Source organism: Methylococcus capsulatus (assembly GCF_036864975.1).
GTDB lineage: Bacteria > Pseudomonadota > Gammaproteobacteria > Methylococcales > Methylococcaceae > Methylococcus.
Genome location: NZ_CP104311.1, coordinates 1,621,637 through 2,069,397, shown reverse-complemented (window position 1 = coordinate 2,069,397; position 447,761 = coordinate 1,621,637). Strand labels below are relative to the sequence as shown.

The window sequence follows — 447,761 nt, the reverse complement described above, 5'->3', positions numbered from 1 at the left end:
TGAACTTGCACGGCAGCGCAATGCCATGGTCCTGCCTGTTCCATCGCAGCAGAGCTTCGGCGCCGACGATGGTCTTGGAAACCATGTCGAACTGCGGCTGGAAATGCAGTTCCAGTTCGTTGCGCCCCAGCGCATGCCGCAAGGCCGATTCGATCCGCATGCGTTCCGCCGCCCGAGCCGTGAGGTCGGCCGAATAGAACTGAAAGTTGTTCCTTCCTTGCCGCTTGGCGTGATACATGGCGGCGTCGGCATAACGGAACAAGGTATCGATGCCGGTGCAGTCCTGGGGGTAAAGCGCGATACCGATACTGACCGAAGCGAACAGCTCCCGGCCCTCGATCAGGAAAGGCTGAGCAAAGGCGCCGAGTATCCGGCCAGCCAGCGCCGTGAGTTCTTGGGAAGCGGTCGGGGCCGGCACCAGAACGGCGAATTCATCGCCGCCCAGCCGCGCCACCGTATCGCCTTTCCCGACTGCTCCCAGCAAACGGCAGGCGGCTTTTGATAGCAGCAGATCGCCGATGCCGTGACCCAGGGTGTCGTTGATTTCCTTGAAACGGTCGAGGTCCAGCATCATCAGGGCGAACTGCCGGCGGGGACCGGAAGCGCCCTCCATGGCCTCCCGGATATGTTTGTTGAACATCTCGCGATTCGGCAATCCGGTCAGGGAATCGAAAAATGCCAGGTGATGGATGCACCGGCGATAAGCATCGATTTCCGTGATATCCCGTCCGACCGCCAGCGTATGCATCACTTCGTCGTCGAAACCGAATTCCGGTATCAGCCGGATATGGGAGACCAGCTCACGCTCCTGCGCCGTTTTCCAGCTCAGCTCGTACTCTGCCGGCTCACCGGTTTCGAAAACCTGCTGAATCTTCGCCTGGTAAGCCCGAGCGCTTTCGCCGCCGGGGAACTCGAGCGGCGTTTTCCCCAGCAGCTCGGCAAGAGGCATGCCGGCTTCCTTCACCAGCCGGGGATTGGCGTAAATGCAGCGGCAGTCCCGATCATAGCGGGCTACGGTGTCGGGCGAATGCTCGACCAGGGATCGGAACTCTCGTTCACGCGCCTTGAGCTGCCGGTCGGACCGGTCACGTTCGAGAGCCGCCGCGACCCGCGTCGCGACGAGCTGTAACAGGGCGATCACGGAGTCCATATCCGCCATGGGCTTGCCATCCATCACCGCGATCAAGCCGATCGCAGTTCCGGCCGAATCCCACAACGGCACGCCAGCATAACTTTCCACCTCCAAGTCCTGCAAGATGAGGTCATCGGGAAACAGCCGGCGTACCTGGCGGGGGAAACAGCACAGACTGCGGCCCACGACGTTTTCGCAAGGGGTTCCGGCGAGTCTGTAGCAGATAGTGGGCAGATCCTCCCCCCGTGCGTACATCGCGACGGTCTCGACGAGGTTGACATCCCTCATCAGCCGGTCGATGACGACGTAATCGACGCCGAGGGTTTTGCCGAGGTAATGCGCAATAGTGGAAAAGAATGCATCGCCGTCCCTCGCCCAGCTACGCTGGGCGATGAACTGCAAGGTCTCTTCCATCCGCTTCCGCTCGGTGATGTCGATCAGAAAGCCATGCCATAGGGTGACGCCGTCTTTATGCCGCTCCGGCACGGAGCGGGCCTCCAGCCATCGCTCGCCCTTGACCGGATGAAGGATGCGGTATTCCTCTGCGAAGGGCAGCGGTTCACGACCAGTGCTCTCTTGGCAGAGCATGACCCGATCCCGGTCTTCGGGAACGATGCGCGAATACAGATGGCCGATGTCGTCCAGGACTGCTTCCACACTCAGCCCGAGAATGTCCTCCACGCCGGAACTGGCGTAAGTCATGGCAAGGTGCCCATCGGCACGCACCTCCATGGTATACATGAACCCCGGCGCGCACTGGGCAAAGCGAGCGAGACGTTCCAGGCTTTCCCGCTTGGCCTTCAGCCTATCGAGTTCCTTCAGGCGCGCCTCGGCTTCACGGCGCGGACGAAGATCGCGGCTGATACACACCGCCAGCGTCTTTCCGTCCTGCTCGAAGAGGTTCGTCGTCACTTCGACGGGGATCTCTGTCCCGCCCGCCACTCTGTGGAGCGTCTCGAACGTCGCCCCCCCTGTCTGCCGGTACCGCTCCAGGAGGTGAGGCAGAGATTCCTCGTCGTATGTAGGGTCGAAATCCAACGGACACCAGGTCAGCAGGGTTTCGAGACCGACGCCGAAGTGGTGACAGGCCGCTTCGTTCGCATAGATGATGCGGGCGCTGTCTTCCATGTCATGAACCGTCACCACCTGATCCCGGAGACACTCGATCATCGCCCGGAACATGACGTTGTCCCATGCCGCGGTTTCCCCGCTCTCCATCTTTAGCCTCCCTCATCGGGCTTGCCGTGTGAATGTCCCGGGCCGGAACCCCTCAGTCCTTGCCCGCCAGAAGCAGATCGAACCGCTCCTGCGGTACCGGTCTGCCGAACAGATGCCCTTGCGCCAACCGGCAACCCTGGGCGTGAAGATATTCCGCCTGATGAGACGTTTCCACTCCTTCCGCGATCACTTCGAGCCGCAAGGCGAGCGCAATCGAAATGATGGCCCTGACCAACTCCACCTTTTCCCTATCGGCTGGAAAGCCTTGGATGAAAGAGCGATCGATTTTTATCTGGTCCAGCGGAAAACGGTTGAGATAGCTCAGCGCCGAATAGCCGGTACCGAAGTCGTCGATGGAAATGGCGAAGCCCATGTCGTGCAGTTCCTCCAGGGCCGCGCCGACCGCGGCATCGTTCCCGAGCAGCAGGTTCTCCGTGATCTCGAGTTCCAGCCATTCCGGGCGGCAGCCGGTATCCTGGACGATGCGCTGCAATTCGCCGGGCAGATCATTGCGGGTGAATTGCCGGGCGGACAGGTTCACCGCAACCTTGAAGGGGGAGCCGAAGGTCCGGTGCCAGTGGGCGGCACGGCGGCAGGCCGTCGCCAGGACCCAGTAACCCAGATCACGGATGAACCCCGTTTCTTCCGCAATGGGGATGAACCGGTCTGGCGTCACGAGACCCTCCTGCGGATGCCGCCACCGCAACAAGGCCTCTGCGCCGACGATGCGCCCGGCCGGCAAGGCCACCTGCGGCTGATAGTACAGCTCCAGTTCGCCGTTCCCGAGCGCTTTGCGCAGCGCCTCTTCCATGGCCGCACGGTCCGACACCCGTACGGCGAGCTCCTCTGCATAGAACTGGAAGTTGTTCCGACCCAGCCTCTTGGCATGGTACATGGCCAGATCCGCCTGCTTGTACAGCCGGTCCGCGTCACACTGGCCTTCCGCATGCAGGACGATGCCGATACTGACCGAAACGAACAGCTCCTTCCCTTCGATGGTGAAGGCTTCGCCGAAAGCCTCGAGGATCCTGCCGGCGATGGTGCAGAGATCGCCCCGGTCGCGTACCACCGGCAACAGGATCGAAAACTCATCCCCTCCCAAGCGCGCCACGGTATCGTAGCCGCGGACGCAGGCGTTCAGGCGCCGGGCCGCCTCACACAGCAACCGGTCGCCGGCGCTGTGCCCCAATGTGTCGTTCACTTCCTTGAAACGGTCCAGGTCGAGCAGCATCAGCCCGAACTGGCTGCCTCGCCTGGCGGCGTCGCTCAGACACTGGCGCATCCGATCGTTGAGCAATGCCCGATTGGGCAGGTCGGTGAGCGGATCGAAGAATGCCAGGCGCTGGATGCGCCGCCGGTATTCATCCACCTCTGTGATGTCCCTCCCGACCGCCAGCACGCCGGTACATTCGCCATCGGGGTCGCGTTCTGCCACCAGACGGATGTGCAGCAGGCGAGGACCTTTGTGCGTGTCCTGCAGCAGGAGTTCGATTTCGTCGGCTTGGCCGGTGGCGATGACCCCTCTGAGCTTCCCCTCGTAGGCTTCGAACCGCTGGTCAGCAGGATGCAGCTCGGTCGGTGTCCGGCCTATCATGTCACTGGCGGCAAACAGCAGGGTGTTCTCCAGACTGGGATTGAGGTAGACGATGCGGCAATCCCTGTCGTAGCGCATGATGCTGTCGGGCGAGTTCTCGGCGAGTGAGCGGAATTCGCGTTCGCGCCGGACCAATGCCGTGTCCGTCCGCTTGAGGCGGCGGGCTTCGCGCACCACTGCCAGAATGTAGCCGCTGCCTTCGTGCTCGAGATAGCGGGAATCGACTACGACCGGCAGCCGACGTCCGTCTTTCGTACGGTGGAGGGTTTGCCACTGGAGGGAGGTCTTTTCCCGGAGTTCCCGGAAATGACCGGCCCAGGACCGTCCTGCCAGATCGGGCAGGACGTCGGCGGCCGACAGGTTCAGCAGCTCCTCGCGGGAATAGCCCAAGGCCTTTCGCCAGGCTTCATTGGCGTAGACGAACCGCCCGTCGCCATCGCAGATCGAGACCCTTTCGGCGAGACGATCCAGGGCCTTGTCGATGAGCCCAATCTGGCCCTCGGCCTGCTTGCGTTTGGTCATGTCCGCAAGGAAACCCTGCCACCGCGTCACACCATTCGACAGGTACTCGGGCACGGCGAAAAACTCGAACCAGCACGGCCCTCTCGCGGGGTGGTCGATCCAGAACTCCCTCTTGATCGGCATCGGACCACGCTGGGCCGGTTCCTGCCGTAGTCCTGCCCGTGCCCGGTCCTCCGGCCTGACCGAGGCTTCGATGCCGGCGGCTTGCAGCAGGCAGCCTGGTTCCGTTCCTAACAGGTTCTCCACCTCAGGATCGGCGTGAACGATCGCGACACGGCCATCCGGATGCTGCTCCAGGATACAGACACCGACCGCCGCTCTTTCCGCCGCAGAAAGAAGGTCGGACACCCGCCCCGACTCCATCTTCCGCTGCCCGTCGATCGTCGCCATATCCCCTGCCTGCCTTCTCAGGTCAGAAGGACAGCGACCAGGCCCGTCATAAAAATGCCGTCGAAGGTCCCCGCGCCGCCAATGGAAGCCACCGGCGCGCCGAGGTGACGGATATCGGGGATGCGCAGCAGATCAGCCCCGATCAGCACGCCCAAGGTTCCGGCGATATAGGCGACCGGCGCCCGATGTTCACCACCCAGTGCCAGGGCAACCGCCGCTGCGGCGAGAGGAGCGATCAGGATCGGCATGCCGATACCGAAGCCGGGAATCGGCCGGCTGAAGCGGTAGGCCACCGCGGCCACGATAGCCGTCGCCAGCACCAGCTGAGGGAGCGGGATGCCGTCATTGGCGAGCAGGTACAGCGAAAAGGCCACCGGGACCAGTCCGCCCCCCACATTGACCACGATTTTAGTCCGCCCGGTGAACGGAATTTCCGGCAGGCGCAGCAACCCGCGGAAAGGCGGCGGCGGAGCGACCGGCGGCGAGTCCGCCTCGATGGTGGCCACCGGCAGGTTGATAGCACTGCCCAAAAGCGAAGTCAGGAGCAGACTGAGGGCGGACGCCGGGTCGAGGCCGAGCTTTTCGAAAGTCAGCGCAATGATCTGGAAATTGATGCTGAGGATGAGCCACAGCAGCAGGCCGGCAAAAAACAGAAAATACAGAGGGGAAAAAGGTCCGCGCATGGCATGCTCCGGCCTTATCGTGGATATCGCATGGCGAATACCGTTCTCGTCTTGATCAGTTTTCGAACGCGGGCCGGAAGCGGCGTGCTCCGCTCCGGCCCGGCTCCCCTCAGTCGATCTTGATGGTCTGACGTTTGCTGCCCGCCGCCTTGGGAATCACCACCTCCAGTATCCCATCCTTGAAGGTGGCCTTGGCCTTGTCCGCGTCCACGGCACAAGGCAGGCGCAGACTCCGGCTGAATTCACCGCGGCTCATTTCGCGGTAAAAATACTGGCCCTTCTCTTCTTTGCTTTCGGCCTGTGAGGAAGCCTGTAACGTGAACACGTCCTCGCTCAGGGTGACTTCCACATTATCTTTGGTGACGCCCGGCAGTTCCGCCTTGACCACCACTTCGTCCGGCCGGTCGATCACATCGACCTTCGGCACGCGGGCGCCTGAGAGGGCGGTCCGGAACAAGGAGGGCCAGGGCCTGCGCATCAGCGTCCAAGGCTCGTGTTCCAGCCATCCCGCCGGGAACACCTGCTCCATCCACCGCTCCATTTCATCCCAGGGACTGGGGTAGGCTCTCGTCGCCGCGGGTTCGGCAACCTTCACTTCCTTTCCCGTGGATTCGTTCCCATGCTCTTCCTTCTTGCTCATGACGCGGACCTCCAAAACAGTTGAAAAATCGTCGAGCCGGGCGCCTCGCCCGGATATGTCGGCATCTCTCGCCGACGGCCTAAGTATAGCGGCAACGGTGCCAAAGTACCCTTGCGGTCGGGGCTTTACCACCTTGGCGGGACATCCTCCCCGGAGGATTTCCCAAGGCCCGCGCTAAAATCCGTAACATCGGGCGGTTGGAATATATCGTATCATTGGGCGTGAATATTGCTTCAATTGCTGGCCGGAGCGAGGGGGCGGGTCCGGCAGCGCCTTCGAAATCCCCCGGCCAAATCTCCTGGAGTCTGACGACATGACATTTCATTGCCCCTGGCAATGGCTCCGCCCCTGCGCGCTGGCGCTCGCGCTCGCCGCCTGCCACGGCGCTGATGACGATGAGCGGACTGAATTTTCCAGCAGTCCACAGGACATCCTCCAGCTTCCGGCGGACTCCCCCAAGTTCCGCTACATCCGGGAGGCGGAAGCCGTTCCCGAACAGCGCCCGCTGCTGGAACCGCTCACAGGCAAGATCACTTACGACGAAACCCGCACGGCACGCGTGTCCTCGCCCATCGCCGGCCGCGTCATCGCGATTCCGGCACAGCCCGGCACCGTCGTTCATGTCGGTACGCCATTGCTCGAGCTGGACAGCCCCGAACTCGGGCAGGCCCAGGCGGAATATGCCAAGGCCACCGCCGACCTCAAGCTGGCTGAGCACGATTTCGATCGCCTGAAAAAACTGTACGAAAACGGGATCGCGCCGCACAAAGAATTCCATCAGGCCGAGGATGCGCTGGAACGGGCCCGCAGCGAAGCCGAACGCAGCCGCCTCCGCCTAGCCAATCTCGGCGTGCAGGAAAAACGCCCCGACAACCATTTCATCCTCAAGGCACCGATCGCCGGCGTCGTCACCGAGCGCAACGTCAATCCCGGCATGGAGGTCCGTCCGGACCTTCCGACCCCGCTCTTCGTGGTGTCGGATCTGGACCGGCTCTGGGTGCTCCTCGATGTCTTCGAAAAGGACCTGGCCGTGATCCATCCGGGACAGGACGTCAAACTCACGGTACCGGCCTACCCGGACCAATGGTTCCCGGCGAAGATCGACTACATCGGCAAGGTGGTGGACGAAACCACCCGGACGGTGAAAGTGCGCTGCCTGCTTCCCAATCCGGAAGGCAAACTGCTGCCATCGATGTATGCCTCGGTGGAAGTGGAAAGCCCGCCCGACGACAAAGCGATCGTCGTCCCGCTCACGGCCCTGTTCACCGAAGGGGAATCGGATTGGCTGTTCGTATCCCTCGGTGAAGGCCGGTACCAGAAACGCCAGGTGCGGGTCGGACTGCGGCTGAAGAAGGAGGCCGTGCTGCTGGAGGGCGTCCAGCCCGGCGAGCGGATCGTGACCGACGGTGCCCTCTTGCTGCGGTCCGAACTCGATACGGCTGCGGACGATGGCAAGCAAAAACCATGATTCGCCCTGTCATCGTATTCTGTCTGCACCAGCGTCTGCTGGTCATCGGTCTCGCCGTGCTGCTGACGGCAGGCGGCATCCTGTCGTTCGAGAAGCTGCCGGTGCAGGCTTTCCCCGACGTGCAGAACGTCTTCGTGCAGGTCGTCACCCAATTTCCCGGTCAGGCGCCGGAGGAAGTGGAAAAACTGGTCACCCTGCCGATCGAGCGCGAAATGAACGGTCTGCCCCATCTCATCAATCTGCGCTCGGTGTCGATCTTCGGACTGTCCGTCGTCACTCTGACCTTCGATGACGACGCCGAAGACTACTTCTCCCGGCAGCAGGTGCTGGAGCGGCTGCGCGCGGTGAGCCTCCCTGCCTCGGCCAGTACCAGCCTGGGGCCACTCAGTACCGGAATCGGCGAAATCTACCGCTACCGGATCGAAGCCCCTGGACTGTCCCTGATCGAACAGCGTGCGCTGCAGGACTGGGTCATCGAGCGGCGTCTGCGCACCGTACAGGGTGTGGCGGACGTGGTGTCGTTCGGCGGCGGGGTCAAGCAGTACCAGGTCCAGATCGATCCCAACCGCCTGAAGGACTACCGCCTGACCGTGCAGGACGTCTACCAGGCGGTGGCGAACAACAACGGCAATACCGGCGGCGGCTATATCGAGCACGGCTACGAAGCGCTGGTGGTGAGGGGCGTCGGACTGCTCAAATCGATGGACGAACTCAAGTCCATCGTCGTGGCCACCCGCGACGGCGTGCCGGTCCATGTCCAGAACGTCGCCACCGTCAGCATCGGTCCCCAGCCGCGCACCGGTATCGTCGGCTTCAACCAGCTCGACGAAGTGGTGGAAGGCGTGGTGCTGCTGATCAAGGGCCGTGATGCCATCGAGGTCCTGACGGGGGTGAAAGCCGAAATCGATGGGTTGAACCGGCACGGCCTCCCGCCTGGCGTGAAAATCGTCCCGTTTTACGACCGCACAGAGCTGGTGCACCACACCATCCACACGGTCGAACACAACATGCTGGAAGGGGCCTTGTTGATCCTCGCCGTACTGCTGCTGTTCCTGCGCCGGCTGGCAGCCGCCCTGGTGGTCATCGTGGTCATCCCGCTTTCCCTGCTGTTCGCATTCATCCTCATCGATGCCCTGCACATCTCCGCCAACCTGATTTCGCTGGGCGCAATCGATTTCGGCATCATCGTCGACACGGCGGTGGTACTGGTGGAGGCGGTCATCGTGCGCATATCGTTCGATTTGGACCGCAAGGCGGATCTCCCACAAATGCGGCGGACTCTGCTCGACACCAGCATCGAGATGGGACGGCCGGTGCTGTTTTCGAAAGCCATCATCATCACCGCTTTCCTGCCGATCTTCACCTTCCAGCGGGTGGAAGCCAAGATCTTCTCGCCAATGGCCTATACGCTGAGCTTCGCCCTCCTCGGTTCGCTGGTCGTCAGCCTGACCCTCATTCCGGTCTTGCTGACCTATCTGCTGGGACCGCGGCTGTCGGAGGCGCACAACCCTCTGGTGACTTTCATGGAACACCGCTATCGACGCCTCTTGGCCGGCATTCTGCGGCGGCCGACCCGACTGTACGTCACCAGCGGACTCCTGCTGACGCTGGCCGGCGGCTCGGTCCATTTCATCGGCACCGAGTTCATGCCCAAACTCGACGAGGGCAACATCTGGCTCACCATTACCCTGCCGACGCCGATTTCGCTGGCCAAGGGCAAAGAGCTGGAGCGCGACATCCGTGCACGGCTGCTGGAGTTTCCCGAAGTCCGCTCGATCACGACTCAGCTCGGGCGTCCGGAAGATGGCACCGACCCGAAGGGTTTCAACAATCTCGAGATCCTCGTCGATTTGCACGACAAGGACAGTTGGCGCTTTGCGGACAAGGAGCGGCTGGTCGAGGCCATGCAGCAGAAGCTCGACGTCTTTCCCGGGCTGCAGTTCAACTTTTCGCAAGTGATCCAAGACAACGTGGAAGAAGCGATTTCCGGTGTCAAAGGCGAAATCGCGGTGAAGATTTTCGGCGACGACCTGAAAGTCCTGCAAGAAAAAGCCGATCAGGTCACCCGTATCCTGCGCTCGATCCGCGGCGCCACCGACGTCGCCGCCGAGCAGCAGTCCGGTCTGGCCCAGGCCGTGATCGAGGTCGACCGCGCCGCCATCGCCCGCTATGGGGTCAGTGTCAATGACGTGGAGGAGACCATCGGGATCGCCGTCGGCGGCCGAAGCGCCACCCGTTTTCTCGAAGGCGAACGCCGCTTCGACGTCGTGGTCCGGATGAAGGAGGAGGCGCGCGATTCGATCGGCGCCATCGCCGATCTCACGGTCACGACCCCGCAAGGCAGCCGCGTGCCGCTGGCCGAACTGGCCGATATCAAGGTCGACCAGGGCGCATCCCGCATCAGTCGCGAGGACAACCGGCGGCGCATCGCCGTAAAATGCAACCTGATCGACCGCGATCAGGGGGGCTTCGTGGCCGAAGCCCAGGCGCGCGTCGCCCGGGAGGTCCGGCTGCCCCCAGGCTATCGGCTGTTGTGGAGTGGCCAGTTCGAAAACCAACAGCGGGCCATGAAGCGCCTCGCCGTCATCGTGCCCATCAGCCTGATCCTGATCTTTCTTCTGCTATTCTGGACATTCAAGTCGATGCGCCACGCTGGACTGATTGTGATGAACGTGCCGTTCTCGCTCATCGGCGGACTCGGCGCCCTGCTGGCAACCGGCATCCACCTGAGCGTCTCGGCCGCCGTGGGCTTCATTGCCCTGTTCGGTATCGCGGTGCAGAACGGGGTCATCCTGCTGTCCCGGATCAATCAGCTGCGGCGGGAAGGACGTGGCATGACGGATGCGATCGTCGATGGCTCGGTGAGCCGGTTGCGACCGGTGGTCATGACCGCATTGATGGCGATGCTGGGCCTGTTTCCGGCGGCTCTGTCGCACTCGGTCGGCTCGGAAACGGCGCGGCCGTTCGCCGTGGTCATCATCGGCGGCCTGGTCAGCGCCACCGGGCTGACCCTGACTTTGCTCCCGGTACTCTACCGGCGTTTTGGAGGAACCGCCTCGTGAAAGAGATACGCGCCTACATCCAGCCGTTCATGCTGTCCAAACTGACCATGGCGCTGCTCGATATCCCCGGATTCCCCGGCATGAGCGTGTCGGACTGCGAAGGCTTCGGCCGCAGCAAAACCAGCGCCGCCCAGGAGTTCAGCCCCTTCATGGCGAAGAAACGGATCGAGATCTTCGCGCCCGACGAGCTGGCCGATCGCATCACGGCCGTCATCCTGGAAACCGCCAACACCCATCAACCCGGTGCCGGTACAGTGTATGTACTGGATGTCGGCAAGGGCGCCCGGATCAGCCAAGGCCAGTGGGAAAGTTGATTCCTTCTGGGATAATCTTCGCGCCGAGGCGTCCCCCAACGCTGCTTCCTTCCGACCCGGAGCTCGTGATACGTCCATGGACCGAACCAAATCGAAATCTTCCGGATTCCTGACCCTGTCCGCCGGCGCCCTGGGCGTGGTCTACGGCGACATCGGCACCAGCCCCCTGTACACCGTGCGGGAAATCTTCGGCGGCGCTTATGCCGTCCCGCTGACGCCGGAGAACATCCTCGGCGCGCTATCCCTGATCTTCTGGGCCCTGCTGATCATCGTGGCCGTGAAATACGTGGTGTTCGTCATGCATGCGGACAATCACGGCGAAGGCGGCATCATGGCCCTGACCGCCCTCGCCCTTCGACAGCGGCACCGGCGCAAGCACCGGGCCTGGATCATCGCCCTGGGTCTCTTCGGCACGGCGCTTTTCTATGGCGATGGGATGATCACGCCCGCCATTTCGGTACTTAGCGCGATGGAGGGCTTGAGGATAGCCACGGCGGCGCTGTCGCACTACGTGGTTCCGGGTTCGATCGTGATCCTGCTGGCACTGTTCTTGATCCAGCGGCGGGGAACGGAGCGCGTGGGCAGACTGTTCGGCCCTATCATGCTGGCATGGTTCCTGGCCATTGGCGCGTTGGGTTTCGTCAGCCTGCGCCAGACGCCGGAAGTGCTCGCCGCCTTCAATCCGCTCCATGGACTCCGGTTTCTCACCGCCCACCAGGGTCTGGGCTTTGCCGCGCTGGGCGCGGTGGTATTGGCGGTCACAGGGGCCGAAGCGCTGTACGCCGACATGGGCCATTTCGGCAAGGCCCCGATCCGCGTCACCTGGTTCGTCGTGGTGTTTCCGGGCCTGATCCTGAACTATCTCGGCCAGGGCGCCCTGCTGATCCGCAACCCGGAAGCGGTGCAGAATCCGTTTTATCTCCTGGTGCCGGAATGGGCGATCTATCCGATGATCGCGCTGGCCACGGTCGCCACCGTGATCGCCTCACAGGCGGTCATCTCCGGTGCGTTCTCGCTCACGCATCAGGCCATCCAGCTCGATTACCTGCCGCGCCAACGCATGATCCACACCTCGGAATCCGAACGGGGCCAGATCTATGCGCCGGCGGTCAACCGCCTGCTGCTGATCGCCGTACTGACCCTGGTGCTGATGTTCGGTTCGTCTTCCAGCCTGGCCTCTGCCTACGGTCTGTCCGTCGTCGGCACCATGGTGGTCACCACTTTGCTCGCCCTGGTCGTCGCCCACGACACCTGGCGCTGGCCAGCCCTGGCGCTGCTCGTCACCGGAGCGGTCCTGCTGTCGGTCGATCTGTCTTTCCTGACGGCCAATCTCGCCAAGCTCGGGGATGGCGGCTGGATTCCCCTGAGTCTGGGACTGATTCTGGCCACCGTCATGTCGACCTGGAAAAAAGGCCGCGACGTCCTTTTCGCCCGCCTGCAGCAGGAGTCCGAATCCCTGAGCCGGTTCCTGCAGCGGCTGACCGACGAGCCGCCGCCGTTCCGGCCGGCCGGCACCGCAATCTTCCTGACCGCCCGCAACCTCAGCCTGCCCTTCGCCCTGCTGCGCAACTACGAGCACAACCAGGTGATCCACCAGCGGGTGATCCTGCTCACCATGAGTACGCTCGACAAGCCCTACGCCGCGGAAAAGGAAAAAATCACCATCGAGGCGCTGGAGCACAATTTTTTCCGTATCACGACCCGCTTCGGCTTCATGGAACGCCCCAACGTGCTGCGCATGCTGAACCTGTGCCGTCACGCCGGGTTGCACATCGATCTGGAAAAGACCACGTTCTTCCTGGGCCGGGAAACACTGATCCGCTCCGCCGAGCGGAGTCTGAACCGCTGGGAGGAAGTGCTGTTCATCTCCATGTTCCGCAACGCCTACAATCCGACCGGCTACTTCAAGCTGCCGGTGGACCGGGTGGTGGAGCTCGGCACCGTCATCGCGATATGACGGAAGCCGTCCGGGGTGTTTCCGGATGCCTGCCCTCGGTCCAATGGTTGACCATCACGATCAGGGCGATGCCAGCCGCGATCATGACGAGCTGCTGGAGGGCGGCGGAGAGGTGCGTCCGGCGGTGCAGAGAGGGAATCAGATCGGCGACGGCGACATAGATGAAGCTGGAGGCGGCCAACGCCAGCACATAAGGCAGCACGCCGTTCATCCGTTCCAGCGCGAAATAGGCGGCCACCCCACCCACCACCGTCCCCAGGCTGGACATCAGGTTGTACCAAAGCGCACGGGTCCGGCCATAGCCGCTTTGCAGCAGAATGGCGAAGTCCCCCACCTCCTGGGGAATTTCGTGGGCGGCGACGGCCAGGGCGGTGACGATGCCGAGCCGGATGTCGGTCAGGAAAGCCGCTGCGATCAGCACGCCGTCGACCAGATTGTGGATCACGTCACCGATGACGATGAGCGTACCGGCAGGCTGATGGAAATGGCCCTCGCCGTGTGTCTCGCAGTCGCCGGCGTGGCAATGGCGCCACAGCAGCAGCTTCTCCAGGATGAAGAAGCCGAGGATACCCGCCAGCACCGTGGCGAACAGCATCTCGGTGTTGCCGACGCCGACGCCTTGGGCAGCCTCCGGAATGAGGTGCAGGAACGCCACGCTGAGCAGGGAGCCCAGGGCGAAACTGACGCCATGCGGCAGAAGGTGCGGGTGATGGTCTTCCGGAATGAGCAGAAACAGCGAAGCGGCGATGACGCTGAGCACACCGCCCAGCAAGGAAAACAACAGAATCCAGAGTAATACGCTCATCGGCGAAAAACGTTTGAAGGTGTTTAGCGGTCGCGCCAGACGAGCGTGGCCATCCGGCCCGTCACTCCGTCGCGCCGGTAGGAGAAAAAGCGGCTTTCATCGCCATAGGTGCACCAGCCTCCGCCATGGACGTCCCGGATGCCGAGGCGCCGAAGGCGCAGCCGGGCCAGCCGATAAATGTCGGCCAGCCAGCGGCCATTATCGCCGGGCCGGAAGGCCGCGTCACTTTCGGCGTCTTGCGCCAGAAAAGCGGCACGCACTTCGTCGCCGACTTCGAAGGCTTCCGGCCCGATCGCCGGACCGAGCCAGGCCAGCAGATCGGACGCCCCCAAGGCCGCAACCGCCTGCTCGATCACACCACCCGCCAGCCCCCGCCAGCCGGCATGCACGGCGGCCACACCCGCCCCGTCGCGGGTGCACAGCAAGACCGGCAGGCAGTCGGCGGTCATCACCGCACAGACCACCCCAACGTTCCAGGTGTAGCTGGCATCCGCCTCGGGTTCGGCCTCCCGGCCGGCCTCGACCGCAGCGTTCCCATGTACCTGGCGCAGCCAGGCGGGCTCCGCTGGCAGCCCCAAATTACGGCGCAGCAATGCGCGGTTCGTGGCAACCGCGGCCGGATCGTCGCCGACATGGAGCCCGAGATTCAGACCGGCGTATACGCCCGCGCTCACTCCGCCCAGGCGCAGGGTCGATGCCGCCCGCACTCCCGGCGGCGCAGGCCAGTCGGGCTCGAGCCAAAGCGTCACCCCAGGCTCCGCAGGAGACGAAGCAAGGCATCGAAATCCGCTGGCAGCGGCGATTCCCAAGCCATCTCCCCGCCCTTCTCCGGATGGATCAGGCCCAGCCGTGCCGCATGCAGGGCCTGCCGGCGAAACCCGCGTAAGGACTCGATCAGCGCCGGATCGGCGCCGGCCGGGATGCGAGCGCGTCCGCCATAAACCGGATCGCCGACCAAGGGGAGATGCCGATGGGCCATATGGACCCGGATCTGATGGGTCCGCCCGGTTTCCAACCGGACCCGCAGCAGGGTATGGTGCGGGAAACGCTCCTCCACCCGGTAATGGGTCACCGACTCCTTGCCGTCAGGACGCACGGCGAAGCGTTTGCGGTCCGTAGGGTGCCGCCCGATCGGCTCGTCCACTGTCCCCCCGGCGGTGACCGTCCCGTGGACCAGAGCCAGGTATTCGCGGTTCACGCTATGGTCTTTGAGCTGATCCACCAGGGATTTGTGCGCCTCCAGCGTACGGGCGACCACCAGCAGGCCGCTGGTGTCCTTGTCCAGCCGGTGCACGATGCCGCAGCGAGGGATGGCCGCGAGCGTAGGGTCAAGGTTCAGGAGGGCGTTCTGCAGCGTTCCGGCCGGATGCCCTGCTGCTGGATGCACTACCAGGCCGGCGGGCTTGTCGATGACGAAAATCGACTCGTCGGCATGCACGACGGCCAGAGGGATCGCTTCGGCCTCGCACTCGACGGCCGCCTCGGCCTCCGCCCGCAGCTCGACGCGCTCACCGCCGAGCAGCTTCTGGCGGGGGGCCACTTGAACGCCATCCAACAGTGCATGGCCGTCCTTGATCCAGGTTTGCAGGCGGGCGCGGGAAAAGTCTGGAAACAGCACGGCCATCGCCTGGTCCAGCCGCAGGCCGGCCAGATCGTGCGGAATTTCGGTGGTCAGGATTCGGCTTCGCGTCACGGTAAGGGAAAGAGGCAAAGGTCTGTGAATACGGTTATACTGCGGGGCCTTTCGCATGGCTGACGCGCCCGTCAATCGCACACACGAGGTAGTTTCCCGCCCATGGGTTTCCCCCGCCGCATCGTACTGATCGCCGCCCTGCTGGGAAGCGCGGCATCCGGACTCACCGCCTGTTCCAGCTTCCCCTTCTGGTCAGCTGGCAAAGAAGAAGCCGAAGACGTCAAGGATGAGCATGCCGATTGGGGCCCGGCCCAGTTCTATGCCGAAGCCAAACACGCGATGATGGACGGCTCCTACGAGAAAGCCATCAAATTATACGAGAAACTGGAAGCCCGTTACCCGTTCGGCGACTATGCCACCCAGGCCCAGATCGACGTGGCCTTCTGCTATTACAAGAACAACGAACCCGAATCGGCCATTGCGGCGGTCGACCGCTTCATCAAACTCAATCCGACCGAACCCCATGTCGATTACGCCTATTACCTCCGGGGCCTCATCAACTACAACCGCGGTATCGGCTTCATCGACCGTTGGCTGCCCACCGATTCCTCGCAGCGCGACCCGGGCTCCGCGCGCGATGCCTACAACGATTTCGAAACCTTGCTCAACAAGTTCCCGAACAGTATCTACCGCGAAGACGCCAAGCAGCGCGCGATCGCCCTGCGCAACAACCTGGCGATGTACGACATCCACGTGGCCGACTACTACATGCGGCGCCGGGCCTATGTGGCAGCGATCCGGCGCTCGGCGGAAGTGGTCCAGAAGTACCAGCGCACCCAGGCCATCCCGCAAGCGCTCAAGATCATGGAGGATGCCTACCGCCAGCTCGACATGCCGCAGATCGCGGATGACATCGCCCGCGTCTATACCCTGAATTATGCCGAAGGCCGGCTCAGCAAGGACGCGGATTACGAACGCACAGTCATGGAGGAAGTCTGGGATTTCATTGGCTTCGACAAGTAGCCATGCCGCCCCTCGACGTCCTTTGCATCGGCCACGCCTCCTTCGATCTCGTCTTCGCCGTCCCGCACCATCCGGCCGCGGACGAGAAGATCTTCGCCAACACTCTCCTGGCCTGCGGCGGCGGCCCCGCCGCCAACGCCGCTGTCACCGTGGCCCGGCTGGGACTGAAAGCCGGCTTCGCCGGTTACCTCGGCACGGACCTCTACGGCGAACGCCATCTGGAGGAGCTGCGCGAGGCCGGTATCGATACGCAAGCGGTGGTCCGCGGCTCTTCCCCGACGCCGCTTTCCGCCGTGCTGGTCAAACCGGACGGCAGGCGCGCCCTGGTCAACTACAAGGGTGACACCCGGCCGCTCCCGCCGCAGGACTTCTCCGCCCCGCCGACACCGGCCCGCTGCGTTCTGTTCGACGGTCACGAGCCCGGCCTCTCGGAACCGGCCCTGAGCTGGGCCCGGGCGCACGATGCCGCCACCGTCCTGGACGCGGGCTCTCTGCATACCGGCAGTGAATGGCTCATGTTCCGCGTCGGCCATCTCGTCGCCTCGGAAAAATTCGCCGCGCAATGGCTGGGGAAAGACACTCCGGAACAAGCGCTGGCCGCGCTGGCGGAACGCTCGCCTTGCGTCGTCGTCACGCTTGGCGAACGCGGCCTGATCTGGCGCCGCGGCGCGGAATCCGGTCGGCTGCCGGCTTTTCCGGTCGCGGCGGTGGACACCACCGGCGCCGGAGACGTCTTCCACGGCGCCTATGCGGCGGGACTGGCCGCCGGCATGGACTGGCTGGATCTGCTGCGCTATGCCAGTGCCGCTGGCGCGCTCTGCTGTACCAGACTGGGCGCGCGACCGGGCATTCCGTCTCGCCACGAGGTGGAGCGGCTGCTCGGCGAATGCCGATCTACCGCTCGAAACCGCAGGTAATGGGATAACGCCGTTCGCGGCCGAAGGCGCGGCGGGTGATCTTGATACCGGGTGGTGCCTGGCGGCGCTTGTACTCGTTGCGGTCCACCAGCCGGACCACCCGCCGCACCACATCTTCCGGGTAACCTGCGGCCACGATCTCCGCGATCGAACGGTCCTGCTCGACATACAGGGCCAGGATCGGATCGAGCACGGCATAAGGCGGCAGCGAATCCTCATCCTTCTGGTCCGGCCGCAATTCGGCAGAGGGTGCCCGCTCGATCACCCGCGGCGGAATGACCGGCGAAATCGCATTGCGGTACTCGGCCAGCCGGTAGACCAGCAGCTTGGACACGTCCTTGAGCGGCGCGAAGCCACCCGCCATGTCGCCATACAGGGTCGCGTAACCCACGCTCATCTCGCTCTTGTTGCCGGTGGTCAGGAGGATCCGACCCTGCTTGTTGGACAGGGCCATCAAGATGACACCGCGGCAGCGTGCCTGAATGTTTTCTTCCGTGACGTCCGCCGGCGCGCCGGCGAAGGGTCCGGCCAGCAGTTCCAGAAAGCTTCTGAACACAGGCTCGATAGGAATCAGATGCCAAGCCACACCCAGAGTCTCGGCCTCACGGCGCGCGTCCTCGACACTGATGGCCGCGGTGTAGCGCGAGGGCATCAGCACTGCTACGACCGCGTCCGCCCCCAGCGCGTCCACCGCCAGCGCCAGGGTCAGCGCCGAATCGATGCCGCCGGACAACCCCAGCACGGCGCCGCGGAATCCGTTCTTCCCGACGTAATCGCGGATCCCTGTCACCAGCGCGGCGTAAACACTCTCGACCTCCTCCATGGGCCCGACCATTCTGGCCGGCAAGGGGCACACTCCGCCTTCATCGACAGCGAATCCGACCACGTCCAGCGTTTCGCCGAACTGCGGCGCCCGATAGGTCACTCCGCCTGCGGCATCCATCACGAACGAGCCGCCATCGAACACCAGCTCGTCCTGTCCGCCCACCAGATTGGCGTATACCAGCGGCACCCTCGCCGTGGCGATGCGCTCGCGCACCACGTGCTCGCGTTCCACCGTCTTGCCGACGTGGAAAGGCGAGGCGTTCAGGTTCAGCACCAGCCTGGCGCCAGCCGTCGCGGCCTGTTCGACCGGCCCGGGAAACCAGACGTCTTCGCAGATGGTCAGCCCCACCTGCACACCCCGGAGGTCGAACACACAAGGCGCGTTGCCCGGCAAAAAATGCCGTTTCTCGTCGAATACGCCATAGTTGGGCAGGATCTGTTTGCGGTAAACCTTGTGGATGCGGCCGTCGCGCAGCACGGCCGCGCTATTGAAAGGCAGGCCATCGTGGCGCTCGGGAAAGCCGACGATCACATCGATCCCGTGTATCCGGCCGGCCAGGGCGGTCAGCGCCGTGTCCACGGCGGCCAGGAAATCGGGGCGCAGGATGAGATCATCGGGCGGATAACCGGCCAGGGCGAGCTCCGGGAACACCACGGCGTGGGCTCCCAGCCCGTCACGTGCACGGACCGCGGCGGCGAACACCCGCTCGGCATTCCCGCCGACGTCACCGACGAGGAAGTCGAGCTGGGCGATGGCGATAGACAGGTTCACGGCTTCCCCGCCGTGCCGGCTCGGTGAAGTCCTGCTCTCATGACCGGACCTTAGACGGAGAAACCAGGCCGAGATCGGCTGCCCAGCCCAAAGCTCCGGATTGCTCCCACAACGACCGGCAGTTCTGGCGGTAATACCAGGCGGCGTCTTTGCCGCCCAAGCTTACATAGCCTTCGTGGAGCTTGGGCTTGCGTGGTTTTTCCGCCACCAGCATTCTCAGCAGTTCCGGGTAGGACGCATGCAGCGACTTGAGCTCCGCCTCCGCATCGCCGATCCGCCCGCTTTGATACAAGGCGAGGATACGATTCAGTTGCAGGGCTGGAAAATCGTTGGGGTAGCGGTCCGAAAGCGCCACGGCTTTTTCGGGCCTGCCCGTGTCGAGGTAGGCGCGCACCAGGTTCTCACGGAAACCGTGGTTGTCATGTGGATTGAGCGTGCCGACCATCCACTCCATCAACGCCACGGCCGCTTCGGACCGGCCGTCGGCGAGATGTTCATGGATGCAGGTCGCCAGCAGGCGCATCGCCGGACGGTTTTGCTGAAATCCCCACTCCAGCTTGGAACCTTCCGCCCGATTCTTCGCCAGTACCAGACGCAATAACTCGACGGAGCGATTCAGCAAGCGCTCCCGCAGGCGGATGCGCATCTCCTCATGCATGAACTCCAGTCCGCCCAGGGCCATGACCAGATCATCGAGCACATTGAAGTCCTGCCAGGCCAAGGGATTACGTTCCAGCCAAGTGAGCCAGGACAGATCCTCCCATACCTCGGCGACGTCCGGCTCTGCCAGAGCCGACATCGGTTTCGCTGCAGGGAAGAACCGTCCCCACTGCTGTCCGATTTTCCGAAGGCTGGCGTCTTCGACCAGCAGGCCGGCCGAGTCACCATCCAGTTCCACTCGGTAATGGCATTCGGGCGGAGGCAGCTCCGCCACCAGTCTGAACAAAGTCCCCAGCCAAGGCGCACCTGCCGCGAAAGCCTCCTGGGTGGATCTCTCGACATCGCCGACCACGCCGCGCAGCCAGTTGGTCAAACCGCTGTGATCCCGTCCCCGATCGCGCTCCATGCGGGCCAACCAGAAACGTGCACGCGCCCTGGCTTGCTCCAGATCGCCGCTGAACATCAGCAGTGTGATCTCGAGCTGCGCCAGCGCCGGATTATCGGGATCGAAGCGCTGCGCCTCCTGGAACAAATGCCACGCACCGGCCTGATCCCCCCGGTCGAACAGGCCGACGATGCGCCGATGGAGGGCCGCACTACGCAAGGCACGGTTCGACGAAGTGAGCACCTTGTCGATCAGCCGTTCCTTCCTGCGGGGATTGCCCAATTCGAGGTAGCAGTCGTTGAGCAGATCGAATGCCCTCTCCGCACGTTCATCCAGCGCCTCGATTTCGTCGAACAGCGATTCAAGGAGCCGCGCGGCCCGCTTGTGACGCCCCTCTTCGATCCAATCCTGCGCGACGAAGGCCAGCTCCTCCTTGCACATGTAGTCAAACGGCAGATTCGGGAACGCCTTCTCCGGAAGCGTATCCAGGACGTAGCGCAGCAAACTGAGATGTTCGAATTGCGCCTCCAGGGCCGGAGCGATCAGTCCGCAACACTGCTTGTACTTGCGGCCCGAGCCGCAGATGCAGGGCTGGTTACGCTCGGGCTTGGGCAGGGGACGGGGCCGGAAATGGTTATCCAGCCTGGGCGTGCGGTTCCAGATGATACGACCCAGTACCGCCGCCATCGACCGCGTCGCCTCGACCGCTCCCATCCGCTCCGAGAATTTCGGAAAGAAGTCGCCCCGCGTCAAAAACCGCGCGAACCAGTCCAGAAATCCGTCGGGATCATCCGTCGCGATAGCGTTGCGTACGGCCAGTCCAATCATGAACTCAAATTGCTCGGCGTCGTCCACGCCCGCTGGGCCCGAGTTGTCGCTCGCCACGTGTCAACGTTCCGTTTTCAGGATGTCCAGCATGCGCCGTCCCATATCGGACAGCGAATCGACCATCTCGACGCCCGCCCGGCGCATCGCCTCCACCTTGCTTGCGCCGGTCCCCGTGCCGCCGGTGATGATGGCGCCGGCATGGCCCATGCGTTTCCCGGGCGGCGCGGTCAGACCGGCGATGTAGCCGACCACCGGCTTGCTGACATGGGCGTGGATGAACTCGGCCGCTTCTTCCTCGGCGCTGCCGCCAATCTCACCCACCACGATGATGCCGGCGGTGTCCGGGTCCTCCTCGAACATGCCGAGCACCTCGATGAAATCCAGTCCCTTGATCGGATCGCCGCCGATGCCGACGCAGGTGCTCTGGCCCAAACCGACCTGGGTGGTCTGGTACACCGCCTCATAGGTCAGGGTGCCGGAGCGTGAAACGATGCCGATGCTGCCCTTTCGATGGATGAAACCGGGCATGATGCCGATCTTGCATTCGTCGGGCGTGATGATGCCCGGACAGTTCGGCCCGATCAGCACCGCACCGTAGGAAGCCAGCGCCGCCTTGACTCTGAGCATGTGCAGGACGGGGATGCCCTCGGTAATGCAAACGATCACCGAAATCCCCGCCTCGGCGGCCTCCAGGATGGCATCCGCCGCGAATGGCGGGGGCACGTAGATCATGCTGGCGTTCGCGCCGGTGGCAGCGGCCGCTTCGCGCACAGTGTTGAACACCGGCAGGCCCAAATGGCGGCTGCCACCCTTGCCGGGGGTCACACCGCCCACCAGTTGCGTACCGTAGTCCAGGCACTGGCGGGAATGGAAAGTCGCCTGCCGGCCGGTGAAACCCTGGCAGATGACGCGGGTGTTCTTGTCGATCAGGATGCTCATGCCGCGGCCTCCACGGCCTTGCGCGCCGCTTCGTCCAGTTCGTTGGCGGCAATGATGGCAAGGCCCGATCGCTCCAGCAGCGCCCTCCCCTCACCGGCGTTGGTGCCTTCCAGCCGGACCACCACCGGCACGCCGACCTGCACCTCGCGCACCGCGGCGATCAACCCTTCCGCGATCAGATCGCACCGGACGATGCCGCCGAAGATGTTGACCAGCACGGCCCGGACCCCCGAATCGGACAGGATCAGCTTGAAGGCTTCGGCCACTTTTTCCGCGGTGGCGCCGCCGCCGACATCGAGGAAATTGGCCGGCTCCCCCCCGTGCAGCTTGACCATGTCCATGGTCGCCATCGCCAGGCCGGCGCCGTTGACCATGCAGCCGATGTTGCCGCCCAGGGTGACATAGCTCAGCCCATGCTCACGCGCGGCGCTTTCGCGTGCATCCTCCTGGCTCGCATCGCGCAGGCCGGCCAGATCGGGATGAGCGAACAGGGCATTGTCATCGACGCCGATCTTGGCATCCACCGCCAGCAGTTCGCCGTCCGCCGTGACGATCAGGGGATTGATCTCGATCTGGCTTAAATCCTTCGCCACGAACAAACGGTACATGGCCGCCATCAACCGGGTCAGCGTGCCGACCTGGGCCGCATCCAGCCCCAGGGCATAACCGATCTCCCTCGCCTGGTACGGCTGGAAACCGGCGGCCGGATGGACACGGCAGGAAAGTATCTTCTCCGGCGATGCAGCCGCCACGGTCTCGATGTCCATGCCACCTTCACCGGAGGCCAGGAATAGGATCCTCGCGCTGGAGCGATCAACCAGGAGGCTCAGATAGATCTCCCGCGCAATGCTGTACGTTTCTTCGACCAGCACGGCATGAACGGGCAGCCCCTTGGCGCCGCTCTGGTAGGTCACGAGTTCCGAACCCAGCAATGCGTGCGCCGCTGCGGCCACTTCGTCTTCGCTGCTGCACAGCTTCACGCCGCCGGCCTTGCCGCGCCCGCCCGAATGCACCTGGGCCTTCACGACCCAGGACTCACCGCCGATTTCGAGGGCACAGGAACGCGCCTCATCGGGAGAAAAAGCAACGCCGCCCCGCGGCACGGGAACGCCATAGTCGGCAAGCAGCCGCTTCGATTGATACTCGTGGAGATTCATGTATCGACCTGAAAAAACGGAAGGGCGGGATGGGGAAGCAAGCGCCCGTCCCGCCATGGGAACCCGGTAGCGTTATCTGCACCACCGGCTGCGAGAAATGGAAAAAGCTCAGACCGTCGGAACCTTCGATTCAACCCTGATACTTGGCCAATCCCTTGAAACGCTCGAGCGCTTCCTTGACCTTGCGCGCCGTCTCACCTTCCAACTCGGCGTTTTTGTAGACCCGGTCCAGCAGACCTTCCGTTACCATAGCTTGCTTGATCCATTTCTTGGCGAACCGGTAATTGGTGGGAACCGCGGCAATTTCACCCGTGACCGGGTCGCGCAGTGAAGCGGCCTTTTCCTCTCCTCCGGTCGCCGCTTCCTCGACGGCCGGCGCCTTGGCCTCGGCGGCGGCCGCCGCGGCGGGTTCTTCGGCTGCCGGCTCGGGGAAGGTTTCGGCCGGCTTCACAACCGCCTCCGGTGCGCAGGTCCAGTGCGTTTCGGCGGTCGACGCCGGCCGGGACACGGTCTTGAACACCTCGTACAGTACATAACCGACAAAAACCACGGTGAAGACAAACAGAAGGACAAACAGAAGGTCGGTCATCACGCCTCTCCTCGATATGCTTGGCGGGGTGGGCCCCCGTTCTTGTCACACGCCGGTCAGCCCGGCCCTGTTAACGACTGACAGCGTGCACCGCCACCGCTTCCGGCACGCTCGAATAGCCGAATTGCATTGCATAGAGATCGGCATAACCGCCACGCGCCGCCATGAGCTGGGCGTGGGTGCCGCACTCGATGATGCGCCCGCCGCGCATCACGCAAATCTGGTCCGCATTCTGGATGGTGGAAAGCCGGTGCGCGATCACCAGCGTCGTCCGGTTCCGCATCAGGACTTCTAGCGCCTGTTGCACGTAGCGCTCGGATTCGGCGTCCAGCGCCGAGGTCGCCTCGTCCAGAATCAGAATAGGGGCATTTTTAAGCAAGGCCCGCGCAATGGCAATACGCTGACGCTGGCCGCCCGACAGAACGATGCCTTGCTGGCCGACGAGGGTGTCGAATCCGCGCGGCAGCGCCTCGATGAAATCCAGCGCATTCGCAGCCCGTGCGGCCTCGCGCACGGCGTCGAGACCCACGCTGTCCAGACAGCCGTAAGCGATGTTGTTGGCAACGGTATCGTTGAACAGCGTCACTTCCTGGCCGACATACGCGATCTGCCGGCGCAGGCTTTCCAGTGTCAGTTCGCGGATGTCATACCCGTCGATCAGGATCTCCCCGGCCGTCGCCTCGTAGAGACGCGGCAGGAGGCGCACCAGCGACGTCTTCCCGCTGCCCGACTGGCCCACCAAGGCCACGGTCTTGCCCGCCGGGATGACGAGCGAGACGTCGTCGACCGCGGCACCATGGCGGTCGTCATACACCAGACTGACGTGCCGGTACTCGATCGAACCGCGGGCGTGCTTCAGGCTGATCCGGCCCTGGTCGCGCTCCCTCGGCAGGTCGAGCATGGCGAAGATGCTGTCGCCGGCGGCGATGCCGCGCTGCATGACCGAGACCACCTGGCTGAGCCGACGGATGGGGCTCAACATCATCGCCATCGCGGCAATGAACGCCATGAGACTGCCGGGCGTGATCGTCTGCCGTACGGAATCGAGCGACACCACATAGAGGATGCCCGCCACACCGGCGACGCTGATGAGATGGATCACGCCGCCCCCCAGGGCATCGGTGGCGATCAGCTTCATCTGCCGCTTTTGGTTGCGATCGTTCTCTCTGGCAAATTTGGCGGCCTCGTAGGCTTTGCCGTTGAACACTTTGACGATGCGCTGGGCATCGATGACCTCCTGGGTCACATGACTCACCTTGCCCATGGATTCCTGGATGCGCATGCTCAAGCGACGGAACCGCTTGCTCACGAAGCGGACGCTCAGCCCCAGCACCGGCCCCAGCACCAGGAACACCAGGGACAGCACCAGGTTCTGGTAAACCATCAGTGCCATCAGACCGACGACGGTGAAGCCTTCGCGGATGCAGGTGATGATACCCTGTTGGAGCGAGGCCGAGACCTGCTCGGTGTTATAGAGCAGTTTGGACAGGAGCTGGCCGCCCGAGGCATTGTCGTAGAAACCGCAAGGCAGATTCAGCAGCTGGTCGAAGATGTCCCGGCGCAGATCGGCGATCACGCGCCGTCCGACCGAGCCGGAGCAGTAATCGCTCAGGAAGCCGGCGATGCCGCGCAGGACCGAGAGACCGATCAGCATCAGGGACACATGGCGCAGTACCGTCGGATCGTTGTCGATGAAGCTGCCGTCGATCAGCGGCTGGATCAGCTTGGCGAAAAAGGGCGTGATGGCGGCGTAGGCGATCATCGCTAGTACGGCGACGAAAAACGACTTCCAGTACGGATATCCGTAGCGGAGCAGGCGGCGGTAGATGGCCAGTCCGCTCGACAGCGGTTTGGATTCCGTAGCTGAATGTTTCATGGGGGAAAAGTGGGGAAATCTCGAAATGCCTGGCGGCCATCGTTACAATGATGCCCAACCCACGGTGAAGTTACAACGCCGACAAGCACATACGTCGTCTCGGCCGCCGTCGCCGCCCCTGGCAAAGCGCAGCCATTACCCTGCCGCCGGCATGCCCGCACCGGGCTCATGCCGGACGCGTCGACCGGAGCGCCGTTGAACCGGACATGCATACCCACAGACATCTCGCCTATCGCCCCGACATCGACGGTTTGCGCGCGATCGCCATCCTGGCCGTCATCGTCTTTCACGCCTATCCGCGTTCGCTGCCGGGCGGCTTCGTCGGCGTCGACGTTTTCTTTGTCATTTCCGGCTACCTGATCGGTGGCATCATCTTCAGGAACCTCGATGCCGGCAGTTTCAGCCTGACCGACTTCTATGCACGCCGGGCCCGACGCATCTTCCCCGCGCTGATCACGGTCCTGCTGGGCGGCCTGGCCTTCGGCTGGTTCGCGCTGCTGGCCGACGAATACCAGGCCCTGGGAAAACATGTCGCCGCCGGCGCCGGTTTTGTTTCCAACCTGGTGCTATGGCGCGAATCGGGCTATTTCGACACGGCGGCCGAATTCAAGCCCCTGCTGCACCTGTGGTCTCTGGGCATTGAAGAGCAGTTCTACCTGGTCTACCCGCTGCTCATGGCGTTGCTGTGGCGTCTCCGGGCCAATCCGGCCTATACCTTGCTCACGCTCGCGGTCGTTTCTTTCGGCGGCAATCTGTACTTGGTCCACAGCGACGCCGCCTCTGCTTTCTTCCTGCCCTTCACCCGCTTTTGGGAACTGTTGGGCGGAAGCACCCTGGCCTACGTCCATTTCCGGCGAGCCACCGCCAAGCCTTTGACCAGCACGCGCCACCAATTGCAGGCCGTAGCCGGGATGCTGCTGCTCGCCGCGGCAGTCTTCGTTTTGGACAAAGACAAGGATTTTCCCGGTGCCTGGGCGCTCTTGCCCACGTTGGGCGCCCTGTTGCTGATCGGCGCCGGCCAGGGCACCTGGGTCAACCGGCGGCTGCTCGCCAGCCGTCCGATGGTCTTCATCGGGGTCATCAGCTACCCCCTCTATCTCTGGCACTGGCTCCTGCTGTCGTTCGGGCTGATCCTGCGCTCGGGCGAACCACTGCATCACCGTGCCGCGGTCCTCGTCGCCGCCGCTTTGCTACTGGCCTGGCTGACCTTTCGCTACGTCGAACGCCCACTGCGTTTCGGCGCTCCTGAGTTGCAACGAGTCAAACTGCTGGCGCTGTGGAGCCTACTCGCCTGCGCCGGCCTGCTGGGCCTGACCGTGTACCGTGCCGACGGCCTGCCGGAGCGCCCCGCACTCGCCGACGTCCGCCTGAAGATCGACCGCGACCCGCCCCGCCTGGCCGCGGACGGCTACCGCAGCAACGGCATCGCCAAGGAGCTGTTCCAGGGGAAATTCAGACCGGGCGAGGACTTCTTCCAGCTCGGCGACTTGCCCAAGGACCAGCCGCTGACCGCGGTGATCGGCGACTCCCACGGCAACATGCTCTACCAGGGCTTGGCGACTGCAACGGCCCGGCCGGAAACTGTGATCAACCTCGGACGCGGCAGCTGCCTACCCTTTGTCGGAGTGGACACGATCAGGAAAAATGGCAGGAGCGCCAGCTGCCAACCCTTCGTGGGCAATGCGATCGACTTCATCGCACGGACGCCGGAAATCACCACGGTGATCATCGCGGCATACTACAAGCAGTATCTGGACGGCGGCATGACGCTGCGGCGTACTCAAACCGGCGAGTCCCCAGGCGCGGCCGGCCTGTTCCGCATCGGCCTTTCGGACACCTTAGAGCGCCTGCTGCGGGCGAACAAGTTTGTCATCCTCAGCCTGGACAACCCGGACATGGACCGGACCGTCATGACCGCCTGTTATTCGCTGCTGCGTCCCTTGCTTCCGCGGAGCCCGGACAGCGGCTGCCAGATCCCGCGGTCCGTCCATGAACGGGACCAGGCCCTCGCACGCGGCCTGATCGAAGAAGCCGCGGCCCGCTTTCCGGACAAGGTCCGGCTGTTCGACCCGGCAACGGTCTTGTGCGATGCGCAGTATTGCTACGCCTATCACAAAGCCGACCTGATCTACCGATTCGACGGCAACCACCTCACGGTGAAGGGTGCCGTACGGGTGGCGGAACGGCTCCTCGCTCACCCCGACGGCATCCGGACTTTCGCCCGCGCGCCCTGATGCCGGACATGCCCACTCTCCTTCATCCCTTTCCTCCCGGCGAAGCCGGCGCGCGGCTTGCCGCGGCCGCCCTCATGGCCGGGTTCTTCGTCATTTCGATGACGGTGGGCGATGTCATCAACAAGGACGGTGTACTGTACCTGGATGCCGCTGCGGCCTTTCTCGACCAGGGGCTGAAGGCAGCGGTGACGATCTACGGATGGCCCGGCTATTCCATAATGATCGCCGCAGCCTCCCGCCTCACCGGCTGGCCGCTGGAGACATCCGCCCACCTGCTCGACGCTTTCTGTTTCCTGGTGATCGCGGATTGCTTCGTCCGGCTGCATTTCGCCCTGCGCGATGGCAGCGAAACACCTTCCGGCTGGGCGCCGGTGGCGCTCATCCTGGCTTTCCCGGCACTGGGCGACCGGCTGAACATCGTCCGGGACTGGGGCTTCCTGGCGGCCAGCCTTTGGGGACTGTTGCATCTGGTCAAGTTCCGTTTCGAGGCTCGGGGCCTATGGGCTCACGCCGTGCTCTGGCAAGCCGGCGTCGCCGTCGCATTCGTGTTCCGGATCGAGGCCCTGGTGCTGATCCTCACCGTCCCCCTCTATTTCCTTGTGGAGCCGTTGCCCTGGCCCACCAGGGCGCGCAATTTCTTTTTACCGATCAGCGGGATCATACCCATGCTGGCCTTCGGGGGGGTGCTGCTCGCCACGGGCAGGCTGGCACCCGGCAAGCTGTGGGAAATCACCGCCTATGGCTATCACGACCCGACGCTGATCTGGAAGTTCTTCTCTCTGCACGCCGATCGGCTGGCCGCGGCGCTGCCCAACGACTACGGCGCGGAGTACGCAAAACTGATCCTGGGCACGGGACTCGTCGCCACCCTGGTATGGCTGATCGGCGCCAATCTCGGTCCGGTTCTGCTGGGGATTTTCGGTTACGCCGGATACCGGTTCGGAGGGCGGCTGCCGCCCCGGTTCGGGCTGATCCTCTGGACAGCCGCCATGGCCAGCGGCACGCTCCTGATATTCCTGGCCGTCCAGTTCGTCCCGGACCAACGCTACGCACTGCTGCCTTCCGCGCTACTGCTGCTCGCTGGCGGGGTCTACCTGGAGCGCATCGCCGCCGGAACGGGATCGCCCAGGGCCAAGCGGCTGGCGCTGGGGCTGGTCGCGGCGCTTTGCATCAAGAGCGCTATCGTGACCCCCGACTACCGCCTGTACCTGCGCGACGCCGGCCGTTGGGTGCGGGAAAACCTCCCGGCCGGCGCAAGCCTTGCGACCAACGACCCGAGGCTCGACTACTACGCCGGACGCCGCATGAATCAAGAACAGACTCGCCAGCTGATGGCGGTCGATCGGCTCGCGGACTGGCTGAACCGCCCCAGCCTACCGGGCTACCTGGCTCTGCGACTGACCTCGCCGCGCGACCTCAAGAAGGCGGAAAAGGCGCTGAACCGCGAACCCCTCAAAACGTTCTCTCCCAGCCCGCGTGAACATGTGCTGATATACAGGCTGAACGACGGCGGCTCACGCTCCCGTTGAGAAAAAGCACCGCAATAGACGAATCATGTAGGTATGATCCCGTACCCCGGCGCTTTCGCGTACGCTGTGCATCGCCCACATGGGGTTGCCGATATCGGCGGCAGGGATACCCAAACGCGCGGCGGTCATGGGACCGATGGTGCTGCCACAGCCCAGATCGGTGCGGTGCACGTACTGCTGGTATGGCAGACCGGCTTCCTCGCACAGGCGGATGATGCGCGCCGCCGCCTCGACGTCGGTCGCGTAACGGCCGCAGGCATTGGTCTTAACGACCGGTCCCGCGTTCACGAAAACCTTGTGCAGCGGTTCGTAAGACTGTGGGAAATTGGGCTGGTATGCATGCGCCATGTCGGCACTGACGAGAAAGCTGCGTGCCAGCGCCCGCTTGTAGCCGGTACGGTCCAGACCCGAGGCCAGTGCGATACGCTCCAGCACGTCCGGCAAGAACGCCCCGTTCGCGCCCTTGTGACTTTCGCTGCCGATTTCCTCGTGATCGAAGAACGCCGCCACCGCCACCGCCTCAGGCGCCGCCTGCAGCAAGGCGCTCAGCCCGGCATGGCAAGACGCCAGGTTGTCCAACTGGCTGTCCGCAATGAACTCCCCCTGCGGGCCCCAGACAGCTCCCGGCTGAACGTCGAATACGCTCAGCTCCCAGCTCAAGACGTCCTTCGGTTCGCAGCCTGCCCGCTCCGCCAACAAGGCGCGCAGCCGCTCCTCCGGCGGCGTGTCGTCCGCCACCGCCAGCAGCAGTGGCAGTTCGGTCTGCTTGTTGAATTTCAACCCCTCCTTGTTGACTTCGCGGTTCATGTGGATGGCCAGGTTCGGCAGGCGCACCAACGCATGCGGAAAGTCGACCAGGCGGACATCGACGCCCGCCTCCGTCCGCACCCCCACCCGCCCTGCCAGACTCAGATCCCGGTCGGCGAAGGTAGCGAGGATCGGCCCGCCATAAACCTCCACCCCCAGCCGCAACATGGAGCCTTCCGCATGCGCTCCCCGCGGCTTGACCCGCAAGCCCGGCGAGTCGGTATGCGCGCCGACGACGCGGAAGCCGGTTTCGGCCAGCACCGCCTCGCCCACCGTGAAAGCGACCACCGAGGAGTCGCCCCGCACCACGAAAGCGCGATCGCCCGGCTCCAGTCGCCACACCTCACCCTCCTCCAGGCGCCGGAAACCGGCCGCCAGCAGCCGGACCGCTATCGAACGCCCGGCATGCCAGGGACTGGGACTCTGGTCGATGAAATCGAGAAGCTGCTGGGCGTCGGTCGAGAATTCAGCCGTCATGTCGTCGTTCATGGTGATCGGGATAAGGAATCGAGTGTGAAAGACGGTAACTTATCATGCAGACCATTACTTGCCTCCCCCCGCTTCTGGCACAATCCCAGCCCCGTGGCCGACAACCCGACCGGAATACGATGCCCCACACGCTCCTCATCAGCCATTTGCACCATGTCTCCCTCCTGGTAGCCGATCTGGAGGCCAGCCGCCGCTTCTACGAAGGTGTGCTGGAGCTGGCACCCAGTGACACCCGTCCGAATTTCGATTTCGATGGAATCTGGTACGACCTCGGCCCTCAGCAAATCCATCTCATGGTGCTCCCCAATCCCGACCGGGGCACGGAACGGCCTCGGCACGGCGGGCGGGACCGCCACGTGGCGCTGGCGGTGGCGGACTGGGATGCGCTGCTCGCCCGCCTGGAACAGGTCGGCATACCCTACACCACCAGCCGCTCCGGACGGCGCGCCGTCTTCTGCCGCGACCCGGACGGCAACGCCGTGGAACTCATCGGTCCGGGCGTATGAAGTACGAACTCGTCATCTTCGACTGCGACGGCGTGCTGGTGGACAGCGAGCGGCTGGTGAACCGCATTACCGCCGCGTTCTTCAACGAACGAGGACTGCCAATCGAGGCCGATGCCTTGCGTACCATGTTCAAAGGCAAAACCATGGCGGATGTGGCCCGCTGGGCTGAAACCGCGGCCCGGCCGCCTTTGAATGCCGACTGGTTCTATGAACTCGGCATCGCCACGGCCCAGGGCTTCCAGCGCGACTTGCAGCCGGTGGAAGGCGTTCGTCCGGTGCTCGATCTGCTGACGGCGCGCGGCGGCAGGCTGTGCGTCGCCTCCCAGTCGCCACCGGCCCGGCTGGCGTTGTCGCTCACAGTGACAGGGCTCGGCAAATACTTCGGCGAGCATGCCTATTCCGCTGCCCAGGTTGCGCATCCCAAACCGGCGCCCGACCTCTTCCTGCACGCGGCCCGGCAGATGGACGCCAGTCCCGAGCGCTGCGCGGTCGTCGAAGATTCGCGCAGCGGCGTGCTGGCGGCGCGGGCGGCCGGGATGACGGTGTACGGCTATGCCGGCGACGAGGAACCGGACACCCTCGCCGAGGCGGGTGCCATCGTGTTCGGGTCGATGGCACAATTGCCGCATCTTTTGTGCGGCGACTGAAAAGCCTGTGGGAAGATGCCTCATGAAAAAACCTATCGTCATCATCGGGATGGGAGAAATGGGCGATTTGTTCGCCCGTGGTTTCTTGAAATGCGGCCACCCTGTCTACCCCATCCTGCGGGGGAGCCGTCCGGAAAGCGTGGCGCAGGCGATTCCCGAACCCGAGCTGGTGCTCGTCGCGGTCGGTGAAACGGAGCTGCATCCGGTTCTGGACTCGCTGCCGCCAACATGGCGCGAACGGCTGGGCCTATTGCAGAACGAACTACTGCCGCGCGACTGGCAACGCCACCGCATCGCCGATCCCACCGTGATCGTGGTGTGGTTCGACAAGAAGAAGGGCCGACCCTTCGTACCGGTGCTGCCCACGCCGGTCGCCGGCCCCCGCGCCGGCCTGATCGTTGAGGCCCTGGATGCGATCGAGGTATCCTGCCATGCCATTCCCGACGAGGATCTGCTATACGAGCTGGTCCGGAAAAACCTCTACATCCTCACCATCAACATCGCCGGCCTCCGCACCGGCGGCACGGTCAGCGAGCTGTGGGAACGGCACCGCGAACTGGCGGAAAAAACGGCCCAGGAGATCCTCGACATCCAGGAATGGCTCACCCAAACCCGACTGCCGCGGGAACGGCTGCTGGCGGGGATGCTCGAAGGCTTTGCCGGCGACCCCAACCACATCTGCACCGGGCGTACCGCGCCGGTACGACTGCGGCGGGCGATGGACCATGCCAGGGCTGCCGGCATCGCCACCCCGACCTTGGCCAGCATCGCCGAAGACCTGGCCGCTGCCGCGCCGGCATCCTGAAATGGAAGCGATCCAGAACATCAATACCGCTTCCTTGCTGGACACGCTCGTCAGCCTGGCCGCAGCCTTCCTGCTGGGCACCGCAATCGGACTCGAGCGGCAATTCCGCCAGCGCACGGCGGGCCTCCGTACCAACGTCCTCGTGGCTCTGGGTGCCGCCATCTTCGTTGACATGGCGAACCGCCTGCACGGCCCTGACGGCGCCGTGCGCGTGGTCGCCTACGTCGTATCCGGCGTCGGCTTCCTGGGGGCCGGTGTCATCATGCGCGAACAAGGCAATGTCCGTGGCCTGAACACCGCTGCCACCCTGTGGGGATCGGCGGCGGTCGGCGCCTGCGCCGGCGCAGACCTGATCCTCGAAGCCCTGGTCGCCACCGTTTTCGTGCTGGCCGCCAATACCTTGCTGCGTCCCCTGGTGGAGCGCATCAACCGCCAGCCGATCGACACGCCGGCGGTGGAAGTCACCCACACCGTCTACGTCATCGCCCCGCGCCGGTGGCGGAAGGATGCGCTGGCGCTGGTGGAACAGGTGCTGCAGGAGGCCGGCTATCCACTCAGCGATCTGGCGGTGCACGCCTTCGGCGACGAGGAGATCGAAATCGAAGCCACGCTCGCCGCCGCCTCAGTCGATGGAAGCCACCTGGAGCACATACTGAAGCAGCTCAAGGAGCATCCCGTCGTCGGCCAAGCGTTCTGGAGTCCGAGCACCCTGGAGTGACACCGGGCGAGCCGACATGCCGGCGGACATCTGCGCTTCGAACGACGGTTTTTTTATTGACGGCATTTGGTTTTGTTTCGATACTTTATGCCGATGACAACCAGGACGGAATTGCCGAAGGAGCACACCGCGATGATCAGAACAACGACGACATGGCTGCTGGCCGCATTGCTCATTTTCGCGCACGCGGCAGCATTCGCCGCGGCCAGCGGGACGGATTTTTCCCAGATCAAAGACAAGTACGAGAAGGACCATCCCGGCAAGGGTAAGTTCTCGCAGTACTGGGAACCGATCCCGATCCAGAAATACTGGAACCCCAAAAATTTCTACCAACCACCCACTGCGGTCTCGGGCGAGGTGACCCGTGACCAATGCGTGGCCTGCCATCAGAGTGTGACACCCGGCGCGTTCCATGCCTGGGAAAACAGCACCCATGCGAAGCTGGAGGCAATCCGTAATCTCAGCAACGGCCAGGACGCGCGTTTCTACAAGAAGGAGAAACTGGCCGAGATCGAGCGGAATCTGGTCGAACAAGGTCTCTTGAAGGCAGGCGAATCGCTCAAGGAAGTCGGCTGTATCGACTGCCACGGCAAGGTGGGCGCCCAATCCATCCGGCATGACAAGGATCTGGTCATGCCGGACCGCAGCCAGTGCGGGAGCTGCCACGTGCAGGAGTTCGCCGAGGCCGAATCCGAGAAGGACCAGCAGTGGCCGCAGGGCCAGTGGGGCAAAGGCCATCCATCTCATGCGGTGGACTGGGAAGCCAACGTCGAAACCGCCATCTGGGCCGGTATGGCCGAGCGCGAAATCGCCCAGGGCTGCGATATGTGCCATTACCAGCAGAACAAGTGCGACGGCTGCCATACCCGCCACACCTTCTCCGCCGCCGAGGCCCGCCAGCCCGAAGCTTGCGCGACCTGCCACAACGGGGTGGATCACAATGAGTGGGAGAACTACACGCTGTCCAAACACGGCACGGTTTACCAGACCCACAAGTCGACCTGGAACTTCGAGGTCCCGCTCAAGGACGCCCTGTCCAAAGGCGGCTATACCGCGCCGACCTGCCAGTACTGCCATTTCGAGTTCAACGGCGAGTTCTCGCACAACCTGGTGCGCAAAGTCCGCTGGGGCTTCAACCCCACGCCGGCCATCGCCGACAACCTGAAACATCCGTGGTTCGAAGGCCGCAAGGAAAACTGGAACGCCACCTGTGCCAACTGTCACAGCCCGAGCTTCGCCAGAAGCTACCTGGACGCGGCCGATAAGGGCACACTCGCAGGACTCAAGGTGGAACAGGAAGCCAGGCAGGTCGTCGAAGGGCTGTTCAAGGACGGTCTGCTGCCGGGCCAGAAGACCAACCGCCCAGTTCCCCCGGTACCGGAGAAGGATGCCCCCGGCGGGTTCTTCCAGCTGTTCTGGGCCAAGGGCAACAATCCCAGCCATGTGGAACGGGTCCATGCCGACATGTGGGAGCACGACCTGATCAAGCTCTACAAGGGCCTCGTCCACGGCAACCCTGGCGGATTCACTTACACCGAGGGCTGGTCCGAGCTGATGCGGGACTACGCAGTCATCATGGACGAAAACACCCGCTTGCGCGAGAAGGCCGGCAATACCGCCGGCGCCGGGGTCAAGCCGGCCGCCGGGAACGAAGGCTCGAACCTCCGCAATGTCCTGGGAGGACTGGCGCTGCTGGCAGGCATCGCCGTGCTGCTCTACCGGCGCAAACATTGATGGCGGACACCACGGGCCGGCCGATGCGGTTTCGGCTGGCCCGCCTCGCGGGTTTCGTTCTGGTGCTCACGGGCGGTGCGATTCTGCTGTACGATCGGTTCCGGCCGGCATTCAGTTATGAAGAATTACCGATTGCCGAGGCGGAACGTACTGCGCTGGAACCCGGCGGGGCTTTCCCCATCACGGCGCTGACTCGGTATAACCTGCGCCGGGGCGAAGCCTCGGTCCCGCTGACCGTGGCCGATTATCGCGACGGCCAGAACCAAAGTCATCGGGTGATCCTGTTTCCCGCGGACCGGCTGCGGCACGATTCATGGCGGGCCGCGGGCGATGCCATCGTCCGCCACACGAACGGGAACGCCCTGTTCCTGGCATGGTGGGACGACGCCCAGCGTATCCATTTTCTCAGCGGCCGCGACACCTGGCTCGACCGGCCGACCGCTGCCGCTTTCCCGGACGATGGAGAGCGGAGTTTATGGGGAAAGGTAGCGGGCGGATTTGCCACGGTCCCGGCATCGTCTCGGCGGCTGGCGCGCTGGCTGACCATGGAGGCGGACGCCGCCTTGGAGGAGATGAAGACCCAGCTGCCGGCAGAGCGTCCGGTTTACCTGCTCGTCTGCCTGGACGATCTGGCCCGCCTCGGCGAAATCGAGACGCTGGCCGGCATCCGTCTCCCATTCGAGGCGGCCCGCTTTCCTGGGGGAGAGCTGCACAGCCAGATCGCGGCGGTACAGCAGTGGGCCCGGCGGGACGTCGATCAGGCCAGCTATCTGGTCCAGCAGACGCCCGGAGCCGGCGTGCAGGCCTGGCGCATCACTACACCGCAAGGCCGGGATACGCTCCTGGCGCGACTGTTGCCTTTCACGACCTCTCTGACCAGACCGCTGACACAGGCACAGCCGGTCTACCAATCCGGCTGGGGTTCTCATATCACCATCTATGCACTGAACTTCGGCGAAGGTAAGATGTGACCCGCCCGGCAAGCCGCGCACTTCTCTAATCCTTGACCACCCAAGCCTTTGTCAGACGCCCCTCTTCGCGCCGAGGGCCTCGAGTGCATTCGGGGCGACCGGCTATTGTTTTCCGGCCTCAACCTGACCCTTTCACCCGGCCAACTGCTGCAGGTCGAAGGCGCCAACGGCGCCGGCAAGACCAGCCTGCTCCGCGTGCTGGCGGGACTGAGCCGTCCTGCCGATGGCGAGGTACGCTGGCGCGGCCTGGACATCCAGCGCAACCGCACGACCTATTTCGCCGCGATGGTTTACATGGGTCACGCTCCCGGACTCAAAGCGGAGCTGTCGCCGGTGGAAAATCTCAAGGTTTCCGCGGCACTCCGCGATCGGATGGTCGATGATGCGCGCATCGAAGACGCACTGGCCCGCGTCGGGCTGCGCGGCTTCGAGGACGTACCGGCGCGGGGGCTTTCCGCGGGCCAAAAGCAGCGCACGGCGCTTTGCCGCCTGCTGATCAACCCCGTGCCCCTGTGGATTCTCGATGAACCTTTCACCGCCCTGGACGTTCGGGGCATCGCCCTGGTACGTGAACTGCTGGAAATCCATCTGGCGAACGGCGGGATGGCGTTGATGACTTCGCACCACGCACTGGAAGTCCGGGGCGACTGCCGGAGCCTGCACCTGACATGAACGGGCTCGCCTCCGCCTTCCTCGCCATACTGCGGCGCGACCTGATGCTGGCTTTTCGCCATCGCGGCGAACTGGCCAATCCGCTACTGTTTTTTCTGATCGTCGTCACGCTCTACCCCCTGGGGGTCAGCCCTGAGCCCGAACTGCTGAGGAAGATCGCGCCTGGCGTGATCTGGATCGCGGCCCTCCTGGCTGCCCTGTTCTCGCTGGAAAACCTGTTCCGCAGCGATTTCGACGACGGCTCGCTGGAACAGATGCTGCTCAGTCCCCGACCTCTGTCGGTGCTGGTGATCGCCAAGGTGTTGGCGCACTGGCTGGTCAGCGGCCTGCCCATGCTGCTCCTGGCACCGCTCCTGGCGCTGCTGCTGGACATGCCCTCCAAAGCAGCGTGGGCGCTGGAAGCGACGCTCGCCATCGGCACACCGCTGCTGAGCCTGATCGGCGCAATCGGGGTGGCGCTCACGGTGGGCCTCAAGCGCGGCGGCATCCTGCTCACCCTGCTGATCCTTCCTCTCTACATCCCGGTGCTGATCTTCGCCACCAATGCCGTCGCCGCCGCCGGCGCCGGCATGCCGATCGAAGGACAGCTGTACTTCCTGGCGGCGCTGCTGGTGCTGGCACTGACACTCGCTCCGGTCGCTATCGCCGCCGCCCTGCGCATTAGCATGAGTTGAAGCCATGTGGACCTTCTTCCATAAACTCGCATCCCCCAAGTATTTCTACCGCATCAGCGGCAAGCTGATTCCCTGGCTGGGCACGATCACCGCCGTACTTTTCGTCTCCGGCCTGTACTTCGGCCTGTTCAAGGCGCCACCGGACTACCAGCAGGGCGAGAGTTACCGGATCATGTTCGTCCACGTGCCGGCGGCCTGGATGTCCCTGTTCATCTATACCTTCATGGCGGTGTTGTATGCCATCCATTTGATCTGGAACATCAAACTGGCCGACGTCATGGCCTCCAGCTCGGCGGCGATGGGCGCATCATTCACCTTCCTGGCCCTGGCGACCGGCTCGCTCTGGGGCAAACCCATGTGGGGGACGTGGTGGGTATGGGATGCGCGGCTGACTTCGGAGCTGATCCTGCTGTTCCTGTACCTGGGCTATATCGCCCTGGTCTCCGCCATCGAAGACAAGCGCACCGCCGCCCGCGCCGGGGGTCTCCTGATCCTGGTGGGGGTGGTCAACATCCCCATCATCCATTACTCGGTGGAATGGTGGAACACCCTGCATCAGGGGCCCACCGTCACCAAGCTGGACAAGCCCTCGATCCACCCCAGCATGTTGCTCCCGCTGCTGCTGATGGCGCTGGCGTTCCAGTGCTACTACTTCACCCTCGTGCTGGTCCGCGCCCGCACCGAATTGCTGGAGCGCGAACGCCGCAGCGCCTGGATAAAGGAGCTGTTCGGCTGAGTCAGAAGGCGATGGCCAGCCCCATCGTACCCAGATAGCTGGGCACATAGGCTCCCAAAGCGCCGGTGTAGCTCCCGAAGACCGCGATGCGGTCGTTCACCGTCCACTGGAAACCAGCGCCGATCGCATGCTCCTGCAGGTTCTTGACCGGCCCGACCGCTCCGGCATGCAGCGTACGCGGCAGGGCTGCGGCGTTCACATAACCCTGGATGAAGAGCGCGAAGTCGTCGACGATATCGCGCTGGAAGGCCCACTGAAGCGAAGGCAGGATGACCTCGGCGCCCCTGAAATCTTTCAGGCTCGCGAAACCGAAATTCCAGTTCAAGGCGATGTCCCATGGCAGGACATGATCCGCATTGAGCATCAGGGACCCCTGGGTGCCGTTGCTGAAGACGGGACTCCCCCAGGTGGTCTGCACGTAGGACTCCAGCCCCACCGAGTAGTTGAAATACCCGAGATCCCCCTGGTCGAGATGCACCTTGGTATCGAAGGTGATCGGCGAAAAGCCGGTGGCCGACTGGGGTGGCCCTTGCACGGTCAGCCCCTGGGTGAACAGGCGCAGTTCCACGTCGTCGGTCAGGCCGTAACGGAACAGGAATTCCCAGTTGTACTGTTTCACCGAATCCGAACTTGCCCCCTGCATCGTGAAAGGGCTCATTTCCAGATAGATACCGCCTTCGGGCAGCGTGTAAGACGAGTTGGGAAGATTGGCGAGATCGGGGCCTGGCTCCCGGACCGTCACCGCCCGAGGCGCCGGAGCCTTCCCTGCGGGCGCGGGCGCAGCCGTGGAGCTCGGCCTCGGCGGCCGGTCCGGTTCCGTACTGTGGACGTGTTCGCGATACCTTGCGGTGTGCCCGGTGGAACGGCCGAGAGCCGATGCGGACGAGGGAGACTGCACGCACGGCTCGACACCCTGCACCGCTGTGGCGGCCGGCAACATGAGCAGCCAGGCGAAAGCGACTCCCCGGCCCCGGCACACTCGCTTCGAGGCGCATCTGACGGATCCCATCCCTGCCCCTCCTCCCTTCAGGCTATGCTGGAGCCGGCAGGCCCGCCGGGGCTGGGCTCCGGCTAGTCATCGAGTGCGGCCGCGACTCCCAGGGCGGCGGCCAACAAGAACGCATCGTTCCCTTCCGCGGCCAGCAGGGAAAGACCGACGGGCGCCCCTTCCACATCGACCGCCGGGAGTGAAATCTGCGGCAGCCGGCCGATCCCGGCGATCGCCATGCGGGCCAGCACCCGCGGAAAATAATCGCCCTGAGTGCGGTCCAGCCCGAGGCTCCCCTTCAAAGGCGCCGGTGTATGCACCGTGGGAAAACAGATCAGGTCTTCCGGCCCGAGGAATCTTGCAAGCGCCGCCCGATAGCGCTCCCTCTGCGCCAGCGCAGCCACCAGCAGACGGCGGTCCAAGCCTTTGGCCAGCTCGAAGTTACGGCGGGTGCGCTCGCCCAAGGCCGGGCGGGCTGATTCGATCCATGAACCCAGGGTGCTCCAGATTTCTGCCCACTGAATGGGCTGAAAGACCTGGCGCCAGTTGTCCATGCCGGAAATCCCGCCCTCCCCGTCGATACCTCGCAAGGAAATTTCACGGCACGGGAAACTGCCGGCCAGCCGCTTCATGACCGGTTCGAATGCCCCACGGACGGCAGGCTCCACCGCGTCGAAGCCCTCCTGCAACAGCCACAGCCTGCCGGAAACGGTGGGGAGCGGATCGACGTTCAGCAACAGGCTCATGACCCGCTGCAGCGTTTCGCCATCGCGGGCGAAAGCGCCAACCGTATCGAAACCGGGTGCCAGCGGATTGACGCCGGCCACGGAAATCCTACCATGGCTGGGCCGCATCCCCCAGACGCCGCAGTTGCTGGCGGGCAGCCGGATGGAACCAGCCGTGTCGGTGCCCAGGGCGAAGTCCGCCTCCCCCGCTGCCACTGCTGTCGCCGAGCCGCTGGACGAACCACCGGGTACCCGGTCGGGCGCAGCCGGATTCAGTGGGGTGCCGTAGAACGCATTCTCTCCGGTGAGGCCGAAAGCCAGCTCATCCGCCAGGGTCTTGCCCAGGCAGACGGCGCCGGCCTGCAGGCATTGCTCGACGCACACGGCATGAGCAACCGCGGGCGGATGGCTCCTGGCCCAGTCAGGATTGGCGCAGCCTGTCACATGGCCGGCGATATCGATCAAATCCTTGACGGCAAAGGACAGGTCCACCAGCGGCCCAGTGGCGACCACGCGAAACTCCATCTGCGCAAGAAACGAACGGGACAATAGGGGCATCCGAAAGGTCTGGGAACCGGGGTGGTGAGGGAACGGCGGGACCAAGCTGTCGTATTTGCGCCATTTTAATCGGTTCGCCACTCGCCGAAAAAGACGACTTCCGAACTCTCCCCAAGAAAAAAGCCCGAGGATCGAAGATCCCCGGGCCGTTGCGGAACGACAGAGACTGTAACAGCCTTACAGCGAAAACGGCTTCAGTTTCTTCGCATCTTCTGCCATTTCCTTCCGCTCGTCGGCCGGCAGCGGAACCAATCCGCGTTCGGACAGATAGCCATCTTCACCCCAGGCTTTCTCGCTGGTGAATTCCGCGATGTACTCCGCGATACCCGGAATCATCCCGACATGGGACTTCTTGACGTAGAAGTACAGCGGGCGGGAAATCGAGTAGCTCCCATCGGCGATCGATTCGAACGAAGGGTCCACGCCTTCGATCCTCGCTGCAGCAACCTTATCGGCGTTTTCTTCCAGGAAGCTGTAACCGAAGATGCCGACCGCATTCGGGTTGGCAACCAGTTTCTGCACGATCAGATTGTCGTTTTCGCCGGCTTCCACATAAGCGCCGTCTTCACGGATGGTGTAGCAGATCTTCTTGAATTCCGGCTCGTTGTCCTTCTTCAGAGCAGCGATCCACTTGAACTCCTTGCAGCCACCCTCCATGGCGAGTTCGGCGAAGGCATCCCGGGTTCCCGAAGTCGGCGGCGGCCCCAACACTTCGATCTTGATGGCAGGCAGCGCGGGATTGACGTCCTTCCAAGTCTTGTAAGGATTGTCCACCAGATTGTCGCAGCCGCCGCAGTCGGGATCCGGAATCCGCTTCGCCAGCGCCAGGTAGATATCCTTGCGGCTCAGTTCCATCGGCTTGGACTTCTTGGACTGCGCCAGCACGATGCCGTCGAACCCGATCTTGACCTCGACGATTTCCTTGACGCCGTTCTTCTTGCACTGCTGGAACTCGGTGTCCTTCATACGACGCGAAGCGTTGGCGATATCGGGATGATCGACGCCTTCGCCGGCGCAGAACAGCTTGATGCCGCCGCCGGTGCCGGTGGACTCCACCTTAGGCGTCTTGAATTTCCCGCCTTTGCCGAAGTGTTCCGCCACCACGGTGGCGAAGGGATACACCGTGGAAGAACCCACGATGCTGATGGTATCACGCCCACCGGCGGCCCATGCGCCGGCGCCGAAGACGGTGGCCGACACGGCCAGACCTATGCTGACGATCTTTTTCACGTGAATTTCTCCACTGTCGAGTTTATTGCATTGTTTCAAAAGCAGCAGCAACGCATGACCGGGAATCCGGCGTCTCGGGGCTGCCGTTTCTTACCAAGCGCCGCCGCGGTTGCCGGGCTGCGTCACCATGTAGTAAATCGCATCGGCGACGTTCTTCTCGGAATATCCTGGACCGACGATGGTTTTCGGATTTTCCAGATATTTCCGATCGACGTGCTTGTTCAGAATCTTCCGCCACAACGCGGAGGGTTCGCCCCAGATGACGGTGGCCGAAGGGGTAAGTGCCCCATTGGTGCCGTTGTCATGGCAGGCCGAGCAGTAAGTTGCGTAAGCGTTGCGCCCGTTCTGATAATCGAAACGGGCGTTCGCCAGTTCAGGCGTGTTCGCATCGATCGGAGTGTGCAGCGCACAACCCGCCGCCAGGAGGATCAGCGTGGCCGCTATCGATAGTTTGGTCTTCATATCCGCGTTCCTTGAATTGTGGTCGACGATACGCTTGAGGCCCGCCGGGCTCAGTAATTGGCCTGAAGCTGCAGGCGCAGCACGTTGCCGTCGGCCTGACCGTAACCGGCAAACAGCGACTTTGAGTTCCAGCCGTCGGTGGTGCCCGCCGTGACGGTACGGAAGTTGGTCGTATTGATCAGGTCGTAGGCCGCGGTGACTTCGACTTCCGGCCACGGCTGGTATTCCACGCCGAACTCCCACAAGCGTTCTGAAATGTTGGGCGAGTTGTTGTCGAACTTACTGCCGCCATTATAGGTTTCAAAGCGCGCATAGGGCATCCAGCCGCCGTAGAAATGGTCGATCTTGTAATGGGCCTGGACGTAGCCACCCCACACGTTCTTGGATTCGATCCAGGCGACTTGCTTGGCGTTGTTGACTTGCAGCGTCGGGGCGATACCCCAGGTCCATTCCGTCTGCAGACCGAACGGCTTCGGATAGAGCACGGCGTGAATGGCGCCGCGCAAATCCTGCTGGCCCTGGCCGTCGTTGATACCGGCCACGCTGGTGCCGGTGATCGTCCCTTTCTGAGTCAGATTCCGGCCGCCGGCCGCCGTGTTGTAGAAGTTCTTTCCGACGATGTATTGGGTCACCTTGCCGGTGATCGGATCGGCCGGGCCGTTGAAGTTGGCCATCTGAACGACGTACTTGCCGTTATAGCCGGAAGCGCCGACTTCAAGGATCTGGTCGCCCGGCAGTTCGAACGGATAGGTGACGCGGCCGTTGATGTGGAGATTGTCGTTCAGCTCGAAGCGGTTGGCGCCCTGGCCGTTGTAGACGCCGAAAGCCACCACGCCGTAGTCGCCGGAACCGCGCAAGCCGCTTTTCTGCAGGTACTTGAAGCGTTCCTGGGCGACGTCGGGCGACCACATTGCGAAGACACCGAGATCGCGTTCGTCGCGGATGGCGTTGGCGTCGGTCGCCAGGTTGCGTTCGAAAGCGATGCGGTTCTGGGACGACTGCAAGTTTTCCCAGCCGAACGGTACTTTCGACTGACCGACACGGAAGCGGTATTCGCGTTCGGAATCGACGAATACATCGGAGTAAGCGTCGCGAATCTGTGCAAACTGGTACTGACTGGTCGAACTGTTCTGATCCACCGCCGGCGTGTTCGCTGCAAAATCCGTCTGCAGATAGAACAACAGGTGGTCCGACACGTCCGCCGTCAGGGCCAAGCGGGTGCGCCGCAGCAGGAAATCCTTGTTCTGACCGATGGAGTTGTCGTTCGGCATCGCCAGATTGTTGCGTGTGTTCTCGTCACCGTTCAGCAACTGGCTGTAGCGGACCTGGTTATAGCCTTTGATGCTGAGCTTGTCGAACCACTTCTTCTCGCCGGAGGGTGCCGGCGCACTCGCCACCTTCTTCTCGGATTCCTTGATAGCAGCCGCCTTCTTGTCCAGGCGCTTCTCCAGCGCTTCAAGCTCGACCTTTTTCTCGTCCAGCTTCTGCTCGAGAGCAGACGCACTTTTCTCCTCCACCTGCTCGAAGGTTCCCAGGCGAACCCGGCCAGGGCCGGGCTCGGCGTAGATTTGCTTGGTCTTCTTGTCCATGTACAGCTCGAGCGCGGCGTGGGCCGGCAGCGCCAGCAAGCCGCCCATCAGAGCCGTCACGCTCATACGCAACAGATCGGATTTCATGTCATTCCTCATTTCGTGAAGTGGTATTTGTCATGCCCAAAGCAACAGGCAGTGGCAAATCGGCGTCACAACGATAATGGGCAAATATGACATTTATGTTACAAATCGATGTAAGCGGCGAGAACAAGACTTTGGCCGGACCATACAGCGCGCCGGTGACGGCAACGAATTTCCGTGGAGTTCCCACAAAGGACCTTGTTAAAGTTGATGAACAAACCTCCCTTTGGGAGGTTAGGCATGATCCGACTTGGTCTGCTCGATTTCCTGGTTCATCCACCCCGGCTGCACCCGCAAAGGCGGATCGGAGCTCCGGCCGTCCTGCCCCAGGCGGCGCTGTTCAGCCGCGCGAAGATTTCCGTCCCAGGCTATCAGACTCAGGCGTGGCTCAAGTCGCGCGGGGCGGGATTCCGGGCACGCGGCCGCTTATCCCCAACCTCACGCATGACTGTATACTCTCTCCGGCTCTTCCCGGGCCAAACGAGGTGCAATCCCGGCATGGACAAGGACAGATCGAAACCGGAGTCGGCGCAGGCGATCCACCAACTGCTGGAAAGGGCAGCCACCCGCGGCGTCGCGGACTATATCGAAAGCCGGAAAGCGAAAATCCCGGGCTTCGTGGAGCGCTATTTTTCCTTCCGCGGGGCCTGGGAAATGCACAAGAAAACGCTGGGGCGGGATTATTACCGCATCCCTGTCAATCTGCTTTGGAGTCTCCCGGCGTTTCTCGCCCATTCCGCCGCCGCCGTTTCCGGAAAGCTCGGGGCAAAAGACCTCGCCCGCCGGCTCGGCAAAGTCCCTTCCGGCCTGCCCACGGCGTTCCAGAAAGAGCTGAACTGGTTGATCCACGTCGAACTGCTGGAGCTGCCCTATTCCGACGGCTCCCGCGAATCCACCCATGATGCGCTCCTGGAAGCCATCCTGAGCGATCCCGAACTGTCGACCCGGCTCGGGGAATATCTCGGAGCGATACAGTCCCACGCCGGATCCGTGGAATTTCGCACATCGCTGGCGGCCAGGCTGCAGGAGTACGGCAAGACCCGCCAGGCGGCGACCGAACTGGCGGCCAGCATCGCCACCCTGGCCGGTGGCTACGCGGCGTTCGGCCAGATGACACCGGGCGCGGTTTCCGCCGGCAGCGCCGCGGCGGCGGCCATCGCCCAGCAGATCGCGATAGCCAATTTCTGGCTCGGCCCCACCTTGGGCACGTGGTATTACACGGTGTTTCCGGCGAGCGCGTCATTCGGCCTGATCGCGGCGAGCACGGGGACGGTGATGGCGGCCCTCGGCATTCTCGGCGCGCTGTCCGCCGTCGTGGTCGATCCGCTGCTGGCCAAGACCGGGTTTCACCAGAAGCGGCTGGAACGCTTCGTCGATGCCCTGGAGCCCGTGTTGGCCGGCCGGGAGGATGACGGTTACCATGTGCACGACCATTACCTTGCCCGCCTATTCGACCTCGTCGACCTGCTGCGGCTGGCGGCACGGGCATGACGGACGGGAACGGCACGCTGCCCTGGTGGCAAACCGGTATCATCTACCAGATCTATCCCCTGTCTTTCCAGGACAGCGACGGCGACGGCCTCGGTGATCTTCCCGGCATCCTCCGCCGGATCGACTACCTGGCCGGCCTGAACGTCGCCGCTATCTGGCTCTCGCCCGTCTTCCCCTCGCCGATGCGGGATTTCGGCTATGACGTGGCCGATTACACGTCCATCCACCCGCGGTTCGGAACACTGAGCGACTTCGACCGGCTGCTGGCAGGGTTGCACGGCCGGGGCATGAAGCTGATCCTGGACCTGGTGCCGAACCATACCTCCGACCAGCATCCCTGGTTCCTGGAAAGCCGAAGTTCGCGCGACAATCCCAGGCGCAACTGGTACCTCTGGCGCGATCCGGCGCCGGGTGGCGGGCCGCCCAACAATTGGCTCAGCTTTTTCGGCGGCCCCGCCTGGACTTTCGACGAGACCACCGGCCAGTACTATCTGCACCAATTCACGCCGGAACAGCCGGAGCTGAACCTGCGCCACCCGGCCGTGTTGGAGGCGCTGCTGGATGCAATGCGGTTCTGGCTGGATCGAGGCGTGGATGGCTTCCGGGTCGATGTGCCCTGGCTGCTGATCAAGGACGCTGAGTTCCGTGATGAGCCGGAGAACCCGGCCTGGGACGGCATCGCTCCGCACGGCCGACTGCTCCACGTCCACACCGCGAACCAACCCGAATTGCACGCCATCATCCGGGCCATGCGGGCGGTCGTCGACGACTACCCCGGCGAGCGGGTCTTGATCGGAGAGACCAACGTGCCGGAGGAAGAACTCGTCAAGTACTATGGCGCGGCGCGGGACGAATTCCACCTCCCTTTCAATTTTCGGCTGATCTATGCCTCCTGGAACGCCGGGGAAATCCAGCGGCTGGTCGAAACTTACGAAGCGATCCTTCCGCAAGGCGCCTGGCCCGCCTGGGTGCTCGGCAACCATGACCAGCCCCGTATCGCCAGCCGCATCGGCCCCGATGCGGCCCGTGTCGCCGTCATGCTGCTGCTGACCCTGCGCGGCACGCCGACCTGCTATTACGGCGATGAGTTGGGGATGAAGAACGGGGTGATCCCAAGGAACCGCATCCGTGATCCGCAAGCATTGAACCAGCCCGGGATTTCCGGCGTATTCAATCGCGACGCGGCACGGACCCCCCTGCCTTGGGACACTTCGCCCAACGCCGGCTTCGCGCCCGAGGGCACGCAACCCTGGCTGCCGCTGGGCCAGGACTGGCCAATGAGGAACGTTGCCTGCCAGTCGGACGATCCCTGCTCCATGCTGGCGTTTTTCAGGACGCTGACCGCGCTCCGCCAACGCCACCCGGCCTTGAACCAAGGCGACTACAAGGGCGTGGAAACGGTAGCCGACGGCGTCTTCGCCTATACTCGGACAGCCGGCGCCGAGCGCCTCCTGATCGTGCTCGATTTCGCCGGCTGCGAATATCTACTGGACCTGGGCGCACTCGCCGATGGCGCGGAGATTCTGCTGAGCACCGGCATGCGGCGCGCTGGGCGGGTCGAACTGAGGCGACTCCGCCTGCTCGCCAACGAAGGGCTCGTGCTGAAAATATCTTGAGGGAGCCACCCATGATCGAAATCCGAGACAAAGCCATCCTGATAGACGACCGGCCCCGTCTGGTGCTGAGTGGCGAAGTGCATTATTTCCGGCTCCGGCGCGAGGACTGGCAGGACCGTTTGGACAAGCTCAAAGCCGCCGGCTGCAACACCGTCGCCTCCTATATTCCCTGGCTCTGCCATGAGACCGTCGAAGGCCGGATCGACCTCGACGGGCGCACCCGCCCGGAACTGGACCTCGGCGGCTTCATCGATCTATGCCGGGCCAACGGCCTCTGGTTCATCGCTCGTCCCGGCCCCTTCGTGATGGCTGAGCTGAAGAACGAAGGGCTGCCTTACTGGATTTACGAAAAGCATCCCGAAATCGTACCGGTGGGCTGGGACGGCAAGCCGGCAACCACCCATACCGTCGATTATCTGGCACACTCCTTCCTGGAAGAGGCGCAGCGCTGGTACGCCGCGGTGATGACCGTGATCGCGCCGCGCCTGCAGCCGGGCGGCGGCAACGTGATCGCGCTGCAGCTCGACAACGAGATCGGCATGCTGTCCTGGCTCAGCAACTGCCCTGACCTCACGGAGAATGTGTTAGCGGATTTCGCCGCATGGCTGAAAACCCTGCACGGTCCTGAAGCCTTGCGCCGACGCTATCCCTTCGACATAGACGCGGCAGAGGCGCGCCGCGACGGCATCCGCTCGCCTGCCGAGAGTTACGCCCCGGCCCTCATGCGTGACCTCGGTCACTACATGCGCGACCGTTTCGCCCGTTATGTAGCAACCCTGCGCACATGGGCGGAAAGCGCCGGCGTTTGCGGCATCCCGTTCGTGGTCAACATCCACGGCACCGGCGGCGGCCGCGGCCTGGACTTCCCGACCGGCATCAGCCAGCTCTATCCATGCTACACCCAGGACACCGGCTACCTGGCGGGATCGGATCTCTATTTCGGAAATCTGACGTTCGACAATTTCCAGGATCTGTACCTCTGCAATGCCTTCATGGACGCCGTGCACCGACCGGAACAGCCACCGGCTTCGATGGAGTTCGAATGTGGCGACGGCAACTACGGCAACACCTATGGCAATCGGCTGGACCCTTCTGCCGCCGACTTCAAGGCGCGCATCTGCCTGGCCCAGGGCGCCCGGCTCCTCAACTACTACCTCTTCGCCGGCGGCCGCAACTACAAGCTCGATCCGCCGCCACACGACGGCGACGATCGCATCGCTTTCACCGGCGAACGCCACGGCTTCGCCGCGCCGGTCGATCCCGAAGGCCGGTTGAATTACAGCTATCCGCGGCTGGCAAGCCTGACCCGCACCGTGACCGCCGTCGCCGACAAGCTCGCCGCCATGCAGGAGGAGCACGACCGGGTGGCGTTCGGCTTCATCCCCGACTATTTCATGACCGAATACCACTATCCCGCCAGCGCCGCGATGACCGAAATCGTCCGCAATCTGAAAACCAACCGCGGGCCCGGCGCCTGGGAAACCATGGCCCGGGCGATGCTGCTCGGCGGCTACCGCTTCGGTGCGGTAGATATCCAGAATCGGCCGCTCCACCTTGAGACCACACCAGTGCTGGCGCTGGGCTCGGCCCGGTACATGGACACTGCGGTCCAGCACAAGCTGGTCGATTGGCTGTCCGCGGGCGGGGGGCTGCTGCTGTACGGGGAGGTCCCGCGCTACGGGATGGAAGGCGAACCCTGTATGGTGCTGGCTGAGGCATTGGGTACCGAAATTTCGGGGTTTCGCCAAGCCAGCGATCGCTATTTCCTCTCGCTCGCCGCGGACGGCTGGGCCGCGCCGCGGCCGGAAGTACGCACCCATTTCGCCCAGACTTTCGCCGTCTCCTCCGCCGAAGCGCTGCTACGGGTCTGCGACACCGGCGAGATCTGCGGCTTTGAAACGGCGGTCGGAAAGGGACGTGCTATCGTCATCGGCGCTGCCTACCCTTGCGACATCGCCCTGTTCCGCACGGCTCTGGAACGATTGGGCGCGGTTGCCGCGTTGCGGCACGACTGCCACGACCACGGCATCTTCATGACTTCGACCGCCAACGCCGCGGGTGAACGCTTCATCCACCTGCTGAATCTGGACGGCTTCGACAAGCGCTTTCACCTTTACGAGCACGGCCGGCCGCTGTTCGGCGGACGCGAAATCGAGCTTCAGGCCCGCGACGGGGTGATGCTGCCGCTGGCCATGCGCTTCGGGGAAGTGAAGATCGACTACGCTACCGCGGAAATCACTGCCGTGCGGCCGGACTGCATCGAATTCCGCCCGACCCAGCGGGTGGACGTGATCGCCGTGGAAACTGCCCGCGAGATACAGATCTCCTCGCATTACGAACTGCAGCAGGACAGCCCGACGACTTACGTGGTATCGCTGTGCCCGGCCCCCCTTCACGACCGGATCACCCTGCGCCATGAACGCGCCGGCGGCTGAAACCCGCCGGCGCTTGGGGCAATAGCGATGAGGCTTTACCTCGGTGATGCGCCCGGCGACCGAACACACCTCATCGCCGACGCAGCCAGCACCCTCTTCAAGGTTTCCGAAGCGTAGCGATGTAGGCCGCGATGTTGTCGATGTCCGTATCGCTCAGCTCGGAAGCGATCTCCCGCATCGAATCGCTGTCCTTGGACCGGTGCTCCCAGCCGAAGGGCTGGATGCGCTCTTCCGAACCGCCGCAAGGAGGGAGCCAGTCGTCCGGCCGGCATCGCTTGTAGGTGTTCAGCACCCTCCTGATGTAGTTCGCGTCTTTTCCGGCCAGGCTGGGGACATTGGGGGCCGCGTCCCCCTCCCCCCGACCGTGGCAGTCGACGCAACTTTCATATTTCGCCTTACCGGCCGCGACGTCGCCGGCATGCACCGTGCCTGCTGCTAGCGCCAGCACGACCCCGCATCCCAAATCTAACGACCTTCTCACGATCATTCTCTCCGTAGGGTTGACTCTTGAACTCCAAACAATGCGTCGAAGCGGCTTGGCCGCACGCCAGGCCGCCCTTCACTTGTTCAGGATACAGCACAAATCCTGAAACTTTTGACGTTACCACACCCCTTTGAAATGTACGCCTGTACCGGCCACGGGGGGAATGGACATCGATGTGCCCCTCCCCGATGCGATTGCACGCGAATACCCGAAAAGGTCGGAACAGACGGTCGATGCGGCGGCATCCGCCACTTCGATGAGGGACATCACTGCTGCAATGCCCCTGATACGATAGCCGGGGCAGACCCGGGAATCCGGTCGTTCACTCAGGAGGACGGGCCATGTACATGCCATCAGTATGGTAGGTGAAGCGGGAATCCGATCCGGACAACCATCCCGCAAGCTTGTCCCGGTTCAGCAGGACGAACATTACGATAGCGAGGTATCGCAGGAGCTTGCCCATGACGGTCCCTCACTTGGAACCGCGATCAGGGCAACATGTCCAAAGCCTTCTTCGTTGCTTCCTCCCGAACTTTGTCCTTGGCTGCCTTCGCCGCCTCGCCCGCAGATTTCGGCGCCGCTTTGACCTGTTGTTTGATGGATTTGGCGGTGCTTTCCATGGATTTCATCCCTTCCTTGGCTTGTTCTGGCACCGCTTTCTCGACCTGCCGCTTGGCGGACTCGGCGGCCGTCTTTTGCAGCTGATCCTTGACGGCGGCCGGCGCGGATTTCGCCGTTTCCTTCAGCTTGTTTGCCTGTCCTGCCGCTTCCTCCACGGCCTGGACGCCTTCGACCGCTTCACGCGGCGCCGCCTTGGTAGCAGCATCCTTCAGCAACTGCTTGCTGACATCGTCCAGGGCATAACGTTCGCCGGGCTCCGCCAGAAGCGGTCCGGCCGCCATCAGCGCGGCAGCGACTGCTAAAGCTGGGGTATGCATGATTTTGTTCATCCATTCGCTCAATGTGCGGCAGCTTTTGCAACTGCCATCGGACCGATCGTACCCGCCTGAGAACAGACATGTACAGCGCTTTTTTACGGGATGGGCAGGAGCCGCTCCGACATTTATAGAACGCCCGATCCTTCGGCCGCACTCTTCGTCAGCGCTCCGCCCCCGGATCGAAAACGCCCGCATTTCAAGGCGAACGGGCCGCTGCGCGGGGCAGCACGACCCTCACCAGCAACCCGCCGCCCGGCCTGTCTTCCAACGCCAGGCCACCGCCGTGCCGGTGCACCACCGCACTGGCCACGGTGAGTCCGAGCCCCATGCCGCCGGTTTCCCGGCAACGCGAGGACTCCAGCCGGAAAAACGGCGCAAAAACCCGGCTACGCATGGCTTCCGGAATTCCAGGACCGCGATCGCCGACCGTGATTTCGGCGGCTTTGCCGTGTTCTGCCAACGTCACCGCAGCCTCCTGCCCATATTTCAGGGCATTGTCGATGAGATTGGCGAAGGCCCGGCGCAGCGACATCGGCCGCCCTTCGAAGTTCAGGTGCAGCGGCCCTTCGTAGGAAACGGTCTTCCCCGCATCCTGGAGATCATCGCAAAGACTTTGCAGGAGCATCGCCAGATCGATCACGGCCAATGGTTCCACAGCCGTGTCATCGCGGGCGAACGATAAGGTCGACTGCAGCATGGCCTGCATTTCGTCCAGATCGGCGCCCGCTTTTCTCCGCTGATCGGGATCGGGGATCAACTCGGTTCGAAACCGCAGCCGGGCCAGGACGGTTCGGAGATCGTGGGACAAAGCGGCCAGCATCAGCGTACGGTCTTCGATCAGGCGGGAAATGCGGCGTTGCATGCTGTTGAAGGCCTCGGCGGCCCGGCGGATTTCGCTGGGGCCCTCTTCGGCCATGGGCGGCGCATCCACGTCGGCACCCAAGCGTTGGGCGGCGAGGGCGAAGCGGTCCAGTGGAGCCGTCACCTTGCGCGCAGCCCATACGCCCAGAACCACGATTCCCGCGAGGAAAAGCCCGGCGGCGACTGTCAGGCGCAATGTCCACAGTCCGCCGATCGCTTCGTTCGCGATGGCGAAGCGAAGCCAGGTGCCGTCCGAAAGCGCGACCCAGACCTCCGCCGGTCCCGGCGGCGGCATCAGCCATCCCCCGCTTGCCGGACCAACAGAGGGATAGCCCGCCGCGACACGTTGCATGCCGTGCACTTCGGCGAGGACGCGAATGTCCCGCGCCAAATGCCGGGTCATGCCATCCTGGCGTAGCGGCGGCGGGCTGGCATGAGGCTCCCACATCACCCCAACGCTGCCCTCATTCAAAGCGGGGAGCAGTTCGGGACGCAAATCGCGCGGCACCCGATCCATGATGGAAGCGATGACGGCGACGCGATCCAGGTTCCGGAAAGTCTCGTCCCAGCCCTTGCCATGGAAAAAATCCAGCTGGAATACGGAGAGGCTGACCGTCACCGTGAATACCAGACCCACGAACAGCAGCCCGACGGTTCTGCCCGCGATGCTGTCGGGCCAGAATCTCATAGCGGTCAGCGCTCGCGCTCGACGCGCGGCGTGAACAGATAACCGCCGCCGCGGACGGTCTTGATCAACATCGGATCGGCGGGATCTGACTCGATTTTACGCCGCAGCCGGCTCAGTTGGACATCCACGCTGCGGTCGTAGGCAGAGGCTGAGCGTCCCCGGGTCAAGTCCAGCAATTGATCGCGATTCAGGACACGCTGGGGATGTTGCGCAAAAGCGGCCAGCAAATCGAATTCGCCGCCGGTCAGCGGCATCAAGACGCCTTCGGGAGAATACAGTTGGCGCCTGGGGAGATCGAGCCGCCAGCCGTCGAACACCAGAGTCGCCCCGTGATCCTGGCGGCTGGCCGGGACGCTGCCACTGCGGCGCAACACCGCCTTGATGCGGGCCAAGAGTTCGCGGGGATTGAACGGCTTGACCACATAATCATCGGCGCCCATTTCCAGACCGACGATGCGGTCGGTCTCATCGGCCAGCGCCGTCAGCATGATGACGGGAAGATTCGAAGCCGCCCGCAGGCTCCTGCACAGCGCGAGGCCGTCTTCGCCGGGCAGCATCACATCGAGAACGACGAGATCGAAACGTCCCGTTTCCAGCCATTTGGCCATGCCTTTGCCATCTGCGACCGCATCCACCCGAAAGCCGTGCCGGATCGAGAACCCGGTCAAGAGCTGCCGGAGTTCGCGGTCGTCATCGACGATGAGAAGGTGAGGAGATCGCGTCATGATGCCATTATGCCGAATCATCCGCCCTGCTTGAGGATGAGTTTGTAACGGAAGATTGCAAAGCGCCATGGGGAAACCGTGCGTTACCAAAGCCGGTTCGCAGTGAAATCTTTGCGTTACCCGCGAAGGCGAGCATACGCCGCATCGTCAACGCAAAAAGTGAGAAAAACCATGACCCCGATGTCCCCATCCAAACCTTCGGACGATCACGCAGGCCGGCTGGCACCGGCAGGCTGGCTGTTTCTATCTGGCCATCGGCCTGGAAATCCTGTTCATGATCAGCCCGACTGCCGGCTATTTCTATGCACTGTACGGACCCGCCCTGAATTTGCTCGACCGTTGGGCGGTCACGGCCTGGCTCACCCAATTCTTCCTGCCGCATATCTCGATCACCCGGAGCGCCGTTCTCAATGCGCTGCCTCGTGTCGCGGAACTTTGCGTACTGGGCGGCGCGGCATGGTTTCTCATTGCGGCGACTCAGCTTTACTGGAGCACATTCCGCCGGCTTGGCCCCGTCACGACCGGTTTGTATCGCCTCTGTCGCCATCCGCAATACACCGGCCTGGCACTGTTCGGTCTGGGTGCCCTGCTGCTGTGGCCTCGATTCGTGGCGCTCATCGCGTATGTATTGATGTTATCGCTGTATCGATTCCTCGCCATCGCAGAAGAGCGGCGGTGCGAGCAGCGTTACGGCGAATCCTATGTCGCTTACCGGGCCCATACCCCAATGCTCTGGCCGCTCGGAACAGAACCGGCCGCGGTACCCTTTCATCCCTGGCCGATCCGATCGCAGGCTGGACTGACCATGACCGCAGTCATCGTTGCCGTGCTGATTGCCCTCGGTCTGAGGGAGTACACGCTGTCGCGCCTCAGCGCGCATTACGAAGCACATGCGGCCGTGCTCTCACCCGCACCGCTCGCCGGCGAGCTGTTGGCTGCCTACCGCGTCGCGGTCGAGGACGGGCGCGTCCCGCAGCGTCTGTCGGGCGCCGGCGCAAGCCCTCTGCTGGTCCATGTGGTGCCGGAGGACTGGCATTTGGCCGACCTGCCGATGGAAACGGAGGCCGGGCACGCCGGACATGATACGCCGGCGAACTTCGACCGGCGGAAGTACAAGCTGCTCTTTAGCCAGGCGCTGACTCACCGACCCGAACCGCTCGGGAAAGCCATCGTTCGTTCAGCTCATGGTCTTGCTCCGTTAATCCTGGTGCGAGTCGACATCGAAGCCGCGCGCGTCAATGCGATCGAAAAACCTCCGGCTCATGTGCACTGGGGCGATATTCCCACCCCCCTGTTTTAACACGAAGGAATTTGGAGAGGCGCCGTGAGATTCCCCGCCCGTGCAAGTTTATCGACCCATCCTATTTCCACTGTACACCCTTGGCAAATCGGCGGACGAGCTGCGCTATCTTCGACCGGCAAAGTTTCCCTCCACATCATCGTAACGACGGCGCTGACGCTCGTATTTTCGGCATGTGCCGGTCCGTTCTTCGTCGCCGGTTCCCTTGGACCCGACGGCGTCGAAGCGGTCAAGATATCCGGAATCGGACAAAACGTCTGCGTGTCACATCCCGGCCGGTTCGATTTGGAAGTGTCAGGAGAGGGTCAGACCGTTCGGGTTCCCAAAGGCAATGCCGTCAGGATGCTGCGGATCAGCGGCGTCCGCCATGAAATTGCCGTTTCCGGAGGGACTTCGGTGCAATCCGTTTGGCTCTCCGGGATTGGATCGACCGTACACTTGCCGAAGAATGTACGTCCGACCGTAAGCATTAGCGGAGTGAACGGGCGCGTGCTCAACGATGTCGACACCGCTCATTCACAAGGGGCCGCGCCCCGAACATCTGGGGAGTTTACATGCGAATCGCGCTGAACAGCCTGTTCCTGGACGAACAGCACAAAGTACTCCGGTTCCATACGGATGTTTTGGGCCTCGTGAACAAGCAGAGCATCCCTTTGAAGGAGCTCCGAGGGCTGACCGTCGTCTCACCCGAGGGGCCGGATGATCTCGAACTGGTACTCGAACAGAATGCGAAGCGGCGGCCAGAAGGTAACCGGAGGCACTTTCCCAACAGGGGAATACCGGTCACCGCATTCGCCGTCGATGACACAAACCAGGAATACGAACGGCTGGCATCGTGCGGGGTGAAATTCACTACGGAACCCACGGGACTGGACTCGGTGACCATCGCCATTGTTGCCGGTACTGGCGGCAATCTCGTGCAAATCTGCCAAGGTTGACGCATTGCTGTCCATGATGACCACATATCTCGGCTCAATCGTGCCGACCCTCGTAGCTCTCATTGCCACCGGCCTGTTCGGGCTGGCGTATGCCGGTTTTCGACGCGATCTCGACCGTGCGCGGGAGCGTATTTCGACAGGCAGCCAGATCGCGCAGACGCGCTGCGGGCTGATAGAGTACGCGGTGGCGGGCCGGGGACCGCCGGTGCTGGTGGTGCATGGCGGCGAAGGCGGCTTCGATCAGGGCTTGGCGTTCGCTGAACCGCTGGTTCGCAGCGGTTTTCGAGTGATCGCCATGTCGCGCTTCGGATATTTGCGCACCCCGCTTCCGGTCGACGCTTCGCCGGAAGCGCAGGCCAATGCCCATGCCTGTTTGCTTGATGCGCTCCACATCGATCGCGCTGCTCTGATCACAGCGTCCGCGGGCGCCCCGTCATCCCTGCAATTCGCACTGCGGCACCCCGAACGCCTGAGCACCCTGGTGCTGCTGGTTCCTGTCGCATATTCGCCAAGACCCGAGGGGACGCCTCAAGTGCGGATGCCGCTGCTTGCGCGGACGCTTGCCGAAACGACGCTTCGGTCCGATTTCCTTTTCTGGCTGGTGAGCCGAGTCGCACGCCGAACGATGATCCGCACGTTTCTCGGTATTCCGACGGCGGTCATGGAAGGCGCAACCGCCGATGAAAAGATGCGCGTGCGGCGGATCTTCGAACGCATAGCGCCGGTCAGGGCGCGCCTTCGGGGGCTCCTCAACGACGCCGCCATCAACGCATCTCTGCCGCGTTACGCTCTGGAAAAGATCACTGCTCCTACCTTGGTGATCGGCACACGGGACGACTTGTTCGGAACTTTCGACAGCGCCCGCTATACTGCGGCGCATATCCCCCATGCCCGCTTCATCGGCTACCCGGACGGCGGCCATCTGTGGGTCGGGCACCAGGACGAAGTCGTGTCCGAGGTGGTGGGCTTCCTGAGAACGGCAGGCGGACCCAGATTCGGACGCTAACGAAACTGAAGTGAGGGTCCTACAAAAACTCGGTCACTGGTCTGATTTTCCGTAATCGGCCACTCGGGATCAAAAGCTCCCGCTCTCGATAAGAATACGGTTCGGTATAATCCGCGCCTGTTACGGGCGGCAAGATCACTCATGACCGAACCCCATCGGTAGATTCGCGGCAGAAACGTTTTTGCCCTTCTTCGTGTTCACGACGCGACTTACTCGGAGCGATGATGTGACGAGACTTGGTTCTCCAAAGGGGTATCGCCATTACAGTCAATGGCATCCACGCTGCCATTTCCTGCGTAATCACCGTTGACTCAACCTTCATGAACGGAACGGCAGGCGCCGACGGAGAAGAAGTGCTGACCTCGGCGGTTGAACTTACCGAGCGAACGGAAACGGACGGGGCGTCGGATCAGATTGCTGCCGGCGATAGCATTTTTCCGCCAAGCCAAAACGGTCAGAGCGCTCCCGACGAATCCCAGTTGGTGGATTGGATTGCCCGCGTGGTGGACCACGATCCGAATGCACTGGCCGCGCTCTACGACGCCCTGGTCGGACGGGTCTATGGCTTGGCCTTACGAATCACACAAAGTGTCTCGCTCGCCGAAGAGGTGGCTCAGGATACGTTCTGGCAAGTCTGGCGTCAGGCGCCCCGGTTCGACCCTGAAAGAGGTACAGCCCTGGCCTGGATCATGACCATCGCCCGCAGCCGGGCGTTGGATGCCTTTCGCCGTATCCAGACGAACGAATGCGAGCTCGGGCCGCAGATTCTGGACCGGCTGGAGTGTCCCGGCGAAGAGACGCCACCGGACTTGCTGGCGGCGGTCCAGGAACGGCATGTCCTGCACGCCGCTTTGGCAAGCCTGGATCCGGTGCCGCGACAATTGGTGTCCTTGGCGTTCTTCCGCGGGCTCAGCCACGACGAGATTGCCGGCTATGCCGGGCTGCCTCTGGGCACGGTCAAATCACATATCCGGCGAGCATTGATCGCGTTGCGGCAAAGGTTGCCTCCCGATGCCCATTCAAAGCGTTGAAACTATGAACAGCCGACCGGAATTCCCGAATCTTCCCGCAGAATCGGAACAAACAGAGCTGAACGACCTTCTGGTGGAAAGTTTGGCTCCGATTGAGCTTTCTTCCGGAATACGGGAAGTCCTAAGGACCAGACTGATGGATCGAATCGCCCGTAGTGTCGCCGACCAAGCGGGATTGTTGACTGTGCGGCTCAAGGACGGCGCGTGGCAAACCCTCAGGAGAGGCGTCCGTTTCAAGCCGCTGTGGACCGGGCCGGCGGGGAGTTCGGTATTGATCGAATTCGCCCCCGGTGCGTTGCTGCCGGCGCATCGGCACAGCTGGACGGAGGAAGGTATCGTATTGCGGGGCGGTCTGCAGATGGGTTCCTTGGACCTGGGACCGCTCGACTATCACTTGTCCCCCGCCGGCAGTCGCCACGCATCCATTCGTTCCCGCCAAGGTGCGCTGGCATATCTGCGCGGAACCTCCCTCGGACGAAAGTCATCGGTCCTGCGCGAACTGATCGGCGGATTGCTGCCTGTCACCGGACCCGCGCCCACGACGGTTTTCGCCGACAACAAAGAAGGCTGGGTAGAAGTGGCCGAGGGGGTGATGAAAAAGGATCTATGCAGCGACGGGATTTTGGCATCCCGTTTCTACCGACTGGCACCGGGGGCCAAGGTTCCCGCACACTCTCACCTGCAAGACGAAGAGTGCATGATGCTGGAGGGTGAAGTGTTTTTGGGAGATATCCTGTTGCGCGCGGGGGAGTACCAGCTGGCTCCGGTCGGCACTCGGCACGGTGAAGTTTTTAGCGATGTCGGCGCCACCCTGTTCGTACGCGGGGCGCGGGATGACTGAAGCCGAATCAGCTGTGGGTTCCACACACCCGCACTTAGTGGACCGAAGTGGATCGGGTGGCGTTCCTGCTTGCAGCCGGCTTCCCGGGTATCTGGGGCATGGTGCGGCCACTCGTACTGTCCCCGACTCCCCGCGTCAACCGTCGGCCAAACGTACGACGAGCCAACCCAGACCCGCCGCCATGACGCCGAGGGAAGCCGTCATTTCCGCCCGGTGCGCCCAGGCGAAACGTTCGGAGAAGCGCAACAGGGGAAAAGCAAGGCTCACCAAGAGCAATTGCAAGGTCTCGATGCCCAAATTGAAACTGGCGATATTCAGCAGCCAGTGGCCGCCGCTATCGGAACGGGAGGCGAGACTTTCAGCAAGGGCACTAGCAAAGCCGAACCCATGCACCAGACCGAAACTGAAGGCCAGCCACACGCCATGGCCGGGGTGTCGGCGCCGGGCACCGAGCGCTCCGACGTAGACGATGGTCAAGGCGATCGCCGGTTCGATCACCTCGCCCGGCGCTCTCACCCAGCCGTTGGCGGCCAAACCCAGCGTGACGCTGTGGGCCAGAGTGAAGGCGGTGACCACCTTAACAACGTCCCCGAGGCGAGAGGATAAGAGCAGCAGGCCGAACAAGAAGGCCAGATGGTCGAACCCTACGGCGATGTGATGCATGCCCAGCCTGAAGAACGCCCAGGCTTCCCTCCAGCTACCGCTCCGAATGGTGTGGAAAGTTCCGTCTGATGCTGCAGGAAATCCAGCGGAATTCTCCCTGGCAAGCGGATCTCGCTCCGGGCGCACGGTTTCAGCCGGAATGATCAGTTCGGCTGAGGCGGACAGTTCCTGCGGCGCACTGGCGCCGAAGGGAAGCCTGAAGTCGGTGAGGCTCCGGCTACGGTCGCTGTCCGGTACGTTGGAAGCGGTGACAACCACTCCCTCCAGCCCTGAGAGGCAGATTTCTTTCCACCCCGGTCGGGCAGTTTCGTAGCGATCCTGATACCTGAGACTGACCCGCATTGGCGACACAGCCGGGGAAGCTGCATAGCGCATGCGCATGCGCAGGACGGGCAGCCCCGCCTCGCCGGGCGCAAGACGCCACTCCAGCCCCTCCACTCGCAGAGCCAATGCCTGATCGCCGAGCTTCAGATCGAGCCGTCGCATAATATCCTCTGCCCTGCGCCGGGCCCAGCCGCCCCATTCGGCATCGGAAGTCTGGCCGTTGCGATCGGCGTCCGCAGCGATGCCCTCGGCCAGGGTGGGAATCTCGGCCAGATCCAAATGGTAAGTAACTCTCGTTTCGTCCGGAGAAATGGCAATCACCGCTTGGCGATTGACGGTGTTGTTGCCGAGGGGATGGGCGACGGCCGCGTCGACGACCGCAAGCAGGCCGAGAAAAAGTCGGAACCGACTCATGGTGCCCCCTCGGGTTTGAACGGTGCAATCCCCTCGCCGGCGGCGCGGGACCCATTCGGCGTCACGGTGCCCGGCCTTGGTGCCAGGGGGGGCCGGACCCACCATTCGAGGCGCCTGTCCCGCGTACCGAGCCTGAGCGCGGCTTGGCGGTGCCGGTTGGCCTCTCGATACTTTCCCGCCTGCCTCAGCACGAAGGCGAGCAGCGCATGGCTGTAGATGTCCGGCCGCCTCAGGCACTCCTCGCGGGCGAGACGCTCTGCCTCACCGTACTGGTTGCCTCGAAGTGCGTAGTATTCGGCAAAGGCACGGCGAAACACCTTGTCTCCGGCCTCGTCCAGCCTTGCCATGCCGTCCAGCAGCAGCGCCAACCGGCGCATAGCCTCGTGATCGCCCAGGGAACGCGCCAGGCGCCAAGCCGTGACGGCATAGTCGGGGCTGGGGTATCGATCTACTGTTTCCTGAAGCAGCGCCAGCGCTTCCCCCGGCTTACCCTGTGCTTCCCGCACGCGGGCCCGGAGGACCGCATAGTCCGGCCGGCCGGGAAAAAGGGTTTCTGCTCTGGCCAGTGCGTTTTCTGCACGCTCGATTTGCCCACCATTCAGGTGAAGTTCCGCCAGTTGCACGAATGCCCAGGCGTGAGCCTCGGAACCCGGCGGCGCCATGGCAAGACTCTCGTTGAGAAGACCGACAGCGCCCTCTATATCACCGTGGAGAAAACGCAGATGAGCGGCGCGGGAATAGGCAGGAAGGCCGGGAAAGACATCCAGCAGCTTTTGTGTCACCGCCAACGCATCGTCGTAACGGCCCAGTTCCACCAGAGCGTCCGACTCCAGCCCTAGCGTCAGGGCTGAAGGAACACCAAGACCATGGGCCTGACGGACGGAAACCAGGGCTTCCCGAAACTGGTGCCGATTCATCTCGTCCCAGGCCTTGAGCGCCCAAGCGCGGAAGTCGCGTGGCGCCAGAGTCAGCGCCCGCTGAATCAATGCCTCCGCACGGGCGGCGTCCCTGGCATCGCGGCTGGTACGCAGAGCTTGCAGCAAGGCTTGTGCAAGGTCCAGCAGGGGACGCGGATCGTCCGAGCGAGTGAGGAGAGCTTTTTCAAAGCTCTGGAGCATTTCGTCGGGCCTCTTGGATTCTCCCGCGCAAATTCCCGTAGCTACCGTAAGAATCCATGCAGCCGCCAAAAGACCTTCTGCTACGCGTCCCGAGCCAAACATGCCGTAGTCCCTAGCTGCGGCCTGGATATGGCGTGGGCAGGAAAGGAAACTCGCTCGCAATGCCGGTCGCGGTGGTGCCCTGCTGATTTCCCGGTCCTTGCGGCAAGCCCGCGCCCGGCGCCCCATCGAGGAAGTTCACCCCGTCCCCCGCCTTGATGGCGATATATTCGGCCCCGCCCACCACCCGGATGGCGATGTCCGTCACATCGTCGTTAGGCCGACGGCCGTTGGGGAAACCGGCCGGATCGCCGCCCAGAGCGGCACCGAGCCGACGTTGCCCGACCGGAGGAGTGGGTGGCACAGACAGATCGAGGCGCAGCAGTTCGGAGCAGGGGCTGCCGCACTCGTTGCCGGCGACGGCCTGGCCTGGATATTTCAGAAACACTTGCATCAGGTCCACGCGTGGTGTGGCAGGCGTCTTGACGCCGAAGCTACCGAATACCAGGTCGAAAGCGGCCGCCACGACGGGCGCTTTGTAGAACTCCTGGAACTGGGCCTCCTTTTCCGGCTCCTGGGCGTTCCAGAAGTCCTTGGCCGGCGTGTTGATGATCAACTCATTGACCAGCGGATTGGCGAGCCTGGCCACTTGCACCTGATCGCCGAAGTAGCGGGGGCCTCCCCGGCTGCGCAAAACGCGCGTTTTTTGCCGGCTGGTGCTTGCGTAAAGTCCCAGGTATTTGTTGGCATCACTCGCGGGCTGGCCGTCGCTGGTAATACGGCTGATCGGCACTTCCAGGGCGATGGTGCTGATATTGGCACCGGCGAAGCGATTGATCCCGAAGGGGTTGACGTTGTCACCGTCATCGGTCCCTGGCAGCACGGGCGGAGAACGGCGCAAATTCAAAGTGTCGAAGGTGGCGCCAAGATCGATATAGAAAGTTTCCGCCCTCTGGCCGGCGAATACCCGAATGCCCTTCCCGGCATCCGTATAAATCCCTTGAGCGACCAAGCGCTCATAGTCAGGCATGGTCGCTGGGCCCACATTGGACGGCACGACAAAAGCACCCCGAAACAGAACGGTTTTCCTCCCCTTGCGATTCTCCGTGAGCGTGTAGGTCTGACGCCGGGTCAGTCCTTCCGAGCCGGGGCCATCAAGAGCCGTGATGCCTTGCAAAGGCAGTGCGGCAGGTATCGCCGGATTGCCCAGATAGGGAACAGGGGACGTCAGCCCTCCCCTCCCCCCGACAGGTCTATCCTCGGTCCTGAAGCGGAACTCATAAACGATGTCCACCGCCTTGCCGTCCCGATCGTTGTCGAGGTTGAAGCGATAAGCCACGTCGTCGGCAAAGTTGAAATAGTTGGGCCCATCGGCCGGATTCTGGCCGGGATTGACGTTCATGATGAAAGTCACGCGCCGATCCTGGGGCGCGCGACTCATATTGGCCGGATCGTAACTGACGAAGGCATAGACATCGGTCAGGTCGGCAGCAGGATCCGCGGCGATTAGCGGAGCCTCTCTGTGGCTGGCTGCATCGGCGCCGGAACCGATCCCTCCCAGAAGGCAGGCCGCAAAGGCAAATCTAAATCGGATGGTCATAGGTCGTTCCTCATAACGCTGAATGGGTGCATCGAAACCGTCACGCATTGGCTCGGCCGCATTCGAATCCTGCGCCGGAAGCCGTGCTCGACCTGTATTACGCAGCAGCGCGGTAAACGGATTCAGCGATATGGAATTGGCTCGCCGGATACGGCGAAGCATTGCCGTAGGCGAGGAGGTGCGCAAAAGTATGCTGCGCCATCCGGTGGTGGAGGGAAGTCCTGCGGGATCGCGTCGAGTTTTGAAAGGGGGCAAGGTGTGTCAGACCCGGCCCTTAGCTTCGGTTTATCCGATCCTGTATTTCAACACTCTACTCGTCAAATAGCGCGATATGGGCCCAGTCGAGAACGAGGCAGTGTATCGGGTTTTATTGATTGAAGGATAAAGACGCCACCAGGGTAGACCTGTAATAAGGCGGCCGCGCGCAGAGGCGGGTTCCCGGGAAACAACGGATTCAAGAACGTTGTGGCGCTGGAAGGAGGAATGACAGCATGGAGAGAATGCCCGAGCTGCCGGTCTGGTAACGAACGGCTTGAAGTCGGCGCACGCGCCCCCCGTCCTGTAAAAATGCAGTACCAGCGATGGGGCCAACCTGCAGCTTGCAGTGTCACTTGAACTTTTTCATCAAGGTCAGGTACTTCCTGCCGTCGTGGGTAAAGGTATTTGTCACCTCAAAACCAATCTTTTCGTGCGCCTTCATTGACGCAATGTTGGTTTCATCTATGAATACCGCCACCTCTTTGTACCTCGTACCACGCAATTGCCGGTACAGGCAGTCGTAGAGGCGACCCATCAACCCTTTGCCGCGCTGTCTCCCATCGATACATACGGGCCCGCCGAGGCAGGTGGAATCCGGAGACATGGCGCCATGGTCAGCAGAAATCATCGAATGAACGAGCGGGTTGTTTCTCATGGCATCCATGCCCGAGCCACAGAGGAAACCGACTACAGTTCGGTCATCGACCGCCACCACGACGCACACGTCATCATCGATTGCCTCGAACTGCTGCTGTGAAAATCGATTCGACAGAAAGCCGCCCCCGCGGTCGTTTGGGTCGACTCGGCTCCATAGATTGCGATCCTGTAAATCAACAACGCCTGCAAAGTCGGCGGCGACAGCACGGCGGACTTCCATTTTAAGTCTCGCGCCTCTTCGTGACGAACAACCACGACCGTGCAGTATACGCAAATGGCGCTGCCTGCGTGGCTACAAAGCGATATCGGCTTACCAGACTGAACGCTAGTTCAAATCAGCTTGCGTTTCTCCATTCGGCGTTTTTCGTGCTGCTCATCGCAAGACCATGAACAGGCTCTACCAAGGCATGCCTGTCCTTTAACGACCATCGGATTCATGCCGCTGCCTGGGTTCCAAGACCGCAGTTCGCTCCGCGCTTTCCGCCCCGACATCCGGTTTTCCTCACGCCGCTGCGCTTCCCTGGTTCGCGGTGATCATCGTACCGGCCGTCTTGCGCCTCCAAGGTCGCGCCCGTGCCGGCTGCATACGAAAAAGGCCCCCATCTCTGGAGGCCTTGATTGGATTGGCTGGGGGACTAGGATTCGAACCTAGGTTGGCGGAGTCAGAGTCCGCTGTCCTACCGCTAGACGATCCCCCAGCGGAACTCGGTCAGCGCTTGGAGTACTGCGGGCGGCGACGTGCCTTGTGCAGGCCGACTTTCTTACGTTCGACCTCGCGCGCATCGCGGGTCACATAGCCGGCCTTGCGCAGCACGGGACGCATGGTCTCATCCAATTCGATGAGCGCGCGAGCCAAGCCATGGCGAATGGCACCCGCCTGACCGGAAGGTCCGCCGCCAATGACTTTGACGTTGACATCGAGCTTGTCGGCCATTTCGACCGCTTCCAGCGCCTGCATGACGATCATGCGATCCGTCTTACGGCCGAAATACTCTTCCAGCGATTTGTCATTGATGCGGATCTGGCCGGTGCCGGTCCGGGTGTAGACGCGGGCGATCGCGCTTTTGCGGCGGCCCGTGCCGTAGTACTGGGTCTGTGCCATGTGCCTGAGTTGTTCGTTAGATTGCGAGAGGTTTCGGTTGCTGCGCCTGGTGCTGGTGGCTCGGCCCGGCGTAGACCTTGAGTTTGCGGAACATCGCCCGGCCCAGGGGGTTCTTCGGCAGCATGCCCTTCACCGCGGTTTCGATGATGAGCTCGGGACGGCGGTCACGCAACTTACCCAGACTGATCGACTTCATGTTGCCGATGTAACCGGTGTGTTTGTAATAAATTTTATCCTGTTCCTTGTTGCCGGTCACGCGCACTTTCTCGGCATTGACGACCACGATATAGTCGCCGGTATCGACATGCGGCGTGTACTCGGGCTTGTGCTTGCCACGCAGACGGCGTGCGATTTCCGTGCTCAGACGACCCAGCGTCTTGCCTTCGGCATCGACGACATACCAGTCGCGTTTAACCTCAGCCGGCTTTGCGCTAAAGGTTTTCATTCTTGTACGCTCCGTTCTGGCGTCCCAATTAAAGGGCTAAATTTTATCTAAGCGGCCAATGGAATACAAGCGCATTTTCAGCTTCCGATCCCTGCGTCACGGTATTCCGGCACCAGATGGCACAGTTCCCGAAAAACCCCGTCCTGATCGAAACTGCGGCAGGCAGCCTCCATCGCGGCGATCCGGGCCGCCACCACAGAACGGTTGCAAGGAGGCGCCTGGGCCAGCATCAGCTTGGCGTGGCTGGTCGGCTGGAGCTTCTCGGAGCCGAGGAAAAGTTCCTCATGCATTTTTTCGCCGGGCCGCAGGCCGACATACTCGATCGCGATGTCCGCCCCGGGGCGCTTGCCACTGAGACGGATCATCTGTTCGGCCAGGTAGCCGATACGGACGGGTTCTCCCATGTCCAGCACGAACACTTCCCCGCCCTGCCCGGTCGCGGCAGCCTTCATGATGAGCTGACAGGCTTCGGGAATGGTCATGAAAAACCGCGTGACCTCCGGGTGTGTCACGGTGACCGGCCCACCGTTGCGAATCTGCTCGCGGAACAGCGGCACCACGCTGCCCGCCGAGCCGAGCACATTGCCGAAACGCACGGTGATGAACCGTGTCGCCGTGTGGCCGTTGTAACTCTGAACCACCAGTTCGGCGGCGCGCTTGGTAGCGCCCATCACGTTGGTGGGATTGACCGCCTTATCCGTGGATATCAGCACGAATTCCCCGACCCCGTACTCGACCGCGGTCTCGGCCACCGTGCGAGTGCCGATCACGTTGTTGAAGACGGCTTCCCGGACCTGTTGCTGAAGCAAGGGCACATGCTTGTAAGCCGCAGCATGGAAGATGATGGCCGGTTTGTGGACGTCGATCGCCCGCCTTACCGAAGCGGCATCGGTGACGTCTCCCAGCACGGCATGTATCGCCATGTCGGGAAAGGCTTGTCGCAGCTCGAGTTCGACGCGATACAGATTGAATTCGCAGTGTTCGAAGACGACCAGCCGTCCCGGTGAGAATCGCGCGATCTGCTTGCACAGCTCTGAGCCGATGGACCCCCCGCCCCCCGTCACCATGATGCACTTGCCGTCGAGGTAACCGGCCAGTTCGGCGGAGTCCAGCCGCACCGGAGCACGCCCCAACAGGTCTTCGATGGACACGTCCCGCAAGGCATCGGACACCCGCCCTCCCCACATGTCCTGAACCGACGGCAGCGTCAGAAACGGCAGGCCGGTCGTTTCGCAGATCTCCACGATGCGGCGCATGTCCCGATCGCCGGCCGATGGCATTGCGATCAGGATGGCCTCGATGTCCAGTTTTTCGACCAGCGCAGGGATACGGTCGCAGGAACCGCGCACCCGCACACCATGGATTTCCCAGCCACGCTTGTGCGGGTCGTCGTCGACGAAAGCCACCGGTGCGAAGGCCGATTCGCCGCTGCGCAGGAGGTCCCTCACCAGGGTTTCGCCGGCCTTCCCGGCTCCCACGATCAGGGCGCGGCGTCCATTCATCAGGTGTACCGAGCGGTCCTTCCACATACGGTACACGGCCCGCGGAGTCGACAGGAATAGAACCAGGAGCAGCGTGTAAAGCGGAATGACCGAACGCGGCACCGCGTCCAGCCGCTCCAGGAAGAACAGGGCGGCGACGATCAGGACGATGCCGCTGGCCGAAGCCTTGGCGATCCGGAGGAGATCGGGCATGGAAGCGAAGCGCCAGATGCCTCGGTACAGGCCGAACAGGCGGAACACCACGCTCTGGATCACAACCACGAGGGGCAGCCATTTGATAGCGGCGCTCAGGTGCGGCTCCGGCACTTCGGACAGATTGAAACGCAGCCAATAGGCGCCGAACCACGCCAGCGGCACCATCAGCAGGTCGTGCAGGAAAATGACAGTGCGCGAACGCAGCTTGTCGAGGTGGGGTCGAATCACGGACTAAAGCTCGGGTTGGCCGGCTCGCAGGCGGATCGCCAGATAGAGCAGCGGCAGATAAGCCAGTATCAGCAAGGGTAGTTCCCAGGCCGGATTCCAGACCGCGAGTCCGGCCAGCGGCAGCAGCCATACCAGGTTGATCACCAGGACGCGATGATCGACCGCTGCGTGACTACCAAACAGCCGCGCGGCGTTTTGATACGCATGGGAGCGATGCGCCTCGTACCAGCGCTGGCCACCAGCCATGCGGCGGACCAGCGTGAAGCTGGCATCCACCACGAACACCCCGGCCAGAATCAGCCACACCGCGAGGCTTAGCGTCCCGGCCTTGGCGTTCGCGATCGCCTCACAGCCCAGCCAATAGCCCGCGAAACCACTGCCGACGTCCCCCATGAAAATCTTCGCCGGCGGCCAGTTCCATAGCAGAAAACCCAGGGTAGCGGCGGCCAGCAGGCCAGGCGCGACTGGCAGCGCAGCGCCTGGTGGCAATGATAACAAAAGCAGGAGGGAGGCACCGGCCCCCACGCTGACCACTTCCAGCCCCGCCAGACCGTCAATGCCGTCCATGAAATTGAAAAGGTTCAGCATCCATGCGATGACCAGCACGCCGATAATATCGGCGAAGGCTCCAGCACCGAACGAAATGGGACCCAGCCGTAGAGACCCGTGGTCCGGCAGGCTCGCCACCGCCAAGGCTGCCGCCGTCAGATGGGCAAAGAGGCGCCAGCGGGCGGACAAATGGCCATGGTCGTCCCAGAATCCCACTGCCGCGACCAGCACCCCACCTGCCAGGATCGCGATGCTGCCGGCGAATTCGCCGACGACCAAGCGCCAGTAGACCTCCCCCCCCATCAGCGCCAACACGATGGCCAAACCGCCTCCTCGCGGCGTCGGTACCCGATGGGAGCTGCGGGCGTTGGGAACATCCAGCAGGCGCCGTCGCGCATATCGCCGAACAGCGCCGGTAAGAGCAAAAGACAAGGCGAATACGCCCAGGAAACCGGCGATCGAAGACGGGACAAGCATTGGAGGACGAATCAAGCAAGAGTCGGAAGAACAGCGGTCATAAAATTTATTGATATATATCTATTTCTTTTTATTCTTTATTGTCATACACAGGCATGCGTACACTTGTAGGCGTTCAAGCAACGAGCGTTTGCGCCTACAAAGCAACGGGGGATTCACCATGACGCAGCATTCGCCGAAAACGCCGCCATCCGAATCGGCTTCCGCAACGCCGGAGACCCCGGCCGCCCTGATCATCCAGGCGCTGACCGGCCTACGCTTCGGTTCCGTGGAAATCACCGTGCATGAAGGGCGCGTGGTACAGATCGAAAGGCGGGAGAAATTCCGTCCCCAGGCCGCAACCTGAATGAACCGCCGGCGATCGGCCGATCGCCATGCCAACCGGCCCTCCGGAGGCGTACCAGTATAACTAAAACATGAATTCACGACGGAACTGACCGGAACACCGGAAGTTCTCCGAACCGATGAACGGAGAAACTTCCCGATGTACAGGAAAAAAACCCTGACGCTTGCGGTGACGGCATTCACCGGCCTCAACGCTCCGAATCTGAACGCCAAAACCCACCCCGACCGTGTGGACGTTCTGGAGGCACGCGTATATGAGCTCGAAGCCAAACTCGAGAAGGCATTGGACGCCCTGGCAACCGCTACTTCGAAACAGGCCGCCGCAACTCCAGCCCCGGCTCAGGAAATCAAGAAGATCGACCAGAAAGTAAAGCTCATCGAACGCAAGCTGGAAGTGGACAAAGAGGTGTCCGACGGCAAATGGGCCAAACTGCCCAAAGTCGAAGTAGGCGGCCAAGGTTTGAAAGTGGAAAGCCAGGACGGGGATTTCAGCCTGTCGGTACGCGGCACCGTCCAACAGGACAGCGACTTCTTCATCGACGACAACAACGGCAATCCGGCCAACACCAATGGCGACGATCTCAACAACAATTTCTATATGCGCCGGGTCCGTCCCACTTTCACCGGCACGGTCTGGAAATACGTGGACTGGCGCATCATGCCCGACTTCGCCATGGGCACCACCCGCTTGTTCGATGCCTACGCGGATCTGCGCTATTTCCGCGCGGCGAGCCTGGCGGCCGGAAAGTTCAAAGCCCCGGTCAGCCTCGAACGCCTGCAGAGCGCATCGGCCTTGACGTTCACCGAGCGTGGCTTTCCGACCCAGCTCGCGCCGAACCACGACATCGGCTTCATGCTGCACGGTGAATTCGACCGTCCAGGCGGCCCTGAAACCCCGCGCAGCTACAACCTGTACCAGTTCCCCGAATTCTTCGCTTACCAAGTGGGCATATTCGACGGCACGGTCAACAACGGCAACATCGACAGCGCGAACAACGACTCCAAACAGTTGGAGGCCCGCATCTTCGCGCATCCGTTCCAAAGCAGCGGATTTGAGGCAGTCGAAGGCCTGGGGTTCGGCATCGCCGGCTCCTGGGGTCATCCCAATGACGCTTCGACGCCAACCTATGCTACGCCTGGCCAGCAGACCATGTTCAGATACGCATCCGCCGCCCGCATCGACGGCACTCAGTATCGAGTCTATCCACAAATGTATTGGAACTGGGGTCCGTTCGGGCTGATCGGTGAATACGCGGTTTCCCAGCAAAGGGTGGCCAACCAGACGGTGACGAACGGGCAGGTGGGACCAAGGACCAAGAACACCAGCCAGATCATTGAAAACGACTATGCCTGGAACATCACGGCTTCCTACGTACTGACCGGGGAGGACAATGTGTTCCAGGGACAGGGAATCCGGCCCAGGCACGCCTTCAATCCGTTCGAGGGAAACTGGGGGGCGTTCCAGATCGCAGCACGCTGGAGCGATATCAGCTTCAGCGACAACGTGTTCACAAACGTCGCCAAAGCCGGCTCGAAGACCCCGGTCTATGCTTATGCCGACCCGCGTCAGGCCGTGCAGAACGCGACGAACTGGTCCCTGGGCGTTAACTGGTGGCTGAATCAGAACGTGAAGCTCATGGCCGATTACTCGCAGACCTCCTTCCAGGGCGGGGCTGGCGTCTATAACGCCAAAGGTCAGCTCACCAACGAAGTGGCCGATCGCGAAACCGAGAAAGCCTTCATCTCGCGGGTACAGGTTTCCTTCTGATGCGGTAACACCCGTCAGACGACGGCAACCAGGACTTTTTTTACCGATCCGACGAACGGAGTAAATCATGAAACTATCGACCTGGAGTCAGGAAATCGCGACCCTGATCATTTTCACGGCTCTCCTCGGCATCCGCACCACCCTCGCCGCGGATATCACCCTGCTCAACGTGTCATACGATCCGACCCGCGAGTTCTACCAGGAATACAACACCGCCTTCGCCAAGCACTGGAAGGAAAAAACCGGCCAGACGCTCGAGATCCGCCAGTCCCACGGCGGCTCGGGCAAACAGGCCCGCGCGGTGATCGACGGCCTGGACGCCGACGTCGTCACCCTGGCCCTGGCCTACGACGTGCATCAGCTCCACGAGAAGCGCAAGCTGATCTCGTCGGACTGGCAGTCCAAACTGCCCCACAACAGCGCCCCCTACACCTCCACCATGGTGTTCCTGGTGCGCAAGGGCAACCCGCTGGGCATCAAGGACTGGGACGATCTGGGCAAGACCGGCGTGTCGGTAGTGACGCCCAACCCGAAGACATCGGGCGGCGCGCGCTGGAACTATCTGGCGGCCTGGGGCTACGCCCTGAAGAAATACGGCAACGAGCAGGCGGCACGGGACCTGGTCGGGAAGATCTACAAGAATGCCGCCGTGCTCGACACCGGCGCCCGCGGCTCGACCATCACCTTCGCCGAGCGCGAAATCGGCGACGTGCTGATCACCTGGGAAAACGAGGCTTACCTGATCCTGAAGGAATACGGTGCGGACAACTTCGAGATCGTCACGCCATCCATCAGCATCCTGGCCGAACCCACGGTCACCGTCGTCGACGACATCGTCCGTCAGCGCGGCACCGGCGACGTCGCCAAAGCCTACCTGGAATACCTGTACAGCCCGGAGGGCCAGGAACTGGCGGCCAAGCACCACTACCGCCCGCGCGATCCGGCAGTGCTGGCCAGGCATGCCAAGGACTTCGCCCCGATCCAGTTGTTCACCATCGACGAAGTCTTCGGCGGCTGGGACAAGGCGCAGAAGACCCACTTCGCCGATGGCGGCGTCTTCGACCAGATTTACACCAACCAGTGACAGCGGGGCCAACGGGCGCTCCGGTGTTCGCCTCCGTCATCGAGCGCCTTTTTTTCCGCTGCCCGTTCACCCCAACGAGAGCCGACGCGATGACGCCCAAGAACCGATGTCAGCTCCAGATGAAGCCCGCGTTCGCGCAACGAATGCGGTTTCCCATATCACAACGACACGAACCGCCGGATACCGGCCAGATACAATCTACCGAGGACACCGACCATGCCCCTCTCCGAACTCGTCAATTGCTTCAATCAAAAGCTTAAAGAAGAGCAGCGGCTCTCCGAAAACCCTCTGGAACTCCGCGGCAACCGCGTCGAAGGACGCTTCGGCGACGCCCGGCTGAACACGGAACTGCATCCAGTGCGGTTGGCCCATGCGCCATCCATGATCGTGGGTCATGATGCATCGCTCAAGTCCACCAGGACCGCCACATCCGGCGAGGGCCCTGAACAGGTTTATGCCCTCGCCGAAGACGGCCCGCCGGTCGTCAACCTCGACCGCCTTTGCCGCACCATCCACATGCTGAATTTCCTGCCTATCGCCCATGACGACGGTAGCCTGTTCCTGCACGTCCACCCGCGCCACATACTGGGCGTGAAACGTAACCACGGCGCCTATTTCGAAGACGTGATCTTCCGCTGCGGGCTATCGCCGCGCCGGGTGGTCATCACCGTACAGGTGACGCCGGTCTACGACCGCCAGTTCGTCCGCCTGCTGGAAGGACTGAAGAGCTACCGCGCCCACGGATACGGCACAGCCATCAAGTTTGACGAGAACTCGGACCACGCCTTCCTCGAGCGCTACTGCATCGAATTCCTGTATCGCTTCGCGCCGGATTTCGTGCGGCTCGACACCGCCTTCTTGGCGCGCTTGAATACCCGGCCGGAATGGGCGAAAAGGAGCCAACGCCTGCCCGCCGTCATGCGTGGACTGGATACCCAGTTTTTGCTGGAAGGCGTCGAAACGAAAGCTGACGCTGCGCTGGCCCGAATCGTAGGCGCCGACCTGGTCAAAGGCGGCTATTACGAAGGGACGGACGCCAGAAAACACCAACCCCATCGAGCCATTGCTTGATCCCCGCCTGCGACCTGAGGTATACGTCACACATGGCCTACAATGCCCGACTCCGTTCAACGGCTTTCCGCGAATACGCCGTTCCCGGAAATCCCTCTACGCCGTCCCTCCTTCGGCCACCGCGCGAGTACCGGCTCACCCACCTGAAGCACCTGGAATCCGAGAGCATCCACATATTTCGGGAAGTGGTGAGCGAATTCGAGCGGCCGGTGATGCTGTACTCGATCGGGAAGGACTCGGCGGTGATGCTGCATCTGGCGATGAAGGCGTTTTACCCGGGCAAGCCGCCGTTTCCGTTGCTGCACGTCGATACCACCTGGAAGTTCCGCGACATGATCGCCTTCCGCGACCGGCGGGCGCGGGAGCTGGGGCTGGACCTCATCATCCACGTCAACGAAGAGGGGGTGCGCGAGGGCATCAACCCTTTCGTGCACGGCAGCAAGAAGCACACCGACATCATGAAGACCGAAGCGCTCAAGCAGGCGCTGGCCCGGTACCGCTTCGACGCCGCCTTCGGCGGAGCGCGCCGGGACGAGGAGAAATCCCGCGCCAAGGAACGGGTGTACTCGTTCCGCGACCGGCATCACCGCTGGGACCCCAAGAACCAGCGCCCTGAGCTGTGGAATCTGTACAACGGCAAGATCAACCCGGGTGAGAGCATCCGCGTGTTCCCCCTGTCCAACTGGACCGAACTCGACGTGTGGCAGTACATCTACCTGGAAAACATCCCCATTGTCCCGCTGTACTTCGCCGCCGAGCGGCCGGTGGTCGAGCGCGACGGCATGCTGATCATGGTGGATGACGAGCGCATGCCGTTGTTGCCGGGCGAAGTGCCGCTGCGGAAGAAGGTGCGGTTCCGCACCCTGGGCTGTTATCCCTTGACCGGCGCCATCGAATCCGAGGCCGCCACCTTGCCCGAGATCATCCAGGAAATGTTGCTGACCAAGACCTCCGAGCGCCAGGGCCGGCTCATCGACCACGACCAGGCCGGGTCCATGGAAGAAAAGAAGCTGGAGCGTCGCCATTTTTCGCGAAACCCGACGGGACTTCCAAGTCACCCTCGGAAGCGAAAAATTGGCGACGTCTTTGCCTTCGGCGGCCCGCGCCGTCCTGCGTCCGCCTCGGCTCCGTCCGTCTCTCCGCGACGCACTCCGCCAAGGCTCCCACAATGACTCGACGCCGTGTCGGTTCCCTTATGTTTTGTCTCCACCTGCGATGAAGCCGCAGACTCCGACAAAACATCCGGGCCTACGGCTTCGCGGGGGTCGTCGCACTCGCTCGCTTCGCTCGACTTCCTTGTGCTCCTTCAAGGAAGGGTATTTCTGACCGTTATGGCCCAAGGCTGTCGCAGCTGCCCCGATGGATGGCCATGACGACTTCCCTCACCCCGCCCCGATGGTTCCGGCCCGTCCTGCCCGGAACCCTGGGGACGAACCGCGTTCGCCCCCCTCCGCTCGCGGCGGGGGGCAGGGAGGGGAATGATGAATTTATTTCGCGATGTTTGATCGATCACGCCTATGTCACACCAATCCGACCTCATCGGCACCGACATCCATGCTTATCTGGCCCAGCACGAGCAGAAGGAGCTCTTGCGGCTCCTCACCTGCGGCAGCGTCGACGACGGCAAGAGCACCCTGATCGGGCGGCTGCTGCACGATTCCCAGATGATCTACGAGGATCAGCTCAGCGCGGTGCGGCGCGACAGCGTGAAATCCGGCACCACCGGCGGCGAACTCGATCTGGCCCTGCTGGTCGATGGCCTGCAGGCCGAGCGCGAGCAGGGCATCACCATCGATGTGGCCTACCGCTATTTTTCCACGGCCCAGCGCAAGTTCATCATCGCCGACACCCCCGGCCACGAGCAGTACACCCGCAACATGGCCACCGGCGCTTCCACCTGCGACCTGGCCATCATCCTGATCGACGCCCGCCGCGGCGTGCAGGTGCAGACCCGCCGCCACAGCTACATCGTCTCGCTCCTGGGGATCCGGCACGTCCTGGTCGCCATCAACAAGATGGACCTGATGGACCACAGCGAAGCCGTGTTCGACCGCATCCGCGCCGATTACCTCGCCTTCGCCGACAAGCTCGAGCTGCATGACGTGCGCTTCATCCCGATCTCCGCCCTGCACGGTGACAACGTGGTGCACAAGAGCGCGGCCATGCCCTGGTACGGCGGGCCGCCTCTGCTCGAGCTGCTCAACACCCTCGAGATCGCCCAGGACCGCAACTTCGATGACCCGCGCTTCCCGGTGCAGTACGTCAACCGCCCCCACCTCGACTTCCGCGGCTACAGCGGCACCGTCGCCGCCGGGGTGTTCCAGCCGGGCGATCCGGTCTTGGTGCTGCCGGCCAAGACCCGCAGCCGGATCCAGTCCATCGTCACCTACGACGGCGAGCTGGAGGCCGCCTTCCCGCCCCAGGCCGTCACCCTCACCCTGGAAGATGAAATCGACCTCAGCCGCGGCGATCTCCTGGTGCATCCGGACCGCCTGCCGCACCTCGACAGCCGCTTCCAGGCCCACCTCGTGTGGATGACCGAAGCCCCGCTGATTCCGGGGAAGCAATACCTCCTCAAGCACGCCACCCGGACCCTCACCGGCTCGGTGGCCGCCATCCGCCACCGGATCGATGTCAACACCCTGGAACGGCACCCCGCCGGCCAGCTCCACCTCAACGAGATCGGTCTGTGCGAGCTGGCCTTGAGCGCGCCGCTGGCGTTCGACGCCTACGCCCGCTGCAAGGGCACCGGCGCTTTCATTCTCATCGACCGGCTGACCAACGCCACCGTCGGCGCCGGCATGATCTTAGGGCCGGTGCAGGGCGAGACCGGCTTCCGCAAGGTCACCGCCGAGGAGCGCGCCGCCCGCTTCGGCCAGAAGGCCGTCACCGTCTGGCTCACCGGCCCTCAGCGGCACGACATGGCTTATCGGCTCGAGCGGGCGCTGTTCGAACGCGGCTTCGTTTGTGCTGTGGTCGAAGCCGATCGGCTCGGCGCTCAGGCCGCCCTGGTGGCAGAGAACATCGTGCGGGCCGGCATCGTCTGCCTCTGCGCGTCCGAAACCGCTCCGGAAGCGGACGAACACAATCGTGTCATTACGGAAGGCTTCTTCGACCTCGAAGAACTGCTCGCTCTGTTAGTTCCGGCGGCCAGCGCGCCGGACTTCGTGATCTGAGCCAACGCCTGGGCGTTAGCTGTAAGGCCGGCACGGTGGGAGAGCCCTCAATCGGCCACGTGGAAATACCAAAAAGCTTTAGGGTACCTCGAAAAACCCTGCACCTCGCCAACTTGACCACGGTAAGTCGCTGATTTTTAGACGGAGAATTTTCTGAAGCCGTGGTTTTTCGAGGTGCGCTTTATTCTTGCGCGGTTCGATAGTGCCGCGCCTGAGAATGGAACATACCCGCATAAATGCCATTGAGCCTGAGCAAATCTGCATGCGTCCCGGACTGTCGCATCCCGGACGATCATATAGACGAAAGGCGTTATCCGTTATTCTATGCGCGAGAGCTGTTGAAGGCGCATTTCGCGCCATTGCATGATATGGCGGTCTCCAGAATGAAGTGCAACACCGAAGCTGAGATGAGGTGTTGCCATGAAAATCCGCTACCAACAGCTGAGTGCGTCCGAGCGCGACGCGAGCCACCGGGGGCGCTGGCCGGGCCAAAGCCCGGCCGCCATTGCCGACAACCTGGGCCGTTCGCGGTCTACCGTCTCTTGCGAGCTGGCGCGCAACGGCGGCGTGGCGAGCTACGCCGCCCCTGCCGCCCAACGGCGCTACCAGCCAGGACGGCGGCGCGGGTGCCGCAAGCGGGGGCCGGGGACGCCCCTGTGGCAGCCGGTGGTTGATGGACCTGCTGCGCGGCCACTCGCCGCAGCAGATCCCGGCAGGCGCAACGCCATGCATCCTGACGAGTCTGCCCTGCGGCTCAGCCATGAGTCAGTCTACCTGGCGCTGTACGCGCTGCCGCGCGGGCAACCGCGCAAGGAGCGGCTGGCGGGCCTGCGCCAGGGCCGCCCAGCTCGCCGCCCGCGCGGGAGAGGCCAGGACCGGCGCGGACGCGGCGCTGGAGGACTTCACGCGCAAGCTTCGGGCCGTCCCGGCCTGCCTCAGGAAGACCTTGACCTACGACCAGGGCAAGGAGATGGCCCGGCCCCTTGAACTGACCGGACGCACCGGGGTCTAGGTCTACTTCGCCGATCCACACAGCCCCTGGCAAAGGCCCAGCCACGAGAACGCCAACGGCCTGATCCGCCCGTACCTGCCCCAGGGCATGGATTGCTCGGGGGGGCTCGCAGGCCGAGCTGAACGCCATCCCCCGGCTGCTGATCAACCGGCCACGGAATGTGCCGGGCCTCAAGACACCGGCTGAAGTGTACCAAGAGGAAATCCTCAAACTAACCGAAACTGGTGCACTTCAAACTTGAGACTGCCAACCGACTTCGCCATTGCGCCGAGGCGAAGGCTCTCAGTTTGCACCAAAATCACGAAAAATGGCTTATGGACAGTCTGAGTTCAAATTGGTCCCTGCAAATTTATACACGCTTCACGTGGAGCTAGGGCCGGGCCGACACCTCGGGACAGCGCCGCTCGAAACACTCCCTGCCGCCGGTCACGGCCTTAAATGGGAGTCACGCTATAAAGCAGGTCATTCTGCGATCCTGCTCCGACATTTGGCACATGCCAAAAAAAACGCTGCCGAAGCAGCGTTTTTTTCCGGACTGGCTCGTGTCAGAGCCAGTACACGAAGATGAACAGTCCGAGCCAGACAACGTCGACGAAGTGCCAGTACCACGCTGCGGCTTCGAAAGCGAAATGGTGTTCCGCACTGAAGTGGCCGCGAATGCTGCGGAACAGCACGACCGTCAGGATGATCGCGCCGATCGTGACGTGCAGGCCGTGGAAACCGGTCAGCATGAAGAACGTCGAGCCGTAAATCCCGGAACCGAGTGTCAAGCCCATTTCGGTGTAGGCTTCGTGATATTCGAAAGCCTGCAGGATGACGAAGAGGAAACCCAGGGCCACGGTGGCGATCAGCCCCTTGATGAGCTGGCCGCGGTTGTCGGCCAGCAAGCCCCAGTGCGCCCAGGTGACGGTGCCGCCGCTGGAGAGAAGGATCAGGGTGTTGAGTGCGGGAATACCCCAGGCTTCCATCGGTTCGAATTCGCCGCCAACCTTGGCCGGACCGTTGCTCGGCCAAACAGCGTCGAATCCCTTCCAAAGGATTTCGTTGGTCACGCCCAGTTCGCCCTCACCGCCAAGCCAGGGCAACGCGTAGACCCGGGCGTAATACAGCGCGCCGAAGAAAGCGGAGAAAAAGAACACTTCCGAGGTGATGAACCAGATCATCCCCCAGCGAAACGAATGGTCGACCTGGTCGCTATAGATTCCGGCAACGCTTTCATGGATCACCGTACCAAACCAACCCACCAGCATGGTCACGAGAATGCCGGCACCGAGAATCATCATGGTCGGCCCGATGGAGAGGCCATTCAGGTAATTGGCAAAACCCGCCAGAAGGCTGGTCAAGCCGATGGAACCGACGATAGGCCAGGTCGCCTTGTGCGGAATGTAATAGGAAGCTGCGCTAGTCGCCATGTAAGTCCCCTGATGAAATGCGAAGAAGGTACAACTTTAATCTTTCTGAATATCGGAAATATCGAAAAAGGTGTACGAAAGCGCCATTTCCTTGATGTCTTTGGGCAGACCCGGATCGATCACGAAACGGACCGGCATCTCCCGGCGCTGGTGCGGTTCAAACTTTTGTTCCGAAAAGCAGAAACACTCGGTCTTTTTCAGATAGGCCGTCGCGGTCCCCGGCGTGATGCTCGGTATGGCACGCCCCACCATGGGTCTGTCCGTCAGGTTCTCGCCGTAAAACTTGACGGTGTAATACTGCCCTGGATGGATCTTCATCTTGGGCCTTTCCACGCTGAAAGCCAACGGCATACGTTCGTTCAGCTCGGTGATGAATTCGATCGTAATCTCACGTGAAGCATCGACGTCGTAGGCAACCTCTTCGACCGCTTCGGTGCGCACCTTTCCATTCAACCCGGTGATTTCACAGAACAGGCTGTAAAAAGGAGCCAGGGCAAATCCGAAACCAAACATCGCCAGTGCGACGAGGACGATGCCCCAAACGAGGCGCCCGTGTTTCCTGTTCTCGGTTTCCTGGTGGCTCACGACGGCGAAGACGATGAAATCACTTTATAGATGGAGAAAAGATACAGCCCGATCACGATGACGACGATGAATCCCGTCAGGATCAGGTTTTTCTTGCGTAAGTCCATGGGCCTGGCCATAGCGGGCCCGCCAAAAGGCGGGCCCGAGTCACGTGCCGGTTATTTGATGTCCGGCGCGGTGGTCCAGGTGTGGTACGGCGGCGGCGAAGGCAGGGTCCACTCCAGACCATGCTCGCTCGCGCCTTCCCAGACCTCGTCCGTGGCTTTCTCACCGCCGCGGATCGCCTTGATGACGACCCAGACGAAGATCAACTGGGAGAAGCCGAAGATGAAGGCGCCGATGCTCGACATCGCGTTGAACTCGGCGAACTGTACGGCGTAGTCCGGGATACGGCGCGGCATGCCGGCCAGTCCCAGGAAATGCTGCGGGAAGAACAGGACGTTGACCGAGACGGTCGACAGCCAGAAATGCAGCTTGCCGAGCTTTTCGTCATACATGTGGCCGGTCCACTTCGGCAGCCAGTAGTAGGTTCCCGCGAACAGCGCGAACACCGCGCCCGGCACCAGCACGTAGTGGAAATGCGCCACAATGAAATAGGTGTCGTGATACTGCAGGTCGGCCGGCGAAATCGACATCATCAGGCCGGTGAAACCGCCCATGGTGAACAGAACCACGAATGCGATGGCGAACAGCATCGGCGTTTCGAAGGTCATCGCGCCCTTCCACATCGTGGCGACCCAGTTGAACACCTTCACGCCGGTCGGCACGGCGATCAGCATGGTGGCATAGGTGAAGTAGAGCTCGCCCGCCAGTGGCATGCCGACGGTGTACTGGTGATGCGCCCATACGATGAAGGACAGGAAGCCGATCGACGCGGTTGCATACACCATCGAGGAATAGCCGAACAGCGGCTTGCGCGCGAAGGTCGGGATGATGGTCGAGATCACGCCGAAGGACGGCAGGATCATGATGTAGACTTCCGGATGGCCGAAGAACCAGAACAGGTGCTGATACAGGACCGGATCACCGCCACCGGCCGCATTGAAGAAGCTGGTGCCGAAGAACTTGTCGGTGAGCAGCATGGTCACGGCGCCCGCGAAAACCGGCATGACGGCAATCAGCAAGAAGGCGGTGATGACCCAGGTCCACACGAACAGCGGCAGCTTCATCAGAGTCATGCCGGGAGCGCGCATGTTGAACACAGTCACGATGATGTTGATCGCGCCCATGATCGACGACATGCCCAGCAGGTGCACCGAGAAGATGGCGAACGGCAGGTGCGCGCCGCCCTGGAGTACCAGCGGCGGATACAGCGTCCATCCGGCCGCCGGTGCGCCACCCTCCATGAACAGCGTGCTGGCCAGCAGCGTAAACGCGAACGGCAGGATCCAGAAGCTCCAGTTGTTCATGCGCGGCAGGGCCATATCCGGTGCGCCGATCATCATCGGGATCATCCAGTTGGCGAAGCCGACGAATGCCGGCATCACGGCGCCGAACACCATGATCAGGGCATGCAGCGTGGTCATCTGGTTGAAGAACGCGGGATCGACGTACTGCATACCCGGCTCGAACAGCTCGGCCCGGATCACCAGCGCCATGGCGCCACCGACCATGAACATGATCAGCGCGGTCACCAGGTAAAGGGTGCCGATATCCTTGTGGTTGGTCGTAAACACCCAGCGCATGAAACCTTTGGCCGGACCATGATGATCGTGCTCATCGTGATGGCCGTGGGCGAAGTGCTCGTCATGGCTGGCGTATTCTTCGTGAGTTGCCTCTGTCATGGCTCTATGACCTCATCGAAAGCGTTGAAAAATCAGTTCCGTGCGGAAACATCCGACGGCTGAACCAGATCGCCCTTGTCGTTGCCGAAGCCGTTGCGCTGGTAGGTCACGACGGCGGCGATGTCCACAGGGCTCAGGGAGTCGCCGAAGGCGGGCATCATCTGCCCCTTGCCCTTTATGACCACATCGAGATGGGTATTCAAATCGCCCGTGGCTACCGCACTGCCTTTGATGGCGGGGAACATACCCTGCATGCCTTCACCGTTGGCCATGTGACAACCCGCGCAGTTCGCGTTGTACACCTCTTCGCCCTTGGCCATCAGCTCCGCCATCGAGTAGGTCTTGGCGGCATCGGCGGCGGCCTTTTGCGCTTGGCTCTTCTGAGCTTCCACCCATTTGTTGTAGTCGGCTTCGGTCTTGACTTCGACGACGATCGGCATGAATCCGTGGTCGCGGCCGCACAGTTCGGCGCACTGGCCACGATAGATCCCCGGCTGCTCGACCTTGGTCCAGGCGTCGGTCACATAGCCGGGGATGGCATCCTTCTTCCAGCCGAACTGCGGAACCCACCAGGAGTGGATCACGTCAGCGGCCGTGAACAGGAAGCGGACCTTCTTGCCGGCCGGAATCACCAGCGGTTTATCCACTTCCAACAGATAGTTCGGCACCGCTTCGGGGTTGGACCGGACGCCCAATTGACGCGCTTCATTGCTCTTCGCATCGAGCGTGCTGAAGAAGTCGATGCCGTTGTCGAGGTAGGTATAGCGCCACTTCCATTGGTAACCGGTCACCTTGACGGTCATGTCGGAGGCGCTCGTGTCGTAAGCCTCGATCATCACCTTGGTGGCGGGAATCGCCATGGCCAGCAGAATGATGAAGGGAATGATGGTCCAGACGACTTCCAGTTTGGTGTTCTCGTGGAAATGCGCCGGCACCACGCCCTTGGACTTGCGATGGTGCATGATGGAATAAACCATCATCCCGTACACACCCACACCGATCGCCACGCAGATCCACAGGATATACATATGCAGGTCATAGATATCCCGGCTCAACTGGGTGACGCCCGGCGAGAGATTCAGCGCATAGTCGGCATTCGCCTCCCCGAACGTTGCGATCCCCAGCCCGGTGATCAGTAGCTTAAGTTTTTTCACGGAGCCATCTCCTCGGTATCTCAGGTCAATATCTTGCGGATCGAACCACTAGCCATTCGTCAGTTCTTTTTTCAATTCCCGGTACAGCGCCTCGCGCTCCGATTCCACCAGGAAACGACCGATCTCTATCTTCCTGCCGTGGCGCTTCAAGCACAGCCTGCTGGGATGTCCCGCCGCCGCCGGCCCGTCCAGGCTGATACCGAGCCAGGCGCGGCGGAACCGGTAAGTCTCATCCGGACCGCGGATTCCGCGCTCCAGCATGACGTCCGCGTCCGTTACCGTGATCACTTCGCGTACCGCCGACTGCCGGACAGCCAGGTTGAAACAATAAGCCAGTACCAACCACTCGGCGCCGGCAAACGGCAGGACGAACCAACAGCCGATGAATGCGAACGCCGATCCGATGGAAGCCAGCACCAGGGCAAATCCGCCGAGCAGCAGACACACCTGCCCGCGCGTCAGCGATGCATTGGGCTTCAGGACGATTCGCTTGCCGCCTGTCTGCGGATCCCGTTCGGACTCAATCATGCAACCGGCCCGTTCCGTACCTCAAACGCCCGCAGGAAACCCCGTCTCAAGATCCCGCTCAGACACCATTCAGCCATTACCCCCAGTTTTCTGTGGGAATTCACTCACGGCATAAAATCTGAGGAACTTTAACGTAACCGTCTAGGCAACGCAAGGAAGGCGCGCGCCCGACATCGCCCCGATGTTTGACGCAGCGCCTTGAATTTGTGAATAGTAACTTTTATTCAGGAGCAAGCCTATGACCAAGATCAAACCGGAGGAAATTTATGTCAGCGTGGACATAGAAGCGGATGGCCCGATACCAGGCCCCCACTCGATGCTCAGCATCGGCGCCGTGGCCTATGGCGCCCAAGGCGATCCTCTCGGTGAATTCACCGTCAACCTGGAGACGCTCCCCGACGCGACCCCTCATCCGGCCATGGCGGAATGGTGGCAGCAGTTCCCGGAGGCTTGGAACGCCCACCGCCGGAACACGCGGCCGCCGGCGGAAGCCATGAACGCCTTTGCCGACTGGCTGGAAGGTCTGCCGGGCAAGCCGATATTTCTCGCCTGGCCGGCGACCTGGGATTTCATGTGGATTTACTGGTATCTGATCCGTTTCACCGGACGCCGGCCTTTTTCGGAACATGGTATCGATGTCAGGTCCTATGCCATGGGGATGCGCCGCCAGACCTTCGGAAGATCGGGCAAGAATTATCTGCCCAAGCGCTGGTGCTCATCCCATCCGCACACGCATGTCGCCCTCGACGATGCCCGCGAGCAGGGCGATCTCTTCATCGCCATGTTGCGGGAGAACCTGGGCATCAAAAGCGAGTGAACCATTGCGAAAAATGATTCATTCGTCCCCTGTGCACGCGATGTCGACGGTGACTGTCCGGAATTCCACCGGCAGGGCGCTACGCCGAATCTTCGCCCAGACGTACGGCCGGGTCAGAACCTGAGCGGTCATGCAACCGGCTCCCGGCCGCTCGAGTATAAGCTTCACATGAATAAGCCGGTCTTTTTCTTCGATACTGGCAATGCCGAGACGGTAACCCCCGCTGTTCCTGGTTCCGGCGAATGCGGCGATCACCATCTCGCCGGCGAAATCCACTTCCGGCGCTGGTGGGGCGGGGTCGGTGCCCGCCCCATGCAAGGCCCACAGCGACCGGAATGTTGCTTCATCGAGAAGCACCACGCTCTGCTCGTCCCCGACGCCGCTTTGAGACCCCTGCGCCAGCACCGTGAAAGGAATGGGACCCGCACCGGAACTGAGAGACGCGGCCATAGCCGCCGCCAATACGATTCCCTGCCACACAAACGAACGTTTCATCGGCAGCCTCATGCGGGGAAGGGCCCGACAGCGCCCTCCCCGATTCAAGAAGAAATGCTATTGCGTCACCGCCAGCGCTACGTCGTCGACGAAGAAGCTGGTGGCCCGGGACGAATTCTCGACGCCCCGGAACTGGAGGCGGATGGTTTGTCCCTTGTATTCGGAAAGATCGAAGCGCTTTTGAACATATCCCGACGAGCGGTCCCTGTTCGAATAGGTTGCCAGGGTCTTCAACACGGTGCCGGCAGTATTGCGCACCGTCACCGTCAGCGTGTCGCGCGCCGGCGCGCCGGTGACTTCGCTGGTGGCGATCCGCAGCCAGAAGCTGAAGTTCGCGGCGCAGACATCGACCGGCACCGTGACCTGCTGATACAGGTCATCGGTATGGGTCGTGCCATAGCCGCTCAGCCATGCCTTCCAGTTTCCACTGCGTGCCGGTACCGAACCGGTGTTGTCTATGACACCCGCGGACGCGATCCATCCCGTCGTACCGCTTTCGAATCCGGGATTCGCCAGCAGTTGGGTGGTCGCGGAACAGGCGGGGGCAGGCTGGCCGCCGTTGACCGTGTCGGCGCTGACCGAATTGGACAGAGCCGAATTCCCGGCGTTGTCGGTGGCGATCGCGTCGAAGACGTGCGAACCGTCCTCAACGGACGCGGAATCCCAAACCACGCCATACGGTGATGCTGTATCGGTCCCCACCACCTTGCCATCGACGCGGAATTCGATCTTGGTGACACCGCTTCCGCCGCTTTCGTCTGCGGCATTGGCAGCGAGATTCACTGCGCCGCTCAAGGTGGCCGACGCCGTCGGCGCGGTGAGCGTCACCTGCGGCGGCGTGGTATCGACGGCGGGCGCCGCGATGAAACCCGTATACAGTAGGCGATTGGGCGACCCCGTCCCCGCCCCGCTGACTTTGTCGAGAGTCGCGTTGGCGGTCAAGGCCGACGCGACCTGTTCCGGCGTCGCGCCAGGGAAGGCGGAGAGATACAAGGCCGCGGCTCCGGTGACATGTGGCGTCGCCATCGACGTGCCGCTCATGATCTGGGTGGCGTTGTCGCCGGTGTTGCTCGCGGAAGTGATGCTGCTGCCCGGCGCAAAAATATCCAGGCAGGTTCCATAGTTGGAATAACTCGCCCGGGCATCGGAAGAGGTGGTGGCGCCCACGGTCAAAGCGGCAGCGGTGCGGCCGGGCGACTCGTTGCAGGCATTCCTGTTGGAATTGCCGGCGGCGATCACATAGGTCACGCCCGCATTGATCGAATTCTGCACCGCGGTGTCGAGCGCCTGCGAGGCACCTCCGCCCAGGCTCATGTTGGCGACGGCGGGAAGCTGCCGGTTGGCGGTCACCCAGTTCACTCCGGCAATCACGCCGGACGTGGTTCCCGAACCGTTGCAATCCAGGACCCGGACCGAAACCAGTTTGACGTCCTTGGCGACGCCATAAGTCGAGCCGCCGATGGTTCCGGCGACATGCGTGCCGTGACCATCGCAGTCGCGAGCGCCCCACCCGTCATTGATCGCCGTGTAACCCTCGCTGGCCCGGCCACCGAACTGCGAATGGCTGGTCCGGATGCCGGTGTCGATCACGTAAGCGGTGACGCCCTGGCCCGTGGCGTTGTACGCGTAAGCGCTATTGAGCGGCAGACCAGCCTGGTCGATCCGGTCCAGCCCCCAAGTTGCGCCGGACTGAGTGGCGTGGATCGAGATGATGCCATCCTCCTCCACCACGGCGACAGAAGGATCGTCGGCCAATGCCGCGGCTTCGATCGGCGACATCCTGCCCACAAACCCTTTGACGGCATGGCGCCAGACCTGCGCCGGCGCCGCATTGTACAGCCGGCCCACCCGACTCAGCAGCCCATCAAAACCTGCAGCGCTCTCGGCTTCGCTCCGGAAAATCACGATGTATTGCCCGGGAATGGGCCGGGCGGCGCGCCGGAACGTCCCCGCCTCGACCTCCCCGAGCGATGCAGCCGCCAGTCCGGCGACTGCAATCAAAGGCATTGCGAAAAAACGATTGACGACCGGCTCCGGTCCGTTTCTCATTGCCCCCCCTGCTCGCTGTTTAGCCTGTGTCGAAACTCATGTCTCGGCAGTCCGCCGCTCGGTGTCCGTGGGCATCCTCTGAAATGCGCGCCCTTCGACCATTTAAGGATCCCGGGGACTTCCGGCATGCTACGCTACCACCCGCCCAGGCCGATCCTTTCCGGAACCTCGCCCGCCGCCGGAGCGATACGGTGGAACGCGTCCCAGCGTCTCGCCGGCCCTTGATCGGCTGCCTGGTCATACCAGCGGAAAGCTTCTTCGAAATGGCGCGTCACGCCGCGCCCCAGCTCGTACATCAGACCCAGGTGGAACTGCGCATCCGCATGGCCTCGCTCGGCCGCAAGCCGGAACCAGTCCACCGCTTCGGCATCGTTGCGCGCCACACCCCGTCCTTCCATGGTAAGCCGACCGAGTTCGAACTGGGCCAGCGGATTACCCAGCCCAGCGGCTCGTCGGTACCAGCGTGCTGCCTCCACATAGTCCTTTGGCACGCCATGGCCGGCCTCATGCATGGCCGCGAGCGCCGTCGCAGCCGCGGGGTCGTTCTGCTCCGCCCACCGCCGCCAGGTTTCCACTGCTTTGCCGTACCAGCGTAGCGAGCCTTCTGCATCGCGCATCATGCCCAAACCCAATTCGGCCATCAGGCCCAGACTGAAGCAAGCGCGGGCATGGCCCTGGCTTGCAGCGGCCTGATAGCAACGGACCGCTTCGGTATAATCGCGGGCGACGCCCAGGCCATCCTCGAACAGACGCCCCATCGCCCACAGAGCATGGGCACAGCCTCGTTCCGCCGAACGGCCGTACCATTTCAGAGCCTCCCGGTAGGCGGCGGAGACACCCGCTCCCACCTCATGGCAAAGGCCAAGGACGAGCTGCGCCGGGGCATCATCGCTTTCCGCACGACTCCGCCACAGCTCCAGCGCCACACGGTACCATTTATCCGCCTCGCCGCGGTCGGGGGAGACGGCGAGGCCCGATTCGAGAATGAGCCCCAGTTCGAGCGCCGCCACCGGTTCGTTTTGAGCCGCGGAGCATCGGTACCACGCCATCGCCCGGTGGATGTCCCTATCCGTGCCGAAGCCGTCGCGGAAGCAAAGAGCAAGCCGCCGCTGCGCCGCAGCATCCCCAGCCTCGGCTTCCGTTGCCCACAGCGCGAAGGCAGCCGCGGGATCGCCGCTTTCGATCCCGGCTGCAGGCGGACTGGCTGCCGAAGGAGAAGGACTCGTTACGCTGCTTCCCGAAACCCGTTTTCCATCCCACTCCATTCGAAACTCCACGCTGCGCATCGACGCCGATCTTGCCCCACCGCGCCGGGCCGCACAAGTGCGCCATGCTGTGCGACCGCGGCGCCCTCAGTGGCGCCGCACGGAACCCTGGGCCTGCGGTTCCGCAAGCTTGAATTCGAGCAGCCGCACCAGATGCTCCAGCCGTTCCCCGACGGAAACCGCCTCCACCAGCGACTGCCGCTCGGCCGTTTCGAAAGGCAACTGCCCGATCATGAGGTTGACCAGGGACGTCACCGGCATTTTCTCCAACGGTAGATCGTCGACTTCCATCGACTTGCGGATGAAGTAGGCCCTGAGTAGCGAGTAAAGCCGGTGACATTCTTCGTGCCTGGCACCGTCGGTTTCATAATCGACGGCGAAGCGCTCCCAACGGGCCATCACCCGGCGGTAGCCACGGGTGACTGCCAGCTCCTCACCGAGATCGAAACGGCATACGCCGGTAAGCACGATGACCAGGCGGCCGTCCTGAGTCTCGCTGAAGGAAGTGATGCGTCCGGCGGTACCCGTCCGGCACACCGGCGTCATGTCCTCGTCCGTCACGGAAGGGTCGGGCTGCACCATGCCGATCATCCGGTCGGCTCCCAGGACATCGAATACCATGTTGAGATAGCGGGGTTCGAAGATGTTCAGAGGTAGCTGGCAGCCCGGCATCACGACTGCCCCGGGCAACGGAAAGATCGGCAGGATCTTGGGAAGGCTGGAGAACGGCGTAGTGAAGGAATGGCTCATGCGTTTCACGTTTCGGCACCACCGCGGCCAGCCGGGTGGAAAAAGCCTGAAGTCCGGTCGAGGGCTTATTATGACAATAGCCGGCCCCGAATGCGCGCATCTCGACAACCCAGGTTCCGCAGTATCCCCGAAAGTCGGACAATAGCGGCCATGACGAGACCCGCCATCGCCAGTTTCCGCGCCGTTTCCAAGCGTTATGGCAGTCATTGCGCCCTCCGCGACTTCGATCTCGATCTGCGGGAAGGCGAGCTGCTCACCCTGCTCGGCCCCTCGGGCTGCGGCAAAACCACCGTGCTGCGCCTGCTGGCGGGCTTCGAAACTCCCGATTCGGGCGAAATTTTCCTGGACGGGCGAAAGCTCGCCGGCGTACCGCCGGAAGCGCGTAACGTCAACACGGTCTTTCAGAGCTACGCCCTGTTCCCGCACCTGAGCGTGTTCGAGAATGTCGCCTTCGGCCTTAAGATGCGGAAGCTCCGGGGAGCCGAAATCCGGGCAAGGACCGAAGCCGCATTGCGCATGGTGCGCATGGAAGGGCTGGGCGGACGCCGACCCATGCAACTGTCCGGCGGACAGCAGCAGCGCGTGGCACTGGCCCGCGCCCTGGTCAACCATCCGCGGGTCCTGCTGCTGGACGAATGCTTGAGCGCCCTGGATTATCAGCTGCGGCGTGAAATGCAACTGGAACTGAAGAGGCTGCAGCGGCAGACCGGGATTACCTTCGTGTTCGTCACCCATGACCGGGAAGAAGCTTTGTCCATGTCGGACCGTATCGCCGTGATGCGGGCGGGACGGATCGAACAACTGGGGCCACCCCGTGACATCTACGAGCGGCCGGCGAACCTGTTCGTGGCCCAATTCGCGGGCGAGAGCAACGTTCTGGAAACGACCGTCACGGCGATTACCGGTCCGCACACCCTGACCGTCGAACTGGCGGGTACTCCGCTCCTCGTGCGGACCGACCGGAAGTTCGACATCGGTGCCGGGCTCACCCTGGTACTGCGGCCGGAGGATGTGCGCGTACATGAGGAAGCCGCTGCCGAAGGCGGTCTCACCGGACACGTATTGGAGCGAACCTACCGCGGCGTAACCCTGGACACCCTCATCGCCCTGGACGCCGGACCGCGGATCAAAGCCAGCGAATTCTTCCGCGAAGACGCGCCGGCGCTGGATCATCAGCCGGGCCAACGGGTGTGGGTGAACTGGACGCCCGGCTGGGAAATCGTGCTCCCTCATGACGCTAAAACCTGAGGTCTTCAAAACCGTGGCGGTCGGCCTCCTGTCCGGCTGGCTGCTGCTGTTCGTGCTGGCACCCAACCTGCTGGTGGCGGGGTTGAGTGTCCTCAGCCGGAATGCATCGGGCTTCGCCGGCTGGCCTGCGACGCTCGCCAACTACCGGCGGCTGGCCGACCCGATCTACCTGCACGTCTTCGCCGAATCCTTCGTCACAGCATCCATCGCCACCCTGCTCTGCCTGCTGCTGGGCTATCCCTTCGCCCACGGTCTGACCCGTGCCCGGCGGCGGGCGCGCCCGCTGCTGCTGACCCTGGTGATCGTCCCGTTCTGGACCAACTCGCTGCTGCGCATCTATGCCATCCGCAGCCTGCTCGCGGCCAAGGGAGCGCTGAACAACGTGCTGCTGGCCGCAGGATTGATCGATCAGCCGATGCGGATGCTATACACACAGGCCGCCGAGATCGTCGGCCTGGTCTACGTGCTGTTACCGTTCATGATCCTGCCGCTTTACGGGAGCCTGGAAAAGCTCGATCCCCTTACGCTGGAAGCCGCCCAGGACCTCGGCGCCGGCCCATTCCGGAGGTTCTGGCACGTAGTTCTGCCACTGACCCTGCCCGGCATCGTCGCCGGCTGCCTGCTGGTGTTCCTGCCGGCCTTGGGCCTGTTCTACGTGGGTGACGTGCTGGGCGGTTCGCGCCATCTGCTGGTCGGCAACCTGCTCAAGGACCAGTTCCTGGAAGCCCAGGACTGGCCCTTCGGCGCCGCCGCCAGCCTGGTGCTGATCGCCCTACTGTTGGTCTTCCTGGCAATCTATGCACAGGCGACGAAACGCATCGCTCAGAACGACGGTTAACCCTGTGACAGATGCGCCAACGCGGTGGCACCCGCCTCCCAATTGCGACCATCGAAGAGCTCGACCGTCAGCCGGCCGATGTTGGCAGGGTCCAGGCAACGCACGTTGACGCTGTAGCCGTCCGGATTGGAGCGGGGGACATAGAACGACTTGATGCCGCAGCGCCCGCAGAACAAATGCCGGGCCACGCCGGTGTTGAAGCTGTAGGACACCAGCCGGTCGTCGCCACTCAGGAGCTTGAATCGGGAGGCCGGAACGATCAGGTGCAAAAATCCCGTCATGCTGGAAATGGAGCAGTTGCATTCCTGCACGACGAGATCACGCCCCGCGCTGACTTCGAAGGTGACGGCCCGGCAATGGCAGCCGCCGCGATGTATCACGTATTCGGTCATATAGCGAACCACGAGTGTTGAGAATGGAAAGTTCCGCCCGGCTCAAGCCGGTGCAAGGTAGGGTGGTGACGACTCGGCTCGGCCGGCTGCACGTCCTGTTGATCTACGCCTTCCTCTATCTGCCGCTGGCCCTGCTGATCCTGGATTCGTTCAACGCCTCGAAATACGGTATCGGCTGGCAGGGCTTTACCTTGGGATGGTACCAAAGCCTAGCGAATGATAATGAAATCCTGACAGCCGCCGGCAATTCCCTGGCAGTGGCATCGCTGGCGGCCACCCTCGCGACCATCATCGGCACCCTGGGCGCGGTGGGCCTGCACCGCTACCGGTTCCGCGGCAGGACATTCCTGAGGGGTCTGCTGTTCGTCACCCTGATGTCGCCGGACATCGTCATCGCGGTGTCGCTGCTGGTCCTGTTCCTCGGCTTGCACCTGGAACTGGGGCTGTTCACCCTGTGGCTGGCGCACACCAGCTTCTGCTTGCCTTTCGTCGCTCTCACCGTGCACGCGCGATTACAGGGATTCGACAACGCTCTCGTCGAAGCGGCACGCGATCTAGGCGCCGGGGAGTGGACCGCCATCCGCCGCATCGAGCTGCCGCTGGCAGCGCCAGCCATCGCCGCAGGCTGGTTGATGAGCTTCACGCTGTCGTTGGATGATGCGGTGGTGAGCTTTTTCGTCACCGGCCCCGATTTCGAAGTGCTGCCGCTGCGCATCTATTCCATGGTCCGACTCGGGGTAAAACCGGAAGTGAATGCCCTCGCCTCGCTGCTATTCGCCGTCTCGCTGAGCTTTGTGGTACTTGCCCAATGGCTGCTGCTCAAAGACCGGACCTGATCCGTCTGACCGTGTTCGCGCTCGGGGCACTCCTCTGCCCGGTCGCTGCCGGGCAACGGGAGCTGCGCTTCTTCAACTGGTCGGATTATCTACCCCCGGCGGTGCTGGAAAATTTCACCCGCGAAACCGGCATCGAGGTGCACTACGCCACCTACGACAGCAACGAGGCGATGTATGCCAAGGTCAAGCTGCTCAAAGGCGGCGGCTATGACCTGGTTGTGCCTTCCACCTACATGATCGACCGGATGCGCAAACAGGGCTTGCTGCGACCGCTGGATCGCTCGCAGCTGCCTCATTTCGGTAATCTCGATCCACATCACCTCGACCTGCCTGAAGGGGAGTGAGATAAATGAACGGGAATGTGTGAGATAAACGGGAAGAACAGGGATGAAGAAGGAAGAAACGGAACGTCAAAACGAAAAAACGTTTCACACGACGCAACAACACAAATCAGCCGATCGCGGCCTGAATGTGCTCCTCAAGAATCGCGGCGATCTCTTCCCGGTCGGCATCGGACAAGCCGACAAACGGCCTCGCTGGGATATCGCCCCAGGGAATCGGATGTCCTTTCTTTGAGCCGGCATGGCGCCTGAAGTCGTTCTTGTCGTACTTCAAACGCGACAGCTGGTAGTACCTTCCGAACTCGCCCATCGCCGCACCGAACTGATGAACAGCCCCGTAGATCCTGTCGGTGCCGAACAGCAGGCCATCGTCCTCGATCTGGTAGTGAAGGGAATTGCGCAGATGCCCTTCGAGCACCAGCACCTTGTCCTGGTGTTGTGGCTTGATAGCGCGGTAGGACTCTGACAGCGGCGCCCACTTCGAGCCATCCGGCGCTTCCCCCGCGGCGAAGCGTTCATCGTGGGACCGCTCAAGATAAGCGCCGATGTCACGGAGCGCGGCTTCCGGATTGCCGATCAGGCGCGCCAATTCCGCCAGGGCCGTCCTCGCGTTTTCGTCATCGACCCGAATGAACGTGCCGGCCATCGCGACTCAGTAGGTCACAGTGACATCAGGAAAACCATCGAGACCATGGGGTTCAGAATCCTCGATCACCGGGTACGCTGCAGCCAAATCAGGCGGCAGCTTCCATGTGTAACCCAAAAGCGCAGCGAACTCGGTACGGTTCCGTAGCGGATCGGTCGCTCTAATCGAGCTCGGGATGGGGTGGCAGCCGATGTAGCCCTGCTTCATTACATAATCCGCCATCTCTTGCACGATGGCTGCATCAGGTCCGCGAACTTCGCCCGTCTCTTCATCCCAAGAAAATTCGATAGGGTCGAAAGCTCTTGGAGTCATCGGTTCAAGACGAAAATCACGGAACATAATGGAAGAGCACCCCTATCACCAAGTTGAACAACTCTCGATCACGAACCAATAATCTAGTAAAGCTAACCGCGTCGCGCGGCGCCAGCACGGTTTCAAACGCCATGGTCAAAACTTCTAGAGCGCCACGGCCATCGTATTCCTTCCCGAAATAGGGATCAATATAGTGATCCTCTCGGGCACGTTCGTCTCTTCCGTAGGCAAGATCGGGTTTGAGGTCCTTCAGCCGTCGGAGCGGGTCGCCGTTGGTGCGCCGACGATGGAGCGCTTGAAACAGACCGTCCAGTTCCGGCATGGCCGACTGTAGACGGTGGGCCAGTTCATGAACCGCGCTGAATGGGTCATGACATCGGATATATCCAGCGTTGACGTCTCCCGGCATCACACCGAACCCCTGTCTTTTCAGGTCGAGCATCTGGCCTCGGTAATCCCCTATCAGCGTCATGTGGAGGGCACGGGCCTCGGAATAGCGCCCATACAGCTTACCGAACGCATCGGCCTTACGCGTCCAACTATCCGGAAACTGGCGCGATGCCTCTTCCAGCAGGCGTTTCGCTTTGCTCCCGTTCGACCCATAGGGTGTCACGGCCGCAGCTGTCTGGGTTCCGACCTCCGTCTGCAGCACTTCTCGGAGCGCGGCGCGGAAATCCTCGGATGCCGTACCCGCCTTGCCTATCAACGCATCGGTCTTCAGGTTTCCGAGGCGGATCAATTCGTCCAGATCCTTCGATGTGATCCTGGGCGATAGCACCTCTTCCTTCAACTGTCGCCCAATCCCCGCCGGCAGCTTCGCCACCTTCCGCTCGATCTCCTTGCGCATCAGATCCGTGCGCGAGGCGCCCGGCGCGTAATCCCAGCCGGGATCGATGCCGTTCGGCACCCGGTGCACCTCGCCGGTCACCTTGTCCGTCCAGTCGTAGCTGCCATCGTCCGGCGGCGTATCCGGGCCGGTCTTGCCCATCCGTCGCAGATCCCGCTCGGCCAACGCGAACATCCGGCACTTGCAGCCCCAGCCGTTCGGCGGCCAATGGGTTTGCACCCAGGGGTCGTCGACGGCCATGACCAGTCCGTCCCAGCTCACATGCAGCGGACGCGGATGGGCGGATAGATCGGAGTGCTTGTACTCGAGGTACGGCCGCCATTGCTTGCCCGCCTGCACCTGCGCCCAGCGTCCGGCCTGGTAGGCGGTGCGCAGGTTGGTGTCGTAGATCAGCCGGGTGCGCCACGCGCGTCCGGCCGCTGTCGCTTCACCCTTCCAGCCCGTCCAGCCATGGCGGGCCACGATCGCATCGAAATCCTTCCGGAATTCCGCCAGCGTCGTACCCTTGGACACCCCCTTGAGCACAGCTCCATGCAGGTCGGCCAGCAGATCGGCCTTGGCGGCGCCGGCCACCATGAAGCCGACGTCGTGCTCTTCCTTCCAGACATCCGCCCAGCGGTCGGTCGGGACCAGGTCTTTCCCGCGGAAGAACCGGATCGCCTCGTCGAATGGGAGAGAACCGTATTGCCCGGACATCAGCCGATAACAGCCGGCAGCTCGATCGAATCGGCGTCCACCCCGGAGAACTCAACCCAGGGGCCGGCACCGCGTCGCACGTCGAAACGCGCCTTCGGATTGCGCGGGATCTCCAGCGTTGCAATACCGTTGGCATCGCTCAATGCTTTCATGACTTGCGCGGAATACGCACCTTTTGATCCAACGGCATCGCGCATCCGAATCACGACTTCGACCCCCGCCACCGCTGCACCATGAACATCGTAGCAATACGCCAAGGCGACTGTTTTGGTGGGACCGGAGGGAGCCGGGATGGATATCACTGGGCCAGACGGTACGTTGTACACAATTCGATCGTTGATCGCCTGTACCTCGGAGGCGATCCCTGAGATCGTAGGGTCGGATGCGAGGTCTGCCGCTGTGATATACCCGGTTCCGACGGTGTCGTCAGTTGGAACTCCAACAGATACTCGGGCCGGAGGCGGGACAGCCAGTGAACCGGTGTAGGCGGCGTCGCCGTAAACTGTGCCGGAACGGACGTTGGCCTGCGCTGGGACAACTAAGGCTGTTGGGCGGCATACCTCTATCGTGCCGTCCTCAAGCACCACTTCAAATTTTCGGTGGGGCACATTAAGCATTCGACACCCACCGCTTGTGTTTACACCCACAGAGTAGTACGGCGCTGGCCCCGATAGGGCCTCTTCGTAGTAGGCGATAGTTGTAATAGCGACAGCGCCGATCCCAGTCGCTGCAAACCCAGCTCCGGAAATGGCGCGTTTCACCCATGCCTTCCCCGTGCCGTAAACATAGAGCCCCACGGATGACTGACCAGAACCTCCGTAAACGTCGCCGATGATGTGCAGGTCACCCGCTACGCGATGGGTAATGCCCATGATGTTTGTCCCCGTCCCTCCGTGCGAGTCTCCGACGATATAGGAAGTCTCTCCGGCAACGCCGGTATATTGCACGCACCCGTATTCGATCAGGAATTCCGATCCAGCGTAAATGTTCGCCGTTAGTGTCCGGTTGCCGGGTAGCTGGAATCGCCCGCCCTGTACCGCTCCGCCTGTCGCATCGTTCCGGACCTCCGCCAGCGTCCAATCGACGTCGATAACGATGGATTTGCCGTTCGCAACCGCGACGTCCCCCGGCCCAGGCACGACCCCACCAGCCCACGTTGCGGGGGCGCTGGCATTACCGTTCTGTGCCGCGAGGATGATGGCCACGGCTTAATACCCTCGGGCGGTGATAAACGCTTGGATGGCTGGGAGGATCGCTGCCATAGCAGCAGCCAGCACAGGATCGGTCTCGGCCTGTGCGTAGCAGGCACCAACGCCCTCCTGCCGAATGCCGGCAGGGTTGGTGTCTAGCGTGCCATCCGGGAGGTAGCGGTACGGAGTCAAGCGGAGCGACATCGCCCCCTCGATGTTGTTGGCGATGACGACAGGGGCGAGGGTAAGCTCAACCAAGTACTTGTCGTAGGGAATCTCCGGATGTACGACCGTTGACGGTGAGGTTGCTAGGATAGGCATGGGGTACTCCATTCAAAATTGCAATTAAGGTCGACGGCGATTTCATTCCCCCTGGCGGACTTCGAATTGCCCCGCCATTCGGGCCGCGAACATCCCCTGCGCCATGAATTCCGCGAAGTCGCGGGCGTCCATCGCGGCGAATAGAGACGGTAGCGACTCGCCGAATTCCGCCAGCGTCTGGCCGTCGGCAATCGCCTGGTAGAGCGCCGTGCGGATCGGATCGAGCAGCCCTTTTTCGATCAGCGGCTCGGCCTCTCGTCCGAGGCGCTCGACGTATTGGTCGACCACGTCGGGTGCCGGGTCGGCTTCGGCCAGATCAGCGCTGTTATTTCGCGGCGGAGCCGCTCCCACAGAGGCTGCCAACCCTCCCAGCCCCCCCTTATCAGGGGGGGGTGTTGTGGGAGCGGCTCCGCCGCGATCAAGGATTGGCAAGCTGCCGTTGTCCGGCGGCGGCGCAGGCTTCACTTCCTCCCACTCCCCGCCGTAGGTCTCCTTGACCTCTTTCAGGGTCGGCTTGTAGCCGATGTCGAACACGTTCTTGTCGCGTTCGGAGCGAGCCTTCAGGTCTTCCGGTTCTTCGACGTCGCGCCAGACCTTCGGGTAGGCCGCGCCGGGGTAGTTCCAGTCGACCAGCCAGCGAATGAAGGACCGGTTGGCCGACTCGCAGATCAGATCCGCATCGGCTTTGACCAGGTCGCGGCGGACGTCGGCGGCATTGCTCTCACCGCCCAGCCGGCCGGGCGTGGCGTCGGTGCTGCCGGTGTGGCCCAGCACCACCTTGCTGATCGCGGCGTTCATGCGGTCGTACAGCGCGGTGTAATCGGCGGTGCCGGAGCGGGCGGCTTCGATCAGCTCGATCTGCATGCCCTCGGGAATGATGACCCCGGAGTCGCGCTGGATCGCCCGTACCGCGGACAGCAGCCTGCGTTTTTCCGCATCGGTGGCGCCGGGCTGATAGGTTCCCTTGCCGGTGGGCATACCGAACTTCTCCAGGAAGATCAGCCAGAACTTGATGTCGTTCTTTTTGAAGAAGGTTGGCCAATACAGCCAGTGTCCCAGTCCCAGGCCGTAGGGTTCGTCGTCGTGGTCGGCGCCGGTGGCGAACACCCAGAACTTGCGCTCGGGCATCAGCTCGCCCTGGGCGTTGCTGCCGGTCAGCAACCGCAGGCGAAAATCCCCGTCGAAGGCAAACCGGCGCCGGTCGCGCACCTTCACCGCATCCAGCACGATCTGGGCGCCGTCGCGCGCCCACAGGCACTCGGCCACCGCCCAGCCGTAGAACACCCCGTACAGCATCTTGTCGGTGCGCTGGTCCCAGCCGATGTGCTCGAGCTGGGCCTTGATGAAATCCGCAGCCTGCTTGTCGATCCGCTTGGTGCCGCCGGGTTCCACGTCCCATTCGGCGGAGGTCACGGCGCTGCGGCGCTGGCCGAACGAGGTTTGCACCTGGTCGTCGCGCAGCACCTCTGCGTAGACCTTCAGGTCCCCGCCCTTGGCCTGCAGGATTTCGTCCGAGGACGGCAGGATCATGTCCGGGTGGATGTAGCCGCGGGTGACGTCGCGACCGTCGTGGGTGGTCGCTATCTCGTCGAATTCCGGGCCGGCGGTCTCCGCCAGCTCGGCGAAGGGTGGCAAGGGCCTGCCGTGAGCGGAGTCGAATGGTGCGGCAGCTCGAGCGATGTAATCCCAGAATCCCATCTCAATACCCCTCGAAGTCGTTCAGCCCGGACACGGTGCCGAAGCCGCGGTCGGTGAGGGCCAGCTCGTTTTCACCGGCGTCGATCACGGCACGACGGCCGCCGATGGATTGGAAGTCGATCGGTGCGACGGGCGAACTGGCGGCATTGAGTGCCAGGAAACAAGCCCAGGCGCGATCGGCGTGGCCGGCGCTGTCCGAGTCGGCGACGAATCGCGGGGCGCCGGTGGCGGAGGTCTCCTTCTTCAGCTTGTGCAGATCGTTGCGGAGCTCCTGGTTCCCTTCCGGGATCCGGACCCGGCGGTCTTCGAATGCCTCCTTCCCCGTGGTTGCCAGCGCCAGTTTGTTGGGGCCGGTGAATAGAACGCCCTCAACGCGGCTGGTGCCGAAGCGGCGCTGTGCATCTTCGACAGGCTTCTCGCCCATCCCCGTCTGGTCCATGCAGCAGCGTATGACCCGGTAGCGATTGAACGCATCAGCCAGCAGCGCGTCCTGCTCAGCAAATGAAATACGTCGCCTGGCTAGAATCTCACGTGTCCAATACACATCGCCTACGGCCTCCAATACCCAAATCACGAACAGGTCGTTGCGCGCCGCGATGTCGACGCCGAGAAAACAAGGGCCGCCGGCATAGTGCTCGGGGATGCCGGCGTGGTCGTGCTCGACCGAATTGATCAGTTCGAATGACAGCCAGGCGGACGCTTCGTCCAGCCATTGCAGCTCGAATTCCTGCGCCCAGGCGTCCTCGTCGTTCAGCGCCGCCCGCATCTCCTCAATGTCGCGGGGCAGGCCATCCGCGACGGCCTGGTAGATGTCGACCACGTGGCGCGACCAGGCCGAGTCCTCGGCGGTCGACAGGTCGTAGAACTTGTTGCCTTTGCCGTTCGGCGTGCTGGTCACGCGCAGCTTGAATCCGGCGGAGATAACCGGAAACAGCGCCGTCCATATCTTGCGGGAATCCTGGTGAAAGGCGAACTCGTCGAGAAAGACGTTGGCCGAGAAGCCGCGTGCGGTGTCCGGGTTGGCTGGCAGCGCGGTGATCTTGTTGACGATCTTCCCGCGATCGGTGAACACGACTTGCAGCGCTTTGCGTTTGATGCCCGAGTCGGCGTCGTACCACTCGACTTCTTCTTTGCCGACGCTCTTCGGATTAAGGAGAGCATTGGCAGACGTCATGTAGGATTCGAGGTGACGGAATACGCCTTCCTCCATCGCCTCGCGCGCTTGGCGTTCGCCGCGGGACAATATGACCCACGGCGAACGTTTGCCGGCTGCGGTCGCCTCTAACACATCATCGACCACTTCTAACGTGGTAGTGAAGGTCTTGCCGGTTTGCCTGGCGAAGCGGCCCAGCTTGAACCGGGAACGATCTTTCAGCCAGCGCTGCTGGTAGGGGTAGAGGGTGACTGATGTCATACCAGCCCGTAGACCTCCTGCCGGATGATCCGCAGGGTCTCGGCATCGAGCTTTCGAGCGCCCGGCACAGTGCCGGCCGCCTCCGCTTCAAGTCCAGCGATTTTCGACTCCAGCTCCTTTCTTAGAGACGACCGCCACTTCTTCATGGCAATGGTTGAGCGTGCCTGATCCGCATTGGCCCTATTTATCAGCGACAAGAGCTTGCCGTAGTCCTCCGGCGCCATGTCATCTCTCAGCTTTCGCAATCGATAAAGGAACCGGAGATTTTCTGCGGCGACAGCATCGTTCGTGGCGTCTTGAATCGACCCGTCGTCGTCGGCCGCCACGGATTTTGCGGCTTTGATCGTATCCAGGATGACTCGTCGCTCGGCCATCTCGTTCTCGTATTCCTCCTTGAAATCGGCGCCGTGCCGGTGCAGTGCGGATGTACCGATGCTGTAGCCTTGCGACGCCAACCACTCTGACAGCCCGGCGTAGCCACCGAAACCGGACTCCACCAGTCGTGCGTTGAGCTCCTCACGGATTTCACGTGGCAGCTTATTGACCGCTTTGACGCGCGGCATCAGCCCGTCTCGCCCGGCAACGGCCGCCGAATGCCGGGAATCGCCCGTGTACCTTCCAGCGCTTCCAGGCCCTCCATCGTCAACGTGGCGATATGTACGCCCTGGCACGCGGTATCGAGTACAGCATCGGCATTGGCACTCAGCCAGGCCAGCTCGATCTTGAGCTGGTCGCGGTTCATGGCATGGCCAGCGTTACGCAAGGCGGCGAGTAGCACCTCTTGATTGGTGGTGTAGTTGGGCTGCTCCCGTAGAATCTTCAGGATATGGAAACGCACGTCCTCGCGATTCATAACTTGCTCCCTTGGTGCATCATCAATCCTGTGAGCCGGTCCAAATTGGTCAGCACTTGAGTGACCTGGCCAGCCATTTGCCCAACCTGACCCTCCATGCGACTGAGCTGCGTCATCAGGCCATCCACGCGCCGGTGTACTGCTGCCAGGTCGTCATGTTTGATAGCGTTCTCGGCCGCCATTTCCAGCGCAGAAATGCGCTCGGAGTGCTGCCCCAACCGGTGCATGGCTTTTTCCTCCAGCGTTTTGGTTTCGCTGGACGCACTCTTTTGCACCGCCTTGAGCTCGTCGGTAGCCGCCTTGCTGCGATTGCTGACCTGAACCCAGGCCACGACGCCGAAGTTCATCATGAACATCAAGACGGTCCAGAAGTTGAAGTCGAACGAAACTGTCATCGCCGCGCCTCCGCTGCCAAATAGCGCTCGTGCTCAACCTGGCAGTCCATACAGCGAATCGCCGTCGGATAGGCATCGAGCCGACCCTGTGGAATCGGCGCCTCGCAGTCATAGCAAATGATCGTCGGCGCACCGTCTTCGCCGGCAACCACGACCTGCGGCATGTCCGGCTTCATCATGTCCAGCGCAGCGCGCCGGTTCAGCTCGAGCTCTTGCTCGATACGATCTTCCGCAATGTCAGCGGCGTCCATCCTGATCTCCGATTTCACACGACAGGCCGGCCCCGAATTCCGTCGGCTGTTCGCCAGGAACAAATCCCGATGCGCCAGGGAACGTCATGTAGCCGGTCGGCGAACAAGCCAAGCAGCCGCATCCGGGCAATGCGAGTTCCGCCAGCAAGGTAGCTCCGATTAGCGCAGCGTAATCGGAGGAAATCCGCTGCGTGCGATTACGCTGCGCTAATCGCACCTACCGGCCCTCCCGACACACCCGGATCGCCTCGCGGGCGCGGGCATAGCCGAATAGCAGCACCTTGCCGCCCGCATCGGCCTGGGGCGGCCGGCCGGGGGCGATGGCGATGAAGACGGTCGAGGCCAGCGGCGGCAGCTCTGGCAGAGCACAGGTATTTCGCGGCGCAGCCGCTCCCGCCGGGGAAAGAGCTACCGGTTCTGTGGGAGCGGCTCCGCCGCGCTCCGGAAACAGTGCCTTCGGCCCGACCTGTACACATCCCGCCAGCGTTAGCGACAGCGCCAGAATCGCCGCGGGCGGGAATCCGTTAACGCACCCCAGGCACACGGTCCACCCCCGCTTCCACATCCTCATGCTTGAGCCAGCGCTCGCACGCCATCGCGCCGTTCTCGTGGGTACAGACGGCCCAGATCAGCAGGGTGAGCGTCTTCCGGTCGAACAGGTTGATCGTGTGATCCGCGTCCACGTCGAGCGCTTGCGCGACCCGTCGGACATAGGTGGCGGTGTCGTTCTCATTGGGCGGCGCCCAACGGGTGATGATCTGGCTGACGGTGTGGAGCTTGTGCTTCCTCTGGTAGTTGAGCAGCGTCACCCCCAGCGCCCGCACCCCGTTCTCCATTTGCTCGAACCGGACAAACCGTTCGTCGTGGCCGATCTGGCCCTCCCAAGCATTGCGCGGGTTGTAGACGAGATTGCCGGGATTGTTGTTGCGCAGGCCCCGCGGCTTAACCATGCTGCTGCCTCCGCACGAACGCCGCGAATTCCTCGTCGGTCATGTCATCCCCTCGCCCTTGGGGAAAGGAAGCCGGGGCGATGCCGGCTTTTTCGATCTTGTGGCCGACGCCCGCGATGCCGATGCCTTGCACGATGAACTGCATGGCAATGTCCGCGCCGTGCAGGCCGAGCAGCCAGCCCAGCAGGCCATAGATGACCGAGACGATCGCGGCGGTTTTGGTCTTCCAGCCGGTCACGGCGCAGTCTCCACAGCCGGCTTCTCGGGCAGCACCCCGACCGCCATTTCGATGGCGCGGTTCATCATCCGGGCCGGAATCTGCTCCGCCCAGGCGATTTCCCGCGCCTTCAGCTCGCTGACAATCAGCGCAATGGCCGCCTGCTTTTTGGCTTCACCGGACTTCGGCGCCCAGCTCAGCGAATCTTCGACGGCCTTGACCATCCGCTCCGTGATCGGCAGCAGAATTTCCCATTGCTGGCGAACGCCATCGGCCAGCATCGGCGCGAAATAGCGCCACAGAATCGGCCACGCTTTGGCGGCCAGATTGAGAATCCACGTCCACATTGGTTGGAGTACTCCGGGTTGTCGACTTCAACCGCAGAGTAAAGGGACGCAGGCAATCGGATCAGGCGGAAACGTTTCCGCCGCAGGATTCGAACAGATCGATGTTGGGGGAGAATTCCTCGGCCTCACCGAGGATGTTGCGGATTTGGCGCTCGCTGAGATGATGCCGCAGCGCCAGGGCGGCCTGGCTGTAACCCTGTGCGCGTTCGGTGCGGATCAGCACGTTACGGCAAAGCGTCATGTACCGGTCGGCCTTCGCGATTTCGGGCCGGTCGCCGCCCAAATACTCGGCGATGGCGCGCGCCGCGTCAATGCCGACCACCTCCACCAGCGGGTGATCGGGCTCCAGCTTATCGGCCACCGGCACATACAGCCGCGTCCCGCCCCAGCGCTTCGCAATCGCCAACGCCGCCGGGAAACCAGCGATTCTGGCGATGTCGGAGAGGACGCCGGGGAGGTCGATGGGTAGAGTCATTGAGCGCGTGGACCTTCCGAGTCCGCCCGATCCTCCGCCTGCCGGGCGGCCCGGAATCCCCATTTTTTGAGCTGCTCGATCACCCGCGAGGCTTGGTGCTCGTCCAGCCATTGCAGCGCCTCCACGCCGGTCATGCGCTTCACGTAGGCGGCCAGGGCGGATTCGTTCGGGTCGCGCACGATCCCGGCCTGGTGCAGCCCCAGCCACAGCGCCCGGATTTTGCGCGACTGAGCCTCTTGGTCGACCGTCCGGCTTGTTGCCCCTCTCCCTTTGGGAGAGGGGTTGGGGTGAGGGCGCGTCTTATGCCGAACTTTGAACCCTTTGGCCTTAAGCGCCTCCAGGGCTTTTTCCAGCTCCGGCACGGTCATATCCGTCGTCGAGGTTTTGCCGGTGGCCGACTTCAGCAATAGACGGTAAACGTCGTCGCCGAGCCGCAGATCGCGCTTGGCGACGTGGATCAACTTGATCAGTTTCTGGCGCGGGTCCATTAGAATGCCCTCGCAAACATGTCCGTCTGGGATTCCTTCCTGATCCGCCGCAGGCAGGCTTGCATGGCCCGGCCTTCCGCCCGGCCCTTCTTGTATTCAGCGTCCGTCAGCAGCTTGTATTGCCGCATCTGCCGCAGGGCGCGAGAGACCGTGCTGGGATGTAGCCCCAGCTCGGCGGCGATTTTCGTAATCGTCGTGCCCGTCATGAACTTGAAGTGGATACGCTCCCAGGCCGGGTGCTTCTAGCACAGCGCTTTGACCACATCCCGGTAGGCGGCGTACCAGCCGGTTTCTTCGTGGCGGTGCTCGATCAGGTCCAGCGCCCATGCGCGGAACCGTCGGCCAACCTCCGTCTTGGCCAGCATGCCCAGCAGATAACAGCCGCGCAGACTGAATACGCGCACCTTAATTTTTCGGGTGTGGCGCTTCAGTTTTGCCCGACTACCACCCTCAGATTGAGGGTGGTAGTCATCGGCCCCGGCCTCGATATCCATCTCGATCACGGCGGTTTCTTTCTGCGTGAATTCGTCATCGTTTCGACCATACAGGGTGAGAACAGCATCGCCTGGGTCGGCAAATTCGAGCGCCTCGCCCACCGTTTTGGCGGTAAACCAAGGCTTCCCGTTCCGGTCGATCACCTTCAGGCTCTGGCCGTGAAAGTCGAGGTACAGCGGGCAGTAATCGCGATAGCGTAAGGTGAGCAAAGACATGCGGCCTCCTAGTGCGTGACACGGTCGAGTTTCATGGCATGGATCAGTTCCTGGACCGAAACATACCTATGGAATTCATCCAGCAGTCCTTGGTGCTTGGCACGCTTGAAGCGATGCTTTTTGAAAAGGCCAAGCAGAGTTTCCGCGTGGCTGAAGCCGCGTGCAGTCGCCATACCGAACAGACCGACGACGATATTGAGAGCACGCTCTTTCAGCTCGTCGTCGGCCTCCTCGTCATAGGCCGCGAAACAAAAGAGCTTGAATGTGGCGCTTAAAGAAAAAACAGTCTCAGACATGACGATTCTCCGGAGAGTGGGGAAGCGAAGATAAAAGCCGGTCCCGCTCGTCTAGGACGTGCTCGAACTGCAGCGAGAGGATTTTGAAGCAGTGCCGCAGCATGTTTTCCATGTCGGCGTAGGCGTCGCGCTCCTCCTCTGCGAGGTCGGCAGGCGGAGCTTGACGTGCGGCCTTGGCGGCGCGGTAAGCGGCGAGGGAAATAACGGGCGCGCGCGGACGCGCAGGGGGTTTCTTGGCCATGAGGGCCTCCTTTGGTAGCGGTTGAAATCCGCCACACCCCCGACCAAGAGGGTGGACGGACCGGACAGGGTTGGTCGACCGGCCCAAAGGAAACCGGCACCCCCGAAGGGGTCCCCGCCCGGCCCGCCCATAGAGGGACGCGCCAAGGCGCTGCGCACAAAAAAGCCGCTTAGGGCGCGGCTGTGCGCCTTTGGTTTCCGGGCGACCAAGCCCGATCCCGGCATGAGGCCGGGACGGCAACAGGAAACCGCAACGCACGCGCCTTGTCAACATGGCGATCAAACCCCCGCCAAATCCATCGAAATCAGCCGCCACTCGTCGGCCTCGCCGAGGCGCTCGTAGACCATGATGTAGCTGGCCGTGCCGACCGACACGGTGGCATCGCCGATCGCCCGCATCGCCTCCATCCAGCGCGGGTCCTTAATGTCGAGCCGACGCAGGGACAGCACCCGGCCTGTGTTTATGCGTCCGGTCTTGTCGACCTGGAACGCGTCGTTCACCAGCGCCCGCAGCTCATCGCGAGCACCATCGCACCAATCGTGCAGACACTCGTCGATCAGCGCCTTCGCGGCCTGCAGCCGCTCGTCGAAGCGCAGCAGGTCCGCGTATTTGCGCTGCACCTTGTAGCGCCCGTCGTAGCTGTAGAGCGTCAGGTTGCCCTTGCCGCCCTCCCGTGTGCCGCGGAACGTGACGCCGTATTGCTCCGCCGACAAATCGACGAATGCGGCGATGTCGCCGAACGCATCCGCCTTGAAATCGCGCAGCAGTCCGCTGAGACCCATCGCCTTGCCGACGATCTCCCGCACCAATTGGTCACGCGCTTTGTCGATCGGCTTTACCAGCGTTTCCGGTACCAGCCGGCCCTCGGCGTCGCGCCAGTGCACGACGCCGTTGATGTCCTGAAACGACGACGCCGGCGCCGCTTGTGTGTGTGCCATGGTTAACCTCCTGCTCCTAAATACCCAGGTTGATGTCATCGGTGGCCGGGTGCCTCGCCTGTGCTTTGCGCTCGGCCCGGCCAACCAGGTTGATGTCCAGCACCGCACCGAGAAACAGCCCGGTACCGAGTCCAAACAGGAAGATCATCGCCATGCCGGCGAGAACGATGGTTTTCATTTCAATGCTCCTTTCAGATTGCTCAAGTGCCCGGCCACGTCCGCCATGCCCTGGCGTTTCGCGGCGGAGCCGCTCCCACCGTTGCGCCGCCGCTCTTCCGTCAGTGCTTCCGATCGGGCTTCCGCTTTACTCGCCTTGCCGACCAGGATTTCCAGCAGATAGCCGTGCGATTTCAGCGGGCGGGTAAACGGCTTGGCGCGGTCCCGGTCGAGGATTTCCTGCAGCGCGGCCGGCCAGACCTCCGCCGGTACCGCCCAGACCCGTCCGTCCCGGGTAATCTGCCCGGACTGGATCAGCGGCAGCAGCTCGCCGAGCAGGCTGGCCAGCCGATCCAGCGTGAGCTGGCGCTTTTCCGGACGGAACAGGGTGATGTACTGGATCAGCAGCTTTCCCATCGGCGCCGGGAGCTGCAGCGCGATCTGCACCGCCTCCCGCGCGCCGTCGTGCGCCACGATCACATCCAGGCTCATCAATGCGCCACAGCTGGGGCAGGCCAACTTCATGCCGCACCTCCCGTGGGAGCGGCTGCGCCGCGAAACGAAGATCGCGGCGGAGCCGCTCCTACTCTCTTGCGATGGGTCAAGCGCGCCCCCAGGCCAGCCGGCGCGCCTGGCGTTGCTTGGCTTGGGCAGCGGCCACGGTATTGACCGGCCGCTTTGCCTCGCGCATTTCCTTCTCCGCGGTTTCCGCGAGCTGCTCGGCACGGAACCAGGTGCCTACGATGAGGATTTCCCTAACCTGGTCGCCGACCTTGATGACGGACTTCCAGCCATACTGGCCCAGGCGTGGATAGTGATAGATGCGGATCATGGTCATACCTCCTTCACCAGTTCGGCGCCGACCTTCGGCGCGCCCAGTTCGGCGGCCAAGTTCAGACACCCGTTGACGAGATTCCCGACCGCCAGGGGATACAGCAGGGAAACGGTGTCCCGCGGTTGCCCGCGTCCGGGTGCCGAGGCAGACCGGCTGTAGGTCAGCTTCGCGCGGATCGCATCCAGCCCGGCCGGATCGAGCATGGCGCTCATATCTGCGCCTACACGCTTGAACTTGAAGGCCAGGTATTCTTCGAGGCGCGAGTCCAGTGGCGGCAGCTCTACGACCTCGCAGCGCTGGACGACCTCCCGCACCTCCGGATTGCGCTCGGAGAGCTTGGCACGCAATTCGGGTTGGCCGATGAGGATGATGGAGAGCAGCTTCTTGAAGCCGTCCTCCAGTTCGAAAAACCGCTTGAGGTGCTTGATGGTCGGTACCGGCAATCCATGCGCCTCCTCGATAATCAGACAGTGCGAATACCCTGCCTTGCGGCTTTCCTTCAGCAGGCGGTGCAATTGCCGGCTCTTCGCCTCCATCGAACGCCGCGGGTTTTCCAGCGGCGCCACCGCTGAAATGATGGCGTCGGCAATGCTGGCGGCCTTCATGGTCTTGCCCTTGGCGTCGTTGTCCTCCATGCCCAGCACGTAGGGTTCGATCACGACGACGGGCTGATCCTCCCGGTTGATCCGGTCGATCAGATCCCGCCGCAGCGTGGTCTTGCCCGCTCCGGATTCGCCGACCACGGCGAGGAATCCGCCGTGCTTGGCGGTTGCGAACATCGCCTCTCGGACGTAGCGGATGTCGTTCGATACGAACACGTCGTCCTGGTCGCTCACGTCCTCGCTGAACGGATCGCGGAACAACCCGAAATGCCGGCGGGCCGCTGGTGACAGCCCCTGTTTACGTAGTAACATCTCAGTCTCCTGTGTGGGCTCCAGCCCATTGCTACCCGGCTGGTGGGTGTTGGCGCACTCATCAGCCACCTTGAAAATATCCTCCCCCACGCTCAAACCGTGCCCCTGGCAGACCAGCAGGATGGCCTCCCTCAGCGCGGGTCCGGCTTTGGGCCACTGGTTATGGTTCACGATCTGGGCGATCGTGGCAGGGCTGACCCCGCAATCCCGCGCCAGTGCGGCCTGAGCGATGCCGGCTTCAATGAGTACGCGCTTGAGCTTCAGCACCGCGCTCACCCATGTACTGCACCAGCTTCACATCGCCATCGCTGACGATTTCCATATAGGTCACTCCGCCGACCCGCCATACCGAAACGGCGCACCGTTCCGGCATGTAACGGGCGAGCGTAAACAGCGCCGCCTTCATCTCGTCTTTGATTTCGCCTTCCTTAAAGGCCATCTTTGTATCTCCTCTCAAACCGCCCGCAAACCGGGCTTGACCGATTCCGCCGCCGCTGTGAGCTGCGCCAGAATCCCCTCGATCGCATCCTCCTGGGCGCCGTCCGGAAAACGGCGTTCCAGCCAGGCATAGGATTGCGACGTCCACGCAATCCCCCGCGCTTCCAGCTCCGGCTTGAGCCGCTTGACGAGCTGCGGAATCGACAGGGGGGTGAATTCGAACTTCGGCACCGCCGTTTCATGCTCGGTACCGCGCTTGGGTAGGTAATCGGGCGTGGGCTCGGTTTTCGCCCGCAGGTAGGGATCGACTTCGTTGCCGAACGGCACGTAGTCCCGACGCTCGCGCGCCTTGTCGGCGTCGGCCTGGTGGTCTCGTCCCGAGGCGATCCGGGCAATCTCCTTGCGATGGGTATCCGCCAGCGTGTCGGGGCGGCTCTTGCGCTCCTCGCCGATCAGGGCCGCATCGGCCTGGAACCCCCATTCGTTGTTGTAGGGATCGACGTTGCCGGTCACGTCCGGCAACTGGTAATGCACCTCCCGGCCCTGTTCATCCTCGACCACCGCCATCGCGGTGTTGGCGACGAACGGATGCCAATGCACATGCACCGTGCCGCCGACCAGTACACCAGGCACGTCGCCCACGTACCAGGTGCGCCGTTGGAAACTCACCGTGAGGTTGCCAGTGACTTTGCGTGCCAGCGGTTCGTCCGTGGCCAGGGCCAGCAGGGTACTTTCGGCACCGACCCTGACCAGGTGTTCGGCCCGGATGTGCATCCAGGCGGCCATGCGCGTCATGCCGTGGCGGCCGAGAACGGCATGATTGTTCCAGTGGATCTGATACATCTCGGCCAGGGTGTTCAGGTCGGCGAAATCGGCGACCTGTCTTCGGGCAAACCGGAGCCCGCTCTCGAATGCCAACTCGACGATGTCATTGCCTTTTTCGACGCTGCCCTTGGCTCGCGGGCGGCGGCGCTCGTTGACGATCAACTCGATCCCCATCCGCCGGCAAAACCGCTTAACCAAGCCGCCGGAGGTGGCGCCGGGATCGACCATGAGGATGCGCGGCCGGCCTTCGAACGGGTCTTTGCGCGGGTCCGGCTTGCCGGCCATGGCCCAGGCCAGAAATCGCACCGTGTGTTCGCCGGTTTCCGCATGCGGGTAGTAGCGGAACCGGGTGAGCCCAGTGCAATGGTCGGTGAGCACATAGCGGATCACCCGGAACCGCTCGATGGCCTTCAGGTTTTCCGGCTTGTTCTTGTAGTGGGCCGCCTGGTCCGTCTCGACCAGTTCCGCCCCACCGCCCGGCAGATAGAACAGCACGCACACCGAGCCGTCGACTTGCCATACATGGTTGGGATGTGCCGACTTGAGCTTGACGTGCGGTGACGGCTGCTTGAGCTGTTCCGGGTGCAGGGTATAGGCCCGGAGTGCGCGGGAGATGGCCGATATCGAGAGGGGGATGATTTCTCCCGTGGTCTCGTCGCCGCGCCCGGCGACGATCTTGCCGTTCGCACGTAGCACATCGACCGCCTGGGCAATGGTCACGGTCTTCTTGGCGTTCTTCCGGTACCCCTCCATGATGTAGGCTGAAATCGCGGCAGCTTCGGCACGCGGCAGCTCGACCTCTCCGGCGTCGGCGCGCCGTTTGCGATTGCTCACGGTCACCTCCTCGAGCGCACGGTAGAACGTGGCCCGGTGCATGCCGAGGGTGGCGCAGGCCGTCTCCACGATGCGCCCCTTCTCGCCCTTGCGCGCGGCGGCGAGCTGCTCGGCAAACTGGGAAACGGCGATCAGGCGCTGGGCTGACATGGATCAGGCCTCGATCTCGGTGCCGTTCACCGCTTCGTCCTGGGCGTTGATCACGTCCCAGATTGCCTTCTCCGGATCGTCTATCGACTGATGCACCGTTTCAGCGGGAGTCAGCCCCAACTCATCGCATGCCGTGCGGGCCGCGACGATGACCAGGCCGAACGCCTGAGCGGCGGCGACGCGCGCCAAATCAGGTACCGGGCCGTCGCCGTAGTGATTGAACAGTTGCACCACCCGGCTGCGCAGGGATGCGGCGACCATCGATACCACGTCCCCTGCTTCATCCCGCAACGCCTCTAGCAAGGCCTCCCCGGCGAGTTCAGGTCTCGGTTCGTCAGATTCGGGCGGAGATTCTTGCCTCTTGCTCAGCTTCAGTGCCAGCTCGTTGATCTTGCTGTCCTTGTCAGCAAGGAAGCGTCCTTGGGCCTTCATATCTTCTTTGAGATCGGCGATCGCCGCGTCTCTCTTTCTGAGAGCCTCCCGAAGCTCCCGCGTGCTCATGCGGGAAATTTCGTCGAGATTGAGATTTCTGGCGAACCCGCCCGCCTCGAGTTCGGCGATCTCCTCGTCATCCAGTACGAGTAGTTCGAGAATCTTTGACTTGTTTCCTGCTGCCGCTACCAAATGCGGTGACGTCGCCGCATTTCCCAACTTGACGGCGGCTTGCATCATGCGTTGTGCAAGTCGCGCCTCCAGGCCAATATTTTCAAGGCAGGACAGGAAGTCTCCGTGTAACTCATGGGCTTTCATTACTAAGAGTGCCCGACCGCTTTCCAGCGCTTCTTCGGCGCTGCGCTGCATGTGATATCGGCACTTGCCGATATAGCGCGCCCGGTCATAGGGTTGCCCGTCCCCGTACCTCTCCAGCACGGCCAACTGGCTTGAATGCTGTTCGTTGGCTTGGCGTACCAGCTCGGGAAGGTTGGGAATTTCTACGGAGTGATCCGGAATCGCAGTTTCTTGTGGTTTTCTAGACATCTCATTCCACCGTTTCAAAGTTTTCGATCTTGATCAGCCAGCCTTCGTCAAGCAGCTCGTAGAGCGCTGCGGTCAGGCCGAATCCCTGGCAGATCAGGTACTCGAACCGGTCAATCAGTTGCACCAACACCCGCGCCTTGAGTTCGTTGCCGCCAATGGCGCGGATGGCGTCTGCCGCATGCCCGGTCATGCGGAACGTACGAACGACATCGCCGCGCACGACATAAGAGAGGATCTGGTTGGTGGCGTGCATCCGGATTTCTCCGACCTGTTGAGCAATCTCCGCATGCTCCGGCGACGTGATCCGTTGCGGATCGATGGTTAATTTGGTTGGCCGTCTCATTGCGCTCCCCTCAATATCCGCATCTTGGATTCCTCCAGTTTTCTAATGGCCTCATCGAGGCTCAATTGAATTTGCACGGCGAACTGCGCATGACGATGGCTGGCTCGTATTCGTCCGGTTTCCGGGATTCGCTCGGCAAAGCCCTTGGCTTCCAGGGTCTGCAGGTAGCGGCAGATGGTGGTTGCGCTTAATCCGCAGAGATCTGACAGCTCCTTGTTGGTGTAGCCGTGCGCGAAATTGCGCATCAGCACATTGAGCACATCGAGTGCCTTTTCCACCGACTTGATGTTGTTGTCGTTCATACCCGCCGCTCCGCGTAGTCGAGGTATTCCATGACCGCCTTCTGATGCGCCCTGTGCTTGCGTGCGAACTCCCGCTGAGCCTCGCTCAGCTTCTGCCGCGCCAGGCACATCTCATCCTCGGCGGCCCGCTTGCGCGCCTGCAGGCGCATCAATGTCGTCATGCCGTTAGTGCTCATCGTCGCCTCCGAAATCGAATTCGGGTTGTTGGGATTTCTCGACCTGTCCCCGGTGCAGGGCCAGGGCCTCCATGCCGGACTGGATGGCCGTCAAGGTTTCGCCGGCATCGCCGTTGCCGCGCCAGAACTTGATGAGCTGCCCGGTCGCGGCGTTCAGCAGTTCCTGTAATTCAGCGATGTCGCCGACCCGTGCCTTCTTGCCAGTTGGCACATCGATTACCAGCTTGCCGGCGCTGGTAGCCAGGTAGCGCGACACGAAGTCGATACCGCACTGGTCTTCGAACGGCCGGATCATCCGCGCCGGCAGGCTGCCGCTTTCCATCCATTTATAGAGCGTCCACTTGTTCGCCATGCCCATCCCCTCGGCTACCCGGTCGACCGAGCGGTTGTGGCGTTCCCTGGCGTACTCCAAGCACAGCTCCATGGCGTGGTTGAGCCCGGTGGGTTGGATGCGCTTCCAATTCCGTTTCGGCATTGGCAGTCCGTCAGATCGCCGTTTCCAAACAAAAAACCCGTTTGCTACTATGCAAACCGGTTGCGCCTGCTGAAAATTGCCGCCACTTCAACGCAGACAGGGGCTCGATCATGAACACCGCCGAATTCACAGAACTGGCCGGCCGTATTGAAGGACTGGGTGCTGCTTTCCTTTGCCTGGTTGCGGAGCTGGAAAATCGCAGAGTCATGGACGGTTCCCGCTTCACTTCGGGCCTGCATCGGATCGCGGGGGAATTGTGTTTCGAGCAGCCCCACCTGGAGGAGACGAAACGGACGGTGCGCGAACTTGCGACCGAGCTGGATGCGATGCGCGAGCGTCGTATTCGCGGCCGATAATTGCGGCGTCAGGGATGAAACCCCAGGGGTTGATGGTCATGATTGCTCCAAGTGTCGTTAAGCAAGGAAATCAGCGTTTAGTCAGCTTGAGTGCCATCAGTGCTAGGCGCCTGACTGTTTGTTTCAGCCGTCTGTGCGTAAATGCGTTTATCAGGATTTACAGGCGCATCGTCGTCGCCTTCCTCGGTCACAGAATCGTTGTCCGGCTCGGCCATGTGTTGATAGGGCCGTACCGGCCAGAGCGTGCAGGCCGGGATGCGGCATTGGCCGATGGCTCTTTGGGGGTTGGGGTCTGCGCCGCAGCCGACGCAGTCCCAGCACTTGCCATTGATGGCCAGGCGCAGGGAGGTCGGGTTACGGCGCGCCTTCTCGATGGGGTTGAGACGTTCGAGTTCGCCGGCCGCACGCTTTTCGGCCATGGCCACGCGGGCTTTTTCGAGACGAGACAGGTGGGTCATGACGGGCTCCGATTTTCAAAAATGGGCGAATAGCAATGAGTGAACAGCAGCCGAATTCAAAAAATATTCCGGTCAAGCCGATTGCCGATCTGATCGATGCGGCCTATTACAAGGGTCAACATGACATGCTTAACCTTTGGGCCTCGCAGGCCATCACACTGTCTCTGATCGTTGCTCGCCTGAATCAGGCGGGATTGCTTCCGCTGGAAGGGCTGCTGGCTGATTTGGACAAGCAGGCGGCCGCGGCGGAAAAAGGCTCTCCAGAGCAGGTGTCATTTCGCGAACTAATCGTTCACATCCATGCCTGCGTAGCTCGGCTAGCCGGGAATCCAATGCCCTATGAATCCGGGCCCGAGCCAGACGGACATTGATCGGCTCGGCGGCGTCGGGGGCAAATCCCCAGAAATTGGTGGTCATGGTGGGCTCCGGTGAATTGGAAAATCAGGCGGCGTGCTGGCCGGATGACTTCAGACCGAGCCTGAGTGCCTTGCTGAATTTGAACTTGCCGTTCTTGATGAGCGACACCGTTGCCGTGGAGACGCCGAGCTGGCGGGCGATATCGGCGCCGGGCAGTCCCATCGCGGTCAATTCGGCAATGGCGTCGACGTCGTCTGCCGTAACGGGCCGGATCGCGCGCCGCGGCCTCCTCTGATGGGTTTCCAGCAGGGCGGTGTAGCGCTGGGTCACATCCAGGGCCTGCGCCAGGGCGGCCATGGACGCCTGAGTGCTGGTGGCCAGCGTGGCGAGCTGGGCCTGCATGGCGCGCAGCATTTCCAGCAGTTCCGGCGTGGCCGCAGCCGGTTCGGCCGAGTGGAGCCCGCTCCAGTGCCGCCACAGCACTTCGTCGCATTCGTTCTGGTAGCGGATCAGCTTGTCGCGGAGATCGGGGCGGACGCGGGAGGGTTCGAAGCTGAAGAGCAGCGCAGGCAATTTACGCAGTGGCATGCAGAGGGTTTCTTGGATGCCGCCGGGCGAAGGTATTGCCATCACGGCAATACCCCAGCGTTGAAAGTTGCGATTGAGCTTGCGAAATTGGGCGGACCAATCGAGCCCAAGCGCGTCGGTAATGGGCTTGACCGGCGTATACGGCAGCCCATCGTGGTCGGTCAGGAACAGGGTGTCGTCGTAGAAGGAAACGGGGGTTAAGGAATTCATGGTTCGCTCCGGTAGGGTTGAGGGGTGGCTCAGGCGGCGGGCTGGCTAACTTCGCCGTCCTTCAGTCCCATGATGACGGCGTGGTCGTGGGCTCTGCCTCGCGTGCCGCGAATGCGGCCGACGAGCAGGTCGCGCACCAGCTTGGGATCGAGGGATCTGGCTTTGGCGTAGGCGCTGATCGTCATGCCTTTGGAGTCCAGCTCCTTGCGGAGTTGTTCGGGGGTGTAAAGGGCCATGGGTTTGCTCCTGTGGAAGTCGTTAATGACCATCGCGCGTTAGAGAAATTAAAAGCGCGTTGGTTGGTGTGTAGATTAAATCTACTTTTGTAGAGTTGCAAGAGGCTTTTATGTCTGATTTCGAAAAAATATTGCTCAGACTTAAAGAGCAGCTTGGAGCATCGGACGATAAGGATGTCGCCGAGTTGCTTGGCCTGACGGATAAGGCGCTCAGCGCCAGGAAACGCCGCAATGCCTTCCCCGAAGACAAGCTCCGCGCACTGGCGCAGCAGCGCCCCGAGCTGGGGATCGACGTGGCTTATGTGCTGACGGGACGATGGACAGAGCGCGACTTTCAGGAAAGGCGGCAGACCTTGCATCGCCGCCTGCGGGAGGCACGGGGAGAACAGGACTTAGGGGAATTTGCCGCATCCTTGGGGATGGCCCCGGAGGACTGGACGGCCTATGAAACAGGTGCGCGACCGGCTACATCCGGCCTGATTAAGTTGATCATTGAGCGGCGGCCGGAAATCGATCCGATGGCCTTGTTGCTGGATGCGCCGCAGCGGCTCGAAGGCGAGTTTTCACATCTGGAGGTCGTGCTAATCCAGAACTACCGGGCCAGCAGCCCGGAGGGCCAGGAGATGTTGCGGCGCTTGGCGGTGCATTGCGCCGAGTATCATAGAAAGGGGAATCAGTGATGGCCTTTAAATGTGGTGACGTCGCCGCATTTGGGGAATGGCGCGTCGACGCACCATTTGATTGAATCCAAAAATGGATTCAATGGCACGAAGCGGGAGGACTGCGCAATTTTGCGTAGTCCTCCCGCTCTATGACCGGGCAAATACGAAAACGTTTTCGCATTGGGTTTTGAGCCGCCGAGCCACAAGGAGTACATTGAATGAGCAAAGACAAGAAGCCCGAGCCACCTGTTGAGCGCGATATCCGTCGCCGGCTGGATGAAGACACGGCGGATTTTAGTGAGGGCAAGCCCGGCCGCTCGTGGGACCGCACTGTCTCACCGAGCAAACCGCATCCGGCTGAGCCGCCGGGCAATGACCGGAACAGGAACAAGAAATGAACGACGAACTCACCCCGTACCAGATCATGCTGCGCTGCCGGCTCTCGTCACGCTATCACCAGCAGCGGCGGCGCGTGTTGATGCGGCGGTCCCGGATCGCGGGTTATCTGGGCGTGGCGATGAGTATGGGGATGGTGGCCTCGCTGATTCAGGACGGTCCGAAGTTCATTCAGCTTGCACTGCCTTTTCTGGTCGCGTTGGCGACTCTGGCGGATACGCTGTTCGGCTTTACCGCTCAGGCCTTCGAGCACCTGGCTTTGTACCGACGCTATATGGAGCTGGAGCAGTGGCTGTTGAAAAACGAGGCGACGCCAGCGGAAGCGCTGGCGCGGATCACGGCCATCGAGGCCGACGAGCCGCCGGTCAATCAGACCGCTGTGGACGTTTGCGACAACGAGCTGCTCATGGCGCACGGGCATGAGGCGGAGCACCGGGTTCACCCTTGGGCGCGGATGTGGGCGTCGATCTGAGCGCTTGCTTACAGGCGCGTTCAGCGCCTCATTAAGCCGAGACCGCGCCCTATGCCTACCGAACCGCTCCTCTCGGCCCCTAAAGGCTTTAGAGGATTTGGAGCGCGGTGTTTGGGATGGCTCTCGCCCCGCCGTATACTCTGGGCGTTCGAAACCAGCGTTTGAGGATATAAACATGGCGGGCGCGTTCATCAAGATCGAAGTCGACGACCGGGAGGTCCGGGAGAGGCTGGAGGACCTCCGGCGGCTGATGGGTGACCTGGAGCCGGTGTTGCACGATATCGGTACGCATCTGGAGCGGTCCCATCGCCAGCGCTTCGAGCGGAGCGAGGCACCAGATGGCAGCAAGTGGGCGCCCAACAGCGCGGTGACGTTTGATCAACTTGCCAGCGGCGGCTTGCTCACCAAACGGGGCAAGCTCAATAAGGAAGGGGTTGGCCGGCTGGCGGCAAGAAGCCGCTGATCGATACCGGCCATCTTATGGATTCACTGACTCACGCGTTGGATGGTCACGACGACGCGCTGCTGTTCGGAACGAATGTGATCTATGGCGCCGTTCACCAGTTCGGCGCGGAACAAGCGAAATTCGCCGATCCCCTGGGGTGACATCCCGGCCCGTCCCTTCATCGGCCTGTCCGATGACGATAAGAATTACATCGTCGAGACGATCGAAGAGCACATCAAGGCCGCCTGGGGTTAACCGCCGCTGCACTTGGGAGGGGAGTAACATGTCATGAGCCTGCTCAAAGGTCTTCTGCTTTTCAGCGTTGCTTACGGAATCGGTTGGGCCGCCGCATCTTCTCCTAGAGACGCCCGGCCCATCTGCACCAGCATCAATGGGGACCAAAACATCTCCATCACCTATGCCGCCAAGACGTTAACCATCGCGCCGCAGAACACTCCCGCAAGATAACTCGGGCGGAAACGTTTCCGCCTGATATCTCCCGGCCCCGGTCCGTAACCTACGGACCATGAGCCAAACCACACCCCAACCCATCGAATCCCTCAAGCCCGGCCGGTTTACGGCCATGGGCGGCCAGGTCGTTGAGTTTTCCGAGACCGATCTGGCCGCGATGGCGGCGGCCTACGATCCAGCCGTTTACCGCGCGCCGATCGTCGCCGGGCACCCGAAACATGACGATCCGGCCTACGGCTGGGTCGATGCCCTGCGCTATTCGCCGGAAACCCAGCGCCTGCTGTCCGTGCCGGGCGACGTCGATCCGGCGTTCGCCGAACTGGTGCGCGGGAAAAAATTCCGCTCTGTCAGCCTGTCCGTCTATCTCCCCGACTCTCCCGTCAATCCGAAACCGGGCGTGTTCTATCCGCGCCATCTCGGTTTCCTGGGCGCCATGCCGCCGGCGGTGAAGGGCCTGCGAGAAGCCTCCCTGTCCGATTCCGAAGAAGGCGTCATAGAGCTGAGCGAATGGGACGACGTGACCCATGCCGGCTTATGGCGCCGTCTGCGTGAATGGCTGATCGGCCAGTTTGGCCAGGACACCGCCGATCGGGTGATCCCCGGTTACGACGTGCAGTCCCTGGAGCAAGCCGCTCAACAGGAAGTGGCCGAAGCCGCCGCCGAGGATGCCGGCGCCCAGCCCGCCTTTTCAGAATCTCAACCCGAGGTAACGCCCACGATGACTGCTCAAACCACCGATCTGGCCCAACGCGAGGCGGAGATCGCCCGCCGCGAGGCCGAACTGCAACGCCGCGAGGCGGCGGCGACGCGGCAGATGCATGCCGATTTCGCCGAAAGCCTGGTGCAGGCCGGCAAGTTGCCGCCGGCGGACAAGGCGGGCCTGGTCGAGTTCATGGCCAGCCTGGACGGCGAGGCGACGCTGGAATTCAGCGAGGGCGATGAAACGGTCACGACGCCATCCAGCGCCTGGCTCAAGTCGTTCCTGAGCCGCCGACTGCCGAAAATCGTCGAATTCAGCGAGCTCAGTGGCGGTGCCGGCACGGGCGATGAGATCAGCCTGTCGGAAGCTGAGCGGAAGACCTGTGAGGCGCTGAACCTCACGGCGGAGGAATACCTGGCGACAAAGAAGGGGGCGTGACATGACCGCATTGGCAGCAGAGCGCAACACCAAAGAACGGATCGGCGACGTCTTCGACCTTCCGGTCAAAGCCAATACCAAGTGTTTTCTCGGTGGCCTGGCAGTCATCGACGCCGGCTACGCGGCGCCCGGACGTACCGCAACCACCCTGGTCGCGGCCGGCCGGTTCGAAGAGAGCGCCGACAACACCGGCGGTGCGGCCGGCGACAAGAAAGCGCGAGTCAAGCGCGGCATCTACAAGTTCGCCAACAGCGCCGCGGGCGATCTGATCGCGCAGGCCGACGTCGGCGCCGACTGCTACATCGTCGACGACCAGACCGTCGCCAAGACCAACGGCACCAACACCCGCTCCCGCGCGGGCCAAATCGTAGCCGTCGACAGCGACGGCGTCTGGGTCCAGATCGGTCTGGGCTGGTAATCGGAGAAAAGCATGCAGATCACGCCCCAAACCCTGAAAGCCCTGCAGAACGGTTTCAATGCCGCCTTCCTCAAGGGCTTCAACTCCGCCGAGGCCCAGTGGCCTCTGATCGCGATGGAGGTTTCCTCCCAGTCGGCCCTGGAAAACTACGGCTGGATGAAGGAACTGCCCGGCATGCGGGAATGGATCGGCCAGCGCGTCATCCACAACCTCGAGATGATCGGCTACCAGATCATCAACAAACACTGGGAGCACACGGTCGGCGTCGACCGCAACGACATAGAGGACGACAAGCTGGGGTTGTACTCCACCCGCTTCTCGATGCAGGGCGAGGTCGCCAAGCGCCACCCGGACGAGCTGATGTGGCAGGTACTGTTGAGCGGATTCAATTCGCTCGCGATGGACGGCCAGTATTTCTTCGACACCGACCATTTAGGGTTCGACGCCGCCGGCAACGAGACCTCCTGGAGCAACTACCAGGCCGGCGCCAGTTCGCCCTGGTTCCTGATGGACCTCTCGCGCAGCTTCATGAAGCCGCTGGTGTTCCAGAACCGCTCGGCGGTGAAGTTCGTCAACCAGTCCAACGAGACCGACGACAACGTCTTCATGAACCGGCAGTTCCGGTTCGGTGTGGACGGCCGCTACAACGGCGGCTTCGGTTTCTATCAGCTCGCCTACGCCTCCAAGGCCGCGCTCGATGCCACCAACTACCAGGCGGCCCGGCTGGCGCTGGGTACCCAGCGGCGCCCGGACGGCACGGTGTTGCCGATCCATCCAACTCACCTCATCGTCGGTCCGACCAACGAAGCCGCCGCGCTCGCGCTGCTCAACAAGGAGCTGGTCTCCGGCGGTGAAACCAACATCTGGTACAAGACCGCGCAGCTCGTGGTCGTGCCGCAGCTGGGGTAAGCACATGATCATCCGAATCACTGCACGACGCGCCGGATTCCGCCGCTGTGGCATCGCCCACCCGGCGGAACCCACCGATTATCCCTTCGATCGGTTCAGCGAAAGCGAGCTGAAGACGCTCCAGGCCGAAAACATGCTCATCGTCGAAGTACTGGACGATGGGGCATCGGGCTCCGCGGCCGCCGACCCGGCGCCGCTCAAGGCGCATCGCGGCAAAGCCGCTCCCACCGCGGGATCGGCCTCCGTAGGAGCGGCTCCGCCGCGATCTAGGGCGGATGCCGCGGGCGATCCGCCGGAGGGCGTGGCGTGAGCTATTGCACCCAAGCCGACCTGGAAAAGGTCTCGGCCGTCGAGTTCCTGCAGCTCGCCGATCGCGACCGCGACAGCGTGGCGGATGCGGACGTCGTCGCCGAGGCCATCGCCAAGGTGGACGGGATCATCGACAGCTACGTGCGGCACCGCTACGCCGTGCCGCTGGCGCCCGATCCGGCCATCCGGGACTGCGCGGTGAAACTGGTCTGGTTCACCCTGCAGGAAACCAATCCGACGGAAGCGGCCCGGAAGAACCGCGACGACGCGGTGAAGTTCCTGCGCGACCTGTCGGACGGAACGAGCCACCTGGGATCGGACCAGCTCGCACCGGGCGCGACCGTCAGCGTCGATGTCCCGCAGGCCGACGCGCCGGACCGGGTGTTCAGCGACGACACGCTGGCCGGGTACTAGAGCGCGTCGATGCAAATCTCACCCGTCGTCGCCCAGCTCCAGACCGTGCCGGAACTGACCGGCCGGGTCGAGATCGCCGGCAGCGTCCGTCAGATCCTGACCGAGCTGAACAGCGGGAAAGGCCCGCGATGGGCCTGGGTGATTTCGCCGGGTGACGACGCCGAGAAAAACACCCTGTCGGCCGGCGGTATCCGGCAACGGGTGACCGACCGCTACGGCGTCGTCCTCGGCTGCTACGACGTCAGCGACCGTCGCGGCGAAGCCGCTCTGCTCAAGGTGGAAGCGCTGGGCGAGGCCGTGGAGCCGAAGCTCTTGGGCTTCATCCCGGCGCCGGGCTACACGGAGCTCACCTACCGATCCGGCCAGATGGTCGGCGGCACCGACGGCTGGGTGCTGTGGCTGCACCTCTGGCAATCGAACCACTACATCACCAAGTGAGGACGCGATGCACACGAACGAACATTTCGGCAAAGGCGGTAGCTACGTGCTGAATCCGGAGACGGATCAGATCGAGCTGACCGAACGCACCCAGACACACGTCGAGAGCGAGCCGGGTCCCGATGAGGAATCTGGCAGTCACTCCGGCGCCGGAACTCCGGCGCCGGCCGTGAACGCAGCCGAAGGGCAGGTTGAGCTCGAGACGGCGATCGAACCGGCCGGGGCAGTTGAGGCGGCCGACGCCGCACTGGACAGGCCGGCCCGACGCAGCAAGAAGACTGACGGAGAACAGGCATGAGCGGACTGCTATTGCGCAACAACCGAGTCCTGCTCGGCAAGCTGGAGTCGACCTACGGCACCGACGCCGCCCCCACCGGCGCACTGAACGCTTTGCGGGTGACGGACCTGAGCATCAAGCCGATCCAGGGCAATACCAAAGAGTTGAAGTACATCACCAACTCCCTGGGCACCGGCAAGAAAATCCGCACGGAGTTGTACCGGTCGATCACGTTCAAGTGCGATCTGGTCTCGGCGCTCACCCCCGGCACGCCGCCCCCTTACGGATTCGCGCTGCGCGCCTGCGGTATGGCAGAGCTCCTCTCGGCCGCAGCGGTCACCGGTACCGCGCAAGCGGGTTCCACTACCACTACGCTCAAGCTGGCCGCGGCGGCCTCCAGCGTCGACGACGTCTATCTCGGCGCCAAGGTACGAATCACGGGCGGCATCGGTAACGGTCAGTCCGCCACGATCATCGATTACGTCGGCAGCACCAAAGTGGCGACGGTCGACCGGCCGTGGACCGTCACGCCGGACGCTACCTCGCTCTACTCGATCGATCCGTTCGCCCGCTATAACCCGGTGTCGGACATCCTGACCATGGATGCCGCAACCTTCTATTACAACGAAGGCAACCAGGTGCGTCACAAGCTGGTGGGCTGCCGCGGCAACGTCAAGGGCGATGCCTCGGCCAAAGACACCGGCATGTACGATTTCGAGATGATCGGCTTGTACGCCGGCGTGGCCGATGCCTCGGAAACCGGCGTGATCGTGTCCAACTGGGTCGATCCGTTCGAAGTGGGGTTTGGCCGCACCTACGGCCAGGCGTTCGGCAAACAGTTCACGGGCGGGGCCAGTGGGTTGCAGATGGGCAAGTTCTCCTTCGACCTTGGCCAGAAACCCGCTTACCGCTCCGTGGTCGGCTACCAGGGCATCAACATCACCGACCGCGCCGCCTCCGGCTCCCTCACCCTGGATGCCGCGCTCGTCGCACAGTTCGATCCCTGGACGCTGCTTGCCAACAACGGCTCCGGCGCCATCGGCATCGAGCAGCCGGACAGCAATGGCGGTTCCGTCCGCATCGACATCCCCAAAGCCGCCCCGACCGAAATCGACTACGGCGAAGACCAGGGCATATCCACCAACACGCTTTCGTTCGATTGCCAGCGCGTGCTCGGCAACGACGAAATCTATATCACCTGCCGGTAGGGCGGATAAGCGCCAGCGCATCCGCCATCCGGCTACGAACGAAAACCCATACCAAAGGCAATCAGATGGCATTCAAGCTCGGTACCCAGGAAGCGTTAAGCAAACCCATCCAACGCAAAGTGATGCTGCCGGTCTGCAACGAGGCCGGCACGCCCATCAATCACCAGATCACCATGCTGTACCACCGCATGACCGTGGAGGAGATCGGCGCCGCCTACGCTGCCCTGGGGGAAGACGCCAAGCTGCTGGAAGAACTCAGCGGGCCGGCGCTGACCGCCGCGGTGCTGGACATGCACGCCAACCACGTCCTGCGCCTGGCGGCCGGGTGGAAGGAGGTTCAGGCGGACGACGGTACCGACGCGGCATTCACCTTCGATAACGTCCGCGCCCTGCTGAATGCCGTGCCGAAAGCCTACGACAAGATCACGGAGGAATTCCAGAAGGCCAACCGGGGCGGGGCCGCGCTGGGAAACTGATCGAGGCCGCCGAGTACTGGGCGCGGAGCGGCGAACAACCCGATCACGCGCTCCAGGCCGACCTGGAGGCGTTCGGTCTGACACAAGCGGATGACGATACAACGCCGGCGGATGCCGACTTCTATGTCATGGAGGACAACTGGGACACGGTCATGGCGTTCCTTGCCTGCAGGACATTATGGCGCCGGCACTATCCACCGATGGGAGGCCCAGTGATCTGGGAAGGGCTATTCCCCTCGGAGGTAAACGTCGTGATCCGCTGCCGTGGCCATCGAGGCGCAAGGGCGGATGAAATCTTCGCCGGCATCCAGGTCATGGAAGCGGCGGCCTTGGCCGTGTTCCATCCGCCGGTGGCGGAGTCAGCGGCTGAGGAATAACCGCCCGGCGGAGGTCAGGCAAGCCAGGACGAAAACGGCGATACCGGCCCACACCATGGCGGCGCCGTATTTGAGGAATCCCAGCGCGAACACTAGAAAGCCCAGCACCATCAGACTGATTAAGGACATATGGCCGGCCCTATCGTAGTTGGCATCAAACTCAATCTCGACGAGAAAGGAGCGCTGGTCGGGGTTGAGAAGGTCGAAAGCGGATTCAAGCGCATCGGCGCCGCCGCCAGCGAATCCGCCAGCCGTATCGATGCATCATACAAGAAAGTCGAAACCGGCATCGCCGAAGTCGAGAACGGCTTCAAGCGCGTTGGCTCTGCCGCCAGCGAATCCGCTGGCCGGATCGACGCGGCTTACGGCAAGACCCGCCAGGGCCTGGATTCCATCAGCACGCAGCTGGCGACGGCCAAGCGCCAGTTTCTCGAATTCGTCACCGCCCAGGCGGCGTTCGGCGCTGGTCGGGAACTGGCCGATGTGGCCGACCGCTACGCCAACCTATCCGCCCGGCTCCGGCTCGCCACCCAAAGCGAACTGGAGTATGCCAAGGCGCAGGCGCAGGTGTTTGCCATCTCGCAGCGCCACAGCACCGCCCTCGACGACAACGCCAGGCTGTACTCCCGCATCGCCCCCGCGGCGCGCGATGCAGGCAAGAGCCAGTCCGACCTCGTCAAGGTCGTCGAAGCGGTCAGCGCCAGCCTGAAGACCTCCGGCGCCACCGCGGCCGAACAATCCTCCACCATTACCCAGCTCTCCCAGTCCCTAGCCTCATCCACGGTGCAGTGGGAGGACTTCGGCCAGCTCGCCGACACCAATATGCGTCTGGTCGATGCCGTCGCCAAGCAATTGGGCGGCAGCATGGGCGACCTCAAGCAAAAGATGTCGGACGGGCTGATCAGCAACACGCAGCTGTTCGACGCCATCATCGCTGCCTCCGAACGGCTCAAGGCCGAAGCCGCGACGATGCCCAACACCATCGGCGGTGCGGTGCAGCAGATCGAAAACGCCTGGGAGCGCTACATCGGCAAAGCCGACCAGGCGGCCGGCGCCAGCCGGGACGTGGCCAATGCCATCAGTGGAGTGGCCACCCACTTCGACCAGATCGCCGACGGCGCAGTCCGGGCCGGTGAAGTGGTGGCGGTCGCCATCGGTGTCAAGGCAGTGACCGCGATGACCGCCTATGTGGCGGAGGCCGCGGCGGCCGCCAATGGCACGCTGCTGTTCAGCCGGGCGGTCGGTGCGCTCGGCGGGCCGATCGGCGCCGCCACCTTTGCTGTCCTCGCCGGCGCGGAAGCCCTGTCGGCTTGGCGCGCCAACATGATCGCGGCCAACGACGAGGCGCTGCGGATCCGCAGTCAGGGCAATGCCGGCGCGCTGAATACCACCGACCCCACCAAAATCATCGGCGTCGATCTCAAGGCCAAGGCCGACCAAGCCAAGCAGGCGATAGGTGACCTCTCGGTCACTGTCACCAAGGCTGGCGCAGCGATGGATCAGTCCAGCCAGCAAACCAAAAAGTTTGCCGGCTCCATGGACGACCTTGACCAGCGCCAGGCGAAAGCCAAACAGGATTGGGGGAAGTGGGCGGAATCGCGGGCCAAGCAGCTCGGGTTCAATGCCCAGGAAACCGAGGCGTATAAGAAAAAAGTCCTCGAAACGATCGCTGTGGAGAAATCGGCCGAGGAGACCAAGAAGGCCCATACAAAGGCCATCTCCGAGGAAGCCAGCGCGGTCAAGAAGGCGGCGACTGAGCACCAGAACGCGATCGAAGCCAGCGACAAGTTCATCCAATCACTGAAAGACCAGCTCCAGAACATACAGGACACCACCGGCGCAAGCGAAGCCGAACAAGCCGCGCGCAAGGCCTCGATCGGCTTGATCGGCAAAGAGTCCGACGAGCGCGCCAAGCTGGCCAAGCAGCTGGTCGAAGAACGCCAGGCCTACGAAGGCGCCGAGCGGATCAAGCAGCTCGAGATCAAAACCCAGAACGACATCGCCGAGGCGATCCGGCGGAAAGCAGAGACGAACGCCCAGGCCCTGCAAAGTGCCCAGGACGAAGAACAGAAACAGCTCGCGATCCTGGCCCAGCTCCAAGCTGCACACGAAGCCGGTTACGGGCCGGAAGCGCTGGCCCGGATGAGGTCCTACCTGAGCGCGGTCTATGACGTGACCCAGGGCATGGGCGAGGAAGAGGCCGCAGCCACGGCGGCCGCCATGGCCCACACCGAAGCCGCCAATCACATGATGGGCGAGATGACCCAGACCGGTCAGTCCATGCTGTCCGATTTGGGCGGCATCGCTCAGAACATGATGGGCATCTTCACCTCGATGTTTTTCGACCCGTTCGGGTCCGCCACGGCGAATATGGGGCAGCAGTTCAGCCGGATGCTGCAGCAGATGGCGTCGCAGCTGATGCAGAGCGCCGTGACGCAGTTTTTCACCGGAGGCTCGTCGGGGGCCGGCTCCATTGGCGGGCTGATAGGCTCCGTCGGCAGCTGGTTCGGTGGCTCGGGAGCCACAGCCGCGCCCTCGGTGGGTGGGATCGTCAATACCGGGGCGGCCGTTGCGAACTGGGCCAACGTCGGCGATATGTTCGTTTCGACCGGTGGCGGCAAGGCCATGCCGGTGGCCATCGTGGATGCCGCCGGCGCCGGGACACGGGCGGCAGGTACGGCGGGCAGTTGGCTGGGCGGCCCCGGCTGGGCCAGCACCGCGCTCGGCTATGCCGGTGCGGGCATAGGCGGTCTCGGCACCGGATACATGATCGGCAACGCGATTGGCGGGAAATATACCTACGGCCGCGAGGGCGGCATGGTGGGTGGCGCCGTGGGCGGGGTGGCAGGCTATGCCGCCGCCACCGGCGGGATGCTCGGCGCCACGGTCGCCGAAAGCACGCTGCTGACGGCCTTGTCGTCCACCGGCATCGGGGTCGTCGTCGCCGCCGTCGTCGCCGCAGTCATGTCCTCAATCAAAAAGGGGCAGCCAGACGCCACGGCCCAGTATTCCTGGCAGAACGATAGCTGGACCTTGAACAAACAGGCCGAGCGCAATGGCGGCAATCTGGCCTTTCTGGGGAATTTCGCCACCAAGCTGTTCCAGCCTTTGACGGATCTCGAAAAGACGCTGGCCGTCCAGCTGCCCGCCTTCAATCTCAACATGCGCCAGCATGAAGGCTATTTCGGCATGCAGATTCCTGGGCTCTATTCCGCCCGGATGAAGGCAGATTCCGAGGCCAACAAATACATGGCCCAGGCGGTCAGCATCGGCGTCATGCGACTGTTTCAGCAACCGGCCGTCACGAGCCAGATGGCCGACCCGCTGACGAAAGCGGTGGTGATGCTGTCCGGCGACCTCCAAGCGTTCGGCGACAACATCAAGGCCGCGGAGGAGGTGCGCAAATATGCGGCCGGCGCTTCCTCCTTCAAAGTGATCGGCAAATCCCTGGACCTGTCCGGCGGCAGCGCCGAGACCTTCTTCGGCAATATGAAGGAGGCCGGCGCGCTGCGCACCTTCCTCGGCGAGCTGACGCCAAACACGGATGCGTTCGCCAAGCTGGTGCAGTCGTTCCAGCAGATGGAGGACATCGCCAAGAAATTCGGGGTGTCGGTCGACGACGTGCACAAGAAGGTCGACCAATTCCTGAAGGCGGCGGAATACAACACGCAGGACCGCGTCAATCAGCTGCTCGGCAAGCCGCAATCGATCGGCTCGAAAGTCTTCAACGACATGCAGAGCTTCGACCAGATCGCCCAGGACCAGCGCAACAACGTCGCCGAACTCGCAAAGCAGAACAAAGCAGAGGCTCAGCGGGGCAAAAACCTGCTGAATTACGGCGATTTCGTGTCGCTCACCGGCGCCGACAAGAAAGAAGCCAAAGGGCTGCTCAAGCAACTAGACAACCCTGATCTTGCCGGCAATCCGGAGATGTTGAAGCAGTGGCAGACGGGTTGGGACGCCTATTGGCAGAAGCAGATCGACGAAGCCAAGGCATCAATCAAGAATCCCAAGAAGCTGGCCAAGGAAATCAAGCGACTGGAGAACGGGCGCGATTCGCTCGACGCCTTGGGTATCGGTCAGGTGGATATCGATGCGGCAAAGCAGCAGCGCAAGGAGCAGCAGAAACAGGAGGTGCTCGATCAAGCCCAGGCCTATGCTGGGCAGGGCGCGTCCCAATTCGCGGCGAAGCTGAAAGAGATCACCGACTATTTCAGCTGGGCGCGCGACGGCGCGAACGAGTTGGGCATCAGCGTCGACGAGCTGAACCAATACCAGAAGGCTGCCACCGATGCCCTCAATGGCCAGTTCGACGATGCGCTGAAACAGTTCGCGGGCGAGAGTGTGTCCGGCGCTGCCGCAGCGCTCAAGGCGATCGACGACCAAGCCAAAGCGTTTCGCGAGGACGCGATTGCCCTGGGTAAGTCGGTGGAGGACGTCGACCGGGCGACGGAGAAGGCAAAGCAGAAACTCAAGGACCAGTTCGACGACACGCTGAAACAGTTCGCGGGCGAGAGCGTGTCCGGCGCTGCCGCAGCGCTCAAGGCCATCGATGACCAGGCCAAGACCTTACGCGAGGACGCCATTGCCCTGGGCAAATCCGTCGAAGATGTGGACAAGGCCACGGAGTCGGCGAAAAAGAAACTCAAGGACGACTTCGTCCACGGCCTGGAGCAAATGGCCGGCGTGCTCGATACCAACACGATCGCGTTCAATGGGCTGCGCGATCAGTTCAAGGGTCTGTACGAGGACGCCAAGACCCTCGGCGTCGGCATGGACCAGGTCGGCGCCGCGCTCGCCCAGTCGATGAAAAACCTCTGGGAGCAGATGACGTCCGGCATCGAGCAGGCTCGTCAGTCTATCGCCCAGCAGATCGCCGAGCTCCGCGGGCCCCAGGCCGTCGCCGACCTGGCGGGGCAGAACGTCGACAAGGCCAAGCAGAAGCTCGCCGATTACCGTGCCGGCGGCGGTACCGACATCAGCAGGGAAATCGCGCTGATTCAAGGCGTGCAGGCTGCCGTGATGGCCCGGTACCAGGCCGAGCTGGCACTGATCCAACAAGCGGTCCAGGCGGAGGTGCAGGCGATCCAGACCCGCATGCAAGCCGAGATCGACGCGGTCAACACCACGCTCAACGCGGCCATCCAAGCCGAAAACGATCGACTGGCGGCGATCACCGAGGCGGAAAGCAAAAGGCTCGAAGCCCAGACGTCCGCGATCCAAGAGGCCGCGGACGTTGCTGCTGAGATCCGACAGGAGGCCCAACAGGCCGCGCTGGATGCATTGAACGAGCAGCTCCAGGTAGCGAACCAGCTCAAGAGCGCGATCAAGGGAATCGCCGACTACGCCAAGAGCTTGATGACGTCGGCGGATTCACCGCTGTCCCCGAAGGCCCGGCTGGAAGCGGCCAAGGCGCAGTACGAAGCGACGGCGGCGAAAGCGCCAACGGATGCCGAAGCGGCGGCCCGGTATCAGCAAGATGCCGAGGCTTACCGCCAGGCAGCCAAGGACTACTATGGCTCCGGCCCCGGCTACGCTGAGGCCTATAACCGAATCCAGTCCGACGCGACTCGGATTGGCAATACGAACGTCACCAGCCCAGACAGCGTCGAGTCCCAGCTCAAAGAGCTGCGCAAGCAGCAAGCCCAAGAAAACAAAGAAGCTCAGCGACTGGTTCAAGAGCAGATCAAGGCGGCTCAGCAGGCATCCCAAGACTATCTCGCCAGTCAGCGCACGGCCTCCGAGGACATCGTATCTGGACTCAGGGCGACCGCCGAATCCCAGATACAAGCAATCCGCACGAAAGCCGACGAACAGATCAAAGCCGCGCAGGATCTGGATTCAAGGCCGGACGTGCAAGCACTTAAGGCCGAAACCGTCAAAGAGCTACAAACGCTTGATCAGAATCTGGCGAAAGCCTATGAGACGGCTCAGCGGCAATACCAGACGTTCCTCGACTCGCTCGCGGGTGTCGTCGGCGCCAACACGGCCGCCATCGGGTCACTGGTCGAATGGCTGCGCAGCCAGGGCGTCAACGTCACCGCGCCCCCTGATCCTGACCCCGGCGTGTACGAGCCGACGGCCCCGACTGCGGGCGGCTCGGGCGATCCCCTCCCGCATCATGCCGCCGGCGGCCATTATCGCGGCGGGCTCGCTCTCGTCGGCGAACTCGGCCCTGAGCTCATCAATTTCAACCGCCCCGGCTACGTCCACACCGCAGACGAAACCGCGCGCATCCTCGCCGCCGTCAGCGGGGGCGACTCTGCAATCCGTGGGAGCGGCTCTGCCGCGAAGACCATCGACCAGATCCAGCAGCTGCTCGGCGGCCTGCCGTTCGATCCACGTCAGCTGCTGTCGATGTTCTCGGCGGCGAACGACGCCCACGGCGCCTACGCCAACATCCTCGACCTACCGCCGACCTGGTCGAACGCCGCCTCGGCCGTCCAGAGCCTGATGCTCAAGCCGGCGGCCAGTTCGCCCGCGATCGACATGCCCTTCGTCGGCCACCAGCCGCCGACCAGGTCCACCCCATCCCGCCAAACCGCCCAGATCGAAGAGCGCCTCAGCCGCATCGAAGCCAACCAATCCGGCACCGAACTCAAGGGATTGAAAGAAGCACTGGAATCGATCCGGCGCGAATCGAAAGCTGGGGTCAACGTGCAGAGCGCGGGATTCTCGCAGTTGCTCATAGTGATGAACCAAATGCTGGCGCACCTGGACGAGATGGAGCGCCGGTCCCGTTATGCCTCGTAATCCTAGCTAGGAGACAACCATGACCGCTTTATCCAACTACCTCGAAAACAAATTGCTCGACGACCTGTTCCGGGCCACAGCGTATGCCCCGCCGGCAACGCTCTACATCGCACTGTTAACCGCCGCGCCCAGCGATACCGGTGGAGGCACAGAGGTGGCCGGCGGTTCGTATGCTCGGGTTGCCGTCACCTCCGGGCTGACGGCCTGGAACGGCACCCACGGCAATACCACCGGCGCCAGCTCCGGCACCGGCGGCACGATCAGCAACGCGGCTACGATCGCGTTTCCCGCGCCGACCGCAAACTGGGGTTCGATCACCCACTTCGGTATTTTCGATGCGGCCGCTGCCGGCAATCTACTGGTCTGGGGTGCGCTCAGCGCGGCCAAGACCGTCAACAACGGCGATCCCGCCCCGACGTTTGCGGCGGGCGCTCTGACGGTCCAGATCGACAACTAAGCGCCGGCCGCATCAGGGATAGGAACCGCAGTGGCAACGGCAGGCCCTAATTACGCGTCCACCGCGGTCAGCGATAGCGCGCTGGCGGGTAATGTCTGGAGCAATCCGGGCAACGCCGGCGCGGGCGACGACTCGTACTCAACAGCCTATTCGAACGGGACCCAGTATCTAAAAGCCACGGGGTTCGGATTTTCGATCCCCACCGGGGCAGTCATCGAAGGCATCGTTGTTGAGTGGGAGAGGAAAGCCTCCGGGTCAACCGTCAAAGACAAAGCGGTCCGCATCGTCAAAGCGGGCACCGTCGGCGCGACGGACAAATCCGTTACGACGGATTGGCCGACGACGGACGCGTTCGCCAGTTACGGCGGTTCGTCCGATCTGTGGGGCGAGACCTGGACGGCAGCCGACATCAATGCAGCCAGTTTCGGCGCTGCCATCGCGACGAATAGCACATTTGTCCGGACCGCGTCGGTTGATGCTGTACGGATCACGGTCTACTACACACCACAGATCAATTTAGCGTCCGATGCCGCCGCGGTCGCGACGGCCGCTGCCGATCTGACCACTACGATTGCTCTCAGTGGCGATTTGGCGGCCAGCGCCACACTGGCGGGCGACCTGACCACGGGCATCGCATTGCAGGGCGCCGCCACCGCCGCGGCCGCAGCCGCAGCCTATTTCTCCGTCGTGCTGGACGGGGCGATCCAGGCCCAGGCCAGTGCATCGGCGGATTTAAGCACGGGGATTGCCCTCTCTGGCAATGCGGCCGGGATCGCCACATTGTCCGGCAACCTGACCACGCAGATCCCGCTGGCGGGAGATTCCGCCAGCGTGGCAACGGCTGCTGCTGGCCTGTCCACGCAGATCGCGCCGGCCGGTGCGATGTCCTCGGTGGCCTCGGCCTCGGCGAGCCTCACGACGTCGATCCGGCTGGCTGGCAGCCTGGCCGCCAGCGCCGCCGCATCGGCCGACCTCAGTGTCGGCCGAGTCTTCATCCCGCCCGCGTCCCAGCGCATCTACCTCGCCGAGATCACCTGCTACGACCCAACATTGCCGGGTATCCGCACCTTGCGCTACAGCTCGGGGGCGGATGGCTACGACAACGGCGGAATCTTGTACGAGCCCCTGATCCAGCAACCGGCCACGCTGCGCCGGGAGATCCCCACCGACGTGGTGGGCGGCCATGTGTCGGCCAGCTACGGGGCGTTGACCCTGGTCAATGCCAGCGGGCAGCTCAAGGCCTTGCGCGATTACTACTTCGGCGGTTACGAATTGACGCTAAAGGTCGGAGAAGCCGGGGCGCCCTACGCCAGCTTCACGACCCGGCTCAAGGCCACCGTCGAAACCGCCAGCTTCGAACCCAACCGGGTGGCGATCCGCCTGCGCGGCCGTGAGGAAACCCTGAAGACGCCGCTGCAGACCCTCTCCTACGGCGGCACCAACGTCCTGCCCGACGGACTGGACGGCACCCCGGACGATCAAAAGGGCAAGCAGCGTCCGCTCGGCTTCGGCCGGCTGGCGGCGATCACGCCGCCGTGCGTGAACACGTCGCTGCAGATCTACGAAATCAGCACCTCTGCCTTCGACGACATCGTCAACGTCTTCGACGGTGGGACTTTCCTCACCCGCGGCACGGAATACACCAGCCTGTCGGCCTTCAAATCATCCACGGTCGGTGCCGGGGGCTACAACATCTATAAGGCGGGACCGACTTACATCAAGCTGGAGCGCGAGCCGTTCCGGACCCTGGCGGTCTGCGCGGCGGAGAAGTGGGATTACACCCAGATCTCCGCGGCCGGGATCCTCAAGCGGATACTGCAGTCACTGGGCTACACCGCCGCCGACTGGGTCGAGCAGGATTTCCTCGACCTCGATGCGGCGAATGCCGGCTCACTCGGCATCCTGGTGGGGGACGGCGAAACCATCGCCGGCGTGCTGGACCGGATCTGCATTTCGGTCGGCGCCTGGTGGGGATTCGACAACCTGAACCGGTTCCGGGTCCGCCGCTTCGACGGCCCGGCAGGGAATCCGGTGGCGACCATCACCGACGAGCACATCCAGGAATTCGGACCGGTCGGGCCGGTCCAGCGGCCGCTGTGGGAGGTCACGGTGCAGGGCGACTGGAACTACGCGGTGCAGCCCAACGCCAATCTGACCGGACAGGCCCAGGAGCAACCCGCCCGGGCGCAGTGGTGGGACAAGGCCAGCCGGGACCAGGTGATCTCGGTACCGTCCGTCAAAGCGAACCGTCCCTTGGCCGAGAAGACCACCCTCACCAGCTACCAGAACGGCATCAGCCAGTGTCTGGCCGAAGGTACGCGCCGGCGAGCCCGGTTCGACGACTGCCATGATCCGATTGCGGTGACGCTGGGAGCGCCTGACGCGTGGATGGACCTGATCGACCTCGGCTCGGAGGTCGTCCTGGTATCCGATCAATGCGGCTATCCGGCGGGGCGCGCCAAGGTAGTGGTGATGACCCAGCCGGATTTCCAACGCAACCGCCTCGACCTGATCCTGTGGGGATGACATGCAGCCTATCGTGATCGGCTACGCCAACCTGATCGACATCGCTACCCTGGGCGGGACCGGCTGGAATGCGAGCTATCCGCTGACGAACCTCCAGAACCGTTACGCCGGCAGCAAGGCGCGCGCGACCGGTCTGACCGGGCAGATTTACATCGATCTCGGTGTGCCGGATGCCGCCATCCGGGCATTCGGCATCAAGGACCACAATGCGTCCACGGTGCGGCTGGAGGGCTCGGCGGTCAGCAACTTTTCGAGCATCGCCTACGACACGACCACGCTGCCGACCTATGCCGATACCAGCTATCTGCGAGCGCTGCCCGCGGCCGTGGTCGCCCGCTATTGGCGGCTGACGCTGACGGGGGCTTCGAATCCGGAGATGGGCCGCATATTCATCGGCGCCGGCTGGCAACCGAGCCCGGAGAACAACATCGAATGGGGCGCCTCACTCCGGATCGAGAGCAAAACGGAGGTGGCCGAGTCCCTGAGCGGCTACGAGGATTTCAACGTCAAGCCGCTGCGGCGGGTGTTCCGGGCCCGCTTCGACTTTCTGCCCGATGCCGATGCCTGGGGTGTGCTGCTGCCGATGATGCGGTCGCAGGGCGACCACCGTGAGTATCTCCTGATCGCCGATCCGGACGACACGACCTATCAGGCCCAGCGCAACATGTTCTGCAGGATGCGCGAACTCAGTGAGATCGAAGATCCGTACCTCAACGCCCATACCGTCGGCCTGGAATTTTCGGAGCTGCTGTAGATGGCGCTCGCACTCTACCGGGAAAATGCAACCGGGTTCCTGGTGCGACGCGATACGCCCGGCGCGGGCTATACCGCCATCGCCGCCATGCCGACCGGCAGCATCGCGGCTCGCGCGAGCTGGTACCGCGATCTGGACACCTATGGCCAGTCCAGCGCCTGGCACCCGTCTCAAAGCGCACCGGGGCCGGAAAGCGCCGCGCCGACCGTCCCCTACGACAATGTCACCGGGACCAAACCACCGGCGGATGCAACCCGCAACAAGATATTCATCCAGTCGGGGACGCCGGCTTCGCCCACGGCGGGGGATCTCTGGTTCGACACCGCGAATAAGACCTGGGCGACCTGGACCGGCACGCTGTGGCAGGTGGTGTCGGACGTGACGGCTTACAAGACGGCCGCTGCCATCGTCGGCCAGGGTGCCTATGCGACGCTGGATCTTCTGACCTCGGGCAACGTCGACAGTTTTATGTCGGACTCGACCCTGGGCACGCTGAAGCTGGCGCTAAATGCGCTATCGGTGCTGCAGGGGGCGTCGGGCCTGGTATCCACGGCGTACAACACCTGGGTGCAGACCAGCAGCTGGAACATCCCTGCCGTGGCCAATGCCTCGCTGCGCGGGAAGTTCTTGCTGCTGGCGTGGCAACAGTGGATGGATCTGGGCACCGACTATACCGGCGCCAGTGCCATCAAACGGGACGGCTCGACCATCGTGGATGTGTCCGACCGGATCATCACCAACGTCAGTTCAATCGGCAAGTCCCAGACCATCGCCTGGATCGACTCGTCGCCCCCAGCCACCGCCGCCTTCAATTACACGGTGCATGTCTTCCAGAACTACAACGGCAGCCCACCGAACATCAATTCTAGCTTGGCGATCGTGGAGCTGAAGCGGTCATGAGCGCGATCTATTGGACTGTGTACCAGCCTTCGACCGGCCGGATCCTGGAGCTGCCGAAATCGATCCCGGATGCCTATGCCCAGCTCTACCTCGGACCGGACCGGCACGTTATCGAGGGTGCCTGGTATCCGGACCGCCATTACATCGGGCCGGTGGGCGGATTGGAGCGGCCGCCGCAGGCAACGCTGCTCGATGTGGCGACCATCCTGGCCAATGGCGAGGACGTCGCCACGCTAAGCCAACTGCCCGATCCATGCACGATCGAGCTGTACGGGCCGGTGCGGGATACGTTTGCCGTCGAGGGCGGCACGCTAGAGTTCGTCGCCGACGTGCCGGGGCGGTATGAGTTGGTCGTCCTGGCGTTTCCCTGCCTGGACCACGCGGTGGCGATCCATGCGCTATAGGGCCACCCTCCCGATGCCGGAGCTGCGGCGGCTAAAGCAGGATCAGGTCAACGCGAGACGCGCTGAGCTGCTGGCCGAAGGTTATGAATTTGAGGGCGCGACCTTCGCCACCGATCCGCAGTCGATCGCCAACATGACCGCAGTGCTGGCCGCCATCGGCGCCGGCGTGCCGCTGCCGGAAGGATTCGCCTGGCGTGACTACGCCAACGTCAATGTGCCGATGGATGTGGAGACATTCAAACGGTTCGCCGGCGGATTGATCGGCCAGGTGAACCGGATCTATACCCAGTCCTGGAGCAAGAAGGATGAGATTGAAACCAGCGGAACACCGGCGTCGATCGATGTGGATTTGAAGATATGAAAGACAGCGGCCGGCCGAGTGTTGGAGCACCCGGCCAGCCAGCTGACCCGCAGCGTATACCTGCAAGCCAACCCAAGGCTGCCACCGAATGGCCACTCGGTGTGGCAAGCCTAGTGGATTTCTAACGTTTCTGAAATAGTATTGCGTCCTATGCAATATGCGAAACCTATCTTCCCCTGGATCGGCGGTAAGCGCCGGCTCGCGCGGCATATCCTTCCTTTGTTCCCTGCGCACGACTGCTACGTCGAACCGTTCTGTGGCGCGGCGGCGCTGTTCTTCCTAAAAGAACCGGCCAAGTGCGAGGTCATCAACGACATCAACGGCGAACTGGTCAACCTGTACCGGGTGGTGCAGCATCACCTCGAAGAGTTCGTCCGCCAGTTCAAGTGGGCGCTGACTTCCCGGCAGATCTATGAATGGATGAACGCCACGCCCGAGGAAACACTAACCGACATCCAGCGGGCGGCCCGGTTCTTCTATCTGCAGAAGCTGGCGTTCGGCGGCAAGGTGGAGTCCAGGACCTTCGGCACGTCGACCACATCCGGTCCCCGGCTTAACTTCATGCGCCTCGAGGAGGAGCTGTTGGCGGCACACTTGCGGCTGTCACGAACCACCATCGAACATCTGCCGTGGGAGGAATGCATCTGCCGCTACGACCGGCCGCACACACTGTTCTATCTCGACCCGCCCTATTGGGGCACGGAAGGTTACGGGGTGGAGAATTACGTCCGTATGGCGGAGCTGGCTCGGACGATCGAGGGACGGATGGTTATCTCGGTGAACGATATCCCAGAGATGCGGGCGGCATTCGAAGGGCTGCCGACGAAACACGCCGAGCTCTGTTACTCAGTCGGTGGCGGTAAGCGATCCCGCGGATCGAGCGGTGAACTGATCATTCGGAGCTGGACGTGATCTACGCGGCACATGCGTTGCTCATGAGGTTATTATGTTTCCCCACGCGCAAAATCGTCATGGACGATTTATCTCACAATTTCGTGTTCGTTTATCGCGCGCGGCTTCACCTGCCGTTCGATCCCGGCAACCGCTATAGCGTGCCCTATCTGTGGGGAATGACCGGAATCGGGGTCAATGCGGAGCGGATCAACCCTGCCAGTCTGCATGCCTGGGCCGATCTCTGGCAGCCGCGGTTCCACCGCGCTCTGCTGCTGCCCAATGATATGCGGGAGGTGTTCCATATGGCCATGCTGGTGCTGGGGCTGCCGGTCAATTCGACCGATCCCGCCCACATCGAAGCGGCTTATCTCAAATTGCGCGAACTGATGCCCAACGTGCGCCTGTTCAGCTCCGACGCACCGCAGGTTCTATTCATCACTGGCGAAGTGGACGCGGGGATGATCTGGAACGGCGTGGCCTATCTGGCCGGGCGGGAAGCCCCGGCGATTCGCTTCGTTCAGCCCGCGGAAGGGCCGCTGTTGTGGATGGACAACCTGGCGGTCCTCAAGAATGCCGCACACCCGGATGAAGCGCACACGCTCATCGACTACTTGCTGCGGCCGGAAGTGGCCCGGTTGATAAGCGAGACCGTCGGCTATGCCACCCCGAATGCCGCCGCCGTTGCCATCCTGCCGCCCGAGATCAGGAACGATCCCGTGATCTACCCGCCGGCGGACGTCCTGGAACGCGGGGAGTACCAGGTGGACCTCGGCGAAGCGATCGGCCAGTACACGGATTATTGGGAGAGACTGAAAGCAGGACAGTGACGGCGAGCACGCTGCACAATCAACCTTCGGCGGTTTCCATCGAAGGCGAGGACGCGGCTACGATCCGCCGTATCGCCGCCTCGTCTGCTTCGATGCATTCCACCAGCTTGAACTGCACCCGCGCCCGGTGGAGATTCTGGCCGCGGCTTTCCGTGCGGAAGTACACGTCACCGGCCAGATGGTCGGCCAGGAAACGGATGCCGAGCTCGAGCGGAATCAGCCGGATGGCGTCGTAGAAATGTTCGCGGTCTTCCGCCGTCAACATGTCTCCTGCCGCCTGGAGGTAGCCCTTAAGGATGGCCTCGCACAGCGCCAGATCGAAGCGCGTCGCCCCGGGGAGCTGGGGAGACTCACCGGAGCGGTTGCAGCATGAGCGCAGGCAGTCGCCAATGTCGTAATGCACCAGCCCCGGCTTGACAGTGTCGAGATCGATGAGGGCAAGGGCGCGCTCGCCTTGCCGGTCGAACAGGATGTTGGCCAGCTTCGGGTCGCCATGGATGACGCGCGGACGCAAACGGCCCGCCGCCTTGGCCCGTTCCAGCACCGGTACGAAATCCCGCCGCGCATCGACGAAATCCAGAAACTGGCGCACCGCAGGATTGCCCGGCTCGGCCGATCTCCGGACAGCATCCAGCTGGGCGAGATACGCCGGTGCGATGTGGAAATCCGGTAATGTATCTTCCAACTCCGTGTAATCGATCTCGCCCAGCGCGGCGTGGAACGCCCCCAGTACCCGGCCGACCTCCAGGGCCTGGCGTTCCGTCGCAAGCCGCTCCAGCACCCGGCTGCCTTCGATGTAGCGCAGCGCCCGCCAGTGGCCGCCTTCGGCATCGACGAACGCATCGCCGCCTTCCCGTGGCGCGATCAGATCCGGCCAATGCTCGGCGAGCCCGGTATGGCCTTGCCGAACCCTCTGCTGAATGCGGCGAAGATTGGCGGCGATACGGCCAGGATGCGCAAACACCCGGGCATTGAGGCGCTGCAACACGAAGCGGGGCGATGCGGCCGGCGACACCAGCCAAGTTTGGTTGATGAGCCCTTCGCCCAAAGGCTCGAGCCGACACCCCTCGTTTGCTGGCAGAAAGCGCGCCGCGACGGATTCCGGTGCTGCGCTCATTTTGGCTTGACCGAGGTCAGACCCAACTTCTGGCGAGTGATCTGCTTCTGCCTTTCACTCTTCCGCAACATGACGTACACGGCGCCGGTGCCGCCGTGCCAGCGCTGGGCGCTGTGGAAGGCGAGCACTTCGTCGAGTTGGGGAAGCCAGCGGGCCACGTAACTCTTGAGGTAGGTCGGCTTACCGGCCTCCCGCCCGCCCTTGCCATGATTGATCAGCACCGTGCGCATATCGTGCTTCATGCAATCACGGATGAACTCGAACACCGCCCTCCTCGCCTCCTCAACACTCAGGAGATGCAGGTCGAGCGCCGCCTCGATCCCGTAGGCACCCTGCTCCAGCTTGCGGAACACCGCATGCTGAATCCCCTGGCGACGAAAACTCAACACCGCCTCGCGAGCGACGAATTCGACGAAATCAGTGGTCAGGAAATTGGCATCGCGCCCCACCGCCCGCTGCGCCGCCGAACGTCGGTAGAGCTGGCCCGGCGTCGGCGGCTCTTTGGGGCGCAGGAATGTATGATCCGAAACCCTGAGCGGTATCACGTCTTCCATCTCACGCCGGAACAATTCTTTGTCATCGGGATTCATCGAGACAACCTTTCCAGTTCATTGCGCTACGAGAGAACGACCCAGCATCCATCCGGAGTTCCATCAGCCCAGGCCATGGCGCATCTGACGCCGGCTGCCTGCATTTTCGACCCTCCGCGGTGTTTCGGCCGTCCGCCCATCGAGCAGGCAACGCGGGGTGCGCTTGGTGCCGCTGGCACGGAAATCCGCCGCCACGGCCTGCCGGACCCGGGCGTTGTCTTCACTACAGGCTTCGATCAGGAATTCGAAGACGAAATCATACAAACGGTCAAGCGCGATCTCGTGGGTCTTGCTCGTCCGGCCGTACAGCCAATCGGAAAATGCCATGAACCGCGCGAAAGGCGCACTCCCCAGCAGGATCGCCCGGACACCCTTGAAGCGTCCGGAATTCCCGACCAGGTCCCAATAACGGGCGAAGCGGTTCAGGCGCTGCAGAGCCATGAAATCCATGACGTCGGTCCGCACCACGTTGTAAGGGGGATAAGGGTTGTAGCGCATACCGCAGGATCGGCTGTGGCGGTCGATCGGCGCACCGCGCAGACGCTTCAGAATACCGACTTGGATTTCATGGGGGTCGAGAGCGATCAGGCGGTCGAAGCCACGGCCAAAGCCCTCCAGCGTCTCGCCCGGCAGACCAGCGATCAGATCGACGTGCAGATGGGCGTGGGTATGCCGCCTCAGCCAGCGCAGATTGGCCTCGGTCGCGGCATTGTCCTGCCGGCGGCTGATGCGCGCCTGCACCTCCGGGTCGAAACTCTGCACACCGATTTCCAGTTGCAGGGCTCCCGGTGGAAAGCGTGCCAGCGCCTCCTTCAAACGATCCGGCAGATGATCCGGAATCACCTCGAAATGCAGGAACAAGGACGGGTCGGCTTTGTCCAGGAAGAATTCGAGGATGCGCAGACTCGTACCGATATTGAGATTGAAGGTCCGGTCGACGAACTTGAAATGCCGCGCGCCCCGTCGGTACAACCCTTCCATAGCGGCCAGGAAACGGCCGGTCTCGAACGGCCGGGCAGTCCGGTCCAGTGCCGACAGGCAGAACTCACACTTGAATGGACAGCCTCGCGAGGCCTCGACGTAAATCAGGCGGTGGGCGATGTCGTGCTCGTCGTAACAGGCATAGGGCAGTTCCAAAGCGTCGAGGTCCGGCAGCTCGGCGCGGAGGAAGCGCCCGGCCGGTGGCGTCCCGCTCAGGATGTCCCGGCACAGGCGGGGAAACACCAGCTCGCCGGGTCCCCCGACGATATAATCCGCCAGCCGGGCGATCGGCTGCTCTTCCCATTCATGGCTGACCTCCGGCCCGCCGAGCACAACGACCAGCTCCGGCCTGACGGCCTTGAGCAGCGCGACCAGCCGGGTGGTCTCTTCGACGTTCCAGATGTAAATGCCCAGCCCCAGAATGCGCGGATGCAAGGCCAGCAGTTTTTCTGCGACTTCCGCCGGCCGGTCGGTGATGACGAATTCGGCCAGCACGGCATCGGGCCGCAACTCACCCAGGTTGGCAAGCAGACAGCGAAGGCCGAGCGATGCATGGATGAAACGCGCGTTGAGGGTGGACAATACGATGGCCGGCACGGCTTTGAGATTTCTGACTTTCGGAGCCGGCATTTTAATACAGGCGGAAGCGGCGCCTCCGCACCGATGACACAGCGATAGGACAAACCTTGCCGATCTTCAAATTCTTCAAGAACCTGCGCCGACAGCGGATTTTCGACGAATTTCCGATCGACCCGGCGGCATTCCGCTCCGCCACCGGCAACGTCCCACTGCTTGAGCGCTTGCCCGAAGCGGAGCGTGAGGAGCTCCGACGCCTGGCGACCCTGTTCCTTCACGAAAAAATCTTCGAATCCTCGGGCAATCTGCCTTTGACCGAAGCCATGAAGATCCGCATCGCCGCACTGGCCTGCCTCCCTGTACTCCATCTCGATCTCGATTGGTACGCCGGCTGGCGCACAGTGTTGGTGTTTCCCGCCGAATTCGTGCGGCCACGGGAATCCATAGACGACATTGGCGTCATGCACGAATGGGAGGAAACCCTTGGCGGCGAAGCCTGGGAATTGGGTCCGGTCATCCTTTCCTGGGCCGACGTGGAAGCTTCGGGGCGGGGCGATGGCTACAACGTCGTCATCCACGAAATGGCACACAAGCTGGACATGCTGAACGGCCCGTGTGACGGTTTCCCCCCGTTGCACAGGGGCATGAAGGCCTCGGCGTGGGCGCATGATTTCACCTGCGCGTTCAACGATTTCAACGCCCGGCTGGATCGGGGGGAACACACCCTCATCGACCCTTATGCTGGTGAATCGCCCTCGGAATTCTTCGCTGTGCTGAGCGAATATTTCTTCGAACGGCCCGCCGTGGTGGACGCTGAATACCCCACCGTCTACGCCCAGATGTGCCAGTTTTACCGGACCGACCCGCTGCAGCACACCCCCGCCCTGGGTTAGGATTCATGCCGGGCAGCCTTCGGGACTCCTCTGAGCGTGCTAAACGCCTGACCCGACACTTGGCGCCCCCCTATTTCGAGCTTACGAGAAGACCTCAATGCAAGACGAACTCGACGACCTGGATGACGCAGTGGAGGAGGAAAGCTCCGGCCGCCGCCGTAACCACGCGAAAATGAAGCGCGAGAGCGCAGAGCTGTTGGAACTCGGCCGGGAACTGCTGCTGCTGCCACAGGAAGGACTGGACCGACTGGCGCTGCCCGAGCCGGTCGCAGAGGCCGTGCGGCTGGGGAGGCGCATCGACGCACATGGGGCGCTGAAACGGCAGATCAAATACATCGGCAAACTGCTGCGCCAGATCGACGCTGGACCGATCCGCGACGTCCTCGACGCCATGAAGAGTGACAGCACCGCGGCTGCCAGGCGGCAACACCTGATCGAACGATGGCGCGACCGGCTCATCGCCGAAGGCGACCAAGCCGTCGACGCGCTGATGGGGGAGTTCCCCGGTGCGGACCGCCAGTTGTTCCGGAAACTGGTCCGCGGCGCCCGCGAGGAGCGGATGCGGGCCAAGCCGCCGCGCCACGCCCGTCAACTGTTCCAGGAAATCCGCCGGCTGCTCGCAGAGGCCGAGGAATGTTCCGAGTGAGTCAGCGGCCCCGGTGGTCCGGACGATCCGCCCGTTCGCCGAAGGGGAACGGCATGGCCTCGGTCTCGTAGGTCAGGAACAACATGATGCGATAGATGTATTCGGCCAGCCGGGCGCCGCTCTGGACGGCGTTGGGATTCACGCCACCGGTGAAAAGATGACTCAGGAACTGGAAAGCGACGATGGCCCAGAACACGAATCGGACCGCCCCCAGCACCACCACAAAAAACACCATGAAGACCAGCCGGCGACCGATGCCGGTGATCGCAGGACGTTCGAAAGTCTCGTCAGACATGAGCCCCCCTTTTCGGCCCCCGGATCAGCCTTGTTGGAGCAAGTTGCGCAGATCGATCGTCGCCGCGTTGGCGCGGGCGATGTAATTGGCGAGGGTCAGTGAATAATTGGCGAAAATACCGAAGCCGTCGCCGTTCAGGATGATCGGGCTCAGGAATGGTGCCTGGCCGTCCTCCAGTTCGTGGATGATGGACTGCAGCGAGACCAGCGCGGTCTTGTTGCCGAGGATGTCGCGGAAGTCGAATTCGATGGCCTTGAGGATATGGATCGCCGCCCAACTGTAGCCCCGAGCTTCGAAGAAGATGTCGTCGACGTTCCACCAGGAGGTCTTGGTGACCGTCCCTCTTTTCTCGTCCGTGTTCATCTGGCTCATGTCGCCGGCACTCGCACTCAAGCGGTTGGACAGACTGCCCAGACGCTTTTCGAGGATTTCCAGGTACTGCCGCAGATTGTCGGCACGGGAGAAGAAACTGGCCTCGCGCTTCATCAGCCGGGCACGGTAACGCATCATCGCCTCGATGCCTTTCTGGTATTCCGATTCGGACGACGGCAACTGCCAGGAGGTATGGTCGAAATAGAAGAAAGGCTCGGCTTGGGCAAGATCTGGGTCTTCCTTGGATTGCGACTGGGCTCGGGCGATGTGGTTGCGTAGGGCCGAGGTGGCATCGCGCAACGCAGTTAGCGCCCCGTACTCCCACATCGGCATGTTGTCCTCGAAGACGCCTGGTGGGAACATATCATTGGCCAGGAATCCGCCCGGCTTGTAAAGGAGGGTTTCGCCGATGTCGATCAGCGTCGTCGCATAGGTATAACCCAGCGGCAACTCGCGTGAATTCTTGACGCCGGCATCCTGAATGGCGGAAGCGAGCACGTCGAATTCTTCCGGTTCTTCGCCCCAGTACTCAGCGATCGCCAGGAAAATTCCCAGCACCAGAACGGTCAGCATCGTCACGGTCCAGAGCAGGCCCTTCTCGCGCATGGTGCGCGGATGGTACGCGCGGAGGATGGCGCCGAAGAAAGACTTCAGCAGACCTGGACGTTTGGGTGACGCAGCCATGAGGAATCCTGTAGGGGTTGCCCGTCGTGGGAAGGCGGGATTATATCCAAAAAACCGGGGGGAGACTCAGGCTTTCCGGTGGCGGTCGCGCCGCGCACGCGGGTGGCTCTGATCATAGACGGCGGCGAGCCTCTGGAAATCGACGTGCGTGTAGATCTGCGTCGTGGCCAGCGTAGCATGGCCGAGCAGCTCTTGCACGGCCCGCAGGTCGCTGCTGGCTTCCAGCATGTGGCTGGCGAAGGAATGCCGCAACATGTGGGGATGGACTCGTTCGACCAGATTCAACTTGGCGCGCCAGCGCTCCAGCCGCATTTCCACTGTGCGCGGGGCGATGCGCCGCCCCTGCCGGCTGACAAACAGCGCCGGCCGCACCGCGCCGGTCAGAGCGCTACGTACCTCCAGCCAGGCGCCGATGGCCTCGAGTGCCCTGGCACCGACTGGCACGTAGCGCGCCTTGCCACCCTTGCCGTTACGGACGAACACGCTGCCGGCGGCGAAATCGACGTCGCCGACATCCAGCCCCACCAGTTCGCTCAGGCGCAGGCCAGAGGAATAAAACAACTCCCACATCGCCCGGTCACGGATTTCCAGCCGATCGCCGGCGGGCGCGTCGAGCAGCCCGGCGACCGCATCCACATCGAGCAGACGCGGCAGCCGACGCCTGCTCTTGGGCGGACGCACGCCGCGCGCCGGGTTGCCTTGCAACAACCGTTTTTTCAGCAGATCGTCGAAAAAACTGCGAATGGCGGAAAGACAGCGCTGAAGACTGCGGGCCGACAGCTTCCCCTGATGATGCCGGGCGCCGATGTAGGCCCTGATCCTGGCGGCGTCCACGTCCGCCCAGCCAGCGACATTCACCGACTCACAGTACTTCTGGAAAGCGCAAAGGTCCCGCCGGTAGGCTGCATGTGTGTGTCTGGACGCCCGCCGCGCCAGCCGGTCCAGATAATCGTCGAGCTGCTCGCGGGCGGCCGGCGCCATGGGGTTTTCAGCGCTCACGGTCGATCAGCGCAACGAGGCGGGCGGCGACGATCTCGCCCATCTGCACCAGAAACAGATTGCCCATTTCCGGACTGAACCGCCTGGCGTCGAGGCTGCCTATCGCCAAGAGCCCCTTGATCCCGGCATGACAGAGAGGCACCAGGGCGCACGATGCCACCTCGGGGGCATTGGCGCCGAAAAGGAACTCCAGCACGGGCTCGGGCGGAGAACCACACACCGGCTCGCAGGAGGCCAGAAGGGGTTCGAGCAGTATGCTCACGGCCGGTTCCGGCATCACGTGCAGATCACCGACCGCAGGATGGGCGACGGTGCGGAAAACCCTGACGGAGACGAAGTCGACCTGGAACCCTTCGTGCAGGCTCCATTTCAGTCCCGCCAGCATGTCATCCACCGAAGCGGCATCCAGCAGACTCAGCGTGAGCCGATGGAAACGGATGAACAGGGCGTCGTTCTCCCGGGCGATCCTGAGCAGGTCGTTCAACTGCCCCTGCTGCTTCCTGTTCTTCCCGCGCAGCAGCTCGATCTGACGCGCCACCAGGGAAACTGCTTCACCGCAGGGGTGGGGCACATGCATGGACTCCAGCAGATCGAGCTGGTCGTGGAAAAAGTCCGGATGCTTCCACAGGTAATCCGCCACCTGGGAAGCCGAAAGTTCCTCGCGCTCCGCGCGCCTGGCCTTACCGAAGTTCATGTTTCTATTCTCCCCTCGAACACGGTGACCGCCGGACCGGTCAGGTAAACCGGCGCCCCCCTTCCCTGCCAGCCAATCTGCAAGGTGCCGCCCGGCAGATCGACGCGTACGGGATCTTCCAGCGTCCCCTGCACAATGCCCACCACCGCAGCGGCGCAAGCGCCACTGCCGCAGGCGAGGGTTTCTCCCGCCCCCCTCTCGTAGACCCGCAGGCGTGCATGATGCGGACCCAGGACCTGCATGAAACCGATGTTGGCGCGTTCGGGAAAGATCCCGTGCCGCTCCAGCGCAGCTCCAATTCGCGTCACCGGCGCCTCGTCCACATCGGCTACCGTGATCACCGCGTGGGGGTTGCCCACGGAGACGGCGCCGAACAGCCAGTCCACGCCCTCGATGCTCACCTTGTAGGCCGACCGCTCTTGATCCGCCAGCAGCGGGACCTCGGCAGGCGCGTGGCGCGGCACCCCCATTTCGACCTTGACTTCACCGCTTGCCTCAATCCACAGAACCATGCGGCCGGCTGCGGTCTCCACCCGGATTTCGTCGCGGTCGATGAGCCCCTTCTCACGCACGAAGCGGGCAAAGCAGCGCGCGCCGTTGCCGCATTGCGCGACCTCACCGCCGTCGGCATTGAAAATCCGATAGCGGAAATCCACCTCCTCCGATATCGGCGGCTCCACCAGCAGAATCTGGTCGCAGCCTACACCGTAATGCCGGTCGGCCAGCCGGCGCAATCCCGCCGGATCCGGATTCACCGTCTGATGAATGGCATCGATCACGACGAAGTCGTTGCCCAGCCCCTGCATTTTGGTGAAACGTAGCATGGCCATCCCTACGGCAGCAGCCGCTCAGCAGCGAAGAGTTGAGCCACGCTCTCCCGCTCCCGGATCAGGTGCATGGCGCTGCCATCCACCAGGATTTCGGCCGGCCGTGGCCTGGAGTTGTAATTCGAACTCATGCTGAAGCCGTAGGCACCGGCGGAGCGCACCGCCAGCAGGTCGCCTGGGACCAGTGCCAACTCGCGCGACTTGCCCAGGAAATCGCCGGTTTCGCAGACCGGTCCGACGATGTCGTAGCTGTACGATTCCACATCGTTACGTGGCGCGACCGCGACGATCTCCTGCCAGGCACCATACAGCGCCGGGCGCAGCAGGTCGTTCATTGCCGCATCGACGATCGCGAAACGCTTGGTCTGATTGGCTTTGAGATATTCCACCCGGGTCAGCAAGATGCCGGCGTTACCGGCGACCGCACGGCCCGGCTCGATCAGGATTTCAAAATCGTGGCGACCGAGCCGGGAGAACAAATGTTCGGCGTATTCCGTCGGATGCGGCGGATCCTCGTCGCGGTAACGGATACCCAGGCCGCCGCCGAGGTCCAGGTGACGGATCGCGATGCCTTCGCTGCGCAACTGAGCGACCAGCGCCAGCACCCGGTCCAGCGCGTCGATGAACGGCATGGAACTGGTAAGCTGCGAACCGATGTGGCAGTCGATGCCGACGACTTCCAGGTTGGGCATCCGCGCTGCACGGCGGTACTGCGCAAGCGCCTCTTCCACTTCGATGCCGAACTTGTTCTCGCGCAGACCGGTCGAGATGTAGGGGTGAGTGCCGGCATCGACGTCCGGATTCACTCGCAGAGACACCGGCGCCTTGACGCCGCGCTCGCCGGCCAGCCGGTCGAGCCGGTCGAGCTCTTCGGCCACCTCGACATTGAAGCAGCGGATACCGGTATCCAAGGCACGCGCCAACTCGTCCTCACGCTTGCCGACACCGGAGAAAACCACCCTGGAAGGATCGCCACCCGCCGCCAGCACCCGCTCCAGCTCGCCCGCCGAGACAATGTCGAAGCCCGACCCCAGCCGCGCCAGGAGATTCAGGACGGCAATATTGGAGTTGGCCTTGACGGCATAGCAGACCAGATGCGGGCAGCTGCCCAGTGCATCATCGAAGGCATGCCAGTGCCGCTCCAAGGTGGCGCGGGAGTAGACGTAGCAGGGCGTGCCATGACGTTCGGCAATGGCGGACAGCGGCACCTCCTCGGCATGGAGGACGCCGTCGCGATAATTGAAATGATCCATGGAACCTTCAGGACTTCTGCTTTTCGGCCCGCGCCGGCTCGCGGTCGGGGAGATACAGCGGACCTTTCTGCCCACAGGCGCCCAATAGCAAAGTCAGCGCCACGGTCAGCCAGAGGGCGGGATGATTCTTGCTCATACCGGGTGGTCCTGCGGAAATTGGGGAAACGGGCTTGAAAGACTTCATTTAAGGCCGGCATTCTAATGCAAACACTGCTCCCTGTAACGATTCGTGTCCCTTCTACTGCTCTCCGCCTTCCAGCAGGCCGTGCTCGACTGGTTCGATCTGCACGGCCGCCACGATCTGCCCTGGCAGCGGCCCCGCACGCCCTATCGGGTATGGATATCCGAGGTCATGCTGCAACAGACCCAGGTCGCCACAGCCATCGGCTATTTCGAGCGGTTCATGCAGCGGTTCCCCCGTCTTGCGGTTCTGGCCGCAGCAGACGTCGAGGAGGTCCTGGCGCTATGGTCCGGTCTGGGCTACTACGGTCGCGCCCGCAATCTCCACCGCACCGCCCGGATCGTCGCCGAGCATCATGCCGGCGAACTGCCAGCCGATCTCGCGGGGCTGACGGTGCTGCCAGGTATCGGCCGTTCTACGGCCGGCGCGATCCTGAGCCTGGGATTCGATCGCCGGGCGGCGATCCTCGACGGGAACGTCCGCCGGGTGCTGGCACGCCACCATGGCGTCGGAGGCTGGCCGGGCACAGCGAAAGTGGAAAAAGAATTGTGGCGGCTGAGTGAAGAACTGACACCTTCAACGCGGTGCGCGGACTACAACCAGGCGATGATGGACCTGGGCGCGACGGTGTGCACGCGGCGCGCACCGGATTGCACAGCCTGCCCGCTGGCCGGAGCCTGCATCGCCCGGCGGGAAGGCCGGCAGACCGAACTGCCGGTGCCCCGCCGGGCCGGCCCGACGCCGGTGCGCTCGACCTATATGCTGCTGATGGTCGATCCCGATAGGGGGGTGATGCTGCAAAAACGCCCGCCCGCCGGGATCTGGGCGGGCCTGTGGGCTTTTCCGGAGTTCGCCGACCTGGACGAAATGAGCACCTGGTGTGCGCTACACAGCATTCACCCCGGCCGGATTGAGCCCCTGCCGCGGCGCCGTCATACTTTCAGTCATTTTCATCTGGACTATACGCCGGTCGTCGTTCACTGCGGTGCGCGCCGCACCGGCGTCGAAGAAGGGGCGCAAGGTCTTTGGCACCCCGTAGGCGCCGAGATCGGATTCGGCGTCCCGGCTCCGGTTCGCCAACTGCTGCACGAACTCGAACGACTCATCTGAACACTGGAGAACACCATGGCAAGACGAATCATTTGCGCGAAACTCGGCATCGAAGCCGAAGGGTTGGATGCCCCGCCGTTTCCCGGACCCCAGGGTCAGCGCATCTTCGAGCACGTGTCCAAAGAAGCCTGGCAGGACTGGCTCAAGCTGCAAACCATGCTGATCAACGAACACCGACTGACGCCATTCGAAGCCAGCGCCCGGAAGTTTCTGGAACAGGAGAGGGAGAAATTCCTGTTCGGTGGAGGCACTGCCACACCCGAAGGCTATGTGCCGCCCAGGTCCTGACGCTTTTTCGATACGACAGGCATGAAAAGGGCCGTCGGAAGACGGCCCTTAATAGCCGCTGAACGAAACCGTTCAGAAAAGGCTTTCGGTCGACGGACGTTCCTCGGCGCCGTAAGAGCTGGCGGGACCGCCCACGGCTGGTGCTTCGATCGGGGTTTCGTAGCGCGGCGCCGCCGGCTCCTGCCCGATCTGGCCGCTTTCCGGTGCCGCTTCGCCGGGCGGTAAATAAGGCGCTGCGGCCTCGAGCGGCGCGGCTGCCGACAGGCTTATCACGGTGGGAATGCCGGTGGGCTCCTCGACGGCCTTCTTCAACGCTGCCTCGTCGATGGTGACGGAATGGGTCGCAGCTTCCTTCTGAATCAGGTTCACCGCTTTGGCCATGAGGTCGGCTGAGCTCAGGCGGTCCTCGTCCAGCGATTCACTCACTTCGATGTAGAGTGTATCACCCTGCCAGCCCAGCTTGACCGGCTGGTTCACGAGGTTGACCGGCGTTCCGACGGCAACCTCGGGAAACAGCCGGGCGACGTCTTCGGGGTACATGCGGATACAGCCGTGGGTCACCCGCATGCCAATGCCGTAGGACTTGTCCTGGTCGGTCCCGTGGATGAGATACCCGGGCACGCCCAGGCGCATGGCGAACTGGCCGAGGGGGTTGTTGGGGCCGGCCGGGACGACGTCGGGCAGGATTTCGCCGTTCTTGGCATGTTCGGCCTTGATCGAGGCGGGCGGACGCCACACGGGGTCCTTGACCTTGGCCACCACTTTGGTCATGCCCAGCGGGGAGCGCCAGTCCATCCGGCCGATGCTGATGGGATAGGTCACGACTTTGGTCGGCTTGGCGCCCTTGCCCGCGCTGGGATAGAAATACAAGCGCATTTCGGGGATGTTGACGACGATGCCGTTACGCGGCGCATTGGGCAGAATGAACTGCCGCGGCACCGTGACCTGGGTGCCCGCGCCCGGCAGCCAGCGGTCGACCTTGGGATTGGCCATCACGATCTCGTCCTGGCCCACGCTGTATTCCCGCGCGATGTCGATCAAGGTGTCCTCCTGCCTGGCCGCCACGTATTTGATCTGGCCAACCAAGTCCGAGCCGTCGGCCGGCAGCGGTAACACCTCCGCGCACACCGTGGAAAACAACAGTCCTCCCAGGACAATCGCAGCACAACGCTGCGCCGACAGGGTCATCCGATTCGCACTCATGCGCACTCTCAGCTTTTGTTGTTGTCCGCCATCACAGAACGTTGGACGGCTTCGCCACCGAAGAGTTCGACGAGGCGCGCCAGAAATTGTGACAGCTCCAGCGTCATGATGGCAAAGTCCGCATCGAAACGCTCGATTTCGTCCGCAGTGTCGATTTCCGCGGCCTGCTCCTGGATCACATCCAGGAAACGCAGCTTCTTGACTCCCAGCACATCGTCCAGGGTGCAGTTCAGGCGGTCGTTCCAGCTCACCGCCAGGCGCACGACTTCCTTGCCCGCATCGATGTGGTTGCGGATTTCCGGCGCCGACAGGTCCTGGCGGCGGCAGCGGACGATAGCGCCCTCCTCGTCCGGCGAGCGCAGCTCGCATTCGTCCTCTATGACCACATCCGGCGGCGGGTCCTGTTCCAGCAACCAGGCGGTCATCACCGCTGGCGGACGGCTTTGAGTCGCGAGCGGCGCCACCGGCAGGGAGCCGAGGGTCTGCCGCAGCAGGCTGACCAGTTCCTCCGCCTTCTTGGCGCTGGCGCTGTCCACCACCAGCCATCCGCCGCGCGGATCGACATAAGCGTAGGTCCGGCGCGTATGGCTGAACGCACGGGGCAGCAGGCTGTTGAACACCTCGTCGCGCAGGTCGCGGCGCTCCTTACGCCCGACCGGCGTCCCGCGCCGCGCTTCGATCTCCTCGGCCCGCTCCTCCAGCGCTTCGTTCACCACCGAGGCCGGAAGGATTTTTTCTTCTTTGAGCAAAGAGATCATCAGGTAGCCATTGGCGGCATGCACCAAGGGCAGATCGTCACGGCGCAGTGGCGGATGCCAGCCGGCGGCGGCCAGCTCCATGCTGCCGCAGGGTGCGAAGCGGCGAGCCCCGAGGGCTTCTTCGAGTTGTTCCGCCGTAAGAGTGAAGGCTTCGGTGAATCGGTAGAGGACGAGGTTTTTGAACCACATGGCCAATCGTTCAAAAAGTACTGGATTATCGGCGCAATCGGACCGGCTGTCACGGACGAGGCACCCGATTGCAGCCGCATCTGGTTTAGCGGATCATGAGCCCTCCTGCAGTTCGTCGACGACAAGGAATCATGAACGGCCATCTCGCTGCGCTCCCCCCCGACCGTCTCCATACTCCCTGCGATCCCACCCGCTTCTGGTTCGAAACCACCGCCGAACTGGCGGATACCGATATCATCATCGGCCAGCCCCGTGCCCTGGAAGCCATCCAACTGGGCCTCAAAGTCGCTCAGAAAGGGTTCAACGTGTTCGTGCTGGGACCGCCCGGCAGCGGCAAACTGACCGCGGCGCGCGAACTCGCAGAACGCATCGCCGCCAGTCAGCCGCCGCCGAGCGACTGGTGCTATGTCAACAATTTCGCCAATCCCGCCCAGCCCAAGGCGCTTCGCCTGCCGGCCGGCTGGGGTCGGCACCTGGCGCACGACATGGAAGTGGTGGTCGAGGATCTGGTTTCCGCCCTTCCCGCGGCCTTCGAGGGCGAGGAATACCGCAGCCGTGCCGAAAAGATCGAGCAGCAGGCGCGCGAGCGCGAGGCCGAGGCGATCAACCGACTACGGGCGGAAGCCTTGCGGAGCCGCATCGCGCTGATTGAGACCCCGACCGGTTTCGCCTTCGCCCCGATGCAGCGGGACCAGGACGAGATCATCAGCCCGGAACAGTTCCAGAACCTGTCGGATCAGGAACGCCAGGCCATCGAAGCCACCGTCGCTGACCTGCAGCAGCAACTGCAGAAAATCCTCCGCCAGTTTCCGGCCTGGCGCAAAGAGGCACGCAATAGGCTCAAAGCGCTCAACCGGGAGATTGCCGAATTCACCGTCTCCCATCAGTTCGCCGACCTCAAGGCGCGCTATGCCAGCCTGCCAGGCGTGATCGACTATCTGAACCTGGCCCAGGCCGATATCATCGAACACACTGAGTCGTTTCTCCCCAAGGCCGAAGGCGTCATCAGCCTGTTTGAAGGACCACAGAAAGCACCGGCGCAGCGCTACCGGATCAACCTGGTGGTCGATCACAGCGAACTCACCGCCGCACCCGTCGTCCAGGAGGATCTGCCCACCCATGGCAACCTGATCGGCCGGATCGAGCACCAGGCCCACATGGGGGCGCTGGTAACCGATTTCACCATGATCCGGCCGGGCGCCCTGCACAAAGCCAATGGTGGCTATCTCCTACTCGATGCGCGCAAGCTGCTGAGCCAGCCGTTCGCTTGGGAGACGCTCAAGCGCGCCCTGCACGCCGGCGAGATCCGCATCGAATCCCTGGAACGCAGCCTCAGTCTCATCAGTACGACCAGCCTGGAACCGGAGCCGATCCCGCTGGATCTCAAGGTCATCCTGTTCGGGGAGCGCCTGCTGTATTTCCTGCTGGACATCTACGATCCGGAATTCCGCGAGTTTTTCAAGATCGCCGCCGACTTCGAGGACGACCTGCCGCGCGACGCGGACGCGATCGACCTGTATGCGCGGATGGTCGCCACCCTCGCCCGCCGCGAGAAACTGCGGCCGCTGCACCGGGAGGCCGTGGCGCGCATCGTCGAGCATGCTTCGCGGCGGACCGGCGACAGCGAAAAGCTGAGCGCGCATCTGCGCAGTCTGGCCGACCTGATGAAAGAGGCCGATTTCTATGCAGGCAGCGAAGGACGCAGCCTCATCACGGCGGCCGACATCGAACACGCCATCGACCGCCAGATCTATCGCTCCGACCGCCTCCGCAGCCGGGTCCAGGAAGCGATACGGCGAGGACTGATATTCGTCGACACCGAAGGCGCCGTAGCCGGCCAGATCAACGGCCTCTCCGTGATCCAGCTCGACGATTTCTCCTTTGGCCAACCCTCACGGATCACCGCCACCACCCGCCCCGGCACTGGCCGCATCCTCGACATCGAGAAAGAAACCGAGCTCGGCGGCGCCCTGCACAGCAAGGGTGTACTGATCCTCGGCAATTTCCTGGCCTCGCGCTATTCTGGCGCCCAGGGCTTCTCGGTTGCAGCCAGCCTGGTGTTCGAGCAGTCCTACGGCGGCGTGGACGGCGACAGCGCATCGCTGGCCGAGCTGTGCGCCGTACTGTCGTCGATCGCCGAAGTGCCCATCCGGCAGAATCTGGCCGTGACCGGCTCGGTTGACCAGCACGGCCGGGTGCAGCCCATCGGCGGCGTGAACGAGAAGATCGAAGGCTTCTTCGACATTTGCGCAGCGCGCAGCCTGACTGGCAACCACGGCGTGATCATCCCGGCCGCCAACGTGGTGCACCTGATGCTGCGGCAGGACGTGGTGCAGGCCGCCGCCGAAGGGAAATTCCACGTCTATGCCGTGTCCGAGGTCGACGAGGCGCTGGAGCTCCTCACTGGCGTCCCGATCGGCCGGCGTGACGAGGCCGGCGTGTTTCCGGAAGGCTCGCTGAACCGGAAGGTGGAAGAACGGCTCAAGGCATTCGCCGCGGTGCAGCGCAGCCTGCAGAAAAATGCCGAAGAACCGGGTGGGGAGAAACACTGACCGGAACGGTCGGACGACATCCGGCCGTGGGCGTATCGAATCACCCCCACACCTCACATCCCATGAAAAGCCAGCCGTCCGCCACCAGCGGCACCGAAATCCCCACCGTCCGCCTCCCTACCACCGACAGGCCGTTCGACCATCGTGCGGCCCGCTTCCGCCTGTTGGCACGGGTATCTTCCCCGCTGGCTGGCTATCTCGACCTCATGGCCGAGCTGGCCGACATCCAGGCCGGCGTCTGGGACAACGTGGCCGCAGCGCTGCCGATGACTATATCCCGGCTGCCGGAAAGTCCTGGCTGGCGGACAACGCTGAGGTCGATCGCCGACCGGCTGAGCCCGGGAAAAGCCGAGCTCGCATCATTGCTGGACCGCCTCCGGCGAGCAGCGGACGACGAACTGGCAGCATGGGGCGGCCGGGTTCTGGCAGGCGATTTCGACCACACCGATACCGGGATCGTCCCACTCGTGGCCGCTGCCCTGCAGGTCCACATGACTTCGCTCGCAGCACGTCTGCCAAGAGAAGATATCGGCCTGCCCCAGACAGGCTCTGTATGCCCGGTCTGCGGCACGCTGCCGGTCGCGTCTCTCCTGCAAACGGGCGGGGCGGTCCACGGTCTGCGCTACTTGGTGTGCGGCCTCTGTGGCTGCGAATGGCACCGGCCGCGCATTCTCTGCGTCCATTGTGGCTCGGGCCGGGACGTGGCGTATTTCACAATCGAGGCCGGGAACGCTGCAGTGAAGGCGGAAGGCTGCAGCGCCTGCTGGACCTACCTGAAGATCATGGATCGCAACAAGGACCCCGGTGTCGATCCCTTCGCCGACGACATCGCCAGCCTGGCCCTGGATCTCCTCATGGCCGAAGGGGGTTATCGGCGGCTGGGAATCAATCCGCTGCTGGTGCCGCGCGGCTGATTAAGCAGGAACCCATCTGGAAACGACTGCGGAGGAAAAAACCATGGCAAGGAAGGCCATTCCATGCAGCAATCCGGCCCCACAAGCACTAGAATCTCCCCAGCGGAACCCACTGTCCCACACCTCATGCAGCCTTAACCGGAGACACCCATGGTCAAACACTCCCAGCATTCCGCCCCGCCCCGCAAGCTGTTCGACACCTTGAGCGATCTCTGGCAGCGGGCGAAAAGCGAAGCCGGCCTCTCGGGCGAAGGGCCCGATGGCACCCGCCGCCGCAACAACCTGATCCTGTATCTACTGCTGGTACTGTCGACTCTGTACTTGCTGAATGGGTACCAGACCCTCCGTAACGAGGAAATTCCTTACAGCGAGTTCCTGAAGGCGGTGTCCGAAGGCAGGGTGGAACAGGCCGTGGTCACCGAGCAGGCCATTTCGGGCACCCTCAAGCCCGAAGCCGAAGGCGAATCAGCCAGACCCTTCATCACTGTGCCACTGTGGAACCACGAACTCGCCGCGGAACTGGAAAAAAACGGCGTGAAATACACGGTCCGCTATGGCAGCAACTGGTTCAGCAGCTTGATCTTCAACTGGGTGATCCCCATCGCCCTGCTGACCCTGTTCTGGACCTGGATGGCGCGGCGCATGACCGGGGGGCGTGGGTTCCTGAGCATCGGCAAGAAAACCAGAATCCAGGCCGACACCGCTGCCAAAGTCACATTCGATGATGTGGCCGGGGCCGAAGAAGCCAAGCAAGAGCTGCGGGAAACCATCGAGTTCCTGCAGAACCCCACCCGGATCCAGAGCCTCGGGGGGCGCATGCCTAAGGGCGTGCTGCTGGTCGGGCCGCCCGGCACCGGCAAGACGCTGCTGGCCCGCGCCGTCGCCGGCGAAGCCGGGGTCCCGTTCTTCAACATCAGCGGTTCAGAGTTCATCGAGCTTTTCGTGGGGGTTGGCGCCGCACGGGTTCGCGACCTGTTCGAACAGGCCCGCCAGAACGCCCCTTGCATCATCTTCATCGACGAGCTGGACGCCATCGGCAGATCCCGTGGCGGTCCGGTGGTGATGGGCGGTCATGACGAACGCGAGCAAACCCTCAATCAGCTGCTGACTGAAATGGACGGCTTCGATCCCTCGGTCGGCGTCGCCGTGATGGCCGCCACCAACCGCCCGGAAATCCTGGACAAGGCCCTGCTCCGCTCCGGCCGTTTCGACCGCCAGATCGTGGTGGACAAACCTGGACTGGAGGATCGGGTCGCCATTCTCAAACTCCATACCCGCAACATGAAACTGGCGGCGGACGTCGATCTGCGGGTGGTCGCCCAGCGCACACCCGGCTTTGTCGGCGCCGATCTGGCGAACGCCGCCAATGAAGCCGCCATCATCGCTGTGCGCGCAAACAAGTCCGCCATCGGCATGGCGGACTTCGAGGCCGCCATCGACCGTATCCTGGCGGGCCCGGAGAAGAAAAGCCGGCTGCTCAGCGATGCCGAGAAGCACCGCGTGGCCGTGCACGAATCCGGCCATGCCCTGGTCGCCGAGATCGTGCCGACTGGCGAACCCGTGCACAAGGTGTCGATCATTCCCCGCGGGGCGGCGGCCTTGGGCTTCACCCTGCAGTTGCCGGTCGAAGAGAAATTCCTGTCGACTGAACAGGAACTGAAGGACCAGATCGCCATCCTGCTGGGCGGCCGCACCGCCGAGGAGCTGGTGTTCGGCGAATCCTCCAGCGGCGCCCAGAACGACCTGGAAAAGGCCTCCGAGATTGCCCGTACCATGGTCTGCAGGCTCGGGATGAGCAAATCACTCGGCCCCCTTACCTACGGCCGCCGCCAACAGCTCGCCTACCTCAACGTCGAGGGTACAGAAGAACGCAACTTCAGTGAGGAAACGGCACGACTGATCGACAACGAGGTACGGGAACTGGTCGAAGAAGGTTTAGAGCGCGTGCGCGAAATCCTCACCCAGCGCCGCGCCACGCTGGACAAGCTCGCCACCCTGCTCCGGGAAAAGGAAGTCGTGAGCGGCGAGGAGGTCAAAGCGGTGATCCGCGAAGCGGCATCCTAGCTCGTGAGAACAAGGCCGCCGGGTGGCTGCGCCGGAATTGCTGACTCCATGGGCGGACTTCCTGCTCTGCGTCGCGGGAAGCCGGCTCTCCCGCGACGGCGATGTGATCGCAGAGAGGCCGGCCTCTCAGGCAGCTGGATCGGCCTCATCCTGGTGGGGAGGGCGACTTCGTTGCCGGAACTGAATCACCGGTATCAGCGCCGTAACCGCTGCCAGGACGCCGCACGTCGCAGCGGGCGACGTGCTGGGGAGCTGCCGTATTCAACCTTGCCATCCTCGCCGCCCTGGATTTCCTGTATCGGCACGAATCGGTCTACCGCCGCACCAGCCAGGGCCATCTGCTCTCGTCGGGCTTTAGCATCATCCTGCTCGGCCTGCTGTACCTGTTCTCGATGCGGGCCGTGTTCCTTTATGAGCGGGAGCAAACGGCGGCCTTCACCGAAGGCATGACCGAACGATATCCTGACATCCGCCTGTACCGGGTGGTGACATGGTATCTCGGGGCCGCCGCCGTAGTCGTCGCGCGGGTGTCTGGCTGCCTTCCATCGGCATGACGCTGGCCGAAACCATGGGCTGGAACGAGAGCTTCGTCGGCACCCTCTTCGTCGCGACCGCCACTTCGATGCCGGAGGCAAAGACGTCGCCACAATTTGCTCCCAAGGGTGACGGGGATGTCCCGTCGGGTTTCGCAAAAAATGACGACGCTCCAGCTTTACCATGCCCGGTCTCCAGCGCGTGGTGGGCGGGATCGACGTGTACGACCCGAAATTCAACATCGTTTCACCGGGTGCCGACAGCGACAGGCACCTGACACACCTGCACCCAGAAATCGAAGCGCTGTGCGCTGCCCCCAAACCGGTCAATCTCCGGACAGCGGGAAAAGCTTCCAGCGGATTGGAGCTCGAGCCGTTCGAAGACTTGGAAGGGACGGGGTGCTGACTCACGCGGGGTCGGCGAACGACCGGCGGTATTGAAATCCTGATCGGACGCCTCCATTTCGGTGAGCGCAAAAACTCCTATCCCTATTTCCGCAAAAGGAAGCACATCGCCATGACCGAAGCCGAAAACCGCGTAACTTTGGGCTTCGAAGCAGAAGTCAAACAACTGCTTCACCTCATGATCCACTCCCTGTACGGCAACAAGGAAATTTTTCTGCGCGAGTTGATTTCCAACGCCTCCGACGCCGCCGACAAGCTGCGCTTCAGTGCGCTGGGCAACGATGCGCTGTACGAAGGCGACAGCCGTCTGCGGGTGCGGATCGAGTTCGATAAAGCCGCCCGCACGGTAAGCATCAGCGATAACGGTATCGGTATGACGCGCGAGGAAGTGCAGCACAACATCGGCACCATCGCCCGTTCCGGCACCCGGCATTTCTTCGAATCGCTGACCGGCGATGAAGCCAAGGACAGCCAGCTGATCGGCCAGTTCGGCGTGGGCTTCTATTCCGCATTCATCGTGGCCGACAGAGTAGTACTGGAAACCCGCAAGGCCGGCGTCCCGGCCGAGGAAGGCGTGCGTTGGGAATCGTCCGGCGAAGGCAGTTACACCCTGGAGACCCTGACGCGACCTGAACGCGGCACCCGCGTGACCCTGCACCTGCGCGAAGGCGAGGACGAGTTCCTCGACGGTTGGAAACTCCGTGCCATCGTCCGCAAGTTCTCCGACCACATCTCTCTGCCCATCGAGATGAAACGGGAAAACGGCGAGCCGAAGGAAGGCGAGGAAGCGCCGGCCGAGGTCTGGGAAACGGTCAACAGCGCCTCCGCCCTATGGGCCAAGAACCGCGACGAAATCACCGACGAAGCCTACAACGAGTTCTACAAGCACGTCTCGCATGACTTCCAAGAGCCGCTGGCCCGCGTCCACAGCCGGGTCGAGGGCACCAACGAGTATACCCTGCTGCTCTACATCCCCAAGCACGCGCCGTTCGACCTGTGGGACCGCGATTCCAAACGCGGGGTCAAGCTGTACATCCGTAAAGTCTTCATCATGGAAGATTCGGACAAGCTGATGCCGCGTTACCTGCGCTTCGTCCGCGGCGTGATCGATTCCGACAGCCTGCCGCTCAACGTTTCGCGTGAAATCCTCCAGGAAAACAAGCAACTGGAGAAAATCCGCGGCGGTGCGGTAAAAAAGGTGCTGGGGCTCCTGGAAGACTTGGCGAACAACGAGCCTGAAAAGTACCAAGCGTTCTGGAAGGAATTCGGTCAGGTGCTGAAGGAGGGCCTGATCGAAGACTTCGCCAACAAAGACCGCCTCGCCAAGTTGCTGCGCTTCAGTTCCACCCACACGGACAGTGAGGAGCAGACCGTCACCCTGGACGAATACATCTCCCGCATGAAGGAAGGCCAGGACAAGATTTATTTCGTCTCGGCCGAGAGCTTCGGCGCCGCCAAGAATAGCCCGCACCTGGAAATCTTCCGAAAAAAGGGCATCGAGGTGCTACTGCTGAGCGACCGCATCGACGAATGGCTGGTCAGCTACCTCACCGAGTATGAAGGCAAACCGCTGCAATCGGTGGCGCGGGGCGACCTGGATCTCGGCAAGCTGGAAGGCGAGGAAGAAAAAGCCGAAGCCGCCGCCGAGAAGGAAGCATTCGCGCCGCTGGCCGAACGGCTGAAAAAGGCATTGGACACCAAGGTGAGCGACGTCCGCCTCAGCCATCGCCTCACCGATTCACCGGCCTGTCTGATTTCCGAATCCTACGGTATGAGCCGGACCATGGAGCGGATCATGAAATCCGCGGGCCAGAACATTCCTGGCAGCAAGCCAATCCTGGAGATCAATCCCCATCACGGCCTGATCGCGCGCCTGAACACGGAAGCCGACGAAACGCGTTTCCAGGACCTCGCCTCGCTGCTGTTCGACCAGGCCGTGCTGGCCGAGGGTGGCCAGCTCGACGACCCGGCAGCATTCGTGCACAAGCTGAACGGTCTGTTGCAAAGCCTGCTCTGAAATCCTGTCCTGCCCCGCCCCAGCGGCGAATGCCAAAGGAGCGGGGCTCCTTTTCAGCGCTGGGCGATGGGCACGTAGGAACGTTGTCTTTCGCCGATATAGATCTGACGCGGACGGGCGATCCGCATACCCGGATCCTCCAACATCTCCTTCCAGTGCGCGATCCATCCCGGCAGCCGGCCGAGCGCGAACATTACCGTGAACATGTTGGTCGGGATTTTCAACGCCCGGTAGATGATGCCGGAATAGAAATCGACGTTCGGATAGAGCTTACGCTCGATGAAATAGGGATCGGTCAACGCCACATCCTCCAGCCCCTTGGCGATTTCCAGGATCGGATCGTCTATGCCCAAATAATTGAGCACTTCGTCGCAATATTTCTTGAGTATCTGGGCACGGGGATCGTAGCTCTTGTAAACCCGATGGCCGAAGCCCATCAGCCGGTAGGGGTCGTTCTTGTCCTTGGCCCGTTCGATGAACTTCTTGTAGCAGCCGCCGGCCCGGTGGATTTCCTCCAGCATTTCGATGACAGCCTGGTTGGCTCCCCCATGGAGCGGCCCCCACAGCGCGCAGATGCCGGCGGAAATCGCCGCGAACAGGTTGGCCTTGGATGACCCCACCATGCGTACCGTGGAGGTCGAACAGTTCTGTTCATGATCGGCATGGAGGATGAACAGCACGTCCAGCACCTTGCGGATCAGCTCGTCCGGTACATAACCCCGCATCGGCCGGGTGAACATCATATGCAGGAAGTTGGAGATGTAGTCCAGCTCGGGTCGGGTATAGACGAATGCCTCGCCCACCGAACGCTTGTAAGCAAAGGCGGCCAGCACCCGGACCTTGGACAGGAGCCTCGAAATGGTTTCGTCACGCTCGTCGATGGTCTGGTCCGGTTTCAGCAACTCGGGGTGATAGACCGAGAGCGAGCAGACCATGGAGGAGAGGATCGCCATGGGGTGGGCATGACCGGGATACGAGGTGAAGAAGCTTTTCATGTCCTCGTGGATCAGCGAGTGATGGTGAATCTTCTCCTTGAACCTCGCATACTGCTCCACCGTCGGCAACTGGCCGTAAATCAAGAGGTAGCTTACCTCGACGAAAGTCGACTTTTCGCACAGCTCGGCGATGTCGATGCCGCGGTAGCGCAAGATGCCTTTCTCACCATCGATGTAGGTGATGGCCGACAGGCAAGAGCCGGTATTGCCGTAGCCGGGATCGAGCGTGATATAGCCAGTCTGGGCCCGCAGCTTGGTGATGTCGATGGCCTTCTCACCCTCGGTGCCCTCGATCACCGGGATTTCCACGACCCCTTCGTTCAGTTCAAGTTTGGCAAAATTCGACATAAAGAATCCATGTTAGGGGACAGCAAATCAAACTCTGTTGTCGGCAACCGGCTCCCGAAAACCACCTTTGGCTGCTTCGCAGACCGGTGCCGCACACCATGCAATGAATGCATCTTGTCCTGAAACCGAACACACTTGGCATGATCTTAACATTCCTTTTGCATGCGCTGGACATCATCGGTTAGGGTTACAGAACCGTGGTTTGTCCTCAAGGGCTGACCCAAGCCGGCCCCGTGCGCTTGCTGGAACACGTGGAACGATGAAGGAGAACCGAGGATGGAAAGCTTTAGAACCGACCTTTTGCTCATTGCACTCATGGCGATGCTCGCGCCCATGCTGGCGGAATTGCCGAAGAGCTTTCGGATACCCATCGTCGTCGCAGAGATCATTCTGGGCATCCTCGTCGGGCCGAAGGCACTGCACCTGGTGGAACCTTCCCTGGTGATCGACGCTCTGGCACACCTCGGGTTGACCTTCCTGATTTTCCTGGTCGGCATGGAAATCGATCTCGGCAAAATCGGCAGACGGCCGCTGACGACCGGGGCGCTCGGCTGGACATTGTCTTTCGCCGTCGCTATCACATGCGTATTAGTTTTCCAGGCATTGGGGCTGATCCGCCTGCCGCTGCTCCTGGCAGCCGGGGCGTTGACCACCACCGCGTTGGGTATACTCGTACCCATCCTGCGCGACTCCGGAGAAATCGATACCGATTTTGGAAAGTATGTCCTCGCTTCGGGTACCATCGGCGAACTCGGCCCGATGTTTCTGCTATCGTTCATGGCGATTCCGGGCCATGACAATTTCCTTCACACTCTGTTCGTCCTTTCTTTCCTGACGATCACTCTGATCGCAGCATACCTGGCCATCCGGGTCCGCTCGTCGCCATTGCTCGACCGCCTTGCCCGCTCCATGCAGAGTAGTGGCCAGCTTCCGGTACGTATCTGCATCGCTTTCCAGGCGCTGCTGATTCTGCTCGCCGGCAAATTCGGGCTGGACGTCGTCATGGGCGCACTTGCCTCGGGCATGGTCGTGGGTCTCGCCAGCAAAGGGCCAGGAGGTGATGTGCTGAGGTCCAAGCTCGAAGCCATCGGGTATGGCTTTCTGGTTCCCATCTTCTTCGTCACGGCCGGCATTCATTTCGATCTCGACGCCTTGTGGGCCAGTCCACTCGTACCGCTCCAAATCATGATTCTGCTGGCTTTGCTCATCCTGGTGCGCAGCATTCCTTTGTTCATTTATCGCCGCAGTCTGTCGCCCGCCGATATCGTCCCCTTCATCCTCTATTCGGCGACGGGGCTGCCACTCATCGTCGTGATCACCGAGATCGCCCTGCCGTTGGGCCTCATGTCGCCGGAACGTGCGGCCGTCTTGGTCAGCGCAGGGATGATCTCTGTGCTGGCCTTCCCCATTTTGGCCGATAGGCTACGAATGAGACTGGGCCTGTCGGCATGAGGAGTCTGAGCTGACCTGCCCCCATCTGCCATGAGGAGCGCGCGTTCATGAAAACCCCTCTCCGTTTCGCCTGCCTGGCCCTTGCCATCCTACCGTTGCAGCCGTCCTTCCCCGCTTTCGGCGCCGCTGTCCCTGAGGAATCACCGTCGATCGAGAACATCGGAGAGAAAATGAAGGAAACCGCCCGGGCGATCGGCAACTACTCTTCCCAGAAAGGGAACCAAGCCGCCGACTCCCTGAAATACGGATTCAGCGAACTGAAATCCAGGACCGGCGAACAATGGCAGCGGGTCGAGGAGGCGGCACGGAACACGTCGAAGGAAGCGCTCGATCAAACCGCGACGCAGGCGAAGCGCCTCAAGAGCGGCTCGCAGGATGCCTGGAACCATATACAGAAAGGGTTTTCCGACGCATTTTCCTCATTCCGGCGGGCTTGGGACAAAGACCGGCAGGAAGACGGCTCGAACCAATGAATAGGCCCATCGCAGCCGTGGTGGAACATGCAGTACCATCCGATCACCACTCGCCCCTGGAGCCGGGAGCCTGCCATGCGTAAAACCAGCTCATCGAGAATCCTTCCTTCCGAAATCACACCGCGGGACATGTACTACGACCGCCGCCGCTTCATGCAGGCGGCCGCCGGCGCTGCGGTCGCCGCCGCCCTCTGGCCCCATTGGCTCAGTGCGGGCGAAAAGCTGCCAGGGATCCGGAAAACTGATTATGTCCTGCCGGATGCACTAACCCCCTTCGAAGACGTCACTCATTACAACAACTTCTATGAGTTCGGAACGGACAAGGAAACGCCGTCCCGGACCGCGGCCAGCCTCAAAACCCGCCCCTGGACGGTATCCGTGGAGGGCGAAGTGCAAAAACCCAAGCTGTTCGACGTCGACGAACTCCTGAAGCTTGCCCCTCTGGAAGAACGCATCTACCGACTGCGCTGCGTCGAGGGCTGGTCCATGGTGGTGCCCTGGGTAGGGTTTCCGTTGGCCGAACTCATCAAGCGCGTCGAGCCCACAGGGAATGCCAGATTCGTCGAGTTCATCACGCTGCACGATCCGGCCCAAATGCCCGGCCAGAAGTCGTCGGTGCTGGATTGGCCCTACCGGGAGGCGCTGCGCCTGGACGAGGCCATGCACCCCTTGACGCTCCTGGTCTTCGGTCTTTACGGCGAAGTGCTGCCGAAGCAGAACGGCGCCCCGGTCCGGGTGGTGGTTCCCTGGAAATACGGGTTCAAAAGCGCCAAATCCATCGTCCGTATCCGCTTCGCCGAACAGCAGCCGGTTTCGACCTGGACCCAGGCCGTGCCCAGCGAATATGGCTTCTATGCCAACGTCAATCCGGCAGTGGACCATCCGCGCTGGAGCCAGGCGAAAGAGCGCCGGCTCGGGGAATTCTTCAAGCGGCCCACGCTGATGTTCAACGGTTACGCCGACCAGGTCGCCCACCTCTATGCCGGCATGGACCTCAAAAAATTCTTCTAGGGGAAGGAAGCGGATACGGCCCGAGGAAAATGCACTGCGGGCTGCGAAGGCCGTCGTATTTGTCGTGGCCCTCATTCCGCTGGCAAGACTTGCCGCCGGCGCCGCGCTCGGCACCCTGGGCGCCAATCCCATCGAAAAGATCATCCGGACAACCGGCTACTGGACCCTGAGTTTTCTGCTCATCACCCTCGCCGTCACACCTCTGCGCATCGTGCTGAAGCAACCCCGGCTGGTACGCCTACGCCGGATGCTGGGCTTGTTCGCGTTCTTCTATGGCACACTGCATTTCGCCGGCTATCTGGTGTTGGACCAGTTCTTCGACTGGCCGGCGATACTGAAGGACATTGCGAAACGCCCGTTCATCACGGTGGGCTTCCCTTCTTTCGTGCTGCTGATTCCCCTGGCGGTCACGTCGACCGATGCGATGATGCGCCGGCTCGGCGGCCAGTGCTGGCAGCGCCTGCACCGGCTGGTCTACGTCTCGGCCGGCGGCGGAGTGATCCACTACCTGTGGCTGGTGAAGAAGGACATCTCCGATCCTCTCAGGTTCGCCATCCTGCTCGCCGTGCTACTGGGATTTCGGGCGATCGTCCTGCTGCGCCGCCGCGTGCGGGGCTCGAATTCAGCGATGCTGTCCGATCACCGCAAAGCCGGCTAAACTTCAAGAGCCGCGACAAACCGGTCCGGCCGCCGTCGCGCCACTTCCAAAACGCCATAATGATCAGACTGACCCGTAAAGTCTTCGTCGACCTGTCGATCTGGATGATCGGCTTCGGCCTGTTGATCGGTCTGGTCTTTCCGTTTTTCACGTTGTGCCTGGGGATTCCTTCCTCGTATGTGCTGACACCCGTGTTCTTCACCGCCTGCATCGCCGCGGGATTCGCCGTGGGAGCGATGAACATCGCCCTGGCGCGTTCTGTCGTCGGCGAGCGGGCGCGCCTGTTGGCGGAACGGATGGGCTTGGTCGCGAGCCGCCTGCAAGACATGGCGCAAGGCAACACGCCCGAAAAATGCACCCCCGAACATTGCGCCATCGAGGTCGATTCCGACGACGAAATCGGCGACGGCGCCCGGGCCTTCAACCAGCTGATCCAGTCCCTGGCGCTCTCGATCGAAACCGAAACGGCGGTGCGTACGTTCACCGAGATGCTGGTCAGCGAACTCGATGTACATCAGCTCACGGAGCAGGCCTTGGCGCTCCTGCTGCAACACACCGGCGCGGACGGCGGGGCGATCCTGGTCGAAGTGGAAGGCGGCATCCGGGTCGCGGCCTCGCATGGCATCGGCAGCCCCCACACCCTGGCGAACAACGACCGCGTTCGCCACGCCCTGCGCACTGAACGCCGCCACAGGGTGAAACTGCCCGAGGATCTGCTGGTAGACGGCATGCTGGCGCAGTTCCGACCGCGGGAAGTCCTCATCGATCCCGTGCAGCACAAGGAAGTGGTATTGGGAGCGGTCGTACTGGCCAGCGGCCAAGGCTTCAGCGTCGAAGACCGGAATCGCCTGGACGTCTTCGAACGAGGACTCGCGCTGGCATTGCACAACGCGATCCTGTACGACAGGCTGCAGACTCTGGCGGCGCTTGATCCCCTCACCGGCACCTACAACCGCCGGTTCGGAGTGGCCCGGCTGCGAGAGGAGTTCCAGCGCGCGGTCCGGCTGAACCTGCCGCTTGGCCTCCTGATGTTCGACATCGATTATTTCAAGCGGATCAACGACACCTATGGCCATCTGGCCGGCGACCGAGTGCTCGCCCGCGTCGCCAAGACCGCGCGCTCCGTCCTACGGGAGGGCGACGTCCTGATCCGCTACGGCGGGGAGGAATTCATCGCGGTCCTGCCGGCCGCCTCCCGACCCGACCTCGAATACGTGGGCGAGCGGCTGCGCCACATGGTGGACGACCTCGTCGTGGTGGATGGCGACCAGTCGATACGCGTGACCGTAAGCATCGGGGCGACCGCCTACCCCGACACCGAGGTGGAAGACGAAACCGCCCTGGTCGATCGAGCCGACAAGGCGCTCTATGCCGCGAAAACGGGCGGGCGCAACCGTCTGGTCATCAGCTGATACCGCTTTCCCCTCCTCTTGCGACAGGATTCAAACACATGAACATCTACGACTTCGAAGTCTGCACCCTGGAGGGCGAAGCCGTTCGCCTGGACAGCTACCGCGGGAAGGTTCTTCTGATCGTCAACGTCGCCAGCCGCTGCGGCTTCACCCCCCAGTACGCCGGCCTCGAGGCACTGTACCGGCGCCACCGCGACGACGGCTTGGTGGTGCTGGCCTTCCCCTGCAACCAGTTCGGCGGCCAGGAGCCGGGCAGCGAGGCGGAAATCCGCCAGTTCTGTTCGAGCCGGTACCAAGTGAGCTTCCCGCTGTTCGCAAAGATCGAGGTGAACGGCGAGCACACCCACCCGCTTTATGCCTATCTCAAGTCGGCGCAACCGGGACTGCTCGGCAGCGAAGCCATCAAATGGAATTTCACTAAATTCCTGGTCGGACGCAACGGCGAAGTGCTCAGGCGCTACGCCCCCAACACTTCGCCGGAGAGTATCGAACCCGACCTTTTGCCGCTGCTGGCCGAGCGGAGCGGAGGCTAAGGCCGATAATCATGGGCATCCAGAATGCGGCCGTAGGTGCCGTCGTTCTTCATCGCCTTGAGTGCCCGGTTGAAGTCGCCGACGATCCGGGCGTGATTGGGATTGGCACGGCTGACGGCGATGTGGAGCTGCTCCAGCCCGACCGGCCGCGGCAGGAATTCCAGGCGGTTCTCGCTTTCGGGCAGGTATTTCTTCGCCGTATATTCCAGCACGTGCTTGTCGTCGATCACCAGGTCGCATTGACCCTCCACCAGTTCGGTCAGCGCCTCGACGAGGGTGTCGTTGGCGATCTTCAACAAGCCGCCCGCACGGAGAAATCCGGAAGGATAGCCGTAATCCTTCACCATGCCGATTCGCAGTCCCCGGATATCGCCGTAATCCTCGAACTCGATATCGGTCCATTTACGCTTGACGAAGCGGACATCGTTGACGAGGTAAGGATCGCTGTAGTCGAGATACCGGGCACGTTCATCGGTGTACCAGATGTTCGCGACCACGTCGTAGACGCCGATGCTGGCCCCTTCCAGGTCGCGCGACCAGTCGTCCACCGTGAGTTGCGTGGTGTAGCCGGCGCGGGAAAACACGGCGGACACCAAATCGATGGCCAGACCGCCCCCCGCGGCGGTTGGATCGACATACGGCGGCCACTCGTCCGCCACCATGCGCAATTGCTCGGCCCTGGCCGCCAGGGCCAAGAACAACAGTATCGCGGCCAGGCTCGCCTTCGGCAGTTTCGACATCTCAGGACTCCGCTCCTCGATGAAATTCGTGGGTGGCACGATGCCGGCGGCGGAAGGGAAACGCCCCCTGTAACCGGCCCGTTCGGTCCGGAAGTGTAGAGAGAGTCGGCGCCGAAATCGAGCCATTCGAATCCCCCATACTCATTAACCCCACATTCGCACATTGAGGGTTATCTCCGAGAGCCTGCAGGATAATACGGTCACACACCGGATGAGCCTGCGGCAGCTTCCGAACCGTAATGATTTCACGCCGGATCTTAATACAGTGTCGGGTCAGACACTGAGCGCGGCGCGGGGAATCGAAGGGAAGCCGGAGCCTTTGTATCAGTCGAATTTCAGTTCCAATACCGAAACGTCGTCTTCGAACTCGGCGCCGTCCTGGATGGCCCGCATCGCCGCCAGCAGCTCCCGTGGACCACCGCCGAGCGAAACCACCGACGCGAGCCGGTCCACGAACTCGCCGAACGTAAACTCCTCCCCGCCGGGACGCGTGACTTCGTAAATCCCGTCGCTGAACAGATAGACCGTGGCAGCCTGCGGCAAGCGGAACTCCCCAGTGGGAAACGAAACATCGGCCATGACGCCAATGGGCATGGCTTGCTGCCGCAGCTCGACGGGCTCGCTGCCGGGTGCAAAGACGATCGCTGGGGGATGTCCGGCGCTGGCATAGCGCATCGTGCGGGTGGCCCGTTCGAACACCCCGTACCAGAGCGTGAAATACAGCAGATTGTGCTTTTCCATGGCAAAGGCTTCGTTGAGCGCGGCCAGCACGGCAGCCGGGTCCAGGAAATCCACCTCCGGCAGCGTACGCCGGCTGATGGCCGCCATGGCCGACACCGAAAGCAGGGCCGGCCCTACGCCATGGCCACAGACATCGAGGAGAAAAAACGCGAAATGGCCGGGATCGACGTCGAAGTAGCCGAAGGAGTCCCCTCCCAGCGTGGTGGAGGGCACGAACTCCCAGGCGCTGCGGATGGGCCCCGATGCGATCGGCACCGGCAGTTGCGAGCGCACATAGCTCGCCGCTTCGTGCAGCTCCGCCGCCAGCGCGCCATAGGCTTCGTCGCGCTGCAGCTGGGCGATGTAGGCATTGGAGTGGTAACGCAGGCGGGCGATCAACTCGATGCGGTCGGGCAGCTTGACCAGGTAGTCGTTCGCGCCGCGCGCAAAAGCTTCGGCCTTCACCGCCGGCTCCTCCTTGCTCGACAGCATGATCAGCGGGATGTTGCGGGAAGCCGGATGCGCCCGGAACCGCACCACCAGATCGAGGCCGTCCACGTCCGGCATCACCAGGTCCTGGAGAATGATGGTGGGCCGTACCCGCTCGGCTTCCGCCAGCGCCCGGGTCGGATCGCTCAGGAAATGGAACTCAATGTCCGTCTCGTCCTTCAGCAGACGGCGGACGGCTTCGCCGATGATCTTCTGGTCGTCGATCAGTAGCACGACGACGGGGTGGGCGACCGCGAGCGCCGCGGCCCCCCCTTTGTCTTCACTCATCAGAAGCTCCCTGGGAAATTCGTCCCGATTGCATCAACGAACGTATGTGCCGCACCACGGCGGGCGCGATCCGATCCAGAGGCAGCACGGCACTGGCCGCTTGCTGCCGGACCGCGGCTCCCGGCATACCCCAGATGACGCTGGTGTTCTCGTCCTGGGCGATCGTCATCATGCCCGCACGCCGCAAAGCCAGCAGACCCGCTGCGCCGTCCCTGCCCATCCCCGTCAGCAGCACCCCGCAACCGGCCAGGCCGGGGAGAACGGCGAGGCTTTCGAACAGCCGGTCCACCGACGGGCAATGATGGGTCTCGTCCCCGGCTTCGAGGTAATGGAGCCACAGCCGAGCGTCCAGCACCATGTGCGCCTCACGAGCGGCAAGGAACACCGTGGCCGGCCTGATCCGCTCCGGCCGTGCCAGCAGCCGGACTTCCAGCGGCGTCTGGCGCGACAGCCAGTGCGCCAGGTTGCCGGCGAAGCGCGCGTCCAGATGCTGCACCACCAGCACGGCAGCGGGAAAATCGGCTGGAAGTCCGGCAAGAACCACGCCGAGCGCGTGGGGTCCGCCGGTCGAGGAGCCGATCGCTACCACCGGCAGACTCGCGCCGCCCGAGGGCTGCCAAAACGCCGGCTTTCCCGCGGATGCCCCATAGGACCGCGCGGCCATCAAAGCCCCCACGGTCGCGATCTTGCGTAACAGCTCGCCGGTGCCGGTGACTTCCTCGCCATGCTTCATCCTTCGCGGCGTCTCGACCGCATCCAGCGCGCCCGCCGCAATGGCCTCGTATACGAGGGTGAAGGCACCGGCGATCGTCGCCGTCACCACCAGGATGGGACACGGCGTCGTGGCCATGATGCAGCGCGTGGCTTCGACACCGTCCATGGCCGGCAGATGCATTGCCATCAGAATCAGATCCGGCCTATCGGCGGCGCAGCGGGCCACGGCGTCGTTCCCATCGAGGGCAGTCCAGCAGACCTCCAGACCGGCCTCCCGCTCGATCACGCCGCGCAGGATCTCGATCGCGTGGCGATCGGCGTTGACGATGGCGATCCTCAAACCACGGCCTCGCCAATCAGTTCCCGCACTGCCCGGATCAGCGTGTCGTCACGGAATCCGCTCTTGGTGAGGTAATAGTCCGCGCCCGCTTCCAGTCCTGCCATCCGGTCTTCCTCCCTGTCCTTGTATGAAACGATCATCACGGGCAGCCGCTCGAAACGGGCATCGGAGCGTATCCGCCGCACCAGCTCGATGCCGTTCATCCGCGGCATATCGATGTCGCTCACGATCAGATCGTAGCGACCCAACCCCAGCGCATTCCATCCCTCCATGCCGTCGACCGCCACATCCACCTCGTAGCCCTGATTTTCGAGCAGCCGCCGCTCGAGTTCGCGTACGGTGATGGAATCGTCCACCACCAGGATCCTGCGGACACGCTGGCGTTCCGGCACCGCCCCCTTCCGCCGCCCAACCGCCAGGCCGCCCGACAGCATCGAGGCGATGGACCGAAACAGGTCGTCCACGTCGAGAATCAGTACCGGCATACCGTCTTCCGCGACCGCAACGGCACTGACGTGCGGAATCTTGCCGAATCGCGTATCCAGGGGCCTGACCACCAGCTCGGATTCCCCGAGAAAGCCATCGACTTCGATGGCATAGGATTCCCCTTGGTCCATCAGGACCACCGCGTGGATGCGGTCCGCCGTCGTATCCGGAATAGCCATTCCCAGCAGTTCGCGGGCAGCGACGAGCGCCAGGTTCGCGCCGTTGGCGACGAAATAGCTTCGACCCTCGATGGTCTTGAGTTCGGCGGGTTCAAGTGCCGCCAGGTAACCGATGCGCGCCAGGGGAAAGGCATAAGGTTCGCCACCGAGCCGCACGAGCAGGGCGCGGAGCACCGAACGGGTCACCGGAAGCTGGAGCCGGAACACCGTACCGCGGCCGGCCTCCGACTCGACCGATACCGACCCGCCTTCGGCGTGCACCATGGACTGCACCACGTCCAGGCCCACGCCGCGGCCCGATACTCGGCTGGTCATGTCACGCGTCGACAATCCCGGCAGAAACAGGAAATCGAACAGCTCCGCGTCGGTCATCTGGATCGCCAGTGCCGCCGTGGTCAGGTTGCGTTCGACGATCTTCCGCCGGAGCCGCTCGCGGTCCACGCCGCGACCGTCGTCACTCACCGTAATGAGCAGCAAACCGGCGTGATGACGTGCCTCCAGCCGCAGATTGCCGGCGGCCGGCTTCCCCCCCGCCCGTCGTTCCTCAGGCGGCTCCAGGCCATGATCCAGCGCGTTCCGGAGCAGATGGCCGAGCGGCGCCTCCAGCTTGGCCAGAATATCGCGGTCGACCCGAGTAGTGCCGCCCCTGATTTCAAAATGCACCTGTTTGCCGAGTTCCCGGGCCAGATCGCGAACGAGGCGCGGAAACGAACGCGTCCCCTCCTCGAAAGGACGCATCCGGCCGGCCACCAACTCCCTGAACTGGGACTCGGCGGCCGACGCCGCGCGCCGTGCATGGGCATCCAGCGCCTCGAGGGTCCGACCCAGTCCGGCGCACACCTCGTCCAGCAGGCGGAGTGCGTTCCCGCCCGGATCCTCTTTCTGCAGCAAGGCCGCCAGCCGACCGAGGCCATGGCGGGTGGTTTCCAGGCCGGCGAGCGTGTCCTCCATGCGGTGCGCTTCCACCAGTGATTCGGAGGCCAGACTGATGAGGCGGTTGAGCACCTCGGCGCTGATCTTGATGGAGCGGTCCGGCGTCCCGGCGGCCGAAGGTTCTGCTCCCGGCGCGGGCACCGCCAAGGCTTCCGTTTCGGCAGAGGGCGCCGCGATTTCAGCTCCACTGCTCTTTGAATCGGCCATCGGCTCCAGATCCGACGCCGCAGCTTCCACCCTGGAAGTACCAGCGGCCATGGCCGCTGGCACCTGATCGAGATGCCGCAGGCGGCGCTCCAGATCGTCCGCCGAATCCGCCTGCGCCACCAGCCAGGCTGGCAGATCCGGCTCGTCCACCTGCGCCAGGGCGACGATCCAGTCTACGCCCTCGAGCAGCACATCGACCCGCGCCGGAGTCAACGCCAGCCTGCCTTCTTTGGCCGCCAGCAGTCCGTCTTCCATCGCGTGGGCGATGCCGACCGCCGCATCCAGCCCCAAAACTCGTGCCGCTCCTTTGAGCGAATGGGCGGCGCGCATGAGGGGTTCGATCTCCCCGGTGCCGGCCGGCCCTGCTTCCAACGCGATCAGGCCCGCGGTCAGGACGCCCGCATGGGTATCGACCTCCTCCCGGAACAAATCCAGCAGGGCGAAATCGCTCATCGCAGCCTGGCCTCCAGTGCGGCGGACAGACGTTCGGCGTCCAGCACCGCTATGCTGCCCACTGCATGCCTTACCAACCACCGGGTGTAAGCGTCGACGGCCTTGCCGACCGTCACGGGCGGCCTGCCCGCCTCGTCCAGGACCAGACGCCGCAGCCCCAGGATGGCGCCGACCGGAAACACCAGCCGACGCCCCTCCCCGCCGCAGACCAAGACCCGTTCGGTTGCGGAATCGACTCCGCTGCCGATCCCCAGGACGGCAGCGAGGGAAAAATACGGAATCAGCTCGCCGCGCACGCTCATAATGCCCAGGAACTCCTTCCCGCTGCGATGCGGAACGCTCCGCCAGGGTCCCGGCGCGATGCCCTCCCGCACCCACTCCGCAGGCAACGCGAACCATTCCGCCCCCAGCCGGAAGACCACCAACGACGTCCGTTCCGCGGTATCCTCGTCCGGCACGGCCGAAAGCTGTTCAGTCCAGCGGTCGATGCTGTCCTCGGTAGGCGGGCGGTCGAACAACGCCCGGCCCGCGGTCTGATAAACGCCGCAACTGCGGCAGTGGATCACCTCGGCGAGGCGGGAGCATTCCCGGCTGCCGTAGATGCCGATCCGGTTCCAGCAGTTTCCCTCTGGGGTTCCGGTCTCCATCATGACCCACCCTCGGCGGCGGAACGGTTGCGGAAGTGGCGGGCACGCTCTCCATCGCCGCGCCGCTCGTAAAGAGCGGCCAGATGCAGCAGGCTTTCACTGTGGGAGGGGGCCAGATAAAGCGCCTGGCGGAAATATTTCAGCGCGTCGTCCTCCCGGTTGGCGGCGGACATAACGATCCCGAGCAGGGCATGGACCTCCGGATCATCCGGGTGGGATGCCAGATAGCCGAGACAGAGGCGCTCCGCAGCCGTGTAGTCCCCCCCGTCCGCCAGGGCGCGCGCAGTGCTCAGTCTCCCGCCGTCGGCCAAAGGCACGGCGCATGCGATTTCCTCGGCGCCGAGGGAGAGAACCGGCCCCGCAGGCCGGCTCCCGCCACCGGCGCCACACTTGGCGGCCTCGACGGGCACCAACCTGGAGGGAGATGTGGGAAGGATCTTCGCTCCGGTCACGTCCTGCCGTATCCAGGAGAACGCTCCGGCCGCGCCGTGGCGCCGGAAACCCCACTCGAATCCACCGATGCCGTCGGCATGCCCCAGCACCAGCAACCCGCCCGGATCGAGCACCTCATGGCAGCGCGCAATGACCCGCGCCCTGAGATCGGCCTTCAAATAGATGAGCACGTTGCGGCAAAACACCGCCTGGCAGCGCCGGCCGCCGTCGCCCCAGCCCGCCTCGCCCAGGTGGACGACCCGGAACTCGACATCGCCGCGCAGCGCGTCCTTCACACGGTAGCGGCCGTCACCGAGTTCATCGAAATAGCGGCTGCGCCAGGCGCCGTCCCCCGGCCTCCGGAACGAGCGCCCGCCGTAGATTCCCGCCCTGGCCGCCTCGATGGCCCTGGCGCTGATGTCCAGCGCTTCGACCCGGAAGTCCCCGTTCTCCATCCCGGCCTCCCGCAGCGCGATGACGATGGACCAGGGTTCCTCCCCCGTCGAACAGCCCAGGCTAAGGACCCGGAACGGCCCGGTCCGCCGTTCCAGACGGTGCTGGGCGGCGGCTGCGACCAGCGCATCGAAACCCGGCGCCTCCCGGAAAAACCAGGTTTCCGGTACCAGGACCGCCTCCAGCAGACGCGCCCGTTCATCTGCATCCGCCGCCAACCTCGCCGGGTAGGTTGCGGCGGTACAGCCGGCGGCAGCGAGCCGCCGTTTCAAGGCGGATACGACGGCGGCCTCACCCAAGGCGCACGGCTCGAATCCGGCCGCCGCCAGCCAGTGCCACAACCCACCGATCTCGCCATTCAGCCGCACCGGTCCACCTCGGCACACAACTGGGCCAGTTCCTCCGTCACCAGCGGCTGCCAGCGGACGAGCTGCAGCAGAACCCGCTCCAACCCGACCACCTCGCCCAGCCACTCGGCGCCAGGTATGCTGACCCCAGTCTCGCGGAGCGTGTACCGATCGACGGCCTCCGTATCCGTCACCCGCTCGGCCAGCAGCCCCAGGACGGGTCTGGACTCCGAGTCCTGGGCATTCCCGACCAGGAGCAGACGCGTGCTGAGGACGCGGCGGGCGGGCTGCCCCGCGATCAGCAGGCTCAGATCGACGGCCGGCAAAACGCTACCGCGATAACGAAAGACACCCGCCACCCAGGCCGGCGCCTGCGGCAGCGGACGCAGCCTCGGTACTTGCGCCACCGTGAAGACATCGACGGCGGGCAGTGCATAATGCTCACCGCCGATCTGGAAGGGTACGAGCAACATAGACTGAAGATCATACCGGCCCACGCCTTTTTCTGCATGCCGCGATCTTCGGCCACACCGGCGCCCTCCCCCCAGGCCGGCTTCACGACTCCCTGGAATCAGCAAGCCCATGAACCAAAGTCCGTTTTTCGCCCACCTCGGCCGCCTGCGCTGGATCAAGCGCTGGGGCCTCATGCGCAACGCCTACGAAGAAAACGTCATGGAGCATGGCTGGGAAGTGGCCGTCATCGCCCATGCCTTGGCAGTGATCCGCGGCGAAATCTTCCGCCGGCCGGTGGATGCCGACCGGGTCGCGGCCGCCGCGCTTTACCACGACGTTAGCGAAGCCATCACCGGAGACCTCCCCACGCCGATCAAATACCATTCCCCCGCCATCCGCGACGCCTATAAGGACCTGGAGCAAAAAGCCTCCCGGGAACTACTCGCCCTGCTGCCGGAAGCATTGCAATCAGCCTACGCCAGGATGCTGCTGCCCGACGAAATCCCCGAGGAAGTCCAGGTCCTGATCAAAGCGGCCGACCGCATCGCCGCCTACCTGAAATGCTGTGCCGAACGGCGCGCCGGCAACACCGAATTCGTCAATGCGGAAGAGGAAATCCGCGAAAAAATCCGGCAACTGGGGTTGCCGGAAGTCGACTATTTCATGGCCGTATTCGTGCCCGGCTATGAACTGACGCTGGACCGGCTGGTGCTCTGAGTATTTGTCATTACGCGCCGCGTAGATCCCTTTCCATGCCATCGATACCGTCGCTGATGGCGCTGCGTCCAAGCTCCGCCACCGATGCGGCACCTTGCGGCGGCGATTCGAAATCGATGGTCCAAACCACGATCCCTAAGCCATCGTAAGACTGGACGTGCCGGTCTCGATCCGGCGGATGAGCTTGTATGTGTTGTCGACGCTGATCGAGAGCTTGTAGCCGAACGTGGTTCTTGGTCCAGGTGGCAGCCGAGTCCTTCCGGCGGCGCTTGGCCGGCTTTCCGTTGGCGGGCATCGTAACTTGCTCGCTCAATGCCCTTTCGGCTCGGCCGTTGTGCGGCTTGGGGGGCCGGCACCAAGGCCGTCGAGAAGCTGACCGCCGGGCGCGATGAAACCCTTCTTGAGCAACTGCGCCAAGACGCCATCGAACAGAGCCTTCGCCCCGGCCTCACCGATCCAGTTTTCGAGGGTCCGCACATAATGCGGTCCGGAACGGCGATGGCATTGGCCGGGCCACAGAAGCGCTGGCAGCTCATGCGGTCGAGCAGCGGGTACTCCGGCTGTTCGACCGTGGTTGCCAACGCCGCAAAGTTAACGGCCGATCGCTGTCGACCCGTGGGTCACCCAACAAGTTGCGCTTGTTGCGATGATGCGCACTGGCGAACAGGTCGGTCTTGATGGCGCGACGTGGTTTCCTCGGGGCAAGCTGAAGCAGGGTTCAGAACGGCGTGATTTTGCCAAGAACGGGTGTACGGAGGTTTTTCGAGGTGCCCTTACGACATTGGACAGGTTTCACGCGTCGCACCCTCCAATGGCTGGACGATTTTGAATGGATATGTATTCAATCGTGGGAGGCGTGTGACTTTGATTCGATTTAGCGACAAATTGTTGGACGTTACTTTGCCAGACAAAGGAACTTGCAAATATTTCACCACTGCCTCGGTGATATCGAGAAAAGTACGGTTGTCTGGAATTGGCTGACCAGGAACCAAATCGACTACATGAAGGTCATGTGTGACCATTTGGATCAACCGACCTTTACATGACTTACAGTTATTGATGGTGGTTGGGTCGTCCGCATACCAATATCCGGCAACTTTGTATCCTGGGCTCCCGCTTTTACATTGCCCACTTTTTTCATCGTAGGCATCCAACGCATTCACAGGGACGCCATTGACTTTGATATTGGTAGCGCGCTCTACCGGCATCCCGGGAATGCCGAAACCTCCGCAGGCGTCGAGATCATAAGTTACACCACTGTAAGCAAACATCCAGCCACCCTGCCAACGCCTGGAATCCGGATGGAATACTCCAGCGGTTGAATTCTCTATTTGCGTCTTCAGATCCGCCCCGCAGGCTTTTTGGGATCTACCGAGTTTTGCCGCTATAGGAACATAGTGATAGATATCTTCCATTGTTATGGGTTGACCAGCAGGAATGTGCGTTCCATAGCGAAATCCTCGGAGAGTCGCCACATCGGCACCGGCAGCCCAACGCATTGCATCCGCGATCAAGTCGTGGGAGGAGCCTTCGACGACCGCCGGCATATCTTCGTCCACAAAGTTGGAGCGATGCAAATTGACCTGACTGTACGCAATAACTTCGTCAACCGGGTGTAACAGCGTGCTGGTATTGCCTCCCACAGTCACGCTTTGACCCGCCACAAAGCTCGCCTTGAGGAACGGCCTGCGAACCTCGGCCACTTTGGCAGCTATGCCCTTATCTTCCATGATAGCCGCGCTAACGATGTGCGGAGTCCAGTGCCAATCGGCAACCTTTCCGTTCTTCACATTGAGCTGAAGTTCGCCGATCATGGTGCCATCCTGCCCTTCCTCAAACAGAAGCGTACTCGGTGCACGGACGTGGCGGACGATGATGGGGCGAGTTGTCTTTTCGTGCATGTCGGAATTCAGGACCACATCGACGCCTGGGTTCATTTCAACGAGCTTGATATCCCTGGACAGTTCCAGCTCGGATATCATGACCAACAGGTCCACTTTTTCCCGCTTCCGCAGGACGTCAACGTAGCAGGGCAACTCGATTTCGGCATCACTGAATTGGTAACCTGCGGTGACTTTCGGACCTATGGCAGCGACGGCGCGTGCGGTCGTAAACCCTAGCAATCCCACCTTGACCTCCCCGACCCGCTTGATGGCATAAGGGGGGAGCACGCGCTTGAGCTTGCGGACGGTGCCTTGAGCATCTTCGCCTGTAATGCCGCACTCGGTCGCGTCGTCAAATTGATTCGTGTAGTAGAGATTGGATGCCAGGGCGTTCCAGGGCGCCAGAGGCGCTTGTTCGCCCCTCCCTTTGAAAACCTCTTCAAACCGCGCGGTGCCATAGAGAAAATCCCAGTTCCCGGGCGCATGTGCGTCTATTTTGAAAAGGTTCAACACATCGATCATCGCTTGGCCGCGTGTAAACAGGGCCTCGCCTGAACCCTGCAATGTATCGCCTGTGTTGATAAGCAAAGACCTGTTCACCTTCCCTTGCCTCGCCTTAGAGCGGATCTGCTGAATAAGCGTGTACATGCGTGCCAAGCCGCCTTCTGTACCGCCAACAGCATCGCTGCGGACATTCGGACGGGGCACGAGGTGTCCATGGATATCACCGGTATGGATCAAGAAAACCTGACCGCTCCCTGCCAACGTAAGCGGCGCGAATATCGAAACCACCATGCCGAGCGTGAACGCAATCATCTCTTTTGCAACCGGGAGGTTTGACACTTCGATTCTCCTTAACGTGGATTTAACGTGAAACGACGCGAAGCGTTTCATGGGCCCCCGCTCCCGCAAGCAGGAGAAGGCGAGCTGACGGAAGCGATCCCGCCAAAGCCACTGCGCTCATGCGCTACCCCAGAATCGCATCCTCCGGGAGCAAAATGTGCAACTCAGCGTTCCTGTCGATTTTTCATCTTCCGGGGCGGCGGCTCACGATGATCGTTACTTTTGGATGATGCCTCTGCGCCACCGCACCGTTCGCCCCAACTATGCGGCTTCTGAGACGGAACGAGCGAGTTTATTAGAATATTACCTAATTCTAACCATCATATGTCAAGAAAGTGGGCGAATCTCGCTAAACCGATTGATATAAAAGGCTTCGTATGAGGCCTAAACGAGACCGCCCAATGTGTGACTCTATCGCGACCCAGCTCCGTTTTCCCACCGTCGCCGGCTTCACCGTCCGTGCCGGCTTCGAAGTCGGCGCGGTGTCCAGCGATTTCGGCGCCGTCCTCCTGCAGGGCATGGCTCGGCGGACCGGGTTGATAGCCCGCTTGGCCTGGGCCATTCAGGATCGCCGGCACCCTTCCTACATCGCCCACAGCTTGGCTGGCCTCCTGCGTGAGCGTGTTTACCACACCGCCTGCGGCTACGCCGACGGCAACCACGCCACACAGCCTGCGCCTGTTCTATGCCTGTGCCGCCTACAGCTTGAGCCACAGCACACAGGACAACCCCCTGTGCCGACACGGAACCGGCCAAGGCAGCAGCCCATGACCCTCATCCTGAAGCTGTTCAAGCTGGCGGTACGGGTGGTGCAGTACAAGGACCGGATCAAGTTGCACTTGCCGAGCACCTTTCCGGTGAAGAAGCTGTTGCACCGGCTCACTGACCCGCAGGGCAGCAAAGTTGAATTACTCTGCCTCGTCCGACCACCGGCCAGGGTCTGAAGCGCGCCGTCACCCTCAACCGAGGAGGATCCGGCAGGACTCGGCGGGTGGATTGCGTCTAATGTGTGGAATTCCGGCCCGCGGTGAAATGAGGCAGGTCGATTGGCTGCCCATGCCTCTGGGGGCGTTGGGTCAGTTCGGTGGATTGAAAGAATAGGCGGTTGACCAGTCTATCGGGCGCAGGGGGTGTTTTATGAAATATCCGGCTTAGTCCGACGGGCTGCTGGGCGGCAGCCACGTCAATCCCGAGAACGGCGCCGGCATGCCCACCGGCCGGTCCTATGGGTATTCCCCAAAAGCCGTTCTGCCCCCCTTGGCGGGTGGATGCCGCTAATTTCGAGCGCAAGGCCCGTGAGTTGCTTGCGAACATCGGTGGATGGGAAGCCAAAGAGGCTTGCATGCCGTAGCTGCCCCTGAACAACAAAAAACCCGCTAAGCTACATCGCTCACGGGTTTCCTGGACTTCATTGGGAGTTCAATTGGCGGAAGCGGTGAGATTCGAACTCACGAACGGTTTCCCGTTGCCGGTTTTCAAGACCGGTGCCTTCAACCACTCGGCCACGCTTCCATTAAAGGCAAGAATCGGAATTTGCGGTTTACCAGTAGCCGCTCCGATCAGGCGGAGTAGGATACCCGATGCCGTAGCCGCGCGCTAGCGGGACCACAAGCAGGCGCCGGAGCTCGCTTTGGCGATGGCGTCCAGGCGGGCGGCGTGGGCTTCGGCCTCTTCGGGCGTGCTGCGGATGACCCGCAGCCGCGGGCGGGCGGTGTCGACCGACCTAGGCGCGGCTTGCTCCCGGTCGACGGAATTTGCCCTGAGCGGCCCGGGTTGAGCATGGTCGAAGCCAGTAGAGGAGTTCACGGCAAGCCGTTCGAACCGCCCATCGGACCCACGAGTGCCCCCGGACTCAGCGTCGGCCTCTAGCAGCATGGCGATCTGTCCGCCGGTCATCGCCAGATAAACGTCGGCGAGGATTTCGGCGTCGAGCAAGGCGCCGTGCAGTTCCCGGCGGCTGTTGTCGACGTTGTAGCGCTTGCACAGAGCATCCAGGCTGTTGCGCTGGCCGGGATGGTTCTTGCGTGCCATCGCCAGGGTATCGCAGATGCCGCAGTAGTCAGCGATCCGGCCCCGGCTTTCACTCAGGAGCGAGAGTTCATGGTCGAGGAAGCCGACGTCGAAGGCGGCGTTGTGGATGATGAGTTCGGCCCCGCTGATGAAGTTCAGGAAATCGTCCGCGATGTTCCTGAATACCGGCATACTGGCCAGGAACTCATTGGTCAGGCCGTGTACTTCGATCGCGCCGGCGTCGATTTCCCGTTCGGGGTTGATATAGACGTGGAAGCGGTTCTGCGTGATCCGCCGGTCGAGCAGCTCCACGCAGCCGATTTCAATGATGCGGTGGCCGGCCTTGGGATCGAGGCCGGTGGTTTCGGTATCCAGGACGATTTGGCGCATTGTCAGTCTTTCAGGCCGGCGTGCCGTCGGAGAGTGTCAGTTCGTCGATGCCACGATTGGCGAGGCGATCCGCCGCTTCGTTTTCGGGATGGCCGGAATGGCCTTTGATCCAACCCCAGCTCACCTGGTGGCGCTGCTCCGCCTGGATCAGGCGCTGCCATAAATCGATGTTCTTGACCGGGGTGCGTCCTGCGGTTTTCCAGCCACGCTTCTCCCACTGGGCGACCCATTCGGTGATGCCTTTCTTCACATACTGCGAGTCGGTGACGATTTTCACCTTGCAGGGCCGGCTGAGGGCCTCCAGCGCCTGGATGGCGGCCATCAGTTCCATACGATTGTTGGTGGTCTCGCGCTCGCCGCCGTAGAGCTCGCGGGTCTTGTTGCCATAGCGCAGCAATACGCCCCAGCCGCCGGGTCCGGGATTGCCGCGGCAGGCGCCATCGGTATAGGCGTATACGGTCCGGTCGGTTTCGCTCATTCCTTTCGGCTCCACTTACGATAAGCCTCGGCCTTGCCATTGGAGCGCCAGTAAAGATAGAAAGGGATGCCCGCCAACAGGAAAACCAGGCCGATGCCGGTTTCTGAGGGATTCTGGAAGATCATACTGAGGCAGAACAAACCGGCGACCGCGCCGAAAATCAGCGGGACCCAAGGATAACCTGCCACGTGGTAAGGCCGCACCACCTCCGGCGAGGTGCGCCGCAGTACGATGACGGCGAGCACGGTGATACCATAAAATGCCCAGAGCCCGAACACTGCATAGTTGAACAACCGGTCGAAACCAGCCCGATCCTGCCCGAATAGCAGAATCAGGAGGCTCGCGAACAGAGCCTGGACGATCAGGGCATTGACGGGCGTCCGGTGGACGGGATCGAGCCGTGCCAGCGGGCTGAAGAAAAGCCCATCCCGCGCCATCGCGTAAGACACCCGGGCGCCCGACAGGATCGAGCCATTGAGCGCCGCCAGGGTCGATACCACGGCGGCGGCAGTGATCGCAGCGCCACCGAAATCTCCGAACACGAGCTGTGCCACATCCTGTGCCACCTGCTCCGAGTGTTTCACGGCATCCAGCGGCAGAGCATAGAAATAGGCAAAATTGGCCAGCAGATAAACCCCCATCACTGCCAGCAACCCCAGCAGGAACACTTTCGGGATGGTGTGCTCCGGATCACGGATTTCCGAGCCTACCAATGTCAGGTTGTTCCAACCGTCGTAAGCCCAAAGCACCGCGGCCAGCGCTGCGGCGAAAGCACCCCATCCAGTCCCGGCCGTGTGTTCCGGGGCATCCTGGAAATGGTCCCAGGAGCCCTTACCGGCGCCGAGCACCAGGCCGGCCAAAGTCACGATGGCCGCGACCTTCAGGACAGTCAGGAAGCTCTGCACCGCGCCGCCGCGCCCAACACCGAAACAGTTGATCAGAGAGAACGATGCAACCGCCGTCATCGCGACGAATTGAAGGCCCGTCACGCCCCAGCCGCTCTCTCCCCAGGACAGATGCAGCCATTCTTGCTGCAAGCCGTCGACGAAAAACCCGAGGAATATGGCGAAGCCGGTAGCGATGGTGGCAATGGAGCCGGTTTTGCCGATGACGACCTGCTGCCAGCCGAAGAGGAAACCCCACAAAGGGCCATAGGCGCGGCGGAGAAAGGCGTATTCGCCCCCCGCTTCGGGGAAGGCCGCGCCCAATTCGGCATAACTGAGCGCCCCGGCCAGCGACAACAGGCCTCCGAACATCCAGACGAAAAAGGACCAGCCCACCGAGTCGAGTTCGCGGGCGATGGTCGAGGGCACCAGGAAAATTGCAGTGCCGATCACGGAACCCGCCATGATCGCGCCCGCACTGGCCCACCCCAGGGCACGCTTCAGCTCCGGCGCCCTCATATCCGGCGACTGCATGGCTTTTAATTCCCTTGAATCATTGAGCGAAAAAAAAAGAATCCGTGGCGCGGTGCCGGACGGTCACAACCGGTTTTCCAGCACCAGAAACCACGGACGCTGTCGGGTGGGGACGAGCATGCCGTCCTTGTTAAGCGCGACCGTGCTGCGCGAAACCGAGTTGCGGACGTTGCCTCCGATCGCTTCCACGCTTCCATCATTGCGTTGCACCACGATGTCGCAGTGCAGCTTAGTATCTTCCAGCATGTAGGTTTCCAGCGGCCGGGTCACACTGGGTAGGCCATAGCGCTCCCGGCTGGCGCAGATGAGGTCGCCTGGCCGGGGACTGTATTCCTTGATGGAGTGAGGAATGAAAGAGGAATTTGGGCCGTCGGACTTGCGGATGATCTGGCTTAGATAAACCCAATGGGCGCTGGCCGGGGGAAACTGGCTTTCCGGCACACCGGCCATTCCCATCACCCAGCTCACAAAGGCGGCCGACCAGGGCTGGGAACAGTTGAGACCGGACAGCCCCGGCTTGTTCACCGCCTGCCAGTAGCGGCTGACACGCTGGATACGGGATTCGTCCTCATCCTCCCAGTAGCCCACATGCGGAATGCTTTCCTCCCCACCATCGTAGATGACCCGCTGGGAGCCGAAGAATTCCCACTCAGTGTTGGCAAGTGCCAGTATCCGGCGCTTGATCACTGACAGTGCCGGTTCCCTCGCGGCAGGCTTTTCGGTCAACGCCACCGGCCCGACAGCGGGCTGAGTCGGTGCCTTCTTCGCACCGCTGCAGCCGGAAAGAGCGATGCACAACGCCAAAGCGCCGAGGCCCCGCCCGGCATGCCACCGACGATTTCCCCGATTCAAACGATTCATCCCGATGTTCCGACAAGGTTTCCCGATGGACCTGCTTTTTCCAGTCCGGCCCCGAAGCCACCGCTTCGCGTCGTTTCACCTTAACGCGGCGGGCGCCGGGCCTCCCGGAACCAGACCCGGTACTGCTCCATGCGCGCCGCCTGATCCGCAGGCGCATGCCGGGTGCAGGTGGAGTACTCTTCGGTTCCGCGCCCGGCGCCCCAACGCACCTCCACACAATCGTTCGGATTATACGCAACTTCCAGGGCTTTCCGGCGGGCAAACACCTCGGCGAGCGAAAGCCGCCAGGGACTGCCGTCGCTGCGGCGGTAGACGATATACGCCTCGCTGAGACGTTCAGCGTCCAAGCGCTCCAGTTGTGCCTTGACCTCCATCGGCGACTGGCCGTGCAGGGCGAAAAGTTCCGGATAGCGCACCACCTGGTCGGGAAGCTGCGACATGACGTTGAGTGCGATGATCAACCGCATATCACGCGACGGCGTGGAATAGTCCTCCCACGGACCGACAGTCTCGAAAACCGCACTGCCGGAGGGCATGGGGATGACGGCACCGGGATGCTTCCGGACATACGCTTCGCCGTTTTCCACCGAAGCCACCCGCGTCTCCAGTTGCTCCATCAAGGCCTCGAACATGGCCTCGTAAGCCTGCCTGGGGTCCAGTCGCTGCGGGTTGATCAGCCGCCCCATGTCGGCATAAAAGTCCTCGGGTGACAGCTCGCCCTGTTCGTCCGAATACGGTGCGATCAAGGCCGAGTGGCTCAGTTCCGCGTTGCCGGGGACACGGACGGCAGCACTGGCGGACAGGAGCGGCCGGAACGCTTTGAAGCCAGGTCCTGCACCCCTCACGTCGTCGGCGAAGAGAAACGTCCCCTCCCAGAACCGCTTGCGGCTGATGGAGTTGTCAGGCTGTGCATCCACGGCGAGCAGCATGCCGTTCCGGTCCGCCGACTGCGGGACCCATTGGGCGATCATGAGCACGTGGCCGTAGGGGTCGGCGTAGACCGTCCCCGGCCACAGATACTCCCGCTTGAGCGGCACCGGGTAGAAATCCGTGGCACTGTCGCGGAGGCCGGTGCGGGCGCTGCCCGAATGCACCGTATCCATCACCTTGCGAACGACTGCCGTAAACATGCCCGCCGGCACAGGGCCCCGCGTGAAGCCTTCAGCGACGTTCGCCGCACCACAGCGCGGCGGCTGGCTGGCCGCACCCCGGCTGCAGGCGCGGTAGGCCATGGGCAAGCCGATTTTCCAAGCGAAATAGGCGCGCAGGTAATACGGCAGATCCGCGCAATCGGGATCAGTCGGAATACGCCGGTCCTCGCCCGCCCCGAAGTAGTCGTACAGAAAATTGCGGGACGGGTCCGTCAGCACCGGCTTGAGCGAAGGGAAATTGACGCTTTCCGCAAGCGGAAAATCGAACAGCATTTCGATCCAGGCGGAAAAGAAGGCCTCGGTAGCCCGGTCCCATCGCCCCGGCCGGCTGGCCACCGTGCCGCCATCCACACTCAGGTCCAGGCAGGCGACGGTTCCCTCCGCGCCGCGCGCCTCCACCCGATACTCCCCCCGCGCCGCCCGGCCAGTCTCCACCGCCAGGCTCCAAGGCGGACCGCCCCGGCGCTCCGGCTCAAGCGGCAGACTGGTTCCATCGGGAGCACGCACCGACAGGTTCCGGATTGGGACGTCGGCCGAAACCGCCATTATCCTCAGTGATTCGCCCGGCACGGGAATGCGCGGCGAGATCCGGATCGAAGCGCCGGATGCCGTGGGCCCGCACGGCGGCAAACTGGAAACTTCAGCGGCGGCCTCCCCCAGTATTCCGGCGAGACTCAGCACGGTAATCCCTCGACACCACAACGCTCTGAACATCGATCACCCGTCAATTCAAGGCACGGCGTCACTGGCCGCGGTATCCCGCCCCGATCATAGCAGAGAACGGGCGGCACAAGCCGCCGAGACGGGAGGGACCGACTTGCAGCCAAACCGTTAAAGTTTTGATCCCGATCAAAATTTCATTGCTCCAGAATCCGTATAGTCCAACTCCGGGCTTCGCGCCCCAATCTGGCGCACGAGGCCGCGTCCAGAATCACACACTAAAACGAGGAGGAAAAAATCCATGGCATTAATGACGTGGACCGCAGCAGAATTCGGCACCAACGTGGGCTTTGCCGACGACCAGCACAAAACCATTTTCGATATGGTCAACAAGCTGCACGATACCGCTGCCACGGGCAATCGCGCCGAAATCGGTAAGCAACTGGACGCGCTGATCGATTACGTCGTCATGCACTTCAAATCCGAAGAAACCGAGATGCAGAAGAAAGACTACGCCGACTTCGCCGCGCACAAGGCCGAGCACGATAAGCTCGTCGGCGTTTGCGCCGACCTGCAGAAGAAGTTCCATGCCGGTGAGGCCGAAGTGAACCAGGACACCACTCGCTTCGTCCGTGACTGGCTGGTCAACCACATCCCCAAAGTCGACAAACTTTACGGCCCTTGCCTGAGCGCATAAAGATCGCGTTCTCCCTGGCCCCGCTCCGGCGGGGCTGTCCGTCTCCCGGAGGCACGGATGCCTCCACTTCTGGACTTTTCGCCGCTCCCCTCTATATCGCGAGGGCGCTTGATGGCATGATTGCGCGGCCTTGCCCCCGTCCTTCGCCCCCATCGACCGGAGCGCCCGCCATGACCATCCTCAGCATCATTTTGATCACCTTCGTCTCCGGGTTGACGAGCATGGGCATCCATGGCCTCATCCAGCGGCGGGTGGACCACCGCAAACAGCGTAATCTCAACGACGTGGCGGCGGCCGTATACACCAATTTCGGTGTACTGTTCAGCCTCATCCTGGGCATCCTGGTCGGCCAGGGGGAAGAGCGGCGGGGGGATATTTCCTCCGCCGCCGTGCATGAAGCCGCCATCCTCATGGACCTGGTCAATGTGGCGGAAGCCTATGACGCATCGGTCGGACATGCCGTGCACGCCGCTGCAATCGGCTACGCGAGCGCCGTCATCGAGCAGGAATGGCCTCTGCTGGTCGAACATCAGGGCGGGCGGATCAAACGCGCGCCGTTGGAGCAGTTGTGGCGGATCAGCAAGTCGATCGACCCGGCCGAGCCGCGCGGCCAGGCGCTCTACGACACGACGGTCTCGATGCTGGAAAACCTGGCCGAAGCCCGCTACGAGCGGATCTCCGTGGCGAACGACGATCTGAGCGAACTGCTCCGGTTCGTGCTATGGGTGGGGGCTGCTTTCACCATCGCTTTCCTTTGGTTCTTCGGTGCCGAAAACCAGAAAGTCCAGCTTCTGCTGACCGGCATCGTGACCAGCATGCTGTCATTGGTACTGATTCTGGTGTTGTCCATGAACAACCCCCTAGCGGGCGATCTGGGCATACGACCGGAACCGTTTGTCAAGCTGTTGCAGGACTTGTCCTCGCCGTCCTGAAGGACCTCAGTCTTCGCGCAGCACCGCAAACTCGGCAAACTCGCCGGTGACTGCCGTTTCCCGGACGTCGAGCCCGGCCACTCGCGCCAGCGGCGGACCATGCCGGCACCAGACCAACAAGGCGTCTACGCTTTCCGCATCGCCCTCGGCGACCAGCTCCACCCGCCCGTCCGGAAGGTTGCGCACCCAACCAGTCAGCCCCAGCTCCGAAGCCTTCCGGGCCGCCGACGCCCGATACCAAACCCCTTGCACCCGTCCTGCGACAAGGACATGAACCCGCTTCATTTTTCCCACTCGCTCCTGATCTTTCACCGCTGACGGCTCGGCGCGAGAATACGCCAGCATGCATGGATTTTGGGGTTACGCTCGAAATCCTTCGGCAAGGTGAGGCGGCTGATGTCCTCCATCGCGCAGCCTGCCAGCTCCGTTTCATCCAGTTTGAACCGGCGGCAATTGGTGGAAAAAATCAGCATACCGCCGGGTTCGAGCAGAGATATAACCTTTTTCAGCAGCGACCCCTGGTCGCGCTGAATGTCGAAGCTGCCCGCCATCCGCTTGGAATTCGAGAACGTCGGCGGATCGAGGAAAATCAGGCCGTAGCGGCGCCCGCGGTTGACCGCCTGATCCAGCCAATCCAGACAATTGGCCTGGATGCGCAGGTGATGGCGCTCCCCGAAGCCGTTCAGGGCCAGGTTGCGACCTGCCCAGTCGAGATAGGTGCGCGACATGTCGACCGTGGTAGTCGAGGCCGCGCCGCCGCCGGCTGCGTATACCGTCGCCGTGCCGGTATAGGCGAACAGGTTGAGGAAATGGCGATCGCGCGCCGCCTGCTGGATCAGGCCGCGGGTGATACGGTGGTCGAGGAACAAGCCGGTGTCCAGGTAGTCCTCGAAGTTGACCCAGAAGCGCCAGCCGCCCTCCTCCACCATATGGAAATGCGCGGTCTGGTCCTGTTTGAAATACTGCGCATCGCCCTTTTGACGCCGCCGCACCTTGAGGAAAATCTGCTCACGCGGCACTTGCAGCACCTCTGGAATCATGGCGACCGCGCCGGCCAAGCGGCTTTGCGCCTTCGCGGGATCGACGCTGGCAGGCGCTTCGTATTCCTGCACATGAACCCAGAGCTTCTCGCCCTGGTAGATATCCACTGCCACAGCGAATTCAGGGAGGTCGGCGTCGTACAGCCGGTAGCAGCTCACCCCGCTCTTGCGTGCCCAGGTTCCCAGATTGCGCAGATTCTTGCGCAGGCGGTTGGCGAACATTTCGGCTTGTTCTGCGGGGACGGCGCCGCGCCCGGCTTGTTGCATGATCTGCCGCAGCTTCTTCTGGCCTTCGGTCTCCGGCGCCCCGGAGCGCGGAATGAAGAAGCGTTCGGGCGCGATGTCGAACAGGAACAGCCGACACTCCAGCGCGCCGTTGTAGAGCGTGTAGTAATGCCCCGCCCGTATCCCGATCTGGAAAGCCAGTTCGAAATTCCCGGTCAGCAGGGCGGCTTTCCAACCCTGGAAATGCTGCTTCAAGGCTTCGCCGAATTCGTGGTAGACCGGGATCAGACTTTCGATATCGCCCAGCCGTTCGCCGTAAGGCGGATTGACTACGACTAGCCCCACCGCCCCCTTCGGGCGTGCATCGGCGGCAGCCTTGCGTTCGACGTGGATCCTGCCGCGCAGGCCCGCCCTGTCGATATTGTTGAGTGCCAGATGGATGGCGCTGCGGTCCCTGTCGTAGCCGAGGATGGGTGGCAACCGCGCGAGCCCGGCAGCGCCCCGCTCGCGGGCTTCGATCAACAGCTTCCGCCAGAGTTCCAGGTCGTGACCCTTCCAGGCGAGAAAGCCGAAATACTCGCGCAACGAGCCGGGAGCGATGTCTGCCGCGAGCAACGCACCTTCGATCAGCAGTGTGCCGGAACCGCACATGGGATCGATCAGACTGCCGCCCCGGGCCGCCATGTCCGGCCAGCCGGCACGGATCAGGACCGCCGCCGCCAGGTTCTCCTTGAGCGGCGCCGGCCCAGCCTCGGTGCGATAGCCGCGCCGGTGCAGGCTGTCCCCCGAAAGATCCAGACTGATGACTGCCTGATCGGCATCCAGGTGCACCTTGACGCGAATGTCGGGCCGTTCGAGCCGCACCGAGGGCCGCCGTCCGCAGTGTTCGAGAAACTGATCGGCGATCGCGTCCTTGACCTTCTGGGCACCGAACAAGGTATGGGTGATAGCCGAACGGCGCGAGGAAAAATCTACGGCGAGCGTGGCATCGGGCCCGAAATGCCGGCTCCAGTCGGTGCGCTGCACACCGTCGTAGAGCACCTCGGGCGTCGCCGCGGCGAAGCGGTCCAGGGGCATCAATATCCGGTTGGCCAGCCGCGACCACAGACAGGCGCGATATGCCGTTTCCAGCGTGCCGCGGAATTCGACCCCGGCGCGGGCTTCCTTGACGGATTCGGCACCCAACCCGTCCAGTTCACGGACGAGCAAAGGTTCCAGGCCCTTGGGGGTCGTAGCGAAAAAATCTCGAGTCATGGGCATGATGAATCGATCGAACTATCAGGTAGAGGCCGAGGCGACCCAGTCGCGCAGGCTCACGCCGGCCAGGGCGGCGGACAACGAGGTCTCGGCGGCGGCCAGCCCCACCGCGACCGGCTCCGGAATCGGCAGACCGTCTGCCTTTCCGCGCAAGGCTTCGAACACCTCGAGCACAGCGATCGTCGCCGGATCACGGGCGGGCAGGAAACCCGGACGGCCGTGGTCAATGGCAACGATGAAGCCAGCCTGCTGCAGCAGTGCCAGCAGTTCCCCCACCAGGACTTCCGGCAGGTTGAGCGATTCGGCCAAATCGGGGAGACCAGGCGGAGATTGTCCGGCCATGAAACGCCGGACGATCAGGTACATGAGCGCTATCCCCCCGTGTTCCCACAACCGGTTGTCCGCCCTCGTGCTGCCCGTCGACTGGCCGATGCATTGGGGATTCTGGAAGAAAAAACTGCACTGCGCACCCAGCAGAACGATCAGCCAGCTCACGTACAGCCATACCATGAACAGCACCAGGATGGCGAAGCTGGAATACACCGCGTGGTATTGCGACGACCCAGCGACGAACTCCCCGAACACCCAGCCGGCCACTTCCCACATCGCACCCGCGACCACACCGCCGAACAGGGCCGAACGCAGCTTGACCCGGGCGCTGGGAATGACCCAGTAGAACAAGGTGAAGGCGAGGATGATCGCCACATAGGGCAGCATGTGTTCCGCAAGACTCCAAGCCCAGCCGGCCGTACCTCGACCGGAGTGGCGACCCAGGAGTCCGGTCATGCTGCCGAAGGCCGACAACAGCAGCAGTGGGCCGACTAGGGTGAAGCTCAGGTAATCTCCGAGCCGGCGCCAGAGGTTGCGCGATGTGCGGGTACGCCAGACATGGTTGAAGGACTCCTCGATCTTGTCCAGCATGGTGATACTGACGTAGAAAAGGAACAGGAAGCCCAGAAAACCGAGCACCCCGACCTTCATCCGCTTGACCGAGTCGATGATAGCGTCCTTCACCTGCTCCGCGTTGGCCCCCAGCGGATCAAGCAGTTCCGACAACAAGGGCTCGAGCTCGGTGTGTGCACCGAAAGCCTTGAGCACGGAAAACGCCACGGCGAGCAAAGGAATCAGTGCCAGCAGACTGGTGTACACCAGACTCATGGCACGGTAATCCAACCCGCCGGCGCGGATTTCGCCAGCCAGCGCAACCGCCCAGCGCAGAACGACGGTCAAGCCGCGGCGCACCGGTTCATACGCTTTGCGGACCGGTAGCCGGTAGGAAAGGTTCATTGCAAAAAAATCGAATGTCTCAATCCGCCGCCGCCTCCAGATCGGGTCGGCAGTGGTACAGTTGCCGTTCGTACATTTGGGCGGTGGCCGCTACTTTCCTGGCAATGGTCATCAGCCAGGGCTTGGACACATAGCTGCGGCGCTGCCACCCGCCCCAACCTTCATGATAGGCGAGATACAGGTTGTAGACGTCGCGCTTGGGAATGCCCAGCCGGTTCAGCGACTGATGCGCATACCAGCCGATGAAGTCCGCGACGTCCGCCAGATCATCCCGCTCGCCGCCAGCGTTGCCGCTTTTCTCGGTGTAAAGGTCCCAGGTTCCATCCAGTACCTGGCCGTAGCCATAAGCTGATGTCGGATACCCAAGCGGTATCCCCAGAAACCGGACCGTCGGCGGCCGCGCATCTTCCACGAAATCCGACTCGTGCCTGATGATCGCCATTTGCACCGGAATGGGCAGCCCCCATTTCAGCTCCGCCAGGCGGGTCCCTTCGTACCAGTCATCCTTATCGGTAAAGATGGCGCAAATGTCGGAAGGGTTTTGGGGCGGAAGAGTGGCGCAACCCGACAGGACCAGCAAACTCAGCACGAGTATCTTTTTCATGAACTCTGGGCCGACACCCCCGTCAGCGGTGTTTCTTCGCTGGCCCGGCTTCGGTCTTCCGGCCCTTCGAACCCTGCCTGACGGAAGCCTTGGGGGCGGAGGAGGTGCCCTTCCCCTTCTGTGAGCCGGCCGTTCCGGTCTTGGGCTTGAGGGCCGGCCCGGATTTGGCCGCCGGCTTGGTCCGGGCCGCCACCCTGCGGCTCTCGGCCGGCGACTGGGCCGTTTGCGGCCGGGCGGAAGGCGCGGGCTCAGCGAACTCCATCAGCGGCTGAACCGCCACCAGCTCGCCGAACTGCCGGAAATGCATGGCCTCCAGCACCATGGCATTAGTGTTGGCGCTCATCGCCCGGTTGGGACGGTCCTTGGCTTCATACCAGCCTCCATACCACCCCCGTTCCGGATCGAACAGGCCCGCGGCCTTTTCCGCCAGTTGCCGGCCATAGTCCGCATCGTACAGGACATGCCAGCCGACAGCATCACCAGCGCTCAGGAAGCGGAGGTCCGAAACCTCCCTGCCATCCGTCGTCAGCGTCTGCCACGGCCGGGCCCCGGCATAGACAGTGTTGTAGACGAAATACGGCGCCTCGTCGACGGGGCCGGAACTGGCCGCCGTCAACATGCCGGTCGCCTTGAACCGGTTTTCCTGGGCACGGAACACACGCCAGGCTTCCTCCCGTCCTCCCCGGTCCCAACCGAATTCTAGCCCTTCGAGCACATAGGGCTCTCCGACGGTATAGTTGCGGGGGGAAGATTGTTCCGGCGGCCGTGGATCGACCGGAACCAGCACACCCTGGACCTTGGCGTAGCCGTAGGACACGCCGGCCGCCGGCGCGGCTCTCCCCATCAGCGCGAGGGCCTTCACCGCGTAAGTTTCGTAAGCTCCCCGTCCTTCCTGCGAATACTCAACCTGCCCCTGGGCATCGACGACGGCGCCGGTCAGCACGCCTTCCCGCACCAGCCGGTCGAGCCGCCAGCGCCGCACCACGGCGCTCGCCTCGGCGGCATGGGCCGGATAATTCCAGACGATGACATTGAGCGGTACCAGCACCCGGGCGATATCGACTGCCGACCAGCCGACGCCCTGATCCGAAGGCAACCCCTCCGCATCCGCCATCCCGAGCGTTTCGGTGAGGTAGAACCGGTTGGGAAGTTCGCCCTGGAACAAAGGTATCCTTGCGAGAGTGTTCAGAGCACGGCCCAGGCGCTGGTCGAACTCGCTGCGGTCGATGACGCCGAGGCGATAGGCGGCGATCGTGGCGAGCAGATGGGAACCCGTGTCCCACAAGGTGGTGACGGAACGGCCGTCGGCCGCGTTGACCAACCCCGTCTCCTCCTGGTAATTGCGCTGGAAATAGCGCCAGGCGGCCCGAGCCCAACGGCTCTCTTCCTCGGACAAGGCACCGTGATGGGAACCGGATATCTCCCCGGCGGGTAGCGGCGGCGGCAAGGGACGGGAAGGCGCTTCCAACCACGACACCATTGCGGCCGCACTCAAAAGCCCCAGAATCACCACCAGATGCTGACGGGCAGCGAGTAACGCCTTCGGAAAGCTCATGCCTGGACCTCTTGCGCAACAGGGGGTTCGACGGGAACGTTCCGCGCCGAGAGACTTACGGAGCCGGACAGCAGAACGACGTTGTAAAGCCCCCACAGACCGTTGACGATTAGACCGGCCGGGTCCGCATGGCTACCAAAGGCGAAGCGCACCAGGGCAAAGAACATCCCGCCCAGGGTCAAGGCCGTGGCTGCGATGCGGAATTCGCCCAGCCGAGACGGATCGTGCGCCCGGTTGTTTCGCGATACCGTGGGAAACCGCCGTCCCTGCACCACCGCCCACAGGGCATGCAAGTCCACCGGCAACAGGGCCAGCGAAGCGGCCCGTTGCCGGAAACAGGACACACCCCAGGTGCCCGTCATCATCGCCAGCTCCGCAGCCAGAAGAAACGGGAGGAGGTGGCTGAAAAACGGCGGGGAATAAGCGGCGACCGGAGCGATACCGGTATACAGAAACACGATCGGCGCCACCAGGAAAACCGAGTGCCACAGGCAGCCGAAGCAGGACCAGAGCGTCTGGGCATACAGGAGTCGCTGAGGCAGGCGCAGGCCGCGGGAAAAAACCGGGTTGTCGCGCAGGGCGATTTCCATGAGACCCAGGGTACGGCGGAAGCGTCGAACGACCGCGTCCCGCGGAGTCTGCGGCGAGAGCATCTTGGACTGGATACGGGGGTGCAGCACGGACCGCCAGCGCCGCTTACGGCAACCGTGGAGCGCCATGGACGCGTAGAAATGTTCGGATTCGCGCAGATGATACGGCGCCACGCCGGCGTCAGCCGCCGCTTGGCGCGTCACCGATTCCACGAAATCGGCGCGGCATTCCTGGTCGCGGATCCCTTTTGCGAACCGGCCCACCGCTTTGCCGACCCGCCTGACTCGTACCAGATCCACTGCCTCCGCGAGAGCGTCACTGCGGTACACCGCGCCCGCTCCGCAGGAGTAGGCTGCATTGGCGCGGTCGCGCCGTCGTTGGATCACATCGAAAAACAGGGCGGGATCGCTGCCGAATGGGTCTTTGCCGATCCATACCGGCCCTGCCACGGCTTCGCACCCGTTTACCACGGCCCTGCCCATGGGTCCGAAACGCTGGCCCAGGACATCGGCCAACCTCACACCCTGAGGAATGTCGTCATACCACTGCGGGGTCTGCACCCAGGCCACGTCCGGGTCGCGGAAATATCCCAGGGTCTGCTCCAGAAAGGAAGGAAACAAGCGGGTATCGGCGTCGCAGAATACGATGAAATCCCCTTGCGTCTCCTCGACGATCCGGCGCAAATTGTGCGTCCCCAGGCCGTCCTGCTCCTCCGGCACCAGGTAGACCACTTCCAGCGACTCCGCAAGCTGCTTCATGGCCGGGCGGCGGCCCGCATCGTAGAGATGCAGCCTCAGGTCGATATGACAGGGATAAGTCAGCTTTTTCGCATATTCCAGGCTTAGCCGGACCAGCGCCGCCTCCTCATCGCAGGTCACGACACACACGTCCACGGCCAGCGGCCGGTGCGGCGCGGCGAGATCGGAAACGCACTCCGAGATCCAGAAAGGCGCAGGCCGCGAAGGCCGGGCAGCGGTCCGCCACAGATTGTAGGCGAACAACGCCCAGGCGATATAGGCACAGCTTTCGGCAATAGCCACAGGCACCGAGAACCACCACGCGTGCTCGTTCAGCGACGCCGTCCAGCGCCAACCCAGATACCAGGCGCCCAGGACCAGGGCGAGGGTCGCCATGTACTGGTAGAGCGATTCACGCCAAAGCGATAGAGGCAGCGGCTCAGGCACCCCACCCTCCCCGAACCTTTCCAAATCGTGACTCATCCTCTTGCCCCGCAGTTAAGAATCGGCCCGACAACGCCTCCCGCCGTGATAGTAAGGCAGAACCGCCGGGGCCGGAAGCTCGCATCGACCACCCCACAAAAAGGAAAAGGCCCCACCCGTCCGGGTGGGGCCTTTACCATGGGCCTTGGAAAAATGGTAATGCGGCTTGGCCTTACATCATGTCGCCCATGCCGCCCATGCCGCCCATGCCGCCCGGCATCGGCGCTTCTTCTTTCGGCTCCTCTGCGACCATGGCCTCGGTGGTAATCATCAGCGAGGCGACGGAGGCCGCGTTCTGCAGCGCGGAACGGGTGACCTTGGCCGGGTCGAGAATGCCCATGGCCACCAGGTCACCATACTCTCCGGTCGCGGCGTTGTAGCCGAAGTTGCCGGAACCTTCCGCGACCTTGTTCAATACAACCGAAGGCTCATCGCCCGCATTGGCGACGATCTGACGCAGCGGCTCTTCCATGGCGCGGCGGGCGATGCTGATACCGACATCCTGATCGTGGTTGGCGCCCTTGAGGTCACGCAGCTTGGCCAGCGCCCGGATCAGGGCTACACCGCCACCCGGAACGATGCCCTCTTCGACCGCGGCGCGGGTGGCGTGCAGCGCATCTTCCACGCGTGCCTTCTTTTCCTTCATTTCGACTTCGGTGGCCGCACCGACCTTGATGACCGCGACGCCGCCGGCCAGCTTGGCCAAACGTTCCTGCAGCTTCTCACGGTCGTAGTCGGAAGTGGTGTCCTCGATCTGCTTGCGGATCTGCGCCACGCGGCCCTGAATGGCCTCGGTGGCTCCGGCGCCGTCGATGATGGTGGTGTTTTCCTTGGTGATCTGGACCTTTTTCGCGGTACCCAGGTCCGCCAGGGTCGCTTTTTCCAGGCTCAGGCCGATGTCTTCGGAGATGACAGTGCCGCCGGTCAGCACGGCGATGTCTTCCAACATGGCCTTACGGCGGTCGCCGAAGCCCGGCGCCTTCACTGCCGCGACCTTCAGAATGCCGCGCATGTTATTGACCACCAGGGTGGCCAGGGCCTCGCCCTCGACGTCCTCGGCGATGATCAACAGCGGACGCCCTGCCTTCGCTACGCCTTCCAGTACCGGCAACAGTTCGCGGATGTTGGAGATCTTCTTCTCGTTAATGAGAATGAACGGGTTCTCCAGCTCGGCGCTCATGCTTTGCTGATTGTTGATGAAATAAGGGGACAGATAGCCGCGGTCGAACTGCATGCCTTCGACGATGTCGAGTTGGTTTTCCAGCCCCGAACCGTCCTCGACCGTGATGACGCCTTCCTTACCCACCTTGTCCATCGCCTCGGCAATGATCTTGCCGATGGATTCGTCGGCATTGGCAGAAATGGTGCCGACCTGGGCGATCGCGTTGCTGTCGGTGCAGGGCACGGACATGGCGTGAATTTCGTCGACCGCCGCAGCGACGGCCTTGTCGATGCCGCGTTTGAGGTCCATCGGATTCATACCGGCGGCGACGGCCTTCAGACCTTCAGTCAGGATCGACTGAGCCAGGACGGTGGCCGTGGTGGTGCCGTCGCCGGCCACATCGGAAGTCTGCGAAGCGACCTCTTTCACCATCTGGGCGCCCATGTTCTCGAACTTGTCGGACAGCTCGATTTCCTTCGCCACGGACACGCCGTCCTTGGTCACGGTGGGCGCACCGAAGCTCTTTTCCAGCACCACGTTACGGCCCTTCGGCCCCAAGGTCACTTTCACCGCGTGCGCCAGGATGTTGACACCGCGCATCATGCGGGCGCGTGCGTCGTCGCCGAACTTGACTTCTTTAGCTGCCATTTGGATTTACCTACGATATTGATGATTGATGAAGGCTTTGGAAATCTGCGAGCGAAGCTTTGGGATCAGCTCTCGAGAACGGCGAGGATGTCGTCCTCGCGCATCACCAGCACATCTTCGCCGTCGACCTTGACTTCGGTGCCGGCGTACTTGCCGAACAGGACCTTGTCACCCACCTTGACCTGCAGGGCCCGCACCTCGCCGTTGTCGAGCACTTTGCCGTTGCCGACGGCCAGAACCTCGCCGCGCATGGGCTTCTCCGCGGCGCTGTCGGGAATCACGATTCCGCCGGCGCTGGTGCGTTCCTCTTCCAGACGTTTGATGATGACTCGGTCGTGCAAAGGACGAATTTTCACGGTAATCTCCTGAATTCCTGATGAAATCGGCTGAAATTCCAAGGGCGCTCCCGACATGATTGTTAGCACTCCCTTGAAGTGAGTGCCAAATGATAGCGGCGGATGGAAGGGTGTCAAGCGGCAGGGGCCCCAGACCTTGAGGTGATCTGACCTGGTCTGCATATCGCTTGGGTATAATGTGGCCTCCTCCGAGCCCGAGACCCATAAGGCATGGTCGCCGAATCGAAGACGCCAGAACGCTTTCAGGTCGCTCACCAAACCCGCTCCCGCCTGCGGATCGTCATTCCCGCGCTGCGTAAGCACACCGAACGGATCCGGATTTTCGGCATGCTGCTGCGGAAACACCCGGCGGTAAGAAAGGTGCGGGTGGTGCCGGCGCTGGGTTCGGTAACGGTACATTTCAATCCTTCGACGATAACGGCGGCCGATCTCCAGGTATTCTTCGGCAGGCTGCTGGACAACCTGGGACCGGCGCCGACGCTTCCCCCCACCGTCAGACACGAGACGAATCCCGAGCTGCCGCTGCACGAGTTCCATATCGCGATCGAAGGGATGACCTGCGTTTCCTGCGCGCTATTGATCGAGATGCTGCTGCGGCGCGATCCGCGGGTGACTGCAGCCAATGTGAATTTCGCGACGGAAACCGCCCAGGTGCTGACGTCGATGGACCGGGACGAGTTGTACGGGACCTTGCGGCGGCTGGGCTATCAGCCTCAGCCGATGGACAGCGTGGCCCAGCGCCGGGCTTTGCTGGCACGGGAGAAAGCCCGCATCGCCAAAGCCTGGCAGCACTGTTTCTGGTCGCTGGTGTTCAGCGTGCCGACTTTCCTGATCGGCCTGTTTGCGCCGCGTTCCCGGCTGATGGGCTGGGTGCAGCTCGCGGTGTCAGCGCCGCTGTTGCTCGGCGGCGGAAGCGAGTTCTTCGACCGGGCCTGGCGACTGGCCAGGCGCCGCTCCGCCAGCGCCGATACGCTGATCGCCGCCGGCGTCGGGGCGGCCTACGCCCACGGCTTTTTCGCTCTCGCGACTGGGCGCGGCGGCTATTACTTCGAGGCGGCGGCGGGCGTGATGTCCTTCGTGCTCATGGGCCGCTATCTGGAAGAGAAGGCCCGCGGCCAGGCGCACCAAGCGATCCGCCAACTGGTCGAACTGCAACCCCAGACGGCGACGGTGTTGCGGACCGAACGGCCGGTGAGCCTCCCCATCGAGGAGGTCCGGGTCGGTGATCTGTTGCTGGTGCGACCCGGCGAGCGCATCCCTGCCGACGGCAAAGTCGTCCGCGGACAGTCAGCGGTGGATGAGTCGATGGTGACGGGCGAGAGCCTACCGGTAGTGAAAGGGATCGGCCATCGTGTCACCGGCGGCAGCATCAACGGCGACGGGGCCTTGCAGGTCCGGGTCGGCGCGGTGGGCACGGACACCGTCCTGGCCGGCCTACTGCGCACCCTGGAGGAGGCGCAGACCAGCCGGTTGCCCGTTCAGCTCACGGTCAACCGGCTGTCGGCCTTCTTCGTGCCCGCGGTGATGGCGATGTCTGGCGCCACTTTTTTCGGCTGGCTGACGGCAGGTGCGGGATTCGGCGCCGCGATCACCCACGCCGTCACCGTCCTGCTGGTGGCTTGCCCTTGCGCGCTGGGGCTGGCGACACCGGCCGCCGTGATGGTCGGTACCGGTCAGGCCGCCCGGCGCGGCATTTTCATCCGCAACGCCGAGAGCCTGGAAACCGCCTCCGCTCTGACCGTCATCATGTTCGACAAGACCGGCACCCTCACCGAAGGCAGACCGCAGATCACCGATTTCATCAACGTCTCCGGTCTGAACGATGCGGCGCTGCTGCGGCTCGCCGCCGGCGCGGAATCACACTCCGAGCATTTCATCGGCAAAGCCATTCTTGCCCACGCCGCGACCTTGGACTTGGGATGGCCCGAACCGGCTGGGTTCCGCGTCGAACCCGGGCTGGGCATCGCCGCCAGGGTGGAGGAACACGAGGTGCTGGTCGGCAACCGGCGCTGGTTGGACAAACACGGGATCGACACTGGCATGAAGCTGGATGAGGCTGCGCAAAAGTTGGGATCGCAGGGCAAAACGCCGGTGTTCATCGCGCTGGACGGACATGCCGCGGCCGCGTTCGGCGTCGCCGACCGCCCCCGCCCCGATGCCGTGGAGGCCGTGGCCCGCCTGCACCGGCGGGGCGTGCGTACGCTCATGGTGACGGGTGACGTCGCGCCCGCCGCCGAGCACATCGCCGCCCTGGTCGGCATCGACCAGGCCGAAGCCGGCGCCCGCCCGGGCCGCAAGCTGGAAATCGTCCGCCATCTGCAGAACCGCGGGGAACGGGTCGGCATGATCGGCGATGGCATCAACGACGCCCCGGCCCTGGCCGCAGCCGACATCGGCCTGGCGGTCGGTCACGGCACCGACATCGCCAAGCAGAGCGCCGATCTGACCCTGCTCACCGGCGACATTTCCAAGGCGGCGGAGGCCATGGAGCTGAGCGCCCGCACGCTGCGGGTGATCCGCCAGAACCTGTTTTGGGCTTTCGGCTACAACCTCGTCGCGATTCCGCTGGCCGCATTCGGCAAATTGCAGCCGATGGCCGCATCCGCGGCGATGGCGGCGAGTTCAGTCGGCGTGGTTTTGAACGCCCTGCGGCTGCAGCGGGACTGAGACGCCGCCATCATGCGGCTGTGGACCTTGCATCCCCGCTACCTGGACGCCAAAGGACTGGTCGCGCTCTGGCGCGAAGCGCTGCTCGCGCAAGCCGTGCTGAAGGGGCTGACGCGCGGCTATACCCGCCACCCCCAATTGATTCGGTTCCGGCAAACGCCCGCCCCCGAAGCGGCGATCGCGCACTATCTGCGAGCCGTGCACGCCGAGGCCGGGCGCCGGGGTTACCGCTTCGACGCAGGCAAAATCGCCCCCGCCCCGCAGCCCGCCCTCATGGCGGCCACGGACGGCCAGATCGCCTACGAATGGGCTCATCTCAAAGCGAAGCTGAAGGCACGCGCCCCGGCTTGGCTCGAAATCCTGGAGACGGTGTCGATACCCGAACCGCACCCCTCGTTCCGCCTCGTTCCAGGGCCGGTGGCGGATTGGGAATCACTGCCCGGAACGCTGGCGCGTTAGCGGCCACGATCGACCAGCCACCAGGCGATGGCCAGTGCCGCCAGGGACACGGCCGCAGCGCCGGCATACACCGTTTCGGCGCCGAAATCGGCCCAGGCATAGCCGCTGACAAAACTCCCCAGCGCGCCGCCCGCACCGTAGCTCAGGCTGGTGAAAAGCGCCTGGCCGCGATTGCGGTTGCGCCCCTGGAAGTAGCGGTGGACCAGGGCAATCGAGACGGCGTGAAACGCCCCGAAGCTGGCGGCGTGCAAGGTCTGGGCAAAAACCAATACGCCCGGCCATTCGGCGTAACGGCCGATCAGCAGCCAACGCAGCACCGTCAAGGCGATGCTCCCGAGCAGGATGGCGCGTAGCGAAACGCGGGCCTGGATCGCCGGCAGGACCAGGAACAGGACAATCTCCGACACCACCCCCAAGGCCCAGAGCTGGCCGGTGCGGGAACGGTCGAAGCCATGGTTCTCCAGATGCACCGAATAGAAGCTGTAATACGGACCGTGGGCCATCTGGATCAGCAGACAGGTGAGCAGCAGGCCGATCACCTCGGGCCGCTTGACGACCCGCCACAAAGTATCTTGGGTGGGCGCGTGAACCACCCTGGCGCCGGCCGGAATGGCGAGGCTGGACAGCGACATCATTGCGAACAGAAAAGCCAGCACCTGCGGTAGGCAGCTGATCACAAGCCGCGCTTCGAGCGCCGCGCCCACGGCGAGCACGCCCAGGATGAAACCGACCGACCCCCATAGCCGGATCCGGCTGTAGCCCCTGGTATCGCCCTTGAGCAAGGCCAGGTTCAGCGACTCCAGTGTGGGCAGGAAGGCGTTCCAGAAGAAACCGGACAGCCCCACCGCCGCGAGCAGTCCGCCATACCCCGGCAGTACGAAAACCAGGCCGAATCCGAGAAAGGTCAGCAGACAGGCTAGGCGGATGAGAAACAGGTCACGGCCGGTATGGTCGGCCAGCCAGCCCCAGCCGTTGGGCGCCACGATGCGGGTGGCCGCCACGACGGCCATGACGATGCCGATTTCCTTCGGGCCGAACCCCCGCGCCTGCAGATAAAGCGGCCAATACGGTAGAAAGGTGCCCAGTGCCGCGAAATACCACAAGTACAGGCCGGAAAGCCGCCAGTACGGCACGGTGCCGGGCATGGGCGGACCCGCCCGACTAAAACGCGCTGGGCGGGATGGGATCGAGCGTGCGCACGACGTCCTGGTTCTGCCCCCTGTGGCGCAGATAATGATCCATCAGCACGATGGCCATCATCGCCTCGGCGATCGGCGTGGCTCGGATGCCGACACAAGGGTCGTGGCGACCGGTGGTCACAACTTCCACCGATTCGCCGCGAATGTTCACCGTCCGGGCGGGGATGCGCAGGCTGGAGGTGGGCTTCAAAGCGATGCTGGCGACGATGTCCTGGCCGCTGGATATTCCGCCCAAGATCCCGCCGGCCGAATTGCCCAGGAAACCTTCCGGCGTCATCTCGTCACGGAACACCGAACCCTTGGCTTCGACACAGCCGAAGCCGGCGCCGATCTCCACACCCTTGACAGCGTTGATGCTCATCAGCGCATACGCCAGCTCAGCGTCGAGCCGGTCGAAGATCGGCTCACCCAGGCCCGGCGGTACGCCCGTGGCGACTACGTTGACCCGGGCGCCTATGGAATCGCCTTCCTTGCGCAGAGCATCCATGTAGGCTTCCAGCTCGGGTACCCTGGCGGGATCCGGGCAGAAGAAAGGGTTGTCGTCGATGGCATTCCAGTCGACCGGATCGAGCCGGATCGGCCCGAGCTGGGCCAGATAGCCGCGGATCTCCACCCCCAACCGCTCACGCAGGTATTTCTTGGCGATGCCTCCTGCGGCCACCCGCACCGCGGTTTCGCGCGCCGAGGAGCGGCCGCCTCCACGGTAGTCGCGGAACCCGTATTTCATATGGTAGGTGTAATCGGCGTGGCCGGGACGGAAGCGGTCCGCGATGCTGGCATAATCCTTGGACCGCTGGTCCTCGTTCTCGATCAAGAGGCCGATCGGCGTCCCGGTGGTGAGCCCTTCGAACACCCCGGACAGTATCCTCACCTTGTCCGGCTCGCGCCGCTGGGTGGTATGGCGCGACTGACCCGGCCGGCGGCGGTCCAGATCGTGCTGCAGATCGGCTTCGGCCAGCGCAAGTCCCGGTGGGCAGCCGTCGACGATGCCGCCGAGCGCAGGACCATGGCTTTCGCCGAAGGTCGTGACGGTGAACAGTTTGCCAATGGTGTTTCCGGACATGGTTTCTCGCTCGGTTTATTGGAGGCTGTGGCCGACCGCTTGGGTTTCCGGGCCGAGCGAACGCTCGAACAGCTTCCTGTGCCTTTCCACCTGGGCCGCGGTCAACAGGAACACCCCCTCGCCACCGTGCTCGAAATCCAACCAGAGGAAATCGACCTCCGGAAACAGCGCCGCCAGCGCTTCGGCACTGGAACCGACTTCGACCACCAGGACACCGTCGGGCTTGAGCCGGTCCGCTGCGCCGGCGAGGATACGGCGCACGCAGTCCAGGCCATCTTCCCCCGATTCCAGCCCGAGCCGGGGTTCGGCATGGTATTCCGGAGGCAGTTCGCGCCATTCCTGCAGATTCACGTAAGGCGGATTGCTCACGATCAGATCATAGCGGGTCCCGTCGAGCTGCTGATACAAATCCGAATGCACCAGCCGGACGGTATCTTCGAGCCCATGGGCGCGGACGTTCATCCGCGCCACTTCCAGCGCGCCGCCGGAAAGGTCCACCGCGTCCACCCGCGACTGGGGAAAAGCCTGGGCGCAGGCGATGGCGATGCAGCCGCTACCGGTGCACAGGTCGAGCACGTCGCCGACCGCATCGGGTACCAGCCAGGGCTGGAACTGGTTTTCGATCAGTTCGGCGATGGGAGAGCGCGGCACCAGCACCCGCTCGTCCACGTAGAATTTGAGACCGGCGAACCAGGCTTCGTGGGTCAGATAGGCCAATGGCACGCGCTCATCGATCCGGCGCCCGACCAGGTGCAGGATGCGCTCGCGTTCCTCGAACGTCAGCACCGCGGAGAAATACCCCGAGGGCATGTCGTGCGGCTGGCGGATCACGTGCATGACCAGGGCGGCGGCTTCATCCAGCGCCGTCCCGGTGCCATGGCCGAAAAATATGCCGGCTTCGGCGAAGCGCGTCGCTCCCCAACGGATATAGTCGCGCACCGTGGTCAAGGTTTCGAGAACGGACGGATGGTTCGTTTTCATGGATACAGGCCGATGGCTTGCAGACCCGTGGTTTCCTCGAAACCGAACCTGAGGTTCATGTTCTGCACCGCCTGTCCCGCGGCGCCTTTGACCAGGTTGTCGATCACCGCCAGCACCACGATCTGGCCGCTCCCCCGGAGTTCGAACACCGCGATCTGGCAGCGGTTGGAGCCGCGCACGTTGCGCGTGTCGGGGTGACTGCCGGGCGGCAGCACGTCGACGAACGGCTCGTCGCGGTAGCGCTCCTCGTAGAGCCGCTGGATGTCGCCCGGCTCGTCGATCGGCACGGCATAGAGGGTCGCATGAATGCCACGGATCATCGGCAGGAGATGCGGCACGAAGGTCAGCCCGACCGGCTCCCCCGCCATTTCCACCAGACCCTGCACGATTTCCGGCCAATGCCGGTGGCCCGCCACCGCATAGGCCTTGAAGCTTTCGCCGGTTTCGCTCATCAGCAGTGGAACCTCAGCCTTACGGCCGGCGCCGCTGACGCCCGATTTCACGTCGGCGATGAGCCGGTCCGCCGCCACCAGCCGGTTTTCCAGCAAAGGCAGCAAGCCGAGCTGGACGGCGGTGGGATAACAGCCCGGATTGGCGATCAGCCGTGCCGAGCGGATCGCATCGCGACGGACTTCCGGCAGGCCGTAGACGGCCTCGCTCAGCAGCTCGGGACAGGCATGCGCTTGCCCATACCAATGCGCCCATTCGTCCGCGTCCTTGAGGCGGAAATCCGCCGACAGGTCGATGACGACGATGCCTTTTTCGAGCAATACCGGCGCCGATTGCATGGCGATGCCGTTGGGGGTGGCGAAGAACACCACGTCGCAGCCGCTGAGATTCTCCACCTCGGGATCGGTGAAGACGGCATCCACGTGGCCGCGGAGATTGGGATAGAGATCGGCAACGGCCTTGCCGGCGTCCGTGCGGGAGGTGACGGTGCGAATGCGCACGCCGGGATGCAACGCCAGCAGGCGCAACAATTCCACGCCAGTGTAACCGGTCCCGCCTATGATCCCGACTTCGATCGGCTTGCCTGACCTCATGTCTGTTTGTGAATCCGGAAAGTTTGATGACAGCCCATTTTATCAGACCGGGGGAAGCAGGCCCGTCCCTCGCGTCGAAATACGGGCTTCGTAAGAAGATCGGGGCCAGGGAGCCGGGGCTCGGATTTCAGGAAGGCACCCGGCCAAAGGCCCTGCGACCTCCGGAGGAAAACGGAGCCGGCCGGGGGTGCGGAACCCCTGTCAGGATTCCTCGGTCCGCTCGGCGTCCAATTCACACCGTTCCGATTCCTGAAGAGCTTCGACCGTGGCTTTGAGTTTCTGGCCCGCTTTGAAGGTCACCACGCGCCGCGCGGTAATCGGGATTTCTTCGCCGGTTTTCGGATTCCGGCCGGGCCTCTGCCGCTTATCGCGCAGATCGAAATTGCCGAAACCGGAGAGTTTCACCGAACGCCCACTTTCCAGCGAAGCCTTGATGACTTCGAAAAACTGGTCGACCAGTTCCTTGGCATCCCGTTTGTTCAGACCAAGCTCGGAAAATAACCTTTCGACCATGTCCGCTTTGGTTAGCGCCATTGCCTCATTCTCTCAATTTCGCACCAAAATCAGCCGCCAACCGAGCCACGATCCGGCCCATGACCTCGTCCACCCGGTCGTCGGTCAATGTGTCCTCCGCATCCTGCAGGGTGACGCCGAGCGCCATGCTCTTCTTGCCGGCTTCCACGCCTGTTCCCAAGTAAACGTCGAACAGCACCGTGTCCCGAACCAGGGGCCCGCCGCTCGCGGCGACGGCTTCCAGCAGATCCGCTGCCGGCAGGTCCCGCGCCACGACCAGCGCCAGATCACGCCGCACCTGGGGAAAGCGGGACAAGGGCGCGAACCGCGGCAGATCGCGTTGCAGCAGCGCCCCAGCGTCTATTTCGAACAGAAAGACGGGTTGTTCGAATCCGAGCTCGCGCTCGATTTGCGGATGCAGCATACCCAGCCAGCCGGCGCCGGTATCACCGATCAGGATTTCGGCACTCTGGCCGGGATGCAGGGCGTGATGGATCGCCGGACGAAAGCGAACCGAGCTCTTGCCGGTCAGGCCCAGTATAGCCTCGACGTCTGATTTCACGTCGAAAAAGTCCGCCCGCCGGGATTTCTCTCCCCATTGTTCGTCCAGGACTGGACCCAGGACGAGGCCGGCCAGAGTGCCGCGCTGTTCGAGCAACCCGCCATGCCTTACGAATTTCAGCCCAGTCTCGAAGATACGCACCCGTTCCTGCTGGCGGCTCAGGTTTTTCTGCGCGCAGTCCAGCAAGCCTGTCCAGAGACTGGTCCGCATCACCGCCAGATCGGCGGAAATCGGATTCAGCAGGGTTTCTGGCTCGATTTCCGGATCGATCCGCCGCTGCATGTCGGCGGACACGAAACTGTAGGTGATGACCTCCTGGTAACCGCGATCGGCCAGCAGGTCCTTCACCCGATCCAGCCCGAGCACCGTTTCCGACGCCGGCTGCATCTCCGAAGCCACGGCGGGGCGGCGCCGGGGGATGTCGTCGTAACCGTAGACGCGGCCGATTTCCTCGATGAGGTCGGCCTCCAGAGCGAGGTCGAAGCGGAAGCTCGGCGGCGTGACCGTCCAGCCCTGCTCGTCCTCTTCGACGCTCATACCGAGGCGGGTGAGGATGTCGGCGATCTCGCCCCGCGCCAGGCTCAGGCCGAGCAGTTGCCCGATGCGCTGCTCACGCAGGCGGACCGGCGCCCGGAGTGGCAAAAGATCCTCACGCACCGTCTCGATGACCGGGCCGGCTTCGCCGCCGGCGATCTCCAGCAACAGCGCGGTCGCCCGCTCGATCGCCCGCCGCTGCAACGCTGGATCGACGCCCCGCTCGAAACGGTGGGAAGAATCGGTCGCCAGACCGTACCGGCGCGCCTTGCCCATGATCAGGGCGGGCGCAAAGAATGCGCACTCCAGGAAGAGGTCGGTGGTGGCATCCCCCACCGCGCTCTGTTCCCCACCCATGATACCGGCCAGCGCCAGGGCTTTTTCTTCGTCAGCGATGACCAGCACATCGGAAGACAGGGTGATTTCTTCCCCGTTCAGCAATTTCAAAAGTTCGCCTGCGCGGGCCTGCCGCACATGGATGTCGCCGGAGAGCCTCGCCAGGTCAAAGGCATGCAGAGGCTGGCCCAGCTCGAGCAGCACGTAATTGGTGACGTCGACCGCCGGCCCCAGACTGCGCAGCCCACTGCGGCGCAGGCGCTCCTTCAGCCACAGCGGGGTCTGGGCCCGGGCGTCGATGCCGGCGATGACCCGGCCGAGATAGCGCGGACAGGCCTCAGGCGCGTCCAGATGGACGACCAACCGCCGCTGGCTGCCGACGGCGACGGTCCCCGCGTCGACACATTGGAACGGCAACCGGTTGATCAGCGCCACTTCACGGGCGATGCCCTCCACGCTCAGGCAGTCGGCGCGGTTGGGAGTCAGATCGATTTCCAGAATCTTGTCATCGAGCTGCAGATAATCGCGGATGTCGGCACCGACCGGTGCATCGGCGGGTAGCTCCAGCAAACCGGATGCGTTGTCTTCGAGACCAAGCTCCTTGGCCGAGCACAGCATGCCGAAGGATTCGACGCCACGCAGGCGGGAACGCTTGATCTTCAAAGGGCCAGGCAATACCGCGCCTTCCATCGCCAAAGGCGCCACCAGGCCGGCACGAGCATTGGCCGCTCCGCAGACGATCTGGAGATGCTCGCCGAGGCCGGCGTCGACCCGGCAGATCTGCAGGCGGTCGGCTTCGGGATGCGGGGCCGCTTCCAGGATTCGCGCCACCACCACTCCGCTGAAATCGGCCGCCACGGGTTCGGCGCCATCGACTTCGAGGCCCGCCATGGTCAGCTGGTGGACCAGCCCGGCCGTGTCGACCACGGGATTGACGTATTGACGTAACCAGGCTTCGCTCAGGCGCATGTCGGTCGTTCGGCAGAAACTTTCGGGATCAGAACGGCTTGAACTGCCGCAGGAATTTGAGGTCGTTTTCGAAGAACAGGCGCAGATCGTTGATGCCGTAGCGCAGCATGGTCAGGCGCTCGACCCCAAGCCCGAACGCGAAGCCGCTGTAGCGCTCCGGATCGATGCCGACCGCCTCGAACACGCGGGGGTGGATCATGCCGCACCCCATCACTTCGAGCCAGCCACTATGCTTGCACACCCGGCAGCCCTGGCCGTCGCAGATCACGCATTCGATGTCGACTTCCGCCGAAGGCTCCGTGAACGGAAAGTATGACGGACGGAACCGCACCGCGCAGTCTTTCTCGAAAAAACCGGTCAGGAATTCGTACAGCGTCCCCTTCAGATCGGCGAAGCTGACATTCTCGTCCACCCAGAAACCCTCGACCTGATGGAACATCGGGGTATGGGTGAGGTCGGAATCGCAGCGGTATACCCGGCCGGGCGCGATGACCCGCAGCGGCGGCCGTCCCGATTCCATGACGCGAATCTGCACCGGCGAGGTGTGGGTGCGAAGCAGCATGTGCTCGCTGAAATAAAACGTGTCGTGCATGGCGCGGGCCGGGTGATGGGCCGGGATGTTCAGCGCCTCGAAATTGTGGAAATCGTCCTCGATTTCCGGACCTTCGACCACCGAAAAACCCACGCTGCGGAACATCTGGGTGATGCGGCGCAAGGTCAGGGTGACAGGATGCAGTCCCCCGGGCCGCAGGCCACGGCCTGGAAGTGTGACGTCGATGGTTTCGCTGGCCAGACGTCGAGCCAGAGCCTCGGATTCCAGCGCCGCCTTGCGCCGGTCCAGCAGCCTCTGGAACTCATCGCGCGCCCGGTTGATACGCTGGCCGAATTCCTTGCGGTCCTCCGGCGACAACGCCCCGAGCTTCTTCATCTGCTCGGTGAACTCGCCCTTCTTGCCCAAATACCGCACCCGGACCTGGTCCAGCTCGGCGACGTTTCCGGCCTCGGCCAACAGGCGCGCGGCTTGTTCCAGGGTGGACTCGGGCGACGAATTCACGACGGGCTAATCTTGATGGCGACTAAAGAGATCCAGCGGAAAGCCCGATGCCTTCCGCCGGGTGCGGCGTGGGTACTCAGCCCTGGGCAATGCGGGCCAGCTCCGCGAAGGCGTCCTTGTCGCGTACGGCCAGGTCGGCCAGGACCTTGCGATCGATCTCGATGGAAGCCTTCTTCAGGCCGCTGATGAAACGGCTGTAGGACAGGCCGAATTCGCGGGCGCCGGCATTGATGCGGGTAATCCACAGGGCGCGAAACTGGCGCTTCCTCTGGCGGCGGTCACGGTAGGCGTATTGGCCCGCCTTGATGACCGCCTGTTTGGCGACGCGGTAAACACGGCTGCGGGCGCCGTAATAACCTTTGGCCTGCTTCAGGACCTTCTTGTGACGGGCGCGCGCTATCACTCCGCGCTTGACTCGTGCCATGGCTCATTCCTCTTGCGGTAACTCGGTAACGGGGCTGATCAGGTATACGGCAGCATGCGCGCCACTGCACGCACGTCGGACGGATGCACCATGTCCGGCCTGCGCAGTTGGCGCTTGCGCTTGGTGGACTTCTTGGTCAGGATGTGGCGGCGGTGCGACTGCACACACTTGAAGCCGCCGGAACCGGTCCGCTTGAAGCGCTTGGCTGCGCCGCGATTGGTTTTGATCTTGGGCATTTCTGTAATTCTCCAGAGTCTCTAAGCCTTTTTCTTCTTGGGGGCCAGCGTCATACTCATCTGACGCCCCTCCAGTTTCGGGAACTGTTCCACCGACGCGTATTCTTCCAGATCCGTTTCGATCCGTTTCAAGAGGTCCATACCGAGTTCGCGGTGCGCCAGTTCGCGCCCGCGGAACCGCACGGTGATCTTGGCCTTGTCGCCGTCATTCAGAAAGCGAATGAGACTGCGCAGCTTGACCTGGTAGTCGCCTTCGTCCGTACCCGGACGAAATTTGATTTCCTTGATCTGGATCAGCTTCTGCTTCTTCTTGGAAGCCTGAAGCTTCTTGTTCTGTTCGAACCGATACTTGCCGTAGTTCATGATCCGGCACACCGGCGGATCCGAACCGGGCGAGATCTCGACCAGATCCAGATCGGCATCGTAGGCGATCTGTCTGGCCTCTCGCGAAGAAACTATCCCGAGCTGTTGTCCATCCGCGCCTATCAGTCTGACGGCGGGGGCCGTGATCTCCTCATTGAGTCGCGGCTCTTTCTTGTTGTCGTTGGCAGTGATAACTCCAGTCCTCCGATGTGTTAATGACTCACGGCGCGCTTCATCGTTTCCTCGGTGAACTTCGCCACCAGATCACCTATCCCGAAACTGCCGTGATCCTTACCGTCTTGCGTCCGCAAGCTGACGCTTCCCGCTTCGACCTCCTTATCGCCAACGATAAGCAAATAAGGTACCCGCTGCATGGAATGTTCGCGGATTTTAAAGCCGACCTTCTCATTTCTCAAGTCGGCGATGACTCTAAATCCTTTAGAGACAAACTCTTGTGCCACTTCCCGGGTGTAATCGGCCTGGCGGTCGGTGATGTTGAGCACCACCGCCTGCACCGGCGCCAGCCACAAAGGAAAGTGCCCGGCATAGTGTTCTGTCAGAATTCCGACAAACCGCTCCATGGAACCGAGAATCGCCCGGTGCAGCATGACCGGCACACGGCGCGCGCCGTCCTCGGCGACGTAGGTCGCTCCAAGCCGGGCCGGCATGGAAAAATCCACCTGAATGGTGCCGCACTGCCAGACGCGGTCCAGACAGTCCTTCAGTGAAAACTCGATCTTGGGACCGTAGAACGCGCCCTCGCCGGGTTGCAGATCCCAGTCCAGGCCCTTGGCGTTCAGTGCCGTTTCCAGCGCATGCTCGGCCTTGGTCCAGACCTCGTCTGAACCGACCCGCTTTTCCGGCCGGGTGGACAGCTTGATCTGAACCTCGCTGAAACCGAAATCGGTATACACCTTGAACAACAGGTCGATGAAGCGCGACACCTCATCCTGGATCTGCTCCTCGGTGCAGAAAATGTGCGCATCGTCCTGAGTGAAACCACGTACCCGCATCAGTCCGTGCAAGGTGCCGGAAAGCTCATTGCGATGACAGGAACCGAACTCGGCCAACCGCAATGGCAGATCGCGATAGCTCTTCAAGCCCTGGTTGTAGACCTGCACGTGGCAGGGACAATTCATCGGCTTGATGGCATAGTCGCGCTCTTCCGACGCCGTGGTGAACATCTCGTCCGAAAATTTTTCCCAGTGGCCGGAGCGCTCCCACAAAGTCCTGGCCACCACCAGCGGCGTACGGATTTCCTGGTAGCCGTTGTCACGGAAGACCCGCCGCATGTACTGCTCGATCTCCTGCCACAGGGTCCAGCCCTTGGGATGCCAGAACACCATGCCGGGGGCCTCCTCCTGCATGTGGAACAGATCCAGCGCCTTGCCGAGTTTGCGGTGATCGCGCCGTTCCGCCTCTTCCAGCCGCTGCAGGTAGGCGGCGAGTTCTTTCTTGTCTCCCCAGGCCGTGCCGTAGATGCGCTGCAGCATTTCATTGCGCGAGTCGCCGCGCCAGTAGGCGCCGGCGATCTTCATCAACTTGAAGGCTTTGAGCCGGCCGGTGTCCGGCACGTGCGGGCCGCGGCACAAATCGGTGAAATCACCCTGGGAATACAGCGAAATCACCTCGCCCGCCGGGATCGCCTCGATGATCCGGGCCTTGTAATCTTCGCCCAGACTGTGGAAATAGGCGATGGCTTCCTCGCGGGACATGGTCCTGCGCTCGACCGGCAGCGCCTGGGCCGCCAGCTCATGCATTTTGGCCTCGATCGCCTCCAGGTCCTCCGGCGTGAAAGGACGTTCGTAGGAAAAATCGTAATAAAAACCGTCCTGAATGACCGGGCCGATGGTCACCTGGGCCTTGGGATAGAGCGCCTTGACGGCCTGGGCCAGCAGATGGGCGGTGGAATGGCGGATGACTTCAACGCCGTCGGCATCGCGCGCGGTGACCAACGCAACCTGGGCATCGGCTTCAATGCGATAGGAGAGATCGACGAGCCGGCCATTCACCCGCCCGGCCAGCGCGGCCCTGGCAAGGCCCGGCCCGATGGACTCGGCCACCTGCAGGAGGGTGACGGGATGATCGAATTCCCGGCGAGAACCGTCGGGCAAGGTAACGACGGGCATAATTATGGAACTCGTGGTCTGACTCGAACCCCCAAACAAAAAAGCATCGCCTCGCGATGCTTCCCGGGATATCTGGTAGGCGCGATTGGACTCGAACCAACGACCCCCACCATGTCAAGGTGGTGCTCTAACCAACTGAGCTACGCGCCTGTCGTAATTCGACAAGAAGGAAGCATTATAATGAGGCATTCGATTCTTGCCAACAGTTTTTTCTTCCCGCCGTGTAGCCTTCGCTCAAGGCAACCGCGGGGCAAATCCCAGGATGTCCCTTTGATAGACCTCATGCACTTCGGATAACGGCAGATTATCGCGCGTGTACAGCACGGCACGGTGCTCGAACAATCCCGCGGGAATGGCCAGCCCGGCCGAAGACCGGGGTGGCGGCTCGGTTCGTCCCGCCACGGCCCAGTTTTCCGGCAGCGGCGACCACAGCAGGCGGGCGGAGAAGGTCTGACGGTAGGGCACGAGCGCGGCGACGGCCTTGCCGAACGGCGTATCGGTGGTTTCCAGCAGCCGATTCATCTCGGCCGTCAGGCGGGCGGGGGCGTACCAGTTGTCTGCCTCGGACAGCACCCGCTCGCCGCACTTGAGCCGGACATGGCGGAATTTCAGCTCAGCGGCGGACGCCACGCCCAGGCGCTGGAGCTGTTCGGCATCGGGCGCCTTGGCCTCTACCCTCATCCGCTCCGCCACGATATGCGGCGCGGCGGCCAGATGATAATCGCTGCACCATCTTTCCAGCACCGCCGTCGCGCTCCGACTCGCCAGAATCTCGGCGTTGAGGGTCTGAATCAGCGCCAGCGCGGCCAGCCGGCCGGTGCCGCTGTCCGGCCACAGCGGCACCCTTACCGGGTCGGCAAACGAGGAAGCCGGAAAAGCCACGACGGCCGCGACGACGATCTGCCTTCGGAAACGCATGACCCGGCTCATGACGCCCCTCCTTTCATCCTTCACGGAATCTCTTTCAGGCGGGCGATCAAGCCGGAATAGCGGCGGGTGCGACGGCGAATGGCCTCCGCCAGCACGGGAGCAGCGCCGATGAGAGATACGGTACGCTTTCCGCGGGTGATGCCGGTGTAAATCAGCTCTCGGGTGAGTACAGGCGAGACACGGTCTGGCAACAGCAACGCCACCTCGTCGAATTCCGATCCTTGCGACTTGTGCACGGTCAGGGCGAAGGCGGTCTCGTGCTCGGGCAGACGGGACGGCGGAATGGCGCGGAATCCTCCGCCGGCATCGGGAAAATGCACCCGCAGTTCGCCGGATGGCGCCGCCAGTACGAGGCCGATATCGCCATTGAACAGCTTCAACACGTAGTCGTTGTGCAGCACCATGACCGGCCGGCCGGGATACCATTCGGCCCGAGGGTCCGCCCCCAGGCCGAGGCGGCGGCGCCATTCGCGGGCGATCAGGCGGTTGATTGCGTCGACCCCGCGCGGCGAGTCCCGCACCGCGCACAGGATGCGGAAGCGGTTGTAGGCGGCGAACGCGGCTTCTGGCGCCGCATCGCCGGAATGCATGACATTCAGGTAATCCGCATAACCCGCCAGCAGGGTCTCGATCAGGCCGGCGTCGGGCGCTGCGGCCGCCGCCTCCCGCCAGATCACTCCGTCTTCCCCGCCGGTCCGCAATTCCGCGATCACCGCATCCGCTTCGCCCGAGTTGACCCGCGCCGCCAGCCGTCCGATGCCGGAATCGCTGCGGAAACGGTAGTTGCGGCTGAACCAGACCACACAATCCTCGAGCGGGGTGGGACGGACGGGCGCAGCGGTGACGATGGCCGCCGGATCAGTCTGGGTCAGGGCGGCCAGCTGTTCGATGACCGGCGGCGACAGCCTCGGATCGGCACTGAGTTCGGCAAACACCGCCCCCGCCTCCACCGCAGCGAGCTGGTCCTTGTCGCCCAGCAGGACGAGTCGGCCGCTGACAGGCATCGCCTCCACCAGCTTGGTAGCCAAGCTCAGGTCGAGCATCGAAGCCTCGTCGACCACCAGTACATCGACGGCCAGAGGATTTCCGGCGTGATGGCGAAAATTTCCGCTGCCGGGGATCACGCCCAGCAGACGGTGAACGGTACTGGCGGCGTCCGGAAGTTTCGCGCGGACGAACCCGGGCAGATGCGCCGCCCGCTCGCGCAACGCATCCAGCATGCGGGCCGCGGCCTTGCCGGTGGGCGCGGCCAGGGCGATGCGGCAGTCCGGATTCTGGACGATCAGATAAGCCAGCAGGTTCACCACTGTGGTGGTCTTGCCGGTGCCCGGCCCGCCGCTGATGACGGTGAGCCGGCCTAGCAGGGCCAGGGCGGCGGCGAGCTTCTGCCAGTCGGGGCCGCCGCCGGCTGTGGCGGGAAACAAAGCATTCAACTGCTCCTGCACCGCTTCCGACGGTGGCGCCAGCCTGTCACGGCCGCGCGCCAGCCGCCGCAAGGCAGATGCCAGGCGACGCTCATAGTCGAAATAGCGGTAAAGATAGAGCCGTCCTTCGTCATCCAGAACCAGCGGGCGGGGTTCACCCTGGGGCGCGCCGACCACACCGGAACCGAGCAGCAGTGTTCGCAACGATTCTGGGCCGTGCTGCGGGAAGTCTTCGGCCAATTCGGCCAGATCGGTACAGACATGGCCTTCGGTGGTGGCGAAACTGGCCAGGAAAGCGGCTCGCTCCAGCACCTCGGACTCCGCTGGGTTGTTCGCCCAGCGCAGACAACGACGGGCGAAGCCGGAGGCCAGCAGATGCTGAGAAGAGTGCTTGGACTCGCCGGCGATCATGTCCCCCGCCTCCCGCCGATCAGAGCATCCAACGCGACGATGCAGTCCTCCGCGGGCCGCTGGAAATAGACCCCGGCACCCTGCCAGGCCGGCCGCACACCGCGTACGAACAGGTAATAAACGCCGCCGAAGTGGTTCGTGTAAGCATAGTCCGGGAGGCGGCGGGCGAGGTAACGGTTCAGCGCGACCGTATAGAGCAGGTATTGCAAATGATAACCCTCTGCGACCATGGTTTCCGCTAGCGCTTGCGGGCCGTAGTCTTCGCGCTTGTAGCCAAGATGGTTGGACTTCCAGTCCAACAGGTAATAGCGACCTTGGTGGCGGAATACCAGATCGATGGCTCCCTGCAGATAGCCGTTCAGCACCCGGAAATCCAGCTTGCCCATGGAATAACCATGATCGCGCAGCAATGCGTTCAGCCGCACCGGGTCCAGCCCCTCGGCCGGCAGGCGGAAGGCAAGCTCGCTCAGCCGCTGAGCACGGTCTATGTCGCTCAGTTTCAAGCCATCGCCAAGATCGGTGGCGAGCACATCGCCCAGCAGGCTCTTCAGCATGGCGGGAGCCGCCGGTTCCGAGCCCTGCGGCTGCAGCGCCAGAGCGCGGCCGATGGCACCGTCCCAGCCGGCGGGATCGGTAAAATCGGCCCGCTCGAACAGATAATGGATGCAGATACCGGCCGCAGCGCCCCGCGGAAAGCGCAGGATGTCGCTCTCGGGCAGCGCAGCCGGCGGCGGACCCAGGACGGGCGCCACGCTGAGGGCATCATGGTCGCGCGCCTCGGCACCGGCCTCCATGGCTCGGACCAAGGAGGTGAAGCTGCCCGTGGACCACGCCGGCGGAATCCAGGCCGGCGGCGTCTGCGCCGCCAGCCGCTCGAGGTCAGGCGAGGGTCCGGCCATCGCAGGTACGACGATGGCTGGCATTGGCGCGACGCCGATCGCTTCCGGCAAAGCGCGCCAGCCAGCCTCGATGTGCTCCGGATCGAGCTTGGTCTTGGCCTCCTGCCATTGCTCGGGACTGTGATCTTTCCCGCAGGCGAGCCAATTGAGCATACTGCGGGTGCTTTCACCACAAGACCCCGCGTCGCTCGCCTTGGTCCGGTAAACCCCGGCGAAGAGATAACAGCGCTGCACCGCGCGGGTCAGGGCCACATAGATCAGTCGCAGGGTTTCGGCATCGTCTTCGATCCGGCGCCGGCTCTTGATCTCGGGATCGTCTTTGGCTTCCGGGCGGAAATCCTGCACCGCGACGCCGGCTTCGTCGTGATATTCGATGCCTTCCGATCCGCCCCTGGCGCTACGCTTCCCATCCCACAGATAAGGGCAGAACACCACCGGGTACTCCAGCCCCTTGGACTTGTGGATGGTGACGATCTGCACCAGATTCTGGTCGGACTCCAGCCGTAACTGGGCGTCGTCCTGGGCCGCGCTGTCCCGCCGCCGGCTCTGCAGCCAGCGCAGCAGAGCATCGGGTGAAGTCAGCCCGGCCTGGGCCTGGTGCAGCAATTCCCCTAGGTGCAGCAGATTGGTCAGACGGCGCTCGCCGTCAGGCCGGGCCAGCGCCCGCCGGGCCACACCCTCATCGTGCAGAAGCCGCCGGTACATCGGCCCGAAGCCGCGCCGCTGCCACAGCTCGCGGTATTCGCCGAAGCGCAGCAGGCTTTCCAGCAAGCGGTCTTCGTCCGCCGAAATCTCGGCGACTCTCGACGCATCAAAGCCCATGATCTCCGTCGCCAGGGCGGCCCGCAGCAGGCGGTCGCGGCCAGGATCGAGCACCGCCCGCAGGATGCGTTCGATTTCCTCCGCCTCGGGCGTGTGGAACACACTGGCCTGCGACAGTTCCACGCTGCCGACCCCCAGCCTTGCCAGAGCCTGGCGGATACGCCGCCCCTGAGCATGGCTGCGCACCAGCACCGCGATGTCCGATGCCCGCAAGACCCGCTCACCGAGCCGGATACGCCCTGCTCTGCCTTCCTGGATCAGACGGGCGATCTCGGCAGCGGCGGTGTCGGTGCAGCGCCGCATCGCCTCCGCCCGCAGCAACCAACCGCCCGCCTCGTCCTTCGGCAGCAGCCAGACCTGGAACGGCGCGCGCGGCTCGGTCGGGTCGGTGAAAGAGGGGCGTGGTTTCGCTCCCGGCCTGACGGGACGGTACTCGAGGCCGTCGAGCAGGAAGGCACGGCGGTTGGCACCGAACAGGGCGTTGCAGGCTTCGATCACGCCCGTCACCGAACGCTGGTTTTCCACCAGTGTGTATTCTCGGCTGGCGTGACGGCGTGCACCGAGGTAGGTGTAGAGATCGGCATTGCGGAAGCTGTATATCGCCTGCTTGGGGTCGCCGACCAGGAACACCGGCCCGGACACTGCGCCTTCGGCCAGGTAGAGCGCGCGGAAGATGGCGAACTGCAGTGGATCAGTATCCTGGAACTCGTCGATCAGCGCCACCGGATAACGGCTGCGCAGGGCATGGGCCAGCCGGGGATAGCGACCCGAAGTCAGGGCCTCATGGACGTTCCACAGCATGTCATCGAAACCGATGACCCGCCGCCGGCGTTTTTCCGCTCGCAGGGCCTCCGCGCCTTGTTCGACGAGATCCCGGAGCAGCCTCAGGCGCGCGGCCGTCAGGCGCTCCCGAATGCCGTCTTTGAGCGCCAGCAGATTTTCGGCCGCATCGAAAAACGGATGGGACGGCGCCGTGTTGCCTTTTTTCGTCCCCCGCTTCAGCACCGCTGCCCGGAACAGCCGGATCTTGTCCTCCACCGGCGCCAGCGGATCGTTCGTAGCGAACCACGCCTCCCAGCCTCTTCGCGCCGTTTCAAGGGAGGCCACTTTGTAGGACACGCCGTTGAGCTGATCGATCGCCTCTTCCAACAGCCGGACAATGCCGGACGCATCGGCCTGCCACAGCCGCCGTGCCTCGCCGAACGCGGCCAGCAAAGCCTGCTCGTCCCCCTCGTCCGGCGGCTCCACCGGCTCGGGCCAACGCCGGTCCGACAGCGGCTTGGCCAGCGCGCGTCTGAGCAGATTTGCGTATTTCTCCGGATCGTCGCCGGCCTCCAGCAGATGGGCGATCATGAGCCTGCTCAGGTCTCCGGCCGCGACGCGGCGGCGCCAGAAATCATTGGCGACTTCCTGTGCCAGCATCGCATCATCCTGCACCAGCTCCAGGGCGAACGGGAGACCCGCGGCGAACGGCGTGCCGGCCAGAGCGCGCTGGCAGAAGCCGTGGATGGTGAAGATCGCAGCCTCGTCGAAAGCAAGCAGCGCCCGGTGCAGCCGCTGCCGCATCGCCGTCCGGTCCAGCGTCCCTTCGAGCGCCGACACCAGACCGGGCACGAAAGGATCGCCCGCCGTCCACCCCGCTCCATTCAGGAACCCCAAGGTCTCGACGATCCGGCCGCGGATGCGATCGCGCAGCTCGGCCGTCGCCGCGTTGGTGAAGGTCACGACCAGAATGTCCTGGACCGCCCGCTCCTGCTCCAGCAGCAGTCGCAGGTACAGGCCGCAGATGTTCCAGGTCTTACCGGTGCCGGCGGAGGCTTCGATCAGGTTGATGCCCGCCAGTGGGCAGCGGAACGCGTCCAGGGATAGTGCCACACTCATGCGATGCGCTCGTCTTCCAGATGATCCAGCAGCGGGCCGAACATCGTTTGGGCCGCGCGGAAGAACTCGCCGTCCAGGGGATCGGCCTGCCCCCTCAGGGCCTGGCGGCAGGCGGGGTCTTCGGATTCGCCGCGGCGGTGATCGGAACCTTCCCAGCGCTTGCGTGCCTCCCGCTCGGCAGCCTCGGATTCGCCCTGCCTCAGCTTCAAGGCACAAGCCCAGGCGCTCCTGGGAAAGAAATGCAGCGGCAAGCGTAGGCCCTCCCGGTACAGCGCCACCAGTTCGCGCAATCGTTCTTGCGCCGCGGCCACCGGCCGGAGCCGGTATTCGCCATCCCGCGAGATCCAGGTCGTGGCCGGCGCCACCCCTCGAGCTGCCAACGCATTCAGGAACAGGTGATCAAGCCAGCCGGACAGATAATCCACCGGCCGGGTATCGTCGTAGCGCCAGCGCACCAGCCCACGCGGCCGCACCTGCCCGAGCGCGCCGCTTAGGGCCCAAGTTTCGCCCTCGATCTCGAATACCAGCGTACCCGCCAGCGGCTCCAAAGGGTCCTCCCGCGTCTGTTCCGCGATCCGCTCCGCATAATCCCGAATCCGCGCCAGCTCCCCTTCGAGCAGCACTTCGCCGAGCCGTCCTTGCGGATACTCGTTGCCCGCCCGCGCCGCCGCCTCGACCGCCTCCTCTGTGGCACCGGACAATATCAGCGGCAGCAGCCGCTCGGCGACCTCGCCACGGTCGAAGTACCGCGGGAGGAACGGCTCCTCGTCGGCCAGTTCCGCCTCGCCCTCGGCCAGGCTCAGCCCCAGACGCCGCTCCAGCAGATAGCGGCAGGGATTGCGGAAAAAACGCTTCAAGTCCTCCAGGTTCGGCTCGCGCCACTCCGGCTCCGGTGCGGCCAGTGGGGCTGGGAAGAAAGGAGCAGGTTCGAGGTCCTGCTCGTTATGTTCCTCCACGGCGTTTGGCCCCGCTGAACCGTGATCCGCCCGCTCCCCCTGAGAAAGGGTGACGGGAGGGTTTTCAGGCTCTTGCGCTTGGGGGTCATGAGCCCTCGCCCCCTGCCCATCTCCCAACGGACGAGGGGAACGAGCGGCCCGCAAAGCTTCGCAATATTCCGAATTGAAACTGACCAGCCGCGCATCCTTCGGCATGGCAGCATCGAAATATACCGGCGAGAATGCCTGCAGCGGATGTTCCACCACCAGCCTGCGCCGCGCCTCGTCCAGACTCCCGCCCTCAGCAGCCACCAGCGGCAGCACGTAATCCAGCAGCTCCGACAGCAGTGTCGACGGCGGCAGATGACTGTTGTCGCGCACGCTGCGGCCGGTATAACTCAGATACAGCCGATCCCGCGCCGCCAGCAGCAGATCGAGAAACAGATTGCGCTCGTCGTACCGGCGCTGGCGGTCGCCGCGGCGCGGGGCCTGGGCGATCAAATCGAACTCGGCGGGGTGGTCCGGGCTGGGAAACACACCGTCGTTCAAGCCGATGACACACACCACCCGGTACGGCAGGCTGCGCAGACTGGCCATGGCCGTGAAGGTCACCCGGCCGGACGGCATCGCGCCCCGGACCGGATCATCCAGCAGCGCTTCCAAAGCAACCCGCACCACGTCAGGCTCAATCGCCGCGGACACGGCCGCCTCGACCCAATGCCGGCCCAGCGCGGCGATGGCTTCGCGGACCTCCTGGAGATCGGCGACGGTTTCAGGCGCTTCCACCAGGAAAGCACTGACCAATGCATTCAGCCGCTCACCCCAGGCCGCGGGCGTCGCCGGCGTGCTCCAGACGCGATGCCAATGAGCCAGCAGATCGACGAAATGGGCAAATCCGCCCAACGCCAGTGCCTCCAACCCTTCCGCGTCGGCCGCCGGCAGGCGACCGTCGAACGGCGCCGGAACTTCCCCTAGCGCATAGCCCAGGAACAGGCGGTCGAGACCGTCGGCGAAGCTGTGCCGCTCCACCTCCGGCACCCCCACCGCCTTACGGTGCGCGCCATCCAACCCCCAGTGGATCCCCCCCAGCCGAAACCAGTCGTGGACGCGCTCCAGATCATCCGGCCCCAAACCGAAGCGGGCATACACCAACGGACGCTGCAGGAATTCGTACACTGCGCTGGCCTTGCAACGGGACGCAAACAGATCGAGCAAAGCCAGTAAGGCGGCGGCCGCCGGATTCGCCACCGCCCTGCGCAAACCGGTGATGGTGTACGGGATCCGCCGCGCCACCGGCGCCGTGCCAAACACCGCATCGATCAAAGGTGCGACTTCCTCCAGCCGGGGCGTCACGACCAGGATGTCCGAGACTTTCAGTGGAGGCTCACGCGGCGCTCCATCGCCTCGCTCTCCCTCTGGGACCAATCTGTCAGGAGCGGATTTGCATTTGATTGAGCTGGCGTGCGGGATTTCCTCCCCGAGCATCGCCAGCAACTGATCGTGCAGCACCTCCAGCTCCCGCACCAGCGAATGGCAGACATGCACCTCGATACTGCGGTCCAAGGCCACAGACGCGCAGGAAGCCGGCTCGGGGTCACGCAGATTGAGGATGGCTTCCTGCACAGCCGCCAGCAGGCTGATCCGACCCGGCGGCTCGAACCGGACATCGTCGATCACCGCCGTTTCCGCTTTGTCAAACAACAGATCGATATGTGCCTGGGTCTGTTGTCCCCAGCTTGCCAGCAGACGGTTGCCGGTTTCGCGGTACAGCGCATCACCGCGAACCTCCAGGTAACTCAACCGCCTGGGATCGACGATCTCGAACCAATATTCCCGGCAAGGGTTCAGGACGTACAAATGCAAGTCGGTCCAGCGTGCCAGCTTGCCGAGGATGTCCAGATACAGTGGCGGAATGGTCGGCAGGCAGAACAGATGGGCCCGCTCAGGCAGCCCGGCCCGCCGCGTCTCCTCTGGACCCATGGACTCCACCGCACGAAAGAACACCGCCGACGGATGCTCCCGCTCAGCGCCGTGGGATGAGCGAAAGCGCACCGCCATCTCGTCCATCAGAGCCCGCCACAACGCCGCCTGCCACGCCTCGTCCTCCCGACCGGCATCGGGCAACCCGCAAGCCGGCTTGCCGTCCTGCCAAGCTGCCAGCCAATCTGGACGGTAGGTAATGTACTGCTCCATGAGCCGCGCCACCCGCTGCGCCAGATCGAAACGCATCGCCGCATCGGCCCGCTCCAGATAAGACGCCAGACGTGGATGGGCCGAGACCAGTGCCGTCTCGCCCAGAGCCCGGAATACCCGCCAGGTCAAGGTGGACGGCTCGAACGGCGAGGACTCGCCCACCTCGATCACCTGCCCGATCTGCGCCCACAACCATTGCGCCAGATAATGGAACTCGACGTTCGCGCACACCCCGAAGCGATCCGCATAATCCAGCTCCAGCCGGCGCCGCACACCCGCGCTGGGCACGATGATCTGCTCCGCCGCAAACGGATCGGCTGGGCCTTGCGCCAAATCGTCGAACAGACGGCGAATGAGGGCTTCGAAGCGGTTGGAGAAGACGATGTTGAGGGGGGCCATGATTACGGGAAAGGGATAATGGATATTCAACGAAGCGTCGGTAACTTATCGATCCCGACCGATCAACCGACCCCCTAATTTCCGATAGGCAGAAGACGCTCGTTCGGTATCGAGGACGATCATTGTCCTCAGTCCTCCGCAGGAACGGTACTCATCACATCGCCCAGATCCTTAACCCGCCCTGCGAATTGAGGAGGAGGACTGCGGCGCCTAACCAGTTGCGTCGGCGTTGTTTCATCCAGGGGCCAAAGAATGACCTCCACCCGATGATGGCGCAGGGCTTCCGGAACAGTAATGAACCCCGCAGCACCTTCATAAATTTTTCGGTAAGGATTCATGAGCCACTCCCATGACAACGATTTCGTTAACTAGTCGGCCAGGTCACCAAATTACTACAACTCCCACCGGCTTTGCGCCCACAGCCATTGCGCCAGATAGCTGAATTCGACGTTCGCGCACACCCCGAACCGGTCCGCGCAATCCAGTCCGGACACAAAATCAGGCGGCTTTTCGGTGCAGTGTGTCGAACTCGGCAGGAGTTCGATAACCGAGTGTCGAATGCTTGCGCTGCCGGTTATAAAACACTTCGATGTACTCGAAGATCTCTTGCTTGGCTTGCTCCCGGGTCTCGAAACGGCGCTGATGGATCAGCTCCGTTTGGAGGGTAGGGAAGAAGCTCTCGGCCGGTGCGTTGTCCCAGCAGTTGCCCTTGCGGCTCATGCTGCAGACGTAGCCCTGGTCCTTCAGCAGCGCCTGGAAGCGGCCTGAGGCGTACTGGCTGCCGCGATCCGAATGCACCAGCAGGCCCTTCCGGGCCGGCGGCGCCAGCGGGCCATCTGCAGGGCATCTAGACCTAAATCCGCCGTCATCCAGGCCGACAGGGCCCAGCCCACCACCTGGCGCGAGAACCGGTCCAGAAACACCGCCAGGTAGAGCCAGCCTTCGCCGGTGGCCCCATAGGTGATGTCGCCCACATCGACCCGATCCGGCTCGGCCACCTGAAACTGCCGATTCAGATGGTTGGGCGCCACCGGCAGGCTGGGGTTCGCGTTCGTGGTCGCCCGAAACCGCCGGCGGGTCTTGCAGCACAGCCCCTGCTGGCGCATCAGGCGGCCGATCCGGGCACGACTGACCCGCTGCCCCTGCCGGTCCAACGCGTCCTGGATCCGCCGCGTTCCGTAGGTTTGGCGACTGTCCTCGAAGGACTGCTCGATCTCACCTGTCACGCGGTTGTCCGCCTGCTTGCGGACGCTTTCAGGCCGACCGGTCCATTCGTAAAACCCGCTCCGGGAGATCTCGAAAATCCGGCACATCCGGCTCACTGAGAAACTGGAGCGTCGCCATTTTTTGCGAAACCCGACGGGACATCCCCGTCACCCTCGGGAGCAAATTATGGCGACGTCTTTGCCTTCGGCGGCCCGCGCCGTCCTGCGTCCGCCTCGGCTCCGTCCGTCTCTCAAGCGACGCTCTCCGCCGAGGCTCCCACACTGACTCGACGCCGTGTCGGTTCCCTAATGTGTTTTGTCTCCACCCGCGAGGAAACCGCAGACTCCGACAAAACATCCGGGCCTACGGCTTCGCGGGGGGCGTCGCACTCGCTCGCTCCGCTCGACTTCCTTGTGCTCCTTCTAGGCAATAGAGTGCGCATGTCACGCCGCTGCGGGGGTGGCCGTGGTGAGCCTACCCTGCTCGATTGCCAGCCGGACCAGTTCCGCGTCATCGCTCCGATGCCAGAGCGCCAGCGGCAGCACCCGCATCAAGGCCCCGTTGCCGTTGGCACGTTCGTGCGCGTCGCCGGCCCGGGCTGCGGGTATTCCGGCCCGCATCCGGCTGAATGCGCGGGCGGTCTGAATGCCGATGTCGAACACCTGCCCGTCGGGAGTGTAGACCCCCTCGTCGCACCAGGCCAGGAGGCGGGCGCCGAAGTCGTCCAGATCGAGCCGGCCGCTTTCGAGCAGCGAGTCGAGCAGGGCCAGCGCTTGGGCCCCATCGTCGGTCCAGGTACCGGCGGGAACGAACGGATAAGTGGCGGGGTAGCCGCACGGAGGTCGCATGGCGATGGCTTCGGGCGGCGGCAATTCGGCGGCGGATTTGAATTCGTAGCAGCGGCCGATGGCATCGCCGATCAGTAATCCGTACAAACCGCCGGCTATGGCACTGCGGCGCGGAGACACGGAAGGGTGGAGGGACAAGGGGGCGTGCTCCCTGACCTGGACGGAGACAGATAAAAGAAGTGCTTTGGGAATTGGTCGCCTTGGCGAAGTCCTTGAATCTGGTCAAAGCCAAAAGCGGGCGGCCAGGACCCGATGGGGTCGCCTGGACCGGCCGATGACGATCAGCTCGTGATCGGTGTGTGCTTGGATTTCTTAACGGTAGGACTTGTCATCGAACCAGCCGCTCTGCGTGCGCAACGGGCTCAGACCCGACCCACCCCTGAAGAAAACGTTCGACTGCTACGCGCCATTCCGCTTGGCTCAGCTCGCCTTTGGACCAAAACAGAAACCGCGCCTTTAAGCAAAGGCGCGGCTGGTCGCGGAAGAAAACTTAAACGGTCAGTCCCGGAGCTTGGAGAACACGTATTGGCTGTCTTTCTGCGCGGCGTGGCAGCCGAAACACCCTTGCCCGCCATCGGTGACCAGGCGCTTGTCGGGCTTGCCTTCGCCGAATCCTTCATAGCCCCAACCGCCGGTGGCGGCAAAACGCTTGGCATCGCGTTCCATCACCCCGACCAGCTTGCGCTTGCCCTCCACCAGCGCGTGGTTGTCCTCCAGGTAGTCGAACAGGTCGAACACCAATACCGCGCCGTCCGGGTAGTTGCCGCTTTTGAGCCCCTGAATAGCCTCGGCGTTGGCATAAACGTGGTGGATCCCGCCGAAGGGATTTTCCAGTGGATGCCCCGGCTGGATCACCATGGATTTGACATGGTACCAACTGCGAAACCCCTCGGGGTAGTTCACCTTGGTCTCGGCCGCGCCGAGGGCGGCGGAAACAACCAGGAGTCCCCCGAGCAAAAACGATAACTTGTTCATCTCGACCTCCTTTGGCATGTTGTTTCGTGTCGAAATCATACGCCTGACCGCAAAACCCGTCAAGTTTTTTGCCGCCGGCGGATGTTTTGACAGCGATCAAAGAACGCCCCTCGAAGAGGACACCTACGCGCGCGCAGATCCACGGATCGCGCTGGGGAAGCGGTGCATCAGGTCGCCATACGAGGGTACGATGTGGAACCGCACCCTCCTTAATACCGGCACTTTATTTCAGCCTGGAGTAATAGTCGGCCAATTGCCGAATCTCAACGTCACTGAGTTTGCCAGCGATCAGCCGCATGCGACTGTAGATGTCGTTGGCGCGCTGACCGCTCTTGTAGGCCAGAAGTGTGGCTTCGAGATAGGCCGCATTCTGACCTGCCAGACGGGGTGTATCGACCTTCTCACCTTGCCCCCCCGTACCGTGACAGGCGGAACAGGCCGGCTCCATGCGCCGGCCTTCCCCCCGCTCGGCGATGCCGGTGACATCCGTGGCTCCGCCGGCACCGAGCATCGGCACCTGTTGGCCGTACCAAACGGCCAAGTCGGCCATGTCCTGATCGCGCAAGGTTGATGCCATGGCGTTCATGATCGTGGCCGGGTCCTGGCGGGTGCCGCTCTTGTAGTCCTGCAGCTGGCGGTAAAGGTAAGTCGGCAACTGGCCGTTCAGGTTGGGATTGGTACCGGTGCCGTCGTGGCAACTGGCGCAAGGGGCGGACAGCGTCTTGCCACGGTCGGCGTCACCCTTCTTGACGAAGTCGAGTGTCGCTGGCGTCCACGCGACCTGGGTGGAAGGAGCCGCATCGACGCCGGCTGCCAACATCATGCCGGTCGTCACGAGCAGGATGGCTTTCATCTTTAATACCCCCAGGCGGTCGGACTATGGGTTTTCAGCAGGAAAAACTGGAGGATGGGATAGCCGTAGCTCAACACCATCAGCACCAGGATCAGACGGTTCCACAGGGCGAACCCATTCAGCCATGCCGGCGCCCCGTGGGGGGGGCGTCCTCCATATCCTCCCTGGCATCGACCTTTCCACCAGCAGTCTGGGTCTTGTACAGCAGATAGACGAACAGACAGGCGGAACCCACCAGGATGAACCCGCCGGCGATCATGGCCAGTTCATACGGCTCCCAGGAAAGAGTCAGTACGCTGTTGTACTGGACTGCCGAAATCCGCCGCGGCTGCCCTAAGAGACCCAGGATATGCCAGGGCGTGGTCATGATGACCATGCCGATGAACCAGCCCCACAGCTGCACCAGAGCCAGATCGTCGGAATACAGTCTGCGTCCGCACAGCTCCGGCCACAGCTTGTAGGCGACGGCAAGATACATGGTGACCACCGTGCCGGCGAAGATCAGGTGGAAATGGCCCGGCACCCAGGCGGTGTTGTGCACCATGGCGTTCATGGCATAGCTGGCGTTGACGATACCGCCGAAGCCCCCGAGCACCAGCATGAGCAGCGAAAGAATCGCCGCCAGCACCATCGGGTGCTTCCACGGCAGAGCGCCGATCCAGCCGAACAGCCCGGCACCGCCCCGACGGCGTCCAGCCATCTCCAGCGAGGCGATGACGGTGAAGGCGGTCAGCAGGGTGGGAATGGCGACCGCGAAAGTGCCGACCATGTGCAGGAATTTCCAGCCTGCTCCCTGTTCGGGATCCATGTACAGGTGGTGGAAGCCGATGGGCAGGCCCAGCACCAGGATCAGCACGAATGCCGCGCGCGCCAACAGATCGCTGAACAGCTTGCCGCCGGCGGCCTGCGGGACGTAGCAGTACAGCGCGATGTAGGCCGGAATCAGCCAGAAATACACGATGGGGTGCAGGGTCCAGGCGAACAGAGTACGGGCCAGGCCGACGTCGATGGTGTCGGTCAGGCCGAGCGCCCAAGGCAACAGCTGAAACACCGATTCCAGAGCCACGCCGGCACTGGTCCACAGCCACAGCAGAGCATTGGCGGCGGTGGCGAACATCGGCAGCGGCACAGTTTCGCCGGGATGATCCCTTTTCCATTGGGCGAACATCACCAACATGATCACACACCAGAACCACGACCCCACGACCAGCAGGGTTGCCCCGAGATAGAAGAAGACGTTGGCCTGGATGGGCGGGTAGAAGGTATACAGCACCGAGGCCTTGCCCAGCAGCAGCGGAACCGCCGCCAGCGCCACTCCGAACAGGCAGACCCCGTAGCCGGCCCAGGCCAGCGGCGGATTCCATAGCGGCCGCCGGAGACTCTGCGCTGCCGTGTAATAGCCAAAGCCCATGATGAAAAAGGTCGTCAGCACGAATGCCATCAGCACGCCATGGGTACTGACCGAGGCGAAGTAGACGGCGGGCGACTGTAAAAAGGCGAACAGCCCGCTGCGTTCCAGAACCTGGTACATGCCAAAGAAACAGGCCAGGCCGAACGCCCCGAAGGCCACCCAGAAGTTGAAAAGCGTGAGACGGTTCACGGTTGCATCGTTCATGGCTGCTTTCCTCCGGTCGCGGGCTCACGCCAGTTCTCCTGGGCGACGACGGTCACCTTGCTCCACATGTGGTCATGGCCCAGGCCGCAGTATTCGTTGCAGAGCATGGGGTATTCCCCCGGCTTGGGGAAAACGCTGACCACCTCGGAGACGTAACCCGGCACGATCATGGTGCTCATGTTGGTCATGGGAATGTGGGCGCCGTGCAGCACATCCATGCTGGCCATGCGGAAAACGATCCGACGCCCGGCCGGTACCTCGATCTCACGGGGATAGAAGCCGTAGCGGCCGGCCACCAGCCGGACCTGAAGGGAACCGTCGGCAAGCGGCTCGGGCTGGACACCCAGCTTGTCCTCGGCAAACTCCTGACTCAGATGCAGGCTGGCGGAATCAATGGTCTCGACATGGCTGGGCGGATGAATACCCTTTCCGATCGCGGTGACGACGATCGCGCCGACGAACATACCGATCATGGCGAGAGAGACGAACAACCATTTCCTTTCGAGTTCATTGATTTCCATCCGGGACATCCCTCCACACAGGCCCACGGTTTTTTCGTGGAACCATTTTTTGTCTGGAAAACGGATTTGCATAACCTTTTCCCCTTATTTTCGTTGACGCGCCGGTTTCGCACTGCGGGGACAAAGCGCCCCGCAGCCGGTCGCTCTTGAGATGGCTAACCCACTTGGCCACGGGGCAGGAACACCCCGAAATAGAGGAACAACCAGGCCGCGGCCATCCCCATCGCCACCAGACAAAGCAAGACCCACGTGCCCCGTGGCGCATCTTCGTGTACGGAATCGTGTTCAACTGACATAATGCCTCCCAAACCGTTGAAAAACCGCCCTCGCAACATCCACCTCCCAGGGTTTCCGGGCGCTAGCCGGCTTCGGCCGCGAACTGCGGCGCCCGGCGCGTCTCACCCACGCCGATGGTGAGGAGATCCCACACCAGCAGCACGACACCCGCCAGCGTTACCGCACCGAACACCAGGCGCCAGGCCATGGCCTGCTGGAACCAGGGATGCATTTGAGCGGCGAAATAGCCTCCCCAGGTCGAACCCTCCACCGCCCGTTCGATGAATGACTGCTCGTAGCCGGCGATCAACAGCGCCACGGTCATTCCGATCACGCCGAGATTGAGCAGGGCGAGCGCCCCTTTCCACTTCCAGCCGTCTCCGGCGAGGCCGCTGCCCAGCCAGATATTGCCCCGCCAAGTTTGCATGGCGATGTAGAAGAATGCGATGTTGATGGTGGCATAGGCGCCGAAGAAGGCCAGGTGGCCGTGCGATGCCGTCCATTGGGTGCCGTGGGTATACAAATTGATCTGCGGCAGGGTATGCATGAAGCCCCAAACGCCTGCACCGAGAAAATTGCCGAAAGTGTGGGCGATGATCCAGGCCAGCGCCGGATGGTTGCCGTTTCTGAGCTTGTGGACGCCGGCATCGTAGACCGAATGCACCACCATGGCGACCAGAGGAATCGGCTCCAGCGCCGAGAAGAACCCCCCGATCGAGAACCAGTAATCCGGGGTGCCGATCCAGAAATAATGATGGCCAAGGCCGAGTATGCCCGACCCGAACATCAGCGCCACCTCGATGTACAACCAGGTTTCCACGATCCGCCGCCGCACGCCCAGCACATGCATCAGACCCCAGGCCATGATGCAACCGACCAGGACCTCCCAGGTCGCCTCCACCCACAGGTGGATGACCCACCACCACCAGTACTGGTCCGCCGTGATGTTGGTCAGATAGAACATGCCGGCGCAATAGAGCCCGGCCAAAGCCACCAGATCCAAGGTCAGCACGCCGGCGATGCCGGACCAGCGGCCCTTCGAGAAAGTGGCAGCGACGTTGTAGAAAAACACGCCCAACACGGCGACGATGCCGAGGTCGGCCCAGCGCGGGGCTTCGAGGTATTCGCGGCCTTCGTTCACGAACCAGCGGGTGAGGTCGTTGCCGGGACCGGTCTGAACCAGCAGGTAGACCACCACCACGACGGCAACCGCCACGGTCAGTACCCAGAACGCCAGGTTGCCCACCGCCAGCCCGACGACGCGAGTGCCGCTCTCCTCCTCCAGCAGCCAGTACACTGCGCCGACGAAACCATACAGCATCCATACCACCATGGCATTGATGTGCACCATACGGTTAACGTTGAAATCGAGCACGTTGTAGAGAAAATCCGGCTGAACGAACTGGATCGCGGCCAGCAGACCGAACAGCATCTGAGCCAGGAACAGCACGAGCGCGACGCTGAAATACTTCACCGCCAGCTGCTGCCCCCCGTTCAGGTTGGCGCTATCGATGATTCCGGTGCGCATGCTCAATCCTCCTGGTGACCAATGGTCTTGAAGTTGGTGGGAAAGCCGTTGGTGTCGATGGCCGACATCCATTTCAGGAAGGCGACGATGGCGCGCGCTTCGGCGTCCGTGATTCCGAGTCTTGGCATCTTGCGCCCTGAGCTGAAAGTCACGGCGTTTTTTTCCGGGTCCAGCAAAAATGCCAGCATCCTGGCTTCGCGCTCCTCGACGCTGCCCCAATTGGGATCGAGCCATGCCTTTGTGAGATCGGGAGCATAATAAGCACCATTGCCGAGAAGGGTGTGACAGTTCATACAGTTCTTGGCTTGCACTGTCTTCTTGCCCTGAGTAACCAAGGCCGCCGCTTCATCCTCGCTCAGCGACCGGCCGAACAGCGGTTCGTCGCCGCCGAATACCGGGCGGTAGCGGTTCAGGGTGTAATCGAAGCGGTAGTCGATGGCCTTGTTGATCACGCTGTAGGCCTGCACGCGGCTGCCGCCGACCGCCGTCTTCGACAGCGTATCGAAAGTCAGGATGATGAGGATGATGAACGAACCGGCCGTGACCCAGATCGCGACCTTTTTCCAAAAGCTCTCAGAAGCCCAGACGGGCGGTGTGGTACTCATGCCAACTCCCCCTTGCGGTTGTTCTCGTTGTCAAAACCGGCACGATCTTCGACGATGAGGATCAATCCCCTGGCGGGGCCCGGGAACTTCTTTCGAGACGATGGCTGGCGGCGCACAAATGCCAGATACCGTGAGGAGCCAGCAAGTAACCGACCAGCATCAGAACCACCACTCCCTGCCACGCGCCGTTGAGGTGGGCGATCCGGGCCAGCAGCAGCATGGCAGCGGCCGATGCCGTATAACACATGTAGGCCCCGACCAGCCACAGCCGCCGGTTTCTCAAACGCGCCCAGGCAAACAGTCCCGCGTATCCGGCCCCTCCCAAGACGGTCGCCGCGGCGGCCGCGAACACCCGCGGGAAATCCTCCGGAGCGACGGGTTCGATCACAAAGCCACCGCCATCGCCGGCTGAGCCAGTCGGGGTAGAAGACTACGATACAGGGTGGCGATCAAATCGGTTTGCGTCACCAGCCCGACCAGCTTGCGGCGCTCGCGGACGATGGCTGCCTGATGTATGCCATGTTCGCTGAGCAGCCGGGCCAGTTCAGCGATGTGCACGTGCTGCTGGGTAGTGATGGCGGGAGTGGTCATGATCTGCGCGACGACCGCCGGCTTCGTCGAGGTCGACCGAAGCCGGGGAAGCAGAAGGGACTTCAGCCAGGCGTTGAGGCTGTCGATGCGGAAGTGACGGAAGAAGTGCTTGAGCGTGACGATGCCGATGACGTGCCGTCCCCCGTCCACCACCGGCATGGCCCGGATGCCGGCATCCCCGAGCACTGACATCAGGGCCGAGGCACCAGCCGGCGGATGCAGACAGCGCGCAAGTTGTATGGCGAAGATGACCAATCCCACCACGGCTGTCGCCGCCGGCCAGCTATCCGGCATCCGGCGGGCACACAGGATGCCGATCAGACCGGAAATCAGATGGCCGGCCGCCAAGGCGGGCCGGCATTGCTCCGCCAAGCTGGTCGGCAAGGGCTCGGGGCGCCACCAATGGGGAAACTTCAAGCGTTTGATTTGCATCGAGATCCCTAAGGCTCTATCTAAGCCGACGAACCCGGCTACCCCGTAGGGCAGTGGCGAGAACTCAAAAACTCCCGCGTCAGTAATATGTATTACAAGCGCATCTTACGTCTGTCAAGCCGTTCCGGCTCGGAATGGCGGCGAAATCCGCGATCCGCTTCCCTCAAGCCGGATAGATCAGCAGTTCCTGGCCGGGTTTGAGGCGACTGTTAGGCGCCAAGCCATTCCAGCCGGCCAGGGCCGTTTCGGAAACCCCATGGCGTTTGGCGATGGCGGCGAGCGTTTCCCCTTTCTTCACCACGATGGTCTTGACCGACACCAGTTCCGCCCCCTCGAGGCTCGATGTCATGGCCTGTGCGTTTTTCAGCGGCAGCATCAGGCCGTATTTGCGCTGCGGCGCGGCATGGATGGATTTCAGCGCCGGATTCAGCAGTTTGAACATGGGCTCGGGCAGACCGGCGGCGCTGGCGACATCGGCGGGACGGATACCGGCATCGATCTCCACCCGTGCCAGGGCCGGTGTGCCCGGCACCGGTTCGAGCTCGAGTCCATAGCGGTCGGGACCTGCGAGGATGCGTGAGAGAGCAAGTATTTTCGGCACGTAACCACGGGTCTCGGGCGGCAGCGGCAGACTCCAGAAATCGGTACCACGGCCCGCCGCCCGGTTGTCCGCGATCGCCTGCTGGACTGCCCCCTCCCCGGCGTTGTAAGCGGCCAGGACCAGTAGCCAGTCGCCCTGGAACCGGTTGTGCAGGTGCTGCAGATAGGTCAGGGCGGCACCGGTGGAAGCATGAATGTCATAGCGGCCATCGTAGTCCGCCGCCATCTCCACGCCAAAGCGCTGCCCTGTGGCGGGAATCAACTGCCAAAGACCGGCGGCCGTTTTCGCCGAAAGCGCGCTCGGGTCGCAGGCGCTCTCTACCATCGGCACCAGCACCAGATCCAGCGGCAGGCCCCGGCGCTCGATCTCGCCGACCAAATAATGCAGAAACGGCTCGGCCCGTTTGGCCAGACCGCGAACCCGCGCCGGCCGGGCCCGGAAACCCGCCACTTCCGCCTCTACCGATGGATGGTTCCAGCGGGTCAATTCCAGCCGCTCCCGCAGGTAATGCCACAAACCGTTCTTGTGGTGCTTGGGCGGACCCACCGGAATCACCCGGATTCCCCGGCCCGATAAGCGCCGGGCCGGGGTGGGGGCCTCGTGCTCAGGTGCCATCGCCGTCTGCACCGGAACGGCGCGGAACTCCAGCGACCTGAAATAATCCGCCAGCAGGGTTTCGATCAAGTCCCCGTCGGCGGAGGAATTCAGGCGCGGAATCCGGTCGTCGGCGGCATCCGTCTCCCCGGTTTCACTCGCATTTTCCAATATAGCCAGCCGAAACGGCGCTTCGGCACAACCGGCAAGCAGCGGGAGCAACACGGCGGCCGTCGTGAATCGTGGCAAAGTCATTTCCAGCGGTCCTGTTGTAGTCTGGACGAGATTCGGCACCCCTTAATGTATAGCAGCGAACTGGCACCTCTTCAAAACTTCCAGGATACGGATTCTTGTTGAGATCGACTCGGCCATGCCATCATCCGCTCGGCGTACCCGCCCAGACACCACACCGTGCGGGACGAGCGCCGCAGTTCACCATCATCCAAGTGGAGGAGAACAAACATGCTTAGAAGAACGAAGAGCCTGGCCCTGTATGCGGCCCTTGGCACCATGCTCTGCGGCTACGCGCAGGCCAGCGAGGAACTCGCCAAAGCCAAAAACTGCGTCATGTGCCATTCGGTGGACAAAAAAATCATGGGGCCGGCATTCAAGGACGTCGCCCAGAAATACGCCGGCCAGCAAGGCGCCGATGTCAAGCTCGCCGAGAAAGTGATGAAGGGAGGCTCCGGCGTGTGGGGCACCATGGCGATGCCCCCCAACCCTCAGGTCAGCGAAGCGGAGGCGAAACAACTGGTGCAGTGGATTCTGAGCCTGAAATAGGGTTAACCGGCTCGAAGAAAACCCGTATCTTTCAAGGTGGACAACGAGTCAAACCCGGTAAATCCCCCGACGATGCGGGGGATTTACTCCGGCTCATGGTTTTACGGCAGAGTCAGGGGCGTGTCCCCTGCAACGAAGGGCTGGACCGCTTTTGCCCGTAGTGCATCCACATACGGAGCACACGAACTACCCGATCCTTAGAGCGAAGGACTCTCATAAGCCAAGCAACTCTGCATATTGATACGGCTGAGTATGCGCCAGCCAAATCGCCCACAAGCTCCTCATATGGCGGCGGATTCTGAAACGGAATCGGTAAAGAGAGCGGCCAACAGTTCAAATGTTTTGCTCTTCAAACCGGCGCTCTTGCCAAGAGGCTCGGCCATGCCCTGTTGGATGGATTCGCGCATGCCGGGAATCGGGAGTCGCTATCGCGTTTCCTGAATGGATCCCAATCCTCGGTTAATATAAAAACGGCACTTGTCCGTTTTCCGACACTATGAATCAGCTGATGAGATTCCGCAGCTTGGGCAATGAGGCAGTAAAGGTTGGCGCGCGCTTCGCGCGTAGTATGGATCCGGGCAGGGAGAACCAATGGCGCGTAATTGCATACGTTGGATCAATTCCCTCGGTGAGCGGCTCGACGTTCAAGCGAAAGGGCAAGACGAAAGCGAAGCTTTTGGCCTGTCCCGCTCGAGCGCACTGCTAGGTCATTCAATTGCAAAACATTTGGTTGTCGATGATTTGGCACCTTGTACCATCGGATTGACTCTGGTGAATAAATGAACCCAGGGCAAGATTTCCCGTAGCCCCGTTCGTCACGAGGGAATGCGCCGTACGCGAACCGCAATCGGCATCGCGAGGGCGACCATGACGCTCACCGCGGCACACACAAACGGCTTGTGATATGCCCATTTTCCGCCTACGACATGGCGACCGCCGTCCGATATTGCGATAATCGACCAACTTCCCGTCAGCTCCGCGTCTTAACCTGTCTGCATGTCCAAGGAACCCGAACCGGGCCGAGAACTGAGCATCGAAAGCCGGGGGGACGTCCTGGTCCTCATTCTGGGCGGCAACTGGACGCGCGAGGGCATCGTGAACGGCGATGCCGGACTCGCCGACCTCATCGAACGGATTGCCGAATCCGCGACGGTATCCTTCCGGACCGACGCCCTGGCGGCTTGGGACAGCACTCTCCTCACCTTCCTGGTGCGGATCGTCGATGCCTGCCGCAAAAGCGGTGTCCCCGTCGTGCTGGACGGCCTGCCTGCCGGCGTGCAGGGGCTGCTGAAACTGGCTTATGCGGTGCCTGAGCGCCAGGACGCGCGCCGGACCGAGGCCAATCCCGGATTTCTGGAAAGCGTCGGACTGCGCGCCCTGACGGTCTGGCACCTGACCGGCAGTCTGCTCGGCTTCATCGGCGAGACTTCACTCAGCCTCCTTCGTTTCTTCGCCGGGCGTGCACGATTTCGCCGGGTCGATTTCTGGCTGTTCGTAGAGGAGGCCGGGGTACGGGCGCTACCGATCGTGACGCTCATCAGCTTGTTGGTGGGCATGATCCTGGCGTTTGTGGGTGCACATCAGCTGTCGATGTTCGGCGCCGAGATTTACATCGCCGGCGCCGTCGGCATCGGCATGGTGCGCGAGATGGGAGCCATGATGACGGCCATCATCATGGCCGGACGCACCGGCGCCGCCTACGCCGCTCAGATCGGCACGATGCAGGTCAACCAAGAAATCGACGCGCTCAGGACCATGGGCATCAACCCGATGGATTTCCTGGTGCTGCCGCGCTTACTAGCCCTTGTCCTCATGATGCCGGTCCTGTGCATCTATGCCGACATCATGGGCATCGCCGGCGGCGCGCTGGTCGGCATCAGCACTTACGGCATTTCCCGCGCGGAGTTCCTGAACGAGTTGCAGAAATTCGTCCATTTCGGAGACATCACCGTGGGACTGTTCAAGTGCACGGTGTTCGGCGTGCTGGTGGCACTGTCGGGCTGCCTGCGCGGCATGGAATGCGGACGAAGCTCTTCCGCGGTCGGCCTGGCCACGACTTCGGCCGTGGTGACGGCCATCACTTTGATCATCGCATCCGATGCAGTCATGACGGTCGTCACGACGATCCTGCATCTGTAGAAGAGCCGACCTATGACAGAGCCCCACATTCGCGTCACCGGCCTGACTCTGGCTTACGGCGATTTCGTCATCCAGCAGGACCTGGACTTCACGGTCGACCGTGGGGACGTGTTCATCATCATGGGCGGCAGCGGCTGCGGCAAGAGCACGCTACTGCGGCATATGATTGGTCTGCAGCAGCCCGCTGCCGGCCATGTTTATTACGATGGTCAGGGATTGTGGGACGTTTCTGACGCCGAGCGGGCACGGTTGATGCGGTGCTTCGGCGTGCTCTACCAGAGCGGCGCTTTGTGGAGCTCGATGACCCTGGCCGAAAACGTCGCGCTGCCCCTGGCCGAATACACCCGGCTCGGTCCGGCAGAAATCCGCGAGCTGGTTTCACTCAAGCTGGCCCTGGTCGGGCTGGCCGGATTCGAGGATTACTACCCTTCCGAAATCAGCGGGGGCATGCAGAAGCGGGCTGGTCTGGCGCGGGCCATGGCCCTGGACCCGGAAATCCTGTTCTTTGACGAGCCTTCCGCCGGTCTCGATCCGATCAGCGCTAGACTGTTGGACGATCTGATTCTGCACCTGCGTGACAGTCTGGGCAGCACCATCGTCGTGGTCACCCACGATCTGGCCAGCATTTTCACCATCGGCAACAACTCCGTTTTCCTGGACGCCGAGTCTCATACCATGATCGCCTTGGGTGATCCGCGTAAACTGTTGGCCGAAAGCGACGATCCGCGGGTGCTGGCGTTCCTGACCCGCGGCCAAGCCGGGAGCTCGGCCCATCGCACAATGTCCGGACAAGCAACTCAGACAGGTCCTGGGGTATCCCGATGAACAAGGCTAATCCCACCTTGATCGGCGGCTTCGTGGTGGGCGGCATGGTGCTGCTGGTGGCTTGCGTGCTGGCGTTCACCCAGCTCAAAGTCAGCGATGCGATGCGGTTCGTGGTGTATTTCACCGAATCGGTGAATGGACTGAACGTCGGCGCGCCGGTGAAGGTCAAGGGCGTCACGGTAGGCAATGTGGTCGACATCCGTGTCCTCGCCGACATGGACGGCAGCCGCGTCCTGACACCGGTGGTGATTGAAGTGGACCCGAACAAGATGGTCGATCGCTCCGGCCACGTGACGAAAACGCGCAAACACGGGATCCAGCCACTGATCGAACGCGGGCTGCGGGCCCAGCTTCAAGTACAGAGCCTGGTGACTGGCCAGCTCTATGTCGCTCTGGATTTCTTCCCCTACACACCGATCAATCTGGTGGGGAATACCCTGGACTTCCACCCTTACGAGGAAATCCCTGCCATCCCATCCAGCAAGGAAAAAATCACCAACACCATCGACGAGGTGGTTTCCGAATTCCGCCAGCTGCCGCTGCACGAGATCGCGGCCGCGTTGGTCGCTTCCATCCGGCGGGCGGAAGCACTGCTCAATTCGCCGAAAATCGAATCGATACTCACCACGACCGACCAGGCATTGCAGCAACTCAACGCCACCCTCAAAGAATCGCGGGCCCGCCTGGGCCCCGTGCTCGCCAACCTGGACGGCGCCATCGGCGATCACCGCCGGTTGACCAACGATCTGGACCGCCAGGCGCAACCGACGCTGAAACATCTAGACGAAGCCCTCGTCGCCGCCGCCGCCGCCATGCGCCAGGTCGACAGTGCCGCTGGCAGCGTCAACGATCCCGTGCTCCAACACACACTCGATGCAGCGATCGACGAAGTCGCCCAGGCGGCACGGGCAATCCGGGTACTGAGTGACTTCATTCAGCGCAACCCGAACGCCTTGATCGTGGGCAAGGACAACGACGGAGAATGAGCATGATGCCCCAAGACCACAAACCGGCTCCATTGATGCTGCTCATGCTGGCCGCGCTGGCTTCCCCTGCCTGTCTACGGCACACCGAACCGGCCAAGTTCTACCAGTTGCAACCACTCGTCACCTCCCCGCAAACACCGGCGAATCTCAGACCCGCGGTGGTCGGCGTCGGCCCGATCAAACTGGCATCCTACCTGAACCGGCCCCAGATCGTAGTCGCCGAGGGCCGGAACCGGCTGCAGCTCGATGAATTCCAGCGCTGGTCGGAACCTCTACAGGAAAATCTGACCCGGGTCCTGGCGGAAAACCTAGCGCACCTGCATCCGGCGGACCACTTCATCATTTATCCCTGGCATCGCAGCGACGGGCCCGAACTGCAGCTCGAGGCCCGGATCGACCGCTTCCACACCGACGGCAGCGGCACCAGCGTTCTGGACGTCGCCTGGAGCATCTCCAAAGGCGACACCACTGTCTATCGGAAACGCTCGAACTACCAGGCACGGGCCCAAGCCGGCGATACCGAATCGCTGGTCTCGGCCCAGAGCCAACTGTTGGCGGCTTTCGCGCGGGAAGTCAGCAACGCTCTGGAAACCCTCCGCCGCATCTGAGCCGTCATGCCGGACGACCGTTTTTTCGAACGCGCCATCGGCCTTCTGACGGTAGGCCTGTTAATTGCCGCCTGCATCAAGATCATCGCACCTTTCACCAGTGCCCTGATCTGGTCCACTATCATCGCCGTGGCCGCCTGGCCGGTGTTCGAACAGCTGACGCGGCGGCTGGGCGGCCGTGCCGGCATCGCCGCCACGCTGATCACCGTCGCGATCCTCCTCGTCATCGCCATGCCGGTGGCCCTCATGATCGACTCGCTGACCGAGCATGTGCAGGACGTTCTACACATGACCGAGGAAGTTTCGTCGCTCCGTCTCCCCGGTCCGCCCGGGTGGGTGAACCGCATTCCGCTGGCCGGACCCGAAATCGAATCGCGCTGGCTGGCGGCGGTCGAAAATCTCGAGACGACCCTGACCAAGATACGTCCCTGGATTGGCAAAGCCGCCGCCTGGACCGTCAGTCAGGGAGCCCATCTCACCTTGTCCCTCCTCGAATTCCTCCTCGCCACGGTGCTCGCCGGCTTTCTGTTCGTCCACGGCAAGTCGCTCGCCAGCCTGCTCGAACGGTTCGCTGCCGCCATCGCCGGGGAAAGCGGCGCAGACCTGGTGCACACCGCTGAACTGACGATCCGCAGCGTCACCATCGGGGTCATGGGAACCGCGTTGATCCAATCGGTGCTGACCGCACTCGGCTTGCTGGTCGCCGGGGTGCCGGGCGCGCTGCTGCTCTGGTTTGCCAGTTTCCTGCTGGCTACGCTGCAGCTCGGCACCGCGCTGGTCTGGATACCGGCAGCGGTGTGGCTGGAAGTTCAAGACCAGACCGGCTGGATGATTTTCCTGGTGGTGTGGGGACTGTTCGTCAACACGATCGACAATTTCATCAAGCCCTATCTTATCGCCCAGGGCAGCGGCACACCTTTGGCAATCGTGTTTCTGGGCGTGATCGGCGGCATGCTTGCCTGGGGCTTCATCGGCATCTTCATCGGCTCGACCCTCCTGGCGGTGAGCCATGCCCTGCTGAAAGCCTGGCTCGGCGCCGGAGACGAGCCAAGCTAACGCTGGATCCGTCCGGCAAGAAAATTCCCGACGAGGCTGGCCACCAGAATCGTCAGGTAAAACTGCCCGCACAAGACTTCGAGGATGCTCAGAATCCGGGCCAGCGGTGTCGCCGGCGTGATGTCACCGTAACCCAGCGTGGTCAGCGTGGCAAAACTGAAATACAGCAACTCATCATACCGCCCGTGCATGGACTCGCCGAGGTCGAGCCCTTGGAAAGCGCCGGGGCGCACCATGGTCAAGAGGATGTAGAGGAAACCCCAAATAAATCCGATAAGCAGGAAAACGCATACCGAACCCGACAGCCGGTTAATGTCGGCCTCCTTCCCTCGGAACACGTGTTTGGCCGCCAGATAACAGCTCGATACACAGAACAGCAAAAAGACCAACACCTCCAGGATACCCAGCAAGGGGGAACGGTCACGCCAGGCGAGTACCGGGAACAGCAGACTGAGCATGCCGAGCAGCAACCCCAGGCGAAACATGCCCCTGTTTTCCTGAAGGCTCCAAACCCCGATCAGAACCATCAGGCTGAATGCTGACTCCATCAGCCAGACCAGGAATTCCTGATCCCTTGACAGGACAGAAAATTCCCGCAGCAAAGGCCCGGCGATCAGGGTCGACACCAGACCGGCCAGCAGAAAACCGAAATTGTTTTGCTTAAGCTTCAGCCGTCGTCCCGCATGCAAAGAGGGAAGCCGAACATGGCGGGATAGCGTGCTGCGAAGGTTGCCCGGCGTCATCTTTAGATTCTTCCTGAGAAAATCCGCCTCGCACGGGCTCCATCGCCTTTAGCAAACCGGCGGTCGCTCGAATGATACACCGAAAAAAAAAGACGCCCCGCGAGGAGCCGCCTGCAACCAAAAGGGGCAAATGCGGTAGATTGTCCTCTCTCCTTGTTTTGAAGCTGATCAGGTGCGCCGATGTTCAATTACGCCATCATCGTAACCGCCGCTCTCGCCGGCATCGTATTGGTGGACGATGACCCGACGTCGGTATCTCTCGAAGAATGGGTTCTTTTCGCCGTGATGATCTACGCTGCGTCATCTTTCATGCGGCTGTACCGACGTTAAAATACGCCAAAACGGCGGCAGGCCGAAGTGAGACGCACTGCGCGCCTCTGCACCCCGGAGGGAAAGAACTCGACGCGGTGGGGAGTTTAGCGCTTTTCCAGAGCCGAAATCAGCCGCAATGCCTCCATGGCCTGCTTCATGGAAAGGGGTTCATCGATTCCGGGTTCGAACGCCATGCGGACGATATCCCCTTTCATCGCTATCAGCACCGCTGCGGTATCCTCTCCGACCATCCGGCCATCCGTCTTCCGTCGCCAAACGCCGCCCTCTTCGACCAGACCCAGTGCATGCAGAATTTGCTCTGCATTCATATTGCCTCCTACTTCAAAATCAGGCCCCCCGATCCGGGTGACTCCATCCTATTGCGCCGCAGCTCGGAGATAAAGAGATGGCACTGTAACCATGGCCGCGGGGGCGAGCCCCCCACCTAGGGGGCTGGCGACGCGCTGCCTCAATGCATCCGCTTTGACTGTCCAGGCGGCCGTGTCACCATGGCCAACCGCACCAATAGCTCATTGGCTATGGCCTCCCACTTCTGACATGCTTCGAACAGTTTGCGGTTCTGGCGACGATATTCCTCCAGGGCCAGCAGCGCGATTTCGGTCTGATCCTGAGCGCGTCTGGCATGTTCAGTGGACATCACCAATGACTCCACCGCGATGCTGAGCTGCTCCCGCTCTGAAACATTGGCAATCGCATCACGGGACAATTTCAGGACGTTCGCGAGAATTTCGGCCATGTTTGCAGTACTTTCGTTCATGGCGTATTGCTCCGTTTTTGGACAAGGCTGTTGCAGGTTCATCGAATGGCTTGACGACTCTGATGATCGGACAAGCAAAAATCCGTCCAAGGGACAAACCTGCCTGAAAGCCTATAGTCAACAGGTTTCACCAGGTCGGCTGATCAACCAAGGCGACGCGGCGAAACGCCCTTTGTCGGTTTCCACCCTACATTAGCAAGTAGAACACCGCTGCGAAAAAACGAATGAGCACGCTAAGGAGCACTGGCATTTTTGCCAGGGTGCTGCATGACAACGGAGAGAGCTTCAAAGGGCATGGCGTAGCGAAACACCCGGTAGCCGCTGCCGTCCTGCGCCAATTGCTCAAGGAGCCGGAGGGAGTACATCAATCTCGCGAGCCTGGGCCCTCTGTAAGAAGCTCACGATGCGGGTCGGCTGACCCGCAATGGGGACGATGGCGCGACAAGTGCCGTCGCGTTTTTTTCCGGTCGGGGCCATGGCTTCGGATCGGTAACCGTCCTACTCGGCCGCAATGCCAGTCGTAACACGATATATTTTGGTGCCGGGAGTCGGAATCGAACCGACACAGTGTTTCCACTACCAGATTTTGAGTCTGGCGCGTCTACCAGTTTCGCCATCCCGGCAATCGGGGTCGGGAAGTATAAACAAATCCTCCGATCGCTGCCAGCAGAACCGCTGCGCGTTCCACCCATCCGCTGACGCACCATGCCCGCAAGGCGGTGCTCGCCGAGTGATGGCATGCCTCTAGCCGGAGGCGCTCCCTCGCGACTATCGGCTGACCCCTTTCGGTCGCCCTTCCAAGATCAAAAAGATTCATCACGGCAAAGTCACTCTTCCTCCGGACAGCCTGGACCTGAGGCGGACCGGGCAAGACGGCGGAAGGCAGGAACCGACCATCTCGGACATTCGATCGATCCCGATGGCGCCCGTCAGGCATCCGTCAATGCCGGATAATCGGTGTAGCCTTCCGCGCCTCCACCGTAGAAGGTGGCTTCGTTCCAGCCGTTCAGAGGGGCGCCTCGCCTGAAGCGTTCGGGCAGGTCAGGATTGGCGATGAACAGCTTCCCGAAGGCGACGAGGTCGGCCCTACCGGCCTCGACGCAGGCCACAGCCTTGGCCTGGTCGTAGCCGCCGCAGACGATCAGCGGTCCCCGAAAGCTTTTCCGGATCATCGCCATGATGGCCTCACCTCGCGGGTCCTGCGTTGCGGCGGGCGCGTTGCCGGCCACGAAAGGCTCCACCAGGTGCAGATAGGCGAGTTGGAAATCGTTCAGACGTTCGGCCACGTAGCCGAACGTCGCTTCCGGGTCGGCATCGCCCATGTCGTTGAAAGTGCCCAGCGGCGATAGCCGTACACCCACCCGGTCCGCGCCCCAGACGTCGCATACCGCATCCAGGACCTCCATCAGAAGACGCGCCCGGTTTTCCGGGGAGCCGCCATAGGCGTCCTCTCGCCGGTTAGAGCTGGAATTCAGAAATTGATCGAGCAGATAGCCGTTGGCGGCGTGGACTTCGACGCCGTCCATGCCGGCGTCCAGAGCATTGCGGGCGCCATCGCGGTACTGGCCGACGATGCCGGGTATCTCCTCGAGATCCAAAGCGCGCGGCGTGACGAAAGGCACCAACTCAGCTTGACCTTCGGCGTTGACAATGAAGGCCATGCCGGTCGGCGCGATCGCGGACGGTGCCACAGGCAATGCGCCCCCCGGCTGCAAGGCCGGATGGGAGATGCGGCCGACATGCCAGAGCTGCATGAACATCAGACCGCCGGCGCCATGGACGGCATCGGCGATAAGCCGCCAGCCTTCCACCTGTTCGGCGGAATGGATACCCGGCGTCCAAGCATAACCCTGTCCCTGACGAGATACCTGGGTGGCTTCGGAGATGATCAGCCCGGCGCCGGCCCGTTGCCGGTAGTATTCGGCGTTCAGCGCCGTGGGCACGTTGCCGGGCTGCCCGGCACGCGAGCGGGTGAGCGGAGCCATCACGATGCGGTTCTTCAAGGTGTATGGACCGAGCCGGAACGGCTCGAACAATGGATTCGTCATGACGTAAGGCACCTGGCAGGATCAATGGGAAACGGGTTTGGAAAGCGTCGCCTTGGCGACCGCCGCCCTCAGCCGATCCGCCAAGGGGTTGGTCACGGCGTGGCGGATGAGGATATCCACCGGGTCCACGATCCGCCCGTAAAAGGCGGAATTGAGGTCTTCCCGCGGGGTGATCACCGCCCCTTCCAGCGTCAGCCCCCCGTAAATCCCCTTGGCCCGACTGAACTGGAGGATGTCCACGGTCGCCACCTGGCTGCCGGTGCCGACGGGGCCCGCGGCAATGCTGGCATCCGCCCCGAGCTGGAACTTGGAACTGAGCAGCGCGTTCATGCCGCCTTCCGTCATCACCATCATGATGACGTCGGTCAGCTCGCCGCCGATCTGCAGGCCCGCGGTCACGGCCCCGGTCGTGTAGAACGCAGGGTATCCCCATTCACCGGTCTGTTTGTCCTTGACCAGCACCACGGCATTGCCGCCGGAACCGCCGAAAATGAAACCCAGTTTCAGGACCTGGGGCGCGATCACCAGAGCCCTGGCGTCCTTCACGTTGTCGCGGAACCACCCCATGTTGGGGTCGGCGACGAATTCGTTGAAGGTGATGGTGGCATCGCGCAGGAGATCGTTGGCCTTGTCGCGGTCGTCTGCCCGGGCAAGGAAGGTAGCGAGCAGCGCCGCCAGCAACAGGAAACGATTCAAAGAATGTCGCGTGGAAAGACTGGCCATAGCGGATAGGTCCGTGGGTTGGGTATGCAACGAAAGTTTACGCCTGATCCAGGCAAGACGTATGCCCGGGAAAAAGCCTCCGCAGCCGTCGATGGGCAGCGCGGCAGTTGGCGGGATGTTTCCGGCACCGCCATAATGTGTGTTGCTGGAAAACGTCGTGTCGAGGTAACGAGCATGCTACCGAAAGCCGCTTATCTGCTTCCCGTGGTCACCCTGCTGTTGACAGCTTGCGCTGGCTCGAACAAACAGTCCCACAGGGACAGCCTCGCGGCTGCCCCGACCGAACGAGCCTATCTTCCCAAACCCGCATTCCGCCGTCCCGCCTACCTGCCACCGCTCTTCAGCGGCACAGACCAGCGCACGGTATCGGATGTGCTGCGCGATTTCGGCCCGTATTCGGTTCAGAAGCTGAAGCCCTTTTTCGACCGGGCCGGCGTGGCCTACCCCCCTCGCGAAGTGGTGCTGATCGGCCTGAAGCAGGAGAAGAAGCTCGAACTGTGGGCGCGCGACGATCGCGAATACCGGCTGATCCGCGACTATGCCATCCAAGCCGCCAGCGGCTCGGCAGGGCCCAAGCTGCGCCAGGGTGACAAACAAGTGCCGGAGGGCGTCTATCGGATCGTGGGGCTGAATCCGAACAGCAACTACCACCTGTCGATGAAGCTGAACTACCCCAACGATTTCGACCTGTATTACGCCCAGCTCGAAGGTCGTACCAATCCCGGGTCGGACATCTTCATCCATGGCCGGGCGGTGTCGGCGGGATGCCTGGCCATGGGCGATGAGGCCATCGAAGAGCTGTTCGTGTTGGCGGCGCAGGTGGGCAAGGAAAACGTGAAGGTGGTGATCGCCCCGCACGATCCCAGGGCCTGGCCATTGGAACAGACCACTGCCGGACAGCCGGACTGGACGCGGGAACTCTATGCGACGATCGCCGATGAGATTCTGTCGCTGTCGCGGCCGCTCAAGGTCTCGAACAGCCGACCGTACTCGTCGCCGTACCGGCGGTAGTTCAGCCCGCCAGCCACGCCACCACGGCGTAGCGCAGGGCCTTGCCGATAGCGATGTAGACCACGGACAGGACCAGCGACAGCCGCAGCCAGCCGGCGGCGAAGCAGAAGCCGTCGCCGAGCACCGGTATCCAGGAGATCAGCAGCAGGCCGTTGCCCCAGCGCTTGAGCGATGCGACCGCGCGGCGCTGGCGCGGATTCTCGATCGCTTCGACCTCCAGCGGGCGCCGGCGCGCCCACAGCCAGCCCATCCCCCATGTCGTCATCGCTCCCAGCGTATTGCCCACGCTGGCCACTGCGACGAGTTCGGTCGGCTGCGCATAGCCCGTATGTACCAGGTAGGCCAGCACTGCCTCCGATCCCCCCGGCGCGAGGGTGGCCGAGACGAAGGCGCTGGCAAACAAGCCCCACAGACCTGCCGATGCATCCATCGCGGTCAAGGCGTCCGGTCGGCCAGATGGCGCCGGGCCCGCTCGAGATCAGCGGCGGTGTCCACACCCGATGCAGGCGCGCCCGCCACTGGCACCACCAGGATGCGGTCACCGTGCCAGAGGATGCGCAGTTGCTCCAGGCGTTCGATGTGCTCCAGCGGCGACGGTGCCAGACCGACATAGCGGCGTAAATAGGCCGCGGTGTAAGCGTATACCCCGATATGGCGGCGATAAGGCATGCCCTGCCCCGGCTTCGGCGCCGCCCTCCCCTCGGCGAAAGACTCGCGGTCCCAGGGCACGGCGGCCCGGCTGAAATACAGCGCCCGGCTCTCCCCATCGGTGACCACTTTGACCACATTGGGATCGAAGATTTCCTCGGGCCGGTGGATTGGCGCGGCCAGGGTCGCCACCCGACAGTCTTCGCGCCGCCCCAGCGCCTCCGCCAGGGCGCGTAGCAGGGCGGCGTCCATAAAAGGCTCGTCGCCCTGCAGATTGATCACGAGGGTATCGTCGTTCCAGGCCCGACGCTCGGCCACCTCGGCCAGACGCTCGGTGCCGCTGGCGTGGTCGGGGCGAGTCAGCATCGCGGTAACCGGCAGGGCTTCGACCGCTTTGGCGATACGTTCATCGTCGGTCGCGACCACGATCTCGGCCGCGCCGGCTTCGATCGCCCGCTCGCAGACGTGCGCGATCATCGGCTTACCGCCGAGTTCCAAGAGGGGCTTGCCGGGCAGCCGGGTCGAACCATAGCGTGCCGGAATGACGATGGTGAATGTCGCCGGCATCAGGCCACCGGCGACGTTCGTCGCTTGTGGAGCGCGTCGTACTCGTCGAGGCTGAGCTTCCTTGCCTCGCTGTCCAGCATCACCGGAATGTCGTCGCGGATCGGGTAGGCCAGCTTGTCCGCCAGGCAGACCAGCTCCTGCTGCTCGCGGAGGTAGATCAGCGCGCCCTTACATAGCGGGCAGACCAGTATGTCAAGCAGTTGTTTGTCCATGTCGGATCCTCTCCAGGATGTTCAGTAGTCGGGGTGCGAAGGCCGGATCGAGCCGGGCGGAGACGGGAATGTACCAGATTCGCGGATCGTCCAGCCGGCGGCACTTCACGGCGTCTTTCTCGGTCATCAGAACCGGCGTGTGTTCTGGAACGGAACGGAAATCCTCCGGGGTGTAGGTATGGTGGTCAGGCCATGCCACCGGCTCGAAGCTCAGGCCCGCGGCGGCCAGGTGCGAAAAAAAACGTGCAGGATTGCCTATGCCTGCCATGGCAACGATCTTGCGCCCCGCGAAAGCGGCCAAGGGAAGCTGCTCGCCATCGGCAAGACGCACCGCCGTGCCACCTTCCAGCGTCATGGCTGATTCGCCGGGCGCCGGTTCGCCGCCGTTGCAGATCACGAAATCCACGCCTGCCAGCCGCTCGACCGGCTCCCGCAATGGCCCCGCCGGCAGCAGCCGGCCGTTGCCGAACCGGCGCAGGCCGTCGACCACGGCGATTTCGATGTCCCGCGGCAGGGCGTAATGCTGGAGGCCGTCGTCGGAAACGACGACGTCCGCGCCGGCTTCGATCACGGCCCGGGCAGCATCCAGGCGTTTCGGCGAAACGAAAACCGGACCACCGGTGCGCTGCCGGATCAGCAATGGCTCGTCGCCGACCTTGGCAGGGTCGCTGTCGCAGAAAACCTCACGCGGCGGCCCGGCGGAACCGCCATAGCCCCGGCTGATCACGCCGGCCGACCATCCATGCTGCCGCAGCAGTTCCACCAGTGCGACCACCAGCGGCGTCTTGCCGGTGCCGCCCACGCTGAGATTGCCGACGACGATGACGGGCGCACCGAGACGGACTTGCGCGCTCCAGCGGTAACACCGCCGGCGGAGCGCGGCGGCAGCGGCGAACCCGCGGCTCAACACGACCAAACCCCACGGCGGCTGTGCCTCGGCGTACCACTGCCGCTGCAGCCAGGCGGCGATCATCCGCTTTGACCGGCTCACGGCTTGCTCTCGGCTGCAATCTCGGCGGCGAAACTGATGTGGCCAAAGCCAAGCTGGCCAGCAGCGTCCAGGACCGTGATGACATGCTGGTGCTGGGTGGTGCGGTCGGCGCGGATGATCACGAGGGGGTCTTGCTGTCCGCCGGCCGCCGCCTTCATCGCCTCGCGCAATATTTCGAGACGGTTGTCCTGCAACGGGGTGCCGTTGACCGAAAACCGCCCCTCGGCGTCGATGGCGACGTCCACTCCCTTGGGCGATTCTTCGGGAAGCGAACTCTGCGCCTTGGGCAACTGCAGTTCGAGCCCGGTTTCCCGGCTGAAGGTGGTCGTCATCACCAGGAAGATCATCAGGACGATCAGCACATCGATCATCGGAATCAGGTTCAATTCCGGCTCGTCCCGGTTCTGCGGGCGGAAATTCATGACAAACTCACTCTTCGCGTTCACCATGCAGGACGGCGATCAGGCGGACTGCTTCCTCTTCCAGGCGTATCGCCAGCTCGTTCACCCTGCCCCGGAAATAGCGGTAGAACATTAGACTGGGAATGGCCACGGCCAGCCCCGCGGCGGTGGTGATGAGGATTTCGGACAGACCGCCCGCCAGCACAGCCGGGTTGCCGGCGCCGTGCGCGGCGGAAAAACCGGCAAACACCTTCATCATCCCCAGCACGCTACCGAGGAGGCCCAGATAAGGAGAAATCGAAGCAATGGTACCGAGGGTGTTGAGATAACGTTCCATGGCATGGACGACCTGACGGCCGGCCTGCTCAATGCAGCGCTGCATCACCTCGCGCCCGTGTTTGTGGTTGGCCAGCCCTGCCGCCAGGACGGCACCCAGCGGCGAACTCAGGGCGATCTGGCGGATGCTGCCGGCATCGAGCTGATGGTTCCGCCACAGGGTCCAGACCGTAGCGGTGAGTTCGGCCGGCAGGATGCGGCTGGTGCGCAGAGCCCACAGGCGCTCCAGGATGATGGCGAGAGCGACCACGGAACAGATCAGAATCGGCCAGATCAGCGGCCCGCCACCCTTGATGATGTCCAGCACCCCACGCCCCTCCGGTAGGTCCGCCCATTACGATGTGGGAAGATTTTACCGCAAGAACCAGGCCGAACTCGAAACCCTGCGTGAAATCAATGCAACGTGGCCTTGTGTTTGAGCTGGGAACGCAGGTTGGCCAGATGGTAGCCCCAGTTGATCTCGAAACCGGAAACCCACTCGCCGACCGCGGCGGCGGCTTCGTCCGGCCCCTGGTTCCAGTGGGCCAGCCCACGCTTCAATGCGAAATAGATTTCCGTAATGTTGTCCGACAGGCTGCCCGTCATGACACCGTCACCGGCTTCGAGATCGGCCTCGGTCCAGTAGTCGTCCATGCTGCCGAGAAAGGTCTTGAGCTGCACGTACATCCGATGCCGCTCCTCTATATCCGCCAGCAAGGAGTAGTCACCGATACCTCCCTTGCGCGCCAGTCCCCGTACGGCCGTTTCCAGCGGCTCGAGTTCGCGGGCGATGAGCGCCAGCCAGTCCTGCGGCTCGTGACGGGCGAAGCCATCCACCAGCCGGCAGAATTTCTCGGCGATTTTTGCAAACTGTGCCGGAGCGGAGGTCGAAGAAGTCACGCTGCCAGTTGCATACCATTTCATTCGAGCCGTCCCCCTGTGCCGATCGATCGCCCAGCAATCCGAAACACTATCGGATACACATCGTTACGGTTAAGAGTAGACAGCAATTTCGGGAAAGGTAGACCATGGATGCATGATGCGTCGCCAAATGCCGACAGAAAGATCGAAATCTCTGCGCCGCATGTCACACCAGAGCGACATTTGATCCCATCAGGACTTCGATGACAACTCACAGCCAGCACACAGCCATCGTCCTCAGCCTTTCGGGGCATGACCCTACGGGTGGCGCCGGCATCCAGGCCGACATCGAAGCGATCGGCGCCAGCGGTTGCCTGGCTTGCTCGGTGATCACGGCGTTGACGGTGCAGGACACTTCCAATGTATACGCCGTGCAAACCCAGCCCCCTGAAGCCTTTCTGGCGCAGGGGCGGGCCCTGATCCGCGACCTGCCGATCGCCGCGGTGAAAATCGGCCTGCTGGGCAGTGCGGGCATCGCCCGCTGCGTAGCGGCCCTGCTGGATGAACTCAGCTCCGCTGCTCTTCGAGGCGGCACCAGGGTGCCGGTAGTGCTCGATCCCGTGCTCGCCGCCGGTGGAGGCACCGATCTGGCTTCGGAAGAGCTGATCGAAGCGGTGCGCACCGAACTCCTGCCGCGCGCCGTCCTCGTGACCCCCAACCTACCGGAAGCTTTCCGCCTCGGCGGCGGCGCGACCGAAGCGGAAAACGCCAAACGCCTCCGCCTCCTGGGCTGCCCGAACGTACTCATCACCGGGACGCATGCCCTCACCGACGACGTCCTGAACCGCCTCTATTCCCCCCATGGAAGGCGGGACTATCGCTGGCCCAGACTGCCGCACAGCTATCATGGCTCCGGTTGCACGCTCGCCGCCTCCGTGGCCGGATATCTGGCCCTGGGATACGCATTGGAATCCGCCGTAGAGCGGGCCCAGCAGTTCACCTGGCAGAGCCTCCGGGCCGGCTGTAATCCCGGCGGCGGGCAGCATCTGCCTCACCGCCGACCGTTCGGCCGATGAGCCGCCGCATGACGGCAGGCAATCTGCGCGGCAGACGATTTTTGGAGTTGCGAATGGGAGACTCTGAATTGGGCATGGCCACGGACCGCTCCCGACTTTTCTCCGCACATCGGCATAGGGTGGGCAAGCATGGGGGCCTCAGCCACCCATTCATCGAGGACGGCCTCCCCGCTTTTCCGTTACGACGCCCCCGAGGTCACTCATTCGCCGCAGATTCAAAGCCGGCAGGCAAACTTGAACCCGGCGGCGGCACTGTGGAAAAGTCCTTCTCCGCCCCCCAGACAAAAATTCTGACACTCCCGCTCAACGACCAAACCCGGTGCCATCGAGTTCGACGACCGCCTTCCCCGGCGGCTTGGCGAATGTCCGACCGGTGTTCGGTGTTGGACAATGCACGCAAAAATCCGTTCTGGATCAATCGCCATCGCCTGCTGAAATCGCTATCGCCGGGCGGCAAGGTCCACACACAATGCACATGATCCGGCAACACATCCCAGGCGTCGATTCGAAACGGAGGATGCGAACGCACCCGGCTCGCCGTTTCGCCTGACAAGGCGATTTCACGAACCAGCAGATCGTTGCCGTGGCTTTGCAGCAGATTGAGCGTAAAGAACCCGGTACCGCCAGGTACAAATGCACGTCGATCGTCGGGGCATGTCCCTTTCCCCCTTGAAACGGACATTCTCGCCTGAGGACGAGAGAGCCATTCCTCCTGAGCGAGCCGCCGGCTGACGTCGCAGGCCGCGGAGCGGCAAAGGGACTGGGCAAACCCGATTCGGGAATTTTTTGTACTCGCGAAAAGGGCTGGAGCCGCTGCTCCGACACACTCCCTGGGCACTTCGGGCATCTCGCGAGGACGGCGGGCTGCGGATGAGACCCCTGGGCGGCAGATGCAGCACGATGTGCCACACCGGCCCTCCTACCCCGACGGGTTCCGCCCGCTTACACCGTCTCCAACCGCTCCACCCGCTGGAATCCCCGTGGCAGAGGATTGCCGCGCCGCCCTCTGGCTCCCAGATAGTTTTCCAGGTCGCCAGGCTGCAGCGTGAGGGTACGCTTGCCGGCGGTGGCGCGCAGCGCCGCGCCGGCGGGCATGCTGGCGACGGCAACGATGAAGTCCTGTCGCGCTTCGAGGTCGGCCGGGGCGATCTGGATCAGCTTGTTGCCCTTTCCTTTGTTGAGGCGGGGTATTTCGGCGGCGGGATAAACGAGCAGACGGCCTTGGGCGGAAACGAAGGCCAGGCGGTCGGCGTCGGGGCTCAAGACCCGCAGTGGAGTCATGACCTTGGCATGATCGGGCACGCTCAGCAGCGTCTTGCCCGAGCGGTTTTTTGCTCCCAACTCGCCGAGTTGGACCAAGAAACCGTAGCCGCCATCAGTGGCCAGCAGATACCAGTCTTCCTCCGATCCAGCCAGCACGGCGACGAAAGTGGCGCCTGGGGGGGGGTTGAGGCGGCCGGTCAACGGCTCGCCCTGGCTGCGGGCGGATGGCAGGTCGTGCACGGGCAAGCTGTAGCTGCGCCCAGTGGAATCGAGAAAATAGGCAGGCTGTGTCGAGCGGCCCAGCGCGGCGCACAGGAAACCGTCGCCAGCCCGATAGCTCAGGGTTGCAGGATCGACTTCGTGGCCTTTGGCCGAGCGTATCCAGCCTTTCTCCGACAGCACGATGGTGACCGGCTCGCTAGCGATCAGGGCGGCGGTGTCCAGGGCCTGAGAGGCCTGGCGGGCGACGATAGGCGAGCGACGGGCGTCGCCGAACTTCTCCGCATCCTGCTTGAGCTCCTGCTTGATCAGTGCGTCGAGTTCCGCCCGGGAACCCAAGGTCTTTTCGAGCCGGGCGCGTTCCTGTTCAAGCGCCGCCTGTTCGCCCCGGATTTTGATTTCCTCCAGCCTAGCCAAGTGGCGCAGCTTTAGTTCCAGAATCGCCTCGGCCTGCAGATCGGTGAGGCCGAAACGCGCCATCAGCACCGGCTTGGGCTGGTCTTCATCGCGAATGATGGCGATGACTTCATCGATGTTGAGGAAGGCTACAGCCAAACCTTCGAGGATGTGCAGCCGCGCCTGCACCTTGTCCAGACGATGCCGCAGGCGGCGGCGTACGGTCTCGGTGCGGAAGCTCAGCCATTCCGTCAGGATCTCGCGCAGGTTCTTGACTTGGGGCCGGCCGTTCAAGCCTATGATGTTGAGGTTGACGCGGTAGGAGCGTTCCAGATCGGTGGTGGCGAACAGGTGCGACATCAAGGGCTCGACCTCGACCCGCCGGGATTTGGGCATGATGACCAGCCGGGTGGGGTTTTCGTGGTCGGATTCGTCCCGCAGGTCGTCGACCATCGGCAGCTTCTTGGCCTGCATCTGAGCGGCGATCTGCTCCATCAGCTTGGCGCCGGACACCTGGTAAGGCAGCGCAGTGACGACGATGTTGCCGTCCTCCAGCTCGTAGCGGGCGCGCAGGCGCACCGCACCGCTGCCGGTCTGGTACAGCTTCAGCAGTTCCTCGCGCGGGGTGATGAGCTCGGCCTCGTTGGGGAAATCGGGCCCCCGGATGCAGCCGCACAGCTCCTCGACCGAGGCATCGGGCCGGTCGATGAGGAGGATGCACGCCTCGACCACCTCGCGCAGATTATGCGGCGGGATGTCCGTCGCCATGCCGACGGCGATACCGGTGGCGCCGTTGAGCAGGAGATTGGGCAGGCGGGCCGGCAGGAGCTGCGGCTCTTCCAGCGTGCCGTCGAAATTCGGCAGCCAGTCCACGGTGCCTTGCTCCAGCTCAGACAACAAAGACTGCGCATAAGGCGTCAGCCTGGCCTCGGTGTAGCGCATCGCCGCGAATGACTTGGGGTCGTCAGGCGAACCCCAGTTGCCCTGGCCGTCGATGAGCGGGTAGCGGTAGGAGAAGGGTTGCGCCATCAGCACCATGGCTTCATAACACGCCGAGTCGCCGTGCGGATGGTATTTGCCCAGCACGTCGCCCACCGTGCGGGCGGATTTCTTGGGCTTCGCCTGCGCCGACAAGCCCAGCTCGGACATGGCGTAGACGATACGCCGCTGCACCGGCTTCAGACCGTCGGCGATGTGCGGCAGGGCGCGGTCCAGGATGACGTACATGGCGTAATCCAGATACGCCTTCTCGGTGAAATCCCGTAAGGGGATGCGCTCGTAATTCGCGGCTTCGTTCATGGTGGATGCTTGCAAGAGGTCAGATGTCGGCGAGATTGCCCTTCTCTTCCAGCCAGGCGCGGCGGTCCCCCGCCCGCCTCTTGGCCAGCAGCATATCGAGGCGCTCGTCGGTCGCGGCGGCGTCGTCCAGCGACAACTGCACCAAGCGCCGGGTGTCGGGGTTCATCGTGGTCTCGCGCAACTGGGCAGGGTTCATCTCGCCTAGGCCCTTGAAGCGCAGCACGTTGACCTTGCCCTTGATCTTCTCGGCTTCGATGCGGTCCAGCACGCCTTTTTTCTCCGCTTCGTCCAGCGCGTAGTACACCTGCTTGCCGACATCGATGCGGTACAAGGGCGGCATGGCGATGAACACGTGGCCGGCTTCGACCAGGGCGCGGAAATGGCGCAGGAACAGGGCACACAGCAGGGTGGCGATGTGGTTGCCGTCGGAGTCGGCGTCGGCCAGCACACAGATCTTGCCATAGCGCAGACCGCTCAAATCGCCGGCGCCGGGATCGACACCGATGGCCAGGCTGATGTCATGCACCTCCTGCGATGCGAAAATGGCGCCGGGTTCCACTTCCCATGTGTTCAGAATCTTGCCGCGCAAGGGCATGATGGCCTGAAAATCCTTGTCACGCGCCTGCTTGGCGGAGCCGCCGGCAGAATCGCCCTCGACCAGGAACAGTTCGGTGCGGTTGACATCCTGTGCCGCGCAATCGGCCAGCTTCCCGGGCAGCGCCGGCCCGCTGGTGACGCGCTTGCGGGTGACCTGGCGGCTGGCCCGCAAGCGCTTCTGGGCACTCTCGATCACCAGTTCGGCGATGCGCTCACCGACCGCAGGGTGCTGGTTCAGCCACAAGCTGAAGGCATCCTTGACCACTCCCGAGACGAAGGAAGCGCATTCGCGCGAATTCAACCGTTCTTTGGTCTGGCCGGCGAACTGCGGCTCCTGCATTTTCACCGACAGGACGTAGTTACAGCGCTCCCACACATCGTCCGGCGCGATCTTGATGCCTCGCGGCAACAGGTTCCGGTATTCGCAGAACTCCCGCACCGCGTCGGTCAGGCCCGTGCGTAGGCCATTGACGTGGGTGCCGCCTTGCACCGTCGGTACCAGGTTGACGTAGCTCTCAGCTACCGGGGCCGCGCCGTCTGGGCACCAGAGCACGGCCCATTCCACCGCTTCCTGCCGGCCCTCCATCGTACCGACGAACGGCTCATCCGGAATGGAGGCGCTGCCCTGCAACTGGTCCAGCAGGTATTGCGGCAGACCGTCCTGATAACACCAGGTTTGGCTGTCGCCACTGGCGTCATCGGTCATCCGGATTTCCAGCCCCGGGCACAACACGGCCTTGGCGCGCAGCAGATGTTTGAGCCGCGACCGGGAAAACCGGACATTGTCGAAATAATGCGCTTCCGGCCAAAATCGCACTGCCGTACCGGTCTCACGCCTAGGCGCCGTGCCGGTCTCGGCGAGCTCCTCCACTTTGTCGCCCTTTTCGAAGGCGATGGCATACACCTTCCCGTTGCGCCGCACTTCGACCTCCAGCCGCTGCGATAAGGCATTAACCACCGACACCCCGACGCCGTGCAGGCCGCCGGAATAGCGGTAGGCCTTCTGGGAGAACTTGCCGCCGGCGTGCAGCTTGGTCAGGATCACCTCGACGCCGGAGATGCCGAGTTCGGGATGGATGTCGACCGGCATGCCGCGGCCATCGTCCCGCACCTCCAAGCCGCCGTCGGCCAGGAAACGGACCTCGATGAGGCGGGCAAAACCGGCCAGGGCTTCGTCCACCGCGTTGTCGATGACCTCCTGGGCGAGATGATCGGGGCGGCTGGTGTCGGTGTACATACCCGGCCGGCGGCGGACCGGATCCAGTCCGCTCAAGACTTCGATGGCTGAGGCGTCGTAAACTGCATTCATGGAGTGAGATGGGGATACTGGGTAGGGAATAGGGACGCGGCGGCCGTCACGGACAGCGGCGCATTTTAATCAACTTGACAAGTTTGAGATAATGCCGTGTTTGGCCGCGAGACGAACCCGTCCTGGCCGCACCTTCGACTACCGCATTGAAACCGCCATGGCCCGCAAACCCCCGAGCTTTGAAGAAGCCCTCGCCGAGCTGGAGCAGCTGGTGGAACGCATGGAACAAGGCAATCTGCCACTCGAGGAATCCCTGAAACTGTTCGAGCGAGGCATCGAGCTCACGCGGACCTGTCAAAAATCGCTGCAGGATGCCGAACAGAAGGTCCAGATCCTGCTGGAAGAAAACAGTCTACCCACTTTGAAGCCATTTCGTGATGAACCCTGAACAACCTCTGAGCGATTTTATGCAGTCCTGCCAAGAGCGGGTGGAACGGGCGCTGGATGCGCGTCTGCCCGCCGCCGATCGCATGCCGGAACGGCTCCATCAGGCCATGCGCTACGCGGTGCTGGGCGGCGGCAAGCGCATGCGTCCCCTCCTCACCTATGCCACCGGCCAGGCGATCGGTGCGCGAGTGGAACTGCTGGATGGCCCCGCCTGCGCAGTCGAATTCATCCATGTCTATTCGCTGATCCACGACGATCTGCCGGCGATGGATGACGACGACCTGCGTCGGGGCAAACCGACCTGCCATAAGGCCTATGACGAGGCCACCGCGATACTCGCGGGAGACGGCCTACAGGCCCTGGCCTTCCATGTCCTCGCCCAGGATCCCAGCATCGCCGTGCCTGCGGAAAGCCGCATCGCCATGATCGAAACCCTGGCACGAGCCGCCGGCCCCGCCGGCATGGTGGGCGGCCAGGCAATCGACCTGGATTCGGTGGGCAAGAAGCTGGATCTGCCGGGATTGGAAAACATGCACATCCGCAAAACCGGCGCCCTGATCCGCGCCGCCGTCCGGCTGGCCTGCCTGACCAGTCCTGACCTGCCGGCCGAGCAGGCCGACCGCCTGGACCACTATGCCAAGTGCATCGGTCTCGCTTTCCAGATCCAGGACGACATCCTCGATGAGGAGAGCGACACCCAAACCTTGGGAAAAACCCAAGGCAAGGACCGCGACCACAACAAACCCAATTACCCGGCCCTGCTGGGACTGGCCGGCGCCAAGGAAAAAGCGAAGGAAATGTACGAGGCGGCACTGGAAAGCCTGGCCGGCTTCGGCCCCGAAGTCGGTCTGCTGCGCGAACTCTCCCGCTTCATTATCCAGCGGCAGAATTAGGGGAATGCCGCGCCTTTCCTTGAAAGGCAAGGACCGCGGCGACATAATTTCCGAGTAAGCTACTTTAGTTATTAGTCTGGACGCCGACCCCCCGGCTGGACCGAGCAACCTGGAACGCGATTACATGACCGAAACCAAAAGATATGCCCTTCTTGAAGCGGCAGACCATCCCGCCGCACTGCGCAATCTGCCGGAAGACAGGCTGCCGGAACTTGCCGAAGAGCTGCGGGGCTATCTCCTGGAGAGCGTGAGCCAGTCGGGTGGACATCTGGCTGCGGGACTGGGGACAGTGGAACTGACCATCGCCCTGCATTACGTCTTCAACACCCCCGAAGACAAACTGGTCTGGGACGTCGGCCATCAGGCCTATCCGCACAAGATCCTGACCGGCCGCCGCACCCGCCTGCCGACCATCCGCAAGAAGGGCGGACTGTCGGCCTTCCCCAATCGGGCCGAAAGCCCTTACGACTGCTTCGGCGTCGGCCATTCGAGCACCTCGATCAGCGCAGCCCTCGGCATGGCCGTCGCAGCCGCGCTGGACCGGCGGCCCATCCATGCGGTGGCGATCATCGGCGATGGCGGCCTCACGGGCGGCATGGCCTTCGAAGCGCTCAACCACGCCGGCACGCTGGATGCCAACCTCCTGATCATCCTCAACGACAACGAAATGTCGATCTCGCCCAACGTCGGCGCGCTCAACAACTACCTGGCGAAAATATTGAGCGGGAAGTTCTACTCGTCGGTCCGCGAAAGCGGCAAACATCTCCTGGGCCGCCACATGCCCGGCGTTTGGGAACTGGCGCGCCGCGCCGAAGAACACGTCAAAGGCATGGTGGCGCCGGGAACGTTGTTCGAAGAACTGGGATTCAATTATTTCGGCCCGATCGACGGCCACGATCTGGACACCTTGATCACAACCTTGCGTAATCTGCGCGATCAGAAAGGCCCCCGCTTCCTGCACGTCGTCACCCGCAAAGGCAAGGGTTACGCACCCGCCGAGAAGGATCCCGTAGCCTATCACGGTGTGGGCGCCTTCGACCTCGACGCCGACGAACTGCCCAAATCCAAGCCAGGAACACCGAGCTATACGGAAGTATTCGGCCAGTGGCTGTGCGACATGGCGGCGCGCGACCGGCGGCTGCTAGGCATCACGCCGGCGATGCGCGAAGGCTCGGGCCTGGTGGAATTCTCTCAGCGCTTTCCGGATCGCTATTTCGACGTCGGCATCGCCGAGCAGCATGCCGTGACATTCGCGGCAGGGCAGGCCTGCGAAGGCTACAAGCCGGTGGTGGCGATCTATTCCACCTTCTTGCAGCGCGCCTACGACCAGCTGATCCATGACGTCGCCCTGCAGAATCTGCCGGTGCTGTTCGCCATCGACCGCGCCGGGCTGGTCGGACCGGACGGACCGACCCATGCCGGCAGCTTCGATCTGAGCTTCATGCGCTGCATTCCCAACATGCTGATCATGGCGCCCTCGGACGAAAACGAATGCAGACAGATGCTCTACACCGGCTTCATCCATGACGGGCCGGCGGCCGTGCGCTATCCGCGTGGCCGAGGCCCCGGAGTCAAACCGGAAGACACCATGACTGCCATCCCCATCGGGAAGGGCGAAGTACGCCTCCAGGGCAAGGGGACCGCGATCCTGGTCTTCGGCACGCCCCTGGCCGCCGCACTCGCCGTCGGCGAGCAAATCGGCGCCACCGTGGCCAACATGCGTTTCGTGAAACCCCTGGATGAGGCGCTTATCCTGGAACTGGCCGGCACCCACGAGCGCATCGTCACCATCGAGGAAAATGCCATTGCCGGCGGTGCCGGCAGCGCGGTCGGAGAATTCCTCGCTGCCCAGCGCTGCGGTATCCCGGTCTGCCACATCGGCCTGAAGGACGAGTTCCTCGATCAGGGCACCCGGGAGGAACTCCTGGCCATCGCCGGTCTGGACCAGGCGGGCATCGCCCGGTCGATCGAGACTTTCCTCCAAGCCACGGCTGCTACGGAGAAACCGAAGCGGGCCCGCGGCTCGGCCAAGGGCAAACCCTGATGGACAAGCTGCGCGCCAAGATTCGTGACATTCCGGACTTCCCCAAGCCTGGCATTCTGTTCCGGGACATCACGCCGCTGGTCAAAGATCCAGCGGCGCTGCGGTTCACCATCCACCAGCTCATACACCCGTTCGTCGGCGAAGACATCACCGCCGTTGCCGGCATGGAAGCCCGGGGGTTCATCTTCGGCGCGCTGGCGGCCTGGGAGCTGGGCGTTGGCTTCGTGCCCCTGCGCAAACCGGGGAAACTTCCCTACAACGTCCAAACCATCGATTACGACCTGGAATACGGCTCGGCCCGCCTGGAGGTCCATCTGGACGCCTTGGGAGTGGGCGACCGCGTGCTGATGGTCGACGACCTCCTGGCGACCGGCGGCACGGCGCGCGCCAGTTGTTCGCTGGTGGAGAGCCTTGGAGCCGAAGTGGCCGCCTGTGCCTTTGTGGTCGAGCTGGACGCCCTCGAAGGCCGGCAGGCTTTACACGGCCGCCGCGTGCATTCGCTGCTGCACTACTGAGCCGGCGATAACCGCGCGGACACAAAAAAGCCGGCTTCGAAGCCGGCTTTTTTGCAGGCGCCCGACCCGGCCAACTATTCGACGGCCTCGATACGGATCGTCGGACGCACGTTGACGGGCGCCGCTTCGGGCGCGCCGGTTTCGTATTCCGGCTCCGGCTCTGGCGCCATCCTTCCTTCCGTTTTCGGCCCGAACAAAGCGACCCAGGCCGCTTTCCAGGGACGGCGCATGGCGTCTTCCACGGCGCTGGCCTCATAGCCGCAGTGCGCCATGCAGTTGGCGCATTTCGGATTTTTCGAATTACCGTACTTGTGCCATGGCGTCTCCTCCATCAAGGCGCGGAAGGAAGGCGCATAACCCTCATCCACCAGCAGGTAGCACGGTTTCTGCCAACCGAAAACGTTCCGGGTCGGGTTACCCCAGGGCGTGCAGTTATAACTCTGGTTGCCCGCCAGGAAATCGAGATAGAGCCCTGAATGGTTCAGGCGCCAGCCGCGGCCGCGGCCCAGCTTGAACACTTTGCGGAACAGCTCCTTGCTGTCGCGCATCCGGATGAAGATGTTCTGCTGCGGCGCGTGCTCGTAGCTGAAACCGGGGGCGATGGTCACTCCCTCGACTCCCAGACGCTGGGTGTGATCCAGGAACTCGGCCACTTCCTCAGCCGACTCCCCTTGAAACAAGGTGCAATTGATGGTCACCCGGAAACCCCGGGCAATCGCCATCTCGACGGCTTCGACGGCACGGTCGAACACACCGGCCTGACAGACCGAGGCATCGTGCCGGTCGCGGTTGCCGTCCAGATGAATCGACAGCGTCAGGAACGGGGACGGCTCGTAATCGTCGATCCGTTTCTTGAGCAGCAGGGCATTGGTGCACAGATAAACGTATTTCTTGCGCGCGATGATGCCGCGCACGATCTCCGGCAATTCCTTGTGGAGCAGCGGCTCTCCCCCTGCGATCGAGACGATGGGTGCATCGCATTCGTCAACGGCCTGCAGCGACTCCTCGACGCTCAGGCGCCGGTTCAATATCTCGTCCGGATAATCGATTTTTCCGCAGCCGGCACAGGCCAGATTACAGCGGAACAACGGCTCGAGCATCAGCACCAGAGGATAGCGCTTGACGCCGAAAATCTTCTGTTTGAGCAGATACTTTGCGACGGTCAGTTGTTGACGCAGTGGAACGCCCATTCGTTTCTCCTTGATTCTTCAGCTAAGGACGGAACGTGTTGAAACCACCGCTCCGACGATAATTTCATGTCAGCCCAGGCATGCCGGCCAAACCATCGCCCGCAAAAGACAGCCTCACGGGATCGCAAGGGACAGTTTCCTAGTCTGGCACTAGGAATTGAGCCCGGATTGTAACAACAATCCTTTTTTCTTGTTCAAAAATGGGGATTGCGGCATTCCCTTGAATGGGAACGCATGCTAGCATCCAGTTGCATATTACTCAACTCATCTTCGATAAAAAAACAACAGAACTTGACTCAAGCCTTCGATTCTGTAGACTTTCACCCCTTTTACAAGCAGTTAGCCACCGTGGCCGACTCGAGCCCGAGCAACCGACGCTACCCTAGATGAGCGGAACATCCCTCTCACAGCCCGCCAGACACGAGCATCTGTCGGACGACGAATTCCAGGCCGATTTCCTGGACGGCGTATCCCGCACTTTCGCTTTGACGATCCCGCGGCTGCCGGAGAGCCTCGCCCGCCCGGTGTCCAACGGGTACCTGCTGTGCCGGATCGTCGACACCATCGAAGACGAGGTGGCGCTGACGTCGGCCCAGAAGCGACGATATTGCGAGCACTTCGCCCGGGTCGTCGCCGGAACCGCGCCCGCCGCCCCACTCGCCGACGAACTCTTTCCGCTGCTCTCCGAACAGACCCTGGCTGCCGAGCGGGAACTGGTCGCCGCCATTCCCCGCGTCATCAGCATCACCCACGGCTTCGCCCCGCCGCAGCAGGAGGCGTTGGCCGACTGTGTGGCCACGATGTCCAGAGGAATGGCCGAATTTCAGGACAAGGATCTGCGCCACGGCCTCAAGGATCTGCGGCAGATGGGCGATTACTGCTATTACGTCGCCGGTGTGGTCGGAGAGATGCTGACCCGGCTGTTCTGTCATTACTCACCGGAAATCGCCGTACATCGGCCCCGGCTCATGGAACTCGCGGTGTCCTTCGGGCAGGGGCTGCAGATGACCAATATCCTCAAGGATTTGTGGGACGACTACGCGCGCAACGTCTGTTGGCTCCCGCAGGACGTATTCATGGAATACGGCTTCTCCCTCGCCGATCTCCGGCCGCACCACGACAACCCCGATTTCGTCCGCGGCTTCGAGCGGCTGATCGGCGTGGCCCATGCCCATCTGCGCAACGCCCTGGAGTACACGCTGCTGATCCCCGGCCATGAAACCGGCATCCGCGAATTCTGCCTTTGGGCACTGGGGATGGCAGTACTCACGCTGCGCAAGATCCACCGCCACCCCTATTTCAGTGATTCCGCCCAAGTAAAGATCTCGCGGCGTGCGGTCAAGGCGACGATCATCACCTCGCGGCTGACTCGCAGCAACGACGCCTTGCTGAAGGCCACATTCCGGCTTGCAGGACTTGGCCTGCCCACCGCGGAGCCTGCCGCCGTGCTCCAACCCAAACCCATCGATATTTGAATTCGCCCCGAACCGCCAGGAAACATCGCCCATGTTGAGAGAAGCGACAGCAATATCCAATCTCGAACCGCCGCTGACCGCCTCATACGTCGAGTCTCCTCTCGATGCAGCGATCCGGCAGGCCAAGGACCGTCTGCTGAGCCTGCAGCACATGGAGGGCTACTGGGTGTTCGAACTCGAAGCCGATTGCACCATTCCGGCCGAGTACATCCTTATGATGCATTTCATGGACGAAATCGACGAGCCACTGCAGACCAAGATCGCCAACTATCTGCGCGCCCACCAGAGTGCCGACGGCAGCTATCCGCTATTTCAGGGCGGCGCCGGCGACATCAGCTGCACCGTCAAGGCCTATTACGCCCTCAAGCTGGCCGGCGATTCCATCGACGCCCCCCACATGAAGAAAGCCCGCGAGTGGATTCTCGCTCAAGGCGGCGCTGCGCGATCCAACGTATTCACGCGCATCATGCTCGCCATGTTCGAGCAGATTCCGTGGCGCGGAATCCCCTTCATCCCGGTGGAAATCATGCTGCTGCCGAAGTGGTTTCCCTTCCATCTGGACAAAGTGTCGTACTGGTCGCGCACGGTCATGGTGCCGCTGTTCATCCTGTGCAGTTATAAAGTGACTGCGCGCAATCCGTCCCGGATCCATGTCCGCGAACTGTTCACGGTCGATCCGCAGAAGGAGCGCCATTATTTCGATCACGTCAAGACGCCGCTCGGCAAGACCATCCTCGCTCTGGAGCGGTTCGGGCGGATGCTGGAGCCCCTCATTCCCAAAGCCATGCGCAAGAAGGCCACCCAGAAGGCCTTCGATTGGTTCACGGCCCGGCTCAATGGCGTGGACGGGCTGGGCGCGATTTTCCCGGCCATGGTCAATGCCTACGAGGCGTTGGATTTCCTGGGTGTGCCCCCGGACGACGAACGCCGTCGGCTCGCGCGCGAATCCATTGAGCGACTGCTGGTGTTCCAAGGCGATAGCGCCTACTGCCAGCCCTGCGTCTCACCGATCTGGGACACCGCCCTTACTTCCCTCACCTTGCAGGAAGTAGCGCGTCATACCGCGGACCTCCAGCTCGATGCGGCTCTCAACAAGGGTCTCAAGTGGTTGGCCTCGAAGCAGATCGACAAGGACGCTCCCGGCGACTGGCGGGTCAACCGGCCTGGTCTGGAAGGCGGCGGCTGGGCGTTCCAGTTCGGCAACGATTATTATCCCGACGTGGACGACAGCGCCGTCGTGGCCCATGCGCTGCTGGGATCGGAAGATCCCGGCTTCGATGAAAACCTGCGACGGGCGGCCAACTGGATCGCCGGCATGCAGTCCAGCAATGGCGGGTTCGGCGCCTTTGACGCCGACAACACCTATTTCTACCTCAACTCCATCCCCTTCGCCGACCACGGCGCCCTGCTCGACCCGCCGACGGCGGACGTAAGCGCCCGCTGCGCCATGTTCCTCGCCAAATGGGTGAGCCGGCAACCGGAGCTGCGTCCCGTCCTCGATCGCACGATCGCATACCTGCGCCGGGAACAGGAAGCCGACGGCTCCTGGTTCGGCCGCTGGGGCACCAACTACATCTACGGCACCTGGTCGGTGTTACTGGCCTACGAGGCCGCCGGCATTCCGAACGACGACCCCAGCGTGCGCCGCGCCGTGGCGTGGCTCAAGGGCATCCAGCACGAGGATGGCGGCTGGGGGGAAGACAATTTCAGCTACCACGATCCGTCGTGCCGCGGCCGCTTCCACACCAGCACGGCGTTTCAGACCGGATTCGCCCTGATCGCGCTGATGGCGGCGGGCGAAGCCGGCTCACCGGAAGTCCAGGCCGGGGTCGACTACCTGCTCAAACACCAGCAGCCCGACGGCTTCTGGAACGATGAATGCTTCACTGCACCGGGCTTCCCCCGCGTGTTCTATCTGAAATATCACGGCTACGACAAATTCTTCCCCCTGTGGGCGCTGGCTCGTTACCGTAACGAACGCTACGCCACAGTGTGACTCGGATCGGTGTCGTCGTCGCTCTGCCGGCCGAATGCCGTACGCTGACAAGGCGTCAGCCGTGCCGGGGCGAGCCGTTTGCCATCGGTGACACACTCCGGGTCTGCCTGTCGGGCAGCGGTCCGGACAATGCGGCGAAGGCCGCGCACCGGCTGGCGCAAGTGGGCTGCAACGGGTTGGTCAGCTGGGGATGTGCCGGTGCGCTGAGGGCACATCTGGCATCCGGCGATCTCATCCTGCCGGCCGAAATCGTTTGCACCGACGGCACGGTGTGGCCGGCGCATCCCGCCTGGCATCGGGAAACGGTACGGTATGCAGAGGCGCTGCCCTGCAAGGTATACAGCGGGCGGATGACCGCCAGCGAAGGCATCGTCCACGGCCGCGACAGCAAGCAGATGCTGGCGGCCGCCACCGCTGCCGACGCCGTCGACATGGAAAGCGGGGCCGTGATCCGCACCGCCGCGGTGCTGGGAGTGCCGGCCCTGGTGATCCGCGCCGTCGCCGACGAAGCGGGGATGGCAATCCCCCGCAGCGTGCTCGACGCACTCGACCCGCACGGCAACACCCGGCTGCCGAAACTGTTTGCCAACCTGGTACGGCGGCCGTCGGATGTTCCCGCCCTGCTCCGCCTGGCCGTGGCTTTCAAGGCGGCCTCGGCGACCCTGCGTGCAATGGCTCCCCATTTGCACGCTCCTGGAAAATTCTGATTCAAGCAATGTCCAAAGGAACAAAAACCGCAACGCAGGAAACGCGGACAAGCTTTCTGATCCGCCTGATGCAGTGCTGGGAATCCAGAGTGCTGACCCACCCGTGGTTGGTCCTGTTCGTCGCGTTTGCCGCCTGCGGCCTGACACTGCAATACACGGCTAAAAACCTGACCGTGAACACCAACACGGCCGACACCATCTCGACCGAACTGCCGTTCCAGAAGAACAGGATCCGGTTCGAAACGGAATTTCCCCAGGATGTCTCCACCATCGTGTTGCTGGTCGAGGGCAAAACGCCGGAGCAGGCGTCGGATGCCGTCGATGCTCTCCACCAGAAGCTGGCCGGGCAGCGGGAAACGATCGAGTCGGTCTATGTGCCCGACGGCGGCGATTTCTTCGCCCGCAACGGACTCCTGTACCTGAGCCTGGAAGACCTGGAAAAGGTCAGCCGGGATCTGTCCGCCGCCCAACCGTTCTTCGGCCGGCTGGCCGAGGACAACAGTCTCGACGGCTTCTTCGGTATCTACGCCCAGGCACTGGACGCCGAGGAATCGGACCTTCCGGTGGAACTGGGCGCCTTCACCCGCCGCCTCAACGAGGCGTTTCGAGCCGCGCTGGAGCAACGCCCCTACCGCCTGTCCTGGCAACAGTTGATCATGGGGCAGAAGGAAGGTCTCGGCATCACCAAGCGTTTCATCGTGATCCGGCCGAAACTCTTCTTCGAGGAATTGATGCCTGCGGCGAAGGCCATGGCTGTCATCGACCAGGCCATCGACGGCGTTCGCTCCGACGATCTGTCCGACGTCCAGGTGCGCAAGACCGGCGAAGTCGTCCTGGAACACGAAGAAATGCAAACGGTGCAGGAAAGCGTCACCATCGCCGGCCTGGCGTCCACCGTGCTGGTCTGCCTCACGCTGTGGCTGGCCTACCGGTCGTTCAAGCTGATGTTCGCCACGTTCCTGACGCTGGGCATGGGCCTAGTGTTTTCCATGGGTTTCGCCACCCTGGCGATCGGCCAGCTCAACCTGATCTCGATCTCCTTCACCGTACTGTTCATCGGTATGGGGGATGCTTATTCGTCCCATTTCTGCCTGCGCTACCGGGAACTCATCCTGCGGGGTATGCCGCAGCGGGCCGCCTTGCGCGAAACCTTCGCGTCGACGGGCTCGGCACTGCTCCTGTGCACGCTGACCGCTGCCATCGGCCTCTACGCGTTCATCCCGACAGCCTACTCCGGTGTCGCGGAACTCGGCATCATTGCCGGCACCAGCATGTTCATCGCTCTGGCCACCACCTTCACGGTACTGCCAGCGGTCATGAACATCCTGCCCTACAAGCCTTCCCGCCGCGCGGTCCAGCACAGACCGCGCGCGTTGACCCGGGCCTTGCTTTCCAACTGGCCGATGCGCTATGCCCGGCCGATCCGGATGCTGACCCTCATCCTGGGCCTCGCAGCCGCTGCCCTGCTGAGCCGCATCGTGATCGACTTCAATCCGATCAATCTGCGCGACCCCTCCACCGAATCGGTCAAGACTTTCAAATATCTGCTCAAGTCCCGCGACACCTCGCCGATGACCCTGGCCTCCCTCGCCTCGAACGAAGAAGATGCCCACGCCAAGATTCAACGGTTCGAGAAACTCCCTTCGGTCGACAGCGTGCGCAGCATATTCGATTTCGTTCCCGACCAGCAGGACGAGAAACTTGCCGCCATCGCGGACCTGGCGCTGGTGCTCGGGCCGCAGCTGCAGAACTTCCCGGCCGCATCCACGGCCAAGCCGACGCCGCAGACCCTGGAAAAACTGCATGCCGCGCTGCGCAAGCAGCTCGAAAAAAACCACGATCCCGATGTCGCCGAGTTGGATGGCACCCTTGATGCGTTCCTCCAAGAACTGCGCACCTTGCCTCCTCAAGCAGCTCAATCCCGCCTCCACGCCCTCGAAAAAAGCGTGCTGGGAGGCTTGAGAAAAACCATCAACAATCTGAATACCAGTCTGAAAGCCGAGCCGATCACTCTGGACTCCCTCCCCGCGGATATCCGCGAGCGCTGGATCAGCGCGCACGGGCTTTACCGCCTGCAGATATTGCCCAGAAATGACCTGAATGATCTGGACAATCTGCGGGAATTCATCCGCGAAGCGCAAACGGTGGACCCCGACGTCACCGACCTGCCGGTGACTTACCTGGAATCGATGAATGCCGTCCTCGTCGCTTTCGCCCAGGCTTTCGGCACGGCGCTCGGCGCGATCACGCTGCTGTTGCTTCTGATCCTGAGGAACATCAAGGATACCCTGCTGGTCCTTTTACCCCTGCTGCTGGCATCTCTGTTCACTGCGGCCATGACGGTGCTCATCCATGTGCCTTTCAATTTCGCCAACATCATCGCCCTGCCGCTCCTGTTCGGCCTCGGCGTCGACAACGGCATCCACATGGCGCACCGGCTGCATTACCTGAAGTCCACGCATGATGCCCTGCTGGACTCAAGCGAAGCCAAAGGCGTGTTCTACGGCGCCCTGACCACCGTATTCAGCTTCGCCAGCCTCGCCTTCACCCCGCACCCAGGCATGTCGTCCATGGGCATCCTGCTGGCCATCGGCCTGATGCTGTCCCTCATCTGTGCCCTCGTGGTTCTGCCGGCATTCGCCGCGCGCCGGGTCAAGGGTCGCGGGTCACTGGTGTAGAATGCTGAGTTTGACAATTCACCAAATCCGAGGTCATTGATGTCGAGTCGTATTGCCGAACTGCTGAGGAACCGCAGAGGCGAAAATTTCGATCTGCATGAAAAATATCTCAACACCCAGATGGTGCGGGTGTTGAAGACGATCGGCTACGACCGGGTTTACGTGCGGGCGCAAGGCCCCTACCTCTACGACGACCAAGGGCGGGAGTACCTTGACCTCCTTAGCGGCTTCGGCGTATTCGCCTTGGGACGCAACCATCCCCACGTGGTCGCCGCGCTGAAGGACGTACTGGACGCCGAGCTTCCGGACCTGGTGCAAATGGACGTTTCGCTCCTGAGCGGCCTGCTGTCGGAAAAGATCCTGCAGTACTGCCCCGGTGACCTGTCGCGGATGTTCTATTGCAACTCCGGCGCCGAGGCGGTGGAAGCCGCCATCAAGTTCGCCCGCTACACCACCAAGCGGGAGAAAATCGTGTATTGCGAACACGGCTTCCACGGCCTCACCCTGGGTGCGCTGTCGCTGAATGGCGAACAGGTCTTCCGCGACGGTTTCGGCCCGCTGCTGCCGGCCTGTACCGCAGTGCCGTTCAACGACCTGGGCGCCCTCGAGGCCGCCCTCCGCCACAACGACGTGGCCGCCTTCATCGTCGAACCCATTCAGGGCAAGGGGGTCAACCTGCCGAACGAGGGTTATCTGGCCGAGGCCGCCCGCCTGTGCCGAAAGTACGGGACACTGTTCGTGGCAGACGAGATCCAGACCGGTATCGGCCGCACCGGAAAATTCTGGGCGATCGAACATTGGGGCGTAGAACCGGACATGATCTTGATGGCGAAGGCACTGTCCGGCGGATTCATTCCCATCGGTGCCGTCGCCATGAAAAAGCACATCATGGAGGCGGTGTTCAACCGAATGGACCGCGCGGTGGTCCATGGCTCGACCTTTTCCAAGAACAACATGGCGATGGCCGCCGGCATTGCCACCCTCGACGTCTTGGTAGAGGAACGCCTGGTCGAAAACGCGGCCAAGCTCGGTGAGCAGATCATTTCCGGAATCCGGGCGATGACAGGGCGCTACGAGCTGCTGCATGCAGTGCGCGGCAAGGGCATGATGATCGCGGTCGAATTCGGCGCGCCGAAAAGCTTCTCGCTCAAAGCCGCCTGGAGCCTCCTGGAGACCGCCAACAAGGGCCTGTTCAGCCAGATGATCACCATTCCGCTGTTCAAGAATCACCGCATCCTGAGCCAGGTAGCGGGACACGGTATGAATGTGGTCAAGTTCCTGCCGCCTTTGGTGATCGGCCAGAAGGATGCCGAGTGGATACTCCAGGCCATGGACGCGGTCATCGCCGATTGCCACAAGGTTCCCGGCGCCATCTGGGACCTGGGCAAAAACCTGACCAGCCACGCCCTTAAAACCAAGGCCGGCTGACCCTTCCCTCCAACACGAGAGGTTGCCATGTTCCCACGTGCCATCAAACAGTCAGGACGGCTCATGCCGGCGGTCGCGCTGTGCCTACTCGCGCTCACCCCCATGGCCTGGAGCCACGCCGTCGTCACCGAATCTTCGCTGACCAGCGAACCGGTGAAGCCCAATCACGCGACCAAAGTGGTGCTGTTTTTCAACTCCGGGGTCGAACTCGCCCTGTCGCGGGTGTTCTTAGTCAGCAAAGGCGACGTGTTCCATCCCGTCCACATCGCCAAGGGTAAGAAGGCAGGCGAGATGCTGGTCGACATTCCCCCCCTGGAGCCCGGCGACTATGCCCTGAAATACAAGGTGTTCGCGGCGGATGGGCACTTCACTGAAAACGTGATCCGTTTCCGCGTCGATAACCCCTAACTCGAGATCGCACACCCCATGTTCATACAAGGCCTGGCCAATTTCATCGATGACTTCCTCGGCGGCTTGATGCTCATCAGCTATGCGCTGATCGTCGGCAGCCTGATCTGGGCCGCCTGGATCCTGCGGGTCTGGGACAGATCCGCGACCGGCACCGGCGCCGGCGAGCCGGTCGTTACCGTCTGCGTCCGCCTGCTGAAAGGGGGAGCGATGACGCTGGCCGCCATGCAGGGCACCAAACTCCTGATCAAGGGCGTGCTGCTCGCCGCGACGCTCGGCGATTTCCCTCTCGAGGCCTATTTCGGGACGGTGCAGTTCATCGCCGGCCTGCTCCGCTTCTTCCTCTCGTGTGGATTCATTTATCTGGCCGGACGACTCAGCGTTTCGCCGGACGACCGCTCGGCCTGGAACACCGCAGCGATCCTGACCGTGCCGCTGGTGATCAGCGGTGCCTGGCTGGTGCACGGCGTAGGACGTTTCGAGCACCGCGAACAGCTCATGGTCATGACGGTGATCCACCAGTTGGCCGCCGCGGTCTGGGTCGGCGGCGTCGCCCAGCTTCTGTTCCTCTGGCATTCCCGGCGAACGGAACAGGCGGCTCATCAATTCTGGCCCATCGCCATCACGCGTTTCGGCCGGCTGGGCGCGACCTCCGTGCTGCTGCTGGTTTCCACCGGCCTGCCGCTGGCCGTGGAATACATCGGCTCGCTGGACGGACTTTTCGGCACCGGCTATGGCAGCCTGGTAGCGACCAAGGCCGCACTGATGGCAGGAGCACTCTATTTCGCCTATCGCAACCACAAGGCCGGGAAGGAATGGAAGGAGCGCGGCGCCTCCGCCGACCTGACCGGCAAGGTGCCCTATTTCATCGAAGCCGAAACTTTCGTGCTGGTGGCCGTCTTATTCGTCGCCGCCACCCTGTCTTCCCAGCCACCCTCGGTGGACATCAAAGACACGACGGCGACGGTCTCAGAAGTCGCCTACATGTTCTCGCCCCGTCTACCCAAGATCAGTTCCCCGACGCACGAGCAGCTTCTGGCGGGGGAACCGGGAAGAGTCGCGGTGGTCGACAAGGTGCCTTCGGTCGCCGCCACCGAGTGGTCGGACTACAACCACAACATCTCCGGCATGTTCCTGACCGGCATGTGTCTGGTGGCGATGCTGTCCTATACCGGACGCTTCCGCTGGACCCGTTACTGGCCGGTAGGGTTCATCGGCCTGAGCATCTTCCTGTTCTTCCGCAGTGACGCCGAAACCTGGCCGCTGGGGCCGATCGGATTCTGGGAGAGCACCTTCGGCAATGGCGAGGTTTTCCAGCACCGTATCGCCACGCTGCTGGCGTTTATGCTCGGCGTCTTGGAGCTGCGCGCCCGCACCCGGCCCGATGCCCACCGGCTGCGCTACATGTTTCCCGTCCTCAGCGCCTTCGGCGGCATTCTGCTGCTCACACACTCACACGCAGAATTCGAGCTCAAAAGCGAGTACCTGATCCAGTCGACACACACCGCCATGGGCCTTCTGGCGGTCGTAGTCGCCAGCGGGCGCTGGCTGGAGCTCAGACTGGCGGCTGCGCCGGTGTCTTTGCAGTCTGCTTCCAGCCGCTTCGACACGGGTCAGGTGGCCGGCTTCCTGTCCATCCTCGCCATGTTCGTGATCGGGAATTTCCTGATGTTCTACCGGGAGCCGCTGTACTGACAGGGCCGCAGCGCGCAAAAAAGGCATCCCGCAGGATGCCTTTTTTTCTGCCGCCCTTCGCAGAGCGAGTCAACTTTTGGAGTTGTTTTCGGTGTTGGCGTAGTCCGTAATCTTCTGAGACAGCTTGCTCATGAGCACGTCGAACCCTTCACGGTCGATGACACTGGTGTATTGTGCCTTTTTCAGTGCCAGATCACTGATGCCGTCGACGACGATGTTGATGATTTTCCACTTGCCGTCGAACTGATTGACCATATAGTCGAACTTCACGGGAGTTTCCTTGGGCGCCACCATCTTATACCGCACCACCACGCGGTCGGGCTTGACCGCCTGATCCGAATCGTACTGGAACTGTTCGCCGCCGTAACTGTTGAACTGAGCGGCGTAAGTGGCGATGCTAAGTTCGGTGAGCTTTTTCACGAACTCCAGCTTCTGCTCATCGGTCAGGGACTTCCAGTGCGACCCCAGGGCGATCTGGGCCACGGCTTCGAACTGGAACACCTCGCGCACTATAGGATCGAGCTTCTTATACCGCCCTTGATAACCCAATTGTTTTGCATTTTTCATCACATCAATGAGCGCGCCGTTCAATTTGTCCACCACCAAGCGAGCGGCTTCCGTACCCGTATCAGCGGTGGCGACTCTTCCCGCCGACAGTATCAAGGCCACCGCCAGAGCGCCAAGCATTCGTAAGAACATGTGATTCCTCACCATAGGCATATTTGCAACAAAATATACCATAAGACCCACAGTTCCCGAATCAGTTTTGAACGGGATAAGGGCTTGGGGCCCCACCTTCGATGCAGGCGTTGCTTTTGAAAAACGATAAGGATGAACGGCCGGGAAAAATCTTCCGGTGGAAACGGGAGATGCCTAACGCCGCTGCAGCCGCAGGGAATTCAACACTACCGAAACGGAACTGAAAGCCATGGCGCCCGCAGCGATCATGGGACTCAGCCGCCCCATGACCGCGAGCGGAATGGCGATCGTGTTGTAACCGAAGGCCCAGGCGAGATTCTGATGAACGACCCGCAGCGTGAATTGGCTGAGTGCCATGCCGTCCGCCACCCGGCTGATGTCGCCCTGGCTGATGATCATGTCGGCGGTCTGCATCGCCACATCGGTACCGCTGCCTATGGCGAAGCTGACGTCTGCGGCGGCCAGCGCGGGGGCGTCGTTCACACCGTCGCCGATCATCCCCACCCGCTCCCCTTGTTCCTGCAGGGCGCGGATGATCTCCAGCTTCTGCTCCGGGCGGGCACGGGCGGTCACTTCCGCGATGCCCACCTGCTGCGCGACATGCTGGGCGGCCGCTTCCACGTCGCCGGTCACCATCAGGGTGCGGACGTTCAGATTCTGCAGTCTTTCGATGGCGGCCCGCGCATGTTCCCGGGGCCTGTCCGCAATGCCGAACACCGCCGCGAGCTTGCCGTCCAACGCCATGAAAACCGGGGTCTTGCCCTGCCCGGCCAGGTTCGCGGCCGGCTCCAGTGCCGGAGCAAGATCGACGCCGGCCTCCTCCAACCATTCGGCATTGCCTATCAGCACATCGCGGCGATCCACCCGGGCGCGGATGCCTCGTCCGGGCACGCTGTCGAAGGCGTGTGAAACCAGGGGCTCGGCTCCGGCCGCCTGCGCCTTGCGGACGATGGCCCTCGCCAGAAAATGCTCGGAGTCGATTTCCGCCGCCGCAGCCAGGCTCAGCAAACGGGGCTCTCCCAACCGCGCAAACCGGATGAGGTCGGTGACTTCCGGCTTACCTTCCGTGATGGTACCGGTCTTGTCGAACACGATGGCGGTAAGTTTCGACGCCATTTCCAGGCTTTCGCCATTGCGGATGTAGATGCCCTTACGGGCGGCCTGCCCGGTGCCGACCATGATCGCCGCCGGCGTCGCCAGACCCAGGGCACAGGGACAGGCGATGAGCAGTACCGCGATGGCATTGGCGAATGCCCGTGCCGCCGGAGCGCCGAGCCAGACCCAGCCGAGAAATGTGCCGGCGGAAATCACCAGGACGGTTGGCACGAACACCGCCGAAACCCGGTCCACGGTCTTCTGGATCGGAAGCTTCGACGACTGCGCCTGCCCCACCATATGGATGATCCCGGCCAGCACGGTGTCCTCCCCCACGGCCGTCACCCTGACCTGGAGCGCCCCGGTGCCGTTGACACAGCCGCCGATCACGCGGTCGCCGGGCCGTTTGATGACGGGAACGCTTTCACCCGTCACCATGGATTCGTCGATCCCGGAGGTGCCGGCGAGGATCTCGCCATCGGAGGGTAAAAGCTCACCAGGACGCACCCGCACGGTGTCACCCACCTTCAAAGATTCGACCGGCACCTCGAACTCCTTGCCGTCCCGCAGGAGCGTGGCGGTGGCCGGCTGCAGATCGAGAAGGCGCCGGATCGCTTCATGAGCGCGCCCGCGGCTGGTCTCTTCAAGGTAACGCCCGTACAGCACGAAGCTGACGATGGCGGCCGCAGCCTCGAAATAGAGCTCGCCCCGCCGCGTCAGCAAGGCTACGATGCTGGAACCGTAAGCCGCGCCGACGCCCAGCGCGACCAGGGAATCCATGTTGGCTGTGCCCTGACCGGCGAGTTTCCATGCCTTGGAGAAAAACGAGCGGCCACTGCCGAGCACTACTGGCGTGGTGAGGAGGGCGCTCAACCAGGCCCATACCCGCCCGTGCGGCATTACCATCCCGAGCACTAGGACCGGGGTGCTGAGGAGGGCCGACACCAGGGCCTGGCGTCGCGCCTTACGGAGACGTTCGGCTTCCCGCGCGGCCATGAGCTTGCGTTGAACGATGCTGTCGGCCGCCTGGGCGCGATAGCCGATCCGCGCGATAGCCGCCATCACGGCGTCGCGGCTGAGAGCGGCCCGGACGGTGGCGGTTTCCGTAGCGAAATTGACGGAAACGTCACGGATACCCGGCTGCCGCTTCAGCATCATTTCGATAAGCAAGGCACAGGACACGCAGGTCATCCCTTCGATCCCGAACTGCCATTCGCGTACCGGCCCGTCACCGACTGTGCTGGCTGGCGTTTCCAGAGTCTGTTTGCGGCGGCCCAGGCTGGCGATCAGGTGATCCGCCACCTGCAGCAGGTTCGCGCGCGGCAGCTGTTCCGGGTTGAAGCGGATCGCCACCGAACCGAGATCCGCCACCACTCGCACGGACCGTATCCCGGCGTGTTTTAGCAGGAGAATCTGCAAGAGGTAGCAACGCTCCGGATCCTTTCGCAGCGCCGGCGCCTGGATCCGGATACGCCGCCGCAAGGCATGCACGACCTCCAGGTTGGGCCAGGCATGCGCGAACGGCGCCGCCGCGCCACGGAGCATCGCAATCTCCGGCCCTGCGGTATCAGACATTGCGGGGACGCCGGGACCGGACCAGAAGGAAAATCATGTAAAACACCGCCATCCACTCGTAGCGATAGCGCAGCGGCTGTCGCAACCAGTGCTGGGTGATGAGGTGCCAGTGCAGTTTGATGAGATAGAGCACCAGCACGTCGTTGAAGAACTCTATCAATCCTCTTTCCCGCGCCGGCGTCAGCAGCTTGGGCGAGTTTTTCAGGGTCCGTCGGGCGACGATTTTCATGGCCGCCAGGGTTTCGCCCGCTTCCTGCGCCTTTGCCCGCAGCCAGCGGAAAGACCGGTCTGCCGGGGCGTTCACGCCCCCCCCCCAACCCGTCTGGGCGACACCGGCATCGACGAGTTGGGCCAATCGCCGCCCGATGGCCTTGAGATCGCACACGGCGATGTCGAAACGCACCGAAAGTTTGCGGCTGCCAGGCTGCAGGCTGACCCGATAAACGCCATCGAGCGCACGTAAGGCTGCCTCGATCTGAGTGCGGGCCGGAGCCTCGCAGAGCGGGGCCGGCAGCTCGAACCGAACATGGCCGGCACCGTTGTAACGCAAAATTATCTGTTTTTTCAGTGACATGATCTCAAGGAGGATTGGCCACGGGCTACCGGCTGGTTTTGATCTGCCGGTTCAGGTATCACCCCGCTCGGACCCTTCCTGGCGTTCGGCCAACAGGTCTTCCAGGTTTTCGCGCTGCTGAAGGATAAAGTCCTTGCCGCCTTCGGCCACGCTCATGGCCGAGCCGATGATTTCCTTGCGGTATTTGTGAATGTAATAGCCTGCCGCCATGCCGAGGCCGAACAGCACCAGCGGATGGGTGAATATCCGCTTGAACAGGGAGCGGCCGGTGTGCGTTCCCGCCGTTGCGGCGGCGCCCACCGCCGCACCCTTGGCTACCGTGGCAACGTTGTGCGATGACTGGACCAGATGGCGGGCGCCGACCATCGCGCCGTGACTCATCATCCCCTCCATACCAGCCATCGGACCCATCATCCCGTGCTCCATCGCCTTGGCCGCGCCCATCGCCGCCTCAGTCATCGTCTTCCCGCCGTGTACGTGAGCCATGATCTCGTTCCTCGTTGACTGTGCCGAATAATCCGATGCTCCCTAGAGGGGAGCGATCCAGAACCGCCGCCGATTATCGGTCATCGGTCGAATGAGGTAAATCCGGCGCATCCATACGGGCAGGGCCGGCATCCGCCAGGATATCGGCTTCGTGCAACATCGCATAAATGCCCTGGCAGCCTTCACAGCAGAAGAGCTTGAGCCCGCTGGTGGTATTCAGGGGAAAACCGGGGGGGATCACCGGCAGGCTACACAGGTCGCACACACGCGGTTCGGTGTCCATCCATCGCCTCCTTGGCGTCGCTTACGAAAATTCAACTGAGTTGATGGGTTATCATAAAAAACTCCGCACGGCTTGACAGCTTGCGGAGTCTGGGGCGGCCCCCTCCGGACGGGGATGAATCAATGGCAACTAAAACTCATCGTCGCAGCCTCGGCACCGTCGCCCGATCCGCGGATGGCGCGGCTCGATGCCTTCATCAGGGCGATCCGGAGAGCGCCGGTCAGGCTGGTCCCCAGACCGATCTGGGTCGCGATTGCAGGCACCAGGATCAAGGAAGCAAAGGCGAGACCGGTGCCTATCAGCAGCGGGCCGATGGGCCCATCCTGCTTCAGCGCGCGGGCCGTTTTCGGCTTTTCGAGGGTTTTCACATGGACTAGGCGGGAAGTTTTCATGTTCGGCTCGCTCTGAATTGAGAATAAATGCTGCGACGAAACAATCTTTTTCAACATTCGTGCCCAATCTTCAGTTACTTGATTCACAAGCACCGGCGGTTCAAGCGGGCGACAACGATGCATGAAGCCATGGCGTATCACACAGGCAAACTGTGTGATATCACGCACTTTTGAAGCCCAGGCTCTTTCTCCCTTCCCGCCTGGGCGCAAGACGTGGGCGGAACAGACCCTGGTCAAACTGGCAGAAAACCTGCACGCCTTATAATCTCCAAGCCACTTGGCTGTCTTCAACACCGTCCGTACCACAACCCGATCGGAATTATGAACTCGACCAATGCAGCGAACCGGCGGTCCTTCACGAGTCCCTCAGCCTGGCTCAGACGGCCTGGCGCGATTGCCCTGGGAATCCTGGGCGTCATCATGATCCTTTTCCTGGACGAACGTATGGGCACCCTGGCCCAGATGCCAGCGCTGGGGCGCGACATGAACTACTGGCTGCTGTTCGTGACCGGTTTTCTGACCGGGTTCCACTGCGTCGGCATGTGCGGGGCACTGGTGCTGGCCTATGCCACCAAACCCACCAGCGGCGGCAAGTCCTCTCCCTTCTCTCATCTGCTTTACGGCATCGGCAAGACCCTGTCCTACACTTCGATCGGTGCGGTTTTCGGCCTGATCGGCTCGATTTTTTCCTTCTCGCCGGTGCTTCGGGGCGCCATCGGCATCGCCGCCGGCTTGTTCCTCGTGCTGTTCAGCTTAGGGATGCTGCGCTGGATTCCCGCCCTGAGCCATTTCCAGATCAAGACCCCGGGCTTCCTGCTGCGCTTCATCGGCACACAGTCGAGGCGGTCCCACAGCCCCTTCGTCATCGGCCTGCTCAACGGTCTCATGATCATCTGCGGCCCGCTGCAAGCCATGTACGTCATGGCCGCGGGCACCAGCAGCCCGCTCGAGGGCGCCCTACTGATGTTCTTTTTCGGCCTGGGGACGCTGCCGGTGATGCTCAGCTTCGGTTGGTTCGCCACGCTCATCACGGCCGGGCTGAAACCCAAGCTGGTCCGGTTCTCAGGTGTCATCGTGCTGATCCTGGGGATACTGATGGTAAACCGCGGTCTCAAGGCCAGCGAAAGCGGAGTCGATTTCCACTCCCTGGTGGTAAGGCTCTCCGGCTTTACCGAATCACGTTGGGGCTTCGTCCTGGCCACACCGGATGCCCCCATGCCGCAGGACATGTCCGGGATGCATCACGATCACTGAAAGCCCGCTTTCCTCCGCAGCGGCTCAAGGAATCGACCGAACGCGCAGCGGCCCGCTACCGCCGATTTTGAGTCGGCCCGCCGGTCCCGTTAGAATCTCGGCACTTCCTCTCTCAATTTCCTCTGGCAAACCTCCATCTTGCGCGACACCGAATTCGAAACCCGCGCGGCCGAACTCATCGAAGCCGGTCGCTTCATCGACAGCCGCGGTTGGGTTCCCGCCACCAGCGGCAATTTTTCCGCCCGCCTCAGCGACGGCCGGATCGCCATCACGGTTTCCGGCCGGCACAAAGGCCGGCTGCGCCCGGAGGACATCATGCTGGTGGACGCCGCAGGCCGTTCGCTCGATGGCAGGAAGCCCTCGGCGGAAACTCTGCTGCACACCGGGATTTATCGGCGCTATCCGGAGGCCGGCGCCGTGCTGCATCCGCACTCGCCCGCTTCGACCCTGTTGTCGCGGCTGGTGTCCGGCGAGGTCATCCTGGAAGACTACGAGTTGCTGAAAGCCCTGGCCGGCATCGATACCCATGCCACCCGCATTGCTGTGCCGATCTTCCCTAACGACCAGAACATTCCCCGCCTCGCCCTGAAAATCGAGGAATACATCGAGATGCACGGCGACATTTACGCCTACATCATCGCCGGCCATGGCTTCTACACCTGGGGGAGATCGGTCGCCGATGCCCTGCGCCATGTGGAAGCGCTGGAATTCCTCTTCGCCCTGGAAACCCACATGCACGGAGTCAAACGATGAGCCTTCTGACCGTACACCCGGAGTCCGGCGCCGGAACGCCGGAGATCGTCCGCGGCGGCGACGCCATCGCCGCACGGCTGGCCGGAATTGGCGTCCTGTTCGAGCGCTGGCAGGCGAACCGGACATTTGGTCCGGATGCCGGAGCGGACACGATCCTCACGGCTTACGCCGAACCGGTCGAACGCCTGAAGCGGAAATACGGCTTCGAATCGGCCGATGTCATCAGCGTCGGCCCCGATCACCCGCAGAAAAGCGAACTGAGGTCTCGCTTCCTGAGCGAGCACACGCACAGCGACTTCGAGGTACGTTTTTTCGTCGAAGGCCGCGGCCTGTTCTACCTACACCACGCTGACCGTGTCTACGGCGTCCTCTGCGAGGGGGGCGATCTGCTGAGCGTCCCCGCGAATACCCGCCACTGGTTCGACATGGGCGCCGAACCCTGTCTGAAGTGCATCCGGCTGTTCACCACAGCGGAAGGCTGGGTCGCCGATTTCACCGGTAGCGACATCGGTGACCGGTTCCCCAGACTCGAAGATTACCTGAAGCATTACGCATGATCCGCGCGATTCTCACCGACATCGAAGGCACGACCTCCTCCTTGTCCTTCGTCAAAGAGACGCTGTTTCCCTATGCTCGCGCCCGCATGGCCGACTTCGTTCGCAGCCATGCCCAAGACGCCACTGTGCAGGCCCTGCTCGCCGAGGCAAGAGCGGCGGCCGGAAACGCCTCGCTGGATGATGAAGGGGTCATTGCCCAGCTCGTCCGCTGGATCGACGAAGACCGCAAGATCACGCCGCTCAAGGCGCTCCAGGGGCTCATCTGGGAAGAAGGCTACCGTAACCGCGACTTCTTTGGACATGTATACGAAGATGCCGTCCGCAGGCTCCGGAGCTGGCATGAACAAGGTATCGCTCTGTATGTGTTTTCCTCCGGCTCGGTGCACGCCCAGCGCCTGCTGTTCGGCCATACCGCCGTCGGCGATCTGCAGCCGCTGTTTTCCGGTTACTTCGACACCCGCATCGGGGCGAAGCAGGAACCTTGCGCCTACAGCGCCATCGCCCGGGAACTGAACCTGCCGCCGTCGGAAATCCTGTTCCTGTCGGACATCGAAGGCGAACTGGACGCCGCCAGGGAAGCGGGCTACAAGACGTTCCTGCTGGTCCGTGAGGGCGGGGTAAAGTCAAGTCATCACCCGCAGGGTGCGGATTTCGATGCCATCCGACCAGAGCTCCTCTGAACCTCGGAAACAGCGTGGTTTACGCGACGCCGTTGGCGATTCGACACGGTTCCGCAATCTTCGGGGGTTGATTTCGGGTCTTCGTAGCGCTTAAAGTTCGGCCCTTGCCCGATCATGGGTGCGGTAATACCGCCCCTTCGGGCCACCAGGATGTCGCAAAAGCCACTGGCATCGGCTCCGGCCGCAGCGGCTTTTTCCGCACCCTGTCATCGAGATGTTCGACTACCGATAGGGGTAATTATGAGATTCAAGTCGTCCTTGCGCGCGCCTTCGCGCGGATCCGAACCCAATCTCAGCCGCCGCAGTTTTCTCACCCGTACAGGGATCGCCGCAACCGGAGCCCTGTTGTTCCCCAGCTTCGACACCTACGCGTACTCCTTAAGCCGAGAGCGCACCCTTTATCTCTACAACAAGCATACCGGCGAAGACATGACCCTGGTGTGCTGCCCCGAGCGAAACTACGACCGGGCGTTACTGCGGCAGTTCAGCCACTTCCTCCGGGATCACCACGTCGATGAAAGCCATCCCATGGATCCGGGACTGATCGACATTCTCTATGCGATCTCCGCGATGACCCGTTCCAACGGCACCTTCGAAATCATTTCCGGCTATCGCGCCCCGGAAACCAACCGGATGCTGCGCAGACACAGCCACGGTGTGGCCGAACACAGCTTGCACATGGAAGGGAAGGCGATCGATCTACGCATGAGCGACGTCAGCACCCGCACCATCCGCAAGATCGCGCTGGCGTTGCAATATGGCGGCGTCGGTTATTACCGCCGAGCCGATTTCGTCCATCTGGACACGGGGCGTATCCGCGCCTGGTAAGATCCCCGGCTGGACAGCTTGGCCCTACCTGCGCAAAACTAGCCGCTTACACGACCGACGACTTGCCGGGTGCTCTTGCGGGGTCACCCGCCCAAGGGACGAGACGGTTCGCCCACCTTTGGAATGGATACTCGCCCACGCATGAAAATCCTGCGCCTCATCCTGCTGTGCCTGGCTTTCGCTACGGCCCACAATGCCGCCGCCATGGGGCCCAACACCCTGAAAGGCCCCATGAGCTTCGTCGAAGTGCTCAATGAGGTGCTGATCATGCGGCCGGCCGGCCTGGTGGCCACCATCGTCGGCACGACGCTGTTCCTGGCTACCAGCCCCTTCACCGGCATCGCCTCGGTGGCCGAACCCCACGATGCCTTCCGCAAGGCCGGCGATGCGCTGGTCGTGGGACCGGCTGCGTTCACTTTCAGCCGCCCGTTCGGCGTCTACGGCTATAACCCGAAAGGGATCTATCCGGCCCGCCGGCCCGACTGAACACACGAAATCCCCCGGCCATGGATCCCGATTTCTGGCACGAACGCTGGCAGCAAAAGCAGACCGGCTTTCACCAGAGCCAGGTCGATCCGCTGCTGGAAACCTTCTGGCCTCGATGCGTCGATCCTGCGCGCCCCAGAGTTTTCGTTCCGCTCTGTGGCAAATCCCTGGATATGATGTGGCTGCGGAATCGAGGACATGCCGTGCTCGGCAACGAGCTCAGCCCCATCGCGGTCGATGACTTCTTCCGGGAAAATGGACTGTCGGCAGACACGACCCCGCTCGGACATGGCTTCGTCCGCGTACAGAGCGGGGAGATGAGTTTGCTCTGCGGCAACTATTTCGAACTGACCCCCGATCTCATGGGTGAAATCGGAGCGGTCTACGACCGTGCCGCACTGGTGGCGATGCCGCCGGCAATGCAGGACCGCTACGCTGGACAGATGCTCCGGCTACTGCCGCATCACCCTCCCATGCTGTTGATCACGCTGGAGTATGAGCCGGCGGAAATGAATGGTCCGCCATTCCCCGTCCCTGAGGAAACGGTGGTGCGCCTATTCAGTCCGGCCTACCGGATCGAACTCTTGTCGGCGCGCGATGCCCTGGAAGGAAATCCGCAATTGCGCGCCAAAGGATTGAGTCACCTGACCGAAAAAGCCTATTGGCTAAAGGCCCAGGCTTCAACCTGAAGCGTGAATGCAGACTCAGCGGCGCCCGCGCCCGCCCGAGCGCGGTCCCTTGTCCAGGGCGACGTAAATCGTCTTGCCTTCGTAATCGGAACCGTCCAACGCCTCAATGGCCTTCCGGGCCTCGTGTCCTTCCATGCTGACCGAAGCCGTACCGCGCGCCTTGCCGGTGAACAAGTCGCGGCTGAGCTGAAGCTCGAAAACCTTTCCGTAGCTGGTGAACAGTTCCTTGAGGCCCGCTTCGGTGGTTTGAGGGGGCAAATTTCTGACAAAAAGTTTCAACATGTGCTGGGCACCTTCATATAAGGAGGGTCGAGCGGAGCGCTGCGACAAAGCACAACGTTTCGCTGAGTGAAGAGGAAAAAACAGGCCGCTTGAAGCGGCCTGTTTTCGTCAGTAGCGGTACGCGACGGGCTTATCGCCCGCACGCCATCCCGGCATAACGAGATGGTTGTTACAGAACCACGACGTTCTCGGCCTGCGGCCCTTTCTGGCCGGCGACTTCGGTGAAGCTCACCCGCTGGCCTTCTTTCAGGGTCTTGAAGCCTTGGCCCTGGATCGAACGGAAATGAACGAAAAGATCACTGCCGTTTTCACGCTGGATAAAACCAAATCCCTTGCTTTCATTGAACCATTTAACGGTTCCCTGTTGCTGTTGTGACATATCGAGTCTCTCGAAAAAAATGGAAACGTAGAGCGTAGTATTACGGCGAGTGAGCAGGTGGAGCGGGTATGGTTCCGGGTGGAACGAACGCTACTGAAACTTGCGTGGCACGGACCCCAATACGACGTCATTAAAGTTAAAGTAATTCGATCCTGTTTTCAAGAAAAATCGAAAAGTCGTGATCGAGAACTCAGCGAAATGGATGGGAGACGGGCGGCCAGCCCCACGAAATGGCCAGGCTCACCAAGACCTGCGGCACGCCAGCCATCGCGATCGTATGGAGACCCGCATAACCCGATGTTTTTCCACGTGCTGAGCGACGATGACGGCGCCGGCCGCTCCCAGGATCAGAAAATTCCCCGCCACCGTGCTGCCGACAGCCAGGGCATCCACGCCTCGGTCGGTATACCGGCTTCACGCTGAACGGTCAGATGAGGCGCAACCAGAGGTACGTTCGAGACCGATTGGCCAATGCCGGCACTCAGGCCGAGTACGGCCGGAACGTCCGTCGTTTCGGGCTGAACAGTAACACGACGACCACCACCGCCAGGGCAATCCAGCTCAGGCGCATGCCTTTGAAAGCCAGCGCAAGCAGCATCGTACGCGGATCGAGATCATGTGCCCGAACCAGCCGCAACACCGGCGACGTACCGACGATTGCCGCGGTAACGTGAACTGGACCCCGCTGTCAAGATAGATTTCGTCAGAGTTTAAGCTGCGTCCATCGCTTCAATTGCAGCGGAGCATCGCTGCCCTGTTGTTGCGAGGGGATTCTCCCCTCGCGACGCCGAAATGGTCTGGGATGCTTGCCCCTCGGCCGACGCCATTGGCATAGATCGCGTTCGGCGTCTGGTTGCCCAGCGACTGGCGCGGGCGCTCGCCGTGGTAGAAAGCGAAATACTCCGCCAGCCCGAGGCTCAGTTCGGCTGCTGTGCCGTATCCCTTCAGATGCACATCTTCATGCTTGACGCTGCGCCACGGCCGTTCGACAAAGATGTTGTCCAAGGCGCGGCCGCGCCCGTCCATGCTGATGGCGATTCCTCCGCGCTTGAGCACATCCGTGAACGCGGCGCTCGTGAACTGCGATCCCTGATCGCTGTGGAAAATTTCCGGCTCGCCATGACCGCTCAACGCATCCTCCAGGCAGTCGATGCGGAACGAGGTATCTATGCCGTTGCTGATCCGCCAGGCAAGCACTCGGCGCGAGTACCAATCGATGATCGCCACCAAATCCACGAAGCCACGCGCCAGCCGGATGTAGGTGATGTCCGTGCTCCACACCTGGTTGGGGGGTGACTTCGATGCCCCGCGGCAGGTAGGGATAGACCCGGTGTTCCGGGTGCTTGACGCTCGTCGCTGGCCCCGGCGCCATGCCGGCCAGTCCCATCAGGCGCATCAGCCGCTGCACTCGCTTGCGATTCACAACATGCCCCTGACGCCCCAGATACACGACCATCCGCCGGCGGCCGTAAAACGGCCGCCGCGTGTACTCCTCGTCGATCAGCCGGCACAGCAGCAGGTCTTCCTCCGACTCCATCGCCGTCTCTTGCCGGCCGTGGTAGGTCGCGCGGCCCCCCCGCCAACGCGCACTGCCGTACCAGCGCCAGACCGCCTTCCCGCTCGATCCAGCCCATTCTCGTGTCGGCGCTCATGGTCCGGACTTTTTTTTGAGCCCGTCCAGTTCCCTCTTCAGCCGCCCAATCTCCTCGTACCGTCGATCTTCCTCTGCGTGCGCCGGCGGCTTGGGGCCGCGCTGGCCTTCGAATAGCGTCGCCGCGTGCTCCAGAATCCCCTTCTTCCACTGCCTGACCTCCCACCGGATGCACCTCGTACCGCTGCCCAATCTCGTTGATCGTCTTCATGCCCCGCGCCGCTTCCAGTCCAACCTTCGCCTTGAATTCCGCGCTATGCACCTTGCGCTTCTTGCCTTCCGTCATGCCATCGTCCTCCCGCGACGACAGCTTAAACCGGTGTCTCAAAATCAGGGACCACTATAACGTTCATCAGCTGTGCCGACGCCAAGTCGCCGATGGGCCGGGCCGCGGGGAGCGCAAAAAGGGGGGTATTCATGGAACCCTTTACGAAAAGCTCCGCCTATAGTAGAGACAGCACACCGTCGCGCTGGCGTGTCCGTCAAACCAAGGAGGCACTATGAAAAAGGCGTATCTTACCCTGCTCGCCGCGGTCGGCTCCGGGATCGTTGTAGTTTCGGCCCAGGCGGGCGAAACGGGGCAGTCCAAGACCAAGGTCAGCATGGAAAACTGCATGCACGCGGCGCTGGCCAAGCGCGCCGGCGAAGTGGTCAAACTGGAGTTCAAGGAGGAACGCGGCGCGCCCACTTATGAATTCGAAGTTCTGGGAGGCGATGGGAAATCCTGGGAACTGGAATGCGACGCCCTGACCGGCAAGATCATCGAGGAAGAGCAGGAGGTCGCCGATGGCGAGGCGCCGCTTTTCAAAACCAAGGCGAGAATCGGGCTGGACGAGGCGAAGAAGATCGCGCTAAGCGCGCATCCCGGCGAGATCGTGGAAGTCGAATACGAAATCGAGTCCGACGGCAATGCGTCCTATGAATTCGACATCAAGACCAAAAGTGGCGAAGTGAAGCTCGAAGTGGATGCCGCGACCGGCAAGATCATCGAAGACGACGAAAAAGAGTTGTATCAGATCGGCAAGGAATGAATCCGCGGCTCTTCCTGACGGAATGCCCGCAAGCTCGCGGGCATTCCGTTCCTAACGCAAGCTCCTCCGCTCCCGCGCTTGCCCTGCCTGCATCGAAGTAAGCCGGTGCGGATAGCCGCGACGCTACTGCTACTTATCGCCCGTTCTCGAAGCTTTTCTTGAGATTGTCCAACCCGATGCGAAAGAACTTTTGCATCGCCGCCACGGCGGCCTCGTCGTTCAGCTCGTCCGGCGGGAAGTTGCCGGTGTCGCCACGGTAGAGCCGGCTCTTCCACTCGACCTGGCTGCCCTGCTCCGTGGCTGTGACCTTGAGCACGGCGGAGTAGGAGCTGGCCGGCAACGCCTTGACGTTTTCTTTGCTCAATCGGTAGGTGTATTCATGGGTTGTCGGCTCATAGGCGTCGAGCTCCTCGGTGAGCTGCTCGCCGTTGAGGAAATGGAGGATGCGCTTTTCGCCGGTGGCGTTGCCGCCGGTGCTTTCGCTCTTGGCCAAAGCGGGATTCCACTGAGCGATGGCGCCGAAATCCTTCAAGGCGTTCCAGACCTGGTCGACGGGAGCCGCGATCTCCACGGTTTCGACGACCTTCTGGGGGGTGGGGCCGTGCGCCATCGATGCGGAGGCGAACAGCAGCGCGGCCAGGGTCAGTATCGGTTTCATGAGGTTTCTCCTTGTTCTCGGGTTGCGGTTGAAAATGTAAGGCGCGGGAGCAGCGTCCGCAGATACACCGCCGCCAGCACGGCGAGCGCCAGGGTAGCGGGGATCCAGCGGACGTCAGTGGCGACCCGCTGGCGGTGCGCCAGTGCCGGTACCATGAGGGCGCGGGCCAGCCCTTCGGGCGATTCCAGGCGGGAGTAGCCCAGGCCGGCGGCTTCGGCGAGCTGGCGCAGGTATGTCTCCTTGAGCTGGGACAGGTGTTCCGTGCCCCCGGCCCGTTCGCTGCCGAAGGGGGCGTTGCGAGCGTGGTAGCCTTCGATCTGCTCGGGTGGCAGTTCCGACAGGCCGAAGCTCGAGCGCTGCGGGACTTCGTCCTCGGTGTAGAAACCCGAGCGCCGGCCCGACGCGTCGTACTTGGGGATGGGCGAGAGTCCCAAGCCCCCGACCCCGACGATCAGTCCCCGGACCTTGCCTCTGATGTCGCTGAAGTCCGGGCGGTAGCGCGGATTGAGCGGCGGCGCCTCGTGGCCGTCGGTGATGAAAATCACGTTCGCGTTGCCGCGCCCCAGCCGTTCCAGGGTGTTGCGCAGACCTGCGGCGATCAGGCTGTCGGCGGCCCAGGCCATGCGCCAGTCGAGCTGTTCGATGGCGGCGCTGATGGCGGAAAAGCCGGCGCAGGTTTCGATAGGCTCGAACAGCAGCGCCGGCTCGCGTTCGGTGAAGACGCCCAACCCCAGGGAGGACCCGCAGGGCAGGTCCGCCGCGGCGCGGATCAGGCTTTGCCGGACGAATGCCAGCCGCGACACGGCGCGCCCGCCCTGCCGGTAGTCCTCGACATTCATGCTGCGGGTGATGTCGACGACGACAATGTGGCGGAACACCGGCCGCTCCAGCGCCAGCCGGAGCGGGAAACAGGCGGCCACGGTGAGGATGAGGGCCGCGACCAGTCCTGCGAAAACCGGATCGGTAAGGCGCTGTCGCCAGATGTTCAAGGCAAGCCTCGCGGGAATCCGGGCAAGTTGGTCCAAAGCCGCTTGGATTCGTCCCTGGGCGGCTCGTCATCGGCAGAGCTGACCCGGTCCATCTCGGGCATCAGGCGCATGGCTACTTCCAGGTTGTATTTGGCATCCCAGTGACCGGGCGCCAGCAGCAGGGCGTGCCGATAGGCCTCCTTGGCCAGCTCGGCGTAAACACGGGCCTGATCGATCTCAGCTGTTTCGACACGGTCCAACGCCTGGATGAGCTGCAGATTGCCCTGGTTGTAATACACGTCGGCGCGAAAGGACGCATCGCCCCGGGTCTCCAGCCGGTTCAGCAGCTCCAGCGCATCGCCGTAGCGCTCGTGCCGCACGAAATACACGGCGCGCGCCAACTGGACCGCGGGAGAGGCCACCGCCCACCGTTCCAGGGCGATGTCGTGCCCGCTCAGCAGCGCCGCGATGTCGGCATTGGCCGCGGCGGCCTTCCGCCATTCCCTGACGCCGAACAGCGCCGACAGTGTCAGCATCAGGCTCAGCCCGGCCGCGATCCGAACGCGCCAATCTCCGCTCACCGCGACATCTCCATGCCCTTCGCCGCGATCAGCCAGGCGAGCGCCAGCGCCGCCGCCAGATAACAAACGGCTTGCAGATCCCGCCGCGGCACCCGCTCGACATAGCGCAGAGGGCGTTGCTCTTCGCGATCGATGTCGGCGATGGCGTGCTTCAGGGCGTCGGCGTCTTCCGCCTCGTAGGCGCGGTAGGGAATCCCCAGACTGGCGAAGAACAAATGCAGATGGCGCTCCGGCCGCGCCTGGGCGTTGTCGTCCTCCGGGTTGTCCGGAGTTTCGAAGATACCGTGGCTGCCCGCGGTGCGCAGGAATATCCAGTACAGCCGTATGCCCTTCTCCTTGAACCAGCGGCGCAGCTGCAGCTCGCTGTCTGGGTCCACCTCGGCGGCGCCATCGGACACCAGCAGGACGATGCGCGAACCCGCGGACGGCCCGTCGCCGAAATACGAAAGCGCCATCGCCAGCCCCTTGCTCACGTGCGTTTGCGCCAGGCCGGGCAGCTTCATGGCATGGACTGCCGCCAACACCGCGGCTTTGTTATCGGTCAGCGGCAGTACGAACAAAGGCGAGGTACTGAAGGCGGCGACACCGATCAGGTCGTTGCGGCCACTCGAGACGAAACCGCTCAAGAGGCGCTCGGCCGCGGCGGATTTGGATTCCTCGCCGCCCGCGGGGGTACGCCCGGCGAAGCTGTCGTCCATGCTGCGGCTGCGGTCCAGCAACAACACCAGGTGGGCGCCATGGCCGGTGCGTTCGACGGTGTACGCGCGCCGGTGCAGACCGGCGCTGCCCAGCAGCAGCGCCAGGAGGGCGCCGGCACCGGCCAGGCGCAGGCTCAGGTCGACGGCACGCGAGGCGGCATCGGCGGGCAGCAACGCCAACCAAGACCAGGGGGCGGGCCGCAACGGCAACCGCCACAAGGGAAGCAGCGTCAGCGGCAGACCCCACAGCCACTGCGGCGTGTCCAACGCCCAATCGGTCATGGCCGTCTCCTTTCGGCCAGCTGGCAGGCGCGGGCAAGCGCCTCCATGCGCCTCAGGTCGAACGGCGGCCGCGGAGCGCCCTCCCCGAAAAAGACTTCATACGAAGCCCGGAAGAAATCCCGGATCTCGTTGCGCAAGGGCGCGTAGGCCGGATGGCCGCGGAAAAACGCGTCCAGCCCTTCGATGAACAGCGGCTCGCCCAAAGTCCGATTGAACGCTTGGTGCAGACAGGAAAAACCGCTCTCCAAGGCGCCCCGGCTGTCTTCCTGTCTGCGCAGACGCCGCAATTCCCGCCAGGCGGCTGCGAAATGGCGGCCGCGCCAAGCGAACGGCAGCCAGGCGCTCAGATAGGCCCACCAGGCCAGCGCCCCCGCTGCCGCGAGCCCGAAGCCTGCACTGGCAGCGGCAAGACCCTCTGTCGGCAACCGCGCCGGCACGGCGTCCGGACGCATCGGCGGCAGGCCTTCGGCACGCCACACCGACAGCTCCCGGATGGGCGCGGTGGTGAAAGTCCAGTCGGGGACTGTCAACCGTTCACCCGAGCCGGCCACATGCAGTTCAAAGCCGGGAATCGTCAGGTTTTTCACTTCCAGCGGCGCATAGAAGGTCTGGTATTCCAGCTGCAACGTCTGCCGGTTGCCCTCACGGCGGACGGCGACCCGCCTAAGCATCAGCCAGCGGTTGATCCAGCCTTCCCTGGGCAGGGAGGCGGCGTCCATTCCCTGGCCCGTTTCAGTTTCGATCCACACGTCGTGGTGTATGAGATCGCCGATGACGTAGCCGAAGGCGCGGGGCGTGTCGAACGCGAATGCCCTCACACCGGGCGGCAATTCGGCGGCCGGCGCCAGGCAGCACCACAGCCCCAGCAGGAGAGATATCGAATGGCGAAGCACCGGCAACATCAGCCTGCATGGAAATAGCGGGTGACCGCGTCGGGATCGAAACCGCCGGACAGAAACAGCGGCTCCCTGCCGAAGCCGCGCAGCATCGCCACCAAGCGCTCGCGGCGCTCCTGAAAACGCTGCGACAAACGGCTGCGCAAGGCCGGACGCAGCCACATCAGCCGCTCCCTGCCGTTCTCCAGGTCCTGCATCCACGCCAGGCCGGACGCTTGCGGAGCCGATTCTTCCGGGTCCCACAGCACCACTGGCACGACGTCGTGATGTGCCAGCGATGCCATGATTTGTTTCCCAAAGCCCAAGGGAAAATGAAAGTCCGACAGCAGGAACACCAGTCCGCGCCGCGATGGCAGATAGCGGACGGCATGCCGCAGTCCGCGCGCGCTGCCGCCCCTGGGCCGGAAACGGCGCAGACGCTCGGCCAGCATCAGCGCCGCCCCCACTTGCCGAGTCGGCGGCAGCAGGAAATCCGGAGCGCTGCAGTCGGAAAGTCCGACGAAACCCATGGCATCCCCCATCCGGTTCGACGACAGCGCCAGCCCCTCGGTGAAATCCGCCAGCACGGCCATTTTCGAGGCGTGCCCGCGATAACCCATCGAGGCGGACAAGTCGGCCAGCGCGTGAACGGTGATCCGCCCCCGCTGCTCGTGCAAGCGCACCCAGTAGTGCCCGGAGGGATCGCCGAGGCTGGCCCGTAGATGCAACCGGCGGGGATCGGGATGCGCCAGGAACGGCACCAGGCGCTGAAAAGCGTGTACGCCGCCGCCCTGCCGGCTCGGATGGGCTCCCGGCTGGACGCTGTCGGCGCGCCAGGTCAACCGGTAATGAAACTCCTTGCGCGTCATGGCGCCGCGATCTGGCGGATCAGCTTGCCGACCAGCTGCGGGATCAGTTCGCTGCGGCGGTATTCGTAGACGGGCCTTAGAAAAATGCGATGGCCGATTGCCGGGGCGAAGACGTATTGCACGTCCTCCGGCTCGACCCGGTCCCGGCCGCTGAGCCAGGCCTGCACCCGCGCCAGCCGGACCAGATAGCTCATGCCGCGGGGGCTGGCGCCGGCCTCGATCATGTCGCCGGAATCCGCCTCGTGCAGAGCGATGCCGAAGTCCTCCGGTCGCCGGGTCGCGCGCCACAGATCCTGCACGTAGGCCCTGAGACGGGCGCTGACGTGGATGCCGCCTTGCAGGGCTTCGGCGATCCCGTTGAGTTCGCGGAACGAGAGCGTCTCCGCCGGCGCGGACTCGACCAGCCGGTCCGGATCGTAGAAGCGCGGGTCGAACAGGATTGGGTCCATCTGCGCCGCATCGGTCGGCGGCTCGATGGCGATTTCGAGCATAAAGCGGTCGCGCGCCGCCGCGGGCAGCTCGAAGGTCTCTTCCTTCTCCACCCGATTGCGGTCCGCGAACACCTGCAGATGCGGAAACCAGAACTCACGGTTGAACGCCGACACACTGCGCTCGGCCATCACGCGCAGCAGCAGGGAATGGACCTGGGGCCGGGCGCGGTTGATCTCGTTGAAGAAGAAGATGGAAAGCTGCTCGCCGTGCTTGAGCAAAGGCCCCGGCGCGACGCCCGGCCGGCCTTGCTCGTCCAGGTAGGTGTAATAGACCAGATCGTTCGGCATCAGATCGATCGTGCCCTCGATCCGCTCGTAATCGCCGCCGATGCCGCGCGCCACAGCGCGGAGCAAGGTCGTTTTGCCGACGCCGACGCCGCCCTCGAGCAGCGCGTGGCCGCGGGCGAACACGGCCAGGGTGAGCAGCCGGATCGGGCGCTCCTGCCCGAGCACGACTTGCCGCAGGCCGGCTTCGAAGCACTTGGCGCGTTCCAGGCTGTCGGCAAGTGGGTTGTCTAGATTCATGAGTGAATGCCAACCGGCGGCTTTCAACTTTCAATAAGGGAAGTAGCAAGCCCCTCACCCCTCCCGTCATCCCAGAGAGAGGGGATTTACCCCCAAAAGGGCCGGGGATGATGGCAAAAAGCGGCTCGACATACCCTCGCCGCCATGGATTACGCTGCCGACAACTTTACGTCGCTAGCGTCATTTGATGTCTTCGACTTTGTAGACGAACTTGCCGGTTCTGGCATAGTTCTCCACGCGCTTCCGGTTGCGCGCTTCCATCGCCTTGATCGACTCCGCCTGCTTGTTGAGCTCGTTCGGATCGTGCTTGGGATCGTACTTGCTGCCGGCGACCTTGTCCGGATAACCGGGCTTGGGCTCCCAGCAGTTTCCGGGCGCCTTGCAATGGGTGCCGTCATAGGCTTGGGCGCCCAGGGCGAACAGGGCGGCTGCAGCCGCCACCGCGAGACTCGTTTTCTGCATCATGAGAAAGTCCTCCTATTTTTGGGGTCGGAATTTTCCAGGAATGTCACTTCAACCATTCGGCCTTGGCCGGGTCGCCTTTGTAGATACCGCGGATCCAGGCCATGATCTTGAGCATGTCGTCGTTGTTGAGGTTGACGTATTGCGGTCCCATCATGCCCTGGGCGCCACCGAACAGGATTTCGAACAAACCGACGTCGGTGGCGGCACGGGGATAGGTCCAATAATCATCCGCCAGACCCGGCCCGAGCTTGCCTTCGGCCTCATGGCCGTGGCAGCCGGAACAGGCTGACAGATACAGACTGTGCCCCTGTTCCATCACGGCCTTGTTGCCGTTGTAGGGGTTCTTGCCGGTTTGCAGGAACTGCTTGACGGCTGGCGTGTCGCCGCCCGCCTTGGCGTAGGACAAATCCAGTGTCTCGCCGGTGACGGCGTGGCGCAGGGTGATGTCGGCCAAGGCAGGCAGTGACAGCAATCCCGCGACACATAGGCCGGCCATGCCGAACCTCGCTTTTTTCAGATTCATTGCTTCAGCCTTTACTTTGATCGTTGAGCCATCCTGGCCGGTTTTTCATCCATGGACAGCAGCGGAATGCCTTCCGTCTCGAGCACTGCCTTCACTTCGTTGGCATGTTTGGCCAAAACCTGGTCGATCTGCTCGAGCAGGGCTTCCTCGCCCTTGCGCACGCCGACGGAAGTCGAGTAGTGGTGGGGCACTTTCTCGCCGTCGGAACGCACGTTGTCATCCGGAATGACGGTCATGGCCAACCCCGCATCCTTGACATAACGCGCCGCCGCCGGCCCCCACAGCACCGCGACCTCGGCGTTCCCCTTGGCGACTTCGGCCACCAGCTGGGCCGGGTCGTAGCGGACGTACTGGTTGCGTCGCGACTTGAAGCCGACCAGGGCATGCAGGTAGTTGAACATGTCGTTGTAGCGCCCGATTTTGCGGATCATCGTCTCTGCCGGGGTGTCCGGCATGAACGCGATCCGCTTCGCGGTCTTCAGCGCGTCGCTGTTCCAGTCGGTGATGCGCTCCCCCTTGTCCTTGCGGTAGATGAAGACGTAGCCCGAGCGGTAATAAGGTGTGCTGGTGAGCATCCTCGGATCGCCGGTGTCGACGCCGATGACCACCTCGCACAACCCCTGGTCGAGGAAGTCGCGGACGAAATAGCGGGCATCGCTCCACCACACGTTCTCGACCGGGCGTCCCAGGGCTTTGCCGATGAGGTCGGCCAGTGTGTTCTCGAAGCCTTCCCCGGCCTTGTTCGAATACGGCATCTCATTTTCCGCCGCGCAGATTTTGAGCGGTTCCGCGCGCTTCGCTGCCTGCACGCCGCCCGAAACCGCGAGCGAAGCGATCAGCCCGGCGGCGGCAATACGGTTCATTCGCATGACTTATCCTTTCAATGACAGAGGGTGGAAGCAGCCCCGCAGCAATGCCGTTCAGCCGATCCGTCATGCCAACAGGGAAGTCGGCATCCAGGACTCAAGGACGTGATCCCGGTCGGCGCCTTCCATGGCTTCTGGATTCGGGCACTCCATACCGGAATGACGGCATGCAGCTTCCGAGGGTCTCCGCCGTTCGACTCAGAGCGAGAACACGAACACCGAGCCACCCATCTGGGTGTAGTGCGCCAATTCCTTGAAGGCGCCCACTGCCCCCAGTCCCGCGGTCGGGTCTTTCAGGTCGAACACCAGCCCCACACCCGGCCAGCCGCCGACGCCGGAGTAGATGGCGATGTACTGCTTGCCGTTATGCTGGTAAGTGATGGGATGGCCGATCACGCCGGAAGGCAGCTGGAACTGCCATTTCAGCTCGCCGGTGCGGGTGTCGCGGGCCTTGATGAAACCGTCGAGGGTGCCGTAAAATACCAAATCACCGGCGGTGGCCAGGGTGCCGCCCCAGACCGCGAACTTCTCCGGCACTTCCCATTCCATTTTGCCGGTGACCGCGTTCATGGCCTTGACCTGGCCCAGCATGCCCTTGGGTCCCGGATACATGTTCAAGGTCGCCCCCACGAAGAACTGGCCGGCGCGGTAGGGCAGCATGAACGGTTCCCAGTCCATGCAGATGTGGTTCACGCCCATGAAGAACAGCTTCTTGTCCGGGTCGTAGGACTCTATCCCCTGGTTGTGGTAACCCATGGCCGAGGGACAGATGCCCTTGGCATTGTGGTCCATGCGGGTGCTGTATTCCGGGTCGCGGATCGGCAGGCCGGTCTTCAGGTCGACCTTTTTTACCCAGTTGACGGTGTCGTCGATCTTGAAGACGTTGACCAGGGCGCCGGTTTCCCGGTTGAGGGTGTACACTAGGCCGTTGCGGTCCGGGTGGGTCAGCAGCGGCGTCATCTTGCCGTCCACCTCCTGCTCGGACAGTCCCATGTAGTTGACGCCGGCGTAATCCCACTCGTCGTGCGGCGTCTTCTGGTAGCCGAACTTGGCGCGCCCGGTATCGACATCGCGGCCCCAGATGGTCATCGTCCATTTGTTGTCGCCGGGACGCATGGTCTCGTTCCACGGGGCCGGGTTGCCGGAGCCGTAGTAGATCATGTCCAGCTTGGTATCGTAGGCGTACCAGCCCCAGTTGGTGCCTCCGCCGATCTTCCAGGCGTCGCCCTCCCAGGTTTGCAACCCCAAACCGAACTGGCCGTAATGCGGGTTATGCTCATTGAATTTGGAGTCTAGCAGCAGGTCTTCATCGGGGCCGGTGGCGTAGGCCCGCCATTCCTGCTTGCCATCCTTGATGTTGTAGGCCGTGACGTAGCCGCGCACGCCCAGTTCGGCCCCGGCCGAACCCACCAAGACCTTGTCCTTCACCACAAACGGCGCTCCGGTCAGGGTGGACCCCATGGCGATGTCGGAGTTTTCCATCTTCCAGATCTCTTCGCCGGTCTTGGCGTTGAGGGCGACGATGTGGCCATCGAGCTGGTTGAGAAAGATCTTCGCCGGGCCGTGCTCGCCGGCGGGGACATAGGCCAGACCGCGGTTGACCACATCACAACAAGCCACGGCGCGGGCCGCTGGATTCTGCTTGGGCTTGTACTGCCACAGGATCTTGCGGGTGTCGTTCAGGTCGACCGCATAGACGTTGTTCGGGAACGGGGTATGGATGTACATGATGCCGTCCACCACCAGCGGCCCGCCTTCATGGCCATGCAACGTGCCGGTCGACAGGGTCCACGCCACTTTCAGATTCTTGACATTGTGGCTATTGATTTCGGTCAGCCGACTGAAATGGGTGGCGCTGTAATCCTTGGTCTGCATGACCCAGTTCCGGTCGTCCTTGGACAACCGGTCCAGCTCCGGATTGGCATGCGCGGATTGCCCGGTCAGCATGGCGCCCATCGCCAGCACAGACCCGCCGAAGCCGCTTGTCAGGTTGCGAATATGCATGTGTCTCCTCCGAGAATGAATGACGCCGATCCTGTATCGGCGCTCTACGAGCAGCGGGGAGATTCTGGAACAGATCATGTCAACGGCGTTACGGAATTTCCCCCGAAGCAGTCTTGAAAAACTCTCGAATGCTGGGTGGAAAAACTCCCGCCCTGGTTGATGTCATCAAAAAAAGTATGAAGCGCTACGCGCAGCTGGATTGAATGTGGGTTTTCGGACCCACGGCCGACGCACTTTCTTTTGTACGGCCAAAAGAAAGTACACAAAGAAAAGGCCGCCCGGAGGCCGCGAAAACGCCCTGCGCTTCTCGCTTTCGACGAGGGTCCATCGAAGCGGCTTTCTGCCCCTCGATGGAGGAGCCGCATCCCGGTGACTCCCCTGCGGGCTGTTCTCGTCGAAAGCTGCGATGCTCGGCGCGGCCTGACGGGGTTAACGTCAAGAACGGAAACGGCCAAGGCGCTGCCCACCGTGAGTCAACTCAGATTCCGACAATCAGGAATATCTCCCTGTCAAAACGACCGCCGGTGGAGGCAAAATAATAAGATTTCTGCGGGAGCACGCCTTTGAGTCTGCGGTTTCGCCTGAACCTCATGATCGGGCTGGTGATGCTGGCCATCATCGGCATGGGCACGCTGTTCGTGGTCCACAACGCGCGTCGGTCGGTGGCGGAGGAAGTCCGCTCCTCGGTCAACCTGGCGTTACAGCTGATCGACGCCGGCCTGGAGCAGGCGGTCGCCGCCGGCCGGTCGCCGGTGGATTGGATCGCCCAGCTCGCCCGGCTCGACCGCACCCGCCATTTGAGCCTAAGCGTCCGACAAGGTGAAAGCGCCATCATCGACCTACCCTCCTCCTCTCACCCCGCGGAAGGTGAAGAAGCGCCCGGCTGGTTTGCCTGGGCAGTGGCGCCGGAACCCCGGGTGGCCGAGAAACACCTGCACCAGCTCGGCAACCCGATGATCCAGATCACCATCGACGCCAACCCGGCCGATGAGATCGCCGAAGCCTGGATCGAAGCACGGGGGTTTTTGCTGCTGATGCTGGCGCTCGCCATCACGGTGTACCTGGTCGTCCACACCACCTTGGGGCGGGCGTTCAAATCCGTGGGCGTCATCCTTGAAGGACTGGAGGATCTGGAAAACGGTGATTACAGCCGGCGCCTGCCGGAGTTCTACCTGCCGGAATTCGCCCGCATTTCGCGGACCTTCAACCACACGGTCTGCACGCTGGAAAAAACCCGTGAGGAAAACCGGGCGCTGACCCAGCGTTCGCTGGCGATCCGGGAAGAGGAACGGCGGCACCTCGCGCAGGAGCTCCACGACGAGCTCGGTCAGTCGCTGAGCGCCATCAAGGCGATCGCGGCCTCGCTCCGGAAGCCGGAACGGGACGACGAAGCGACCACCGATGCGATCGGCGCCATCCAGTCGATCTGCGACCATCTGTTCACCGTGCTGCGCACCCTGATGCAGCGGCTGCGTCCCCTGATGCTGGACGAACTGGGATTGAAAGCTTCCTTGGAAGACATGATCGAGAACTGGCGCAGCCGCTATCCCCGCATCGCGCTGGACTTTAGCTGTGATGACGGAATCGACGAATGTGTCGGCGACGCCCGGATACATGTCTTCCGGATCGTGCAGGAAAGCCTGACCAACGTGGTAAGGCATGCCGGCGCAGCCCATCTCGGCATCCACCTCAACCTGATCGAGGCGGCCGGCGGACGGCCCGAAGCCCTCCTGCTCGAGGTCAGTGATGACGGAGCCGGCTTCGACCCCGCTCAAGCCCCGGCCGGCTTGGGCCTGCTCGGCATCCGCGAACGGGTGGAGAGCCTTAGAGGACGGTTCAGTCTGCGTACCCGCCCCGGCGCCGGCGTCACCCTGAGCATCGAGATTCCCTGTCAAGACCCATGCCCATGAAACCCAAAATCACCGTGATGCTGGTGGATGACCACGCAGTGGTCCGTGCTGGCTACCGTCTGCTGTTGTCCGGCACTCCGAACATCGAGGTCGTCGGTGAAGCCGAGCGGGGGGAGGAGGCCTGCCAGCTCTATGCCGACATCCGTCCGAACGTGATCGTCATGGACCTTTCGCTGCCCGGCATCGGCGGACTGGCCTCGATCCGCCGCATCCGCAGCCGCGACACTTCGGCGCGGATCCTGGTGTTCAGCATCCACGATGAGCTGATCTACGTGGTGCGCGCCCTGGAAGCCGGCGCTCGGGGCTACATCACCAAGAGCTGCGCTCCGGAAATCCTGGTCGAAGCCGTCGCCAGAATCGCCTCCGGCGAGTCGTTCCTGGAACCGGAGATCGCCCAGCGTCTGGCGATGCAGACCATGAGCGGCGCCGAGGCGGCCACTGCTTTGAACACGCTGTCGCCCCGCGAGTTCGACGTCTTCCTGCTGCTGGCCAAGGGCTACACCACCCGCGAGGTAGCGGAAGAACTGCGGCTCGGCTATAAAACCGTCGCCAATTACAGTACCCTCATCAAAAGCAAACTGGGCGTGAACACCACCGCAGAAATGGCGCGCCTCGCCTACCAGAGCGGGATATTCAAAACGTAACCACGATGGCCGAAACCGCGCATTATTCCCAACCTTTCGCAGAACTCATCGCGAACGAACGGCTGAACAGCCTGGTACCGGGCGTTCCCAACCTCGGTATGCGGCCGCGGCTGGATGCGCTGCGGATCGAAACGGCTTTCGAGCCCAAGACGGTCCACGATCCGGACATGGCGCGGTGCTGCCTGGCGGCGGTCTGGCTGTACCACGATTTTTTCGACGAAAGCCACCGCATCAGCCAGGGCATCGCTACGACCAGCGGCAGCTACTGGCACGGCATCCTCCACCGCCGTGAGCCGGATGCCTGGAACAGCAAATACTGGTTCAAGCGGGTCGGCCATCACCCGGTCTTTCCCGACGTCGTTGCCGCCGCGCGGCAGCTGGCCCAAACCGAACCCCCTTCGCACGAAACCGAATTCCTGCTGCGGCAGACCGCCTGGGACCCGTTCGCCTTCATCGATCTGTGCGAAACCGCGCGCCTCGGCCATACGCCGGCAGAGCCTTTGTGCCGGCGCATCCAACTCGCGGAGTGGCGGATACTGTTCGACTATTGCTACCGACGGGCCGTAACACCCTGAAAATTCCGGCTCAAGCCATCCGCAGCACCTTCGCCCCGCGGATCCGGCCCTGCTTGAGGTCGAGCAGCGCCCGGTTGGCATCCTCGAACGCGTATTCCTCCGTCTCGGGACGGATCCCGACTTCCGCCGCCAGCGCGAGAAACCCGGCCACATCGCTGCGCGCCACGTTGGCGACCGACTTGATTTCCCGCTCCATCCACAGGTGCCGCGCATAATCGAGCTCGGCCAGACAGAAGCGGTCTGCAGACTCCTTGCGGATCGCATTGACGACCAGCCGGCCGCCGGGAGCGAGGTTGGCGAGTGCCGCGACCACCGGCTTCCAGACTGGCGTGGTGTCGATGATGGCCGCCAGCGGTACGGGCGCAATATCCTCGGTATCACCGGCCCAAACCGCGCCCAGTTGCAGTGCGAAGGCACGTTCCCGGGGGTGGCGCGCGAAGACGTAGACTTCCGAATCGGGAAAGCGGTGGCGGGCCATCATCAGCACCAGATGGGCGGATGCCCCGAACCCGGTGAGACCCAGTGGCTGGCCGTTTTTGAGCCCGGTGAGATTGAGCGAGCGGTAACCGATGGCCCCGGCACACAGGAGTGGCGCGGCTTCGGCATCGGTGAAAACAGCGGGAATCCGGCAAGCGAAAGCCGCTGGCACGGTCATGTACTCGGCGTAACCGCCATCGGCGTCGCGTCCGGTGGCACGGAAAGCAGGACAGAGATTCTCCCGCCCTGACCGGCAGAACTCGCAGTCGCCGCAAGCCGAATAGATCCAGGCCACGCCGACGCGATCGCCGACAGCGAATCCCGCCACAGCCCCCCCGAGCGCGGTTATCCGGCCGACGGCCTGGTGCCCGGGCACGACCGGCAGATGCGCAGGCGCGGTACGGCCTTCGATCTCGTCGATTTCGGTGTGGCACACGCCGCAGACCGAGACCCGGATCAGGATTTCGCCGGGCCTCGGCGCCGGCACCGGAAGGTCGGCGAGCCTCAGAGGGACTCGCAACGAATCCAGCGGTCCCGTTTGGTCGATCACCCAGGCTTTCATGGCATCACCCTCTCAACCCGACGGATTGCCCCGGAGCGGCTACGAACCTCACGGCCAACCGCGCCCTTCACCCTCGGCGCAAGCAGCGCATTGCCACCGTCCCCGCGACGGAGTACGGTAGCACACTGACATGCCGGAATATCGGCAAGGATCGACACCGCCACGCCGATTCCTATTGTGATATGACTTGGGAGGGATTGCATCATGAGACACCCCCCATAATTCCATAAGCCGCGTCGCGATCGGCCTGCTTCTGATGCTCGCCGTGCCCCAGGCCACTCGGGCTGAGCGGTTTTCGTTCATTGCCATGCTGAACAGCGGCCAAGAGATGCGGACGCCCAAACCCGACAGTAACGCCCAGGGCGTCGCCCTGATGACCCTGGACAATACGACCCGCAAACTCTGCTACGCGATCAGCTATTCCCCTCTGGCAGGGCGGGAAACGGCGGCGCATTTCCACGGGCCGGCTTCGGCCGGTCAATCGGCCGGCGTTCTGTTCCCCATTACGCCGACTGGCAGCCCGAAGACGGGCTGTGTCGGCCCCCTCAAGGGGAAGGACGCAGCGAATCTGAAAAAGGGACTGTTCTACATCAATGTCCATAGCGACGTGTTCCCCTCAGGAGAACTTCGCGGCCAAGTGTTCCGCATGATCTCGGCCCAGACCGACGGCGACGTCGCCAGCGAGTGACCCCACGACCCAACCCGCCGGCAGGGCCAGCGTCATTGCCCTGCCAGCCTCTCACCTGACGGCTCACCACCACTTCGTAAGCCATTCCCGGATACGTCATCAAACCCGGCAAGGCGCCGAAGCTGCCGACCCCATAGGGGCCATGCGCCATGGGCGGCACCTTACCGAGAATCCGCCCGCAGGATGCGATCGATAGTAACTGTGTGCTCCGGCGAAGATCAGCTTGGGGCTGAGCCATTGCCCGGATCGTCATTGACGCGCTACCATCTGGCCAAACAGAGTTTTTATATTACAAACATGGCGAACGGGTGCGAATTCAGGAATTTGTTCCTGTACCCAAAAGCTCCTTGGAGGTACTCGAAGCACCGTTTGCCGTCCGGATCACGATTCATACGAACCAGCGATCATAGCGCCCCGCGGGATGATGGCAAATCGGCAGGAAGGCCGAGTTAGCCGCTTTACGCCCGATGGTGCGATACCGGGATATCTCGCATGAGCACGGTTTCCCGCCATGATCGTCCCCCATCCCGACTTTCCCGCTCGTAAGGGGTTAAGGAAACGCTTCGCGTGGGTTCACTTAAGTTTATCCCGGCCTGATGACCTCCTATTCCATCCCCCTGGTCCAACACTTGAGATCACTCTCGCCGAGTTGTCTCGCGGGCCTGAGCCTGCTCGCCCTGGGCACTCTCGAACTTCCGGGTTTGCTGCCGGCGCAGACTTTTCGATGGCTCCATGAGGAGGGACTTGATGCTTTGAATTTCACCCTGGCCATCGGATTTGGCCTGGCCGGCCTTGCCCTCTGCAGTTCGCCGTGCACTCATGGCGCCAAAGCGTTGCTCCATTCTGACCGCTCGACAGCGCAAGGCCGATTCATGTATCCCATCAGCACCGGCCTGTCGGGGGTGCTCATCCTCTGGGGCGTGCTGATTCTGCTCCAGCCTGTCGGCTATGACTGCATGAAACAGTCCTTTCCAAGCAACTGGCTTTGCATCTCCCCTCTCCGGGCCGTACAAGCGGCCGGGGCTCTCGGCTTCGTGATGATGGGCATGGCCACGGCTTTGCTGAATCTGGCCAAAACCCCGCCGACACCCCTGGCCATCCAACTGCTTACGCTGGCGATCCTGTCCACAGGCAGCCTGTGTGTGCTTACCCACCTGCTCTGGACGGAGGACACTTACCCCGGCTATGCCGCGATCGCGCTTTACACCGGCACGGGTCTCGTCATCCATGGCATCGGTCTGTTCGCCATTGAACTGCGGGACGGACGTTATGCCTACCGTGGGGACCACGACGACAGCCGGCGAATATACCTGATCGGCGCCCTGACTCTGGCTGCAACCGCCCTCATCAGCGGATTCGGCGGGTTTTCCATACTGCATCCCCAAACCGTGCATGAACTTCACAACATACTTCAACTCTCGCTGAAAAACCGAAACGAAAAACTTTTGGAAATCATCGATCGCGGGTGGCAGGACAGCTTCAACTTCGCCAATCAACCGTTGCCGCAGGATGCCGTGCATGCATTACTCGACACACCATTTGACCCGACCTGGCGCTCTCGCCTGCAGCGGGCGGCGAAAGCCGCCCCCGAATTCGGCTTCTCGGCGTTGGCTTTCATCTCTCTTGCCGGCTCCAGCCTCGCGGAGGACGGTTCTTTCGCGCAATCTCCCGACCTTGATGTGCCCCTCAATGCTCCCGCGTCGAGCCGTCTGTTGTGGACTAAGCACGGATTTGTCCTCCATACGCGGGTTCCGGTGCGTCGGCAGGACGCCGTTCTGGGCTTCATGGAGGCGGAACGCCCCTTGCCCCAAATGGACGAGGCGCTTCACGACACGACCCACCTGGGTGAGACCGCGGATTTTGCGATTTGCGCAGCTGCAGGTGAAAACATGCACTGCTTCCCGTTACGCTCCACCCAAGGAAACGTGCTGCGAAATTACCCGCGCAACATCGCCGGCCAACCCTTGCCCATGAGCCACGCCCTCGCTGGGAAATCCGGGGTGGTCCATGCGCGCGATTATCGCGGTCGGGACGTCATCGCCGCTTACAGGCCGATGGGGGACACCGGACTCGGGACGGTGCTGAAGATCGATTCGGCGGAGCTCTACCAGCCTCTCGCCGCCACACTGTGGGAATTGCCGGCCATATTGTTACCTTTGATGACAATGGGGTTTCTGTTGCTGCGTCTGCAGGTGATGCCCCTGGTGCGCAAGATGGCCGAAGAAATCGGCGAGCGGGAAAAAGCAGAAAAATACATCAGATTCCTCGCCTACCATGACGCACTCACCGGCCTGCCCAATCGTTTACAGATTCAAGAACGCTTCGACCAGGCTGCGGACTGCGCACAGCGAAACGGTAGCCGACTCGCACTGGTCTTTCTCGATCTCGATGGATTCAAGAGAATCAACGACTCCCTTGGACACAGCGCGGGCGACGCAGTGCTCAAGGAGGCCGCAGCCCGGCTGCGCGACAGCGTGCGCAACGGAGATACCGTCAGCCGCCAAGGAGGAGACGAATTTCTCATCCTGCTGACCGATTTGGGCGACGATGCCGTGATCACCAAGATCATGGATCAGATCCTGACGCGGCAGATGGCCCCTTTCCATTGCGAAGGCATTGATCTATCCACCTCGGTCTCCATGGGCATCGCCGTCTATCCGGACGATGGACGGGATTTCGAAACGCTGTTGAAGAAGGCCGATATGGCTATGTACCAAGCCAAAGACTCCGGCCGCAACACCTACCGATTCCATAATCCGCAGATGAGCCTCGATGTCATCGAGCACCTGCAGATCTACCACGGCTTGCGCAGGGCCATCGATAGGGATGAATTCGTCCTGTACTATCAGCCTCAAATCGATCTGGCGAGCGGCAGAATCACGGGCGCCGAAGCGTTGCTCCGCTGGCAAGAGCCGGAACGCGGACTCGTGACGCCAGGACGGTTCATTGCCATCGCGGAAGAAAGTGGACTGATCACGCCGATCGGCGAATGGGTTTTGGAAGAGGCATGCAGGCAAGCCGCGGCGTGGTGCCAAATGGGGGTCTCAAATCTCGTGGTCGCCGTGAACATTTCCGCCGTCCAGTTCCTGCGCGGCAACTTGGACGACAGCGTGGTCCGGGCACTGGAGCGATCGGGTCTGGCAGCCGATCTGCTCGAGCTCGAATTGACCGAATCGGCCCTGATCCACAACACGGAAAACACGCTGGGCGTGGTCCGACGATTGAAATCCCTGGGCGTCAAACTCTCCATCGATGATTTTGGAACCGGCTACTCGAACCTCGCGTATCTACGCCGGTTTGCCGTGGACAAGATCAAGATCGACCAGTCATTCGTGCGCGATATGCTCGATGACCCCAATGACGCTGCGATCATCCGCGCCATCATCCAGATGGCGCGAACTCTGAACCTGAAAACCATCGCTGAAGGCGTGGAACACGAACGGACGCTCGATGCGCTGCGTCGTTGCCAATGCGACGAGGTCCAAGGCTACCATATCTCCGAGCCGCTGCCGACGGACCAATTTACGAGATTTTTGCTGACGTGGCGCGAGGGCTGGATACACACCGCCGAAGGCGGCAAACGCGCCAAATGTTGATCGAATCATCCGCAAGCCGACGCGGCCTGGAGGGCACCGTCGTGATCCCCGATCGACGGTTGGCCCTCACCCGAGTCACGCCAGACTCTTGACCGCCACTTCGTACACATCCTTGGACACACCGGCCAGCCCGGCGATGTGCTGCAACTGGCGACGCATGGCTTCCTGCCGCCCCTGATCGTAGCGACGCCACTGGGTCAGGGCGCCCAGCATGCGGGCGGCGACCTGCGGATTGATGGCATCGAGAGCGACGATCTGGTCTCCTAAGAATTGGTAGCCACTGCCGTCGGCTGCATGGAAATTGACCGGGTTGGCCTGCGAGAACGCGCCAATCAGCGAACGCACGCGGTTGGGATTACGCAGGTCGAAATCGGGATGCGCCATCAGTGCTTTGACCCTTTCCAGAGTACCGGGCAGGTGACAGCTCGCCTGCAGGCTGAACCATTTGTCGATGACCAGGGACTCCCCCCGCCAGCGGGCGTAGAACGACTCGAGACAGTCGGCTTTCTCCGGATTGGCGCTGTTGACGATCGCGCCCAGCGCCGCGATCTGGTCGGTCATGGTGCGGGCCTCGCGGAACTGGCGGACACAGAGATCGAAAGACTCGGGAGTCTCCAGCTCGGCGATGAATCCCAGGCAGGTATTCTTGAACCGGCGGCGGTTTCTCGCAGCCGGGTCGAGGCAACCCGTTTCAACCGCATGGTGCTGCCGGTAAAGCCTCAGGAAATCCTCGGCCAGCGCAGAGGCCAATGTTTTGCGGACCCTCTGGCGCGCCCGGTGGATGGCGTCCGGATCGGCCACGCCCATCAGAGCGGCGACGTAGTCTTCCGAGGGCAGATCCAGCAGCAGTGCCTGATAAGACAGATCCGCCGCCGGTTGCGCCAGTACGCTCCGGAAGGCCTCGACCAGGTTCGGATCGAGGCTTTCCGGATTCTCACCCGCCCGGATGCGCTCGATGAGACCAAGCATCACCTGGGCTGCCAAGGTCTGGCCTGCATCCCAGCGGTTGAAGGCGTCGGTATCGTGGGTGAACAGAAAGGCCAGTTCCTCGGTGCTGCGTTCCATTTTCAAACGGACCGGCGCCGAAAATCCGCGCAAGGCGGAAATCACAGGACGGTCCGGGATATCCATGAATTCAAAGACCTGTTCAGCCTCGCGCACATGCAACACCCGGGTGGTCGGCCCGCCCTCGGCCTCTCCCCTCAGCCGCAGTGCCAACTCGCGCCCGTCCTGCGCCAGGAGGCCGATGGCCAGCGGGATGTAGAAAGGCTGTTTGAGCGGCTGGCCCGGCGTCGGGGGACAGGACTGGCGCACCGACAAGCGCAGGGTCCGGGCACCCGCATCGTATTCCGTATCGAGCCGCAGTTCCGGAGTGCCAGCTTGGGCATACCACAAGCGGAACTGACTCAGATCGATAGCGTTGGCGTCCTCCATGCAGCGCACGAAATCGTCGCAGGTCACGGCCTGCCCGTCGTGGCGCTCGAAATAGAGGTCCATGCCCTTGCGGAAACCCTCAGGACCGACCAGGGTCTGAATCATCCGCACCACCTCTCCGCCCTTTTCGTAGACGGTGAGGGTGTAGAAATTGTTGATCTCGATGTACGACTCCGGCCGCACCGGATGCGCCAGCGGGCCGGCGTCCTCGGCGAACTGGCGGGTCCGCAACAGGTTCACGTCCTCGATACGCTTGACGGCGCGCGAACTGCGATCAGCACTGAATTCCTGGTCGCGGAACACCGTCAGCCCTTCCTTGAGACTGAGCTGGAACCAGTCACGGCAGGTAATACGGTTGCCGGTCCAGTTGTGGAAATATTCGTGGCCGATGACGCCCTCGATGTGCTCGTAGTCGGCGTCGGTCGCGGTATCGGGCCGCGCCAGCACGAATTTGGTGTTGAAGATGTTGAGCCCCTTGTTCTCCATCGCCCCCATGTTGAAATGACTGACGGCAACGATCATGTAGAGGTCCAGATCGTACTCACGGCCGAAGCGATCCTCGTCCCAGCGCATCGCATGCTTGAGCGATTGCATGGCGTGGTCGCACTTGTCCAGATCCTGCGGTTCCACGTAAATCTGCAGCGCCACCTCACGACCCGAGGCGGTAACGAAGCGGTCTTCCAGACAGGCCAGTTGCCCTCCCACCAGGGCGAACAGGTAGCAGGGCTTTTTGAACGGGTCCCTCCACTTGACCCAGTGCCGGCCGTTCTTGAGCTCGCCGCGTGCGACCGGATTGCCGTTCGACAGCAGCACCGGATAACGGCTCTGGTCCGCCACGATCGTCGTGGTGAACTGCGACATGACGTCGGGCCGGTCGATGTAATAAGTGATACGGCGGAAACCGTGCGGTTCGCATTGGGTGCAGAACATCCCCTTGGACAGGTATAACCCTTCCAGCGCGGTGTTGGCCTCCGGGTCGATCCGGTTGCTGATTTCCAGCTCGAAGGGCCGATCCGGCACTGCGTGGATCACCAGTCCGGCCTCGCTGACGCTGTACTCGCCCTCGCCCAGCATCCGTCCGTTGAGCTTGGCGGACTCGAATTCCAGCCGTTCGCCGTCGAGCGTAAGCACGGGCTGCCAGTCTTCCACCGCCGGATTGTGGCGCAGTTTCAGCCGGGAAGTGACGCGGGTGGCCTGGGGATCCAGCTCGAAGAACAGATCGATGGCATCGACCAGATATTCGGGAGGCTGATAGTCCTTGAGGTAGATGGTCTTCGGAGTGGCTTCACGCATGTCTTGTGAATCTTGGTTCGGGGAGATACGAAAAATTCGATGATACGGCCTAACCCGCTCCGCTCCAAACCCCTGGCCCGATTCAATCCTGATACATTCCGGAAATTCTGCCGACACCGGCTCTCGGGAAGATGCCATCGTCGGGTAAGACGGGCCCGGCGGAATTCGCTGAAAACTCGATCAGGAGATCCCCATGAGACGTTATCGTTCGCCCCTGCAGAAGTCGATCGCAGCCTCTGTGTTCGCGGGCTTCGCCTCGGCAGTCTCGACCGCCGGCGCGTTTCCCCCGCCCAAACCGGATCCAGAGGAACATCTGGCCGCGATGCTGTGGCGTATCCACGGCGAGCTGAAACTGAACGGCGAACAAGAGAGTCTTAGGAAACGTGCCGAAGACGACACCCGCCAGTTGACGGAGTCCCACCGCGAGCAGTTCGAGGCCGCCCGGCAGGACATCCAGTCGGCGCTGAGCAATGGCCACACCGATCTTCGCGCCCTCTTCGACAAACTGGACGCGGACAAGAGCAGCCTGGCGGCCCGGATGAAAGAAAACCGGGCACTGTGGCTGAGCTTCTACGATAGCCTGGATGCGACCCAGAAAAAGACCGTAAACGCCCAACTGCTGGCCGAACTCGATAAAATGGGCCCCATGCTGGCCGATAGTAAATGCCGGTTCGTATCCGGAAAGAGCGAAGGCAATCCCCTCCCCCCAAAATAACAGCTCCATGCAGGCACCGACCACACGTATTCTGATCGTGGATGACGACGTCGAGATTCGGAATCTGCTCGGCGGCTACCTTTCCCGCTTCGGCATGGAAGCCGTCGGTGTCCATGATGGCACGGAGATGAAAAAGGCTCTGGCGGAAAGTTCGTTCGACCTCGTCGTCCTGGACCTGATGCTGCCGGGCGAAGACGGCCTGAGCCTGTGCCGGTCGCTCCGCGGCGAGAGCGATATCCCGGTCATCATGCTCACGGCCAGGGGCGATCCCATGGACCGTGTCGTCGGCCTGGAACTCGGCGCCGACGACTACGTGGCCAAGCCGTTCGAGCCGCGCGAACTGGTAGCCCGCATCCAGACCATCCTCCGGCGCGCCCGTCACGAACGCGAATCGGAAACCCCCGAAGCCTCTGACATCACCGTGGAATTCGCAGGGTGGCGGCTGCACCGGGTGCTCCGGCAGCTCACTTCACCCGAAGGTATGATCGTCCCCCTTTCCAATGCCGAGTTCCGCCTGCTGAGCGTGTTCATCGAGCGTCCGAACCGCGTCCTGACCCGCGACCAGTTGCTCGACTACGCCCGCGGCCGGGCCATCGAAGTCTTCGACCGCAGCATCGACCTGCTGGTGTCCCGGCTGCGCCAGAAACTGCAGGACGACCCCAAGAATCCCAAACTCATCAAGACCATCCGCGGTGAAGGCTATTTCTTCAGCGCCCAGGTAGGTAAATGCGGCGCCTGATCCCGGACACGCTGTTCACTCGGCTGTTCCTGCTGCTGTTGGTCACCTTGACCGCCAGCCACTTCCTGGGCATGGCGGTGGTGTTCAACCTGGAACTGTCCGAACCTCCGCCTCCATTGCCGCCTCCGGCGCAGCCGACTCCCCACCCTCACCTCCCGCCGCTGCCGGAGTGGCTGTCGCGGCCGCCTCCGCCGGTCGACTTCCCGCCGCCGAAGGACAACTTCGGCTGGCGTGTCCCGGGGCTGGAGCCTACGCCTCGGCCGTCGCCCGCCAGCACCCCGTCCCCCGGCGGCATCCTGAGCTCCGGTCTGACCCTCCCTTACCGCCCGCACGGCGGCTGGATCAGCGCGGCGATGCGGCTGATCGCCCTGGCGCTGACGGCGTGGATCGGGGCCCGCTGGCTGTCCCGGCCGATCAACCGCATCGCCCAGGCCGCCGAGCATTTCGGCGACAGCCTCAGCACCCAGCCCCTGGAGGAAAGCGGCCCCGCCGAGGCCCGCCAGGCCGCCCGCGCACTCAACCGCATGCAAGCGCAACTGCTCGAGCAGATCCGCCAGCGCAGTCAATTCCTGGCGGCGATATCCCATGATCTGCGCACGCCGATCACCCGTCTCAACCTCCGCGTCGAAGGTGTGGAGCCGCCCGAACTCCGCGAAAAACTGCATGAGGACCTGCGGGAAATGTCGATCATGCTGGGATCGACCCTGGATTATCTGCGCGGCCATGTCGAACCCGAACCGCTGCAGCCGCTGGATGTCGAAGCCCTGGTCAATTCGCTCGCGGAGGACGCTCAGGATCAGGGTCAGAAGGTCAGTGTCTGCGGCCAGGCCAGGCCAATCATGGCCCGTCCCGTCGCGTTGCGGCGCTGCCTGGACAACCTGATCGGCAATGCCCTGCGCTATGGCCAGAGCGCCGAGATCACACTGAAGGATACGGCCGCTAATCTGATCATCGAAGTCAGGGATCATGGACCGGGCATTCCCGAGGACCAGCTCGAAGCCGTATTCTCGCCCTTCGTCCGCCTCGAAACCTCCCGCAACCGGGCCTCCGGCGGCACCGGCCTGGGCTTGTCCATCGCCCGGGACATCGCCCTCAGCCATGGCGGCCGCCTGAGTCTGCGCAACTGTCCCGAGGGCGGACTCATCGCCCGACTCAACCTCCCTCGCAAATGATCCTCCGCCGGTAACCCGCGCCGGCCAGTCCGTTTTTTCACACTTTCCCGCTACACTTGAAGCGGACCGGATGATTTCCTGCCGTTCGGCAGGCCAGGCCCCCTGGAGAAACGCAATGAGCGGCCCCAAGTTCAGCGACATCACACTCCCGCCCGATCTGACCGGCCACGGCAGAGGCACCGGCCCGGTGCGCCGCCGGCGCCCGATCTACGTCGACCTGCTGCCGCCCTGCAACAGCGCCTGTCCAGCCGGCGAAAACATCCAGGCCTGGCTGGCCGAGGCCCAGGCCGGCCGCTACCGGCGCGCCTGGCAGATCCTGATGCGGGACAACCCGATGCCGGCGGTGCACGGCCGGGTCTGCTACCACCCCTGCGAATCCCATTGCAACCGCAACGAGGTCGACGAAGCGGTGAGCATCCACGCGGTCGAACGTTTCCTAGGCGACCTCGCCCTACAGGAAGGCTGGGAGGTGGAGACTGAAGCGCCGCTTAGCGGCAAGCGGGTGCTGGTGATCGGCGCCGGCCCCAGCGGCCTGTCGGCCGCCTACCATCTCGTCCGCCTGGGACATCAGGTCGAAATCTTCGAGGCCGGCCCCATGGCCGGCGGCATGATGCATTTCGGCATCCCGGCCTACCGCCTGCCCCGTCGCGAACTGGAACAGGAAATCCAGCGCATCGAGCGGATGGGGGTCCGGATCCGTCTCAACCACCGGGTCGATGACGTAATCGAAGAGCAAACCACCGGACGTTTCGACGCCGTCTTCCTCGCCATCGGAGCGCAGTTGAGCAAACGGGTCGAGATCCCCTCCCGCGATGCCGGCAAGATTCTCGACGCAGTGAGTTTTCTACGACAAGCCGCCAGCGGCGATCCGCCGAAACTGGGGCGCCGCGTGGCCATATACGGCGGCGGCAACACCGCCATGGACGCAGCCCGTACCGCCAAACGCCTGGGCGCGGAAGAAGCGCTCATCATCTACCGCCGCGACCGCGAACACATGCCGGCCCATCCGTTCGAGGCCGACGAGGCGCTGGAGGAAGGCGTCAAGATCAACTGGCTGCGCAGCATCAAACAGATCGACCAGACCCACATCCAGGTCGAGGTCATGCGGATCGACGAACACGGCTACCCCCAGCCGACAGGAAAATTCGAGACCCTGGAAGCCGATGCACTGATCCTCGCCCTGGGCCAGGACACCGACACCGCCTTCCTGCACAAGATTCCCGGCATCCGCTTCAAGGATGACGGCACGGTGCTGGTCGATGCCAATCTGATGACCGGCAAGGCCGGCATCTTCGCCGGCGGCGATATGGTGCCCAGCGAGCGCACCGTGACAGTCGCTGTCGGCCATGGCAAGAAGGCCGCCCGCCACATCGACGCCTATCTGCGCAGCACGGCCTATACCCCGCCCCCCAAACATCCCATCGTCGGCTTCGACAAGCTCCACGTCTGGTACCTGACCGACGCGGACCAGCGCGAACAACCCGAGCTCGACCCGGCCGTTCGGGCCTACGGCTTCGACGAGGTCGTGCAGGGCTTGAGCGAAACCGAGGCGCTGTTCGAAGCGCGGCGTTGCTTCTCCTGTGGTAACTGTTTCGAATGCGATGGCTGCTACGGCGCCTGCCCCGAGCAGGCCATCATCAAGCTGGGCCCGGGCAAACGCTACCGCTACGACTACGACCGCTGCACCGGCTGTGCCGTATGCTATGAACAATGCCCCTGCCATGCCATTGAAATGATCAGCGAACCGGGAGCTTGAGACCCATGCATTCGACCACGGAAACCACGCTCGATGGCAATGAAGCGGTAGCTTACATCGCCTACCGGATCAACGAGGTCTGCGCGATCTATCCGATCACACCCTCCTCCACCATGGCCGAGCTGGCCGACCAATGGGCGGCCGAAGGCAGACCCAACATCTGGGGCAATGTCCCGCTGGTGGTGGAGATGCAAAGTGAAGGGGGCGCGGCCGGCACGGTGCATGGGGCATTGCAGACAGGTGCCCTGACCACGACCTTTACAGCCTCGCAAGGGCTGCTCCTGATGATCCCGAACATGTACAAAATCGCCGGCGAACTGACCCCGACGGTATTCCATGTCGCGGCCCGTTCACTCGCGGCTCAGGGCCTGTCCATCTTCGGTGACCATGCCGACGTCGCCGCCGTACGCCCCACCGGCTTCGCCCAGCTCGCCTCCGGATCGGTGCAGGAGGCGCACGACATGGCCCTCCTGGCGCAGGCCGCCAGCCTGGAGTCACGGATTCCGTTCGTACATTTCTTCGACGGCTTCCGCACCTCGCACGAGGTCAACAAGCTGAGCTTGATACCCGACCAGGCCATCCGCGCCCTGATCGACCCGGTCCGTGTCCGCGAACATCGGGCGCGGGCACTGAATCCCGACAACCCCTTCATCCGCGGCACCGCCCAGAACCCGGACGTCTATTTCCAGGGCCGGGAAACCGTCAACCCGTTCTATGCCCATCTGCCCGAAATCGCACAGGCACAGTTCGATAAATTCGCCGGACTCACCGGCCGGCAGTACCGGCTGTTCGATTACTTCGGCGATCCCGAGGCCGAACGGGTCGCGGTAGTGATGGGGTCCGCGGCGTTCACCTTGCGCGAGACCGTGGCGTTCCTGTGCCGGCAGGGCGAGAAGGTCGGCGTGGTCCAGGTACGGCTGGCGCTACCTTTCTCTGCCCCGCATTTTTTGGCTGTGCTGCCGGCGAGCGTCCGGACCGTTGCGGTGCTGGACCGGCTCAAGCTGCCGGGCTCCATCGGGGAACCGCTCTACAGCGATGTGGTCACGGCGCTGGCAGAAAACGGCTCACCGGTTAGGGTCATCGGCGGGCGCTACGGTCTCTCGTCCAAGGAGTTCACTCCGGCCATGGCCAAAGCGGTGCTGGACGAACTCGCCCGGCCGCAACCGAAGAATCATTTCACCATCGGCATCATCGACGACATCTCCCACACCAGCCTGGATTACGACGAACGGTTCGAGATCGAGCCGGAGGACGTGGTGCGCGCCCTGTTTTTCGGCCTGGGCGCCGACGGCACCGTGGGCGCCAACAAAAACAGCATCAAGATCATCGGCGAATCCACCCCACTGTACGCGCAAGGCTACTTCGTCTACGACTCGAAGAAATCCGGCTCCCGCACCGTCTCCCATGTGCGCTTCGGTCCCCGCCCGATCGAATCGCCTTATCTGATCCGCTCGGCCGGCTTCATCGGCTGCCACCAGTTCAACTTCGTGGAAAAGATCGACGTGCTGGAACATGCCCGCCAGGGCGCGGTGTTTCTGCTCAACAGCCCCTACGGGCCGGACACGGTGTGGGATCACCTGCCCCGCCCGGTACAGGAACGTATCATCGAGCGAAACATCGCTTTCTACGTCATCGATGCGTCCAAGGTTGCCGCGGAATCCGGCATGGGCGGCCGGACCAATACCGTGATGCAGACCTGTTTCTTCGCCATCTCCGGCGTACTGCCGCGCGAGGAAGCGATCGGGCGGATCAAGGACTCGATCCGCAAGACCTACGGAAAAAAGGGCGAGGACGTGGTAAGGAAGAACTTTGCCGCGGTGGACCATACCCTGGCGCACCTGTACCGGGTGGCCGTGCCGGCGCAGGCCACCAGCCGCCTGGAAATCCCCCCACCGGTGCCGCCCGAAGCGCCGGAGTTCGTCCAGCGGGTGACGGCGGCCATGATGGCCGGAGCCGGCGACGCCCTGCCGGTATCCGCGCTGCCGGTCGACGGCACCTATCCTTCCGGCACTACCCGCTGGGAGAAACGCAACATTTCCGACATCGTTCCGATGTGGGAACCGGACCTCTGCATCCAGTGCGGCAACTGCAGCTTCGTCTGCCCGCACAGCGTCATCCGCTCTAAATTCTATCCCGAATCCCGCCTTGAAAAGGCGCCCCGCGGCTTCAAGTCCGCCCCTATCAACGCCCGCGGCTTCCCGGAAACCCGCTACACCCTGCAGATCTATGTCGAGGACTGCACCGGCTGCGGTCTGTGCGTGGAGGTCTGCCCGGCCCGCAGCCTGCGGGAAGCCGGCGTCAAGGCCATCAACATGCGACCGAAAGCCCCGATCCTGGAGCAGGAACGCAACAGCATCCGTTTCTTCGAGCAACTGCCGGTCAACGACCGCTCGCGGGTAGATTTCTCCTCTGTACGCGGCGCCCAGTTCCTGGAGCCGCTGTTCGAGTTTGCCGGCGCCTGCGCCGGCTGCGGGGAAACCCCCTACGTGCGTCTCCTGTCGCAGTTGTTCGGTGACCGCTTGCTCGTCGCCAATGCCACCGGCTGCTCTTCGATCTACGGCGGCAACCTGCCGACCACCCCGTGGACGAAGAACGCAGAAGGCCGCGGCCCGGCCTGGTCGAACTCACTGTTCGAGGACAATGCCGAATTCGGCCTAGGCTTCCGGCTCAGCGCCGACAAGCATCTGGCACTCGCTCGCCAAAGGCTGGAAGAACTGCGGCCGCGGCTGCCGGCCGGCCTGGCCGACGAAATACTGAAGGCACCGCAACTCGCCGAATCCGAGATCCGCCGCCAGCGACAGCGCGTCGCAGCCCTGAAGTCCGCCTTGCGGGACATCGACTGCGAAGCGGCCCGGGACCTGCTCTCGGTCGCCGATCATCTGGTCCGACGCAGCATCTGGATCATCGGCGGCGATGGCTGGGCCTACGACATCGGCTCGGCCGGCCTGGACCATGTCCTCGCCAGCGGCCGGGACGTCAACGTGCTGGTGCTCGATACCGAGGTTTATTCCAACACCGGTGGACAGATGTCGAAATCCACCCCGCTCGGCGCGGTCGCCAAATTCGCCGCCGCCGGAAAGCCGGTTGCCAAGAAGGACCTCGCGCTGCAGGCCATCGCCTACGGTAACGTGTATGTGGCCCGGATCGCCATGGGCGCCAATCCCCAGCAGGCGTTGTTGGCGCTACGCGAAGCCGAAGCCTATCCCGGTCCCTCGCTGGTCCTGGCCTACAGCCATTGCATTGCCCACGGCATCGACATGCGGCTGGGCTTGAGGCAGCAGGACCTGGCCACCGCCAGCGGACACTGGCCGCTGATCCGCTACAACCCCGCGCTGCGGCAATCCGACCGGAATCCCTTCGTACTGGACTCGCCACGCCCCCGTATCAAGCTCAAGGACTATGCTATGAACGAGCTGCGCTACCAGATTCTGGCCCGATCCCACCCGGCGGAAAGCGAACATTTGATGACACTGGCCCAGCAGGTGGTCGACCAGAAATGGGAAACCTATGAGGAAATGGCGAGCCGCAGCGGCGCCCACTTCCAACCCGACGCCGGCCTCAAGACACAATGACCGAGGAAACGCGCCATGGACCTCAGCACAAGCTATATGGGACTGACCCTGAAACACCCTGTCGTCGCCTCGGCCTCGCCGCTTTCGGAAAGCCTCCACGGCATCCGGCGACTGGAAGACGGGGGTGTGGCCGCCATGGTTCTGTTTTCCTTGTTCGAAGAGCAGATCCGGCAGGAAAACGCGACGTTCTCACACCTGCTGACCTCAGGCAGTGAAAGTTTCGCTGAATCGTTGAGCTATTTTCCGACGGCCGCCGATTATCATGCCGGGCCGGATCGCTATCTCGATCTGATCCGGCGGGCAGTCGATGCCGTCGACATTCCGGTGATCGCCAGCTTGAACTGCGTGAGCGACGAAGGCTGGCTCGACTATGCACGACAAATCGAACAGGCCGGTGCCCATGGCCTGGAGCTCAACATCTACGGCATCGAAACCGATCCCGCCATCTCCAGCAGCGAAATCGAGCAGCGCCATGTCGACATCCTGACGGCGGTCAAGTCGGCGGTACGCATCCCCGTCGCCTTGAAGCTCAGCCCGTTTTTCAGCGCCATGACCCACATGGCCATGCGCCTCGAACGCGCCGGCGCCGACGCGCTGGTGCTGTTCAACCGTTTCTACCAGCCGGACGTCGACATCGAACGACTGGAGGTCCACCCCGCGCTGGAACTGAGCAACCCAGGCGAAATACGCCTGCCTTTGCTCTGGATCGCCCTGCTGCACGGCAGGATCGGCCTTTCGTTGGGCGCCACGACCGGCGTCGCCGGCGCCGGCGAGGTCGTCAAATATCTGCTTGCGGGGGCCGATGCCGTCATGACCACATCGGCCCTGCTGCGACACGGACCCAGCTACGCCGCGGTGCTCGTGAAAGGACTCGAGCACTGGATGGAAGCTCACGAGTTTGCATCGGTCGCCCTGCTCAAGGGAATCATGAGCCATGACCGGATCGCCAATCCCACCGCCTACGAGCGGGCCAATTACATCAAGGTCCTGGAGTCCTATCAGATTCCGCCGGTGTGAAGGGGAAGCGAGTGAAAAGGCGTGGCCCGGGAACCACGCCTTCCGTGAAGAAGGACCGCAGCGACTTCAGTGCTGAGGCTTCCCCGCCGATGTTGCGGCAGTAGGCGCTGCAGTTGCAGCAGCTGGACTGGCGACGGCCGGCACCGGCGAGGCCACCGCCTCGCCCTTAACGGTGATCTTGTCACGATTCTTGGCCAGAATGCCTTCCTTGATTCCCTTGACACGCTTGAGATCGTCGACTGACTTGAAGTTGCCGTGAGCCTCACGGTCCTTCACGATCGCCTCTGCCTTGGCTTTTCCCACGCCGGTCATCGTCGCGGCGATTTCCTCGGCGGTTGCGGTGTTGATATCCAGCGGCTCAGCCCAGGCTGCAAGGCTGAAAAACATGAACAAAAGCAAGGCGCACAGCTTTTTCATATCAATCTCCAACATAAGGGTTGCAGGAGATTTTTACTATAGAAGAGGTTCTCCGAAAATCAATGTGGCCGGGTAGCTGGCGGGCGGGGCTTGCCCTTCACGGCCCCGGCTGGGTAAAGTGCCTCTCCTGTCGTAACCCCCAGATTCCATCCACAACCCCGTCCCGAGGGCATCCCATGGACCAAGATCAAGCTTTCCGCCGGACCCTGGCCGGCCTCACCGCGACCGCCGTCCTGCTGGCCGGCTGCGGCAGCGAAACCCCCGAAACCAAGACTGCAGCGCCGGCCGCCACGACGAGTTCCGCTCCTCCACACATTCCGGTGACTCAGTCCGAGCACCAGATCTTCGAAAAACTTTATGTCGAGAAATGCATCAAGGGGCAGCAGAGCGATCCCGACAACCTCGTCAAGAACGATCAGGAGTTAGGGCGGATATGCGAGTGCATGGCAAAGGAGATATCGCAGCGGATCAGCAAAGCCGACGCCGTGCATTTCAATCAGAAAGGGGAATTCCCGTTCGACCTGGTCATCATGAGCAATCAGGCCGCGAACCACTGCCTGGGCTCCTCGTAAGAGCCGCCGCATCCAGCCGGCGGCCACATGAATCCCGACCGGCCGCCAGGCGCAGAGGGTGCGCCGGGCGGGATTTCGAGAGCGGCTAGCGCAGCGATGCTTCTCAAGGACCGTCGGGCAGATTGCCGCTGATCGTCGACTGTTTGCCTTTGAAGGTGACGGTGCCCGACACCCCGCCGTTGCTGGCCGCGATGTTGCCGGTGATCACGGAACCGGTGACGGTGGTGATCGAGCCCTGGGCACACTTGAGTCCACCGCCGTCTCCGCCGGCTTGGTTGCCGTTTAGTACGGAATTTTTGAGGTTGGCGGAACCAAAACTGTAGATCCCACCGCCACCGCCGCCGGCCTTGTTGCCGGTCACCTCGGATCCATACAGCGACAGGGATCCCCAACCGGAGGCCGAACTGTTGTTGTAGATGCCGGCGCCGTCCAACCCGGCGCTGTTGCCGGTGACCAGTGACTGCTTGAGTGTGGTCGTGCCGTAATTGTAAATCCCGCCGCCATGATTCACGGCATTGTTCCCGACGACCGTCGAACCGACCAGCGTCAGGTCGCCGTAGTTGAGAATGCCAGCGCCATCGCCAACGCCGCCGCCACCGGTGATAGTGAGATTCTTGACCTTGACCTTGTTAGTCGCTCCCAGGATGGTCAACACCGTGCCGCCACCGGCCCCGAACAAGGTCGGGGCCGTGCCCTTGCCTCGAAGTTCGACGTTTTTCCACACTACGAAATGGCCCACACAAGTTCCGGATATCTCCAAAATGCCTCCCGAGTTGATGGCATCCAGCTCCGACTGGAGATTGGTCGGACAAGACACCCGCTTGGCCAGCGCGGGTTCGGCCATCGACGCCAGGAGGACGAGCATCACCCCGGAGCAGGGTCCTATCCTTGAGATTCCACTGACCCGCCTCACCTGACGCTTTCCGTCGTTCATAAAGCACCTCGCATTGTTCTTGGGAAGGAGACGCGCACCAGCCCCCGGCGCGCGCACGGGCAAGAGCCTGCCGTCATGCACAGGGCGTGTCAATACGGCCCCGCGGCCGGATTCTACAGATGTTTCATGTGGATATTCAGGATTTTCACGCGGTAGGCGATCTGTCTCGGCGTCATGTCGAGCAGACGTGCCGCCTTCGCCTGCACCCAACCGCTCTGTTCGAGCGCGGCGATGATACGCTCCCGCTCATCCAGGTTTTCATCGTCCAGGTCGACCTTGTAGGAAGCTGCATCGGCCGGCGTGGTCAGCTTCTCCTTGAGGCCAGTCATGCCAATCACTTCGCTGTCGATGACCCCTTCACGGCTCATGATCGCCGCACGCTCGAGCAGGTTTTCCAGCTCGCGCACGTTGCCGGGCCAGTCATGCCGCATCAACGAACGGATGGCGCTCTCCTTGATTTCCAGGGACCGGCCGCCCTGGTTGCGGGAGATTCTGCCCAGCAGGAACCGGGCGAGTTCCGGGATGTCTTCCTTGCGCTGCCGCAAAGGCGGCATCTGGATGGGCATCACATTGAGACGGTAATACAGGTCCTCACGGAATGAGCCTTCCTCCACTGCCAGCTCCAGATCCCGGTTGGTCGCCGCGATGATCCTCACATCGACCTTGAGCGTATGGATCCCGCCGACCCGTTCGAACTCACCCTCCTGCAACACCCGCAATAGCTTGGCCTGGAAGGCCGGGGATATCTCGCCGATTTCATCCAGGAAAAGGGTTCCGTGGTTGGCCAGCTCGAACCGCCCCTTGCGCTGACTGACGGCGCCGCTGAAGGCGCCTTTCTCGTGGCCGAACAGCTCCGATTCCAGCAGGTTTTCGGGCAAGGCGGCACAGTTCAGCTTCACGAAAGGGCCGCTTGCCCGGGGTGAATTGAAATGGATCGCGCTGGCGATCATCTCCTTGCCGGTGCCGGACTCGCCCCGGATCAGCACCGTGGTGTTCCATTTCGCGACCTGGCGCACAGTCTCGAATACCCGCATCATCGGCGGTGTCCGGCCGATGATGTTCTCGAAGCCGTAATTCGAGCGCAGCGTCTGTTGCAGCTGCTCGCATTGGGTCGTGAGATCGCGCTGCTTCTGTTCCATCCCGCGCAGCAGGCCGACGCTCTGCGCAACCAGGTTGCTCACCATTTCCAGGAATCTCGCGCGCTCGCCCAGCAGCTCACGCTCGCTGGGCTGCGCCGCCAGCACCCCGAGCAATTCATCCTTGCCCACATGGATGGGTGAGCCAATGAAGGGTAACTCCGGATCGTACAGGCCGAGGCGGCCGAGAAAACGCGGCTCGTCGGCGATGCGCTCCACCATAATGGTGCAATTTGCTTCCAGAATGGTGCCGATCAGGCCCTCGCCCGGCTCGTAACGCACCGGCTCGTCGGAAATCCGCCCGGCTTCGCCCCGCCGCAGTACCGCCAATACCAGCGCACCGGTTTCCGGCTCCCGCAGTGCGATCATTCCAGAGCGCAGATCGGCCTGCTCGTGCAGGACGTTGAGCACGCCTTCGAGCCTGCCCATCAGATCGGACGTGCTGTTCAACACCTGGCCGACCTGATACAGCGCGTCGAGCTCCCGCTCGATTAATGTGTAGCGATCAACCATGGGATACCTTCGCAGGCCGCTCCGGCTGCGTCTGTCTGATCTCGAACTGCATATGGATACGGCAGCCCCCGTCGTAATCCGGATCGATGCGGATCAGACCATTGTGCTGGTTGACGATCTCGTGCGCGACGGCCAGCCCCATGCCGACATGCTGGCGACCCAGGCTCGCCTTGGTGGTGAAGAACGGCTCGAACACCTGGGTACGCAGCCCCGCCGGTATCCCGGGACCGGTATCCTCGATGGTGATGTGGATCAGCTGATCACGCGTCCAGGTGTGGATGCGCAGTTCCCGCTGCCTGGAATGCGCCATGGCATCGATGGCGTTTTCGATGAGCTGTTTGAACAGCGAGCGCAGCCGGTTCTCCGAGCCTTTCAGACTGGGCAGGACCGGAGTCGGCACCCATTCCACCACGATGCCGCTGGCGAGCAAACGTTCGGTCAGCAACGTGATCGCATCGTGCAGCACCTGGTTCAAATTAACGGGTTTGAACGCATTGTTGTCGGTATGGGGGATGCATTTCTCCAGGGTACAGATGGACGCTTCGCCAGCCGCGATGACCTGCTGCAGGAGGTCGCGCAGCGCCACGTTGCCGGCGTCGTCACCGCGGCGGTCCAGGATGTTCTTGGCGGCGCCGATCAAATTCAGCGGCCCCTGGATTTGGTGGATGGCGGCAAACAGCGTTTCCTTGAGGCTCTCAAGCTTTTCCTCCTCGGCCATCAATGCCTGGAGCCCCCGAAGGCGGTATTGTTCCTGTTGCTTTTTCTGCTGGGTGATGTCGTCCACCGTCAGCAGCAGATAGCCTTTTTCCGAACCGGAGAAAAATCCGTCGACCGATCCCTCTTCATGGCGGAACCACTGCCCGGCACAGGAGAACCAACGCGAAGGTCTGCCGCCGCCCGGATCGAAACGCAGCTCCAGATTCCGGAACGCCTTTTCGCGGTGCCAGAAATCGCTCCATGCCTCGCCGGATTCCTCGCGCAGTAGTTTCAGGAACAGCAGCGCGGGTTCCTCGACTTTCAGATCGCTGGCCAGCGCCTTGTACATCAGGTTATCCAGAACAATGCGGCCGTTCTCGTCGATCAGCACCGCGGAAACGGGAATCGACGCCACCACCGTCTCCAAGAACAAAGTCTGCTGGCGCACCTGCTGCTGCAACAGATATTCTTCCGTCACGTCGCGGTGCATGCCGATGAAATGCGTGGTCTCGCCCGCATCGTTCAACATCGGTGCCACGGTGAGATCGGCGAGATAACGTCGGCCGTCCCGGTGGCGGTTTAGCAAACGCCCTCGCCAGGGTTGCTGCCGGGTGATGCACCCCCACAACTCCTGATAGACCTCCGGCGGTGTACGCCGGTCCGACAGCATCGATTCGTTGCGTCCGATGCACTCTTGTGGTGCATAACCGGTGATCTCACTGAATGCAGCGTTGACGTATAGGATGTTGGCTTTCAAATCCGTGATCGAAATCGCCACCGGCGCCTGGTCTACCGTTGCACGCATCAGGGAGGACGGCAGATCGCGATCCGCTGGGCTTTCAGAATTCGACAAGTCTATTGGCACGGTAATCCCTCCTTCGATACCCGAGAGGCAAGATATATGCCTGTAACCCTCTTGTGCCCCCCCCCCCGCCGCAACCCGTCTTGGCCACTACCGGTAGCCAACGACCCCAGGTACACTACCCGCGTTCCCCCCAAGGAGTACCCGACATGAAAGGCGATAATCAAGTCATCGAATACCTCAACAAGGTTCTCACCAACGAACTGACCGCCGTGAACCAGTATTTCCTGCACGCTCGGATGTTCAAAAACTGGGGCTTCGGAAAACTCAACGAACACGAGTACAAGGAATCCATCGACGAGATGAAGCATGCCGACCGCCTCATCGAACGGATTCTTTTTCTCGAAGGGCTGCCGAATCTGCAGGATATGGGCAAACTCAAAATCGGGGAGAACCCCGAGGAAATGTTGCACTGCGACCTTCAGCTCGAGCACCAGGCCCTGCCTTTGCTGAAGGATGCCATCGCCTGCTGCGAACAACGCGGTGACTATGTCAGTCGCGAGCTTTTGGAGGATATCCTCGAAAGCGAAGAGGAGCACGTAGACTGGCTGGAAACCCAACTGGAGCTGATCGGCAAGGTGGGTCTGCAAAATTATCTGCAATCCCAGATGTGAGTGGCCAGGACGCAGGTGTCCTGCAAGAAGGCCGTTTTCTCGATGAACGGCCTTCGTTTCAAACGTTTGCCACCGAAAACGTCAGCCCTGCTGCCGTTCCATCCGCGCCCGTCTGAAAACCGAGCCAAAACAGATGCGCAGAACGCCATAGGCGGTCAGGACGACCAGCATGACCACCGTGATTTCCAGCCAGTTCATCTCGTATGTCATCGTACCGACCCCCTCCCAATAAGAGAAAAGCCGCTTTCGGCAATGTTGGAATCAGGCGGGCCTGACGGAAATCTCGCCGCCCAGCACCTGCGCCTGGCAAGCCAGCCGGTCGTTCTTCCCGGCCATGTTTTCCCGCAGGATCTTGTCTTCCAGAACGGAGGGTTCGCTCAGATTGTCCGCCCCGGTTGTGACCACCATGAGACAGGTGCCGCAGTCTCCTTCCCGGCAGCCGTAAATGATCCCGGCCCCTACCTTCTCCGATATTTCGATCATTCGGGTCCCGGCCGGGACGGTGACCGTGACACCGATGTCTTCGAAGGTGACCGTGGCTTTGGCCATCGTTGGGAACTCCCGTACCGGTTGCTTGCCCGTAACCAAGCAGACGCCGTGCCAAGAGCGAATTTACCGCCATTTCAAAAGTTTGGACTTTTCTGCTTGTCGGACTTGCGACAGGGAATCGCCGCTGTCTGTCGCAAAACCGACAGTTCGCGCAGCAAGGAAGGGAGTTGTTGATCGCGCCGATACCAGGAGGCTGGTATCGGCGGAGGAAAGAGGCTCAGGCTTGAGGCTCGTGGTTGGACTGCCGCGGAAACTCAGTCCGACTCCTTGAAGTCGTAGACCACGGCTTTTTCTACCAGTGGTTTGAGGGACTCTTCGATCACTTTCCGGTGTTCGGGATGCGCCAGGTAGTCCCGCAACGCCCGGTCGTTTTCAAAGGTGGCCACCACCCCCACGTCGTAGGAACTGTCGACCACGGCTCTGTCCCCAGCCAGCGCCGTTCCCACCTGATAGCGGAGAACCATGGGCAATCTGCCAAGACGCCGGCTGTTTTCGATGTACTGCTGCCGGGCGGCCGGACTGCCATGGTCCTTCAGCCACACGATGACCACGTGCTGTACCCGCCGCCCGTCTGCCGGAATGACCTCCGCCGCAGCCATCGCGGGAAACACACCACTGAGCAGCACCGCCCCCGAAATGCAGATTCGCTTGAACATCGCTTTGTCCCTCGTCGGGTTGAAAAAAAAACCGGTAACTGCAGTCAATGCGCCAGCTTGAGGGTCACCACGCCGGCAACGATCAGTGCCGCTCCGAGGTAACGTCCTAAACTGGCCGCATCACCGAAAAACCAAACGCCAACGAAAAAGGTACCGGCAGCGCCGATACCGGTCCATACGGCGTAAGCCGTTCCCATGGGTATCTCTCGTTGCGCCAACCATAGGAAAAAACCACTCAGGGTCATGCACAGCACGGCCAGCACCAGGCCCGTCAGTCGCCCGCCTTCGGTCTGCGACAGTTTGAAACCCAACGGCCAGCCGATTTCCAGGCATCCCGCCAGGATCAGATAAGCCCAGCTCATGCGCTCAGCGGCTCAGCTGCCAGACCAGCACACCCAGTGCGATACCGGCTCCCAGCAGCCGGAGCACATCGCCCGCGACGCCGCTTTCGGCCGCCGGCGCCTGTCCACCCCCCCATAACGAACGGACCGCATCGGCAGGCGAAAGCCCCACCAGCGCGAACAATCCTTCCACGTCGCCCGCCTCGATGTCGACCGCGATGAGCGCCAAAGCCGCCGCCAGTTCCGCAAAAAACGTGAGCGATTCCAGAGCTTTCGAATGGTAATGCAAAGTGATGCTGCCGGTCGCCGGGTTGACCTCGGCATGATGGATTCCCGCCACTTGGGCAAGACGGGCCGTGAGCTGCTCCGCCTCCTGCGGCCGCCCCTTCAAGCGTTCCGACTTCAACCGGATGCGGCCGGGCACGGCATGCGTCACATGTAGGCCATGCCGGGGAGGTTCGTGAGGAATTCGGGACTGCCCCTTTGTCATGACAACCTCGTGTCCCAATGAATCATGGCTGGAAACCGCCGGAGGCGATCCAGTCACCCGGCTGCGCCGATTCCAGTCGGCACAGCATTGCGGGCGCCTCGGCGCTTCCCTCCGCCGGCGCCCAGCCGGCAAAATCCTTGTCGGTGACCGGTGAATAGGGTCCCGGCTTGACCTCGAACATCACGGTGCCAGACGCCCGGCTGACCACCGTGTGCCAGACCCCCGCCGGAATTTCGACGGCGCAGTCACCGCCGTCCGCCCGCAGATCGATCCTTTCGGCGACGCGGCCATGGTCGTCCAAATGCAATACCGAGAACGCGCCCCGCACCACAACCATCAGCTCCCAGCCGTCGGGACGGGAATGGCGGTGCGGTCGCGCATAGGTACCGGGCTCCATGGCATTGAACAGGCGCTGGACAGGATCGTCCAACACCGGATGAACATTGAGATTCTTGCGCAAACGGGACGAGCGCGCGGCTTCTTCGCTCAGCCCGGCCAGCATTCCGGCGGTGAAAAGCTTCAGATCGGCAAGCGGCGACATCGATGAACCCTGAGTGTCCTATCCGGACTCCAGCGTATCCCGGCCGTGTGAATCGCGCAATCCTGCCGTCCCGAAACTGATAGAATCCGCCGCAAGTCCCACGGACCGACGCACCCCCTGCGGCCGTCATGAACGCTCCCCACGCCACTCCAGCCGAATTCGATGCGGTATCGGCGCTCTTTGCCCTGGCCGGCGCAGCCGACTGGATCGGTTTGCGCTTCGTCGAAGAAGTCAGCCAGCACCGTGGCGTCCGCAACGGCCGGCCGGAGCGGAACCAGGTGCATATCAGCCGGGGCGCAATGGTCGAAACCGTGGTGGACGGCAATCTGGCCTATGCGGCGACCCCCGACCTCTCGCCTGCCGGCCTGCGCAATGCAGCAGACCGCGCCACCCGGCTGGCGCGCGCGGGTGCCCGCCATGCCATGGCGATGTTTTCCCCCGCGCTGCGTCCGGCCGGGTACGGCACGGTCACCGGCCCCTGCGAACAGCGCTTCGACTCGCTCTCCCTGGAAGAACTGACGGCTAGGCTGATCGCCGCCTGCGCCCATCTGCGGGTGTCCGGCGACATCGTCGAGACAGCAGCGGAAATCACCCTGACCGAGCATTCCAGCCGCTACGTCACCTCGAGTGGCGCCGACGTCGCTCAGCGCTTCCATCTGGTCAGCCAGAACTTCCAGGCGACGGCTCAGGAGGGGCCGGAAATCCAGCGGCGCTCGCTGAACGGCCCGGTGGCCCGCTGCCTCCAGGGCGGGCTCGAAGTGTTGGACTTCGACCGCATCTACCGGGAATGCGAACGGGCCGGTCGGGAGGCGCTGGAACTGCTGGCAGCGGAGGACTGTCCGAGCGAGACGTGCGATCTGCTGCTGGCACCGGATCAGATGCTGCTGCAGATCCATGAAACGGTCGGCCATCCCTTGGAGCTGGACCGCATCCTCGGCGACGAACGCAACTACGCGGGCTGGAGTTTCGTCAAACCGGAAGATTTCGGCCGGTTGCAGTACGGCTCGTCCCTGATGAACGTCAGCTTCGATCCCACCTTCCCCGGGGAATTCGCATCGTATGGCTTCGACGACGGCGGCAGCCGTGCCCACCGCGAATACCTGATCCGGGGCGGCCTACTGCTGCGCGGGCTCGGCGGCCTGGAAAGCCAGGCGCGGCTCGCCCTTCCCGGAGTCGCCAATTTCCGCTCGGCGGGTTGGAACCGGGCGCCGATCGACCGGATCGCCAACCTCAACCTCGAACCCGGTGACAGTACTCTGGACGACATGATCGCCTCGGTCGAGCGCGGCATTTACATGAGCGCCAACCGCTCCTGGTCGATCGACGACTACCGGCGAAAATTCCAGTTCGGTTGCGAATACGCGCGTCTGATCGAGGACGGGCGGCTGACCGACGTGGTCCGGAATCCCAACTACCGGGGCGTGAGCCTTCCTTTCTGGCATTCGCTGAAAAAGGTGGGGAACCCCGACACCTTCGGCATTTTCGGCACGCCGTTCTGCGGCAAGGGCGAACCCAACCAGATGATCCGGGTAGGCCACGCTTCGCCACATTGCCTGTTTTCCGGCGTAGAAATCTTCGGGGGTGGCCGGTGAGCTTCGCGCGGGAAGCCCATCGCCTCCTGGAGCGGTTGAGTGAAGACGCCTTCGCCGCCCTGCGTCCAGAAGAAACGGTCAGCTTGAGCCTGTCGGGAGAAGATCAGACTTATGTCCGCTTCAATGGGGGCAAAGTCAGGCAGGCGACCAGCGTAACCCAGTTGCGGCTGGGGCTGGATTTTCGGGCTCAGGAGCGCCAGGTGAAATTCATGACGGATCTGTCCGGCCGGGTGGAGGAGGATCGCCACGTCATCCAGGTGCATCTCGCGCGGGCCCGTTCGGAAGCCGCAGCCCTGCCGCCTGATCCTTTCGCCGCACCGCTGGAAAGTCACAGTCAGAGTGAGGAGTGGCACGAGGCCGCCCCGCCCGACCCAGCGGAAGTCATCGAACAGGTTACCGTCGCGACCGCCGGCACAGATTTCGCCGGGCTGTTCGCCGCCGGCCCGCAGATTCGTGCGGTACGGAATTCGACGGGGCAAAACCACTGGTTTGCGACTTCCGGCTTTTTCCTCGACTATTCGCTGTTCACTGTGAATTCTGCGGGCGAAAACAAGGCCGTCAAAGGCTTGCTGAGTGGCACGGGCTGGCGTGCCACCGAACTTGCCCTTGCGATTGAAGCGGAGCGCCACCGGCTCGATCAATTGCGTAGGCCTTCCAGGACGCTGGCGCCGGGCGAATATCGCGCCTACCTCGCCCCTGCCGCCGTGGCCCGTATCGTCGAGCTGCTGTCCTGGGGCGCGCTCAGCTACGGCGCGTGGAAGAAGGGCGGATCGGCCTTGCGGCGCTGGATCGAGGGGGAAGTGCCCTTGTCCGAGCGGTTCAGCCTAAGGGAAAACTTCGCGCTCGGACTCGGCCCGCGGTTCAATAGCCTCGGCGAGCTGGCTCCCTTGCAACTGCCCATAGCCGAACGCGGCGCGCCGAAAAATCTCTTGACCGGGGCACGCTCGGCCCGGGAATACGGCGTGGTCTCCAACGGCGCCGAATCCGGTCTGTGGTCGGAAGAGCAGCTGCGCTCGCCGGAAATACTGCCCGGCGATCTGCCCGAACGGGATGCACTCAAACGCCTGGATTCGGGCCTTTACATTGGTAACCTGCACTACCTCAATTGGAGCGACCTCAAGAGCGCCCGGGTGACCGGCATGACCCGCTACGCCTGTTTCCTCATCGAGCGCGGCCAGATCGTCGCGCCCATCCAGGACCTGCGTTTCGACGACAGCCTTTACCGCATCTTCGGCACCGAACTCGAGGCACTGAGCGAGGAAACCCGGCTGTTCCCAACCACCGAAACCTATGAACAGCGCTCGCTGGGCGGCTCCAGGGTGCCCGGTATCCTCCTGACCCGCTTCCGGCTGACCCTCTAACCCCACCCGTTTCCGATGACCCATCCCATGTTGAAAAAGCACCCCACCTTTCCCGGCATTTCCGGCCCGGTCGTCACCGTCGTCATGGACGGCTTCGGCTACAGTCCCCAAACCGCGGGCAATGCCATCGCCCAGGCCTACACCCCGACCCTAGACCGGCTGCTGACAACCTGCCCGCATACCTTCCTCAAGGCGCACGGCAAAGCCGTCGGCATGCCCAGCGACGACGACATGGGCAATTCCGAGGTCGGCCATAATGCGCTCGGTTCAGGCCAGGTCTACCATCAGGGCGCCGCCCTGGTCGCTGAAGCGATTGCCTCCGGTGCGCTGTTCCAAGGCACGGCATGGCGGGAAATCATGGACAATGCAAAGAAACATGGATCGACCCTGCATTTCATCGGCCTGTTCTCCGACGGCAACGTCCATTCCCACATCGATCACCTCAAGGCAATGATCGTCCGGGCCAAAACCGAAGGACAACGGCGGGTACGCATCCATATCCTGCTGGATGGCCGGGACGTACCCGAAACCTCGGCGCTGGACTATGTCGGACCGTTCGAAGCCTTCCTCGCGGAACTCCGGGACGAAGCCTTCGACGCCCGCATTGCCAGTGGCGGCGGACGCATGAACATCACCATGGACCGCTACGAGGCCGACTGGGGCATGGTCGAACGCGGCTGGCGCACCCATGTGCTGGGCGAGGCGCGGCAGTTCGAATCGGCGACCCAGGCCATCCAGACCCTGCGTGCGGAGCATCCCGGCATCATCGACCAGGACCTGCCGCCCTTCGTCATCACCCACGACGGCGAACCCGTGGGTCAGATATTCGACAAAGACAGTGTGATCTTCTTCAACTTCCGCGGCGACCGGGCGATCGAAATCAGCCGCGCCTTCGAGGAAGAGGAATTCGCGCCATTCGACCGTGTGCGCCATCCCGACGTGATCTATGCCGGCATGCTCCAGTACGACGGTGACCTGGGCATCCCCAGGCGCTATCTAGTGTCCCCCCCCGCCATCCGTGGCACGATCGGCGAATACCTGGCAGCGGAAGGCATCACCCAGCTCGCTATCTCCGAAACCCAGAAGTACGGCCATGTCACCTATTTCTGGAACGGCAATCGCAGCGGCAAATTCGATGAGTCGCTGGAGACTTACGTCGAAATTCCTTCCGACAGAGTGCCGTTCGAACAGCGCCCATGGATGAAATCGGCCGAAATCACCGACGAACTGATCCGTCAGCTCAAGACCGGCCGGCACCGCACCGCGCGCGTCAATTACGCCAATGGCGACATGGTGGGGCACACCGGCAACTATCAGGCGACGATCATCGCTGTCGAAGCCGTGGATCTGGCACTGGCCCGGCTGCTGCCCGTGATCGATGCCCTCGGCGGCGTGGCCCTGATCACCGCCGATCACGGCAATGCCGACGAAATGTATGAGCTGGACAAGAAAACCGGCGAACCCCAGAGAACCCCGAAAGGCCTCCCCAAGGCCAAGACTTCGCACACGCTCAACCCGGTACCCTTTATTTATTACGACAGCCGAAACCGTGCGGTCATTCAAAATTCGGGAGAAGCCGGCTTGAGCGCCGTGGCAGCCACCACAGTGAACCTGCTGGGATACGAGGCGCCGGACCTGTGGGACCGGGGACTTCTGGTGTTTCGATGAAATACTTGGGCGGTCAGAGCGAAAACGACCACGCGCCAGGTCTGTTTTGTCCGCCGGTCAAACGCCAAGGAGGCTATGGGGGGCTTTTTCCCCAAGTCACTGCGCTCCCGGATTCTGGGCAGGGATGGCTTACCGGCACGGTTCGTTCAGAGGTTCCCGAGTACGCCGCGGTGAGGTCCTCAACATGCACCCGCATATCCGGAGTGATCTCATACACAGAACCCTCGGGCATCTCCCTCCACATCTCATGCGAAAGTGGCTCGGACGCCACGACCACAGCAAAGTACGGATTCCCCGGCGTGTGGTCGATGTGGGGAAAACCGCAGATTTCGCAATCGAGCAACCCCTCGCGTTCGACGTAATAGAGCGTCCGGCCCAGACGGGTGCCGACGAACCGGTCTTCGTCGGTGAGCATGACATTGAGCCCGAGTCCGCGCTGGGAGGGGAACTCCTGACACCACGCTATGATCCGCCGGGCACCTTCGCGCACGATGTCGAGCAGCGGGCGGGCCGGTGCTGCTTCGTGCATGCTAAGGAGGAGATGAAAGATATGCTCGCTGTCGGTGGCGCCACGGATCGCCGCCCGGTGCTCCGCAGTCATCGCTTCGAGCATGGGGTTTCTGATCTGGGAAAACCGGGGGAGGGTCCCGTTGTGCGCGAAGGTCCAGCGGCCGTGTGTGAAAGGATGGGTGTTCTCGAGCAGCGGCCGGCCGACGGTGGCGTGGCGCACATGGGCGATGACGGTCGCTGCCCGGACACTCGCCGCGGTGCGTCGGAACTGCTCACTGTGGTAGGCCGCCCAGGCTTGCCTTTCTACGTGCGGCAGGTGGTCCTGGTACATGGCCACCCCCCAGCCGTGGCCATGCCGCAGCCCATCGCGGTCGCGCCGGCTCTGGACCATCAGGGCGTTCTGGGCATGCACCAGTGCACACTCGACCTTGGTCGGTTCGGTGGCGCGGAATCCGTAGAGCCTACACATATGCGGTTTGCCTAGGGAAGCGCTGAACAAATCGTAACCGAAGCCATTCCTCCCTTACCCAACCGTCGTTTTTTTAAAAATCACTCGTATTGGCGGGGCAAGTAACCCCCATGCCCCCCGATTTTTTGGCCGTCTACCGTGTTTGGGCGCACGGTAGACGGATTTCGGCCTAGGCCGCCATCCATGGGCGGCGCAGCAGATACAAATTGGCTAAACCCACCCGCCAATTGACTTGAGCGGTGCTCTTCTCCAGGCCCCGGTAAGGGGTCTTGCGGAAATCGAATTGGCATTTGATGATGCGGAAACTGCGCTCGACCCGGGCTCTGACCGACGCGTATTGGCGGTTGCGCTGGCGCGGGCGGCTCGACAGGTTTTTGCCAGGCTTGCGCTTGTCGTGGACGCCCCAGCGAAGCCCCGGATGCCGTGAGCCTTTTTTGTACTCGTCGCTGGTGTAGCCGGCATCGGCGAAGATCACTTGATCATCCTCGCGCAGCCGCTTGGGCAATTCCACGATGTCGGCGGTATGGGCCGCCGTGACCGTCACGCTGTGCACCGCACCCGAAGGGACGTCGGCGCCGACGGGGATTTTCATGCCGAAATACCACTGATGGCCTTGCTTGGTCGGGTGCATGTCGGGGTCGCGTGCTTGATCCCGATTCTTGGGCGAGCTGGGCGCGTGGCTAATCGTGGCATCGACCCTGGTGCCTTTGGAGACCAACAAACCTTGATCCTTCAGATGGTCGTTGACCGTCGCCAGCAGCATTTCGGTCAGCTGGTGCTTTTCCAGCCAATGACGAAAGTTGAGAAGGGGGGCGTCCGCCAGCGCTTCGGTGACACGGCCGAAGCCGGCAAAGCGGCGAATGCTGTCGATTTCATACAGCGCGTCTTCCATTGGCCGATCTGAAGAGCTGAACCATTGCTGCATGCAATGGATGCGCAACATGCGATGCAATGGCATCGGTTGCCGGCCTCGGCGACCGCTTTGCGGATAATGTGGCTCCAGCTTGGCCAGCCATAACGCCCACGGCACCACGCGCTCCATTTCCGCCAGAAACTTCTCCCGCCGGGTTTGGCGTTTTTTGCTGGCGTATTCGAGTTCGGCAAAACCGGTTGGGGTCGGTGTGTGCATCGGCTGTTCCAGGCAGCGATAAGATAGGCTCTATTATCTCATCCCTCGGCCGGGGATTTGATCAGCGATTCCTTAGCTGGAAACGGATAGTAGACTAAATCGTATGGAAAACCGTCAGTCACCTCCAGAGCATAATTTATTCGAGGCGTTCCGCGAGGACCATACCGTGCTCGGACGGGGCTTTCACGAGCTTTCGCAGTGCCTGCGGGGCAACGATGCCGCCGGCGCGCGCAAAGCCGCCGAACGGATCGACACGGCGGCCGGCGCGCACATCGCGTTCGAGGAAAAGCACTTTTATCCCACCCTGGCACGAATGCTGGGCGCGCCGGAGGTACGTCGCCTTTACGCAGAGCACGGTAAGGGGCTCGCGGCGGTCAGGGCCCTGCTGGAGCGCGACCCGAGGGCGCTGCTGCCGGAAAACGAGCGTCGCAGACTGTTGGAACTGTCCCAGTCCATGGAGACCCATATCGCTGAGTGCGGGGAGATGTTCCAGGCGCTGGGGCGGCTATCCGATGCGGAACGGGCAGCGCTGTACCGGCAGTTAACGATCTGGCGCGAAAAGCATCCGCGCTGGACCGCCCTCCCCGCGTCCGGCTGAAACCGGGCCGTAGCCCCCGATGGTCGCGACGACGAAGCGCCCCTCCCCCGCTTCGACGCGGCCGTCCCTGCCGGTCGTGGAATTTCCCGGCATCGGTCTCGATGCCGCCCAGAGCAAGCGCATTGCAGCCATTGCCAGGCGTATGCTCGCCGACGAGCCGACACTGACCTCGACCCGGATGTTCGGAGACAAGGTCTCGGCCGGCGTCGATGAGGCTCCCGCGCTGTTTTTCGAAGACCACACCGAGATCGCCCTGTATGCCCAGCCCGCAGCAGATCTGGCACTGCAGTACCGGATATTGATGCTGGCGGGGGACGAGGACATGGTCCTCATCAGCGGACGTCGCAGCGAGCACTTCGAGAGGTATTGCCGTAACACGCTGGGCCTGGGCAACGTGACCGTGCTCGGCGTTCCCTCTTCCTCGGCCCGAAGCCATCCTACCCTTCCTGAGCGCTGCGCCGCCACTCCGGACGCGCAGGAACCCATCATCGAGGTGGCGCGAAAACACTGCCGGCTGAATCTGATCCCTTACATCGGCACACGGCACGCATGGCGGTTCGCGGGCCTGATCGCCGAGCGGACGGGAGCACGGATCAAGGTCGCCGCGCCGCCGCCACAGCTCACCCAGCGAGTCAATGACAAGCTCTGGTTTGCGCGATGCGTCAAGGAACTGCTCGGGCCCAAGGCGCTGCCGCCGAGCTACTGCACCTTCGGACCGGTCGGTCTTGCCGGACGGCTGGCGGCGCTCGCGCGGCGCTTCGAGCGGATCGTGATCAAGATACCGGACAGCGCCGGCGGTGCCGGTAATCTGATTTTCCCTTCGGACCTGATCCGGCGGCTGCCGCCTGAAGCGCTGAGTCGCCGGGTGTTGCGCCTTTTGGCCCGGCGTGGCTGGAACGGTGGCTTTCCGCTGCTGGTCGGTGCCTGGGATTGCAAGGTTCTCGCCAGCCCTTCCGTCCAGATATGGATTCCCTCCCGCGACGATTCGCGCCCCGTGGTCGAAGGGGTCTTCGACCAGTCCCTAGGCGACGAGGAAGGAACTTTCGTCGGCGCCATGCCGAGCGAACTGCCCGAGTCCCTGCGCAGCCGCTTAGCCGGCGAGGCGCTGCAGCTCGCGTGCCTGTTCCAGCAGATGGGCTACTTCGGGCGGTGCAGCTTCGATGCGGTCATCGCCGGCAACGATGGGGCCACGGACCAACCGCACTGGATCGAATGCAACGGGCGCTGGGGCGGAACGTCGATCCCCATGACGCTCGCCAACCGCCTGCTCGGCGACTGGAAGCGGCGGGCACTGCTGATCGTCCAACGCACCGGCTTGAGCCCCCCCTGCGACCTGGCGACGGCGCTCGGTCGCTTAGGACCACTCGCCTTTCGCGACCGCAGTGAGGAGGGTATCGTCATCCTCACCCCGGGCGGGCTGGAGACGGGACGCGGCATGCACTTCATGTCGCTCGCCGGCAGCCAGGAGGCGGCGCACAGGCAAGCCCGTACCGCCGAAGCACTGCTGCGTGGCGAACCCACGGACGGACGAGCGGATTCCAACGCCCGCTAGGGGCCTACCAAGGCGATGGTCAGGGCGTCAGCGAGACATCGATGATCGCATCCAGATAATCGGCAAAATGGCGGAAACTGTGATCGCCGCCCTCGATGACGGTCTGGCGGGCACCTGCATATTTTTCGACGGCTTCGCGGTAATCGAGCACTTCGTCGCCGGTTTCCACCAACAACCAGAAGCGCTCGGGCCGGCTGAGCCGCGGCACCTCGAGCTGCGCCAGCTCGGCCAGATGCCGTTCGGTGAACTCGAAAGGCTCGCCGGTGTAGAGATTCCGCTGCGGCCCCACCGCCGGAGCCAGATTTTGATAAGCGAAAGCGGCAGGATTGATCAAAACCGCACGCAGATCGTGCTTCTCGGCCAAATAGGTGGCGTAGTAGCCGCCCAGGGAACTTCCCACGAGAGCGGGACGCGTCCGGCATTTCGCCAGGACACCCTCTACCAATTCGATAGCCTGGCGCGGGCTAGGTGGAAGCTGCTCGCACCAGAACCGGTCCGCCAGAGCGCGCTCGGCCAGGCGCTGTCCGAGGAGACGCGCCTTCTCCGATCGGGGCGACGAACAAAAACCGTGCAGATAGATGATCATGGCTTACATCAGGGTGATAGGCAGAAAAAGAGTTCGGATTCCACAGGCGTACAATCCGGACCACCATATCCGATTCTACAGGAGGCCGTTTTCGTGCTGCGATTCCTGAATTTCCTGTTCGGTCAGCCGGCAGAGGGCGACGACAGCCCCGACCGGACGCTGATCGAGGCTGCCTCGAACGGGCCGTGGACGGCACCGACCGCCGCCTGCGGGCCCTGGTCGACGCCATGTCGACACCGACGGAGATCAGCGCATACAGTTTCGGCGCCGATCCGCGCATCCGGGCCTTCTTCAGCTCGGTCGAACACATCCACGACGTGCAGGGCAAACTCAAGGACGTCCGCGAGTACCTACGGCATCGCGAGGAGATGCCGGCCGAGACGATCTTCGGACTGCTGCTGATGCGGAAGGAAGAACGCACGGTGCTGGGCATGGAACTGGAGGGTGATGCCGTGCACAAGGATGTAGTCCAGCTGCAGTCAGCTTCTCCCATCACCGCTACATCGTCCCGGCTTCCTCCGAAAAGAGAACCCGGTGGGAACTGAAAAAGCGCGCCTTCGACTTCCTGATCGAACGGGCACTGGAACGGCTTGCCCAGGAAACCCGGAAAAGAGTGGAATTGGAACACTACGCTGCCCGCTGCGGCACAGGCTCGATGCTCTGCGGGCGGGCGGCTGGAGCCTCGGCTCCGCCCTGGCCGACGACGGGCACAACGGAGCGGGCATCGAGGCGGCGGAAGCCGAGATCGAGTCGATCGACGCCGAGCTGGGGCAGTTCGGGACGAATGCTCTCAACCTCGACCAAAGCCTCGACTGCATCACAGAGGTTCTGGGCCAATCCAAGAAATGGCTCGATACCCGGCCGGTCGCCCCGCGGCTGGATTACCGCGGAATCAAGCTCGCGGATTTTGGCCCAGCGGCGGCCGGCGAACTCCAACTCACGGAGCTGTTCTCCGCGACCGGATCGCGGAGAATCATCCTGGCCGGACGCATCCCCAAAGGGAAAATTCCCGACCGGCCCAATGTGGTGAAAGAGCTCTCGCGCTACCTGGGATGACGCCGGTTTCCATGTTTTCCCTGAACCAGGATTCGGCGGGTCGGAGATTCGCCTTGCCTCGGGCGCGCGCCCGCCGGAAAATCCGAGCGCACCGAAGCGCCCGAATCCTGCCGCCCGAGGGACCCGCGGCGATCCAGGCTTCCATTCTCTAATTCAGAAGGGAGGCCATGACCGAAGTATCCAAAGACACCGGCATCGCGATGGCACTGTTGGAACGGCTGGGGACGCAGAGGCTTCCGAGGGCTTTCGCACTGAAGGAAAAAGTCGACCGGGGTGAATGGCTGGATGACGGCGATTTGGCGTTCCTCCACGAAGTGTTCGAAACCGCGGAACGAATCAAGCCGACGGCCGACCGGCATCCGGAGTACCAGGATAGCTATGCCAGCGCTCTACAGCTGTACAAGGAAATCACGAAAAAAAAAGCTCTCGCTAACAAAAAAGCGGGCCTTCAACCGACTGCCACAGGGGGACGCCGGTAAGGAAACGCATATCCTGGCGGCCCCGGAACGCGTGGGAGACACCGCTGAATCAAACTGCCCGCCATTTCCATGGCCCCAATCCTCTTCCAGAGGGAAGACGAACAAGGCACACCTTCTCCATAATTCCAACCCGACCGCTCCACCTGAACGATGAACCATGGAATCCAGCACGGAAAAAGCTATTGCGTTGTTTCTCATGCCCGTGGCCGTCGTCATCGACCACTTCCTGGGCGAACCACGCAAATTTCATCCTCTCGTCGGCTTTGGCCGCCTGGCCAACCGGATGGAAACGGTCACCTATGGGCCGCCTGGGTGTTCGGCCAAGGCGCGGCGGATACGCGGAATCGCAGCCGTGACCGGTCTGCTGTTACCCGCTTGGCTGATATCGCTCCCCCTGGCGGGCCATGGCGCAATCGGAGCTGCCATCGCCGGCGCCGGCCTTTACCTGGCATTGGGCGCCCGAAGCCTTTTCGAACATGCCGAGGCCGTTCGCAATGCCCTGCTGAATGACGACCTGACAAACGCGCGACGGGCGGTTGGGCGTATCGTCAGCCGCGACGTTCTGACCATGGACGCAAGACAGATTGCTGCCGCCACCGTCGAATCGGTGCTCGAGAACGGTTGCGATGCGGTGTTCGGTGCGCTGTTCTGGTATGCAGCCGGAGGGCTGCCCGGCGTGGTCGTCTACCGCTTGGCCAACACCCTGGACGCCATGTGGGGATACCGCAACGAACGCTACCGGGATTTCGGCTGGGCGGCGGCCAGGCTGGATGACGTGCTCAATTATCTTCCGGCCCGGCTCACGGCCATGAGCTATGCGCTGTGCGGCCACCTGCCCACGGCTTTGCGAGCCTGGCGTCATCAGGGCCGGTACTGGAAAAGCCCCAACGCCGGCCCGGTCATGGCAGCCGGGGCCGGAGCGCTGGGCATCGCGCTCGGCGGCCCGGCCAGCTACCACGGCAGCCTGACACACCGGCCCGCGCTGGGTTACGGGCGACCCGCCGAAATGCGCGACATCGGGCGCGCTATCTCCCTCGTCCGGCGTTCCTTGACGCTTTGGCTCTGGACCGCCGTCATCGGAGGCGTCGCCCTTGCTTGAACACGGCGGACGTTTGCGGCAAGCGGCCCGCGCCACGGGCACCCGCCCGGAAGACTGGCTGGACTTGTCCACCGGCATCAGCCCCCGTCCGTGGCCATTTCCTGAAATCCCGTCGGACTGCTGGACCCGGCTGCCGGAAGATGAGGACGGACTGGTTGAAACGGCAACAGCTCATTTTGGCGCCCCGGCCCTGCTGCCGGTGGCCGGCACGCAAGCCGCGATTCAGCTCCTGCCCCGGCTTCGGCCACCGAGCCGCGTGGCCGTGCTGAGTCCGGCCTATGCCGAGCACGCGCATGGCTGGCGGCAGTACGGACACGAGGTCCACGAAGTGGGGCTCGGCACCGTGGAGCAACAGATCAAGCGGTTCGACGTGGTGGTGGTGGTCAATCCCAACAACCCGACCGGAGAGTACCGTGACATCGAGCGTTTGAAAGGATGGCACGCCGCGCTGCAGAAAGGAGGCGGTTGGCTGGTGGTGGACGAAGCCTTCATGGACCCCACACCGGAGGGAAGTCTGGCCGCTGAAACCAAGCACGATGGGCTGATCGTGCTGCGGTCTTTCGGTAAGTTTTTCGGTTGTCCCGGCGCCCGTCTCGGGTTCGTCGCCGCCCGCCCCTCCTTGCTCGAAGCCTTGCGCGATATCGCCGGCCCGTGGGCAGTGTCAGGACCGGCGCGCTGGCTCGGACAGCGGGCCCTGGCCGATTCCGCCTGGCAGGCCGAGGCCCGCCGGAAGCTAGTCCGCGACAGCCAGAGGCTGGCGGCGCTCCTGACCCGCTACGGCCTGGCGCCGGCCGGGGGCACTCCGCTGTTCCAATGGGTGCGGACCGATGATGCCCGCCGGCTCGACGCGCACATCAGGCACCACCTCATTCTGCCACGTCGGTTCGAGCATCCGCCCGGCCTACGGTTCGGCCTGCCGGCGACGGAAAGCGGCTGGTCGCGCCTCGATCATACGCTGTCGGCATGGCGCGCCGCCTAGCGGCGAGTGCTACCCCTCGACTCCGAACGCCCGCCGGTTCCAGCGGTTTTCGAAGACCATGTCCTCAAGGTCGCGGCGCTGTTCCCAACCCGCCGATTCCAGCAAGGGGCGGGGGTAGAAGGACTCGACATGTCCCAGGCAAAGCAGCGCCACCGGTTTGCCGCCCGGTGGAATTTCCAACATCCTGGCCAGCGCCACCGGATCGAAGAAGGACACCCAGCCCATGCCCAGTCCCTCCGCTCGGGCCGCCAGCCAGATGTTCTGGATGGCACAGGCGAGCGAGGCCAAGTCCATCTCGGGGAGGGTACGGCGCCCGAAGACCTGCCGCTCACGGCCGTCGGTGAGCACCGCTGCCAGCAGCTCGGCGCATTCGCGGATCCCTTCGATCTTGAGTCTGCTGAATTCGTCCTTCCTCTCACCCAGGGCTTCGGCGGTGCGCAGACGTTCAGCCTCGACCAGGACGTGAATGCGCTCGCGCAAGCTGCGCTCGGTGATACGGATGAAGCGCCAGGGCTGCGTGAATCCCACGCTGGGCGCGTGATGGGCGGCCCACAGCAGACGCCGAAGGACCGCCGGATCGACCGGATCGGGCCGGAAATGGCGCATGTCGCGCCGTTCGCGAATCACCCGGTAGATGGCTTCGATTTCTTCCGCTGTGAAATCGCGCGGATTCATGGCCGCAGCAGCTCCGCCGCCGCCTCGGGGCAGGAGGGTAGATACCAGTGCAGAAAAGACGCGGTGAGCCGGCCCTCCTGGTAGACCGCTTCGCCCGCGCCTCCCTGGCGCCGTTCCGCCACGAGCCGCGGGGACAGTGGCGTTTCCAGGCGCGAATAATGGAAGGTGTGAGCGCGCAGCGTTCCGGACCGGAAAGAGGCCAACTGTAATCCCAAGCCCGTCAGCCGCGTTTGCATCCGCCCCCGTCCGGGCAGCAAGCCGCACATCGCCCCGGCCGTCCCGTCATGGGCCACCAGCTCCTCCAGCAGGTACAAGAGACCGCCGCATTCGGCGAGCAGCGGTTTACCAGCGGCGACATGCGCCTGCAGCGACGCCTTCATCCCGCGATTGCCGGCCAAGGTTGCCAAATGCAGTTCGGGATAGCCGCCGGGGAGATAGAGGCTGTCCACCTGGGGCAAGCTCCGGTCCCGCAGCGGCGAGAAAAAAATCAGCTTCGCGCCCATGGCGCTGAGCAAGTCGAGGTTGGCCGGATAGAGGAAAGAGAAGGCTTCGTCCCGCGCGATGCCGAGGCGTACGCCTTGCAACAGGCGTGGCGGAGCGACGGCGGGCTCGGGTGCGAACGGGAGGCTATCCGGCAGATCCGCAAGATCGATCCCGCAGATGGCATCGGCCAGCGTGTCCAGCCGCCGGTCCAGATCGTCGAGTTCAAAGGATTGGACCAACCCCAGATGCCGGTCGGGAAAGCCGGCATCGGGCTGACGGAAGAAGGCCCCGCGGAATGGAATGGCCCTGGGCATGCTGGCGCGCAGCCGGTCGGCATGGCTGGACGAGGCCACCCGATTGGCGACGACGCCGGCGAAGGGGAGGTCCGGCCGGTAAGTCGCCAGCCCGTGCGCGACCGCCCCGAAGGTTTCCGCCATCCCAAAGGCATCGATCACCGCCAGTACCGGTATACCGAAGGTTTGCGCCAGGTCCGCCGCCGAGGGCGTGCCATCGAACAGGCCCATGACGCCCTCGATGAGGATCAAGTCGGCGGCCTGCGCGGCTTCAAACAGCAGCCGGCGGCATTGCGCCTCCCCGACCAGCCAGAGATCAAGCTGATAGACCGGCTGACCGCTGGCCGCAGCAAGCAGCATCGGGTCGAGAAAATCGGGGCCAACCTTGAACACCCGCACCCGCCGTCCCTGGCGGACGTGGCGGCGCGCCAGCGCCGCCGTCAGCGTGGTCTTGCCCTGGCCCGAAGCGGATCCGGCGACCAGGAGGGCGGGACAAGTCGTGTTCAAAACTCGATCCCCTTTTGTGCCCGGATGCCCTGGGCAAAAGCATGCTTGACGTGGGTGACTTCGCTGACGGTATCGGCCACCTCGATCAATTCGGGCCTGGCGCCCCGACCGGTGACGATCACGTGCTGACCCGCGACGCGCCGGCTCAAATCGGCCAATACCTGCTCCAGAGGCAGATAGCCATGTTTGAGCACGATGTTCAGCTCATCCAGCACGACCAGCCCCAGTTCCGGCTTTTGCAGCATGGCCCGGGCGGTTTCCCAGGCCCTTTCGGCAGCCCGCATGTCGCGCTGCCGGTCCTGGGTGACCCACGTAAAGCCTTCGCCCATGACCCGGTAATCGACCTCGTCGGGAAACCGGCGGAAAAACGCCTCCTCACCCGTAGAAAACGCACCCTTGACGAACTGCACCACGCCCACTTTCATGCCGTGGCCCAGGGCCCGCGCGACCATGCCGAACGCCGAGCTGGTTTTGCCCTTGCCGATGCCGGTCAGCACCAGCAATAGACCTTTGTCCTGAGTGGCGCGGGCGACCTTCGCCGCGATGAGTTCCCGCTTCCGCGCCATACGGGCACGGTGACGTTCCTCAGATGGCGCCACAGCTCGGTCCCTGGTGATAGATCAGTTCGGCCACCGGCGTGCCGCCGACCAGATGCTCGCGGATGATGCGGTCCAGGTTGGCCTCGGTGACATGGTAGTACCAGACGCCATCCGGCTGGACGCAGACGAGGGGACCGGATTTGCAGGTGGCGAAGCAGGAAACGCGGGTGCGCTTGACGCGCAGTTCGCCCTGATCGATGCCGGCGGCCTTGAACTTCCCTCCCAGGCTGTCGAATAAAGCCTGCGACTCGCCGTTTGCGGTACAGCGCGGGCCCGTGCAGACCAGGAGGTGGCGCTTGTAAGCGCCCATTTTGGGCTTGTTCGGGTCTTGAATATCAGTCATCGGTTTCGGTCTCCGGCTCGGGTGCTTCGTCTACTGGGACGAAAGGCTGCCCGTATAGTTCACGGGACTGGTGGAAATGGCTCAGGGCGACGGCGTCGAAGTTCCCGTCCGCTTGGATCAGCAGCAAGGAGAAGACCGTGTCCCCGCCTTCGTCCAGGAAATAAACCCCATGCTGGCGGTGTTCCCGACTGTAGAACCAGAGGCCCCTGACCCGGGACAGGTCCGCGTGCAGATGGAAGTGCGGGTTGACCAGGTTGAGCCAATCGCCGCGGCGGCTGAAATCCTGGGCATCGCACAGCAGCTCGGCCACCCCGCCGCCCTCGCTGCGCACCACGGCACGCAGCCGGCCCCAATGGCGCGCGCCGTCCAGAACGGCATCGAGGTCCTGCTGCGCCACGGCCGTCGCCCGGTGAGTTCCGGCTTCGTCATCCGGCTGAGCGGCACCGACGGCGGCGAGGATTTCGCCCAGAGGCGCGTCGAAATGGCGAGCCGCCTCGCGCAGGGAGCGTTCCGGATCATCGCGCAGCCAGCGGCGTACGCCGCCGTGCCAGCCGGCCAACCCCATGCCGAGGGAATGTCCGGCCCGCTCGCCGTCCTTGGCGGGACCGGTGAGGGCGTCGTATTTGTTGGCATAGCCCCGGGGGGTGATCATCAGCCCCTCGCGCACGACGGTGCTACGGTTGCCGATCAGCACCGTGCATAACATGCCGATGTCGCAGTCGGTCATGGCGCTGAGCGTGGTCATCTGGATGTTCTGCCGGCGGCGGTAGGCGGATTTGACGATGGCCACCGGCGTATCCTTGCGCCGGTGTCGCAACAGAATGCGCTGCGCTTCGACGATCTGGCGGGTGCGGCGGCCGCTTTTGGGGTTGTACAAGGCCACCACGAAATCGCCCCGCGCCGCCGCTTCCAGGCGGCGGGCGATCACCGGCCAGGGCGTGAGCAGATCGGACAGCGAGATGGCGCAAAAATCGTGGGTGAGCGGCGCGCCCACCAGCGCCGCGCAGGCATTGAGGGCCGTGGCACCGGGAATCACTTCCACCGCGATGCCGCCGGCGGGGGTCCAGCCGGCTTGCAGCAGCACCTCGAAGGTGGGGCCGGCCATGCCGTAAATACCGATGTCACCCGATGAAATCAGGGCCACGGTCTTGCCCTCCCGGGCATGTTCGTAGGCTTCCACGCAGCGGTCGATTTCCTCGGTCATCCCCTTGCGGACCACCTCCTTGCCATCCAGAAGCTCCTGCACCAGTTTGATATAAGTGGAATAGCCGATCACCACGTCCGCCTCGGCGATGGCTTCGCGCGCCCGGTAGGTCATGTGCTCGGGGGCGCCGGGACCGAAGCCTACCAGTAGGATTTTGCCTTTATTCATCGTTCAGCCTTGCGATTGAAACCGTGGCGTTCTTGCCGTCCGCGCCCCGGTATTTGTGTTTTTCCAGCAGCAAATCGCCGATTCCACCCCGGGCGGCGAGCAGGGCCGCGGCTTCGGCCACCGCCGGCGTGCCCATGTGGCGGCGCACCACTTCCGACGGATTGGGCACCGGCACGCGCGCCAGTTCATCCGCAGGATAAAAGTGCATTGGCCAACCGTGGCGGGCCGCCAGTTCCAGGATCGCGACTTCGTCGTTCTTCCTGTCGATGGTGGCTAGCCCCGCCACCGCCTCGCGATTCAGCCCGGCCAGCGCCAGCGCCTCGGCCACGGCCGTTTGCAGCGTCTCGAACGCCGTGCCGCGGTCGCAACCCAACCCCAGAATGACCCACGTCATGGCGATTCCGGCGGGCGGTAGACCACCAGCCGTTCTTCCAGCTTCGTCCAGAGTTCAGGCGCGATCGCGCGGTGCGTCACCCAAAGCACGGCCCGGTAGCGGTCCAGGTCGACGTCCTCGAAGCGCTCGAAGCAGTGGATGTTGGCGGGCAGCGGCGTAGAGCGGGTCCACCAGTTGCGCGCACCCGCCTCCTGCACGAAGGCGATGGGCTCCTCGTTCACCACATGGGCCGATACCCTCGTGATGTTGAGCTTCGGCGCTTCCACCTGCCAGCCCAGTTCCCGTCCCAGGATATCCACCGGAAGGGTTTTGCCGACATCGGACGCCGTCGTCAGCACGGCCGTGGCGCCGAGCAGCGCGGCCAGGTGCTCGGCATAGGCATTGGCGCCGCCCACATGGCCGGACAGAACCGGTATGACGAACCGGGCATGATCGTCCACCACCAGCACGCCGGGGTCTTCGTCTTTGGATTTGAGATGGGGCGCGATCAGACGCACCACCGCGCCCAGGGACACGAAAAACACCAGTTGATCGTAGCCGGCGAACAGGTCGCCGATGTGGGTGCTTAAAGCGCCGGTCAGTACCCGCACGGTGTTGAACAGCGGCGGCAGATCGGCGAATTTTTCCGTGACCACCACCTCGGCTTCCGGCAACTTTTCTGCCAGTTGCAGGAGCTTGCGGACACCATGCTTGGTGATACCCACCAGGGCTATGCGGGGTGTCGTCATGTTTCTTCTTCTGATCGGATCGGTTCTTCCGGGGAAGGTCGAAAGGACGAATTCATCCGCCCTCGCTCGTTTTGCGGCAGCCGCGCCGCATGTCGCCGCGCGGCCTCTGGGGATTTTTCACCAACAACAGCGACAGATAATTCACCTTCTCGCCATGCAGCCGGGCCACGTCATGCTCGACCCGTTCGGCGGGTGTGCCGGCTTTCTCGATGAAAGCCGCATGCGGCAGCAGGCCGCGCCGTTCCAGCACCCCCAGAATATCATCCAACAGCGGCTTGACCTTCAGCAGCACCAGGGTGTCGAAGTCGTCCAGCAGCCGCTCGATCAGCCCGATGCCGTAGCCGGCTGGAATGATCGCCACGGTCTCGTCCGTGTCGGCCAGCGGCATGTCCAGCCTGGCGGCAGCGGCATTGAAGGAGGACACTCCGGCGACGGACTGGATGTCGATATCGGACCCCAGCGCCCTGACCGTTCGGGCCAGATGGATGAAGGTGGAATAAGTGGACACATCCCCTTCGGCCAGGAACAGTACGTCCTGTCCGTCCCGCAAGCGCGCCAGGACGGTTTCGGCCGCGCGCAGCCAGTAGCCGGCCAGTATCGCGGTATCATGGGTCATGGGAAAGACCAGGGGTGTGTGTTCGGCCGGAAGCGCGAGCCCTGCGTCCAGGGCTATTTGCAGGGCGTGGCTGGCGGCGCCCTTTTTGCGCACCGGATAGCTCCAGTGGGCGTCGGTCCGTTGCAGCAGTTCGAAAGCACGGCGGGTGATCAGACCGGGGTCGCCGGGGCCGAGCGATACGCCAAAGAGGCGTCCTTGCTTGATTTCAGGCATTGTGCTCTCGCTTTGCACAAACGATCCAGACCGGGTTTTCCGCCTGTAGGCGGTGCATGTCGAGAATGGGACGGCTGCGTGCCGCCTGCAGTTGGGTGACATCCCAGCGGGCCCCGGACGCCTTCAAGATATCCACGGCCGTCGCCAGGTTTTCCAGCGTGGCGAAGTTCATCACCAAGCAGCCGTCCGTCCGCAGCCGTTGCAGGCAGAACCGGATCAGCTCGGGCAATTCGCCACCGGAGCCGCCGATGAAGATGCTGTCGGGATCGGGCCAGCGGTCCAGCTCCTGCGGAGCCTTAGCCTGGACCAGGGTGTAATTAGTGACCTGAAGGCTGGCGCGGTTGCTCAGAGCGATGGCGAAATCCTCGGCGTTTTTCTCGATGGCGTAAACATGACCCTGAGGACACAGGCGCGCCGCTTCCAGACCGACCGCGCCGGAGCCGGCGCCGATGTCCCAGACGATGCTGTCCGGACGCAGCGCCAGACGGGCCAGGGATACGGCACGCACCTCACGCTTGGTGATGAGGCCCTTGTCCGGGGCGCGTTGCCGGAAGCGCGCATCGGGGAGCCCGAACAACGCCTCCCGAGCGCCATCGCGGCGGCGCAGCAGCACCACGTTGGGGTCGGCGAAGCGCCGTTCAGCGGCCTCGACGATGCCCACCCATCCGTGAATCCGCTCATCTCTCAGCAACAACCGCTCCGCCACGGCCATCTCGAATACCTCGACCAGCCCTTCGGCCTGCAACATACGGGCGATGCGATCCGGGCCGTTTTCCGGGCTGGTGAACACACCCATGAGATTAGCCAGCCGCAGCTTGCGCAGCAACCCGTACAGCCCATGCTCGGGTCCGGCGCCCGGGGTCCACTCGCCGGCATCGCGGCTGTGCACCGAACCGATCACCATGTCTTGCCAGGACAGCCCCAAGCGGGCACAGGCGAGCTGGATGGTGGAGACGTTGGGAATGATCTCCAGCGCTTCGCGGCCGAGCCGGTCGCCCAGATAGGCGGCGATGCCATGGCACAGCGGATCGCCAGTGGCCAGCACCGCCACCCGCCGTCCGGCCTGGCGGGCCGCCGTGATCCACTCCGGCACTTGCGCCAGACATCCCTCCAGGGGGCGGCATTCACTGCCCTCTGCCAGATGGGCTTGGAACAGAGCAAGGGTGCGCCTGGCGCCGATCACCAGATCGGCGCCGCGAAGGTGCGCCAACGCCTGCGGCGTCAGGCCGTCGATGCCGTTGTCCAGCACGCCGATGATACGACAGGGTTCACTCATGCCGGGTTTCTTCTCCGACTTCCGCGAGTTTGTTGGCTTCGAAATCGCACAGCAAAATCCGCAAGGTGAATTGATCGGGATAGCGCTGGCGCAGGGTCCGGATCACCCGACGCCCCAAGGCCTCATAAAAGGCGGTGGTGAGGCCCAGTGCTTCCATGCGTTCGCTGGCATAGCGGGCCATGGTGGAACGGCGGATGTCGGCGCAGACGTCGGCGGGCGCGCCGATATCGGCGGCGATATCCGCCAAAAGCTCGGTATCCACGGCGTTGCGATTGGCGTGGGTGATGGTTTCGCCCTGGGCGATTTTGGTCAGCTTGCCCACCATGCCGCCGATCACCACATGGCGCAGGCCACAGCGCACGACGGTGTCGAGGGCATATTTGAGGAAGTCCCCCATCTGCACGAAGCAGGCCGGCGGCAGGTGCGGCAGTTCGTTCATCACGAAGCGCTCGGTGCGGCCACCGGTGGTGAGCACGACGGTGTTCTGGCCCTGGTGGGCGGCGACCTCGATGGCCTGAACGACGCTGGCCCGGAAGGCGGCGGTGGAGTAGGGGTGGACGATCCCGGTGGTGCCGAGGATGGAGATGCCGCCGACGATGCCGAGGCGATAGTTCAGCGTGCGCTTCGCGAGCTCCTCGCCACCGGGCACGGAGATGATGACTTCCAATCCGGCCCGCTCCAGCAAATCCCCCGCGGCCTCGCGCACATTGGCTTCGATGTTGCGGCGCGGCACCGGATTGATGGCCGGGCCGCCGACCTCGAGCCCCAGACCTTGTTGGGTAACCGTGCCCACGCCTGCGCCCCCTTTCAGGATCACGGCGCCCGCCGCCTCCGGCCGCACCACCACATCCGCCGTGAGCCTCGCCTTGTCCGTGACGTCGGGGTCGTCTCCGGCGTCTTTGATCACCACGGCATGCGCCATTGCGCCTTCGCAGCGGCCATCGGTGACCGCAAACACAACGCGCTGACCATTGGGCAGTTCACACTCCACCTGCTCCGGCACGGTCCCGTGGATCAACCCCAAGGTCGCCGCCCTCGCCGCGGCGGCAGCGCAGGCGCCGGTAGTGAAACCCGTGCGGGTGCCCTTGGGTTTCTTTTCCATCCGCCGCTTAAGTTTCCGCTTCCGCCAAGGCGAGCAGCGCGTGGAGAGCTGCCACGACGAGCGTGGAACCGCCTTTGCGGCCTTCGGTGACGATCCAGGGTACCGACTCCAGCGCGGCGGTCTCGGCCTTGGACTCCGCTGCCGCCACGAAGCCCACCGGCATGCCGACGATCAGTGCCGGGTTCACGCCGTCTTCGCGGACCATGCGCACCACTTCCAGCAGGGCGGTGGGAGCGTTCCCCACAGCGACGATGCCGCCGTCCAATAGCCCCGCGGCGCGCGCCTTACGCATGGCCTGCGCCGCTCGCGTGGTGTTTTGTGCCTTGGCGCTGGCGATCACGTCCGCATCGGCGATGAACTGGTGGACGCTCATGCCGAAATGGTCCAGGCGCGGCTTGGACAGTCCCACACAGATCATTTCGACGTCGGCGACCACGGCAGCGCCGGCGCGCACGGCCCGGATGCCGGCGCTGATGGCTTGTGGATGGAAGCGGGTTGAGCCATTGAATTCGAAATCGGCAGTGGCATGGATCATGCGCCGCACCACGTGCCACTGCCCCGGGTCATAGGCATGGGCGCCGACTTCGGCATCGACGATGGCGAAGGAATCGTGCTCGATGCGGCGGCCCGCTTCGGTGAGCTGTTCGGTGACGGTAACGTTGTCGTTATTCATGCGGCGCGATGGGTGTGATGATGATGAGCGGCGCCGTGATCGGCGGCGAGTTCACGGTATTTGCAGCCGTCGCATTCCATCATGGCCTGGGCTGGTCCGGCGGCTTCGGCGAGGCGCTGTTCCAGCAGGGCGTAGATTTCCTCCTCGAACCCGAAATAGTCTCCCCGGGCGAAATGAACGCGCGGATATTGCTGCTGCAACCGTGCCACCTGGCGCTTGATGCGCTCAATGAGGGTGCCGGTGAACAGATAATAGGGCAGGACCACGATCTGCCCCATGCCCAGACGGACCTGCCGCTGCACAACCGACTCCAGCCGGGGATGGGTGATACCGGTGAAGGCGATATCCACCAGCGGGTGTTCCCCTTCCTCGAACAGCCAGCGCGCCATGCGCGCCACCTCACCATTCGCCACCCGATCGGAAGACCCGCGCCCCAGCAGCACGATGCCGGTGTTGCGCGGGTCCGGCATGTCCAGCTGGCTCATTGCCTTGCGCAGATTGCGCCTGAGGATGGCGAGAATTTCCTCGCAGGCACCGAGGTGACGGGCATAGACGAACTCGACCTGCGGGTGGCGCAGGCGTGCGTGCTCGATGGCTTCGGGTATCTCCATCTTCACATGGCCCGCCGCGTTGAGGATCAGCGGCGCTACGAGCACCCGGCCACCGTGGTGGGCGGCGCGGTCCAGCCCCTCGTTCAGCAGCACGTCGGCGAATTCGATGAAGCAGACCTCGATGCGCCACTCGGGCCGGCGTTCCCGCCACTTTGCGGCAAATTGCTCGATTTCAAGGTTACCGGCGCTTTCCCGGGAACCGTGGCCGATCAATAAAACAGTGTCCTGTGGATTCATACGGTTTTATCCGCCTGACGGAAACGATGGGAAAAACCGGCGTCGTAGAGCTTCGAGCGCCGGATGTCCGACCAGCGGCGCGCGCCCAGCGCCGGACTCACGATGATCATGGCCTGGCTGACGATGCGCTCGGCCTTGCAGCGCTCGCGGATGTCCGCTAGCGTGCCGCGCACGATCTTCTCCTCGCCCGGCCAGCTCGCCTTGTACACCACCAACACCGGCGACTCATCGGACCAGCCGGCATCGAGCAGGGCGTGCCGCGCCTCGCGCAGCAGGGTGATCGAAAGGAACAGGCATAGAGTGCAGTGATGACGGGCCAGTTCCCGCAGGGATTCGCCCTCGGGCATGGGGGTGCGTCCCTCGACGCGGGTGAGGATCACCGTCTGGGTGACTTCCGGCAGCGTCAAGCTTTCCACGGCCGCCGCGGCCGCGGCCATGGCCGAAGAAACGCCGGGCACGACGCCGATTTCGATGCCGGCTTCCTCGAGGGGCCGCGTCATTTCGACCAGCGCCCCGTACAGGGAAGGGTCGCCGGTCTGCAGCCGTACCACCACGGCGTGGCGTCGTGCCGCACTGATCAGCCAGCCGGTGATCTGCTCCAGGGTCATGCCCTTGGAATCCGCCACCACACAGCCGGGGCTGGCCCAGGCCAAGGCAGCTTGCGACACGAGGGAGCCGGCATAGAGGATGGCATCGGCGGATTCGACGAGCCGGCGCCCTTTGACCGTGATAAGGTCGGGATCGCCCGGGCCGGCGCCGACGAACCAGACTTTGCCGCTTACCAAGGTTTCCGCCTCCATGGAATATCGACGGTCAGTCCGCGGGACAGAAGCGCCGGAAAGCCGCGGCGGCGACTCCCCCCAGCACCCCCCAGAACAGGGCATTGCTCAACAGCGTGGCCAGCCTGAACTGGGTACGAAGCGTCTCCGGCGCCAGTCCCCCGCTCAGCGGCGGATGAGGCGCGCCGACCAGATGAGGCAAGACCAGCAGCAGGCCACCCAGTATTCGCAGTGGACGATGCTCCTGGAGACAAACCAACCCCAGCCCCGCTGCTGTACAAAGGGCAGTAGCCAGCCACCAGGCCTGTCGAGCGCCGAGTTCGGCGGCATAATCGCCTGGCAATTCCGGCGGCAGTCCCGAGCCGGGGGCGGCGAAGAACGCCACAAAACCGCCTAGCCCCCAGGCCAAGCCTTGCGCCATGCCCTTAGGCCGGCGCCACGCATACAACCCCGTCAACATCAGGCCATAGCCGATGCCCAGGAGGCCATTCCCCGCCGCCGTCGCGAGCAGACGCGGCCAGCCGGTTTCCAGTCGCCAGGCGTCCAGCCCCACCACAGGGTTTTCCGCCGGCGCCCCGGAGACGGCCGCCTCCTCGTAACTCTCCGCCTGGAGAATCAGCGGAGTCACCCAGAAGGCTTGCGCCAGAGTCAGCAGGAAGGCCGCTGATATCCCTGCCAGCACGGCTGAAAACGTCAAGGCGCGGAACATTCCGGTCAGTGGCAGGGAAAACCAGCGGAATGCCGGGTGTCGTGCGTCGCATCGTGCACGGCGGGGAGGGGCGAAAAACCGACGACGAGCACCAGCAAACCACCGAGCGCCAAGGCGGCGATCGCGGCGGCGCGGGCCCCGACATGGACCGGCAAGGAATGAGGCGATGTTTGTGCGTTCATGGAGACTTTCCGTCAAAAAACCGATTCGGACATGGACCGCTGGACGTGAACGCGCACCGTCGGCAGCGCCTGAAGCGCAATGCCACTGGGCCGCACCCGCCCGCCGCGGTTCAGCACCCCTGCCACAGGCCGGTCTCCGGGCTTGCAAGCGACACGGGCAGTGTCGGCCCATCGCCTTCCCGCAAGGCCAACCCTCGCAGTGGCGTCGTGATGGGATTTGACTCGCTTACCGTTGCGGGGGCAGCGCCGGCCTTGCCGAAGGATTCCCCCCTCCGCCGCACCGGCTTCCCGTTTAACCCGGACGCGGCGAATGCCGGCCGAGCACCCGAAAGCAGTCTTCACACTCTAAGAGATTTGTCCCATCCCGTCAAAATCCGTAACGATCGGGCTGCCGGCGGATGACGCCAAACCCTGCTATGCAAGAGCCGAACGAATGGCGAAAATTCGTCCTTTCGGTTTGGAACAGCCTTTCACTTCACCTCGCCATAGCGAACGCTTTCGACAAATGCCCTACATGCTTCCCATGGGCCGGGGGGATTCCTACGGACACCACGGAGAAATTCTGCAAGGCGCGATCCCTTCTTCGGCGCCCGGCATTCCGAGGTCGGTCCTGGTCACGCTGCCTTGCCGGCGCTACCGGGTTACCGTCCGCTTTTTCCCGGCCGCTGGAAACCGGTTGCAAACGATTCCCGCTGTCCGTCCCAAAGCGGCACGGGCGGCATTGCTGACATTGTCCTGCCTTGGATTTTCCGGTGTCGGCGGCCTGCTGTTCCTGAACGGTAACATCCCTGCCGGTCAGGGGCTCGGCTCCTCCAGTGCCGACGTCACGGCGACGATCCGGGCAGTCGCCGATGCCTGCGGACAGAGCTTGGCGCCTGAACGGATCGCGCGCCTGGCCGTCGCAGCCGAAACGGCGTCGGATCCGCTGATGTTCGACGGCACCGCCCTGGTTTTCGCGCAGCGCGAGGGGGTCGTCGTGGAACGATTCGACAACCCACTGCCTCCCATGGAACTGCTGAGCGTCCAGGACCCCGCCAACGGTAATGGAATCGATACGCTCAGTGGTACCCCACGCCATTACGATCGGCGGGAAATGGCCCGATGCGAGGCACTGCTCGAGAAATTGCGGGACGGCATTGCACGGAGCGATGCCGGCCTGGTGGGATCCGTGGCGACGGCCAGCGCACACCTCAACCAGCGGTTCGTCCCCAAACCCCGCCTCGATGAGCTCGAAGCCGTCGGCAGACATCACGGCGCACTGGGCGTCCAAGTGGCACACAGCGGCACGGTCATGGGGCTGTTGTTCCCGCCGGGGGGCCAGGAAGCGATCGTTGCAGCGAAACGACAGCTGGCCAGGCGAGGATGGAAGGTCGACCTGCCCGATCCCCCAACCTCTGCGTATGCCATCGCCCAGGATGTCGAGGACGGCGCCACCCCTTTCAGCCACTGACATGTCCCACTGTCTCCCCCGGGGTGCAACGCTGATGATTCAGGGCACGACGTCCGATGCCGGCAAGAGCACGCTGGTGACCGGCTTGTGCCGGGCCTTGTATCGCCGCGGTTTCCGCGTCGCGCCTTTCAAACCACAGAATATGGCCCTCAACAGCGCCGTTACGCCGCAAGGAGGGGAAATCGGGCGAGCCCAGGCGGTTCAGGCGCAAGCCTGCGGACTGCCACCCCATACGGACATGAATCCGGTCCTGCTCAAACCGTATGCCGATTGTGGCTCGCAGGTGATAATTCACGGCCGGGCCGTAGGCAATATGGACGCCCGCCGCTACCAGGAATTCAAGCCCAGGGCGCTGTCCGCAGTGCTGGATTCCCACGCCCGGCTCACCCGCCAATTTCAGGCGGTCATCGTCGAAGGTGCGGGCAGCCCGGCAGAGATCAATCTGCGGATGGGAGACATCGCCAACATGGGGTTCGCCGAGGCCGTGGACTGCCCGGTGCTTCTCATCGCCGACATCGATCGCGGTGGCGTGTTCGCCCACCTCGTCGGTACGCTCGAACTCCTTTCGGACAGCGAACGCGAACGCATCCGAGGCTTCGTCATCAACCGCTTTCGCGGGGATATCGGCCTGTTGCGGCCGGGCATTGAGTGGCTGGAACGGCGCACCGGCAAGCCAGTGTTGGGGGTACTGCCCCATCTGGATGGACTCTATCTCGATGCAGAAGATGCCTTGGTGCAGTCATCGCCCGCGGCGCACCGCAAGGACGCCCAATTGCGGGTCATCGCCCCACAGCTGCCCCGCGTCAGCAATCACACGGATTTCGACGCCTTGCGCATGCATCCACAGGTGGATTTCCACTTCGTCGGTACGGGCACACTGCCGCCGCCCACCGATCTCCTCATCCTGCCCGGAAGCAAGAACGTCCGGGGAGATCTCGCCTGGCTGCGCGGAGAGGGGTGGGAGGGAGCCATCCGGCGGCATCTGCGCTATGGCGGGAAACTGCTTGGCCTTTGCGGCGGGTTCCAGATGCTCGGCCGGGCGATCCACGATCCCTTGGGACTCGAAGGCCCACCCGGCTCCAGCCCCGGCCTGGAACTCCTGGATTTCGAAACGACGCTCGAACGGGAAAAGCAGTTGTGCAACGTCTCCGGAACGCTGTTTCTCGATCGCGCAAAGGTCAAGGGTTATGAGATCCATGCCGGCGTCAGTCGGGGGCCGGCCCTGGAGCGGCCCGCCTGTCGGCTGGAGCGGGGCCCAGACGGAGCAGTGTCGGACGACGGACAGATCTTGGGCACCTATGTGCATGGCCTGTTCGACGAACCCGAAGCCCTCACCGCCCTCCTCCATTGGGCCGGCCTGCCGCAGCCCCGGATGTTCGAAGTCGGTCGGGAACGCGAACGCGGAATTGACCGGGTTGCCGACGCCGTCGAAACCGAACTGGATATGGAAATGATCATTGGCCTGCTCACGGAGCAACTCCGCTGAGGGAGCCCGAATGCGGCCCGGCGAGGTACGGGGCTATCGACATTTTCCCACGGTCATTCCGTCCGACGCGGGAGGTGACGAACCCGCAGGTCGCAATGCATGAGCCGACATTCATCCTGGCCGTGAAACCAGCGCGGGCGGAAAGTGCTCGATTCGTTACCGGTCCGAGCCGCACTTGACTGACCGCTTGCCCGTATCCTATTTCTAAGCATGGATAATGGATAACGCAGAGAGCAGGAAATCTACATCATGATGACAGAATCACCGTTCAAACCCTGTTACGACAATTTCATCGGCGGCCGCTGGGTCCCCCCCGTCCGGGGAGAATACTTCGAGAACCTGACGCCGGTCACCGGCAAACCGCTCGGCAAGGTCGCCCGCTCCACCGCGGAAGACATCGAACTGGCCCTGGATGCCGCCCATGCCGCTGCCGCCGCCTGGGGCCGAACCTCCGCGACCATCCGGGCCAACACCCTCAACCGGATCGCCGACCGCATGGAAGCCCACCTGGAAACCCTAGCACTGGCGGAAACCTGGGACAACGGAAAGCCGATCCGCGAGACCCGGGCCGCGGATATCCCGCTGGCGATCGATCATTTCCGCTACTTCGCCGGATGCATCCGCGCCCAGGAGGGCTCGATTGGCGAACTCGATGCCGACACCGTCGCCTATCACTTCCACGAACCGCTCGGCGTGGTGGGACAGATCATTCCCTGGAATTTTCCGATCCTGATGGCGGCTTGGAAACTCGCTCCTGCCCTGGCGGCAGGCAACTGCGTGGTGCTGAAACCGGCCGAACAGACTCCACTGGGGATCATGGTGCTGCTGGAACTGATCGGCGACCTGTTGCCGCCCGGCGTACTGAACGTCGTCAACGGCTTCGGGCTGGAGGCGGGAAAGCCGCTGGCTTGCTCGCGCCGCATCGCCAAGATCGCCTTCACCGGCGAGACGACCACCGGCCGGCTGATCATGCAGTACGCCTCGCAGAACATCATCCCGGTGACGCTCGAACTCGGCGGTAAATCGCCGAATATATTCTTTGCCGATGTCTGCGCGCAGGAGGACGACTTCTTCGACAAAGCGGTGGAAGGGCTCGCGATGTTCGCCCTCAATCAGGGCGAAGTCTGCACCTGCCCCTCCCGCGCCCTGATCCACGAATCCATCTACGACCGCTTCATGGAACACGCCTTGAAACGGATCGCGGCCATGAAACAGGGCAGCCCGCTCGACCCGGAGACGATGGTCGGCGCCCAGGCGTCCGAAGAGCAGGTCGAGAAGATCCTCTCCTACTTCGAGATCGGAAAGCAGGAAGGCGCCGAATGCCTGATCGGCGGCGAACGCAACCTGCTGGACGGCGATCTGCGCGGCGGCTGTTATGTGAAACCCACGGTATTCCGGGGCCACAACCGTATGCGCATATTTCAGGAAGAAATCTTCGGACCGGTGCTGTCGGTGACGACCTTCAAGGATGAAGAAGAGGCGCTGACGATCGCCAACGACACGCTGTACGGGCTAGGCGCCGGCATCTGGACCCGCGATCTCAACCGGGCCTACCGGATGGGACGGGGCATTCATGCCGGACGCGTCTGGGTCAACTGCTACCATCTCTATCCCGCACACGCCGCATTTGGCGGTTACAAGCAGTCCGGCATCGGCCGCGAGAACCACAAGATGATGCTCTCTCATTACCAGCAGACCAAGAACCTGCTGGTCAGCTACAGCCCGAAGGCGGTGGGCCTGTTCTGAAAGCCCCTGACGCGCCGGCGCGGGTGGTGGCAAGCCCCGCCGCCCTAGCCTTGATCGGACGGCTGATCGCAAGGCACGGTCCGCTGATGTTCCACCAGTCCGGCGGGTGCTGCGACGGCAGCTCCCCCATGTGCTATCCCATCGGGGAACTCCTGGTGGGCAACTCGGACGTGCGGCTGGGAGACATCGGAGGATGTCCGTTCTATATGTCCGCGGCCCAGTTCGACTACTGGAAGCACACGCAGCTCCTGATCGACGTCGTGCCGGGCCGGGGCGGCATGTTTTCGCTGGAAGGGCCGGAAGGCCTGCGTTTTCTGACGCGGTCGCGGGCGTTTTCCGACGCCGAACTGGCAGCCCTGGAAGACGCGGAGCCGCCGGCTCGTGGGCCGTGAACCACCGCCCTGCCCCTAGGTGTCGCATCCCGGACGATCCTATAAGACGAAAGGCGTTATCCGTTATTCTATGCGCGAGCGCTGTTGACGGCGCATTTCGCGCCATCATGTGATATCGACGTAAGAGAGTCCGTCCCATGCAGATCGCTCTGCATAAACCAGCCCGCACGACCCCGGCAGCGCGAGCCGAGATAACCCCAAGTCAGGATCCCATCCGGGTGTTGGCGCGCCGGTACACCGTGACGGAGGCCACCGTCCGCCAGTGGAAATCGCGCACGGCGTTCAACGACCGGTCGCCCACGGCGCAGCGCCTGCAAACCACGCTGACCCCGGCGCAAGAAACCCTTGTGGTGTATCTGCGCAAAACCCTCTCGTTGCCCCTGGATGACCGGCTCGCCGTGACCCGCGAGTTTCAGCTTCGCTGCTCTTCGAGTCTGCCCCCGGCGGTGTCCCGCTCCGGGCGGGACCGCCGTCTGCGCCGTCACGGGGTCGGCTGTCGCCGTAACCTGCTGCCGCCCGTAGAAAAGGCGCCGTCCAAACCCTTCAAGGCCTATGCGCCGGGCTTTCTCCACAGGGACGTCACTCGCAGAGCAACGAAGTTGACTCGCAGAGCAACGAAGTTGACTCGCAGAGCAACGAAGTTGACTCGCAGAGCAACGAAGTTGACTTACCTGCCGCGGAGGCAGGACGGAACCTCGCGCCGTGACTTGTTCGTCGCGATCGACCGCGCCACCCGCTGGCTGTTCATCGCGGTCAAGCCGAACAAGACCGCCGCCTCCGCGCCGGCGTTCCTCAAGGCCCTGCACAAGGCCTGTCCGATCAAAATTTCCAAACGGCTTACCGACAACGGCAAGGATAAAGTCGCCGGCAGCGACTTTGGACCGCCGCGCGGGTCCCGAAGGGACGAACCCCTGGGAGGGGATGAGCCATGCACCGACCGTCCGTTTGGCAACCGCGTCCGGGCTCCTGCCGGCCAGCACGAATTCGATCAACTGGGCCACGCCTTGGGGATGGAACACCGCCTGACGCCGCCCCGGAGCCCCCACCCCTTTGCCGGGAGCAAAGGGGGACCGCCTTCGGCGGGCCCGCCGGGCGAGCCCCAAGGACGGGGCGGGCAAACCCAGGGGATGGTCGAGCGTTTCAATGGCCGCATCGCCGATATCCTCAAGACCCATCCCTTCGATTCGGCCCTCAATTTGCAGCAGACCCTGCACCGTGATGTCACCCTCTCCACTACCACCTGCCCCAATCCGCGCTCGGCAGCCAGACTCCGATCCAAGGCATGAAAGCCGGGTATACAACTCATCCCAATCTCTTTCATCGGCGTATTTATGATCGTCCGGGACGTGACACCTACCTTATCGCAGCCTGGAACAGCCGAAGAACACACCGACCCCAACCGGTTTTGCCGAACTCGAATACGCCAGCAAAAAACGCCAAAGCCGGTGGGAGAAGTTTCTGGCGGAAATGAGTTGTGTGCGTCTAGTTGTGCAAATTGGTGATCAGGTAAGTGGTTGATCCTGTTTGCGCTGTCGACGTCATGCAGGGCGCAGCCCGAAGCGACGGCGACAGCGCAGCCGCTTCAGGTATAGTGGTCCCTGATTTTGAGACACCGGTTTAAGCTGTCGTCGCGGGAGGACGATGGCATGACGGAAGGCAAGAAGCGCAAGGTGCATAGCGCGGAATTCAAGGCGAAGGTTGGACTGGAAGCGGCGCGGGGCATGAAGACGATCAACGAGATTGGGCAGCGGTACGAGGTGCATCCGGTGGGAGGTCAGGCAGTGGAAGAAGGGGATTCTGGAGCACGCGGCGACGCTATTCGAAGGCCAGCGCGGCCCCAAGCCGCCGGCGCACGCAGAGGAAGATCGACGGTACGAGGAGATTGGGCGGCTGAAGAGGGAACTGGACGGGCTCAAAAAAAGTCCGGACCATGAGCGCCGACACGAGAATGGGCTGGATCGAGCGGGAAGGCGGTCTGGCGCTGGTACGGCAGTGCGCGTTGGCGGGGGTGGCCCGCGCGACCTACCACGGCCGGCAAGAGACGGCGATGGAGTCGGAGGAAGACCTGCTGCTGTGCCGGCTGATCGACGAGGAGTACACGCGGCGGCCGTTTTACGGCCGCCGGCGGATGGTCGTGTATCTGGGGCGTCAGGGGCATGTTGTGAATCGCAAGCGAGTGCAGCGGCTGATGCGCCTGATGGGACTGGCCGGCATGGCGCCGGGGCCAGCGACGAGCGTCAAGCACCCGGAACACCGGGTCTATCCCTACCTGCCGCGGGGCATCGAAGTCACCCCCCAACCAGGTGTGGAGCACGGACATCACCTACATCCGGCTGGCGCGTGGCTTCGTGGATTTGGTGGCGATCATCGATTGGTACTCGTATTATGGGGAGACTGAACAACCGCCCCAGGGAGAGTCTGGGATACCCGACACCTGCTCAGGTATTCTTCCAATCAGGCGTTGCACTTCAAATTTGAAGCCGGGGGGGAATACCGGCCAAAAAATTGCGAACTCATTCACAGTGAACCACTCCAACCGTGGGCGATGTTTTCGCATTTTTTCCATACGGTTGTTTCCTTGAATGGCAACTGTTTGATTTTCATGGCGTCCCCAGGGGGATTCGAACCCCCGTCGCCGCCGTGAGAGGGCGGTGTCCTGGGCCTCTAGACGATGGGGACAAATTGCAATGTTGGCAGTCCCGGAGGCTTCCGGACACAGCTCAACCGTCTTGAGAAAAAGGAATAATACTACATAACTGCATACATCTCCAGATGCCCTCACTTGACGGACACGATGCCGACGAAGTTGTACCACTTGAAGAACACGTCGACGTAGCGGAAGCCGGCCAACTTGAGCATCTCGAGGTTCTCCGCCAGCTTGTACGGTACCAGGACGTTTTCCAGGGCTTCCCGCTTCTGGGCAATCTCCAGTTCGGTATAGCCATTGCGTTTCTTGAATTCGTAGTAGTACTTGATGAAGGAGCGATTGAAGAGAGAGCTCTCGCCCAGCACTTTCTCCACAAGGACCAGCGCGCCGTTTTCCTCCAGCCCGCCGTGTATCGCCTTGACCAACCGGTCGCGGTAGAGCGGGCGGACGAACTGCAGAGTCAGTATCATCAAGGCAAGCGATGCGTTCTCCATGACGATCCCCTGGTTCAGATCAGCATGGATCAGCTCGACGGCATTGGCGAAGGCGTGTCCGGCCATCTTGGCGCGGCATTGCGCCAGCATCTCTCGGGAGTTATCGACCCCCACGAGGGTAATCCCGCGTGGCCCAATGGCCTGGTCCAGGCCGATCAAGGTGGTGCCAGTGGAGCAGCCGAAATCGTAGATACGAGTGTCCGGCACGGCGAAATCGCCGGCCATCTCGGCAATCATGCGCTGCAACTCGGCATAGAAGGGCACCGAGCGTTCCAACATATCGTCGAACACGGTGGCGACGCCCTCTCCGAACCCGAAATCGTCGAGAAACGACAGCGATTGCCTGTAAATTTCGTCTTTAGACATGGGCTTTCGGATTTCGTCGAGTGGCGCAAAAACCGCAAGGGACGCTCGATTGAGCCGGTCTTTCACCTGGGTTATGATTCATATGCAACTTCCTATAACCAAACAACCAACAAATCCTCTGGAAATCGTCGCCTTCATCAAACGGTTGATCGGTGCGTTGCACCCCGCCACCGCGGCAGCACCGGATCCCGTTACCACCGGTCCGCGGATTTATTCCCGCTCCGAACATTCGATCTCGCGCACGCTGATCAGCGACAATGCGCTGAAGGTGCTCTATCGCCTGCGTAAAGCGGGCTATCAGGCCTACCTCGTCGGCGGCTGCGTGCGTGACCTATTGCTGGGGCGAGAGCCGAAAGATTTCGACGTGGTTACTGATGCCCACCCCGAGGAAATCAAGGCCGTCTTCCGCAACTGCCGGCTGATCGGGCGCCGCTTCCGCCTCGCCCATGTGCACTTCGGCGAGGAGATCATCGAAGTCGCCACCTTCCGCGCCCTGACCCGTGACCCGCACGACGAGCATGTTACCGAAGGCGGACGCATTCTACGCGACAACGTCTACGGCACCATCGAGGAAGACGCCTTCCGGCGCGATTTCACGGTCAACGCGCTGTATTACAACATCAGCGACTTCACGGTGATCGATTACGTGGGGGGGATGGATGACCACCGCAACGCATCGCTGCGGCTCATCGGCGATCCCGAACAGCGTTACCGGGAAGATCCGGTGCGGATGCTGCGGGCGATCCGCTTCGCGGTGAAGCTGGGCTTTACCCTGCATCCGAGCTGCGCCGAACCGATTCACCGTCTGGCGGATCTGCTACGCGACATTCCGGCGGCCCGGCTCTACGACGAAATCGTCAAATTGTTCCTAGCCGGATATGCGGTGCAGACCTTCGAGCAGCTTCGCCATTTCCGGCTGTTTGGCGCGCTGTTTCCGGAAACCGAAAGCTGCCTGGCCCGCGAAAATGGCGGGTTTCCCTTGACATTCCTGGCCAAGGCCCTGGAACGTACTGACCAGCGGGTGCAGGAAGACAAAGCGGTCGCGCCCTATTTCCTTTTCTCCGCCTTGCTGTGGGAGCCTGTGCGCAGCCGGGCCGAAGCCCGGATCGCCGCGGGCGAAAACCCCATCGTGGCCTATCAGGAGGCCGCCTCGGAAGTCATCTCCCGCCAGACCCGTCACACGGCTTTCCCCAAGACGATCGGAATCCCGATGCGGGAAATCTGGCTACTCCAGTCCCGTTTCGACAAGACGCAAGGGGGCCGCCCGTTCCGCCTCCTGAGCCATCCGCGTTTCCATGCCGCTTACGATTTCCTCGTTCTACGGGCGGAGACCGGCGAAGCCGAACCCGAGCTGGCGGAATGGTGGACCCGATTCCAATCCGCCGACGAGGTCGAGCAGAAGGCCATGACACGCACCGGCCGCAGATCAGGCGGAAAATCCAGGCCCCGGAAACGGCGCCGACGCGCCCCGGTGGCGGCGGCTTGATTCTTTTCGGGAATGAGCGGCGAAAGCAAGGCTTATATCGGCCTCGGCGCCAACCTCGGCGACGCAGCCGAAACCGTGCGGGCGGCCCGGCGGGCCATCGGCACCGTCCCCGGCGTGCGGGAGCTCGCCTTTTCCAGCCTTTACCGCAGTGCGCCGATGGGGCCGAGCGACCAGCCGGATTACGTCAATGCTGTCATGGCCGTTGCCACTTCGCTGGCGCCGCAGGATCTGCTCCACGCGCTGCAGCGGATCGAGCAGATCCACGGCCGCGTCCGCAGCGGTGAACGCTGGGGGCCCCGGACGCTCGACCTCGACCTGCTGCTCTACGATGATCTCGCACTCGACACGGAGACCCTGACGCTACCGCATCCCGGCATCACCAAACGGGAATTCGTCCTGTATCCGCTGGCGGAAATCGCGCCCGACCTCCACATTCCCGACCGGGGCCCCTTGAGAGAACTGGTCAGGAGCTGCCCCCGCCGGGGCCTTTCGGTTATCGCCCATGACTGATCCGGTGACTCTACCCGACCTGCTCGCCATGAAGCAGCGCGGCGAAAAAATCGCCAGCCTCACTGCCTATGACGCATCCTCCGCCGCCTTGCAGGACGAAGCCGGTGTCGAGCTCATCCTGGTGGGCGATTCGCTCGGCAACGTCATCCAGGGGCAGCCCACCACCTCGAGTGTCACGCTCGACCACATGGTGTACCACACCGCGTGCGTGCAGCGCGCAGCACGCCGTGCACTGGTACTGGCCGATCTCCCCTTTCTGAGCTATTGCACCCCGGAACAGGCGGTCCGCAGCGCCGCCCGGCTGATCCGCGAAGGCGGCGCGCAGATGGTCAAGCTGGAAGGCGGGCGGGAACGGCTCGGCGTGGTCCGGTTCCTGGCGGAACAGAATGTCCCGGTATGCGGCCATCTGGGCCTGCAGCCACAAGCCATCCACCGGCTGGGCCGCTATGCACTGCAGGGCCGGGACGCTGAATCGGCGACCCGGATGATCGAAGATGCCTGCCTGCTGGCCGAAGCCGGCGCAATGCTCCTGGTGCTCGAGTGCATCCCCTGGGAACTGGCGCAGGAAATCACCGCCGCAGTCGAGATTCCCACCATTGGCATCGGCGCCGGCCGGCACTGCGACGGCCAGGTCTTGGTCTGGCAGGACATGCTGGGCATGAGCGCACGACGCCTGCGTTTCTGCAAAGACTTCCTCGCCGGCAATGCAGGGGTTCGGGAGGCCGTCTCGGCCTATGTGCGCGAGGTCAAGGCCGGCACCTTTCCGGGCGACGAGCACAGTTTCGGCCGCGACGGCCCATGAAAATCGTCTTCACCAAAACGGAGCTGGAAGCCGCCATGGCGCCCTGGCGGGCGGCAGGTGAGAGCATCGCGTTCGTGCCCACGATGGGCAACCTGCACGCAGGCCATCTGCATCTAGTCGACACAGCGAAGATCAAAGCCCGCCGGGTAGTGGTCAGCATCTTCGTCAATCCGACCCAGTTCGGACCCAGCGAAGATCTGGCCGCCTATCCCCGCACGCCCGAACAGGACATCGAACGGCTGCGCGCCCAGCAGGCCGACCTGCTGTACCTGCCCGATGTCGCCGACGTCTACCCTGATGACGGCCAGCCGACCACCGTCGTCGAAGTGCCCGGCCTGTCGGAACGGCTCTGCGGAGCATTCCGGCCCGGTCATTTCCGCGGCGTCGCCACCGTGGTCTGCAAACTGTTGAACCGTGTCCGGCCTGACCTCGCCCTGTTCGGCGAAAAAGACTTTCAGCAACTGACCCTCATCCGCAAAATGGTGCGCGACCTCGACATGGCCGTGACGATCGTGGGCGTTCCGACGGTACGCGAGCCCAGTGGCCTGGCCATGAGCTCCCGCAACACTTATCTCAGCCCGGAGCAAAAGGAGCGTGCCGCCCTCATCTTCCGCACCCTCAATCAGGCCGCCGAGGCCGTGCGCGCGGGAGAACGGGACTATTCCCGCATTGAGCAGGAAGCCAGCGCGGCACTCGAAGCCGGCGGCTTTTCGGTCGATTATGTCAGCATCCGGCGACAGCAGGACCTTGCTGTACCTTCGGCAGAAGACAACGCGCTCGTGATCCTGGCGGCGGCGCATCTGGGCAAGGCAAGACTGATCGACAACGTCCTAATTTCCCTGAACTCAACCCATTGATGAAACGGGTTGTTTCAGATTCTCCACAGTCGCCGGATTGCTACACTCCGGCCCATCCGGCATAATCCCTGGCCCTGATCAGACCTGACAGGTACGCTCAATGCAAACCACGATGTTGAAAGCCAAGTTGCACCGAGCGCGTGTGACCCATTCGGAGCTCGAATACGAAGGCTCCTGCGCCATCGACGGCGCGCTGCTCGACTGTGCCGGCATTCGCGAATACGAGCAAATCCAGATCTACAATGTCAACAATGGGCAACGCTTCACCACCTATGCCATCCGCGCCGCCGATGGCTCCGGCACCATCTCGGTCAATGGCGCAGCCGCCCGTCTAGCCGCCGTGGGCGATGTCCTCATCATCTGCGCCTACGTCGGCTTGAACCAGGCCGAACTGGCCAGTTACCGGCCTAACCTCGTCTACGTCAACGAAAACAACCAGATCACCCGGACCAGCCACGCCATCCCGGTGCAGGCGGCCTGAAGCCCTAACGCGCGCGGCGGATCGCATCCGCGACATCCGCCGCCTGCCGGTTCTCCTTCACGTCGTGAACCCGAAACAGCCGCACCCCGGCTGACACGCCCAGCGCAGTCGTCGCCACCGTCGCCGGCACCAGCGCCGCCGGCTCGGTTTCGCCGCAGACCGCCCCCATGAAGCGCTTCCGGCTGGTGCCCAGCAGTACCGGATAGCCCGTGGCAACGAAGCGGTCCAGGTGGGCCATCAGCTTCAGATTGTCGTCCCGGCGCTTGCCGAAGCCGATGCCGGGATCGAGGAGGATGGATTCGCGCGGGACGCCGGCGCGCCCGGCTGCCTCCGCCTGCTCCAGCAGGAACGCCAGCACTTCGGCGACTACGTCTTCGTAATGCGGCCGCTCCTGCATGGTCTTAGGGCTACCCTGCATGTGCATCAGCACGATCGGCACTCCATCCGCCGCCGCGAGCGACAACATGGCTGGATCGTCCCGACCGGCCGAAACGTCATTGATCAGGTCCGCACCGGCGGCCAGGGCCGAGCGCGCCACTTCCGCTTGGGTGGTATCGATGCTGATCGCCACCCGTTCGGGCAGCAGCACCCGCAGGCGCTCAATGACCGGAACCACACGCGCGATCTGGACCGCGGCCTCGACCGGCTCCGCCCCCGGCCGGGTTGACTCCCCGCCCACGTCGATCACGTCGGCGCCCTCGCCCGCCATGAACACGCCGCGGCGGACGGCCTGCTCGACGTCGTCGTACAGGCCGCCGTCGGAAAAACTGTCGGGGGTGACATTGAGGATACCCATGATCAGGGGGCGATCCTGGGCGAGCAAGGCAAGCAATCGGTTCATAGAAAGGTCCTGGCGAATTTTAGCCCGCCATTCTATTCGATCGCGTCGGTTCCCGTACCAGTGAATTCAAGGCCGTCAGCGGCGGATGGAGGGCATCAAGCGGCCGCCATCCCCTTGTCACGCTCGATCAGCGCGTAGACCGAATGGTTGTGAATGGATTCGAAATTTTCCGCCTCGACCGCGTATGCCGCGATACGCGGTTCGGCATCCAAACGGGCGGCCACACCGCGTACCAGATCCTCGACGAAGCGGGGATGGTCGTAGGCATATTCGGTGACGTACTTTTCGTCGGCACGCTTGAGGAGGCCGTAAATCGGCGAAGAGGCCTCGGCCTCCACCCATTCGATCAACTCTTCAATCCAGACAAAACCTCGGGTGCGCACGGTGACGGCAACGTGAGACCGCTGGTTGTGGGCGCCGCGCTCGGAAATCGCCTTTGAGCAGGGACACAGGCTGGTGACCGGCACGATCACTTTGATGCGGCTCGCCGCCTTCGTTCCCGCGATCTCGCCAATCAATGCCACTTGGTAATCCATGAGGCTTTTCGCGCCGGTTACCGGCGCCCGTTTCTCCAGGAAATAGGGAAAATGCATCTCGATGTAGCCGGCCTCGGCTTCCAGGCGCTCCACTATTTCAACCAGCATCGCCTCGAACGAGGCGACGTCGATCTCCCGATCGTGGCCGTTGATGATCTCCACAAAGCGCGACATATGGGTCCCCTTGAAGTGGTGGAGCAGACTCACCGCCATGTCGAAGCGGGCGATGGTGTGCTGTTCGCCTAGACTTCGATCCCTGACCCTAACCGGATGAAGAATGCCCTTGATCCCGACCCTGTCGATGTCTATGCGGCGCAGGTCCGCTCAGCCCTGCACGTCGTCGATAGCCAAACCAGCGTCCTTCATGCTTCGTCCTCGGTGTAGCGGACCGACGACGTATCCGTCTCCCAGACGGTCACCGCACTCACCTTGGCGAACTCCCGATCCAGCTTTGAGGAAAGCCGGCGGTAAAACCAGCCGGCCAGATTTTCCGCGGTCGGATTGATCCTGTCGAACGGCTCGATCTCATTGAGATAGCGGTGATCGAGGCTATCGGCGAGTGCCCGGGTTTCCGCCTTGATCGTCTTGAAATCCAGGGCGATGCCCAGCGCATCCAGGACACTTGCGGACACCTCCACCTCCAGCTTCCAGTTATGTCCGTGCATCCGGCGGCAATCGCCGAGATAATCGCGGAGCGAGTGTGCGGACGAGAACTGGACCTGCACGCGAAGGATATAAAGGCCGCGCTTGCCTGAAGCGGCGGTCGAGGCGAGGAAGGGGGTATCGTTGTAGGCGTTCATGAGTTGCGATAGGAACGTTGGTCAATGCAGCCGGATCGCGTCCGGAACCGCGATGCCACCGATGGTCGCCATCAACTCGTCGGCGAGTTCGTGAACGGGGCCGGCGGCGATAAAAACCAGGCGTCCCAGACGATCGTCGGCTGTGCGGGCTGGCAAGCACACCGGCGGATACAACCGGTCCGCCACGGCTTGTACGATGACGGGCTCGGTCTGGTCGGACAGGCGAACCACGCCCTTGACCCGCACCAGGCGGGAACGGTGCCGGCTCAACAATCCTTCCAGTACCGTTTGCAGCTGCGGCCAGGGCATCGGCGTGCTCAGATAGAGGGAAACGCTGCGGAACCCGTGATCGGGCGAATCCTGCCCTTGAGGCAGCCGGCGGTTATCGGTCGTAACCGCGGTTAGAACGGCCTCTGGATCGACAGCACCTCGCACCACGGCCAACCGTAGCGTAGCCGGAGCGAGTTCTTGCAACCGGAGGTCCAAGCGCACACTGTCCTCCGAACCGGCCAAATCGCCATGGGTGAGCACCAATGTATCCGCCCAGGCCACCTGAGCGCGGGCTTCGAGAAACCGATCCAGATGCTCCACGGCAGAGGGCACGGCCAGTGTGGTTACGACGCTTTGCAAGCGGTAACGGGAAGACAGCCAGCGATCCCGCAGCAGGGTGTCCAGGACAGGTTCCGGGCTGGCGACACCACTGGCTTCGATGATGAGCCGCTCGAACGGGGGTGTCGCTCCGCGACTCCATGCCATCCATAGATTTTTCAGGTTCGGGGCCAAAGCGCCTTTTATCTGACAACACAGGCAGCCACCGGACAATACCATCAGCGGCAGATCCTGCCGTCCGAGCAGCTCCTGGTCGACCGGCGCGCTGCCGAATTCGTTGATCAGCACCGCTGTCCTCGGCCCCTCGCGGAGCAAACGATTCAGCAAGGTGGTCTTTCCGCTGCCGAGAAAGCCGGTGAGGACGAGTACCGGCAGTCGCGAGTCGGAATCAGCCATCGACGTGACAGGAGGCCAAAGCGGCCAGAATCTGATCGCGCGGCAGGTTGCGCCCAATGAATACCAATTGGGACTCGCGCGCCTCCCCCTCGCCCCAAGGCAGCCCCGCCGTGTCGCCGAACATCATGTGTACGCCCTGAAAAACGATGCGGCGGTCGCATCCGGCTACGTTGAGGATACCTTTGTAGCGCAACAACTCCTGACCGAATCGGCCGACCATGATTTCCATGAAGTAAAACAGACGCGCGAAGTCGAAAGGTTTGCCGGAGCGGTACACGAACGAACCGACGGCGTCATCATGTTCGTGGCTGACGTCCTCCAGAAAGTCCGGTTCCAGAGCAAGGATTTCCCTTAAATCAAACCCCCGGATGTCGAGGACTTCGCGCAGGTCCACCTGACCGAAGTGGACGCGCAGCAGGGGAGCGCGCGGATTCATAGCACGCAGGCGCGCCATCAAAGCGTTCACCGATTCCTCGCTGACCAGGTCGGTCTTGGACAACAGAATGCGGTCGGCAAAACCGACCTGCTCCTGCGCCTCGTGGCACTCATCGAGCTGCCGCGGAGCATGTTTGGCGTCCACCACCGTGATGATGGCGTCCAGGCGGTAATCCCGGGCAACGCCTTCGTCGACGAAAAACGTCTGCGCCACCGGCGCCGGATCGGCCAGCCCCGTGGTTTCGATGAGGACCCGGCAGAAATTCACCGCGCCCCGGCGGCGGCGCTCCGCCAGATCGCCCAGGATGCGCACCAGGTCGCCACGCACCGTGCAGCAAATGCAGCCGTTGTTCATCTCGACGATCTGCTCGTCGCCCTGCTGCAGCAACTCGTTATCCACCCCGATCTCACCGAACTCGTTTTCGATCACGGCGATACGCTGACCATGCGCTTCGCCGAGGATACGGTTCAAGAGCGTGGTTTTACCTGCACCCAAAAAACCGGTGAGAATCGTTACTGGAATGGTTTCACTCACGAGACAGACTCCTCGAATCGACGACCAAGTCTTCGCCGTCGACGCGGTTGTAAAAACAACTCGAACGTCCGGTGTGACAGGACGGACCCTGTTGATCGACCAGAAGCAGCACCGTGTCGCCGTCACAATCCAGGCGCAGCTCCTTCAGCCACTGCCGGTACCCCGAAGTCTCATCCTTGCGCCAAAGCGCCTGGCGCGAACGCGACCAGTAGCAGACACGCCCCGTGGCCAGCGTCTCGACGAGCGCCGCGCGGTTCATCCACGCGAGCATGAGCACCTGACCGGTGTCGTATTGCTGGGCGATGGCGGGAATCAGGCCGCGGTCGTCGAAAGGTAAGCTATCCATGACGGCCCGCCATGGCAGGCGGCCGCCTTCCGGCAAGGTTTCGGCCAAGTCGATCACGGTTGAGTCTCCTGCGCCGCGTGCTCGAACCAACCCAACACGCGCAGCCAATGGGCGTCGCCGTAAAGACGCCGAAACCGCCCCGCTTCCTCGGCATCTCCGTCCCTCAAGGCGGCAAGCCGTGCATGGAGGAAAGCCACCGTCAAAGGAATGCCGCATTCCACCTCGATGCAGTGGCGCCACGCGCTGTAGGTCTGTGGAACCCTGAAGGTCATGACGGATTGCCCTGCCGTTCGGCGCGCTCGTGGCGGATCTGGGCTTCCAGGCATAGCGTAGTAGTAGGCCGGGCAAGCAGACGCCGCAAACCGATCGGTTCGCCCGTTTCTTCGCAATAGCCATAGGTTCCCTCGCCGATGCGCGCCAGGGCGGCATCGATCTTCTTCAGATACTTGCGTTCCCGATCCAGCCGGCGCCGCTCAATGAGATGTTCTTCTTCCAACGTCGCCCGGTCGTTGGGATCGGAAAGACCATCCCCTGCTTCCAATACGGTCCGTGCCGACAAAGCGCGCTCCAATAATTCGGCTCGAAGGGCTCCCAAGTAGTGACGGAAGAAGGCGGTCTGACTCGCGTTCATGTAATCGCCCTCCGGCATCGCCAATAACTCCTCCGCACTGATAGGGCTACCGTCGGCTAATTCGACGTCGCACTCAAGCATTGTCTGATCCTCATGCCGCCCGAATCGAGCGGAAACGCTCGGCATCTTCGCGTTCGAAAGCGACGCCGCCCACGGTGAAATGGTCCAGCGACAGGCTGTAGAAGCGATCTAAATAGGCTTTGACGTCGCGCTCGATGCGCCTGTCGTAGCAAGGCTCAATGGTCAGCGCCGAACCCGCTGGGCGATCGACCACGGCGCCCTCGCGAACCACGAGTCTTCCACCTTTCCATACCCATGCCGCGTCGGTGAACATCGCCCGCTTATCCGCCTGCGGCCGGTAGACGGCGACATCGGCGATGGCGCCGGGACACAGGTGGCCGCGGTCTTCCAAACCCAAAAGACGCGCCGCGGCTGCCCGTGTCATGACCGCAATGTCGTGGAGGGAAAACTCCCGGCGCAGGTGGGGCAAAAGCGTCAAGGCCAGCGCTTCCTGATCGAGCCGGGCCATTACCGATGCACGGTAGTCGGCGTCCATCAGCAAGCGGATCAGTTCCGGATAGGCGGTGAAAGGCGCGCCGTTAGGATGATCGGTGGTGAAAAACAGCCGCCAGGGGTCTTCCGCCAGCAGGAAAATCTCGAGACCGACGGCCCACTGCAGGGTGTTGACGAAACTCCGCTCCCGGTACCGGTAAGGCACCACCCCGCCGGCGCCGTCGCACTCGGCCTCCCACACCACCCATTTGCTGGGGCTGGCGTCGCCGCGGCGGCTGTACTGCGCGATCACGTCGCCGGAAACGGTGACCATCTGCTCGAACAGCACCTGACCCACATCCATGGTGATGTTGGGGTGGCGGTGGAAAGCTTCCATCAGACGCGCCGCGCCCGAGGAAAAGCCCTTGGCGCCTTCCTGCCCGTAACCGTAGAACTGGAAGTGCGCCAGATGCATGGGCAGACCCTGTGCGGCCTCCATGGTGGCGACGGCGGTTTCCACATTGCCCGGCACCCAGATTGTTGCAGTGGACGTGCACGGGATGCGGGATGCCCAGCTCGCACACGGCCCGCTGCAGCGTTTGCAGGATCCGGCGGGAGCTGACACCGTAATACGGCACTACATCGTCTAGATCGAACTGGCGTACGTTCCATTTGAAGGCTGCGGCCCCGCCGGCATTGATCACCTTGAGTCCCAGGCAGCGGGTGGCGCACAGCGTCCATGCCACGTAGTCGTTGACCTGCGCCTGGCTGGCCTGGTCGCGCAGCAGTCCCAGCAGAAAATCGTCGCTGCCCAGGATGGCCAGGCCCGCCGTGTCGACGATGGGAATGTCGGCCATCTGCAGATGGGCGTCCAGGGCGTTGGCCGGCAGCACCGCCGGCTCGACCACGGTGGTATACCCCATCCGGGCGTAACGGTGGCCGATGTCGGCGCTCGACCATTTGGCCGTACTGACAAATCCGGCGGGAGCCAACTGGGACCGCAAAGCAAGCCCCAAAGGGACGAATCCCATGGACGGCGTGAGCTCCGGAGGGTTCAGCCACCGCGCCATCGAGTTCCGATGCTGCTCCGGCAGAAGTACCCTCGCCGTGTTCACATTGCCGCCGGCAATATGGCTGTGGATGTCGATCGCTCCGTCCATGAGGATATGGCCCGAAAGGTCGTGCAACTCATCGACTGTGGCATCGGGCCCCGGGTCGACGGCGATGCGGCCATCCCGGATGTATAGATCGCGGACTTCGCCCGCCCAACCTTGTACCGGATCGTAGACGGACGCGCCGGCCAGTTTCGTCAGCATGCTCTCATCCTCCTCCTATAACAGCAGGTCCAGGGTCAACAGCAAGCGGCGCGGCTGCTCCGGAGTCGGCTTGGGCGATCGATGCACGGCGCCGGGATAGTCTAGCCCTCCCCAGGTGGCGCCTTTCATCAGGGCGACGGCATGGGCCGGCATGGCGCGGACACCGCCCAAGATCAAGCCGGATTCCTCGTCCGATAAGCCTTTCGAGCCGGCAAGACCCAGCTTGGTTCGATCCACCTCGCCGTCCGCCAGCCACTCGGTCCCCCGCCCGCCGTAGGTGCACACCAGCCGGCAGGGTACGAAATCGACGTGGAAGCGCGGGCACATGGCCTGGTTCAGCGTTCTCAGACGCAGCCCGACCGAACCGGTTTCGAACAGATCGCAAAACGCGGCGGTGAGGCGGGCGATGTCGCGCCACCACGCGTCATGGCCTTCCAGCCCACGATATTCGGGCAGCAGCGAAGAAAAATCGAAATGCTCGAAGGGCAAAGCTTGCGACAACTCGATTTGCTTCCCTTCGTTCAGCAGTTCGCCGACGAAGCGCTCGATCGCCGGCACGGGCGGCCGCCGTACGAGGCAGAGGTAGACGTCAGGCTCATAGATGCGGGCCAGGTCGGCGAAGTCTTCGGAGATGACAGCGGTCCGAGTGGCGGGCGTTTCAAACAGGGAGGCCGCGGTGGCCATATCGTCTGGACAGGTAGGCATGCGATCGTTGTTCTGGGCTAATAGGTAATCCGAATTCCCAGTTCCGCCCCGCGCCCCGCCTCCGGCGCGAAATAGCGCAAGTAGGAGGTGGAGTTGCGGATGTTGTCGTTGAGCAGGTTGTTGCCCTGGGCGAAGACCAGCACATCGGCGTCCTTGAACGCCTTGACCTCGTACTGCACGCCCAGGTTGAGCAGCACGTAGCCGTTGGTCATGGCATCGTTCTGGCCGGCATAAATCTGCTTCTCGCCGCGAGTCAGCCGCAGATTGCCGCTCCAGTGCTCGTCGTAGGCATAGTCGAGCTGGAGGCCGTAGCGCAGCGGCGGCATGCGCGGCACGTTGCCGCCGTTGACGAACTGGCCGCGGGTGAAATCACTGAACAGGGTCAGGTCCAGCACCCCGTAGCGGTTTTCCATCAGCGAAAATTTGACGTTGCCTTCGTAGCCCAGGAAGTAGGCACCGGCCTGGGTGGTCTGCACCACCGGGAAACAGGCGCCCGGACTGGTGCAGGCTTTCTCGAACTGCTCGGAGTCTTCGTTGAACACCTCATCCGTGATCTGCTGGTAGATGTAATCGTTCACGAAGTTCTGGAACACGTTGAGCTCGGCGCTGATTCCCCGCCCCCTGTAGCGGTAGCCCCAGTCGAAGTTGTAAGAGGTTTCCTCGGTGAGATTGGGATCACCCAGCTCATAGCTGTGCGTGGCATCGTGCACGCCGTCGGTGAACAGCTCCTGCACCTGGGGCGCCCGTTGCGAGCGGGTCACGGCGAAGCTGACGGCGTGTTCGTCGTCGAGCTTCCATTGCCCGGAGGCGGAGGCGCTGATCGGCGCATAACTGCGGTTGGGGCCACCCTGGGGATCGATGGAATCCGATTCCCCGCGCAACCCAAGCTCGTATACCCCCGCGCCCAGCTCGAAGGATTCGACCGCGAACACGCCGTAGCTGCCGAGCTGCGATTTGGGCACCAGCGCGTCAGGGGAGCCGATTTCGATCGCCTCGAAATCGGCCGAACTCATCTGTACCCCAACGACACCCTTCACGATGCCGATGGGCTGATGCGCAACTTCCAGACGGCCTTCGTTGGTCGTCTTGTTGAAACGGGCGGCCGCCACGCCGTCGTTCAGCTCGGTGTGGGTGTAATTGATGTGGCCGAAGCGCATGCGCACGATCTCGACGAAATCCACCGGGGCGTTCAGCTCGCTCTTGAAATCGTAGCGCGACTCCTTGAGGTTGATCCGGGTGTCGCCCGCGCCAGGCGAACCGTCGGGCGGAATGCCGTAGTTGTTGCCCAAGTAATTGATCGACACTCCGGCAAAGCCCGGTTCGCCCACCAGGGAAAACCCAGCGGAACCGCCCTTGGCCCGGTTTTCGGTGTTGGGGATGACGCCGTAGGAGTTCTGGATCGGACTGCCTTGCAGCGCGAGGTCAGTCTGGCGCGCCTGGGTCTCGGCGATCGCCGGACCGCCGATGTGCAGATTGTTGCTCTCGCGGTAAAAGCCGTCCAGATGATAGGACACCAGATCCTGACCGCCCTCGACCTTGAGGTTGGTCGTAGTCTGGCCCGAAACCGAGTTGAACCGCTGTTCCCCGGTCGCCGTCATCAGCTTGTCCGGCACCAGCGAAGGAATACGGTTGTCGAGAACGTTCACAATGCCACCGATCGCCCCGCTGCCATACAGCAGTGTGGCCGGACCGCGCAGGATCTCCACCCGGTCGGCCAGCACCGGCTCTACGGCGTTGGCATGGTCCGGGCTGATCTGCGAGACGTCGCCGGTGCCTATGCTGTTGGTCATGACCTGGACGCGGGGACCGGTCTGGCCGCGGATCACCGGGATACCGACGCCGGGTCCGAAGGACCCGCTGGTGACTCCGGCCTCCTGCTTGAGGGTTTCGCCGATGGTGGTACCGATCTTCGTCCGCAACTCCTTGTCGGTCAGCACGGTCACCGGGCGCGCCATGTCGGAGACTTTTTCCTCCAGCGGACTGCTGACAACGACCGGTTCAAGCTCCACCGAAGCCGGCTCCGCATCGACTGCCGGCGGGCTCATTTCGTTACCGACCGGCTTGCCCGCCGGCTCGGAAACCTCGGCGGCATGGAGCGGCGCCACCAGCGCAATGAAATAGAAGGAGAGAGAAGATCGTTTGAACATGATGCTTCCGGAACCTCGAGGATCCGTACCGATGTTATATCGTCACCCGTCTCTCGCCAGCCGATCCGGTATCTTCCGGCAAAGACTCGCAGCCAACCCGAAGAGCTACCCTGGCGGCGAGCACGATTATATATGTTATAAAGTAACAAAAACAAGCCTGGCCAAGGAAACGGGCCAGAAGACGCGGCAGACCGCAACGGCTATCAGTGAGGAATTTCGGAAGAACTCAAACGGAATCTTCTCGCGCGGCACAAACCGTGCAAATGCCGTGTATTTCCAGCGCCTTGTAACGGACGCGAAAGCCGGCCGAGGCGATCTCCGCGGCCACCGCCGCCATGACGGATGAGGCGGCGCGCTCTTCCACCGTGTGGCAGCGGTCGCAGATCAGCAGCAGGATTTCGTGCCGGCGTCCCACGTCGCTGCAGCCGATGAAAGCGTTGAGGCTTTCGACGCGGTGGATGAAACCCTGCTCCAGCAGGAAATCCAGCGCCCGATATACGGTTGCGGGCTTGGCGGACGGATCGAACGGCTTGAGCAGCTCGAGCAGGTCATAAGCCTTGACCGCCTCATGGTTTTCCCAGATCAGCGCGAGCACCTGGCGCCGCAGGGGGGTGAAGCGCACCCCGCGCTCGCCGCAGAGTTTTTCGGCGCGGCTCAGGGCGCGGTCTATGCACCCCTGATGGTCGTGCCCGCCGGACGGCGCGGGCGCCACCACTTCCGCAGACGGAGTCCCTCCGAAACTCACTGTGGTCGCCCAGGACGCTCCGACTGGCGCAGCGGCGCTGGCTGCTGGCCCGAGCCGTGGCGTGAACGCGAGGAACCGAGGCTGGTATCCACCAGCTTCGCAATCATGTCGTCCCAGGAAGCGTACTGCCTGAACTCCGGATCACCCGCCGCGATCCTAGCGTTGACCGCGGTCCGTGCCAGTTCGATGACCTCTTCCGGCGTCATGCCGTCCACCGCCTTGGCGAAGGCGTCCGGCCCCTCCTGCGACTTGATCTTGTCGAGGAGGCCGAACGCCGTATCGAAGATCACGCGATCGTTGGTCGACAGATAGCGCTTGACCTTCATCGCCGACTTGTAGGCGGCCGCCTTGGACACCCCATTGATTTCCGTGGTTCTCGACATGAATGCCGGGAGGAAATAGATGACCGCGAGCGCCGCCATCACGACAGCGAGAACGCGCATGGCCTTGCTCGACAATCCACTGTCTTTCTGTTCTAACGACTGGCTCATATGATTTCTCCATGGATCGTTCCCCCTGGGGGAACAGGACGCCCGACGCTGGCACGAATCCCATCATCCCAGCAAACCTACCGAACCATTATATAATTTCGAATTCCCCCAAATCATACGTCAAGCGCCCCCATGCCCAAGAATTTCCCCATCCTTGCGCTCGCGATGGCGTTGCTCACCGGCTGCAGCCACGACATCGGCCTGATGCGGCAGGACGAAACCCTGACGGGATACGAATCGGCAATTCGCTGGGGACTGTGGGAGAAAGCCGCGAGTTACCAGGTCAGGCGGCCCCGTCCCGAACAGCGGCTCGACCGCCTGAAGGGCTACAAGGTCACGGGTTACCATGTGCGCTACAGGCACGCCGAAGAACCCTCCGCCCTGCTGTTCCAAACGGTCGAAATCCGCTACCTGCGCCCGGAGGAACTCACTGAACGCAGCATGGTCGAGGAGGAGATGTGGCGCTATGACAACGACAACGAGTGCTGGATGCTGGAAACCGATCTGCCCCACCTCCACTGAGGAAGACGTAAGCGAACGACGGGGAACGGGCCAACAGGATCGCTCCCGCTCCTTGCTATGAAGTCCCGCCCCCGCCCGCAACCAGCAGAGAAGGCGCCGCCAGGCGATAAAGCACGGGAATCAACAGCAGCGTCATCATCGTCGCGCTGAACAAACCCCAGACGATCACCGTCGCCACCGGCCTCTGCACGTCCGAACCGAGGCCGGTGGCGAGTGAAGCCGGCATCAAGCCCAGGATGGCCACCAGAGCCGTGATCAGGATGGGACGGAACCGGCGGGTGGCCGCGTCAAGGATAGCCTGCTCCAGCGGCACGCCCGCCAACCGGTGACTCGTGATGGTGCGCAGCAGAAGCACACCGTCCATGATGGAGACGCCGAATACCGCAGCAAAACCCACGCCCGCCGACACATTGACGTTCATCCCGCGCACATACAACGCCAGTATCCCACCGACGAAGGCGAACGGAATCGCCGTCAGCAAAATCAGCGCCACCCGTTGCGCCCGGAACGTGATCAGGAGCAAAAGATAGATGACGCCGATCGTGACGGGAACCAACAGTGCGAAGTGTCGCTTCGCCCGCTGGAGGTTATCGTACATCCCCAGCCAGGCCACGTGGTAACCGGCAGGCATATGGATTTCCTGCTCGAACCGCGCCTGGGCATCGGCGACGAAGCCACCCTGGTCGCGTCCGACGATATCGCTGCGGACCGTCAGACGACGGCGTCCGTCGGCCCGGGCGATCATGGTCTGTCCGTCGATGATCTCGATGCGTGCCACTTGCGCGAGTGGGATGGGAATATTGGAAGCGTTATAGACCGGCAGCCGTCCCAATGCCTGGGGCGAGAGCAGATGCTCCGGCGAAAACCGGGTCACGATGTCGAAACGCCGTTCACCCTCGTACAGGGTACCTATCGGTGAACCGCCGATGGCGGTATCGATCATCCGGGTCACATCTTCGATCCGGACGTTATAGCGGGCACACAAGGAACGGTCTGGCTCAATCAGCAGCTGGGGCTGGGGACCTTCCTGCTCGATGTTGACATCGGTGGCGCCCGGCACTCGTTTGAGCAGCGCTTCGGCCTTTCGGGCCAGATCCAGCAGGACCTCGGAGTCGGGACCGGAGAATTCGATCGCCAGGTTGGCCGAGGTGCCGTTGGTGTCCTCGGTGACGCTGTCGATGATCGGCTGGGTGAAGTTGAAGCGAGTGGTCGGAAATTCCTCCCGGAAACGGGCCCCGAGCGCAGCCAACAGTTCATGCTTGTTTCCGAACCGCGTCCAAGCCTCACGCGGCTTGGGACCCAGCATCATTTCGACGCGGCTGGGCGGGTAAGGATCGGTGCCGCTGTCATTACGGCCGGTCTGCGCCACGGCGAACTGGATATCCGGAAAGCCCAGGGCGATCTCCCGCAGACGGCGGCCGAAATGGGCGGTCTGCCGTAAGGATGTGCCTTCCGGAAAGTTGGCGCGCACCCAGATGACACCTTCATCCATGTACGGTAGGAACTCCATACCCAGCCGCGGCACCACCGTCGCCAGGATCAAAGCCAAGAACGCCGCCGCGGTCGCCACAACAGGCTTGCGGTGCTGGATGAGCGTGGTCAACAGCAGCCGATACCGTCCGGTCAGCCAGTGCAGCACCGGATTGTGCCATTCCCGAAAGCCTCGCTGGAAAAAAAAGGTCGCCAGAACCGGCACGACGAACAGCGCAGAAAGCAAAGCCCCGCCCAATGCGAACACGATGGTCAAGGCCATGGGACGGAACAGCAAGCCTTCGATGTGAGTCAGCGTCAGCAGCGGCAGGAATGCCCCCAGGATCATCAGCAGCGAAAAGAACACTGGCCGTTCAACCTCCAGAGCGGCCTCCAGAACCGTCAGCGTCACGCTTCCCGGTGCTTCCCGCCGTCCCCTCTCGTCCAGCCGCCGGGCGATGTTCTCCGCCATGACCACGGCACCGTCGACGATGATACCGAAATCGATGGCGCCGATCGAAAGCAGCCCGATCGGGATGCCCGCGAGGTACATCAATACCAGGGCGAACAGCAGGGCAAAGGGAATGGTCAACGCCACCAGCGCCGCCAGCGCCGGCCGGCCGAGGAAAGCCAGCAGGATCAGGATGACGAGACCTATGCCCGTCATCACGCTGTGGCCGACGGTATGCAGCGTGCTTTCGATGAGGGTGCTGCGATCGTAGTAAGGCTCGAGCCGGACGCCGGGGGGCAGCCCTTCGGCATTGAGTTCGGCGATCGCCGCCTGCACCGCGGCCAGCACCTCGGATGGATTCTCGCCCTTGCGCAGCAGCACGATGCCTTCGACCGCCTCGTCCTTGAAATCTCTGCTGAATATGCCGGCCGGCACTTTGGAATCGAGCTGCACGTCGGCGACGTCACGGATGTAGATCGGGGTGCCGCCCAGAGACTTGACGAAGATCGTGCCGATCTCTTCGGCGTTCTGGAGTGATCCGCGGCCACGGATCACGAACGACATGCTGCCCCGCGAGAGCACGCTGCCGCCGGCGCTGGCGTTGTTGGTCTGAATGGCATCTGCCACGTCGTTGACCGACAGACCGTAGCGTTGAAGCTGGGCCGGATGCAGCAGCACCGCGAATTGTTTTTTATAGCCTCCAAAATTGGAGACCTCCGCGACGCCGGGCACCCGGAGCAGGCGGGGTATGACCACCCAGTCGTTGAGCGTGCGCAGCTCCATCAAGTCCTGGCGTCCATCCGAGGCCAGCTCGTAGCGCAGCACTTCGCCATAGGCCGTGGCAAGCGGTCCAAGTTCGGCCTGGGCGCCCGCCGGTAATTCGAGGCCGGTCAACTTCTCCTGCACCCGCTGGCGCGCCCAATAGCTTTCCGTGCCCTCCTCGAATATGAGCTGGACCAGCGACAACCCGAAGATCGTACGCGAGCGGATGGTTTCCACCTTGGGGACGTTGCGCATGGCGATCTCGACCGGCAGCGTCACCTGGCGCTCGACTTCCTCGGGTGCGCGGCCGGGATAGGTCGTGATCACCTGGACCATCTGCGCCGAAATATCCGGATAAGCATCGATCTTCATCCGTGTGAATAGCCACCCGCCGAGCAGCATCAGGCCACCGGCTGCGAGCAAGACCACCCAGCGGAACTGCAGAGCTGCTCGAATGAATTTGGCAATCATCAGGGATCGTCTCCATCATCCGCCGGAGCCGTCCTGGCTTCGAGCAGTGCCTGTACCACCAAGGGTTTAAGCAGGATCGCACCATAGCCGATCAGACGCTCTCCGCCCGTCAGCCCCGCGAGGATTTCAACCCCCTCCCCGGCCCGCTCCCCGACCTGAACGGGTGTGACGCGCCACAGCCCACTGCCTGCCTCCGTCAATACGAAGTCGGTATCTCCGATATGCAAAACCCCGTCCGATGGGACCAGAACCGCCTCGCGCGGATCGGTGCCCAGGCCGATTTCGGCATACATGCCGGGCTTGAGCTGACCTTTGCTGTCGTCGAGCTCGAAAAACACGCGCAAGGTCCGGCGTTCCGGCGACAACGCCGGCGCCAGACTTCTCACCGTTCCCCGGAAGGTCTGGCCGGGCAAGCCGAAAAAATGCGCTTCGCAGGCTTGGCCCGGCTTCACCAGACTGATCCTGACTTCCGGCACATCCGCCATCACCATGGCCGAATCGGCGTCGGCGTGCTCGAGCAATGCCGGGTCCACACCCGCCTGGAGCAACTGGCGCTCCAAATCGGCGTGGCTGTGGGTGGCTTGGGTAAGCGCACTCTCGGCCTCGAAGACCGCTTTTTGACCTTCCAGTTGAATCTGCAGCAAGGCTGCTTCCGCCTGGGTAAGGTCCCGCACCGCTTCAGTGCCGGTAGCGACCAGTTTGCGCAGGCGCTCGACCACCCGCTCCTGCGACTGTAATTGCGCCGCCGTCAGTTCGCGGGTCTTCTTTAGACGTTTGGCTTCGAAATCCATTTGGGTGCTCGCTTTTTCCCAGTCGGCGTAAATGCGCGACAACTCCACGCTGCTGAACTGCCAGCGGTCCGCCAGCGCCTCCTTACCGGGACGAAGCCGCGCCATTACCGCGCCGGTCACCGTCAACAAGGGGGTGCCGATACGTTCCTTTCGCACCGTAGTGAGGTCGAACTTCCGCTCCAGGAGGCTCCCGGGCTCGACGGCGACGAGCCAAGGGCCGGCGACGGTGGCCGTTCCCGGCTTCGGAGGCTGCTCTCCTGCGAACTGCGGCGCCGACACGGGCCAGAAGCGCCAGATCCCCATCGCCAATGTCAACGCACCGGTCGCCAGGACAGCCCGGCGAAGCGCTAACGGAAGGGTGCGAAACCGGAAAATCATCGAAGCACCTGCTTTCCGATAGCGGCGTTGAGGGCATAGAGTGAATGCCAATAGCTGGACCGGCTGACGATATGCAGCCGGAAGGTTTCGCGGTAGGCGCGCTGGGCATCCAGCACGTCGATCAGCGGCTTACCACCCAGTTCATAGGCAGCGCGAATCTTGTCACGCACATTGCGGGCGGCATCGAGCTGTCCGGGATCATCGATCAGCAGGGCATCCCGCGCCGCCTCGAAGTTCTTGACCGCTTCGAGGATTTCGGCGCGCAGGCTCACCAGCTGAGCGGTGAGATTGTGTTCGGCCTGGCTCTTCAATGACCTGGCTTTGGTGATGTTGCCCTGGTTGCGGTCGAAAACCGGCAGGCGCATTTGCAGGATGACGTTCCATGAATCGGCATTGGCCTGATTCATCTCATGCTGGAACTGATTGGTGTAACCGAAAGCGGGCTTGACCTCCGGGTAAGCTCGGCGCTCCTCCAGTTCCACGTTCGCGGCTGCCATCGCGATCTGGCGATGCCATGCGATCAGATCGGGCCGGTTTTCCTCCGCCAGGGCGAAAGCGGCATCGGCCGCCAACGGCGCCGCCGGCGCAGCGACGTCCAGATTCCCCTTTACTTTCAGCGGGACGTCGTCCGAATAGCCGAGGAAGGTCCGCAGCCGCGCGATGGCTGTCGCCAAAGCGGTTTCTCGGCTGCGAACCTCACGGCGGCTTCCAAAAATGAACACTTTGACGCGGTCCAGCTCGATGGTGCCGGCACCACCGAGCTCCACACGGTTGGCTGTAATCTGCTCCAGCTGCGACAGATTGTCGAGGTCCACCCGCGCCAGGTCGAGCAGGGCCTGGGCCTCCAGCACGTCGTAAAAAGCGGCGATGGTACCGGCGATGCGCCGGCGGAGCAGATCGGAGAACTGGGCCGCGGTCACGTCCACGCCTTTTTGGGCGGTGACGATCGCCGCGGCGCGTTTGCCGAAAAGGAACCAGTCGATCGGAAAACTTACCAGCGCATCGGTCTGGGTCGGCCCACCCTGCCGGGTTTCACGCCAGGGCTGCGCCCAGGGGATCATGAGCACATCCGCGGTCAGCTCGGGATTGGGCAGCAGACCGGCCGTGACCAAATCCGCCTCTGCCTGCCGTATGCTTTCCAAGCCAGCCTTGATTTGCGGATCGGCCTCCAGCGCCCGGCCGATCGCCTGGTTTAGGGTCAACTCTCGCGCCGCGCCTGCGATGCCGCCGCCAGCGGAAGGCAAGGGAGCGGGCGAAGCCGCCGGCGCTGTTCCAGACTGGACGATATCCTGCATAAAGACAGGGAGACCCGTCGGCCTGTATTCCGGTGCGGTACAGCCGCCAAGAAGCCACATGGCGCAAAGCAGACACCACCCGGGCCCGCCCGAGCCGGCACCTCTTCCGTCCGCATGGAAGCCGTTCCGCTCCACTTTCTATATCCGTCAGAATTTTTATGTGATATATCGACGCCGGCCTGGACAGACCGAGCCCCCTTCGATGTTGGGGGCAGGACGCGCAAATGGCGCCCTGGGCTCTACGAGGAAGGTGGGTGCAGGATAGCGAAGCAATGGTTAAGATTGGCTCAAGAAACCCTGAATTCTTCTTCAGGATCGGCTTCGGCAGATGGGCACGGTGGATAGACTATCGGGGGCATCGAGACCACAGCAGACAATGAGAATTCTCTTGGTTGAAGACGACCGGAAAGCAGCCGGACTTCTCGCACGCGGCCTTTGCGAGGAGGGTTTCCGCGTCGACACCGTCCACTCCGCAGAAGACGCCGAGCAGAGAAACTTCCACACGGAGTACGGGCTGATCATCCTCGACTGGCGCCTGCCCGGCAAAGAGGGGCTGGCTTTCTGCGCGGAACTGCGGAACCGGCAGATAGGCACGCCGGTTTTGATGCTCACCGCCCGCGATGCGCTGACGGACAGGGTCCGGGGACTCAACACCGGCGCCGACGACTATCTCACCAAGCCCTTTGCCTTCGAGGAACTGCTCGCGCGCGTTCGCGCTCTGCTGCGGCGGGCGGAGCCGGCCCGTCCGGCGCTGCTGGCAGTCGGCGACCTCGTCCTTGATCCGCGAAGTCGACGCATCACGCGAGGCGGACGCCAGCTCTCCCTCACGCCCAAGGAGTATGCGATCCTGGAACTCCTCCTGCGACGGGCTGGTGAGGTCGTATCCCGTACCCAGTTGGCCGAGCAGATATGGAGAACCGGCCTCATCGCTCTGGACAATCTGATCGACGTTCACATCAGCAATCTGCGCCGTAAAGTGGACCCGCCCGGCGTTCCGCCGCTCATCCGAACGGTGAGAGGCTGCGGCTTCAGCCTGGCGGCGAATGGCGACGGATCGCCGTGATCCTCGGATTACGGGCACGTCTGATCCTCGTCCACCTGGCCATCGTCGTCGTCGTACTGGCCTGCTCTGCCGCCGGTGCCTACTGGATGCTCCGCCAAGCGGTTCACGGTGAGCTCGATGCCGCACTGCTGGCCCTTGCGGAAACCGAACGGGCGATGCTGCTAGAAGCCGGGGAACAACCGGTCAAGATTCATGAAACCGCCCCCGGCCCCGCACCTCCCTCCTTTGCCCGTCTCGACCGGCTGGTGCAGATCGTCGACGGCGAGGGCCACGTCCTGGCGCGTAGCGCGAACCTCGGCGCAGCGAGGCTTCCATCGCCGCCAGGTCTGCTGGCGCGCCTGGCTCAGGGAGAAACGGTCTTCGATACCCTCCCGGCTTTCGGCGAGGAACCGGTTCGAATGATCTCGATTCCGGTACACAAGGACGGCTCGCGACTGGCGATCCAGGTCGCCGGATCACTGGATGACGCAAGAAACGTCATGAAATCGGCCGCCTTGTTGTTCATCACCATGACCTCCGGATTGCTCGTAGCGGTGGGCATTGCAGGCACGTCGCTGACTCGCAGGACGTTCCACGCGATCGACGAGGTCGTCCGTCAGGCCCGGCGGATCGGTGAGGCCAATCTCGGGGAACGCCTCCCCCATCCGGGCAGCCATGATGAAATCGGCAGACTGGTCGACACGCTGAACGAGATGCTCGATCGTCTGGAGCGGAGCTTCGAAGTCCAGCGCCACTTTACGGCCGACGCCTCCCACGAGCTTCGATCGCCTTTGTCCCGACTGCGGACGGAGCTCGAAATCACCCTCCGCCGACCCCGAGGCTTGGACGAATATGAACAGACCTTGCGTTCCTGCCTCGAGGAAGTGGAGCGGCTGACACGATTGGTAGAAGCACTGCTCGAATTGGCCCGGCTCGATGCGCAACAGGAAGGCGCTCCCGGCGAGAACGTTTATCTGAACACGCTGCTTACCGAAATCGTGCGTTGCCAGCAACCGTTGGCACAGGAACGGTCGATCAGTATCATCGTCGAAGCCTCACAACCTGTGGCCGCCTGTGTATCGAGCGCTTCGATCGGCGTCGTTTTCTCCAACATCCTGGAAAATGCCCTGAAATTCTCGCCACCCGGCGGGACCGTCCGCATCCGGCTGACTGCCAAGGGTGCGGAGGCGGTCGTGAGCGTTCGCGATAACGGGCCGGGAATCGAGGCCGGCGAAAAAGACCGGCTGTTCGAGCGTTTTTACCGGGGTTCGATCGCCCGCGCCGAGGGAATGCCCGGGACCGGGCTGGGACTTGCGCTTTCCCAAGCCATCGTCCGACATTGTGGCGGGACGGTCGAAGCCGCGAATCATCCGGAAGGCGGCGCCTGGTTCACGATCCGCCTGCCGTTGGGACTCTGAAAGGGGAACATCGAGCCCCACGCGCGCTCAACCCGTCGTCGTCCGAAAAGCAGCGACTGGCTCCGATACCCAAGGAGAAACAGAGGGGCTGGACGTACAGCACCGCGGCGCCATTCACGAAGCCGTCTCGCCATGGGGGTAGACCAACCGCCCTCCTACCAGCGTCGCCACCACCCGTCCCGTCAGCGTCCGCTCCCAGAACGGCGTGTTGCGGCCCGCGCTGAACCAGCCTCCTGCCGCCGGCACCCACACGGCCGCCGGATCGAATACACAGATATCCGCCGGCGCGCCCGGCGCCAGCCGACCGGACTCCAGGCCGAGGATCGCCGCAGGCCCCACAGTGAGGCGGGCGAGGGCGGCCGACAGCGACAGCCGCCCTTCCACCACCAACGCACACATCAGCGGCAGCAAGGTCTGCAACGAAGACAAGCCGGGCTCGGTTTCGGGGAAAACATCGAGCTTGGCGTCCGGCTCGTGGGGTTGATGATCCGAACAGACCGCCGAAATCCGGCCTTCCGCCACGGCCGCCACCAGCGCGTCGCGGTCGGCCGTTGTGCGAAACGGCGGACGGCAGTGACACAGCGCGTCGAATCCGTCAACGCTCGACTCAGTGAGAAGCAGATGATGCACCGCCACGTCCGCGCTGACACGCACGCCGCGCGCCCTGGCTTCAGCGATCATCTCCACGGCGCGGCCGCTGCTGAGCTGGCCGAAATGCGCACGCACCCCGGTCTGCTCGATCAGCGGGAGCGCCTGGGCAACCGCGACGGTCTCCGCCGTCTCAGGAATGCCCGGCAGGCCGAGACGGCTACTCACCGCACCTTCGTGGACACAGCCCTGACTGCGCAGCCACGGGTCTTCGGGACGGAACACCACGACGAGATCGAAGCTCGCCGCATATTCCAACGCCCGCCGCAGCACCAGCAGATTGGCGAGCGGGCGGTCGGCATTGCCCAGGGCCAGGCAGCCGGCACGCTTGAGCGCGTGCATCTCGCTCAGGTCCTTTCCATTCAGGCTGTGGGTCAGGGCACCGATCGGCAGCACCCGAACCTTGCCTGCCTGTTCCGCCCGCTCCGTCACCAGCTTGACCACGGCGGGCGTATCGATGACGGGGACGGTATCGGGGGGGCAGCACAAGGTCGTGATGCCACCGGCCGCCGCCGCCGCACTCTCCGACACGATGGTGCCCTTGTGTTCCTGTCCAGGTTCGCGGAGACGGGCACACAGGTCGATGAAACCGGGACAAACGATCTGGCCGCAGGCATCGATGCGATGATCCGCTTCGAAGCCGGCCGGACGGTTGCCGACGCCGACGATCACGCCGTCCGCCACGCACACCACACCCGCGCCGTCGAAACCGCTGGCCGGATCGACAATACGTCCGCCCTCGATGAGGATGCGCGGCCCGCTCATGCCGGCACCTCCATGTCCGGACCGGAGTGCATGGCCATGGACATCACCGCCATGCGCACCGCGATACCATGGGTCACCTGTTGCAGGATCACGGACCGGGGACCATCGGCAATGGCCGAATCGATCTCGATTCCCCGGTTGATCGGCCCCGGATGCATGACGATGACATCTGGCCTGGCCTTTTCCAGGCGCTTTTCGGTCAGGCCGAAACGCTGGAAATATTCGTGTTCGGATGGTATGAACGCGGTTCCCATGCGCTCGAGCTGCAAACGCAGCATGATGACCACATCGACATCGCGCAGCCCCTCGTTCAGGTCGTGGTAGGGTACCACCCCCAAGGCTTCGACATGGGCCGGCAAGAGGGTCTTGGGCGCCACTACCCGCACTTCATCCACACCCAGTGTGTTGAGCGCCAAGATTTCGGAACGCGCCACCCGGGAATGCAGAATATCGCCGACGATGGCCACCTTGAGGCCGGCGAACCGGCCCTTGGCCCGGCGAATGGTGAACACGTCCAACATGGCCTGGGTCGGATGGGCATGGCGGCCGTCTCCGGCGTTGAGCACGCTGATGTGCGGTGCGACGTGGCGGGCGATGAAATGGGCGGCCCCGCTCTGGGCATGGCGTACCACGAACATGTCGACGTGCATCGCCTCCAGGTTGCGAACGGTATCAAGCAGACTTTCGCCCTTGGAGGTCGCAGATGTCGCGATGTTGATGTTGAGCACGTCGGCGGACAAACGCTTGGCGGCGAGTTCGAAGGTCGTCCGGGTGCGGGTGCTGTTCTCGAAAAACAGATTCACTACTGTCTTCCCGCGCAGCAGGGGCACCTTTTTGACGTTCTGAGCCGTCACGCCGGCGAAGGACTCGGCGGTGTCCATGATCCGGACCAGCAATTCCCGGCTCAGACCTTCGATTGTCAGAAAATGACGCAGACGCCCGGCAGCGTCGAGCTGGATGTCGGCCGCAGCCGTCGCGCTCATCGTCCCCCCGTGCGAATCGTCAGCTGCAGAGGTTCGGGCCCGGTGAGCTTGATACGCTGGCCCGGCTCCAGCTCCAGCCGGCCGCCGATGCAGTCGGCCTGGATCGGGATCTGCCGACCATTGCGGTCGATCAGCACGCCGAGCACGATTTCCGCGGGCCGGCCGTAATCGAAGATCTCGTTCAAGGCGGCGCGCACAGTGCGTCCGGTATACAACACGTCGTCGATCAGCACGATGTTGCGGCCGTCGACCCGGAACGGCAGCTTACTCGCCCGCACGTCCGGATTCATGCCCGACTGGGGATAGTCGTCCCGGTAGAACGAGATGTCCAGATAGCCCAGCGGCTCGGAGAATCCCAGACGCCGATGCAGGACTTCGGCGATCCAGGCTCCGCCGGTATGAACGCCGATCATGGCCGGATCATCGAGCCGGCGTCTGGCGAGTTCCTCACGCAGAGAGACTTCCAGGCGCGCCAGCAGCGTTTCGACGTCGAAATCCGCTTGACTCATGTATTACCTCGGTGATGCCTTGTCAATCGAAAACCAGGTTTGCAGAATCAGTTGCGCCGCCATTTCGTCCTTCACCTGCTCGAACTCGACCGACTTGCGGCGGCGACGCTGGTAGAAGTGGGTGCGCGATTCAGCCGTGGTGAGTGTCTCGTCCACCGTGTACACCGGCAGCCGGTAGCGACCTTCCAGCTGCCGGCAGAAGCGCAAAGTCGGCGCCGTGATCGGATTTTCGCTGCCGTCCTGCTGATGGGAAAGTCCGACGACCAATCCCGCAGGCTGCCACTGGTCGATCAGTTCGGAAATGGCGGCCCACAACTGCGCGGACGGCTGCGCCCGCAGAGTCCGGAGCGGCGCCGCGGTACCGGTGACCGATTGCCCGACCGCAACCCCGATGTTCCGCTCGCCGAAATCGAAACCGAGATAAGTGGCACCGCGCGAATTGGGCGGCACCTCAGCCATGCCCGGCCTGGCTGGTCAAGAGCGAAATGTCCACGCCTACCAGATCAGCCGCGGCTTTCCAGCGCCGTCCGGGCGGGTGCTCGAAGATCACGGCGTTGTCCGCGGGCGCGTTGAGCCATGAATTGTCGATGATCTCACGCTCGAGCTGGCCTTGCCCCCAACCGGCGTAGCCCAGAGCCAGCAACATGCGCTTCGGCCCTTCACCCCGCCCCACCGCTTCCAGAATGTCCCTAGAGGTCGTCAATGCCAGTCGGTCCGAAACCACCAGGGTGGAAGCCCACACTGTGGCCGGCTCATGCAGAATGAAGCCGCGCTCGGGATGCACCGGGCCACCGAAAAACACCGGCAGATCTTCCAGCTCGGCGACCTTCAAATCGATCTCCATCTGCCGCATGATGTCGCCCAGCTTCAGTTCGGACGGGCGGTTGATGATGATGCCCAGAGCGCCGTCCGCATTGTGCTGGCAAACCAGGGTCACGGTTTTCGCGAAATGCGGATCGGCCAGGCCGGGCATGGCGATCAGAAAATGGTTGGAAAGAAATTCTGCTTCCTGGTTCATCGTCTTTTAGTATCCGCGCTCCGTGAGCGGCGCCACAAGCAGCAAACTACGGCGCGGTCTCCAGACGCGTGCCGTTCAGGAACTTCCACGTGCGGGTGATCACCAGCATATCGGCTTCCTCCCGCAGCTCCACAGGAAACGGTGCAAACGGTGCCGCCAGGTGGACGATCCTCACCGCCGCATCGTCCAACGCCTGCTCCCCGGAAGAACGCCGCACCTGCACCTTGTATACACTGCCATCCGGCCGCAAGACCACGCTCAGCAGCAGACTGCCCGTAAGGTTCTTGCGGCGCGCTTCCTCGGGGTAATTCAGATTGCCGATGCGCTCGACCTTGTCCTGCCAGGCCCGCTCGTAAGCCGCCGCCTTGTATTTGTGGGCATTGACGGAGTTGATGTAGACCATCCGGGGGTGCGGAGCCGCCTGCTGCTGCCGCATGTAAGCCGCACCGAATTCGGCGATCTGCCGGCTCAGGGATTCGGCAGAAATAGGGGCAGATGGAGCGACTTCAAGTTCGGGCTCGGCCTCCGGCGCGGCGCTGACCGATCGTTCTGTCCGCGGGCTTCGCAGCAAAGGCTTCGGCGGGCGCTCGGCCAAGGGGCGCGACGCTTTGTTTTGCGCCGGATGCGTCATGTTTTTTTCTCCGCGGCCCGGCACCGCCTCGGCACCCGCCGGCCTGTCGTTACCGCGCTGGTTTTCCGCCGCCAGATGCTCCGCCCGTTTCGGTGCCTCGGGAGCAGGACGCCGCAGCACCGTCACGTCGAAAACCCTGGGCGTATCTTTCGAGGTCGCGGCGGGGCGGCCATTCAGACCGAGGATCACCGCCGCATGCACCGCGAATGCGATCAGCAGCGCCAGCAGCAGACGGATTGGGTCGCGCGATTCAAGGGACATTACGGGCCAGGTCCGCTCCAGACACGACGGATTCGATGTGATCCATGAGCATGGCACTGATATTCAGCCCGAACAGAGTGTCCAGTTCCTGAATACAGGTCGGACTGGTCACGTTGACCTCGGTGAGGTAATCGCCGATGACGTCAAGACCGGTGAACACCAGACCGCGCTCGCGCAGGGTGGGTCCGACCTGCGACACGATCCAACGATCCCGCTCAGTCAGGTCCCTCCCTTCCGCCCGACCCCCGGCCGCCAGGTTACCCCGGCTTTCGCCCTGGGCGGGGATGCGCGCCAAGGCGTGAGGCACGGCTTCGCCGTTGACGACGAGGATCCGCTTGTCGCCATCCCGGATTTCCGGAAGATAGCGCTGTGCCATGACGAAGCGGCGGTTGTGCTGGGTCATGGTTTCGAGAATGACGCTCAGGTTGTGATCACCTTCGGCGACCCGGAAGATCGATGCGCCGCCCATACCATCGAGCGGCTTCAGCACGATCTCGCCATGTTCGCGGAGGAACTCCCGGATACGGCCCGCCTCACGGGCCACCAGGGTCGGCGCGCAGCATTGGGGAAACCATGCGGTGAACAGCTTCTCATTGGCATCCCGCAGCGAACGCGGCCGATTGACGACATACACCCCCCGATTCTCCGCGCATTCGAGCAGATAGGTTACATAGATGTATTCCTGATCAAAGGGCGGGTCCTTCCGCATGAGGATGACGTCGAGCGTATCAAGAGCGATGTCCCGCTCGTCCAGAAACTCGAACCAGCGGACGTAGTCGCGCTCGACCTGAAGACGCCGCACCCGGGCATGGGCACGACCGTCACGCAGGTAAAGATCGTTCAACTCCATGTAGAAAAGTTCCCAGCCCCGTGCCTGAGCTTCCAACAGCATCGCGAAGCTGCTGTCCTTCCCGATCTTGATCTTGCCGATCGGGTCCATCACTATCCCGAGCTTCAAAGCCATCGTCTTCCCCGAACCGTTCCTGCTGTTGACTAAACGCCGTCAAACCCTTATAAAGCACGTTTTTCCACCCTGCAAGCCGACATTGAGGTAAGCCATGTCCAAGGTATGTCAGGTTACGGGGAAGCGACGTATTGTAGGCCATAACGTTTCCCACGCTAACAACAAGACGAAAAGACTGTTCAACCCCAACCTTCACGAGCGCCGTTTCTGGGTCGAGAGTGAGAATCGCTGGGTCCGCCTCAAAGTGTCGAGCCATGGCCTGCGGGTCATCGACAAATGCGGAATCGACGCCGTTCTGGCCGACATCCGCAAGCGCGGCGAACGGGTTTGACTGCAGGAGCATGAGCCATGCGTGACAAGATCAAGTTGGTGTCCAGCGCTGGCACCGGTCATTTCTACACGACCACCAAGAACAAGCGCACCATGCCGGAGAAAATGGAAATCAAGAAATTCGATCCGGTCGTACGCAAGCACGTCATGTACAAAGAAGCCAAGATCAAATAACGGTCTCCAGCATCCTCAATGCGCGCGGGCCGGGCTTGCGCGCACCTCCCTCTTTATCGGATCGGCGGTGGTTCCAGAAACGGTTCGGCATCCCCGGCGATGCAAGCTTCATCAGAATCGACTAGCATACATAGCCATACCCTACTTCCTGCGGGTTGGCACCCCTGTATGATCATCGGCGTTCTAAACCAGAAAGGCGGCGTCGGCAAGACCACCTTGTCGGTCAACATAGCAGCCGCGCTCGCCTTGTCGGGCAAGCGTATCCTCCTCATCGATGCCGACCCGCAGGGCAGCGCCCTCGACTGGCAATCTACCCGGCAAAGCGACACCCTGTTTCCCGTCGTCGGCATGGCGAAACCGACTTTGCACAAGGACGTGCCGGAGCTCGCTTCCAGCTACGACCACGTCATCATCGACGGACCGCCCCGGGTCAATGAACTCGCCCGGTCGGCCATCATGGCCTGTGACCTGATCCTCATCCCGGTCCAACCCTCCCCCTATGACGTCTGGGCTGCCGACGAGATTGTCAAGTTGATACAAGAGGTTAAGATATACAAGGAATCTCTGACGGGGAGATTCATCGTCAACCGGAAAATCGTGCATACCGCCATCGGTCGCGACGTGGCCGAAGCGCTCAAAGACTACCCTTTCCCGGTTGCGGAGACCACGGTCAATCAAAGGGTTGCCTATGCCGAAAGTGCCGCATCCGGTCTCTCCGTCCTTGAGTTCGACCACAAAGGCCCAGCAGCCCGGGAAATCAAAGCGCTCGTTCGTGAACTCGTTGAGGAATAAGCCCATGGCCAAGAAAGTCGTGCCCATTACGTCCAAGCCGCGCGGCACCCTCCTGAGCTTGGTGGCGGCGCCAGAGGAGATGGTGACAACCTCTTCCACCGCTCCTATGGACGGCTTCGACGGCTCTGACAAACCCGGTCTGATTGCCAAAGTCGTCTACGGGTCAGTTTACTGCCTTTCCTTCAGTGTGGTCCTCGGCGCTCTGGTCCTAGGCAAGCTCGTCCCGGGACGGCAGGTAATCGCCAAAGGCCTCCAGGACGGGACAGCAGCGGCACGCCAGTCGCTCACCTGGCTCGAAACACTGCGAGCCAGCCCCGCTCCCGACACCGACCCGCGGACGCTCAAAGCCTGACGCCCTTTGACTCCGGCCGCCGACGTCCCCATGAACCAGACCGCTCCCTAACGTGAAGCAACGGGAAGCGTTCCTTTGTTCTCTTCTCCCACAAACGGGAGAGCGGGAGCAGGGGCAACGCTCGTAACAAGCGGTTGTGCTCATGTGATATGTCTCTGTAATGCACCCTTCGGGCGCAAAGCATGCACAATTGCAGGGAGCAAATTTGAACATGCAGAGAATACCCCCGAGGGCAGGTCTCAAGAAAGGGCCCTGTCAATCAGCCCTTCTGCTGATTTGTCAGCAGCCTGGGTGGCTGCTCGCGATGATCGCTAACGGTCTATCTTGTCGAGATGGTTATCATCGCGCGGCCACCCCTGTTTTCGCCATGCCGTTCGGCGCTTTTCGATCAGGCTTTTTGCTAGACTTTGGACCCTCACGCCACGCCGTTTAGAAAAAATAATTGAGAGAGGTAATTCCATGCGCATGAAAGCCGTCGCCGCGCTGTTGCTGCTTACCGCCAGCGGCCTGTCCCTCACCCCGCCGGCCTGGGCCGATTTGCCCGCCAGCGTCAATGGTCTGCCGCTGCCCAGCCTGGCGCCTGTGCTGAAAAAAGCCATGCCCGCAGTGGTAAACATCTCGACGAAAACTCAGATCGAAATCGCCGAGAATCCACTGATGCAAGACCCCTTCTTCCGGCATTTCTTCGGGATTCCGAATCAGCCGCGGCGCCGTGAAAGTACCAGCCTCGGCTCCGGCGTCATCGTCGACGCCCGGCGTGGCTACATCCTCACCAACAACCATGTGATCGACAAGGCGGACGAGATCAGCGTGACCTTGAGAGACGGCCGTCAACTGAGCGCAAAGCTAGTCGGCGCTGACCCGGAATCCGACCTGGCCGTCATCAAGGTCGAGCCCAAGAATCTGACGGAGTTGCCGATCGGTGATTCGAGCCAACTCGAAGTCGGGGACTTCGTCATCGCCATCGGCAATCCCTTTGGCCTGGGGCAGACCGTAACCTCCGGTATCGTCAGTGCCCTGGGGCGGTCCGGACTCGGCATCGAAGGCTATGAGGACTTCATCCAGACCGACGCGTCGATCAACCCCGGCAACTCGGGAGGCGCCTTGATCAATCTCCGAGGCGAACTGGTCGGCGTGAATACGGCCATCATCGCACCCACCGGCGGAAACGTCGGCATCGGCTTCGCCATTCCGTCCAACATGGCCGCCAGCATCATGACCCAACTCGTCGAAAAGGGCGAAATCCGCCGCGGCCAGATTGGGATCACCATCCAGGATCTGACGCCGGATCTCGCCCAGGCCTTTGGCCTGGACCAGAACCAAGGCGCAGTGATCACGGGTGTCCAAAAGGATTCACCCGCCGCATCTTCCGGCCTGGAAGCCGGTGACATCGTTCTCAGTATCAATGACCGACCGGTCAGGAACAGTGCGGATGTCCGCAACACCATCGGCCTCCTGCCCATAGGCGAAGAAGTCCGGGTCGAAGTGATGCACAAAGGGGCGAGAGTGGTACGCGAAGTGGTGATCCGCGCCCCCAAACTGGTCCAGGAGGAAGGCAGTAAGATCCATCCCAGACTGTCCGGTGTCATACTCAAAAACAATGCGGGCGGCGGTGTCCAGGTGGAAAAAATCCACACGGGTTCTTACGCATTCCAGGCCGGCTTGCGCCCCGGCGACATCATCGTGATGGCGAACCGCGCGGAAATCGAAACGCTCGATGACCTGAAGCGTGCCACCAAAGGCCGCTCGGAATTGCTCCTCAGCGTCCAGCGGGGCAGTGGCTCATTCTTCCTGATGCTAAAGTAAAATGGGATCAAGGTACTGCGCGGCAGGTGGCCGTGGGGCGCCTGCCGCCCGGTCGGGCCGTACGCCCCAGTCAGATGAGGCTCAGCCATTCGGCATGGTCTGAGCGACGGCCGTGCACGTAGTCGAAATAGAGTGCTTGCAGTTTTTCCGTCACCGGTCCGCGTCCGCCTTCGCCGATGATCCGACCGTCCACCTCCCGGATCGGGGTGACTTCGGCCGCAGTCCCGGTGAAAAACGCCTCGTCGGCTATGTAAACCTCGTCACGGGTAATGCGTTTTTCCACGACCTCCAGGCCGTTTTCCCGTGCCAGCGTCATCACGGTATCCCGCGTAATGCCCTCCAGCGCCGAAGTCAGATCCGGTGTATAGAGCTTGCCATGGCGGACGATGAAGATATTTTCACCACTGCCTTCGGCCACGTAGCCTTCATGATCGAGCAATAGCGCCTCGTCACAACCGGCTTCGATGGCTTCCTGCACGGCAAGGATGGAATTGAGATAGTTCCCATTCGCCTTGGCCTTGCTCATGATGCTGTTGACATGATTCCTGGCGTAGGAGGAAGTTCTCACGCGGATACCGCGAGTCATGTTTTCAGCCCCGAGATAGCTGCCCCATTGCCAGGCGGCAACCATCACATGGACCGCGAGTCCATGAGCATGCAAACCCATGCCCTCGGCGCCGAGAAAACACATCGGTCTGATGTAGGCGCTTTCCAGATCGTTGCGCGCCACCGCCTCCAGTTGGACGCGGTGGAGAGTATCCTTGTCGAACGGAATCGACATTTTCATGATATGGGCCGAGCGGAACAGCCGGTCTGTGTGATCACTGAGCCTAAAGACCGACGGACCACGTTCCGTAGGGTAGGCACGCAATCCTTCGAACACACCACAGCCGTAGTGCAGCGTGTGGGTCAAAACGTGGACCTTGGCATCGCGCCAGGGAAGCCACACCCCATCGAGCCAGATCTGGCCGTCCCGATCGTCCATTGCCATGAATTGATCTCCTGCAATCAGAGTGAAATTGCCGTCGGCCGCTGTGCGCTCAAAGCGCCGGTGCTTCGATGATCTGCTTCCACACCGCCTGCACGGCCGCACGGTGTTCGGGAAATTCCGATGACGACGCCAACGCCGGCATTTCCTGCAAAGCCAGACGATGCACCTTGCTCCGATAATCGCAGTAGGCGCATCGAAGCCGATCCGCCTGCTCGGGCTCCAGGAACTTTATCGCGCGAAGGCTTTCCAGCAGGCGGACCGTGTCGGTCCAACGGGTGATCTCGCAATGCTTTGCGGCGCTGACGAGAACGCCGAATTGTACGATAAACTCAATATCGGCAATACCGCCGACGCCCTGCTTCAAATCGAACACGCCGGGCCGCTTGTCCGCCAGGTTTTCCCGCATTTTCTCGCGCATGGTCCGAACGTCGAACCTCACCTGCCGGCTGTCTCTCTCTCTGCAAAGCACGGTTCGCCGGATCGCATCGAACCGCGCGCCCACCTTCGGATCACCCGCCACGAACCGCGCTCTCACCAGCGCCTGCCGCTCCCACGTCCAGGCCTGTTGAAGTTGGTAATTTTCATAGGCATCGGCGCTACTGACGAGGAGACCCGAGCTTCCACTGGGGCGCAGGCGAAGGTCGACCTCATACAACGCCCCGCCTAGCATCTCAGCCGTCAGCAGACTGACCATCCGCTGAACCACGCGGGCATAAAACTCGGCGGCGCTGATCGGACGCGGTCCATCGGTGACAGCATCGCTGGCCACGCCATCGTAGAGGAAAACCAGATCGAGATCTGACCCGTAGCCCAGCTCTATGCCACCGAGCTTTCCATAGGCGATAACCCCGAATCCGGGAAAATCCGCCGTGGTTTCCTCCGCCATCGGTGGGATGCCGTGACGCGCAGCCGCGGATTTCCAGGCCAGCCGGAGCACCCGATCGATCATGACCTCAGCCAGATCCGTCAAGTAATCACTGACGACCATGACCGGGATGAAGTTCATAATGTCGGCCGCCGCGATCCGCAGCTGGTGTGCTGCCTTGAATTGCCTGAGCCGCAACATCAGCTGCTCGTCGTCATCGGAGGCCAGACTGCTGACAAGGATGTCGGCTTCCCGACCCAAGGACTCCCGGGTCAAGGGGCTGTACAGGGTCTGCGAGTCCAGCAGCTCATCGAGCAGAATCGGAGCGCCGGCAATGAGCCGTACGATCCAAGGGCTTGCCGCCGCCAGCCTGACCAGTTGCGACAAGGCGGAAGGATTTTCCGCCAGCAGCGAAAAATAGACTCCCCTGCCAGCGATCGATTCGAGCAATTTGAGCACTCTGGCAAATACGCACGCCCGGTCGGAAATGCGGGAAGCCGCAAGCTCGGCTAACAGCTTTCCGATGACGATCTGAAGTTCCGTCCTGGCGCCGGCGCCGAGCCGCCGTACCGGCGGCGAGGCACGGAACTCAATCAAAGCATTGGCGATGGCTTCAGCGGAGCCTTCGAATCCCCCCAGCGCCTGGGCCAGTTCCCTATCGGCACAGTCCAGCAGCAGCTCGAGCGAGGCGGGTTGCGGAGGTTCGGCGATCAGCTGGGTGAAAATTTCGTGAACCCGGCAGCGGAAATACTCGAGACGGTGTACGAATGCCGCCCACGACTCGAAACCCAGGGCGTATGCAAGCAGCGCTCGCCGGTCCTCGGATAACGGAAGCTCATGCGTCTGCTTGTCCTCGTACTGCTGGAGCCGGTTTTCGACTTTACGCAAAAACCGATAGGCATCGCAGAGAAACGAAGCGGTTTCGTGCTCGAGCAGGCGCAGTTGCCCCACCCGCTCAAGGACTACCAGGATCCTGCGGTCCTGCAGCTCGACATTCCGGCCGCCCCGAATCAGTTGAAACGTCTGGCCGATGAACTCGATCTCCCGAATGCCACCGGGACCGAGTTTGATGTTATCGCCCCTCTCCTTCCGCCGGAGTTCCGCCATGATCTTGGCTTTGAGGGAACGCAGTTCCCCGAACACGCGGTAATCGAGATACCGCCGATAGACGAAAGGATGGAAGAACCGCTCGAACGCCCGGCCATCTTCAGGGTCCCCACCCACCGCACGCACCTTGACCATCGCATAACGCTCCCAGTCGCGTGCTTGAGCCTGGTAATAGCGTTCGCATGAATCGAAACTCACCACGAGCGGTCCGCTTTCGCCGAAAGGCCTCAGCCGCACGTCAACACGAAAAACGAAACCATCTTCCGTCACGGCGTCCAGAACGTGCACGAACGACTGCGCAAGCCGTGTATAGAATTCCGCATACGTCGTGCCGTTGCGGCCGGGCAACTCGCCATCTTCAAGGTAGGCGAACACCAAGTCGATGTCCGAGGAGAAGTTCAGCTCCCCTCCCCCCAGCTTCCCCATGCCCAAAACGACCAGATTCTGCACCGAGCCATCTTTTCGCCGCGGAACACCCCACCGCCGACAGGCGTCCCTAAAAAGCCAGTCGAGGGTCACTCGGACGGCCGCCTCTGCCGTCTCAGAGATCCTCGTCAGCACCCTATCGATATCGAGTCGACCGGAGATGTCTTGCCAGGTAATGACAGCCATTTCCCGATTGCGCCACTGACGCAATACCCGCATCAGGCCATCACGATCGGCCACCTCGGCCACAAGTTGCTGAAGATCCGCTGCCGGGTTCCTGCCGGATGCGGGACCCTCGAACATCTCTCGAAGTACGGGGAGGAGAAGGGGGTCACGTTTCAAGACCCCCAGGAAGAACGAGCTGCATGCACAGACGAAGCCCAAGGACTGCCGAAAGGATTCCGGACAATGCTCGGCCAGTTGCCCTAGCTGCGCGAAACCCCGTTCACACTCTTCGAGCGCGACATCCGGACGCGGCAAGTTATCGGGAGCAGCCACTGACGCCTTGGGGGGGAAGAATGATCGGGGCGACACCCAGCAGGGCAATCTGCCCACTGAAACGACGGGGCAAGATGCCCCGGAACAAGTGGGCCGGGAAGCAATACCGCACTCCCGGCATGGTGCACTCAGGCCCGATCGACGAGCTCCACGTACGCCATCGGGCTCGCATCGCCGGCCCGAAAACCGCATTTGAGAATCCTGGTGTAACCCCCCGGGCGTGCCTTAAAGCGGGGACCGAGATCGTTAAACAGCTTCGTCACCGCATCGCGGTTGCGAAGCCGGGCGAACGCCAGCCGCCGACCGGCCACGCTGTCCTCTTTCGACAAAGTGATCAGAGGCTCCACGTAACGCCTAATTTCTTTGGCCTTCGGCAGCGTCGTCTTGATAATCTCGTGTTCCACGAGTGCAGCCGCCAGATTCCGATACAATGCAGCACGATGGCTGCTTGTCAGGTTGAATTTCCTTCCTGCTTTACGATGACGCATGGTTCTTTACCCCCTAACGGCTATTGATTCAGCTTCTTGAGACCTTCCGGCGGCCAGTTCTCCAAACGCATGCCGAGCGACAAACCCTTGGTCGCCAAAACGTCCTTGATCTCTGTAAGAGATTTTTTTCCCAGATTCGGGGTTTTGAGCAAGTCCGCTTCACTACGCTGGATCAGATCTCCGATATAGAAGATATTCTCAGCCTTCAGGCAATTCGCTGAACGCACCGTCAGCTCGAGGTCGTCCACCGGGTGAAGCAGCAACGGATCGAACTGAGGTCCGTCCTCACCGAAAAGCGGCAAATCCTCGCCCTTGAGATCAACCAGGATACCGAGGTGCTGGTTGAGTATGTTCGCGGCGTGCTTGACCGCTTCCTCCGGCTGCACCGTCCCGTTGGTTTGCAACTCGATCACCAACCGGTCCAGATCAGTCCGCTGCTCGACGCGTGCGCTCTCGACTACGTAGGACACCTTTTTGATCGGACTGAAGCTCGCATCCAGATGCAAGGTACCAATCGCCGCATCGCCTTCAACTGCGCGGCTGGCTACGGGCTGGTAGCCACGTCCTTTCTGAACGTGGAGCGTCATGCGCAAACGCCCGGGCCCGTTGATATGTGCAATCAGCAAATCCGGATTGAACACTTCGACATCATGGGGAATCTCCATATCGCCCGCCAAAACCGGCCCCGGCCCCTGCTTATCGATGTTGAGGTAAACATCGTGCGGCCCGTTCAAGCGAATGGCGAGGTTCTTGAGATTCAAAAGTACGTCGATCACGTCCTCTTGAACTCCTTCGATGGTCGAATATTCGTGCAGTACGCCATCGATGACGACGTCCGTGACCGCAGCACCCGGAATGGCGGACAGAAGCACGCGCCTCAAGGCATTGCCCAGGGTGTGCCCGAACCCCCTTTCCAGCGGTTCGATAACCACACGCGCGGAGTTGTTTCCATGAGGAACTACCTCTACCGTCCTCGGCTTGATCAGCTCGGCGAGCGAGTTGTACATAATTACCTATACTCCGTCATGCGCTATTTCGAATACAACTCAACGACCAGCTGCTCGTTGATATCCGAGCCCAGTTCGCTCCTTTCCGGCGCAGACTTGAAAATGCCTTTCATCGATTTGACGTCGACGTCGACCCATGACGGAAATCCATACTGCTCGGTGACCTGCAGCGCGTCCTTGACACGCAACTGAGATTTCGCCTTCTCACGAATCTCGATGACGTCCCCACTTTGCACCTGGTACGACGGAATGTTGAGCGTCCGCCCGTTCAGGATGATGGCCTTGTGTGACACCAACTGGCGCGCCTCGGCACGCGTCGACGCGAACCCCATCCGATAGACCACGTTGTCGAGACGTGACTCCAATAGCGCCAGCAGATTCTCGCCCGTGGATCCCTTTCGCCGGGAAGCTTCGGCATAGTAATTGCGAAACTGCCGCTCCATGACGCCGTAAATCCGCCTGAGCTTCTGTTTCTCCCGAAGCTGTGCCGCATAGTCGCTCAGCCGGGGGCGCTTCTGGCCGTGTTGCCCGGGCGGCTGATCCAGCTTACATTTCGATTCCAGGGACTTGCCCCTCGACTTGAGGAACAGATCGGTCCCTTCGCGGCGACTCAACTTGCATTTGGGGCCAAGATATCTAGCCATAACAAATCTCCCGTCAAACGCGCCGCTTCTTAGGGGGTCGACACCCGTTATGAGGCAGCGGTGTGGTGTCCACTACATTAACAATCTTAAAGCCCAAAGCGTTCAGGGAACGCACGGCCGACTCCCTTCCCGGGCCTGGACCGGTGACGTGAACGTCCAGATTTTTGATGCCATACTCCTTTGCCACCGATCCTGCTTTCTCGGCTGCAACCTGAGCAGCAAAAGGCGTGCTCTTGCGCGATCCACGAAAGCCAGAAGCGCCGGCGCTGGCCCACGAAAGCGCGTTGCCTTTTCTGTCGGTGATGGTGATAATCGTGTTGTTGAACGACGCGCTGATATGCGCGATACCGTCTGAGATATCTCTTTTAATCCTTTTGACGGGGCGACCTGTCGTAGCCATTTCTTACCGTACCTCTATTTCTTGATCGGACGACGCGGCCCCTTTCGGGTGCGGGCGTTGGTGCGGGTGCGTTGTCCCCGCACCGGCAAACCGCGCCTATGCCTCATGCCGCGGTAGGAACCGAGATCCATGAGTCGTTTGATGTTCATGGCCACCTCGCGCCGAAGATCGCCCTCGACGACGAACTTCGCGACCTCCCCACGCAACCGCTCGACCTGCTCATCGCTCAGCTCTCTGACTTTCTTGTCAGTCTCGATCCCCGCGCTTTTGCAGATCAGACCTGCGCGCGTACGCCCGATGCCGTAGATCGCGGTCAGTGAGATAACTACATGCTTGTGATCTGGGATGTTGACTCCAGCAATACGCGCCATTTAAACGAACTCCAACTCTAAGCCGCTGAGCGAAAGCCGGCCATTATACACAGCCGCTGCCGTTCTCACAACGGCGACAACCCCATCAACCCTGCCGCTGCTTGTGGCGGGCATCTTTACAAATGATCCGGACGATACCGTTCCTCTTCAGGACCTTGCAGTTCCGGCAAATGCGCTTAACTGATGCTCTAACTTTCATGATGTTTCCCCGGTGATCTCAAGAAAATCACCTGATGTTGATATTGGTTTTCTTCAACAATCCTTCGTATTGCTGCGAAATCACATAGGTCTGGATCTGTGCCATGAAATCCATGACCACGACGACTATGATCAACAACGAAGTACCGCCGAAATAAAATGGTACGTTCCAATATACAATCAAGAATTCCGGCAACAGACACACTGCAGTGATATAGATACCGCCAACCAACGTCAGCCGAGTCATGACGGTGTCAATATACCGCGCAGTCTGTTGACCGGGTCGGATTCCCGGAATGAACGCACCAGATTTTTTCAAGTTCTCTGCCGTCTCATTGGAGTTGAAAACCAATGCCGCGTAGAAAAAGCAGAAAAACATGATCGCCGCCGCATAACAGAGAACATAGAGCGGCTGCCCTGGAGATAGGGTGCTCGCTATGTCCTGCAGCCAGATCAACTTTTCAGAATTTCCGAACCAACCTGCAAGGGTCGCGGGAAACAGGATGATCGACGAGGCAAAAATCGGCGGAATGACCCCGGACATATTCAGTTTCAGGGGCAGAAAGCTCTTCTGGGCCGCATACATGCGCCGCCCTTCCTGACGCTTGGCGTAGTTGATCGTAATCCGCCGCTGTCCTTTTTCGACGAATACCACCAGCCATGTCACGGCAACCGCGATCGCAGCGATACCGATAATGCTGAACGCACTCAATTCGCCGGTGCGTGCCAGCTCGAGCGTTCCGCCCACAGCCGAAGGCAGACCCGCCACGATACCGGCGAAGATGATGATCGAGATGCCATTGCCCAGTCCCCGCTCGGTCACCTGCTCGCCAAGCCACATCAAAAACATGGTGCCGGTGACGAGCGAAATTGCGGTGAGGGCAACGAACTGAAATCCCGGAGACACAACGATAGGTGCACCACCCGCGCTCTGATTCTGCAGCGCCAACGCCACCCCTGTAGCTTGGAAAGACGCCAGAACAACCGTCGCATACCGGGTGTACTGGTTGATCTTCTTCCGCCCCGATTCACCCTCTTTCTTCAATTGCTCCAGCTTGGGAACGACGATCGTCATCAGCTGCAAAATAATCGACGCCGAAATGTAGGGCATGATCCCGAGAGCAAAAATACTCAGCCGCTTCAGGGCGCCGCCGGAAAACATGTTCACCATATCAAGGATCGAGCTGCCTTGTTGATTGAACATGGCCGCCAACGCCTTGGGATCGACACCGGGTATGGGAATATGTGCGCCAATCCGGAACACGATCAACGCTCCGACGACGAACAGCAGGCGCTGACGAAGCTCAGTGAACCTGCCGCCGCGGTCGGCCATCAAGGGGTTGATGGTGCTCATCAGCTTTCCACTTTGCCGCCTGCGCCTTCGATCGCGGCGCGGGCACCTTGTGTCACCCCCACACCACGGACGGTCAGCGCTCCGGTCACGTCACCGGTGGCGATGATCTTCACCGTCTTCGCCTCGGCCGGAACGAGACCCGCCTCCTTAAGCTCCGCCAGCCCAATAATGCCTCCGCCCACTTTCGAAAGCTGCGCCAGCGTCACTTCTGCAACGAAGCGCTTCTTCGCACTGCGGAAACCCACCTTCGGCAAGCGACGCTGTAGCGGCATCTGACCGCCTTCGAAACCGACCTTATGGAAGCCGCCTGCGCGAGCCTTTTGCCCTTTATGCCCGCGACCGCTGGTTTTCCCCAGCGTCGAACCAATGCCCCGACCCCGCCGCTTTTTTGCAGGACGGCTGCCGTCCCGCGCGCCGATAGTGTTCAAAAACATGTCAGATTTCCTCAACCTTGAGCAGGTAGGAGACTTTGGAGATCATACCCAAAACCTCCGGCGTGCCCCGAACTTCAACACTGTGATGAGGTTTGCGCAATCCCAGCCCGCGAAGACAGGCTTTGTGGGAATCTAGCCTTCCGTTGGAACTGCGCACCTGAGTGACTCGCAAAGTTTTTGTCGTCATCGCGATCACCCCAGCAACTCTTCGACCGTCATGCCGCGTTTGGCAGCAACGGATTTAGGATCCCGCAATGCCGTTAAACCTTTAATGGTTGCGCGAACGACGTTGATCGGGTTGTTGGTGCCGATGCACTTCGCAAGGACATTATGCACTCCGACGACCTCGAACACGGCGCGCATCGCACCGCCAGCGATGATGCCGGTGCCCTCCGACGCGGGCTGCATGTGTACCTTGGCCGCCCCAGCCGCGGCCGTCACCGGATGGTGCAAAGTCTGTCCATTAAGCGCGACCTTGCGCATGTTCTTGCGCGCTTGCTCCATCGACTTCTGGATCGCCACAGGCACCTCGCGTGCCTTGCTGAGGCCGAAGCCGACGCGGCCGTTGCCGTCTCCCACCACGGTCAGTGCCGTGAATCCAAACTGCCGTCCGCCTTTGACCACCTTGGAGACGCGCCGGACGGCGACCAGCTTTTCCTGCAGCCCCTCGCCCGCGCCTGCCTGAGTACTCACGTTTGCCATTGATATTCCTCGCTAGAACTGAAGGCCGGCTTCGCGCGCCGCATCGGCCAGCGCCTTGATCCGCCCGTGATATTTGAATCCGGACCGGTCGAAAGCGACGCTGGAAATGCCCGCTGCAAGTGCTTTTTCCGCGATGCGACGACCCACTGCGATGGCGGCATCTTTGTTTCCGGTCACCGACAACGTTTCGCGGACGGCAGGCTCAAGCGTCGAGGCGGACGCGAGAACCGTACCGCCGTCCGGAGCGATGACCTGGGCATAAATATGCCTGGGAGTACGATGGACCGTCAGCCGGTTCGCCCCCATGGCGCGAATGACATGCCGTGTTTTTGCTGCCCTTTTGAGGCGGGCCTGTTTTTTATCCATTGATCTTGCCTTACTTCTTCTTCGCTTCCTTGCGGATGATGACCTCGTCCGCATAGCGGACACCCTTGCCCTTATACGGTTCCGGGGAGCGGAACGCACGAATGTCGGCAGCCACCTGACCGACGACCTGCCGGTCGGCGCCTTTGACCACGATATCGGTCTGCGAAGGAGTCTCGACCACGACGCCTGCAGGAACCTTGAATTCCACCGGATGCGAGAATCCCAGACTGAGACTCAGCACATCGCCCTTGGCTTGCGCCCGATACCCCACACCGACCAGAGAGAGCTTACGCTCGAAGCCGCTGCTGACACCGACGATCATGTTGGCCAGATTCGCCCGCGTCGTCCCGGCGAGAGCATTCTGCCGCTGATCGTTCTTGTCGTAATGAACGGACAATACACCGCCTTCCAGGTTGACACTGAGCCCTGACGGAACTGCACGCGACAGAAGTCCATTCTTGCCCTTTGCGGTTACAACACCATCGGCGATACTGACTTCCACACCCTTCGGAATGGAGATTGGATTATTCGCTACACGAGACATATCGGCCAACCTGTAGAAACATCATTCAACGACACAGAGAACTTCGCCGCCTTCACCGAGCGATCTGGCTTTGCGGTCGGACATCACGCCCTTGGATGTCGACACTATCGCGATGCCGAACCCCCCCATGACTTTGGGCAGTTCGTCGCGACCCCGATAGCGCCGGCAGCCCGGTTTGCTGAACCGCTGGATCTTATCGATGACCGGCGCACCGTTGTAATACTTGAGCTCGATGCGGATGTTGTGTTTGACCTGTTCCGACGTGTCGGAATAACCGGCAATATAGCCTTCTTCCTTCAATACCTGGCACACGGCCCGCTTCAGCTTCGACGCAGGTACGGTGACCTCTGCCTTACCGGCGGCCTGACCGTTGCGTATCCGCGTAAGGAGATCGCTCAAAGGATCTGACATACTCATAACTATAAACTCCGATACTTTAGCGGTTCGCCTTACCAGCTCGCCTTGACCACACCCGGTACTTCACCGCGCATGACACATTCACGCAATTTGTTACGCCCCAGTCCGAACTTACGGTAGAAGCCATGCGGCCGCCCGGTCAGCTGGCAGCGGTTGCGTTGTCGCATGGCGGCACTGTCGCGCGGCAACTTCTGCAATGCGACGATCGCCGCTTCCCTCTGTTCATCGGGGGTATCCACGCCCTTAATGAGAGCCTTCAGCTCCGCCCTCTTTTTTTCGTAACGGCTGTTCAGCTTTTGGCGCTTCACTTCGCGCGCGATCATTGATTTTTTTGCCACGACTGCCCCTTGTTACGTCCGGAAAGGAAACTTGAACGCCTCGAGCAATGCCTTGGCTTCGGCGTCCGATTTCGCTGTCGATGTGATGGTGATATCCATACCCCGGATGGCGTCGATCTTGTCATAATCGATTTCCGGGAAAATGATCTGCTCCCGCACACCCATGGAGTAGTTGCCCCGACCGTCGAAGGCCTTCGGGTTCAGCCCCCGGAAATCGCGTATGCGAGGAATCGCAACACTGATGAGGCGGTCCAGAAATTCATACATCCGCGCGCGCCGCAGAGTGACTTTGCAGCCCACGGGCATGCCCTCCCGGATCTTGAAACCCGCAATCGACTTCCGGGCATGCGTGACGATGGGCTTCTGACCTCCGATCGCCTGCATGTTCTCGACCGCATTCTGCAGGATCTTCTTGTCCGCGACCGCCTCGCCCACCCCCATGTTGAGGGTGATCTTCACCAGGCGCGGAACCTCCATGATGGATTTGTATCCAAATCGCGCCATCAATTCCGGTACGACTTTCTCTTTGTAATGGTCTTCTAACCTAGGCATGACACATCCGCTTCTCAAGCGTCAATCAGTTCGTTGGTGGACCGGTAGAAACGGACCTTCCTGCCGTCGGCCAGCAACCGGAAACCCACGCGGTCTCCCTTGTTGGTGGCGGCGTTGAACAGCGCCACGTTGGAACTGTGGATCGGCATGGCCTTTTCGACGATGCCGCCGGTCACTCCTCTCATGGGGTTCGGGCGCTGATGTTTCCGGACGAGATTGACACCCTCGACCACCAACTTGTCCTCGCTCAGCACCGACAGCACCAAGCCTTTCTTTCCTTTATCTTTTCCGGCGATGACGATAACCTGATCGCCTTTCTTGATCCTACGCATGGGGCAACACCTTCTTACGTCAAAGCACTTCCGGCGCCAGGGAGATAATCTTCATGAACTTCTCAGAGCGAAGCTCACGCGTGACTGGCCCGAAAATTCGGGTGCCGATGGGCTGATGCTGGTTGTTCAGAATCACTGCGGCATTGTTATCGAAGCGGATTAGAGAACCGTCGGCACGCCGCACGCCCTTGCGAGTGCGAACAACCACAGCGTTATAGACTTCACCCTTCTTGACGCGCCCTCGGGGAATCGCGTCTTTTACACTAACCTTGATGACGTCGCCGACATTCGCGTACCGCCGCTTGGACCCACCAAGGACCTTAATACACATGACTTGCCGCGCGCCGCTGTTGTCCGCGACATCCAGACAGGTCTGCATCTGTATCATCGTTCAAATCTCCAAATATTCGCTCAAGGCCCTGGTGGACAGCTTCATACCGCCCGCTCGACGACTGCGCCGAGAGTCCAGGCTTTTTTCTTCGAGATCGGCCGGGATGCATAGAGAGTCACCAGATCACCGATACCGCACTCGTTGTTTTCATCGTGCGCCAGCACCTTCGTGGTGCGCCGGATATACTTGCCATACAAGGGATGGGACACCTGCCGCTCAATGGCGACCACGATGGTCCGATCCATCTTGTTCGACACCACGCGCCCGGTGACGCTCCGCACGCGACCTTCGCTCGCCGTCATACCTTTCCGCCTTTTTCTGCCAGAACCATATTCACTCGCGCGATATCGCGCCTCACTGCCCTGATCTGATGGGACTTGCTCAACTGGCCGGTCGCCTGCTGCATCCTCAAGCTGAACGCCTCCCGATGCAGATCCATCAACGTCGACTTGAGTTCTTCGACTTGTTTCGCTCTCAATTCGCTGGCCTTCATCACATCACCGTGCGCAGGGAAAAAGTGGTCTGCACCGGCAGCTTCGCCGCTGCCAACCGGAACGCCTCGCGGGCCAGATCTTCACTGACGCCTTCGAGTTCGTACAGCATGGTGCCGGGCTTGACTTCCGCAACCCAGTACTCCACGCTGCCCTTGCCGCTACCCATGCGAACCTCCAGCGGCTTCTTGCTGATGGGCTTGTCCGGAAATACGCGAATCCAGATTTTTCCGCCGCGCTTCACGTGGCGGGAGATGGTCCGACGGGCTGCCTCGATTTGGCGGGCGGTTATTCTACCGCGAGTGGTAGCCTTGAGGCCATACTCACCGAAGGACACCTTGCTGCCGGCGATGGCCAAGCCGGTATTGCGCCCCTTATGCTGTTTTCTGTACTTGGTTCTTTTTGGCTGCAACATGGCACGACCTCATCAAGCTTCGACCGCACTGCGAGTCTTCGACTCCGCATGCACAGGCTCGAAAACCTCACCTTTGAAAATCCACACCTTTACGCCGATGACCCCATATGTGGTCACAGCCTCAGCGAAACCGTAATCGATATCCGCGCGGAAGGTGTGAAGCGGCACACGACCCTCGCGATACCATTCCGTCCGCGCGATCTCGGCACCATTGAGCCTGCCGGCGACACTGATCTTGATACCTTCGGCACCCACACGCAGCGTGTTCTGCACCGCCCGCTTCATGGCCCGCCGGAACATGATGCGCTTCTCCAACTGCTGAGCCACGCCTTCCGCCACGAGCTGCGCATCCAGCTCGGGCTTGCGGATCTCTTCGACGCTGACCTGCACGGGAACGCCCATGAAGCGAGACACATCGCGCCGCAGCGCGTCGATGTCCTCACCGCGTTTGCCGATGACGATTCCCGGTCTCGCCGTGTGGATCGTGATCTGGGCATTGTTCGCCAACCGATTGATCTGGATCCGGCTGACCGATGCATGCTTCAGTTTCTGTTTCAGAAACTGGCGAACCTTGAGGTCGTTGTTGAGAAAAACGGGATATGACTTACTGTCCGCGAACCAGCGCGATGACCAGTCCTTGATATACCCCAGACGAATTCCAGTAGGATTGACTTTCTGCCCCATGACGGAAATGCCTTTACTAATACTAGTTATCCGACACCAGCACGGTGATGTGCGAGGTGCGCTTGAGTATCCGATTTGCACGCCCTTTAGCCCGGGCGCTCATCCGCTTGAGAACAGGGCCTTCGTCGACGAATACGGTCTTGACGCGCAGCTCATCCACATCGGCACCTTCGTTGTGTTCGGCGTTGGCAATGGCTGCCTGCAGAACTTTTTTCACCAGTCCTGCGGCCTTTTTGTTGCTGAACGTCAAAAGATCCAATGCCGCCGCAACGTTGAGTCCCCGAATCTGGTCGGCGACGAGCCGGCACTTTTGAGGAGAAATGCGCGCCGTTCTATGTCTCGATAATGCTTCCATCGACTACACGCCTCACTTGCTCTTCTTGTCGGCCTGATGCCCTTTGTAAGTCCGCGTCGGCGCGAACTCCCCCAATTTGTGGCCGACCATGTTATCGCTGATCAGAACGGGAATGTGCTGCTTCCCGTTGTGCACGGCAATGGTCTTTCCGATCATTTCGGGCAACACCATGGATCGGCGCGACCATGTCTTGATAGGCTTCTTGGCGCCGGTCGCGTTTGCCTCGTCGATCTTCTTCATCAAATGATGGTCGACAAACGGACCTTTCTTGATAGAACGTGGCACGGTCTATTCCTCTTACTCGTTATCGCGTCTTGCGTCTGCGGATGATCAGACCATCGGTTCGCTTGTTGTTCCGGGTCTTGTAGCCCTTGGTGGGAATACCCCAGGGGGAAACGGGGTGCCGGCCTCCGGAAGTCCGCCCTTCACCGCCCCCATGGGGATGGTCCACGGGATTCATGGCAACGCCCCGGACCGTCGGGCGAACCCCTCGCCAGCGCGAGGCCCCCGCCTTCCCCAACGAAACCAAATTATGTTCGGTATTGGAGACCTCGCCGATCGTGGCTTTGCAATCGGCCAGCACCTTGCGCATCTCACCGGATCGCATGCGCAGGGTGGCGTATTCGCCATCCTTTGCGACCAACTGGATCGACGTGCCGGCACTGCGTGCATATTGCGCACCTTTTCCCGGTTTGCCTTCGACGCAATGCACGACGGTGCCGACGGGAATGTTCCGCAGCGGCAGAGCGTTGCCGACCTTGATCGGAGCGAATTCCCCGCTGACGATTTCATTGCCGGCGCTCAAACCTGCGGGGGCGATGATATAGCGCCGTTCTCCGTCACGATACAGCACGAGCGCGATGTAAGCAGTGCGGTTCGGATCGTATTCGATACGCTCCACGCGCGCCGGCACGTCGAACTTATCGCGCTTGAAATCCACGATACGATAGAACTGCTTATGGCCGCCTCCTTTGTGCCGAGTTGTCACACGGCCCTGATTATTGCGGCCCGAGGAACGCGTCTGCTTCTCGAGCAGTTTCGCATACGGTTCGCCCTTGTACAGTTCCTCGCTGCGCACCCTTGTCACAAACCGTGCGCCAGCGGAAGTAGGTTTTTGTTTAATCAGAGCCATGGTCTTGTCTTTAACTCAAGCAATCGAATATCGAATTAATTTACCGCCAGCTCAATATCAAAGCCCGGCTTCAGCTTCACGTAAGCTTTCTTCCAGTCTGAACGCTGACCCATGAACCGCCCGAAACGCTTGGATTTGCCCTTGACGTTGAGCACACGCACGGATTCGACCTTCACACCGAACATAAGCTCCACTGCGTTTTTGATCTGGAGCTTGCTCGCGGCCGGCTTGACCCGGAACACGAATTGGCGGTCTTTTTCCGCGCCGGCGGTCGATTTTTCAGAGACCACGGGGGCGAGCAGGGTACGCATCAACTCGATTTGATTCATGACAGCCTTACCTCTAGCTTACGAATCGCCGAGCTGGTGGCGATGACGCGCTCCGCATGCACCAGGTCGACCGGGCTCAATGTGTCGGCAGTATTGACACTGACGTTAGGCAGATTGCGTGACGAGAGAACCAGATTCAGATCAAGCTGCTCGGCCAGAATGACGGTATACCCTTCGCCGAAGTTCTTCAGCTTCGCCGCGAGCTCTCGCGTCTTGGTGGACGTCGGAACGATAGTGTCGGAAACGACGAGGCGTCCCTGGCGCAGCAGCTCAGAAAATATGGACCGGACAGCCGCCCGGTACATCTTTTTGTTCAACTTCTGCCTGTAGTTCCGGTTGGATGCCGCGAACGTCACACCACCGGTGCGCCACAGCGGGCTACGCGTCGTCCCTGCCCGCGCGTGACCGGACCCCTTCTGCTTCCAGGGTTTCTTACCGCCGCCTGACACGTCCGACCGGCTCTTTTGTGCTTTCGTCCCCGAACGCGCTGCCGCGAGATAACCGACGACGAGCTGATGCACCAGGGACTCATTGAATCCCTGCCCGAATACCTTATCGGAAACCTCCAGGTCGCCGGCGGTCCCGTTTTCGATTTTTGGAATACTGAGGCTCATGACCAACTACCTATTTCTTCGCAGCCGGGCGAACGATCACGTCCGCACCCTTGGCGCCGGGCACCGCCCCCTTCACGAGGAGCAGGGATCGCTCGGCATCGACGCCCACGACCCGCAAATTGGGAACCGTGACGTTCTTGTCTCCCATGTGGCCGGCCATTCTCTTGCCCTTGAACACACGGCCTGGCGTCTGGTTCTGACCGATGGAGCCCGGCGCCCTGTGGGACAGCGAGTTACCATGAGTCGCATCCTGCGTCCGGAAGTTATGCCGCTTCACCACACCGGCAAAGCCCTTACCGATGCTGCGCGAGCGGGCATCGACGAACTGGCCTTCGGTGAACAGATCGACACCGAGTTCGGTGCCGACGGCGTAATCCTGATCGGAATCCTCCAGGCGGAACTCCCACAGCCCCCGCCCCGCTTCCACGGCGGCCTTCGAGTAATGGCCTGCGGCCGCTTTCGTGAGACGCGAGCGTTTCTTGCTGCCGGTAGTCACCTGAATGGCGCGATAGCCGTCTGACTCCAGGGTCTTAACCTGAACTACCCGGTTGGGCTCGACATGGATCACCGTCACCGGAACGGCTGCGCCGGCATCCGTAAAAATATGGGTCATTCCGCACTTGCGGCCGACTAAACCTATGGCCATCTCTCTTCCCCGAGTCGTCTGCTCTAATACCTTTCAATCAGTTCAGCTTGATCTGAACATCGACACCCGCGGCCAAATCCAGGCGCATCAACGCATCCACGGTTTTGTCCGTGGGCTCGATGATGTCCATCAGGCGCTTGTGGGTGCGAAGCTCGTATTGATCACGGGCATCCTTGTTCACGTGAGGAGACACCAGCACCGTGAACCGTTCCTTCTTCGTCGGCAACGGGATCGGACCCAGCACCTGTGCGCCGGTACGTTTTGCGGTCTCGACGATTTCCGACGCCGACTGGTCGATGAGCCGATGATCGAACGCCTTCAAACGGATACGAATTCTCTGCTTAGCCATGAGCTCACTCGATGATCTTGGAGACAACGCCGGCGCCGACGGTACGACCGCCTTCGCGCACGGCAAACCGCAAGCCTTCGTCCATCGCAATCGGCGCGATCAGTTTCACTTCGATCTTGACGTTGTCACCCGGCATGACCATCTCGACCCCTTCCGGCAGCGTCACCGCACCGGTGACGTCGGTGGTCCGGAAATAAAACTGCGGCCGGTAGCCGTTGAAGAACGGTGTGTGACGACCGCCTTCTTCCTTGGACAGAACGTAGATCTCCGCTTCGAAGTGCGTGTGCGGGGTGATGCTGCCGGGCTTGGCCAGTACCTGCCCGCGCTCGACGTCTTCCCGCTTGGTGCCGCGCAGCAGCACGCCGATGTTGTCGCCGGCCTGCCCTTGATCCAGCAGCTTCCGAAACATTTCCACGCCGGTGCAGGTGGTCTTGGTCGTCGGCCGGATGCCGACGATTTCGATTTCTTCGCCCACTTTGATGATGCCGCGCTCGACGCGTCCAGTCACCACCGTGCCGCGCCCGGATATCGAGAACACGTCTTCGATCGGCATGAGGAACGGCCGGTCGATCGCCCGCTCGGGCTCGGGAATGTAGTCGTCCAACGCCTGCACCAGCGCTTCGACCGCCGGAACGCCGATTTCGCTGGTGTCGCCTTCCAGCGCCTTCAGCGCCGACCCTTTGATGATCGGAATGTCGTCGCCCGGGAAGTCGTACTTGGAGAGCAGTTCGCGCACTTCCATCTCAACCAGCTCGAGCAGCTCCGGGTCGTCCACCATGTCGGCCTTGTTCAGGAACACGACGATATACGGCACCCCCACCTGACGCGCCAGCAGGATGTGCTCGCGGGTCTGCGGCATCGGCCCGTCAGCCGCGGACACCACCAGGATGGCACCGTCCATTTGGGCCGCGCCGGTGATCATGTTCTTGACGTAGTCGGCGTGTCCGGGACAGTCGACGTGGGCGTAGTGACGCTTGGCCGATTCGTATTCCACGTGGGCGGTGGCAATGGTGATCCCGCGCGCACGCTCTTCCGGCGCCGCGTCAATCTGGTCGTAGGCTTTGAATTCCCCTCCGAACTTCGCCGCCATGCACTTGGTCAGGGCCGCCGTCAGCGTCGTCTTCCCATGATCCACGTGACCTATCGTTCCCACATTCACATGCGGTTTCGTGCGCGTAAATTTCTCTTTGGACACTATCTTTTTCCTCTCAAAACTCAGCTCTGTCCCGCGTAACGACTATGACACCGATTTCTTGATGACGGCATCCGCCACATGCGTCGGCGCTTCAACATATTTCTCAAAATGCATGCTGTAGGTTGCCCGGCCCTGGGTCGCCGACCGCAGATCGGTGGCATACCCGAACATTTCGGACAGTGGTACTTCGCAGCGGATGACCTTGCCCGCCGGTGCATCATCCATGCCCTGGATGATGCCTCTGCGACGGTTGATGTCGCCCACCACATCCCCCATGTACTCCTCCGGGGTGACGACCTCGACCTTCATGATCGGCTCCAGGAGCACCGGCGAGGCCTTCCGCGCCCCTTCCTTGAAGGCCATCGAGCCGGCGATCTTGAACGCCATCTCGCTCGAATCCACGTCGTGATAGGAACCATCGAACAGGGTCACTCTCACATCGACGACGGGAAATCCTGCTAGGACGCCATTCTGTAATTGTTCCTGGATACCCTTATCCACCGCCGGAATATATTCCTTGGGAACCACACCGCCGACGATGCCATTCACGAATTCGTATCCAGCCCCCGGCTCCAGGGGTTCGATCCTCAGCCAGACATGGCCATATTGCCCACGCCCGCCGGTCTGCCGCACATACTTGCCTTCCTGCTCCACCGACTTCCGGATGGTCTCGCGGTATGCCACCTGCGGCGCGCCGACATTGGCATCCACCCCGAACTCCCGCTTCATCCGATCGACGATGATCTCCAGATGAAGCTCACCCATGCCGGAAATGATCGTCTGCCCGGACTCCTCATCGGTCCTGACACGGAACGAGGGATCCTCTTGCGCCAGCTTGTTCAGCGCGATACCCATTTTTTCCTGGTCCGCCTTGGTTTTCGGCTCCACGGCCACCGAAATCACCGGTTCCGGGAACTCCATTCGCTCCAGGGTGATGACTGCTTTCGGATCGCACAGCGTGTCGCCGGTCGTGACATCTTTGAGACCGATCGCCGCCGCAATGTCGCCGGCCCGAACCTCCTTGATTTCTTCCCGGTTGTTCGCGTGCATCTGGACCAGCCGACCGATCCGCTCCCGCCGATCCTTGACAGGGTTATAGACCGTATCGCCCGAAGACAGCACACCGGAATAGACACGGATGAAAGTCAGCACTCCGACGTAGGGATCGGTCGCGATCTTGAAAGCGAGCGCCGAAAACGGTGCATTATCGCACGACTCGCGACTACTTTCGACCCCCCCTTCGCCAATCCCGACGACCGGCGGCGTGTCGACCGGCGAGGGCAGATAGTCCACTACCGCGTCCAGCATGGCCTGGACGCCCTTGTTCTTGAACGCCGACCCACACAAAACAGGAACGATCTCATTAGCCAGTGTCCGTGCGCGCAGCCCGCGCTTGATGTCCTCGACGGTCAGCTCACCTTCCTCAAGATACTTCTCCATGAGATCTTCGGACGATTCCGCCGCTGCCTCGACCATTTTCTCCCGCCACGAAGCACAGGCGGAAACCATGTGGGAAGGGACGTCACCGAGCTCGAAGCGCGTCCCCTGGGTGGAGTCATCCCACCAGATCGCCTTCATGCGCAGCAAATCGACGACTCCTTTGAATTCGTCCTCTGCCCCGATCGGCAACTGGACCGGCACCGGATTGGCCCCCAGACGGCTGCGGATCTGCTCGACGACACGCAGGAAATCGGCGCCGGCGCGATCCATTTTGTTGACGAATGCAATCCGAGGAACACCGTATTTATCAGCCTGCCGCCACACGGTCTCGGATTGCGGCTCGACGCCTCCTACGGCGCAGAAGATGGCGCAGGCGCCGTCGAGCACCCGCAGCGAGCGCTCGACTTCAATGGTGAAATCGACATGCCCAGGCGTGTCGATGATATTGATGCGGTATTCGGGAAAGGAGCCGTCCATGCCCCGCCAGAAACAGGTCGTGGCTGCGGACGTGATGGTGATGCCTCGTTCCTGCTCCTGCTCCATCCAGTCCATGGTGGCAGCGCCGTCGTGTACCTCACCGATCTTGTGAGACACCCCCGTGTAAAACAGGATGCGTTCGGTCGTAGTGGTCTTTCCGGCGTCGATGTGCGCCATGATTCCAATATTCCGGTAGCGCTCGATAGGAGTCGTGCGTGCCACAGCCAAATAACCTGTTATCTAAAGAGCGGGTTGACTGGAATTACCAGCGGTAATGAGAGAAAGCCTTATTAGCCTCGGCCATCCGATGAGTATCTTCACGCTTCTTCACTGCCGAACCACGGTTTTCCTTCGCCTCCAGAACCTCCGCAGCCAGCTTCATCACCATGCCTTTCTCGCCGCGCTTGCGGGCGGCATCGATCAGCCAGCGCATTCCCAGCGCCATTCGGCGGGCGGGACGCACCTCGATCGGCACTTGGTAGGTAGCCCCCCCGACACGACGCGATTTCACCTCGACGACAGGCTGGACGTTTTCGAGCGCCTTATTCAGAATCTCCAGCGAATCCTGCGATGTCTTCGCCTCGATGTGATCGAGCGCGCCGTAGACGATCTTTTCCGCGATTGATTTCTTGCCGCTCACCATGAGCATGTTCACGAACCGGGCGAGCGTCTCACTTCCGAAACGCGGATCGGCGATCACCTCGCGCCGCTCACTCCTTCTTCTTCTGGACATATCACCTACCCTCCCAAATTAGCTCTTCGGCCGTTTCGCGCCATACTTCGAACGGGCCTGCCGACGCTTCTGAACGCCCGCCGTATCCAGACTGCCGCGCACAACGTGATAGCGGACACCCGGCAAATCCTTCACACGACCGCCGCGGATCAGGATCACCGAGTGCTCCTGCAGGTTATGCCCCTCACCGCCGATGTAGGAGGTCACCTCCGCTCCGTTCGTCAAACGAACACGCGCCACTTTACGCAGTGCCGAGTTCGGCTTCTTGGGGGTCGTGGTGTAAACACGGGTACATACCCCGCGACGCTGAGGACAGCCTTCGAGCGCAGGGACATTGCTTTTTTCCTTTTTGCTTACTCGCGGCTTTCTAACCAGTTGGTTGATTGTGGTCATTACCGAACTCCTAAAACTATTCCAACCCGCATCACACGCAGAACCGCGTATACAATAGGGGAAAGACTAAAGCCGCTCAGAGTAATTACTGGCAGCCGCCATGTCAAGCACACCCGCGCCCGAACAAAAAATAAAAAGGCTCACATCGCTGCAAGCCTTTTTTGAAATTTGGCTCCCCCGGACGGGCTCGAACCGCCGACCCGCTGGTTAACAGCCAGCTGCTCTACCGACTGAGCTACAGGGGAATGATCAACACGAAAATCCACCGTTTTTCAAAATGGCGCGCCTGGAGAGATTCGAACTCCCGACCACCTAGTTCGTAGCCAGGTACTCTATCCAACTGAGCTACAGGCGCGCTGTGGAAAGCGCATTATCATGAAAGTCCCTCACCATGTCAACAAACATCGGGACGATTCCGAAAGAAAGGCAGGCTCCGGCTCACCCTGAAGGGGAGGAGAGTTACAATCTCCGTACATTGTTCTCACATGCTTGCAACCATGCCCTTCCCCATCACTTACATCGACTCGGCCGACGAGCTGGCGGCATTCTGCCGGTCCCTCGGCAGTTCACCCTGGATCGCGGTCGATACCGAATTCGTGCGGGACAAGACCTACTATCCGAAGTTCTGCCTGTTGCAAATTGCCAATGGCACCCAGGCCGCTTGCATCGATCCCCTCGCGATCGAGGATCTGAGCGAAGTCGAGGGTCTGCTGTTCAATCGAGCGATCACCAAAGTGTTCCACGCCGCGAGACAGGACCTGGAGATTTTCTTCCACCGATTCCGTGCCGTCCCGGCGCCGATATTCGACACCCAACTGGCCGCTCCCCTGGTCGGCCATCCCGAGCAAATCGGCTATGCCAGCCTCGTATCAGCCATGCTGGGTGTGACCGTCGACAAGGAGCACACCCGTACCGACTGGACCCAGCGCCCTCTCTCGGCCGCACAGAAGGAGTATGCGGCCAACGACGTGATCCATCTGGCGGCCCTGTATCCGAAGATGCGGGAGCAACTGGAACGGCTGGAACGCTGCTCTTGGTTGGCGGACGATTTCGCCGCACTGGAGAATCCCGACCTCTATGTTAACCGACCGGAAGATGCCTGGGAGCGCATCGGCGGGCTGGACCGCCTAAAACCCGATCAGTTCGCATTGGCAGTCCGCCTCGCCGCCTGGCGGGAAAATACCGCCCAGCAAAATGACCTGCCACGCAACTGGATCCTTCGCGACGAGGCGCTGCTGGAGATCGCTATGAAAAGGCCCCGCAACCGGGATGCTCTGCAGGCGCTGAGAGGAATCGACTCGCGCGTGATACAGCGATACGGCGAAGCGATGATCGCCCTCGTACACGTCGTCGGTGACAGCCAGACTGTGCCGCCACAGCCCCGCCGCGTTCAGCGCCGCAGTGCCCACACCGAGGCCGTCATCGACGCGATGTCGGCCCTGGTCCGTCTGCGCTGCATCGAACACACGATCAACCCCGCCGTCGTCGCCAGCCGCAAAGACCTCGAGGAGGCGCTGGAGTCGCCCGACAGCGCCAGAGTCCTGCAGGGGTGGCGACGCGCCCTGGCGGGAAACGACCTACAGGCTTTCCTGGACGAAAAGGCGATCCTGCGCATGAAGGACGGCCAACTCGCGCTCACCAGCCGTGAATACAGTTGACAACCAGGGTGCATTTCCGGCCGGACTGACGAGCGCCGATGCCTATCCCCACCCGGTTTCGAACATCCGCCTGATCGAAACCCATATTTCCTGGGTATTCCTCACGGGAACTTACGCTTACAAGATCAAGAAGCCCGTTGATTTCGGATTCCTCGACTTTTCGACGCTCGATCGACGGCGGCAATGCTGCGAAGAGGAAATCAGACTGAACCGCAGGCTCGCACCCGAGCTATATCTCGCCGTCTGCCCGATCACCGGTTCACCGCAAACGCCACGGATCGACGGCGAAGGCCAGCCGTTCGAATACGCAGTGAAAATGCGCCAGTTTGCCGAAGGCTCCCTGTTCACGGACATGGCGGCGGCAAACACACTGACGTCAAACCACGTCGATGCGCTGGCTCGCCTGATCGCCGAATTCCACCGTTCGATTCCGCGGTCGGGCGGGACCGAAGACTATGGCAGCCCGCCCCTCATCCGCAGTGCAACCCTGGATAATTTCGCCCATATCGAGGCCGTGTTGCCGCCGGGCGAGATGCACAGCGGAATCGCTGCATTGAAGGCGTCCGCAGAAACAGACCACGAAGCGCTGGAAGGCGTGTTCCAGGCTCGGAAACGTGAAGGCTTCGTCAGAGAATGCCATGGCGATCTCCATCTCGCCAACATCGCATTGATCGGCGGTAAACCGGTTCCCTTCGACGCCATCGAATTCAGCCCGGCACTGCGCTGGATAGACGTCATCAGCGAGCTCGCATTCCTCGCCATGGACCTCGAAGCGCGCGACTTTTGCCGGCTCGCGGCCAGGCTGGTGAACGGGTACCTAGCCATCACCGGCGATTACGGCGGCATGGCACTCTGGCACTACTATCTGCGTTATCGGGCCATGGTCCGCGCCAAGATCGCGGTGCTGAGCTGGTCGAGCGCTTCCACGGATGCCGCCAGGGTGGAACATCTGACCCGCTTCCGCCACTACGTCGACTATGCTCTGTCGGTTTCACCGGACCGGCGGCCCCGGCTCATCATCATGCACGGCGTTTCCGGCAGCGGCAAAAGCCATCTGGCAATGCAGCTCGCGGAACGTGAACGGGCCATCGTGATCCGTTCGGACGTCGAACGCAAACGGCTGGCGTTACGCCTCCAGGCCGATCCGGCCCGGATGTACCTTCCTGAATTCACCCGCGCCACCTACGACGAACTGCTGGAACTCGCAACGCCTGCGTTGCGCGCCGGGCTGTCCGTCATACTCGATGCCACGTTTCTCGAGCGAAGATATCGGGACGACGCCAGAGAACTCGCCGACCGCACCGGCGCCGGATTCGTCATCGTCGCCATAGATGCCCCCGAGCCGATACTGCGCCAGCGCGTCCTGGCCCGGCAACAAGCGGGGGCCGATCCTTCGGACGCCGACCTCGGCATCCTGGAAAAACAGCTTCGGAGCCGACGGCCGCTGGGTGTAGACGAGGCGCGGTTCACCGTGACCTGCGGCCCCGATGGCACGGCGCCGGAACTGCCCCCTTGAGTGTTTCAGACGCCGCCGATGAATTCGCCGAAGGCCCGGCTGCCGTTGCCGGTGGCGATCGTCCGTTCAACCTTCAACGACAGGCCGTTGATAACCGACACGGTGTTGTCGAACCAATTGGCCACATAGAGATGGATGCCGTCGGGGTGCAGAGCGATGCCTTCCGGGTACTCTCCTACCGCGATGGTGTCCACGACCCTCCGGCGCGCAACGTCGACGACCGAGACGGTGTTGTCGTACTGGTTGGTGACGAACAGCCGCTGATACGGCGCCACATAGGCCACCGCATAGGGCCGCTCCCCGACTTTCACTGTCGCAATCACCGAAAGCGTCCGTACCTCGACGATGGAAACGTCGTCACTCTCGACATTGGCCGAAAACAAAAGCTCACCTGCGGGGTCGAGGGCGATGCCGAAAGGATGCTTCCCCACCTTGACCGTACGCAAGGTTTCCCCGCTCTCCGGATTCATCTCGGCAATGGCGTCGTCGTCGCGATTGGCGACGTACAGGCGCGACCCGCCGGGCGCCAACACCAGTCCGGCCGGTACGCTCCCCGTCGGCAATCGGCGGACGATGGCCCGGTTCTCCAGATCGACCACCGAGACTGCCCCGCCGTACCAGTCCGCCACATAGGCGAACCGCCCGGCGGCATCGATCGCCACCCCGACCTGGCCTTCGGCGGTGGCGATCTCGCCCGCCACCTGCAGGTTCCGGCCATCGATCAGCGTGATACTGCCGCCGCCGGCGTTGGTCACCACGACGCGGCCGCCATCCCGGCTGACGGCGACACCGGCCGGTTCCTTGCCCACCTTCAGAGTGGCTCGGACTTCGCCATCGGCCGTATCGATGACGCTGACGCTGTCATCTTTCTGATTGGTGATGTAAGCGAAGGGCGCCGCCCAAGCCGCGGATGCGGAAAAGGCGGCGGCCAATGTCGCCCCGGCGATCAAGAAGATAAATCGCTTTGCGGCCATCAGGCGATCATTTTTTCTCGGCCAGTGCCTTCAGATTGGCCAGTCCTTCTTTATAAACCGACGTAACGGCCTTCAGCGCCGCCTCGTCGTTCTCTTCCGGCGGCGGGTTGTTGTTCATGAAAGAGCGATAGAATGCGCCGTGCCATTCCACGACCGACCCGGCACCGGCAGGCGTCACGCTGATGGTGGAGGAATAATTGGCGACCGGCAAATCTTTCGGGTCGACTTCGGTGATCTTGTACGAATAGCTCATTTTTTCGGCGTCGTAGCTCTTGAGCTCTTCCTTGATGACGCCGCCCGATTTCAGTTTCAACTCGCGCGTCGCGCCCTTTTCGTTGCCGCCCGTACCGGTGGTGCTGGCCACCTGCGGCATCCACTCGCCTTTATCGAAATCCTTGATGATGCCCCAAACCACCGCCGGAGCAGCATTGATTTCGATCGTCTCGGTGACTTTCTGGCGGGTAGGACCGTGCGCGAACGTTGAACCGGTCCAGGCCACCATCAAACCGGTAGCGACAAGCAGGATCTTTTTCATTACTCCTCCGAACAGGGATAGATGGAAAGGTAGCCAATAAGTATAAGGGCAAAGCGCATTGCGGTTAACGGGATAAGTTCCTGCCATAAGCTTCCAGCGCGTCCAGGATTGCCCGTTTGCCGGCATCGGATTCCTGGCCCCGGAGCTGGTCGATGCGGGAAAAGAACTCCGCCAGACTCAACCCGCCGCCTTCCCCGTCCAGGCGAGAGCGGCGGAATGCGGCCCAGCACTCGCGTTCCTGGGCATTCAGCGTATCCGGAAAATTCCGCGCCCGGAAGCGGAACAAAAGCTCGCTGAAACGCCCGTCAACGAATTGCGGGCGGTAACGGGCCAACTGGTCGGGAGTCAGACGATGCACCTGATCGAGAGCCCGTCGGTCGGCATCTGGCGTGAAGCCGCCCCGGTAGAGCATCAATTCCGGATCGAGTTCAGGTTCGAACGATGCCTCGGCTTCAAATACCGCTGAAACCTTGGGGACGACATCTTCCGCATGATCCTGCAACCACCGGGCCCGTTCCCGGCAAATGGCGGCGTTGATACCGAGCCGCTCCCCATCCGCCGGTCGCAAGGCCGACATCGGGACGACCACCGGACAACGATTGGTATGCACGCACTTCAAGGGAATCCGCGCCTTACCTGCTGGCAGTTCAGCCGAAGGGGTGAAAAGCCGACACCGGATCTCGTCCACCGACAGATCGGCCAACTGCACGGGATCTAAGGCAAGATCGAACACGATGATCCGCGTTATGATGCGGGGATGCCGGCACAGCGGCAGCACGCAGGCGATGCATTGACGGGAGGCAGGAAATTTCTCGGATACGTGCAGCACGGGCTGCCAGGTTCCCAACGCCAGCAGCCGTTCGACGGCGCCCTTGGCCCGATTCTCGAGCGCAAACTGGAACAGACGCGGCTGGCGTTCGGCGATCAATCGAGCGAAAGCAACGGTCGCCCGCACGTCTGACAAGGCGTCATGCGCGGATTCGTGTTGGAGCCCGTTGGCCGCCGTGAGGCGTTCCAGCTTGAAGACGGGAAAGCCTTGGGAATCACGCGGCCATTCGATGCCGTCCGGCCGCAAGGCTTGTGTCAACCGAGCCAGATCGATGATGTCCCAGCGCGAATTACCCCCTTTCCATTCCCGTGCGTAAGGATCGTACAGGTTGCGGTAGAAAGCATGCCGCAGCATTTCATCGTCGAAACGCAGGGTGTTGTAGCCGAGCACACAGGTGCCCGGCTGCATGAAAATGCGATGGATGGCAGCGATGAACGCATTCTCCGGTACGCCGAGTTCGGCGGCGCGCTGCGGCGTGATGCCTGTGACGAGACAGGCCTCGGGTTGCGGGACCATGTCGTCCGACGGCCGGCAGTACAAAACATCGGGCGGTCCGACCGGATTGAATTCCAAATCGGTCCGCAGACCGGCGAATTGGGCGATGCGGTCCCGAGCCGGGTCGGTCCCGAACGTTTCCAGATCGTACCAGTAAAACGACGGCGCACCGACCATCCGACCCGGACCTTTCAGACCTTGCCTTCGGCCTCCAGCTTAAGACGCTTCTCGCATTTCTGAGTGCAGATGCAATCGCCCCCGTTGAGTCCTCCACAGGTACCCTTGATCGCCGGCCGTCCGAAAATAACCCCGACGGACATCATCAGGATCACGAAGCCGATGATGGCAAAAGTGATCAGAAACAAAGTCATAACCGTTTTCTCCAAAAAAACCGTTCATCGCCGTCCAGCTTGGCCCCAAAAAGAACGAGGAGCGCGTAGCTCCCCGTCCCCCTGGCTCCGGCGCCGAATCAGCCGCCGAAGTCGTCGAGCATGATGTTTTCGCGGTCGACCCCTATGTCCAGAAGCATCTGGATGACCGCGGAGTTCATCATCGGCGGTCCGCACATGTAGTACTCGCAATCCTCCGGCGCCGGGTGGTTCTTGAGGTACTGTTCGTACAGGATGTTGTGGATGAAACCCGTGTAGCCGGTCCAGTTGTCTTCCGGCTTTGGATCGGACAGGCCGAGGAACCACTTGAAGTTGGGATTCTCAGCCTGCAGCTTGTCGAACTCCTCCACGTAGAAGGCTTCGCGCAAACTGCGGGCGCCGTACCAGAAAGTCATTTTGCGCTTGCTCTTCAAGCGGAGCAACTGGTCGAAGATGTGCGAACGCATTGGCGCCATGCCGGCGCCACCGCCGATGAACACCATCTCTTTGTCGGTATCGCGCGCGAAGAACTCGCCGAATGGACCGGAAATGGTGACCTTGTCTCCCGGTTTCAGATTGAAGATGTAGGACGACATGACGCCCGGCGGCACCGTGTCCTCTTTGCCCCAGGGCGGTGTGGCGATGCGGACGTTGAGCATGATGATGCCCTTCTCTTCCGGATAGTTCGCCATCGAGTAGGCGCGGATCGCCGGCGCCTTGACGTGCGACTCGATCTTCCAGAGATTATATTTATCCCAATCTTCCCGATACTCCGGCTCGATGTCGAAATCGGAGAACTTGCAATCGTAAGGCGGACACTCGATCTGAATGTAACCGCCAGCCCGGAAATCGACATTCTCACCCGCGGGCAAATCCAATACGAGTTCCTTGATGAAGGTAGCGACGTTGCGGTTGGAGCGAACGGTGCACTCCCACTTCTTGACGCCGAATACCTCCTCCGGGACATGAATCTTCATGTTCTGCTTGACCGTCACCTGGCAGGACAGGCGGTCACCTTGGGCCGCCTCGCGCTTGGTGATGTGCGAGAGTTCGGTCGGCAGGATCTCGCCGCCGCCTTCCAGCACCTGCACCCGGCACTGGGCGCAGGTGCCGCCGCCGCCGCAGGCCGAAGAGACAAACAGATTGTTGTCGGCCAAGGCGGTCAGCAGCTTGGAGCCGATCGGCACGTGGATGGTCCTTTCGCCGTTGATCAGCACCTCCACATTGCCCTCGGCCACCAGCTTCGACTTGGCGCCCAGAATCACGAAGACCAGGGCGACCACGATGGCCGTGAAGAAAAATACGCCTAAGATAATTTCCAACATGGGATCACCTACATCCTTATAACTGTATGCCGGAGAATGCCATGAAACCCAGCGCCATCAGACCCGCGGAGATGAAGGTGATGCCAAGGCCACGCAGGCCCGCCGGAACGTCACTGTACTTGAGCTTTTCGCGCACACCGGCCATCGCGGTGATGGCGAGCGCCCAGCCGAAACCACTGCCCACGCCATAGACCACACTCTCCGAGAAGTTGTAATCGCGTTCGATCATGAACAGCGATCCGGCCAGGATGGCACAGTTCACCGTGATGAGTGGTAGGAAAATCCCTAAGGCGTTGTAGAGGGCCGGGAAGAACTTGTCGAGCACCATCTCCAGAATCTGCACCATGGCGGCGATCACGCCGATACAGGCCATCAAGGCGATGAAGCTGAGATCGACGTCGCGCAGACCGGCCCAGGACAGAGCGCCCTCCTTGAGCAGATAAGTGTAAATCAGGTTGTTGGCGGGGACCGTGAGGGTCTGCACGATCACGACGGCTATCCCTAAACCCACCGCCGTTTCGATCTTCTTGGACACCGCGATGAAGGTGCACATGCCCAGGAAAAACGACAGGGCCATGTTCTCGATGAAGACCGACTTGATGAACAGATTGATGTAGGCTTCCATCAGTGTGCCTCCCCGTGCGCGGTGGCGATCACGAAATCGGCCTTTTCCACCTGCTGGGTTTTCCAGGAGCGGATCGCCCAGATCAGGAGACCGATCAGGAAGAACGCGCTGGGCGGCAGCAGCAGCAGGCCGTTCGGCACATACCAGCCGCCATCCTTGACCAGGGGCAGCACATCGATCCCCAATAGTTTGCCGGAACCCAGCAGTTCACGGATGGTGGCGACGGTGACGAGGATCAGACTGTAACCCAAACCGTTGCCGATACCATCCAGGAAGCTTTCCCAGGGGGGATTCTTCATGGCGTAGGCCTCGGCACGCCCCATCACGATGCAATTGGTGATGATGAGGCCGACGAACACCGACAACTGCTTGCTGATCTCATAGGCGAAAGCCTTGAGCAGCTGGTCGACGACGATCACCAGCGAGGCGATGATCACCATCTGGGCGATGATGCGCACGCTGCTTGGAATGTGGTTGCGGATCAAAGCGATGCCCGCGCTGGAGCAGGCGGTGACCGAGGTCAGCGCCAGACTCATGATCAACGCCGTCGACAACTGCGAAGTGACGGCCAGTGCGGAACAGATACCCAGCACCTGGAGAGTGATGGGGTTGTTGTCGACCAGCGGTTCGATGAGAACTTTCTTCGATTCTTCGTTCATGGGAATTAACCTCTGCCAGCTCTAACTTTCGCCAAATACGGTCCGAAGCCGTCCTTGCCCATCCAATAGCGGATCAGGTTGCTGACGCCGCGGCTGGTCAGGGTCGCGCCGGCCAGCGCATCCACCTGGAATTCCGCGCCCGGCTTGCTGGGGTCCACCCCACCTTTGACCAGACCCAAAGCCACTTCACCGATTTCGATGGTCTGTCCCTTCTCGGACAGGTTGCTTTCGTGCACCGTGGTCTTGGAGTAGTTGTAGACCTTTTTACCCTTCCACAAAGCCTTCCACTTCGGATTCACCACTTCGCCACCGAGTCCGGGCGTTTCCGCCTGGTCGTAGAGATTGAGGCCGATAACGGTTTCCCCGTCTGCCTCCAGCGCCATGAAACCGTACATGGTGGACCACAGGCCGTAACCGCTCACCGGCAGGATCACGGACTTGAGCTGGCCGTTCTCCTTCACCAGATACACCTTGGCATACTTGGGTTTGCGTTTGATGCCAGCGATGTCATCTTCCGGCGGAATCGCCTCGCTCAAGGCAGGATCCTTGGCCGCTTTGCGCTGATCGTAGGTCTTGGGGTCCACCGCCTCGCTGTAGTCGCCGGATGAAAGCTCGACGATCTTGGGTTCGATGTTCTTGAACGCCTCGTCGATGTCGGTACCCTCGTCCAGCAGTCCAGCCACCTCGAGGATATTGACTTTCTCGTCCCTCGACTTGTTAGACTCCTGCAGCGGTTTGAGTGCCACAGCGGAACCGGACACCAGGATAGCCCCGACCAGGCACAGCCCCACCGCAACGGCCACGGTTTTCTCGAAGCTGTCATTGGGCAGTGCCAGCACGTGCTCGGCATAGGCCCTGGCCTTTTCCTTCAGTGCGGCGAACTTGTCACCACCCTGCACATTCGTCGAATTTGCTGCGTTAGGCATGACGTTTAATCCTTCTTGCGATGTTCGCCTTGATGACCGCGTAATCGATGAGCGGAGCGAAAATGTTGGAGAAAAGGATGGCCAGCATGATGCCTTCGGGAAAGGCGGGATTGATGACGCGGATCAGCACCGTCATGAAGCCGATCAGTGCACCGAAAATCCAGCGGCCGGTGTTGGTATGCGCCGCACTCACCGGATCGGTCGCCATGAAGCTCATGCCGAAGGCGAAGCCGCCCAGCGTCAAATGCCAATACCAGGGCATCGCGAACATGACATTGGAATCGCTGCCGATGACGTTGAACAGCGTGGAAGTCGCGATCATACCCACCATCACACCCGCGATGATCCGCCAGGATGCGATACGGGTATACATCAGGAAGGCCGCGCCAATGAGGCAGGCCAGTGTCGACGTCTCACCCATGGAGCCGCGCTCGAAGCCGAAAAAGGTCTGGAACCAGCCGATGCCCGCCTCGCGGATCGCATCGACTCCGCCCAGCGCACCCAACCCCAGCGCCGTGGCGCCGCTGAAGCCGTCCACCGCGGTCCACACCATGTCGCCCGACATCGAAGCCGGATACGCGAAGTACAAAAATGCGCGGCCGGTCAGCGCCGGGTTGAGGAAGTTCTTGCCAGTGCCGCCGAACACTTCCTTGCCCATGACCACACCGAAGGAAATGCCGATGGCCACCTGCCACAGCGGGGTGTTCGGCGGCATGGTCAAAGCGAACAGGATCGACGACACAAAGAAACCTTCGTTGACGTCATGTTTGCGCACCACCGCGAAAAGCACTTCCCACAGACCGCCGGCAACGATGGTCACGACGTAGATCGGAATGAAATACAGTGCGCCGTGAACCAGGTCCGAGAGCGGATTCCACGGATTGTGGCCGAACAGGTTGATGATCGCGCCACGCCAGCCCGGAGCCGATTCCAGCCCGAGGGACGTCATCGCCAGATTGGCCTGGTAGCCGGTGTTGAACAACGCCATCAGCATACACGGCAGCACCGCGATCCAGACGTAGGTCATCACCCGCTTGAGGTCGACCGAGTCGCGCACGTGGGTCGCACCGCGGGTGACGTCGGGCGGGGTGTACAGAAAGGTATCCACCATCTCGTAGACGGGATACAGTTTTTCAAAGCGCCCGCCCTTGGCGAAGAGCGGATGAATCTTGTCGAGAAATTGCCTTACTGACATGAGACTTAGCCTTCCTTCTCAATCTGGGTGAGGTTCGAGCGCAGAACCGGACCGAAATCGTGCTTGCCCGGATCGACGAAGGTGCACAGCGCCAGGTCTTCTTCGTCCAGTTCCAGGCAGCCGAGTGCCTGGGCCATGTCGGTGTCGCCCACCAGCAGCGAACGCACCAACTGGGTCGGCAGAATGTCCAGCGGCATCACGTCCTCGTACACGCCGACCGGAACGATCGCGCGCGGGCTGCCGTGCGTGGAAGTCGTGAACGGGAATTTGCGGCCCCGCTCTTTCGGCAGGCTAGCTAAGGTCACGTTGAGAAAGGAATACTTCGATGCGCTCGGCAGAAGCCACCCCATGAGCTCACGGGTCCGGCCTTCCTCGACCACGCTGACCTGGTTGTGATAACGCCCGAGGTAGCAGCCCCAGCCAGCCGCTTCACGCCCATACAGAACGGAGCCGGAAATCACCCGCAACTCTTTGCCGGCCACCGTCTGACCTGCGGTCAGATCGCACAGACAAGCGCCGAGCCGGGTACGCAGCAGGCGCGGCCGCACCACACCCGGACCAGCCAGCGACACGACGCGCTCGACGTCGATGCGGCCGGTGGTGAACAGCGCGCCGATCGCGATCACGGACTGGTAGTCCAGATACCAGACGCATTTGGATGGACCGACCGGATCCAGATGATGGATGTGGGTCCCCGCCAGACCGGCGGGATGCGGCCCGTCGAATTCCGCGATTTCGACCTTGCCGCCATCGATGGACGGCACGGCCTGGACTGGCGCCTTGCAGAGATAAACCTTGCCTTCGGTCAGTTTCGAAATGACGGCGAGGCCGTTCCTGAAATCTTCGGCCCGACCCTGGATCACGACGTCCGGCCGCGCGGCCAGAGGGTTGGTGTCTATCGCCGTCACGAAGATTGAATGCGGGCGGGTGTTCGGATTCGGCACCTTGCTGTACGGACGGGTCCGCAGAAAAGTCCACAGGCCCGAGGCCAGCAGATTATCCCGCACCTGACCCTCGCTCAGGCCAGCCAGTTCGGATGCCTGATAAGAGGCGAAAGTCACCTCATCCTTGCCATCCAGCTCGATCACCACCGACTGCAGCATGCGCCGCTCGCCGCGGTTGATCGCCTTCACCACGCCAGCACCGGGAGACGTGAAGTTCACCCCCGGATTCTGCTTGTCCGTGAAGATCACACTCCCCAGTTTGACGCGATCACCCTCGGAGACCTCCATCGTCGGCTTGAGGCCGACGAAATCCGGCCCGATCAGGGCCACGGATTTCACGGCTCCGCCGTCGGCATGGATCACCTGTTCGGGCGCTCCCGTTATGGGCAGGTCTAAGCCTTTCTTCAGTTTGATTACCATAGTGAAGCCCACTTTCCAGACAAAAATCGGCCGTGCCAACCCCTCGCATGCCTGTCGACGATCCGTGGAGACACCGAGGGGAAAGCCGTGGAAGCTGTGCAGGGTGTTTGTTATGAATGGACTGCGTCTTCGCACGCGAGGAAACCCTCCCGCGACCCGACCGGGCGCAGCGACGCGTCCTTAGGAGAACCCTGGACCCACGAAAAACAAAGCGATATTTGTATTAGATCACAAAACCAACGAGGCAACAATTGAAGCTGCCGCGCCACTTTTGTGCACGAGAAGCGACGATTTGGGGCATCGCTTTACAAGGCGAGGAAGAAAGGGGAGACAAAAAAGCCGGGCCCGAAAACGAGCCCGGAAACACCATCCCAGAGGATAAAACTTGAGGAAAACATCGGCTGTAACTTCAGTTCGTCACTTCCGTGACAACCTTGGAATGCATCGTACGGGATCTCACCCCTGCCCCGCCTTGATGTGCATCAAGTTTTCATCACCTCCGGTACCATTTCGTGCTTCCGGCGGCCCTTCGATCCTTATGATCCTCCGAACAGGGCCGCAACACAATGCACCGCAACAGTCCATAACGAACATCATGCACTCCCAAGAAAGACCGCATTTCCTTCGATAGAAACGATGCCGCCTGCCCGCATCGGGGAAGGTCCGGTCTAGACAAGCCGCCGCTCATCGTTGATTGTTCGGCCCGGGCGGGCGATAGCCATGAGCGTTTAGCTGTTTCTGAATGTTTCGATGATCGTCCAGCGGGAGCCGCTGCGACGTTCTGGGGCTGGCGGCGATCGACTAAAGCAACGTGTTCCGCCTGCTCGTCGTACAATTGAAAACTGCGACCAACCCCGACCTGCGAGTTCTCAAGAGGTTCTGTATACGCATCGTCATGGTCCCGTTCGAAGCCTTACAAGCTGTTCCACCGCTAGCTGGGATGAAGCACTTGCTTATTCATCGCAGTCTTGGCGGCTTTGAAGCTTCGTCCGGAAAACCAGTCCATTCCACCAAAGCGAGCCTGGTCATGATGCTCAACCGTTTCTCAAAGCCCCTCCTCTACGGCGCAGCGGCCTTGCTGTCGATCGGTCCCGCGGCTGGGGCAGAACCCACGCCGCCACCCTCCGCGCCAGCCACGGCGCCCCCATCCGTCTCCGATCGGCTTTTTCTCCCAATGGCGGCGATGGGGCGGCGGGAGGAACACCCCCCTTTTCAAAGGACGATCCGGTTCACGATCGACAATGAAGAAAAAGAGGGCTATGCGGAAATTCCGATCGCCGGCAGGCAACGTCTGGTCATCGAGCACGTGTCGGTCCTGGTGCAAGGCCCCTCCGGCCAGAAATATTTCGCATCCTTGCGAACGACACTCCAGCATAACGAAACGGCCTGGCACTACCTGGTCTTGTCTCAGCAATACGCCGGAGCCGGCGTCGACGTTTACGCGGCCAGCCAGCCGATGCGCGCGTATGCAGACGCCGACGAAATCCCTCTCCGAATTTCGGTGAGCCGCGGACTCGACGACAGCGGCACGGTCTCCGTCGACGCCACAATCTCCGGCTATCTGGTCGAACGCTGACGCGGACCTCTGTTGGCCACAAGAACTTGAAAACCTCGCCATCCTTGGGGCGCTGGATGCCGGGCTCCCGCACGGAGTGACGGGAAGAATGCGATCAACGATCTCCTCCCGTCGTTTGGCCTCTTCCAATTCTGTTAACATGGGATGATGTTGAAAAGCGAGTTCCATTATGAACTGCCCACAGCACTGATCGCCCAATCGCCGCTACCGGATCGCTCTGCCAGCCGTCTGCTTTGTCTCGAGGGTGCGACCGGCGCACTGAAAGACAAGATCTTCCGCGATATCGAGACGCTCCTGCGCCCGGGCGACCTTCTCGTATTCAATGACACCCGCGTTCTTCCCGCACGCTTTTTCGGGCGTAAGGAAACCGGCGGCGCCGTGGAGATCTTGCTGGAACGGCTCCTCGGCGAACGGCTCCTGCTCGCCCATGTGCGGGCAAGCAAAGCGCCCAAGCCCGGCACCCGGCTCGTCCTGGAGGCGGGCCACCGAGTCGGGGTTGTCGGGCGCGAAGGCGATCTGTTCCTTCTCGAGCTGGCGGGCGAAGAACCGCTACAGACCGTGCTCGAACGAATAGGTCACATGCCGCTCCCCCCCTATATCACCCGCCCCGACACCTCCGTCGACCTGGAACGCTACCAGACGGTGTATGCGACCAGGCCGGGGGCAGTAGCCGCCCCAACGGCTGGTCTGCATTTCGATACGGTTCTGCTGGAAAGGCTTCGCGGGGTGGGGGTAGACATGGCTCGGGTGACCCTCCATGTCGGTGCCGGCACCTTCCAGCCCGTGCGCACCGAAAACCTCGAGGATCACCGCATGCACGCCGAGTATTGCGAAGTGGGACCCGATGTGATCGAAGCCGTCGAGCGCACTCGTAGCAGGGGCGGACGGGTGATCGCAGTCGGTACCACTTCGATGCGTAGTCTGGAAACGGCAGCCAGCGGTGGCAGACTTCAGTCTTTTGCCGGCGAAACCCGCCTTTTCATCAAACCGGGTTTCCGATTCAACTGTGTCGACGCGCTCATCACCAACTTCCACCTCCCGGAATCGACCCTGCTCGTCCTGGTCTGCGCCTTCGCCGGCCATCGCGAAACACTCGCCGCCTACCGCCATGCGGTCGCACAAGCGTACCGTTTTTTCAGCTACGGCGATGCAATGTTCGTGACACCGAAAGAGCCCGGGGCGAGCCGATGAAGCCTGAATTCGCGCCGGATTTCATCCTGCACCAACGCCTTGTCCAGGACTGCTTTCCCCTCGGCCGCTTCCCACTCTGTCGGCTGCTGCTGATGAATGACAGCAGCTATCCCTGGTTCATCCTGGTGCCGGAGCGCAGCGGGATCCGGGAGGTTTACCAACTCCCCGCACCGGACCGCGCCCAACTCTGGGAGGAATCGGCCGCACTATCCACCCTGCTGGCCGACATCTACCGGCCGGACAAGCTCAACGTCGCCGCAATCGGCAACCTCGTAGCGCAGCTACACCTTCATCACGTCGTGCGATACCGGGACGACCGAGCCTGGCCTGGCGTCGTCTGGGGCCGCTTCGATCCCGTGCCCTACGCCGATCCCTTCGATGGCAGACTGCGGAAACTGCTGGAGCGGCTGCCCCGGTTCGAGGCGAATCCGCCGCCGTGAACTGCCGGCCAGGCTGCGGCGCCTGCTGCATCGCTATCTCGATCTCCAGCCCGATACCGGGTATGCCCCACGGCAAACCCGCCGGGACTCCCTGCATCCAGCTCCACGATGACATGAGATGCGCCCTATTCGGTGCACCGGAGCGTCCGGCCTGCTGCTCCGGGCTCCGGCCTTCCGCCGAAATGTGCGGCGAGGACCGCTTATACGCGATGGAGTGGCTGGCGCGACTCGAGCAGGCCACTGTGCCGGCCTACGAAGACTGACCGCCGGATGCCTTCAGCAACGAGCCGCCGCATGGGTTAACATAGCCTCCAGGAAGTTCCCCCTTGCCAGGGAGCAAATCATGAGAATGAGGCTCTTCGTGCCAGGCATCCTCCGTGCGGAGGCCCTAGTCCTGCTGGCTTGGGCGGGATTGGCCACACCGCCGGAAGCCCGGTCCGAGGCCTGGGAAGGCTATGGCCGTAGCGTACCCAAACCCCGCTATGAACAGGACGAAGGAGCGAATTTCCAGTATAGATTCGGCGTGCGCGAGGCATTCACACCCTACCACGACCCGGACAGGCGCGAGGCGGAGTCGCTGCCCGATCCCCTACGCGACCCATCCTTCAGCAGCTACCGGCTGATCGTCATCGTCAATAAAGCCGACGACGCGTTCTGGGGCAGAGGCCAGACCCTGCGGGTCTACCGGCGGGGAGAGGGGCTCCTCTATTACTGGCTGATCTCCACCGGCATGCCCGGCTTCGAAACGCCTTCTGGCTATTTCACACCCCAGGGCTTCTCTTATCGGCATTGGTCCGGCCCTTACGATGCGCCGATGCTCTGGTCGGTGTTCTTCAACGGCGGGATTTCCCTGCATTCCTCGCTGGACCGCGATGCGTTGTATAAACTGGGGCGGGCCGCCGACTCGCACGGCTGCGTCCACATCGAGGACCACCGGGCCGAGGAGCTTTATCACCTGATAGGCCAGAGTGGATACGGCTTGATCGACCTGATCGGCCGCCATACCGGCCGCCCTGTGCTGGTGGGAAAAGCTCGGAAGAAAATCAGAGGTTACCGGACGCTCATCATCGTCGCGCCAACAGCGCACTTTTTCCCGGCCGGCGAAATCTCCGAATCCAGCCAGTTCAAGGAACCCTCTGGCACCGGACAGCCGCCTCCCGAATCCGACGAGCGGAATGGGCCCGAAGCACCGGCAAACTATCTCGACCTCTTCTGAAAACAAAGAGGCCGCGCAAGGCGGCCTCCGGGAAACGGAACGGCTCCGACTCAGGGCCGGTTATCGACCAGCCCTTCCTTCTCAGGCAGCAGCAGATCGGCCCGGCTCACGCCCAGCGCCAGGACGACGGGGCAGGCGACCAGCACCGAGGAATAGATGCCGAACACGATGCCGATGGTCAGCGCCAAAGCAAAGTTGTGCAGGGCGTCGCCGCCGAAGAAGAACATCGCCAGTACCATCAGCTGGGTCATGGAGTGGGTGATGATGGTACGGGACATGGTGGCGGTGATGGCGTTGTCGATGACTTCGGTCACGGCCGCCTTGCGCATCTTGCGGAAGTTCTCCCGCACCCGGTCGAACACCACCACGGACTCGTTCACGGAATAACCCAGGATCGCCAGCACGCCGGCCAGGACGCTGAGCGTGAACTCCCACTCGAAGAAGGCGAACATCCCCAGGATGATGACGATATCGTGCATGTTGGCGATCATGGCCGCGACGGCGAACCGCCAGGCGAAACGCATCGCCAGATAGGCCATGATGCCCGCGGCCACCAGCATGAGGGCCAGTCCGCCGCTTTCGTACATTTCCTTGCCGACCTGCGGTCCGACGAATTCGACGCGCTTGAGCTCCGCCGTTCCGTCCTGGGCCTTGAGCGCCGAAAATATCTGATCACTCTGCGTGGCGCCGGTATCCTTCTGCAGCGGCAGGCGAATCAGCACGTCCCGCGAAGTGCCGAAATTCTGCACGGCGGCTTCGGCGATCCGCTGCTCCTCCAGTGTCTTGCGTATCGCTTCGAGATCGGCGGGCTGGGCATAGCGGACCTCCATCAGGATGCCGCCGGTGAAGTCGATGCCCAGGTTGAGTCCTTTGAACCCCAATGCCAGGACCGCGAGGATGAAGGTCACCAGGGAGATGCTCGTCGTGAGCCTCCCATAACGCATGAATGGGATGTCACGCTTGATCTTGAAGAATTCCATGGCTGCGATCCTCAGACTGCGATCTTGACCAGCTTGCGCTGCCGGCCATAGGTGAAGTTGACCAGTGCTCTGGATACCAGGACGGCGCTGAACATGGAGGTCAGGATGCCGATGCACAGCACCAGTGCGAAGCCGCGCACGGGGCCTGCACCCAACAGGAACAGCGCCACACCGGCGACGAAGGTGGTGACGTTGGAGTCCAGAATCGTGGCGAAAGCGCGCTCATAGCCGGCATGGATGGCGGCGTGCGGGGTGCTCCCTGCCCTCAGCTCCTCACGGATGCGCTCGTTGATGAGCACGTTGGCGTCGATGGCCATACCCACGGTCAGAGCGATACCGGCCAAGCCCGGCAGGGTCAGGGTCGCCTGCAACAGAGACAGGACGGCAACCAGCAGAAGGACATTCGCCCCCAGCGCCAGAATGGAGAACACGCCGAACATCCGGTAATAGAGGATCATGAACACCGCGATGGCCATGAAGCCGTAGCCGTTGGACTTGATCCCGCGGTCGATGTTTTCCTTGCCCATACTGGGCCCGACAGTACGCTCCTCGACAATATCGACCGGAGCTGCCAGGGCACCCGCCCGCAGCAGAAGGGCGAGGTTCCGCGCCTCCTCGGTGCTGTCCAGGCCGGTGATCTGGAAACGCTTGCTGAAGCGATCGCGGATGGTGGCGATATTGATGACTTCCTCGACCTTTTTCTTGGTCGTCACCTTCTGACCGTTGACCTCCTTGGTCTCAGACTTGTTCTCGATATATACCACCGCCATGGCACGGCCGATATTTTCGCGAGTGGTATCGCCCATTTTCTTGGCACCCACACTGTTGAGCGTCACGTAGACCGCCGGCTGGCCGCTCTGCTGGTCGATGCCGGAAGCTGCATCGACGACCTGGTCGCCGGTGACGATGATCTTGCGCTCCAGCAGCACTGGACGGTTCTGACGGTCGCGGTAGAGATGCGACCCCAGCGGCGGTTTCTCACCCTCCGCCGGCACCGGGTGTTCGTTGTCGACCAGACGGAATTCCAGGGTTGCGGTGGCACCGAGGATTTCCTTGGCCCGCGCGGTGTCCTGGACGCCGGGCAACTGGACGACGATGCGATCCTCGCCCTGCTGCTGGATCACGGGTTCGGCCACGCCAAGTTCGTTGACCCGGTTGCGCAGCGTCGTGGTGTTCTGCGCCACGGCGAAACGCTTGATCTCACGCCGTTCAACGTCGGACAAACGCCCTTCGAGCAGATTCTCGCCTTCCTTCACATCGATCTGCAGGCCCCGCAGTTCGCGCCTCAAGAGTGCCTGCGCCTGCATCAGGGTATTGGAATCCGGCAACCGGACCTGGATCACGCCGTTCTGCTTTTCCACCGACTGGTAACGGATCTTGTTTTCACGCAGCAGGCTGCGGGCATCCTCCGCATAACGGTCTTCCGCCTGCTTGATGGCAGCGTCCATATCGACCTGCAGCAGGAAGTGCACGCCGCCCCGCAGATCCAGCCCCAGATACATGGGCTTGGCGCCGAACGCGCGCAGCCAGGAAGGCGTCGACGGCGCCAGGTTCAAAGCCACGGTGTAGGTATCCCCCAGTTTCTCGTTCAGAACGTCGGACGCCTTGAGCTGCGACTCGGTATCGCTGAACCGGATCAGCATCCGCTTGTCCGCCATCTCCACGGCCTTCGCCTTGAGGCCAGCCGCATTCAGCAGCCCCTGCACCTGGACCTTGAGGCTGTCGTCGACCTTCGCCGCACGAACCGCCGACACTTGGACGGATGGGTCTTCACCGAAGAAATTGGGCAGCGCGTAAATGATCCCGAGGATCAACACGGCTGCGACCATCAGGTTTTTCCATAGGGGAAAACGGTTTCGCATGCTCGGAACCTATTTGGAAACGGGAGTGTCCGGCGGCTCGGCAAAACCGCCGGAGAAGCGGGTTTACTTGGATTCGGGTTTGCGCTTGGCCGCTTTGTAAGTACCCTTAGGCATCAGCGAGGCCACGGCGTTGCGCTGCACGCAGATCTGGACGTTTTCAGCCACTTCCAGTGTCACGAAGTTGTCGTCGACCTCGACCACCCGGCCCAGCACCCCGCCCGTCGTGACGACCTCGACCCCCTTGACGAGCGACTGCAGCAGCTTCTTGTGCTCCCGCTGGCGCCGGTTCTGCGGCAAAACGAACAGCAGGAAGAACACGGCGAGAACGGCCATGGGCAGGATCAAACCCGCAACGCCGGGCTCCTGCGCCGCTGGAGCGGCCTCCGCCCATGCGTCGGCGATAAAGAAACTCATGGTCAACCTCTAGTTCTTATTTGACGAATTCAAAGTTGCGCATTATCACACAAATACATCACCGGTGGAGCGGAGGGCGTGGAATCGCTCGATGAACCGTTCGAGGGTTCCCTCCTCGATGGCGGCCCGCAGACCTGCCAGCAGCTCCTGGTAATAGAAAAGGTTGTGGATGGTGTTCAGGCGCGCCCCGAGAATTTCTCCGCAACGGTCGAGATGGCGCAGATAGGCGCGGGAATAGTGACGGCAGGCATAGCAGCCGCACTCCTCGTCGATCGGCCGCGGATCGTCCCGGTAGCGGGCGTTGCGGATACGCACCGCCCCGAAGCGGGTGAACAGATGGCCGTTGCGAGCATTGCGGGTCGGCAGCACACAGTCGAACATGTCGACACCGCGCGTCACCGCGTCGACGATGTCTTCCGGCGTGCCCACCCCCATCAGATAGCGGGGCCGATCGGTGGGCATCTGTGGCATCAACGCCTCCAGTACCCGCAGGCGGTCCTCCTTGGGTTCTCCGACCGAAAGACCGCCTATCGCGTAGCCATCGAAGCCGATATCCCGCAAACCCGCGATCGAAAGAGCCCGCAGGTCTTCATACATACCTCCCTGGACGATGCCGAACAGCGCGGAAGGATTGTCCGCATGTGCGGTCCTGCTGCGCTCGGCCCAGCGCAGCGACAGCTCCATCGAGGCACGCGCTTCGCCATATTCCGACGGGTATGGAGTACATTCGTCGAAGACCATCACGATGTCCGAGCCCAACGCGCGCTGAACCGCCATGGATTCTTCCGGCCCCATGAAGACGGGGCTGCCGTCGATGGGCGAGCGGAATAGCACCCCCCCCTCGCTGATCTTGCGCATCGCGCCCAGGCTGTAAACCTGGAAACCGCCGGAGTCGGTCAGGATCGGCCCGTCCCAGTGCATGAATCCGTGCAGATCGCCGTGGAGACGGATGACATCGACGCCCGGCCGCAGCATCAGATGGAACGTATTGCCGAGGATAATCTCTGCACCGCTGTCGCGCAACTCCTCGGGTGTCATGGCCTTGACCGTCCCATAGGTACCCACCGGCATGAAAGCCGGCGTCTGCACGCGGCCACGCGGAAATGAAAGCTCGCCCCGGCGAGCCGTACCATCGCAGCATTTGACAGCGAATTCCATGGGATTCTTATCGCCAACATGAAAAAAAGCCGGCCTGAACGTAAACACGTCAAGACCGGCTTTAAGTATCTTCGAATTGGTGCCGATGGTCGGACTTGAACCGACACGACTTGCGTCACCACCCCCTCAAGATGGCGTGTCTACCAATTCCACCACATCGGCAGGCTGTTCGGAAACGGACGTCATTGCGCCGGCACATCGACCCCATTCTTGACGGGCTCCGGAGCCACCACGGGCATGTCGGGCTGGGACTGCTGGACAGCAGGAACGTCCATTATATCGAGCCGTTTATTATCCACATGTCCGGACAGATAAGCAAGAGTCAGACTCGTTCCGAAAAACAGGGTGGCCAGAATGGCCGTGGTCCGCGACAGAAAGGACGCCGCGCCACGCGCACCAAACAGGCTGCCGGAAGAGCCACCGCCGAAACCGGCACCGGCATCCGCTCCCCGCCCCTGTTGCAGCAGCACCAGCCCGATGATGCTCAAGGCGAGCAAAACATGAAATACAGTCAACGCTTGAATCATAAAAAGCACCTAAACTGAAACTGAATGACAGATCGACAGAAACGCCCTCGCATCGAGCGAGGCGCCACCGATCAGGCCACCATCGATGTCGGGCATCGCAAACAATTCGGCGGAATTTTCTGGCTTTACGCTCCCGCCATAAATAATCTGCACCGCCTGAGCCACCTCCGGATTCCACCGGGCGATCAGACTCCGGATGTGATAGTGCACTTCCTGAGCCTGGCCGGTGGTGGCGCTGCGCCCGGTCCCGACCGCCCAGACCGGCTCATATGCGATCACTGCATGCTCCAAGGACTGGACACCGGCGAATTCGAACACGGTGTCGATCTGGGCCCCGATCACCGCGAGAGTCCTGCCCTGCTCCCTCTGCTCCAGCGTTTCGCCGACACAGAGGATCGGCTTCAGATGCCCCTGGATGGCTTGTTCGTAACGGGACGCCACCAGTTCGTTCGACTCGCCATAGAGCAGACGCCGTTCCGAGTGCCCGACGATGACCAGTTCACAGCCGAACTCGCGCAGCATGCCGGCCGAAATTTCGCCGGTGAACGCGCCGGAGTTGTGGTCCGCCACGTTCTGCGCACCGAGCATCACCTTGGTGCCCTTGAGTATCTCGGATGCCTGGGGGATATAAACGAACGGCACGCACACCCCGACTTCCGCCTTGCAGTCTCCGATGCCGGCCAGAATGTCGTTGAGCAGGCGAGCCACGCTTGCGCTCCTGCCGTTCATCTTCCAGTTTCCAACCACCAGAGGACGACGCATCGATCCGGACTCCTCGGAAAAATCGATCGATTATACCTTCGGCCAAGACCTTTTCAATGCCAGCCCGACCCAAGCCAAATTATCCGACCCACCGCCTGGCGTTGCGGAACATTCGCATCCAGGGACCGTATTCGCCCCACTCCCTGGGCCGCCAGGAATTCTGCACAGCACGGAAACAGCGCTCCGGATGCGGCATCATGATAGTGAAACGTCCGTCCGGCGTGGTCAGACCCGTGACGCCCCGGGGCGAACCGTTGGGATTGAAGGGATAGGCTTCCGTAATCCGGTCATAGTTGTCGATGAAAGCCACCGCCACGAGCTGTCCCCCATTGCCCGTTCCAGGGCGGTATTCGACCCGTCCCTCGCCATGCGAGACCACGACCGGCAGCCGCGATCCCGCCATGCCAGCGAAGAAGATCGAGCGGGACGGCTGGATTTCCACCATGACGACCCGAGCCTCGTACTGCTCGGAACGGTTGCGCACGAAGCGCGGCCAACTCTCGGCCCCCGGGATCAATTCATGCAGCTGCGAAAGCATCTGACAGCCGTTACAGACGCCGAGTCCGAAGGTGTCCTCCCGCTGGAAAAAGGCCGCGAATTCATCCCTCAACAGGGCGTTGTAAAGGATCGACTTGGCCCAGCCGCCGCCCGCGCCGAGCACGTCACCGTAAGAAAATCCGCCGCAGACCGCCAGTCCTCGGAAGTCTGCCAGACTGATGCGGCCTTCCGCCAGATCGCTCATGTGCACATCGACACAAGCGAAACCCGCCGCGTCGAACGCCGCTGCCATTTCCATGTGACCGTTGACGCCCTGTTCGCGCAGGATGGCCATCCGGGGCCGCGATAGATTGAGATAGGGAGCCGCCACATCGGTGTTCGGATCAAAGCTCAGTTTGGCATGCAAACCCGGGTCGCCTTCATCGAACAGGGATTCGAACTGCTGCCTGGCGCAATCCGGATTGTCCCGCAATGCCTGCATCCGGTAGCTGGTCTCGGACCATATCCCTTGCAGTTCGGCTCGGCTGACGCTGAATACCGGCATACCGCCATGGTGCACCACGATCCGGCTGTCGGAACGCGGCGCTCCGACCACCCGACTGCAGGCACCCAGGCCGGCATCCTCGAGCCTCACCATCACCGTGGGCAGGTCGTCGCTGGCCACCTGGATGACTGCGCCCAGCTCCTCGGCGAATGCCGCCGCCACCGGATCGCCGAGATGATCGAGGTGCAGATCGATGCCGGTCCTCGCGGCGAAGGCCATTTCCACCGCTGTGACAAACAGACCGCCGTCGGAACGGTCGTGATAGGCGAGGATCAACCCCTCTGTGTTGAGTGACTGCACTGCCTCAAAGAAGGCCCGGAACAAAGCCGGATCGTCGAGATCCGGGCAAGTCTCGCCCATCTGCCCGTATACCTGGGCCAAGGCCGAGCCGCCGAGGCGATTGCGGCCTTGGCCGAGATCGATCAAAACCAGCACCGAAGCGCCGCCATCGAGCCGCAGTTCCGGCGTCAACGTCCGCCGCACATCAGTGACCGGGGCGAATGCTGAAACGATCAGCGACAGCGGCGAAACCATGGCCACATCCTTGCCGCCCTCGCGCCATACGGTACGCATCGACAGCGAATCCTTGCCGACCGGGATAGCGACACCCAGCGCCGGACACAGGTCCAGACCCACCGCGCGGACGGTATCGAACAGGCGGGCATCTTCGCCCGGCGCGCCGGCCGCAGCCATCCAGTTCGCTGACAGCTTGACGTCACCCAGCGAGGCGATCGGAGCCGCCAGGATGTTGGTCAACGCTTCTCCGACCGCCATGCGCCCAGACGCCGGAGCGTCGATCATGGCCATGGGCGAACGTTCGCCCATGGCCATGGCCTCGCCAGTGACGGCGCGGAAACCCGACGCCGTCACCGCCACGTCCGCCACCGGCACCTGCCACGGGCCGACCAGCTGATCCCGCACCACCAGGCCCCCTACGGAGCGATCGCCGATGTGGATCAGGAAGCTCTTGTCGGCCACCGCCGGCAGACTCAGCACCCGCTTGACGGCGTCGCGCCAGTCGAAGCCGGAAAGGTCCAGCGGCTTCGTAACCGCCGGCAACCGGGTGACATCTCGCAGCATCGTGGGCGGCTTGCCGAACAGCAGAGACATCGGAATCGCCACCGGATGGTTGGCGAACCGGACATCGTTGACCACCAGGTCTTCTTCCGCCGTCGCATGGCCGATCACGGCGAACGGACAGCGCTCGCGTTCGCACAGGGCCCGGAAACGTTCCAGCCGTTCCGGATATAGGGCGAGCACGTAGCGCTCCTGTGATTCATTGCACCAAAGCTGCATCGGCGAGAGGCCCGGCTCCGCGCTCGGAATGTCCCGCAGCTCGAAACGCCCGCCCCGCCCGCTATCGTGGATGATTTCCGGCACGGCGTTGGACAGCCCGCCGGCGCCGACGTCGTGGATCGACAGGATCGGGTTGGCCTCGCCGAGGGCGACGCAATGATTGATGACCTCCTGACAGCGCCGCTCCATCTCCGGATTGTCGCGCTGCACCGAGGCGAAATCGAGATCTTCGGCGCTTTCACCGGAGGCGACCGACGAGGCGGCACCGCCGCCCAGCCCGATCAGCATGGCCGGACCGCCCAGCACGACTATGGGAGAACCCGGCGGGATTTCCGATTTGCCCAGATTGACTTCGCGGATGTTGCCCATGCCACCGGCAAGCATGATCGGCTTGTGGTAGCCGTACAGGCTCACACCATCCGGTGCCAACTGTTGAAAGGTTCTGAAGTAACCGCACAGATTGGGACGGCCGAATTCGTTGTTGAACGCCGCGCCGCCGATCGGCCCCTCCAGCATGATCTGCAGAGCCGAGGCGATGCGGGCCGGCCTGCCGCTGTCGGTCTCCCACGGCTGGATGAAATCCGGGATGCGCAGATGCGAGACCGAGAAGCCACACAGCCCTGCCTTGCTGTGCGAACCGCGCCCGGTGGCGCCTTCGTCACGGATCTCACCGCCTACACCGGTGGCAGCCCCCGGGAAGGGTGAGATCGCGGTCGGGTGATTGTGGGTTTCCACCTTCATCACCAGATGGGCCGGTTCTTCCCGGTAGCCGTAGGCGAAACCGCCGGGGTCCCGCAGCAGTACTTCGGCCCGCGTGCCCCGGATTACCGCGGCATTGTCGCTGTAGGCGGAGACGATACCCCCGGGACTCGCCTGGCTGGTGTAGCGGATCATGGCAAATAGGGTCTGATCCTGCGTCTCACCGTCAATCCGCCATTGCGCGTTGAATATCTTGTGGCGGCAATGCTCCGAATTCGCCTGAGCGAACATCATCAGCTCGATGTCGCTCGGATTGCGCGACATCGCCCGATAGCTCTCCTCCAGGTAATCCAGCTCGTCTTCCGACAGCGCCAACCCCAGAGCGGCGTTGGCCTTGACCAGCGCCCAGCGGCCCTCCTGCATGAGCGGGATGTATTGCAGCGGCTCCGGTTCCCTGTGGCGAAACAGCATATCTTCCTGCCCGCGGCTGAGAACGGTCTGCGTCATGCGATCGTGCAGGAGCGCCCGGACGGCTTCGCGCTGCGTCGCGGACAGGTCGCCGTCGATCTGCAGTGCATAGGCGATGCCGCGTTCGACCCGGCAGACGGCATCCAAACCGCAGCGGCGGACGATTTCGGTTGCCTTGCTGGACCATGGCGAAATCGTTCCGATCCGTGGTGTCACCAGGAAGGTTTCGCCGGCTTCCGTCTCGCTCTCGACCGGGCCATAGCTCAGGATCTGCCGCAGCAGCCGGTTCTCCGCATCGTCCAGCTCACGCTCCAGCTCTGCGAAATGGACGAATCGGGCCGCGACTTTGCGAACGGTCGGCGCGACCCCTCGCAAGGATGCCAGCAGACGGCTGGCGCGGAAAACGGACAAGGCCGACGGCCCCGGAATGCAGACAACCATGGCTATGGCTCGCAGACTGTGGAAAAAAATCGATGGCCGCCTTATTCGGCAGGTTTGGGAGACTCTTCCGCCGTACCGGCATCGCCCTTTCCGCCGGATGCCGGCGAAGCACTCGCGGATTGCTGGAACTGAGCGTGTATGGTCTTCAGCAGCTCGAGCCCCAGCCCCGATTGTTGCGGGTCATCACGTCCATCTGTGACGAAAACCTGGGTGATCTTGCCCTTCTGCTCGACATGGACCCGGAAGGCCGACGCCGTGCTGTCGCTGGCACCGCCGAACAAGGCGGAGAACAATCCCACATCTTCCGGCGCGCGCTGGCCGGTGCCGTTGTAATACACCTCGAAGATGCCTTTTGCCTGGTCCTCGCCGACCACCTCGAGTTTGGCCCGGCCGAGGGCGCGGTTGACCGAGCGCCAGGCGTCCTCGAACGGCGCATCGACCTCGATGAGGGGAACGTCGCTCAGGCTCTGTGCCAGCGTGGTCTTTGGATCCGGCTCCACCGGCTCGGCTTCGGCCTTAACACCGGGGGTCGGTTCCTCCTTCGGCCGGAGGGCTTCCGCCTGGGCCGCAGCAGTCGCCGCGCCTTCAATGGTCGACGAACTCAAATCCGGCGGTATTTCCAGCGGCGGTATTTCCGAATGATAGCGGTACTGCTTCTGCTTGTCCGGAAACAGACTGGCGATATAGGTGCAGCCGCCCAGCAGCCCGATCGCCCCGCCGAGAGCCGCCCATCTGAGTGCCTTGCCCATGGAATGCCCCTCAGACCACGCCGGCCTGGCGCATGGCCCGGCGCACCGCCTCACGGCAGGACTCGGCCAACCAGGTCAGCGGCAGACGGATACCCTCCTGGATCAGTCCCATTTCGTGCAACGCCCATTTCACAGGTATGGGATTGGACTCGATGAACAGATCGTGGTGCAGGGCTTCGAGCCGGCGGTTGATCGCCTCGGCCGTCGCCCGGTCACCGGCGATGGCCGCCCAGCACATGTCGTGCATGAGCCGCGGCGCCACATTGGCCGTGACCGAAATCACGCCGTTGCCACCCGACAGACAGAAGTCGCACGCCGTTGCATCGTCGCCGGAATACAGAGCGAACCCCTCGGGGCACAGAGCCCGGATTTCGGCCAGCCGCTCGAGCTTGCCCGTCGCTTCCTTGATTCCGACGATGCCGGGAACCTGCGCCAGCCGCCCCACTGTGGCCGGCAGCATGTCGCAACCGGTACGGCCGGGTACGTTGTAAAGGATTTGCGGGATCTCCACCGCCTCGGCGACCGCCCGGTAATGGCGGTAGAGACCTTCCTGGGTGGGCTTGTTGTAATACGGCGTGACGAGAAGACAGGCGTCTGCGCCGATGGCTTTGGCCTTGGCGGTCAGACTGATCGCTTCGGTGGTCGCGTTCGCTCCGGTACCGGCGATGACCGGAATTCTGCCGGCGACCTGCTCCACCACCAGACGGATGACTTCAGTGTGTTCTTCTTCGTCCAGCGTCGCCGATTCACCGGTCGTCCCCACCGCCACGATGGCATCCGTTCCCTGTTCGATGTGGAACTCGACCAGCCGCCTCAAGCTCGGGACATCCAGCCTCCCGTCGGGTTCCATGGGCGTTGCCAGGGCAACGATACTGCCTTGAATCATTCGATGCATCCGCTAAAAAAGTGTCGATGGTAGCGTGTCGCCCCTGTCACTGACAACACGGGGAAGGACGCTCCGGAACAACCGCGGCCTGGGCACCGGTGACCTCACCGGAGGCTACTCCTGCACCGTCGCCAGAGACAGCCGATTGATGCCGGCCTTGTGGGCGGTGGCCAGCACCTTGGCCACGACGGCATAGGACACCGCCTGGTCGGCGTGGACGATGTACAGGCCTTCCGGGTGCTGCTGCACCCGATCCCGGAGCTTGGCCTCCAGCTCCGCCAGGTCGGCGATCCCGGTCTTGTCCAGCACGATGCGCCCCTGGGCGTCGATGCCGATCGGGGTCGATTGGTTGTCGTCGGCGGCGGCCACCGCTCCGGTCTTGGGCAGGTTGACGTTCATGCTCTGGGTCAGCAGCGGCGCCGTCACCAGGAACACGATCACCAACACCAGCATGACGTCCACCAGGGGGGTGACGTTGATCTCGCTCATCACTTCGTCGTTGTCGCCTCCGGTCTTCATGGCCATGGCGTCTCTCCCCTTCAGCGGTGGGCGGTTTCGGCGGCGATCAGGTGCAGGAAGTCTTCGGCGAAGATTTCCAGCGCCTGCTGCTTGCGCCGCGATTGCCGCATCAGAAAGTTGTAGGCCAGCACGGCCGGCACCGCGACGGCGATGCCGATGGCCGTGGCGATCAGCGCTTCGCCGATCGGCCCGGCCACCACCTCCAGGCTGGCCTTGCCGCTTTTGCTGATGTCCTGCAGGGCGTGCATGATGCCCCAGACGGTCCCGAACAGGCCGACGAAGGGGGCCGTGGAGCCGATGCTCGCCAGCACCGTGAGCCCGACGTCCGACAGCCGGGATTCGCGCTCCAACTGCCGCTTGAGCTTGCGTTCCAGGGTGGCGAGCAGGTCGCCCCGGTATTTGAGGGCCGGCGGGCGGTTCTGACGGGCGTTGTCGAGCACGTCGAAACCGGCGCCGGCGAGCCGGACGACGGGGGCGCTCTTGCCCGCGGCGATTTCCCCTCGCGCTTCGTCGAGACTGGAGGCACCCCAGAACCGCTCTTCGAAACTCCGATTAGCAAGGCTCTGCCGCCAGTACTGCCAGACTTTGAGCACGATGAGCGTCCAGGTGAGTACCGAAAAGGCCGTGAGGACCCAGAGGGTGATGTTGATGATGAGGGTGGAAGTATCGGTGACCATGATTCCTGCCAGTGCTGTCAACGAGTCAGAGAGAATTCCAGCGGCACCACGACCCAACTGGCCACGGCCTTGCCGCCCTTGGTGGCCGGGACGAAGCGCCAGCGGCGGACCGTTTCCATCGCGGCCTCGTCGAGGATGTCGTGGCCGCTGCTGCTTTGCAGCTCGACCTCCGCCGGCAACCCCGTCGGCAGCACGTGGACCTTGAGCATGACCTTGCCTTGCCAGCGCTGCTTCCGGGCAAACATCGGGTATTCCGGCACCGGATTGTGCAGATAATTGGCGTTGAAGTTCGCCGGGGTCGATGCGGGTACGGCCGGACCGCTGCCGCCTCCCGTGCCCTCGGCAGGCGCGGCGGATGGGGTTTCGGGTGGCGGCGCGGCGGGCTCGGTCTTGGCGGCGCTCTCGCCTACCGTCCGCTCGGGCTGGACCGGGAAAGGCTTGGGCAGGGTCTTCGCCAACGGTTTGGGTTTGGCGACGGACCGGGGTTTGCGCGGGGTGACCGGCTTGGGCGGCGCCGGCGCCGGCTGGGCGGCAGGCTCCGCCGCCTTCGGCGCCGGGGCGATCATCGCCAGCGACACCTCGATGGGCTGCGACGGCCGCGCTTCCGGTTCCAGCCGTTTCCTTTCCCGCCAGGCCAGCCACAGGCAAAGATGCACTGCAGAAACCAGCAGCAGAATCACCACGCCCGGTCGATAAAGGGATTCGGTCGTTGGGGGCAAGGGGTTGAAAACGGACAAAAGAAGGATCGGAACCACATCAGATGAACTATCATACAGGGTCTTCGACACCGATTCCTAGTCAGGACTCGCACGCCAAATCCGTCGTTTCGAACCCGTTTCCAACACCTTGTATCCCTACGTCGACCCTCATGCCTGAATTGACCAGTTACCTGGACTATGTCCTCCATCTCAACCGGCATCTGCCGGAGTTGGCAGCGGCTCACGGCCGCCAGATCTATCTGAGCCTGTTCCTGGTCGTGTTCTGCGAAACCGGCCTCATCGTCCTGCCGTTCCTGCCCGGCGATTCGCTGCTGTTCGCCGCCGGCGCGGTGGCTGCAACCGGCGCCATGGACGTCTCGACGCTAGGAATCGTGCTCGCCACGGCAGCGATCGTGGGCGATGCCGTCAACTACCTCGTAGGCTATTTCTTTGGATACAAGCTCCACGACCGTGATTTCCTGCGCTTCATCGACCGGAAACACATCGAGCGCACGCACCGCTATTTCGAGCACTACGGCAAAATGACCATCATCATCGCCCGCTTCGTGCCGATCGTACGGACCTTCGCCCCTTTTCTGGCCGGCGTCGGCAGCATGCGGTACGTGGAATTCGCCACCTTCAATATCATCGGCGGCCTGCTCTGGGTAGCTCTGCTGGTCGGAGCGGGTTACGGCTTCGGCAATATTCCCTGGGTCAAGGACAATTTCAGCATCGTGGTCCTATCGATCATCGCCGTCTCGGTGCTGCCCCTGGGGATCGGTTATCTGCGTGAGCGCACGGCCCAAGCCTCAGCCGCCCCGAAAAACTGATCCCGGCCCATTCTCCCGATTCCTTACCTACCCATCCGGTTCCGCCATGCTGCTTCCCGATTGGCTCAACGCCCTGATCCTCGGCCTCGTCGAAGGACTGACCGAATTCCTGCCGGTGTCCAGCACCGGACACCTCATCCTCGTGGGCGAGTTGCTCAAGTTCAACGACGACCGCGGCAAGCTGTTCGAGGTCGTCATCCAGTCCGGCGCGATTCTCGCCGTGTGCTGGGAATACCGGCGCAAGCTCATCGGGCTGCTGTTCGGCCTCGGCCACAGCCGGCAGTCCCGCCGCTTCGTCATGAACCTCATCATCGCTTTCCTACCCGCCGGCGTAGTGGGATTACTGGCCGGCAAAGCCATCAAGGCCCACCTTTTCAACTCCACCACGGTGACGACCACGTTCATCCTGGGCGGTCTGATCATACTTTGGGTGGAACGGCGCCAACGCCCCCCAAGGGTGGAATCCATCGATGACATCGACTGGCGACTGGCGCTCAAGCTGGGTCTGTTCCAGACCCTGGCGATGATCCCCGGCACATCACGCTCCGGTGCCACCATCATCGGCGGCCTGCTGCTGGGGCTTTCGCGCCGGGCCGCCACCGAATTCTCATTCTTCCTGGCCATCCCCACCCTGTTCATCGCCACGGCCTACGACCTCTACAAGACCGGCGGAATCCTGCACGCGGAAGACCTGTCTTCCTTCGGGATCGGCTTCGCGGCGGCCTTCGTCAGCGCGTTCCTCGCCGTGCGCGGACTACTGCGGTACATCGGCGGACACGATTTCACCGCCTTCGCCTGGTACCGGATCGCCTTCGGCCTGGTCGTGCTGAGCACCGCGCACTACGGGCTGGTCGCCTGGACCGCATGAGTGGCCGGCATCACGTGGTAAACTTTCCGCAAAACTCACGCACAACTATTCCAATCCTCACCGAATGCAAATCGTCGCAACCATATTGGGCGCCGACCGCCTGAACCTGATCGCCGAAATCGGTCAGGTGGTAAGCGAGTGCCGGTGCACCCTGCTCGAAAGCCGCTTGACCGAACTCGGCACCGAATTCGCCGGCCATCTGATGGTGGAAGGCAACTGGAACCACATCGCCCGGTTCGAAAGCGCACTGGAAAACCTGGCCGCCCGCTACGCGCTCAAGATCCACATGCGACGGGTGCCCGAGGACAAACCGCGCGAAGAGGATGCGATCCCGTATGCCGTGGATGTGGTGGCGGGGGAAAGCGGCAGCCATCTTTACGAACTGGCCGATTTCTTCGTCGCCCGCCACATCAAGATTCTGGACGTCAGCACCAGCCGCCCGCCCGCGCCCTACAGTGGCACGCCGATGTTCATCGCCCACCTCACGGTGATGATTCCGCCGACCATGAAAATCATCCCGTTGCGGGACGAATTCGTCGAATTCTGCGACCGCCAGAACCTCGATGCCATCCTGGAGCCGGTCAAGCGCTGAGCCGTTCTTTCACAGGAGCACCTTCCCATGAGCACACCGACCCTCGGACAAGCCGTGCCGGACTTCCAGGCCGAATCGACCACCGGTGAGCCGTTCCGGTTGTCCCAGCGGCGCGGGCGTCACCTGGTCCTCTATTTCTATCCCAAGGACAGCACGCCGGGATGCACCCAGGAGGGCCAGGACTTCCGCGACCTTTACCCGGAATTCCAGAAGCTCGGGGCGGACATCGCGGGGGTGTCGCGCGACAGCCTGAAGTCGCACGAACGTTTCCGCTGCAAGTACGGATTTCCATTCGAGCTGCTTTCCGACGGCGACGAGGCACTGTGCCGGCTGTTCGACGTCATCCGCCTGAAAAACATGTACGGTAAACAGGTGCGAGGCATTGAGCGCAGCACTTTCCTGATCGACGCCGAAGGACGGCTCGCCGCCGAATGGCGCAAAGTCAGCGTCAAAGGACATGCCGAGGAGGTGCTCCGGGCCGTCGCAGGGCTCGCCGCGAAGACCTCCGCTTGACTGAATCTCAAACGGAAATCCGCGCCATGACGCCAGTCGCCGACCGGAAGCTGTTCGTGCTCGACACCAATGTGCTGATGCACGACCCCGCCTCACTGTTCCGCTTCCAGGAACACGATATCTTCGTCCCGATGATCGTGCTGGAAGAGCTCGATCACGGCAAGAAGGGTCTGTCGGACGTCGCGCGGAACGCCCGCCAGGCCAGCCGTTTCCTCGACGAACTGGTCCACCTGACCGCCATGGACGACATCGACCAGGGCATCCCGCTGACGCGGACCGACTACGCCGGCCGCATCGACGAGGGCTGCCAGGGCCGGCTGTTCTTCCAGACGCGCCGCCTCGCCGCCTCCCTCCCGGTGAGCCTGCCTGGGGACATCCCCGACAACTCGATCCTGGCGACCCTCCTGGCGTTGTCCGAAGAATCCCCCCACCGCCAAGTAGTGCTGGTGTCGAAAGACATCAACATGCGCATCAAGGCCACGGTGCTCGGCCTTCGGGCCGAGGACTACCACAACGACCAGGTGTTGGACGACGTCAACCTGCTCTACAGCGGCGCCATCGAGCTACCGCCCGACTTCTGGGACACCCACGGCGGCAAGATGGAATCCTGGCAGGAGCGCGGCCGTACCTTCTACCGGATTCAGGGCCCGCTGGTGAAGGATTTCTTCCCCAACCAGTACCTCTATCTGGCCGACGAATCCCAGTTCGAAGCCATCGTGCGCCGGCGCGAGAACGGCAGCGCCGTGATCGAGCTGGCCCGCGACTTCCGCACCCCGCAGCATGCCGTCTGGGGCATCCAGGCCAGGAACCGCGAACAGAATTTCGCGCTCAACGTCCTGCTCGATCCGGACATCGACTTCGTCACTCTGCTCGGCAGCGCCGGCACCGGCAAGACCCTGTTGGCCCTGGCCGCCGGCCTGGTCATGACCCTGGACCAGAAGCTGTACCGCGAAATCATCATGAGCCGGGAAACGATCCCGCTGGGCGAGGACATCGGCTTCCTGCCGGGCACCGAGGAAGAAAAGATGACGCCTTGGATGGGCGCGCTGCTCGACAACCTGGAGCTCCTCAGCAGCCACGAGAACGCCGGCGCCTGGGAGCGGGCGGCGACCAACACCCTGTTGCTCAACCGGGTCAAGGTGCGTTCGCTCAACTTCATGCGCGGCCGCACCTTCCTCAACCGCTACATCATCCTCGACGAGGCCCAGAACCTGACCTCGAAGCAGATGAAGACCCTGATCACCCGCGCCGGCCCCGGCACCAAGATCGTCTGCCTGGGCAACATCGGCCAGATTGACACCCCCTACCTCACCGGCACCACCTCCGGCCTCACCTACGTCGTCGACCGCTTCAAGCAATGGCCGCATGCGGCCCACATCACCCTGCGCCGGGGCGAACGTTCGCGGCTGGCGGATTTCGCTTCGGACGCCCTTTGAGGCGCACGGCTAGGGGCCGCCGGTAGCGGCAGTCTCGCCCTCCCCCAACCGCGGCCAGGCACTGAGCACCGCCTTCACCAGCGTGGCCAGCGGGATGGCGAAGAACACGCCCCAGAACCCCCACCAGCCGCCGAAGAACAGAATCGCCACGATGATGGCCACGGGGTGGAGGTTGACCACCTCGGAAAACAGCAACGGCACCAGCATCACGCCGTCCAGCGCCTGAATGATGGCGTAAGCCAGCATCAGGTACCAGAAATCGTCCGACACGCCCCATTGAAAGAAGGCGACAATCATCACCGGAAACGTCACCAGGGTTGCTCCGACGTAGGGGATGATGACCGAAACCCCCATCAGCACCGCCAGCAGCAGGGCATAGTTCAGACCCATCAGGGAAAACGTCACGAAGCTGGCCGCGAATAAAATGACGATCTCGACGAATTTGCCGCGCACGTAGTTGCCGATCTGCATGTCGACCTCTTTCCATACGCGCTTGGAAAGGTTGCGGTCGCGCGGCAGGTACTGAGTAAACCACCCGAGAATGCGGTCCCTGTCCTTCAGGAAGAAGAACACCAGGAGCGGCACCAGGATGAAATAAACCACCACGGTGATGAGACTGACCAGAGAAGCGTAGGAATAGGTCAGCATGGACTGGCCGTAGGAGATCAGCTCCGCCCGGATCGCCCCGATCAGGTCGTTGATCTGCTCCTGGGTGACATAGTCTGGATAGCGCTCCGGCAGCTCCATGATCAGCACCTGCCCGCGGTTCACCCAGCTCGGCGCCTGCTCGATCAGCTGCAGGGTCTGCTGATAGAGGAGTGGCAGCAGGCCGATGAACACGACCAGCAGCAGCGCGAGGAACAGGAGATAGACGAGGATCACGGAAGCCAGCCGCGGCAGCTTTCTGCGCTCGCCGATTTCCACCAAGCCGTCCAGCAGATAGGCGATGATGCCGGCGGCGAATACCGGCATCAGCATCTTGGCCAGGCTGACCACGACGATGAAACCGACCACCAGCAGGATCGCAAACGAGACGGCCTGGGCGTTGGGAAGAATCCGCCTGAACCAGTCGCTGAGCCATTCGCGTAAATGCTGCATACCCCCTCCCTTATGTTTTTTTGTTATTGGACGCCCGGACGTGCTTTTTCTCTGCATGGTACTACACGCCCGCCAGGTCTTTCCTCTCCGCCGCTTGCACACGAATGCGAGGAGTCGTTACCCTCACGGTTTTTTTGACAGATACGTGGACTTCATGAGCCTGCTGCTGGGCATCGACCTGGGGGGAACGAAGGTCGAACTGATCGCCCTGACCTCCCACGGCCGGGAGCTGCTCCGCCGCCGCACCGATACGCCTCAAGGCAATTACCCTGAAACGATCCGGACCATCGTAAAGCTGGTCGAGGAAGCCGAAAACGAACTGGCCGAGCGGGGCACAGTGGGGATAGGAACACCGGGCGCGGTGTCGGCGGCGACGGGACGGCTGAAAAACGCCAACTCGGTGTGGCTGAACGGCATGCCACTGCGGGAAGATCTGGCGCGGGCGCTGGGCCGGCCGGTGCGGCTGGCGAACGACGCCGACTGCTTCGCTCTGTCGGAAGCCGTGGATGGTGCCGCGGCGCGAGCGGAAATTGTGTTCGGAGTGATCCTGGGCACGGGCGTCGGCGGCGGAATCGTGGTACGGGGCAGGCTGCTCAACGGCGCCAACGCCATCGCCGGGGAATGGGGCCATAATCCGCTGCCGTGGCCGCAAGGCGTCGAGCGCCCTGGCCCGCCCTGCTACTGCGGAAAGAGTGGCTGCATCGAGACATTTCTGTCCGGTCCGGGGCTTGCCCGCGACCACGAACGCCGGACCGGCGAATCCCTGGACGCCAAGAGCATCGCCAAACGCGCGGAGCTGGGCTATTCGACCTGCCGCGGCAGCATGGCGCTCTACGAGGACCGGCTGGCCCGCGCATTGGCGCATGTCATCAACATCGTAGACCCGCACGTCATCGTGCTCGGCGGCGGCCTTTCCAACTGCGCGCGGCTGTACACGAACGTACCACGGCTGTGGGGACGGTACGTGTTCTCGGACCGGGTCGACACCAAGCTGGTGCCGCCGCGCTACGGCGATTCCAGCGGAGTGCGGGGCGCAGCCTGGCTGTGGAAGCGCTAAAGCGACCGCACCGGCGCAGACCAGAACACGCCGGGTGACAACCCGCTCCCGCCTTGCGCGAACTCGGCTCCGCCGAATCGCCGTAACAGTGTATAGACCTTTTCCGCGCTGGCGGCCTGGGCCGCGCCACCCAGATCCAATCGGCGCCGATCACGTCGATCGCTGCCGCCCTGGAGAGCGATCGTGCCGGCGTCAATACCCCGTCAAGTGCCAGACCGCTGGCTTTGTCCAACCCGCCGTGACGCATCGCCGCCACTTCGCCATTGACAGCATCGGTAGCGCGAGACCGATGCGGACGGGTGCCTCACCGGCGGTAACGGAAAACGCAGCGCTGAGCAAGGGGGCGACGAACCACAGACGCTTCAAAGACCATGCGTAGACTCCAAGAACCTGAAAACAACGGATGGTGCAAACACCGAAGGACTGAAAACCATGTCGGTGGTGTTTTCGATTACCATGGCATCATCAGGTCGGTCAGATCAATCCAACCTCCATGAAATCCATCGTCATACCCGTCACCGCCTTCCAGCAAAACTGCACGATCCTCGGCTGCGAAACAACCAGGCTGGGCGCCGTGGTCGATCCCGGCGGTGAGCTGGACCGGATCATGGCCGCGGCCGAGGACGCCGGCTTCACCCTGAGCAAGATCCTGCTGACCCACGCCCATGCCGACCATGCGGCCGGCGCCGCCGCCCTGTCAGCACAGCTCGGTATCCCCATCGAAGGCCCGCAGCGGGACGATGCGTTCTGGATCGAAATCCTCCCCCAGCAATGCCGGATGTTCGGTCTGCCGGGGACCACAGTGTTCACCCCCGACCGCTGGCTGGAACACGGCGACACCGTGAGCTTCGGCGCGGAGACCCTGGAAGTGCTGCACTGTCCCGGCCACACACCCGGTCATGTGGTGTTCTTCCATCGCAGCCAGCGGCTGGCCCTGGTCGGCGACGTGCTGTTCAAAGGCTCGATCGGCCGCACCGACTTTCCCCGCGGCGATTACGACATCCTCATCCGCTCGATCCGCGAGCGGCTGTTTCCTTTGGGCGACGACGTGACCTTCATACCTGGCCACGGCCCGACTTCGACCTTCGGTGACGAACGGCGCTGCAACCCTTTTGTGCGAAACGGCCCTACGGCGTGAAATCTCGACGCGCCCGTGACGTTTGGGCTAGATTTTCCGCTCCCTTTCCCAATCGATGACAAGGAGCCAACCCCATGCCCACGATCAAGATCGAAAACAACCCCCCGGAAACCCGCCTCAGCGAACTGGGCGTTCGGCGCTGGCCAACCTGGAGCTGCGGTGTCTCCTCCTTCCCGTGGACCTACGACGAAAGCGAAACCTGCTATATCCTCGAAGGCGATGTCACCGTCACGCCCCAGGGAGGTGAGCCGGTCCGCATCGGCAAGGGCGACCTGGTCACCTTCCCGCCGGGTATGTCCTGCACCTGGGACGTGCATGTGCCGGTGAAAAAGCACTACACCTTCGGCTGACCGGCCTGGCGGAGCCGGGCTCCGGTACATAGACCGTACTGAGCGCGTCTACCGGAACGATAAGGATGCAGCGCGAGCGGCACGCCGTGCCGCTTTGCGACTTTCTCGCCATCCTGGGCATCTTGATCGCCACCTTCATCCGCGATTTGGAATACCTCCGCGAGCGGCTCAACGCCGCCACCGAACTCATCAGGGATATCCCCAAACACGGCCCGGATGTGGAAGTGGTGGCGCCGCACACGGGCTTCGGGAGACAGAAACACGATGCGGAAAGACGATAGCTACGCGCACAGCGCGAACCGGGCGGGAATTCGCCACCGATTGCGGGACCATTTGGCGAGCGTCAGCCGGCTTGCCGGCGAGTTCGCCGGGGGCGCGCCGTGGGCGGACGAGGCCCGCCTGGCCGGGTTGCTGCACGATTTGGGCAAGTATGGGGACCGCTTTCAGGCGCGCCTGCGCGGTGAAGACCAAGGACTGGATCACTGGTCCCAAGGCGCCTGGCTCGCGCTCAGCGAATACAAGGCCATCGCGGCGGCCTTGGCGATCCAGGGGCATCACATCGGCTTGCAATACCTCAGCACGGACGGCTGTAGGGGGCTCGAGCTGCAAAAGCTCACCCAGAACCACCCCCTGCAACTCTCGCTCAGCAGTCATCGCCTGGACGAATTGAAAGCCCGGCTCGCCGCCGACGGCCTGATGGCGGCTCAACCGCGCAGCACCGTCTGCGGAATGGAACTGGACAGCCGCATCGACCGCATGCTGGACATCCGCCTGTTGTTCTCGGCGCTGGTGGACGCCGATTTTCTCGACACCGAGGCGCATTTCGAAGGCGATCAGGGTGGCAAGCGCTACCGACCGCCGGGATTGAAGCTCGAACCCGAGCGCGCCTTGCCGCTGCTCCTTGCTGAAATCGAGCGGCTGCAAGCCGGGACTCGCGCCGATGCCCGGGTGGCCGAAATACGGTCGAGCTTGCATCGGGCCTGTCTCGAGGCGGCAGAGTGGCCCCAAGGGCTGTTCACGCTCACCGCCCCCACGGGCAGCGGCAAGACGCTGGCCATGCTGGCTTTCGCGCTCAAACACGCGAAACAACAGGGCTTGCGGCGAGTCGTCATGGTCATCCCTTATCTCTCCATCATCGAGCAGACGGCCCGAATCTACCGGGACATTTTCGCGCCCCGGTTTGGCAATGCGTATGTGCTAGAGCATCACTCGTTGACCGGAGGCGGAGCGGAACCAAAGGAGAATCAACACGACAACGAAGGCCATCAAACAGAAGACCCCGAGCGCCGCCGGCGCCTTTTGGCGGAAAATTGGGATGCGCCGTTGATCGTGACGACCAGCGTGCAAATGCTGGAATCGCTGTTTGCCAACCGGCCTTCCACCTGCCGCAAACTGCATCGCCTGGCTGGCGCGGTGATCCTGTTCGATGAGGTGCAGACCTTGCCCGCCAATCTGGCCGTGCCGACCCTGGCTGCGCTTTCCCATCTGGCCCAGGCCCATGGTTCCACGGTCGTATTTGCCACAGCCACCCAACCGGCCTTCACCCATCTGCATGAGACGGTTCAACAGCAGTGCGCCGGCGGCTGGCAGCCGCGCGAAATCGTCCCAGAACCGAGCGCATTGTTCACGCCGTTGAAACGGGTCACGGTGGAGTGGGGCGATCCCGGCGACCCTCTATCCTGGCAAGTCCTCGCCGAGCGGTTGAGACAGCCTCCACAAGTCCTGTGCATCGTCAATCTCAAGCGGCATGCAAAGGAGTTATGGACGTTGCTGCAAGAAGTCGACGCCCTGCACCTTTCCACCAACCTCTGCCCGGCTCATCGCCGGGATGTGCTTGCGACCGTCCGCCAGCGGCTCGAACGGGGAGCCCCTGTCCGCCTCATTGCCACCCAATGTATCGAAGCCGGCGTGGATGTAGATTTCCCCGTGGTTTATCGCGCCTATGCGCCGCTCGATGCCATCATCCAGGCGGCGGGGCGCTGCAATCGGGAGGGGAAACGCGAGGCGCTCGGGCAGGTTTATGTCTTTATGCCCGAAGACGAGCGCTATCCGCCCGGCGGCTACGAACAAGCGGCCAAGATCACCCAAATGCGGCTCAAACGCCTCGGCAAGGCGGGCATGGTCATCGACGACCCTGAATTCATCACCGCCTACTACCGCGAGCTGTACGACATCAGCCGGCCCGAAACGGCCAAGAAAGCCTGCGAGCTTTTGGACTTCGTCCGGGCAGGTGCATTTCCGGAAATCGCCCAGACGTACCGGCTGATCGAGCAGGATACGATCAACGTCGTCGTGCCTTATGCGGCCCGCTTGGATTTGTTCACAGCGTTGCAAGAGATGGCCGACACGGAAGGGCTGAACGCCCGCTGGATCAAAAAAGCCCGCCCGCTGTCCATCAGCCTGTTCCGCCCCAAGGCGGACGACCCTGTGTGGGATGGCCTGATCCCGGTGCAGAACAAGCCTCAGCGCGGTAAGAAAAGCCAGGAAGACTGGTTTATCGCCACCGTTCCCGAACATTACCACCCACAGCTGGGCTACCAGCCGCCGACGGGTTTGAATCTATGGATAGCATGACGGCACGGCTCATCACCCAGCCAGAATGTCAGCCTTGACTTGTGCCCAAGACTCCCCGCCTTCGGGGGCGGCGCGACATCCGTCCAGGCAGGCGTCCGATTCGCGGCGTTGCCAGTCCGTCAGTGGCACCGCCTCGGCGTCCTTGGCGAGGCTGTCCCACAAGTGCTCAACCAGACGAATACGCTCCGGTACGCTGAGTTCGAAAAGTTCGGATGAAGCAAGATTCATGTTGTCCACCGTAATGTCATGAATGGATTTTTGGCTATCTTTTAAAAGCTGATCTACCTCAAGCCAACCCAGAAGGAGAACTCATGCGCGGAAAAACCCATTGCCTGGAAGTCTGGGGCGATTTTGCCTGCTTTACCCGACCGGAGATGAAGGTCGAGCGTTACAGCTACCCGATCATCACGCCCTCCGCCGCGCGGGGTATCTTCGATGCGATCTACTGGAAGAAGTCTTACGGGTTTTACTGGCAAGTGGAAAAGGTCGAAATGCTCAAACCGCCCCGCTACCTTGCCCTGCGCCGCAATGAGGTGAAGGACAAGGCGCCGGGCGACCACGTCATCCTCCGCTGGAAAGACGGGAGGGCAGAGCCGGAGCCCTTGTGGGCCGACGGCGACCGCGAGCAGTTGGGAACCGATCAGAAAGGCCGCACCCAGCGCCAGACCATGGCGCTAAAAGATGTGCATTACCGCATCTACGCGCACCTGCGCTTTCGTGACGATGGACAGGATGTGCGGGCTTGCGACGCTCAATTCGAGCGTCGCGCTGCTGGCGGGCAATGCTACTACCAGCCGTTTTTCGGCTGCCGCGAATTTCCCGCCTTTTTCGCCTTGGCCGACGCCGAAAGGCCTGGTCCCGAGCCTGTGCGGCTCGATCTCGACTTGGGCTTCATGCTCTACGACGTGTTCGATCTCAGCCGCGCCAATGACAACCAAGCACCGCCAAGCATCAGCGTGTTTCATGCGCAACTGCGTAA

General features: G+C 62.6%; 462 protein-coding genes, 8 tRNA genes, 8 pseudogenes and 1 riboswitch (2 of these 479 running past the window's edge). Of the genes and pseudogenes, 176 read left to right on the top strand and 302 right to left on the bottom strand.

The window, feature by feature from the left end; translation table 11 throughout:
• The 4 genes from N4J17_RS10295 to N4J17_RS10280 form a co-directional block, all read right to left on the bottom strand.
• Positions 1 to 2,350: the 5' portion of a sensor domain-containing protein gene (locus tag N4J17_RS10295; protein ID WP_198323271.1), read on the bottom strand. Its footprint begins 617 nt before the window's first position; 2,350 of the gene's 2,967 nt are visible here — the first part of the coding sequence; it begins with the start codon at positions 2,348 to 2,350; its stop codon lies off the left edge, out of view.
• Positions 2,351 to 2,402: 52 nt separating this feature from the next.
• The gene (locus N4J17_RS10290; RefSeq protein ID WP_232470526.1) at positions 2,403 to 4,856 is read right to left on the bottom strand and encodes a sensor domain-containing protein; all 2,454 of its coding nucleotides are present in this window, start codon (positions 4,854 to 4,856) and stop codon (positions 2,403 to 2,405) included.
• Between the two features lie 17 nt (positions 4,857 to 4,873).
• The gene (locus N4J17_RS10285) at positions 4,874 to 5,539 is read right to left on the bottom strand and encodes a DUF1614 domain-containing protein (protein WP_198323270.1); all 666 of its coding nucleotides are present in this window, start codon (positions 5,537 to 5,539) and stop codon (positions 4,874 to 4,876) included.
• Between the two features lie 109 nt (positions 5,540 to 5,648).
• The gene (locus N4J17_RS10280; RefSeq protein WP_198323269.1) at positions 5,649 to 6,179 is read right to left on the bottom strand and encodes an Hsp20/alpha crystallin family protein; all 531 of its coding nucleotides are present in this window, start codon (positions 6,177 to 6,179) and stop codon (positions 5,649 to 5,651) included.
• Positions 6,180 to 6,492: 313 nt separating this feature from the next.
• Between N4J17_RS10280 and N4J17_RS10275 the strand changes: the two genes are divergently transcribed.
• From N4J17_RS10275 to N4J17_RS10260, 4 genes are all read left to right on the top strand, one after another.
• Complete coding sequence (locus N4J17_RS10275; RefSeq protein ID WP_198323268.1) at positions 6,493 to 7,647, top strand: efflux RND transporter periplasmic adaptor subunit; 1,155 nt, start codon at positions 6,493 to 6,495, stop codon at positions 7,645 to 7,647.
• Positions 7,644 to 10,709 carry an efflux RND transporter permease subunit gene (locus N4J17_RS10270; protein ID WP_198323267.1) on the top strand — a complete coding sequence of 1,022 codons (3,066 nt, stop codon included), beginning with the start codon at positions 7,644 to 7,646 and terminating at the stop codon, positions 10,707 to 10,709. Before N4J17_RS10275 ends, N4J17_RS10270 begins: the two co-directional genes overlap by 4 nt.
• Positions 10,706 to 11,023, top strand: coding sequence for a P-II family nitrogen regulator (locus N4J17_RS10265; RefSeq protein ID WP_198323266.1), 318 nt, complete (start codon positions 10,706 to 10,708; stop codon positions 11,021 to 11,023). Before N4J17_RS10270 ends, N4J17_RS10265 begins: the two co-directional genes overlap by 4 nt.
• 76 nt (positions 11,024 to 11,099) lie before the next feature.
• Positions 11,100 to 12,980 carry a potassium transporter Kup gene (locus N4J17_RS10260; RefSeq protein ID WP_198323265.1) on the top strand — a complete coding sequence of 627 codons (1,881 nt, stop codon included), beginning with the start codon at positions 11,100 to 11,102 and terminating at the stop codon, positions 12,978 to 12,980.
• Here the strand turns inward: N4J17_RS10260 and N4J17_RS10255 are convergent.
• Genes N4J17_RS10255 through rluD form a run of 3 tightly spaced genes read right to left on the bottom strand, consistent with a single transcriptional unit; the run spans position 12,967 to position 15,535 of the window.
• On the bottom strand, positions 12,967 to 13,785 hold the full coding sequence (locus N4J17_RS10255; protein WP_198323264.1) for a ZIP family metal transporter: 819 nt from the start codon (positions 13,783 to 13,785) through the stop codon (positions 12,967 to 12,969). The two genes, N4J17_RS10260 and N4J17_RS10255, sit on opposite strands and share 14 nt — an antisense overlap.
• A gap of 23 nt (positions 13,786 to 13,808) precedes the next feature.
• Positions 13,809 to 14,534, bottom strand: coding sequence for a peptidoglycan editing factor PgeF (gene pgeF / locus N4J17_RS10250; protein ID WP_198323263.1), 726 nt, complete (start codon positions 14,532 to 14,534; stop codon positions 13,809 to 13,811).
• Positions 14,531 to 15,535 carry a 23S rRNA pseudouridine(1911/1915/1917) synthase RluD gene (rluD, locus tag N4J17_RS10245; RefSeq protein ID WP_232470525.1) on the bottom strand — a complete coding sequence of 335 codons (1,005 nt, stop codon included), beginning with the start codon at positions 15,533 to 15,535 and terminating at the stop codon, positions 14,531 to 14,533. The genes pgeF and rluD overlap by 4 nt, the downstream gene beginning before the upstream one ends.
• 45 nt (positions 15,536 to 15,580) lie before the next feature.
• Between rluD and N4J17_RS10240 the strand changes: the two genes are divergently transcribed.
• Complete coding sequence (locus N4J17_RS10240; protein WP_198323261.1) at positions 15,581 to 16,441, top strand: outer membrane protein assembly factor BamD; 861 nt, start codon at positions 15,581 to 15,583, stop codon at positions 16,439 to 16,441.
• A 2-nt stretch (positions 16,442 to 16,443) separates the two neighbouring features.
• Positions 16,444 to 17,358, top strand: coding sequence for a carbohydrate kinase family protein (locus N4J17_RS10235; RefSeq protein WP_198323260.1), 915 nt, complete (start codon positions 16,444 to 16,446; stop codon positions 17,356 to 17,358).
• Here N4J17_RS10235 and N4J17_RS10230 read toward each other — a convergent pair.
• The 6 genes from N4J17_RS10230 to msbA form a co-directional block, all read right to left on the bottom strand.
• Positions 17,336 to 18,955 (bottom strand): NAD+ synthase, encoded by a 1,620-nt coding sequence (locus N4J17_RS10230; RefSeq protein ID WP_198323259.1) that lies wholly within the window; start codon positions 18,953 to 18,955, stop codon positions 17,336 to 17,338. The genes N4J17_RS10235 and N4J17_RS10230 overlap by 23 nt on opposite strands.
• 37 nt (positions 18,956 to 18,992) lie before the next feature.
• Positions 18,993 to 20,885: an SEC-C metal-binding domain-containing protein gene (locus tag N4J17_RS10225; protein ID WP_198323258.1), complete on the bottom strand. Its 1,893-nt coding sequence runs from the start codon at positions 20,883 to 20,885 to the stop codon at positions 18,993 to 18,995.
• A gap of 3 nt (positions 20,886 to 20,888) precedes the next feature.
• Complete coding sequence (sucD, locus tag N4J17_RS10220; protein WP_198323257.1) at positions 20,889 to 21,767, bottom strand: succinate--CoA ligase subunit alpha; 879 nt, start codon at positions 21,765 to 21,767, stop codon at positions 20,889 to 20,891.
• Positions 21,764 to 22,924 (bottom strand): ADP-forming succinate--CoA ligase subunit beta, encoded by a 1,161-nt coding sequence (gene sucC, locus N4J17_RS10215; protein WP_198323256.1) that lies wholly within the window; start codon positions 22,922 to 22,924, stop codon positions 21,764 to 21,766. Before sucC ends, sucD begins: the two co-directional genes overlap by 4 nt.
• Before the next feature lie 130 nt (positions 22,925 to 23,054).
• Entirely contained in the window at positions 23,055 to 23,513 is a 459-nt protein-coding gene (locus N4J17_RS10210; RefSeq protein ID WP_232470524.1) for a hypothetical protein, read from the bottom strand.
• A 70-nt stretch (positions 23,514 to 23,583) separates the two neighbouring features.
• The gene (gene msbA, locus N4J17_RS10205) at positions 23,584 to 25,389 is read right to left on the bottom strand and encodes a lipid A export permease/ATP-binding protein MsbA (protein WP_198323255.1); all 1,806 of its coding nucleotides are present in this window, start codon (positions 25,387 to 25,389) and stop codon (positions 23,584 to 23,586) included.
• 206 nt (positions 25,390 to 25,595) lie between these two features.
• On the opposite strand from msbA, the gene N4J17_RS10200 reads away from it, so the two are divergent.
• Together N4J17_RS10200 and N4J17_RS10195 are read left to right on the top strand one after the other, a co-directional pair.
• A complete protein-coding gene (locus N4J17_RS10200) occupies positions 25,596 to 27,623 on the top strand; it encodes an acyltransferase family protein (RefSeq protein ID WP_198323254.1) in 2,028 nt (675 codons plus the stop codon).
• Between the two features lie 8 nt (positions 27,624 to 27,631).
• Positions 27,632 to 29,152 carry a hypothetical protein gene (locus N4J17_RS10195; protein ID WP_198323253.1) on the top strand — a complete coding sequence of 507 codons (1,521 nt, stop codon included), beginning with the start codon at positions 27,632 to 27,634 and terminating at the stop codon, positions 29,150 to 29,152.
• Here the strand turns inward: N4J17_RS10195 and N4J17_RS10190 are convergent.
• A complete protein-coding gene (locus tag N4J17_RS10190) occupies positions 29,138 to 30,436 on the bottom strand; it encodes a M18 family aminopeptidase (protein WP_277458313.1) in 1,299 nt (432 codons plus the stop codon). The two genes, N4J17_RS10195 and N4J17_RS10190, sit on opposite strands and share 15 nt — an antisense overlap.
• A gap of 131 nt (positions 30,437 to 30,567) precedes the next feature.
• Here N4J17_RS10190 and N4J17_RS10185 point away from each other — a divergent pair, with 131 nt between their 5' ends.
• The 9 genes from N4J17_RS10185 (at position 30,568) to N4J17_RS10145 (ending at position 37,911) form a co-directional block, all read left to right on the top strand.
• A complete protein-coding gene (locus N4J17_RS10185) occupies positions 30,568 to 30,954 on the top strand; it encodes a VOC family protein (RefSeq protein ID WP_198324089.1) in 387 nt (128 codons plus the stop codon).
• On the top strand, positions 30,951 to 31,601 hold the full coding sequence (locus tag N4J17_RS10180) for an HAD family hydrolase (RefSeq protein ID WP_198324090.1): 651 nt from the start codon (positions 30,951 to 30,953) through the stop codon (positions 31,599 to 31,601). Before N4J17_RS10185 ends, N4J17_RS10180 begins: the two co-directional genes overlap by 4 nt.
• Positions 31,602 to 31,623: 22 nt before the next feature.
• On the top strand, positions 31,624 to 32,406 hold the full coding sequence (locus tag N4J17_RS10175) for a hypothetical protein (RefSeq protein WP_198324091.1): 783 nt from the start codon (positions 31,624 to 31,626) through the stop codon (positions 32,404 to 32,406).
• Position 32,407: 1 nt separating this feature from the next.
• Positions 32,408 to 33,124: an MgtC/SapB family protein gene (locus N4J17_RS10170; RefSeq protein ID WP_198324092.1), complete on the top strand. Its 717-nt coding sequence runs from the start codon at positions 32,408 to 32,410 to the stop codon at positions 33,122 to 33,124.
• A 132-nt stretch (positions 33,125 to 33,256) separates the two neighbouring features.
• The gene (locus N4J17_RS10165) at positions 33,257 to 34,858 is read left to right on the top strand and encodes a multiheme c-type cytochrome (protein ID WP_232470721.1); all 1,602 of its coding nucleotides are present in this window, start codon (positions 33,257 to 33,259) and stop codon (positions 34,856 to 34,858) included.
• Positions 34,858 to 35,829: a hydroxylamine oxidation protein HaoB gene (gene haoB, locus N4J17_RS10160; RefSeq protein ID WP_198324093.1), complete on the top strand. Its 972-nt coding sequence runs from the start codon at positions 34,858 to 34,860 to the stop codon at positions 35,827 to 35,829. The genes N4J17_RS10165 and haoB overlap by 1 nt, the downstream gene beginning before the upstream one ends.
• A 48-nt stretch (positions 35,830 to 35,877) precedes the next feature.
• A complete protein-coding gene (gene ccmA, locus N4J17_RS10155; RefSeq protein WP_198324094.1) occupies positions 35,878 to 36,501 on the top strand; it encodes a cytochrome c biogenesis heme-transporting ATPase CcmA in 624 nt (207 codons plus the stop codon).
• On the top strand, positions 36,498 to 37,175 hold the full coding sequence (gene ccmB / locus N4J17_RS10150; RefSeq protein WP_198324095.1) for a heme exporter protein CcmB: 678 nt from the start codon (positions 36,498 to 36,500) through the stop codon (positions 37,173 to 37,175). Before ccmA ends, ccmB begins: the two co-directional genes overlap by 4 nt.
• Before the next feature lie 4 nt (positions 37,176 to 37,179).
• Positions 37,180 to 37,911, top strand: a complete 732-nt coding sequence (locus N4J17_RS10145; protein ID WP_198324096.1) for a heme ABC transporter permease — start codon at positions 37,180 to 37,182, stop codon at positions 37,909 to 37,911.
• A 1-nt stretch (position 37,912) separates the two neighbouring features.
• On the opposite strand, the gene N4J17_RS10140 is transcribed toward N4J17_RS10145, so the two are convergent.
• The 5 genes from N4J17_RS10140 to N4J17_RS10120 form a co-directional block, all read right to left on the bottom strand.
• Positions 37,913 to 38,653 (bottom strand): hypothetical protein, encoded by a 741-nt coding sequence (locus N4J17_RS10140; protein ID WP_277458314.1) that lies wholly within the window; start codon positions 38,651 to 38,653, stop codon positions 37,913 to 37,915.
• Between the two features lie 329 nt (positions 38,654 to 38,982).
• On the bottom strand, positions 38,983 to 40,182 hold the full coding sequence (locus N4J17_RS10135) for an amidase (RefSeq protein WP_198324098.1): 1,200 nt from the start codon (positions 40,180 to 40,182) through the stop codon (positions 38,983 to 38,985).
• 177 nt (positions 40,183 to 40,359) lie between these two features.
• The gene (locus tag N4J17_RS10130) at positions 40,360 to 41,412 is read right to left on the bottom strand and encodes a PstS family phosphate ABC transporter substrate-binding protein (protein ID WP_198324099.1); all 1,053 of its coding nucleotides are present in this window, start codon (positions 41,410 to 41,412) and stop codon (positions 40,360 to 40,362) included.
• 90 nt (positions 41,413 to 41,502) lie between these two features.
• On the bottom strand, positions 41,503 to 41,874 hold the full coding sequence (locus N4J17_RS10125) for a c-type cytochrome (RefSeq protein WP_198324100.1): 372 nt from the start codon (positions 41,872 to 41,874) through the stop codon (positions 41,503 to 41,505).
• Between the two features lie 50 nt (positions 41,875 to 41,924).
• Positions 41,925 to 43,550 carry a porin gene (locus N4J17_RS10120; RefSeq protein ID WP_232470722.1) on the bottom strand — a complete coding sequence of 542 codons (1,626 nt, stop codon included), beginning with the start codon at positions 43,548 to 43,550 and terminating at the stop codon, positions 41,925 to 41,927.
• A gap of 495 nt (positions 43,551 to 44,045) precedes the next feature.
• On the opposite strand from N4J17_RS10120, the gene N4J17_RS10115 reads away from it, so the two are divergent.
• Genes N4J17_RS10115 through N4J17_RS10105 form a run of 3 tightly spaced genes read left to right on the top strand, consistent with a single transcriptional unit; the run spans position 44,046 to position 49,089 of the window.
• The gene (locus N4J17_RS10115) at positions 44,046 to 45,038 is read left to right on the top strand and encodes a DUF6635 family protein (protein WP_198324101.1); all 993 of its coding nucleotides are present in this window, start codon (positions 44,046 to 44,048) and stop codon (positions 45,036 to 45,038) included.
• Positions 45,035 to 46,654: an alpha-amylase family glycosyl hydrolase gene (locus tag N4J17_RS10110; protein ID WP_198324102.1), complete on the top strand. Its 1,620-nt coding sequence runs from the start codon at positions 45,035 to 45,037 to the stop codon at positions 46,652 to 46,654. Before N4J17_RS10115 ends, N4J17_RS10110 begins: the two co-directional genes overlap by 4 nt.
• Positions 46,655 to 46,665: 11 nt before the next feature.
• Positions 46,666 to 49,089: a beta-galactosidase gene (locus N4J17_RS10105; RefSeq protein WP_198324103.1), complete on the top strand. Its 2,424-nt coding sequence runs from the start codon at positions 46,666 to 46,668 to the stop codon at positions 49,087 to 49,089.
• Positions 49,090 to 49,186: 97 nt separating this feature from the next.
• Here N4J17_RS10105 and N4J17_RS10100 read toward each other — a convergent pair whose 3' ends face one another.
• The 4 genes from N4J17_RS10100 to N4J17_RS10085 form a co-directional block, all read right to left on the bottom strand.
• Positions 49,187 to 49,576: a c-type cytochrome gene (locus N4J17_RS10100; protein WP_198324104.1), complete on the bottom strand. Its 390-nt coding sequence runs from the start codon at positions 49,574 to 49,576 to the stop codon at positions 49,187 to 49,189.
• Between the two features lie 485 nt (positions 49,577 to 50,061).
• Positions 50,062 to 50,511: a hypothetical protein gene (locus N4J17_RS10095; protein ID WP_198324125.1), complete on the bottom strand. Its 450-nt coding sequence runs from the start codon at positions 50,509 to 50,511 to the stop codon at positions 50,062 to 50,064.
• Positions 50,512 to 50,707: 196 nt separating this feature from the next.
• Positions 50,708 to 52,060 carry an ATP-binding protein gene (locus tag N4J17_RS10090; RefSeq protein ID WP_198324105.1) on the bottom strand — a complete coding sequence of 451 codons (1,353 nt, stop codon included), beginning with the start codon at positions 52,058 to 52,060 and terminating at the stop codon, positions 50,708 to 50,710.
• Between the two features lie 5 nt (positions 52,061 to 52,065).
• Entirely contained in the window at positions 52,066 to 52,785 is a 720-nt protein-coding gene (locus N4J17_RS10085; protein WP_198324106.1) for a response regulator, read from the bottom strand.
• A 274-nt stretch (positions 52,786 to 53,059) separates the two neighbouring features.
• Between N4J17_RS10085 and N4J17_RS10080 the strand changes: the two genes are divergently transcribed.
• The 5 genes from N4J17_RS10080 (at position 53,060) to N4J17_RS10060 (ending at position 57,901) form a co-directional block, all read left to right on the top strand.
• Positions 53,060 to 54,085, top strand: a complete 1,026-nt coding sequence (locus N4J17_RS10080; RefSeq protein ID WP_198324107.1) for a methyltransferase family protein — start codon at positions 53,060 to 53,062, stop codon at positions 54,083 to 54,085.
• Positions 54,086 to 54,639: 554 nt separating this feature from the next.
• Positions 54,640 to 55,023: a VOC family protein gene (locus N4J17_RS10075; RefSeq protein ID WP_198324109.1), complete on the top strand. Its 384-nt coding sequence runs from the start codon at positions 54,640 to 54,642 to the stop codon at positions 55,021 to 55,023.
• Positions 55,024 to 55,036: 13 nt separating this feature from the next.
• Entirely contained in the window at positions 55,037 to 56,029 is a 993-nt protein-coding gene (locus tag N4J17_RS10070) for an alpha/beta fold hydrolase (protein WP_198324110.1), read from the top strand.
• Positions 56,030 to 56,511: 482 nt separating this feature from the next.
• Complete coding sequence (locus N4J17_RS10065) at positions 56,512 to 57,060, top strand: sigma-70 family RNA polymerase sigma factor (protein ID WP_277458319.1); 549 nt, start codon at positions 56,512 to 56,514, stop codon at positions 57,058 to 57,060.
• Positions 57,061 to 57,196: 136 nt separating this feature from the next.
• The gene (locus N4J17_RS10060) at positions 57,197 to 57,901 is read left to right on the top strand and encodes a cupin domain-containing protein (protein ID WP_338457595.1); all 705 of its coding nucleotides are present in this window, start codon (positions 57,197 to 57,199) and stop codon (positions 57,899 to 57,901) included.
• Between the two features lie 135 nt (positions 57,902 to 58,036).
• Here N4J17_RS10060 and N4J17_RS10055 read toward each other — a convergent pair whose 3' ends face one another.
• From N4J17_RS10055 to N4J17_RS10015, 9 genes are all read right to left on the bottom strand, one after another.
• Entirely contained in the window at positions 58,037 to 59,302 is a 1,266-nt protein-coding gene (locus N4J17_RS10055; protein ID WP_198324112.1) for a HupE/UreJ family protein, read from the bottom strand.
• Positions 59,299 to 60,420, bottom strand: a complete 1,122-nt coding sequence (locus N4J17_RS10050; RefSeq protein WP_198324113.1) for a tetratricopeptide repeat protein — start codon at positions 60,418 to 60,420, stop codon at positions 59,299 to 59,301. The genes N4J17_RS10055 and N4J17_RS10050 overlap by 4 nt, the downstream gene beginning before the upstream one ends.
• A gap of 112 nt (positions 60,421 to 60,532) precedes the next feature.
• On the bottom strand, positions 60,533 to 62,059 hold the full coding sequence (locus N4J17_RS10045) for a DUF4331 domain-containing protein (protein WP_198324114.1): 1,527 nt from the start codon (positions 62,057 to 62,059) through the stop codon (positions 60,533 to 60,535).
• Positions 62,060 to 62,666: 607 nt separating this feature from the next.
• A complete protein-coding gene (locus N4J17_RS10040; protein WP_198324115.1) occupies positions 62,667 to 63,194 on the bottom strand; it encodes a GNAT family N-acetyltransferase in 528 nt (175 codons plus the stop codon).
• A 404-nt stretch (positions 63,195 to 63,598) separates the two neighbouring features.
• A tRNA-Gln gene (locus tag N4J17_RS10035) sits at positions 63,599 to 63,672 on the bottom strand.
• An 11-nt stretch (positions 63,673 to 63,683) separates the two neighbouring features.
• Positions 63,684 to 64,076 (bottom strand): 30S ribosomal protein S9, encoded by a 393-nt coding sequence (gene rpsI, locus N4J17_RS10030; protein WP_198324116.1) that lies wholly within the window; start codon positions 64,074 to 64,076, stop codon positions 63,684 to 63,686.
• A gap of 16 nt (positions 64,077 to 64,092) precedes the next feature.
• The gene (gene rplM / locus N4J17_RS10025; protein ID WP_198324117.1) at positions 64,093 to 64,521 is read right to left on the bottom strand and encodes a 50S ribosomal protein L13; all 429 of its coding nucleotides are present in this window, start codon (positions 64,519 to 64,521) and stop codon (positions 64,093 to 64,095) included.
• Positions 64,522 to 64,598: 77 nt separating this feature from the next.
• Entirely contained in the window at positions 64,599 to 66,446 is a 1,848-nt protein-coding gene (locus N4J17_RS10020) for a polysaccharide biosynthesis protein (protein WP_198324118.1), read from the bottom strand.
• Between the two features lie 3 nt (positions 66,447 to 66,449).
• Complete coding sequence (locus N4J17_RS10015; protein ID WP_277458322.1) at positions 66,450 to 67,310, bottom strand: MraY family glycosyltransferase; 861 nt, start codon at positions 67,308 to 67,310, stop codon at positions 66,450 to 66,452.
• Between the two features lie 322 nt (positions 67,311 to 67,632).
• Here N4J17_RS10015 and N4J17_RS10010 point away from each other — a divergent pair, with 322 nt between their 5' ends.
• The 8 genes and pseudogenes from N4J17_RS10010 to N4J17_RS09980 all read left to right on the top strand — a co-directional run bounded on the left by N4J17_RS10010 (position 67,633) and on the right by N4J17_RS09980 (position 75,928).
• A complete protein-coding gene (locus N4J17_RS10010; protein WP_198324120.1) occupies positions 67,633 to 67,818 on the top strand; it encodes a YezD family protein in 186 nt (61 codons plus the stop codon).
• A 138-nt stretch (positions 67,819 to 67,956) separates the two neighbouring features.
• A complete protein-coding gene (locus tag N4J17_RS10005; protein ID WP_198324121.1) occupies positions 67,957 to 69,585 on the top strand; it encodes an OprO/OprP family phosphate-selective porin in 1,629 nt (542 codons plus the stop codon).
• Positions 69,586 to 69,652: 67 nt separating this feature from the next.
• Positions 69,653 to 70,669, top strand: coding sequence for a sulfate ABC transporter substrate-binding protein (locus N4J17_RS10000; RefSeq protein ID WP_198324122.1), 1,017 nt, complete (start codon positions 69,653 to 69,655; stop codon positions 70,667 to 70,669).
• 216 nt (positions 70,670 to 70,885) lie between these two features.
• Positions 70,886 to 71,740: an EAL domain-containing protein gene (locus tag N4J17_RS09995; protein ID WP_198324123.1), complete on the top strand. Its 855-nt coding sequence runs from the start codon at positions 70,886 to 70,888 to the stop codon at positions 71,738 to 71,740.
• Positions 71,741 to 71,865: 125 nt separating this feature from the next.
• Positions 71,866 to 72,756: pseudogene (gene cysD / locus N4J17_RS09990) on the top strand (sulfate adenylyltransferase subunit CysD); the annotation flags it as partial.
• Between the two features lie 501 nt (positions 72,757 to 73,257).
• Complete coding sequence (cysN, locus tag N4J17_RS09985) at positions 73,258 to 74,916, top strand: sulfate adenylyltransferase subunit CysN (protein ID WP_338457594.1); 1,659 nt, start codon at positions 73,258 to 73,260, stop codon at positions 74,914 to 74,916.
• Between the two features lie 420 nt (positions 74,917 to 75,336).
• Positions 75,337 to 75,417: pseudogene (locus N4J17_RS16605) on the top strand (hypothetical protein); the annotation flags it as partial.
• A gap of 259 nt (positions 75,418 to 75,676) precedes the next feature.
• Positions 75,677 to 75,928, top strand: a complete 252-nt coding sequence (locus N4J17_RS09980) for a hypothetical protein (protein ID WP_232470209.1) — start codon at positions 75,677 to 75,679, stop codon at positions 75,926 to 75,928.
• A 545-nt stretch (positions 75,929 to 76,473) separates the two neighbouring features.
• On the opposite strand, the gene N4J17_RS09975 is transcribed toward N4J17_RS09980, so the two are convergent.
• The 5 genes from N4J17_RS09975 to N4J17_RS09955 all read right to left on the bottom strand — a co-directional run bounded on the left by N4J17_RS09975 (position 76,474) and on the right by N4J17_RS09955 (position 81,391).
• Positions 76,474 to 77,340 (bottom strand): cytochrome c oxidase subunit 3, encoded by an 867-nt coding sequence (locus N4J17_RS09975; protein ID WP_198321649.1) that lies wholly within the window; start codon positions 77,338 to 77,340, stop codon positions 76,474 to 76,476.
• A 36-nt stretch (positions 77,341 to 77,376) separates the two neighbouring features.
• Positions 77,377 to 77,925, bottom strand: a complete 549-nt coding sequence (locus tag N4J17_RS09970) for a cytochrome c oxidase assembly protein (RefSeq protein WP_198321650.1) — start codon at positions 77,923 to 77,925, stop codon at positions 77,377 to 77,379.
• 158 nt (positions 77,926 to 78,083) lie between these two features.
• Entirely contained in the window at positions 78,084 to 79,709 is a 1,626-nt protein-coding gene (ctaD, locus tag N4J17_RS09965) for a cytochrome c oxidase subunit I (RefSeq protein WP_198321651.1), read from the bottom strand.
• Between the two features lie 32 nt (positions 79,710 to 79,741).
• On the bottom strand, positions 79,742 to 80,863 hold the full coding sequence (gene coxB, locus N4J17_RS09960) for a cytochrome c oxidase subunit II (RefSeq protein WP_198321652.1): 1,122 nt from the start codon (positions 80,861 to 80,863) through the stop codon (positions 79,742 to 79,744).
• A gap of 48 nt (positions 80,864 to 80,911) precedes the next feature.
• Positions 80,912 to 81,391: a DUF2244 domain-containing protein gene (locus N4J17_RS09955; RefSeq protein WP_198321653.1), complete on the bottom strand. Its 480-nt coding sequence runs from the start codon at positions 81,389 to 81,391 to the stop codon at positions 80,912 to 80,914.
• A 238-nt stretch (positions 81,392 to 81,629) separates the two neighbouring features.
• Between N4J17_RS09955 and N4J17_RS09950 the strand changes: the two genes are divergently transcribed.
• Positions 81,630 to 82,208: a 3'-5' exoribonuclease gene (locus N4J17_RS09950; protein WP_198321654.1), complete on the top strand. Its 579-nt coding sequence runs from the start codon at positions 81,630 to 81,632 to the stop codon at positions 82,206 to 82,208.
• A gap of 18 nt (positions 82,209 to 82,226) precedes the next feature.
• Here N4J17_RS09950 and N4J17_RS09945 read toward each other — a convergent pair whose 3' ends face one another.
• The 4 genes from N4J17_RS09945 to N4J17_RS09930 form a co-directional block, all read right to left on the bottom strand.
• A complete protein-coding gene (locus N4J17_RS09945; protein WP_232470210.1) occupies positions 82,227 to 82,703 on the bottom strand; it encodes a protease complex subunit PrcB family protein in 477 nt (158 codons plus the stop codon).
• 57 nt (positions 82,704 to 82,760) lie between these two features.
• On the bottom strand, positions 82,761 to 84,710 hold the full coding sequence (locus tag N4J17_RS09940; protein WP_277458588.1) for a S8 family serine peptidase: 1,950 nt from the start codon (positions 84,708 to 84,710) through the stop codon (positions 82,761 to 82,763).
• Between the two features lie 176 nt (positions 84,711 to 84,886).
• Positions 84,887 to 86,017 carry an SEL1-like repeat protein gene (locus N4J17_RS09935; RefSeq protein ID WP_198321657.1) on the bottom strand — a complete coding sequence of 377 codons (1,131 nt, stop codon included), beginning with the start codon at positions 86,015 to 86,017 and terminating at the stop codon, positions 84,887 to 84,889.
• 87 nt (positions 86,018 to 86,104) lie between these two features.
• On the bottom strand, positions 86,105 to 86,767 hold the full coding sequence (locus tag N4J17_RS09930; RefSeq protein ID WP_198321658.1) for an LON peptidase substrate-binding domain-containing protein: 663 nt from the start codon (positions 86,765 to 86,767) through the stop codon (positions 86,105 to 86,107).
• Between the two features lie 150 nt (positions 86,768 to 86,917).
• Between N4J17_RS09930 and potA the strand changes: the two genes are divergently transcribed.
• Both potA and potB read left to right on the top strand, forming a co-directional pair.
• Positions 86,918 to 88,015 carry a spermidine/putrescine ABC transporter ATP-binding protein PotA gene (gene potA / locus N4J17_RS09925; RefSeq protein WP_232470211.1) on the top strand — a complete coding sequence of 366 codons (1,098 nt, stop codon included), beginning with the start codon at positions 86,918 to 86,920 and terminating at the stop codon, positions 88,013 to 88,015.
• On the top strand, positions 87,999 to 88,853 hold the full coding sequence (gene potB, locus N4J17_RS09920) for a spermidine/putrescine ABC transporter permease PotB (RefSeq protein WP_198321660.1): 855 nt from the start codon (positions 87,999 to 88,001) through the stop codon (positions 88,851 to 88,853). The genes potA and potB overlap by 17 nt, the downstream gene beginning before the upstream one ends.
• Here potB and N4J17_RS09915 read toward each other — a convergent pair.
• Positions 88,850 to 89,245, bottom strand: a complete 396-nt coding sequence (locus N4J17_RS09915; protein ID WP_232470212.1) for a GFA family protein — start codon at positions 89,243 to 89,245, stop codon at positions 88,850 to 88,852. The genes potB and N4J17_RS09915 overlap by 4 nt on opposite strands.
• A gap of 23 nt (positions 89,246 to 89,268) precedes the next feature.
• On the opposite strand from N4J17_RS09915, the gene potC reads away from it, so the two are divergent.
• Both potC and N4J17_RS09905 read left to right on the top strand, forming a co-directional pair.
• Positions 89,269 to 90,081: a spermidine/putrescine ABC transporter permease PotC gene (gene potC, locus N4J17_RS09910; RefSeq protein ID WP_198321661.1), complete on the top strand. Its 813-nt coding sequence runs from the start codon at positions 89,269 to 89,271 to the stop codon at positions 90,079 to 90,081.
• Entirely contained in the window at positions 90,054 to 90,425 is a 372-nt protein-coding gene (locus tag N4J17_RS09905) for an ABC transporter substrate-binding protein (RefSeq protein WP_232470213.1), read from the top strand. Before potC ends, N4J17_RS09905 begins: the two co-directional genes overlap by 28 nt.
• 106 nt (positions 90,426 to 90,531) lie before the next feature.
• Here N4J17_RS09905 and N4J17_RS09900 read toward each other — a convergent pair whose 3' ends face one another.
• From N4J17_RS09900 to N4J17_RS09740, 33 genes are all read right to left on the bottom strand, one after another.
• Positions 90,532 to 91,068, bottom strand: a complete 537-nt coding sequence (locus N4J17_RS09900; protein WP_198321662.1) for a phage virion morphogenesis protein — start codon at positions 91,066 to 91,068, stop codon at positions 90,532 to 90,534.
• A gap of 6 nt (positions 91,069 to 91,074) precedes the next feature.
• Positions 91,075 to 91,407 carry a hypothetical protein gene (locus N4J17_RS09895; protein ID WP_198321663.1) on the bottom strand — a complete coding sequence of 111 codons (333 nt, stop codon included), beginning with the start codon at positions 91,405 to 91,407 and terminating at the stop codon, positions 91,075 to 91,077.
• On the bottom strand, positions 91,397 to 92,923 hold the full coding sequence (locus tag N4J17_RS09890; protein WP_198321664.1) for a phage minor head protein: 1,527 nt from the start codon (positions 92,921 to 92,923) through the stop codon (positions 91,397 to 91,399). The genes N4J17_RS09895 and N4J17_RS09890 overlap by 11 nt, the downstream gene beginning before the upstream one ends.
• Entirely contained in the window at positions 92,923 to 94,128 is a 1,206-nt protein-coding gene (locus N4J17_RS09885) for a hypothetical protein (RefSeq protein ID WP_198321665.1), read from the bottom strand. The genes N4J17_RS09890 and N4J17_RS09885 overlap by 1 nt, the downstream gene beginning before the upstream one ends.
• A gap of 3 nt (positions 94,129 to 94,131) precedes the next feature.
• On the bottom strand, positions 94,132 to 94,434 hold the full coding sequence (locus N4J17_RS09880) for a hypothetical protein (protein WP_198321666.1): 303 nt from the start codon (positions 94,432 to 94,434) through the stop codon (positions 94,132 to 94,134).
• Between the two features lie 42 nt (positions 94,435 to 94,476).
• On the bottom strand, positions 94,477 to 96,132 hold the full coding sequence (locus N4J17_RS09875; RefSeq protein WP_198321667.1) for a DUF935 domain-containing protein: 1,656 nt from the start codon (positions 96,130 to 96,132) through the stop codon (positions 94,477 to 94,479).
• A gap of 1 nt (position 96,133) precedes the next feature.
• The gene (locus tag N4J17_RS09870) at positions 96,134 to 97,546 is read right to left on the bottom strand and encodes a terminase large subunit domain-containing protein (protein ID WP_198321668.1); all 1,413 of its coding nucleotides are present in this window, start codon (positions 97,544 to 97,546) and stop codon (positions 96,134 to 96,136) included.
• The gene (locus N4J17_RS09865) at positions 97,543 to 98,109 is read right to left on the bottom strand and encodes a phage protein Gp27 family protein (protein ID WP_198321669.1); all 567 of its coding nucleotides are present in this window, start codon (positions 98,107 to 98,109) and stop codon (positions 97,543 to 97,545) included. The genes N4J17_RS09870 and N4J17_RS09865 overlap by 4 nt, the downstream gene beginning before the upstream one ends.
• Complete coding sequence (locus N4J17_RS09860) at positions 98,109 to 98,399, bottom strand: hypothetical protein (RefSeq protein ID WP_198321670.1); 291 nt, start codon at positions 98,397 to 98,399, stop codon at positions 98,109 to 98,111. The genes N4J17_RS09865 and N4J17_RS09860 overlap by 1 nt, the downstream gene beginning before the upstream one ends.
• On the bottom strand, positions 98,396 to 98,794 hold the full coding sequence (locus N4J17_RS09855; protein WP_198321671.1) for a hypothetical protein: 399 nt from the start codon (positions 98,792 to 98,794) through the stop codon (positions 98,396 to 98,398). The genes N4J17_RS09860 and N4J17_RS09855 overlap by 4 nt, the downstream gene beginning before the upstream one ends.
• A complete protein-coding gene (locus N4J17_RS09850; RefSeq protein WP_198321672.1) occupies positions 98,791 to 99,045 on the bottom strand; it encodes a TraR/DksA family transcriptional regulator in 255 nt (84 codons plus the stop codon). The genes N4J17_RS09855 and N4J17_RS09850 overlap by 4 nt, the downstream gene beginning before the upstream one ends.
• Positions 99,046 to 99,262: 217 nt before the next feature.
• A complete protein-coding gene (locus N4J17_RS09845; RefSeq protein WP_198321673.1) occupies positions 99,263 to 99,589 on the bottom strand; it encodes a hypothetical protein in 327 nt (108 codons plus the stop codon).
• Positions 99,570 to 99,995 (bottom strand): hypothetical protein, encoded by a 426-nt coding sequence (locus N4J17_RS09840; RefSeq protein WP_198321674.1) that lies wholly within the window; start codon positions 99,993 to 99,995, stop codon positions 99,570 to 99,572. The genes N4J17_RS09845 and N4J17_RS09840 overlap by 20 nt, the downstream gene beginning before the upstream one ends.
• On the bottom strand, positions 99,988 to 100,233 hold the full coding sequence (locus N4J17_RS09835; RefSeq protein WP_198321675.1) for a hypothetical protein: 246 nt from the start codon (positions 100,231 to 100,233) through the stop codon (positions 99,988 to 99,990). The genes N4J17_RS09840 and N4J17_RS09835 overlap by 8 nt, the downstream gene beginning before the upstream one ends.
• Complete coding sequence (locus tag N4J17_RS09830) at positions 100,230 to 100,559, bottom strand: hypothetical protein (RefSeq protein WP_198321676.1); 330 nt, start codon at positions 100,557 to 100,559, stop codon at positions 100,230 to 100,232. Before N4J17_RS09830 ends, N4J17_RS09835 begins: the two co-directional genes overlap by 4 nt.
• Before the next feature lie 61 nt (positions 100,560 to 100,620).
• Positions 100,621 to 101,034 carry a Mor transcription activator family protein gene (locus N4J17_RS09825; RefSeq protein ID WP_198321677.1) on the bottom strand — a complete coding sequence of 138 codons (414 nt, stop codon included), beginning with the start codon at positions 101,032 to 101,034 and terminating at the stop codon, positions 100,621 to 100,623.
• On the bottom strand, positions 101,031 to 101,522 hold the full coding sequence (locus tag N4J17_RS09820) for a gp16 family protein (protein ID WP_198321678.1): 492 nt from the start codon (positions 101,520 to 101,522) through the stop codon (positions 101,031 to 101,033). The genes N4J17_RS09825 and N4J17_RS09820 overlap by 4 nt, the downstream gene beginning before the upstream one ends.
• The gene (locus N4J17_RS09815) at positions 101,522 to 101,728 is read right to left on the bottom strand and encodes a helix-turn-helix domain-containing protein (protein ID WP_198321679.1); all 207 of its coding nucleotides are present in this window, start codon (positions 101,726 to 101,728) and stop codon (positions 101,522 to 101,524) included. Before N4J17_RS09815 ends, N4J17_RS09820 begins: the two co-directional genes overlap by 1 nt.
• Before the next feature lie 36 nt (positions 101,729 to 101,764).
• The gene (locus N4J17_RS09810; protein WP_198321680.1) at positions 101,765 to 102,232 is read right to left on the bottom strand and encodes a BRO-N domain-containing protein; all 468 of its coding nucleotides are present in this window, start codon (positions 102,230 to 102,232) and stop codon (positions 101,765 to 101,767) included.
• An 8-nt stretch (positions 102,233 to 102,240) separates the two neighbouring features.
• Positions 102,241 to 102,528 (bottom strand): hypothetical protein, encoded by a 288-nt coding sequence (locus N4J17_RS09805; protein WP_198321681.1) that lies wholly within the window; start codon positions 102,526 to 102,528, stop codon positions 102,241 to 102,243.
• Positions 102,521 to 102,769 (bottom strand): hypothetical protein, encoded by a 249-nt coding sequence (locus N4J17_RS09800; RefSeq protein ID WP_198321682.1) that lies wholly within the window; start codon positions 102,767 to 102,769, stop codon positions 102,521 to 102,523. The genes N4J17_RS09805 and N4J17_RS09800 overlap by 8 nt, the downstream gene beginning before the upstream one ends.
• Before the next feature lie 278 nt (positions 102,770 to 103,047).
• Positions 103,048 to 103,707 carry a DUF3164 family protein gene (locus N4J17_RS09795; protein WP_198321683.1) on the bottom strand — a complete coding sequence of 220 codons (660 nt, stop codon included), beginning with the start codon at positions 103,705 to 103,707 and terminating at the stop codon, positions 103,048 to 103,050.
• Between the two features lie 16 nt (positions 103,708 to 103,723).
• Entirely contained in the window at positions 103,724 to 103,885 is a 162-nt protein-coding gene (locus tag N4J17_RS09790) for a hypothetical protein (protein ID WP_198321684.1), read from the bottom strand.
• Positions 103,882 to 104,388 carry a hypothetical protein gene (locus N4J17_RS09785; RefSeq protein WP_198321685.1) on the bottom strand — a complete coding sequence of 169 codons (507 nt, stop codon included), beginning with the start codon at positions 104,386 to 104,388 and terminating at the stop codon, positions 103,882 to 103,884. Before N4J17_RS09785 ends, N4J17_RS09790 begins: the two co-directional genes overlap by 4 nt.
• 76 nt (positions 104,389 to 104,464) lie before the next feature.
• Complete coding sequence (locus tag N4J17_RS09780; protein WP_198321686.1) at positions 104,465 to 104,695, bottom strand: hypothetical protein; 231 nt, start codon at positions 104,693 to 104,695, stop codon at positions 104,465 to 104,467.
• 2 nt (positions 104,696 to 104,697) lie between these two features.
• A complete protein-coding gene (locus N4J17_RS09775) occupies positions 104,698 to 105,888 on the bottom strand; it encodes an AAA family ATPase (protein ID WP_338457593.1) in 1,191 nt (396 codons plus the stop codon).
• Positions 105,851 to 106,051, bottom strand: coding sequence for a hypothetical protein (locus tag N4J17_RS09770; protein ID WP_198321687.1), 201 nt, complete (start codon positions 106,049 to 106,051; stop codon positions 105,851 to 105,853). The genes N4J17_RS09775 and N4J17_RS09770 overlap by 38 nt, the downstream gene beginning before the upstream one ends.
• A 14-nt stretch (positions 106,052 to 106,065) precedes the next feature.
• Positions 106,066 to 107,859 carry an integrase gene (locus N4J17_RS09765; RefSeq protein WP_198321688.1) on the bottom strand — a complete coding sequence of 598 codons (1,794 nt, stop codon included), beginning with the start codon at positions 107,857 to 107,859 and terminating at the stop codon, positions 106,066 to 106,068.
• A gap of 3 nt (positions 107,860 to 107,862) precedes the next feature.
• Positions 107,863 to 108,837, bottom strand: coding sequence for a hypothetical protein (locus tag N4J17_RS09760; RefSeq protein WP_198321689.1), 975 nt, complete (start codon positions 108,835 to 108,837; stop codon positions 107,863 to 107,865).
• A gap of 1 nt (position 108,838) precedes the next feature.
• On the bottom strand, positions 108,839 to 109,180 hold the full coding sequence (locus N4J17_RS09755) for a hypothetical protein (protein ID WP_198321690.1): 342 nt from the start codon (positions 109,178 to 109,180) through the stop codon (positions 108,839 to 108,841).
• Positions 109,177 to 109,482, bottom strand: coding sequence for a helix-turn-helix domain-containing protein (locus N4J17_RS09750; protein ID WP_198321691.1), 306 nt, complete (start codon positions 109,480 to 109,482; stop codon positions 109,177 to 109,179). The genes N4J17_RS09755 and N4J17_RS09750 overlap by 4 nt, the downstream gene beginning before the upstream one ends.
• Positions 109,479 to 109,658 carry a hypothetical protein gene (locus N4J17_RS09745; RefSeq protein ID WP_198321692.1) on the bottom strand — a complete coding sequence of 60 codons (180 nt, stop codon included), beginning with the start codon at positions 109,656 to 109,658 and terminating at the stop codon, positions 109,479 to 109,481. Before N4J17_RS09745 ends, N4J17_RS09750 begins: the two co-directional genes overlap by 4 nt.
• Positions 109,648 to 110,133, bottom strand: coding sequence for a hypothetical protein (locus N4J17_RS09740; RefSeq protein ID WP_198321693.1), 486 nt, complete (start codon positions 110,131 to 110,133; stop codon positions 109,648 to 109,650). The genes N4J17_RS09745 and N4J17_RS09740 overlap by 11 nt, the downstream gene beginning before the upstream one ends.
• 110 nt (positions 110,134 to 110,243) lie before the next feature.
• Here N4J17_RS09740 and N4J17_RS09735 point away from each other — a divergent pair, with 110 nt between their 5' ends.
• A complete protein-coding gene (locus tag N4J17_RS09735) occupies positions 110,244 to 110,489 on the top strand; it encodes a hypothetical protein (RefSeq protein ID WP_198321694.1) in 246 nt (81 codons plus the stop codon).
• A gap of 77 nt (positions 110,490 to 110,566) precedes the next feature.
• On the opposite strand, the gene N4J17_RS09730 is transcribed toward N4J17_RS09735, so the two are convergent.
• Positions 110,567 to 110,947: a hypothetical protein gene (locus tag N4J17_RS09730; protein ID WP_198321695.1), complete on the bottom strand. Its 381-nt coding sequence runs from the start codon at positions 110,945 to 110,947 to the stop codon at positions 110,567 to 110,569.
• Between the two features lie 35 nt (positions 110,948 to 110,982).
• Between N4J17_RS09730 and N4J17_RS09725 the strand changes: the two genes are divergently transcribed.
• Positions 110,983 to 111,318 (top strand): hypothetical protein, encoded by a 336-nt coding sequence (locus N4J17_RS09725; protein WP_198321696.1) that lies wholly within the window; start codon positions 110,983 to 110,985, stop codon positions 111,316 to 111,318.
• A gap of 70 nt (positions 111,319 to 111,388) precedes the next feature.
• Here the strand turns inward: N4J17_RS09725 and N4J17_RS09720 are convergent, their stop codons facing one another.
• Complete coding sequence (locus N4J17_RS09720; protein WP_198321697.1) at positions 111,389 to 112,102, bottom strand: phage antirepressor N-terminal domain-containing protein; 714 nt, start codon at positions 112,100 to 112,102, stop codon at positions 111,389 to 111,391.
• Between the two features lie 29 nt (positions 112,103 to 112,131).
• Positions 112,132 to 112,338, bottom strand: a complete 207-nt coding sequence (locus tag N4J17_RS09715; RefSeq protein ID WP_198321698.1) for a hypothetical protein — start codon at positions 112,336 to 112,338, stop codon at positions 112,132 to 112,134.
• 95 nt (positions 112,339 to 112,433) lie between these two features.
• Between N4J17_RS09715 and N4J17_RS09710 the strand changes: the two genes are divergently transcribed.
• From N4J17_RS09710 to N4J17_RS09635, 17 genes are all read left to right on the top strand, one after another.
• A complete protein-coding gene (locus N4J17_RS09710; RefSeq protein WP_338457592.1) occupies positions 112,434 to 113,018 on the top strand; it encodes a helix-turn-helix domain-containing protein in 585 nt (194 codons plus the stop codon).
• Between the two features lie 200 nt (positions 113,019 to 113,218).
• Positions 113,219 to 113,398: a hypothetical protein gene (locus N4J17_RS09705; protein WP_198321700.1), complete on the top strand. Its 180-nt coding sequence runs from the start codon at positions 113,219 to 113,221 to the stop codon at positions 113,396 to 113,398.
• Positions 113,395 to 113,868 carry a hypothetical protein gene (locus N4J17_RS09700; RefSeq protein ID WP_198321701.1) on the top strand — a complete coding sequence of 158 codons (474 nt, stop codon included), beginning with the start codon at positions 113,395 to 113,397 and terminating at the stop codon, positions 113,866 to 113,868. Before N4J17_RS09705 ends, N4J17_RS09700 begins: the two co-directional genes overlap by 4 nt.
• A gap of 175 nt (positions 113,869 to 114,043) precedes the next feature.
• Entirely contained in the window at positions 114,044 to 114,331 is a 288-nt protein-coding gene (locus N4J17_RS09695; RefSeq protein ID WP_198321702.1) for a phage virion morphogenesis protein, read from the top strand.
• Positions 114,332 to 114,348: 17 nt separating this feature from the next.
• Positions 114,349 to 114,474, top strand: a complete 126-nt coding sequence (locus N4J17_RS16600) for a hypothetical protein (RefSeq protein ID WP_198321703.1) — start codon at positions 114,349 to 114,351, stop codon at positions 114,472 to 114,474.
• Positions 114,416 to 114,568 carry a hypothetical protein gene (locus tag N4J17_RS09690; protein WP_198321874.1) on the top strand — a complete coding sequence of 51 codons (153 nt, stop codon included), beginning with the start codon at positions 114,416 to 114,418 and terminating at the stop codon, positions 114,566 to 114,568. Before N4J17_RS16600 ends, N4J17_RS09690 begins: the two co-directional genes overlap by 59 nt.
• Positions 114,569 to 114,601: 33 nt before the next feature.
• Positions 114,602 to 114,781: a hypothetical protein gene (locus N4J17_RS09685; RefSeq protein ID WP_198321704.1), complete on the top strand. Its 180-nt coding sequence runs from the start codon at positions 114,602 to 114,604 to the stop codon at positions 114,779 to 114,781.
• Between the two features lie 58 nt (positions 114,782 to 114,839).
• Positions 114,840 to 115,922: a hypothetical protein gene (locus N4J17_RS09680; RefSeq protein WP_198321705.1), complete on the top strand. Its 1,083-nt coding sequence runs from the start codon at positions 114,840 to 114,842 to the stop codon at positions 115,920 to 115,922.
• 1 nt (position 115,923) lies between these two features.
• Positions 115,924 to 116,340: a hypothetical protein gene (locus N4J17_RS09675; protein WP_198321706.1), complete on the top strand. Its 417-nt coding sequence runs from the start codon at positions 115,924 to 115,926 to the stop codon at positions 116,338 to 116,340.
• Positions 116,341 to 116,352: 12 nt separating this feature from the next.
• Positions 116,353 to 117,249, top strand: coding sequence for a Mu-like prophage major head subunit gpT family protein (locus N4J17_RS09670; protein WP_198321707.1), 897 nt, complete (start codon positions 116,353 to 116,355; stop codon positions 117,247 to 117,249).
• A gap of 4 nt (positions 117,250 to 117,253) precedes the next feature.
• Positions 117,254 to 117,559, top strand: coding sequence for an HI1506-related protein (locus N4J17_RS09665; RefSeq protein ID WP_198321708.1), 306 nt, complete (start codon positions 117,254 to 117,256; stop codon positions 117,557 to 117,559).
• Positions 117,556 to 117,972, top strand: a complete 417-nt coding sequence (locus N4J17_RS09660; RefSeq protein WP_198321709.1) for a phage protein Gp36 family protein — start codon at positions 117,556 to 117,558, stop codon at positions 117,970 to 117,972. Before N4J17_RS09665 ends, N4J17_RS09660 begins: the two co-directional genes overlap by 4 nt.
• Positions 117,973 to 117,981: 9 nt before the next feature.
• Complete coding sequence (locus N4J17_RS09655; RefSeq protein WP_198321710.1) at positions 117,982 to 118,410, top strand: phage tail terminator protein; 429 nt, start codon at positions 117,982 to 117,984, stop codon at positions 118,408 to 118,410.
• Positions 118,411 to 118,417: 7 nt separating this feature from the next.
• Positions 118,418 to 118,708, top strand: a complete 291-nt coding sequence (locus N4J17_RS09650) for a hypothetical protein (RefSeq protein ID WP_198321711.1) — start codon at positions 118,418 to 118,420, stop codon at positions 118,706 to 118,708.
• On the top strand, positions 118,705 to 119,895 hold the full coding sequence (locus N4J17_RS09645) for a hypothetical protein (RefSeq protein WP_198321712.1): 1,191 nt from the start codon (positions 118,705 to 118,707) through the stop codon (positions 119,893 to 119,895). The genes N4J17_RS09650 and N4J17_RS09645 overlap by 4 nt, the downstream gene beginning before the upstream one ends.
• A gap of 65 nt (positions 119,896 to 119,960) precedes the next feature.
• Positions 119,961 to 120,371 (top strand): phage tail assembly chaperone, encoded by a 411-nt coding sequence (locus N4J17_RS09640; RefSeq protein ID WP_198321713.1) that lies wholly within the window; start codon positions 119,961 to 119,963, stop codon positions 120,369 to 120,371.
• A gap of 128 nt (positions 120,372 to 120,499) precedes the next feature.
• On the top strand, positions 120,500 to 120,748 hold the full coding sequence (locus N4J17_RS09635) for a DUF1799 domain-containing protein (RefSeq protein ID WP_198321714.1): 249 nt from the start codon (positions 120,500 to 120,502) through the stop codon (positions 120,746 to 120,748).
• Here N4J17_RS09635 and N4J17_RS09630 read toward each other — a convergent pair.
• Positions 120,731 to 120,877, bottom strand: a complete 147-nt coding sequence (locus N4J17_RS09630) for a hypothetical protein (RefSeq protein WP_198321715.1) — start codon at positions 120,875 to 120,877, stop codon at positions 120,731 to 120,733. The genes N4J17_RS09635 and N4J17_RS09630 overlap by 18 nt on opposite strands.
• Between N4J17_RS09630 and N4J17_RS09625 the strand changes: the two genes are divergently transcribed.
• The 9 genes from N4J17_RS09625 to N4J17_RS09585 all read left to right on the top strand — a co-directional run bounded on the left by N4J17_RS09625 (position 120,878) and on the right by N4J17_RS09585 (position 134,624).
• On the top strand, positions 120,878 to 127,501 hold the full coding sequence (locus tag N4J17_RS09625; protein WP_232470214.1) for a tape measure protein: 6,624 nt from the start codon (positions 120,878 to 120,880) through the stop codon (positions 127,499 to 127,501).
• Positions 127,502 to 127,520: 19 nt separating this feature from the next.
• Complete coding sequence (locus N4J17_RS09620; RefSeq protein WP_198321717.1) at positions 127,521 to 127,958, top strand: phage tail fiber protein; 438 nt, start codon at positions 127,521 to 127,523, stop codon at positions 127,956 to 127,958.
• Positions 127,959 to 127,988: 30 nt separating this feature from the next.
• Positions 127,989 to 130,484: a hypothetical protein gene (locus tag N4J17_RS09615; RefSeq protein ID WP_198321718.1), complete on the top strand. Its 2,496-nt coding sequence runs from the start codon at positions 127,989 to 127,991 to the stop codon at positions 130,482 to 130,484.
• Between the two features lies 1 nt (position 130,485).
• On the top strand, positions 130,486 to 131,238 hold the full coding sequence (locus N4J17_RS09610) for a hypothetical protein (RefSeq protein ID WP_198321719.1): 753 nt from the start codon (positions 130,486 to 130,488) through the stop codon (positions 131,236 to 131,238).
• Positions 131,239 to 132,138, top strand: coding sequence for a hypothetical protein (locus tag N4J17_RS09605; protein WP_338457591.1), 900 nt, complete (start codon positions 131,239 to 131,241; stop codon positions 132,136 to 132,138).
• Entirely contained in the window at positions 132,135 to 132,542 is a 408-nt protein-coding gene (locus tag N4J17_RS09600) for a hypothetical protein (protein ID WP_198321721.1), read from the top strand. The genes N4J17_RS09605 and N4J17_RS09600 overlap by 4 nt, the downstream gene beginning before the upstream one ends.
• Entirely contained in the window at positions 132,532 to 132,903 is a 372-nt protein-coding gene (locus N4J17_RS09595; protein WP_198321722.1) for a DUF4376 domain-containing protein, read from the top strand. The genes N4J17_RS09600 and N4J17_RS09595 overlap by 11 nt, the downstream gene beginning before the upstream one ends.
• 150 nt (positions 132,904 to 133,053) lie before the next feature.
• Positions 133,054 to 133,815 (top strand): DNA adenine methylase, encoded by a 762-nt coding sequence (locus N4J17_RS09590; RefSeq protein ID WP_198321723.1) that lies wholly within the window; start codon positions 133,054 to 133,056, stop codon positions 133,813 to 133,815.
• A 59-nt stretch (positions 133,816 to 133,874) separates the two neighbouring features.
• Positions 133,875 to 134,624: an extracellular solute-binding protein gene (locus N4J17_RS09585; protein WP_232470215.1), complete on the top strand. Its 750-nt coding sequence runs from the start codon at positions 133,875 to 133,877 to the stop codon at positions 134,622 to 134,624.
• Between the two features lie 19 nt (positions 134,625 to 134,643).
• On the opposite strand, the gene N4J17_RS09580 is transcribed toward N4J17_RS09585, so the two are convergent.
• From N4J17_RS09580 to N4J17_RS09570, 3 genes are all read right to left on the bottom strand, one after another.
• Complete coding sequence (locus N4J17_RS09580) at positions 134,644 to 135,741, bottom strand: phosphotransferase enzyme family protein (protein WP_198321724.1); 1,098 nt, start codon at positions 135,739 to 135,741, stop codon at positions 134,644 to 134,646.
• Complete coding sequence (gene smrA, locus N4J17_RS09575) at positions 135,738 to 136,331, bottom strand: DNA endonuclease SmrA (RefSeq protein WP_198321725.1); 594 nt, start codon at positions 136,329 to 136,331, stop codon at positions 135,738 to 135,740. The genes N4J17_RS09580 and smrA overlap by 4 nt, the downstream gene beginning before the upstream one ends.
• 63 nt (positions 136,332 to 136,394) lie before the next feature.
• Positions 136,395 to 137,942, bottom strand: coding sequence for a B12-binding domain-containing radical SAM protein (locus tag N4J17_RS09570; RefSeq protein ID WP_232470216.1), 1,548 nt, complete (start codon positions 137,940 to 137,942; stop codon positions 136,395 to 136,397).
• Between the two features lie 56 nt (positions 137,943 to 137,998).
• Between N4J17_RS09570 and N4J17_RS09565 the strand changes: the two genes are divergently transcribed.
• Complete coding sequence (locus N4J17_RS09565; RefSeq protein ID WP_232470217.1) at positions 137,999 to 138,781, top strand: zinc-dependent peptidase; 783 nt, start codon at positions 137,999 to 138,001, stop codon at positions 138,779 to 138,781.
• 97 nt (positions 138,782 to 138,878) lie between these two features.
• The gene (yjgA, locus tag N4J17_RS09560; RefSeq protein WP_198321727.1) at positions 138,879 to 139,427 is read left to right on the top strand and encodes a ribosome biogenesis factor YjgA; all 549 of its coding nucleotides are present in this window, start codon (positions 138,879 to 138,881) and stop codon (positions 139,425 to 139,427) included.
• Between the two features lies 1 nt (position 139,428).
• On the opposite strand, the gene N4J17_RS09555 is transcribed toward yjgA, so the two are convergent.
• The 7 genes from N4J17_RS09555 to lptM form a co-directional block, all read right to left on the bottom strand.
• Positions 139,429 to 139,722, bottom strand: a complete 294-nt coding sequence (locus N4J17_RS09555; protein ID WP_198321728.1) for a DUF4389 domain-containing protein — start codon at positions 139,720 to 139,722, stop codon at positions 139,429 to 139,431.
• Positions 139,723 to 139,746: 24 nt separating this feature from the next.
• Positions 139,747 to 140,778: a DUF2333 family protein gene (locus N4J17_RS09550; RefSeq protein WP_232470218.1), complete on the bottom strand. Its 1,032-nt coding sequence runs from the start codon at positions 140,776 to 140,778 to the stop codon at positions 139,747 to 139,749.
• Between the two features lie 66 nt (positions 140,779 to 140,844).
• Positions 140,845 to 141,759: a tyrosine recombinase XerC gene (gene xerC / locus N4J17_RS09545; RefSeq protein WP_198321861.1), complete on the bottom strand. Its 915-nt coding sequence runs from the start codon at positions 141,757 to 141,759 to the stop codon at positions 140,845 to 140,847.
• A 7-nt stretch (positions 141,760 to 141,766) separates the two neighbouring features.
• Positions 141,767 to 142,471, bottom strand: a complete 705-nt coding sequence (locus N4J17_RS09540; RefSeq protein WP_198321729.1) for a DUF484 family protein — start codon at positions 142,469 to 142,471, stop codon at positions 141,767 to 141,769.
• Positions 142,468 to 143,295: a diaminopimelate epimerase gene (dapF, locus tag N4J17_RS09535; protein WP_198321730.1), complete on the bottom strand. Its 828-nt coding sequence runs from the start codon at positions 143,293 to 143,295 to the stop codon at positions 142,468 to 142,470. Before dapF ends, N4J17_RS09540 begins: the two co-directional genes overlap by 4 nt.
• 8 nt (positions 143,296 to 143,303) lie before the next feature.
• Entirely contained in the window at positions 143,304 to 144,551 is a 1,248-nt protein-coding gene (gene lysA / locus N4J17_RS09530) for a diaminopimelate decarboxylase (protein ID WP_198321731.1), read from the bottom strand.
• Positions 144,552 to 144,558: 7 nt separating this feature from the next.
• Positions 144,559 to 144,687 carry an LPS translocon maturation chaperone LptM gene (gene lptM, locus N4J17_RS09525; RefSeq protein WP_198321732.1) on the bottom strand — a complete coding sequence of 43 codons (129 nt, stop codon included), beginning with the start codon at positions 144,685 to 144,687 and terminating at the stop codon, positions 144,559 to 144,561.
• Positions 144,688 to 144,780: 93 nt separating this feature from the next.
• On the opposite strand from lptM, the gene mutY reads away from it, so the two are divergent.
• Together mutY and N4J17_RS09515 are read left to right on the top strand one after the other, a co-directional pair.
• Positions 144,781 to 145,842: an A/G-specific adenine glycosylase gene (mutY, locus tag N4J17_RS09520; protein WP_198321733.1), complete on the top strand. Its 1,062-nt coding sequence runs from the start codon at positions 144,781 to 144,783 to the stop codon at positions 145,840 to 145,842.
• Positions 145,843 to 145,857: 15 nt separating this feature from the next.
• Complete coding sequence (locus N4J17_RS09515) at positions 145,858 to 146,130, top strand: oxidative damage protection protein (RefSeq protein ID WP_198321734.1); 273 nt, start codon at positions 145,858 to 145,860, stop codon at positions 146,128 to 146,130.
• A 72-nt stretch (positions 146,131 to 146,202) separates the two neighbouring features.
• Here the strand turns inward: N4J17_RS09515 and N4J17_RS09510 are convergent, their stop codons facing one another.
• Positions 146,203 to 147,333 carry a L,D-transpeptidase family protein gene (locus N4J17_RS09510; RefSeq protein WP_232470219.1) on the bottom strand — a complete coding sequence of 377 codons (1,131 nt, stop codon included), beginning with the start codon at positions 147,331 to 147,333 and terminating at the stop codon, positions 146,203 to 146,205.
• 8 nt (positions 147,334 to 147,341) lie between these two features.
• A complete protein-coding gene (gene rdgC, locus N4J17_RS09505) occupies positions 147,342 to 148,280 on the bottom strand; it encodes a recombination-associated protein RdgC (protein ID WP_198321735.1) in 939 nt (312 codons plus the stop codon).
• 131 nt (positions 148,281 to 148,411) lie between these two features.
• On the opposite strand from rdgC, the gene N4J17_RS09500 reads away from it, so the two are divergent.
• From N4J17_RS09500 to htpG, 6 genes are all read left to right on the top strand, one after another.
• The gene (locus N4J17_RS09500) at positions 148,412 to 150,832 is read left to right on the top strand and encodes a Lon protease family protein (protein ID WP_232470220.1); all 2,421 of its coding nucleotides are present in this window, start codon (positions 148,412 to 148,414) and stop codon (positions 150,830 to 150,832) included.
• Between the two features lie 62 nt (positions 150,833 to 150,894).
• A complete protein-coding gene (gene fdhE / locus N4J17_RS09495) occupies positions 150,895 to 151,746 on the top strand; it encodes a formate dehydrogenase accessory protein FdhE (protein WP_198321736.1) in 852 nt (283 codons plus the stop codon).
• 150 nt (positions 151,747 to 151,896) lie between these two features.
• Positions 151,897 to 153,810: an ATP-dependent zinc metalloprotease FtsH gene (gene ftsH / locus N4J17_RS09490; RefSeq protein WP_198321737.1), complete on the top strand. Its 1,914-nt coding sequence runs from the start codon at positions 151,897 to 151,899 to the stop codon at positions 153,808 to 153,810.
• 401 nt (positions 153,811 to 154,211) lie between these two features.
• Positions 154,212 to 154,364 (top strand): hypothetical protein, encoded by a 153-nt coding sequence (locus tag N4J17_RS09485; protein WP_277458176.1) that lies wholly within the window; start codon positions 154,212 to 154,214, stop codon positions 154,362 to 154,364.
• Between the two features lie 163 nt (positions 154,365 to 154,527).
• Positions 154,528 to 154,749, top strand: coding sequence for a hypothetical protein (locus N4J17_RS09480; RefSeq protein WP_198321738.1), 222 nt, complete (start codon positions 154,528 to 154,530; stop codon positions 154,747 to 154,749).
• A gap of 111 nt (positions 154,750 to 154,860) precedes the next feature.
• Positions 154,861 to 156,765 carry a molecular chaperone HtpG gene (htpG, locus tag N4J17_RS09475; RefSeq protein ID WP_198321739.1) on the top strand — a complete coding sequence of 635 codons (1,905 nt, stop codon included), beginning with the start codon at positions 154,861 to 154,863 and terminating at the stop codon, positions 156,763 to 156,765.
• Positions 156,766 to 156,818: 53 nt separating this feature from the next.
• Here htpG and N4J17_RS09470 read toward each other — a convergent pair whose 3' ends face one another.
• Positions 156,819 to 158,108, bottom strand: a complete 1,290-nt coding sequence (locus tag N4J17_RS09470; protein WP_198321740.1) for a citrate synthase — start codon at positions 158,106 to 158,108, stop codon at positions 156,819 to 156,821.
• 276 nt (positions 158,109 to 158,384) lie between these two features.
• On the opposite strand from N4J17_RS09470, the gene N4J17_RS09465 reads away from it, so the two are divergent.
• From N4J17_RS09465 to N4J17_RS09440, 6 genes are all read left to right on the top strand, one after another.
• Positions 158,385 to 159,560 carry a cation:proton antiporter gene (locus tag N4J17_RS09465; protein ID WP_198321741.1) on the top strand — a complete coding sequence of 392 codons (1,176 nt, stop codon included), beginning with the start codon at positions 158,385 to 158,387 and terminating at the stop codon, positions 159,558 to 159,560.
• 47 nt (positions 159,561 to 159,607) lie between these two features.
• Positions 159,608 to 160,033, top strand: coding sequence for a hypothetical protein (locus N4J17_RS09460; RefSeq protein ID WP_198321742.1), 426 nt, complete (start codon positions 159,608 to 159,610; stop codon positions 160,031 to 160,033).
• A gap of 75 nt (positions 160,034 to 160,108) precedes the next feature.
• Entirely contained in the window at positions 160,109 to 161,044 is a 936-nt protein-coding gene (msrP, locus tag N4J17_RS09455) for a protein-methionine-sulfoxide reductase catalytic subunit MsrP (RefSeq protein ID WP_198321743.1), read from the top strand.
• A 64-nt stretch (positions 161,045 to 161,108) separates the two neighbouring features.
• Positions 161,109 to 161,702 (top strand): sulfite oxidase heme-binding subunit YedZ, encoded by a 594-nt coding sequence (locus N4J17_RS09450; RefSeq protein ID WP_277458181.1) that lies wholly within the window; start codon positions 161,109 to 161,111, stop codon positions 161,700 to 161,702.
• 59 nt (positions 161,703 to 161,761) lie between these two features.
• Positions 161,762 to 163,114, top strand: a complete 1,353-nt coding sequence (locus tag N4J17_RS09445; protein WP_232470222.1) for a GGDEF domain-containing protein — start codon at positions 161,762 to 161,764, stop codon at positions 163,112 to 163,114.
• Positions 163,115 to 163,152: 38 nt separating this feature from the next.
• A complete protein-coding gene (locus tag N4J17_RS09440; protein WP_198321745.1) occupies positions 163,153 to 163,647 on the top strand; it encodes a glutathione peroxidase in 495 nt (164 codons plus the stop codon).
• On the opposite strand, the gene N4J17_RS09435 is transcribed toward N4J17_RS09440, so the two are convergent.
• The 7 genes from N4J17_RS09435 to N4J17_RS09405 form a co-directional block, all read right to left on the bottom strand.
• Positions 163,644 to 164,387: a substrate-binding periplasmic protein gene (locus N4J17_RS09435; RefSeq protein WP_198321746.1), complete on the bottom strand. Its 744-nt coding sequence runs from the start codon at positions 164,385 to 164,387 to the stop codon at positions 163,644 to 163,646. The genes N4J17_RS09440 and N4J17_RS09435 overlap by 4 nt on opposite strands.
• A 324-nt stretch (positions 164,388 to 164,711) precedes the next feature.
• Positions 164,712 to 165,884: a fused response regulator/phosphatase gene (locus N4J17_RS09430; protein ID WP_198321747.1), complete on the bottom strand. Its 1,173-nt coding sequence runs from the start codon at positions 165,882 to 165,884 to the stop codon at positions 164,712 to 164,714.
• A complete protein-coding gene (cheB, locus tag N4J17_RS09425; protein ID WP_198321748.1) occupies positions 165,877 to 166,938 on the bottom strand; it encodes a chemotaxis-specific protein-glutamate methyltransferase CheB in 1,062 nt (353 codons plus the stop codon). The genes N4J17_RS09430 and cheB overlap by 8 nt, the downstream gene beginning before the upstream one ends.
• Entirely contained in the window at positions 166,935 to 169,196 is a 2,262-nt protein-coding gene (locus N4J17_RS09420; protein ID WP_198321749.1) for a hybrid sensor histidine kinase/response regulator, read from the bottom strand. The genes cheB and N4J17_RS09420 overlap by 4 nt, the downstream gene beginning before the upstream one ends.
• Positions 169,193 to 169,846 (bottom strand): chemotaxis protein CheW, encoded by a 654-nt coding sequence (locus N4J17_RS09415; protein WP_198321750.1) that lies wholly within the window; start codon positions 169,844 to 169,846, stop codon positions 169,193 to 169,195. The genes N4J17_RS09420 and N4J17_RS09415 overlap by 4 nt, the downstream gene beginning before the upstream one ends.
• Positions 169,843 to 171,096, bottom strand: coding sequence for a CheR family methyltransferase (locus N4J17_RS09410; protein WP_198321751.1), 1,254 nt, complete (start codon positions 171,094 to 171,096; stop codon positions 169,843 to 169,845). Before N4J17_RS09410 ends, N4J17_RS09415 begins: the two co-directional genes overlap by 4 nt.
• A complete protein-coding gene (locus tag N4J17_RS09405; protein WP_232470223.1) occupies positions 171,087 to 171,548 on the bottom strand; it encodes a chemotaxis protein CheW in 462 nt (153 codons plus the stop codon). The genes N4J17_RS09410 and N4J17_RS09405 overlap by 10 nt, the downstream gene beginning before the upstream one ends.
• Before the next feature lie 109 nt (positions 171,549 to 171,657).
• Between N4J17_RS09405 and yfbR the strand changes: the two genes are divergently transcribed.
• Positions 171,658 to 172,245: a 5'-deoxynucleotidase gene (gene yfbR / locus N4J17_RS09400; RefSeq protein ID WP_198321753.1), complete on the top strand. Its 588-nt coding sequence runs from the start codon at positions 171,658 to 171,660 to the stop codon at positions 172,243 to 172,245.
• A gap of 150 nt (positions 172,246 to 172,395) precedes the next feature.
• On the opposite strand, the pseudogene N4J17_RS09395 reads toward yfbR, so the two are convergent.
• Both N4J17_RS09395 and N4J17_RS09390 read right to left on the bottom strand, forming a co-directional pair.
• Positions 172,396 to 172,960 (bottom strand): annotated as a pseudogene (locus N4J17_RS09395) (IS5/IS1182 family transposase); the annotation flags it as partial.
• 58 nt (positions 172,961 to 173,018) lie between these two features.
• Positions 173,019 to 175,022 (bottom strand): bifunctional metallophosphatase/5'-nucleotidase, encoded by a 2,004-nt coding sequence (locus tag N4J17_RS09390; RefSeq protein ID WP_198321755.1) that lies wholly within the window; start codon positions 175,020 to 175,022, stop codon positions 173,019 to 173,021.
• Between the two features lie 350 nt (positions 175,023 to 175,372).
• Here N4J17_RS09390 and N4J17_RS09385 point away from each other — a divergent pair.
• Both N4J17_RS09385 and N4J17_RS16595 read left to right on the top strand, forming a co-directional pair.
• A pseudogene (locus N4J17_RS09385) lies at positions 175,373 to 175,636 on the top strand (transposase); the annotation flags it as partial.
• A gap of 7 nt (positions 175,637 to 175,643) precedes the next feature.
• Positions 175,644 to 175,915, top strand: a pseudogene (locus N4J17_RS16595) (transposase); the annotation flags it as partial.
• Positions 175,916 to 176,395: 480 nt separating this feature from the next.
• Here the strand turns inward: N4J17_RS16595 and N4J17_RS09380 are convergent.
• The 6 genes from N4J17_RS09380 to N4J17_RS09355 form a co-directional block, all read right to left on the bottom strand.
• A tRNA-Ser gene (locus tag N4J17_RS09380) sits at positions 176,396 to 176,483 on the bottom strand.
• A gap of 84 nt (positions 176,484 to 176,567) precedes the next feature.
• On the bottom strand, positions 176,568 to 177,371 hold the full coding sequence (dnaQ, locus tag N4J17_RS09375) for a DNA polymerase III subunit epsilon (RefSeq protein WP_198321757.1): 804 nt from the start codon (positions 177,369 to 177,371) through the stop codon (positions 176,568 to 176,570).
• Between the two features lie 10 nt (positions 177,372 to 177,381).
• Positions 177,382 to 177,849 carry a ribonuclease HI gene (gene rnhA, locus N4J17_RS09370; RefSeq protein ID WP_198321758.1) on the bottom strand — a complete coding sequence of 156 codons (468 nt, stop codon included), beginning with the start codon at positions 177,847 to 177,849 and terminating at the stop codon, positions 177,382 to 177,384.
• The gene (locus N4J17_RS09365) at positions 177,846 to 179,267 is read right to left on the bottom strand and encodes an APC family permease (RefSeq protein WP_198321759.1); all 1,422 of its coding nucleotides are present in this window, start codon (positions 179,265 to 179,267) and stop codon (positions 177,846 to 177,848) included. The genes rnhA and N4J17_RS09365 overlap by 4 nt, the downstream gene beginning before the upstream one ends.
• A 63-nt stretch (positions 179,268 to 179,330) precedes the next feature.
• On the bottom strand, positions 179,331 to 180,128 hold the full coding sequence (locus N4J17_RS09360) for a DUF2272 domain-containing protein (protein WP_232470224.1): 798 nt from the start codon (positions 180,126 to 180,128) through the stop codon (positions 179,331 to 179,333).
• 80 nt (positions 180,129 to 180,208) lie between these two features.
• The gene (locus N4J17_RS09355; protein ID WP_277458185.1) at positions 180,209 to 181,786 is read right to left on the bottom strand and encodes a hypothetical protein; all 1,578 of its coding nucleotides are present in this window, start codon (positions 181,784 to 181,786) and stop codon (positions 180,209 to 180,211) included.
• 454 nt (positions 181,787 to 182,240) lie between these two features.
• On the opposite strand from N4J17_RS09355, the gene N4J17_RS09350 reads away from it, so the two are divergent.
• Positions 182,241 to 182,636 (top strand): bacteriohemerythrin, encoded by a 396-nt coding sequence (locus tag N4J17_RS09350; protein WP_198321761.1) that lies wholly within the window; start codon positions 182,241 to 182,243, stop codon positions 182,634 to 182,636.
• Between the two features lie 170 nt (positions 182,637 to 182,806).
• Positions 182,807 to 183,568 (top strand): DUF4239 domain-containing protein, encoded by a 762-nt coding sequence (locus N4J17_RS09345; protein WP_198321762.1) that lies wholly within the window; start codon positions 182,807 to 182,809, stop codon positions 183,566 to 183,568.
• Between the two features lie 6 nt (positions 183,569 to 183,574).
• Here N4J17_RS09345 and N4J17_RS09340 read toward each other — a convergent pair whose 3' ends face one another.
• The 8 genes from N4J17_RS09340 to groES all read right to left on the bottom strand — a co-directional run bounded on the left by N4J17_RS09340 (position 183,575) and on the right by groES (position 193,513).
• Positions 183,575 to 183,853, bottom strand: coding sequence for an acylphosphatase (locus N4J17_RS09340; RefSeq protein ID WP_198321763.1), 279 nt, complete (start codon positions 183,851 to 183,853; stop codon positions 183,575 to 183,577).
• 23 nt (positions 183,854 to 183,876) lie between these two features.
• Positions 183,877 to 186,093, bottom strand: a complete 2,217-nt coding sequence (gene rlmKL / locus N4J17_RS09335) for a bifunctional 23S rRNA (guanine(2069)-N(7))-methyltransferase RlmK/23S rRNA (guanine(2445)-N(2))-methyltransferase RlmL (RefSeq protein ID WP_198321764.1) — start codon at positions 186,091 to 186,093, stop codon at positions 183,877 to 183,879.
• Positions 186,094 to 186,111: 18 nt separating this feature from the next.
• Complete coding sequence (locus N4J17_RS09330; protein WP_198321765.1) at positions 186,112 to 187,377, bottom strand: YhjD/YihY/BrkB family envelope integrity protein; 1,266 nt, start codon at positions 187,375 to 187,377, stop codon at positions 186,112 to 186,114.
• 19 nt (positions 187,378 to 187,396) lie between these two features.
• Positions 187,397 to 187,981, bottom strand: coding sequence for a hypothetical protein (locus tag N4J17_RS09325; protein WP_198321766.1), 585 nt, complete (start codon positions 187,979 to 187,981; stop codon positions 187,397 to 187,399).
• Between the two features lie 22 nt (positions 187,982 to 188,003).
• Positions 188,004 to 189,536 carry a DUF3131 domain-containing protein gene (locus N4J17_RS09320; RefSeq protein WP_198321767.1) on the bottom strand — a complete coding sequence of 511 codons (1,533 nt, stop codon included), beginning with the start codon at positions 189,534 to 189,536 and terminating at the stop codon, positions 188,004 to 188,006.
• Positions 189,533 to 191,311, bottom strand: a complete 1,779-nt coding sequence (locus N4J17_RS09315; RefSeq protein WP_277458188.1) for a glycosyltransferase — start codon at positions 191,309 to 191,311, stop codon at positions 189,533 to 189,535. The genes N4J17_RS09320 and N4J17_RS09315 overlap by 4 nt, the downstream gene beginning before the upstream one ends.
• A 208-nt stretch (positions 191,312 to 191,519) precedes the next feature.
• Positions 191,520 to 193,157, bottom strand: a complete 1,638-nt coding sequence (groL, locus tag N4J17_RS09310) for a chaperonin GroEL (RefSeq protein WP_198321769.1) — start codon at positions 193,155 to 193,157, stop codon at positions 191,520 to 191,522.
• A gap of 65 nt (positions 193,158 to 193,222) precedes the next feature.
• Entirely contained in the window at positions 193,223 to 193,513 is a 291-nt protein-coding gene (groES, locus tag N4J17_RS09305) for a co-chaperone GroES (protein WP_198321770.1), read from the bottom strand.
• A gap of 210 nt (positions 193,514 to 193,723) precedes the next feature.
• On the opposite strand from groES, the gene N4J17_RS09300 reads away from it, so the two are divergent.
• Complete coding sequence (locus N4J17_RS09300; protein ID WP_198321771.1) at positions 193,724 to 196,180, top strand: heavy metal translocating P-type ATPase; 2,457 nt, start codon at positions 193,724 to 193,726, stop codon at positions 196,178 to 196,180.
• Positions 196,181 to 196,192: 12 nt separating this feature from the next.
• The gene (locus N4J17_RS09295) at positions 196,193 to 196,639 is read left to right on the top strand and encodes a pyrimidine dimer DNA glycosylase/endonuclease V (protein WP_198321772.1); all 447 of its coding nucleotides are present in this window, start codon (positions 196,193 to 196,195) and stop codon (positions 196,637 to 196,639) included.
• On the opposite strand, the gene N4J17_RS09290 is transcribed toward N4J17_RS09295, so the two are convergent.
• From N4J17_RS09290 to N4J17_RS09145, 30 genes are all read right to left on the bottom strand, one after another.
• Complete coding sequence (locus tag N4J17_RS09290; RefSeq protein ID WP_198321773.1) at positions 196,636 to 197,784, bottom strand: MFS transporter; 1,149 nt, start codon at positions 197,782 to 197,784, stop codon at positions 196,636 to 196,638. The two genes, N4J17_RS09295 and N4J17_RS09290, sit on opposite strands and share 4 nt — an antisense overlap.
• A gap of 16 nt (positions 197,785 to 197,800) precedes the next feature.
• Positions 197,801 to 198,901: a chorismate synthase gene (gene aroC, locus N4J17_RS09285; protein WP_198321774.1), complete on the bottom strand. Its 1,101-nt coding sequence runs from the start codon at positions 198,899 to 198,901 to the stop codon at positions 197,801 to 197,803.
• A gap of 15 nt (positions 198,902 to 198,916) precedes the next feature.
• Positions 198,917 to 199,882, bottom strand: coding sequence for a 50S ribosomal protein L3 N(5)-glutamine methyltransferase (gene prmB, locus N4J17_RS09280; RefSeq protein ID WP_198321775.1), 966 nt, complete (start codon positions 199,880 to 199,882; stop codon positions 198,917 to 198,919).
• The gene (argC, locus tag N4J17_RS09275; protein ID WP_198321776.1) at positions 199,879 to 200,925 is read right to left on the bottom strand and encodes an N-acetyl-gamma-glutamyl-phosphate reductase; all 1,047 of its coding nucleotides are present in this window, start codon (positions 200,923 to 200,925) and stop codon (positions 199,879 to 199,881) included. Before argC ends, prmB begins: the two co-directional genes overlap by 4 nt.
• A 201-nt stretch (positions 200,926 to 201,126) precedes the next feature.
• The gene (locus tag N4J17_RS09270; protein WP_198321777.1) at positions 201,127 to 201,459 is read right to left on the bottom strand and encodes an integration host factor subunit alpha; all 333 of its coding nucleotides are present in this window, start codon (positions 201,457 to 201,459) and stop codon (positions 201,127 to 201,129) included.
• 4 nt (positions 201,460 to 201,463) lie between these two features.
• Entirely contained in the window at positions 201,464 to 203,839 is a 2,376-nt protein-coding gene (gene pheT, locus N4J17_RS09265) for a phenylalanine--tRNA ligase subunit beta (RefSeq protein ID WP_198321778.1), read from the bottom strand.
• Positions 203,840 to 203,867: 28 nt separating this feature from the next.
• Entirely contained in the window at positions 203,868 to 204,893 is a 1,026-nt protein-coding gene (pheS, locus tag N4J17_RS09260; RefSeq protein WP_198321779.1) for a phenylalanine--tRNA ligase subunit alpha, read from the bottom strand.
• A gap of 76 nt (positions 204,894 to 204,969) precedes the next feature.
• Entirely contained in the window at positions 204,970 to 205,317 is a 348-nt protein-coding gene (gene rplT, locus N4J17_RS09255) for a 50S ribosomal protein L20 (RefSeq protein WP_010960034.1), read from the bottom strand.
• Between the two features lie 38 nt (positions 205,318 to 205,355).
• Positions 205,356 to 205,553, bottom strand: coding sequence for a 50S ribosomal protein L35 (gene rpmI, locus N4J17_RS09250; RefSeq protein ID WP_198321780.1), 198 nt, complete (start codon positions 205,551 to 205,553; stop codon positions 205,356 to 205,358).
• Between the two features lie 21 nt (positions 205,554 to 205,574).
• Complete coding sequence (infC, locus tag N4J17_RS09245; protein WP_248617019.1) at positions 205,575 to 206,039, bottom strand: translation initiation factor IF-3; 465 nt, start codon at positions 206,037 to 206,039, stop codon at positions 205,575 to 205,577.
• An 89-nt stretch (positions 206,040 to 206,128) separates the two neighbouring features.
• Entirely contained in the window at positions 206,129 to 208,045 is a 1,917-nt protein-coding gene (gene thrS, locus N4J17_RS09240) for a threonine--tRNA ligase (RefSeq protein WP_198321781.1), read from the bottom strand.
• Between the two features lie 73 nt (positions 208,046 to 208,118).
• Positions 208,119 to 208,195: transfer RNA gene (locus N4J17_RS09235), tRNA-Val, on the bottom strand.
• Positions 208,196 to 208,279: 84 nt separating this feature from the next.
• The gene (locus N4J17_RS09230) at positions 208,280 to 208,975 is read right to left on the bottom strand and encodes a hypothetical protein (protein ID WP_198321782.1); all 696 of its coding nucleotides are present in this window, start codon (positions 208,973 to 208,975) and stop codon (positions 208,280 to 208,282) included.
• Between the two features lie 20 nt (positions 208,976 to 208,995).
• The gene (recD, locus tag N4J17_RS09225) at positions 208,996 to 210,810 is read right to left on the bottom strand and encodes an exodeoxyribonuclease V subunit alpha (RefSeq protein ID WP_198321783.1); all 1,815 of its coding nucleotides are present in this window, start codon (positions 210,808 to 210,810) and stop codon (positions 208,996 to 208,998) included.
• Complete coding sequence (gene recB / locus N4J17_RS09220; protein WP_198321784.1) at positions 210,807 to 214,412, bottom strand: exodeoxyribonuclease V subunit beta; 3,606 nt, start codon at positions 214,410 to 214,412, stop codon at positions 210,807 to 210,809. The genes recD and recB overlap by 4 nt, the downstream gene beginning before the upstream one ends.
• The gene (gene recC, locus N4J17_RS09215; RefSeq protein ID WP_232470225.1) at positions 214,409 to 217,939 is read right to left on the bottom strand and encodes an exodeoxyribonuclease V subunit gamma; all 3,531 of its coding nucleotides are present in this window, start codon (positions 217,937 to 217,939) and stop codon (positions 214,409 to 214,411) included. Before recC ends, recB begins: the two co-directional genes overlap by 4 nt.
• Positions 217,940 to 218,067: 128 nt before the next feature.
• Positions 218,068 to 218,277, bottom strand: a complete 210-nt coding sequence (locus N4J17_RS09210) for a hypothetical protein (protein WP_198321785.1) — start codon at positions 218,275 to 218,277, stop codon at positions 218,068 to 218,070.
• A gap of 160 nt (positions 218,278 to 218,437) precedes the next feature.
• Positions 218,438 to 218,737 (bottom strand): IS3 family transposase, encoded by a 300-nt coding sequence (locus N4J17_RS09205; RefSeq protein ID WP_198321786.1) that lies wholly within the window; start codon positions 218,735 to 218,737, stop codon positions 218,438 to 218,440.
• Positions 218,683 to 219,252 (bottom strand): IS3 family transposase, encoded by a 570-nt coding sequence (locus N4J17_RS09200; protein WP_232470246.1) that lies wholly within the window; start codon positions 219,250 to 219,252, stop codon positions 218,683 to 218,685. Before N4J17_RS09200 ends, N4J17_RS09205 begins: the two co-directional genes overlap by 55 nt.
• Before the next feature lie 336 nt (positions 219,253 to 219,588).
• On the bottom strand, positions 219,589 to 220,131 hold the full coding sequence (locus N4J17_RS09195) for an ADP-ribosylglycohydrolase family protein (RefSeq protein ID WP_198321788.1): 543 nt from the start codon (positions 220,129 to 220,131) through the stop codon (positions 219,589 to 219,591).
• 360 nt (positions 220,132 to 220,491) lie between these two features.
• Positions 220,492 to 220,968, bottom strand: coding sequence for a cytochrome P460 family protein (locus N4J17_RS09190; protein WP_198321789.1), 477 nt, complete (start codon positions 220,966 to 220,968; stop codon positions 220,492 to 220,494).
• 223 nt (positions 220,969 to 221,191) lie between these two features.
• Positions 221,192 to 221,821 (bottom strand): c-type cytochrome, encoded by a 630-nt coding sequence (locus tag N4J17_RS09185; RefSeq protein ID WP_198321790.1) that lies wholly within the window; start codon positions 221,819 to 221,821, stop codon positions 221,192 to 221,194.
• A 118-nt stretch (positions 221,822 to 221,939) separates the two neighbouring features.
• Positions 221,940 to 223,436, bottom strand: a complete 1,497-nt coding sequence (locus N4J17_RS09180) for a b(o/a)3-type cytochrome-c oxidase subunit 1 (RefSeq protein WP_232470226.1) — start codon at positions 223,434 to 223,436, stop codon at positions 221,940 to 221,942.
• Positions 223,433 to 223,966: a cytochrome C oxidase subunit II gene (locus tag N4J17_RS09175; protein WP_198321791.1), complete on the bottom strand. Its 534-nt coding sequence runs from the start codon at positions 223,964 to 223,966 to the stop codon at positions 223,433 to 223,435. The genes N4J17_RS09180 and N4J17_RS09175 overlap by 4 nt, the downstream gene beginning before the upstream one ends.
• Before the next feature lie 146 nt (positions 223,967 to 224,112).
• Entirely contained in the window at positions 224,113 to 224,253 is a 141-nt protein-coding gene (locus N4J17_RS09170) for a hypothetical protein (protein WP_198321792.1), read from the bottom strand.
• Positions 224,254 to 224,315: 62 nt separating this feature from the next.
• Entirely contained in the window at positions 224,316 to 225,761 is a 1,446-nt protein-coding gene (locus tag N4J17_RS09165; RefSeq protein WP_198321793.1) for a cbb3-type cytochrome c oxidase subunit I, read from the bottom strand.
• A 2-nt stretch (positions 225,762 to 225,763) separates the two neighbouring features.
• The gene (locus N4J17_RS09160; protein ID WP_198321794.1) at positions 225,764 to 226,366 is read right to left on the bottom strand and encodes a c-type cytochrome; all 603 of its coding nucleotides are present in this window, start codon (positions 226,364 to 226,366) and stop codon (positions 225,764 to 225,766) included.
• A gap of 61 nt (positions 226,367 to 226,427) precedes the next feature.
• On the bottom strand, positions 226,428 to 226,754 hold the full coding sequence (locus N4J17_RS09155; protein ID WP_198321795.1) for a hypothetical protein: 327 nt from the start codon (positions 226,752 to 226,754) through the stop codon (positions 226,428 to 226,430).
• Positions 226,751 to 227,389 carry a CBS domain-containing protein gene (locus N4J17_RS09150; RefSeq protein WP_198321796.1) on the bottom strand — a complete coding sequence of 213 codons (639 nt, stop codon included), beginning with the start codon at positions 227,387 to 227,389 and terminating at the stop codon, positions 226,751 to 226,753. The genes N4J17_RS09155 and N4J17_RS09150 overlap by 4 nt, the downstream gene beginning before the upstream one ends.
• Before the next feature lie 163 nt (positions 227,390 to 227,552).
• Positions 227,553 to 228,839, bottom strand: a complete 1,287-nt coding sequence (locus N4J17_RS09145; protein ID WP_198321797.1) for a transglycosylase SLT domain-containing protein — start codon at positions 228,837 to 228,839, stop codon at positions 227,553 to 227,555.
• Positions 228,840 to 229,046: 207 nt separating this feature from the next.
• On the opposite strand from N4J17_RS09145, the gene N4J17_RS09140 reads away from it, so the two are divergent.
• On the top strand, positions 229,047 to 229,364 hold the full coding sequence (locus N4J17_RS09140) for a c-type cytochrome (protein WP_198321798.1): 318 nt from the start codon (positions 229,047 to 229,049) through the stop codon (positions 229,362 to 229,364).
• 281 nt (positions 229,365 to 229,645) lie between these two features.
• Here the strand turns inward: N4J17_RS09140 and N4J17_RS09135 are convergent, their stop codons facing one another.
• Positions 229,646 to 229,771, bottom strand: a complete 126-nt coding sequence (locus tag N4J17_RS09135) for a hypothetical protein (protein WP_255527192.1) — start codon at positions 229,769 to 229,771, stop codon at positions 229,646 to 229,648.
• 589 nt (positions 229,772 to 230,360) lie between these two features.
• On the opposite strand from N4J17_RS09135, the gene N4J17_RS09130 reads away from it, so the two are divergent.
• From N4J17_RS09130 to N4J17_RS09110, 5 genes are read left to right on the top strand one after another with little or no spacing between them, the layout of a single operon-like run.
• Positions 230,361 to 231,503: an ABC transporter permease gene (locus tag N4J17_RS09130; RefSeq protein WP_198321799.1), complete on the top strand. Its 1,143-nt coding sequence runs from the start codon at positions 230,361 to 230,363 to the stop codon at positions 231,501 to 231,503.
• A gap of 12 nt (positions 231,504 to 231,515) precedes the next feature.
• On the top strand, positions 231,516 to 232,328 hold the full coding sequence (locus tag N4J17_RS09125; protein WP_198321800.1) for an ABC transporter ATP-binding protein: 813 nt from the start codon (positions 231,516 to 231,518) through the stop codon (positions 232,326 to 232,328).
• Entirely contained in the window at positions 232,325 to 233,314 is a 990-nt protein-coding gene (locus N4J17_RS09120) for an MlaD family protein (protein ID WP_198321801.1), read from the top strand. The genes N4J17_RS09125 and N4J17_RS09120 overlap by 4 nt, the downstream gene beginning before the upstream one ends.
• A 2-nt stretch (positions 233,315 to 233,316) precedes the next feature.
• Entirely contained in the window at positions 233,317 to 233,922 is a 606-nt protein-coding gene (locus N4J17_RS09115; RefSeq protein WP_198321802.1) for a PqiC family protein, read from the top strand.
• A 6-nt stretch (positions 233,923 to 233,928) separates the two neighbouring features.
• Entirely contained in the window at positions 233,929 to 234,978 is a 1,050-nt protein-coding gene (locus N4J17_RS09110; RefSeq protein ID WP_198321803.1) for an AI-2E family transporter, read from the top strand.
• Here the strand turns inward: N4J17_RS09110 and N4J17_RS09105 are convergent.
• Positions 234,975 to 235,721, bottom strand: a complete 747-nt coding sequence (locus N4J17_RS09105) for a potassium channel family protein (protein ID WP_198321804.1) — start codon at positions 235,719 to 235,721, stop codon at positions 234,975 to 234,977. The two genes, N4J17_RS09110 and N4J17_RS09105, sit on opposite strands and share 4 nt — an antisense overlap.
• A gap of 180 nt (positions 235,722 to 235,901) precedes the next feature.
• Between N4J17_RS09105 and N4J17_RS09100 the strand changes: the two genes are divergently transcribed.
• Positions 235,902 to 236,051 carry a hypothetical protein gene (locus N4J17_RS09100; RefSeq protein WP_198321805.1) on the top strand — a complete coding sequence of 50 codons (150 nt, stop codon included), beginning with the start codon at positions 235,902 to 235,904 and terminating at the stop codon, positions 236,049 to 236,051.
• 86 nt (positions 236,052 to 236,137) lie between these two features.
• Here the strand turns inward: N4J17_RS09100 and N4J17_RS09095 are convergent, their stop codons facing one another.
• The 5 genes from N4J17_RS09095 to N4J17_RS09075 all read right to left on the bottom strand — a co-directional run bounded on the left by N4J17_RS09095 (position 236,138) and on the right by N4J17_RS09075 (position 239,555).
• A complete protein-coding gene (locus N4J17_RS09095) occupies positions 236,138 to 236,362 on the bottom strand; it encodes a hypothetical protein (protein ID WP_198321806.1) in 225 nt (74 codons plus the stop codon).
• Positions 236,363 to 236,502: 140 nt separating this feature from the next.
• Positions 236,503 to 236,811, bottom strand: coding sequence for a hypothetical protein (locus N4J17_RS09090; protein WP_198321808.1), 309 nt, complete (start codon positions 236,809 to 236,811; stop codon positions 236,503 to 236,505).
• A 536-nt stretch (positions 236,812 to 237,347) separates the two neighbouring features.
• A tRNA-Leu gene (locus N4J17_RS09085) sits at positions 237,348 to 237,434 on the bottom strand.
• 306 nt (positions 237,435 to 237,740) lie between these two features.
• Entirely contained in the window at positions 237,741 to 238,859 is a 1,119-nt protein-coding gene (locus N4J17_RS09080) for an alkene reductase (protein ID WP_198321809.1), read from the bottom strand.
• A 21-nt stretch (positions 238,860 to 238,880) separates the two neighbouring features.
• Positions 238,881 to 239,555, bottom strand: coding sequence for a lipid-binding SYLF domain-containing protein (locus N4J17_RS09075; protein WP_232470228.1), 675 nt, complete (start codon positions 239,553 to 239,555; stop codon positions 238,881 to 238,883).
• Between the two features lie 201 nt (positions 239,556 to 239,756).
• Between N4J17_RS09075 and N4J17_RS09070 the strand changes: the two genes are divergently transcribed.
• Positions 239,757 to 240,593: a L,D-transpeptidase family protein gene (locus tag N4J17_RS09070; protein ID WP_370525801.1), complete on the top strand. Its 837-nt coding sequence runs from the start codon at positions 239,757 to 239,759 to the stop codon at positions 240,591 to 240,593.
• Between the two features lies 1 nt (position 240,594).
• Here the strand turns inward: N4J17_RS09070 and N4J17_RS09065 are convergent, their stop codons facing one another.
• The 7 genes from N4J17_RS09065 to N4J17_RS09035 form a co-directional block, all read right to left on the bottom strand.
• The gene (locus N4J17_RS09065) at positions 240,595 to 241,023 is read right to left on the bottom strand and encodes a YqaA family protein (protein ID WP_198321868.1); all 429 of its coding nucleotides are present in this window, start codon (positions 241,021 to 241,023) and stop codon (positions 240,595 to 240,597) included.
• A gap of 5 nt (positions 241,024 to 241,028) precedes the next feature.
• On the bottom strand, positions 241,029 to 241,808 hold the full coding sequence (gene kdsB, locus N4J17_RS09060) for a 3-deoxy-manno-octulosonate cytidylyltransferase (protein ID WP_198321812.1): 780 nt from the start codon (positions 241,806 to 241,808) through the stop codon (positions 241,029 to 241,031).
• Positions 241,808 to 242,020, bottom strand: coding sequence for a Trm112 family protein (locus N4J17_RS09055; RefSeq protein WP_198321814.1), 213 nt, complete (start codon positions 242,018 to 242,020; stop codon positions 241,808 to 241,810). The genes kdsB and N4J17_RS09055 overlap by 1 nt, the downstream gene beginning before the upstream one ends.
• Positions 242,001 to 243,011, bottom strand: coding sequence for a tetraacyldisaccharide 4'-kinase (gene lpxK / locus N4J17_RS09050; protein WP_198321815.1), 1,011 nt, complete (start codon positions 243,009 to 243,011; stop codon positions 242,001 to 242,003). The genes N4J17_RS09055 and lpxK overlap by 20 nt, the downstream gene beginning before the upstream one ends.
• Entirely contained in the window at positions 243,008 to 243,433 is a 426-nt protein-coding gene (locus N4J17_RS09045) for an ExbD/TolR family protein (RefSeq protein WP_198321816.1), read from the bottom strand. The genes lpxK and N4J17_RS09045 overlap by 4 nt, the downstream gene beginning before the upstream one ends.
• Before the next feature lie 7 nt (positions 243,434 to 243,440).
• Positions 243,441 to 244,055 carry a MotA/TolQ/ExbB proton channel family protein gene (locus N4J17_RS09040; protein WP_198321818.1) on the bottom strand — a complete coding sequence of 205 codons (615 nt, stop codon included), beginning with the start codon at positions 244,053 to 244,055 and terminating at the stop codon, positions 243,441 to 243,443.
• 86 nt (positions 244,056 to 244,141) lie between these two features.
• The gene (locus N4J17_RS09035) at positions 244,142 to 244,651 is read right to left on the bottom strand and encodes a DUF5063 domain-containing protein (protein WP_198321820.1); all 510 of its coding nucleotides are present in this window, start codon (positions 244,649 to 244,651) and stop codon (positions 244,142 to 244,144) included.
• Positions 244,652 to 244,851: 200 nt separating this feature from the next.
• Between N4J17_RS09035 and thiD the strand changes: the two genes are divergently transcribed.
• A complete protein-coding gene (gene thiD / locus N4J17_RS09030; RefSeq protein ID WP_198321821.1) occupies positions 244,852 to 245,664 on the top strand; it encodes a bifunctional hydroxymethylpyrimidine kinase/phosphomethylpyrimidine kinase in 813 nt (270 codons plus the stop codon).
• A 196-nt stretch (positions 245,665 to 245,860) separates the two neighbouring features.
• Here the strand turns inward: thiD and N4J17_RS09025 are convergent, their stop codons facing one another.
• The 3 genes from N4J17_RS09025 to parE form a co-directional block, all read right to left on the bottom strand.
• Positions 245,861 to 246,346: an REP-associated tyrosine transposase gene (locus N4J17_RS09025; RefSeq protein WP_198321822.1), complete on the bottom strand. Its 486-nt coding sequence runs from the start codon at positions 246,344 to 246,346 to the stop codon at positions 245,861 to 245,863.
• Between the two features lie 260 nt (positions 246,347 to 246,606).
• On the bottom strand, positions 246,607 to 248,841 hold the full coding sequence (gene parC, locus N4J17_RS09020) for a DNA topoisomerase IV subunit A (protein ID WP_198321823.1): 2,235 nt from the start codon (positions 248,839 to 248,841) through the stop codon (positions 246,607 to 246,609).
• Positions 248,842 to 248,860: 19 nt separating this feature from the next.
• Positions 248,861 to 250,747 (bottom strand): DNA topoisomerase IV subunit B, encoded by a 1,887-nt coding sequence (parE, locus tag N4J17_RS09015; protein ID WP_198321825.1) that lies wholly within the window; start codon positions 250,745 to 250,747, stop codon positions 248,861 to 248,863.
• A 157-nt stretch (positions 250,748 to 250,904) separates the two neighbouring features.
• On the opposite strand from parE, the gene N4J17_RS09010 reads away from it, so the two are divergent.
• The 4 genes from N4J17_RS09010 to N4J17_RS08995 all read left to right on the top strand — a co-directional run bounded on the left by N4J17_RS09010 (position 250,905) and on the right by N4J17_RS08995 (position 254,586).
• A complete protein-coding gene (locus N4J17_RS09010) occupies positions 250,905 to 251,135 on the top strand; it encodes an exodeoxyribonuclease VII small subunit (RefSeq protein ID WP_169602617.1) in 231 nt (76 codons plus the stop codon).
• Positions 251,125 to 252,027 carry a (2E,6E)-farnesyl diphosphate synthase gene (gene ispA, locus N4J17_RS09005; RefSeq protein ID WP_198321826.1) on the top strand — a complete coding sequence of 301 codons (903 nt, stop codon included), beginning with the start codon at positions 251,125 to 251,127 and terminating at the stop codon, positions 252,025 to 252,027. The genes N4J17_RS09010 and ispA overlap by 11 nt, the downstream gene beginning before the upstream one ends.
• Before the next feature lie 124 nt (positions 252,028 to 252,151).
• Positions 252,152 to 254,071, top strand: a complete 1,920-nt coding sequence (dxs, locus tag N4J17_RS09000) for a 1-deoxy-D-xylulose-5-phosphate synthase (RefSeq protein WP_198321828.1) — start codon at positions 252,152 to 252,154, stop codon at positions 254,069 to 254,071.
• Complete coding sequence (locus N4J17_RS08995) at positions 254,071 to 254,586, top strand: adenine phosphoribosyltransferase (protein ID WP_198321829.1); 516 nt, start codon at positions 254,071 to 254,073, stop codon at positions 254,584 to 254,586. The genes dxs and N4J17_RS08995 overlap by 1 nt, the downstream gene beginning before the upstream one ends.
• A gap of 74 nt (positions 254,587 to 254,660) precedes the next feature.
• On the opposite strand, the gene hpnH is transcribed toward N4J17_RS08995, so the two are convergent.
• On the bottom strand, positions 254,661 to 255,776 hold the full coding sequence (hpnH, locus tag N4J17_RS08990; protein ID WP_198321838.1) for an adenosyl-hopene transferase HpnH: 1,116 nt from the start codon (positions 255,774 to 255,776) through the stop codon (positions 254,661 to 254,663).
• 386 nt (positions 255,777 to 256,162) lie between these two features.
• Between hpnH and N4J17_RS08985 the strand changes: the two genes are divergently transcribed.
• Genes N4J17_RS08985 through N4J17_RS08955 form a run of 7 tightly spaced genes read left to right on the top strand, consistent with a single transcriptional unit; the run spans position 256,163 to position 266,163 of the window.
• Positions 256,163 to 257,251, top strand: a complete 1,089-nt coding sequence (locus tag N4J17_RS08985; protein ID WP_198321840.1) for a phytoene/squalene synthase family protein — start codon at positions 256,163 to 256,165, stop codon at positions 257,249 to 257,251.
• Between the two features lie 31 nt (positions 257,252 to 257,282).
• Complete coding sequence (shc, locus tag N4J17_RS08980) at positions 257,283 to 259,247, top strand: squalene--hopene cyclase (RefSeq protein ID WP_198321841.1); 1,965 nt, start codon at positions 257,283 to 257,285, stop codon at positions 259,245 to 259,247.
• Complete coding sequence (locus tag N4J17_RS08975; protein ID WP_198321842.1) at positions 259,244 to 259,954, top strand: phosphorylase; 711 nt, start codon at positions 259,244 to 259,246, stop codon at positions 259,952 to 259,954. Before shc ends, N4J17_RS08975 begins: the two co-directional genes overlap by 4 nt.
• Before the next feature lie 8 nt (positions 259,955 to 259,962).
• The gene (locus N4J17_RS08970; protein WP_198321843.1) at positions 259,963 to 262,632 is read left to right on the top strand and encodes an MMPL family transporter; all 2,670 of its coding nucleotides are present in this window, start codon (positions 259,963 to 259,965) and stop codon (positions 262,630 to 262,632) included.
• Between the two features lie 39 nt (positions 262,633 to 262,671).
• On the top strand, positions 262,672 to 264,060 hold the full coding sequence (locus tag N4J17_RS08965; RefSeq protein ID WP_198321844.1) for an aspartate aminotransferase family protein: 1,389 nt from the start codon (positions 262,672 to 262,674) through the stop codon (positions 264,058 to 264,060).
• Between the two features lie 27 nt (positions 264,061 to 264,087).
• Positions 264,088 to 264,468 (top strand): copper resistance CopC family protein, encoded by a 381-nt coding sequence (locus N4J17_RS08960; protein WP_198321845.1) that lies wholly within the window; start codon positions 264,088 to 264,090, stop codon positions 264,466 to 264,468.
• An 18-nt stretch (positions 264,469 to 264,486) separates the two neighbouring features.
• Positions 264,487 to 266,163, top strand: a complete 1,677-nt coding sequence (locus tag N4J17_RS08955) for a copper resistance D family protein (protein ID WP_198321846.1) — start codon at positions 264,487 to 264,489, stop codon at positions 266,161 to 266,163.
• A 69-nt stretch (positions 266,164 to 266,232) separates the two neighbouring features.
• On the opposite strand, the gene N4J17_RS08950 is transcribed toward N4J17_RS08955, so the two are convergent.
• The 6 genes from N4J17_RS08950 to N4J17_RS08925 all read right to left on the bottom strand — a co-directional run bounded on the left by N4J17_RS08950 (position 266,233) and on the right by N4J17_RS08925 (position 271,435).
• Positions 266,233 to 266,850 carry an HpnM family protein gene (locus N4J17_RS08950; protein ID WP_232470230.1) on the bottom strand — a complete coding sequence of 206 codons (618 nt, stop codon included), beginning with the start codon at positions 266,848 to 266,850 and terminating at the stop codon, positions 266,233 to 266,235.
• A gap of 186 nt (positions 266,851 to 267,036) precedes the next feature.
• Entirely contained in the window at positions 267,037 to 269,532 is a 2,496-nt protein-coding gene (locus tag N4J17_RS08945) for a heavy metal translocating P-type ATPase (protein WP_232470231.1), read from the bottom strand.
• Positions 269,525 to 270,106: a cation transporter gene (locus N4J17_RS08940; RefSeq protein ID WP_198321847.1), complete on the bottom strand. Its 582-nt coding sequence runs from the start codon at positions 270,104 to 270,106 to the stop codon at positions 269,525 to 269,527. Before N4J17_RS08940 ends, N4J17_RS08945 begins: the two co-directional genes overlap by 8 nt.
• 51 nt (positions 270,107 to 270,157) lie before the next feature.
• Complete coding sequence (locus tag N4J17_RS08935) at positions 270,158 to 270,592, bottom strand: hypothetical protein (protein WP_198321875.1); 435 nt, start codon at positions 270,590 to 270,592, stop codon at positions 270,158 to 270,160.
• A gap of 73 nt (positions 270,593 to 270,665) precedes the next feature.
• Positions 270,666 to 270,875, bottom strand: a complete 210-nt coding sequence (locus N4J17_RS08930; RefSeq protein ID WP_198321848.1) for a hypothetical protein — start codon at positions 270,873 to 270,875, stop codon at positions 270,666 to 270,668.
• Positions 270,876 to 270,994: 119 nt separating this feature from the next.
• The gene (locus N4J17_RS08925) at positions 270,995 to 271,435 is read right to left on the bottom strand and encodes a hypothetical protein (RefSeq protein WP_232470232.1); all 441 of its coding nucleotides are present in this window, start codon (positions 271,433 to 271,435) and stop codon (positions 270,995 to 270,997) included.
• Positions 271,436 to 271,588: 153 nt separating this feature from the next.
• On the opposite strand from N4J17_RS08925, the gene N4J17_RS08920 reads away from it, so the two are divergent.
• The 7 genes from N4J17_RS08920 (at position 271,589) to N4J17_RS08890 (ending at position 276,514) form a co-directional block, all read left to right on the top strand.
• Positions 271,589 to 272,521, top strand: a complete 933-nt coding sequence (locus N4J17_RS08920) for a sulfite exporter TauE/SafE family protein (protein ID WP_232470233.1) — start codon at positions 271,589 to 271,591, stop codon at positions 272,519 to 272,521.
• Positions 272,522 to 272,656: 135 nt separating this feature from the next.
• Complete coding sequence (locus tag N4J17_RS08915; RefSeq protein ID WP_198321873.1) at positions 272,657 to 273,274, top strand: methylthioribulose 1-phosphate dehydratase; 618 nt, start codon at positions 272,657 to 272,659, stop codon at positions 273,272 to 273,274.
• Positions 273,271 to 273,831 carry a 1,2-dihydroxy-3-keto-5-methylthiopentene dioxygenase gene (locus tag N4J17_RS08910; protein WP_198321849.1) on the top strand — a complete coding sequence of 187 codons (561 nt, stop codon included), beginning with the start codon at positions 273,271 to 273,273 and terminating at the stop codon, positions 273,829 to 273,831. The genes N4J17_RS08915 and N4J17_RS08910 overlap by 4 nt, the downstream gene beginning before the upstream one ends.
• Positions 273,828 to 274,511, top strand: a complete 684-nt coding sequence (mtnC, locus tag N4J17_RS08905) for an acireductone synthase (protein WP_198321850.1) — start codon at positions 273,828 to 273,830, stop codon at positions 274,509 to 274,511. Before N4J17_RS08910 ends, mtnC begins: the two co-directional genes overlap by 4 nt.
• A 240-nt stretch (positions 274,512 to 274,751) precedes the next feature.
• On the top strand, positions 274,752 to 275,339 hold the full coding sequence (locus N4J17_RS08900) for a YcbK family protein (RefSeq protein WP_198321851.1): 588 nt from the start codon (positions 274,752 to 274,754) through the stop codon (positions 275,337 to 275,339).
• A gap of 141 nt (positions 275,340 to 275,480) precedes the next feature.
• Positions 275,481 to 275,825 carry a hypothetical protein gene (locus N4J17_RS08895; RefSeq protein WP_232470235.1) on the top strand — a complete coding sequence of 115 codons (345 nt, stop codon included), beginning with the start codon at positions 275,481 to 275,483 and terminating at the stop codon, positions 275,823 to 275,825.
• A gap of 20 nt (positions 275,826 to 275,845) precedes the next feature.
• Complete coding sequence (locus N4J17_RS08890; protein ID WP_198321853.1) at positions 275,846 to 276,514, top strand: thiopurine S-methyltransferase; 669 nt, start codon at positions 275,846 to 275,848, stop codon at positions 276,512 to 276,514.
• A gap of 15 nt (positions 276,515 to 276,529) precedes the next feature.
• Here the strand turns inward: N4J17_RS08890 and N4J17_RS08885 are convergent, their stop codons facing one another.
• The 4 genes from N4J17_RS08885 to N4J17_RS08870 all read right to left on the bottom strand — a co-directional run bounded on the left by N4J17_RS08885 (position 276,530) and on the right by N4J17_RS08870 (position 278,498).
• On the bottom strand, positions 276,530 to 276,796 hold the full coding sequence (locus N4J17_RS08885; protein ID WP_198321854.1) for an RNA recognition motif domain-containing protein: 267 nt from the start codon (positions 276,794 to 276,796) through the stop codon (positions 276,530 to 276,532).
• 169 nt (positions 276,797 to 276,965) lie between these two features.
• On the bottom strand, positions 276,966 to 277,175 hold the full coding sequence (locus tag N4J17_RS08880; protein ID WP_010960118.1) for a cold-shock protein: 210 nt from the start codon (positions 277,173 to 277,175) through the stop codon (positions 276,966 to 276,968).
• Between the two features lie 481 nt (positions 277,176 to 277,656).
• A complete protein-coding gene (locus N4J17_RS08875; RefSeq protein ID WP_198321855.1) occupies positions 277,657 to 277,815 on the bottom strand; it encodes a hypothetical protein in 159 nt (52 codons plus the stop codon).
• A gap of 89 nt (positions 277,816 to 277,904) precedes the next feature.
• Positions 277,905 to 278,498 (bottom strand): IS3 family transposase, encoded by a 594-nt coding sequence (locus tag N4J17_RS08870; protein ID WP_277458198.1) that lies wholly within the window; start codon positions 278,496 to 278,498, stop codon positions 277,905 to 277,907.
• Positions 278,499 to 279,326: 828 nt separating this feature from the next.
• Here N4J17_RS08870 and N4J17_RS08865 point away from each other — a divergent pair.
• Complete coding sequence (locus N4J17_RS08865; protein ID WP_198323742.1) at positions 279,327 to 279,857, top strand: PepSY domain-containing protein; 531 nt, start codon at positions 279,327 to 279,329, stop codon at positions 279,855 to 279,857.
• Positions 279,858 to 279,990: 133 nt separating this feature from the next.
• Here the strand turns inward: N4J17_RS08865 and N4J17_RS08860 are convergent, their stop codons facing one another.
• From N4J17_RS08860 to N4J17_RS08810, 11 genes are all read right to left on the bottom strand, one after another.
• A complete protein-coding gene (locus tag N4J17_RS08860; protein ID WP_198323743.1) occupies positions 279,991 to 280,515 on the bottom strand; it encodes an SRPBCC family protein in 525 nt (174 codons plus the stop codon).
• The gene (locus tag N4J17_RS08855) at positions 280,512 to 281,504 is read right to left on the bottom strand and encodes a vWA domain-containing protein (protein WP_198323744.1); all 993 of its coding nucleotides are present in this window, start codon (positions 281,502 to 281,504) and stop codon (positions 280,512 to 280,514) included. Before N4J17_RS08855 ends, N4J17_RS08860 begins: the two co-directional genes overlap by 4 nt.
• Positions 281,501 to 282,064, bottom strand: a complete 564-nt coding sequence (locus tag N4J17_RS08850) for an MxaK protein (RefSeq protein ID WP_277458194.1) — start codon at positions 282,062 to 282,064, stop codon at positions 281,501 to 281,503. Before N4J17_RS08850 ends, N4J17_RS08855 begins: the two co-directional genes overlap by 4 nt.
• A complete protein-coding gene (locus N4J17_RS08845) occupies positions 282,061 to 283,044 on the bottom strand; it encodes a vWA domain-containing protein (protein ID WP_198323745.1) in 984 nt (327 codons plus the stop codon). Before N4J17_RS08845 ends, N4J17_RS08850 begins: the two co-directional genes overlap by 4 nt.
• Entirely contained in the window at positions 283,041 to 283,946 is a 906-nt protein-coding gene (locus N4J17_RS08840) for a nonribosomal peptide synthetase MxaA (RefSeq protein ID WP_232470643.1), read from the bottom strand. Before N4J17_RS08840 ends, N4J17_RS08845 begins: the two co-directional genes overlap by 4 nt.
• Complete coding sequence (locus tag N4J17_RS08835; RefSeq protein WP_198323746.1) at positions 283,946 to 284,788, bottom strand: DUF58 domain-containing protein; 843 nt, start codon at positions 284,786 to 284,788, stop codon at positions 283,946 to 283,948. Before N4J17_RS08835 ends, N4J17_RS08840 begins: the two co-directional genes overlap by 1 nt.
• A complete protein-coding gene (locus N4J17_RS08830) occupies positions 284,785 to 285,804 on the bottom strand; it encodes an AAA family ATPase (RefSeq protein ID WP_198323747.1) in 1,020 nt (339 codons plus the stop codon). The genes N4J17_RS08835 and N4J17_RS08830 overlap by 4 nt, the downstream gene beginning before the upstream one ends.
• Before the next feature lie 180 nt (positions 285,805 to 285,984).
• Entirely contained in the window at positions 285,985 to 286,269 is a 285-nt protein-coding gene (locus tag N4J17_RS08825; RefSeq protein WP_198323748.1) for a methanol dehydrogenase [cytochrome c] subunit, read from the bottom strand.
• 43 nt (positions 286,270 to 286,312) lie between these two features.
• Positions 286,313 to 286,792, bottom strand: a complete 480-nt coding sequence (gene moxG, locus N4J17_RS08820; RefSeq protein WP_198323749.1) for a cytochrome c(L), periplasmic — start codon at positions 286,790 to 286,792, stop codon at positions 286,313 to 286,315.
• A gap of 11 nt (positions 286,793 to 286,803) precedes the next feature.
• The gene (gene moxJ, locus N4J17_RS08815; protein WP_198323750.1) at positions 286,804 to 287,655 is read right to left on the bottom strand and encodes a methanol oxidation system protein MoxJ; all 852 of its coding nucleotides are present in this window, start codon (positions 287,653 to 287,655) and stop codon (positions 286,804 to 286,806) included.
• Between the two features lie 201 nt (positions 287,656 to 287,856).
• Positions 287,857 to 289,662, bottom strand: coding sequence for a methanol/ethanol family PQQ-dependent dehydrogenase (locus tag N4J17_RS08810; RefSeq protein WP_198323751.1), 1,806 nt, complete (start codon positions 289,660 to 289,662; stop codon positions 287,857 to 287,859).
• 563 nt (positions 289,663 to 290,225) lie between these two features.
• On the opposite strand from N4J17_RS08810, the gene N4J17_RS08805 reads away from it, so the two are divergent.
• The 3 genes from N4J17_RS08805 to N4J17_RS08795 are packed head-to-tail and all read left to right on the top strand — an operon-like array spanning position 290,226 to position 292,791.
• On the top strand, positions 290,226 to 291,572 hold the full coding sequence (locus N4J17_RS08805) for a histidine kinase (protein WP_232470644.1): 1,347 nt from the start codon (positions 290,226 to 290,228) through the stop codon (positions 291,570 to 291,572).
• The gene (locus N4J17_RS08800; protein ID WP_198323752.1) at positions 291,569 to 292,216 is read left to right on the top strand and encodes a response regulator; all 648 of its coding nucleotides are present in this window, start codon (positions 291,569 to 291,571) and stop codon (positions 292,214 to 292,216) included. The genes N4J17_RS08805 and N4J17_RS08800 overlap by 4 nt, the downstream gene beginning before the upstream one ends.
• A gap of 5 nt (positions 292,217 to 292,221) precedes the next feature.
• Positions 292,222 to 292,791 (top strand): hypothetical protein, encoded by a 570-nt coding sequence (locus N4J17_RS08795; RefSeq protein WP_198323753.1) that lies wholly within the window; start codon positions 292,222 to 292,224, stop codon positions 292,789 to 292,791.
• A 10-nt stretch (positions 292,792 to 292,801) separates the two neighbouring features.
• Here N4J17_RS08795 and N4J17_RS08790 read toward each other — a convergent pair whose 3' ends face one another.
• A complete protein-coding gene (locus tag N4J17_RS08790; protein WP_198323754.1) occupies positions 292,802 to 293,830 on the bottom strand; it encodes a zinc-dependent alcohol dehydrogenase family protein in 1,029 nt (342 codons plus the stop codon).
• A 265-nt stretch (positions 293,831 to 294,095) separates the two neighbouring features.
• Between N4J17_RS08790 and N4J17_RS08785 the strand changes: the two genes are divergently transcribed.
• On the top strand, positions 294,096 to 294,518 hold the full coding sequence (locus N4J17_RS08785) for a CHRD domain-containing protein (RefSeq protein WP_198323755.1): 423 nt from the start codon (positions 294,096 to 294,098) through the stop codon (positions 294,516 to 294,518).
• Positions 294,519 to 295,153: 635 nt separating this feature from the next.
• Here N4J17_RS08785 and N4J17_RS08780 read toward each other — a convergent pair.
• Positions 295,154 to 296,038 carry a hypothetical protein gene (locus tag N4J17_RS08780; RefSeq protein WP_198323756.1) on the bottom strand — a complete coding sequence of 295 codons (885 nt, stop codon included), beginning with the start codon at positions 296,036 to 296,038 and terminating at the stop codon, positions 295,154 to 295,156.
• Between N4J17_RS08780 and N4J17_RS08775 the strand changes: the two genes are divergently transcribed.
• Positions 295,964 to 298,114 (top strand): putative bifunctional diguanylate cyclase/phosphodiesterase, encoded by a 2,151-nt coding sequence (locus N4J17_RS08775; protein ID WP_198323757.1) that lies wholly within the window; start codon positions 295,964 to 295,966, stop codon positions 298,112 to 298,114. The two genes, N4J17_RS08780 and N4J17_RS08775, sit on opposite strands and share 75 nt — an antisense overlap.
• A 75-nt stretch (positions 298,115 to 298,189) precedes the next feature.
• On the opposite strand, the gene pepN is transcribed toward N4J17_RS08775, so the two are convergent.
• Positions 298,190 to 300,841: an aminopeptidase N gene (gene pepN / locus N4J17_RS08770; protein ID WP_198323758.1), complete on the bottom strand. Its 2,652-nt coding sequence runs from the start codon at positions 300,839 to 300,841 to the stop codon at positions 298,190 to 298,192.
• Positions 300,842 to 301,034: 193 nt separating this feature from the next.
• Between pepN and N4J17_RS08765 the strand changes: the two genes are divergently transcribed.
• The 6 genes from N4J17_RS08765 to N4J17_RS08740 all read left to right on the top strand — a co-directional run bounded on the left by N4J17_RS08765 (position 301,035) and on the right by N4J17_RS08740 (position 309,812).
• Positions 301,035 to 301,556, top strand: coding sequence for a hypothetical protein (locus N4J17_RS08765; protein WP_198323759.1), 522 nt, complete (start codon positions 301,035 to 301,037; stop codon positions 301,554 to 301,556).
• A gap of 7 nt (positions 301,557 to 301,563) precedes the next feature.
• Complete coding sequence (locus N4J17_RS08760; protein ID WP_198323760.1) at positions 301,564 to 302,295, top strand: response regulator; 732 nt, start codon at positions 301,564 to 301,566, stop codon at positions 302,293 to 302,295.
• Positions 302,283 to 303,467, top strand: coding sequence for an ATP-binding protein (locus N4J17_RS08755; protein WP_198323761.1), 1,185 nt, complete (start codon positions 302,283 to 302,285; stop codon positions 303,465 to 303,467). The genes N4J17_RS08760 and N4J17_RS08755 overlap by 13 nt, the downstream gene beginning before the upstream one ends.
• Before the next feature lie 115 nt (positions 303,468 to 303,582).
• On the top strand, positions 303,583 to 305,223 hold the full coding sequence (locus tag N4J17_RS08750; RefSeq protein ID WP_198323762.1) for an NAD(P)-binding protein: 1,641 nt from the start codon (positions 303,583 to 303,585) through the stop codon (positions 305,221 to 305,223).
• 5 nt (positions 305,224 to 305,228) lie between these two features.
• Positions 305,229 to 308,795: a pyruvate:ferredoxin (flavodoxin) oxidoreductase gene (gene nifJ / locus N4J17_RS08745; RefSeq protein ID WP_198323763.1), complete on the top strand. Its 3,567-nt coding sequence runs from the start codon at positions 305,229 to 305,231 to the stop codon at positions 308,793 to 308,795.
• A gap of 15 nt (positions 308,796 to 308,810) precedes the next feature.
• Positions 308,811 to 309,812: a dihydroorotate dehydrogenase-like protein gene (locus N4J17_RS08740; RefSeq protein ID WP_198323764.1), complete on the top strand. Its 1,002-nt coding sequence runs from the start codon at positions 308,811 to 308,813 to the stop codon at positions 309,810 to 309,812.
• Between the two features lie 66 nt (positions 309,813 to 309,878).
• Here the strand turns inward: N4J17_RS08740 and N4J17_RS08735 are convergent, their stop codons facing one another.
• Entirely contained in the window at positions 309,879 to 310,229 is a 351-nt protein-coding gene (locus tag N4J17_RS08735) for a ComEA family DNA-binding protein (RefSeq protein WP_198323765.1), read from the bottom strand.
• Positions 310,230 to 310,405: 176 nt separating this feature from the next.
• Here N4J17_RS08735 and N4J17_RS08730 point away from each other — a divergent pair, with 176 nt between their 5' ends.
• Positions 310,406 to 310,801: a hypothetical protein gene (locus tag N4J17_RS08730; RefSeq protein ID WP_198323766.1), complete on the top strand. Its 396-nt coding sequence runs from the start codon at positions 310,406 to 310,408 to the stop codon at positions 310,799 to 310,801.
• A gap of 103 nt (positions 310,802 to 310,904) precedes the next feature.
• On the opposite strand, the gene N4J17_RS08725 is transcribed toward N4J17_RS08730, so the two are convergent.
• From N4J17_RS08725 to nifL, 3 genes are all read right to left on the bottom strand, one after another.
• Positions 310,905 to 311,666, bottom strand: coding sequence for a hypothetical protein (locus tag N4J17_RS08725; RefSeq protein ID WP_198323806.1), 762 nt, complete (start codon positions 311,664 to 311,666; stop codon positions 310,905 to 310,907).
• A gap of 182 nt (positions 311,667 to 311,848) precedes the next feature.
• Complete coding sequence (nifA, locus tag N4J17_RS08720) at positions 311,849 to 313,384, bottom strand: nif-specific transcriptional activator NifA (RefSeq protein ID WP_198323767.1); 1,536 nt, start codon at positions 313,382 to 313,384, stop codon at positions 311,849 to 311,851.
• Positions 313,377 to 314,885: a nitrogen fixation negative regulator NifL gene (gene nifL, locus N4J17_RS08715; RefSeq protein ID WP_232470656.1), complete on the bottom strand. Its 1,509-nt coding sequence runs from the start codon at positions 314,883 to 314,885 to the stop codon at positions 313,377 to 313,379. The genes nifA and nifL overlap by 8 nt, the downstream gene beginning before the upstream one ends.
• Before the next feature lie 206 nt (positions 314,886 to 315,091).
• On the opposite strand from nifL, the gene bfr reads away from it, so the two are divergent.
• The gene (bfr, locus tag N4J17_RS08710; protein WP_198323769.1) at positions 315,092 to 315,556 is read left to right on the top strand and encodes a bacterioferritin; all 465 of its coding nucleotides are present in this window, start codon (positions 315,092 to 315,094) and stop codon (positions 315,554 to 315,556) included.
• Positions 315,557 to 315,637: 81 nt separating this feature from the next.
• Here the strand turns inward: bfr and N4J17_RS08705 are convergent, their stop codons facing one another.
• The 6 genes from N4J17_RS08705 to N4J17_RS08680 all read right to left on the bottom strand — a co-directional run bounded on the left by N4J17_RS08705 (position 315,638) and on the right by N4J17_RS08680 (position 318,133).
• Positions 315,638 to 315,766 carry a hypothetical protein gene (locus tag N4J17_RS08705; RefSeq protein ID WP_255527279.1) on the bottom strand — a complete coding sequence of 43 codons (129 nt, stop codon included), beginning with the start codon at positions 315,764 to 315,766 and terminating at the stop codon, positions 315,638 to 315,640.
• 51 nt (positions 315,767 to 315,817) lie between these two features.
• Entirely contained in the window at positions 315,818 to 316,105 is a 288-nt protein-coding gene (locus N4J17_RS08700; protein WP_198323770.1) for a 2Fe-2S iron-sulfur cluster-binding protein, read from the bottom strand.
• Between the two features lie 254 nt (positions 316,106 to 316,359).
• Positions 316,360 to 316,761 carry a Dabb family protein gene (locus tag N4J17_RS08695; RefSeq protein ID WP_232470646.1) on the bottom strand — a complete coding sequence of 134 codons (402 nt, stop codon included), beginning with the start codon at positions 316,759 to 316,761 and terminating at the stop codon, positions 316,360 to 316,362.
• A gap of 44 nt (positions 316,762 to 316,805) precedes the next feature.
• Positions 316,806 to 317,123, bottom strand: coding sequence for a DMT family transporter (locus tag N4J17_RS08690; RefSeq protein WP_198323771.1), 318 nt, complete (start codon positions 317,121 to 317,123; stop codon positions 316,806 to 316,808).
• Between the two features lie 4 nt (positions 317,124 to 317,127).
• Entirely contained in the window at positions 317,128 to 317,592 is a 465-nt protein-coding gene (locus tag N4J17_RS08685) for an HMA2 domain-containing protein (RefSeq protein ID WP_198323772.1), read from the bottom strand.
• 22 nt (positions 317,593 to 317,614) lie between these two features.
• The gene (locus tag N4J17_RS08680; protein WP_198323773.1) at positions 317,615 to 318,133 is read right to left on the bottom strand and encodes a WbuC family cupin fold metalloprotein; all 519 of its coding nucleotides are present in this window, start codon (positions 318,131 to 318,133) and stop codon (positions 317,615 to 317,617) included.
• Between the two features lie 128 nt (positions 318,134 to 318,261).
• Between N4J17_RS08680 and N4J17_RS08675 the strand changes: the two genes are divergently transcribed.
• Genes N4J17_RS08675 through gpmI form a run of 3 tightly spaced genes read left to right on the top strand, consistent with a single transcriptional unit; the run spans position 318,262 to position 322,754 of the window.
• Complete coding sequence (locus N4J17_RS08675) at positions 318,262 to 319,725, top strand: TldD/PmbA family protein (protein WP_198323774.1); 1,464 nt, start codon at positions 318,262 to 318,264, stop codon at positions 319,723 to 319,725.
• Positions 319,722 to 321,086: a metallopeptidase TldD-related protein gene (locus tag N4J17_RS08670; RefSeq protein ID WP_198323775.1), complete on the top strand. Its 1,365-nt coding sequence runs from the start codon at positions 319,722 to 319,724 to the stop codon at positions 321,084 to 321,086. Before N4J17_RS08675 ends, N4J17_RS08670 begins: the two co-directional genes overlap by 4 nt.
• A gap of 27 nt (positions 321,087 to 321,113) precedes the next feature.
• Positions 321,114 to 322,754 (top strand): 2,3-bisphosphoglycerate-independent phosphoglycerate mutase, encoded by a 1,641-nt coding sequence (gene gpmI / locus N4J17_RS08665; RefSeq protein ID WP_198323776.1) that lies wholly within the window; start codon positions 321,114 to 321,116, stop codon positions 322,752 to 322,754.
• 73 nt (positions 322,755 to 322,827) lie between these two features.
• Here gpmI and N4J17_RS08660 read toward each other — a convergent pair whose 3' ends face one another.
• Together N4J17_RS08660 and N4J17_RS08655 are read right to left on the bottom strand one after the other, a co-directional pair.
• On the bottom strand, positions 322,828 to 323,733 hold the full coding sequence (locus N4J17_RS08660) for a class II glutamine amidotransferase (RefSeq protein ID WP_232470647.1): 906 nt from the start codon (positions 323,731 to 323,733) through the stop codon (positions 322,828 to 322,830).
• Between the two features lie 169 nt (positions 323,734 to 323,902).
• Entirely contained in the window at positions 323,903 to 324,862 is a 960-nt protein-coding gene (locus N4J17_RS08655; protein WP_198323777.1) for an IS5 family transposase, read from the bottom strand.
• Positions 324,863 to 324,965: 103 nt separating this feature from the next.
• Between N4J17_RS08655 and N4J17_RS08650 the strand changes: the two genes are divergently transcribed.
• Positions 324,966 to 325,460: a hemerythrin domain-containing protein gene (locus N4J17_RS08650; RefSeq protein ID WP_198323778.1), complete on the top strand. Its 495-nt coding sequence runs from the start codon at positions 324,966 to 324,968 to the stop codon at positions 325,458 to 325,460.
• A 19-nt stretch (positions 325,461 to 325,479) separates the two neighbouring features.
• On the top strand, positions 325,480 to 327,012 hold the full coding sequence (locus tag N4J17_RS08645) for a hypothetical protein (protein WP_232470648.1): 1,533 nt from the start codon (positions 325,480 to 325,482) through the stop codon (positions 327,010 to 327,012).
• A gap of 19 nt (positions 327,013 to 327,031) precedes the next feature.
• Here N4J17_RS08645 and N4J17_RS08640 read toward each other — a convergent pair whose 3' ends face one another.
• A complete protein-coding gene (locus N4J17_RS08640) occupies positions 327,032 to 327,598 on the bottom strand; it encodes a YqiA/YcfP family alpha/beta fold hydrolase (protein ID WP_198323779.1) in 567 nt (188 codons plus the stop codon).
• Positions 327,599 to 327,783: 185 nt separating this feature from the next.
• Between N4J17_RS08640 and N4J17_RS08635 the strand changes: the two genes are divergently transcribed.
• From N4J17_RS08635 to cobD, 5 genes are all read left to right on the top strand, one after another.
• On the top strand, positions 327,784 to 328,143 hold the full coding sequence (locus tag N4J17_RS08635; protein WP_198323780.1) for a hypothetical protein: 360 nt from the start codon (positions 327,784 to 327,786) through the stop codon (positions 328,141 to 328,143).
• Positions 328,133 to 328,654 carry a hypothetical protein gene (locus N4J17_RS08630; protein ID WP_198323781.1) on the top strand — a complete coding sequence of 174 codons (522 nt, stop codon included), beginning with the start codon at positions 328,133 to 328,135 and terminating at the stop codon, positions 328,652 to 328,654. Before N4J17_RS08635 ends, N4J17_RS08630 begins: the two co-directional genes overlap by 11 nt.
• Positions 328,655 to 328,821: 167 nt before the next feature.
• A complete protein-coding gene (locus tag N4J17_RS08625) occupies positions 328,822 to 329,133 on the top strand; it encodes a hypothetical protein (protein WP_198323782.1) in 312 nt (103 codons plus the stop codon).
• 157 nt (positions 329,134 to 329,290) lie between these two features.
• Entirely contained in the window at positions 329,291 to 330,232 is a 942-nt protein-coding gene (gene cbiB / locus N4J17_RS08620) for an adenosylcobinamide-phosphate synthase CbiB (protein WP_198323783.1), read from the top strand.
• Positions 330,225 to 331,211 (top strand): threonine-phosphate decarboxylase CobD, encoded by a 987-nt coding sequence (cobD, locus tag N4J17_RS08615; protein ID WP_198323784.1) that lies wholly within the window; start codon positions 330,225 to 330,227, stop codon positions 331,209 to 331,211. The genes cbiB and cobD overlap by 8 nt, the downstream gene beginning before the upstream one ends.
• 9 nt (positions 331,212 to 331,220) lie before the next feature.
• Here the strand turns inward: cobD and bluB are convergent, their stop codons facing one another.
• Genes bluB through N4J17_RS08540 form a run of 15 tightly spaced genes read right to left on the bottom strand, consistent with a single transcriptional unit; the run spans position 331,221 to position 343,003 of the window.
• Positions 331,221 to 331,886 (bottom strand): 5,6-dimethylbenzimidazole synthase, encoded by a 666-nt coding sequence (gene bluB / locus N4J17_RS08610; protein WP_198323785.1) that lies wholly within the window; start codon positions 331,884 to 331,886, stop codon positions 331,221 to 331,223.
• The gene (locus tag N4J17_RS08605; RefSeq protein ID WP_198323786.1) at positions 331,883 to 333,169 is read right to left on the bottom strand and encodes a cobyrinate a,c-diamide synthase; all 1,287 of its coding nucleotides are present in this window, start codon (positions 333,167 to 333,169) and stop codon (positions 331,883 to 331,885) included. Before N4J17_RS08605 ends, bluB begins: the two co-directional genes overlap by 4 nt.
• On the bottom strand, positions 333,166 to 333,735 hold the full coding sequence (gene cobO / locus N4J17_RS08600) for a cob(I)yrinic acid a,c-diamide adenosyltransferase (RefSeq protein WP_232470661.1): 570 nt from the start codon (positions 333,733 to 333,735) through the stop codon (positions 333,166 to 333,168). The genes N4J17_RS08605 and cobO overlap by 4 nt, the downstream gene beginning before the upstream one ends.
• A gap of 19 nt (positions 333,736 to 333,754) precedes the next feature.
• Entirely contained in the window at positions 333,755 to 334,111 is a 357-nt protein-coding gene (locus N4J17_RS08595; RefSeq protein ID WP_198323788.1) for a (2Fe-2S) ferredoxin domain-containing protein, read from the bottom strand.
• Positions 334,104 to 335,483, bottom strand: a complete 1,380-nt coding sequence (cobJ, locus tag N4J17_RS08590) for a precorrin-3B C(17)-methyltransferase (RefSeq protein ID WP_198323789.1) — start codon at positions 335,481 to 335,483, stop codon at positions 334,104 to 334,106. The genes N4J17_RS08595 and cobJ overlap by 8 nt, the downstream gene beginning before the upstream one ends.
• Complete coding sequence (locus tag N4J17_RS08585) at positions 335,476 to 335,877, bottom strand: cobalamin biosynthesis protein (RefSeq protein ID WP_198323790.1); 402 nt, start codon at positions 335,875 to 335,877, stop codon at positions 335,476 to 335,478. Before N4J17_RS08585 ends, cobJ begins: the two co-directional genes overlap by 8 nt.
• Complete coding sequence (locus N4J17_RS08580; protein ID WP_198323791.1) at positions 335,874 to 336,605, bottom strand: cobalamin biosynthesis central domain-containing protein; 732 nt, start codon at positions 336,603 to 336,605, stop codon at positions 335,874 to 335,876. Before N4J17_RS08580 ends, N4J17_RS08585 begins: the two co-directional genes overlap by 4 nt.
• Before the next feature lie 52 nt (positions 336,606 to 336,657).
• Positions 336,658 to 337,434, bottom strand: a complete 777-nt coding sequence (gene cobI / locus N4J17_RS08575) for a precorrin-2 C(20)-methyltransferase (RefSeq protein WP_198323792.1) — start codon at positions 337,432 to 337,434, stop codon at positions 336,658 to 336,660.
• The gene (gene cbiE, locus N4J17_RS08570; protein ID WP_198323793.1) at positions 337,427 to 338,710 is read right to left on the bottom strand and encodes a precorrin-6y C5,15-methyltransferase (decarboxylating) subunit CbiE; all 1,284 of its coding nucleotides are present in this window, start codon (positions 338,708 to 338,710) and stop codon (positions 337,427 to 337,429) included. Before cbiE ends, cobI begins: the two co-directional genes overlap by 8 nt.
• A complete protein-coding gene (locus N4J17_RS08565; RefSeq protein ID WP_198323794.1) occupies positions 338,703 to 339,812 on the bottom strand; it encodes a cobalt-precorrin-5B (C(1))-methyltransferase in 1,110 nt (369 codons plus the stop codon). Before N4J17_RS08565 ends, cbiE begins: the two co-directional genes overlap by 8 nt.
• A gap of 7 nt (positions 339,813 to 339,819) precedes the next feature.
• On the bottom strand, positions 339,820 to 340,485 hold the full coding sequence (locus N4J17_RS08560) for a precorrin-8X methylmutase (RefSeq protein WP_198323795.1): 666 nt from the start codon (positions 340,483 to 340,485) through the stop codon (positions 339,820 to 339,822).
• A complete protein-coding gene (locus tag N4J17_RS08555; RefSeq protein ID WP_198323796.1) occupies positions 340,482 to 341,333 on the bottom strand; it encodes a sirohydrochlorin chelatase in 852 nt (283 codons plus the stop codon). Before N4J17_RS08555 ends, N4J17_RS08560 begins: the two co-directional genes overlap by 4 nt.
• The gene (gene cobM / locus N4J17_RS08550; RefSeq protein ID WP_198323797.1) at positions 341,330 to 342,133 is read right to left on the bottom strand and encodes a precorrin-4 C(11)-methyltransferase; all 804 of its coding nucleotides are present in this window, start codon (positions 342,131 to 342,133) and stop codon (positions 341,330 to 341,332) included. The genes N4J17_RS08555 and cobM overlap by 4 nt, the downstream gene beginning before the upstream one ends.
• Before the next feature lie 13 nt (positions 342,134 to 342,146).
• Positions 342,147 to 342,809 (bottom strand): CbtA family protein, encoded by a 663-nt coding sequence (locus N4J17_RS08545; protein ID WP_232470650.1) that lies wholly within the window; start codon positions 342,807 to 342,809, stop codon positions 342,147 to 342,149.
• A gap of 17 nt (positions 342,810 to 342,826) precedes the next feature.
• Positions 342,827 to 343,003 (bottom strand): CbtB domain-containing protein, encoded by a 177-nt coding sequence (locus N4J17_RS08540; RefSeq protein ID WP_198323799.1) that lies wholly within the window; start codon positions 343,001 to 343,003, stop codon positions 342,827 to 342,829.
• 110 nt (positions 343,004 to 343,113) lie between these two features.
• A riboswitch (cobalamin riboswitch) is annotated at positions 343,114 to 343,347 on the bottom strand.
• 161 nt (positions 343,348 to 343,508) lie between these two features.
• On the opposite strand from N4J17_RS08540, the gene N4J17_RS08535 reads away from it, so the two are divergent.
• The 6 genes and pseudogenes from N4J17_RS08535 to N4J17_RS08510 form a co-directional block, all read left to right on the top strand.
• Positions 343,509 to 344,453 (top strand): hypothetical protein, encoded by a 945-nt coding sequence (locus tag N4J17_RS08535; protein WP_277458197.1) that lies wholly within the window; start codon positions 343,509 to 343,511, stop codon positions 344,451 to 344,453.
• Positions 344,454 to 344,487: 34 nt separating this feature from the next.
• Positions 344,488 to 345,939 (top strand): cobyric acid synthase, encoded by a 1,452-nt coding sequence (locus tag N4J17_RS08530; RefSeq protein WP_232470653.1) that lies wholly within the window; start codon positions 344,488 to 344,490, stop codon positions 345,937 to 345,939.
• Positions 345,940 to 346,188: 249 nt separating this feature from the next.
• Positions 346,189 to 347,685, top strand: coding sequence for an aldehyde dehydrogenase (gene adh / locus N4J17_RS08525; protein WP_198323802.1), 1,497 nt, complete (start codon positions 346,189 to 346,191; stop codon positions 347,683 to 347,685).
• A 26-nt stretch (positions 347,686 to 347,711) separates the two neighbouring features.
• Positions 347,712 to 348,077 carry a DUF779 domain-containing protein gene (locus N4J17_RS08520; RefSeq protein WP_198323803.1) on the top strand — a complete coding sequence of 122 codons (366 nt, stop codon included), beginning with the start codon at positions 347,712 to 347,714 and terminating at the stop codon, positions 348,075 to 348,077.
• A 137-nt stretch (positions 348,078 to 348,214) separates the two neighbouring features.
• Positions 348,215 to 349,120: pseudogene (locus N4J17_RS08515) on the top strand (hypothetical protein); the annotation flags it as partial.
• A gap of 603 nt (positions 349,121 to 349,723) precedes the next feature.
• A pseudogene (locus N4J17_RS08510) lies at positions 349,724 to 350,458 on the top strand (IS3 family transposase); the annotation flags it as partial.
• Positions 350,459 to 350,680: 222 nt separating this feature from the next.
• On the opposite strand, the gene N4J17_RS08505 reads toward N4J17_RS08510, so the two are convergent.
• Positions 350,681 to 350,756, bottom strand: a tRNA-Glu gene (locus N4J17_RS08505).
• 99 nt (positions 350,757 to 350,855) lie between these two features.
• Entirely contained in the window at positions 350,856 to 351,584 is a 729-nt protein-coding gene (gene cmoA / locus N4J17_RS08500; protein ID WP_198323904.1) for a carboxy-S-adenosyl-L-methionine synthase CmoA, read from the bottom strand.
• Positions 351,585 to 351,657: 73 nt separating this feature from the next.
• On the opposite strand from cmoA, the gene pcnB reads away from it, so the two are divergent.
• From pcnB to panD, 5 genes are all read left to right on the top strand, one after another.
• Positions 351,658 to 353,070 (top strand): polynucleotide adenylyltransferase PcnB, encoded by a 1,413-nt coding sequence (pcnB, locus tag N4J17_RS08495; protein WP_198323905.1) that lies wholly within the window; start codon positions 351,658 to 351,660, stop codon positions 353,068 to 353,070.
• Positions 353,071 to 353,082: 12 nt separating this feature from the next.
• Complete coding sequence (gene folK / locus N4J17_RS08490; protein WP_198323906.1) at positions 353,083 to 353,580, top strand: 2-amino-4-hydroxy-6-hydroxymethyldihydropteridine diphosphokinase; 498 nt, start codon at positions 353,083 to 353,085, stop codon at positions 353,578 to 353,580.
• Positions 353,573 to 354,382, top strand: coding sequence for a 3-methyl-2-oxobutanoate hydroxymethyltransferase (panB, locus tag N4J17_RS08485; RefSeq protein WP_198323907.1), 810 nt, complete (start codon positions 353,573 to 353,575; stop codon positions 354,380 to 354,382). Before folK ends, panB begins: the two co-directional genes overlap by 8 nt.
• Positions 354,379 to 355,239, top strand: coding sequence for a pantoate--beta-alanine ligase (gene panC, locus N4J17_RS08480; RefSeq protein WP_198323908.1), 861 nt, complete (start codon positions 354,379 to 354,381; stop codon positions 355,237 to 355,239). Before panB ends, panC begins: the two co-directional genes overlap by 4 nt.
• Before the next feature lie 100 nt (positions 355,240 to 355,339).
• Positions 355,340 to 355,720, top strand: a complete 381-nt coding sequence (panD, locus tag N4J17_RS08475) for an aspartate 1-decarboxylase (protein ID WP_198323909.1) — start codon at positions 355,340 to 355,342, stop codon at positions 355,718 to 355,720.
• Between the two features lie 4 nt (positions 355,721 to 355,724).
• Here the strand turns inward: panD and folP are convergent, their stop codons facing one another.
• From folP to N4J17_RS08405, 14 genes and pseudogenes are all read right to left on the bottom strand, one after another.
• The gene (gene folP / locus N4J17_RS08470) at positions 355,725 to 356,561 is read right to left on the bottom strand and encodes a dihydropteroate synthase (RefSeq protein WP_198323910.1); all 837 of its coding nucleotides are present in this window, start codon (positions 356,559 to 356,561) and stop codon (positions 355,725 to 355,727) included.
• 95 nt (positions 356,562 to 356,656) lie between these two features.
• Entirely contained in the window at positions 356,657 to 357,415 is a 759-nt protein-coding gene (folE2, locus tag N4J17_RS08465; RefSeq protein WP_232470692.1) for a GTP cyclohydrolase FolE2, read from the bottom strand.
• A 44-nt stretch (positions 357,416 to 357,459) separates the two neighbouring features.
• Positions 357,460 to 357,897, bottom strand: a complete 438-nt coding sequence (gene queD, locus N4J17_RS08460; RefSeq protein ID WP_198323911.1) for a 6-carboxytetrahydropterin synthase QueD — start codon at positions 357,895 to 357,897, stop codon at positions 357,460 to 357,462.
• Positions 357,898 to 357,918: 21 nt separating this feature from the next.
• On the bottom strand, positions 357,919 to 358,902 hold the full coding sequence (locus N4J17_RS08455; protein WP_198323912.1) for a CobW family GTP-binding protein: 984 nt from the start codon (positions 358,900 to 358,902) through the stop codon (positions 357,919 to 357,921).
• A complete protein-coding gene (locus N4J17_RS08450) occupies positions 358,895 to 359,872 on the bottom strand; it encodes a CobW family GTP-binding protein (protein WP_277458513.1) in 978 nt (325 codons plus the stop codon). The genes N4J17_RS08455 and N4J17_RS08450 overlap by 8 nt, the downstream gene beginning before the upstream one ends.
• Positions 359,865 to 360,218 carry a phosphoribosyl-AMP cyclohydrolase gene (gene hisI, locus N4J17_RS08445; protein WP_198323960.1) on the bottom strand — a complete coding sequence of 118 codons (354 nt, stop codon included), beginning with the start codon at positions 360,216 to 360,218 and terminating at the stop codon, positions 359,865 to 359,867. Before hisI ends, N4J17_RS08450 begins: the two co-directional genes overlap by 8 nt.
• A gap of 53 nt (positions 360,219 to 360,271) precedes the next feature.
• Positions 360,272 to 360,490 carry a hypothetical protein gene (locus N4J17_RS08440; protein WP_198323913.1) on the bottom strand — a complete coding sequence of 73 codons (219 nt, stop codon included), beginning with the start codon at positions 360,488 to 360,490 and terminating at the stop codon, positions 360,272 to 360,274.
• The gene (dksA, locus tag N4J17_RS08435; protein WP_232470688.1) at positions 360,487 to 360,930 is read right to left on the bottom strand and encodes an RNA polymerase-binding protein DksA; all 444 of its coding nucleotides are present in this window, start codon (positions 360,928 to 360,930) and stop codon (positions 360,487 to 360,489) included. The genes N4J17_RS08440 and dksA overlap by 4 nt, the downstream gene beginning before the upstream one ends.
• A gap of 10 nt (positions 360,931 to 360,940) precedes the next feature.
• Positions 360,941 to 361,861, bottom strand: a complete 921-nt coding sequence (locus tag N4J17_RS08430) for an amidohydrolase family protein (RefSeq protein ID WP_277458512.1) — start codon at positions 361,859 to 361,861, stop codon at positions 360,941 to 360,943.
• Between the two features lie 97 nt (positions 361,862 to 361,958).
• Positions 361,959 to 362,501: pseudogene (locus tag N4J17_RS08425) on the bottom strand (amidohydrolase family protein); the annotation flags it as partial.
• Positions 362,502 to 362,672: 171 nt separating this feature from the next.
• Positions 362,673 to 363,362 (bottom strand): DUF1826 domain-containing protein, encoded by a 690-nt coding sequence (locus N4J17_RS08420; RefSeq protein WP_232470689.1) that lies wholly within the window; start codon positions 363,360 to 363,362, stop codon positions 362,673 to 362,675.
• Between the two features lie 17 nt (positions 363,363 to 363,379).
• Positions 363,380 to 365,509, bottom strand: coding sequence for a TonB-dependent receptor (locus tag N4J17_RS08415; RefSeq protein WP_198323914.1), 2,130 nt, complete (start codon positions 365,507 to 365,509; stop codon positions 363,380 to 363,382).
• 226 nt (positions 365,510 to 365,735) lie between these two features.
• Positions 365,736 to 366,221 (bottom strand): transcriptional repressor, encoded by a 486-nt coding sequence (locus N4J17_RS08410; RefSeq protein ID WP_277458511.1) that lies wholly within the window; start codon positions 366,219 to 366,221, stop codon positions 365,736 to 365,738.
• 29 nt (positions 366,222 to 366,250) lie between these two features.
• Positions 366,251 to 366,745, bottom strand: coding sequence for a hypothetical protein (locus N4J17_RS08405; protein ID WP_198323915.1), 495 nt, complete (start codon positions 366,743 to 366,745; stop codon positions 366,251 to 366,253).
• 132 nt (positions 366,746 to 366,877) lie between these two features.
• On the opposite strand from N4J17_RS08405, the gene N4J17_RS08400 reads away from it, so the two are divergent.
• Positions 366,878 to 367,267 (top strand): hypothetical protein, encoded by a 390-nt coding sequence (locus tag N4J17_RS08400; protein ID WP_198323916.1) that lies wholly within the window; start codon positions 366,878 to 366,880, stop codon positions 367,265 to 367,267.
• A 55-nt stretch (positions 367,268 to 367,322) separates the two neighbouring features.
• Here N4J17_RS08400 and N4J17_RS08395 read toward each other — a convergent pair whose 3' ends face one another.
• Genes N4J17_RS08395 through N4J17_RS08385 form a run of 3 tightly spaced genes read right to left on the bottom strand, consistent with a single transcriptional unit; the run spans position 367,323 to position 372,885 of the window.
• The gene (locus tag N4J17_RS08395) at positions 367,323 to 370,421 is read right to left on the bottom strand and encodes an efflux RND transporter permease subunit (protein WP_198323917.1); all 3,099 of its coding nucleotides are present in this window, start codon (positions 370,419 to 370,421) and stop codon (positions 367,323 to 367,325) included.
• Positions 370,421 to 371,590: an efflux RND transporter periplasmic adaptor subunit gene (locus tag N4J17_RS08390; protein ID WP_198323918.1), complete on the bottom strand. Its 1,170-nt coding sequence runs from the start codon at positions 371,588 to 371,590 to the stop codon at positions 370,421 to 370,423. The genes N4J17_RS08395 and N4J17_RS08390 overlap by 1 nt, the downstream gene beginning before the upstream one ends.
• Complete coding sequence (locus N4J17_RS08385) at positions 371,587 to 372,885, bottom strand: TolC family protein (protein ID WP_198323919.1); 1,299 nt, start codon at positions 372,883 to 372,885, stop codon at positions 371,587 to 371,589. Before N4J17_RS08385 ends, N4J17_RS08390 begins: the two co-directional genes overlap by 4 nt.
• Before the next feature lie 388 nt (positions 372,886 to 373,273).
• On the opposite strand from N4J17_RS08385, the gene N4J17_RS08380 reads away from it, so the two are divergent.
• Both N4J17_RS08380 and N4J17_RS08375 read left to right on the top strand, forming a co-directional pair.
• Complete coding sequence (locus N4J17_RS08380) at positions 373,274 to 373,948, top strand: response regulator transcription factor (protein ID WP_232470690.1); 675 nt, start codon at positions 373,274 to 373,276, stop codon at positions 373,946 to 373,948.
• Positions 373,945 to 375,345, top strand: a complete 1,401-nt coding sequence (locus tag N4J17_RS08375; RefSeq protein ID WP_198323921.1) for a sensor histidine kinase — start codon at positions 373,945 to 373,947, stop codon at positions 375,343 to 375,345. The genes N4J17_RS08380 and N4J17_RS08375 overlap by 4 nt, the downstream gene beginning before the upstream one ends.
• A 114-nt stretch (positions 375,346 to 375,459) precedes the next feature.
• On the opposite strand, the gene N4J17_RS08370 is transcribed toward N4J17_RS08375, so the two are convergent.
• Genes N4J17_RS08370 through gshB form a run of 7 tightly spaced genes read right to left on the bottom strand, consistent with a single transcriptional unit; the run spans position 375,460 to position 381,124 of the window.
• Positions 375,460 to 376,758 (bottom strand): dihydroorotase, encoded by a 1,299-nt coding sequence (locus tag N4J17_RS08370; RefSeq protein ID WP_198323922.1) that lies wholly within the window; start codon positions 376,756 to 376,758, stop codon positions 375,460 to 375,462.
• On the bottom strand, positions 376,755 to 377,741 hold the full coding sequence (locus tag N4J17_RS08365) for an aspartate carbamoyltransferase catalytic subunit (RefSeq protein WP_198323923.1): 987 nt from the start codon (positions 377,739 to 377,741) through the stop codon (positions 376,755 to 376,757). The genes N4J17_RS08370 and N4J17_RS08365 overlap by 4 nt, the downstream gene beginning before the upstream one ends.
• Entirely contained in the window at positions 377,738 to 378,250 is a 513-nt protein-coding gene (pyrR, locus tag N4J17_RS08360; RefSeq protein WP_198323924.1) for a bifunctional pyr operon transcriptional regulator/uracil phosphoribosyltransferase PyrR, read from the bottom strand. Before pyrR ends, N4J17_RS08365 begins: the two co-directional genes overlap by 4 nt.
• 3 nt (positions 378,251 to 378,253) lie before the next feature.
• Positions 378,254 to 378,709: a Holliday junction resolvase RuvX gene (gene ruvX, locus N4J17_RS08355; protein WP_198323925.1), complete on the bottom strand. Its 456-nt coding sequence runs from the start codon at positions 378,707 to 378,709 to the stop codon at positions 378,254 to 378,256.
• On the bottom strand, positions 378,702 to 379,268 hold the full coding sequence (locus N4J17_RS08350; RefSeq protein ID WP_198323926.1) for a YqgE/AlgH family protein: 567 nt from the start codon (positions 379,266 to 379,268) through the stop codon (positions 378,702 to 378,704). The genes ruvX and N4J17_RS08350 overlap by 8 nt, the downstream gene beginning before the upstream one ends.
• 46 nt (positions 379,269 to 379,314) lie before the next feature.
• Complete coding sequence (locus tag N4J17_RS08345; protein ID WP_198323927.1) at positions 379,315 to 380,160, bottom strand: energy transducer TonB; 846 nt, start codon at positions 380,158 to 380,160, stop codon at positions 379,315 to 379,317.
• Entirely contained in the window at positions 380,150 to 381,124 is a 975-nt protein-coding gene (gshB, locus tag N4J17_RS08340) for a glutathione synthase (protein ID WP_198323928.1), read from the bottom strand. Before gshB ends, N4J17_RS08345 begins: the two co-directional genes overlap by 11 nt.
• A gap of 94 nt (positions 381,125 to 381,218) precedes the next feature.
• Between gshB and rpmB the strand changes: the two genes are divergently transcribed.
• The 5 genes from rpmB (at position 381,219) to N4J17_RS08315 (ending at position 384,578) form a co-directional block, all read left to right on the top strand.
• Positions 381,219 to 381,455: a 50S ribosomal protein L28 gene (rpmB, locus tag N4J17_RS08335; protein ID WP_169604308.1), complete on the top strand. Its 237-nt coding sequence runs from the start codon at positions 381,219 to 381,221 to the stop codon at positions 381,453 to 381,455.
• Between the two features lie 17 nt (positions 381,456 to 381,472).
• Positions 381,473 to 381,628: a 50S ribosomal protein L33 gene (gene rpmG, locus N4J17_RS08330; protein ID WP_169604309.1), complete on the top strand. Its 156-nt coding sequence runs from the start codon at positions 381,473 to 381,475 to the stop codon at positions 381,626 to 381,628.
• A 168-nt stretch (positions 381,629 to 381,796) separates the two neighbouring features.
• Entirely contained in the window at positions 381,797 to 382,420 is a 624-nt protein-coding gene (gene parA, locus N4J17_RS08325; RefSeq protein WP_198323929.1) for a ParA family partition ATPase, read from the top strand.
• Between the two features lie 4 nt (positions 382,421 to 382,424).
• Entirely contained in the window at positions 382,425 to 382,772 is a 348-nt protein-coding gene (locus tag N4J17_RS08320) for a hypothetical protein (RefSeq protein WP_198323930.1), read from the top strand.
• A gap of 459 nt (positions 382,773 to 383,231) precedes the next feature.
• Complete coding sequence (locus tag N4J17_RS08315; RefSeq protein WP_198323931.1) at positions 383,232 to 384,578, top strand: DegQ family serine endoprotease; 1,347 nt, start codon at positions 383,232 to 383,234, stop codon at positions 384,576 to 384,578.
• A 70-nt stretch (positions 384,579 to 384,648) separates the two neighbouring features.
• Here the strand turns inward: N4J17_RS08315 and N4J17_RS08310 are convergent, their stop codons facing one another.
• From N4J17_RS08310 to N4J17_RS08135, 36 genes are all read right to left on the bottom strand, one after another.
• Positions 384,649 to 385,569, bottom strand: a complete 921-nt coding sequence (locus N4J17_RS08310; protein WP_198323932.1) for a branched-chain amino acid transaminase — start codon at positions 385,567 to 385,569, stop codon at positions 384,649 to 384,651.
• A gap of 49 nt (positions 385,570 to 385,618) precedes the next feature.
• The gene (gene glnE / locus N4J17_RS08305) at positions 385,619 to 388,465 is read right to left on the bottom strand and encodes a bifunctional [glutamate--ammonia ligase]-adenylyl-L-tyrosine phosphorylase/[glutamate--ammonia-ligase] adenylyltransferase (RefSeq protein WP_277458510.1); all 2,847 of its coding nucleotides are present in this window, start codon (positions 388,463 to 388,465) and stop codon (positions 385,619 to 385,621) included.
• 128 nt (positions 388,466 to 388,593) lie between these two features.
• The gene (rplQ, locus tag N4J17_RS08300) at positions 388,594 to 388,953 is read right to left on the bottom strand and encodes a 50S ribosomal protein L17 (RefSeq protein ID WP_198323933.1); all 360 of its coding nucleotides are present in this window, start codon (positions 388,951 to 388,953) and stop codon (positions 388,594 to 388,596) included.
• Positions 388,954 to 388,973: 20 nt separating this feature from the next.
• Entirely contained in the window at positions 388,974 to 389,960 is a 987-nt protein-coding gene (locus tag N4J17_RS08295) for a DNA-directed RNA polymerase subunit alpha (protein ID WP_198323934.1), read from the bottom strand.
• 23 nt (positions 389,961 to 389,983) lie between these two features.
• The gene (gene rpsD / locus N4J17_RS08290; protein ID WP_198323935.1) at positions 389,984 to 390,604 is read right to left on the bottom strand and encodes a 30S ribosomal protein S4; all 621 of its coding nucleotides are present in this window, start codon (positions 390,602 to 390,604) and stop codon (positions 389,984 to 389,986) included.
• A gap of 13 nt (positions 390,605 to 390,617) precedes the next feature.
• Positions 390,618 to 391,004: a 30S ribosomal protein S11 gene (gene rpsK, locus N4J17_RS08285; RefSeq protein WP_198323936.1), complete on the bottom strand. Its 387-nt coding sequence runs from the start codon at positions 391,002 to 391,004 to the stop codon at positions 390,618 to 390,620.
• A gap of 14 nt (positions 391,005 to 391,018) precedes the next feature.
• Positions 391,019 to 391,375, bottom strand: coding sequence for a 30S ribosomal protein S13 (gene rpsM / locus N4J17_RS08280; protein WP_198323937.1), 357 nt, complete (start codon positions 391,373 to 391,375; stop codon positions 391,019 to 391,021).
• An 85-nt stretch (positions 391,376 to 391,460) separates the two neighbouring features.
• Positions 391,461 to 391,574: a 50S ribosomal protein L36 gene (gene rpmJ / locus N4J17_RS08275; RefSeq protein ID WP_010961579.1), complete on the bottom strand. Its 114-nt coding sequence runs from the start codon at positions 391,572 to 391,574 to the stop codon at positions 391,461 to 391,463.
• A 27-nt stretch (positions 391,575 to 391,601) separates the two neighbouring features.
• Positions 391,602 to 392,927: a preprotein translocase subunit SecY gene (secY, locus tag N4J17_RS08270; protein ID WP_198323938.1), complete on the bottom strand. Its 1,326-nt coding sequence runs from the start codon at positions 392,925 to 392,927 to the stop codon at positions 391,602 to 391,604.
• A complete protein-coding gene (rplO, locus tag N4J17_RS08265; RefSeq protein ID WP_198323939.1) occupies positions 392,927 to 393,361 on the bottom strand; it encodes a 50S ribosomal protein L15 in 435 nt (144 codons plus the stop codon). Before rplO ends, secY begins: the two co-directional genes overlap by 1 nt.
• A gap of 1 nt (position 393,362) precedes the next feature.
• Positions 393,363 to 393,548: a 50S ribosomal protein L30 gene (rpmD, locus tag N4J17_RS08260; RefSeq protein WP_198323940.1), complete on the bottom strand. Its 186-nt coding sequence runs from the start codon at positions 393,546 to 393,548 to the stop codon at positions 393,363 to 393,365.
• A 5-nt stretch (positions 393,549 to 393,553) separates the two neighbouring features.
• A complete protein-coding gene (gene rpsE, locus N4J17_RS08255; RefSeq protein WP_198323941.1) occupies positions 393,554 to 394,063 on the bottom strand; it encodes a 30S ribosomal protein S5 in 510 nt (169 codons plus the stop codon).
• A gap of 12 nt (positions 394,064 to 394,075) precedes the next feature.
• The gene (gene rplR / locus N4J17_RS08250; RefSeq protein WP_198323942.1) at positions 394,076 to 394,429 is read right to left on the bottom strand and encodes a 50S ribosomal protein L18; all 354 of its coding nucleotides are present in this window, start codon (positions 394,427 to 394,429) and stop codon (positions 394,076 to 394,078) included.
• Between the two features lie 10 nt (positions 394,430 to 394,439).
• Positions 394,440 to 394,973 (bottom strand): 50S ribosomal protein L6, encoded by a 534-nt coding sequence (rplF, locus tag N4J17_RS08245; RefSeq protein WP_198323943.1) that lies wholly within the window; start codon positions 394,971 to 394,973, stop codon positions 394,440 to 394,442.
• A gap of 21 nt (positions 394,974 to 394,994) precedes the next feature.
• Positions 394,995 to 395,390, bottom strand: a complete 396-nt coding sequence (gene rpsH / locus N4J17_RS08240; protein WP_198323944.1) for a 30S ribosomal protein S8 — start codon at positions 395,388 to 395,390, stop codon at positions 394,995 to 394,997.
• A 32-nt stretch (positions 395,391 to 395,422) separates the two neighbouring features.
• On the bottom strand, positions 395,423 to 395,728 hold the full coding sequence (gene rpsN, locus N4J17_RS08235) for a 30S ribosomal protein S14 (protein WP_198323945.1): 306 nt from the start codon (positions 395,726 to 395,728) through the stop codon (positions 395,423 to 395,425).
• Between the two features lie 12 nt (positions 395,729 to 395,740).
• A complete protein-coding gene (gene rplE, locus N4J17_RS08230; RefSeq protein ID WP_198323946.1) occupies positions 395,741 to 396,280 on the bottom strand; it encodes a 50S ribosomal protein L5 in 540 nt (179 codons plus the stop codon).
• A 14-nt stretch (positions 396,281 to 396,294) separates the two neighbouring features.
• Entirely contained in the window at positions 396,295 to 396,612 is a 318-nt protein-coding gene (gene rplX / locus N4J17_RS08225) for a 50S ribosomal protein L24 (protein ID WP_198323947.1), read from the bottom strand.
• 19 nt (positions 396,613 to 396,631) lie between these two features.
• On the bottom strand, positions 396,632 to 397,000 hold the full coding sequence (rplN, locus tag N4J17_RS08220; protein ID WP_198323948.1) for a 50S ribosomal protein L14: 369 nt from the start codon (positions 396,998 to 397,000) through the stop codon (positions 396,632 to 396,634).
• A gap of 44 nt (positions 397,001 to 397,044) precedes the next feature.
• A complete protein-coding gene (gene rpsQ / locus N4J17_RS08215) occupies positions 397,045 to 397,305 on the bottom strand; it encodes a 30S ribosomal protein S17 (protein WP_198323949.1) in 261 nt (86 codons plus the stop codon).
• On the bottom strand, positions 397,302 to 397,496 hold the full coding sequence (gene rpmC, locus N4J17_RS08210; protein WP_198323950.1) for a 50S ribosomal protein L29: 195 nt from the start codon (positions 397,494 to 397,496) through the stop codon (positions 397,302 to 397,304). Before rpmC ends, rpsQ begins: the two co-directional genes overlap by 4 nt.
• Positions 397,496 to 397,909, bottom strand: coding sequence for a 50S ribosomal protein L16 (gene rplP, locus N4J17_RS08205; protein ID WP_198323951.1), 414 nt, complete (start codon positions 397,907 to 397,909; stop codon positions 397,496 to 397,498). Before rplP ends, rpmC begins: the two co-directional genes overlap by 1 nt.
• Positions 397,910 to 397,921: 12 nt before the next feature.
• Positions 397,922 to 398,593 (bottom strand): 30S ribosomal protein S3, encoded by a 672-nt coding sequence (gene rpsC, locus N4J17_RS08200; protein WP_198323952.1) that lies wholly within the window; start codon positions 398,591 to 398,593, stop codon positions 397,922 to 397,924.
• Positions 398,594 to 398,615: 22 nt separating this feature from the next.
• Positions 398,616 to 398,948 (bottom strand): 50S ribosomal protein L22, encoded by a 333-nt coding sequence (rplV, locus tag N4J17_RS08195; RefSeq protein ID WP_198323953.1) that lies wholly within the window; start codon positions 398,946 to 398,948, stop codon positions 398,616 to 398,618.
• Between the two features lie 12 nt (positions 398,949 to 398,960).
• Positions 398,961 to 399,233, bottom strand: a complete 273-nt coding sequence (gene rpsS / locus N4J17_RS08190; RefSeq protein ID WP_198323954.1) for a 30S ribosomal protein S19 — start codon at positions 399,231 to 399,233, stop codon at positions 398,961 to 398,963.
• Between the two features lie 19 nt (positions 399,234 to 399,252).
• The gene (rplB, locus tag N4J17_RS08185) at positions 399,253 to 400,080 is read right to left on the bottom strand and encodes a 50S ribosomal protein L2 (RefSeq protein ID WP_198323955.1); all 828 of its coding nucleotides are present in this window, start codon (positions 400,078 to 400,080) and stop codon (positions 399,253 to 399,255) included.
• Between the two features lie 35 nt (positions 400,081 to 400,115).
• On the bottom strand, positions 400,116 to 400,409 hold the full coding sequence (gene rplW, locus N4J17_RS08180) for a 50S ribosomal protein L23 (protein WP_198323956.1): 294 nt from the start codon (positions 400,407 to 400,409) through the stop codon (positions 400,116 to 400,118).
• The gene (gene rplD / locus N4J17_RS08175) at positions 400,406 to 401,023 is read right to left on the bottom strand and encodes a 50S ribosomal protein L4 (RefSeq protein ID WP_198323957.1); all 618 of its coding nucleotides are present in this window, start codon (positions 401,021 to 401,023) and stop codon (positions 400,406 to 400,408) included. Before rplD ends, rplW begins: the two co-directional genes overlap by 4 nt.
• A gap of 10 nt (positions 401,024 to 401,033) precedes the next feature.
• A complete protein-coding gene (gene rplC / locus N4J17_RS08170; protein WP_198323958.1) occupies positions 401,034 to 401,669 on the bottom strand; it encodes a 50S ribosomal protein L3 in 636 nt (211 codons plus the stop codon).
• A gap of 37 nt (positions 401,670 to 401,706) precedes the next feature.
• Positions 401,707 to 402,018: a 30S ribosomal protein S10 gene (gene rpsJ / locus N4J17_RS08165; RefSeq protein ID WP_010961601.1), complete on the bottom strand. Its 312-nt coding sequence runs from the start codon at positions 402,016 to 402,018 to the stop codon at positions 401,707 to 401,709.
• Positions 402,019 to 402,022: 4 nt separating this feature from the next.
• The gene (gene tuf, locus N4J17_RS08160) at positions 402,023 to 403,213 is read right to left on the bottom strand and encodes an elongation factor Tu (protein ID WP_338457598.1); all 1,191 of its coding nucleotides are present in this window, start codon (positions 403,211 to 403,213) and stop codon (positions 402,023 to 402,025) included.
• A gap of 42 nt (positions 403,214 to 403,255) precedes the next feature.
• Complete coding sequence (fusA, locus tag N4J17_RS08155) at positions 403,256 to 405,352, bottom strand: elongation factor G (protein WP_198324260.1); 2,097 nt, start codon at positions 405,350 to 405,352, stop codon at positions 403,256 to 403,258.
• 40 nt (positions 405,353 to 405,392) lie between these two features.
• A complete protein-coding gene (gene rpsG / locus N4J17_RS08150; RefSeq protein ID WP_198324259.1) occupies positions 405,393 to 405,863 on the bottom strand; it encodes a 30S ribosomal protein S7 in 471 nt (156 codons plus the stop codon).
• An 18-nt stretch (positions 405,864 to 405,881) separates the two neighbouring features.
• Positions 405,882 to 406,256: a 30S ribosomal protein S12 gene (gene rpsL, locus N4J17_RS08145; RefSeq protein WP_169604340.1), complete on the bottom strand. Its 375-nt coding sequence runs from the start codon at positions 406,254 to 406,256 to the stop codon at positions 405,882 to 405,884.
• 169 nt (positions 406,257 to 406,425) lie between these two features.
• A tRNA-Asn gene (locus N4J17_RS08140) sits at positions 406,426 to 406,501 on the bottom strand.
• Between the two features lie 33 nt (positions 406,502 to 406,534).
• Positions 406,535 to 406,611 (bottom strand) — tRNA-Arg (locus tag N4J17_RS08135).
• A 142-nt stretch (positions 406,612 to 406,753) separates the two neighbouring features.
• On the opposite strand from N4J17_RS08135, the gene rnd reads away from it, so the two are divergent.
• Positions 406,754 to 407,914: a ribonuclease D gene (rnd, locus tag N4J17_RS08130; protein ID WP_232470754.1), complete on the top strand. Its 1,161-nt coding sequence runs from the start codon at positions 406,754 to 406,756 to the stop codon at positions 407,912 to 407,914.
• A complete protein-coding gene (locus N4J17_RS08125; RefSeq protein WP_198324257.1) occupies positions 407,901 to 409,430 on the top strand; it encodes an AAA family ATPase in 1,530 nt (509 codons plus the stop codon). Before rnd ends, N4J17_RS08125 begins: the two co-directional genes overlap by 14 nt.
• Before the next feature lie 5 nt (positions 409,431 to 409,435).
• Here the strand turns inward: N4J17_RS08125 and N4J17_RS08120 are convergent, their stop codons facing one another.
• The 10 genes from N4J17_RS08120 to N4J17_RS08075 form a co-directional block, all read right to left on the bottom strand.
• Complete coding sequence (locus tag N4J17_RS08120; protein ID WP_198324256.1) at positions 409,436 to 410,404, bottom strand: cytochrome D1 domain-containing protein; 969 nt, start codon at positions 410,402 to 410,404, stop codon at positions 409,436 to 409,438.
• A 7-nt stretch (positions 410,405 to 410,411) separates the two neighbouring features.
• Positions 410,412 to 410,939, bottom strand: a complete 528-nt coding sequence (locus tag N4J17_RS08115) for an SRPBCC family protein (protein WP_198324255.1) — start codon at positions 410,937 to 410,939, stop codon at positions 410,412 to 410,414.
• Positions 410,940 to 411,003: 64 nt separating this feature from the next.
• Positions 411,004 to 412,440, bottom strand: coding sequence for an exodeoxyribonuclease I (gene sbcB, locus N4J17_RS08110; RefSeq protein ID WP_198324254.1), 1,437 nt, complete (start codon positions 412,438 to 412,440; stop codon positions 411,004 to 411,006).
• A gap of 14 nt (positions 412,441 to 412,454) precedes the next feature.
• A complete protein-coding gene (locus N4J17_RS08105) occupies positions 412,455 to 412,634 on the bottom strand; it encodes a DUF539 domain-containing protein (protein ID WP_198324253.1) in 180 nt (59 codons plus the stop codon).
• Positions 412,635 to 412,732: 98 nt separating this feature from the next.
• Positions 412,733 to 413,956, bottom strand: a complete 1,224-nt coding sequence (gene nqrF, locus N4J17_RS08100; RefSeq protein WP_198324252.1) for an NADH:ubiquinone reductase (Na(+)-transporting) subunit F — start codon at positions 413,954 to 413,956, stop codon at positions 412,733 to 412,735.
• Between the two features lie 16 nt (positions 413,957 to 413,972).
• The gene (gene nqrE / locus N4J17_RS08095) at positions 413,973 to 414,581 is read right to left on the bottom strand and encodes an NADH:ubiquinone reductase (Na(+)-transporting) subunit E (RefSeq protein WP_017366077.1); all 609 of its coding nucleotides are present in this window, start codon (positions 414,579 to 414,581) and stop codon (positions 413,973 to 413,975) included.
• On the bottom strand, positions 414,581 to 415,240 hold the full coding sequence (locus N4J17_RS08090) for an NADH:ubiquinone reductase (Na(+)-transporting) subunit D (RefSeq protein WP_010961613.1): 660 nt from the start codon (positions 415,238 to 415,240) through the stop codon (positions 414,581 to 414,583). Before N4J17_RS08090 ends, nqrE begins: the two co-directional genes overlap by 1 nt.
• 5 nt (positions 415,241 to 415,245) lie before the next feature.
• Positions 415,246 to 416,166: a Na(+)-translocating NADH-quinone reductase subunit C gene (locus N4J17_RS08085; protein ID WP_198324251.1), complete on the bottom strand. Its 921-nt coding sequence runs from the start codon at positions 416,164 to 416,166 to the stop codon at positions 415,246 to 415,248.
• Positions 416,159 to 417,361, bottom strand: a complete 1,203-nt coding sequence (locus tag N4J17_RS08080; protein WP_198324250.1) for an NADH:ubiquinone reductase (Na(+)-transporting) subunit B — start codon at positions 417,359 to 417,361, stop codon at positions 416,159 to 416,161. Before N4J17_RS08080 ends, N4J17_RS08085 begins: the two co-directional genes overlap by 8 nt.
• A 5-nt stretch (positions 417,362 to 417,366) precedes the next feature.
• On the bottom strand, positions 417,367 to 418,725 hold the full coding sequence (locus tag N4J17_RS08075; RefSeq protein WP_198324249.1) for a Na(+)-translocating NADH-quinone reductase subunit A: 1,359 nt from the start codon (positions 418,723 to 418,725) through the stop codon (positions 417,367 to 417,369).
• A gap of 811 nt (positions 418,726 to 419,536) precedes the next feature.
• Here N4J17_RS08075 and N4J17_RS08070 point away from each other — a divergent pair.
• The 4 genes from N4J17_RS08070 (at position 419,537) to N4J17_RS08055 (ending at position 423,148) form a co-directional block, all read left to right on the top strand.
• The gene (locus tag N4J17_RS08070; RefSeq protein WP_198324248.1) at positions 419,537 to 420,301 is read left to right on the top strand and encodes a hypothetical protein; all 765 of its coding nucleotides are present in this window, start codon (positions 419,537 to 419,539) and stop codon (positions 420,299 to 420,301) included.
• Positions 420,302 to 420,448: 147 nt separating this feature from the next.
• Positions 420,449 to 421,492 carry a tRNA preQ1(34) S-adenosylmethionine ribosyltransferase-isomerase QueA gene (gene queA / locus N4J17_RS08065; protein WP_198324261.1) on the top strand — a complete coding sequence of 348 codons (1,044 nt, stop codon included), beginning with the start codon at positions 420,449 to 420,451 and terminating at the stop codon, positions 421,490 to 421,492.
• Positions 421,489 to 421,932 carry an HIT domain-containing protein gene (locus tag N4J17_RS08060; protein WP_198324247.1) on the top strand — a complete coding sequence of 148 codons (444 nt, stop codon included), beginning with the start codon at positions 421,489 to 421,491 and terminating at the stop codon, positions 421,930 to 421,932. Before queA ends, N4J17_RS08060 begins: the two co-directional genes overlap by 4 nt.
• Before the next feature lie 343 nt (positions 421,933 to 422,275).
• Complete coding sequence (locus tag N4J17_RS08055) at positions 422,276 to 423,148, top strand: L,D-transpeptidase (protein WP_198324246.1); 873 nt, start codon at positions 422,276 to 422,278, stop codon at positions 423,146 to 423,148.
• A 50-nt stretch (positions 423,149 to 423,198) separates the two neighbouring features.
• On the opposite strand, the gene secF is transcribed toward N4J17_RS08055, so the two are convergent.
• From secF to N4J17_RS07990, 13 genes are all read right to left on the bottom strand, one after another.
• Positions 423,199 to 424,128 carry a protein translocase subunit SecF gene (gene secF / locus N4J17_RS08050; RefSeq protein WP_198324245.1) on the bottom strand — a complete coding sequence of 310 codons (930 nt, stop codon included), beginning with the start codon at positions 424,126 to 424,128 and terminating at the stop codon, positions 423,199 to 423,201.
• Positions 424,129 to 424,139: 11 nt separating this feature from the next.
• Positions 424,140 to 425,990, bottom strand: coding sequence for a protein translocase subunit SecD (gene secD / locus N4J17_RS08045; RefSeq protein ID WP_198324244.1), 1,851 nt, complete (start codon positions 425,988 to 425,990; stop codon positions 424,140 to 424,142).
• A gap of 63 nt (positions 425,991 to 426,053) precedes the next feature.
• The gene (gene yajC / locus N4J17_RS08040; RefSeq protein ID WP_198324243.1) at positions 426,054 to 426,404 is read right to left on the bottom strand and encodes a preprotein translocase subunit YajC; all 351 of its coding nucleotides are present in this window, start codon (positions 426,402 to 426,404) and stop codon (positions 426,054 to 426,056) included.
• Between the two features lie 45 nt (positions 426,405 to 426,449).
• A complete protein-coding gene (gene tgt / locus N4J17_RS08035; RefSeq protein ID WP_198324242.1) occupies positions 426,450 to 427,562 on the bottom strand; it encodes a tRNA guanosine(34) transglycosylase Tgt in 1,113 nt (370 codons plus the stop codon).
• 77 nt (positions 427,563 to 427,639) lie between these two features.
• Positions 427,640 to 427,724 (bottom strand) — tRNA-Leu (locus N4J17_RS08030).
• Positions 427,725 to 427,744: 20 nt separating this feature from the next.
• Complete coding sequence (gene secG / locus N4J17_RS08025) at positions 427,745 to 428,089, bottom strand: preprotein translocase subunit SecG (RefSeq protein WP_198324241.1); 345 nt, start codon at positions 428,087 to 428,089, stop codon at positions 427,745 to 427,747.
• A gap of 9 nt (positions 428,090 to 428,098) precedes the next feature.
• Positions 428,099 to 428,851 (bottom strand): triose-phosphate isomerase, encoded by a 753-nt coding sequence (tpiA, locus tag N4J17_RS08020; protein WP_198324240.1) that lies wholly within the window; start codon positions 428,849 to 428,851, stop codon positions 428,099 to 428,101.
• A gap of 79 nt (positions 428,852 to 428,930) precedes the next feature.
• Positions 428,931 to 432,797: a phosphoribosylformylglycinamidine synthase gene (purL, locus tag N4J17_RS08015; RefSeq protein ID WP_198324239.1), complete on the bottom strand. Its 3,867-nt coding sequence runs from the start codon at positions 432,795 to 432,797 to the stop codon at positions 428,931 to 428,933.
• A 41-nt stretch (positions 432,798 to 432,838) separates the two neighbouring features.
• Positions 432,839 to 433,546, bottom strand: a complete 708-nt coding sequence (gene bamC / locus N4J17_RS08010; RefSeq protein WP_198324238.1) for an outer membrane protein assembly factor BamC — start codon at positions 433,544 to 433,546, stop codon at positions 432,839 to 432,841.
• Between the two features lie 10 nt (positions 433,547 to 433,556).
• Positions 433,557 to 434,432: a 4-hydroxy-tetrahydrodipicolinate synthase gene (gene dapA / locus N4J17_RS08005; protein WP_198324237.1), complete on the bottom strand. Its 876-nt coding sequence runs from the start codon at positions 434,430 to 434,432 to the stop codon at positions 433,557 to 433,559.
• A gap of 114 nt (positions 434,433 to 434,546) precedes the next feature.
• A complete protein-coding gene (locus N4J17_RS08000) occupies positions 434,547 to 434,957 on the bottom strand; it encodes a biopolymer transporter ExbD (RefSeq protein ID WP_338457678.1) in 411 nt (136 codons plus the stop codon).
• Positions 434,958 to 434,971: 14 nt separating this feature from the next.
• The gene (locus N4J17_RS07995; RefSeq protein ID WP_338457627.1) at positions 434,972 to 435,628 is read right to left on the bottom strand and encodes a MotA/TolQ/ExbB proton channel family protein; all 657 of its coding nucleotides are present in this window, start codon (positions 435,626 to 435,628) and stop codon (positions 434,972 to 434,974) included.
• 17 nt (positions 435,629 to 435,645) lie between these two features.
• A complete protein-coding gene (locus tag N4J17_RS07990; RefSeq protein WP_338457677.1) occupies positions 435,646 to 436,347 on the bottom strand; it encodes a TonB family protein in 702 nt (233 codons plus the stop codon).
• A gap of 149 nt (positions 436,348 to 436,496) precedes the next feature.
• On the opposite strand from N4J17_RS07990, the gene N4J17_RS07985 reads away from it, so the two are divergent.
• The 5 genes from N4J17_RS07985 to N4J17_RS07965 all read left to right on the top strand — a co-directional run bounded on the left by N4J17_RS07985 (position 436,497) and on the right by N4J17_RS07965 (position 440,565).
• Positions 436,497 to 437,156, top strand: coding sequence for a VTT domain-containing protein (locus N4J17_RS07985; protein WP_198322792.1), 660 nt, complete (start codon positions 436,497 to 436,499; stop codon positions 437,154 to 437,156).
• Between the two features lie 46 nt (positions 437,157 to 437,202).
• Entirely contained in the window at positions 437,203 to 438,024 is an 822-nt protein-coding gene (locus N4J17_RS07980) for an undecaprenyl-diphosphate phosphatase (RefSeq protein ID WP_198322791.1), read from the top strand.
• A 64-nt stretch (positions 438,025 to 438,088) separates the two neighbouring features.
• Positions 438,089 to 438,616, top strand: coding sequence for a glycine cleavage system protein R (locus N4J17_RS07975; RefSeq protein ID WP_198322790.1), 528 nt, complete (start codon positions 438,089 to 438,091; stop codon positions 438,614 to 438,616).
• Positions 438,617 to 438,643: 27 nt separating this feature from the next.
• A complete protein-coding gene (locus N4J17_RS07970) occupies positions 438,644 to 439,129 on the top strand; it encodes a peroxiredoxin (RefSeq protein WP_198322789.1) in 486 nt (161 codons plus the stop codon).
• 26 nt (positions 439,130 to 439,155) lie between these two features.
• The gene (locus tag N4J17_RS07965) at positions 439,156 to 440,565 is read left to right on the top strand and encodes a PhoH family protein (RefSeq protein WP_198322798.1); all 1,410 of its coding nucleotides are present in this window, start codon (positions 439,156 to 439,158) and stop codon (positions 440,563 to 440,565) included.
• Positions 440,566 to 440,574: 9 nt separating this feature from the next.
• Here N4J17_RS07965 and N4J17_RS07960 read toward each other — a convergent pair whose 3' ends face one another.
• Positions 440,575 to 441,663 (bottom strand): AI-2E family transporter, encoded by a 1,089-nt coding sequence (locus N4J17_RS07960; RefSeq protein WP_198322788.1) that lies wholly within the window; start codon positions 441,661 to 441,663, stop codon positions 440,575 to 440,577.
• A 154-nt stretch (positions 441,664 to 441,817) separates the two neighbouring features.
• Here N4J17_RS07960 and N4J17_RS07955 point away from each other — a divergent pair, with 154 nt between their 5' ends.
• The 5 genes from N4J17_RS07955 to cas3 all read left to right on the top strand — a co-directional run bounded on the left by N4J17_RS07955 (position 441,818) and on the right by cas3 (position 446,782).
• On the top strand, positions 441,818 to 442,720 hold the full coding sequence (locus tag N4J17_RS07955; RefSeq protein WP_198322787.1) for an ROK family protein: 903 nt from the start codon (positions 441,818 to 441,820) through the stop codon (positions 442,718 to 442,720).
• Between the two features lie 493 nt (positions 442,721 to 443,213).
• Positions 443,214 to 443,858, top strand: coding sequence for an MBL fold metallo-hydrolase (locus N4J17_RS07950; RefSeq protein WP_198322786.1), 645 nt, complete (start codon positions 443,214 to 443,216; stop codon positions 443,856 to 443,858).
• 74 nt (positions 443,859 to 443,932) lie between these two features.
• Positions 443,933 to 444,208 carry a cupin domain-containing protein gene (locus tag N4J17_RS07945; protein ID WP_198322785.1) on the top strand — a complete coding sequence of 92 codons (276 nt, stop codon included), beginning with the start codon at positions 443,933 to 443,935 and terminating at the stop codon, positions 444,206 to 444,208.
• Between the two features lie 65 nt (positions 444,209 to 444,273).
• On the top strand, positions 444,274 to 444,489 hold the full coding sequence (locus tag N4J17_RS07940; RefSeq protein ID WP_198322784.1) for a hypothetical protein: 216 nt from the start codon (positions 444,274 to 444,276) through the stop codon (positions 444,487 to 444,489).
• A complete protein-coding gene (gene cas3, locus N4J17_RS07935; protein ID WP_198322783.1) occupies positions 444,473 to 446,782 on the top strand; it encodes a CRISPR-associated helicase Cas3' in 2,310 nt (769 codons plus the stop codon). Before N4J17_RS07940 ends, cas3 begins: the two co-directional genes overlap by 17 nt.
• Positions 446,783 to 446,794: 12 nt before the next feature.
• On the opposite strand, the gene N4J17_RS07930 is transcribed toward cas3, so the two are convergent.
• On the bottom strand, positions 446,795 to 447,010 hold the full coding sequence (locus N4J17_RS07930; RefSeq protein WP_198322782.1) for an addiction module protein: 216 nt from the start codon (positions 447,008 to 447,010) through the stop codon (positions 446,795 to 446,797).
• An 83-nt stretch (positions 447,011 to 447,093) separates the two neighbouring features.
• Here N4J17_RS07930 and cas5c point away from each other — a divergent pair, with 83 nt between their 5' ends.
• On the top strand, positions 447,094 to 447,761 hold the 5' portion of the coding sequence (gene cas5c, locus N4J17_RS07925) for a type I-C CRISPR-associated protein Cas5c (RefSeq protein WP_198322781.1). The gene runs 73 nt beyond the window's last position; the window shows 668 of its 741 coding nt (coding positions 1-668); the start codon lies at positions 447,094 to 447,096; the stop codon falls past the right edge of the window.

Excerpts from the sequence above, each read along its gene's own strand:
- N4J17_RS10290 (WP_232470526.1), bottom strand. The coding sequence starts at position 4,856 with ATGGCGACGATCGACGGGCAGCGGAAGATGGAGTCGGGGCGGGTGTCC.
- N4J17_RS10285 (WP_198323270.1), bottom strand. The coding sequence starts at position 5,539 with ATGCGCGGACCTTTTTCCCCTCTGTATTTTCTGTTTTTTGCCGGCCTG.
- N4J17_RS10280 (WP_198323269.1), bottom strand. The coding sequence starts at position 6,179 with ATGAGCAAGAAGGAAGAGCATGGGAACGAATCCACGGGAAAGGAAGTG.
- N4J17_RS10275 (WP_198323268.1), top strand. The coding sequence starts at position 6,493 with ATGACATTTCATTGCCCCTGGCAATGGCTCCGCCCCTGCGCGCTGGCG.
- N4J17_RS10270 (WP_198323267.1), top strand. The coding sequence starts at position 7,644 with ATGATTCGCCCTGTCATCGTATTCTGTCTGCACCAGCGTCTGCTGGTC.
- N4J17_RS10260 (WP_198323265.1), top strand. The coding sequence starts at position 11,100 with ATGGACCGAACCAAATCGAAATCTTCCGGATTCCTGACCCTGTCCGCC.
- N4J17_RS10255 (WP_198323264.1), bottom strand. The coding sequence starts at position 13,785 with ATGAGCGTATTACTCTGGATTCTGTTGTTTTCCTTGCTGGGCGGTGTG.
- rluD (WP_232470525.1), bottom strand. The coding sequence starts at position 15,535 with ATGCGAAAGGCCCCGCAGTATAACCGTATTCACAGACCTTTGCCTCTT.
- N4J17_RS10240 (WP_198323261.1), top strand. The coding sequence starts at position 15,581 with ATGGGTTTCCCCCGCCGCATCGTACTGATCGCCGCCCTGCTGGGAAGC.
- N4J17_RS10235 (WP_198323260.1), top strand. The coding sequence starts at position 16,444 with ATGCCGCCCCTCGACGTCCTTTGCATCGGCCACGCCTCCTTCGATCTC.
- sucD (WP_198323257.1), bottom strand. The coding sequence starts at position 21,767 with ATGAGCATCCTGATCGACAAGAACACCCGCGTCATCTGCCAGGGTTTC.
- sucC (WP_198323256.1), bottom strand. The coding sequence starts at position 22,924 with ATGAATCTCCACGAGTATCAATCGAAGCGGCTGCTTGCCGACTATGGC.
- N4J17_RS10210 (WP_232470524.1), bottom strand. The coding sequence starts at position 23,513 with ATGACCGACCTTCTGTTTGTCCTTCTGTTTGTCTTCACCGTGGTTTTT.
- msbA (WP_198323255.1), bottom strand. The coding sequence starts at position 25,389 with ATGAAACATTCAGCTACGGAATCCAAACCGCTGTCGAGCGGACTGGCC.
- N4J17_RS10200 (WP_198323254.1), top strand. The coding sequence starts at position 25,596 with ATGCATACCCACAGACATCTCGCCTATCGCCCCGACATCGACGGTTTG.
- N4J17_RS10195 (WP_198323253.1), top strand. The coding sequence starts at position 27,632 with ATGCCCACTCTCCTTCATCCCTTTCCTCCCGGCGAAGCCGGCGCGCGG.
- N4J17_RS10190 (WP_277458313.1), bottom strand. The coding sequence starts at position 30,436 with ATGACGGCTGAATTCTCGACCGACGCCCAGCAGCTTCTCGATTTCATC.
- N4J17_RS10185 (WP_198324089.1), top strand. The coding sequence starts at position 30,568 with ATGCCCCACACGCTCCTCATCAGCCATTTGCACCATGTCTCCCTCCTG.
- N4J17_RS10180 (WP_198324090.1), top strand. The coding sequence starts at position 30,951 with ATGAAGTACGAACTCGTCATCTTCGACTGCGACGGCGTGCTGGTGGAC.
- N4J17_RS10175 (WP_198324091.1), top strand. The coding sequence starts at position 31,624 with ATGAAAAAACCTATCGTCATCATCGGGATGGGAGAAATGGGCGATTTG.
- N4J17_RS10170 (WP_198324092.1), top strand. The coding sequence starts at position 32,408 with ATGGAAGCGATCCAGAACATCAATACCGCTTCCTTGCTGGACACGCTC.
- N4J17_RS10165 (WP_232470721.1), top strand. The coding sequence starts at position 33,257 with ATGATCAGAACAACGACGACATGGCTGCTGGCCGCATTGCTCATTTTC.
- haoB (WP_198324093.1), top strand. The coding sequence starts at position 34,858 with ATGGCGGACACCACGGGCCGGCCGATGCGGTTTCGGCTGGCCCGCCTC.
- ccmB (WP_198324095.1), top strand. The coding sequence starts at position 36,498 with ATGAACGGGCTCGCCTCCGCCTTCCTCGCCATACTGCGGCGCGACCTG.
- N4J17_RS10145 (WP_198324096.1), top strand. The coding sequence starts at position 37,180 with ATGTGGACCTTCTTCCATAAACTCGCATCCCCCAAGTATTTCTACCGC.
- N4J17_RS10135 (WP_198324098.1), bottom strand. The coding sequence starts at position 40,182 with ATGCCCCTATTGTCCCGTTCGTTTCTTGCGCAGATGGAGTTTCGCGTG.
- N4J17_RS10125 (WP_198324100.1), bottom strand. The coding sequence starts at position 41,874 with ATGAAGACCAAACTATCGATAGCGGCCACGCTGATCCTCCTGGCGGCG.
- N4J17_RS10120 (WP_232470722.1), bottom strand. The coding sequence starts at position 43,550 with ATGAAATCCGATCTGTTGCGTATGAGCGTGACGGCTCTGATGGGCGGC.
- N4J17_RS10115 (WP_198324101.1), top strand. The coding sequence starts at position 44,046 with ATGGACAAGGACAGATCGAAACCGGAGTCGGCGCAGGCGATCCACCAA.
- N4J17_RS10110 (WP_198324102.1), top strand. The coding sequence starts at position 45,035 with ATGACGGACGGGAACGGCACGCTGCCCTGGTGGCAAACCGGTATCATC.
- N4J17_RS10105 (WP_198324103.1), top strand. The coding sequence starts at position 46,666 with ATGATCGAAATCCGAGACAAAGCCATCCTGATAGACGACCGGCCCCGT.
- N4J17_RS10100 (WP_198324104.1), bottom strand. The coding sequence starts at position 49,576 with ATGATCGTGAGAAGGTCGTTAGATTTGGGATGCGGGGTCGTGCTGGCG.
- N4J17_RS10095 (WP_198324125.1), bottom strand. The coding sequence starts at position 50,511 with ATGCATACCCCAGCTTTAGCAGTCGCTGCCGCGCTGATGGCGGCCGGA.
- N4J17_RS10090 (WP_198324105.1), bottom strand. The coding sequence starts at position 52,060 with ATGAGATTCTGGCCCGACAGCATCGCGGGCAGAACCGTCGGGCTGCTG.
- N4J17_RS10085 (WP_198324106.1), bottom strand. The coding sequence starts at position 52,785 with ATGACGCGATCTCCTCACCTTCTCATCGTCGATGACGACCGCGAACTC.
- N4J17_RS10080 (WP_198324107.1), top strand. The coding sequence starts at position 53,060 with ATGATCAGCCCGACTGCCGGCTATTTCTATGCACTGTACGGACCCGCC.
- N4J17_RS10075 (WP_198324109.1), top strand. The coding sequence starts at position 54,640 with ATGCGAATCGCGCTGAACAGCCTGTTCCTGGACGAACAGCACAAAGTA.
- N4J17_RS10070 (WP_198324110.1), top strand. The coding sequence starts at position 55,037 with ATGATGACCACATATCTCGGCTCAATCGTGCCGACCCTCGTAGCTCTC.
- N4J17_RS10060 (WP_338457595.1), top strand. The coding sequence starts at position 57,197 with ATGGATCGAATCGCCCGTAGTGTCGCCGACCAAGCGGGATTGTTGACT.
- N4J17_RS10055 (WP_198324112.1), bottom strand. The coding sequence starts at position 59,302 with ATGAGTCGGTTCCGACTTTTTCTCGGCCTGCTTGCGGTCGTCGACGCG.
- N4J17_RS10050 (WP_198324113.1), bottom strand. The coding sequence starts at position 60,420 with ATGCTCCAGAGCTTTGAAAAAGCTCTCCTCACTCGCTCGGACGATCCG.
- N4J17_RS10045 (WP_198324114.1), bottom strand. The coding sequence starts at position 62,059 with ATGACCATCCGATTTAGATTTGCCTTTGCGGCCTGCCTTCTGGGAGGG.
- N4J17_RS10040 (WP_198324115.1), bottom strand. The coding sequence starts at position 63,194 with ATGGAAGTCCGCCGTGCTGTCGCCGCCGACTTTGCAGGCGTTGTTGAT.
- rpsI (WP_198324116.1), bottom strand. The coding sequence starts at position 64,076 with ATGGCACAGACCCAGTACTACGGCACGGGCCGCCGCAAAAGCGCGATC.
- rplM (WP_198324117.1), bottom strand. The coding sequence starts at position 64,521 with ATGAAAACCTTTAGCGCAAAGCCGGCTGAGGTTAAACGCGACTGGTAT.
- N4J17_RS10010 (WP_198324120.1), top strand. The coding sequence starts at position 67,633 with ATGACGCAGCATTCGCCGAAAACGCCGCCATCCGAATCGGCTTCCGCA.
- N4J17_RS10005 (WP_198324121.1), top strand. The coding sequence starts at position 67,957 with ATGTACAGGAAAAAAACCCTGACGCTTGCGGTGACGGCATTCACCGGC.
- N4J17_RS10000 (WP_198324122.1), top strand. The coding sequence starts at position 69,653 with ATGAAACTATCGACCTGGAGTCAGGAAATCGCGACCCTGATCATTTTC.
- N4J17_RS09995 (WP_198324123.1), top strand. The coding sequence starts at position 70,886 with ATGCCCCTCTCCGAACTCGTCAATTGCTTCAATCAAAAGCTTAAAGAA.
- cysN (WP_338457594.1), top strand. The coding sequence starts at position 73,258 with ATGTCACACCAATCCGACCTCATCGGCACCGACATCCATGCTTATCTG.
- N4J17_RS09980 (WP_232470209.1), top strand. The coding sequence starts at position 75,677 with ATGAGTCAGTCTACCTGGCGCTGTACGCGCTGCCGCGCGGGCAACCGC.
- N4J17_RS09975 (WP_198321649.1), bottom strand. The coding sequence starts at position 77,340 with ATGGCGACTAGCGCAGCTTCCTATTACATTCCGCACAAGGCGACCTGG.
- ctaD (WP_198321651.1), bottom strand. The coding sequence starts at position 79,709 with ATGACAGAGGCAACTCACGAAGAATACGCCAGCCATGACGAGCACTTC.
- N4J17_RS09955 (WP_198321653.1), bottom strand. The coding sequence starts at position 81,391 with ATGATTGAGTCCGAACGGGATCCGCAGACAGGCGGCAAGCGAATCGTC.
- N4J17_RS09950 (WP_198321654.1), top strand. The coding sequence starts at position 81,630 with ATGACCAAGATCAAACCGGAGGAAATTTATGTCAGCGTGGACATAGAA.
- N4J17_RS09945 (WP_232470210.1), bottom strand. The coding sequence starts at position 82,703 with ATGAAACGTTCGTTTGTGTGGCAGGGAATCGTATTGGCGGCGGCTATG.
- N4J17_RS09940 (WP_277458588.1), bottom strand. The coding sequence starts at position 84,710 with ATGCCTTTGATTGCAGTCGCCGGACTGGCGGCTGCATCGCTCGGGGAG.
- N4J17_RS09935 (WP_198321657.1), bottom strand. The coding sequence starts at position 86,017 with ATGGAGTGGGATGGAAAACGGGTTTCGGGAAGCAGCGTAACGAGTCCT.
- N4J17_RS09930 (WP_198321658.1), bottom strand. The coding sequence starts at position 86,767 with ATGAGCCATTCCTTCACTACGCCGTTCTCCAGCCTTCCCAAGATCCTG.
- potA (WP_232470211.1), top strand. The coding sequence starts at position 86,918 with ATGACGAGACCCGCCATCGCCAGTTTCCGCGCCGTTTCCAAGCGTTAT.
- potB (WP_198321660.1), top strand. The coding sequence starts at position 87,999 with ATGACGCTAAAACCTGAGGTCTTCAAAACCGTGGCGGTCGGCCTCCTG.
- N4J17_RS09915 (WP_232470212.1), bottom strand. The coding sequence starts at position 89,245 with ATGACCGAATACGTGATACATCGCGGCGGCTGCCATTGCCGGGCCGTC.
- potC (WP_198321661.1), top strand. The coding sequence starts at position 89,269 with ATGGAAAGTTCCGCCCGGCTCAAGCCGGTGCAAGGTAGGGTGGTGACG.
- N4J17_RS09905 (WP_232470213.1), top strand. The coding sequence starts at position 90,054 with ATGGCTGCTGCTCAAAGACCGGACCTGATCCGTCTGACCGTGTTCGCG.
- N4J17_RS09900 (WP_198321662.1), bottom strand. The coding sequence starts at position 91,068 with ATGGCCGGCACGTTCATTCGGGTCGATGACGAAAACGCGAGGACGGCC.
- N4J17_RS09895 (WP_198321663.1), bottom strand. The coding sequence starts at position 91,407 with ATGTTCCGTGATTTTCGTCTTGAACCGATGACTCCAAGAGCTTTCGAC.
- N4J17_RS09890 (WP_198321664.1), bottom strand. The coding sequence starts at position 92,923 with ATGTCCGGGCAATACGGTTCTCTCCCATTCGACGAGGCGATCCGGTTC.
- N4J17_RS09880 (WP_198321666.1), bottom strand. The coding sequence starts at position 94,434 with ATGCCTATCCTAGCAACCTCACCGTCAACGGTCGTACATCCGGAGATT.
- N4J17_RS09875 (WP_198321667.1), bottom strand. The coding sequence starts at position 96,132 with ATGGGATTCTGGGATTACATCGCTCGAGCTGCCGCACCATTCGACTCC.
- N4J17_RS09870 (WP_198321668.1), bottom strand. The coding sequence starts at position 97,546 with ATGACATCAGTCACCCTCTACCCCTACCAGCAGCGCTGGCTGAAAGAT.
- N4J17_RS09865 (WP_198321669.1), bottom strand. The coding sequence starts at position 98,109 with ATGCCGCGCGTCAAAGCGGTCAATAAGCTGCCACGTGAAATCCGTGAG.
- N4J17_RS09860 (WP_198321670.1), bottom strand. The coding sequence starts at position 98,399 with ATGAATCGCGAGGACGTGCGTTTCCATATCCTGAAGATTCTACGGGAG.
- N4J17_RS09855 (WP_198321671.1), bottom strand. The coding sequence starts at position 98,794 with ATGACAGTTTCGTTCGACTTCAACTTCTGGACCGTCTTGATGTTCATG.
- N4J17_RS09850 (WP_198321672.1), bottom strand. The coding sequence starts at position 99,045 with ATGGACGCCGCTGACATTGCGGAAGATCGTATCGAGCAAGAGCTCGAG.
- N4J17_RS09840 (WP_198321674.1), bottom strand. The coding sequence starts at position 99,995 with ATGGTTAAGCCGCGGGGCCTGCGCAACAACAATCCCGGCAATCTCGTC.
- N4J17_RS09830 (WP_198321676.1), bottom strand. The coding sequence starts at position 100,559 with ATGTGGACGTGGATTCTCAATCTGGCCGCCAAAGCGTGGCCGATTCTG.
- N4J17_RS09825 (WP_198321677.1), bottom strand. The coding sequence starts at position 101,034 with ATGACTCTACCCATCGACCTCCCCGGCGTCCTCTCCGACATCGCCAGA.
- N4J17_RS09820 (WP_198321678.1), bottom strand. The coding sequence starts at position 101,522 with ATGGACCCGCGCCAGAAACTGATCAAGTTGATCCACGTCGCCAAGCGC.
- N4J17_RS09815 (WP_198321679.1), bottom strand. The coding sequence starts at position 101,728 with ATGACGGGCACGACGATTACGAAAATCGCCGCCGAGCTGGGGCTACAT.
- N4J17_RS09810 (WP_198321680.1), bottom strand. The coding sequence starts at position 102,232 with ATGTCTTTGCTCACCTTACGCTATCGCGATTACTGCCCGCTGTACCTC.
- N4J17_RS09805 (WP_198321681.1), bottom strand. The coding sequence starts at position 102,528 with ATGTCTGAGACTGTTTTTTCTTTAAGCGCCACATTCAAGCTCTTTTGT.
- N4J17_RS09800 (WP_198321682.1), bottom strand. The coding sequence starts at position 102,769 with ATGGCCAAGAAACCCCCTGCGCGTCCGCGCGCGCCCGTTATTTCCCTC.
- N4J17_RS09795 (WP_198321683.1), bottom strand. The coding sequence starts at position 103,707 with ATGGCACACACACAAGCGGCGCCGGCGTCGTCGTTTCAGGACATCAAC.
- N4J17_RS09790 (WP_198321684.1), bottom strand. The coding sequence starts at position 103,885 with ATGAAAACCATCGTTCTCGCCGGCATGGCGATGATCTTCCTGTTTGGA.
- N4J17_RS09785 (WP_198321685.1), bottom strand. The coding sequence starts at position 104,388 with ATGAAGTTGGCCTGCCCCAGCTGTGGCGCATTGATGAGCCTGGATGTG.
- N4J17_RS09780 (WP_198321686.1), bottom strand. The coding sequence starts at position 104,695 with ATGATCCGCATCTATCACTATCCACGCCTGGGCCAGTATGGCTGGAAG.
- N4J17_RS09770 (WP_198321687.1), bottom strand. The coding sequence starts at position 106,051 with ATGGCCTTTAAGGAAGGCGAAATCAAAGACGAGATGAAGGCGGCGCTG.
- N4J17_RS09765 (WP_198321688.1), bottom strand. The coding sequence starts at position 107,859 with ATGTCAGCCCAGCGCCTGATCGCCGTTTCCCAGTTTGCCGAGCAGCTC.
- N4J17_RS09760 (WP_198321689.1), bottom strand. The coding sequence starts at position 108,837 with ATGTCTAGAAAACCACAAGAAACTGCGATTCCGGATCACTCCGTAGAA.
- N4J17_RS09755 (WP_198321690.1), bottom strand. The coding sequence starts at position 109,180 with ATGAGACGGCCAACCAAATTAACCATCGATCCGCAACGGATCACGTCG.
- N4J17_RS09750 (WP_198321691.1), bottom strand. The coding sequence starts at position 109,482 with ATGAACGACAACAACATCAAGTCGGTGGAAAAGGCACTCGATGTGCTC.
- N4J17_RS09745 (WP_198321692.1), bottom strand. The coding sequence starts at position 109,658 with ATGAGCACTAACGGCATGACGACATTGATGCGCCTGCAGGCGCGCAAG.
- N4J17_RS09740 (WP_198321693.1), bottom strand. The coding sequence starts at position 110,133 with ATGCCGAAACGGAATTGGAAGCGCATCCAACCCACCGGGCTCAACCAC.
- N4J17_RS09735 (WP_198321694.1), top strand. The coding sequence starts at position 110,244 with ATGAACACCGCCGAATTCACAGAACTGGCCGGCCGTATTGAAGGACTG.
- N4J17_RS09730 (WP_198321695.1), bottom strand. The coding sequence starts at position 110,947 with ATGACCCACCTGTCTCGTCTCGAAAAAGCCCGCGTGGCCATGGCCGAA.
- N4J17_RS09725 (WP_198321696.1), top strand. The coding sequence starts at position 110,983 with ATGAGTGAACAGCAGCCGAATTCAAAAAATATTCCGGTCAAGCCGATT.
- N4J17_RS09720 (WP_198321697.1), bottom strand. The coding sequence starts at position 112,102 with ATGAATTCCTTAACCCCCGTTTCCTTCTACGACGACACCCTGTTCCTG.
- N4J17_RS09715 (WP_198321698.1), bottom strand. The coding sequence starts at position 112,338 with ATGGCCCTTTACACCCCCGAACAACTCCGCAAGGAGCTGGACTCCAAA.
- N4J17_RS09705 (WP_198321700.1), top strand. The coding sequence starts at position 113,219 with ATGAGCAAAGACAAGAAGCCCGAGCCACCTGTTGAGCGCGATATCCGT.
- N4J17_RS09700 (WP_198321701.1), top strand. The coding sequence starts at position 113,395 with ATGAACGACGAACTCACCCCGTACCAGATCATGCTGCGCTGCCGGCTC.
- N4J17_RS09695 (WP_198321702.1), top strand. The coding sequence starts at position 114,044 with ATGGCGGGCGCGTTCATCAAGATCGAAGTCGACGACCGGGAGGTCCGG.
- N4J17_RS16600 (WP_198321703.1), top strand. The coding sequence starts at position 114,349 with ATGGATTCACTGACTCACGCGTTGGATGGTCACGACGACGCGCTGCTG.
- N4J17_RS09690 (WP_198321874.1), top strand. The coding sequence starts at position 114,416 with ATGGCGCCGTTCACCAGTTCGGCGCGGAACAAGCGAAATTCGCCGATC.
- N4J17_RS09685 (WP_198321704.1), top strand. The coding sequence starts at position 114,602 with ATGAGCCTGCTCAAAGGTCTTCTGCTTTTCAGCGTTGCTTACGGAATC.
- N4J17_RS09680 (WP_198321705.1), top strand. The coding sequence starts at position 114,840 with ATGAGCCAAACCACACCCCAACCCATCGAATCCCTCAAGCCCGGCCGG.
- N4J17_RS09675 (WP_198321706.1), top strand. The coding sequence starts at position 115,924 with ATGACCGCATTGGCAGCAGAGCGCAACACCAAAGAACGGATCGGCGAC.
- N4J17_RS09670 (WP_198321707.1), top strand. The coding sequence starts at position 116,353 with ATGCAGATCACGCCCCAAACCCTGAAAGCCCTGCAGAACGGTTTCAAT.
- N4J17_RS09665 (WP_198321708.1), top strand. The coding sequence starts at position 117,254 with ATGATCATCCGAATCACTGCACGACGCGCCGGATTCCGCCGCTGTGGC.
- N4J17_RS09655 (WP_198321710.1), top strand. The coding sequence starts at position 117,982 with ATGCAAATCTCACCCGTCGTCGCCCAGCTCCAGACCGTGCCGGAACTG.
- N4J17_RS09650 (WP_198321711.1), top strand. The coding sequence starts at position 118,418 with ATGCACACGAACGAACATTTCGGCAAAGGCGGTAGCTACGTGCTGAAT.
- N4J17_RS09645 (WP_198321712.1), top strand. The coding sequence starts at position 118,705 with ATGAGCGGACTGCTATTGCGCAACAACCGAGTCCTGCTCGGCAAGCTG.
- N4J17_RS09640 (WP_198321713.1), top strand. The coding sequence starts at position 119,961 with ATGGCATTCAAGCTCGGTACCCAGGAAGCGTTAAGCAAACCCATCCAA.
- N4J17_RS09635 (WP_198321714.1), top strand. The coding sequence starts at position 120,500 with ATGGAGGACAACTGGGACACGGTCATGGCGTTCCTTGCCTGCAGGACA.
- N4J17_RS09630 (WP_198321715.1), bottom strand. The coding sequence starts at position 120,877 with ATGTCCTTAATCAGTCTGATGGTGCTGGGCTTTCTAGTGTTCGCGCTG.
- N4J17_RS09625 (WP_232470214.1), top strand. The coding sequence starts at position 120,878 with ATGGCCGGCCCTATCGTAGTTGGCATCAAACTCAATCTCGACGAGAAA.
- N4J17_RS09620 (WP_198321717.1), top strand. The coding sequence starts at position 127,521 with ATGACCGCTTTATCCAACTACCTCGAAAACAAATTGCTCGACGACCTG.
- N4J17_RS09610 (WP_198321719.1), top strand. The coding sequence starts at position 130,486 with ATGCAGCCTATCGTGATCGGCTACGCCAACCTGATCGACATCGCTACC.
- N4J17_RS09605 (WP_338457591.1), top strand. The coding sequence starts at position 131,239 with ATGGCGCTCGCACTCTACCGGGAAAATGCAACCGGGTTCCTGGTGCGA.
- N4J17_RS09600 (WP_198321721.1), top strand. The coding sequence starts at position 132,135 with ATGAGCGCGATCTATTGGACTGTGTACCAGCCTTCGACCGGCCGGATC.
- N4J17_RS09595 (WP_198321722.1), top strand. The coding sequence starts at position 132,532 with ATGCGCTATAGGGCCACCCTCCCGATGCCGGAGCTGCGGCGGCTAAAG.
- N4J17_RS09590 (WP_198321723.1), top strand. The coding sequence starts at position 133,054 with ATGCAATATGCGAAACCTATCTTCCCCTGGATCGGCGGTAAGCGCCGG.
- N4J17_RS09585 (WP_232470215.1), top strand. The coding sequence starts at position 133,875 with ATGGACGATTTATCTCACAATTTCGTGTTCGTTTATCGCGCGCGGCTT.
- N4J17_RS09580 (WP_198321724.1), bottom strand. The coding sequence starts at position 135,741 with ATGAGCGCAGCACCGGAATCCGTCGCGGCGCGCTTTCTGCCAGCAAAC.
- smrA (WP_198321725.1), bottom strand. The coding sequence starts at position 136,331 with ATGAATCCCGATGACAAAGAATTGTTCCGGCGTGAGATGGAAGACGTG.
- N4J17_RS09570 (WP_232470216.1), bottom strand. The coding sequence starts at position 137,942 with ATGCCGGCTCCGAAAGTCAGAAATCTCAAAGCCGTGCCGGCCATCGTA.
- yjgA (WP_198321727.1), top strand. The coding sequence starts at position 138,879 with ATGCAAGACGAACTCGACGACCTGGATGACGCAGTGGAGGAGGAAAGC.
- N4J17_RS09555 (WP_198321728.1), bottom strand. The coding sequence starts at position 139,722 with ATGTCTGACGAGACTTTCGAACGTCCTGCGATCACCGGCATCGGTCGC.
- N4J17_RS09550 (WP_232470218.1), bottom strand. The coding sequence starts at position 140,778 with ATGGCTGCGTCACCCAAACGTCCAGGTCTGCTGAAGTCTTTCTTCGGC.
- xerC (WP_198321861.1), bottom strand. The coding sequence starts at position 141,759 with ATGGCGCCGGCCGCCCGCGAGCAGCTCGACGATTATCTGGACCGGCTG.
- N4J17_RS09540 (WP_198321729.1), bottom strand. The coding sequence starts at position 142,471 with ATGAACTTCGGTAAGGCCAGGCGCGCGGAGCGCGAGGAACTTTCGGCT.
- dapF (WP_198321730.1), bottom strand. The coding sequence starts at position 143,295 with ATGCTACGTTTCACCAAAATGCAGGGGCTGGGCAACGACTTCGTCGTG.
- lysA (WP_198321731.1), bottom strand. The coding sequence starts at position 144,551 with ATGGATCATTTCAATTATCGCGACGGCGTCCTCCATGCCGAGGAGGTG.
- lptM (WP_198321732.1), bottom strand. The coding sequence starts at position 144,687 with ATGAGCAAGAATCATCCCGCCCTCTGGCTGACCGTGGCGCTGACTTTG.
- N4J17_RS09515 (WP_198321734.1), top strand. The coding sequence starts at position 145,858 with ATGGCAAGACGAATCATTTGCGCGAAACTCGGCATCGAAGCCGAAGGG.
- N4J17_RS09510 (WP_232470219.1), bottom strand. The coding sequence starts at position 147,333 with ATGAGTGCGAATCGGATGACCCTGTCGGCGCAGCGTTGTGCTGCGATT.
- rdgC (WP_198321735.1), bottom strand. The coding sequence starts at position 148,280 with ATGTGGTTCAAAAACCTCGTCCTCTACCGATTCACCGAAGCCTTCACT.
- N4J17_RS09500 (WP_232470220.1), top strand. The coding sequence starts at position 148,412 with ATGAACGGCCATCTCGCTGCGCTCCCCCCCGACCGTCTCCATACTCCC.
- fdhE (WP_198321736.1), top strand. The coding sequence starts at position 150,895 with ATGAAAAGCCAGCCGTCCGCCACCAGCGGCACCGAAATCCCCACCGTC.
- ftsH (WP_198321737.1), top strand. The coding sequence starts at position 151,897 with ATGGTCAAACACTCCCAGCATTCCGCCCCGCCCCGCAAGCTGTTCGAC.
- N4J17_RS09480 (WP_198321738.1), top strand. The coding sequence starts at position 154,528 with ATGCCCGGTCTCCAGCGCGTGGTGGGCGGGATCGACGTGTACGACCCG.
- htpG (WP_198321739.1), top strand. The coding sequence starts at position 154,861 with ATGACCGAAGCCGAAAACCGCGTAACTTTGGGCTTCGAAGCAGAAGTC.
- N4J17_RS09470 (WP_198321740.1), bottom strand. The coding sequence starts at position 158,108 with ATGTCGAATTTTGCCAAACTTGAACTGAACGAAGGGGTCGTGGAAATC.
- N4J17_RS09465 (WP_198321741.1), top strand. The coding sequence starts at position 158,385 with ATGGAAAGCTTTAGAACCGACCTTTTGCTCATTGCACTCATGGCGATG.
- N4J17_RS09460 (WP_198321742.1), top strand. The coding sequence starts at position 159,608 with ATGAAAACCCCTCTCCGTTTCGCCTGCCTGGCCCTTGCCATCCTACCG.
- msrP (WP_198321743.1), top strand. The coding sequence starts at position 160,109 with ATGCGTAAAACCAGCTCATCGAGAATCCTTCCTTCCGAAATCACACCG.
- N4J17_RS09445 (WP_232470222.1), top strand. The coding sequence starts at position 161,762 with ATGATCAGACTGACCCGTAAAGTCTTCGTCGACCTGTCGATCTGGATG.
- N4J17_RS09440 (WP_198321745.1), top strand. The coding sequence starts at position 163,153 with ATGAACATCTACGACTTCGAAGTCTGCACCCTGGAGGGCGAAGCCGTT.
- N4J17_RS09435 (WP_198321746.1), bottom strand. The coding sequence starts at position 164,387 with ATGTCGAAACTGCCGAAGGCGAGCCTGGCCGCGATACTGTTGTTCTTG.
- N4J17_RS09430 (WP_198321747.1), bottom strand. The coding sequence starts at position 165,884 with ATGAGTGAAGACAAAGGGGGGGCCGCGGCGCTCGCGGTCGCCCACCCC.
- N4J17_RS09420 (WP_198321749.1), bottom strand. The coding sequence starts at position 169,196 with ATGAGCGATTTCGCCCTGCTGGATTTGTTCCGGGAGGAGGTCGATACC.
- N4J17_RS09415 (WP_198321750.1), bottom strand. The coding sequence starts at position 169,846 with ATGATGGAGACCGGAACCCCAGAGGGAAACTGCTGGAACCGGATCGGC.
- N4J17_RS09405 (WP_232470223.1), bottom strand. The coding sequence starts at position 171,548 with ATGTTGCTCGTACCCTTCCAGATCGGCGGTGAGCATTATGCACTGCCC.
- yfbR (WP_198321753.1), top strand. The coding sequence starts at position 171,658 with ATGAACCAAAGTCCGTTTTTCGCCCACCTCGGCCGCCTGCGCTGGATC.
- N4J17_RS09390 (WP_198321755.1), bottom strand. The coding sequence starts at position 175,022 with ATGAAACGCTTCGCGTCGTTTCACGTTAAATCCACGTTAAGGAGAATC.
- dnaQ (WP_198321757.1), bottom strand. The coding sequence starts at position 177,371 with ATGCGCCAAATCGTCCTGGATACCGAAACCACCGGCCTCGATCCCAAG.
- rnhA (WP_198321758.1), bottom strand. The coding sequence starts at position 177,849 with ATGAGCGAAACCGACCGGACCGTATACGCCTATACCGATGGCGCCTGC.
- N4J17_RS09365 (WP_198321759.1), bottom strand. The coding sequence starts at position 179,267 with ATGCAGTCGCCGGATATGAGGGCGCCGGAGCTGAAGCGTGCCCTGGGG.
- N4J17_RS09360 (WP_232470224.1), bottom strand. The coding sequence starts at position 180,128 with ATGAATCGTTTGAATCGGGGAAATCGTCGGTGGCATGCCGGGCGGGGC.
- N4J17_RS09350 (WP_198321761.1), top strand. The coding sequence starts at position 182,241 with ATGGCATTAATGACGTGGACCGCAGCAGAATTCGGCACCAACGTGGGC.
- N4J17_RS09345 (WP_198321762.1), top strand. The coding sequence starts at position 182,807 with ATGACCATCCTCAGCATCATTTTGATCACCTTCGTCTCCGGGTTGACG.
- N4J17_RS09340 (WP_198321763.1), bottom strand. The coding sequence starts at position 183,853 with ATGAAGCGGGTTCATGTCCTTGTCGCAGGACGGGTGCAAGGGGTTTGG.
- rlmKL (WP_198321764.1), bottom strand. The coding sequence starts at position 186,093 with ATGCCCATGACTCGAGATTTTTTCGCTACGACCCCCAAGGGCCTGGAA.
- N4J17_RS09330 (WP_198321765.1), bottom strand. The coding sequence starts at position 187,377 with ATGAACCTTTCCTACCGGCTACCGGTCCGCAAAGCGTATGAACCGGTG.
- N4J17_RS09325 (WP_198321766.1), bottom strand. The coding sequence starts at position 187,981 with ATGAAAAAGATACTCGTGCTGAGTTTGCTGGTCCTGTCGGGTTGCGCC.
- N4J17_RS09320 (WP_198321767.1), bottom strand. The coding sequence starts at position 189,536 with ATGAGCTTTCCGAAGGCGTTACTCGCTGCCCGTCAGCATCTGGTGGTG.
- groL (WP_198321769.1), bottom strand. The coding sequence starts at position 193,157 with ATGGCAGCTAAAGAAGTCAAGTTCGGCGACGACGCACGCGCCCGCATG.
- N4J17_RS09300 (WP_198321771.1), top strand. The coding sequence starts at position 193,724 with ATGGTCGCCGAATCGAAGACGCCAGAACGCTTTCAGGTCGCTCACCAA.
- N4J17_RS09295 (WP_198321772.1), top strand. The coding sequence starts at position 196,193 with ATGCGGCTGTGGACCTTGCATCCCCGCTACCTGGACGCCAAAGGACTG.
- N4J17_RS09290 (WP_198321773.1), bottom strand. The coding sequence starts at position 197,784 with ATGCCCGGCACCGTGCCGTACTGGCGGCTTTCCGGCCTGTACTTGTGG.
- aroC (WP_198321774.1), bottom strand. The coding sequence starts at position 198,901 with ATGTCCGGAAACACCATTGGCAAACTGTTCACCGTCACGACCTTCGGC.
- prmB (WP_198321775.1), bottom strand. The coding sequence starts at position 199,882 with ATGAAAACGAACCATCCGTCCGTTCTCGAAACCTTGACCACGGTGCGC.
- argC (WP_198321776.1), bottom strand. The coding sequence starts at position 200,925 with ATGAGGTCAGGCAAGCCGATCGAAGTCGGGATCATAGGCGGGACCGGT.
- N4J17_RS09270 (WP_198321777.1), bottom strand. The coding sequence starts at position 201,459 with ATGGCGCTAACCAAAGCGGACATGGTCGAAAGGTTATTTTCCGAGCTT.
- pheT (WP_198321778.1), bottom strand. The coding sequence starts at position 203,839 with ATGCGCCTGAGCGAAGCCTGGTTACGTCAATACGTCAATCCCGTGGTC.
- rplT (WP_010960034.1), bottom strand. The coding sequence starts at position 205,317 with ATGGCACGAGTCAAGCGCGGAGTGATAGCGCGCGCCCGTCACAAGAAG.
- rpmI (WP_198321780.1), bottom strand. The coding sequence starts at position 205,553 with ATGCCCAAGATCAAAACCAATCGCGGCGCAGCCAAGCGCTTCAAGCGG.
- thrS (WP_198321781.1), bottom strand. The coding sequence starts at position 208,045 with ATGCCCGTCGTTACCTTGCCCGACGGTTCTCGCCGGGAATTCGATCAT.
- N4J17_RS09230 (WP_198321782.1), bottom strand. The coding sequence starts at position 208,975 with ATGAGCCGGGTCATGCGTTTCCGAAGGCAGATCGTCGTCGCGGCCGTC.
- recD (WP_198321783.1), bottom strand. The coding sequence starts at position 210,810 with ATGATCGCCGGCGAGTCCAAGCACTCTTCTCAGCATCTGCTGGCCTCC.
- recB (WP_198321784.1), bottom strand. The coding sequence starts at position 214,412 with ATGAGTGTGGCACTATCCCTGGACGCGTTCCGCTGCCCACTGGCGGGC.
- recC (WP_232470225.1), bottom strand. The coding sequence starts at position 217,939 with ATGGCCCCCCTCAACATCGTCTTCTCCAACCGCTTCGAAGCCCTCATT.
- N4J17_RS09210 (WP_198321785.1), bottom strand. The coding sequence starts at position 218,277 with ATGAATCCTTACCGAAAAATTTATGAAGGTGCTGCGGGGTTCATTACT.
- N4J17_RS09200 (WP_232470246.1), bottom strand. The coding sequence starts at position 219,252 with ATGTGCCGGATTTTCGAGATCTCCCGGAGCGGGTTTTACGAATGGACC.
- N4J17_RS09190 (WP_198321789.1), bottom strand. The coding sequence starts at position 220,968 with ATGAACAAGTTATCGTTTTTGCTCGGGGGACTCCTGGTTGTTTCCGCC.
- N4J17_RS09185 (WP_198321790.1), bottom strand. The coding sequence starts at position 221,821 with ATGAAAGCCATCCTGCTCGTGACGACCGGCATGATGTTGGCAGCCGGC.
- N4J17_RS09180 (WP_232470226.1), bottom strand. The coding sequence starts at position 223,436 with ATGAACGATGCAACCGTGAACCGTCTCACGCTTTTCAACTTCTGGGTG.
- N4J17_RS09175 (WP_198321791.1), bottom strand. The coding sequence starts at position 223,966 with ATGTCCCGGATGGAAATCAATGAACTCGAAAGGAAATGGTTGTTCGTC.
- N4J17_RS09170 (WP_198321792.1), bottom strand. The coding sequence starts at position 224,253 with ATGTCAGTTGAACACGATTCCGTACACGAAGATGCGCCACGGGGCACG.
- N4J17_RS09165 (WP_198321793.1), bottom strand. The coding sequence starts at position 225,761 with ATGCGCACCGGAATCATCGATAGCGCCAACCTGAACGGGGGGCAGCAG.
- N4J17_RS09160 (WP_198321794.1), bottom strand. The coding sequence starts at position 226,366 with ATGAGTACCACACCGCCCGTCTGGGCTTCTGAGAGCTTTTGGAAAAAG.
- N4J17_RS09150 (WP_198321796.1), bottom strand. The coding sequence starts at position 227,389 with ATGCAAATCAAACGCTTGAAGTTTCCCCATTGGTGGCGCCCCGAGCCC.
- N4J17_RS09145 (WP_198321797.1), bottom strand. The coding sequence starts at position 228,839 with ATGACTTTGCCACGATTCACGACGGCCGCCGTGTTGCTCCCGCTGCTT.
- N4J17_RS09140 (WP_198321798.1), top strand. The coding sequence starts at position 229,047 with ATGCTTAGAAGAACGAAGAGCCTGGCCCTGTATGCGGCCCTTGGCACC.
- N4J17_RS09135 (WP_255527192.1), bottom strand. The coding sequence starts at position 229,771 with ATGCGCGAATCCATCCAACAGGGCATGGCCGAGCCTCTTGGCAAGAGC.
- N4J17_RS09130 (WP_198321799.1), top strand. The coding sequence starts at position 230,361 with ATGTCCAAGGAACCCGAACCGGGCCGAGAACTGAGCATCGAAAGCCGG.
- N4J17_RS09125 (WP_198321800.1), top strand. The coding sequence starts at position 231,516 with ATGACAGAGCCCCACATTCGCGTCACCGGCCTGACTCTGGCTTACGGC.
- N4J17_RS09120 (WP_198321801.1), top strand. The coding sequence starts at position 232,325 with ATGAACAAGGCTAATCCCACCTTGATCGGCGGCTTCGTGGTGGGCGGC.
- N4J17_RS09115 (WP_198321802.1), top strand. The coding sequence starts at position 233,317 with ATGATGCCCCAAGACCACAAACCGGCTCCATTGATGCTGCTCATGCTG.
- N4J17_RS09110 (WP_198321803.1), top strand. The coding sequence starts at position 233,929 with ATGCCGGACGACCGTTTTTTCGAACGCGCCATCGGCCTTCTGACGGTA.
- N4J17_RS09105 (WP_198321804.1), bottom strand. The coding sequence starts at position 235,721 with ATGACGCCGGGCAACCTTCGCAGCACGCTATCCCGCCATGTTCGGCTT.
- N4J17_RS09100 (WP_198321805.1), top strand. The coding sequence starts at position 235,902 with ATGTTCAATTACGCCATCATCGTAACCGCCGCTCTCGCCGGCATCGTA.
- N4J17_RS09095 (WP_198321806.1), bottom strand. The coding sequence starts at position 236,362 with ATGAATGCAGAGCAAATTCTGCATGCACTGGGTCTGGTCGAAGAGGGC.
- N4J17_RS09090 (WP_198321808.1), bottom strand. The coding sequence starts at position 236,811 with ATGAACGAAAGTACTGCAAACATGGCCGAAATTCTCGCGAACGTCCTG.
- N4J17_RS09080 (WP_198321809.1), bottom strand. The coding sequence starts at position 238,859 with ATGACGAATCCATTGTTCGAGCCGTTCCGGCTCGGTCCATACACCTTG.
- N4J17_RS09070 (WP_370525801.1), top strand. The coding sequence starts at position 239,757 with ATGCTACCGAAAGCCGCTTATCTGCTTCCCGTGGTCACCCTGCTGTTG.
- N4J17_RS09065 (WP_198321868.1), bottom strand. The coding sequence starts at position 241,023 with ATGGATGCATCGGCAGGTCTGTGGGGCTTGTTTGCCAGCGCCTTCGTC.
- kdsB (WP_198321812.1), bottom strand. The coding sequence starts at position 241,808 with ATGCCGGCGACATTCACCATCGTCATTCCGGCACGCTATGGTTCGACC.
- N4J17_RS09055 (WP_198321814.1), bottom strand. The coding sequence starts at position 242,020 with ATGGACAAACAACTGCTTGACATACTGGTCTGCCCGCTATGTAAGGGC.
- N4J17_RS09045 (WP_198321816.1), bottom strand. The coding sequence starts at position 243,433 with ATGAATTTCCGCCCGCAGAACCGGGACGAGCCGGAATTGAACCTGATT.
- N4J17_RS09035 (WP_198321820.1), bottom strand. The coding sequence starts at position 244,651 with ATGAAATGGTATGCAACTGGCAGCGTGACTTCTTCGACCTCCGCTCCG.
- thiD (WP_198321821.1), top strand. The coding sequence starts at position 244,852 with ATGACAACTCACAGCCAGCACACAGCCATCGTCCTCAGCCTTTCGGGG.
- N4J17_RS09025 (WP_198321822.1), bottom strand. The coding sequence starts at position 246,346 with ATGTCCGTTTCAAGGGGGAAAGGGACATGCCCCGACGATCGACGTGCA.
- parC (WP_198321823.1), bottom strand. The coding sequence starts at position 248,841 with ATGAACGAAGCCGCGAATTACGAGCGCATCCCCTTACGGGATTTCACC.
- parE (WP_198321825.1), bottom strand. The coding sequence starts at position 250,747 with ATGAATGCAGTTTACGACGCCTCAGCCATCGAAGTCTTGAGCGGACTG.
- N4J17_RS09010 (WP_169602617.1), top strand. The coding sequence starts at position 250,905 with ATGGCCCGCAAACCCCCGAGCTTTGAAGAAGCCCTCGCCGAGCTGGAG.
- ispA (WP_198321826.1), top strand. The coding sequence starts at position 251,125 with ATGAACCCTGAACAACCTCTGAGCGATTTTATGCAGTCCTGCCAAGAG.
- dxs (WP_198321828.1), top strand. The coding sequence starts at position 252,152 with ATGACCGAAACCAAAAGATATGCCCTTCTTGAAGCGGCAGACCATCCC.
- N4J17_RS08995 (WP_198321829.1), top strand. The coding sequence starts at position 254,071 with ATGGACAAGCTGCGCGCCAAGATTCGTGACATTCCGGACTTCCCCAAG.
- hpnH (WP_198321838.1), bottom strand. The coding sequence starts at position 255,776 with ATGGGCGTTCCACTGCGTCAACAACTGACCGTCGCAAAGTATCTGCTC.
- N4J17_RS08985 (WP_198321840.1), top strand. The coding sequence starts at position 256,163 with ATGAGCGGAACATCCCTCTCACAGCCCGCCAGACACGAGCATCTGTCG.
- shc (WP_198321841.1), top strand. The coding sequence starts at position 257,283 with ATGTTGAGAGAAGCGACAGCAATATCCAATCTCGAACCGCCGCTGACC.
- N4J17_RS08970 (WP_198321843.1), top strand. The coding sequence starts at position 259,963 with ATGTCCAAAGGAACAAAAACCGCAACGCAGGAAACGCGGACAAGCTTT.
- N4J17_RS08965 (WP_198321844.1), top strand. The coding sequence starts at position 262,672 with ATGTCGAGTCGTATTGCCGAACTGCTGAGGAACCGCAGAGGCGAAAAT.
- N4J17_RS08960 (WP_198321845.1), top strand. The coding sequence starts at position 264,088 with ATGTTCCCACGTGCCATCAAACAGTCAGGACGGCTCATGCCGGCGGTC.
- N4J17_RS08955 (WP_198321846.1), top strand. The coding sequence starts at position 264,487 with ATGTTCATACAAGGCCTGGCCAATTTCATCGATGACTTCCTCGGCGGC.
- N4J17_RS08950 (WP_232470230.1), bottom strand. The coding sequence starts at position 266,850 with ATGCTTGGCGCTCTGGCGGTGGCCTTGATACTGTCGGCGGGAAGAGTC.
- N4J17_RS08945 (WP_232470231.1), bottom strand. The coding sequence starts at position 269,532 with ATGTCTGATACCGCAGGGCCGGAGATTGCGATGCTCCGTGGCGCGGCG.
- N4J17_RS08940 (WP_198321847.1), bottom strand. The coding sequence starts at position 270,106 with ATGTCACTGAAAAAACAGATAATTTTGCGTTACAACGGTGCCGGCCAT.
- N4J17_RS08935 (WP_198321875.1), bottom strand. The coding sequence starts at position 270,592 with ATGGCTCACGTACACGGCGGGAAGACGATGACTGAGGCGGCGATGGGC.
- N4J17_RS08930 (WP_198321848.1), bottom strand. The coding sequence starts at position 270,875 with ATGGACACCGAACCGCGTGTGTGCGACCTGTGTAGCCTGCCGGTGATC.
- N4J17_RS08920 (WP_232470233.1), top strand. The coding sequence starts at position 271,589 with ATGAACTCGACCAATGCAGCGAACCGGCGGTCCTTCACGAGTCCCTCA.
- N4J17_RS08910 (WP_198321849.1), top strand. The coding sequence starts at position 273,271 with ATGAGCCTTCTGACCGTACACCCGGAGTCCGGCGCCGGAACGCCGGAG.
- mtnC (WP_198321850.1), top strand. The coding sequence starts at position 273,828 with ATGATCCGCGCGATTCTCACCGACATCGAAGGCACGACCTCCTCCTTG.
- N4J17_RS08900 (WP_198321851.1), top strand. The coding sequence starts at position 274,752 with ATGAGATTCAAGTCGTCCTTGCGCGCGCCTTCGCGCGGATCCGAACCC.
- N4J17_RS08895 (WP_232470235.1), top strand. The coding sequence starts at position 275,481 with ATGAAAATCCTGCGCCTCATCCTGCTGTGCCTGGCTTTCGCTACGGCC.
- N4J17_RS08890 (WP_198321853.1), top strand. The coding sequence starts at position 275,846 with ATGGATCCCGATTTCTGGCACGAACGCTGGCAGCAAAAGCAGACCGGC.
- N4J17_RS08885 (WP_198321854.1), bottom strand. The coding sequence starts at position 276,796 with ATGTTGAAACTTTTTGTCAGAAATTTGCCCCCTCAAACCACCGAAGCG.
- N4J17_RS08880 (WP_010960118.1), bottom strand. The coding sequence starts at position 277,175 with ATGTCACAACAGCAACAGGGAACCGTTAAATGGTTCAATGAAAGCAAG.
- N4J17_RS08865 (WP_198323742.1), top strand. The coding sequence starts at position 279,327 with ATGAAAAAGGCGTATCTTACCCTGCTCGCCGCGGTCGGCTCCGGGATC.
- N4J17_RS08860 (WP_198323743.1), bottom strand. The coding sequence starts at position 280,515 with ATGAAACCGATACTGACCCTGGCCGCGCTGCTGTTCGCCTCCGCATCG.
- N4J17_RS08845 (WP_198323745.1), bottom strand. The coding sequence starts at position 283,044 with ATGACCGATTGGGCGTTGGACACGCCGCAGTGGCTGTGGGGTCTGCCG.
- N4J17_RS08840 (WP_232470643.1), bottom strand. The coding sequence starts at position 283,946 with ATGTTGCCGGTGCTTCGCCATTCGATATCTCTCCTGCTGGGGCTGTGG.
- N4J17_RS08835 (WP_198323746.1), bottom strand. The coding sequence starts at position 284,788 with ATGACGCGCAAGGAGTTTCATTACCGGTTGACCTGGCGCGCCGACAGC.
- N4J17_RS08830 (WP_198323747.1), bottom strand. The coding sequence starts at position 285,804 with ATGAATCTAGACAACCCACTTGCCGACAGCCTGGAACGCGCCAAGTGC.
- N4J17_RS08825 (WP_198323748.1), bottom strand. The coding sequence starts at position 286,269 with ATGATGCAGAAAACGAGTCTCGCGGTGGCGGCTGCAGCCGCCCTGTTC.
- moxG (WP_198323749.1), bottom strand. The coding sequence starts at position 286,792 with ATGAATCTGAAAAAAGCGAGGTTCGGCATGGCCGGCCTATGTGTCGCG.
- moxJ (WP_198323750.1), bottom strand. The coding sequence starts at position 287,655 with ATGAACCGTATTGCCGCCGCCGGGCTGATCGCTTCGCTCGCGGTTTCG.
- N4J17_RS08810 (WP_198323751.1), bottom strand. The coding sequence starts at position 289,662 with ATGCATATTCGCAACCTGACAAGCGGCTTCGGCGGGTCTGTGCTGGCG.
- N4J17_RS08800 (WP_198323752.1), top strand. The coding sequence starts at position 291,569 with ATGAAACCCAAAATCACCGTGATGCTGGTGGATGACCACGCAGTGGTC.
- N4J17_RS08795 (WP_198323753.1), top strand. The coding sequence starts at position 292,222 with ATGGCCGAAACCGCGCATTATTCCCAACCTTTCGCAGAACTCATCGCG.
- N4J17_RS08790 (WP_198323754.1), bottom strand. The coding sequence starts at position 293,830 with ATGAAAGCCTGGGTGATCGACCAAACGGGACCGCTGGATTCGTTGCGA.
- N4J17_RS08780 (WP_198323756.1), bottom strand. The coding sequence starts at position 296,038 with ATGCACGGCATCCTGCGGCAACGGTTGATTGGCGAAGTTGAAGCTGTC.
- pepN (WP_198323758.1), bottom strand. The coding sequence starts at position 300,841 with ATGCGTGAAGCCACTCCGAAGACCATCTACCTCAAGGACTATCAGCCT.
- N4J17_RS08765 (WP_198323759.1), top strand. The coding sequence starts at position 301,035 with ATGAGACGTTATCGTTCGCCCCTGCAGAAGTCGATCGCAGCCTCTGTG.
- N4J17_RS08760 (WP_198323760.1), top strand. The coding sequence starts at position 301,564 with ATGCAGGCACCGACCACACGTATTCTGATCGTGGATGACGACGTCGAG.
- N4J17_RS08755 (WP_198323761.1), top strand. The coding sequence starts at position 302,283 with ATGCGGCGCCTGATCCCGGACACGCTGTTCACTCGGCTGTTCCTGCTG.
- N4J17_RS08750 (WP_198323762.1), top strand. The coding sequence starts at position 303,583 with ATGAGCGGCCCCAAGTTCAGCGACATCACACTCCCGCCCGATCTGACC.
- nifJ (WP_198323763.1), top strand. The coding sequence starts at position 305,229 with ATGCATTCGACCACGGAAACCACGCTCGATGGCAATGAAGCGGTAGCT.
- N4J17_RS08740 (WP_198323764.1), top strand. The coding sequence starts at position 308,811 with ATGGACCTCAGCACAAGCTATATGGGACTGACCCTGAAACACCCTGTC.
- N4J17_RS08735 (WP_198323765.1), bottom strand. The coding sequence starts at position 310,229 with ATGAAAAAGCTGTGCGCCTTGCTTTTGTTCATGTTTTTCAGCCTTGCA.
- N4J17_RS08730 (WP_198323766.1), top strand. The coding sequence starts at position 310,406 with ATGGACCAAGATCAAGCTTTCCGCCGGACCCTGGCCGGCCTCACCGCG.
- N4J17_RS08725 (WP_198323806.1), bottom strand. The coding sequence starts at position 311,666 with ATGCTCGTCCTCCTGGCGTCGATGGCCGAACCCGCGCTGGCCAAGCGG.
- nifA (WP_198323767.1), bottom strand. The coding sequence starts at position 313,384 with ATGGTTGATCGCTACACATTAATCGAGCGGGAGCTCGACGCGCTGTAT.
- nifL (WP_232470656.1), bottom strand. The coding sequence starts at position 314,885 with ATGCGTGCAACGGTAGACCAGGCGCCGGTGGCGATTTCGATCACGGAT.
- bfr (WP_198323769.1), top strand. The coding sequence starts at position 315,092 with ATGAAAGGCGATAATCAAGTCATCGAATACCTCAACAAGGTTCTCACC.
- N4J17_RS08705 (WP_255527279.1), bottom strand. The coding sequence starts at position 315,766 with ATGACATACGAGATGAACTGGCTGGAAATCACGGTGGTCATGCTGGTC.
- N4J17_RS08700 (WP_198323770.1), bottom strand. The coding sequence starts at position 316,105 with ATGGCCAAAGCCACGGTCACCTTCGAAGACATCGGTGTCACGGTCACC.
- N4J17_RS08695 (WP_232470646.1), bottom strand. The coding sequence starts at position 316,761 with ATGTTCAAGCGAATCTGCATTTCGGGGGCGGTGCTGCTCAGTGGTGTG.
- N4J17_RS08690 (WP_198323771.1), bottom strand. The coding sequence starts at position 317,123 with ATGAGCTGGGCTTATCTGATCCTGGCGGGATGCCTGGAAATCGGCTGG.
- N4J17_RS08685 (WP_198323772.1), bottom strand. The coding sequence starts at position 317,592 with ATGACAAAGGGGCAGTCCCGAATTCCTCACGAACCTCCCCGGCATGGC.
- N4J17_RS08680 (WP_198323773.1), bottom strand. The coding sequence starts at position 318,133 with ATGTCGCCGCTTGCCGATCTGAAGCTTTTCACCGCCGGAATGCTGGCC.
- N4J17_RS08675 (WP_198323774.1), top strand. The coding sequence starts at position 318,262 with ATGAACGCTCCCCACGCCACTCCAGCCGAATTCGATGCGGTATCGGCG.
- gpmI (WP_198323776.1), top strand. The coding sequence starts at position 321,114 with ATGTTGAAAAAGCACCCCACCTTTCCCGGCATTTCCGGCCCGGTCGTC.
- N4J17_RS08660 (WP_232470647.1), bottom strand. The coding sequence starts at position 323,733 with ATGTGTAGGCTCTACGGATTCCGCGCCACCGAACCGACCAAGGTCGAG.
- N4J17_RS08655 (WP_198323777.1), bottom strand. The coding sequence starts at position 324,862 with ATGCACACACCGACCCCAACCGGTTTTGCCGAACTCGAATACGCCAGC.
- N4J17_RS08650 (WP_198323778.1), top strand. The coding sequence starts at position 324,966 with ATGGAAAACCGTCAGTCACCTCCAGAGCATAATTTATTCGAGGCGTTC.
- N4J17_RS08645 (WP_232470648.1), top strand. The coding sequence starts at position 325,480 with ATGGTCGCGACGACGAAGCGCCCCTCCCCCGCTTCGACGCGGCCGTCC.
- N4J17_RS08640 (WP_198323779.1), bottom strand. The coding sequence starts at position 327,598 with ATGATCATCTATCTGCACGGTTTTTGTTCGTCGCCCCGATCGGAGAAG.
- N4J17_RS08625 (WP_198323782.1), top strand. The coding sequence starts at position 328,822 with ATGACCGAAGTATCCAAAGACACCGGCATCGCGATGGCACTGTTGGAA.
- cbiB (WP_198323783.1), top strand. The coding sequence starts at position 329,291 with ATGGAATCCAGCACGGAAAAAGCTATTGCGTTGTTTCTCATGCCCGTG.
- bluB (WP_198323785.1), bottom strand. The coding sequence starts at position 331,886 with ATGAATCCGCGCGATTTCACAGCGGAAGAAATCGAAGCCATCTACCGG.
- cobO (WP_232470661.1), bottom strand. The coding sequence starts at position 333,735 with ATGGCGCGGAAGCGGGAACTCATCGCGGCGAAGGTCGCCCGCGCCACT.
- N4J17_RS08595 (WP_198323788.1), bottom strand. The coding sequence starts at position 334,111 with ATGACTGATATTCAAGACCCGAACAAGCCCAAAATGGGCGCTTACAAG.
- cobJ (WP_198323789.1), bottom strand. The coding sequence starts at position 335,483 with ATGAATAAAGGCAAAATCCTACTGGTAGGCTTCGGTCCCGGCGCCCCC.
- N4J17_RS08585 (WP_198323790.1), bottom strand. The coding sequence starts at position 335,877 with ATGACGTGGGTCATTCTGGGGTTGGGTTGCGACCGCGGCACGGCGTTC.
- N4J17_RS08580 (WP_198323791.1), bottom strand. The coding sequence starts at position 336,605 with ATGACGACACCCCGCATAGCCCTGGTGGGTATCACCAAGCATGGTGTC.
- cobI (WP_198323792.1), bottom strand. The coding sequence starts at position 337,434 with ATGCCTGAAATCAAGCAAGGACGCCTCTTTGGCGTATCGCTCGGCCCC.
- cbiE (WP_198323793.1), bottom strand. The coding sequence starts at position 338,710 with ATGAGTGAACCCTGTCGTATCATCGGCGTGCTGGACAACGGCATCGAC.
- N4J17_RS08565 (WP_198323794.1), bottom strand. The coding sequence starts at position 339,812 with ATGGAAAAGAAACCCAAGGGCACCCGCACGGGTTTCACTACCGGCGCC.
- N4J17_RS08560 (WP_198323795.1), bottom strand. The coding sequence starts at position 340,485 with ATGAATAACGACAACGTTACCGTCACCGAACAGCTCACCGAAGCGGGC.
- N4J17_RS08555 (WP_198323796.1), bottom strand. The coding sequence starts at position 341,333 with ATGAATCCACAGGACACTGTTTTATTGATCGGCCACGGTTCCCGGGAA.
- cobM (WP_198323797.1), bottom strand. The coding sequence starts at position 342,133 with ATGGAGGCGGAAACCTTGGTAAGCGGCAAAGTCTGGTTCGTCGGCGCC.
- N4J17_RS08540 (WP_198323799.1), bottom strand. The coding sequence starts at position 343,003 with ATGAACGCACAAACATCGCCTCATTCCTTGCCGGTCCATGTCGGGGCC.
- N4J17_RS08535 (WP_277458197.1), top strand. The coding sequence starts at position 343,509 with ATGCCCTACATGCTTCCCATGGGCCGGGGGGATTCCTACGGACACCAC.
- N4J17_RS08530 (WP_232470653.1), top strand. The coding sequence starts at position 344,488 with ATGATTCAGGGCACGACGTCCGATGCCGGCAAGAGCACGCTGGTGACC.
- adh (WP_198323802.1), top strand. The coding sequence starts at position 346,189 with ATGATGACAGAATCACCGTTCAAACCCTGTTACGACAATTTCATCGGC.
- cmoA (WP_198323904.1), bottom strand. The coding sequence starts at position 351,584 with ATGTCTAAAGACGAAATTTACAGGCAATCGCTGTCGTTTCTCGACGAT.
- pcnB (WP_198323905.1), top strand. The coding sequence starts at position 351,658 with ATGATTCATATGCAACTTCCTATAACCAAACAACCAACAAATCCTCTG.
- folK (WP_198323906.1), top strand. The coding sequence starts at position 353,083 with ATGAGCGGCGAAAGCAAGGCTTATATCGGCCTCGGCGCCAACCTCGGC.
- panB (WP_198323907.1), top strand. The coding sequence starts at position 353,573 with ATGACTGATCCGGTGACTCTACCCGACCTGCTCGCCATGAAGCAGCGC.
- panC (WP_198323908.1), top strand. The coding sequence starts at position 354,379 with ATGAAAATCGTCTTCACCAAAACGGAGCTGGAAGCCGCCATGGCGCCC.
- panD (WP_198323909.1), top strand. The coding sequence starts at position 355,340 with ATGCAAACCACGATGTTGAAAGCCAAGTTGCACCGAGCGCGTGTGACC.
- folP (WP_198323910.1), bottom strand. The coding sequence starts at position 356,561 with ATGAACCGATTGCTTGCCTTGCTCGCCCAGGATCGCCCCCTGATCATG.
- queD (WP_198323911.1), bottom strand. The coding sequence starts at position 357,897 with ATGAACGCCTACAACGATACCCCCTTCCTCGCCTCGACCGCCGCTTCA.
- N4J17_RS08455 (WP_198323912.1), bottom strand. The coding sequence starts at position 358,902 with ATGGCTGATTCCGACTCGCGACTGCCGGTACTCGTCCTCACCGGCTTT.
- hisI (WP_198323960.1), bottom strand. The coding sequence starts at position 360,218 with ATGGATAGCTTACCTTTCGACGACCGCGGCCTGATTCCCGCCATCGCC.
- N4J17_RS08440 (WP_198323913.1), bottom strand. The coding sequence starts at position 360,490 with ATGACCTTCAGGGTTCCACAGACCTACAGCGCGTGGCGCCACTGCATC.
- dksA (WP_232470688.1), bottom strand. The coding sequence starts at position 360,930 with ATGCTTGAGTGCGACGTCGAATTAGCCGACGGTAGCCCTATCAGTGCG.
- N4J17_RS08420 (WP_232470689.1), bottom strand. The coding sequence starts at position 363,362 with ATGCCTACCTGTCCAGACGATATGGCCACCGCGGCCTCCCTGTTTGAA.
- N4J17_RS08415 (WP_198323914.1), bottom strand. The coding sequence starts at position 365,509 with ATGTTCAAACGATCTTCTCTCTCCTTCTATTTCATTGCGCTGGTGGCG.
- N4J17_RS08405 (WP_198323915.1), bottom strand. The coding sequence starts at position 366,745 with ATGAGCCAGTCGTTAGAACAGAAAGACAGTGGATTGTCGAGCAAGGCC.
- N4J17_RS08400 (WP_198323916.1), top strand. The coding sequence starts at position 366,878 with ATGCCCAAGAATTTCCCCATCCTTGCGCTCGCGATGGCGTTGCTCACC.
- N4J17_RS08395 (WP_198323917.1), bottom strand. The coding sequence starts at position 370,421 with ATGATTGCCAAATTCATTCGAGCAGCTCTGCAGTTCCGCTGGGTGGTC.
- N4J17_RS08390 (WP_198323918.1), bottom strand. The coding sequence starts at position 371,590 with ATGATTTTCCGGTTTCGCACCCTTCCGTTAGCGCTTCGCCGGGCTGTC.
- N4J17_RS08385 (WP_198323919.1), bottom strand. The coding sequence starts at position 372,885 with ATGCAGGATATCGTCCAGTCTGGAACAGCGCCGGCGGCTTCGCCCGCT.
- N4J17_RS08370 (WP_198323922.1), bottom strand. The coding sequence starts at position 376,758 with ATGAGCGGGCCGCGCATCCTCATCGAGGGCGGACGTATTGTCGATCCG.
- N4J17_RS08365 (WP_198323923.1), bottom strand. The coding sequence starts at position 377,741 with ATGAGCGCGACGGCTGCGGCCGACATCCAGCTCGACGCTGCCGGGCGT.
- pyrR (WP_198323924.1), bottom strand. The coding sequence starts at position 378,250 with ATGAGTCAAGCGGATTTCGACGTCGAAACGCTGCTGGCGCGCCTGGAA.
- ruvX (WP_198323925.1), bottom strand. The coding sequence starts at position 378,709 with ATGGCTGAGGTGCCGCCCAATTCGCGCGGTGCCACTTATCTCGGTTTC.
- N4J17_RS08350 (WP_198323926.1), bottom strand. The coding sequence starts at position 379,268 with ATGAACCAGGAAGCAGAATTTCTTTCCAACCATTTTCTGATCGCCATG.
- N4J17_RS08345 (WP_198323927.1), bottom strand. The coding sequence starts at position 380,160 with ATGTCCCTTGAATCGCGCGACCCAATCCGTCTGCTGCTGGCGCTGCTG.
- gshB (WP_198323928.1), bottom strand. The coding sequence starts at position 381,124 with ATGGCTTTGAAGCTCGGGATAGTGATGGACCCGATCGGCAAGATCAAG.
- rpmB (WP_169604308.1), top strand. The coding sequence starts at position 381,219 with ATGTCCAAGGTATGTCAGGTTACGGGGAAGCGACGTATTGTAGGCCAT.
- rpmG (WP_169604309.1), top strand. The coding sequence starts at position 381,473 with ATGCGTGACAAGATCAAGTTGGTGTCCAGCGCTGGCACCGGTCATTTC.
- parA (WP_198323929.1), top strand. The coding sequence starts at position 381,797 with ATGATCATCGGCGTTCTAAACCAGAAAGGCGGCGTCGGCAAGACCACC.
- N4J17_RS08320 (WP_198323930.1), top strand. The coding sequence starts at position 382,425 with ATGGCCAAGAAAGTCGTGCCCATTACGTCCAAGCCGCGCGGCACCCTC.
- N4J17_RS08315 (WP_198323931.1), top strand. The coding sequence starts at position 383,232 with ATGCGCATGAAAGCCGTCGCCGCGCTGTTGCTGCTTACCGCCAGCGGC.
- N4J17_RS08310 (WP_198323932.1), bottom strand. The coding sequence starts at position 385,569 with ATGGCAATGGACGATCGGGACGGCCAGATCTGGCTCGATGGGGTGTGG.
- rplQ (WP_198323933.1), bottom strand. The coding sequence starts at position 388,953 with ATGCGTCATCGTAAAGCAGGAAGGAAATTCAACCTGACAAGCAGCCAT.
- N4J17_RS08295 (WP_198323934.1), bottom strand. The coding sequence starts at position 389,960 with ATGTACAACTCGCTCGCCGAGCTGATCAAGCCGAGGACGGTAGAGGTA.
- rpsD (WP_198323935.1), bottom strand. The coding sequence starts at position 390,604 with ATGGCTAGATATCTTGGCCCCAAATGCAAGTTGAGTCGCCGCGAAGGG.
- rpsK (WP_198323936.1), bottom strand. The coding sequence starts at position 391,004 with ATGGCTACGACAGGTCGCCCCGTCAAAAGGATTAAAAGAGATATCTCA.
- rpsM (WP_198323937.1), bottom strand. The coding sequence starts at position 391,375 with ATGGCGCGTATTGCTGGAGTCAACATCCCAGATCACAAGCATGTAGTT.
- rpmJ (WP_010961579.1), bottom strand. The coding sequence starts at position 391,574 with ATGAAAGTTAGAGCATCAGTTAAGCGCATTTGCCGGAACTGCAAGGTC.
- secY (WP_198323938.1), bottom strand. The coding sequence starts at position 392,927 with ATGAGCACCATCAACCCCTTGATGGCCGACCGCGGCGGCAGGTTCACT.
- rplO (WP_198323939.1), bottom strand. The coding sequence starts at position 393,361 with ATGTTTTTGAACACTATCGGCGCGCGGGACGGCAGCCGTCCTGCAAAA.
- rpmD (WP_198323940.1), bottom strand. The coding sequence starts at position 393,548 with ATGACGACAAAAACTTTGCGAGTCACTCAGGTGCGCAGTTCCAACGGA.
- rpsE (WP_198323941.1), bottom strand. The coding sequence starts at position 394,063 with ATGGCAAACGTGAGTACTCAGGCAGGCGCGGGCGAGGGGCTGCAGGAA.
- rplR (WP_198323942.1), bottom strand. The coding sequence starts at position 394,429 with ATGGATAAAAAACAGGCCCGCCTCAAAAGGGCAGCAAAAACACGGCAT.
- rplF (WP_198323943.1), bottom strand. The coding sequence starts at position 394,973 with ATGTCTCGTGTAGCGAATAATCCAATCTCCATTCCGAAGGGTGTGGAA.
- rpsH (WP_198323944.1), bottom strand. The coding sequence starts at position 395,390 with ATGAGTATGTCAGATCCTTTGAGCGATCTCCTTACGCGGATACGCAAC.
- rplE (WP_198323946.1), bottom strand. The coding sequence starts at position 396,280 with ATGCCTAGGTTAGAAGACCATTACAAAGAGAAAGTCGTACCGGAATTG.
- rplX (WP_198323947.1), bottom strand. The coding sequence starts at position 396,612 with ATGCGTAGGATCAAGAAAGGCGATCAGGTTATCGTCATCGCCGGAAAA.
- rplN (WP_198323948.1), bottom strand. The coding sequence starts at position 397,000 with ATGATACAGATGCAGACCTGTCTGGATGTCGCGGACAACAGCGGCGCG.
- rpsQ (WP_198323949.1), bottom strand. The coding sequence starts at position 397,305 with ATGACGGCGAGCGAAGGTCGCGTGCGGAGCGTCACCGGGCGCGTGGTG.
- rpmC (WP_198323950.1), bottom strand. The coding sequence starts at position 397,496 with ATGAAGGCCAGCGAATTGAGAGCGAAACAAGTCGAAGAACTCAAGTCG.
- rplP (WP_198323951.1), bottom strand. The coding sequence starts at position 397,909 with ATGTTGCAGCCAAAAAGAACCAAGTACAGAAAACAGCATAAGGGGCGC.
- rpsC (WP_198323952.1), bottom strand. The coding sequence starts at position 398,593 with ATGGGGCAGAAAGTCAATCCTACTGGAATTCGTCTGGGGTATATCAAG.
- rplV (WP_198323953.1), bottom strand. The coding sequence starts at position 398,948 with ATGGAAGCATTATCGAGACATAGAACGGCGCGCATTTCTCCTCAAAAG.
- rplB (WP_198323955.1), bottom strand. The coding sequence starts at position 400,080 with ATGGCTCTGATTAAACAAAAACCTACTTCCGCTGGCGCACGGTTTGTG.
- rplW (WP_198323956.1), bottom strand. The coding sequence starts at position 400,409 with ATGAATCAAATCGAGTTGATGCGTACCCTGCTCGCCCCCGTGGTCTCT.
- rplD (WP_198323957.1), bottom strand. The coding sequence starts at position 401,023 with ATGAGCCTCAGTATTCCAAAAATCGAAAACGGGACCGCCGGCGACCTG.
- rplC (WP_198323958.1), bottom strand. The coding sequence starts at position 401,669 with ATGGCCATAGGTTTAGTCGGCCGCAAGTGCGGAATGACCCATATTTTT.
- rpsJ (WP_010961601.1), bottom strand. The coding sequence starts at position 402,018 with ATGGCTAAGCAGAGAATTCGTATCCGTTTGAAGGCGTTCGATCATCGG.
- rpsG (WP_198324259.1), bottom strand. The coding sequence starts at position 405,863 with ATGTCCAGAAGAAGAAGGAGTGAGCGGCGCGAGGTGATCGCCGATCCG.
- rpsL (WP_169604340.1), bottom strand. The coding sequence starts at position 406,256 with ATGACCACAATCAACCAACTGGTTAGAAAGCCGCGAGTAAGCAAAAAG.
- rnd (WP_232470754.1), top strand. The coding sequence starts at position 406,754 with ATGCCCTTCCCCATCACTTACATCGACTCGGCCGACGAGCTGGCGGCA.
- N4J17_RS08120 (WP_198324256.1), bottom strand. The coding sequence starts at position 410,404 with ATGGCCGCAAAGCGATTTATCTTCTTGATCGCCGGGGCGACATTGGCC.
- N4J17_RS08115 (WP_198324255.1), bottom strand. The coding sequence starts at position 410,939 with ATGAAAAAGATCCTGCTTGTCGCTACCGGTTTGATGGTGGCCTGGACC.
- sbcB (WP_198324254.1), bottom strand. The coding sequence starts at position 412,440 with ATGGTCGGTGCGCCGTCGTTTTACTGGTACGATCTGGAAACGTTCGGG.
- N4J17_RS08105 (WP_198324253.1), bottom strand. The coding sequence starts at position 412,634 with ATGACTTTGTTTCTGATCACTTTTGCCATCATCGGCTTCGTGATCCTG.
- nqrF (WP_198324252.1), bottom strand. The coding sequence starts at position 413,956 with ATGTTGGAAATTATCTTAGGCGTATTTTTCTTCACGGCCATCGTGGTC.
- nqrE (WP_017366077.1), bottom strand. The coding sequence starts at position 414,581 with ATGGAAGCCTACATCAATCTGTTCATCAAGTCGGTCTTCATCGAGAAC.
- N4J17_RS08090 (WP_010961613.1), bottom strand. The coding sequence starts at position 415,240 with ATGAACGAAGAATCGAAGAAAGTTCTCATCGAACCGCTGGTCGACAAC.
- N4J17_RS08085 (WP_198324251.1), bottom strand. The coding sequence starts at position 416,166 with ATGCCTAACGCAGCAAATTCGACGAATGTGCAGGGTGGTGACAAGTTC.
- N4J17_RS08080 (WP_198324250.1), bottom strand. The coding sequence starts at position 417,361 with ATGTCAGTAAGGCAATTTCTCGACAAGATTCATCCGCTCTTCGCCAAG.
- N4J17_RS08075 (WP_198324249.1), bottom strand. The coding sequence starts at position 418,725 with ATGGTAATCAAACTGAAGAAAGGCTTAGACCTGCCCATAACGGGAGCG.
- queA (WP_198324261.1), top strand. The coding sequence starts at position 420,449 with ATGTTGAAAAGCGAGTTCCATTATGAACTGCCCACAGCACTGATCGCC.
- N4J17_RS08060 (WP_198324247.1), top strand. The coding sequence starts at position 421,489 with ATGAAGCCTGAATTCGCGCCGGATTTCATCCTGCACCAACGCCTTGTC.
- N4J17_RS08055 (WP_198324246.1), top strand. The coding sequence starts at position 422,276 with ATGAGAATGAGGCTCTTCGTGCCAGGCATCCTCCGTGCGGAGGCCCTA.
- secF (WP_198324245.1), bottom strand. The coding sequence starts at position 424,128 with ATGGAATTCTTCAAGATCAAGCGTGACATCCCATTCATGCGTTATGGG.
- secD (WP_198324244.1), bottom strand. The coding sequence starts at position 425,990 with ATGCGAAACCGTTTTCCCCTATGGAAAAACCTGATGGTCGCAGCCGTG.
- yajC (WP_198324243.1), bottom strand. The coding sequence starts at position 426,404 with ATGAGTTTCTTTATCGCCGACGCATGGGCGGAGGCCGCTCCAGCGGCG.
- tgt (WP_198324242.1), bottom strand. The coding sequence starts at position 427,562 with ATGGAATTCGCTGTCAAATGCTGCGATGGTACGGCTCGCCGGGGCGAG.
- secG (WP_198324241.1), bottom strand. The coding sequence starts at position 428,089 with ATGATTCAAGCGTTGACTGTATTTCATGTTTTGCTCGCCTTGAGCATC.
- tpiA (WP_198324240.1), bottom strand. The coding sequence starts at position 428,851 with ATGCGTCGTCCTCTGGTGGTTGGAAACTGGAAGATGAACGGCAGGAGC.
- purL (WP_198324239.1), bottom strand. The coding sequence starts at position 432,797 with ATGGTTGTCTGCATTCCGGGGCCGTCGGCCTTGTCCGTTTTCCGCGCC.
- bamC (WP_198324238.1), bottom strand. The coding sequence starts at position 433,546 with ATGGGCAAGGCACTCAGATGGGCGGCTCTCGGCGGGGCGATCGGGCTG.
- dapA (WP_198324237.1), bottom strand. The coding sequence starts at position 434,432 with ATGATTCAAGGCAGTATCGTTGCCCTGGCAACGCCCATGGAACCCGAC.
- N4J17_RS08000 (WP_338457678.1), bottom strand. The coding sequence starts at position 434,957 with ATGGCCATGAAGACCGGAGGCGACAACGACGAAGTGATGAGCGAGATC.
- N4J17_RS07995 (WP_338457627.1), bottom strand. The coding sequence starts at position 435,628 with ATGGTCACCGATACTTCCACCCTCATCATCAACATCACCCTCTGGGTC.
- N4J17_RS07985 (WP_198322792.1), top strand. The coding sequence starts at position 436,497 with ATGCCTGAATTGACCAGTTACCTGGACTATGTCCTCCATCTCAACCGG.
- N4J17_RS07980 (WP_198322791.1), top strand. The coding sequence starts at position 437,203 with ATGCTGCTTCCCGATTGGCTCAACGCCCTGATCCTCGGCCTCGTCGAA.
- N4J17_RS07975 (WP_198322790.1), top strand. The coding sequence starts at position 438,089 with ATGCAAATCGTCGCAACCATATTGGGCGCCGACCGCCTGAACCTGATC.
- N4J17_RS07970 (WP_198322789.1), top strand. The coding sequence starts at position 438,644 with ATGAGCACACCGACCCTCGGACAAGCCGTGCCGGACTTCCAGGCCGAA.
- N4J17_RS07965 (WP_198322798.1), top strand. The coding sequence starts at position 439,156 with ATGACGCCAGTCGCCGACCGGAAGCTGTTCGTGCTCGACACCAATGTG.
- N4J17_RS07960 (WP_198322788.1), bottom strand. The coding sequence starts at position 441,663 with ATGCAGCATTTACGCGAATGGCTCAGCGACTGGTTCAGGCGGATTCTT.
- N4J17_RS07955 (WP_198322787.1), top strand. The coding sequence starts at position 441,818 with ATGAGCCTGCTGCTGGGCATCGACCTGGGGGGAACGAAGGTCGAACTG.
- N4J17_RS07950 (WP_198322786.1), top strand. The coding sequence starts at position 443,214 with ATGAAATCCATCGTCATACCCGTCACCGCCTTCCAGCAAAACTGCACG.
- N4J17_RS07945 (WP_198322785.1), top strand. The coding sequence starts at position 443,933 with ATGCCCACGATCAAGATCGAAAACAACCCCCCGGAAACCCGCCTCAGC.
- N4J17_RS07940 (WP_198322784.1), top strand. The coding sequence starts at position 444,274 with ATGCAGCGCGAGCGGCACGCCGTGCCGCTTTGCGACTTTCTCGCCATC.
- cas3 (WP_198322783.1), top strand. The coding sequence starts at position 444,473 with ATGCGGAAAGACGATAGCTACGCGCACAGCGCGAACCGGGCGGGAATT.
- N4J17_RS07930 (WP_198322782.1), bottom strand. The coding sequence starts at position 447,010 with ATGAATCTTGCTTCATCCGAACTTTTCGAACTCAGCGTACCGGAGCGT.